Raw genomic sequence first — 461,373 nt, forward strand, 5'->3', positions numbered from 1 at the left:
AGAGAATTAACACCTGCCGCATCGTTGCTTAGGCTTTCCATATAGCCGCGATCATTATAGTGATAATAGGCTTCGGTACCATTTGGATAAGTGACCCTGTGGATGCGACCATAGCTATCGTAACCGTAGCTATGCTGGTAGCTAGCGCTTGTCCCATTGACTAGCAACTGTGTTTCTACAGAAGCTAACTTGCTATCCGAATCGTAACTGTATTTCTCAAAGAATACTTCACTACCATTCTCGCTATAGCTACGGTTCTCTAAATTACCTATCGCATTCGCGGCATCGTACTTCCATTGTGCCACCCCATCTTCATCCTCCCTTTCGAGCAATCGGCCTAGTTCGTCATACAAATAACTAATACTTTGATTTTTGTTATCTATCTGACGCTCCAGCTCCCCAAAAGCATTGTAACTGCTCGTTACTGTTCCCACATTGGGGTCAGTAAGACTGGTCCGGAAGCCTGCATGGTCAACAATAAAGTTAGATTCGAAATCTCGCCCATTACCGGTGACCTTTACTGTTTCTGCAAAACCACCACCATCATAGGTGTAATCAGTAACAACGGCTTCACCCGTCGCATCATCTATGGTTCTTACCAGATCTCCAAGAAGATCGTAATACTGATCCTTTACTTGGATACTGGTACCACTGTTAGCTACTACAGACTCTGTTACGCTAACTTTCACGAACTTACTACTGCCAGTATCTTCAACACTGTAATCGATTTCTACACTGCCACCGCCAGCTTTGTCGATATATTCGATTCGATTACGCTGGTCATAGTCGTAACTTGTTTTTGGTTTGTCGCTATCAGAGACTACTGTATGCGCAGCAAAGAAAGGAGCAGTCTCAAATTCAAGGCGCCCCTGAGTATCAAATCTATACTCAAGACGGGAAACATTACTGTTTCCAGAAAACGTCTGGATATCTTTCTGTACTAAGCGACCAAGCTGATCGTAATAATATTCTGTTGTCGGCGTGATTGCAGAACTGGTCTGCACCCAGTATGAGGCTTCTATCCCGCCGACCGTTGGGCAAATTCCATGACAAAAATTATATTGACTGGTAAACGCTACACCATCTGAATTGGTTGCCTTCACTTCACGTCCGAAAGGATCAAACTCAATTTCAGTCGACTGCTCATTACTATCCGTTATGTGAGTGACACTGCCGAAACGGCTATCATATTCCGCATAAACCTCATGGCCAAGTGTATTCCTCAAGGTGCTTGGGTAGCGTCGATCCGTCAACGCTCCGATTACCGAGGTGCCACGGGTTTGTGTAGTAACGCCATTAATGGCTCCATCTACCTGCCCAACGACACTTTCATCAACCACATTGCCATAAGCATCGTATTCATATGTGGAAACCACCTGATACTCAGTGTCTTCCGGATATTGGGTTACGGTATATACACGATTAGTATCGCCATAGGGCGTGGCAATTACACTGGACTCCTGATCAGGTGCTCCAGTGACCTCACCTCGGAAATGACGCTGCTCCTGTGCGCTGATAAAACCTATTAACCAGCTTCCATCTGTCCGATTATCTAACAGAGTTGTGCGCTCAACACTACGCTCAACGTTCCCGTACTCTGTCACGGGCTTTGCAACACCCCATACACTTTGGGTATCGTCGATTTGGACGGATTCGACAGCACGCTTGATATTGACTGAGCCACTATGAAGGTCACCATAGTTATCATCGGTTTCTAGCTGAAGCGTATTATCATTAAGTGTATATCCGAGTATTTGGCCCCCCTCTAATATCGCATTCAAACTTTGGGAAACATACGGTATATAGGTAGTGCCATATCCTGTGCTCAGGGCTAATAGATCGTAGCTAAATCGCTGTTGCGTTAGGAGCTCACCAAACTGATAGCTACCATGGTATTGAACCTGCCTGGCAACTTTACCAAAGTATGGAAAATCCTGGCGAAATTGGCGATAAGTTACAATATCAGCCTCTTCGTCATAAATTCGCTGAGCACTGTAGCCAAGGAACCCCCAGTTTAAATCGCTTGTTAGACCAACCCCCTGGTAAGCGTACTCAGTAACATGCCAATCACCGCTATAGCCATTGGATCGATGTACCTTTGTCACCACCGTTCGATAATCGCCATTGTCCGACTGTGTGGCACTGACCCCAGGAATGGTACCCACCTCTCCAAAAAGTGTAACCCCTTCATTAAAGCGGCCTACATCCTCTTCCCCTGGATTATCAGAAATTCTCTCAAGGGTAAACTTGGTTTGGGCACCATAGCCATTAGTAACCGTTTCGATACCTGTTTCAAAATCATCCGGAATAGCAGGATCAGTGTATTCCCAACCGAATTCCAGAGGATTTAGACACTGCCGGTTATTACCGCTCTCGTCATAAGCACACAACTGCACCTGCTTTAAACGACGATAATGATCTTGATCCGCATCAGCAGGCTCTTCTTCAGAGATCAGCTTATATTCTCTTTGCAAGTTTTCATCTAAGTAAACACGAATATGGTGCAGTAGTACCAACTGTTCTTGTTGGATTTCCTGTAGCGGCACTGGTGGAGCATCTGTACGAGTTCCGTACTGGAATTCAATTTTTGCATCCCCCTGATTACCATAAGTGATTTCTAGAGGGTAATTAATTCCCTCAAAAAGATCGCGATGGTATTTGTAGTCCATAGTATTACCGAAAGCATCGGTAACCTTATTAAGACTCCAGGCAAAATGAGTTGACTCCTCCCCCCTGAGGCGACTATCCACAGTAGCTCCATACTCATACACAGAGCCGTTCGGATGATTTACTTCAAACCAAACCTTTCCATCTTCATTTTTATGTAACTCAATTAGACGAGAGCTGTCCCTCAAGGTTCGATATAAAGCTCCCTCCTCCCAATAAGAACCCGACAAAAGGGTGAGGGGCTCGCCATCCAAGCAGAGAGAATCTAAGTTACTCAGCAGAACACTCGCACCATCTGGCCTATTCACTACACAGCGACGAATACTACTTAGTCCACCCAAACGCCAACCATACCCAAGAATATCCTCAGGTAATGCCTCATTCATCCGCTTCTGAAAGCGGGCGCTGGTATAACGCAGAGATAAATTAGGCTGCAACCCATTAACACCAGGCGCAGTCTGGAGGGGAATATTGATTACCGCATTACCGGTAACGTTCACATCGGCACTATATGGCAGTGTTCCAGGAGCAGTAGGAGCTTCGGTACTGACAGCAGGTAGTTCACCGGTATTGGCAAGATTGTGGACCTCTATCCAGGAGCTGGATACGGATGAACACTGGTTGAAATCATTACACGCTTCAAGCTTATACTGATAAGTCCCAGGCTGACTTCCACCTGTAAAATACTGGAAAACTGAAGTTGCTTGTGGGACCACCGTCAACCAGCAATTACCATCTTCCTCTACGATACAACCTTCCTCTTCCCCACCTAAAACCATGCGCTTTAGTCTGTAACTACTTGCGCCCACATCATCCCAAGTAATAGTTTGATCTAACGTGAAAATTTCTTCTGGCAAATCTGCAGAAAATTCGGGCTCTGGAGGTTCCGGTGTGGTCAATTGTTTTATAGTAGACCAATCCCCACAACCTGACTCATTGCAAGCTCGGACCCGGAAAGTATATAAGTCTGAATACTCAGGCTCCTCACTCGAAGTAGCTGGAACAAAAAAAGTAATATCGCCTAACGTAATGGGAACCAAAATATTTGAAGTCTCAACAACATCATCAGGCTCCACTAGCTCTCCCAGATCGATCGTTGTATATGTGACTCTACTAGGATCAATTCCACTTGAATCTTCTTCAAGAGAAATATCCCAATAATTAGAGCCATCATTGCTCCATTGTAATTCATAGTGAGAAACAGGGGCAGATGGATCCGGGTCTGCGACAGAGTCCCATCGCAATTCAAAACTAACACCCGGCAAAGAACTTCCATTAGGTAGTATCCAGTTGGATATCTGTCCGGGGTAATGTTTTACCTCTAAAATTTCAGAGTCAACCCAGCCACTATATTCATAATAATCGTCAACATTTACATAAGCACGGACCTTATACCGATACTTACCATTTGCCATTGTGGATGTAGATCTAGGTAGAGAACCTGTAAGAGTATTACCTTTCTCTTCAGGGCAACTACTTTCGTCCTCCCAGGTGCCATTCACTTCTTCGCACCATTGATAACCAGAAACTACTGATGACCCATTCGATTCTGTCCATTCTATAGAGAATTTTCCATCAGTATCTACATTTACCCCTTCGACTGTTTCTGGATCATAGTTGATGCTCGAGGGAGCATTTGGCTTCAGAGCTACTTTGATCGTATGTGACGCAAGCTTCAAGACCGATGGCTGATGACAAGTGATAATTTGATCATCAGGAGGAGATAAGTCCCCGTCATCCACATCGCAAAATTCCCCCCAATATTCATAGGAGTACTTCCCTGAAGATGTCACACTGATTGGTGCAATATGTTCTGATGATGGGTTACCAGTAAAAAGTGAAACGCTTCGTACAAACGTACCATCTTTAAACTCTTTCAAATACACTTTTGAAGCACTTAATGTCGAAACCGGTGTATAAGAAAGAGAATACTCACCATCCGCATCAGTATCGGGCCCTGTAAGATCGATCCCATGTGCGAATACCGTGAAAAAGATTGCCTGGAAAAAAGCGAACACCCTAAAAAATGGAAGCATTTTAACTAAGATTATCTGGCCTGAAGGTGGCACAAATTCCAACAAATAAAAATGCAAAATACAAGAAAAAATTAATATTTAACGCTTTACCAACCCAATCTAAAAAAAATCAAATAAAAAACAGCCAAACTCTTATTAACACGCCTCTATTACAGTCGCTTATTTCATAAATGACAATTTAGACAGTTACTTTTGGAGGGCAATCATCTAAGTACAATAGTTGAGACTCCCTCATGATCCCAGCTGCCGTCCGCCCTCAACCTTAGTTTGCTCTAGGTACCTCTGTGACTCAAATACTATTTGGATCTCTAATTTGGAAAGCCTCAACCAGCTACGATATTACCGAGAGAGTATAAAAACTTAACCTTAGCGACTATCTAACACTGTCTTCAGGTTTATGTAACTACTGCACATTCTTTTAATGAACAAGGAGCTAGAACTCATTACAAATCAAGATGTACAGCCAGGAGAATTATAGATAAGCAACAATCCATATGACTGGAGCGACAACCAGCCAAACACACAATACTGGTCTTACCTACAAAAAGTAGAAACTCTAACTATGTATATTTACGCTCATGCTATGCTCGACATACATAGCCCAATGCAGGGCGCCTATGAACTCTATTGTAGAAAATCTCAATGTATTCAAATTTCTCAGACCTTACTTATTCTTCGCTTTCGAATATTCCAGCATAAACCTGCTCGACTTTTAGCCTGCTAAAGAATGATCCCATTGCCGTATTATCCCAACAGTTTGCCTGGCGACTCATACTCGGCTTGCACTTGCTTTCGGACAAGAGATCCTGGTATTTCTGCGAACGATATTGCACACCCCTGTCAGAGTGAACTATTGGTCCAGGCTTTATTGGTCGTCGTTCTAGAGCCATTTTCAGTGCTCCACTTGTCAATTCATCTGTCATCCGGGAATCGAATGCCCAACCTACAACACGTCGAGAGCACAGATCCATAACTACCGTAAGGTACAGCAACCACTTCAGAACCCAGATATTCGTAATGTAACTGGTTCAGGGGCAATTTGGTCGATCCCCATCGAATCAACGCTTTAGTAGGTTGCTGGCGATACCTAAAACCTTTGCCGCTTCTCATGCTCCTGCTGCATAAGCTTAGCGACGTAGTTCGTGAGCATGGCTCACCTAACTCTTGAAGCTCACAAGCGGTTCTAGGCGCGCCATAACGGCCTTTAAACTCAGTAAACGTCTCTCAGATTTTCTCGATTGTTCGTATCTTTCTAATCGTGCGAGCAGATGGCAATCGCCCCCGCCTTCGACAATAACCCGATCTTGAGACTTCTAAACACCGACACATCAAGCTAACCGGGGATGACCCTACATACACTTGCATCAGTGCGTATTTACTCTTGCTGATTCGCAAAGTACGCAGCTACCCTTTTTAGAAACTCAACCTCCTGACGAGCTTCATGCAGTTCCTTCTTGAGTTTACGAACTTCAGCGCTTTCCTGTTTGGAATAGTCGACAGCGTCTAAGCTATTGAATTGCTTATCAGACAGTCGATTAAATTGACGACGCCAGTTGTAGATCTGCTGTGCGCTGACGCCTAGTTCTCGTGCCACAGAAGCCGTTGTTGCTCCAGGCTTTTCCGCTCTCTTAACTGCTTCTCTGCGGAACTCCTCTGTATACGCCTGAGTTCTTTTCTTACCCATGATACACTTCCGTGCTAGGTCTAAACCTAACTATATAGGGTGTCGACTAAACGTGGGTAAGTCTTGAAGTTAACGCCGCCGGCAGGGGCGGCTTACTTTGTGCACGTTTTGCGCGAAAATGGAAGCGCAGCGAACCGCGCAAAACGTGCACAAAGTAAGCTGTCCCGCGCAGGCCCGAGCAACCTGCCTGTGATTATTATGCGGTTTCACACAAACCCCCAATACACGCCCTATACTAACCCAAGGGCTGCAACAAGCTGGAACCAGGCGCTATACCTTTTATACAGAGCTATTCCACCAAATAGAAGCCCAAAGCTTGTTGGACCTAGTACATAGCCACCCCAAATAGCCCATCCCTCACAATCCGGTGTACCCTCTGGGCAAGTATATATACTCGCTAAAGACCACAAGGCGCCACCCAATAATATTGATGCAGAGACAACAAGAACAAACGCAACAAAATTTCTAATATTCATTTCCGCTTTGACCTGATAGCCACATAACGCTGCAATCAGGATTGGCCGCCAGCTGCATTGCCTGGTTATGCGTGGCGCACCTCCGGTGGGCTATTGGATCTCTGAAGCCAAAGGCTGTACTTTCCACTCTAGTTCTGATTGTGTTTTACCCAAGCCAATTTCCACATTGCCCAACCTAGCTTCGAGATTTTCAATTTTCTTTTTTAGCTCACTAATTTGTTTCTCATTACTCTTTAATTGCGCCTTAAGATCAGCAACATTATGAGAACTATCTTGTGAAGCTTGAACACTTACCACAACACCAATCGCAGCGAAAGCCAAAGCTGTTAGAATTGAAACATTTTTAGACTTCATCATTGAAGCTCCATTTCACCCTAAATTTATAGACGCATAACGCCCAATGCAGCGGTGCGAAGCACCCGCTGCCTTTACTTATTAACTGCCACCCTCAAGGGCAGCCCTATTTTTATCAGTTTGTATGATAGACCCACCGTATATATCTTCGACTTTTTCGTTTTCAAAATTACAATGATGCCAAATCCAAACTCCTTTGTATCCCATAGCTATATGGGTAACCTGCAGATATGTCTTGATTGTATCTTCTATCGCTTTCTTGTCATGGTGGTCTAATGCTTCAGCTTAGCGTAACACTTTATGAAGCGCATCTATCTCATTCGAGCACTCCACCTGCTCAATGACCCTGGTGTGATCTTCAAAATCTATCGTAACAGTATAAAGGTTCATAATTTCTGAGGGAAGTTAACGCTAAGCTAACGAGCAGTGACGTAGCCTCACAATCGCGAAACGCCGCTGCGTTATTGTTCCAGTGTGGCACGCAGCAGCACACGTGTTAAGCGCCTTGTTATACGGCAAGCTAGCTAATACCTCCGAATATGATGCTTAAACAAGCAAAGAAACTTGTAGTAAAACCTATATACCTAATAATGGTGCTAAACTTTTCGTCTTGTAGTTGCCACTTTTGTGTTCTTTGCCTCCCCATGAAAACCAGTAATATACCTATCCCAATGAGTGCTGGAGAAATTAGGATGGTTGCTTTTTTGGCAAATTGATAATGGGACAAACATACAGACTATAAACGCAAGAACAAACCAAACGCTCGCCACTACATTGTTTGTGGTTCTTTTAGACATACAATCTCCAAATCCTTTTACTGTATAACGTCGCGTTCAGCTCTGGACGCTGCGCTTCAACGCCTTGTTAGCTGTTGCCGCGTTTCCGCATATCTTTATTAGCTTTCACTCTACCAATGCTCCAACCCATATCATTATTAATATCATCAACCGCGTCTTGAGCATACATCCTAACCCATTCACTTTCGTCTTTTAGCGCCTTGAGTAAATAAGGCTTAACTATATTTTTTTCTAGCTTTGAATACGTTTTCGCAGTGTAACTGAATCCGCGAATTACACTGGCTCTAACATTCTCATTTAGGTGTTCAATCAACTTACCACAGATCTCTTGAGAAAATCGCCAACTTTCATGACAAAAGCCTAGCTTCAATGGAATTACTAATAACGAATCAACATCGTCATCACGTATGGCTTGCCAAATATCGGTATCTGTAAATTCATTCCTGTGTATGTCTTGATAAATTGATTTATTCATATTACAGCTAACGTTGCCAGCAAGGGCTGCCGAAGCAACACGTAAGCTATCCAGCCTAGCCCCGAATGGGTTGGGCGAGCTTGCCTAGTTTGGTTATGGCTGGCGCGCCCTGGACCGACTACTAGCACTCTGCCAGCCATAGTTTGGCTGGCCGCTGCCCAATATTTACAAGGGAAGAATACCGTACTTTACCCAACCAATTTCTATATTACTGGCACTCCCCGCGAAACTGCCTGAAGAACAATCAGTAAAATTGCTCAATACCGGATGCTACTTAGTGGCACTACGGCTTCAATTACTACGAAAAATAATACGGCCTACCGCCTCAATAATGGGCCGGAACGCGGCGGCGAAGCTGCGGAGTAGAGGTCCAGCCCAGTAGGGGCGCCATTGATTGATTTACTATGTGCTGCCACTGTGTTGCCTAAATTTGTGATTGCAAGACCAGCATGACTCACTTGGCCAATGCCATTGTTTTATGCTGTTGCCTCTGATTATCTGCGGCTTTTTACATTTAGGACAGTTGAAGCGAAAAACATATGTGATGACGAACAACCAGTATGCGATTGCTACCCACCAATGCCAGCCAAAAGGAGGGAAGCCTGTAGCCTCATTGGAGATGAGACCAGATGAGTCGACCACTCGATAGAGTAGGATCAATACCGAGCCAACTATTAATAGGAAAATCAGCTTCTTCTTATAGTGGTTCATGGCTCAATGACACATAATGCCCGCCGCACAGGCGAGCAACTTGTTGCGAGTCCAAAGTGCGAAGCGCGTATTTTTGCCAGCACTTGTTATAACTCCTGAGCCTCATGGATCTCGATGACCTGATAGGACGCTCCAAACTTGTTCCCCACAGGCAGTTCTTTTAGCGACACTTTAACAGAGTGGATGTCATTCTTCATAAGGGCGTGACGATCATAGATGACATTAAACTGTTTCCGAGTCACACACTCATCCACAGACGCAACTACTTCCATTTTGTATAAGTAGAATGTTGCCCAAGGATGGTAGCTCTCTTCATCGTCTTCATAACAAATCTCGGATGACGTGATTTCTGTATCTTTTAGAAGATCAAGATTTCCAATGACGACGAACTCCTCTGCTGAGGCAAAGCTAGTTAAGAGAAGGAAAAGTGCTACTGCCAATATCTTCATTAGAAGTTATAACGTTTTTGTAATGCATTTTGCTTAACCCTACTATTTATTATCTCATTGCACCTTGAGCCTAACCCTGGCCATTTCTTTGTTATTTCCCTAAAGGCCTCTTTCATCTCAGAGACCTCTTCATATGGAAATATTTCATTCATAGCTAAAGCTATTGAGCACTTTTCATATGACTCACCCTCAAGCCACTTTTTTTGAACAATAGATATTTCTTTGCCATTGTCAGCTACACACCAAATAAGGCGATCAAATACTTCCGCCAGCGCTTCTGCAGGAAGGTTCTCTACCCTAAATTCAAAGAGATATTCCATTACACCTTCAATGTTCATATTTACCATATGCTGGTCTTGCCTACAAAAAGTAGACACTCTAACTATGCGTATTTTCGTTCATACTCTGCTGGACTTACATAGCCCAATGCAGAGTGCCTACGAATCCTATTGTAGAAAATTCAAACACCTTAGATCTTGCTTGCTCTTCGCTTTCGAATGCTCTGGCATAGACTATCTCGACTTTTGGCCTACTAAAGAATGATTCCATTGCCGCATTATCACAACAGTTAGCCTAGCGACTCATACTCGGCTTGCACTTACTTTCAGACAAGAGATCCTGGTATTTCTGTGATCGATATTGCACACCCCTGTCAGAGTGAGCTATTAGTCCAGGCTTTATTTATCGTCGCTCTAGAGCCATTTTCAATACTCGATGTATCAAATCATCCGTCACCTGGGAGTCGAATGCCCAACTTCCAATACGTCTAGAGTACAAATCCATCACTCCTATGAGGCACAACCACTGCTCAATAACCCACATATACGTAATGTCACCGGTCCAGCGGCAATTTGGTCGATCCACATCGAGGCAACGCTTAAGTAGGTTGACGGCGACATTGATGCTCCCATCTACGGGCTGACTATATCGAAAGCCTTTGCCATTTCTCGCTTCAATATGCTCTTGTTGCATAAGCTTAACGACGTAGTTTCGTGAGCACGACTCGCCTAATCTTAATTAGGCAGGGTGTCTACTAAACGTACGTAAGTCATATTTCTCATGCCGAGCAACGCTTCGCTAGCCTCTCGTCAACGCGGAACTCTGTTTTTGTTCCTCGACAGATATGATGCTTTCGATCCATACTACGTAATGAGAAATACGAACGCTATTTCCTAGATCACCGTAAAGTGGGCCACGATATGTACGAAGGTCTTTTTCACTAGAGGCCCACGAAGCAAGGCCAGCAAGATACCATTTCTCATTATCCTTAATGAGAACGGGGCTTCCACTATCGCCACCACCCGATACACCCTCGAGTGGAATAGCAGATTTTGGAGAATCGAATTTGTAGGAAATCCAGCGTGTATCTACATTAGAAATGACATTATAAGCTCGGCGTAAAGTTGTTCGATGGGGACTTTGAGGCTCCACTCCATCATAGCCATTACCCGTCGCCCCCTTGCCGATTATTTGGACAGTCTTGCCTTTCTCATCACGACCAAGAAAAAGAGAGACCGGTTCAACATCGGCAATTGGCTCTTTAAGCTTAATAAGCGCAATATCATCGGACAATGCCAAAAACTCCCTCAAATTTGATCCATCACCCGAGGCTAATGCATCTTCAACAAGAGTTGAAGGTGGTTCCTTGTATCCTGGATGTACAATTACTGTCTCCACCTTACGCGATAGGCCGCCAATCATTATCTCCTCAATACAATGCTGCATACAAGCTACATGTGCAGCTGTAGCAACCCAATGAGGGTAAATTAATACACCGTGCCCTTCACCTGGAAAGTCAACAAGCGCTGGAAAGGTAGATGCAGGAATTTGATATTTATTATCTTCAATATCATGACGAATGACTATGGCATTGGCCGCAAAAGATACTGTAAGTATCAGCGAGAAAAAGTATAGTTTTATATTTTTCATATCCTTCATTCCAACATTTACTTCGAAACAACTGTCGATAGGCTGACGTCCTAAATACGAGTAGTGCAAAGCTAGCGGTTTATTCGAGTATTTTTGCAAGCAAAGTGATAAGCTTGTACTTCCTTATGAGATTTATCTTGTATCGTTGTTCTTCCCCAATTCTGATGTTGAAAGTCCTTTTCAGTGACGGATAAATTGAGTCCCACCTTCAGCGGCCACCGAAAGCCTTGTTTATCACATTTCGCTGTCTAGCCTGCTAATAAAAGACCGATAACAAGTATAAATATGATAAGCAACCACTAGGCATAACTCGAAAAGTCATGTGGGCCTCGAGCCCGAATAGCAAGTCGGAGATAGCTTATCTTATGGAACCTCAAGAGATCAATGTCGGTATCGATACCAGCAGTAAACAACTCGATATTTATCTGAGACCTACTGGCCAATTCTTTAGTGTTGCCAATGATAAAAATGACATTAAGGATGCCATTAAACAATTACAACCTCTTAAACCTCAAAGAGTATTAATAGAGTCTACAAGAAGACTCGAATTAGAGTTTGTTTGCGCCGCTGACAAAGCAGGATTACCTGTTGTTGTTTGCAACCCTTCACAGATAAGAAGCTTCGCTAAATCCGCAGGGCGCCTCGCCAAAACTGACAAGCTAGATGCAATGGATATTGCACATTTTGGTGAGGCCATGAAGCCAAGACTATCGGAGCTAAAGCCAGAAAAGCTTAGGGAGATCAGTGACTTACTGGCGGTAAGAAGTCAGTGTTTAGAGATGAGCACAATGCAAAAGAATCGACTTCAGAGGATGCCTAAATCAGTGCACAAACCTATACAGGCCATTCTAAACACCATCAAGAAAGAGTTACAAGGTATCGACAAGCAACTGGATAAACTAGTTAACAGTGTGTCTGAGTGGAGGCAAAGGCGGGACCTATTGTTGAGCGCTAAAGGGATTGGAAATGTATTGGCTTATACATTGATGAGTGAACTTCCCGAGCTAGGAAAATTGAGCCGTAAAGAAATCGCTGCACTTGTCGGTATCGCCCCGATGAACCGTGATAGCGGCAGCATCCAGGGAAAGAGATATATTCGGGGTGGAAGGCATCGTGTACGAACGGTTTTGTTTGTTTCCATCATGTCGACCATACAGCATCATCCCAAACTAAAGCCGATGTACAAGCGATTAGTCGACGCTGGCAAACCTAAAAAGGGCGCTCTGATTGCCTGCATGAGAAAGCAGATTACGATCCTGAATACGATGGTAAAAAATAACACCTACTGGGATGAAAGTATGGCTTAATATGTATTAGTTCAGACCAAATCTGACACATCCTCTTGAAAAAGAGGGGTTTACCGGTTTTGATGAAGGTGCCTAAACCTAAAAGCAAAACCAAGGATAAACCCCATGATCCATACTAATGATCGCATCATCAAACACAAGACCGGATTGCTAAATCTGGCAGAAGAACTCGGCAATATCTCCAAAGCTTGCAAGATGCTGGGTGTGTCGAGAGACACTTTCTATCGCTATAAGGAAGCCGTTTCAAGTGGCGGTGTGGACGCCCTTCTTGAGAAGAACCGGCGTGTGCCCAACCACAAGAACCGTGTTGACACAGTCATTGAAGAGGCAGTGTTAACTTATGCCCTCCAAGAGCCTGCCCATGGGCAGGTTCGAGTTTCCAATGAACTGCGTAAACGCGGTGTATTTGTGTCCCCTAGTGGCGTTCGGAGTATCTGGTTACGGCATGACCTGGCTAACTTCAAATTGCGATTAAAGGCACTTGAGGCCAAGGTCGCTGAGGAGGGACTGATCCTCACAGAGTCACAGGTTCAGGCTTTGGAGAGAAAACGGCATGATGATGAAGCCTGCGGTGAAATTGATACTCAACACCCAGGTTATCTGGGCTCGCAGGATACCTTCTATGTAGGAACCTTTAAGGGCGTCGGACGTGTTTACCAACAAACCTATGTCGATACCTATGCAAAGGTGGCTCATTGCAAGCTGTACACCACCAAAACGCCAATCACTGCGGCGGACCTCCTGAATGACCGTGTACTACCGTTTTATGCCTTACATGATCTACCAGTGCTGCGTATCCTAACTGATCGCGGTACGGAGTATTGTGGCAAATTGGAACAGCACGACTACCAGTTATATCTAAGTGTGAACGAAATAGAACACACTAAGACAAAAGCCAGACATCCACAAACTAATGGAATCTGTGAGCGCTTCCATAAGACCATTTTACAAGAGTTCTACCAACCCTCATTACGCCGCAAGATCTATGGATCAATAGAAGAGTTACAAACGGATCTGGACGAGTGGCTCACATATTACAATAATGAGAGAACTCATCAGGGTAAGAAGTGTTGCGGTCGAACACCGTTAGCAACTCTTGAAGATGGAAAAAGCATCTGGAAGGAAAAGCTCGTAAACTGAATTTGACCTGACAGAGCATCTCCTGAGAAACCGGTAACTGTCAGATCAAGTCTGAACTACTACACTTAATAACTTGACGAACAACCATAGTCACTTGTTATGTTTAAGAATCTTGCACATTACAATTGCCCGTTTTTGGCCGAGATTTTTGACGTTTTTCCTTCATTGTAGCCAGCTTAGAATCAATAGCTTCTTGCTGTTTCTCTGCTAGGCGTTTTTGTATTTCATCTAGCCTGTCGTTACGCGCCTTACTAGTTTTTACTGACTGAATGATTACAGCCACAAGTGGCACACCGAAAACTAACAATACAATCCAGAAGAGCATCCTTATCTCCTATTGGGTGAAAACATAACGTTGCCAGTAAGGACAGCCGAAGCGGAGCGTAGGAAGCCTCGAAGCCTCCCCCCTTAAAGTAGACGCCACCTTATATTCATCTTATGCGGCCATTCTTTCATATTCATCTGGGCTTTTGAACCCAAGTGAACCATGTCTTCTTTTAAAGTTATAGTACCTATCAAGATACCAAGCTAAGTTAGCTCTTAGTTCCTCAACGGATTCAAAATTAAATCCTTTGAAACTCTCAGTTTTCAGTGTTTGAAAAAATGATTCTACATACACATTATCATTCATAAATCCTGGACGGTTCATGCTCGGCTCAATACCCAGTTCTTTGAGTCGACTTTGGTATGCATAAGCACCGTACTCAGAACCTCGGTCACTGTGAAATATTAGATCTGATTCTATATTTCTGCGACGAACAGCTTTATTTAGCGCTGACAGTGTTAGCTCAACAGTTCGAGTATCCGACAACTCCCAACCCAACACTTTCCGGGAGTAAAGATCAATAATCACAGCTAAATATTGCCATTGTCCATTGATCTTCAGATAGGTTACATCACCAGCCCATTGAGAGTCTGGTTTACTCGGCATACCATGCTCTCTTTGTAGGTTTTCAACCTTAATATAAGGATTTCCAGGCAAAGGGCGTCGACGATAGATCCTTCCAGCTTTCCCCACGATTCCAGCCTCTCTCATAAGGCGTTCAACGCGTTTGTGATTTATTCGTTCACCATTAGCTTTCAGCTCTGCGCTAATTCTTGGACTTCCATAATTACCATCATGCTGTGTATAGATAGCTTCGATACACCCTAGAATTCGCCTATTCTCTATGTCACGAGTGCTCTCATCTCGATTGAGCCACTTATAAAACCCTTGGGGTGAAACATTCAAGTATCTACATAAGTACCTGACACCAAAGTCTGATCGATTAAGAGCTATGAACGAGAATCTTTCAGCTTTGGATCTTTCAGGTACATTTCCCACTTTTTTAGGAAATCACTCTCCTTTTGCAATTTCTCGACCTGCTTTTTTAGACGTCTTATCTCTTTATCATCGGTTTGAGACCGATTTTTCGTTGTTTTTGTCATACTTATTCTACGACTGGGCTTCTCGACCAGCTTGCCTTCTCTACTTTCCTGTCGCCATCTATACACCATTACTGGATGCAAACCAATAATGTTGGCGATAGTAGTCGTATCTACTTTCAGTTGATTAGTGAGAGCTACCACTCTAACTTTGAATTCTGTTGAATATTCAACAACTCGCTCTTCACTCAGTATTTTCGGCATTTTTTCCTACCCTATTCAAAAGGTAGGCGTCTACTCAACGCCCACAGCAGGGGCAGCTTACTTTGTGCGCGTTTTGCGCGAAAATGGGAGCGTAGCGACCCGCGCAAAATGTGCACAAAGTAAGCTGTCCCGCGGAGGGCCGGAGCTCTACTGCCTGTGTTTGTTATGGTGGCGAGAGTTCATTGTTTCTAGACTCTCTCCTCTCGACAAGTAGATACTTTGTTTTGGATAAACTGAAGATCGTTAAATCCTTCAGGAATCTTCCGCCTCTTCCGGCTGCCACCATCTGGTAAAGTCCTCAAAAGCAGAATCATCACATGCTGTTTGGCAGCGTCCCAGGATGTAAATATCTTCCCACCAATTGAGACTCCATTTTGGAAAATTTCATTGGTACATTGATCTAAGATCGACTTTAACTCCGGATCTGAATCCGGAGCAGTTGGATTACCATCCGGTGTTAGATAAAAAGGTTCGGAGCCTTCATGATTTTGCAAAGAGTGCTTGTCGCTGCTTGCACAAGAAGCCAAAAAGCACGTACAAAAAATTACTATGGAATTTTTGATCATTCTACTTCCATGAACCATAACGAGACTGTAGAAAAACAGTTTTAGAAAAAGCTGTCACTCCTCAGGCTCCTCTAATTTAAATTTCGAGCTAAATTTAGCTATACCACCAAATTTCTTTCATTGTATTAAATTTAGGCGTCTTGACGCCCTTAATTCATCCTCAATCAGTGAATACTGCCACATCTCATCAACTTTTCAATGTTATGTACCAAGCAGAACATCTGCCATTGTCCCTGAACCTTACTTTTTCCTCGTAGCGAGAAGCGATTTAATCGCTTGTTGGTACCAATGTTCCCAAACACAGGCTCAACAACAGACATTCGATGCCCATAAATGGTCTTGCCTTCGATACTATCAACCCGCTTTTTCATCCAGTCAGTGGCTGTCCGTCCGTTTGTCCAAGTTAGGGATACTTGCCTTCCATGTCCTTTTCGAGAGTCAGCAGAATCTGGGTTTCGCATGCACTGTTTTTTAAGGCTGCATTTCCTGCAGTCAGTGAGGCGCCCTTCGAACAATAGTTTTTTCTTACCTTCACTGACATGCTCTTCTTTTAACAAAAGCATGGATTTTCCTGCAGGACAAATACAGGTTTTCTTTTTCTTGTTGAATGTAAATTCACTAGCTGGGGTAGTCTTCTGGACATTAGCCCTACCTTTTTGATTGCGCTTGCCATACTTGGTTTTTTGCGTTGTAAAAGCTTTATCTCGTGAACGGAATTTATTATCAGGTATGTAGGCATTGATGCCGTTCTCTCGCAGGTAGTTGTAGTTAGCGTCGTTGGAGAATCCAGTATCAGCAGTAATGATGACCTGTTTGGCCAAGATGTCTTCATCTATTCCTATATTCTGATAATGGCAACTGATGCCATCAAGAATAGGTTTCAATGTATGATGCTCCTGGCCCTCTCCAAAGGCCTGGGCCTCAACAACTATCTGATGCTTCCTATCAACTGCGGCAACACCGTTATAGCCCTGAATGGTTCCCTTGCTGGTAGTCATCTTAGCTGATTCATTGTCCGTGATATTACTTTTCACTTCTTTAGGTTTTTTACCTTGCCCCATCCTGGGGGAGTGATTTTTTAAGAACTGATCAATTTTATCAAAGTGTTTCTGCAGCGTATCCGCCGCTTTAGCTACCGCTTGCTTTCGCTCTTTTTCTTTAGGTTTCCTGCCATCCAGCCTCTTGTGCTCTTTGAGGCAATCTTTGATCTTCTTGCGAATTTTTTCCTGCTTCTGTTCTAGCTCTCTAAAAGTCCCCGAATGTTCTTTGCTGGCATTGGATGGCATCTTGCATCCATCTATTGCGAAAAGTTCGTTGCCAAGCAGCCCCTGCTGATCGCAGACCAGTAACACTTGCTCAAACACCGACTCAATCGCATCAGGATAACTGCTTACGAAACTTGCAATACTAGTAAAATGCGGAACGGTATCGCATGACAGTGCTTTGAAGAGGATATTATTCTCACATTGCCATTGAATTTCACGGCTTGAGGTAATGCCTTTTGAGTAAGCAAACAATGTGATTTTCAGGAGGATAGCTGGATCATAAGCGGTTCGCCCGCCGCTATCATTTTGATATTTTTTATGGAAGACAGAGAGGTCGATATGGTCATCAATCAAATGATGAAGTGTAAACTCAAAGGTTTCAGGTTGTAGTTGTTCTTCGAAATTGATGACGACCATTGCATCTTGGTTGTAATCGTAACGTTTGAAATTGGGCATATGGATAATCTCGACATCAAGACCTCCATTTTAACAAAAAAGCTACTTTTTAAGAGTTTTTCTACAGCCTGAACGCCCACAGCAGGGGCGACCGAAGCGAAGCGTAGGGCGTCCCGCGCAGGCCCGATGGGCCGGAGCATTCTGCCTGTGTTTGTTAAGTGAGCGGGCTTGCATCCTATTGAGACCCCAACCACATGATAAACACAGCAAAAATAATCACTAAAGACTGCAGTACGGCACCCACCTTGACTGAAACACGCAGAGCAACGCCAGGAATCAATAAGCTTAGGGACCCTAGCAATGATACTGAGGCGATGATCCTACCAATACTATGCGGCTCTTGGTGGATTGGCTCCAGAGCAGTATTTAGGAACAGCCACATGGAAATCAGCGCAAGTATAAAGCCAAGGCCAATTTCGACGTTCGATATATGCTTTAAAGCCTTTGAACTTTGCATCACAAGCTCACATAACATTTATATAGTAATCATTCTGACCACTATTATATTGACTACTATCTCATAATCAATCTGCCGCCACCACTACAGTTTTCCATTAAAAATCAGTTAGTTACACTAAAATGGCACGATCAAACAAACTACAAAAACGATCACTATGACTACTATCTCAATTTCACCCGACTCACGTAACCCCATAATTTATACGTGTTTTTCACAGTTTTTCAGCCGAACCCAGAAATAACACTCACCATGATCATATTTCACTAAGCTGGCACTTACCAACTGGCGTAAATTATAATCTGACCAACATTCAAATGAGCTTAACCGTGAGCAAGCTCCTGAAAATTAATATTTAGAAAGAGGGGGCAACTTGAGGGTAGGCATGTCTGGATGGCTTAAGTAGATTTTAAAGGCTAAGAAACTACCTCTACACAGTAATCTGCTAGACCTCCAACCTATCTTACTGCCAAAACCCTATTTTTGAATATTAATACGCTCTATCACTTCCAATACCGAATCAAAACCCTTTGTATGAAACGCATTCATACCCACCTTATTCGCCACCTCTACGTTTCTAGGGATATCATCCATATAGACAACACTACTGGCTTCAACTTCTAGCTGCTCAAGCGCGTGCTTGAAAAATGCTTCATCGGGCTTTGCCATACCTATAAGGTGGGAAGCGAATATTGGGCCCAAATAGTTATGTGCATTAAATTCATGAGTGATGCGTGGCCAGTGAAGTTCATTGGTATTTGTCAATGCGGCCACTCTGTAATTTTTCTCTAGAGAACTGAGTAATTCAATTGCTCCTGGATAGAATCCCGTAGGCCAGTTTGTGAAATGATCGATTATCGTCTCTATCGATTCCTCTATTTCCAATTGAGACTTTAAAGCGTTTGCAAATTCTTCTGTGGTGATTTCTCCTCTCTCAAACTGCCTTACCGGACCGGAGATAATAACATCAGTCACAGGCGCTTTACCGGTTGGTAATGGACGGCCTTTTAGCTCTATTAGTACGCCGCCGAGATCAAACAGTAATACATCAACTTTCAAAACCCATAACCCTCATATTTTCAACGGTCAGAAACGCGCTGCTCACTCCTCACCATCAGATACACCTCGGTGAGACCAAGGCTAGTGCTATCAAATTAGCCAATATCATTCTTATCGTCCTACTTTCTTCCTCTCTATGATCTAAGATCCCAAGTACAATCAGAAGCTAGTAAGCAAACTATGACGACTTCCCTTCATGAGCTTGTGGAGATGGTGCTCGCAAGAAAGATTAGCGCAGTATCACTGATTGAAGAAGCTTGTGACAATGCAGTTGCTCATTCCGAACTCAATGCTTTTATCTGCCTCGATCGGCATGGCGCCCTTCAAAAAGCCAAATGCATTGACAGGGAATTGGCCTCCGTTAGCCACCGTAGACCCCTTGCCGGTATCCCCATCGTTGTTAAAGACAACATCAATGTAAAGGGTATGCATACCACTGCTGGGACCCTTGGCATGAACTTTCTGCCGAAGTCCTCTGCCCCAGTAGTTGAGCGACTCGAGGGATGTGGGGCCATAGTGGTTGGGAAGACCAATCTACATGAACTCGCCTTTGGCGTAACCTCCAATAACGCTGCATTTGGTGCCGTAAGGAATCCGTGGGACATCGCTTGCTTCCCCGGCGGTTCATCGGGGGGCACCGCTGTTGCTGTAGCCGCGGGGATTGTACCCGCTGGCCTCGGCACCGATACCGCCGGCTCCGTCAGATTACCGGCGGCGTTAACTGGTATTGTTGGCTTTCGCCCTTCAACTGGCAGCCTTAGCAGCCAGGGAGTCGTACCCTCTGTGCCAGCATTTGACACTATCGGCCCTATGGCTGTTAGTGTCGAAGATACCATCTATCTGTTTGAAGTGATGACAGGGGGCTCCGTACCCCAATGCAAGCCAATCAATCAGTTGCGCTTGGGGCTTGCCCACCCTCTATTTGACAACCTCTCACCTGGAGTAAACCAGTCTTTCAGGACTCTAATAAGCACCCTTATTGATGCCGGAGTAGACCTGGTAGAAGTAGACCTTTCGCCAATAGTCAGCGCCGCGCTCGAAATCGGATTTCCCATCGGGTTTCATCAGATGCGGACAGCCATGGGGCATTTTCTGGCGAATTATCAACCACAAACTCAACTAGAGGGTTTGGTAGCAATGATCAAAAGTGAGGATGTGAAAGAGGTCTATCAGGAATCAGTGCTCGGCCCTAAGGCACCGCCAGACTCAGCTTATCAAGCGGCCTTAAAGAAATTGCCTGCTGTGCACGAGAGCTATTCGAAGATCATCCAGCAGCATCAACTGGACGCGATCGTATTTCCAACTGCACCTATCGAAGCGCAACCCCTGGAAACATCCTCATATCAACTGGAGCTAAATAGACAGACACTCCCCACCCTGGACACACTGATATACAACAATGTCTCCGCACCAGTTACCGGTGCCCCAAGCATCAGCATCCCCATCGGTCCTGGTACCAATGGATTACCGGTGGGCCTGGAGATAGATGGGTTACCTGGAGCGGATTTGGCACTACTTGCCGTAGCTAGACAGATCGAACAGGTAATAACACTCCAAAAGTAAGAGGAACTATCCCCCCTCTTCCCCTCGGGGAATTGTCTTCCATATAGCGGTATTACTTGATGAGTAAATTGCTTTACCGTCAGTTGCTACGCTATATACACCGCCGGGAACAGGGTAAAGATTAACCAGGGAGCCGTTCTCTCGATAGTGTCGCAGTCCGTCACCTGCCGCCACCCACAGATCATTTTTGGGGCCAGTAACAATAAAACCATCAGGAATCCCTACTGGTACCGACAACACCCATTGCTTCTCTTCCAATTTTTCCGGGGATGGCAAAGCGCTTACATAAATGTCTTTTGTTTTTTTGGGGTTGTAAGGATTCTTTCCATCGATAGCTGCAGTATCACCAATATAGATTTGGTTGCCTATTGGGGAGATTGCCAACCCATGAGGCATCATGTACTCCGCTGACAAGCGAATTAACTTTTTTGTTGAAGGATCAAAAGCATAGACAGCTGGCGTTAACATTGGCTCAGGCTTGAAGCCTTGGTTGTAGCCATAATCTGGATCGGTGAAGTAGATCCAGCCAGAGGGTGACTGTACAACTTTATTGGGTGAATTAAATGGCTTACCTTTATAGGCATCTACTAGCACTTCTCGTTGCCCGCCTGAAAGGCTTCTGCGGCTGATAGCGCCCGGGGTTGCTCCTTTCCCCTGCTCTGCAACCAGTAAATGTTCACCGTCATTGCTAAGCCACATGCTGTTTGCCATATTGCTTCGGTGTTTCCAGGTTACAACTTCGCCAGTAATAAAGTCGTAGTAACGGATCGCTATCTGTGGATTCTCAATCTCTAAATCTGGAACACTGGTGAAGTAGAGACGTTTCTGGGAGGGTACATAAACAAGCCCTTCATGTGCATCCGTTTCCACCAAGATCGAATGGGTAGCCTGCATCGGGGAATTCCCCAGTAGATAATTGTTGTAAGTAATAGCCAAGAAAAGGACTGAGCTGAAAAGCAAAGAAAAGAAGGCACTGGGGGATTTAGTAGTCATATCGCCCCTAATTAGACTTTATCTGTACGGATAGTTCTGCGACTACTCTACTGTGAGCCGCTGAAGGTATCATCAGGGTCATTCTCTGACCCCACACTGGAAACGGCCTTATCCAGCATTCTATTGATCTCCCCACTCTCCTTTAAGCTCTCTAGAGCGGCATTTAGTCGTTCGAGCAGTTCCTTATTCCCTTTCTTAACACCGATACCAAAGGGCTTTGGCGGGAAGTCTCCACTAATATTCACCAGACGATATAAAGTCGGATAGGCTGATGCCTTACGCAAAAGTACCAGGTTAATAATGTCATTGGAGGCAGCATCAGCATTTCCGCTTTGAACAGCCTCTAAGGTCGCTGAGCTTGTGGGCGCTACAACCAATCTTGCCCCCTCCAATGACGGCAGGACAGCACGCATTCTTTTTAGGGAAAGTGAGCCTTTAGTAACAGCAATTATCTTACCCTCCAGATCGATAAAGCTCTCAATATCGCTATCTTTATGGACCAATAAACCCTCCCCAGTGACGTAATAAGGAATCGAAAAGTCCACTTTTTCTTCGCGCTCTGGAGTGATGGTAAACTGGGATACCACCATATCCACTCTTCCGTCTTCAAGTGCCTTTATACGATCCTCATCCAGCACACGGGTTAGCCTTATATAGCCAGGGCCGCCAAATAACTTCTCCCCAATTGCCCTGACCAGGTCAGGCTCAAAGCCTTCTATAGCGCCAGAAGAGGGTTCTCTATACGCCAACCCTGGAATATCATAAGTAACCCCAGCAACTAGCTCTCGATCCTCAAGATCAGCCCAAACATACCCCACATAAATAACCGATAAAACTAGCAAGCTGCCTATTAGACGGGACACTAGATACATAGCTAAGATCCAGTAATTTCAAATATATTGGCTCAGAGCCCCCTAAGTAATTCTGTAATATCCACTGAGACACCAAAGGCCGAAACCTTAGTCGACTAGCAGAAAGAGGCTATAGGTAAATATAGGCGTATATAAAACCAATACAGGTGATACTGCACTTTAAGCTACTACGGATATTGGCTTGCTGGCGTATCTATAGTTGATAAGCAGACTATTCGTGCCACCAATACAATAAGCGCAATGTTTTTTCATTTTCACGATTAATAACATTGCGCTTGTTGACACCCACTTACTGCTTAGCACCTAACCCTTTCTCTTTTTCAACACCATCAGTTTTGCAAAGGTACGCACGGAGACTGTCTCCACCAAGTAGAAAGGACTATCACCAAACAGTTGATTCCATTCACTCAACGTTCGCTCCCGCCCACGAGTTCCCATCAACATCTGCATGTCCATGGCAGCCAAATTAAGGTCTGCGCCCTTCTCAGGTAATACTGCGTCAACAATGGCGAGCGTAGCATTTTGCCCTTGCATGGCAGAGTAAATATTATTGAGGAGTCGCTTTGCCTTACTGTCATTCAGCAAGTGGAAAACGGCCGTACACAAGTAGATATCCTTATCACTATTAGCTACCGGCAGCCTATCGTTAATAATATCTGCTGGGAAGAAGTCCAATCGCTCTTCAACTGAATCACTCAATGAGTTTTTCCAGTACTCTCTTGCCGCCCCCTCAACATTATTCCTGTCGACCACCATCGCCGTCGTGTGTTTATATGAAGAGAGGACACTCGCACTTTTGCTGCCTTTTGCCCCACCCAAGTCAATAACCCTATCAAACCTGCTCCAATCAAAATCTTGTAAATACTGTAGCCCGGTAAGATTATCAACGGTATCCATAGCGTCCGAAAACAGCGTGCTAACAGATTGATGATCATTCATATAATCAAACATTTCCTGATCATAAACACCTTCAAAAGGCACACTCCCATCTTTAATATGATCTTCAAACCCATTAAACCAAGGCTTGCTGAATTCTGGGGAGTTATGCATAAGCACCATGCTTCTTACGCTGTTACTGGCATCACTGCGCAACACTTCAGAGTTTCGATTGTGCGAAAAGTGCCTTGCTTTTACCTCCTTAAAAATCCCCATTGCACACAACATCCTCATCAATCGATATAGATGCTCTTTATCTGCATTACAATCATTTGCTAGCTTTTCTATCGGGACGACTTCACCGTTGATATGATCAGCTATGTTTAATCGGACAGCCGTATACAAACATCTAGACTGCCAAAATAGCGATCCAATTTGCATTACTCGAAATGGCGGTGGCATCAGAGCATTAGGAATATTACAAATACTATTAATCATATTAGAAGCGCGCTGAAAGACCCAATTTACGGCTCTATTTCTTTGCATTGACTGGGGCATAAGAACTCCTCAGAAATAACATCTGATTAAAAACAGATATAAGAGACCGGCCTCAACTTGCTGAGGCCTTATCGCTATAAGCTTTGCAAACCTGACTTCAGAAGTCGGCCATTAAACTCTGCAAGCTGTTTTAAGAAATCGGGGTCCATAACGTGCCCCATTTGCTCTTCCAGGACGGGTTTGGCCAACATCGGCAACATAGCCAAACTGACAAATGAAATCCTGAGCAAATCATACTTCGGGTCTTCAGGTTCGGCTTCTTCACCCTTAATTTCAGCTAACCGCCGAGATCCCCTTTGACGCCCCCGCTCCAGGAGCTGACGGATCACATTTTTCCCCGGCCCTTGATTAAGTGCCATGACTTTCAGGATCAGAGCCGGAAACTTGGGATTCTCTTGCATGGTGGAGTAGTAAAGGGCAAAGAAATCTCCAAAATCCCAATCGCCATCAAGGCTGAGTTGCTCTACGGCCTCGATCAATGGCAGAAGAGTTTGGCGGATCATATCTTCATAGAGGCCATCCTTGCTACCGAAGTAATACCGAATCATCGATACCGCCACGCCAGCCTTAGCAGCAATCTGGCGAGTTGTGACCCGTTGGTACTCATCGTTCAAAAAGCACTCTCGCGCCGCATCGATAAGCCGATTGGCAACATCCGACTCCTGCATAGGCCTGCTCCTTCCTATCTAGCTTGCAAGAGAGGCTAACAGGGTACCCTACTGCCTTCCAGGCTATTTGTTGTTCAATTTGAGGGGTTTGTACGACGGGTTGAGGTGGCCCTATATCCTCAAACTGGATACGACCCCACTCATTCATATGAAATTGTCTCAAAGATATTCGTAGTTTAGAGAAAGTGGATTTGGATCTGGCACTATTTACCCAGCTAACAAAGCACCTGGGTGATCTCTAATATTCAGAACACAAGTATTGCTAATAACACCAAGATATACATTCGAAAATTGATAGTCATCCTCTACATTTTATCTAGTTCGTGAGTTCGCCCTTCCAGAAATGCCACGAATCAAATCTAGCATTCTGAATCAACTTAAAACCACCTATCGACCTCAAATCCAAACATCGGTATTCTCCCGCGCGGCGGCATATTCATCCTGATTTAACTTGTTGCCAGAGTTAATCAGGCACGCCTCCTACTCGACTATTTATGGATAAAAGTTTGGCAAAACTTTAAAAACATTTTCAAAGCAGGAACATGAAAATGAAACTATTTACCAGTACCGCACTGGGAATTTCAGCAACCCTAACTTTAACTTTTCAGTCTGCAATGGCATACAGCCAGGCTGTAGATATAACGATACCAAGTTACACCGGCAATGAGTTTGCTCAATTGGAAGAGCAACCCAAATCGAGCCAAGTCATTATTGATGGCAAACTATACCAGCTGACCGGAGATATGCTGGAGCCAGTTCAAGAGGATTCCGGTCAAGTTAGCATTATGTCCGCTGTTGAAATATCAGCGAATAAGTGGCCTGATGGAATCATATATTACGACTTTTACGATAGTGTCACTGAAGAAAATCAACAGCGTTTTATCGACGCCACCAAAGTCTGGGAAGAAATTGCGGACTTACAATTTTTAAGGCGCACCGATCAATCAGACTACGTTCACGTAAGAAACGGAACTGAAAACCGCTCCATGGTTGGAAAAACTGGCGGCGGGCAATTCTTCAGCATGAACAACTGGGATACCAAGTACATTATTGTCCATGAATTGGGCCATGTTATTGGTATGAGGCATGAACATCAGCGATCTGATCGTGATGAATATGTCGAAATCATTGAGGATAATATTAAACCCGAGTATGTCCACAATTTTGATATACGGCAAACCCACAACTACAGTAACTATGACTTCCTGTCTGTAATGCACTATCCATCACGTGCATTTTCGGTTAATGGCCAAGAGACAATTATCCCTAAATCGGGTTATGAGCACTTCAGCCGTATAATGGCCCAGCGTATCGACTTGGGCGGCGGTGACCAGGTTGCAGCAGCATCCCACTATGGCGTGGTCAATATTAATATTCCTGACCCTGCATTCAAGTCATATTTGACTTCCTATTTCGACACAAACAATGATGGTGAAATCGACAGCCTGGAAGCAGCAAACATTGAAGAAATTCGCACTCCAGGCAACGGGGAAATCCAGTCACTGCAAGGGATTCACGTATTCCGATACTTAAAGCACTTAACCGCTGTTAATGAAAACCTCACCGAGTTACCCGAATTACCTAAACGTCTAGAAACGTTAAATATTGCCGGCAACTACTTGGACACTGCGCAATTCGAGTGGGTAATGGACCGACATTTCTTAACCGCTATTGATGTTACGGACAACCTCCTCGATGTCTACTCCTGCGAGGCACTTGAGTTAATTGATTCTTATCTTAATGAAGGGAGCATTAGCTTCAGCCCCGCTAAAGGCGGCAATTCATTAGTTTGTGATGAGGAGGCAGAGCTAACTCTTATTCCATCAAAAACGCGAGAGAACTTAAGTAGCAAAGGCGAAAAAGTATTCCATATCGACGTGCCCGAAAATGCTCAAACCCTGACAGTTATTACTGACAATTCAGGCGATGAACTGGGCGGTGAAATGAATATGTACGTGGCCTATAATCGCCAACCGACCACAACCGATTTTGACTTCAGTTCTGAAAATGGCGGTAATATTGAAAGTATTGAGGTCACTTCGCCAGAAACCGGCCGCTGGTACATATTACTGTCTCCTATCGAACGCTCCTTCGAGGGTGTAAATTTAACGGCAACGGTAACTCTGGCTGATCAGTCCGACAATATTCTGGTTAATCAGAAACCTGTCAGCGGTCTTAATGCCAGTGCAGGAGAATCGTTGTTCTACACCATCACAGTACCGGAGAATGCCAGCGACCTTTCATTTGAGATAACCGGTGGTAGTGGCGATGCGGATCTCTATATTCGTTTTGCTAGCAGACCAACTGAATCGGTCTATGATTATCGGCCCTATTTAGGTGGCAATGAGGAGTCCGTTGCTATAGCAAACCCAACTCCCGGAATCTGGCATGTCATGCTCCACGGCTATACAGACTTCGATCAAGTATCCCTGACCGGCTCTTTTACTGAATCATCTACTGATGAATTTTTAATTCCCGGCGAGGTTATCTCTGACCTGAATGGCCATGCTGGAGATCAATTAGAGTTTAAGATTGAAGTTCCTGAAGGAGCGACCCAGCTTTCTGTAGCTACGGGTGCAGCTCTATTCAACTCCGTTGGTGATGCAGATCTCTACATCAAGCACGGTGAACCCGCCACTGAGTCAAATGCCGACTACGCTTCTGAAAACTGGGGCAACTATGAATCCATAGATTTGAATGCTCCTCAATCGGGCACTTGGTATATTACCATCTATGGTTATACCGACTTTGAAAATGTTTGGATTAGTGCTGATTATTGAAGTATAAATAACTAGCGATCGGGCAGTAGGGTTGTCAACCTTTATTGACACTACTGCCCACTCTATTTTTCTGACACCTATCGTTGAATACAAAATGATCGATCCGCAGCCGTATATTTCAGCAGCTACTCAAGAACTTAACAAACCTACATTTGAACTAACAAAGCAGCACTTGCAGGTTATGGAAATCGAACTTGAAAATGGCTATCCCAAAGTAGCGCGAGTGAATTTAAATCACTATGAAGACACTGTGGCTGTGTATTTCCACATTAAGAATGAACGTTTTTTTCTCGTAGTAAATGTTGCCAAATCAAGCATTCCAAACATCAAATGGATATGGGTAGAATCTGGGCATCGTGTCTATTTAACAGCAACAACCGAAACACTCAGCTATGAAGATCTATCAAGTATACTTCCTTATGATAACTTATCCGGCTGGTCAAAAGGTGACTTGCAAAGAAATAACAAATTAAAATATAACTTCACACGGATTTCCTATGAACCAAATATGAACGAAGCTTATGGACTAGAAGAGAAACTACTGGAATTATTAAAAGAACTAGAAAAGGAAGCTGATTCTATCCGGGAGCTCACAAAAAAAACAAAGGCATATATTTCAGCTTGCAAGCATCAATTTATAAGTGCCAACGCGGGTATACACTTGGATTTAGAAACATTGAGCAGGCTAAGTGCGCTTAATCTAGCACTAGATATTGACACCTATATTTGTGGGCAAGAGATTGAATAATAATATAGGTTAATAATTATCTTGCCCCTCCTTAAGAGATACAACTTTACCAAGACGGCAATTATTAAAGTAGCAACCGAATAGTAGCTTTAATACGTATAATTTACCCCCTTTAACACTACATTCCCAAATTTGGAGAGACTAGAACCTCTAGAGGTATTTTCATCTCGAACTTACCTTAGCCTGAATAGTAATAATAGTTTTAAAACTCGCGATATAGAGAGTGGCAAGCAGCGTTACCCCCCCGGAATACAGCAGCCAATTGCAGCCCCTTCAAACAAACAAAAATATAGGCACTAAAATGATCTTATTGGATTTTATTAAGTTTGTTTTAGTGTCAAAGCTGCGTTAAATTGATGAATATTTATCGGAATTAGAGTCTTACTAAGCAGTTTTTTAAGGATCGTTGATCCAAACAAATCCAAGACTCATTTCTTAGAGGAGAACAGTAGCGTGACGTAAAAGTAAGTAAAAGGCGCTGACCCAAGGTGCGCCAACACCAGGGGCCAGCTAACCAACTTGATAAACGCACTATCAAAGTGGCTATATGCATAGTACGCTAGAAACCCGCTCGTTTTCAATAAAGCTGAGCGCAATCAGAAGCTTGAAGCGATTACCCAAGCTCTGGGAGCGTAGTGCCCGCCTTTTCTTCTTTCATGCTTACCGTTCTCGCGCCCCACCCTGCCCTTCCTGCAATCATGACTTTCTAAGCCTTCCGGTTTCGGAGCCAAAAAAATAGCTTAAAATTCAGTAGGAAAAAATATGTTGATCTTGAAGCGTCGGACTGGTGAAAACCTAAGAATTGGAACAGACATCTCACTCAAAGTACTGGAGGTTAAGGGCAACCAAGTAAAGATCGGGATCCATGCCCCCAAATCCCTAGCAGTTCACCGCGAAGAAATTTATAGACGTATTCAAAGGGAGCAGAAACTCAGTAACAGAAAACGCTGAGGATCAACTTCCCCTTAAATGAGGGCCCAAAACGGGCCTCAACCACAATCTATCGGCCAAGGTTTTCCAACTCTTTCACAAAGAACAACTCACTAAGCCAACCCAAAAGAAATCCATAGGTTCCTTGAGTGTCCCCCCTAAGTTAGCGCCCATACATCCTGGCCCACTAAATCTAAAGCCACTAAAACTACCACCTTTGCTCGCTTGCCACGCAAATGCGAATCATTATCATATTCGGTAGTTTACTTGCTGGAAATCCTCTCATGTTTCGCAAAACCCTGCTAGCTACCGCACTCGCAGCCGCAGTACCCGCCTCCCTCGCCAATGAAACTCCTTCAGACCAGCCCACGGTAATGGAAGAAACCGTAGTAGTCGGCGTACGCCAGCGCCTCTATGAGCGCGGAGCCTTGCTGGATGCAATCCAGAAAACTGAGGTTGTTGATGAAAGCCTGATCAAATCCCTGCAGGCAGTTAACCTCACTGACGCTATTGAAAAGTCCCCCGGTGTTCGGGTTTCCAATGAGTGCTCCATGTGCGGGGTCAAACGAATAATGTTGAACGGTATGCGCGGTGAGCACTCCACCATCCTCACCGACGGCGTTCCCCTTCACACCATGATGGCTGGCTATTACGCAGTGGATGCACTGGCCACAACGGGTGTCTCTCGTATCGAAGTGGCCCGCGGTGCGGGAGCATCGCTGCTCGCACCCGAAGCGATCGGCGGAACCATCAATGTCATCTCCAAGGAAGTCGAGGAAACCGGCCTCAACATCAATGCCTCTATAGAGGACAACGACAGCTATTTTCTAGGCATGATGGGCGGCTATGTAAGCGATGATGAACGCACCCGTACATCGCTGGTCATTCAGGATGATAAGCACCACCAGATGGACAATGATGACAACGGTGTTAGCGAAGCACCGCTGCAAGAGAACACCAGTTACGTAGTCCGTCTCTCCCATGACCTGGGTGAGCGGGACAACGTGGTACTGCGCACAGCCTATACCGACTCCAGTATTTTTGGCGGTCCCCAGGGATACAGCATTGGTTCCGTCCTACAAGGCTACGATGGTGTGGAATCTGACCACTTGTTTGTCGACGACGATGTGCGGCAGCAATACATTGGCAAACCCTGGGAAACCACCGAATGGATCTCCACCACTCGCAGTGAAATTTCCTCAAGTTGGCTCCACGAATTCAGCGAATCCTATAACACGCTGTTTACTGTCGCCTGGTCTGAGCACAAGCAGGACTCCTTCTACGAAGGCTTCGATTACACCGCTACAGGCACACTCAACTACTTCGACCTGCGCAACAATTTGATCCTTAACGATCAGCACATACTCACATTTGGTGTCGATCTTCGCGATGAATCCATGTGCTCCGACTCTGTCGCAGGAGAGGAAAGCGATAATTACATCGAAGATAGTTTCGACTACCAAACTACCGGCCTCTACATACAGGACACCTGGACCGTTTCACCGGACCTCGAAGTGGCACTGGCCATACGCGTAGACAACGCCAAAGCCGACTTTGTCGCCGAGCAAAAACCCGGTACAGAAATAGATGAAACGGTGGTCGCCCCGCGTATAGACCTCCGCTATCTGCACGACGATCAGTGGACCTCCCGGGTAGCGCTGGGACGAGGATACCGAGCCCCCTTATCCTTTTTCGAAACAGATCACGGCATTCTTGATGCCGGTGATGGCTTTGCCATCGAGATCGAAAACCTTGAAAAATCTCTATCCGCAACTTATGCATTGAGCTTCGAGGGAGAACGCCTCAACAGCACCCTGTCACTGGCATTTACCGAGGTAGATAACCTCGCAGCACTAAGCGAAACCGAGGATGGAGTACCACTGCTTACCCAGATGCAGGAAAGCGCCTCCGTAGGTGCTGCCGATATCACTCTCGGCTACGCGCTCACTGAAAATTTGTCTATCGGTGGCACACTGGAGACCTATGATTACGACGATGTTTTCCGGGAATCTTTTGCCATTGCTCCAGTAGAGCAGCGTGTACTATTTAATCTGGATTACAAAGCCGACTACTGGATGCTATATGCCAGCGCTACTTGGGTAGGCTCCCGGGACCTGGATGAATTTGGCTACGAAGGTTTCAACCAGTTGGGCGACTCCAGTTTAAAAAGCACGAGCGCAGACGCCTATTGGACAGTAGATCTTAAATTAACCTTTGACGTCACTGAAAACCTGAGCCTTTATCTGGGCGGAAACAACCTGACAGATTACACCCAGGTTGAGGAAGGTGAGAGCCCTCTATTCTGGGATGCCAGTGGTGCCTACGACGTAGCCTATATCTACGGCCCGCTACGAGGGCGTGAATATTACCTGGGCTTCGACTGGAACCTATAATGCGAACCTGGCTCGCACTAATCACACTTCTGTTCGCGCCTGCTGGCGCGACAGAAGCTGCCATTTCCCTTTACGATTTTGAACTGCGCAGCCTCGCCGGCCCCGAGCGTATCAACCTGCAGCAATTCAAAGGGAAACCCAGCTTGATAGTACTGGTTGAACCGAACTGCCCCTGGTGCTTTCGCCAGGTTCGAACACTCAACCGGCTTGCTAGCGAGTGCTCCCAACAGTTTCAGCCCATCGCTCTGGGTATCAATGGCTCCCGAAAAGCCCTACTGGCTGAATATCGAAAGCTACGCCCGGAATTCCCCATGCTTCAAGCAAGCACACAGTTTCAACAAGTACTGGGCGAAACTCCCGGCACTCCATTTAGTTTCCTTATAGCCTCCAGCGGAGAGCCTCTCAGCTGGCTAAGGGGGTATATTCCAGATAAGAAACTACAACCGATTTTGGAGAGGAGCTTTGGTTTTAAATGTGAAAGTAGCTTTACGTTTCAACCTGGTTAAGCAAGAAAGATGAATTATAGACTTGAAAAACCCCGTGATTGGAGCGACCAGCCAAGCTTGATAGACACATCTATCGCCCCCTAATTATTGACATCAAAAACTAGTACTTATCACCTCCGAACTTCCCCCCAAAGAAACCACAACTAAATATTAGTACGATCATGCTTATTAACTGAAAACAAGAGGAGCACCTCTTCTACATCAAAACACGAGCCCCCACTAATAAGTTTTCCCAACAGATCCTTCTACGAAGCCTATACAATAACGCATAATTTTTCCTACTTAAGAAAACCAATACCAGATCAAGTAGCAGTTTTTGATGGTTACTTTAGTAGTCAAGCCCAGCGTCGGCACGAAGACGAAGCAAACACTCAAAGCCAAAGAAACCGTCTTGTTAAGATGTTAAAACAAATACAAAAAAGATATGAAATGAATAAAATGGCTCTTAATGCCGACACAAAAACAGCATGCTCTAGAAAGACTCACAAGGTTAGAAACAGGTTACTATTGAACCTGCCTGTACAGACTAGTGATTACCTCAACCCCGTATTACCTGAAATTAACTATTTACACTGACAGAGTGAATTGATCAGCCCCCTGAAAGGGTCAAGTGAAAATATCCAGGGGGTGAAGTGTCAAATAGGATTAATTGCCGGAAACATAAAAGTAACCAAATGTTGGGTACCCTCCTGAGTGGCACGTATCAGCCAAGTAAAAATTAACCTTCTTTTTTGCATGAAAAGCAGCCATCAACTGAGCTAAAGTCTCTTGCCCATTTACTGCATCACTACTCCAACGAACAGAATTCTTTGAACATTCTTCCGGCCCTACCACCTCATCAATTGTTACATAACAAGTTGAATCATTAAGGTGGCAGCCCATCCTTATAATCTCTTTTTCACCTGACATATCAGCGAGAGTTGAAGCTGAATAGCCCACTCCAAGGATAGAGACTAAGAAACCAATGAAAAAATCCTTCTTAAACATATCTGTACCAAAATTTAGCAATTTGTTATACACGGACATCGTGTTGAATAGCAACCAATGTAAGATGGCCACCAGCCATCAACTTATTAAGCACTATCGATTTTCACAAATATTCTTTGAAAAGTACACAACTACAACAGGGGAATTGAGGCTTATTTACTGCTTAAACTGAACAATTAAAAAGAGGACAAATAAAGCTAACATCAGCCTCTAGCCCAACTTTTACTATCTGTACAGTTAAGACCGCTACCAAATCCCTTTTTAGTCATATAATTTTATTTGCAACATGGAGGGGGTAATTTCATGTTTAAATTACCTACTTTTTTATCAAATCAATCACGACGGAAAACTGCACGCTCGTACTTAATTATAAGCCGCAACACTTCCCTAAATGTCATTTCTATACCGGTATCACTCTCCTGAATCCCCCCTAAGTACCGTGTGTTATTGCCCACTCCCTTCGACTCCCATCATTTAATGAAAGAGAGTAATTCATAAAACTTCAAGGAAGCTATAGAGATATGCTACGCCCCCCCCTTTCAAATACCAGAAAGCACAAGTTTTAAACGCTAACAACGTCATTTCTCTCATACACCAAGTAATAATTCTTGTCTAGGTGGCAACCATTTAAAATTTAATCGCCACCCAAATAGAATAACGTATATTATTCTATATGAAATACTAATCGATCGACAAAATTTGCACGAACTAACCATTGGATCAAACACCTATTGTATATTTAATCTAAAGTTCCATATCTTCACTGAAGGAGAACTTTGACTTCGAGTGTGAAAGTACTCCTGGAATTGCCCCATAAATTAGAGAGCTGAGTACTACGATTTTTGTTGAGATAGGAATCCTGCTTACCCTGAGGTACTTATAGATTAAAGACATAGCCAGCCAAGACTTTGAATATCAGCTCACTTAGCTATCCCCCCTAATTTAGAACTGTGGCAAGAAGATCTAAGGATAATTTTAGGCTCACTAAGTCAGCGAAAGTTTACAAGTTGATATCATTATCAAGCCCGCGCCTACTCCCTTTTGGCGGTCCCCACCTAACACAGGCGCCATCTTTTTCCAAAGTGCCCTTCAGTACATCACATCTAATTTGAGGCGTTGTTATTTGCTGTCTGCAATAGGCTAATGATTTATCTGGATGAGAATCTTCACAGTACTCAGCAAGTAACTCGCTCGCTTTCTCCGGCCTGCTTAGATAAACAACACTAACTAGCAATAACACAACCAGTATCGCAACTCTCATGGATTAAATCCTGGGTAATATAGAGCTACAATAAATAGCATTGTTCACAACACAACCCTTTTCTTAAAATTCCAAACTGTATTAGCAATGTAGGGCACCCAACAAAGCCACAACGATACATGTCAGAAATATTGACACAGAATAGAATAAGGAATCAAACCCTGTAAAACTGTATAAATTACACACAGCCAATATTCCTGCCATTTATAGTCCTGGCTTTCTAAATAATACGCCTTACAATCGTTATATCTTTTCCTGGGTGTGAATCAGATATTCTATCGATATAGAGACTCGATATAGTATTCACTACAATGCAATTAAAGTCTGGATAAGTATACTCATCACACTACCAGATAATTCACTGAAGGTTAACGTGATTAAAGACGAAGTGGAGGCTTCGCTTTCTGCCCAGAAAAACTGATTAATTAAATGAAAAGAATTAACAGGTTTCCAGACTATCAAGCCATAAAAGTGTTGGCTGACTTTTCTTCAACAAAACCAATAGATGGATCTTGGTTTTTTAGCGTGCTTAGTAACACGTCCCAATCGGAGTTTTTCTCATAGAACTGCTTACTTAAGTACGCAGAAATTACGGCCTGCACAACTGATACATGGGCAGGGTTGTTTTCTTCTTCACTTATAACGCCATACCCATTAATTCCACCCAGTAAATGCTTTGCCCCCACAAGGGTCAGCAAGTACTCTGCACCAGTTCCCAAAGTAAAAGCATCAGTAAACCAGTCTGGCCCACGGGTACTCAGTGGGGAATTATCCTGATCCGCTGCAACAACTAAGCATGGAGCAGTCATTTCCGTAAAACTTGGATTCATAAATGGGAAGAACTTGGCCGCAAAAGGGGATAGGTTCTCTCCGCCCGTTCCAGTTGCACAAAGTAAAACACCCGCTCTCACCCGCTTATCTGATAAATCGGGGCCAGGGATATTGTCTTCATTTAATACCCGAGCCCCTAGTAACATACCTACAGTTTGTGCTCCATAGGAATGCCCAATAGCAACTACCTTTTCTTTATCTAGACGGCCGCGCAACATGGAAACAGCTTTCTCGATACTGTCCAGCTCATCCAGAACTCTCTTCATGTCAGATACTCGATACTGCCAGATTTCAGGCACTCTAGGGTCATCATCTGGCACCTCAGAATCTAGGAAAACTGGTTGCAGAACTACAAAACCCAAAGAGGCGAGAAATTCAGTTATTGGAGCGTATCCATAAGGTGGTGATTTGTATCCATGGGCGAAGATAACGATTGGTAAGTTTTCACCATTCACCGGTGCGATTACACGAACCTTTAGCTCTTGCCCCCTGACCGAGTCAGGCAGTAATACAGCATGATGTATAACAAAAGGGCCTTGTTTTTTTACTGATGTGTGATCTGATATTGTCATAAATTGTTCTCCTTCAACTTTAATTTCCCACTTGATCGATGGGGTTAATAGAACTCAGTAAAGTGGCCACTGGTATTTGCAATCAGTACCGAATTACCATGGCATAGAACCATTAAAGCTAGTAAAAGTACCAGAATCCCCTTCTCGGCCCAGAAGGGCGACACGCACAATTTCCCTCGCACCCTCTGCTACAGTTTGCTCACCCTCGTAATTATTTAAGCCAGTGCAAGTAAACCCAGGGCATACGGCATTTACCTTTATGTTTGATTTTTCAAGATCAATTGAGAAAGCCATAGTTACAGCATTTAGCGCAGTTTTTGACATGGAGTAGGCACCAAACATTTTTCGTGCCGGATTGTTGGGATTTGAATGGCTCATCAACGAGCCAGCACCGCTAGAAACATTAACCACTTTGGCAGAAGGAGAGAGTTTTAGAAGAGGTAGCATTGCCTGTGTAACCGCTACAACCCCGAAAACATTAGTTTCAAATATCTCACGTAATTCAGCCAAAGTTACAGCGCTAACCTGAGTCTTTTTGCCGATTTCCGCCAGAGTTACTCCAGCCTCCCCTGCATGGCTAATCGCCGCGTTATTAATCAATATATCGAGACGGCCAAAGTCTTTTCTAATAGTGTTGGCTGCAGCTCGGATACTGCTCTCATCAGTAACATCTAGCTGAATAGGCCAAACGCTTTCGCCTATGGAATCAGCGGCTTTTTGCCCCAGCTTCAAATCACGAGCCCCAACTAAGACAGAAACGCCTCTAGCACTCAGGTCCCTCGCAACTTGTAATCCTATTCCCCTATTAGCACCAGTTATCAATGCAATTGGTCTACCGTGCATCGTCAGTCTCCACATAGATACAGCACATGGGCCATTGGCTCCAGCACATGGCTATGGCAAAATCGGAACAACGTTCCGATTAAATATACGGAACAATGTTCCACTTAGCAAGGGGTAGATATGCCAAAATCTGATGACACTAATTCGAGCCAACGCAAGCGAGCAGACGGCAAGCGCAACCATGACGCCCTACTCCAGGCAGCCAAGGAAGTATTCGCCACCTCCGGCGTAGATGCCCCAGTGCGGGAGATTGCGGGTAAGGCCGGTGTCGGTGTAGGCACCCTTTATCGGCACTACCCGAAGCGGGCAGACCTGATCGCGGCAGTTTTCCGCAGGGAGATCGATAGCTGCTCTGAGGAAGTGATAGAACAAGCTAAACACCTCCCCCCCTTTGAAGCCCTGGCCAGCTGTATGCAAATACTTGCGACCTTTTTTGCCACTAAGCGAGGACTATCCGAAGTATTGCACTCAGGCGATCCAGCCTTTGAAACCCTTCCAAGCTATTTTGACCAGCACTTAAGGCCTGCCCTCGCTATGGTGTTAGGTACAGCAATAGAATCAGGAGATGTTCGTTCAGATATAACTGCAGATGAACTACTTGGAGGAATTGCGAGATTGGGGATGTCCTCATCTGAAGACTCATCTGGGCAAGTAGGACGTATGGTTGCACTTTTAGCCGATGGACTGCGATTTAAAGAGTGAAAAACTCTTTTATCAAAACGGCTTTAAGGATTAATGGCAGTCAGAAAATGACTGAAGCATCCAAACCAAAATGGTGAGAGCATTTATTCGATGATGCAGATGAATAGTTTTTATCTGGGTGCTTTTTAGATCTGGTAATTAAAGATAAATACAAAATGTGCCTCCAGTGGACATTTCATATTCTGCCGCTCTCTCCATAGGGCTTGAAACTGCTAGGATTGTTAAATCAGATTGATTCTAATTCTAATTCTAATTCTAATAGTAGCAGTTGGCCTGGATAGTCTAGACCATACGTACAGTCCTGAATTGGGAGGGAGTCTACCTTTACTTTTATTCTTAATACTTGGAGGACTTCCGTATGTGGTACTTCCGCCAAAACCCAGATATTTTAGGAGAGAGATAAGATCTTGGGCAAGAAGCAAAAATATAGAAATTGTAGAACTCAAAAACTACTATCTCCTAAAAGGAAAGCTGTTCTGGAGGACATCAGATGTCCAAGATATTTTTATTCTAAAAGAACATAATGCTGAATATTGGATTGCCTGTGGCTCATGGTTTCTCTGGGCATTCAATAACAACTTAAAGATATACAAGCTAATTGATAATCGCTTAAAGCTGATAAGCTCCACCTGAGATCCAATATCTATAAAATAAGTACAAGGTTATATAAATCATCTCCAGCACCTGAATCTATTGGTGCCTATAGCATAAACTTATTGACCGATTTATCTGATACAACAAGCAAATAGATTAAAAAAATATTTACATTTAAATTTTTGCCCGCCACCTATTTGAAGACCAAAGCTTCTCAATTATTAGTTTGTCATTGTCACTCCCCTCTATTTCGGCCTAACCCCCTATCAACTATACCCAAATAAACTGGCATTCACTAAAAGAATAGATAGAGACTAGACTATCGAAAGTGCGTTAAATTTACTTTGCAATAGTTGATGCTGCTATGAGACAAACCTCCCAGCACCGGCGGGGTTTTCCATAACCACCCCAGAAAACCTTCCTACTCCAATACAATTTAGGAAAGCTAATGAAGCTAGTGTGTATTTTACGTTTTCATTAACCCGTGGTGCCCTCTGTATTGTATTTAGCACATAAACTTCAGGCTTTTATACCGCCCTTCATACTTTATTTTCTTTGACAGCCATCACATTGTCACAAAACACCAAAAATGACTTCATTTTTTGACCCACTACTCAAGCAACTATTGATTAATGGAAACGTAAATTTTATTAAAACATGTTAATTCATGTATGGCATGGAACCCATGTCCACGTGAAAGGTCTGTCTTATTAGCAATTTTTAACGGGTAATTATTTATTTACTAACTGAATTTTTTGATCCTGGTGACAAGGAAAGAATGACCGGCATTCTCAAACACCAACTTATTTCACAGTATTCACCAGGAAATTGAACTTAATATTCCAGTCGTTCTAAATAAATCGACGAGAATAATGTAAACCAGGAGTAACCTTATGCTTTTAAGAAAAAAAAGCGCGCTTGCGACAATGTTGCTGATACCTTTCAGCTTACAAGTACACGCTCACGGCTGGTCTGAATTTCCAAAAGCCAGGCAAAAAATTTGCTATGATCAAGGCAATATCTGGTCTGGAACACCATCCAATCCAGGCTGTGCCCTGGCAAAATCCATTTCCGGATCTTATCCTTTCCAACAACACAACGAATTCTCTATTAACATCCCTGACTACAATAATTCTGCCGCTGTAAAAAGTGCCATTCCTGATGGAACTCTTTGCTATGCAAATGATTCGCAGAAAAAAGGGATGGGAGCAGCAACTGATGCCTGGACCCGTGTAGAAGTCAATGCGGGAACATTCGAATACGTATTCCAGGCAACAGCGCCACACAATCCATCTTTTTGGGAGTTTTACCTTACGAAAGCGGATGCAGACCTGTCACAACCACTGGCATGGGATGACCTCGAGCTTATCCAGGAGGAAGGGGACGTACCTGTCGTCAATGGTCAATATCGCATGAATGTCACCATTCCAGAAGACAGGGTAGGTAATGCAATTTTATTTGTACGTTGGCAGCGAGTAGACCCAGTTGGTGAAGGCTTCTACAACTGTAGTGATATCACTATTGTAAATACTGATGTTGAACCGCCTAGCGAACCTGATCCCGGCACCACACAGCCCCACCTGATTCAAGGTAACACCTTTATTCCTGAAGGTATCAGTATAGATTCGGTTAATGTAGGTGATACCGTCAATTACAAGGTGTTCAATAAAAATGGTGAGGAACACTCATCATTTTCGCTGGCAATTACCGAGGACAATAAGAATGACTGGGATAGGCTTTTAGCTTCACAAGTCACTGGCTGGTACCAATCAAACCACAATGGAAATGTTTTTATTGGTCGCTGGCATGAAGAAATGAATCATTACATGTACTTCCAGGGTGATTTACATGGAAACTACTTCAACTCCAAAGACTCACGTGCCTCCGGTCAATTCACTATTACAAGCAACGGAAGTGAATTAATAGCTGCTATCACACCCAAGGTTTTAAAACCGCTTGATATAGCTAGAGTAGAACATGGGGATTTAGTGGTACTATCATCGGGAGAAAGCGCCGGAAATATCAATAATACGGAATGGTCACAGGTAAGTGGAAGCCCTGTTGAAACCGCAACCGGGCCCAGTGGTGCACTGGTTATCGACACGTCAAGCTTAACAAATGAACAGCATGAATTAAGTTTCAAGTTAACCGTAAGCGGTGACTCTGCTGTTGATGACGATATCTACTCATTTACTGTTGAACCATCAACTACCACAGATCCCACAGATCCCACAGATCCCACAGATCCCACAGATCCCACAGATCCCACAGATCCCACAGATCCCACAGATCCCACAGATCCCACAGATCCCACAGATCCCAGTATTCAAGCTTGGGATAGCAGCGAAATCTACACCGCAGGTGATATCGTTAGCCACAATGGTGAAACATGGACTGCCGGATGGTGGACAAGGGGAGAGGAGCCGGGTACAACCGGCCAATGGGGTGTTTGGCGTTAAGTTAAAGGTCACCAACCAAAACAAGTAGCTAGTAGAAAATTATCTGCTAGCGCTTATCTGAAAGGCCTCAATAATCCTGAGGCCTTTCATTATAAAAGCTCACCCCAAAAGAGTTACCTTTCAACTGGATCAATATTTGGAGATTGTGGACTGGAGTAGTCGACATTTAGATCCCAGAAAGCGCGGCGCCTTTACTGAGAATACTCCCCTATTCTCCAGCAGCTGGAAATTCCATCAAAATACTGATCAATCTCAATCGAAATTTTGAAAGCCACTATAAAGATAACGTAAGCGTTGAAGAGGCTGTGTGACATGCTTGAAGCGAGCGCGATAAGCGCTGGGTACACAGCATAAGGACTGTCGGCACAACCTTTCTCCAGCGCCCTGCTAGCTCCACTCCGTCACCACCATCATTACTTCCAGCTTTCACCTAAACCACAATTTTTAATCCAAATCTGAATTCTTGATACTTTCATTACACCTTAGAAAACTAACAGACTGGGAGAGCACCTGCTTCACCACCAGCGCCTCTAGCACCACTCTTCAATCTGTTGGCATGCTGGTTTTCTGATGCACCGAATCAGGAAAGGATTGGTTATATCTAGCGGTAGTGATCGACCTATATAGTTGGCTAGTTATTGATTGGGTGACGTCGAAAACGGGTGGCTAACTTATGACGCTTTTCAAATGACTATATGAAGATGTAAGAAGCCTACGAATATTCTCCTGCATACTGACAGGAGAAGTCAGTATTGCTCTAGGAATTATCAATCTTTAATTACAGCGTATGATCTGCAGTACAGTATGAGCGCCAAGGGTAATTATTACAATAACGCCTTTGCAGGTACCTTTTTCCACTCACTTAAAGCAGAGCTAATCCATGGTATCCGCTGTTGATGGCTAGGATCAAAAATTGCCAATTTCAAATAGTAATACCTGTTATCTCTTGCACTTCTAGCTGCCTATCAAACCCTCTACAGCTCAACTAAATAAAGGTCGAAAGCACTCCTCATCGAAGACAGAGTTACATGTATATTATACAGCAACCCCTGTTAGAGCCAAATAAACCTTACTTTCTGCCAAACCACTATTCTACTTATTTCTAGGTGAGATGGAAAATGGTAATGACTACCCATTCCTATTATTTCTTATACACAAATCAGAACTCTCGGTAGAATATTTTAAGTATCTCTGTGTATTTTTTAGAAAAGTCTTAACCTTCTTATTCAGGCAATATTCACATAGAAAATTTAGAATCACTTTTCTAGCGAAAACATTACTTTAAATGCTAGAAGGTTAACCTTTGTTGTTAATGGGGAAGTATGTATGAAAGTGAATTCTCAAAAATTAATTATATGCCTTGCAGTTACTGCTCTGCTCTCTGGATGCGGAGGTAGTTCTGGAAGTGACAAGTCAGCGAACAGTAATTCTGGAAGCGGACCGGTTAGTGGAGGTGGGAGTGGCTCTGGAAATGGGACAGGGAGTGGATCTGGAGATGGAGATGGAGATGGAGATGGAGATGGAGATGGAGATGGAGATACCACTACACCTCCAACGGACGACCCCGATGCTGGCAGCTCGCGCTTTACAGTTAGCTTTACACCTTTAAGCGGCAGTACTATTGGCAAAGATAAGGAAATCTATTTAGATTTTAGCGAAGCTATTCTGATCGACAACATTGTCATATCTGGGAGCATGGGAGAGGCCGGTGAACTTTCTCAACTCGATGAAGATACGCTTATATTGCATCCCAGGGGAGACTGGACCAATTCTTCGAACTACTCCCTAACAGTTAACGCCACAGATGATTCCGGCTATGATATCGAAGCGCTAACTGCCACCTACTATATTGATACGCTCTCCCCTTCCATTACTAGCTTCGAGCCAGATATCACTCGCCTGGAGAAAGATGACACGATCAATGTCCTCTTCTCTGAGACCATGGATATCGAGAGCCTTGCCCTATCTGGTACTCTCGTAGAAGATGACTATACAATCAACTGGTCAAAAACAAATATACTCAATGATACCTTAACGATTAGTCCTGTAGATGGCTGGAAATCAGCTCAAGATCGTAGCATTCAGATTGATATAGACGATCTTGTAGGGATCCCAATGGTCACTTATGAGAATAGCTTTACTGTTCCCTTTTACTTTGAGAATTTTGATCCCGCACAGGTCGTTATAGGGCAAGATAACTTCTCCAGCACAGATTTGGGAATAAATGCTAAAAATTTTGCCTTTCAGCCATCCGGTGATGTCAGCATCGATGATGAGGAGAAACTATTTATATCAGATACTTCGTCCAATCGCGTCTTAGTTTTTAATTCAATTCCTATTACAAATGGCTCACCTGCAAATGCAGTAATAGGCAAGGACGGACTGGACACTTTGGCTTTATCAAATCCGGAACAGGAATTATTCGGTCCCTCAGACATTAGTTTTGACGGAGAACACCTGCTAATTTCTCAATACCGGGAAAGGCATATTTCTATTTACGATGGTGTGGTATCCGGAGCAGGAGCAGCGCCTACACTGACTTTAAATATTGGAGATTATGACATCTCCCCCTGTAAAAGCCTGGCACTTTGGATAAACTGGGGAGCCACCGTTGCTGATAGCAAAATAATGGTTACTGATGCAGCCAATTCCAGGGTGTTAATATGGAGCCAAATTCCTGAAAATAGTTATGCCTCTCCGGATCTCCTTGTTGGTCAGTCAGGGTTAGAAAACTGTGATCCAAACGATGTAGACCAAAGTGGCATATCATATCAACTATCAGCAAGCACCCTATACACTCCAACAGATGTTTGGAGTGACGGAGAAAAGCTGGCCATTATTGACAGTGGAAATAACCGAATTCTTCTTTGGAATAATTTTCCTACCAGCAGTTTTGCCCCTGCTGATGTTGTTCTCGGACAACCCTCATTCAGCGAAAGAAATATTGAACTACCCGATGTGGACGGTATTGAATGGCCTGTAAATAGTAAGACCCTAAATCGCCCAGAAACTGGCATCTGGTCAAATGGCATTCAACTCTTTGTTGCCGACGCGAAGAACAATAGAGTTTTAGTCTGGAATAATTGGCCAACCAGCAATTTCGCCCCAGCAGACACAGTGCTTGGACAAGCTGACTTTGTAAGCTTCAAGCCAAATGATGCCAACCAAAACGGTATTAGCTATCCTGATGAACCTGAATCACCTACTGCTTCGACTTTAAAGGAACCAACGGGAATTTTTGGATATAAAGACCACTTATTTGTTACTGATTCTGGGAATCATCGAATCCTGATTTTTAAATCTAGATAAAAAGATCGCTTGACAAATGGCTGTATAATCCGCAAGGAACATGTGCAGCCATTTATTAATTTATAGCTTAAATGCTAACTCTGCTTATATGAGTATCTTAAACATATATACGATCTAGAAAAAAACAAAACACAAACAACCAACCCAAGCCCTTACCAACCCCCATTTTATACTAGCGAAACAATCGACTTTTATTTATTCAGCAGGCTCTATCCAACCATAGTTTTGAGCCAAGCGTGCCGCTTCAACTCTATTACTGACATTCAATTTTTGGCAGCTGCTATGGATATAATTTCGAATGGTACCTGGGGAGAGTGAAACTTCTCGTGCAATATCCTCAGTAGTTTTCCCAGTATATGCGAGCTGAAGAATCTTCTGCTCTTTAGTGGAGAGCGGATTGTCCCCACAATTGAGTGCTTGCTGCACTAATTCAGGAGCAACGACAGTTTTACCTGCTGAAACTTGGCGGATACAGCTTGCGAGCTGGCTCGGCGGAGCATCTTTAAGAAGGTAGCCGTTAACCCCTGCATTGAGTGCGCGACGAATATAGCCACTCCTTGAGAAAGTTGTCAGCATCACAACCTTGGGAGGATTTATAAGGCGCTGTAATTGCTCTGCGAGTTCAAGACCTTTCATCCCAGGCATTTCTATATCACTAACTACCAAATCCGGCCTGCAATTATCGCAAATCTCAAGGGCCTCTCGCCCATTGCTCGCAGTTGCGACGACCCGAATATCTTTCTCCAAGTCAAGTAATGCTCTCAATGCACCGAGCACCATCGCTTGATCTTCAACTAAAAGCACTTTAATCATCATTTTATACAACTACTTATTTAAGAGGAATTGTGGCGTAAATATGACAACCTCCTTGGAATTGTATTTTCAAACTGCCTCCAAGCTGGTTCCAGCGATCGCTCATACCACTGAGGCCATGTCCCATAGATACCTTTCCCACAGCCTTTCCATTATCACAAACATGTAGAGAAAGAAGTTGCTTATCAAGCCACAGCGAAACTTCACACATGCTCGCTTGGCTGTGTCGTAGAATATTCGTGGTGGCTTCGCGAATAGTCATTGCCAATGTATTGTCAACCTGAGGGGGTATTTCTGTGGCCTCGATATGATGTATACAGGTAATATTCACTGATTCCAGCGCAAACTTTGAACTCGCCAGCTCATTGGCCAGTGTACTGATTTTATAATTCGATACAGTTTCTCGAACCTCGGTAATCGCTGTTCTGGATATTTTTTTAATATCAAGAATATGCTGCAGTGCCGTTGCTGTATCAACTTCGAGAAGCCTTTCGGCAAGCTCCGCCTTTAAAGTGATACTCGTGAGACTCTGACCGAGGGAATCGTGCAAATCTTGCGCAATACGCTCACGCTCAGAAGTCTTTGCCATAGAGGAAATTTCCTTTTGGCTTTGTTTAATAACCAGGTTAGATAAGTACTTTCTCATTTGAAATAGAAAGTTCAGGCCGTTGATAGCTGTAAAAAATAGTCCCGTCAAAACAGCATATAGTGATTGTCCAGTTAAGTAGGCAGTACTCAAATAAGAAAAAGTAACAACAAACAGCAAAACAAGGGATGCGTAGAGTTTCCTGTACGCTGAGCAAGCTGCAGCTGCAAAGGCAAAGAAACCGATACCGGCAAGTGAATAGAAAGAAGTGATAACACCTAAGAGGTTTAACACCAGGATAATACCAGTAACTTTGGTTCCTTTACACCAAAATACGCGGAAGAACAAGGGAAAGAGAAGCAAGTGGCAAATCACTACCACCCCAAAAGCAACTTCACTAAAAGTATGAAAAATAAAGGGCAATTATATAAGGATCTGAAAATAAGGAACTAAGTTCAGAGCACCTCTCAGATTCTCGGGGAAACTATAGAACCTTTGTAAATAGTGATATGCCGACATTAGTTATTAGCTTCCAAAAATTGTACTTCATGCTCCATCCATTCTTTCACATATACAGGTGCCATGGCATGGCCCATACCTTCTACCCACAACGTTTTAGCACCAGGAATGCGAGCTGCATACTTTTTGGCTTGAGCAATACTTAACAGGGGATCTCTATCACCGTGGATAACCATAGTGGGGACCTCTAAGTCTTCCAATCGCTCTAACCGCGAGCCAGAAAGAGAGATTGCTGTAAACTGCTGAACTGGCAGATTATGATCAAATCCTTGCCTATGACGTAGTTCGTAGAGAGTAGTGTGTGCAATATGCTCAACATCAAAGCCTCCCTGCCCCTGAAGACTGTGATAAGTACTTACCATCAACTTAGCCATACCCTCATCGGAGCCACTGAGTCCATAGCGAAGAAATAGCCGAAGCATATTGTATCTGAAGGTTTTTCCCTGGGGTAACTCGGGGTCGTCGAGAAAACCTGAGGACATGATTGAAGTAAGGCTTTTCAAGCGATTGGGGTATTGCAGGGCCATTTCTTGCGCAATCATCCCTCCCATTGAGGCGCCCATAACATGAACTTGCTTAATCCCCAGGGAGTCCATAACCGCAAGGTTATCGCGCATCATGTCGGAAAGGTCGTAAGCAGTCTCCTTAGTCCAGTTGGTAACCCAACTCGAGGCACCGCAGCCACGATGATCGGTGAGTAGTACTTGATAGCCAGCAGCTAAGAGTGGCTCATAGACTTCAGATGGCCAATACAAAGAAGAAGAGCCCATACCGTTTATCAGTAACACTGTGCCACGAACAGGTATCCCCTCTGAGCTTTTAAGTTGATACCAAATTTTAAGGCTCCCTGAGCGAACATATCCGCTCTGACCTGAGATCAGTTCGGGTAGTGGTTTCTCAAGACTCAGATTTAGCTGTTTCTGGATATCTTTGGGTAGCGGGGGCGTTGTAAGGACCCAAATAGTACAGACTACCACCAGAAGGAATACTATCGCGCCAACGATTAAAGAAACTTTCTTGATCAATGTAAGCCTCCATAAACACCGTAACAGCGATGCAGAAATAATATTTATATGTAATATCAGGCAATAGCGGAAATTGGGTAAGTCATTTCTGTCATCAAATTTATATGACACTTGTCATCTTTTGTTGATGATTAAACAGTCTAGCCACAACTGCTGGACAGTAAATGTAGATATATTTGAGTTAAGCCTCCAGCACGGGCATCTAAGGGCGAAACCCTAAGTGTAAGGTTACCTGCAGCTCATCGCTTCTAGGATCGCTCAACAGAAGCTTAAAGGTAAACAAACTTGTCTAAAATCGCTTAAAGATGATAGCTTCTACCCATGATCTAACATCTACAAGATCAAATGGTGCCAATAATGTACGAAGCTGCTTTACTTGTATCCCTCACGATCATATTTTTATTTTTTGCTGCGAAAACTTTTTTATATAGAGCATCAGTAAAAAAACACCTAAAATTTGAACACGAGGGCACGTACAAACAACTTCTCATGTCTGAGTCCTTTGACATCAATGAGATCAAGAAACACAAACTTTTTGATAACTTTATTAGAGAAAAAGAATATTTGAGGCTGGAAGACTCCTTTTTAACTCGCACTTGTTGCCGCGATGTTTTTTATGGACGCTGCTTTCTAGCATTTGGATTATTATTGTTACTTGTATCTATTTCTATCTAGACTTGTGGATACTTGCTTAGGATTTAAAACAGTAGGACTTTGGACGCTCTTTTCTTTGACATCGTGGTCTGAGCACAATATCCCTCTACCCTTCCTGCGACAAAACAATCCGATACTTAGCCTTACCAGATTTCAAATGCTCAAATGCCGCTTCTATCTGGCTCATTGGGAAAATCTCTATCTCAGGTTTAATCTTATGATGCGCCACAAACTCAAGCATAGTTTCGATGGTACCAGGGCTGCCGACTGGAGATGCTGAAATTGAGCGCTGCCCAAATAACAAGGGGAATAGAGTAAATTGGATTGGGTTAGTTACAGCTCCAACAAAGTGTAAACGCCCTTTTGGTTTCAAAGCCTGGATATACAAATCCCAATCAAGACTGACATTCACAGTCGACAGAATAAAATCAAAGCTCATTGCCGCCGCTTGAATCTCTGCGGGATCACGGGAGTTCAGTGTTTTATGAGCACCCAGAGCTAAGGCTTCTTTACGTTTTTCCTCGCTGGATGTAAACGCGGTAACTTCACAGCCCCAGGCATGGAAAAACTTCAAGGCAAGATGGCCCAAGCCACCAATACCAATCACAGCCACTTTGTCAGTGGGTTTGATATCAAATTGGACCAATGGATTGAATACGGTAATACCCGCACATAAAAGGGGGCCGGCTGATGCATAATCCACACCATCAGGGATCACAACCAGGCTACTCATGTCCGCCCTGGCTTTATCGGCAAAGCCTCCATTGGTGAGTATGGTGAACTTTGCCTCTCTACATAAGTTGAGGTCACCAATTCGACAAGTATGGCATGTTTCACAGTAGCCTGAATTCCACCCCAACCCAACCACCGTGCCCTTTTTAAGATGAGCTACTTGCTCCCCCATCGCGGTGACACGGCCGATGACTTCGTGACCGGCAACCATAGGGTACTGTCCAATACCCCATTCATTTTCAATCATGCTCAAGTCACTATGACAGATGCCACAGTACATAATTTCCAGTTCAACCTCTGTTGCACCCAGCTCTCCTGCTGCAATTTGGTAGGTTTTAAATGGACCGCCGGCCTCTAAGACTGCATAGGCATTAATAGTTGATGCAGTAGACATGGCGGGCTCCTTGAAGAAAAGGAAATCACAAATGACCTTAAAAGTTTAGACGCCATTCTGCTGTAGACTTTATTGCATCCTTACAATTTTATTTTCTAGAAACTAGTGGCCCTACTATCTAGCACAGAAATTAAAAGTGTTAACCGGGAGAAAGAAAAAGATTGAAATTAAAGCTGTAAAACAGAAAAAAGGCCGGGGGTACTTCCCCCGGCCAGTGCCAAGTCCTGTGAGGTTGCTGAATAGCAGAGGACTGATGAGAAATTGGACCGCAGTTTTTCGCAGAAGATCAATTCAACACTCGATATCCGCGACCAACCAGGCAATTCTTGATGATGTAGGTTGCCTCAGAGCTCGCACTACCCGCCCCTGACAAGCCCCCAACAAGCGCGCCGGCACCGGCTCCGGCTACCGCAGCACGCCCGCTGTCACCGACTATTGCACCGAGCGCACCACCAACTACAGCACCACCCGCAGCACCGGCAGCTGTTCTGCGCCCTTGGTCACTGTACGTGGAGTAAGCGATTCCCTTGCACTCTGCAAGGTCCGCTTGATACTGATTCATGTTAACGCCCCAGGTATCGATAACGATTCCACCGGCACCGGGAACCTGCTCTGGCTGATTCGCACAACCATAAAGCAGCGACATCATAATTCCAGCAGTTGCAGAAATAGCAGTCTTCATCAAACACCCCATATCGCTTTCGCCACAGGATAGTGAGCTTGTCACGCTTTTCTTCTTTAGGTTTAGCTGCTGGTAGAACTTGACGCCAGTCCGGCGCCTAAAAATGAATGACCCGCTGGGCAACAAATCCAACAGGCGTAAATAGTGTTGTAGCTATTAGTGGGGGCGCCTTTTATCTATGGAACTGCAGGCTGGGTTCCTACAGGCGGAATTGAATATTGGTAAAACACTTCTAATTCTTGAGATTTCGCTTGTGGATCGAGGATATTTACTATGCCCTTAAAACTCTTTAATCGCCGACTCTCCGTATCGTAAGTGAGATTTAAGTCCTCTACGAAAAGGCGGATAAGAGGCTGGGCAACATCTACTCGTATACAAGTATTTTCACTTGCCGCTTGATTACAGGATACTGCCTTAGCGCGCAGCTTTATCGATCGACCATGCAGTGGTGAAGCAAAATTGAATTTAAGAGCTTTTCCTGAAGACAATAAGTCCCAGTGGTCACGCACATAAGTATCAAAGCCTGCATCAACTACATCAACACTTCGTGCCTCTCGCAAACTTACTTTCCAGGCTTCGTCCTCGTTGGCTCTGTAGCGCATCATCCACTGGCCGTTATCCCAAAGGACTTCACGGACTTCGCCATGCCTCCGATCTATTTGAGTTACACTAGGTAAGGCACTGCGACCAGCTGCGGGGCCATTTCGCTCTCGAAGGGTTTTCTCTGCTATCAAATCACCCTGGGGGGCATAGTAGAAAACAGTTATTTCGCCATTATCTTGCGAAGTATAATATTCGCAGTACTGCAACTGTTGATTATCCGGATCATAGGCCAAACCTTTTACGAGGAAAGGCCCTTCATAGTGACAGTTAGTTCCGGCAATAGCCGACATCGCAATAAATTCAAGCATTGCTCACCTCTTTTTGACAAATCTTTCTTGCCAAATAGGCAAACAACGGCAGGATGCAGGCCCAAATTACACTTAATGTTCCCAGGGATTGCCACAGGGGCCTGTGCAATTCCACAGTGCCATTTAGGAATGCACCGGTAAAGTAACTAAATGGTCCGAAAAAACCACCCAGGATTACCGCCAACCATAGATTTTTCTGTAAGAAAACCAAACTGTATCGTAAGGTCATGGCAAAGTTCAACCACAGGCAGATCAGCCATAAGGGAGGCCAGGAGGAGCCGCTGTCATTTCGCATCACCCCCAAATGAAACAAGATAGAGTCTATAGACACACCAAAGATAAACACCCCTGCTAACCAAAGCGGTTCCCTGGGCAAATTGGCGATATAGCGCAGATGTACAAAAAGGTTCAACAGAGTAAAGGGAACCACCAACCATACCTTGGCCACTATGACGCACAGTGGCCAGGCGATATCGAAGAGTAAGGCATTAGCGACAAAACGCCACATGCAGGAGAGCCTCTGGTTGATTCCGTAATATCCTTGGATTGCAAAGCCTTAAAAGGTTTAAACAACTCCCTGAAATCACGCATTGATCCTGAGCCATTCTGAAAGCCAAACACATCACAACAGTAACCGGAGAGACTTTAGAAATTACCCAGAAACCGAGGTTTGGCGAACACAAATTGGGCGGTACCAATCACTCGTTGCAAAAATCCCCCTTCGCAATAGCATAAATAGAATTCCCACATACGGATAAAGCGCTCATCAAAACCTAACTCGCGCACTTTGGAAATTCGCTCAAGAAATGCTTTGCGCCAGTCACTTAATGTGCGGGCGTAATGGGCGGTGATGTCTTCGAGCCCAACAATCTGCATATCTGTTGAGTTGGCAATATGGTCCGCGATAACCTGATTAGACGGCAGGCAGCCACCGGGGAAGATATATCGCTGAATAAAGTCGACCTCTTTACGATACTCGTGGTAGCGCTGGTCGCGAATGGTGATTGCCTGCATCACCATCAGGCCATCTTCTTTGAGTAATTCGCTACAACCAGCGAAGAAGGTCTTGTGAAATTCGTGCCCTACTGCCTCCACCATTTCAATCGATACAATTTTATCGTACTTACCTTTCAGGTCCCGATAGTCCTGTAATAGCAAGGTTATCTGACCCTCTAAACCCTCATGCTTTACCCATTGACGGGCGTAGTCATATTGCTCTTGGGAAATAGTAGTGGTTGTTACTTTACAGCCATAGTACTTGGCAGCGTGAATGGCCATACCACCCCACCCAGTACCAATCTCAAGGAGGTGATCAGAGGATTTTAACTTTAGCTTTCGGCAGATCAGTTCTAATTTATGATTTGAGGCTTCAAACAGGGTTGCGTTTTCAGACGGGTAGACCGCAGATGAATACAGCATGGTCCTGTCCAAAAATAACCGGAAAAATTCATTGCCCAGGTCATAGTGTGCAGAAATATTCTTGCGTGAGCCATTGCGGTTATTCGCATTCAACTGATGTAACCAGCGCAGGCCTAATCGGGGTAAATAGCTCCAACGACTATCGATACCTTCCACCAATTCCATGTTGTCCACCATCAGGCGAATCAGGTCCACGGTATTGGTTGAGGTCCAGGCGCCCTGCATAAAGGCTTCTCCAGAACCAATGGTTCCGTTTAATAGCACCTGTATATAGCTGGATGGATCATGTACGCAAATATGTGCCGAGATCTCTGCTTCTTCTGGCCTCTGGCCAAAGTGGTAACACTGCTCCCCCTCTTCAATTAGCAAGTGGCCACGATCAATACCCTTGAGTTTTTCCAACACCAGCTTGCGGGCCAGGCGAACGAGCCAGGACTGTGCCGATACTTCTGATTTTGACGACGAAGCCTGATCAACTTCCTGAACTGCTCTCATAGTTGTTTATCTCCTGCCTGAACCTCGGCGTCATCGCGAGGGTGCGAAAATACCGGGATACGCTTGACCCATAATTTCAGTGCCTGCCAATAAATGGCGGCTATAACTTTTACGGTCATCAAGGGGTACTGGATCAATATTGAATTAAGCGATCGGCCGCTAATTTCGCAACGCTGTAAACTCAGGGTTGCATCAAACATTGGGCGAGTGCCATCTTCTGTATCCTCGGCACTCGCATCAAAATTTTGCAGGTAAGCTGTCAGCTTTTCTCCAGGTTTTGTCCCCCTCCATCGATACCCTTGGGCCATGGGCATAAAAGGCGAGACATGAAATGTTTTTGCGAAGGTCGCTTTTTGCAACTTGGTATTATTACGGCAATCCAAAACATAGCTGTGACGCTCTTTCCAGGGTGTGTTGTGTACATCCAGGAGCAGCCAATCCACATTCTGGCCCTCAGCATCGAAACAATAGTAAACACTGAGTGGATTCATGTTGTAGCCAAAGTAGCGCCAATTGGCCAGCAAACGAATAGGTCCCGCAGGCTGCTCTCCCGCTTCCTCCTCCACCCGCTGTCGAACTGCCTCATCAAGACTGAGGGATTCATCGCCAAAAAAATCACTGCGACAAAATCTCGCAGGTGCTCGCCGCTGGGAGGACCAAAGAGGTGAGAGCTGACAAATGGCTTCCACCTCTGCCAAATCGACATACATCATAAAAACCTGGTAGCGAAACTGATGAGCTCTGGGCGCAAAGCGCCGGTGCTCCAACCACCCGGTATAAATCGCACTTTCCATGATACCGGCCTCCTTACCAGTCAACACCCAACCCCCGAGCCACTCGCAGCGCACTCGTTACGCCGTCTTCATGAAATCCATTTGCCCAATAAGCACCGCAGAACCAGGTGCGGTTAACGCCATTAATACTATCCCACTGCTGTTGCGCTCGTGTTCCAGCCACAGAGAACTGGGGATGGGAGTATTCAAAACGACCGAGCACAGACTTGGGATCGATACGCTCTTCGGCATTCAGAGTGACACAATACGTTTTCTCTGTATTCAAGCCCTGAAGTATATTCATGTTGTATGTCAAAACAGGCAGTGCATCCTGTTCACTGCGCAATTGGTAATTCCAACTCGACCAACTACGACGGTGACGGGGTAGCAAGGTGCTGTCTGTGTGCAGGACCACGGCATTTTTTGCATAGGGTATAGCCCCCAGGATTTTTTGTTCGCTGCCGCTAGGGTCTGTCAAACATTGAAGGGCCTGATCGGAGTGGCAAGCGAAAACAACGGCATCAAACTCTAAATTTTCCCCTGCAGCAGTGCGAACATTCACACCTTCCCGACAGCGCTGCACCGCCTCAATGGGCGTAGATAAGCGAATTTTATCTGTGAAAGATTGTATTAACGGATCAATATATTCACGCGACCCGCCCTTAATCACTCGCCACTGTGGGCGGCGCACCAGGTTGAGCAGGCCGTGATTGACAAAGAAGCGGACAAAGAAACTAACAGAAAACTCCAGCATTTGCGCCACACTGGCAGACCAGATCGCAGAGCCCATAGGTACCAAATAGCGATTGGCGAATTCCGCAGAGTAACCATTCGCAGGTAGATACTCACCCAGGGTCAATGTCTCGCTCAGCCTCCCCTCCTGCCAGTCGCGGAGGGCATTGCGGTTAAAGCGCACAATGTCCCAGAGCATACGCCAGTGCCCAGCGCTTACGATGTTCGAGCGCTGTGCAAACAGGCTGTTGAGATTGTTACCCGCATATTCAAACCCCTCCTGATCGCAGCGCACACTAAAGCCCATGGAGGTGGGTTGGGATTGAACTCCCAGCTCTTTAAGCAAGCGAATAAAATTCGGATAGGTCCAGTCGTTGTAAACAATAAAGCCGGTATCCACTGCTAACCGGCGCCCCCCATCATCAATATCAACCGTAGCGGTATGCCCTCCCAGGCGCGCCTGTGCTTCAAACAGGGTGACATCGTACTTTCGATTCAATAGATAAGCGGCAGTAAGACCGGCAATGCCGCTGCCAACAATAGCGATTCGCATCAATTCTTCCTTAGAGTGCGGATTCTTGTCATTTTGGGTACGCAAAAACGGAACCAGATTGAGCTGAAAAAACCCAGAAACCGCAGAGGCCAGCTGAGCCGTTTGGGGAAATCAACTGTATGCCCAACACCACAGAGCCCGCGTTCAATGCGCTCGGCAGCTTGCTCTGGAGTCATTAAAAAGGGCATATCAAAATCATTGCGCTGGGTAAGGCGGGTATCGACAAACCCCGGGCGAATTTGAACTACTCGAAGTGGAGTGAGGCTGGTATCGGCGCGCACCGACTCTAAAAAATAGGCCACCGCCGCTTTGGAGCTGCCATACGCTTCGGCGCGGGGAAAAGGCACCACTGACGAGAGACTACCGAGCGCGGCAAAAACCGGAGTCCGGCTTGCGGCTAACAGTGGCTGCGCGCATTTCAAGGTATTCACCAAGGCAAAGAAGTTGCCACCAAAAACCCGCCGGTACATGGTGATATCCAATTGAAGGTCGTCGTCATATTCACAGGTACCAGCGCAAGCAATCACCATATCCAGGTGATCTGTGAAGTCCGCTAATCGCCGAGCAACTCCCGGCATTACCGCATCATCACTAAGGTCACAGTCCAATACCCTGAGGCGACTGGGGGCTATGTTCTGTAACTCCGTCAGCGCATCCAGCCTGCGACCGCTGGCAATCACAAAATTATTCTGCTCCACCAGGCGCAATGTGAGCGCGCGTCCAATACCCGAACTAGCACCTGTGATCCAGATGGTTTTATCGCGAATCCCCTGGGACACTTAGTTGCGCTCCATTCGCGACTTGATAAAACCAATGCAGGAGCCCAATACCGGCACCTGCTCATAGACCATGGCACCCATATCGTAAAAGTCCTCGTGGTAGTGAATCTTATCGGTGTAACGCAACAGGCTACAGCCACGAAGTTGTAATGGGCGTCCACCTTTGAGTGATTGGTGTCGGTAGTGCATGGTCCACGAAAGGCAGGCGCTGCCCTCGCCCACCACCGGCAGATCATCAAATTGGAAGCGGCACTGGGTAAGCCCCCTGCTCATTCCCGCAAAGTAACTCTTTAAAGCAGGCAATCCCTCTATCCGATGCAACGGGTCACAAAAAATGACATCGTCGCTATATAGTGATCCAAGGCTGCCAGTTTCCTGCATCAGGAAGTCTTTGTAGTACTCCTCTAGCTCCTCAATCAACGCGCTCATCATCGGATTCCTTACTGTTCAAGCTGCAGATAAATACGCCACACCCCATTGGTTGGATCACCGCTTAATAAAAGGTAGGCCAGGGAGATCCAGTTATGCCCCCTCTGCGTAAGTAGTTATCAGACAACTTGGAAGTCTCCCCCTGAGAGTCTGTTGCAGAGTGTGGTACACGGATGTACCACAACAGGTCTCAACACTAATTTCCAGACATGCTTGATTGCGTGAGTATCGACAACGACAGAAAGACCGTTAACATGGCGCATAGCCCCCAAGCAAAAAGTGAAATACGCCCGGTGAAACTGCCACAAAGAGAGGACCAGGACTGGAGTGCCCTGCTGACGCGAGTCGGTGCGGAGCGTGATCGCCAGTCCTTTGAGCAGCTCTTTCACCACTTTGCCCCACTAATTAAGGGTTTCCATCACAGCCGCACCACCCAGGCAATTAGCGCTGAAGCCGCCGATGAGCTAGTTCAGGAGACCCTGTTTAAAGTCTGGCGCAAGGCCCCCAGCTTCGATGCCAGCAAGGCTTCTGCCAGCACCTGGATATTCACCATTATGCGCAACACTCGTATCGACATGTTGCGCCGCAACGGGCGTCATCAAAACGCCGAGATTATTGAAGCCATGGATGTTTGGGATGAAACCCCCGAACACCAACCGTTGATATTTCTACAGAGAAGACGCAACGAAAAGGAAGTTGCGGAAGGCCTGCGCAGTCTGCCGGCAGAACAGAGCCACGTCTTGGAAAAGGCGTATATGGAGGGAAAATCCCACAGTGAGATATCCAAGGAGCTGGAATTACCATTGGGCACGGTAAAGTCCCGCGTGCGACTGGCCCTAAAGAAGTTACAAGCGAGGTTGGCCAAGTAGGTTTAGTATGATTCGCCACCACCCCGATAAAAATTTACTCCTTGAATACGCTTCCGGCAGCCTGCCCAAAGGCGCCAGCCTGGTCGTTTCTGCCCATATACAAATGTGTGCCGAGTGTCGCGCTCAATATCAAACCATGAACACCCTGGGTGGCTCCATTCTGGAGTCCTGTGCACCACAGGCCGTAAACGATGAGGCTTTCCAACGCCTGATGGGACGTATTGATCAGGCAGCTGAACCGGAGCAACAAGTGGCTCCCGAGAGATCCAAATCCACAGAGCCCATGCTGGCGGATGCGCCGCCAGTCGTGCACAAGCTGCTGAAAAAAAATCCCCCAATCAAATGGAAAACTATCGCGCCCGCCTTAAAAATGTGTCGACTAAAAACCGGGCAGGATCAATATGAAGTGAGCTTTCATCGCCTGAGTTGTGGCGGCAAAGTTGCAGAGCACGATCACCGGGGCTACGAACTCACCCTGGTTCTGTACGGCAGCTTCTCTGATAGCGATGGTGTTTATAGTCCAGGGGACTTTTTGTTGCGAGAACCCGGCGACGTGCACCGCCCGACGGTCACAGAAGATCAAGAGTGCCTGTGCTTCTCTGCGGTACAGGCACCGGTGGCGATTACCGGTGTCAGCGGCTGGTTGCTAAACCGCCTTATCCCGTTTCGTCCGGGCTGACACCGATTAAAAGAGCTGCGGCGTCTAGGACGCCGCCAGAGAAGTCGGCTCTTGCTCCCCGTCCACAAATACTGCAGAAAGCTCATCCCAACGATCGCTGACCGCCGCGAATTTTTCCTCGCGCACATGGCCATAGCCTCGCACTTGAAGGGGGATTTCGAGCAGCTCTTGTGCCTCTGACAGGTTTTCGCCGGACAGATGCGCGGCCACGCTATCAACTGCTTTGGCCACCTGTTGGGCCCAGCGGCGTTCAGCACGGCGCTCCTGGGTGTAACCGAAGACATCCAATGCAGTACCGCGAAGAACTTTACCCTTAGCCAACAGCGGCATCAGCTTGCCCATCCAGGGGCCAAACTGCATTTTGCGCACGCGACCACTGCTATCGGGGCGCGCAAGAAGCGGCGGCGCCATATGGAATTTCAGGGTGTAGTCGCCACTGAATGTCTCACGTAGCTGTCGCTTGAAATCTTCACCGGTGTAGAGGCGCGCCACTTCGTACTCATCTTTATAGGCCATCGCTTTATAAAGGCTGCGCGCACCCATACGGGTAAGATCGCCCCGAGTAGCTGGCAGTGAGGATTCTGCTTTGCGCAGCGCCTCTATATGGCGAAGGAACTCTGCCGCATAGGCCGGGCTTTGATAGTCGCGAAGCTCTGCCGCCAATCGCTCCAGCAACTGCTCCACCGACTCCTCAGGCTCCACCAATTTCACCGGCTTGGCCGGGACTGCCAATTGCTCGATCGCTTTAGGGTTTTCCGCCAGTAAACGGCCCGCGCGGAAAGCGCGCAGGTTGTTCTCTACCGCCACACCATTGAGTTCAATGGCCCGTTCCAGGGCCGCTTCTCCGATTGGCAGCAGTCCTTTCTGGCAGGCAAAACCCATAATCATCAAGTTACTGGCTACGGTATCGCCAAACAGTGCCTGGGCATATTTATTCGCATCAAAGGCAAAATACTCCGCACACAGGGACTCAATACTCTGTTGGGTCGCATCGGCGGGGAATGCCAGCTCGTTGTCGCGAACAAAGGCAGCTACCGGTACTTCAGCAGTATTTACCAGGGCACGCATTTCGCCGGTGGCAAATTTGGTCCGCTGGCCAGCGGCGGTGACCATATCGCAGCCCAGTAACAACTGCGCCGCGCCATCGCGAATACGAGCGGTGGTAATCGCCTCGGGGTTTTCTCCCACTTTTACATGAGCCACCACGGCACCATTTTTTTGTGAGAGACCGGTAAAGTACAAAGTTGTACTGCCCTTCTCTTCCAGGTGCGCCGCCATGCCCAGCAGTGCCGCCACGGTAAGTACACCACTGCCACCAATGCCGGCCACCAAAATACTGAGTGGCTGGGCCGGAGTCGCGACCGGCGCAGAAGGTAATCCGGCAATAGCCACGTCTAAGGCATCCGCCAGGGACTGCACCGGGGGCTTTTTCAGTTCTCCCCCTTCTACAGTGACAAAGCTCGGGCAGAAACCATCGGCACAGCGCATATCCTTGTTGCAGCTGGACTGATTGATCTGACGCTTGCGCCCCAACGGGGTTTCCAGCGGCTCCACGGCAATACAGCTGGACTGAACACTGCAATCGCCACAGCCTTCGCAGACCCGGTGGTTAATCAGCAGTCGCTGGGATGGATCGACCATCTGTTTTTTCTTGCGGCGGCGGCGTTTCTCGGCCGCACAGACCTGCTCATAAATAATCGCCGTCACACCGGCAGTTTCCCGCAGGCGACGCTGCACGGCGTCCAGCTCAGAGCGGGGAAGAACTTCTACGGCAGTGGGCAGTTGGCTGCGGTGTTCACGCCAGTGGTCGGGGTTCTCTGTCAAAAGAACGACTGTGCCAACTCCCTCGGCCAGCAACTGTGCAGCCAGGGAGGGAGCATTAACTTCGCCATCGGCGGGTTGGCCACCGGTCATGGCCACCGCATCGTTCAGAAGAATTTTGTAGGTGATATTCACCTGGCTCGCCACGGCCTGGCGAATGGCCAATAGCCCGGAGTGGTTGTAGGTTCCATCGCCCATATTCTGGAAAATATGCTCGGCGCTGGAGAAACGGTGCAGTCCTACCCATTGGGCGCCCTCGCCTCCCATATGGGAATAGGTATCGGTGCGCAGGCCTTTACCCAAAGCCATAATATGACAGCCAATACCGGCACTCCCCAAACTGCCTTCTGGCAATTTGGTGGAAGTGTTATGAGGACAACCTGCACAGAAAATGGGTTCACGAGCCAACAAGCCCTGAGCCTTTGCAGCGACATTGCCCCCCAGTTTTTCTGCCAGGGGAATAAGCTGTGGCGCCAGTTCAGTATCCACCAGCCAGCGGGCAATGGCCTTGGCCACCTGATCCGGGCCAAAGCCCCACACTGCCGGCAACAGGTCCTTGCCATCCAGGTCTTTCTTACCGACTACCTTCGGACGATAACTATCTTCCCAACCGTAGAGCAGGTTTTTCAGCTGATCCTCCACCAGGGGACGCTTCTCCTCGACTACTAGCAAGCGCTCCATGCCCTTGGCGAACTCACTGATGCCCCTAGGCTCCAGCGGCCAGGACATCGCCACTTTATAGATGGAGATGCCGGCTGAGTTCAGATCTGCCTCTGATAAGTTGAGCAGTTTCAAAGCCTCAAGCAAATCACCGTGGGCCTTACCCACCGTTACAATGCCGAAGCGTTTTCGCTCCGCACTGTGGGTGGTTTTATCCAGGCGGTTGGCATAGGCGAATGCCTTGGCTGCAGGCAAACGCTCCTCCAGCATACGGCGCTCGTACTCGAGGCGCTCGGCAGGCCAATTCAGGTGGGGATCGTAGTTCAGGCCGTGTGGCGGGATTGGGAAGTCAGCTGGAATTGTAAACTGGGGCAACTCCGGCACAATCAAGGAAGCACCGGCCTCTACAGTTTCAGTAATTGCCTTAAAACCCACCCACAAGCCCGAAAAACGGGATAAAGCAATGCCCGCGAGGCCCAGGGTCAGGTACTCATCAATGGAGGACGGAAATATCAGCGGCATCATTACCGACTCAAAAATCTGGTCGGTATTGTGGGAAAACATGGAGGATTCTGCTGTGTGGTCATCCCCACACAGCGCCAAAACACCGCCCAATTTTGAGGTACCCTGAATATTGGCTTGGCGGAAAACATCTGCGGTGCGATCTACACCGTGGCCCTTGCCATACCAAATAGAAAAGACGCCGTCTTTCGTTGCCTGCTGGCGATAGTGATCCAGCAACTGGGTACCCCAAATATTGGTCGCCCCCAGGTCTTCATTAATGCCCGGCTCAAAATGGATTTCCCGCTCGGCCAACAGCTTCTTGTGCCGCCACAGGGCCTGGTCGTAACCGCCCAATGGGGAACCGCGATAACCGGAAACAAAGCCAGCTGTATTGAGGCCCGCCAGCTCATCCATGCGCTTTTGCATTAAGGGCAAACGAACCAGGGCGTCAATTCCGGTCAGGAATACACGGCCGGATTCACGGGTAAAAGCCGCTTTCAGCGAATACTCGCTATCAAAGCCCAATTCCTGATCGCCTTCGACCATTGCCATGGGTACCACCTATTTTATCTTTATTGCTTTATTGCTTTCATCACTCCAGTTCTCGACGCCAGTAACATGTCGCGAAAATATTCGCGGCATCTCCCGAGTTACAGCAGAACAGACCAGAGCTGTTTAATAGCGCTAAAATTAACACTGCCCGGCAGAGCAGGTCATACCAAAATTGGCCCAACTCAGGCATAATGCCGCCATAACTCGCTAAAGATGACCAGCTACTGGCAACAAATCACTCAAAATGAAGTATTTTGGGGGATACAACGGAAAGGACATGCCCTCTTATGGTGCTCGCCTATGGCCTTCACACCCTGTGTGACTAAATAAGCGCCAAAGGTTCAGCTTTTTGAGAGGTATAGCCTGGAACTGATCAGGGGATATCAGTTTCCGCCCGTTTACAGCTAACCAGTATCAACCGGTTGGGCAACGTACCCATTAGCGGGAAATTAATAAAAAACGAGAAGGTCTCACAAAAGATGCGCAGTATAGGAAGCTACTGCCATAACAAACCAAAAAAAACCATGTACGCAATGCACACAATTTACCGGAGAACGCTGGGAAGCAAAGGTTCACTGGCAGGTTGATGATTAGCAGCCGGCGATACCGGCGTACGTTCAGAGAGATGAGATACGGAATATAACCATGGCCTATTTACTGGATGCCATCGACAAAAAAATTCTGGAAATCCTTCAACAGGATGCCACCATTCCAAATATTGAGCTTGCAGAAAAAGTCTGCCTCTCACCCTCCCCCTGTTCACGGCGGGTTAAAAACCTAAACGAGCAAGGGTTTATAAAACGCGCAGTTACCCTGCTTGAACCGGAAAAGGTTGGGCTACCGGTAAGTGTATTTATCCAGGTTACTCTTAACCACCAAGTGAAAAAAGAGTTACAGGACTTCGAATCAGTTATCGGCCAATGGCCGGAAGTGATGGAGTGCTACCTGATGACCGGTGATTTCGACTACCTGCTGCGAGTTGTTGTACCCAATTTGCAGGCTTACCAGGAATTCCTGGATAAAAAACTCACTGAACTCCCAGGCATCGATCATATTAAAAGCAGCTTCTCTTTAAAGCAGGTACGTTACCGCACTGAGTTGCCCCTGGATCAGTTGTTGGAAAACCAAAGCTGAGCCTTTTTTGACGCCTGCATTCTTGCGGGCGTCTATTCACAATCTTGCCTTTAGCCGTCGCAAAATTGTGCGGGTTGCTTAAGCCAATTAATTGGAACTCTATTAGCAACCCGCCCCCATTAATTATCTAAAAGAATTACTTCTCAGATAAGCTTGATATATCAACTTCAAGACCAGCCAGATGCGTGGCAACTTGATCCGACACCAATGGGCTCACCTCCCCACCTAAGTGTTCTGCCAGGAAGTCTTCTGTTTTTATTAAAAGTGCCAACTTGTTAATGCGCTTGCTAAATCCATGCCCTTCATCTTTTGCCAAGATATACTCAACTTCCAACCCGTTTTCATACATTTTTTTGGCGATTTGATCAGACTCCACCTGGGTAACACGAGGATCATTAGCCCCTTGAACCAGCAGTAAAGGTGCCTTGATTCGATCGGTATAGTTCAACGGAGATCGAGTTTGCATTTCCTCCCGATCACTTTCAATCAAAGGATCTCCAACCGCTTTAAACCAATTGGAAATAAAGGGGCGATAATACTCCGGAAACGATTCAATCAAAGTAATCAAGCTAGAGGGACCAACAAACGATATTGCTGCAGTATATGTATCAGGCGTAAATGTTAGTCCTGACAAAGCCGCATAGCCTCCATATGAGCCCCCCATAATTGCTACTCTATCGCTGTCAGCAATTCCCTGCTCAATCAAGAACTCTACTCCATCGGTCAAGTCATGCTGCATCGCACCTGTTCCCCATTGGCGATTACCCAGAGCGATAAAAGTCTCACCAAAACCCGTGGAGGCACGGAAGTTTGGCTGCAATACCGCATAACCGCGATTCACTAAAAACTGTGCTAGACGCGTCATAAATCCATCGTTGAGCTTCCAGTAATCCCTCGACCAAGGACCGCCATGGGGCAGAACAACCAACGGCAATTGCTTGCTCTTCCCTTTAGGTAAAGTGAGGTATGCCTGAATAGTAATACCATCACGCGCGGTATAGGTTATTGAGCGCTTTTCTGACAAAAATTTAGGGTCCAACTGGGAATCTTTGTCAATTAAACGTACCAGTGACTGGTCTGATTGCTGATATCTATAAAACGCACCAGGATCGATATCGCTGGCAACTTCCAACAACCAAACTCCAGTTTCTTCATCCATGGAAACAACGTCTATTTCCACCCGACGACTAAAGTTACTGGTGATATTTTGCCAGTGCTTTTGGAAATTCTTATCAACAGGATAGTCTTCTCGATAACCATAATAATAGGAAACCAGCTGGAGCTCACCATCCTTATTGAACAGAGTTTTATACACGTCTGACCGTTGATTGGGATCTTGGTGAATGGCTGCTATTTTTCCTGAAGTTAAATCTAACTGTTTTACCCCAGAGGTATCAGCTGCACCAAAGCTTGATTCAAAATACAGACTGCCAATTTCTGAGTTATAGCTCGACAGAGATAGTATTTCTCCCGGCTCCGTCTTTAGTGCCCCCTCCCAGGAGTCGCCTTTACGAACAAATAACTCTTTTGACGTATCAGGATTGGGTCGCACACCAGCAACCGGAACCCCTTCATCATCAATTAAAATTTCGTTAAATCGATGAGTATTTTCCATCAAAAATGTTAGTTCACCCGTCTCAGTATTAAGCTGATAAAATTTCAAATCATTCGGGTCATCATGATTGGCCATTAGCGTCAGTGAATCCCGCTTTTCCGAAGCTTGCCCAAAAACCATGTAATTTGCAGAATCGTTTGGGGTTAATTTTTCGGTGCCAATCAAGTTTAAGCTTTTGCCTTCAACATTCAGGTCCAATCGATAAACCTGGTGTTGCTCATTCCCATCCACATCTTTTAAAACGAATAAACCAAGCCGATGCTTATCCCAGAAAAAAGCATCAACACCATCTGTAAACTCTGTTAGCGCAAATGCATCTTTGCTTGCCCCATCAGCCGACATCACATATATATTTGGCGCTCCATTATGCTGCTGAAGCCAGGCTAACCATTGTCCATCTGATGACAGATTAACGTCCTTGATAGCAGACTCATTAAAGAGGCTCTCGACAGAAATCAACTCCTGCTCGTTAACTTTTGTCGTCCCCTCTTCCTGGGAAGCATTCATACTGCAACCGCTAAATGCAATCGCAATACTCAAGCTGCAGATAGCCTTCTTTATTGAACTGTTACGAATGTGCAACTTCATATGCTTTAACTCCTTGTTAGCTGTCAGTGTCGACTGTTGGAAATACTGTAAAGCAGCTATAAATTATTGTAAAGCAATAATTTATAGCTGCTTTAGATAAAACTCTTATTGCACTATAATGTCGACTCTTTCCAATGGAGCAAACCTGGTGAGCCAGAAGATTCAGGTATTAAGCACTCGCCTGCGCTGGAGTGTATTAATAGTCAGTTTGGCCGCAGCCTGTTGGCTGCTTATCAACTTTTTTCTTTTCGACAAGAATCTTTTCAATAGCAGTAATCTCCTGTTCCAGGAACTGTGGGCAGAAGAAGGAGGCAGGTACAAACCTCTGCTTTTGCTTGGCCAACTACCATTTTTTTTACTTTTTGGGTTATTTACCTACTGGCTATGGCGGCTCTTTGGGCAGTATGCAAAAGGTGACTATTTTGGCAAAAAAAGCGACCGCTGTTATCTGTGGCTAATATGGCTTTACGGAGTATTTATACCATTGCGGGAGTTGGAATCAGTATGGGTTAGCTACCTATCCTATTTGCACGGTAATGAGCTTACATTAATCATTAGGTTTGATATAGGCAGAGTATTTACTCTATTTGTTTTGGTGAGCATTCTTTATGTCTTGCGCGCCGCAAAACAAATTGACCAAGAAAACAAAGAGTTTGTTTAGCATGGCAATTATTGTCAATTTGGACGTTATGCTGGCCAAACGTAAAGTCAGCTCAAAATCACTGGCTGTACAGATTGGAATCACCGAAGCCAACTTATCCCTATTGAAGCGCGGCAAAGTGAAAGGAGTAAGGTTTGATACTTTGGCGGCAATCTGTGAAGCACTTGAGTGCCAGCCTGGCGATATTCTTGAGTTTAAACCAGACGAGTAAGATTATTGCGAGAGCCCATTGGGCTCTCTAACACCAGGTTTAACTTTGTTCAGTAGTAAAGTAAGCCATTCACTTCAAGGTAGAATTCGCGTACTGAGCTAGAATACCTGCCCAGGTCTTCTCAATTTCCGGCAGTAAATCCTGAAACGCAGCTTTTTCTGTTGCAACACGCAAATCATCAACCGCATCTGATGTGCTCCAAACACTCGCACTCTTACGGTCTGTAGCTGTGGCTTCAGAAATACCAAACAGATACTCTGTGCGAACATCGAAGAATGCTGCCGAGACTGTGGTTGTCACCGTTACCTCTTTATTCTTTAAAAACCCCAGGGAGATAACATTGAGCGGAGCAAATTTCTGCTCACCAGCATGGAAAGACGTATCAAAGGTATACACCAGCAAAATATCAGCTTTTAGCCGCGCCGAAGCCTCCCTAAGTGACCGTACTGAGTCTAGATTAGTCGGCAGTAGAATTTTATTAAGCGGCGCTACATTGGATACTGCCGGTAGCTGCGATAAACGAAGAAAATCCCCCTCGGTCTCCACCTCGCGGGTAGTAACAACACTGTAGCGGCCTGTGCCAAAGCTATTGAGTCGGTAAGATTGGTACCCTGGTGCCTGGACTCGTGCAATCGAGATATTTGCAGGGAATGGCGTTGCTGGCTCTTTAGACATCAACTCATTGATATCGGCACCCGCCAGCTTACTCAGATGTACCGAGCCTCCTGGAGTAGTATATGAGGCACAGCCACCCAGAGCGAATAAGGCAGTCAGTAGTAGCACTTTCGTACACATATTCATCGGTTATCCCTTTCGAAATTAGGTGAGATATAACGTTATCATAAGGTAACAGGTGGCTATATACTTACCTGTTAATTCAGGCTAATCCCCAAAACTGCTCTTCCCGCTACTCGCCAAACCCTATGCGCACCGCCTATGCACAAAACTCCAATCGCCCGATTTAAAAGGCTATACACCCAGCACTTTACGAAAAAGCCTGTCAAACTCTGGAAGATCCAATTTTGGCCTTTCCTCTATAGAATTGGCACCAGACCTATCCAGATTTTCCTGTATCCAGCCATCCAGTTTGCCATCAACGGCTATCAAATCACCCTCTTCAAGCTCCTTCTTTTTCAAAATCAAACTGGAAAGAATATCCAGAAGCCACTCATTTCCTGAGGAGAGCAACAATTCGTTGTACATGCAACTAAAGTCCACAGGAGGAATTTTTGTAAGCTCTTTTATATACAGGGCATTAAGCAGTGAACGCAGAACATAAAGTAACTTCTTGACCTTAATCTCTTTAAAGCCTCGATCATCCTCGCGAATAAACCTGGAATAATTATTAAATCCCATGCTGACATAGTGATGAGCTAATGCTCGCGGCTGCCAACATTTTAAAGCCAAATCCTGCAATGACTTCAAAATATCTTCATTTCTAAAATAGACCTTTGGCGAAAATAGCCACTCAATTAAAGTGGGGTTACTTGCCCTCATTAAAGTTAAAGTCTTCTTGATATCCCAGCCGACCAAGTCCAGTTCATCGCCAAGTTTCTTATCAAATGGAACCTCAACAACATCTCTGGGAGTACCTATAGTGAGATATTGCTGAATATCACGTTTGTAGATAAACCTTACATCCCAGTCACTATCAGGGGATTCAAATCCCCATGCGCGGCTTCCTGACTCACAGGCATAGATAATTTCAATATCTCGCTCTACTTCCAGTGATTTCAGGCGGTCCTTTATCAGCGATTCCATATACATCTACCTGCTACGTCAAAACAAATCAACTATACCCGAAAAACTCGTTGATTACCCTTAGGAGACCTATCGGTTTACTCTCATAAGAGAGCCATTAGGGCAGCTGTCTCTCTCTCCTAACAACTGGACTAGAAAATGTTAAGCATAAAGCTCCTATAGGCTATGATAAGCGCTAAGAAGTGGCTCCCAGGAAGCTAGCCCCATGGACAGAAATCCAAAAGACTCTATCTCTGTAAACAACCACTCTATCTCTTATTTCCAGGAGGGACAGGGAGAACCCATTGTTTTTGTACATGGTGCACTGGCCGATGCTCGTATGTGGCAAGAACACTGCAAAATTCTATCAAGTGAATTTAGAGCGATTTCATTCACCCAAAGGCATTTCAGTAACCCGGGTAACCCTTCAGAAGGCCCCTTTGGAATTGATACCCATGCAGCAGACCTGGTAGGGCTGATTGAGGCACTAGATATAGGTCCTGTCCACCTAGTAGGATGGTCCTATGGTGCCGATGTGAGCTTAAATGCTGCTATAAAGGCACCTAAATTAATCAAAAGTCTGTACCTTTATGAGCCTGGATATCCGGGATACATTGAAAACAATGACATGGAAGAGTATCGCCAAGATGCTGAATCTATGTTTGCAGAAATTTTTAAAACAACAGCTGAAGGTGAGCTGGATACTGCCGTTAAGCTACTAATCGACGGCTCTGGGAATCAAGCAGGCTACTTCTCTCAGCAGCCTCTTAAATATCGTGTACAGCAGCTGGATAATGCCTACACCCTACCTCTGCAGCTTAATCAAACTGAACAACCCGCACTGAACCCAACTAGTCTTTCAGGCATATCTATTCCAGTTTCCGTGGCCTACGGCAGCAATACTCGCCAGCTATTTAGAACTGTATCGCTTGCGGCAGGTACATTGATTCCAGATGCTCATCCACAAGAGATAAGCTCAGCAAATCATATGCTGCCTCTGGAAGATCCTGCACACTTCTGCCAACTTGTGAGAGAAAGCATTGCTAATTGCTGTGACCAGCAACCTGTAACTTAATAATAAAGAGCAGGGAAAGAATACCTATAAGGCATGAAAACCGATTGTAGGCTTAGTCTCTCGAGTATTCTTTCCCGCTCAGCAGTTAAAAGCCTCTTATTGCTATTCACTACCAATTAAACGCAGGGGGTGGAAATATCCCCCCCCAAAGAGCTCTAGTCAGCTTTACAAATCCTTGCGTCTGAATACCAAACTCCCGCTTGGCAGCTGGAACCCTCCTCACAGTGTTCATCCGTTTGACAATAGCACTGACCATCGGGATTGCAGCCAGGAGTTAAATAGTTTTCCAAAGGATCAGCCCCACTTACCCGATTCCAAAAGGGGTTGGAAAATATATTGTTTGGGTCCAACTCTTCTTTAACATCCATAAACTGGGACCACTTGGGGAATCGCTCAGCCATGTCCTCAAAAATAGCGACTGAATTCTTACCCCAGTGAGGCCTGGCTCCATACTTCCGGAGGGACATTTGCTCAATTTCCAAATTGACAAAGTAGTTCTTTGGCACAGCTTCACCTCGTTGACGAAGGGTATATTCAATCCCTACAAACGCTGTATCGCGGCCTGCTGTCATCCCTAAATAGCTATCGGAAGCCTTGCCAAAACGGAAATAAATACCATTCAGCGGAAAACAGGTTTTTTCACTATTTGCAATAATCTGGCGGACATCCGCAATCCAGTTGGGCAATTCTTCAAATGGAATCGCGACTTCCTGAAGTGCAATTGGAAGGTTATCCCAGACACATTTGTCTGGCTCTTTACATACGAAATGTTGCATCAGGTCCGCATGTCCAGTGGGCTTAATAAACTTTTTCAGGCCTGAATCAACATCCCTGAAATAGGAACTGGAGCGAGCAGTATGGCGAAGAGAAGCTGCAAAACACTGCAATGCGGCACTATCGGCTTCATGAAGGCTATCAAATATCAGTCCAAATAAATATTCGGAAAAGTCCGATACATCTGCCTGGGCATTGTAAGCATTACCCTTAGTCGACAAAGGTACCTTGTTGTAAGTTGTTACAGTATAGCGCCCTAATCCCGGGAACCAGGCAACATTAGCTGAATGATTATCTCGAGCTAAATCAAGAACAACCTCCTCCAGCTCGTCATCGCTGTGATACCCCTTTACTTTTGCTTGTACCTTATAGCCAGGCTCAACCTCTATGGTCACTTCAACAACTACGCCCAAAACACCTAGGTTTACCCTGGCGGCATTGAGCATCTCACCATTGATTACTCGTAAGTCCCCATTGCCATCAACCAACTTCAATTCGGTGACATAATCAGAGATCATGCTGCTTTTTTGTGTAAAAGTTGAACCGTGAGTACCGCTTCCCAGCATACCGCCTATCGTGAATATGGCCAGCTCTGTCACCATGGGCACACTTAGCTCATGCTCTCGAAGATAGGCGGTCAAATCCCGGAATCTCATACCAGCCTGGACAGTAACCAACAGGTTATCTTTGTCCAGGCTAACGACCTGATCCATATTTTCCAGAGTAATTTGCACCTCTCCATTACCTGCACAGGCCGCATCAATCTGACTATTGAATCGGCGACTCCCTGTCATCACTTTACGGCCTTGATCCGCTGCATCACGTACTATCTGCTGAACTTCATCAATACTGGTCGGATCATGGATAACACCAGGGAAACAATCCTGAGTATCCTGGTAGTTTTTTAATACCTCAGGCACTTCAATTGGTGGCGGTAGCTGTTCTGCAACACTTGTAGCAGCCATGAAAACGCCTGCTACACAAAGAGCTTTTTTACACCACCTCAATAAATGTTTGGATTTGGTTATTATTTCTGCACACATACCTAAACTCCCTTTATTGCATTAACGTAGACTGGATAAATCAACCAAAACGGGGAAGCAGCTCCCCATCGATAATGTCCCGAACATTACTGCTGTGATCAGGCGCTTTACTGCGAAGAAAATCAGCATAATTTGACCGGTAGGCTGATAAAGGGCGACGACTAATGGATGGCACCCACAGTGCATGATTCGTTGTTGCAAATTCCAGTGATCTGTTAGCTAGGATACAAATTGGCCCACCGCTGAGACGTGCCGCATCAAAAATCCAAAACTCTTTACCATTGGAATCGGATGTCGTTGGATATTTGCGTACAACTGCTGCAATCACATAACCGTCGTTCTGGGCCGTGGAGCCCGGGCGGGCCATAAATTGCGGTGTACGCATTACGCAATCTTCTGGGAACTGAAAGGCATCCGCAATTTTCATATTGACGCAGTCCATATGAATCAAGGCAGAGGGACGACTTTCTTCAGGCATATTCCAATAGCCGTAGTGGCGCTCAGGATAATCGCGATATGCCCAGGAAACCCGCATAGATATATGGTCAGGCCTGTAACCCACAGCAGCCCAATAAAGGTGCTCAAAGGTTTCAGGGAACTGGAAGTGCCCACGGTAAGCCGGATCATTCATATCCCAGGAAAGCGCATCATCCCGAATAACCCGGTAATCTTCTTTTATCTCAATAGCTGAATTTGAGTTAACTCGAATCCGGGCACGTACCAAACCTCCAACATCCAGCGGTGCAGCAGGGTATCCGGACAACCACTTGGGTACCAAACCTCCCTTCTGCAGGATTTCAAAGCGGAATAACTGCTCAGATTTATCCATTGCCCCCATATATTGGCCATACAGGGTAATCTCACCCGCATTGTCATCGTAGTTGCAGACAATGTCCGACGTATCAAAGCCGAGCTCCAGGTAATCTGCGATAATAGTATCAGCACCCGGCACCATATCGGCCTTCCGAATAACCCAACACCGGGTCCGGTGTTCTTGAGGCAGAACTATTCGTGTTCCAATAATTCGGGTAGATTCAACTCTCGCTGCAGTTTCAAAGACAATGATATGATTTCGCGTTACGCCAAGAGAGTGTGAGCTTGCAGCAATATAGACGTTGTTACCCTGACGATCCCGAATGTTCCAACTTTCAAATGCACCCTCTCGATCCCAGCGAATTAATCGAATAAATCCTGAGCTACCAGAATCACCAATATTTCCACCATAGTTGATGGTGATACAGTTACCTGTTTCCAGATCAAAGAAAGGGTGACCGGTAGTCCGAACCTGGGGAAATAGCCACTTTTCTGGGGTTAGATTTTCAAGCAGCGGGGGTAAGCTCGATTTCCATTCATCCACTTCTCCAATAGGGGTTACCATCTCTAGAGTTGTAGCATCAAACTCATAGGGCATACCCCCTTCATAACTCATTGCAAAACGGTTATCTCCCATATAGTTGGGGGCCGTATTACAGTAGTTCATAAATCCCAGATTCGGGCTTGAGTATATTGTCCCACCTAACAAATTGAATTTATCAAAACCTGTTAAATCCTGCTCCTGCATTATCGCAGACGCGGTACGTATCATTTTTCGGGTATAGGGAACTTCACTGTTATTGCTCCGCCCAGTAAAGTCGAGCCGGGTCAAAGCTCCCTTTCCATTAGGTGTAAGATGGTTGGACGCCAAAGGAATACCCTCAGCCATAAGAAGATGGCCAATAACATCATCAGGTAAGATTCCCTGTATTACACTGAGTACTCCGGAGGAATCTGATAGATCACCAACCATTATTGACTCTGGGAAACTAGAGCCATCCAAAGCATTACTTGTTCCAGCCTTAGCTGATGCCACTCCCATAAGCGGTGATGCAGACATTACACCTGCAGCCTTCAATAGATCTCGACGCTTCATTTTTTATCCCTAAAAAATACGGCCGACAGCTTAACCTGACCATAAAATTAAATTTTTTAATTAAATAATTGGCGCAACTTACACCCAAAGTAAACCTTTAAGCGAAAACCATTTATTATTTTTTATCAAACCAAACCCCCAGAATTTTAACCTCATAAAATTCACACCATCAACCTATATACCACAATAAAAATAAACCAAACCAGAAAATAAAACCTATTAAAAAGAACAAAAAACAAATACCAGCCAGTCAAGCAAAAAAATATCGATAAGAATTTCGATATCGCCCGAATTAGCCACCACATTATTATCAACAACAGAATTTAAAATAAATATTAATGATCATTGAATCGCACAATATTTAATATATCTGTGAGGCATCTCATATATAAACCCCAACAGGTAGAAAGCTGCACCAATCCACACACCCTGAGAAGTACAGCCTGGAGGTAACGGATATACGAACAATTCTATTAGGCAATGAGTGAATGATTATTCATTGATGTTTAATAGTATTGGTATACAATCTTTCACGCACAACTACCCTAAAATTAATTTAAGGTGACATCAATGTTTAGTCATATTATGGTCGGGGCCAACCATATCGAGGAATCAAAGGTATTTTACGATTCCACTTTTGGAATATTGGGTTACAAACCCGGCACTATTGATGATCGTGGCCGCTGCTTCTATTTTAATGACAACGGTATTTTTGCCATCACCAAACCCATCAATGGGGAGCCCGCAAGCCATGGCAACGGCAGCACTATTGGCTTTACAGTAAACAGTTCTGAAGAGGTTGATGCCTGGCATGCTGCAGGTATTGCCAACGGTGGTACCAGCTGCGAAGAGCCCCCAGGCGTAAGGGATAGCGCCGTAGGCCCAATCTACCTCGCCTACTTACGAGACCCTGCTGGCAATAAGCTCTGCGCACTGTATAGAGCAAGCTAATTAGGGTTCGCAATCAGGCGCCTCCCCTTACAGGGAGGCGCTTTATAAGTGGACTAATAGAGCAATCAGTCCCAGCGGTTGAAAATAACGTGCATGCCGTGATGATCGTCACTCACGAATACGAAATAGCCGGCTCCAGTATGTGCAGTTGCGCACACCTTCGTCCCCTGGGAAGTCTCAGTACACTGCATTTTGTAGGCTTCAATTCCCGAAGTATCGTACTCACACTGACTGTATTGGCTGTCAAGAGTTTGCACTAAATCGCGGCTGCTCCTTGCCAATACATAGCGGTAATCACCAAAGTAGCGATAGTTATAGGCATCCAGGTAATATGCCTGGGAATCAATACCCCCTTCCAGAAGCTCGCTATAGCAGAGTTCAGGTCTGGCCATCCACAGAGTTTCCTGATCATTCGAAGAATGTATTCCTGGCCAGTTCTGTTGATCATGTTGAGAGAGTACTACGTTGGTTGAATCAACATAGTCTTTCACAATGACGTAATCACCTTCATCACTTTCTATTCTGCAAACCGGCGCACCGCCAATAAAATTATCACACTGAACCATATCCAGACTGACTTGAGTTGTCTCCCCGGCACAGTCTTCTGCAAAGCTTTCAGCCCAGTATTGCACAGCCTTAACTGCATACTCTCGAGAGTCTTCTATTTCATAATAGAAGTCTGAAAAGATGCGATAAACCTCGCGATCATTAGTATTACTTGCAGAAGCTGCTACAGAACACTGACTAAACTTAGGCAGTTCAAAAGTCTGTTCTGCTTGAGCGGGAACCGCACCGGCAATAGCAATCGCTGCTGTAAAAGTGGCAAGAGTTTTCATTAGATGTCCTCCGTGAACAATCATCCTAAAAGGGACGCGGATTCTAGCAGAGGAAAAATAACTATCAAAAGCAGTGTAACGATATGAAAGTTCAGGTACAGTCTTCCAAGATTGTGAATATCTGAATAATATTAATTATCGGCATGAGTGAGTTAACTCGATAAAACGTTCTAACTGAAATCCGGCCTCAGTCTTCCCTCCATCTTTACTTTCAAGCGGCCAACCACAATTCACCCGCACACAATCTCCGTAGAGATCAAGCGTGCTGAAATCTGCACCGCCCAACAAGGCTATATTTTCTTCGGAAGCCAACTGACAAAGACTCCAGCTATCCAACCCTGGGATCTGCAACCAAATTACCATTCCTCCATGGGGATCACTGATGCGCGATTCATCGGGCAAGTTTGAACTTAAGTAGTTGCGATAGGATGCGACCTGGAAGGCAAGCTTTTGCCTCAGCCCCTGCACATGACGGGAGTATTGATTGGTACCGATGAAATCGGCTACCGCTAATTGGACGGGCAAGTTCACACCGAAACTTTCGGTAAATCGATAGCGTTCATATTGTTTTCGATACCTTCCTGGTAAGCACCACCCCAGTCGATAGCCCGCGCTCAATGTCTTGGAGATAGAGCCACACCAAAGCACATACCCGCTCCGGTCCCAGTAGCGCACGGGCATGGGCAGACTTCTTTGAAATCCGAGCTCCAAATACACATCATCCTCGACAATTGGAATCCGATATTTACCAGCCAGTGCGGCCAGGTTCTCTTTCTGCTCCGAACTCAGGGACACGCCCGTAGGATTCATATGACTGCTACTAAAAAGACCCGCTTGGACCAATCCCTGCTGCATATAGCGCTCTAGCTGTGCGAGGTCTAAGCCGTTTTCAACAGTCGGTATCTCAACGACTTTTCGTCCCATCAACGCCAACAGATTAAGAAGACCGTTGTAACAAGGAGAACTGATCGCAACCGCATCACCGGGCTTAGTCGTAATGGCAATCGCTGTGCGGACGGCATCCATACAACCATTCGTCACTACTAATTCATTGGCAGAGAAATGCAAATCATAACTGGCAAAGTGTGCGCTAAGCGCACTGCGCAAAAGCGGCTCCCCTGAGGAAACCGGATAGCCATGCATACTGGCGCCAGCCTCTCGGGTTGCCCGCCGCATACTGCGCTCCAGGGAATCTAACGGCAATAGCTCTGGGGATAAAGACGCAACACCCAATGGTCCTGTTCCCAACCCCCGGAAATAGTAATCGTGACTTTCTGGATCTGTTGTTCGGCAGGTGAATGCGGGCATTAAGGGAGGCGGGTTACTGCTGGGAGGAACTGAGGCAAAGAATCCAGATTGCGGTCGAACCTTCGCCCAGCCGAGCTCCTCCAGCAAGTAGTAGGTGCTTTGGGCTGTTGTCAGGCTCACTTCGTTTTGTGCAGCGAACCGCCTGAGGGACGGTAGCTTATGACCGCTTGGTATTCTCCCTGACTGAATATCCTCTATACAGCGTTCGGCAAGCTCTTTATACCGCACCTATCCCCTCTCCGATTCCGTCTCCGCCCAAACTGTATACCTATTTTATACAAAAATTGCATCTGTATACCTTTTTTCATTTCTTGGATAGTTAGCCCCGAGACAAATTGGAGGGGCTGATGCGGTACTCGGATTTATTACTTGGTGTGCTACTAATGGCAATGTGGGGCTTCAACTTCATCGTTATTCAGATGGGAACGGAAGATCTGGACCCACTCCTTCTGGTGGCTTTACGCTTTTCTTTGGCAGCCTTTCCGGCAGTGCTTTTTGTTTCCAGACCGACAGCCAGCTGGAAGTACGTTCTGGCCTACAGCCTGACTTTTGGCTGTGGGGTTTGGGGGATGGCCACCTGGGCAATCTCTATCGGGCTCTCTGCGGGAATGGCCTCACTTCTTTTGCAAGTAAATGTTGCGATTAGCTTACTATTCGGCTGGGTATTCCTGAAAGAAAAGATTATCCCGCAGAAAGCTCTTGGGGCTCTACTTGCCCTGGGAGGGCTGTTACTAAGTTTGATGGTTGAAGATGGCACTGTGCCCCTAATCAGTATTGCACTTATCCTAATAGCGGCTACCAGCTGGAGCATCAGTGGGCTCATTGTAAAAGCCAGCGGCACACAGGAAGTATTTAGCTTTATTGTCTGGGGGCTATTTTTTGCACCGTTACCATTGTTCGCTGCTACCTATATTCAAAATGGTGCGGATATATTTTATGAAATTCATAACAACCTTAGTGGAAAGTTGATTTTCTCCATATTGTTTCAGGCCTACCCAACCACTCTGCTGGGATACTGGTTCTGGAACCGGTTAATCGTTAAGTACCCGCTGTCTACTGTTGCGCCTTTAGGTTTACTCTGCCCCGCTTTTGGACTCTTTTTCAGTTGGTTATTAACTGGCGAATCGATTGGTTCAGAAAAGTTAATGGCCGCTATTATGATTTTCTCTGGGCTGGCACTTGGTATTGTTCATTTTCGCCAGAGCTTTAAGATTCTAAGAAACTCACGGATTTTTGGCATGTTAAACATATCGCGATGAACAAGTATCCAAGTTGAGACTTGCCAGCTTTCAGGCGTAGGAATCTCAATAATGTCTTCAAATTTTGAAGCCAGGATTCTCGGCATGGCGCCAATACCGCAGCCTGAAAGCACTGCCTGGTTAAGAATTTGCTGACTGGAAGCAGTCAGCACAATCTTTTGATCGGGAATATGATTATAAATCCATTCATTCCAGCCAAAGTGTAACGGACGATCACCTAGAGCCAGAAACCTGTGCTCTTGGAGATTACTTTTATCGGGAAGCCCATACTCTTCAATATAGGATTTGTGTGCATAGAAAACGAATTCTGTAGTGAAAAATGGCAGCACGATATTATCGGGTGTCGTTGGTTTCTCGCCGACACGAATCGCAATATCAGCTTCACCGTACTCTAGGTTAAAATTGCGCAGGTCCCCGATTAAATTGACAAGCATCCCTGGGTGCTGGGCCTGGTACTGCCTAATGAGCGGCATCAACAGGTCTACCATTTCGCCGACAGAGGTGATGGTGAGGTTGCCTTGCAAATTCTGCTCTTTGCTTTGTAACCGCGAGGACAACTGAGAAAAATGGCTGTCCGTCACCGCTCCCAGTCGCATAACCTCCAGCCCCGCCTCCGTTGGAATATAGCCTTTGTCATTGCGCTGAAATAGTACAACCCCAAGGCTCTCCTCCAGTACATTAATATGGCGCATCACGGTGGACCTATGAATACCAATCTCCTGGGCCGTTGCACTCAGAGTGCCCAGCTTGGCCAGCTTATAAGCGGTCCTTAACTCAGTCCATTTATCCATTATTTACCTCAAGCCCCCAATGCTCAGCATGTGCAAATATGCACATCAGAGTCTCATAATCACACATTCACAGCATATTCGCTACGCCATAAAATGGATTCAAATGACCTGTACACCCTCTAATGGTTGAAAAATATGGTAATTAAAGCGGAAGTATTGATAGTAGGCGGTGGTTTCGCCGGTGTGTCTGTCGCGCAATCACTGGAAAGACATGGGCTCCATACCATTCTGGTAGACAAAAAAGATTATTTTGAAGTCACTTTTGCCACCTTGCGCAATGTAACCGATCCATCCAGTACCGGGAACCAAGCGCGCAAGTACTATAGAGACTTTTTCTATGGCCGCTTCATTCAGGGAGATGTAATGGAAATGTCTGCGAAATCAGCGCGTTTGGCAGATGGAACAGAGTTACATTTCAACAGTGCCATACTCGCCTCCGGCACCCGATATCCGAGTATGCCAATGGCCAAATCCCTTTGCGCAATGGATATTCAATCCAGAAACCAAGAACTGTTGAACGAGCATCAGCGACTGAAACAAGCAAGGAAAGTCATGGTGATAGGTGGAGGGGTCGTTGGAGTCGAATTGGCGGGAGAGATCGCACACGCTATGCCGAGAACTCAAGTAATTCTGGCACACAATAAAGAGGTCTTATTGGACAACTTCAAGCCTAAAGCACAGATCAAAGCCCAGAGACAATTAGAGAATTTAGGTGTAGAAATTCAGTTTAACAGCCGCTACCAAAATCAGAATGGCCGCTATATAAATCTCAACAATGGCCAAGCCAGCGATGCAGACCTGGTTTTTGAAGCAATTGGTGCGCTGCCCAACAATGATTACCTAAAACCGCACTTAGCGCATATCCTTAATGAGCAGGGATTTGTGAAAGTCGATAACAGACTTCAAGTTATTGACGAACCGAGCTTGTATGCACTCGGAGACATTGCCGATATTGGTGAGGCCAAACTGGGCTACCTCGCCTCTCAGCAAGGTGAATACCTGGCAAAGGCCATCGCTAGAAATAGAAAAGGAAAAAGTATCAAAGGCTATAAACGAAACCCACTAATGGCACTAGTTCCCATTGGCCAGAAGCAAGGATTAGTGCAGCTACCTTTTGCAGTAACAACCTGCAACCACCTTGTGCGGTTGAAGCAGAAAGACCTATTCATTAATAAGGTTTATCGTGAGTTTGGCACTCAGCCAAGTGCCCGGCTCTCTTAGTTCGGGCTAACTATTGTAAGTAGCTATTAATGCAGTTAACGATATGATTCTATTTTAGCCAACTGTATAAATACAAAAAATAAAATCATAAAGTGAGCATTATCAAGGACAAAAACTCACAAGTACTAACCAGGTTTATTACTTTTTTCCCTCACCAGCCAGTAGGAAACTCCCAGAGCGATAGTCACCAGGGCAATACCGACTATTTGCTCCGCGTTAACAAATTTTAAGTCGAGCACAATAACCTTCCGAGCTACAGCCATTAAGGCTGTAGCCAATACCAATTGCACCGGTATCACATTTGTACCCAGGTAGAGTCGGATATTGGTGAAAATTTCAATGGCAATAAGAACGGCAAGAAAGGCCCCAAAAGTCTCGAGGATATCTTCCATTTCCAGCAATAGGAATGGCGTCTCCATTAGCCTTTCATAAAGTACATAGACGACATCCGCAATGGTCCAGAATATGACCAACACCATAAGAATGGCGAGAAATTTAACGGCATATTTTATTGCTCGATGTAATTGGTTGATCAGGGGATCAGCATGATCCTCATGTATCTCGTCATATTTCATGGGCTTCGCCCTGCCGATTGATACCGCACATTGCTTGAGTTCGACTATAGGCGAAATCCCCGTATTCAGCCGAGAGAGCTTCCTTTAGTGAGCGAGTAGTAAGAGGAATCCCGGCAGCATATTCACCGCCGGGATATTGTGAGTCGTTAAGGTAGGCAGGCTGCGTTAGAGAAGAAATACTTTACTTCGTAGTCACTACAATCCTCTGTTGCACAAAAGAAGCGGTAATTAGTGCCGATATCGCCTATATGCATGCTTTCGCCGGTTAAGGAATAATCCAACTTCGTATCAACAACCCTTGCCTCAATACCAGCAACATCACTGACAGCACAGCTATTGCTTATATTTCCCGCCGACTTGTGTTCGTTAAAGCTCTCATAATCAATGCCACCTGAGGAGGGATCATCCAGGTCCAGCCACTCGGTTGCGTAGTACCCTGGATTTACCAAGCTGTTGGACAACTTGTGCACACCCAAAGCATTGATTTCATCACCGTGGCGCCCGTGGAAAGCAAAAATTTGCTGGGATGAAGTGGAAGAATAAGTTGTACAAGTCCCCTGCTGAGTGCCTCCGGAAATAGATGAGCCATTGCTCGACGTCAATTTAAGGTAGTAAACACTACCTGTTTCATGCTTTTCATCGTCGACACAAATTTTAACGTCATCCAAATACTCGCTGCTGGCGGAGTTGAAACTCAGTACACTCCCCATCGAGCCCCCATCTCCATCACCATATTCAATACAGTATTCATGATCACTGGCTGTGGCATGGCTTAGGGATTGCTTAAATTCATAGCAAGCTTTAAAACCATCAATTCGGCCACCGGAACGAATCTGGACAGATTTCAGATTCATAGTACCGCTGCCGAGTAGCTTACGTTTTACCAGGTCGATTGAATCAAACGCATCACCTCCGGTACCACCCACAACATCTTTTTTGATATAACCAAAATCCGAGTAGCTGTCTTGGTTGGCGATCCAGAACCCATCAAATGGTTCGTAGTAATTCACCCACACCGAGGTAGTTACACCTTCCGAATTCCTCTTGGCATAGAGAGCGGCATTTTCCAAAGCGTTATAAGGCATTCCATAGCGATAGCCATCGGCTTCACAGGCGGAATAACCTTCACTCCAGGCTCCCGATGCACTGCTGATGTGCCAGTTTCGCTCATCGTCTACACAGGCAAACACTCGCTCCGTACTACAGCTATAGTCGCGAATTTCACCGTCATTACTTAACCAGGCGCAACTATTGTTACCACTGGGAGAGTCATTCCGCCAAGACCACGTAAAATCTTCAATCTGGGGTGCCTTAGAAGCACCTATAGTGGTCGCATTGGCCTCCACCAGCGCCAACTCAAGCATGTTATACCCAGATACTGCTTTCTCCAGGATCTCACTGCCGGAATACTTGATGTCATCCTTGCTATATTCGGTTGTTGCATCCAAGGCGACACTTAAATTCCCATTGTTGTAGTGGCTGGTTGCGCTGGCATTACCGTCGATATCTGCTGTTAACTGGCTGGAATTTTGTGCAAGTGGCTCATTGGAAGTGAGGTTTCCAGATGCATCCATCTCATCCACACCGATCCAGACATTGCGTCTGAATTTCGATGTGTTTGACTCGTCATGGTAATCACACAGATTGTTATCACCAGTGTGCGGATACTCTCTGGGCACCTGAATAAATAGGATAACGTTGCGTCCCGCATCCAACACATCCTGTTTAGTCAGTGTTTGCGCCGGCAGGGAGGCGCAATCATCTTCTGTATAGCCCCAGTCGGTAGGCTTAAATACCAGATCCCCCAACCTGCTTTCAATTTTCTCACCAATCTTATTGCGGAAGTTCTGGTGGTAATCAGAATCGTAAGCCTCAAACTTTAGGAATATGACTTCATCGTTATTATCTTCAAGAAAATCCTTAATTTCATCCAGCCCATCCCCCAGCGTTGCAGCTGTACCAAACATATATATACACATAGTGGCCTCTTCCAGGCCCATATGACACAGGTGCGGTGTTGAACTGAAATTGGAAGCGGGGTAAGTATCATATTCGACCAGACGTATTCCCCGACTGAATAATTTCTCCGGCGCGTACCACTGGTTTACATCGGTATATACACCCTGATCCCACTGATAGGATGCATAGGCATTATGCGCTCCCGCCCACAAGGTCTTTGATAAGGGAGCCTTTGTATCAATCTGCCCCTGTAAATCCAGGCGCTTCACTTTATCATCGCTAGCATCAATTTCGCCGACAACAGACATCGAAAAACTCAAAAGCAAACTTGATACCAAACCAATTGTTTTATGCATTATTCTTTTCCTGATAAGTATCTTGATAGTTACCGCTAAAATAAAAATCCCAGTAAGTATTTCCCCTCAGTTGAATTGACCAATTGGAACAAGCGTACACGCCTGTCGCGAACCGCTAAATTACAACAGTACTGGCTGGTCAATTTTAGTCATTTACCCTACTTTACATTTTCATAATTTGCGCACTTTTCAGTACTGACAAACATCCATCTCCGAATTAAACATTCATAAAACTATCTGCTAGCGGGGGGGCGCAAAATAGTAGCTACAGAGCATGACCAATCAGTTACGAGCTTAAGGTAGTTATGTAAACATCTGCCCATTTGTAACAGGGCCAACATAAATGACAGACCAAATGTCCCTCCAGTATTTAGGGTTCAATCACAACCTTGGAAGTAATATCACGCACGTTAAATCTTCTGGTTTAGGAGCAGAGTTTGGGCATCTAATTCATCTTTTCAGATTATTGATAGTTTCAAAATATAATTGGGACAAACCTTAATAGAGTCGGCATCACACTCTTCAGCTAACATCGATAAAAAAATAGACGACAAGAAATCTTCTCCTTAAGGCGTAGAGTTGATTTAAAGCTAAGCCGGATTCAGGATATAAGAAGAGTACAACTTAGATATTTATACTTACCAAACAATGAATTGAGCACCCAAGGAGTGGTAGGCTTATTGAAATATTACATTCATAGAACAAATAGAAACTTATAATTTCCGCCCCAGGAAAGCAGCCTTATCAAGGAGAGAGAATGAAAAGCAAGGCACTTATCATACTGAGTAGTATTCTTATCGCCTCATGTGGATCTATGCGACCGCAAAATGCAAGCAATTATCAGCAAGACCTGATCACCCCAGAAGAAACAGATAACTTTGTACTCACCGAAAGCAGCACCTTCGATGAACCCATGCTGGGAATTGCCCTAAAGTACGATAATAAGCAGTATCCTACCGATATTATCAATGTCTATGTATACCCTATCGATAGCATCACATGGGAAAATACAGATGAAATCATCTCCACTGAAATGGGCGATATTATAGATGAAGTTGACTTTGCTATAGAGCAAGGGCATTACAAGTCAAGATCACCAGAGACTATTGAAAACTTCAGCTTTAAAATCGGTGAAAAGCTATATTCTGGAAAAAAGTCATCTTTCACACTTACCAACAGAAACGATGCTGAATACTTCTCAAATAGCTATGTATTTGTCGATAAGGATAAATATATAAAGTTCAGAACCAGCTTCGACAGCAGAGCGACCGTAGAATGGAATGGCGACTCAGCAGTGAAAGAAATACTGCCTGAAATAGTTGTTCCCGACGAGTCTGCGTACATGAAGAACCTGAGAGCTGAACACCAAAAAGAAATCACCAAGAATCTGATAAAATCACTATTCCAAGCTTCTCAAGAATCACAACCTAACACAGAGTAATTTCTCAACTAACTTAATAGCAATTGCGACAAATCCGACTCTGTAAGAGCTGATGGCTACTAGGTGCCGCTTAGCACCAGAGAATTGCAAGCGGCACGCTTTAACTGAAGTCTCCTGTACTTCAACGGCATGAAAGCACACTTCTTCCCCCATTGGCAGGAGATTAGCCCTAGACATCTCCAATTCAGATTTTTAAACAAATCTCACTAAAACCCACTCCAACTGGCGAATAAATTTCTCAGGTGGTTGAGATAATACTGGCACTTCGGCGTCTATGATTAAGGAGGCACTAAGGAAAGGAAATTCGAATCATGAGCAAAATCCTGCCTCCAATTCTTGCTCTTCTGCTCGCCGCATTTGTTTTAGGCGCGCAAGCCAACAACTATGTCAGTAAGGATAGTCAAGCCACTTCGCCTCTCGGATGTATCAGTGCCACATCAGTACAATCTACCCATTCACCGACAGATATTACTTCTGCCGCCAAAACATGTACCGAACAATCCAAATTTGATGAGGCAGCTGAGCTGTTAATGGTTGCCAGTGCCTTTGCTTATTTCGACACACAGAGGGTTAGCGACAAAACCGGGCACAATGTATTAAGAGTGATTTTCAATAAAAAATTTAATTCGATGCCAGAGGGAGATCGAAAAAAGCTATTCTCCAGCATTAACTCTCTTGATCAGGGCGGCGCAAGGAAGCTGGAAGTTTGTAACTATTTGACAGCCGCAAAGCCGCCATCCTATATACCAAGCTATATGATTTCCCATGGGTTAAGAAAATTTACAGGCGTTACTGAAGCCCCCCTGATCAAAGATTTTGACGCCGATAAAAGCTGGTTAAACTCAATGGTGTTTGTCAAATGCCGCAGTTAATCGGTATCTTGTTGCATAGAGAAGAAATACCTATATCAGGCTCACCTTTGGGCTGAATATAAGCATCTAAGGCAGTAAAGATTCCCACGACTTAAATACTAGCCATCTAGATGGCCTCAAGCATATTCGGCCACCGCAAGTCTGGTATTTCCCTGATGCTTAGCTAAATCGCCACTTCATGAGCTCCCTTTGCCACTATTTACCAAGCATAAAGTTTCAGGCATTATTTTCCCATAGTCGAAATTTTCTCTAATCAGATTAATAGGGAAGAACTGTGAAAGAAAACGGAATGCTCTTTTTATTTTGTGGAAAGATGGGCGCAGGAAAAAGTACAAAAGCTGCGGAGATAGCACAAACTACAGGAGCTATTCTTATTTCCGAAGATGAGTGGCTGTCTAATTTATATCCCCATGAGATCTGCTCACTCTCCACTTACATAGAGTATTCTGCAAGATTAAAACCAATGATCAAGTCACATACTCAGGATATCTTGAGGAGTGGCATCTCGGTAGTACTGGATTTTCCCGGCAATACAAGAAAACAAAGATCTTGGTTCAAAGAGATATTTCTGGATAACCTCTTTCCCCATCAATTAATCTATCTTAAAGCCGATGATAAATTATGTTTACAGCAAATTGCCCAAAGGCAAAAATCACATCCAGAACGAGCCGCCTTTGATACCCCTGAGACCTTCAAACAAGTTAATAAGTACTTTGAAGAACCTTGCCAGTCAGAGGGATTCAATATTGAGGTAGTCCATCAGGGAGGCATTTAAACGTACCCACTCCCTCTAATAATTGGGAGTAACCTCTACTGGACTCTCTTTCCGTTTGCGCTATCTCCTCCAGTGTTGGAGAAACTAAAGGAAGCCTAAGTCTCGATGCTGGCTCAGTATTTTGACTCCCTGTGAACCCGCTATTCGACTAGCCGGTTCCAAGCGGATTCAGAAAGGCCCGACTGAGACTGATGTACCTTTGCTTTGCTCTATATTTCGATTATTATAGAAATATAGAAATTTGGAGGTAACTCATGATGCTACCGAACCACACCCCCATCAATATTCTTAATCGCCTGGTGGACTCCCCTCCCAATGGTGACCCTACCAGGATTCTGGTGTTGTACGGATCCCTGAGACCCAACTCCTTTTCGCGTCTATTGGCCAACCAGGTTGTTGAAATATTGCAGCATTTTGGTGCTGAGGTTCGCTTGTTTGACCCTGTCGACCTCCCTCTTTACGACGGCACCAGCCAGGATCACCCCAAGGTGCAGCAACTGCGCGAGTGGTCTGCCTGGAGCCAGGGTCAAGTGTGGATTAGCCCGGAAATACACGGAAATGTCTCTGCCGTTTTCAAGAATCAGATCGACTGGCTACCACTGGACCAATCTGCGAGCCGGGCAACCCAGGGAAAAACCCTGGCGGTCATGCAGATTTCCGGTGGCTCACAGTCATTCAATACCGTCAACAATTTGAGGGTTCTCGGCCGCTGGATGCGCATGTTTACGATTCCCAACCAATCCTCTATTGCCAAGGCCTGGCAGGAATTCGATGAACAAGGACACCTCAAAGATTCCCCATTCCGGGACCGGGTGATTGACGTTCTGGAAGAGCTGGTAAAAACCACCATTTTGTTGCGTGGACAGGGCAACTATCTGACCGAGCGGTACAGCGAGAACAAATCAGAGTTGCAGTCAGCTTCGACAACATCTATTCAGACCTTGGTGGCTGAAAGCGGTGTCGCAGAACCCAGCTAAAAGTATTGGCATTTCGCTGCCGAAGGTCCACATTTAGCAAAGGTCCATATCTAGCTATGGACCACTAGCTGATAGGAACTCCGATAAGGATCTCGTCAATGAGCTTTTCCCTGGACCCGGACTTTTCAAGCGCCCTTGGCAAGTTTGGCGACTTGCTGGATACCTTGGCAGAAGCGCCTATTGGGGATGTGGATACTCGCCGTAAGAATGGAGCCGTGGTCACTCAAGCACTATTTCAGGGTCGCAGTTTTCCATCAGATGTGTCTTTTCGGGACTTTACCCTAAAGAGTTCAGACCAAGAGGAGATCCAGTTACGCTGGTACCAAAAGGAGAATAGCAAGCCAGGCTCCGCCATTCTCTACATTCATGGCGGTGGGCTCATCTGCCACGATATCTCACGGTACGACTTGGTCATCGCCAAATATGTAGCTGCCAGCGGCGTGCCATTTTTATCAGTAAATTACCGAAAGGCTCCGGAGTTCCCCTACCCTATACCGATTGATGATTGCTATCGGGCATTCATTTGGCTAGTACAGCACTCACAGGAACTCTCCATAGACCCCACGCGAATTGGCATCATGGGAGATAGTGCCGGAGGGGGTCTGGCTGCAGCCCTGACAATTGTCGCTCGCGACAAAAAAGGCCCGTCCCTGGCACGGCAGATATTGTTATACCCAATGCTGGACGACAGGACGGTTACTCCCGATCCTGAGTTATTGCCATTTATTATCTGGACCTATGAAGATAATCTCACCGGCTGGACCGCTTACCTGGGTAATCAAGTGGGCAGCACTGCGGTCAGTCCTCATGCAGCCCCTGCCCGCCTGCAAGATGCCAAGGGTCTACCGCCAGCATTTATCGATGTTGGCGAACTAGATATTTTTCGCGATGAGGACATGCAATTCGCCCAATTACTCACCGATGCCGGTGTTAGTACAGAGCTCCATGTTCGACCTGGCGTGATTCACTCTTGGGAGCTATTCGCCCCGGACATTCCCGTCTCACAGCGCGCTCTTGCAGATCGAGTGAGAGTCATCCAGGAAATCTAAGCGAGCACGGTACACCCGACTATGGAACAGCAAAAACAGAGACTATTTGATAGTCACTTCCACATCATAAATCCCAAGTTCCCCCTATTCCCAAATCACGGCTACTTGCCGCCAACATTCACCGTGGATGACTATCAACTCAAGTTACAAAACTACCAGCTAGTGGGGGGCGCAGTAGTTTCCGGCTCATTCCAAAAACAGGATCAAACCTACCTTATTGATGCCCTGGAAAAGCTGGGCAAAAACTATGTTGGGGTCACACAGCTATCCGCCGGCACTCCCGACAACACCATTTTGTCACTCCACAAGCATGGAGTCAGAGCCCTGCGCTTTAATTTGGTACGGGGTGGCTCGGAACAGATCGGTTTTATCGATACCCTTGCCCAGCGAGTTTTTGACTTGGCAGGCTGGCATGTCGAACTATACGTTGAAGCCTCTGCATTAACCCCTCTCTATAGTAAATTGATCGCGTTACCAGCCGCCTCTATCGATCACATGGGAATCACTAAGCAGGGTTTTCCCACCTTGCTCAAACTGGCAGAAAAAGGGGTAAAGGTAAAAGCGAGCGGCTTTGGCCGCCTGGATTTCGACCCCGCAGCGGCAATTGTCGACCTCTATCAGGCCAACCCACATTGCCTGATGTTTGGCTCCGATCTTCCCTCTACCAGGGCACCTCGCCCCTTCAAACCTGAAGATATTTTGTTAATTCGCGACACCCTCGATGAAGCACAAGCAGAAAATGTCCTGGTAAAAAATGCCTATCAATTTTATTTAAAAAAATAATGGAATGAGGGGGCAGTATCAGGAACTGAGTTCTTCTTCTGCTGTCACTCACTACGCTGTATTTTCTAAAAGCGCAGGATATGCCTAAATTCGTGCACTTCTCTATACCCACTCAATTCATGCTACAGCAGTGTAATCTCGGGTCATCGATCATCTTTATAAATCACTGGCAATTAAAACATGCGAATTGTAGGATGCGCCGAATATTTCAGGCCACAGGGAACCTGGAAGATACAGTGCAGGAGGTTGTAGTGAAAGGACTGGTAACGGTTATTTTTTCCCTATTTGTGCTATCTGGATGTACCGGTATTGGCACAAAACCCCTGGGAGAAAAAGAGGTAGCGTTAGGCGTGGATACTGAGCAATCCATTAAAGAGAAGCTCGGTAAGCCTTATGAAAAAGGCATGTTTGTAAAAAACAACCAACAAATTTTAACACTCGCTTATGCTTACCCCACTACTGGCAAAAAGGCGGTTAGCGAAAATATTAGCGGCACCCGTAACCAGGGTTTCTACTTTTATAACGATAAATTAGTTGGGCAGGATTTTGTCAGCTCTCTCGCTGAAGATTCCACCGATTTTGATGAGTCAAAAGTACCACTTATCAGCGAAGGCCAAACCAGTATTCTCGAAGCTCTGGATTTATTGGGCAAACCCTCCGGCGAATATCAGTACCCACTGATCAGCAATAAATCCGAGAAAGCCAAAGTGTATATGTATAGCCAAACCAATAAGGCTATTTTCCAACCGGTCTCTTATCAAAAAGTATTGATTCTCAGTTACAATACTGATGGCATCATCACGAACGTGAATTTTGCAGAGTTAGGCAATAGAAATTTAAGCGAGCAATAAATCATTTCTCAGACAGGGGAGTCTTATCCGCTGGCTTTCCTGAAACAAATAAAAGGCACACCACCAGTCCCACCATCGCCAGATAGGCATTAACCGTAAAAGCGCGATTGATCCCAGTAGAAATATCGGGAGCCATTGCCACAATTGTGGTATTCATACCCAAGCCTATTGCTCCCCCACCAATCTGGAACATATAGAGAATTGCTCCCGCCAAGCTCGCTCGCTCCGGCGCTACAACCGTAATTGCGGCAGTAGTAATAGCAGAATAAAACAGGCCAATACCCGCCCCGAGAACCACCAGTCCCGGTACCATTTGCAAAAAAGTTGTTTCCTTATGTAAATGAGAAAGCATAAACATACCGATACACATGGCAATGGTGCCCGCTGAGACAATCGTTTTTGCACCGAGCGTTTCGTAGAGCCCACCGGCAATAAAAGACACCAAACCAAATGAGACCATCATAGGAAGTAGCCCCATTCCCGAATACATCGCCGAGTGATTATGGACCTTACTCAAGTATTGGGGAACGTATACAAGGGCTGCAAAGAACACCACAGACAGCAACAAGGTAGCTATACCTGCGGCAAAGAAACCGTGATTCGTTGCTACATCTACGGGAATTAACGCATCTCTGCCCACATGGCGCTCAACCAGGATAAACGCCCCCATAAACAGCAAGGTGGCTAGTGCCAAGACAATAATCACCGGGCTCTTAAAGCCGATATCCACGACTAAATCCAGCGCCAGTAGAAGGCAAAACAGCGATGTGGTCAGGGTGATTACACCACCGTAATCAATGCGCTCGGTGACATTTTCCGGTGTGTCATCCGGGATAACCTTCCAGCAGACCCAAAATGCCAATGCAGCCACCGGCAAGTTGATAAAGAAAATCCAGCGCCAGCTCAATAAGTCTGTAAGAATGCCCCCCAATACCGGACCAATTGCATTCGCAGCGGCACACATGCCCATCACCAAGCCCCCGGCAAAGCCCGAGCGGTCCTCCGGTAACATCCCGTAGATCAGCCCCAGGATTGCCGGCCACATAAGGGCACTACCGATCCCCATCAATCCCCGCGCCGCCAACAACATTGGAATATTGGTAGCTATACCGCCGAGGAGGGAGAAAAATGCAAAGGCGGCCATGCCGATGAAAAAGATTTTGCGCCGGCCAAACATATCCGCCAAACGCCCGCCCGAGATCAGCAGTACCCCAAAAGCCAATGTATAGCCGTTGATAATCCATTGGGTGGTGGTGATATTGGAGTTGAAGTCTTTTTCGATGGCTGGAATTGCTACGGAAAACGCAGTGAGGTCATTTCCGATCAGAAAAATTGCCAAGCTTAGGGCAAACAGTCCCAGTACCTGAATTCTGGTCAGTTTAGTTTTCTCATCTACCATGTTTCGAGTCCAGCCACAGAGTTCGGTTTTACAAGTGTGGCTCAAACTCGGGAAACGGCAGGGACACTAACTACGCCCCTGTTGGCAAACAAAATGGTGAGAGCCTGCGACTAACGCTCACCTGAAGTGTCTTGAAAGAACTCCTCTACAGGCTGGTAATCCGGATTGGCACCACAAGAACCCCGCACGACCAACTCGGTAGGTAGTACATCTGGCATCGCCGATTTTCCAGAGAGGAGTTCCATCATTTTCTCCACCATCAATTCACCACCTCGGTGGATGTTCTGGCGAACGGTTGTCAGAGGAGGGGTAAAAAACGGGGCGATTGGGATATCGTCAAAACCCACTATGCCGACATCTTCCGGCACCTTATAGCCACGGGCCTGTAGCGCTTTTATCGCCCCCATAGCGATACTGTCACTGGCGGCGAAAATGCCATCAAAACTAAGCCCTTCCTGCGCAACCAGGTCGATAATGGATTGATAACCACTTTCACTGGAGAAGCCGGCGGTCAACTGCCTCGTCGTGCCAGACAGATCAGCTTCATTGAGCGCGGCACAGTAACCTTCAAAGCGCCCATTGACCTCCGGGTGAGCCGTGTCGCCGAGAAAGAGAATTCGCCGCCGCCCCAAGTTCATTAAGTGCTCTGTGGCCTGACGCCCACCCATTTGATTGTCACTACTGACGATGCAATATTCGGCCCCCTGCCTTGAGGTCCCTCCCCAGACAACAAGAGGGTCCCCCTGCTGCTGCAGATCACGAAGTGGGGTATCGTCCACCCCCTGGCCAATCACAATAACGCCATCAGCCCGCCTGGAGCTCATCAGATAAGAATGCCAATCCGAGCGGCTGGCGATACTGCTGGAAAACAGTAAATCGTATTTATGCACCGCAAGGCGATCAGCAATTGAACCAATCATATCGATCATAAATGGATCAGAAAATGTCTGGCCGCCACTGCGCCCCGTATTAATCACAACCGAAATTGTATGGCTGCGTTGCAGGCGTAAGTTTCGCGCGCTCTCATTGATTTTGTAATTCATGGAGCTCGCGATTTTTTGAATACGCTCGCGAGTCTTTTCGTTAATCAATGGATTATCGTTCAGCGCTCGCGAAACAGTAGATTCAGAAACTCCCGCCAACCGAGCAATATCGGACATGGAAACGGGAGAGGAGGACCCCTTGGGCATGGCGTACTTCACCTTGTTCGCGGGAAAAATGCCATCTTAGGCCCGTCGCCCAAGTTTGTAAAACCACCCCGCTACCCAGCCAGGGGGGCTGAGGCCTCAAGCGTCTCATCCCCCCGCTCTACGGAGCGACGGAAAAAGAACAGAGTAATCAGAATCACTGTGATGGGCACTAAGGATAAGTAGAAAGCCACCTGGCCATCAAAAGCCTCGAAAACCGACCCGGTAATCAGGGAGCCCGTTGTACCGCCCAGCGCAGAAAAAATCACCAGTAAACCTGTCATTGCAGAGTGCTGATGGGTGGGCAATGAACTGAGCATCACAGAGTTGATAGCTGGATACACTGGTGCCATAAACAAGCCAATCAGCGGTAAAACAAAAGCCGCAACTGGGGCACTAAGCCAGTTTACATCGGGATTCGCCACAATATTACTCGCCAGGGGCAAGCTAACGACCACCAGTACTCCCATCGCAACTAAGCACACATTCAGCATCGGGTACCAGTGTACTTTACGCATCATCACACCGGCACCAAGTCGCCCCAACGCCAGCCCTGCGGCAAAGATACTTGCAGCCTGAACACTCATTGCAGCGGGCAGCTTAAGAATTTCATTATTAAAGGTCGGCAACCAACTTCCTATCCCCTGCTCAATCAATACATAGAAAAATACGGAGATCACGTAGATGTATACCAGGGGTTTGGCCATCAACTTTATCATCGCGATAAAGTCCTGTTTCGGGCTAGCCTCTTCGATTCGCGCCCCGGATTCATCCAGCTCTGTGCACCAGAGCAATACAAATGCAATCACACAGACCACCGCCAACACCCAATAGACATTGAGCCAGGCAGTCGACCCTTGGTTCGATGAATCAATAAAAGCGCTAAACAGCCAGTAACCACTGAGAACCCCCACCATAAACACCCCCTCCAGGGTGTTTAGAAGGCTCGCATGTGCGCTGCGGCCCTGCGCTAGTAATCCCACGGTGGAGTATGCGGCAACCTTTACCAATGCGAACGCAACACCCACGGACAAGAACAGTAACTTCGCCGTCCAAAACCCGGGTAACAGGGGCATAGCTGTACAAGCCAGGGTGACGATTGCCAACCCCGCCAGCATCGCCCGCTTAAACCCCAGTCGGGGAAGCTGGGAGGCAATCAGGAAAGACACAATACCGATGGGGATATCCTTGAATCCCTCCAGCACACTCGCAGCAGACTTACTCACCCCATAGGTATTGATTACCTGCAGGATCACAGTACCCACGCTGTTCAACAAAATGGCAAAGACAAAGTAGATAGCGAATAGAGATAGGAGTATGCGCTGATTCTTCATAGTGGATTCTATCTGGCTCTGTGGTTTAGGCAGTCAGCCGTACCAACCTGTTATTGTACATTTTTTACCCAGACTTTGTGGAGAAAGGCGACTCCGCCCCAATGCCTGAAGATACCCAGTATGTATCAGTCAGGCAAAACATTGCAATCGTTTGCATAAAAACCAATGAAAATTTGGGAATGTCTTATGCCGATCAGTCACAAATCAACTGGCAGTTGACCCAGCAAAAGAAAATAACCTTTATTTTTCAGCAACTTACAGACTTTTCGGAAATGAAAATCAGGTCTATATTCTAGTAACAGCCAGGCTTAACCCTAGATTTGCAATCGATTGCAAAAAGACATCAACTACGGATAGACTGAATGCCCGTAGCCGGAGGCCCAGCAGACCCGGCCCTAGAACCCAATCTCCAATCCAGTGAAAGTGGTATGAAGCAAAAACAACAAATCAAACACAAGATCCACCCCTGGGACTTGGTGGAGGACACCTTCCAGCCCGAAGATTACAGCCTCAATGCCACCCTATTCTCCCTCGGTAATGGCTATATCGGCTTGCGCGGTACCTTTGAGGAGGGTTTCGATCCAGAACCCTTTACAGATGGTTGCTACCTAAATGGAGTCTACGCCAGCGAACCTATCACCTATGGTGAGTCTGCTTATGGCTACGCGCGCAACAACCAGAGGATGTTGACGGTTCCCGACGGCAAGACCATTTATATCAGCTTGGATGGAGAACGCTTTAGTCTCGCCCAAGGCGAGCTACTCAATTACGAGCGCCGGCTGGACATGGCCGCGGGGTTCAGCGAGAGAAAACTCACTTGGCGCTCCCCAAAAGGAAAAACCATTGAACTCAAAGTGCAGCGCCTGGTTTCCCTCAGTGAGAAAAACCTATTAGCTCTGCAACTGGAACTCACTCCCATCGATTTTGACGGAGAGGTACACCTGCAATCCTGCCTTGATGGTGACCTTGCCCAGGCAGAACGCAGTGAGGACCCACGCCTTGCCTCCCCTATTGACCGGGGAGATATCGAATGGCTGGAAAATACAGCTGAAGATGGTTACTTGGCCCTGCCTCTATCCGTTAAGAGCAGTGGCTTCTCTATACGATGCGCAGCCCTGCACCTTTGTGAGAGTGACAGCGATTACACGTCCAACAACCTCCGCAGTGAAGACTGCGTCTCGGTTGACTATCGCTTTGCTGCCCGCCGCAACACCCCTATTCGCCTAACCAAGTACGTCGCTTACTTTGCACAGCAAAATGCTGAGCCGATATCAGCTGGCGAATTGCATCATTACCTGGAGCGCTGTGCGGCTAAAAGTTTTGCGAACCATATCGAAACCCAGCGTGCCCAAATGGACAACTTCTGGCTTGAGTCCGATATTCAGGTCAGTGGAAATGATGCCCTGCAGCAGGGAATACGTTTCAACCAGTACCACTTGTTCCAATCCCTAGGTCGGGATGGCAATACCAATATTGCAGCCAAAGGACTTTCCGGTGACGGCTATGACGGTCACTATTTCTGGGATACAGAAATCTATGTACTACCGTTTTTCCTCTACACCCAACCCGAATTAGCGCGCGGTCTACTGGAATACCGCTACTCAATCCTCGATGCCGCACGAAAAAGGGCGAGGGAAATGTCGATTCAAAAGGGAGCACTGTTTCCCTGGCGCACCATCGGCGGTGAGGAGTGCTCAGCCTATTACCCGGCAGGCACTGCGCAATACCATATCAATGCGGATATTGCCTACGCCGTGCGACATTACTGCCGGGTTACCGGTGATGTCGATTTTCTGCGCAACAAGGGCGCAGAAGTCGTGATAGAGGGCGCGCGTATGTGGTTGGAGCTTGGCCACTTCAACGCACTTCGCGACAACCAGTTCTGCATTAATGAGGTTACCGGACCAGACGAGTACACTGCCCTGGTTGACAATAATTTCTACACAAACCTGATGGCCAAGGCCCATCTTGAATATGCTGTTGAAGTATTACAGTGGTTAAAATCATTCGATCCTGCAGCATGCGATGAGTTAACCCAGCGTATTCAACTCGACAAACAGGAAATTGATAACTGGGCCAAGGCCGCAGAAAGCATGTATCTGCCCTACGATGAAAAGCAGGGTATACATTCTCAAGACGATAGCTTTCTAAACAAACCCCGCTGGAATATTGCCGAAACGCCTGCCGATCAATTCCCGCTGTTACTTCACTATCATCCCCTGGTGATCTATCGACACCAAGTTTGTAAACAGGCCGATGTCGTTCTTGGCCTGTTACTGGAAAGTTCAGAATTTTCAATTGAGCAGAAGCGTCGGGATTTCGACTTCTACGAACCGCTCACCACACACGACTCCACTTTGTCCGCTTGTATTCACAGCATTATTGCCAGTGAAGTTGGGTATCCGGATAAAGCGCTGAACTACTTCCAGCAAGTTGCGCGAATGGATCTGGATAACCACCACAACAATACCCAGCACGGCATACACACTGCCTGCATGGGGGGTACCTGGATGTGTATGGTCCAGGGATTTTCAGGAATGCGCCTGCACGGCAATGAACTCAACTTCAATCCATATCTGCCCAATGGAATGGACGGCTATCGTTTCCGGTTGCAATTCCGTGGCCGCACGATCGCAGTCGATGTCGATTCTTACAGCGCCAGGTACACCTTGGTGAAAGGCGAAGCGCTCAGCCTTCATCACGGCAAGCAAATTCTATTCCTGGAGACACCAGGGCAAACAGAAACCATTCAAATAGCACCGATGGAGGAGGTATCCTGATGATCTATCGTGCAGCAATCTTTGATCTCGACGGCGTTATTGCAGACACCGCTCGTCTCCACCTAATCGCATGGAAACAGCTGGCTGAAGGGCTCAACCTTCCCTGGACAGCGGATACTGAAGAGCGCTTAAAGGGCCTGGAAAGAATGGCTTCCCTTGAGGTGATTCTCGGGGAAAAAAGCAGCAATTACACTGAAGAAGCAAAAATCGCACTGGCTGCTAGAAAAAACAGCCGCTACCAGGAATTAATTCGCAGCCTCTCTCCCGCAGACTTGTTACCGGGCGCCGGTGAACTGCTCGCATGGTTAAATTCTCAGCATATTCCGGTCGGCCTCGCCTCAGCGAGTAAAAACGCGCCGGCGGTACTGGAAGCCCTGGGAATATCCCGTTGCTTTTCTGTTATTGCAGACCCAGAAAAATCTGCACCTAAACCTGCACCAGGTATATTCCTAGCCGCCGCCAAAGGTCTCGGAATTGATCCAGAGTTTTGCATTGCTTTTGAAGATGCGCCCGCTGGAGTCAGTGCAATTAAGTCCGCAAATGGCATGACGGCTGTAGGCATAGGTAATCCAGATTCGTTAAAGGACGCAGACTATACGCTGGACAGTCTGGAACAATTTGTGCCAAATGATTTCTTTCTATCAGTACTAGCAGAATCGGGTATGCGCCAAAATAAAGGCTTGGCTGTTAACGAATGAAGTGAGATAAGCACAAGAGTAAAAGCCTATTTATAGAGCAAGCATTTAGCTCAGATAGAGTCTTTCTACCAAATTGCTATTCCATTATTAATAGCTAAAGGCTGCTACTCCTCTACAACTTACATATTGCTTTGGAGATGTAAAAAGTAGCAGCCATGCTTATTAGAGACATTCAACCTCTAATTTTCAAAGCAAGCGCCCTCAACAGCATCAGCCGTATTCCCAACCCAAGAGTTCACACATGGGAAGTTATTATCGCCAAGGTCCGCATTATTATTGTTAGTCGCTTCATTACTAACAATGGTATTGCCTTCTTGACCGTCATCGCAAACAAAAGTATCTCCCGGTAAATAAACACCAGTTGCAGTATTAGTAATTTCCACTCCATTGCCTTCTACAACAGTTTGCGAGATAACATTCCTATCACTACAAACAATCACTCCATACTGATCAAAACCAGATACCATATTCGACAAAAGATAAGAGCTGTCCGCACCCACTTGAAGAATCACCCCCCAAGCTCCACTAGCACTGGTAGATGTAGATACTTCATTTGCAATAAGTGTAGAATTACTGCCGTTTATAGCTACTCCAATTTCCGTAGTTTCAGAGATTACCGAGTTAGACAATGTATTATTGTCTGACACAAAAGCCACTGAAACGGCATTGCCCTCAAAGGCTATACCTGTCACCGTATGCGCCCCGTTTCCGATTGCCTCTACACCGAACCCACAACCTTGCACCTTGCCATTTGATAAAGCTCCCCCAGTGACAACAGCTCCAGTGCCATCTAGAAATACCCCATCAACATCAAAATCACACTCAATAGTAAATCCATTTAAATCAAGATAACCACCAGGTCCGACGACTGTCAGTGCAAGGTCAAACGCTGATGAACAAGACAAATCCTCAGTGAGAACTTCAGCTGTAGTAATGATATCACCGCAGGAGACATCAGCCTTTGCGCCGTAGGATGTAATCAATACACATCCTGCAAACAACATACGAATCAAACCTGAAGGCCGTTTGATGTATCTATCTTTCATAAAATCTCCTCAAACGAAATTATAAATGCCCACCTATAAAGTAGACCTAACCCATATTGGTCTAAATTTGAGAATCAACCATGAGAAATTATTCTCAACGAAAAAGTTATCAGCTTAAGGGGCCTTACTTCGCCTGATAAAACGGGGGCGGATATTCTTTAGTTACCAGGGAATCAGCAATACCAACAACTATTAAATACATTGCTATCACGACAATACTTGGCTCAATGAAACAGCACAACTTTCATCATAAGTGCCAGTTATATTTTGAAACCAGCATTTAGACAAGAAGGTTGTTTTCATGCCCTAGACATCAGCAGAAAACAACTCCAAGCTAAAATAACATTGCCACTCGATACTATTAGATAATCTAGTGGCAGATCGATAAAATCCTATTGTTCAATAAATCTTATCAGGGAGGGATCTATCTTGCAGATACAATCTGTTATTGGATCTCCAACATCAATCAATTTAAAGTCACAAAACTCGAACCCAGGCCCCACCGAACAACCCACAAGCACAGGGCCTGAAATTGGCTCTGCAGCCTGCCAAGCGCCAGCAGGAACAACACAGCAAAATGTATTATTCTCTGCAGAAATTTCAATCTTTTGCAAACAGCTATCCTCCTCAGTCCAAATATAGAGAAACAAGCCGTCCCCCTGATATAAGTTCCAAATCTCATCAGATTCGACCCGGTGAAATTTCGACACTTCACCTTTCTGTAGGGAGAAGTAAATATGCGTCAATGCGCTTCGCTTCTGCCCATCCTCTCTTGTTACTATTGAGTTCGACTTAAACACCTGAAGAAATTTCCCGCCTTCAGGATGATCAATTAAGTTATCAGGCTTCATGGACTGATCAGCACCTTGAAATTAGAATTAGAAATATATTTATACTAGATTATCTACATAATATGTCAGTGAAATTCAATTCCTATGGAACAATAAGTATAATATTTGAGCAGATACTAATTTAAACACAGGCTCACCCAGTTAAAATTAGGGTGAGCCTTTTAGACATCCTTACCTTAAGCAATCAGGATTGGCATTAGTAAAAGTATTTCCAAGCCAAACATTGGTATTACTACACGCATTTGCATTTAGTTCTTCCAAGTCAAAATCCGTGTTACTCTCAGATGTATTGTTGAGAATATAATTAAAAAACTGATTATCCGCTTCCATATAGATACCCACTGAACCATTCATCTCAGAGGTGTTCTGGCTATAGTTCCCGAAGCTGGAATCAGCAATATAAATTCCATATCGATTATTATCATATATATAATTTTGGGTTAAATTTGGGGCATCACCATCCAACTGAATCCCATCTAGTAAGTTACTTTCGATAATATTTGAGATCAAAGTATTTCTTAGCCCCGTAACTAATATACCAGTATTACCATTACCATTAGCACTTGAATTAGTAATTAGATTAAAGTCGCTCGATACCGCCAACCCTACAAAGTCATTATTGTTAGCAGAAATATTGGTTACATTATGAAATCCATCACCAGCCAATCTAACGCCCGTCTGGCAGAATGATATAGTACCTGCGCCCTCCAAATACCCCACAAGACCGACAACATCTATGCCTATTGCAGAATTATTGTCACAAGTAATGGTATGACCATTCATATCCAGGCCACCAGTTGGGCCAACAATGGTTATCGCGATATTATCTGTACATACCAAATCATCATCCAAAACTTCTCGGGTGTTAATGGTATCACCACAATCAACCGCCGATGCAAGCCCGGATATTAGCAAGCAAAAAGCACCTGCAAATATAGATAAAGTACACTTCATACCTTGTAATTGCCATATAGCCATCTTACTACCCTCTATAAAATCAGTTAATAATGACCTTCTCCTGAACAGAGTGTGATCCAGCTTGCTAAAAGGGCTATAAGAAATTTCTCTTAAAGAAATGGCAACTAAGTACGGAATCTAAACATCTGTGAATGGTAAATAGTGGCTATCTACGCCAATTAGATAAAACGCAAGAAAGCAGTGTTGGATATGAAGCCAGTGGGCCTTTACATGGGAAGTTTAAGGGGGCGATACTCATTACCCTCCTTTTCCCTTCCTTAAAAAAGGCTCTGCACAAATCTACCGCTAGCCTGATTACTGTTATTGCTCTTTATCTCAAGTAACTTTGACACCTTTAATAGTATAAATTAGCGGAATCTCATGTCCTTTAAAAGACAGGTAGTATTTCCCCTTCTCACGCTCCTCCATGCCATCAAAACAGTTGTAAGGGCTATACGGGTATTCTTTTAGTTGAGTGATTTGAATACCATATTTTAATAATGCACTCACAACATCGCTAATCGGATGTGACCAGGTGGCTAGGGTAGACTTGTCACCCCGATCATTCTCTGTATAGGTACCCTGCTCTTCAATATCTGGGTCGGCTCGATGAAAGTATGTGTAACCAGAGAAAATATCATAAAATGGATGAAATTCCGCGATGTAGAAAGTCCCCCCCGGCTTTAAGCATTGAGCAACAACTGATGCCCACCGCTCGATATCCGGCAACCAACAGAGTGCGCCGTAGGAAGTAAAGACGACATCAAATTCTTTATTGTTTGACTCTCCAAAACTGTAGATATCGTTGCAGATAAACTCTCCATGTAAACCTGAACGATCAGAAAGAACCTGTGCTTCAGCAATGGCTATAGAAGAAATATCAACTCCCGTCACCTTCGCACCCAATCGAGCCCAAGACAAGGTATCCAATCCAAAATGGCACTGTAAGTGGAGTAAACTTTTTCCAGACACACTACCTATATCTGAAAGCTCGACTTCATTTAAAGTAGATTTTCCGCCTAGAAATCCATCAATATTATAAAATTCAGACTTAACATGAATACGGGTGCGGCTATCCCAGGAGTGTCGGTTAATTTCAAAAAAATCCATGACTCACCTTCTAATTACTTATATTTATCGATTCTATTTAATTATCAAGGGTAAGAAATTTAAATTTACTTGTAAGTCCTATTCCGTTATGCCTTGAGTTCAAGAAAACTAAGATTGCCAATCATTCTAACTATATATTTACAGTAATGCTTCAGCTACAAAAGGCTCTATTGAACTAAATTGCAAGTACAAATCATGATTTACTATAAAGCAGGCCAAGAATCTTTGAGAAAAGCCCTAAATGGGGACAATAGAAGATAGAATCCTTAATCTACGATTGATTATCCTCATCATATCTTAGGCGCGCTTTACGAATCTCAGGATGATGTTCATCTGCCCAAGAGACTAACTTCCACACAGCTGCAGATAACCCCCTTCCCAGGTCAGTTAATTCATACTCCACTTTAACTGGAACCTGCGCAAAGACAGTACGGAGTACAAAACCATCGCGCTCTAAGTCACGCAGGGTTTGCGTCAACATTCGCTGTGAAATCCCTTCAATACGCGACTTCAGGGAGTTGAAGCGATCTGGACCATCAACAAGGGCAAACAATATCAGGATGGACCACTTGTCACCAATTTGAGCCACTACATTACGAACGGGACATTCATCATCATTCACAAACACGCGCCTCTCACTATTTTTATTCTGCGTCCCCACCCTTCCACTCCATAGGTTATCAAAAAGTAACTTAACCACTTAATAGTGCCTTATTGGCAACCAACTCTCAAGTGAGTAACCTAGTATAAATAAGTAACTTAACCAGAAATCACCTATAGACCCATATAGATATATACCCTGTTATGACCCAAGCTCTCTTAGACAAGGCCCTCACCCAATACGCCTCCAATAGACCCTCAACCGTTGACGATATATTTACACCGCAGTTTGTCTCTGTAGGGAAATTTAACATTCGCTTTCTACGCAAGGAAAAACCTCAGGCTCCCAGCCTCTTACTGCTGAATGGCCTACCCCAAAGTATTCGTATGTGGGAGTCATCTATTGAAGCATTTAGTGAAAAGTTTGATGTGTTAGCCTTTGATATCCCAGGATTTGGCTTATCAAAAGCAGAGGAAGGAGATATGTCTCCAAGCAGCCTGAGCGAAGCCCTTGTTCAAATAATGAACCATTTTGGCATCAATCAGGCCCACCTAGTAGGGCCGGATGTGGGCGTGCCTATTGCTTTAGCAGCCGTCATTAACCACCCTCAACGATTCTTGAGTCTCAATATCTTTGACGGCCCAGGCACCTTCCCTCCAAAACTCTCTCCTATTCTTATGACCGTTGTCAGATCCCGAATGGTTCGCTGGCTAGCAAAAGGCTTAACCAAGAAGTCAGTAATGAAAACCAATTTCCTGACTGCCGTCAAAGATGGTTATCACAACTACAAGCCCAGCAAACGAGCTATCCAAGAGTACTATGACATAGCCTTTGATAGTGACAGTCACAAGTGCGCCATCAGTTTCTTTGGAAGCTATTCGAAAGAGCTTCCATGGATTGAGAGAAAACTAAATGGTATTAAAGTTCCGACATTGATCACTTGGGGCAAGAGAGATCCATTTGTTTTAGTAGATAATGCGACTGCCTTATCCAAGCACATCCCCAATAGCAAGCTAGTTATATTTGACAACGCATCTCACTTCTCATCGGAAGATGCTGGGCAACAGTATGTTGACTTGATAATCAATTGGGTAGATGGCGGCTCCCTTGAGCATCGTGACGCTTGAGTTTTTCAAACCTTCAAGTATCAGATACCTAATCACTAATTGAATTGAAAGTAACGCTACCTAATCTCGCCACTATTAAATCAGGGGGCACTCTACAACCATCATTAGAGAGCCCTTTTATCAAATTGGTTTTTTTAACTCATTAACTTTGATTCTGATTCAGCATCATCCTTCCCCTTTTTGGCCTTAATCTGCGAAACACCAATCAGTGCGCGGCCTAAGTCTGAAGCATAAAATCCCGCAGCCAATATTACTAAGGCGCCAAATAATGTAATTCCATCAGGCAGATCTCCGAAAATTACAAAGCCAATAACAATAGCCCAAAATAGTAAAGCGTAACTAAAGGGCTGCAAAATCGAAGCTGGAGTAAGTGCCAGTGCCCTAATCAGCAAATAGTGGCCCATTGCACCTAAGAGTCCATTCAAAATCAACAATTGCCATCCTGATACTGTCGGCTTTACCCAATAAAATGGTGCTAAGCTTCCAAAAATAATAAGACCAATGGTCGCGGTATAGAAAACGGTTGTATCGGCACTATCAAAGTGTGAAACACGGCGTGAAAGCACTTGATATACGGCCCATAGGATAGCTCCTAAGATGGGAATCAAGGTTTGCCAACCCATCATTCCCATTCCAGGCCTAATGATAATAAGGGCACCTATAAATCCAGCCGTAACACTGACCCAGCTCCTTGTGTCTATCCTCTCCCCTAAAAACCATCCAGCCATTAATATTGCAAATAATGGAGCTGTCGCAGCTATAGCATGCACATCAGCCAACGACATCATACTAAAAGCAAAAATAAATACTGAAACCTCAAGAGCGAGAACAATAGCGCGCGCTAATTGAGTGCCAAATATTTTACTTTGTACTATGTCTAAGTTCCCTTTGAGTCTCGCCAAGCTTATAACTATGAAGAAAAATATCGCGAAACGAATCGCCATTATTTGAACGATAGAATAGTTCTGAACGAGTAGCTTACCTGTTGCATCCATACCAGCCAAACAGAGCATTGCCAAAATAGTCAGAATAATTCCACGACTGTCTTTAAACTTCACTTTAAACTCTCTAATAAAGACTACAGATTCTATAAACAGAGCCACCGATTATAAATTAGTTATGAAATGTAAGAGCAGTCTGAATGCCTTGGGCTACCTGAGAATAGAAGCCGGAATATAACTTATCCCGGCACTAGTACGCCCTTAATTTTCAGTTACTGTAGAGGAAAGCTTGAAGTGACTGAGCGCCTTTTCAGCAATTTCTTTACCATATTCCTGCACAAAGTGGCCCGCCTCCGCTAGTTTGAGAGGCTCTGGGCAGTTTTTGATGGTTCCCCTCAGCAACTCCATCACTTTCTCACCAAGTACAAAGTCCCTCATTCCAATCGCCATAAAGCTCTCACCACCCCAGCTCCTAGACCAGAATTTTCGAGCCCTTACCCCTAGCTCTGCTCCCTCCATATCTGGATCAACCGGTACAATTGACGGGAATCGACGAACGCCAGCCTTATAGCGGTTGTCTGGAAAAGGCGCATCATAGGCTACTATATCGAATAAATTGACCTCAGATTGAGCATCATTGGCAATGAGCCCTCCCACAGGGATTTCAGGTACATTGACAGAGAAGTTCCGCCAGTGGTAGAACCCCTCTGATGCACCATCCCCTGCTGCGATAGCTGTATTCATTACCAGTAATCGGGTAAATCTATCCGGCATATCCATTGGGAGTGTCAATCCCAGAAGTCCACCCCAATCCTGGCAAACCAGCGTAATATTCTTAAGATCCAAATGCTCAATCAAACGCATCAGGCTGTTACGATGGAAGTTAAAAGTGTACACATCTTCATTGACGGGCTTATCTGAGCGGCCAAACCCAAACAAATCTGGAGCAATTACCCGGTGTCCTGCCTCAACAAAAACTGGGATCATTTTTCGATATAAGTAACCCCAACTGGGCTCTCCATGGAGGCAAAGAAAGGTAGTATCCGCATCCTGCTCCCCCTCATCGATATATGCCATACGCATAGAATCATAGCCTTCCAGGCTATCAATATAGTTGGGAGTATACGGAAAACCCGGTAGTAGGGAAAAGCGCTCCTCAGGAGTTCTCAATCGTTCAATAGACATCGGCAACCCTCTTTTAGTTGAAAGTTAAGTAAGCGCCTTACCTCTGAAAGCTAGATCAATGGGAATCCAAAGATCATCCATTGTGGCGCTTTTATCCGTGCTTCATATCTGAAAAGGTAACTGTAAAAAATACCTATTATCCTACTAGATAATAAGGATAAATATGCTCCTAAAACATGGCATGATCTCTAATTTTTACATTTAGAAACCTTAATAGGCGCCAGATCACTTAAACTACCCCATAATGCCAATCTGGCAAGTCTGAAACCATTGGGCTAAGTACAACCGACCCTGTCAAAGCCGATTAATCAAACTTCTTACCATTAAAAACATGTTAGATGTATTGAAATACCCATCTGGATGTATGCTGTCTACCAGCAATACATCTCAATTATCAGTGAACAGGAGTTGGAGCCTAGGAGAAATTAGGCTCCAAAAATCACTGGGAGGCATATATCACTGTAAGAACAATATCTCTCATGACTATGAACCATGGACAAAACCTCAATACACTTTACCAAAGCCCGCCAAGATCCAGCCCCTTTTCACTGGAGAATCCATTTCTACCTCCCTGGCGAACAGGGTTTTGGGTGCTGACTCCATGATTTTATATCCCCTATTATCAACATAAGTAACTAAAGCAACATGGGCGATATATCCTTTTTCAGTCTTTCTATAGAACACCAGATCTCCCAACTGCGGCTTATAAGACACTGGTTTCAAAGATTGAATTGACTGGAAATAGGAATATAGATTTCTTGCTCGGCGATGGAAAAATGGATTCTCTGGATTATTACCATTTCGAGCATCATAAAAATTTGGATTTTCTACAAAACTATCTCTCAATAAGACCTGAAATGAATATCCAGCCATTCCGTAAGCGATATTAGGTACATCACTACAGACAATAAATCCAAGTTTCCCTCCTATATTATTATACATCCCCATCAGTGGATCATAAGGCGTAAACCAAAGAGAATATGCATTATCGACAACCAGATTAACATTTGGAAGGCCATGATGATTGGTAAAACTTCTTTCCCCCTTATAGGTAGAAAAATAGACGAGCAGTGGTATTGCCAAAACAACAACAAGAAAGCCAATAAATTTTTTCATATTACCAAAAATGTACCAACCCAAAATCACTAATACATATGAAACATTACTAAACTAATAATAGGTGGGGGAAAAGAGTACAGCTAACAAACCCTTACGCCACCTTAATGCCACTTTTTAGTCCGAACGTCAACATACAGCTAGCAATAGGAATTGGGGTAACTTCTCATAACTTAATAGAACTATCTCCCACTGCCAAATTAAATTTGTATATGAACGTTAAGGTTTCACACCTGCAATGACCTTAGGGCTCTCAACCTCGACTCTAATTTCGCTTCATGAATGCAGTTTAATCACATACTTTATTGGGGAGCCTCCGGAAGGATTTGGGTTAGACCACAAAGATCGAAGCTCCATTATTTGTATGGATTTGAAAATAGATTGTAGTTAAATTTTTCAGGCAATAAAAAAGCCGCACACTGGAGAAGTGTGCGGCAAAGCTTGGAAGCCTATGGGAGAGGCATGAGGTTAAAAATCGTACGCGAAGCTAAGCTTGATATTGCGCGGTAAGATGTAGCGGACATTAGACGCTAGCGGATCGCGGGGATCACCTTCGGTGATACCATCTTCATCAGTTAAGTTGTCCACAGCCAACTGGACAGTAATATCATTGATATAAGCCACCGCACCCAGGTCAACTTTTGTATAGGCTGGCAAAGTTACTTCATTATTGCTTCCATTAAAGCGATCACCTACCCGACTGATATCGGTATACACAGCCATATCAATGTCATTCAGTGTGAAATCATAATTCTGGCTCAGGCGCACCTGGTATTCAGGCTGACGCATAACCTGGTTGCCTTCATATTCACCACTCGTGATTTCTGGCCTTTGCAGGGTAGTATTTAACCCAAAGGTAAAATCTCCCCAGTGGACTTTACCGTCCAATTCGAGACCAAGCGCCTCAGTCTCCAAACGAGTACAGGTACTGCTGCCGATGATACAGTCAGGCATACCCTGGGTTTCGTTGTAGAACAGCGTCGCAAAGAGGGAGTAATCTTGCTCCTGTAATTTATAACCCAGTTCGTATTGGTCAATGTCGATTACAAGGTCAGACCCAGCAATGAAGCTATCACCGAACTCACGATAGTTGTCAAAGTCTGCGAACTTAAAGCCGGAGTTTATACGGAAGAAAGTGCCCATATTTTCGGCAAAGGCCCAGTCCACTGCGGCAGTATAAGCAGTGCCATCTTCGTCCGCTTTATAAGTGGTAAAATTGCCGTCTCGCTCACCATGATCCACGGAGTAATTGGTTTTACGGTTTGCGGAACGCACGCCCAGATCGAAGGTAAAGTCCCCTAAGTAGAACTCACCGGCGACATAAAGCGCGTTTTCACGGGCATCACCCACGGCATCCACATCATATTTCCAATCACAAGTGGAAATATCTGCGGATGTATTACAAGCGAGATCACCAGTTAGCTCAGAGCCATCAGCAGTTCCTGTGATCAGCTCCCCATCTTGACCCAGTACGTAGTATTTCTGGTTACCCAGGGACCACCATTCATCAACTTCCCAGCTTGAGGTGTAATAACCGGCTGTTACTTTAAAGTTATCCCACTCTTTTGCCAGGCTAATGTCATTTGTCGTAGCCTCGATATCTTTGCGTACTACCCAGGCACCAAACTGCTGTACCACAGTACCGCCACTAAGTTCGTTTCCAGAGGCGGTTACTACTGCTTGATCAGTAAGAGAATTCAGCGATACAGGCGCACCATTAGGAACAAAACCCAAAGTATCAGCGTTACCTGCTGTAAGTCCAAAGCGTTCGGTGAGACTCCAACCATCCCCCAGGTCTAGCTCCAGATAAGCACCGGCTACATTGCCATTCCAACCGCGCCCTTCGCCCATATCGAAAGTTTCCCAGGTAGTTTCTGAGCCGCCATTACCGTCAGCCTGAGTAATGGGTACAGAAACCTTGCGATTACTGGGGCCTACCTGGGTGTAATCTGTTTCCAGAAATGCAGCATTGGGCAAATACCAGGTACCAGTATCTTTTGTATCCCGGATGTAAAAACCCGCTTTGCCGTTATCCATCTCTTTGGTGATGTGCAGGGTAAATTGATGCCCTTCTTCCGCATCAAAACCCGCATCGCGAATACCCGGGGAGGAAGATACGTAGCCCCCGATCATATAATAAACATCATCTGCGAGCTTACCAGTCATTAGGGCATCTGTTCGCTGCAGATCATAGTCAGATAAAGTGTACTTAAAGCGCCCCTCTGTCTCTTCAGTACCTTCTTTTAAGATAAAGTTGGTAGTCAGACCTGGCTGGCCATTGGAGAAAACCGGATTGGGTCCACCGCGCAGAGCTTCCACTCGCTGAATAGTTTCATCGACACGAAATAGAGAAGAGTTTTCTAAAAATGAGAGTGTTGGCGCTGGATACAGAGGCAATCCGTTCATGGATACCGTGACAAAGGGTGCATCACTACCGCCAGGGAAACCGCGAACATCGATATTTGCCCCAGAAACACCGCCAGAGCTCTCAACCCACAGGCCTGGAACGGACTTCAACAGGTCTGCAGTACTTGAAGGAGAGGCTTTGCTAATCTCATCATCACTTAAAGTTGTGATAGAAAAGCTGGCATCCAGCTTACGCATGCCTGCACCGCCAGGGGTGCCTGTTGTGATGACTTCCTCCATCACCATATCGTTTTCAGGGCTAATTTCTTGGGCTGCGGCATAGCCGCAAAGACCAACGGAGAGCGCGGCCATGGATACGGCCTGCGCCAATGGTTTCTTGCTCATCAACTCTTCCCTCTCGTCGTCATTCTTATCTGTTCTGATACTTCGGTGCTATTTTTATAAAGCTTTATGCAATCGATTGCATAAAGAGTTGCTAAACGCTACTTGATGCACCGTGCTTTAACTATAATGCGCAAATGCAATCGATTGCAAATTGAATTGATGGCTAGATTTGAGTGACTAGTCATCCGTAAGGCCATCGCAGATCAAGATTTGAGGGGTAGGGGCAGATTTTCTGCCATTGATAGAAGATCATATTTGGAAACTACACCCGGATGTTCTTAGATTTAGTATGTAGGGCTGTCCAAGTGTGGCGCCAAATTATTGATTCTAGAAGCATTCGGCGACGAGTGCTTCCATGCAAGTGCCAAGCGGCCGGGAGAGTTATCGTGGAAAAAGGCAAGTGCCAACAGGCGGAGCATCATTCACATACACATAACAGCCACTGTGGCCACACAGCCATTCGCCACGGGGACCATATCTGCTACCTCCATGACGGCCACCTACACCATCCCCACAAAGACCACTACGACGAGCACGTCTTGGAAGTAAGCACCCAAAACCCGGAGGGTTGCCACCCTGTTACAGGGGGCTACGACAGCTCCCATGTCCACGGCAAAAACTGTGGCCATGAGCAGGTTCCCCACGGAGATCATGTTGACTACCTGGTTAACGGGCGACTTCACCATGTTCATGGTGATCACTGTGATGACCATGGACCGGTCGAATTGGCTAAACATCAGTAAGCCTGCTAGCCAAAACTTGGCGAGGCCAAGATTTATAGCAATCCAAAGTTACCTGAGCGCCGATCACATAAGCTGAGATTTTATTTCTACTGACGGCGCCCTTTCATGTTCAGATCTCGTTTTAGCTGCTCTCTATGCCTATGCCGTTAATCCAACTGCTTCGAATTTGAGACTCAGATCAACTCATTAACACTAAAGACTTTTGCATTAAAAACTCCTGAAATAAAAATATCTGGGCAACCTAAATGAAAGCCCCACCGAAGAGAAAGAAAAGTACATTGGCCAACCTGTTTTCTAGCGCTGAAGACGAAAAGGAGTTGCCAAGCAATTCCTTTTTGGCGAGATCTTTCAAAAAGGGGCCATCCTTTTGTTCAACGCAAGGGGAATTATTAAAGAAGATCTCTTTGGTGATCTGGAGGTAAAAGACCTGGAAGTGAAAGCCGGTAAATGCCTTATTTTCTCACCCCTAAATATGCACACATCCTATGCAAACACATCAAAAGATAAATCTCGATTTTCGTTTGCCGGGAGGTATATAGCTAATTACATAAAAGTTGTTCCTTATGGCAAAGACAACATTTCAACCATGGTGGGCTTGCTGGAATTCACATTGCCCAAAGTAGGTAATTTTCAGGTGTTTGGCAAAGATTCTTACGGCTACAATAAAATTCTGGATGATAATGAGTCTACTTCAGAATCGGTGTTACCCCTTCTACTATGGGGCAATTAGCAGTAAAAGCGTTATTTCGGTAAGTTTGGTAATATAGTTTAAAGAAATATAAGTAATGTAGCTTCCTCTCAATATCCTAAGAAACTAGTGGCAGCACTAGCTTGAGCAGCCCCCCACACGACACTTTATCTTTAGCACTAAACTGTATATATTTCGACGAATATAGAACTTATGACCAAATCATGATGGAAATCGAAGAAGTAGCCAAATCGCTTAAAGAGCTGGGACACCCAACCCGCTTGTTGATCTACAAAAAAGTAGTCAAAGCTGGCCTACCGGGTATTCCTGTAGGCAACATCCAGGAGCAGTTAGATATCCCCGGGTCAACCCTTTCCCACCATATTTCCAGTCTGATTTCGGCGGGATTGATCTTCCAGCGTCGTGAGAGCCGAACCCTGTTCTGCGTAGCCGAATATCAGCACTTAACTGAGGTTATTCAGTTTTTACAAGATGAATGCTGTCACGATGATTTCAATACACCGATAAAGTGTCCTGATATCAAGTGTGCGGTACCGGATCAGCACTGAACAATGTCGCTCCTGCTTTGGGCGACCTCTATCGATGAAGTCCGAACTTTCCTCTCTTCACCCCGATAGGTACATGTAGGCCCTAAATTCTGCATTAGGTACCGCTAGAATGACCATTCACAGCAATAGCCAGCTTTAGTTGGCTCCCTTCCCTTGATACCTTTCTTAGATACCTCGGAAATAACTCGAACACACACCTTTACTTAACACCTATATTTCCATTATTCTAGAAATATCATATAATTTGAGTTGTGTACCCCAGCATACAAAGGCCAGAGGAAACCATGAAAAAGAGCCATCCAAACGCCATTCAGGCAGCCAATGAAGCGGTAGAGTGGGGGCTTGCCCATGGCTTGGCTTTCAAATCTAGTCGTGGCTCAGCGAGCCATGTTCCTTTTAGCCTTACCCCAAGTACTATCGCTCTGGAACGGTTTGAGACGTTAAAGAAAGCAGTACCCCTATTGGGAAAGCTGATCCATCAAGTCTCAGAAGATCACCAATTTCTTCACGAAGCTATCAGTCCTGTTGCACATGGAGACCCGTTTTTCGGTGCCTTACTCGCCATGCATGGTCAAATAAAAAATGCGCCCCGCCTCCCCCTCCTGATTATGAGAAGTGACTTTATGGACGATGTGAGCCAAGGACCAAAGCTTATTGAGTTCAATGGAATCGCAGCAGGAATGGGGCCCTTTGGGCAGCGTATTTACGAGTTGCACCAATTCATCCGCTCGCAAAGTCCTGAGACCTATTCCAATTGGTCCAATACTTCGAACGGCCAACCTATAGAGAACCCAGCAATTGAGCGACTCTCCCAAGGCCTTGCCGATGCGACAAGAGCCATCAAAAGCGAGTTTGGAGATGGTGGCAACCCAACATTTCTAATGGTGATACAGGAGCATGAAGACAATGTCTTCGACCAACACCTTCTTGAATATGCCTTAGCTGAAAAAGGCATACGTACGGTACGAAAGACCTTTCGCGAACTAAAAGCGGGCCTGGTAACAGGCCCCAACAATAGGCTCCTGCTGCAAGGAATAGGCCCTGTAGATTGCGTGTATTTACGAGCCGGCTACAACTACTGTGATTATGTCGCCAAAGACCTGGATAGCGAGCGCTGCTGTGAAACACTGATGCAATCGCGAATTTTGCTTGAGAGCCATCGGATCGCAATTAATGCAACCGTAAGCCAACAACTGGCTACCAGCAAGCGTGTACAAATGATCCTTTCGTCCATGTCAGTAGAAACGCTAACCGGATTCAATGTATCCCAAGATGAAGCGGTTCTAATCAAGTCATTACTTGGCGACATGCAACCAATTTCATCAGAGACGATAGGATGGTTCAGTCAGCAGAACGCCTCTAAGTGGGTGCTCAAAAATCAGGGAGAAGGCGGCGGGCACTGTGTCTTTGGCCAGGATATCAAGCTGAAACTCAAACAGCTCTCAGTAGACGAATACCCTGCCTGGGCACTAATGCCACGCTTGAGCCCGCCCCCTAGAAGCAATCCCGCCCTGGTAGTCAAAGACTCTGAATTATATTTAGTAGGCGATTTAATCAGTGAAATAGGTATGTTTACGGTTCATTTCAATGGTCAACCAGCTACTTCAGAACAAGGTTTTGCCGGCTACTTAGTTCGAAGTAAATCCTCTCAGGAAATGGAGGGTGGCGTGCATAGCGGCAAGGGCGTTTTAGATTCACTGATATCCAATGTCGCCTGACAACATCACAAGCAATCCGTAAAAAGGATCTCTTGGCACCATAAATCACACTTCAAAGCTAATGAAAACACACTGACAAAATTCATTATTTCTATATTTCTAGTAATAACAAATTTAATTAAGGAGCTAAAACAATGCCCCCAGAGTTCATATCCATGCTAGAAGAAGCTCTCTCTATGTTTGCTTTTCTTGCAGTTGAGCTGACAGTATTATTTTTAGCTATCAGCTACCTCGTTGGTGTATTGCAGCAGTACATTACACCGGAAAAAATCCAAGCGACCCTAAGCTCACGCAATGGCCGAGGCTACGTAATAGCCGCATTACTTGGCTCCATTACACCTTTCTGTTCATGCTCTACTATTCCATTTTTGAAGGGACTACTTCGCGCCCGCGCTGGTTTCGGACCAATGATGGTGTTCCTATTCTCCAGCCCTCTACTTAATCCGATTGTTATTGGCTTGTTGATCTTTACATTTGGTCTCAACGTAGCGATTTTTTATTTCACTCTAGCGATGACTGTGTCAATTTCTGCGGGATTTGCACTGGAAAAATTTGGATTCGAGCGTTTTGTCCGCGATGGTGTCTACCGAGACACAAATAGTAAAAATCCCCCTTCACCCAGTGAGAACAAAGGGATAGCCAATAATTTGGCATTTAATAATGGAGTCTTGGCTACAACTGGCGCAACCAATACAGCAACAATATCTTCTCTATCATCAGCTGCAAAAACTGGAGAAACTACATCCTGCTGTATCAATACTCCGGCAAATAGCTGTGATTCTGAGGGAGGAGTAGAAACCCAGAAACTAAATCGCTGGGTCATTATTTGGAATTCCACCTGGATAGATTTTAAAAAAACACTCCCCTATTTACTGCTCGGTATTTCTCTGGGATCATTCATTTACGGATTTGTTCCTACTGATTTGATCGTAACCTACGCAGGAGAAAACAAGTGGTACGCGATTCCAATTGCAGCTGTAATCGGTATTCCACTCTATATACGTGCCTCTGCTGTTATCCCTCTGAGTGCTGGTTTGGTGCAAAAGGGCATGGCTCTCGGATCGGTAATGGCACTAATTATCGGCAGTGCTGGCGCCAGCCTGACAGAAGTTATCCTATTAAGGTCCATCTTTAAAACCCAGATGATCGCAGCATTTTTAGTGGTTGTTTTAGGTATGGCTATCACAGCGGGTTACCTGTACACCCTTCTGTTTTAATTCCAGGTATTTTGGAGGTAGAGACTTATGAACAAGATACACGACGCGATTATCATTGGCGCAGGGCCTATTGGAATTGCTGCCGCTGTACAGCTCTTGTCGAGAAAACTGAAGCCCTTGGTTTTAGAGAAAGGCATATCGGCCGGCAGCGCCATGCTGGATTGGGGCCATGTTCGGGTTTTTACACTCTGACCTTATATCATTGATAAAGCAGTTGCTAACCTCCTTGATATGAATGGCTGGGTATATCCAAATAGGGAATACTTACCTACAGGCCGTGAAATAGTGGACGAGTATTTAGGTCCATCAGCCAAAACTTTGGAGCCAATTAATAAAAGTACTCTTATTTTATTTAGCTCCATAAAATTAATTGGAGATGATTTCCTTAATCAATTTATGGTGATAGATTTAGAGATGAAAGCTGGGGAGTGTTTGATCTTTTCTTCATTGAACTTACATGCTTCCCATTCCAATACCAGCGATAATAGTAGAAGGTTCTCCTTTGTAGGAAGATGCACTGCCAACCACATAAAGGTAGCCCCCTACGGAAAAGATTTATATTCAACCTATGAGGGACTTGTCGAATATGATACCCCTAAAATCGACACTTTTCAGGTTTTCGGCAATGATACCTACGGTTACAACGAAATCCTTAAAGAATAAACGTTCATTTAAAGCTTTGTCAGGTTTTGGGTATATGCTTGTCGTACCACCGGAAAAGATACGGCGAGCTTTGCCAACATCCGCACCAATATTTTATTTAGCAAGGAATTTGAGCTTATAATCCGCCTAACAATTTCTGTCTTTCGAATCGTCGCCGCGCCTATTTTACGCCTTTCATCGGAATAACTATCTACTGTGCCGTTTATAATCGCATCAACTGCAGCTATCGCATCGGCAATACCCAGATTCATACCCTTGCCACCTACGGGAGAATGGCAGTGAGCGGCGTCTCCGACTAAAAGTACGCGCTGGGAGCGATAACTCTTCGCCTGCCGAATTGAAATTTGAAAACTACCGGAGCGATGGATATTCTTAATTTTTAGCGGCACATCTAGTGCTCCCAACGCATCTGGCTGGGTAGCAACTACTCTTAAACGCTGTTTACCCATAGGTAAAGTAATTGTAAATTGATTGCCGGGCCGCTGAATATCCACGCTAACTAAATCGGGATCACACTCTCCTTCTATATCTACATCAGCGACTCCCCAAGGTTCCGGCAAATCTGTACCAGAAAATGGAATACTCAGTTTCTCACGAATTGTTGAATGAACTCCGTCAGCAGCAATTAACCAGTCAAAGCATTCGACACTGCCGTCAGACAGGGTAACTACCACCCGGTGATCACTAGAATCCACTTCAGTAGCAGCCACGCCATATTCAACTGAAACGCCTTGCTCAAGTAAAGCATCTCGCAAAATTTCCTCGGTGCGATTTTGCGGCAGCCCAAAGCCCACATACTCTTTATACGCATCGCCCCGGTTATCCAAAAATAACAGCGGCCTACCCGCTTGAAGATATTGAACTTTGCAGAGTCGCATCGCCTCAGAGACCAAGTTATCTGAAACGCCCACCTTAAGAAGGCGCCTGATGGTGCAGGGAAAAATACCGACTGCCCGAGAGAGTTCACTGGGCTTGGTACGGCGTTCAACTATTCGGCATTTGATTCCATAGAAAGACAAAGCACAAGCTGCCGCCAACCCCGTTGGGCCCGCACCAACCACTAACACCCGGTCTATATGGCTCACTGGTAGTGTTGCACTCTGTCGTTGAACTCACTTCTATTGTAGAAGCCCGGGAAAAAGCAAGGCACGGCCATCATAGAAGTAAACACACCTGCTGTGATAAAATCGCAATTTCAGGGCACCCCTCATATGATCGACCTCAGTATTTTACCCGCCTTCTTGATCGCAGCGATTGTTCTAGCGGCCTCCCCTGGTCCTGACTTACTGTTAATATCTGCTTACTCTTCGGCTCGCGGATTTACTGCTGGAGTAATGATCTCGCTGGGCATTTTTACTGCTGGGATAGTGCAAACGGCGCTAGTTGCTCTCGGACTCGGACATATCATGCAGACGATGCCTCTGGTGGCAATGGTAGTAAAACTGGTGGGAGCCGTATATTTAGCTTGGCTTGGATTGTCACTCCTTCGCAATTGGCGTTCAAATAAAGTGGCACAAAATAACCAACCAGATACCGTGGCACTGTCGGCAGCACAGCTGATGGCCCGAGGCTTGCTCAACAACCTAATGAACCCCAAAGCCCTACTTTTCTTTAGCCTTTTCCTGCCTCAATTTACCGTGTCATCCCAGGCAATCACGCCCCAAATTCTTGTATTGGGCATACTCTTGAGCATTACAGCGTTGGCTTTTAACACCCTGGTATCCCTATCGTTTAGCAAGCTGGGAAAATCTCTTGCTACACAGGCCAATATTCAGCGGCACCTGGATGGTTTTCTTGGAGTTATTTTCCTCGGCTTGGCCTCTCGCCTGGCTTTTGACCGCTGATTTTTTATAGTTTTATGGACGACAGGAAGCTTTCTGTGAAAATATAGCAGCAGTCAAAGTACTTTCAGCAGTCCAGCGGAGAGCTCAATGCGAATAGCGGTCCTGTCTGACATCCATAGCAATGTTTATGCCCTCGATGCCATTGTTGCTGATCTAAAAAAGAGAGGCGCCGATCTAACGGTGAACCTGGGTGATATTTTATATGGCCCTATTGCGCCACGACTCACCTATGAACGCTTAATGGAGCAAGGTTACACGACAATTCGCGGTAATCAGGACCGGCAAATATATGAAGCCACATCTACCGAAATAGAAAGCAACCCAACCCTGCAATTTATTCTGAAAGACCTTGGTGTTAAACCACTATTATGGATGAAGCAGTTACCACCCAGCTTACAAATCACCGATGAAGTCTTTCTTTGCCATGGAACACCCAGTAGTGACCTCATATATCTGCTGGAAGATACCAGCAGCGGCCGCCCCCAGATACGTTCCAACCATGAAATCCTCAACCTCCTTGGAAAGATTTCCTCAAAAGTCATTCTATGTGGGCATACACATCAACCACGCTGTGTCTCTGTCGGTAGTGGCCAGCTGGTCGTAAATCCAGGCAGCGTTGGGCTACCGGCTTACACTGACAGTGAACCGCAACCCCATATAATGGAAACCTTCAGCCCCCATGCGAGTTACGCCCTGATAGAGAGAAGCAAAAATGGAGCCTGGAGCGCAGAATTTTTTAAGGTAAGTTATGATACAGATAAAGCTGTTCAAGCTGCTATTGCGCAAGGGAGAGATGACTGGGGTTTCTATCTGTCAACCGGACGAGCTAGCTAGGTAAGTCAGCTTACATAGGACATTGAATCAAAAGGAAAGTCGCCAAATGGAAGATTATCGCCCTTGGGATATGGAACTAAATACCTTCCTAATGTTGCTTCATCTAAGTCAATTGGCTTGGGTCGTGATTCCTGGTGCTGGTTTTGTTTTACCCATTATTATGTGGGCGACAACAAGGGACCGCTCTCAAGAAATTGACAAACACGGCAAGATGATATTCAACTGGATGTTAAGCCTACTTATCTATTCTATTATTTCCGCCATACTGATATTTTTTATTATCGGTATTTTTGGACTGATTGCACTAGCAATAATCAATGTAATATTTATTGTGATTGGAGCAATCCGGGCCAATGAAGGCCAATTTTGGCGCTACCCACTCAGTATTCGATTTTTTGGTTAAATAGTTAACCGTTTTTTTCAGATGGAAAATCGGGAGAGCACCTCCCGATTTCCCTTGGCTATAAGCCAGTAATCTCTACAATTACTTTCAGCAAATTAGCGCCGATTAGTAGTAACCAGAGATATCATCAGTGATAGGACCGAGAGCACGGTAAGCGTTAGAAATGTCTACGCCGTTTGAGCGCTCACCACAGGCCAAGCCACCACACTCGTACCAGTCAGGATCAGAGAACCAATCGTACTGGGTAACGTTTTCGCCGTATTTCCAAGGGTAAGCCATGATGGTAGAGAACTTGTTATCTACACCGTGACCCATACCGTAAGAGTAAACGCCACCAGAGGTATCACCCTGCTTGGTTGAGTGAAGCAGACCCATATTGTGGCCCAGCTCGTGAACGAAGGTGTTATAACCACAGTCAACGCCAGTTACGCTGTAAGCGCGCTCTTTTGCGCTGGAGTACATGGTGCCATTGCTTCCCTGTCCAACCCAGGCAATACCACAGGTGATGTAGGTGTTGCCGTCGATTACAGTTTCTTCAGCTTTACCCAGGAAAACCACCATATCCGCCTTTTCAGAGGAACGCCAGTTATTCACAGTGTCGTGGAAGGTAATCAGGTCCAGGGTTTCTTCGTTAACACGGAGATCGGAGCTGGTAGCTTCCCAGGTGTCTACCAGGTTCAACTGGATATCAATACCATTCCTTGAAAAGGAATTGTTCGCATAGCTGATATAGCTATCGATCTTGGCTGAGATATCACCGGTATACTCCGCAGCTGGTGCAGTGTACATAATAGCGATATCGACGGTATCGGCACTCGCAGCGCCAGAAACAGTCAGTGCTGCAATAGCAGCGGCCAGGCTTTTCTTCAGGTTCATTATAAGACTCCTTTTATTATAATAAGTAGTGCACACTCCTCCCCCAGCAATTAATTAAAATTGCTGCCCAAAGGAGTAACAATACGCTTTTAATACCCTGACTCGATTAAAAAACTATCCCTAGTCTTTTAACCGCCTGAGGAGACGAGCCCCCGGTATCTGCAGGATTTACTTGGGCCTTCCTTTGCCTGATTATTAATTCAAAGCATAATTACTTTGAATCAATTTCTTCTTATTTGAAGTCGTTTAGCGGTAAATCGTCATCCGACCAGGTCTTTTCACGAGGTGCTTCCGAGGACATATCCTTATCGTGTTTCTCTACGTGGTTTTTAATTAATGCACCATTAGGCGCTATCCACGCATAACTACCCTGACCTTCCATAGTGTATGACCCGGAAGGTAAGTTTAGCTGTGCATAAACAGAGTTTGCTCCGAGAGTAAAAGTTACGCCATGCAGGCGAGTCATCCCCGGGAGATTTAATTGTACGCTTTTGTTGCCACTGGCATGCTCTTCGATACTGCCAACCTGAGCATCGTAATCACCTTCAATACCTGGCAAGTCAATGTCGACGTAATCACCAACAGTGAGATTCCGGAGCATATCAATATCCAGCTCGAGATAGGTTTCACCATTGAGATCTACGGGTAGGCGACCATTTTCATGAAGAGCTTCCCTAGCCAGCTCTGACTCAACCCAAAGTGCTTTTTCTTCATCACTTTCGAGGAGTTCTTCTTCACCCACCTGAACCTCCTCAGGTTTAAGCGGCTCTGCTTTTTGAGTAGATTTACTGATAGCTGGCTTGGGCTTTTCCAGCTCAGCGACTGGTTTTTGACCTTCAGATTGGCTTTTGGACCAAACGAAATACCCTGCTGCCACTGCAATGGCGACGAGAGGAATTATTTTTCTCACAAGCTTTTCTCTCAAAATAATGCTACGTGCAACGGCAAAGCACGTCCTATCGACAGCTTAACCAGCCCTACCTCATGTTGGCATCTTTACGATTCTTAACATTCGATATTTAGTTGAGACGATCGATCCTAATTATCACGCAGCTTTTTTTTGGGAAATTTTTCACATAATTTTCATAAAAATTGAACAGAATCTAAATTATTTTTCAAAACTGTGGGGAACGTCGGAATTAAAGCAGACATATTTCACGAAAACCCTTTTTGCACCAAATTAGTTCAAGCCAAATACCTATGGCGAGATTCCCCCAAATACGGTCAGGAGCACCTGCAAAAACCAAAAAATAAGTTTCACAAGAAACAAATTTGGTAGATTTTTAAGCAGAATTAACAATTTCAGTGTACGAAAGGCAATAGAAGAAAAAAGCTGAATCTCAAAATTTCTCTTCGATTTTAGAATGGAATTTTCTGTTAGAAAAAAGTGAATATAAGGACAAACTGGAAAATCGTAACTAGGTAGGCAATTCAGACAATCTGGTTATTCTTGATTGGGTAGAGATAAAGCTGTACGCAGTAACTTCAGCGCACAGCAATTAATTGGCCAATGGTGACACCGTTACTCAACTCGATAGCGCAACAACACCAAATTATCCAGGACTATGTTTTTTGACCAGATAAATTTAGCACCACTGCCATAAAACTGTTTCCGAAAATTCATATACGCCGCTTTATTGTCCACACCTATCTGCTGCTCCGTGTACTCTGTCGCATAAGGCCAAGAAAGATAGCGATCGTCGACTTTCCAATTTTTCGGAATATCCCAGTGCAGAGAATAAACTTGTGCACCTGGTTTTGGGGGCCTCTCAGCACAGTCCGAGGAGGTTCGCTCTTCTCCCCGCTCTTTCAAGCACCCCAAATCATAAATAGGTGCTGTATAAAAAGTTTGTGCATGCCACTTTGAATTCGTCTTGGTACCATCTGAAAAGCTTGCAATAAAGCCACCGTCACCGGCATGGGTGCGGACACCTCTGTTACTCTCTGTGCCTTCCCCTAAGTTCTCCTCCCAGTCAACCGCTTTTACAGCGATATCGTAGGGTCTCTTCACCCTGAACTTAACCACACTGGAGTTAAACGGCGTAAATGGAACCGGATCAACAGCAACTAACTTGCCATTGATATATAGCTCAAAATAATTGTCGGCAAAGATATAACCGGTAACCACCTCACCTTCTTTGTCGATATCGACCACCGGTACCTTTGTAAGATCAATATCATCCAATGAGGATGGAGTAACCCCAGAGCACTGGTTATAGAGATCCGCAGCAAAGTACCGCTTGCTGTAGTTCACTTCAGCCGGAACGGTAAAGGCTTTGCCCTCTACCTGCTTCACCCCCATTGGCGACAACCGGGAGCGACCGGAAGCACAGGAAAACAGGTTCTCTGTTTCTACTTTGGCAGAACCCTCAGCCACCGCCCCATTGCTCGAGTAAGGGTTTTCCAGAGACCAGGCATTTGCCGTAATCGATATAAGGCCCAGGAAGGCCGCCTGATATCGTTTTCCCATCGTTCCAACCTCCTTTCAAGAGACAGCTTTAGTCAGAAGCTCACCAAGCTGTAGCCCTATTAATCTGACAAGCTGCAAGCTTAATGATTTACAAAGTAATCAAAATGCACTTTTCACCTTCTATATAGAAAGCTAACACAGTAAGAGAGTAATAGTTGCCGGGGTCAACAATTCTTAACCCTGTAGCCGAGGCAGCTTTAAGATTATTTACACGAAAGGGGTAAAACAGAGGGGGGTTAACGGCACCCGGCCTTAAGCAGATCGGGTGCCGTTAAAGAAGGGCATTAAGCGGGCTTGGTTCGCACCCACTTATGATCAAAGAAACCGCTGACAAAGCCAGCCAACACTATAGCCATCAACAGTAGCCATATCAGCTTTTCCGGCTTATCACTGGGAGTCGGCTCTGCAACCTGCTCCAGCTTCTGGCCACTGACCTGTTGCGCAGCATTGGCGCTGCTAACCTGAGGGTTATCCAATACCTGGGCATTGGCCAGGGCCGCAAGGCCGAACCCTAGTGCCTGCTGATTGACGAATTCCTTGAACTTGTCATTGTCGGTAGCCACATCAAACTGATTTGCCAGCTCGGTGTAGGTCTCTACCATTTTCTCCAGGGTTTCAGGCTTCGCATCCCAATATCCCTTGCGCACCGCTTCCAGCATTCGCTCCAACATCTGGGCCAGGGCCTCGGCATTGTGCTCTTCGAAGAATTCGCGCATGTCCATTTCATATTTGTCATCCACGTAGACTTCAAACATTTCCTGCCATTGGTCGTCGCGAATGGTTTCCGGGGTCATTACTTCCCAGCCCCACATATTGTTGACGCGATCCAGGATAGCGGTAGCGCCTGCGTAGCCGGAATCCTGCATCGCCTCAATCCAGCGGGGGTGGAAGTAACGGCTGCGCATTTCCTGGTTGACGAACTCCGCAAGGGTTTGCGCTTTTACGTTATCTTTGCGACGCAAATTGGAAACATACATTTCCGGCGTGGCGCCATCCAGATTGCGAACCGCCAGACCGATACCGCCAAAGTATTGGAAGGGATCGTCATTGGTCATCATGGCGTAGAGGTTGGTGGAGCGGGAAAAAATCACCCCATCAGTGCCAGACAGCACTTTGCCGTACAGCTCAACACTGCGCTGATCCTCGCTCCAGCGGGATTCATCTTTACCATAGGCAAAGCCCATACGGCGCATATAGAGGTCAGCGAGCTTGTCATCCCCCTCCCAACTGTCAGAGGCCAGACTGGCGGCGGCAAGGCCCGTTCCATAGTTGCCGCTTTCATTGGAGAAGATACGCACCGATGACAAATAGCGAGCATCCTCTTCACTGTTGCCGTCTTCCAGCAGCTGCTGTTGCAATGCCTGGCTGTGGCGGTAGACAAAGTTATTGTCTTCTTTCATCTGCGCCACTTTATCGATGGCTTCTGCCAACCACAGCATCACGTTAGGGAAGGCATCCCGATAAAGGCCTGTCGCAGAGATTACGACATCAATACGCGGGCGCTTTAATTCCGAATAGGGAATAACTTCTGTACCGGTAACATTGCCCTGCTGGTTCCACTTGGGTTTTAGGCCCAGGGCGTGCAGGATCTGGGCTTCCAGGGCTCCCTGGTGGCGCATGGTTTCAAGGGACCACAGGGAAAATGCCAACTTGTCCGGGAAGCGGCCATGCTTTGCATGGTAGTCAGCAATGGTCTGGTCCATCAGCTGTACACCAGCTTCATAGGCTTCCTTCGACGGCACCTTAGCCGGGTTAAAGCCAATCAGGTTACGGCCGGTGGGCACCGCCTGTGGGTTGCGAATCGGGTCACCCCCATGGCTTACAGGAATGTAGTTACCATCGAGTGCCGACATCAGGTTTTCCAGCTCGGCAATTTTGGCAAAGTTATCGGAGTATTCCCGGGCCTGGTCCAACTGGGCCTGCAAGGGCTCAGGAACCTGCTCCAGCTCACCGCCCTCTAGGAAGGTATCCAGCAACTGGAACCCCGCCTGCGCTTCCAAAGCCACAACATTGCGCTCGTCCCGGGTTTGCTCTTCCGGCAAACGCAACCCGTGCTCCACCTCATATTCATCCGCTGCGGTGATAAACCCTTCACCCAACATTTGCAGGATGGTGCTGGTGAGGTGTTCAGTTTTGGGCAGCTGACCAAAACGATGGATGCCCAGCGGCTGGCTCATCTCTGCCAATTGACCCAAATGATCCTGCAAGCGGCTCAGTTGGCCATCAAAATCCGCACTTAAGGCTTCAGCACTGATTTCCAGATCCTTGAGCATATTGAGCTCTTCGGCCAGACCGATAATACGCTCTTGGGTATTGGCCCGGGTCTGCCCCTCAGACAATACCAGGTAATTGCCAATTAACTCGGACAACTCAGCCACTTCCGCATATAGGCCCGCTTTCGCAAAGCCTGGGGTTAAGTGGCTGATCATGGTGGCACGGCCACGGCGCTTGGCCTGCATAGCCTCTCCCACATTATCGATAATGTAGGGGTAGAACACCGGGATATTTCCCAGGGCCAAACTAGGTGCATCGTAAACCGACAGGCCCCGCTCTTTGCCACTGAGCCACTCCTGGGAGCCATGGGTTCCCAGGTGAATATAGGCATCGGCACCAAAGGTTTCCCGCGCATAGAGGTAAACCGCCAGGTAGGCGTGATTCACCGGGGTTTTCATATCGTGGTATAGGGAAGAGTGATCCTTGGCATTGTCCGCGCGAACGCCTTGCGGCAACACAATCAAATTGCCGAGGGTCATCCGGGGAATAACAAATGCAGGCTCGCCGTTATGTTCGGCCAACATGGCATTGTCTTCTGGCTTGCCCCAACGCTCTACAATAGGATCCCGCACAGTTGCAGGCAGTTGGTCAAACCAGGCTTGATAGGTGGACAGCGGCATCCAATCAGCCAGCCCTTTATCGATCAAGGCTACGCTGTCTTCGCGACGATAATAAGGGCGCAACAACTGCCCGGCCCAATCGATAAGGGTTTTTGAATCCCTGATATGTACCTCATAGCCTCTTTCGCGCATTGCCTGGGCAATCGACTCAATTGAGCTGGGCACATCCAGGAAAGCCGCACCGATATTTTTTTCCCCGGGCGGGTAGTTCCAAATAAACGTTGCCACCTTTTTATTGGTGTTGCTTTGATAAACGAGGGAGGCGTGATTCCAGGCGCGCTCTATCAAGGCCTGCATCTGTACATCCATCACTACTTTATTGCCGTCTTTATTAGCAGCGATAATCACCGGATCGATGCTGCCAGTATCTTCAGGCATTACCAGGAAGAATGGAGTCAGGGATGGAGATACACCGCTATTATCAGCAAAATATTCTTCTTCACTACCCTCGGTGTAATTGAGCGCGTGAATAACCGGCACTCCCAACTTCTCAAATTCAGCGCGGCGCTTGCTGACATAGTGCAGGGAGCGGTAATTAATCATCAAGTCAACACGGGTATTGCCGCTTTCGGTTTGCAATAATTCTGGATAGGAAAGCGGCAAGTCTTCGCCTTCAAAGAAGAAGGCGAAAGCCTTGGCACCTTTAGCCTCAAGACCATTCAACAGGGTGTCGACAACCTGCTGCTGCTCGTAATCCACCACGGAGCGATGGATGGCCACGGCAATCACTGGTTGCTGCTCAGCGGGCTTTAACCAGTCAAAGAAAAATTCCTCTTTATCGGTGACAAGCTGCTCCAAGCGGGGATGATAAAAACCCACCTTGGGTACAATTATCGGTTCCGGTACTGAGCCACTGGAAAATTCAAATACCTCTGCCGACAAAAACTGCATCATATGACGGTAGTTTTTGCGGCCCGCATTATTAAAATAAGCGGCAATCGCCCGATGCTCGAATTCTGCCAACCCCTGGTTCATGGACTTATTATCTGCATCCCCCAGGGAAATCACCGGAACTTGCGGATGCTTGGCCAGCATTGGCTGGAACTTGCCAAACATAAAAGCAGAAAGCGCCGGGTTGATGCCATCCAGCATTATCAGTTCAGCGGAAGACCAGGCCAGGTCAATTTCCTCATCGCTCTTACCTTTGCTGTTAAAGATCTCCAGCTCAAAGGGTTGGTCTGCAGAGAGATCAGTCAGCAATGTACCTTTTGCCTTGGCCGTGTGGCTCGACATCATCAAGAGTACTTTGGGTTTATCGCTGGCCTGGGCAAAGGTTGCAAAAGCCAAGCTCATCAACAGGCACATAAAACGTGCCCACAGTTTATTACGCACCACTAATTCCCCCCCGAAGCTTTTTCACCGGCTGGAGTATCTTTACCTTCCCCTTCCGGTACATAAACCAGGCTGCCATCGGCCATCTGGTAAGCCACTCCCGCACGGGTGCCCTCCCCTGAGCCAATTTCCCCGGTGGATTTGTATTGTTTGATTTCCTTACCGTCCTTGACGATCACTTCCATATTGGGTTCGCCGGCATTTTTAATCACCGTGACCTTTTCATTGGAAAAAACGTTCAAGGGATTTTGCGCAATGGCAATCAGCAGCGCGGCGATAATGACCAGAAACACATCGATCAGGTTCACCGCACTCAGAATAGGATTCAGTTCTTCATCTTCGTCGAGGAAGCGCATCAGTCGGCCTCCTTCAGCTTGCGGATATTGATCAGCTCAGAGGCAAACCAGCGTTTTTTCACTGAGGCGGGCCAGAAGGTAATTGTGGAGATTACCAAGCCCCAGATCACAGCGGCGAAAGCAATAATCAGGTTTTCACTAATTCCCTGGATATTGCCATCGGCCAGCGCGCGAAGTGCCGGCCCCATAGGAATCATGGTGGCAATCAAACCCAACATGGGCGCGATTCGGGTAGCCATGCGAAGAAGTTCCAGTTTTCTCAACGCAAAAACTTCCAATTCGTCGTCACATGCCAAAGGGTTATTCACGTAAAAGTTGTGCACCTGGTAGCCCGGCAGGCGCTCAACCCGACCTTGCTTCAATGCCAACCGATAGGCTCCGGCATTTTTACGGCGAAGCATCCACAGTGAAATAAAGCGCCCGGCGGCATAAAGCGAGTAGATAAAAAGTACCAGGATCGCCAGTAATACTGGGGCCATAAACAGGTCGGCCACATCCGCCATTAAGGTCTCAATTGATTGAATATTCACTGCAAGCCTCCCAAGCCCCACTATTGATGCCGTTCACAAATTTGAGCGGAAAGTACCCAAAGAAACTTTTAAGGTCAAATTTAATCTAATTGATATTGATTCGCATTTACCTTTACATTTTGATAAGTATCCATATAATCTCGCTCCGAACTGGTCGACAAGACCAAGCGAAAGGGCAACCAGAGACCCTTAACGAGCAGACCGAATCAACGACATCAAGGAATTCACCATGAAACGTCGCCCACTAGCAGCAGCCATTTTGGGCTTAGCCTCCGCCTCAAACCTGTGCGCAGAGACCCCGACCTCTCCGTCCAGCAATGAACTCGAGCTGATCGTCGTCAGCGGGCGCGCAGAAAAACCCCTGAAAGACGTTGCGGGCAGCGTTTCCGTGGTGACCAATGAAGAAATTGAGCAGCTTCAGCTCAATGACATGAACCAGCTGTTCCAATACGAGCCCGGTGTTGAAGTAACCGGTGAGGCTGGCGGCGCGCAGAATATTCTGGTGCGCGGCATGGGCGGTGACCGTGTACTGATTATCAAAGACGGTATGCGGGTGAACGAGGGTTATGGCGCCAATGGCCAAAACGACATTATTGGTCGCGGCTTTATTGAAGTGGACACCCTAAAGCAGGTTGAAGTTGCCAAAGGCGCAGCCTCCTCCCTGTACGGTTCAGACGCCCTTGCCGGTATCGTAGTGTTCACCACCAAAGATGCTTCCGACTACCTGGAAGATGGCGAGCAGTTTGGCGGATCTATCAAGACCGGCTACAACGGCATCACCAGCCAGCACAATGTTTCCCCTACCCTTGCCCTGCGCACCGGCAATTTTGAGCAACTGCTGCACACCACCTTCCGCGATGGTGAAGAACAACAGAACTACGACGAAACCCAGGACCCCTTCGAGATTGAATCGAAGAGCATCCTGTACAAAGGTAAGTACAACCTGGGTGGCGAAGACTTTATCAGTTTCAGCATCGACCACTGGAACCAGGAAACTGTCGGTGACAGTGCCGATGGCCTGCTGTATTACTTCCGCGGACTGGCCGACTACGGCTACAACATCGTCGCTGAACAATCTGTTTCCGACAAAGAGACCACTGCATACCAGCTCCGCTACCACAGCGAGACTCCAACTGCGATTTACGATCAGGTAAATATCAGCTTGTACAACAACAAGTCTGAACAGGAAGACGAGCAGTACGGGCAACTGGACATCAACGCCCCCATGTTCGGTGTGATTGAAATCCGCGACATGTGGGAAACCGGCCTCTACCGCCAGGACACTATCGGCCTGCTGTCCAACGCCAGCAAAACCCTGAATGAGACCCACACCCTGGGTTACGGTCTGGACCTGGAGCAAACGGAGAGCGAGCGTACCGTTCACCAATACCGTGAAGTTGCGGGTAGCTCCACCCTGGACTCCACCACCGAGAAATTCCCAGAAAACGAAGTGGCGCGCGCCGGCCTGTTTATCAATGACGAAATGTCATTCGCCAATGGCCAGCTGACCGTTACCCCGGGCCTGCGCTACGACTGGTACGAAATGGACCCCAACGGTGCATTGAAGTCTGATGACACTCCATTTGCCACCATTGAAGAAAGCAATGTTTCCTTCAACCTGGGCACGCTGTACCGAATCAATCCGAAACTGTCCGCCTTTGCCCAATACGGACAGGGCTTTAAAGTGCCGGCCTACGATTTAGCCTATATCGAGCATTACCTGCAACCTACCTCCGAATACATCTACGAGGTTCTGCCCGCCGACGATTTGTCACCAGAAACCAGTGACACCTTCGAGCTCGGCCTGCGCGGGCACCTGGGCCCTGTAGCTTTCAGTACTGCAGCGTTTTATACCGAATACGATGATTTCCTGGAAACCACTTTAATTCACCAAGAATCTGTAAATGGTGATGACGGCAGTTTCTCCCATGTATTTGAACAGTACCAGTACCAGAACATCGAATCTGTCACCATCAAAGGTATAGAGGCGAGCGCCAGCTGGTACCTGTCTCCAACAATCGAGTTGTTTGCAAATGCCAGCTACCAGCGCGGCGAAAACGACACCACCGGTGAATACCTAACCAGCATCAGCCCACTTTCTGGCGTGGTCGGTGCAAGCTACAGCGGAGCCAAACTCTCCAGCCAGATACTGGTGCGCTGGGCAGACCGTATGGAAAAAGTGAACGACGGCGCTACTGAAACTGCCGGTTATGGCACTGTAGACTGGACCCTGGGTTATCAGGTAATGGACTCCATGTCTGTGAACTTGGCGGTTAACAACCTGATGGATAAATACTACGTTCCCTACCTGAATGTTGCAGGCTGGGATGAAGGTAGCGATCTTTCTGTCAATGCGGCGCCGGGACGTACTTTCTCTGCGTCAATCAGATACGATTTTTAATTAACGAGTTTTACACTCTCCTATCTCGCAAATAAGTCCCTTGATGGCCGTACTCCCATGCGGCCTTTTTTTATTTTGCGGCGTCAAAAAATACAATTAATCCGTGTAAATCTTCTCCATCATTTCTTTCACTTCCGCCTGGTATAGCCGCAACGCTTTTAACAGCTCAAGTCTGAACAGCGGCATATAAAGCAAGTACACTAGCTGATAAATTGGGTTCGCAGAGTGCATTTTGAAATAACACTGTCTCTCCCAGTGACTTGCCCCACCCTTCATTTCGGTAATGGTGTAACTGAAATGGCCGGTGATGTGTTTAGTAATTGGTAAAAATAATAGAACCAGCGCACCACCGTAAATCGTCTTCCCCTCCCAGGAAATTTTGTTGGGCCGCTCATAATTTATTAATTGATGCTTCATTACGTGGTAGCCAGTAATCCCCCAATATTTTTCGATCGCCACGCTACCTACAGTAGACTTATCGCCCCCCAGATTGTATTCCGCAAATAAAGTGTTCGGATATTTGCTTTCCCAATTTCGCAGGTCTACCACATAATCAAACAAGGCTTCGGGTGGAGCTTGTATAATGGCCGCATTTTTGTAGAAGTAGGACTTGTCTTTAAAATACAGCACCAGGCAAATCAACACATACAGAATAATTACCGCATATATGATGTCTAGTATCATCAACTGCCTCCACCACTAAAAAACTTAATACCGGCACTGATATAAATGAACTAGAAAGTCACAAGTCTAATTATAGAAGAATAAAAAAATGCCAGAGCTTTACGGCCTGAATTCAAAATAAATAAAGATAACAATCAATTTGAGAGGGGCGATTAAATCCTCGCAGAAGTGGATATAAATTTCATGGCCAAACGGTCTGCAAATACCGCCACCCGGCGCGGCTGGGCCCGGCTTGGAGGGAACAACATTTGAAGCGGTACCGGCGGTGGAGTGTACTCTTCTAGCAGGCGAACCAGCCTGCCCGCCTGGATATCCGACCCTACATCCAATTCCGATTTTAAAATAATGCCACTTCCCTTCAGGCACCACTGGCGAGCCAGTTCCCCGTCATTGGTCACCCGGTCGCCGCGTACCACCACAGTTTGCTCACTCCCCGATCCATCGCGGCTGTCGAGAAAGCGCCAGTGGCTATCCAGGTTTTCACCGAAACGCATTACCAGACAGTTGTGACCCTTCAGGTCCTCGGGCCTTTGTGGAGTGCCACGCTCTTGTAAATAGCTGGGAGAAGCGCAGAGGATGCGCTGCTTTTGGCTCAGAGTCCTGACCCGAAGTGAACTGTCGGTGATTGCGCCGAAACGCAAGGCAATATCAATACCCTGACCAACAATATCCACAAAACCATCCGACAACAGCAATTCAATAGACATAGCCGGGTGATCCAGTAAGAAGCGGTCAATTTCCGGGGCCACAATCGCACGCCCCAAGTCGCAGGGGGCACTTACGCGAATGCCACCTGACAGGGTCTGTGCCCCTGATCGAATACGGCTTTCAAGGTCATCTACTTCGCCCAGAATCTGTTTAGCACCCTCAATCAGGGTACGCCCTTCCTCTGTCAGGCTAATTGCCCGGGTTGTTCGATTCAGTAACACCACACCGAAGTGCGACTCCAGTGCCGCAAGGCGCTCGGAAACCCTGCTGGAAGATAGGCCCGAGTCCCGCGCTGCGGCAACCAGACTACCTTTATCAACAATTTGCAGGAACAACTTGAGATTATCTATCAGCATTGATCGGAAATATCGAATATTGATTTCTATTAATTGCAGTTTATCCGGTAAATCAAAGCAACCACAATACTCCTATCGCAGTCACTACTGCACAGTCACAAACTTACACTAGGGAGTTTCGGTATGGATAACAGTATTCGCATCGGACACATTGCGCTCTCTTTCCACGAGGCCAGCGCCCGGGAAGTCGCCAAGGTTCTTGAGGCTCACGGCCACCAAACCAGCTTCAAGTCCGCCCCCCATGAAGCGGCCTTCGAGCTGCTAAAGAACGGAGAAATCGACCTTTTAACTTCCGCCTGGCTGCCCTCCAGCCACGAGGTCTACCTGAATCCCCTGCTGGACCAGGTCGAAAAAGTGACCGTGCTGTATGAGCCCTACTGCATCTGGGGCGTGCCGGATTATGTGCCCGAAAATTCAATTGCCAGCGTTGATGACCTACTCAGCGAGCCCGCCCTCACCCGTATGGATCGCCTGATCCAGGGAATCAATCCCGGTGCCGGTATTAGCCGCTTTTCCGCTGAAATGATCCAGGCCTATGGCCTCGATAAGGCAGGTTACGAATTCCGACCGGGAGCAGAAGCGGACTGCTTCAACCGTTTTGAAGACGCCGTAGCGCAGGAGCGCTGGGTAGTGATCCCCTTGTGGCACCCGCAATTTCTCCACAACCGCTACACCATCCGCGCACTAAAAGAGCCCAAAGGGCTTCTCGGCACTCAAGATGAAGCAACGCTCGTCGTGCGCAAAGATGCCAAACAGAAAATTGGCAGCGCCGCCCTGGCTGCGCTGTCCCAGCTTTATATCAGCAACAAAAAGCTCAGCGCCTTGGAAGATGCGCTGCGCAAACAAGCCAAAAACTAAAACACCGTAAAATTTAAGGAAGTCGCAATGAAGTCCCCGAAAATACTATTTGCCGCACTGGCTCTTGCAGGTGTTGGCAGCTTAGCCACCAGCGTCACTCACGCAGCTAAAGCGGAGTCCCTGCAAACAGTCACTGAATTCAGCGAATCCCGCGCTGCCGGTGTCACTGTCACCCCCAATGGCCGGGTACTGGTCAGCATGCACCCACTGGATGCGCCAAAACTAAAAGTACTCGAGGTAATGGCCAACGGCTCCAAGCAACCCTTTCCCAATCGAGATTGGGCGGATGGGCCCGAACAGGGTGAAGTGGGCTTTGGATCAGTAATTGGCATTCACTCTGACAGCAAAGGCATCGTCTGGATCTTGGATATGGGCAGTGAAAATACACCTGTCCAACTTGTCGCCTGGGACAGCGTCAATAATAAACTGCACCAACAGATTGAAATCTCCAAGTCCGCATTAGTGGAAAATTCATTTCCGCAGGATTTTGCCCTGGATGAAAAGCGCCAAAAAATCTACATCGCCGATATGTCCTTCGGTAATTTTAACGGAGCGACCAAACCGGCAATTATTGTCGTCGACCTGAAAACCGGACGCTCTCAGCGCGTACTGGAAAGCGCTAATGAATTTATGCCGCCAAAGCAGGATCTCATCATCGGCGGAGTTTTGCTAGCGGCTAAAACTGAAGGTGATACGAATAAAAGCCTGCACTTTGGTCTCAATCCCATTGCCCTGGACGACAAGTCTGAATGGCTCTACTTTGGCAGCCTCAGCGGCGATAAAATCTTCCGCCTTCCTGCGGCGCAGTTGGCGGACACCGATATTTCCGAGAGTAAACTAACCGCACAAATTGAAGAATTTGGCCCCAAAAACCCCAGTGATGGCATTGCAATGGCACCGGAAGGTGGCGTGCTGGTTACCGACCTGCAGAATAACGCCATTGGACTGACCACCCAGGGCAATTACCAAATCCTGTTACAGGACAAACAGCTCTCTTGGCCTGACAGCCTCGCTATTAGCAATGGCTGGGTATATATCACCCAGGATCAGCTTCACCAGCATCCTGCTTTCAGTTCTGGTCTTGGTAATGCCAAGCCACCCTACAAGCTGATGCGCTTCCGCTACACTCCATAAACTCCCTCTCACCGCCAGGAGATAGTTGCCCTGGCGGTTTTTTATTAACGTCGAAATAAATTCACCAGTAAACTCAATACCAAACTAACGATAATCATCGATACAATTGGAAAGTAAAAACGGGTGCGCCCCGACTCCACACGAATATCTCCCGGCAAGCGCCCGAACCAGCTGAATAACCCTGGGGAAAAGTGCAATAGCACCCCAACCAACACTAAAATTATTCCTGCGATAATCAACCAGCGGGACATCTATTCACCTCCCTACAGAGTGATTTAACGCCCTGACAATTACCCTGGCGCACTGCCTGGACATTCCCCAGTGACTACTCTATCTATGCTCAATCCCGAGACAAATCGATAGAGGCCATGTGGTGAAATACCTCCTTAGTGTAGTTGTCACAATCTGCATCTTTTTTAGCACTGCTGCCAATAGCCAGGGTAATCCTTTGATTTCCCGGGGCACTATCCCGCTCGCCGAAGAGGTTACCCTTACTTCAATCGCCGGCCCACTTGAATACCCTTGGGGTATAACGAGCCTGCCTGATGGAAGTTTTCTTATCACCCAGCGCAGCGGACAACTCAGAATTGTAAAAGATGGAAAATTATTGGCGGACTCTATCAAGTTTCCAGCAGAAATCTTGTTTCTTGGCCAAGGGGGCCTACTGGATATCGCTGTGAGCCCCACCTTCCCTCAAGACCAGATGCTCTACTTCAGTTATGCCATTGGCAATATGGACAACAACCGACTTGCCATTGGTCGGGCTAAATGGAATAACGGCAAGTTGGAAAACTTTGAAGAGATATTCAAGTCCGCGCAGGGTAAAAATAACGGCGCACACTTCGGTTCCCGGCTCGCCTTCCTACCTGATAAAACATTGCTGGCTACCGTTGGCGATGGCGGTAATCCCCCACAAGAATTCCTCGATATTTTTGCCCGGGAACAGGCCCAAAACCTACAAACCCACTTCGGCTCTATTATTCGTATTAATGGGGACGGTTCAATTCCCGACGACAACCCATTCAAAAACCAAGCAGATGCCCTGCCGCAAATCTGGAGCTTTGGCCACCGCAACCCCCAAGGATTGGTGATCGATCAACAAAGTGGAGAGATCTGGTCCTCCGAACACGGCCCCGCTGGAGGCGATGAATTGAACCGCCTCAAAGCTGGCAGTAACTATGGCTGGCCAAGGGTCACTTTTGGTCGGGACTACCGGGATGGTTCCAATATAGCCTTCAAAATCGAGGATCCAGAATTTACCTCGCCCGCACTGGCCTGGCTCGATACCCACGCCCCTGGAGGACTGGCCTTCTACACCGGCAATGCCTTCCCCGAATGGAAAGGACGGCTTATTTCCGCCGGATTAGTTAGCGAAGATTTACGGGTCATTCAGATAAAAGATGATGCCGCTATTGGCGAGCTAAGGATACCTATTGGGGAGCGCGTACGCGACGCAGAAGTTGGCCAGGATGGCAGTCTTTACATATTGACCGATGGCCCCAAAGGCCGTTTACTGCGCATAGATCCAGCAAAACAATAACTCGAACTTCAAGATATTCGACTAGTTGGGGCGAGGTTCAAAAGTCGCCCTATAAGGCAAGCTATCTATGCGTTTTTTCCTCCCCCTTTCAGCCACTCTACTTATGGCCACCTCACTGTGTGTTCAGTCCACCACTCTGATTCACAATGTTTCCGGCTACCAAACTACTGATGATCAACTACTTACGTTCGATGCTTTAGCCTTTGATCAAGGCAAGGTACTGGCAACTGGAAGCTATCAACAGCTGGAAAAGCAATTTCCTACAGCCGATAGAATTGATGCGCAGGGTAAAACCCTACTTCCAGGCCTAATTGATGCCCACGGCCATATGCTGGGCCTGGGCCAACTCACCGGGGAATTGGACTTACGCGATCACTCCCTTGCAGAAGCACTCTCAGCCATCAAGAAGTACGCCCGGGATCTGGGGCCCGACGAATGGCTATCGGGCCGTGGCTGGAACCAGGTTACCTGGCCCAACAAAGCTTTCCCAACCCGTAAACAACTAGATAAATTGGAAATCAAGCAGCCAATTTGGTTGCGCCGGGTCGATGGCCACGCAGGTTGGGCCAATTCCAGGGCCCTGGAGTTAGCGGGGATCAACAAGGAAACCCAATCACCAGATGGCGGTGAGATTCTACGGGATGAAAACGGCAACCCGACAGGCATCCTGATCGATAACGCCATGAGCCTGATGTACAAGGCGATACCCGCACCTACTTTAGCCCAGGAGAAAAAGAGTCTACAAAATGCATTTACCACCGCTCTCTCCCTGGGGTTAACCAGTGTGCATGATGCGGGTATCAGCGAACAGACCCTGAACGCCTACCGAGACCTGGCAAATAAGAAAGCCATCCCGTTGCGTATTTACCCCATGCTTTCAGTAGATAGCCACAACTATGCCCAGTTACTTCAGGCGGGGCATATTGGAGAGCCTTCGGACCGGCTGTATATGCGCAGCATTAAACTTTCCGCCGATGGCGCCTTGGGAAGCCGAGGCGCTGCCCTGCTGGAGCCCTACCACGACCGTCCTCAGGAAAAGGGGCTGCTGCTCTACCCGGAAGACAAAATGTTGGCTTTGCTCAAGCTGGCTACCGACAATAACTTCCAGGTTAATGTACATGCAATCGGCGACAGGGCTAACCATATCGTATTGAACCATTTGGAAACCCTAAACAAGGCAGAGAGCCAGGCTGGCTATCGTCATCGCGTGGAGCACGCCCAGGTTATTGAGGTGGAAGATATTCCGCGCTTCGCCCGGCTCAACCTGATTGCCTCCATGCAGCCCACTCACGCTACCAGCGATAAGAATATGGCCGGCGACCGCCTGGGGAATGAGCGACTGATCGGCGCCTACGCTTGGCAGACGCTGCTGGAACAAGGCACTCCCATCGCCGCAGGCTCCGACTTCCCAGTAGAACCAGCAAACCCGCTTTTCGGTCTACACGCCGCAGTTACCCGCCGCGACCGCCAGGGAGCCCCCAGTAAAGGATGGCGCACAGAAGAAGCTATGACCCTGGAGCAAGCCCTGCGCGCCTTTACCCTGGATGCAGCCTATGCCAGCCATCAGGAGAAAGTCATCGGCAACCTTGAAGCCGGGAAGTTCGCCGATTTTATTTTGCTGGATAAAGATATTTTTACGATAGCTCCCCAGGAGATCTGGAAGGTACAAGTTCTGGAGACCTGGGTTGAAGGAGAACAGGTCTACCGTAAACCCCTTTAGCCAGTCACTAACCTTCACTTTTCCCGCACTTCAAACCGCGAATACCGGCGAAAATCGGTATTCGCAGAAACAACGACCGCCCCATAATTCACCAAGAGCCTTGTATTGCGGTATTGCTATACTACTTTTTGTGAATACAAGAAAACCTTATTGATAAAGCGCATATAGGTTAATGCCTGAAAGAGAAACAAATAGACCGCGCTATGAAATACATCCAAATACCCGTAAGCGATGCACCTTTATATCTTCTACTCGAAGCAGATCCCTCTAAGAAGAAAATAGACAGCTATTTACCTGAATCCTGGTGTTTCGCAGCAATTGATGCTGGCGCTGTGGAAGGTATATGCGTAGTAAAAGAAATTGATACCGCAATCGCTGAGATTTTCAATATCTCAGTTTCTCCTGAGATGCGGCAGCAAGGCATTGGATCAAAACTGTTAAAGTTCTCTCTATCAGAGCTCACCAACAGGGGGGTTCACAGAGTTGAATTGAGCACCGGCACATTTGGTTACCAACTAACTTTTTACCAACGCCATGGGTTCAGGGTTGAAACCGTCATTAAAGATTATTTCTTGCATAATTACGATCAGCCCATTGTTGAAGATGGGGTACAGCACAAAGATGCCTTAAGGCTACTATTAGAAATTACAAGACGTACAAAAATCAACAAAACTAAAACATAACAAATCTTTCGACTAAGATTTATCAGTCAAATTGGTACATTCTTACTTTCTAAAGAAGATCCCCACTCACATCTTCACCAAGGTCAAAGCCCCAATATTGAATTTTTCCAGGAAAGCTTAATTGTCGCAATTGTCCTGAAATTATTAAAATAATGTCAATCTAAACTATCACTCTAACTTGATAATTTTGAAAATAACTGAGATTATCTTTTAGTAATCTAGACTATTGAGAGATTACAGAAAACCCACCTCATATAACGATTATCGAGCATACGGAATATGCAAGCACTAAGAAAATTCTTAAATGGATTATTTTTTGGGTTAGGATTTAGCATAGTATGCCTTGGCACCGCTACTCCATTGAGTGCTTTCGCCGCAGAGAGAAAATCTTCTCTTTGGAAAATGGGTATTAATAAACGTATAGAAACCGCAACAGCAATCATTGCCACCGAATTTAAAGAGGGAGAAAATGGCTATTTGACGGAAATAGTCTCAGAAGTACTTAAATTGGACGATGGTGTCGATTTATATTTTAAAGTGGGTGATGTGTACAATGAAAAAATAGAAAATGAGGCCGGCATTCGAAGAAATAAAATTAGCGGGCAAATCATATTTATGGCTGGCAACCCTGCTAAGATGGTGATAGCTGGCTCCTATGCAGGTGATAAAATTGGTGGCATGTCGGGCCTCCCTATCAAGGTTCTCAAACAGAAAATAGAAGCGGAGCGCAATTAATCTGTAGAAATTTAGCTCTGTCTTATGGATCGATACTCACAGCATAAGCTCAGCAGAGATTCACAACCACATCTAATAATCACATAAGGGCAATATTAACGGGCCAGCATATCGATCGTGTATCCGCCCCTCCGGTGACGATCTAGATGGCTCTAGTTAAAACCACTTTACTCCCCTGTCAAGGTAATCCTTTCCAAGTTGAATACTAGCGTTAGGCTCCAAGTCGATGCATATGCGATCGGCGACGGAGCTAACCTTACCACCTCGATATAACCTACCCATGTTACTAGTAATAGTATCGCCCCACTATTGAAGGCGAAGTCCAACACAAAGACATGTTGCGACTCTTACTAGATCTAACAAGTAGACGGTAGTAAAGCTATCGGCGGTGTAATAACTACCCTAAATAATAAACGTGCGCCTTTCAATCATCACTCTGCACACCGAGCTCCAAGTCGTCGTAAAGCCATTCAGCTATAAGTGAAAATTTCCTTTCACCTAATCTAACTTTACCTGCCAAACATCGACATTAAACCATCCACCTTGAATACTGTATTTATAAACAGTAAACTTAAAGCAACCTAAAAAGAACCAAAGGAATGCTATGCCAGTAAAGCATGAATGGCGAAAAAAAGAAAAATCTCTCTATATCCCTAAAACTCTACCTGAAGTTATCGATATTCCTAAACTCAATTACATCACTATTCATGGAGAGGGCAGCCCTGCCGAGGAGGCATTCACAAACTGTATCGGCACTCTATATTCCTTGGCTTATGCGATCAAGATGCTTCCCAAAAAAACGGATGAGAAGCCGAGGGGGTACTTTGATTTTACAGTCTACCCATTAGAGGGAGTCTGGGACATCAATGAAAAAGCCAAAGAGAGTTATTCTGGGGAGATCAAAAAAGAAGATTTAATCTATAAGCTGATGATACGTCAGCCTGATTTTGTCGAGCTACCCTTTTTCAAGGAAATACTTAACTACATTAAGAACAAAAAACCAAATCCACTACTGAATCAAGTTAACTTTGAGACTATTTTAGAGGGGAAGTGTGTACAAATGCTCCACTTAGGGAGATTTGAGGATGAGCCTATCAGCTTTGAGAAAATGGAAGCCTTTGCTAAAGATCAGGGCTTAAATCGCCTATCCAAGGTACACAAGGAAATTTATCTTTCAGACACAAGAAAAATTGCACCGGAAAAATTGAAAACCGTATTAAGGTTTCGGGTTAGCTAAATAATGGCTTATTTTCACCCCCACAGCCAACTTTTATCGTCAGATCCCCCCAGTATCCCAAACCCTATTTTAGTACCAGCTATACACTAACTATTATCAAGAAACCCTCCAATTATGAAAGCCATTTATTAAGTTATACATCGGGAATATATTCAAGGTGATTATGTTTCCAGCTAAGTTAATTAGCGCCTGCGGCTAAACAAGTAAAAGAACTTCACAGAGGGTGAGATCAGAAACCAGCTGAAATACTCACAGACCAAGTTAAACCAATAAAAAAAGCCGCACCCAAGGATGCGGCTTTTTCGTCACGGGAACTATTGCTAATTAGTCCTTAACAGCTACAGTGCTTGCTTTCTTTTCAGGGATCGGGAAGCCACGATCGCGCATTAATGCTTCGATATTGGCATCGCGACCACGGAAAGAGCGGTAAGCGTCTGCCGGGTCCAACGCATTGCGAGGAGCGAACAAGTATTTCACCAGTCTCGCCGCCACTTCCTTATCGTAGAAGCCGCCTTTGGACTCGGCGAAAGCCTCAGAGGCATCGGAGGTCAGCACGTCGGCCCACATGTAGCCGTAGTAGCTGGCCGCATAGCCTTCACCGGAGAAGATATGACCAAAATGAGGAGAGCGGTGGCGCATCACCAGTTCATCCGGCATACCCAGCTTCTTCAAAGTTTCACGTTCAAACTTGTCTGGATCGATACCTTCAGGATCAGCAGTGTGGAATTTCATATCCACCAGTGCAGATGCCAGGTACTCAGTAGTGGCAAAACCTGAATTGAACTTAGCCGCCTTCTTGATCTTCTTCACCAGATCCGCGGGAATCGGCTCACCAGTTTTGTAGTGCACCAGGTAATTGTCGATAACCGCATCGGTAGACAACCAGCGCTCCAGCAGCTGAGACTGGAACTCGGTGTAGTCACGCACACCGCCATTTAAGGTCGGGTAAGTAACGTTGGATGCGAGGAAGTGCAGCGCATGGCCAAACTCGTGGAAGAAAGTCTCTGCATCGTCCCAGCTTACCAGCACAGGCTCACCGGGAGCGCCCTTGATAAAGTTGGAATTGTTGGAAGAGAGGACGTTCTTCTTACCATCGAAAGTGGAGTGATCGCGGTACATGGTTGCCCAGGCTCCAGAACGCTTACCTGCACGAGCAAATGGGTCCAGGTACCAGAGGCCGATATGATCGCCGCTCGTCTTATCGGTAACCTCCCAGACCTTAACATCTTCATGGAATACCGGTACTGAGCCTTCCTTCACTGGAGTAAACTCAAAATTGAACAACTCACCAGCCACATAGAACATGGCTTCACGCAGGTTATCCAGCTGCAAGTACTGTTTAACTTCATCGGAGTTCAGGTCGTACTTGGCCTTGCGAACTTTTTCTGCGTAGTAGCGGTAATCCCAGGGCTCAATAGTGATATTGGCTTTCTCGGCATCAGCCACAGCCTGCATGTCAGCCACTTCTTCCTTCACGCGACCAACTGCCGCCGGCCAAACCGCTTCCATCAACTCCATGGCGCGCTCAGGTGATTTGGCCATACGATCACGCAGACGCCACTGGGCGTAGTTGTCGAACCCTTGCAGGCCAACACGTTCGTCGCGCAGCTTCAGGATTTCAGCGATGATAGCGTTGTTATCGTGCTCATCACCATTGTCACCACGGCTGTAGTAATTGGTCCAAATCTGCTTACGCAGCTCGCGATTGTCAGAGTAAGTCAGGAAGGGGTCCATGGAGGAACGGGTATTGGTAATCGCGTATTTACCTTTTTCTCCCTTCTCTTCCGCCAGAGCCGCCGCAGCAGCGACAAAGGAATCCGGCAGGCCGCCCAGCTGATCTTTAGTCAGGAAGATGTCGTAGCCTTCCTCATCAGCCAGTACATTATTGGAGAACTTTGTATAGAGTTCCGCCAAGCGCTTATTGATTTCTGCATAGCGCTCTTTCTTTTCCCCTTCAAGGGTGGCGCCATTAGTTGCGAACTGGGTATATACCAACTCGACTACGCGCTTCTGCTCAGCGTCCAGATCCATCGATTCACGCTGATCATAGATAGACTTGATACGCTTAAAGAGGGCCTTGTTCTGGTAAATCTTGGACTCGTAGTCAGCCCACAGAGGTGCCAGTTCGCGCTGAACCTCTCGGAATTCCGGGGAGGACATATTACCGGCCCAGATTCCATAATAAGAAGATGCACGACCCAACTCTGCACCACTGCGCTCCATCGGAACGAAAGTGTTGGCGAAAGTAGGCTTGGCAGGATCGGCGGCTATGGCGTCCAGCTCTGCCAGATTCATCTCAATACCCTTCTCAATTGCGGGCTTGAGATCTTCAAGATTCATCTTGTCAAACGCAGGAACACCACCAAAAGGACCTGTCCACTCCGCCAATAGCATGTTGCTGGCGTGCTCAGGACTTACAGCCATGGACTTCTCGGCATTCACGGTATCTTTGACCACCTCAGCCTGTTGTGTCTTTTCACCACAACCGCCCACTACCGCAAGAGCTGCGGCCACGGATAGTGCGATCATTGTTTGACGCATCGGTATCTCCTCTAGGATAGAGCTTTGTAATAGTTTTAAGAGCGGGAGTTTAACCCCAGTTGGCCTATGCCCGCCAATACTACCGCCATTCTCAGCCAAGGCTGCGACAGAGTGAAAGAAATACACGACGACTTCCTTCGACTTTGACCATATGGTCTAGACGCTCCTGCTGCCCACACTTCGGCCGCTTAATGGTCCTTTTCTAAAGTAACCAAATCAGTAAATTCGACCCAAATACCCTACCCGGTCAAAGTCAGCGTATTTCCGTCACCGCCGGAATCTCACTTAAAACTCAACATAAATAAAGCCTTCAGCAGCCAGCTAATACAACTCCACACCTTTGTTTACTTTTGAAAATAAAAGTGCGCTGTCTTGCAGCTAAAACTGGGCCTTTAAATCAGAGGAGTTTTGGAGCAGCAATCAAAATTTCACTTACAACACTAAACGACCTATAAAGCCGCACCTAAACTCAACACAAACAAACACATTTAAATATATTTAGAAAAACCTATTCCCATTCATAATTAGATGGAAACTTTTCTTCTACTCAAAAAATCCTCTTCAACATAAAAGTCACGATTACTGGAAATATTTCCCCATAAGAAAATGCAATGAGTGACAACCCACAAAACCATCAGAATATTTACCATATATATCAATGAAATTCGGAAATAAAGCTGGAGGCGCCAAATAAAATCACCTTCTTTATGCAATTTTTTATAATTATTTCCATTAAAAAATACTATCAAAACTTCAAAACAATATTTATCTAATCAAGACAAGTCGGGCAATATTTAAACGAAAAGCAGGTGCCCTTTTTCAGGCACAAATAACAAGCCCGGAAATCCGGATTTTTATTTTATTAACCCACTCATTCAACTGATTAAAAGTTAGGGACAGACTCATGCAAAAGAAATCCATTTTATCACTTAGCACAGCTATAGCAGTCTTATCAATGGGTATTGCCACAGGCTCTCAAGCTCAGGCAGTTAGCTGTGGAGACGTAATAACCACACCGACCACTCTCGACAGCGATTTAGTGTGCACTATTGCTGATGAATTTTCTGTCGCAATAGCAATTGAAGGACCATCTGGCAGCCTTTCAATGGGAGACTACAGCTTAACCTGCTCTACCAATGAATTTGGCACTGGTATTATTTTGTTGGAGAGTGGCGCCAGGCTTAGCGGGGGCAGTGTAATCGGTTGCGGCGATGCAGTGACAGTTGGTGGAGATGGAAGTCATTTTGTTACCGGTGTCACGATTACTGATTTTGGCGATGATGCTGTATATATAGAAAGTAACGGTAACGTAGTTAGCAATATGCATATTGTCGGTGATGGTACAGATTCCGATGAGGGAATTGATATCCAAGGGGATAATAATCTCGTCAATAACAATATCATTGAATTTGCGGGTGATGAAGGTATCGAAGTTGCAGGAGATAGAAACACCGTAACCTCTAATGAGGTTTACTACTCCGATAACGATGGCATTGAGATTGATGGTACCTATGCAAACGTCACCAATAATATATCTGCCTTCAATGGTAGTAGCGGCATCGAAATTGATAGTGACAATGGCACTATCTCGCAAAATGTAGTTGCAAACAATACAGAAGGGGGGATTGACCTGGACCAAGGAGATAGTAACGTTATCGCCAACAACAATGTTGATGATAATGGAACTTATGGAATATTCATCTTAGACGATGAACCCACCAACAATACGATTTCTGGAAACTTCTCTGAGGGCCAAACCTACGACTTATTTGATGCGGTTGACCTTGACTGCACTGGTAGCAATACCTGGCAGAACAATACATTTACCACTTCTGACCCTTCCTGCTTAGATTAAATGCTTGAAGAAATTTTTAAGCAATTAATTTAAGAGCGAATAAATAGTTAACCCCCTTACCAACCCACTTTAAACTTTAAGGCGATTCTCTTTCCCAAAAAGAGGATCGCTATTTAATTAAAATATTGCACATCCGCAACCATTAACAAATAGTTTTACAGTCGACATTAGCAGACAACTCAAACCCGCCTCAACAAAAAGAGACTATATCCGACAGATCAAAAGATACAGACACCTGAGATTACCCCGCCAAATACTCTTAATGAAAAATATCTACACTTGTTAAATCTGTTAAAAGGAGTTAAACATGTTGTACCCCAACCATTACCTTAAAATTCTATCCGCAGCGCTACTTTCTTTAGGTTCCTCTCTATCACCAAGCATTAATGCTGTAGAATGCGGCGACATTATAACAGAGCCCGCAACATTAACAGAAGATCTAACCTGCTCAATCAACGACCCAAATAGCGCAGCCCTTACTATTCAAGGACCAAGTGGCAGCCTATATATGGCAGGGTTTTCACTTACTTGCTCCGGACTGGATCAGTCAAACGGTATAGTCCTTACAGGCTCATCCGGTGAGCTATCCACTGGCACAATTAACGGCTGTAACGACGCAGTTGTGCTGTCAGAAAGTGGGTTTCATACCGTATACGGCATCAACATATTACTTCCACTCGATGATGGCATTGTTGTAAGCAGTAACGGCAATACTGTTATTGGGAACTTCACATTAGGCGATGGAAGTGATTCAGATGATGGCATTGACATTAACGGTAATTACAACTTTATCTCTCAAAATATTATTGAGCTTTCAGGCGACGAGGGTATGGAAGTAGATGGTATTGCCAATACAATAATAGATAATACTATTACCGGCTCGGATAGTGATGGGGTCGAATTAGACGGAGACTTTTCTATTTTTATATCCAATACCATCCTAGGCAATGACAATACAGGCATTGAAATTGAAGGAAGCTCATGTACTGTATCAAACAATACAGTAACCGGTAACGGATCTTCAGGGATCACATTACAAAGTTCAGCATCCAACAATAACATCACTCAAAACAACAGCAATGACAATGGAGCTTATGGTATTTTTGTAACCAGCATGAACGCCACCGGTAATAGCATAGTTTTTAATACTGCAACAGGAAATGGGCTATTCGATCTTATCGACTTATTCGAAGATAGTGACTGTAGCGTTAACAGTAATCTGTGGTCAGGCAACACCTTTTCGACTTCCGACCCAAGCTGCCTTGAATAACTAAATAATGATGAAGCTCGGGGTTGTTATTTCTAATACCCATCCTGTTATTTAGGGTAACAACCCCAACTGGGAGACAAGTTTTTAAAGGAAGACTGCAACACCACAATCAATTGTGCGACCATCCAAATTAAGAAACACCAATGACAACCGCATCCATCTCGACCTCCACCAACCAGTCGGGATCAATAAAACCTTTGACCTCCACAACAGTGCATGCAGGCCGAATATCCGAGAAAAACTCTCCATGTGCTCTCGCAGCTTCTTCCCAGCACCTAATATCAACCAACATTATACGCGTTCTTATCACGTCAGACAGGTTTCCACCAGCCTCCTTCAGCGCAGTAACGGCAATATCCAGACAAAGCTTCGTCTGACCACGAACATCACCAATAAAGGCCGCTTTTCCATCCAATATAGGCGCCGTGCCAGAAACGGCGACTTGATTTCCTATTCTACAGGCCCGGGAAAAGCCTATAGGTTCCTCGAGATATGAGCCTGAACTCACCAACTTTCTCATTTCAATCTACCCTGAAACCTTACGTGTAAATATGGCAAGTTTATTCCCATCCAAATCCCTAAAATATGCACCGTAAAAAGAGCCTGAATTTCTATAACCCGGATTACCTTCTGACACTCCCCCAAGCTTAAGGGCTAGGGAGTAAATTTTATCAACGTTTTTCATACTCCCAACATCCAGGGCCAGCATAGTGCCATTACCAAAGCTTGCGGCCTGCCTATCGTACGGCACAGTAATTGCCAGCTTTGTCAGAGAGCCCTTAAACTGCAAAAAAATACTGAATCAGAACGATAGGCCTCCTCAGCAGATAAAATCTCGAAAACCTGCGAATAAAACTGGCTTGCCCTGTATAGATCGTTAGTACCAAGTGTGATGTGAGAGATCATACTTTATTTTTACTCAGTAAAAATCTGAGCCGCTGTCTCGAAGACCAAACGAAAGCAAACATCTAAATAGTATTTACATTTAATCAACTCAGGAAGCTAGAAGACTTTCTGCGCCGGAGGTGATGCAACTTTTAAAGCAGCGCAGTTCAACCTCTATTTTTCCCAGATCCAAGTGGGCACTCCTCATATTGGCATAACTGGTGATCTGGGCCGAACTCAAAACGCTCCTTGATGCTCAATAAATAGTCCAACAAAGCCGAGACTCGCTTTGGCTTGTTGACTCCGGTCCGATAGACCAAGTAGATAGGCATATAGATCGCATGCCATTCTGGAAAGATACGAATCAGCTCCTGTCTCTCCAACTCACAGATCATGCTATTGACAGGAATTTGAGCGATACCCACTCCCCCTGCGGCAGCTCTTTTAGCCATTTCCGGGTTATCGCAATGAAAATTACTGCGCACCTCGATTGATTCTGCTGAACTTTCGGATACCAAACTCCAAATGGCAGACTCCTGGGCCACGCCAGCAGTAATACAATTGTGCTGACGAAGGTCATTCGGTGATTCAGGTATCCCGTGCTCCCTTAAATAGTCTGGGCTTGCAACCAATACCTGGGTCGTATACCCAACCTCTTTTGCTACCAAGCGGTCATCTGCAATTTGCCCAACACGAATTGCCAGGTCTATCCCCTGAATAAAAAGGTCATCAAAAGCGTTGGAGAGCTCCAGGGATACCTGGGCTTTAGGCCACTGCTGCAAAAATGGGGGAAGGATATACTGGGCCAAATAACTTCCCATGGCTGGAGGTGCTGAAATACGCAAAAGGCCCTGAACCTGCTGCTCTATTTCCCGCACATCTTCACGTAAAGACTTGAACTCCTCTACCAATAGAGAAGCGCGACGCAGAGTAACTTTACCTGCATCAGTAATCTCAATTTTCCTGGTAGATCGCTCCAACAGCTTGGCCTGTAACTGCTCTTCCAACTTCGATATGGCCTTGCTCACCGTAGATTTGGGTAATCCCAGCTCTTCGGCGCAGTGAGTCAGACTCATCAGTCTACAAGTGGTCACAAAGATAGATAAAGTTCGGAAGTCTATAGTTTCCAAATCGCGAACAATCAATTTCCAAACGCCTTATTGTTTCAAATTACCCAAGAGAATAGTCTGTGCGCCATCGATAGACAACTGCATTTAGCGACAACATTTAAGGTGAGCAAGATGACTGCGACACAAGACTTGTTTTCAAGCATCCAATTAGGTGATGTAAAACTGACTAACCGTGCCGTGATGGCCCCCCTGACCCGCTCTAGAGCTGAAAACCATGTACCTACCCCTTTAATGGCTGAGTACTATGCACAGAGGGCAGGCGCCGGCCTGATTATTGCCGAGGCAACCATGGTAGCCGAGGGAACCTCGGCCTTTATCTCTGAACCAGGCATATACTCCCAGGAGCAGATTGAAGGCTGGAGACGAGTCACTGATGCCGTGCACGAGAGAGGCGGCAAAATATTTCTGCAACTTTGGCATGGCGGACGAGCCAGTCACCCAGACCTCAATAATGGTGCAACGCCTGTAGCCGCAAGCCCAGTCGCCATTGATGATACCGTCCATACACCGGATGGAAAAAAGCCATACACCACCCCACGATCTCTTGAGATAGAGGAAGTCCCAGGAATTATTGCAGCTTTTAAGCAGGGAGCTATCAATGCTAGAGATGCTGGTTTCGACGGGGTAGAAGTTCACGGTGCGAACGGCTATCTACTGGATAATTTTTTGCGGGATGGCTCAAACTTAAGAACAGATGAATACGGTGGGGCGCTGGAGAATCGTGCACGCCTACTCTTCGAAGTTCTGGAGGCCGTCATCGGGGTTTGGGGCTCAGGCAAGGTCGGATTGAGAACATCCCCCCTGAACGGATTTAATAGCATGCGAGACAGCGACCCTATCGGACATACCCGCTGGCTCGCCGATAAGCTTAATGAGTACAACCTGGCATACTGGCACCTGATGCGAGCGGATTTCCTGGGTGAGCAACTTGGAGATGTATTAACCCCAGCCAGGGAGCAATACAAGGGCAACTTAATTGGTAATATGGGTTATGGGCGAGATGAGGCCAATGAGGCCATTGGTCTGCAACAGGTGGATGCAGTGGCCTTTGGTGTTCCATTCCTGGCCAACCCGGATCTACTTGAACGGTTTAAGGCGGGGGCCAGCTTGAATGAAGCAGACCCGGGCACTTTCTACACAGGCGGTGCAAACGGTTATACCAATTATCCCACCATGTCCTGATCTCTTCGTATTTGCAGATAGGTCGCCTTAAGCGGGCGACCCACCCTCCTCACTCAGATTGGCTACCGCCACAGGTCGGATCTTTATATTACTTATCAATGAGACCAACACAAAACTGAGCAACATTAACAAGTACCACGAGCTGAGCTTCGCCAGAGATACCATTTGCCATTCATGGGATTGATTAGGATAAATCCATATATTTGCAAAAGTAGCAATGTTTTCAGCAAACCAAATAAACAGTGCTACCAGCAACCACCCCAAAAGAAGCGGCATAGAGCGATGCTTTTCAACGACCTTGAAGTAAATATTGGTTCGATAAAACATTAACACTGTTCCCGCTAGTAATGCCCAGCGGAAATCCCAGATATAGTGATGTGTAAAGAAGTTGGCATAGATAAGCACAACCAGAACAACTGTCAGCAATTTTGATGGATAGTGAGAATATTCAAATTCAAAAATTCGCCACACTCGAGCAATATAACTGCCCACTGCGCTATACATGAATCCTGTAAACAGTGGCACATTACCAATCCCAAAGAAATACTCTTCCGGGTAACTCCATGAGCCAATAGCGTCAGATGTCTTAAATATCTCCATGACGGTCGCAACGACATGAAATACGACAATAACTATTGACTCCCTGAATGTTTCCAGTTTTGTCGCTAGAAGAAAGACCTGAAAGGCTATAGCAGCCAAAAAGATAAAGTCATACCGGTGAATCGATTCCAGTGGATACCAATAGTTGGTAACAATCATAATTCCCAGCAAGAAGCCACCAAAAATACAGGCATAAGCCTGCCTCAAGCCAAACAACCAGAACTCACGAATATATCGTTTCAAATCCGCACTTGATAACACTGCAAACAACACCTAAGAGGAAAATTTCTGTGGCTTCAAGCCTACCGATTCCAATACCTTTCTATCTTTAGAAAAAACTATCTGACATTTATGTTTTTAAATCCAAACTCTTTACTCCCGGCCTTAAAGCCGAGATTCAAGATTTCAGTATAGTTCTCAGGGACTTCAAAAAACACGATTTCCAGCTCGGCCTCAGAACCGCGGGGAAGCTCCAGATTTACCATTCCCCTCACTTCCTGCCCACCCCTAAATGCCTCATACTCCTTGAAGACAGCGCCATCTTTCATAATCAGGCGCCAGGAGGAAAGCCTTACTTTCTGCCGACTTCTCCGATTAGTCACTGTCATACGGCACTGCACTGTACCGCCCTGTCTTACACAATTATTGTGATGAATCTCAACCCCTTGCAGGTAAACAACACCACCTTCAGAAGTCGTTTTTGGAAGACCTGCAACAAAATCCGGACTGTGATACTCCTTCCCCAGAATAAAAAATGAAAAACAAGAAATCGAATAAGCCAAAACCACAACCACACCAAATAGGTAGCGATTTTTTAAGTAGCTCCAAATACATAGAGATAGTGAAGTGCACACAATCACAATAGCCATAAAGGCTACAAAATACTCAGGGCGCCATATGCCGTATAGGTAAATCATGGGCTCAGGAAATAGATACTGGGTAAGTGCCCATAACACTGCTACTAATGCCGACAATACGCCCAATATTTTTGCAGCAAAAAACTTCCTGCGACTGACTGAGTAATGTCCCTTTACCATATCTGTCATTTTGCTTTATCCCTATACAACCAGCGTCAAGCTGGTTAGCCAGCACTGCTGACAAGTCACTTAAGCTTCAAGTCAGCGCAAAATGGTACATGATACAGATTTAAAGACCGAAATCGATTACACCTTATTTCTAAACCTATCTTGGCATAATCGATCAAAATTTAAGCGCCACACTCTTCAACAAGCTTGTAGCGCCCTTCTTGGAATTTGAACATGACTTAATTATATTGAAAATATAGTCATACTAGTTATAGTGAGGAGAAAAGTCAGGGAATTCACCAGAAAGGGAATGGCGGGAAGCCAAACCCTTTGTCAATAAAGAACTCGATCTACTGAGCCCCTACCGCACTCTGGTAGTCCATATATGCAGGTAATGCGACTGCAGCAAGAATACCCAAAATAGGAATTATCAACAAACAAACACCCCAAACAGACCACCTTTTCTGGACAGAATTAAAATGCTCAAGGCTTTCCCATTGCTTATTTTTCCAGGCGAGTTCGCGCCCCTTAATTCCCAGGTAAATAGCAACAATTAACCCTATATAAGGAATAAAAGCCAGCAAACCGATATAGCTTTTGTTAAATATAGCCCATATCCAATTTAAGAGAAAAGCACCCCAACTCCAACCTTTAACTCCCTCTGGAATAACGTCGCTTTTCTGTCCAGAATTATTAACAGCATCAGTACTCACATCCGAGGTTGGTGCCACATACGGATTGGTCATAACTTCCCCCAACTTTCACTTTATAAATAGAATAAATACAGCAAGGTAAAATCACCCAAATAAAGGAGGGAGACAGCCTCTCATCAGATTATTCAAGGCCCCTGCACAGGCCATGAATTCTAATTGGCGGGTATTAACAGCGCAATAGCTCATCCCGATAAATGCGAGTCAGCGCACGCACAACTAGCTAATATAGCAGCCTCCAAGAATAGCTTGTCAAACAGAAACTAATCATCGCTACTGCAAGAACTGCCACTCGAACTACTGCCAGAATTACTATCGTACCAACCATCATCCTCATCGCTACTGGAGGAACCGAACCATCGTGCCATCAAACCTATACCAAATACGACTAGCATTATCGCGTAAACATCGATTTCTACTGTAATTCCCCGGTAAATACCAAGGCCAACAAGACATAACCCCAACAAAAACTCGATAGTTCGCACCATTACCCCACCCTACAATTTTACTTTTACAAAAATTGACAGAATAAACTATCAAATATTATCAACAATGTCGTTTAAGGGATATCCATCCCCTAATCTAATAAATGAGGTGGCTTTAATTGATACTTAAATACTTTCAGTCGAAGTAAAACCTGGAGAATGTTCAGCTTGAATAACTTAACTGTAACAGGAGCAGCTCCTCACATACAGTCTGACAAATATAGAATACTGATTTAGAGGGAGTTTCAGTCGAGAGAAATGAAAACCTCTTATTCGAGCCAAAGGCTCAAGATAAGAGGTTTTACATTCAGAATTTCTTAATTAAAGAGAACAGCCAATTAAGCGATTCGACCAGCGCGCAACCATTCAGAAACACAAAACGCCAGTTCTAACACCTGATCGGCATTTAGTCGCGGATCGCATTGGGTGCGGTAGCAACTGGCGAGGTCTGCTTCAGAAATTTTCCAAGCTCCACCGGTGCACTCAGTGACATGTTGCCCGGTCATTTCCAGATGGATACCGCCGGGATGGCTTCCCTCGGCCCAGTGTACCGAGAAAAAGTCGCGTATTTCCCGCAGGATTTTTTCAAAATCGCGAGTTTTATAGCCGTTACCCGCTTTAACGGTATTGCCATGCATGGGATCAGTGCTCCATACCACCGAGCGCCCCTCCGCTTGAATGGCGCGCACCAATGCAGGCAATTTTTCTCCCAAAGTATCGGCGCCCATACGGGTAATCAGTGTAAGGCGACCTGCATCGTTCTCGGGGTTGAGCTTATCGATCAAACGCAGCAGCTCATCCGGTTGCATCTTTGGACCAACTTTCACCCCAATCGGGTTGCAAACACCGGAGAGAAACTCCACATGGGCGCCATCCAGTTGCCGAGTGCGTTCACCAATCCACAGCATATGTGCGGAGCAGTCATACCATTTGCCAGTAAGGCTATCGGTTCGTGTCAGTGCCTGCTCGTATTCAAGCAATAGCGCCTCATGAGAGGTGTAGAGTGAAGTCTCACGAATTGCGGGAGAGTTCTCTGATGTAACACCACATACCGCCATAAACTCTAAAGCCTCCTGAAGGCGTTCCGCCAGCTGGGCATATTTTTCCCGCTGAGGGTTATTTTTCAGGAAGCTGAGATTCCATTTGTGCACCTGATGCAGATCGGCCAACCCCCCCTGGGCGAAAGCTCGCAGTAGGTTCAGGGTGGCAGCCGATTGATTATAAGCAGTTACCATCCGCTGTGGATCAGGTATGCGCGCTTCAGCGGTAAAATCAATGCCGTTGATAATATCGCCACGGTAGCTGGGCAGCTCTACTCCGTTCACTGTCTCGGTATTTGCTGAACGGGGTTTGGCATATTGGCCGGCCATTCTCGCAACTTTCACCACCGGCAGGTTACCGGCAAAGGTGAGCACGACAGCCATCTGCAACAATACCTTGAAAGTATCGCGAATGCGGTTTGCATTAAAATCGGCAAAAGATTCAGCACAATCACCGCCCTGCAAAAGGAAGGCTTTCCCCTCGGCAACCTGAGCCAGCTGACGGCGCAGCTCGCGAGCCTCTGCCGCAAAAACCAGGGGCGGATGACCAGAGAGCTGTTTAGCCACCTGGGCAACATCTTCGGCAGACGTGTATTGGGGCTGTTGATGTGCGGTGAAGTTTCGCCAGCTCTGGGGGGTCCAAATTTGGGTGGGGGATTCGGGCACTGGAACTCCTAGCTCAACTTCCATCTTTCACTCTTACTTCTAAAGGATAAATCTTAAGGGTGAGCATATTGCTCACCCCCAAATGTGCCGAATTTACAGCACGCTGGCAACAGCCTTACAGAAGTATTCCATATTATTGGAACTCAGGCCGGCAATACTGATGCGACTCGAGCCCACCATATAAATGGAATAGTCCTTTTGCAGCTGTTGTACCTGTTCGGGATTGATACCCAGGAATGAGAACATCCCTTTCTGCTGGCGGATAAAGCCAAACTCGCCGGCAGCACCCGCTGCGGCGAGCCCTTCTACCAATCCAGCACGCAAACCGTTAATACGCTCGCGCATTTCGGTCAGCTCAGCTTCCCAGTTCGCTTTCAGTCCCGCATCAGTAAGAATAGATTCTACAATGGCAGCACCGTGGGAAGGTGGCATGGAATAGTTGCCACGAATAGCGCTCAGCATCTGGCTATGGCCTTTATCGGCGGCTTCGCCATTCGCATAAATCACCATAGCCAGGCCGACACGCTCGCGATAGAGGCCAAAATTTTTCGAGCAGGAAGCTGCAACCAGCATTTCTGGAACAGATTCAGCCATCAAGCGCAGGCCGTAGGCATCATCTTCCAGGCTCTCGCCAAAGCCCTGATAGGCCATATCGATAAACGGCGTGAAGCCCTGCTTTTGCGCCATCTCCGCCAACACTTTCCACTGCTCACGGGACAGATCCGCACCACAGGGGTTATGACAGCAGGCGTGGAAAAGAACAACGTCGCCCTCACCCACATCTTTCAGGGTCTCGACCATTTTGTCGAACTGCAAACTGCTGGTAGCGCGGTCGTAGTAGGGGTAGCTCTTGATTTGCAAGCCCGCATTACCCAGAAGCGGCACATGGTTAGCCCAAGTGGGGTCACTCACCCACACGGTTGCCCCAGCTTTGGCGCGATTAATCAATTCCGCCAGAACTCTTAAAGCACCACATCCACCGGGAGTTTGAGCTGAGCGAACGCGACCGCCCACCAACGCGGGGTGCCCGGCACCCAGTACCAGCTCCTGCATGGCGGTGTTGAAACCCGGAGTTCCGGCCGGGCCGATATAGGCCTTGGTTTCCTCACCCTGTAATAAGCGGGTTTCGGCTTCCTTGACGGCTTGCAAGACAGCGGTATGGCCTGCCTCATCTTTATAGACGCCCACACCGAGATCAATTTTGCTGGGGTTTTCATCCGCGCGGTAGCTGGCCAAAAGGCCCAAAATCGGATCTGGCGGAAGGCTGTTTAAATGCTCAAACATCTGAAAACTCCTCTTAGTTATCTCATTTATTCATCAACGAGGCCGCGCTCAGACCATTCCTTCGCGCGCACCATTAACTTATCAATAATGCTATCCAGTTGTTCCCGCTCCTCAGTGGATAGGGATGCCATCAAGTCATTCTCGTACTGATGGGCCAGCGGCACTATGCGAGCATAAATATCACGCCCCAGCTCTGACAGGTTCAGCACTTGCCGGCGCCGGTCACCGGGATCTTCACTGCGTGTAATGTAGTCATTCTTTAACAGGGAAGAGACGGCCCGACTGATTGCCACCTTGTCCATCGCCGTCTGCTCAACCAGCTCGGCGGCGGATAAATCGGGAAAACGACCCAGAATTGCCATAACCCGCCAAGCGGGAATGGTGAGGTGGAAGCGCGCACCATAAGCTTGCGCAATAGCATTACTCACTCGGTTGGAAAGTACCGAGAGGCGGTAGGGTAAGAACTTTTCGAGGCGCAGCTCGTCGTTCTCAACAACGGTGGGTCGCGTGTTTTGTTCGATTGTCATAGCTGCCCTCAAACCTGCCTGCTCGGGTGTCCCGGTTGTACCTGATACTCAATTTAACTAACATTGGTTTCAATTGTAACCACTATCGGCACAAATACTTTCTGGAAAAGTTACCGGGCCATACGAAAAAATGGCCGGACAGTATAGGTTTTTTTGCGCCATATTTGCGAACTAATTGGGTCTATGGCGCAAGAAATTTGCGTGTAAGTGGCGCTGAGATGCTCAATTTTTCGCCACACCTTCGAACCATCCGCACAGAAGCGAGGCCACGCCATGAAACAGTGGATCAGCTTTCCGCGAACGGAAGGAAATACAAGTCGCCAAGCCCATGCAGATTTCCCACCCAACAGCTTTGAAAGGGAAATGGGCAAAGAGGGTTTTTTTGGGCCCTGCACCCACTTCTACCATCGTCATCCCCCCACCGGCTGGAGCCAGTTCGAAGGTCCACTGCGTCCCCACGCTTTTGATGCCACGCAAATGAAACACAAAGGAACAAGCCCATGGGATCAAAAGCCGATCCTGCGAAACCAGGATAGCCAGGTCGCCCTCTGGACCTGCCGGGAGCCTATGGATCATCTGGTGCGCAACGCTGACGGCGATCAACTCCTGTTTATACACAATGGGAGCGGCGACTTGTTCTGTGATTTCGGCCATCTCTCTATTCGCGATGGCGACTATATCCTGCTGCCCCGCGGCACCTTATGGCGCCTGACGCCGACAGAGGATGAGCCGCTGGAACTATTGATGGTAGAGGCGATAGGTAGCCATTTTCAGCTCCCCGAAAAAGGCATCCTTGGCCCCAATGCAATTTTTGACCAGGCGATGCTGGATGTGCCTCGTATAGATAAAGCCTTTCTCGATCAACAGGGCGATGATGAGTGGCGGGTTGTAGTTAAAGCCCGGCAACAGCTGTCGACCATTACCTACCCCTTCAACCCACTGGACGCCTGTGGTTGGACTGGGGACAACCTGACCGTTCGTATCAACTGGCGCGATATACGCCCGCTGATGAGCCACCGCTACCATCTACCCCCTTCGGCTCATACCACCTTTGTCGCACAAGGTTTTGTTGTAGCGACTTTTGTACCTCGCCCGATTGAGAGTGACCCGGGCGCACTCAAAGTCCCCTTCTTTCACAACAATGATGACTTTGATGAACTCATCTTCTATCACCGCGGTGACTTCTTTAGCCGCGACAATATTCATCCGGGGATGCTTACCCTCCACCCCATGGGATTCACCCACGGCCCCCACCCCAAGGCATTTGCTACCGGGGCCCGGCATGCGCGCAAGGAAACCGATGAAGTTGCTGTAATGATCGACAGCCGCACCCCCTGGGATATTCTCCCGGATGCCCATGCCGTGGAGCTAACAGATTATGTAAACTCCTGGAAGCCAAAGTGAATACAGCGCATCCAGACAACACCAAAAAAGGCTGACATTCAAACAGCCAAACGCCAAAACAAAGAAAAGGAAAGAGAATGGACCTTTACGGATACTTTCGCTCATCCGCCAGCTACCGAGTGCGTATCGGGCTCAATTTGAAAGGCCTGGAATACGAGTATCACCCGGTAAACCTGCTCAAGGGAGATCAGCACGGAGACGACTACCGCACGTTGAATCCACACGGGCTACTGCCAACCCTGAATGATGGCGAAACCAGTCTCACCCAATCCCTCGCCATTTTGGAATGGCTGGATGAAACCCACCCAGAACCAGCGCTACTTCCAAAAGCGCCTGAGGCCCGCGCACATATCCGCGCGCTCGCGCAAAGTATTGCCAGCGATATTCAACCTATACAGAACCTCAGGGTTCTGCAGTACCTCCAGGCTGAACTCAAAGTCAGTGATGAGCAAAAAATTCAATGGATTCAGCACTGGATACACCTGGGCTTCTCCGCGCTGGAGAAGCAATTAAGACCCTCGCCTTTCGCCGCTGGAGACAATCCAGGGTTGTTCGAGTGTTGCTTACTCCCGCAAGTATACAGTGCGGAACGCTTTGGCCTGGATATGACCCAGTACCCCAAAATCCAGAAAATCACAGACGCTTGCAATGAACTGCCGGCCTTTATTAAGGCCCACCCTTCAGAACAGCCAGACTGTATTGTGTAGTACCCTTTTATGGATGCCCGGTCGCATCGGGCATCCTACATACACTCGAAAATTTCACTACTTGCCACATTTCATTGCCTGTGGTTAATATCTCTATCCAAACTTGAAAATAACTCGAATAATAATATTCCCCACTGCTGTAGCTAATCAGCCGAGGTCATCAATATGAACTCCCAAGACCAGATCTCCCCCAAAGAAAAAGAAGTCATTAAGCATGTCAAGAAGCTGAAGAGCTTTTACCAACACCTAATCACCTATTTATTAGTTATCTCGGGACTAGTAATTGCCAACTTAATACTCGCCCCCGGATACTTATGGTCACTCTGGGCGGCATTTGGCTGGGGTATAGGGCTCACCTCCCATGCAATTAGCACCTTCAATTTATTTAATTTCTTTGGTGAAGATTGGGAGAGAAAGCAGATAGATAAGAGAATGGGGCGTAAATAGCAATAAATCGTGCGCGATGGAGCATCGCCAAATACAAGCATATGCTTTAGATGTTAGAGTACTTTCCTTAAAGTACTCTTCTCCTAGCCTCTCACTGTCAACGCAAAAATTCCAAACACTTGCCTACTTACGAACAATTACCTGTAATCTAAATAAAAATCTACGCATACCAAGCCGTTTGAAAAAAACAGTTAATTAACAGGCTTAAATTATCGAGCTCTGGTAACAAAGTATTAACACACTTTTTATATAACAAATAATAAATATACTATTAAAACGATAACAGGAACCCCAATGTCCTTCCTCAAATTCTCTTCAGGCGCTCTATGTCTATCACTTTGGGTATCTATACCCAGCATCAGTAAAGCTGACACTTTTCACTGGCCCGATTACCAAGCAGAAGCGGCCACCAGTGAGTATCGTATTGATGAGCTTTATTACTTACAGCCCCATAACAGCTATGAGCGGCTAGAAAACGGTGAAACACTGACTGACTGGCTCGACAAAGGCTTTCGATCACTGGAAATCGATGTCGTAGATCACGGTGCCTGGCAAGGTAGCAGCCATGGGCCCTATGTTGCTCATGGACAAAACGACATCGGTAATCACATGTGCAATAGCAACGGAGACGATGATCGTCTGGAACACTGTCTGGACGATATCAAATCCTGGCTCTCCGTTAACACTATTGAAGCGCCAATAATGCTGTATATCGATATGAAAACCAATTTAGATTGGTTTAACGCCTGGTATGCAGATGAAATTTATTTGCTTGACCAGTATATCCAACAAGAGCTGGGCGACCTTCAGTACAGCTACCAGGATATGCTTACATATTTACAACAGATTTCTTCCTCAGAAAATTACCGTACCACGCTTACAAGTACGGGATGGCCTAGCGTTGGCAACTTATTAAATAACGGCAAAAAAGTAATCGTTATTTTTACCGGAGGACAATCAGGCAACGTCAATAATCGAATGGAATCCGCATTAGACTCTTACGAGATGAGCGCATTTTTATGTCCTGATATAGATACCGCAGATCCAGAAGAATTTACCGGCTCCATTGATTCAATAGACAGCAGTAGTTCGCAAAGAATATTTTGCGGCAATGTCCAGGCTGGCGATCATTACCAGATAACAGCCAACGCAGCCGCTGAAACCAAACAGCTGATGCACCTATGGGATAGTTCTGGCGATTTTAGCAATACCGACTACGGCTACATATTTACAGCAATCGCACATGGTGCCACTGCAATTGGGATAGATCCTGATACAGTCGCAACCACCCCCAATTATACTGGCACGGCAATTCCTTTTGTAGGAGTAAGGAGAAGTCTTCCCGGCTATTTGAGAATCCGTTCTGCCTCAAATGCTGACTTGTGCATGACCGTCTCCCAGGGCTATAGCAATGGTTCAAACCTAAATATGAACAACTGTGGCTCCAGCAGTGAACAGCAGTTTGTTTATACTGCTGAAGGCCAACTCCGCCCCAAGGGTAATAATAAATACTGTGTTGACTTCAACACTGGATCTGCTGATAACGGCGATAAAATGCACCTGTGGGATTGTGACGGCGGCAATTCGGAAAAATGGCAAATCCAGGAAAGTGGAATCATTCAGAATCGCGATAAGAACTGGACCTACTGTATAGACGCACCGGGTAGTTCAACCCAAGAGGGCGAGCGTCTTCAAATTTACAAATGCGATAAGAATGATATGAGCCAGCAGTTTGTTTTAGAAGCAGTCAATGATTGGGGGCAAAATAGCTTTTAAGGTTTGATTACGATTAAAAAAGGGCGCCTTATTAGGCGCCCTTTCTCAAAGAGATCACAATGCTATAGAACCTCAGCAATAATATGTATTATTGCAGAAGTAAACTCTGAAAGATTAATTTAACTCCCCTGCTTCACACTGTCTCCAGCCCTCGCTAAAGATACCATCATCTATGGCTACCCAGGTTTCGTAGGTGAAGGTCAACTCCGGGATTTCTTTAATATTAAATGAGAAATGGAAGCCTTCTATTTTTTCATCTGTGCGCATACAGGGAACAGAGGGTACCCATGTCTTGAAGTCCAGAGACTCTCCCTCGCTAATAACCTGTCCCTCTGCAACACCCTCGAACCATGGTGTAAGGCTAGCCAAATCGCCATTGATATGCTTCACCTGTACATTCTCAATAGTGTAATCGGCATCAACTGCAGTCAGAGACCATTGTAGGTATTCATCTTCGGTAGGGGATGTATCCCACCGTAAATCTGACGGAGTACCGTAGCTTGGAATATTTTCGTACGGCATGGGCAGCCAAAGGTTCTCTTCCCAGGAGTTGATATTACGCAGACGCACGCCCTTGGCTTCGCTCATGGGCTCAACTTCTACAACAAAATCGTATTCCGGCGCATCATCAATCAAATCTGTAGCGTAGTAGCGGAATACGTAGGTGCCCGCTTTCGAAAATACGGTACCAGTTGTATTTTCACAATCTTCACTATCTGGATAGCTGGTAAATTCACCACCTTCCGGCGCGCTGATCAGCTCTTCATAAGTGAATACTTCATCACCGTCGGCATCTACCACCACAGGGCGATGCAGCAGGGACATACAGGGCAGGATTTGGTAATAATCTTCACCAGTGGATAAGCTACCCCAGTTGCGCGCCCAAACTACAGAACGGATTTCTGGTGCCGTGTTGGAAACTTTGGCAAGACCATCGTCTTCAGAGTAGGTTTTGGCATATAGACCACGATCATCACTGACGATCAGGCGAGCGGTATAGGAACCCGGTACATCGGTAACTACCTGAGCACGGCGAAGCTCCCCACTCTCCGGTTCGGTAACCGGTTCAATCACTGCATCACTCCCATCGGGCCGGTCAACCAGCTCCCAGTGGAAGGTCATTTCATCATTATTAGGGTCGCTACTGGAGGCATCAAACACCAAAGCATCGCCAACGAGCACAGACTTGGACTGAGCTTCGACACTACGGGTAGAAGGATAACCATTTACCTTGCCAATCTTGGCTTCCATAGTGGCTTCTAGGTCTATCTGGTTGGTTCCGTCAGATACGGTCATGCTTACGCGATAGGTACCTACCACATCCAGCTCTTGGATTTTCTTACCCAGCGGTTTCCAAGAACCAATATCAACCAGTTCGGCAACACTACCTTCAGGTTTTTCAATTAGCTCCGCTTCAATAATTTGCAGAGCATCACCCTCAGGGTCATAGCCAACAAAATTAAATTCAGCGCGAAGCCCCAGCTCTTGCTCACCAATACTGTAGGACGGGTAGTAACCAGTCGCTTCGATTTCACCAATTGGAGCGTCATTGACTTCCGCTTCGGAATCGGCTTCAACTACGATAGTAACTTCACGCTCCTCACTCTTTCTTGCGCCATCAAAAACAAACAAAATTAAATTGTAAGTATCTGCCGCAATGGGAGTAAATTTAACGGTAGAGGTTGTCTCTCCCTCTAACTCGGGAACCGGAACACCATCAGTTTCCACTGGACTATAAGCCCACTTCCACCGGTATTGCAGAGAGTTACCTTCAGGGTCATAACTCTCGCTCGCATCCAGTACAACTTCTTCTCCAAGAGTAATCGTCTGGTCTTCTGTTACGGCAACAGGTGGAGCATCACCGGCGGAAACTGTTACCAGAACTTCCGCAGGTTCACTGGCAACTCCATTATAAGTAACAACTAATTCAAGCTTGTAGTCACCTTCGATATCCAAGTGCAATGTAGCTTGGCTAGAGTCACTGTTAGTCAGGTACGCAGCACTGTCGAGAGGCTTTTCAACCAGGGCCCATAAATATTCCAGATCTCCAGTCTCACCCGTTGGCGGAGTACTCAAGCTGCCATCAAGGCCCAGGGTCTGAGTACCCAGGATAACACTGTGCACCGGCTCAGTAATTGCCACTGGATTCGGGCTGGTTGCAGTCAACGTTATACGGGATGCTTCACTGGTTTCAGTACCGTCATCCACAATCAGGCTCACAACATAGTCGCCTGGAAGGTCAGCTGTAAATTCAGTGTAGGCATCCTCAGTACTGGCCAACTCTGCCAGGCTAAGCTCAGGCCACTCAATTAGCTCCCAACGATAAGTCAGGCTTGCATCTCGCGAGCTGCTACTGTCAGTACCGCTCAATTGAACAGTGACATCACCGCCAGCCAAGGAGAAAGTTGTGTCTACAGGGGACAACAAACTGATACTGGCGGTAGGTTTATTATTTGAGCCGTCGCCCGAACCACCGCCACCACAGGCGGACAGCACGAGAGACAAACATAGCATGCCGATAAGGGCTGCTGCTCTTTTCATCTGTGGAACTCCAAATGTTTAATATTGATAAGTGAGACTGAGTCTTGCCGTACGTCCCGGTGCAGGCACCAAGCCAAGACTCAAAGCATCGATGTAATATTGATCGGTTACGTTGTCGACGGTGAAATCCACCGAAAAACTATCGTTAAATTGGAAGCTGGTATAAAAATCTAACAGTTCGTAGCTCTGCCACAGCACCGGCTCAGTAAATCCAGCTTGATCGCCGTAATAAGGAACAGGGTTTCGCTCCCCCATAAAAGTACCGCGCAACCCGAATTCCAATTTTTCCTGGAATAAACGCAAGCCAATATGCGCACTGGCATGCCAGTTAGGTGGGACCATATTATTGAAATAACTGTTTTCTATACCCCAATCCGTGCAGTAAGTACGCACATAGCTGGCAACATCACAGACTTCAATGTGGCTGTATTTGGTAGCACTCAGCTCAACTAACCACCAGAGGGCATCGTATCCAAGGTTGAACTCAAAACCTTCAAGGTCGAGGCTATCGATATTTCGCATACGGAATAAATCGGAGATACCGCTACCTTGCTTTTCTTCATCGGCGTTGACCCCGGTGCGAGTCAAATAGTCGTCAACATGGTTTTCGAAGTAAGCAATTTTCGCTCGGAGTTGATGATGAGTTTCAAATAACTGGCCGTTAAGATAATTAATCCCAACCTCATTATTTTTTGCATGCTCAGGCTCAAGGGTAATATCCAGTGCGGGGCTTGATGAGAAACCAGTGGTACCTTCAAACAGACTCGGCATACGCAAAGCCTGCGCATGGCGGGCATAGAATTGCAAACCCTTGATCGGCTCCCATGTCAAAACCACAATAGGTGCAGTACCGGAGCGACTATTGCTGTAGTAAACGTCCTCACAGCCCCCTTCCCTATTATCTACACAAAAATCGGAATCAATGCTCAACGGGAGGGGATTATTGTCTTTTGAAGAGAAATGGGTATAACGAACTCCAGACTCCAGCGTCCACTCCGGCCACGGTTGCCACTCAATACCGGTGAACAAGCTGTACTCATCGCGCCCACCACTGCGGGAACCCGCATAAATACCTTCAGCGGTCTGGGTATCGCTATCCAAGTCTTCCCACTGTGCAGAAACACCATAATCCCAGCGCAATTCACCCATGGGGTAGAAGCGCATACTGTTGGTGATATCAAGGCCAAAGCGCTGATAATCGTCATTTCGCGCAATATTATCCTCCAGCTCGATAGAGAATATATTCGGTGTGTTCAGATCAGTGACCGCATCGGTGTGCCAAAAATTGACACGCAAGTCGGCCCAATCATATTCCACCGGCTGCCAACGATATCGTGCAGTGTAGGTTTGGTTGAGCACTTCACTATCGAGCCACTCGCGCGCCTGACCGAAATTTGAAAGAACTTGCGAGGGCATCATCTCACCAAAGATACTGTTATAGCGGATATAGCCCAGCTCAAGACTTTGGTCTTTTGGCAAATGGAGACTGCTTTTTAACAACCAGGAATCGCTAGAAAAACTAGTATTCGGAATCCGCTCCCCGGCGCGGTAAGGGATGCTTTCTCCCAGTTCACTCTCCAGCTCAACCTTAGTCTCGGTATACCAAGCCATTTCTTGAGGCTCACCAATAACCACTTCCGGCGCGGGGCCATCAGTACCCGCATAGTAATTTCCCTGTTCGCGCTGGGCGTGAGCCAATACCAGATCACCCCACTCAAAACGCTGGGCGCCCGCAAAGCTCGCCGCGTAACCCTCAAAATCCAACAGGCTGGGCCTATCCATTCCATGGTCCGGCGCAAAGCTGTCCGGCATTGTATAGTCAGCGGTGCAATCACTTGCAAAACGGCAATCGGAGCGATAAACAGGGCGCGGCAAGTGGTAACCAGCGTAAGTACCAGCCTCTGGAGCCTCGCTATTGTTTCCAATACCACTGACACGAACACGGAAACCCGACAATTCGCCGGGTTTTACGACATCTTCCGCTCTCAGGGTATTTACACTGACAACGCCACCGGTAGCGCCAGTGCCCTCGGCACCCATTACTGGGCCTTTATCAATACGCAAGGACCCAATCAGATCTGGGTCAATATAACTGCGACTGGAAACCCCTGCATAACCGCGATAAATCGTTGTTTCCTGGCGACTGCCATCGATTAAGACAGGAACCCTACCCTGCCCTTGCATACCGCGAATATTGACATCCAGACCACCGGAATTGCGGTTTTCACTGATAAGTACACCGGGGGTGCCCTGAAAAATATCGCCAACACTGGTACCGCGAAAGCGCTCAATATTTTCCTGGGTGAGAATATTTACTGAACCGGACTCGCGAAATACCTGGTCTTTTTCACCGCCATCACGAGTCTCAACCTGAATGCTGTCCAGCACCATCAGATCCTGCTCGCCAGCGGACTGGATCAGCCAGGCACCACTACCAACGGGAACCGCTTGCAGGTTGGTACCGCGCAACAAGCTCAACAGAGCTTCCTCTGCACGATAGCTGCCAAATAGTGCTGGAACAGAAATAGCTTCCACCAGGTTCTCGTCGAAAGAGAGCGTTACCCCGGCCTGGCGCGAGTAGAGGTTGAGCACATCTCCCAGATTGCCCGCAGGCAAACTGAATTCGATCAACGCTGTATTGCCCTGCTGGGCTTGCGCAAAACTCGATACGGGAACTACGGCCAACAACAGTGCCAACAAGGTGGGCAAAATATGTTTTGGGGCGCGGGACTGCATTTAAGCGGCTTCCTATTCTCAGGTGTATAACTAGGAAGCCGAACGAAAATCAAAAACCCGTAATCTAAATGAGAATTATTTTGTTTTTTTTACTTCGGAGGGAAAACTAGCAATCAAAAGCGTCATCAAAAATAAAAAATGACACCTTCGGATAACTTTTTTGTGGTCATCTGGCAATAAGAGCAGGAATTAAAGGTTGCCCGTTCCGAAAAAACCGTCGGCCCGGACGAACAGGGGAAGGCAGGGAGCGATGCGACTTACTATCAGCCCGGCAATTGAATCGTTGCCCACCACCGCGTGGTATAGCTCAGTTCAGCTCCCGCCGAACGCGCCAATATTTTTAGGATGGTATCGATATCGTGAAGCTGGAAAACCCCGGAAACCTGGTGATCTCTTAATGCCGGATCGCAGCGTAAAAAACCAACACGATAGCGAGATAACTCTTCAAGCAGCGCTCCTAATGGCATACTCCGAGCTGAAAGCACCCCGTCAATCCATCCGCTGTAATCAAACATCTTGCTGTCCAGAGCGAGCGAACCGGCTCCAGTAAGGCGATAAGCCTCACCCGCTTTAACTGCAAAGGGCTCTATATCCGCACTCGGCTGAACCTGCACCCCACCTTCCACAACCTGCAAAATCGTGTGGTCATCGCCATTGCGGACAAAAAAGCGCGAGTCACGGGAAATCAGCTGCCCCTGAGGCACCGATACCTGCATTGGCCTCGGGTCAGCGGCACTGGTCAAGTGCATTTCACCTTTAGTCAGCACAAGGGAACGGATTGCTTTGCCCGACTCCCACTCAATGGCACTACCGGTGTTTAGCCAGACTTGGCTCTTATCATCCAGAGTATATTGGGCCGGCTTAGAACCAGAGGAATAGTCAGCAGACATATACTTCAGCAAACCGGTGTCATATCCCACTAGGCCAACGGCAAAAGCCCCAAGAACACCACCGCCCATGGTTTTAAGAGCAGCCCTGCGATTTAAACGGCGAATTTCTGCATCGGTTTGATTTAGGGTGGAATGGGCCAAACGCGGCGCTCGGCGAGCCACCGTATCTAGAGGCGACTCCATCCGCTCAAAACGCTGCCACGCCAGTTCATGCAGAGGGTCCGCCGAACGCCATTGACTGCAAGCATCGCGCTCTGAGTCAAGCGCCTCGCCGGAACCCAGGCGAACGCGCCAGCTAACGGCTTGCAACAGTACTGCTTCAGGAATTTTTTCTCTATTTTTTTCTGGGGCGTTTGACATCAGCAAGCAAGTTCCAAGTCCATAGAAAATTATTCGTTATCGTACGCAGCGGCATAGCACTTGAGCATGGCTTTTGCGATGTATTTCTCTACTGAGGAAAGGCTCAGCCCCTGCTGCTCAGCCACCTGGCGGTATGTTAAGCCGTCTAGTCTCGCCATTAGAAATACCGTTTTCTCTATCGGGCGCAGACCACTGAGCAATTGATCAATTTGCTCCAAAAGCCCCAATAGCTCCCACTTATCTTCTGGGGAAGGACATTCCGGTTCCGGCAAATTTTCCAGCAGCGCTAAATAATTTTTCTCCAGCACTTGGCGACGGGCTTGGTCGATCAGCAGGTTCCCGGCCACTTTGGTTAACCAGGCCCTCGGACTTCGAATTCCCGCAGGCAGGCTCGGCCTGTCCAGCAGACGAATAAAAGTGTCCTGAGCTAAATCCTGGGCATTATCAACACCGGAAGTTCGGCGCGCTATCCAACGGACAAGCCACTCGTGGTGCTCTTGGTAAAGCTCATCAAATCCTGGGGTTGAAGGGGTTTCCGGGGCCAAAACTCAGACCTTGCGCTGTAATCTTTTGAGGGCGGGGACTGTAAATGATATCTATTCTCATTTAAAGTAGCTGAGCTGAGAATGTTATATCAATTTGGAATAACCCGGTGAATTTTTCAAAAAATATTGATCAACGGGATGGGTTAATTTGAATTTGGTCCGTCACCCATTACAAAGCCACCGGAATAACCGGGCGGTTATTGTTTAATTTGTTTTGGAAAAAACCCGTGAGCAATCCAGCAGAATGCCAATCCATTGAACCGACAGAGCCCACCTTTTCCGCTTGGCTGAAAGAAGGCACTAATACGACCCACGAGAGTCTTGATAAACGCATTATGTCCCTGTCACCATTTTCCAATCGCGAGCGGTATGCACTGTTTGTTCGCACGCAGTCGCGACTGCATCAAGCGGTGTCTGATTGGTTTCAAAGTGACGAATTAAATAATTTTTTGCCCGGCCTGAAAGAGAGAGACCGCTCTGAAGCAGTCCTCCAGGATTGTGCTGATTTCGAAATGTCCGAGAGCGACTTGAAAGCTGATCAGCAAGCCGCAACAGAAGTCACAATTACTGATTTCCACTCTGCACTGGGCTGGCTCTACGTGGTCGAAGGCTCCAACTTGGGAGCGGCATTCCTTCTCAAGTACGCACGCAAACATCTGGATTTATCAGAAGAGTTCGGCGCACGCCACTTGGCAGGACATGAAGACGGTCGCGGGTTACACTGGCGCCAATTCAAAACTGCGTTAGATGCTCTTGAACTCAACCAAGAGCAAAAAGAAGTAGCCCTCAATGGGGCCAAACAAGCCTTTGCTTTTGCACGACAAAATGTCGAACAATTATTAGCGCCCACTACACCCTAATTTATTTTTCACCTGAAGCCAGGAGTCGGTAATGAAAATCTGGACTGTAATTTTATTGTGCCTGCTAGGCAGCACATTGGGACCATTACCGGCTTTAGCGCAGGAAAATAATTCCAACTCAAGCGAACAAAGCAATACAGAAATAGTTCTCGAGGGAGATATGGAAACCTCCGTGGGGTTGCAAGAAAATCCAGACAATTCTACCTCGACTGCAACCTCCAACGTCGGAGATACCGCTTTCAGCGCACACGATTTATCTCCCATGGGAATGTATCACGCTGCAGATATCGTCGTTAAAAGCGTAATGATCGGCCTGCTGTTGGCCTCTGTTTTAACCTGGGCGATCTGGCTTTTTAAAACCGTGCAGCTGGTAATAACACGTCGCAAGGCCAAACAATTATTGGCAACCCTGATCCAAAGCAAGACGTTCGCCAATGCCGAATCGAAGCTTTCAGGCCAAACCGGCGGTGCCCTGCTATTGGTAGAAGCGAGTCGCCATGAACTCGAGTTATCCTCTGGTGGCCCAGTGTCAGATGACGGCTTAAAAGAACGTGTTCTGGCTCGCCTGGAAAGAGTCCAGGCTTCTCTCGCTACCGACATGAACCGTGGCACCGGAATTCTGGCAACCATCGGTTCCGTCGCCCCCTTTGTCGGTCTATTTGGAACTGTTTGGGGCATCATGAACAGTTTCATCGGTATCGCAAAAACCCAAACCACAAACCTGGCCGTAGTGGCTCCAGGTATTGCGGAAGCCCTGCTGGCAACTGCGATCGGCCTGGTTGCTGCGATTCCGGCGGTAGTGATCTACAACTACTTTTCCCGGGCTATCGGCAATTATCGCGCGGTATTGGCCGATAATGTCACCGCCTTAATGGTACTGATTAGTCGGGACCTGGATCGCCACCATCCAAATGCGCGCCCGCTCGCCGAACTGGTTAGCGCGAACAAAAAGCGCGCAGTACCGCAGGTTCAGGGCGTCAACTAATGGCATTCAATCTCAACAGCAGCAATAGCGAAGAACTGCCAGAACAGCACGATATCAATGTCACACCTTTTATCGATGTGATGCTGGTATTGCTAATTATTTTTATGGTTGCGGCTCCGTTGGCCACTGTAAGCGTGCCCGTCAATCTACCCTCGGCGACAGCTCCACAACAACCCCAGGCAGAAGATCCGAAATATCTCACCCTGCAAAAGGACCTCACCCTGACTCTCGGTGAGGACAAAGTTATTGTGCGGGAGAACTTGGCTGCTGAACTCCAGGCAAATGAAATTGGCACAGAACAGCAAATCCTGCTGCGTGCCGACAGCAAAGTGGAATATGGGGATTTGATGGACCTGATGAACCGCCTTGCCAGTGCCGGATACCAGAAAATCGCTCTGGTAGGTCTGGATAAACCGGCGACCGTAAACCAATGAGCCTCTTGGCCGGCCCGAAGGTAAAATCTGCGAAGCGTCCGCGATTTTTTCTATCGCTCAGCGCCTTTTGCTGCGCCCTAGCCCTTCACGGACTTATTGCCGCCTATTTTTTATGGCAGCCCAAATCCGAACTGGCGCTGCCGCCCGCTGCAGCACCACAGGTATTTGAAGTCAGTATGGTAGCCGCTCCAGTGGCACCACCCACGTCGCTACCGGTAGGTCCTCAACAACAGGAATCCTCTCCCGCAAACCAGCAGAGCAGCGAGCCACAAAAAACCTCTGCGCAGTCAGAGCCTGTTATTTTGCCAGAAGCCCCCTCGGAAATTGCCATTGAGAAGCCCGAAGAGGAGCCCCCCACGGAGGAAAAGGAAGAGACCCCTGAACCAGTGGAAGAGAAGGAAATCGCACAGCAACAAGACTCCAGTGGAGAGGCTACTGGAGAAACTGTTGTTGAAGAAACATCAGCCCCTCTCGCGGCAGATGTAGCAGAAGCAGAGCAAGCTGCGGCACCGGAAGTGGGCGCCTTGAACCAGAGGGAATCACAAGCCAGATTAACCTGGCAGAACCAATTACAGGCTCATCTTGAGCGGCGAAAACGCTACCCCCGTAGCGCCCAAATACGGCGTCAACAAGGCATTCCCTGGGTACAATTCACGATGGACAGAAAAGGCAAAGTACTAAAGGTTGAGCTGCACCGAGCCAGTGGCATATCGTCTCTCGACCGAGAAGTCGTGGCCTTGGTGCGCAGGGCAGAACCACTGCCTAGACCACCAGAAGAGGTACCCGGTGATCCTCTGACAATGGCCGTTCCGGTCGAATTTTTTATTCGTTAACCAAAATAAATTGCTTTCTCAGAACTGGGAGGCCTGGTTTCACATAAACCAGAAAGTCACCTCCCTGGACAGAGGAAATCATCCACATAATCCGTTACCCTGCACTAGCGACCTATCGGCCTGCTGACTCTATTGACTAGGTGCTGGGCAAACTGCTTATGAGCAAGCAGACCAAGCGGATAAATATTGTTACTTTTGATGCACGACTACTGCAATAAGCTAGAAGGTAGAGGTACCGAATGAAAGAATCCACTGAAGACAGCGTAATGTCCTACACCCCGCCGTTGGCAAAGGGCTGGATGCGCTGGCTGTGGGGCGCCGCTGCTTGCTTTTTTATCGCCCTTGGCATTATCGGAGCCATTCTTCCCGGCCTGCCGTCGGCTGTATTTATTGTCCTCGGTGCCTGGGCCGCATCACGCAGCTCCCAGCGCCTGCACCAATGGATCGAAGAACACCATCTATTTGGGCATCTATTGCGGACTTGGCGCAGTGGTTATGTAAGCCGCAGAACCAAGTTACTGGCCAGCCTGACAATGGCTATATCCCTGGCTTTTGCCATCCTTCATATCAGTAATATTTACCTTCTTTGCTTTACCATTGGCGGCATCAGCTGCGGCGCCTACTGGATTTGGTCCCGGCCGGAACCCAGGGAGTAGACAACACTACTTTCTACCCCTATTTGGCAGCAGACACCCGTAGATTTTAGCGCTATAGTCCCCCAACAAGGATTTGTCTGGGGGACAGGATGTACAACGTAGTACTTTTTTTTCACCTTCTAGGTGCAACAATTTGGACCGGTGGGCATCTGATACTTGCCTGCACAATACTACCCAAAGTTTTACGGGATAAGGATGTAGCTTTTCTTTCCCGGTTTGAAAGCAGCTACGAAAAGATTGGCATCCCCGCCCTGCTCATTCAAATACTCTCCGGGCTATATCTCTCATATACCCTACTGCCTGACTTATCGCAGTGGTTCAACTTCTCCAATCCAATTTCTCGCCTGGTATCCTTCAAACTGATTCTTTTGGCATGCACTTTCTTACTGGCAATTGACGCAAGGCTGCGAATCATTCCAAATCTTTCTGAAAAAAATCTCACTGCACTGGCATACCATATTATCCCAGTTACAGTACTGTCCGTTCTCTTTGCTTTTGTTGGAATTTCATTTCGAACGGGATGGTTGTTTTAGATTGCGCCCCAGCGCACATACTGCTGAATCAGAAGGAAAAGCCAAAAACGTCCCCACTGGCTTGCTTGATCGATATACTAAGCAAAAATGAGATATGACAGGAGTTCGGGGTTTGTCTATAGCTGAATACTATGAAGTGATTTTCGATACGCTGGAAAAAAACGAACCCATCCAAGACGGCCTTGAAAACCTTTCTTTTTGGGCTGATGGCCGAACCCCCAATTTGGCATGGCTAAAGCTGCCCACTATGCTAGGAACGGATGAACTTGACCTAGCCCAAACATGGTTCGATACAGAACTGGTAGCTGCTGGGGACTCGCTTCCTCCTTCAGTCCTATATTTCGAGCTGCGTGAATTCAGAGATAGTATCGGCCGGGAATTCCCGGATATCAGCTTAACTCTACTTCCTCAACTATTTAAAAGCAGAGAGGATTGGGTATATTCAAAATCTGATTTGGGCTCGAGATATTTGAGAAATATTGCAGCCTTGTGTAAAGGAGCTAACAAGCCGAAACACCTAAATAGAGACGGATACATTGGTTTCAGCTTATGCTATACATCCCTCTTAGCGCGAGAACTCTGCAAAAACGAACAGCTTCTCCAATACAGTGAAGAAGCACCTATTAAGATTGTTGTTGGATTTTCTTCTGGAGACCTTCTTGAGATTATGCGCATATCCAACGGCTTGATTTATTACGAACGTCGCTTTGCGCAACTAGAGAGCCTGTAAATAGTTCGCTATATTTCTGTAGACTTTGAAGACCCGTCCCATGGAGCACTGATGATATGAGCATCCTGGCTTCCCTCAGCCGTTAGATAGTTTGTATACCAAAAAACAAACTGGCACAAACAAGCCAACTATCACAATAATTTTATACTGTCCCAAAATAGCATCTATTACTCAAGGAAAAAACTAATGGAACTAGCAATTTATCAAGTAGATGCCTTTGCCTCCGAGGTATTTGAAGGTAATCCCGCTGCTGTATGCCCTCTTGATAACTGGCTTGCGGATGATACGCTGCAAAAGATAGCTGAGGAAAACAATCTCTCTGAAACCGCATTCTTTGTTAAAAATGAAGATTCCTTTTCTCTGAGATGGTTTACTCCTGAGGCAGAAGTAGATTTATGTGGCCACGCCACACTCGCAGCTGCCCACGTTCTATTTACTCATTTAAGATACTCAGGCCAAACCATCCAGTTTGATACAAAAAGCGGCCCACTGTTAGTCCAGAGATCGGGAGTTGTCTATAGCATGGACTTTCCGGCTAGCATTCCGGTATCCACAGAAGCACCTGATGCTCTTATTGATGGCCTCGGCATCACTCCGCAAGAAGTTCTGTGTGCATATGATTATATAGCTGTGTTGGGTAGCGAAACCGATCTAAAATCTGTAAATCCAAATTTTATAAAACTCTCCCAGCTGGATAAACGAGGAGTTGTCATTACCGCTCCTGGGGCAAGTAACGATATTGATTTCGTTAGCCGATGCTTCTATCCAAAATTAAGGGTAAACGAAGATCCTGTGACAGGGTCAGCGCACTGTCAACTGGCACCATATTGGAGCCAACAATTTAAAAAGGATGTACTTTTAGCTAAGCAACTCTCCAAGCGGACTGGACTAATTCACTGCGAACTGCATAGTAACAGAGTCTCTCTCAAGGGAGGCGCTGTAGATTATCTTCACGGTAGTATTAAGATTTAATAGCTTGGAGAGTTAAATTTATATAAGGAGCCTCTAAATAAATCCGTGATGCTTCTGGCTCACAGAGACATTACGGAATTGTTCAGAAGCTCCATAAGTCATCTTGCTACATATTCTCATTGAAAGCTCTTTGGCTTTGCTTAGTGGTAACCTTCCCCCCAAAAAAACAGAAGAGCCACTATCCGAACCTCCAGTTACAACCTGACTCAACTCCCTAGCTTTTTACTTATCTCAAAGTGAGAACTTAGAGCCTATAGATGTCTTCCCGACCCAGAATATGGATTCAGGGCAATAGTTAAAGATTGTGCGCCCCTTGTAGTACATCAGTGAATCACCTAACCTTCAAACACGCCCACCATTGACCGCAAGTTGCACAGATAGCCTATTGTTTGGACAAAGTCATATAGCTGTCAGACAGGTGTCGCAAGAATATCGTAACCAATAAGGACTGCCCCCTGAAAATGGAGCTCAATTTTCAGAGGACAGAAGTATGGAAGTGAAAGTTAACTCAAAGAAAATTATTAAACTGAGAACAACTAGGGCTTGGAGTCAACAACAACTAGCCGATGTTGCATCATTAAGCCTTAGAACCATTCAACGGATAGAAAAAAGTGGAAATGCCTCTCAAGATTCAATAAAAGCAATATCTTCAGCATTTTCACTGAAGCCCATAGATATAATCCTTCAGGAAAACCCAAAAATATCGATGGCCAAGCAGGGCAGAAAATATCTCACCGCAATATTGGCCCTGGGTACGACTTTACTCTTGTATACCTCCTTATCATCAGCTTCTCCAATAATGCTTAAGGTAGATGCCAGCACCAGAAACGAGAACCTGGCCTCCGTCCGCCTCCTCAATAACGAAGGAGATGAAAGCGAAATCCAAATCGAAAACACACTTAGGTTCGAGGTATCTGCCGAACAAGTTTCTGAAAACTAAATTCGATTGCAGACAAAAATATATGAATTTGGGGCTTCTAGTGGTTACAAGCAGATAGCAAGTCCCATTCTGGTGACAGGGTTCAACCAAGCTGCAGAGGTAGAGTTTAAAACTTCAAACGGAACTCCGTTTAAAATCCAAATTACCCCTGAAATTTAGCCAGCCCAACAAGGCTGGCACCCCTGCCAACGCCACCAAAAATATCTCTTGGGCCTACCTTTTTTGGGTGGGACTGAGAGGTATGCGGTGAGTGACATATATCCTAGCAAAAACTGCCTGCAGCTCCACCCTGTGAAAACAGCCTTCCTGAGGACACCCAATAGTCATTGCAAATAAGTGCACACTTACATTTAGGATAGAATTTTGAAAGCGCAAGAATGCAAGGCTCAGACATTAATCCAATTGCCAACATAAACAATTCTTTACATAGGAATACATCGCATATTGCAACAATATTTTAAGCCGTAAATCATTAGCGGATTAAAAAACAGGAAACGACGATCATCACGACCAAAAGGTGCTACAAGTCACACTTTTAGCATGCAATCCGTGCTAAATTCAGCGCATTCAAGTCGAGGTCAGCTTGATTGATTGCCAGACCGAAAACGCTGGTAAGCTCGCTGTAGGTAGTATTCCAATCATATATTGTTTTGTGCCAATAGGCTCGATACCCATCAGCAGACAATTAGAAGTATGCCCTCCACAAAAGAAAGTAAATATTTACTTACAGGTCGAGCCTGAAGCAAATAGCGGGAATATAGCGATATTAACAGCAATCGCAAAAATCGATCGTAGCTTAAGGTCAGAAGAGACTCTTCTTCACCTTGATGCAAGCACGAGAAAACGGGCATTGCAACTCTACGAGAGAGACGAAAACTGTAAAAGGACAAAGGAAGTCGTTCTTAAGGTATGTGCACAATAGGGAAAAGGCAGAGACAGGGATATTTTAGGTGACCAAAAGCACTGATAGTCTAATTTTCTTTTTTAGCAAAACACTCACAGCAAAGAAAAAAAATTGACATAAATGTAGGGACGTTTGTTTTGATAGGTTTTACTCAGTATCAAAATAATCCGTACCCGCCATTAAAAAGTGCCTTATCACTTTTAAAAATTTTGATTTTCTGATTTAACAAAAACCCAACGTATCGACAACCTTGTAACCACGGTTATCGGTGCAATCGACGCAACAGCTGACTTTTCTAAACAGAGAGACTTATTTCTATGAGCACTGACAAAAGCAATGACTCCACACCATTTTTAGCGGGCATGAGCGCTGTTGAGCAGCAATCATCTCTTTCGGGCTCAGGCTCCAAGTCAGTGCTGGGTGAAGGTATTAACTTTCGTGGCGAGCTGATCGGCACCGAAGATCTGCACGTGGAAGGTACTGTTGATGGTACCGTGATCATGGTTGGCCACAATCTTTCTGTTGGCACTGGCGGTGCAGTTACTGCCAATATCCACGCAAAAAATATTGTTGTAGAAGGTACCTTGGATGGCGACGCCCTTGCCGATGAGTTGATCGAAATCCGCAACACTGCACAAGTTAATGGCAATCTGATTGCACCGAGAATCAAGCTGGACGACGGCGGTAAATTCCGTGGTTCCATGGACATGGTTGATACCGATTCCGAAATGAAAGAGCGCCACAAGGAATTCTCTGATCGCCTGGTACACCCCGACCTGCCCGCAGCAGAAGAGAAGCCCGCAGCCCGTACTCGCGGCAGCTCTACCTACTCCTCCAGCAGCACTAGCACGAGCGATTCCTCTCGTCTGTCCGACACCAGCGACTACCTCTTCGGCACTAAAGAGACCGAAGAAGAAGCTGAGGAAAGCTAGGAAACCTTCTTAGTTAATCCTCAATATGGGCCCCGGCTAATGCCGGGGCTTTAGTTTTGGTGTGGGAAATATGTTGCAGCATCATTCATTTGGTATTGCTGCTTTGGTGGATGAAGTCATTCAACCAGGTAGTAAAGTTTTAGATTTGGGATGCCTTTCGTTTGGCACCACACAACCTTTATTGGAGCGCTCCTGCCAGACATTTATCGAAGATTTACGCAGTCTGCTACTGGATACTTCTGCCCTCGATAAAGAAGTCAGGGCCGTTAAGCTTTCTGAATATCTCACCAAAAAGCCCCAACGAATCAAGCTTGATGTGGTGCTCTGCTGGGATCTATTCAACTTTATGGAGCCTGAGCTTATTACCAAGCTCATTGAGGAAATCCGACCCCACTTAAAGCCACGTACCATTTTCCATACAATGCTGTACACCGGCACTATGCCCAAGGGGCCCGCGGATTTTAAGCGCCTTTCTGGCTTTACCTTCAATACAGAACCGCTCCACCTGGAAGAACCACTGCCCACCTATAGGTACTCATCCCTGAATTTAATGAAGACTATGGGCAACTTCTCCCTGCGCTCCTCCCTGCTACAAAGAGAGGGGATGCGTAAAGACCTTATCGAATTAATGTTTGAGTATGGCAATGTAAAATCGCCAACTTCAGTAATGGCCAGTGGATCATCAGCAGCGGTATCCGCTTTCCAGAAAAACCGCCTTACTAATATTTCGCTAACCGCTCTGGACACCGCCCTGACTCACATCAAGCGCTCACCGGTCAGCAAAGTTCTGGATATTGGGCAAAAGGCTGGGAGAAATATGGAGCACCTCCAAAGGGAGGTGGGCGAACTGTTTATTTCTGATTTTTACTCATCGCTCGCTTGGCAAACCAGCAGAAAAGTGCCATTTGAAGAAGCCGTTCAGGCCGCGTTGCGACAGGCAACTCTGCCAAAGGATCTCAATTGCATCCTCCTCTGGGACCTTCTCAACTTCTTTTCCACCGAGCAAATACAATCGATCACTAAGGCCCTGTATCAATATCTCAGTGATGGTGGCGTGATGCACTTTTTGCTATTCAAACAAAACAAGCTTCCCGTTAACTGTGGTGTATTTGAAATTCAAAAGTCGGGCCAGGTTGGAACCTATATTCACGCTTCGGGTAGTAAGCAGCCCCAGCTCCGCACGATCACCGATGTTGTGAAATCTCTACCAGAAATGAAAGTACTCAGCCAGGGAACCGGGCGAATACCCAACGGACCTTTTTATCACGAAATAACAATGCAAAAAGTTGTAAAGGATAAATAATGACCCAGTTTTTCTATCACTGGTTAACCAAGTTGTCTGCGGAACAGGTTACCGACACCTTTCTTATGGTCATGCTTGCCATTGGTGCTATAGCCATAATCCTCTACCCTTTAGGCAAGTTTCCCCGCTTTGTAAAGGAAACGCCATCACTACTGACTGCCCTCGGTATTTTAGGTACTTTTATCGGTATCATTATCGGTATCTATGGGTTTGACCTAAACGATATTGACACCTCAATTTCAGAACTGATGCAAGGTCTGGAAACCGCCTTTATGACCAGTATCTTGGGACTCTTCCTGTCCCTGATATTGCGAACTATTTTTCAAATATTCACTAAAGAACAAGCCCCTAAAGCGACAGCGGATGACATACTGCAGGCTATTAATGGTCAGCGCGAAGATCTGGCAAAATTCCAGCGACAGATTAGTGATGAAGTCCTACAGTCACTCACTGCGGTTGTAGAAAAGTTTAATAGCGGCCTGAATGCCCAGATGGGTGAGAACCTACAGCAGTTTACCCAGCAATTGGAGGCCGTATCCCCTGCCCTGCAGGCCCTAATAGATCAGCATCAGCAGCACGCAGAACTCGCAACTATTTACCGCGACCAAACTGCAACTCTTCTCAATGAAATTAATGGTGCTCAGGAAAACCTTCTGCTGTTACACCAGCGTATTACTGAGCTGCCAGAAATTTTCAACGTGATTCCGACCCTGGTAGAGCAGCAGCGCAATCACGCAGAGCAGATATCAATCATGCTGAATGAGCAACAAGCTTCTATTGAAGTTCTACAGCAATCGATCCCCGATATTGCGCCCAAGTTTGAAGCGCTCACCCGAGGAATTGACCAAGCTCAACAGCAACTGGGGGCCCAGGTTTCCAACCTGATCTCCCTGAGTAGGACCCAGGCGGAAGTATTCGACCAAAGAACCAGTAAGGTCGTAGCCCTGGCCGATGTGGTTACCAGTATGGACCCCAACCACTTCTCTAAAGCAATTCACGAGCAGGCTACCAGTCACCGGGAATCCATGGCCGAGCTAGCTCAGTTGATCGCCAAAACTCACAACCAGATGATTACCGAATTGTCACAAGTGATTACTCGCGATCTTAGTAATGCCGATGTCAGTATCAAGCGCCAATATGAACTCCTGGATGAACGTCTGCGCGATGAAGTAGAGAGTGTTATGGCAGCGATGGGCGATGCCCTTGGCACTTTAAGCGGTGAATTCTCCAGAGACTTCCGTCAGCTCATCCAGCAAATGAAGAGAATCGATGCGCAAGCTCAGAGAGTCACTGGAGAGGCGCATGTTTGAAAGCACGCAAGCCAGTAGTGAGTCCAGCGATAGTCAATGGATTAGCCTATCGGACATGATGGCTGGCCTGATGATGGTATTTCTCTGTATTGCCGTCTTTGTAATGCGCTCCCTTATCGACGAACGCGCCAAGATCCGCGAACTCGCAGAGTCTTACCGGGACACCCAGTTGGCCATCTATCAAACTCTGCAACAGGAATTTGCCCACGACTTAACTCGATGGGGAGCGTCTCTGGATAAACAAACCCTGGCCATCTCCTTTAATAACAGTGATGCCTTATTTAAAACCGGCGATTTTACTCTGAGCGACAATGCCCGCGAGATTATGTCCTCCTTTGTACCTCGCTACATCGAAGCACTCACGCCCTATATGGATTCCATTGCCGCAATCCAGATCGAGGGGCACACAAGTTCTGAATGGGGAGATCAATCCGCACCGGAAGCGGGTTATTTCCACAACCTACGACTTTCCCAACAGCGCTCCCGAGCCGTAATGCAATATGCCCATTCATTACTGCCTTCGCAGCAAGCCGTCCTGGTACGGGCCAAGGTAGCAGCTGTCGGTTACTCCTCAGCTCGCCCAGTCTTGGATGAAAATGGGGTAGAAGATCCAGATCGTTCCCGCCGGGTAGCATTCAGGGTAGTTAGAGACTCTGAAAGCCATATCCTGCAAATCCTTGAGGAAGCTCTGTGAACCTCACAAAATTTCAACCCATTCAAAACCGTCAGGCTATCACAGCATTCCCAAGCGCCACACGAGCACTATCAGTACCTTATGTCATTAACGATGGGGATTCATTCTCAGCCGGCAAACGTCCGTTAGCACAGCGCTTGTCTGAAATGCCTGATCGAAACAGCTTAGCCAAAGCCATCCGTACTGGAATGCAACTCGATTCAAGTGATCTGGACAGCGTACCTGTGGCTTGGCGCTACCGGGGTATACCGGTTTTTTTATTTGGCCTAGAACAAAACCCGGACTCTTTTGGTCAAGTCCATATTTACCCCAAGTGCCCAATAGTGAATAACTATAAGGGTCCGGTTTGGATAAGCAGTGACTATAGCGAAGCGCGAAAGGCATTTCCCCAGGATCAACTAAAGCCATGCCCTCACTGCTTACGTCATCTTTACAGCCACAATATTCCCGATGTTGTACACAAAGACCGTTTCGGCAATGTGACCAATATCGACTGGCTGACCTATACCCGATACTTTGCCAGCAATATTTTTAAAAGACACTCTCTCATCTGGAAAAATGGCGAACGCCCCCAAAAAGTTAGTTCTGTATTCACCCCTGAAAATCCGAAATATAAGTGCTCTATCTGCCAATGCGATATCAAAGCCGGTGGATGGGCACTCAACCAAGAGCTTGCAGAAAGTAGCGGTCTCCCCAAAGAGATTTGCTTACTCTGTGCAGAGAGAAGGGCCCGTGCCGTCATACTCGCACCACCCCAGGCCTCACTAAGAGCCGCTACATTGCGCTACGAATCCCTGGCAAAGCAACTGGGTAGTGATCCCCAGGCCTCATGGATGATCGCAGAACAGGTAGTCCCCGCATCCTGGCTACCATTAATACAGAGACTCAAATCCCTAATGGGGCCACCCAAAGTCTTCCAAGTAATCGCGCCCAGGGTATTGGCCGTACTATGCTGGCCAAACCTCGGCCGCGCCATCCTTGCCGATGGTACCAAAGAGGCAAAGATACCAGCCAGTTACTCAGTTTGGAGAAAAGCTCAGATTGAGCGGGAATTAGGACTTAGCAACTAGATATATTAAAGTGCTGCCTCCGGGCAGCTTATTTTTGTTACTTATCGGCCAAACTGGCAACTCTATTTCATCTTGTAGCTCTCTACATCACTAGAACAACCCAGATTAAAATCTATTCTCTTCTACCCCACCGAGAATTAGCACCTCCTCCATTTATGGATCCAACAAAACCATTCCAAGAACCTCAAGACTTTTGACCAAAAATGCGGTTACAAATAAGCCACAAAAAAAATTAAACTTTTTAGCTCGGAGTGCCGTAAGGGAATACAGTATTAGATAATGTGATCACACTGCCCCTTCATTCTTTACACATGTAGAAGATTTTCTACTATAGATTACTTTTTTTCACAAAAGCTATCCCTATAGAAAAGAACCAATAGAAAACCAGAAAAAACACAATTAGCCCAAAATATCTATCACAGAAGAACCGATTTTAAAGACCAAAAAATCTACCCTAGAAATCATACTCGATACGACCATCTCCAAGATTGCCAATATTAATAAAAACTACACTACAGGACATTAAAAGGGAACCTACCTCACAAAGGACACAAACCCCAGAGCAATAAACACCCCCGAAAGAAATAACTCACAAACTAAGACAAAATTTGGAAAGGTGTTGCATTTATTTCTTGAACCTAAATTTCATGAAGAGTAACTTGATTAGCAATACATGCATTACAAAAACCGAAACATGATAACTCCTGCTTTTGCAGTTGTGTCCAAGCCAAATAAAAAGGTACTACTCGACGATAAATACACCGAGCACATTCGACGCTAAACCAGTCGTTCTATAGCAAGATGGAGATATAAAATGCCAGTAAACAATATAACCCTGCAAGACGCAAAGGCTCGTGTTCGCGCCACATTGCAAGCCGGAGGGCTAGTGATTATCCAAGAGCCGCACAATGATGTACCTCACGGTTTCTCCTTTGCAGCTGAAGCTATAGCTGATAATAGCGATCAGCCTCACTCATTGTTCGTCGAAGCACCGCATGAAATAAAAGCTGCAGGAACTCTCTCCGCTTACCCCAATAGGATAAAAGACTATTTCGCGGGTGGCGTAACTGACACTGAAACATCAGCGCTATTAATCAATATAGCTTTTCGGAAAAGTTGGGATATAGCCTGTGTGGATTCATGGAGAGGAAATGGAGAGTGGAAATCTTCAGAAAAACGTCAAAAGGGAATAGCAAGAAGAATTATCCACCACTTTAATATAGGCGGACGCCCAGGAGGAATAATCCCTATAGGCTCTGCGCATGTCACAGGGTTAAGAATGGGAAGAAACATGATTGGAGGCCGACGTGTTGCTCGTACTATAAGCACTCTTTCAAACCAAATCCCCGATGATCAAGCCATTAACTATCAGGGTTACTGGGGATTGGGAAGGTATATTGCCGGACGGAACTTACAAATGTATAAATTCACAGCTACCGGAGATTATTCCCATATCAGTGCACCGAATGTTTCTCGAGACCTGCACATTCAGTTTGTCCCTCGCGACAGAATTTTTCGAGCTCGAAATCTTGCCATCTAGAAATCCCAAAAGCTCTTGCTTTTGTAATGCTTAACATTCATCTGATCCCAGATGATAAACTCAGCCATGATCCAAATTTTCATTTTCCGTCAGCAATCACCATCTACCCGAATTGCTGACGGGCTTCTCTCACAATGACGCCATTTCTAATAGATAATAAATATAACCTTCATAGGTCGCATACACTAAAGAATCAAACTCCAAAAGAAAGATTATTGAGAAAATACTGTTAGCATATATTCCAGTCAACACCCTAAAGTAAGGAAAGATTATTACTAAGGGATATCAAAGTTGACTTGAAATTGAACAAAGGATGCCCAGATCAATACGATTATCAGGTGGCTGTTATAGCCTATAATTCTTCGAGCAGAAAGACCTCACAAAACACCCTTCTCTAGCACTTACCTGAAAATCATTACGAACAATATTTAAAACAACCATTTGGCAACAATGTACCGAAACCCTTCATTGCATCGAAGCCTCAGAGTATACCAATCGACATAAAATGTCTGTATAAATACAGATCCAGCACTTGCTTTATAAAATCATTCGGGCTTATTAAAATGCATATAGGATATAATAAAACTCTACCAAGAATTCTCCTGGCAGTCACGCTTCTAATGTCACCCTTTATTGCACATGCCGACGATTCGTTACAAGAGTTTCTCGAACAAATACTTACTAATGCCCGAGATAGCAACAACCTTCCAGCAGTCGGTGTACTAGTTCAAATCGATGGCGAAATCGCTGCTATGGCGGTAGACGGAGTTCGCGCACAGGGCCATAATGAAATAGTAACTATCAATGATCGCTGGCACATAGGTTCTAACACCAAAGCGATTACAGCAACAATGGTAGCGCGCTTAGTCGAGCAGGGTATATTACAATTTGAGGATACACTAGCTAACTCATTTCCCTCTTTTGCAAAAGATATAGACCCCGCTTACCGTAATATTACGATCACACAATTGCTCAGTCACACTGCCGGCCTACCCCCTTTATCCAGCTGGTATGAGCTTCCTACATTAATGAAAGTAATCGAGCCGGAACACAGTATTCGAGCGCAACGCATGGCAGTAGCACGCCATTACCTCACTATACCTCCCAGCTCCGAGGCTGGCTCAGCTGAATATTCTAATCTCGGCTTTATCATTGCTGGGGCTATCGCCGAAGCTCGAACAGACAAGACCTGGGAAGTTCTCATCAAGGAGCAGATCTTTGCTCCACTTGGTATCAAGAATGCGGGTTTTGCAGCTCCCGGCTCTTCGACCACATTAGATCAACCACGTGGCCATAAAAAATCCTGGCTGGGCAAGTTCACCCCGCTAGATCCTGCCGACAAAAATAGTGATAACCCACAAGTAATGGGTCCCGCAGGAACTATCAATATATCACTCCAGGATTGGACTCTTTTTTTAGAAGATCAACTCAATGGCGTACATGGTCGCGGTAAATTGCTAAAGACTGAAACCTATCGCAAGTTACATTCACCGGTGACAGGCAATTACGCTCTCGGGTGGGGCGCAGTGTACGACTCTGAGTTATCACTTCTTGCGCATACTGGCAGTAATGGATATTGGTTTACTGATGTGCGCATCATGCCCAAGCATGACATAATTTTTCTAATTGCTATAAATGCAGGGCACAAGACTGCGGAAAAGTCGATGAAAGATATCCGCAAGCACCTTACAAAACGTTTGAAACCATTTGAGTGATCCATTGGAGTAAGCGGGCTTGATTGTTCAGGTCCGCAGCAGTTTCTCACTCTCTCCTCCTATAGACGTCCATATTTTGTGAAAAATAGCAGCCGCATTAAAGAAAGTCGCCCACCTTTAAATATATTAAAATAAACAATTCTGAAAATTAATTTTAAAAAACCACACCTCAGATCCTTAAACAGAATAAGCCAGCATAATTATCAACCCATACGGACACATAGTAAGATCCTATTAACAACTAGTGGGCCAGCTTAAATTTAGCAAACACCGAAATTCGATTCAAAAAGGATTTAACACCAAAATATAGAGATACCTCCTTGTAAACAATGGTGTGATTGGCCATTATTGAACTACCGCTGAGTAATAAGGCACAAGTAAGTAGCGGCCTGTGAATTGACTCTCTATATTCTGACTAGAATAGAAAACCATCGAAACCAGACAAAAATACTAACATTACTGACGAAAACAGCTATTAAAAAGCTCCACCCTAGGCAATCAATGTTGCGCCTGGTATAACCTACAAAAATAGATAATACTCATGAAAAAGCTGATTTTCTTTCTACTATTTTCTAGCTATGCAAATGGAACATCTATAGAGCCTGCAACACTGGAACAGCTTCTAGAAAGCACCGATCACGTTCTACATGTTCTGGTTCAAAAGGTAGATATGATCACCTCAAGCGGAGAAGTTACCTTTAATCCAGATGGGAGAACCAGTCCTTTATCAGGGAATAAGATTAGGCTCCATGTTAAATTGATGCCAAATGGTGTAATTAAAAGCAACCTTGATCATGTCCCCCCGGAATTTTACGTAGAACTTTGGGAAATGTGGCACTATCAACTCGGTAATATCCAAGGGTCATCATTAGGCGAAGAATTTATTTTTCTGCTGAGAGGTCCAGACTTAAACAAGGTATACCCCCGGTATTTTATGAGGAAAACAGATGAAAAACCTAACATTATTGAACTACTAAAGAAGCTATCTGACTAATTAATACTACCTCTAAATTCACCCTTAAGTTTTCAGTCAGTATGAAAGTCTCAGTATAATATTTAGACACTAGATTCTGTATACTCTATTCTAAATATCGCGAAGGGAGGCAACATATAGCTTCTCGGATACTCTTGAATACCCTGCCACTTTCTCCAGCAACACCAAAAAGGAGTACATGTTTTGAAATTAATCACAGGCACTGATTCCACCTGGTCCTTAAGAGTCTGGATATGCGCCCAAATCGCAGGCCTTGACATTGAGATCAAAGCCATAGACCTCTCCAGCCCTAACTACAAAAACGAAGTACTTAAATATTCCCAAGCTGGACTTGTACCTGTATTATTGCTTGAAGATACTTACATTCATGATTCACTGGCAATCGCTGAGTATTTTAATGAGCTCTCCAAAGGCATCTTGTACCCTTCATCAAATATTGAGCGAGCACAATCAAGAAGCCTATGTGCTGAACTTCACTCCGGTTTTATCGCCTTAAGAAGCAACTGCCCTTTCACTTTAGATAAAAGCAACTCCTCTCCAGATATGAACCCTGGAATTCAGGCTGAGTTAAAAAGGATTGAAGATATTTTCTCGAAAGCAAAACTGCCCTTCATGTTCGGCTCTGCTGGGGCTGTAGACGCATTTTACGCAATACTCGCTTATAGACTATATGTTTATAATATCTCATTAAGCGAGAAAGCTACCAAATACCAGCAAAGTCTTTTGGAATGGCCAATCTTGCAGCAAGCAATTGACCTGGCTGCAGAGTGGAGAAACTCATAATTAAAGCTGTCACCAAATGTCGCTTTGGAACTTTCTTATCAACTCATCGATTACAAGGTTGGCTGTAGCCAGCCTTGTATTTACAACAGCATCAACACGGCGAAAATTTGTAAGTTATTTACCTAATTTGCCATAATCACTAATAAGGCAATCAATCTTAAAGGGCCTCGGATAAGATACATGCTTATATCCAGCCTACACTTGAGTACTGAGCAAGCAAGAAGCGCCACATCTCAAACTACTTGGCTAGCCATTATCAGCCTCCTCTTAGGCGCAGCCTGTATTCAGTTAGTTATCATGCGCTTTTTTAATGGGCAAATGGCACCGGATGTCTTCGCAAGTTTATTACATCAGCTTGTACAGACTAAGGGCACACCTTCACTTGTCAAATCACTGGTCAGCTACCTTATCCCCTACTCAGCTTTTATGACCTATACACTCCACCTGGCACTATTGCTTGCTGGGACCCTCTTGATATTGCGTGTTTTTATTGTTTTGGGCGCGACACTCATGTTTTTCGGCTTTATCTTGCTGTGGGGGTTGACTTACATGGGAGAAAACAGCTGGTACTTCGAGTTATTGTCACCTGCGTTATTTGCCTTAATCTTGGCAGTTAGCATTTACAAGCTCCATAAAGACTCTCAATACAATTTTCGTTCTCGGCTTTTAGGCGCGGTGATAGCACCGAGAGTAAGCCTATTAACCTGGGGTTGTGCGATTGTTGTAGCATCTGCTCTCTTATTTGGGGTCTTTACTATGTCACGCAATGGTGGCGATTACGCATTCACTGTAAGCGTCCTATCCAGCATTACCATTGCCATTTTATCTATAGCTTCAAAGTATTTAGACAAGTATCGAAATACTCCCCCCAAACAGAATTCAACTCAAATAGTAGGGCGCTGGATTGATCTTTTTACCTTCACCATCGGGGTAATGTTAGTCTTTCAGGTTTTTGAGGATGGGCTATTAAATTGGTTTACTGTAGAAGGGTACCAAGGTCTCATTAACTCCTATGTCGAATACGGGAATACACCGTATTGGTATCGGGGAGCCTTGGCTTGGGTAGCGGATCACGCCGAGATCTTTATGCCAACCCAGAGACTATTCGAGACCTTTGCTGCAATCTGTATGGTAATTTTAGTATTTCGATTTCCAGTTGTACTACTGGCGACCGGTCTCTTTGCCATCCTCTCTTTTACAGAAATTGGAGTTACGAATGCTTGGCCTCCCGCTCCAGGCAAGCCTCCCGCCTGGGTATTTGAACTACTGCTTACAACATTGGTTAGCTTTACCTGCGGTCTCTATTACTTACTAGATGCTATTGCGCACAAATCCTGGAAGCATTGGATATTGGGTCCCAAAACATTTGACTCAATATCAGATTTCAATAAATGTTTTTTATTTATTTTCTTACTTATTATCGAAGTAATTATATTTTCCTCCACGCCCATACAAGAGGAGACCAAATTCATTGCACTACACTTCTCAGTACTGTCACTTATTCCTTTATTCTTCATTATGATAATTCTGGATAAATACCGAGCAATCACACCCAATAAAGATTTTTATACCAACCCAAACGGGAAAAATCATAACCAACTACCGTAAGCTCCCACCTGCTTTGGCTTTAAGCAATTAACCCTATAAAACGGACGTTTGTGCAACTTATATGGCCGGCAATATTGCAGTAACAACTAATAGGAGTAATTCCACGGTACAATGTGGGCATAAGCGAATATTGGTAGCCGAAGCCCCTTCGCCTACGAGCTTCCTCTGATAACATTATAGAAATTTTATTGGGTTAATTTGCGTCATGAAGACTCTTCATCTGGTAATTTTATTTAGCATCCTGTCTATTTTTTCTACTTATGTGGCAGCAGAGAGAATCAAGATCGACAACTCTCTCACTATCCACTACGAACAAGCGGGTAATGGCGATACGACAATCATCTTTATTCCCGGCTGGATGATGTCTACAAAGGTTTTCGAGCATCAACTTGCCCATTTCAAGGACTCCACCCAGTATCGCGCGCTAGCTTATGACCCCCGTGGCCAGGGCATGTCATCCAAGCCTGTTGAGGGCCATACTTATCAGCAACACGCTCGAGACTTAGCTGCACTGATTGACAAGCTGGGGCTTGATAGCGTGATTCTCGCGGGTTGGTCCTATGGAGTGACCGAGCAACTGGCCTATCTCAACCAGTTCGGCACTGACAAGATAAAAGCCATGATTATGATCGACACTGGCCCGGATATTTCTGGGGCCAGCCGGGACGAGTGGGTCTGGTATCTGAATGATGATTCAGACGGATACTCGCGCTCATTCACTGAGGGGATTATTGAGGATCGCGAAAATGTGATTGCAGAGTTCGTCAAATGGATGCTTGAAAATTCCACTGCAGAAAATATTGCCTGGGTGTCTAATATCGCCAATCAAACCTCTAGCAGCGTCGCCGCAATTACCAACGCTACTGGTTTTTACCTCGACTACAGCAAAGACCTTATCGGCCTTGAAGGGAAGATTCCCATGCTATATGTGGTACGAAATGAAGCTAAGGAAGTGGCTGACAAATGGATCAAAGCTAATACCCCTTCCGCCACTACCGCTTATATGGGAAAGCATATGATGTTTTGGGAGAGGCCCGATGAATTCAATGCAGTGGTCGATCAATTTCTGGAGAATATAGAAACTAAGTAGCATTCACTATTTTGTTAAACTTAGGGCAGACTGACTTCAGCCTGCCCTAAGCTTTAAGTCTGCAGGCCCTACTTCTTCGACTTACCCCCGCTCAACAAGGCGTATCTCCTAGTTAAGGCACTTGACATCTAAAGGGTCAATAAATAGATTTAAGTCATATAACAATAAATTGGCAACTTCTTTCGGCACAAACATCGGTGCACGTCGACACGAGTACCCTCTACTGAAAATACCTGACAAGCAGGCAAAAGCAGCTTTCTTCAACCAGTTTTAGCTGGTTAATTTAACCCGAACTTTAGTATTACACCCTAAAATAATACCTACATGGAGAGTGGAAAATGAGAGTTCTATTTTTAGCCTTGATAAGTGTTTGTTCGCTGATAGCAAATGCTTCAGATTTTATTCTCGCACAAAAGACGGAAATCAAATCAGATTTTCTTGGTGAAAACCGAACCATCTTGGTGAAACTTCCCGAACAATATAAGGATAATGACAGAGAATATCCTGTACTTTACGTATTACATGCTCAGTGGGACATGCTTTCTACCTTATCTACTGTCGATTTACTTGAAGGCCAAGTGCCCAATTTTATCGTGATTGGTGTAGAAGGAATGGGCAAGGAGTTGCGCCCGGATCAAGGTAAATCGACAGCATTTTCTCAGTTCCTAGCGAACGAAGTTGTGCACTATGTCAATACAAACTATCGAACCGCAGATTTTAGTATTTTGTCTGGGCACTCCAACTCTGGCCGCTTCGTACTGGACTACTGGCTAAACGACAGAGCACCATTTTCACAGTACTTTGCTTTTAGCCCATCATTAGAGGATAAATATATAACCGGGCGAGTTTCCAATTTAGCACCTAAACAACTCAAAGGGCTTCCCCCGCTGACCGTAACCATCGCTAACGAAGGGAAGCATATTCAAGTCCCATTTGACGAATTGAGCCAAACTCTCGCAAATGTACCGGGCGCAACCTTTTCCTTCCAGAAATTCCCAGAGCAATCCCACAGAACGACTAAACATCACTCTATGCAATTTGCCCTTCAACACACCTTTACAGGGTGGGAACCTACTTACGAACTTAAAGTAAGTGGGTTTGATGGACTGACAAATCACTACCGTAATTTATCAGATAAATTTGGCTTCAAAGTAGTTATTCCCACCAATACCCTGCAACGCTTGATGGCCCACCATGCCATTTCCGACTCTGAAAACGCAGCTAGCGAATTGGAACTCCATATCGCATACACCATTAAAGAAATTTCGAGCGGGATCAATGCCACAGTCGAGACAGCAGACTATCTGCTGAACAATGGCTATGAAGAGGCGGGGGAAGCCATATTGAAAGAGATGTGCAACCAGGCTGAAGAGCACGCTCGCTGCAAAGGCTGACAAAATCTACTCGAAGGCCAGACACACTCTTAATGTGAAGCGAGTCCACTAAAACTTTAAGTAAAGCTTGCAAAGTAAAAAAGGAAGCTGCCCGCCCTATCATGATTTAGGCGCGGGCTTCCATAAAGGCAGGCTCTCGTTAGCGGCGTGCGGCGAAAATGCCACCGGTCATTACCGCTAAAGAAGATAAAAGTCCAACACCTACCAAGCTATACAAGCTAATGGATTGCTTGGCCATCTCGGCAACTACCTCACTGAAGGGGAACTGCCAGGCAATGATCCCTAAAGCAGCTGTTACCGCGATATACTGAGAGTAACTGGAACGACGCTTTGAGCGTTTAGACTGCACAGGGAGCGCGGCCATTACGCGGTCACAAAAACCATCGTTATCCAAATGGGGCTCATTGAACTGGAGCTGTTCACTTAGCCAGGCGTCAAACTCCCGGTCGTTGCCCTCTAAAGCCATTTCACTCAAGGCGTTACCTTTCGTGTTGCGCTGTTCAAAGTTAACCATTTACCACCTCCTCACGCCAGGGCTGTAGCAAGCTACGCAGCTTGGCCCGAGCACGGTTGACATGGGATTTTACCGTACCAAGCGGCAATTTCATAATACTTGCCGCCTCCTCGTGAGAAAAGCCCCTGTGCATACACAGATGGATTGCTTGCCGTTGCGGGCCACTCAGGGTATCTATCGCGGCAGTGAGGTCCCTAGCCATCCCTAACTGCCGGGATTCTTCAATAGCCTCATCGGCCTGAGCCCTATCCACTGCCTCTTGATCCACATCGGGCATATTCTTACGCTTGTGGCTCATGACGAGATTATAGGCGATACGGTACAGCCAGGTGCTGAAGCGGGCATCCCCCCTGAACGCCGGCAACGCCTTATAGGCCTTAATAAAGGCCTCCTGCGCCATATCGTCTGCCAGACCCTGGTCACCATCACACAGCTGTCGGAGCGAGTATCGCAGCTGAGATTGATAGCGACGAACCAGCTGGGCGTATGCCCGCTGGTCCCCGTCTTTGACGGCCCGCCTGATTAATTCCTCGTCATTGAGGTCCATACTCGCCTTTCCTACACCTGCTTGTTATCAAGCTTCCAGTTCACATAGCGAGCCACACCGATAAACAGAGGGATCAAGCCGAGACTACCTACTCCAATACCCGCAAGAGCTGAGAGGGAGAGGAATACAGCAGCGCCTATTGCAATCAGGTTGATACCGCGATCATTGGAGCTATTTGGCTCTCTCTCATCCAAAAGATCTATTAGCTCCGGGGGCACATCCCGACCATCAGCAACCATCTGGTTGATATTACTCATTACCAGTTGTTTCTTGCGATAGCTACTGCGTGTCACTAGCCACACAATAAACACTGGCATGCCAAATACACAGAGCAGCGCTACTATTGGGATTACAGATGAGTCGTCACTTCCAGAGTGGTGTGAGTCATGGTGATCCCAGTGCCTACCCCGGTAGTCACGACTTTCCGATAACCTGATTCTGACATTGTCCGGTACGCTATTCAGGGTATCTTCGGTAACCTTTCCGTCTACATCCAGAATGCCCTTGCTTTTCAGCCGTTCGATAATTTCCTGGCTTAGGGGGCCGCCAAAGTCCTGCCCCAAGTCAACCCGAACTTCACTTTTCTCACCATTCTCGCCTTCGGATTTGATCGTGAGAACACCATCTTCACGCAATATACGGACGCGGGTTTCAGATTCGGAGGCCTCCACACCTGGCGGCGGCGGGGGCTCAGGGACAAATGAGTCCTCCTCCTGGGCCCAGCTGCCCATGCTTATGCTGGATGCCGCAATGGCCACCCAACAGCAGATGACTGCCTGGAATGATTGTTTGTTTCTCGCTCTCATTACTTACTCTCTAATCATTTTCGTTATCAGTGGTGTGAACCGTCATTGGGGGGGGTGACCTACATCACCATCATTCGAGCCTTGGAGTAGGGGTAAGCCATTCCTCCTCGGGGCTCTTTTTCCTCAGCAATACGCACTGGAGGTAGCCGGTTAACTTCCTCACTCTTATCAGTGCACTCACCAAGCTTTTTAAGTATTTGCTGATCAATTTTCTGGGTGAGCTCTCGGTGAATCCCATCCTGGGAAAGCGTCAGCTCGGAGGCATTAACCTGACCCACTTGCAGAGCCGCAACTACCAGAGATAGCGCGACGCAAAATTGTACCTTTTTAGTTGATCTCGCAGTAAACATTGTGATCTCCCGATTTTCCCTTGTACGCCACTATGACGATTCGGGTAGCCCAGTTGGATGCAGCTGTATAATTTTTTTTACGCCAACACTTGGAACCACCTTCTAATGGTCATCACTGGGCTGGAACGATCGGATAAACTCGGAACACAATACGGAATGAGAACTTCGATATGACAACCCCTAATGATGTCCTGGTTTTTTGGTTTGGCAGCACTGATATTCGTGGCAACTCTGTTGCTGCGGAGAAGCAGGGTTTATGGTTTGCCGCTACTCCGGAAGTGGACGCCGACATCAAGGCAAGATTTGGAGCTATTGCCGAGTCAGCGCAGCGTGGAGAGCTGGACCGTTGGCAGCAAGCTTTGGAAGGCGAACTCGCCTTGCTACTGGTTTGTGACCAATTATCCAGAAACATTTACCGGGGCAGCCGCCAGGCATTCGCTGCAGACTCCCGGGCTCTGGCAATTACGATGTCACTGATTCAGCGCGGAGAGGCCCCGAATCTTGGGCTCTACCAGCAGGTATTCCTGGGCATGCCGCTAGAGCACAGCGAAGATCTCGTGACCCAGCAACACTCGGTAGACTACTTTCGGCAGTTGCAGCAAACCTTCGCAGAAGACAAAATTGCCTCGCCCTATCTCGACACTCATTATCGATACGCCCTTGCCCATCAAGAGGTCATCGAGCGATTTGGGCGCTTCCCTCACCGCAATGCGGCTTTGGGTCGCACTTCCACTCAAGCAGAAAAAGAATGGCTGGCTCAAGGGGGCGGCTTTAAATAATGGATTTAATCAGTTGGTTATCTCTCGCGGGGATCTGTGCCCTCGGCGCTATGTCTCCGGGACCGAGTCTTCTTATCGTCTTACGCAGCGCCTCCTCAGGCCTACAGCAAGGCCTGGCCAGTGCTATTGCTCACGGAGCCGGGGTCGCTATATACGCAATTCTTACCGCATTTGGCCTGGCAGTGCTGATTACTAGCTCTCCTCTTCTATTTAACATTCTGCAGTGGGCCGGTGCAGCAATGCTGGTCTACCTGGGCTGGAAAGCCCTCAGTGCCCCCGCACCGGGTACCAGTACTGCAACCGTACAACCTCCACACCAGAGCCTGAAGCGCTCTATCGCTCAAGGTTTTGGTGTTGCCTTCTTCAACCCCAAGATCGCCGTATTTTTCACCGCCCTATTCAGCCAGTTTGTGTCAGAACAGCAAGCCCTGAGCACCAAGCTGGGCATGGCGGCGCTGGTTTCAGGAGTGGATGCAATTTGGTACTGCATCGTTGCCCTGGCGGTTCACGCCAGCCGTAAACGCCAGCTGGTCAGCAAGCATATTGGCCATCGCATCCAACAGGTTTTCGGGATCTTACTGATAGGACTGGCTGCCCGGCTGATCCTTAGCATCTAAAGCCACAGGCCTGCAGAAACCTTCACTACCTCAGTTTCACCACACCCCAATAAAAAACAGGCCCGCAAGCGGGCCTGTTAAATGATGTGAAGACAGCCAGTCGCCCCGGGGGGAATGCGTCTGGCTGTATGCACATTATGACAGTGTTCACGCTTAATGGCGGACCAATCATCGCACCTGCTGGTCTTTTGACCGCATAGAGCCCTTTCTTCACCCCATCGTTGACACTGAATATTTATACAGTTAGGGTAGCGGCATACAAACTAAGTGGACAGTCTAATAGACGATTGGGAGGCACACGATGGCCGTAGTAGCTGTTTGGAAATGCGATAGAGACGGAGCAATGTTCGACAACAAAAAAGACGCTGAAGAACACGATAAGATGCTGGAACTCGCAGCTAATATCACGTCGCTGATTGAGCGCCACATCGACAGCATTGATGAGCAAGTGGGCGAAGAGATCGGCCTGCTGTTGGCCAAACGCCGCGATGCCCTGGCTAAAGCCTGTAAAGGGAAGCCTGAAGTACTACTCGAAGAAGACGAAAACATGGTGCAGGAGAGCGAAGATGATCGCGTAACTCCGCTCGCCGCCAATCAGTAAACGCTTATAGATTCATCCCTGTACTCTGCCCGGTTCTACCGGGCTTTTTTGCGTGGGGCTCATACTGAGCCTCACCAATAAACTTCAAAGATTAATTACGGCATTAGCAATGTTAATGACCGCTAACACAACGATAACGACCCAGCTGATTAAAGTTCCCCAGAAGCGCCCAAAGTGCAGCCCGCCTTTGCCCTTGGTCAGTCCATAGGCATGAAATACCCGTGAGATAAAAAAGAGCGCCCCGAAGAGGTGTAACCACAGTGCAGGCAAACCGCCCAACTCTGCAGCCAGCAACAGAAGCAACGCTATCGGAGTGTACTCAATCGCATTAGCGTGAACTCGCACCCTAATCTCATTGAAACGATCATCTCCGGTTCCAATTCCCACTTTCTTTGTGCGACGAAACTCGACTACCCTGAATGCCAAGTAAATAATCAGAAGCGCACAGAGGCCGGTGTAGAGTGCTGTGATATTCGCCATGTTTTTTCCTTGTTCTTATCAATCTGGCCAGGGAATATATCCCCGAAAGCAAGTATTCCGCCACACAAATCCTGTACAAGCCAATGGACCTTTCAGATCAATAGGCGGAAAAAGAAAAGCGGGCTAGAAGCCCGCTCTTTGCATACTAGTGCTTGTAACCAAATTCATGGCCCTTTGCGGGCTTGAGGTGTCGATCTCTGAGGCGCGTTGAGCGATTCACCAGGGATTGATTCTCACCCTCAATCAGGATCTGCTCAGCGTAGCTGGTAACTTCCAGGGGATCACCGCTCCAGATCACAATATCCGCAACCGCGCCCTTCTCCAACGTACCGCCCTCAAGGTTAAAAATCTCAGCAACATTGCTACTGATTGCCTTTAGCGCTTCCTCATAAGGCATACCATGGGCTACAGCGTTGCCCGCCGATTGGCGCGAGAGGTAAACGTTGTGGCTAGCCACCATATCTGGGCCACTGATAGCTACCGTCACCCCAGCCTTGGCCAGAAGTGCAGCATTATCCAGGCGTGCGCCCAAACTTGAGAATGATGCTGGAATGTTGTTGATTGCATCGATCACAACAGGCACTTGTGCTTGCGCCAGTTTATCGGCAACCATCCAGCCCTCAGCTGCACCGATTATAATGAGCTTCACCTTAAAGGTTTCACCCAGTTCTAATACTGCGAGGATATCACTGGCCCGGTTGGCAGTTACCATCAAAGGCTCCTTACCATCGATCACCGGCTGCAGAGCTTGCAGATCTGCCAGATCGTAATCCAGCTCTCGCCATTCTCCACGGTGGATCGCTGCACGATTATCACGATACTCCTGAGCTTCACGCAGAGCACTCTCCACCTTGGCATAAGCGTTGGCACGGCTACCACCGGCCAGCTCGCCACCGGACTCTCCCAGATAAGCTTTTTGCGCAACATTCTTTGCTTCGACGCTATCAAATTCACCATTCAACTTGATGGCAAAACTGCGCCCTGCAAATATCCGTTGAGCATCGATAGCACCGCTGTCCCAAGTGCTGATTCCCGGTGAAACAACAGCACTGGTGACTCCACCCGCCCGGTTGAATGGGATCAGGGTGGACTTAGGGTTGTAAGCAGGTACCGGATTGAAGGCACTACCGATACTGTCACCGGTCACCTGGTGATCATTGGTGGCGCTGGCCGCACTGATCTCGACCAACCCCAGTTCAGAAATGGGCGCTATCACACCGGGCGTCACCACCTTGTTGCGCGCATCAATTACCTGATCTGCATTCACCTCCAGTGAGGGGGCTACCTGCTGGACCTTGCCATCCACAACCAGAATATCTGCGGACTCCAGGCTGCCCTGTCCCGCCAAGGTGTGTACCTTGCCACCCTTGATCAGGATGGTCTCTGCCTGGCCAGCGGCTGACATCAACCCCAGGGCCAGCGCACAATAAACAGCTACTTTTCTCACAGTCGCTCTCCCTCTGCATCGAGAATACCCAACTCGAAATCGGTGCGTGGCTGACGTTTCTTGTCCGCACGATCGAACATCAATTCCCCATCGATGAAAACTTGATCTACATGGGTGTAAACACTGAAGGGGCTGCCGGACCAAACAACGATATCCGCCATCTTGCCGCTCTCAAGGCTGCCAGTTTGATCGGCAATACCCAGAGCCTTGGCGGGGTTCAAGGTCATCCAAACCACTGCATCCTTTGGCTGAATATCGAAGCCCGCACGCTGTCCTGCAGTCATTGCCTTCGCGGTCTCCTCGTGCAAATGCTGTACGCCAACACCGGAGTCCGAGTGAATCATTGCGCAGGCTTTGGCTTGATCCACAATGGCGATATTGGCCTCGGTCATATCGTAGGCCTCATGCTTAAAGCCCCACCAATCAGCCCACATTGCCGCACAAACATTGTTTTCAGCCAGCAGGTCAGCAACCTTGTAAGCTTCCACTGCGTGGTGGAAAGTGGAAATTTTGAAATCAAACTCCTTGGCAACGTCCATCATTACCGCCATTTCCTCGCCGCGGTAGCAATGGTTATGAACGAGAATATCTCCATTGAGTACGCCCGCCAGAGTTTCCATCTGCAGGTCGCGCTTGGGCTCATCCCCTCCGTTCTCAACGTAATCCTCCCACTCCTGCTTGTAGGCACTCGCCTTAATCCAAGCATCGCGATAACCGGCGACGTTACCCATTCGAGTTGAGGGAGAGCTACCTTTACCACCGTAAACCCGCTTGGGGTTTTCACCACAGGCCATTTTCAAGCCGTAGGGAGCACCGGGGAATTTCATATCCTGAACACTGCGGCCGGGTACATTTTTCAGGGTGACACTGCGGCCGCCAAACAAGTTGGCCGAACCCGGCAGGATTTGCAGGGTTGTTACACCTCCGGCAAGAGCTAAGGGAAACTGGGGGTCTTGGGTCCAGACAGAGTGCTCCGACCAAACCTGGGCAGTGTTTGGCGAGGTCATCTCATTGCCATCCTGGGCAGATTCAATCCCCGGAGCTGGATAATCACCCAGATGAGAATGCACATCGATAATGCCAGGAGTGACCCACTTACCTTTGCCATCGACAATCAAGGCACCTTCAGGGGCCAGTAACCCCTTACCGATCTCCTTGATCTTGCCATTTTCAAACAACAGGTCCGCATTTTCTTGCTGCTCCCCTGTACCGGTTAGCAGGGTAGCTCCCTGAATCAACACAGGGCGGGACTGGGTTACAGAATAAGTGGAAGGGAAGGCGTCCACACGAGCGAAGTCGAGAGATCTCGGCTCACTGTCAACACGCTTCTCACCGCATGCGGACAGCAGTAGCGAGGCACTTAACAGAGCCGCGATACTGCGCCCGAGAAATCGGGGTTGCAGCTGCATAGTCATTCATCCAATCGTTTTGAATATGGCGGTGAATGCTACCAGTTTGTGCTGACAGCGCCACTATCCAAATTGTCACAAACGACTGTTTAGAGATATGCATCTCCCAATCCAAGGGGCCATAACAGAGCCTGAGAGTTCCCCCAGTACCACCAAAGCACACTTGATAACAATACGAACTAAAAATAACAGCCAGTCAGCAAAGAATGTCTACACGGTCAAAATACGCCGCCCCGGCTATATACTTTTGTACGTCTTCATGGTGGAATTTCTGGCGGAAAAACAGGCAGCCGCACTCAGGAGGAGAAATAGGTGATCAAGGAAAGCAATATGCCCATTTTTCCCCTCTCACCGTCTACTGCTACCACCTCTAATCAAGACTCGACCCAGGTCTATGAGGCCTTACGCAAAAGTGAAGAGCGCTATCGGGAACTGGTGGAGCATGCGAACTCAATCATAATGCGATGCGATCAATACGGCCGTATCACATCTTTTAATGAGTACGCTCAACAATTATTTGGATATACCGAAGCCGAGATAATTGGCAGGCATTTAATTGGCACGATTGTCCCCGCTAGTGAAACAAGCGGCCGAGACCTGCGGCAATTGATAGACCATATTTGCCAATCCCCAGAGGAACACCGTTACAATATTAATGAAAACATTACAAAGTGCGGGAAACGAGTATGGATCGCCTGGACCAATAAAATCATTTCAGATGAAAACGGAAACCCTGCGGGAATTCTCAGTATTGGTTCGGATATTACTAAACAACGGTTGCTGGAGGAAGAGCTTCGGCAAGCTCAAAAAATGCAAGCTATCGGTGAGCTTGCCGGCGGTATTGCCCACGACTTCAACAATATGATTCATGGAATCAATGGCTATGCTGAAGTTATTCGAAAAATTTCCACCGATGCCAGAATCAACGAGTATACCAACCATATACTGACTACTGCCCGCCATGCCGCAGAGCTGACCAAACAGCTACTCACTTTTGCCCGCAAGGGAAATTATCAACTTAAGAGCTGCAATACCCACGAAATCATTCGCGACGTTTGTGCAATGCTAACCCGCACTATTGATCGAAGAATCCAGATTGATCAGCAATTAGATGCAAATCGTCCACATATTGTGGGCGACCCTGCTCAACTCAAGAGCGCTTTGCTAAATATCGGAATTAATGCCAAGGATGCTATGCCCTCTGGTGGCTCCCTGAGCTTTGTCACAGCCAATATCGCCATAGAAAAATCGGCTTCTATCGCCGATTTTGAGATTCAGCCAGGCCAGTACCTATTAATAACTATTACCGATAATGGCACTGGTATGTCTGACGAAGTGCGACGCCGTATCTTTGAACCATTTTTCACTACCAAGGAAAGTGGACGTGGTGCTGGACTGGGCCTTGCCGCAGTACACGGCACCATTCATTTACATAAGGGCGCTATACAGTGTCAGAGCCGTGAGGGAATTGGCAGCAGCTTTAAGCTATACCTGCCAATTTCCAAGCCCCCAATCAAGAAGAGAACTTACCAGGCCAAGAAACTGGCTCGCGAGCGCAAATTGCGCATTATGGTTGTCGACGATGAGGCAATTGTCCGCACCTACTCTAAAGCCCTGTTCGAAATGAACGGCCATAGCGTCGTTACCTTTGCGACAGCAGAGCAAGCAATAACTTACTATCGAAAATATAGTGATGAAGTAGATTTGGTCCTGCTGGACATGATTATGCCCGGCATGGATGGGCAAGAATTGTTCGCTTTTCTAAAACGGATTAACCCCGAAGTGAAGGCTATTCTCTCCACCGGTTACAGCGTGGATAGTAAAGTTCAGGAAGTAATTTCTGATGGGGTACTGGATTGCATCCAGAAACCATTTACATTCGAGCATCTCAGTAAAAAGATTGAAGAGATGATTGCCAGCGGAAAAATAACTCTCCCCAGGTAACAAAAAAATTCTATCTAAATCGCCGCAACTAGCCTAGCTGACAGCTACGTCACAGAGTTCAGATACCAATTAGTTAGCTAATGGAATGACCCCTATGATAATCGGTTGTAAAAAAGTGAAGTGATAAAGTAATCAGGATAAGGCTACACAAAAGCAGCTCAAGTGGAATTTCCCATTATTTTACTGTTTGCAGACTCCCACAAACCAAAATCAATCGATATGTCATTACCTTCCTGCTCGGTGCAATCTCGATAGTTTTGAAGCCGATACTTTATTAGTGGTATGTCACAATTTTGCCGCTACGGTCCCCTTCCCCACCAATCTTGTCAGCTTGGTGTGCTCGTCTCCTATTTCAGTGGACACAGTCTCCACGAAGCGTACCATGCCCGCTAAAATTGCTGCGTTATAGTGCTCTCCACTTGCCTCAAGCTCTTCAACAGCTGCGTTCATATCCTTGAGAGCCATGGATGCTTCCAGATCCCACTCCTGCAGCTTGGCGAGACTCGCCCTCGCAGATGCCACTTGCTGCTCATCCACCCCGTCTTGAGTCGCCGCAAGACTCTCTGCTCGAACGGCCTTTATCTCAGCATCGTACTTACGAATAGTAGCCAGGGAACGGCGAACAATACTGTTCAACTTGATAACTGTATCCCGCTCGAATGCAGCCTTAATGTCGTTGCTAGCCAGTGCCACTGAAGCGGGTGTTTTTGCAGGGTGGATAACGCTTTCAACATCCGGTACCGACTCCTGTTTACTTACCCAGACCTTCTCGTTTTCGACTGGCTCTTTGAGTGTGTGCGTAGCTATAAACCCAAAAGCGATTATTCCGAACACTGCCACTGCAATATATCGTTTGCTATTCATACGGTGAGTTACCTTTGGTTTGGCCGCCCCTTGCGGAGCGGCACCTGATAGAGAGCGAGAATTTAGCTCATAGCGTAAAAATAGTTTACCTGCGAGTCCTTGATCTACTAATCAGGCTAAATGCTTCGACGTTGTTCATTAAATTCTGCGCGATCTGCTCGCCCATGACTTGGCCTGCAATATTGTCAAAGTCCCAGTGCACTCCGTTATAAATGCGGCTGAGGCCATTTTCCTGTTGAGCGGCGGTATAGGATTCAAAACGGACAGGTACCAAAGGCCTCGGTGTGTCCGGCGTGAAAGGGTCGAAGCCTTCCCCATTGTATTCTTCCGATACAAAAGTAAAGGGCTGATCTCCAAACATACTGCGCATAATCTCGAAGGTGGAAGCACCGAAGGTAGCATGACCCGATGGGTAGGAGGGGAACGGCGGTGTTGGCCTAATCGCAATGGTGGTATTGATGACTGACACCCCTACCGGCAACCATTGCTCATCCTGCAAGGTCGATGGGTTGTCGTCATCGATGCGAATACCGGTAACCGGTCTCCAGTAATTGTAATAGTATTTACTGTCCCACGCAGCGATACCAGAATCCGCCAGCCCCACATTGATCAAAGCAAAATACCGGGCCAGATCCAGCTCATTCTCGACTTTGTTATCCAGTGCTGCCTGCAGGGCGATAAGGTTATATAGTCTCGGGGGAATGCCCAATAACGGTACACCGTCATATCCCCAGTAATTCCCGATAAATCGTGTCTCTGCTGTGGATGTCGATGGGGTAATAGTATTGGCTGGGGACCCGCCGAGGGCCGCCACTTCCTCATAGGCTTCGGCATATTCCTCAGACGTAATTGTAGGCGGAATCGGACTGCGGAATTGATCACCTGAACTTAGTGAAAAAGGTGTCACACTGCCCCAATAGGCTCCGAGAGCCACGGAATCGTGGCCAACAGGATCCACGGGATCAGGCTGCCATTCTCCCGGTACCGTAGCACCCGTGTTGACCGATGTAGAGTGATAGGTGTCATCCCCATCCGCGACAGCGCCGCCCTCACCATAAGCGGGCTCCAAGTGGTCGGCCTTATCGTTGCTTCGCACAGCGAGCATGGCCGCAGCGGCGGCTTCGCCGATCACTTGGCCCTTGGCAATTCTTTCGGCACTATCTCTTGACTGGTCGAGGTCGGATTGCAGTAATTCCTGCAATCGCTCTGCCTGATCGGGGTAGAGTGCGCGCAAGGTTTCGTAAGCGGCGTAAGCGATAGCTGCATCTTTGGATGCATCTCTGGTGTCGAGCACACCGAGATCATTATAAGGTTGGTATTTACCGTCAAAGACGTTCAGAGCGTCAAACACAGCAGTTTGTACAATGGCGAATGCGCGACTGGACCGGGTAGGCCCCCCCTGGTAGAAATCCACTTCACCGGTATCAGGGTCGGGAGTATGATCGATAGCCGATGAGTCGAGCATCGTGTTAAACCAAAATACAACACGATCTCTAGGTCTATTAAGCTCACCAGACTTCCCCGATGTCCGCTCAAGCCGATCAAGTACACCTTTGGAAAGAGTTGATCGGCTGGTTTCTCCTAGATAAGCACTGGTTTGTCCCTTGGGCTGCTTACCCTTCGTCTTCTGAGCCTGTACAACATCCGTTGCCAGTAATAAGCCGGCTGCTAAAAAGCAGGCTGATGTTTTTAAAAAGATATGGTTCATTGTATTACGTCCTTAGATATTAAAGGGCGCGCTGAATCAGTACATCTATCAGTGGCCGTAAGTATGCTTTCGTAAATCGCATCAGGCTGTAGAAATCATGCCGAGTAATATTTCTCGCAAGTCTCTGCTTGCAAACTACAAACCTGCCCCCTATGTTGATCCCTACCGCTTCATATCGATTAATTTCATACATCCCTATAGACATGGTGCCGATAATGAAGAGAAGGCCAAACATCAAAATGGTTCTCTTATCAGGTAGTTATTTTTTAGATGCTGAGACAAGCTGAATACGGCTCGCTCTCCCATTTCCTGCTACTAAGGGAGACAAATTTCTCAGCAAATCGCGGACAATGGACCTGCATAAAAGTGCTAGATAAAGGTTTTTCAACCAGAGCGAATATAATTTTAAAATTAGCGATCAGACGCTGTTTCCCGCACCGACAATTTACCCATCGGCAGCCTCTTCATCACTACCACTAAAAGTCTTTAATCTAACCTCGAACAATACTCCAGCCTTAAGCAAGCACATAAAAACGGATTGATTGACTACCGATGCAAGTTTGGATTTTTGTAAATTCATCTCTTCACCTGTTATTCAACCTTGTCTAATTTCCCCATTTGAAACAGGTTAGTATTACCTGGCGAGGCAAACCTCGAATATAATAATTATTACAAATCTATAGACCACGGTTTATCAACACGGTTCCTGACAATTATTTTCATAAATTTACACACCCATTAAATTCAAACCAGTGAAATTTCCCACCACAAGAAAAACTTAAACAACCAATTCCCAACCAAAAACCCAATACTAAAAAATATTAATAAATACGTAACTACAATTAAGATCTAAACGCGAAAATCATAGTCAGCACAACAAAAACAAAGTCGTCATACGCAAGGCCCTGAGCATCCGAAACAATTAAATTGCCAGTAGATGACAATTCACAGACAGTGCTATGAGAAATATACTCTTGAGATCACACACATACAGAACCTATAGAAGCACCCTCCACTCTCACGCTATTAAGGCAGTAAAATAATAAAATACACTGCACATTCACTATGACCCAATGTAAACACCGCTTAAGGGATTAACAATTTTCTATGCAGACAGTTAGACTTTTAGATCAACACTTAGACTAGGCAAATAGTTTATTTTCCAGTTTCAGCAACTATTGCCCCTGAAATACTCTATCTACTCAACTAAATTTTACTTGGAATGACAGACGATATAATCCAGCATTTAAATAACCAAGCCTAAAAAAGCAATTGCTATTACTTATTTATAGCTCCATAGCTAGACGGTATTATTCGATCGCAAATACCGATATGGAGATAAAACATCAGGCGTGCAAGCTAACTGTTGAGCCATTTTTGACCCAATAAAGCGGACATAGTGCAGAAATGGAGATTGATCATTGTTCGTGGAGCCATCCACTAACAACGCTTGATTATCTCAACCCAGGAGCAGAGAGCTGATTAGGAGTGGAGAAATATGCCTGTTCATCTAACAGGAGAAAGCGAGATTGGTGTATCACAAGAAGTAATACACCAGATAGGTTAATAAATCTTTCCGACTTCAGAAAACCATGCTCTTAGATTTAACCCAGTTCAATCACCTACCTAAAGGTAGGTGATTGAATTTGCTAGTTACTGACAGGAGCTCTCTTCCCAAAACTGCGGAGCAGCAGATGGAGACCACCAATTTGGTCCATGGGTTGAGACATAAACTTGGCCGCCGAAGGTCACTCTATCTCCAACCTGGTAACCGTTATCACCCGCGTAAGGCTGCTGGAACTCAGGGCAGGAAACTGCAGAGCTATCGTCTCCACTATTGCTATCAGAGCTATCATCGGAACCGTTATCAGAGCTATCGTCTGAACCACTATCGGAGCCATCACAGGTAGTTTCATTCCAGAATTGCGGCGCGGCACTCGGCGACCACCAGTTTGGCTCATGTGTAGATTCATAAGCAACATTGTCATAGATAACTACGTCGCCAATCGAGTAACCTGGATCACCGCCATACTGCTGCACAAACGCTTCACAGCTGGAATTGCCGGAATTTCCAGAATCGCCATTGTCTCCACTATTATCCGAACTATCATCACCGGAATTATTGTCGTCATCGGTAGAGTCATCATCCTGGTCTTGAATAAGCTCATATCCAATTTCAACATTTTCTAAACTGCTACCTTCTAACAAGTAGATACTGTTGATGCCATATAGAGGCTCAAAGCTGCTGCTACCATCATAATCACCAGCGCGGATGCTGCTCTGTTCCTGGTTAATCAGCTCAGCCAGATCGTGAGACCAGTTTTCAGCGATACCCTGTTCATCTGAGGCAATTTCCAGAACAGTAGAGTATGAGGAGTTCTCACCGGAGCTATCAAATACACGAGTGTAAACTTTATCGCCCACATTCAGGTCTTGAGTTGGGTTAATAGTGCCCCCAACACTCCAGTCAGTATTGACAACATTATCACCATCAAACTCGACATCGATAACGTTATAGAAGGCATTAACCGTATCACCTACATCCCACACAGCAAGAATTACATGGTAGCCTTCACGCTCCGGCACCTGACACTCGTGTGTCGTATTTACCGCAGGCTGCTCATAGTTGCCATCAACCTCACAGAATGGATCCAGATCAAATTGGTCGCGGGTCAAAACCGCATTTGGATTCCAACCTTCTTTGGTAATGTAATATTTCCAGTCCCGGGTTACATGATTGGCCGTAAAGCGCCATTTAAAAGTTTGCCAACCGGAGCTAATATAATTCTTAACCCAGCGATCTGAGGATTGCTCATTTAATTCTGACCAAGAGCTATCTCCTGCACTGGCTATCTGCCCATCAGCAGGACCACTTTCAGGAAAACCTTCATTCCCTTCAATACTTTGCGGTTCCCATTGAACAGCACCGCAGTTAACATTCATCTCTCCTGTATCGAGAGCATATTTACACAAGGTTCCACGAGCGGATGCAACACCACCATCAGCGGCCTCGACATAGCCGTGGCTAAGTGCATTTGAACTCATACCGGCCAGTGCTATTGCCATCAGGGCGCTATTTAATACGGGTAGTTTAATTGCAGATGCTAGTTTGGTTTTTCGTAAAATCATATCTATGCCTGTTATTCAATTTCGTCCAACCTCCTTCCCCAGCTGAACCAGGTCCTTATCCTGATTACACATGTTCGATGTGTAATGTTGGCGACAGAATTATGGACCGCTACTTAACAGCACGGTTCCTGACAATTATTGATATAAATTTACAAAGTTCAGAAGATCACCAGCGCACCATTTTCCCTTAAAAATAATATTAAGGGGTATTATTTTTCAATAAAGAATAATCAATTAAAAAATAGGACGAAAAAACTACAGCGACTCCTAAAATAGAGAACAGGCAAACCTTTAACAGGATGAGAAATTTCACAGACGATTTTTAACTTAATTCAAGTCCCCACACTCATTAATTATCAATAGATGACACCCCTCTCTCATGAGCAACCCCCTATTACAATTCAAAATAGATAAGCCTGACTGCCTTAAAACCATAAACCTCTCGAGGTTACCTACCCTCAAAAGTTGCCAGTAGGGCGGGAATTGGCAGCTACCCCAACCTGCGAACACGTATTTCATCCTGAGAAAAACCTCTTTTCATATCGGAGGACTATCGCTGTCACCGCTTTTTTTAAACTGTCACTGCAAGTGTTTTCCTGGCAACAAATACAACTGCAGACCAGTAAATTATTCCCATGAGTAAATTACCACTGGGATAAAAGACCTATATTCGCTCACCTCTGTCTACACTGGAAAAGAACCCGGATGATTTTGAGTTTCCCTAACCAATCATTTTCTTGTAGTCACCATTCGTAGTAGGAAAGGTAGGATCAGGGATGATGTTGTACTTGATTATCCGCAGGCTCGGCCTGTGTCTGTTATTTTCTTCTCTTTTGCTTCCAGCCTGGTCTTTGGCTGAAACGGCAACAAACCCGGATAAACGGTGGGCTGCAATTGTTGGAGCCGGCCCGGGATTTTCCAATCGCCGCAATGAACTCACCCAATATCGCCTTGCCATATCCAAGGACCTGCCCTGGCAGTGGTCCCTTGCTGAGAAATGGACGCTCAAAACACGACTGGAGACCAGTTACTTTGAATGGCGATCCAGCCTGGACGATGGCGATCCAGACGTCTCCAAACGGGGAGAGGATTTAGTTCACGGTATGTCAGTGAGCCCGGTATGGAGGCTTGAGTACCTGCCCCAGTGGGACAAGCCTATCTTTCCCTACTTCGAGTTTTCCGTGGGGGCCAGTTACATTACTGAGTCCAATATTGTGAGTAAAAACACAAATCACACAACTCTGGGATGTCATTTCCAGTTTGAGGATCGAATTGGATTGGGCTCTGACTTTGGGAGTGAGCGCCGCTGGGGAGTCACAACTTACGCACTGCACTACTCAAATGCAGGAACCTGTTCTGAAAATTCCGGAGTGAATTTTTTTGAGCTGCGGCTGCACTATAACTTTTAAACAAGAGGATTGAGCAGGCGCCAGCTTGATGTCAGCGCCTGCAGTCGTTAGCGGGCCCTAGAGGATGATATGTGGCAGATAACGGCTCATATCCTGGGTAATCAGGTTTGAATCTTCCCGGATGGACATCCCCGCTGCCAGGTCATCAACGAGCCAGCTTCCCACCAGAGTATGGTTCTTTCCAAACTTGGGGAGAGGATGCAGAGCCTGATAGATAAATCCTTCTTGCCCATAGGGGCCATCGGACAGCAAAGTGGTATCCGCCCCTTTTACTACCGAAATATTCGCCCCTTCTCGTGAAAAGATTGGCTTCTTAACTAATTCCGGGAAATCCGCAGCCTTGTCCAGCTCATCCTCAAAAAAAGAGGGAAGCAGATTCGGGTGCTCTGGAAAAAGCTTCCACAACATTGGCAGAAGCGCCTTATTGGAAATAATCGCCTTCCAGGGCGGTTCCAACCAACGGACATTGCTTCCTGCCAACAGGGTCCCGAACTCCTCTCGGAGCATAAATTCCCACGGGTACAGCTTAAACATCCAGGTAATTACCTGATCATTTAAATCGGTAAACTGACCCGCTTCATCCCGGCCAATATCTTCGATAAAGACAAAATGATTATTGATCCCCGCTTCGGAGGCACAATCCTGTAAATATTGAACCGTGCCCCGGTCCTCTTCCGTATCTTTACAGCAGGCGAAATGCAACTCCCGCCCCGGGGTCAGGAATTGTAAATCATGGAAGCGGTTAACCAGTTTTTCCTGCAGACTATTGAACTGATCAGACTGCAGCGGCAGAGACCTGCGATCGACATTGTCCTGCAGCCACAACCACTGCCAGAAGCCGGTTTCATACAGAGAAGTGGGAGTATCAGCATTGTTCTCATAGAGCTTTGCCGGCCCCTGTCCGGAATAGGCAAAGTCCAGGCGAGAATAGAGACTGGGGTCGCCATTACGCCAGGATGTTCGCACAAAGTCCCAGTGCTGCTCGGGTATACAGAACCGCCTCAGCAACTCCTCATCCTCAAGCACACGGGCAACGACATCCAGGCACATCTGGTGAATTTCTTCAGTGGGATCTTCAATGTGCTTTTCTATCTGCTCCAAAGAGAATTGATAGTAGGCACTTTCATCCCAGTAGGGTTCGCCATACATGGTATGGAAGTGAAATCCAAACTCCTGCGCTCGCTCTTGCCAACGCGGGCGCTCACCAATCGGCAACCTCAGCACAAATCAACCTCCCCAGCCGCGCGAACCACCACTGCTGGAGCGACCCCCTCCCCAGTTGGATTTGGCCGATGCCACTGCTCCAAAGCCTCCACGGGAAACAGTTTTGGTAACTTTAGGCTTAGGCGCCGTAGCGCTTTTATCCACCTTATAAGATGAACGGCCATAGTCGCCAATAATGCCGCCGTCAGCTGTCATCAGCTTGTCGCGGTAACGGGAGCCTGAATAGCGGTAGACCGGGTTGTAGTAGCCATAGTTGTAGTGGCGATCCCTGTCATTGAGCATGGAGCCAACCATAAAGCCCGCCATCAGAGGCATCCAGACGCCGCTACTGGTCTCTTGGCAGCTACCGAACTCAGCCTCACACTGAGAGAGACGGGAATACTTGGGCCCGGTGCGCTCCGCTTCCTCAACCGCGCGCTGATAAGCTGCTTCACATTGAGCTTCGTCCAGCTGGGTATTGGCCACACAGTCATCTACTGAAGAGACAACTTTAACTTCCTCATCTGAGGAGCAACCGACCAGGGCAGCCGCTACACCTAAGGCAAGTGGGCGCAGTAAAAAATTGGAGCCACCGCCCTTTCGCATCCTTGCCAGGTTAATATTCTTGGTACGCTTCATTACCACCCCCAATTAGTAGCTCATGCAAGCCGCATTCAATACGCCAACAGCGATTGTAGTTGCAGCCAACATAACACCGGCACTCACCTCTCCATCTTCGATGCGCTCAACAATACGCGGCATAAACCCAAAGCGGATAATGGCAAAAGCAATTAACTGGGCGATCAATGCAACCAGGGCCCAGATGGCGAAATCGACAATAGAAATAGAGTTACTTGCAGCACCACCAACGGCAATTGCAAAACCCAAAACAGCACCACCAAAACCAATAGCGGCAGCCGTATTCTTATCTTCGCGGATCAACTTCCACTCATCGTGAGGGGTCACCAGTGCGTATAAAAATTTAAATGCGATCAAAAGTACCAGCGACAGGCCAAAGTAGGCCGCAAAATGCAAGATACCAGTCAGTAAATCATAAGGCTGGTCCATTAAATATCTCCTTATTATCCGTGTATTGTTATTTGTGAGGGGGTCAGAGTAATACCGGTGCTAATCACCAGGCTGCGGCTTAGGTAGCCTGCATCCTCTTCTTTCTCTTCAGCTGAGAGAAAAAGGGATTCGGTTTGCTGATCAGACAATTCGCGTTCGAAAAGCATGGTGAATTGATCCGTTACTGAATAATCACCATCTTCATCGTAAGTCTTCTCGGCCATATGCACAGGGTTGTGGTAGTCCCCTGCAGCGGTCCATACACGGCTATAAGAGCGATCTTGAAGGTGATAACTGGGTGCGCCAATATCACTCTTTAACAATTTATTCCAAGCCTGCTCCGAACCGACATCCAGAGTGTCATAAAAATGGAACAGCTTTACATCGACAACATGCTCATCCCGCTGACCGCCCTCAGCAATCACTTGCAGCCAGGCATCATCATCAGTGTAAAAGCGATAAATCCAGGTACCATCTAGTTCGACAACACCGGCCGCTTTAATGATCTGGGTCGGTGAACAGGATTCAATGGTCAGTTCATCGAGTATCAGGCGAATAGCCAAAGGGTCCAGCTCAAAACTCGCCCCCATTCGCAAGCCCATAATTTCTGGAGTCTTGACCTTTGGAGCGTCCTTTCCCTTTATTTTATTTATCAGTTTGGTAAACATGTACCAACACCTTCTTCATTACTTTTTATATCGAAACAGCTTTTTTCATCGAGCCGCTTTGCAGAGATATAATACAGCATGTCGCCCTCGGTGACCTGATCGGTAAGCCCCGGGTTCACATCAATTTTAACCACGCCCTTTCTACGTACCGCAATTAAGGTCGCGGAGAGATCCCGCTTAAAATGGTCAAATAATTCACCGACAGGAAGAGGCTTCTCACCCCGATATTCAACGCTGTATTGGGTCATGCCGTATGTGCTATCGAGCAACTGTCGGTGCAACCTTGCGGAACCGGGGTCAAGCGAGGATTTTGCCAACATCTCTACAGCGACAGAGGGAATACATTCAATATTGGGACAGTGGGCACGGAGCAATTCACCCACATTTTCATCTTGGAAATAAGCCGTTTTATGGCTGTTCGGGCTGAGCTTGTCGCAGAATAAGGCGGTTGTAAGGGTTACATCATCCAGAGGGTTGTCGATAATAATTCGAGCGGCATCGGCCAACCCTGCCCTCTGCATACCTTCCCCGTGGGAAAACGATTCCACCCGGACAAAATCAATCTTACCCGGCATCGGATTTTCGATATCGGCTTCAACACAGAGGACAATCTCTGCTGCGCTACCGTTAGTTTTGGAGAGTAGCAACTCAATCAAGCGGAGCGTTCTGGTACCGTTCCAGCCGATAATTACTGTGTGATCAATATGGTTTGTCATACGCAAGCCCTTCTTGCCGCGATGCACAAATTCTGAAACCGCAAAGCCAATTCTTGTGACCACCATGGCAAACAGGCTGAGGCCCACTGGGATCACCCAAGCGGCAACTACGACTTTACCCTCAGGGGTTACCGGGGAGAAATCGCCGTAACCTACTGTCGATGCGGTAACGACCAACCAGTAAAAGAAATTCTCGCCCGCGACAATATCAGCTTCACCGGCAATTTTGAGCAGCCAATAGGAGATGAAAACATAGCTGCCTACAGCTATGAGAATGGTGGTTACATTGGCCCGAATGAAAAGCGACGCCAGAAGGCGTCGCACTCGATAAAGCAGCACTGTGTTAAGCCTTTTCGCGGCCCGCTAACAGTTGAGCCAACTTATCGCTGCCACTTTTCTGGCCGCCGGGCTTGATGCCTGCCGCTTTCAGCTTGGCATCCAGGCTGGAACCGGTTTCCTCTGAAGCCAGCTCTTCCGCAGCTTCAAGCTCAGCGGCACGCTGCTCCTGCTTGTTTTTGATGCGATCCAGGCTGTCCAGCGCTGTTTTGATCTTGCTGTTCGCACCCATGTGGCGGGAAGAAACCGCTACCTGTGCTTTTTGAACAGACTCAGTCGCTTTGATCTGGTCAATCTGCTGCTCCATACGGCGCACATTGGTTTTTGCCTGGGTAATATTACCTTTCAGGGTGCTCTCTGAACTCAGGAATCCATCCAGGATACTGCGCTCAGTTTCCAGCTGGCTTTCCAGCTCGGTAACACGCTCTGCACACTCAAGAGCGAGTTCGTTATCGCCCTTTTCACTCGCGTTGATTGCGTGAGTGCTATAGGTTTCAACGTCGGCTTGCAGCGCTTGGACCTTACTCTCAGTAAGTTTGCGCTTCGCCATGATTTTGGTCAGGTTTTCATCGCAAGCTTTCAATTCTTCCTTCGCCTCGCGTAATTCTTGGTCAAGAATACGAATCGATTGGCTATCCGCTACTGCTTCTGTTCCTTCGTTAACTGCGCCTTTCAAAGCAGTCCAAATTCTCTTAAGGCTCATGCTACACCCTCCGTTTCAAAATGATCGGCAAATAAATCCAGGAAGTCACCCACATTGGAAAACAGGGTCTCAACCTCCTCGATAACAACTTCGTCCTTGCTGGACACCGACAGAGCACCGAAAGCGACGTAGTAGTTCTCACCACCAATATTCTTGATCGCAATGGCTGTCAGGGGCACCAGCTGATGTGTTTGCAGAACCATTTCATTGAGCGCTGCCACATCATCTACCTGGCTCACGGGAAACAGAATGCTCTCTACAACTATCTGCTTCTCGCCAACATAGACAAACGCATCGACGCCTTCATCGTTGGAAATACTGAGGCAATCCCCCTCAGATTCGACCACCCATCCGGAGTGGTTTTCCGCCAATTGGCGCAGGTTCTCATTGTTCCAGGTCATCTCAACTCCCTCGCTGTGGAATATTGGTCACAAATATAGCACCAAAAAATCTGCGGTCAATAACTTATTACAAACTAATGTTGCAAATAATACACACAAAGATAATATTTACCACATTGGTGATAGTGAATAGGACGGAGTAGAGCCCATGGACCACAAGCAAAGCCTGAGCAACCAGCAAGCACTAACCCCTTACAAGCAGGCAATTGCTCGCTATGTGCGCGCATCAATGGCACTAAAGGGCATGCGTTACGGGGATCTCGCCCAAGCACTGGCCGAGAGAGGAATTTCAATGACACCGGAAAACCTGCGCAGCAAAGTCAGCAAGTGCATGTTTTCAGCAGATCTGCTGGCAGCCATCATCGATGCCATGTCGGTGGAGGACAGCGCCATGCTTGAAATCCTCAAACAGGCCCGTGAGCTGCAAGATCGAGGACTCTATGCCGAGCAGGAGAAAAGCTAACACGCCATCTCCTTGGACACCAGTACACGCGATCACACTTTGACTCCGTCGTCAGTAATCAAGCTTACCCGCTGAAAAACCGGGGTATCCACGACTCACCTGCATAGCTTCTTTACAGGTGAGTTAGTAGTGATGCAATTTGACGACTGGCTCACCATTACCGCACTTTCCGACAACCTCAGGCTCTGAAAGCTTGGCCCCTGCAGGAATAATCTTATTCGTTGGCCACCAAACAAAGCAGGCATACCTGAAATTGACTGCCCAGTTACAGTAGAGGCGTCCGTCCTCTTCCTCATAGAACCGCGCCTGGCAGAAACTTAAAGTGGGACTTCGCACCCCTTGAACCTGCTGGGGATCAGCCAAAGAAACTTGCACTCCGGCAATTGCAACCACAGAGAGGGAGAGAATCAGCAACCAGGATTTCATAGATCTACTCTGGAATTTTGCTCAAATCTCCTTGAAGACTAGCAGCTGCGGCGTAACTTTCATCTCTGAGCCCTATGCAGCGGCACTAACCGTCAGGAATAGCAGCTTCAGATACAGGCACTTTTTCCTTCCTGCTGAAGGATCGTCAATAACTGCTCGATGCAGCCCTGCCGGTCTTTTAGCCAGTTAATATACGGCAGGGGAAAGACCGGAATGCCCGCCCGATACAATGCCTTGTAGACCTTTACACTAAAGTAAGACTCGTAGTCGCCGGGATACCCAATCAGGTCAATACCGATAAAACGCCCGCTCACAGCACAAACCACATCTACAATCTGCCCAGCCACAGGAAAGCCTACCCAATGGGGAATTTCGTGCTGGGTTAATAAATGGCTAACTTCACTCGCAAAACGACATACGATTTCATCACCCTGCAAATGACTGCCAACGGAGTGTGGAAACTCAACATATTGACGCAAGAGATGATCCGTAGGGAGAGCTTGGGGCTCAATCGACAACGCAACCAACTGCTTTTCTTTTGCCCTGGTAATTGCAACATTAAACACATCCGCCCGGTTTAAGTAGCTGGCTGCCCGCAACGATTGACTATCAATAGCCATGGAGATAAGCATTAAATCTCGCTCCTCTCCTTGAAAACCATAGGGCGTGGCAACGCGTACAGAAAAACTCTGTAACTTCTGAGAGGAGAAGACCTTAATCAACTCCCCTTCCAAATAATCGGCCTGATCCCGATAGGGAGACAAAACACCGACCGACGGCCGAATTGCAGCATCGGCATAGCGCTCGAAATGCGCTTTCAATTGCGCAATAACCCAGTCGCGCTCTACAGTGTTTCTCCCATTTTTTCTCCGGCGCCCTGGAAGTTGATAAAATTCTAGCGCCGACTCTGGTAATGGTTTGGGCCTGGCCCTCATAACTTTCAAGCGGCCGGAGTAAAAAGCATGGTTACTGAATGCGATCAGCTCTGGATGGCTGCGAAAGTGCTCATCCAGCATCACAACAGCTTGTTGAGTGGGAATCACGTCTGAAGCCAAATCCAAAAGTGATTGATCCCTATAGCTCAGTTTTGGCGGCACCCCGGCATCTTTTACCACTCCCTGCCAGATACTTTGCTGCCGCTTGCGGGAAAGAAATGAAACATGCCGCAGTTGTTTACTGTCACCGACAATCACTGCCCGCTCAGCTCGAAACAGAGCCGGCAGTGAACTCGCAATATCACACTGGGTTGCCTCATCAAAGACTACCAAATCGAACATGGCGGGCGATAACGGCAGCACTTCATTGAGTTCATCTGCCTCCACCAGCCATATGGGGAACGCCTGCATTACCACCCGCATATCAGTTTGGGCAAAGCGCTCCGCCTGTACTTTTGAAGTTCGAGATCGCAAGGCTTGATTGAATTGGCTCAGGGTACCTCGATTCTTTTCCAGCAGTCTGTGCAATGTATCGCGGCGATAAGTATTCAAATACTGACTTGCCAGGCTTTCAAAGTTGCGCCGACAATCATCAATCGCACCTTGTGATTGCCACAGACTTTTAACACTCAATCGATTTGCAAAGAAGCTCCAGGCATGTCGTGCTACCCACTGAGCAAACCGACCTACACCAACAGCGCGCGCCAATCCCAGCTCTTTGGAGAAGCGCTTCTCCAAGCCCCTCAAGGCTCGATAAGCCCTCTTCAGTTCCCTCTTCACCTGGGCAGGCTTTCTCTCTGGAAGTTCCACCCCCTCTTTCAGCAGCCTATCCAGATGAGCTTTTAAGCTGGGGATAAAACCCCGCTCCTCTCGATGTATATACCCCTGAGTCAGCCCGTACTCATCTCGCAACTTATCCCGCACCACATCCAGTGCTTGCTGGTTTTTCGATACCACCAAAACACTTTCACCATGCAGCACTCGATCGAGAACCATAGCGGCGATTGTAAAACTCTTTCCCGTGCCGGGCGGACCTGAAACAAGACTAAGACGAAAGCGAGCCGCATTTTCAAGTGCCCTCTCCTGAGCCCCACTCAACAGACCCGGCAGCATATCCGGCTCACACGCTTTCTGTGCAGTTTCCCAGTGGCGCTCTCCCAGTAATGCCTGTAACGGAGGAGATAATTTTTTTTCCCTGCCTAAAAGTTGTAATTCGTGCAGTACTCCACGAGAGCCCCTCGATCTATCCGCAAGAATTACCGCACCCGCCGAGACCAAGGACAACTGAGAACCCTTCGATGCACTTTCAACAGCTGCCTTACCACTCAAGTTAGGCCAGCGCCCCAATTCCTCTACATTTTCCAAAATAGTGTAATGGGTTAGCCAGCGGCCGACGTCAGCCAGCTGTGTCGAAGAAAGCGGCGAAGCAAGCACTGAGAAACTATCTGTTATTGAGGACTCAACATCAGGTTTAAGCAGTTGACGTAAAACAGGGAGATTAACGTGAATGTTTGCAGAGTTGATCTCTACAAAATAATCCTCATCAAAATGTAGCTTGGCGGGAAAATAAAGTAGTGGTGCACAGAGCTTGCGCTTTGCACTTAGTCCAGATTGGAGAGCGTAGTTACCACAAATAAACAGGCAACCATAAATCAGCCGCCGCTCCTTTCGGTAAGCATCCACTTGTTCCAGCAGTTTTGCTCCCGCCGTAGCGGAGACAGGTACACGTGGTAACTCATCAGCCCCCAAATAGTCCCGCTCATCTAAGAACAGACGCCGATTCGATTTGAGATTTAGAATATTGTTGAGGGAGAGGTCGTAACTGTCAGCTTGATAGCAGCGTCGAAAGTATTCGATTAACTTCTTGGGGTTGTGCTGCATTTCAAATAACTCCTGGAGGACAACAAAATTCTAACGGATGCCGGAACCTTGTTATACCCCCCAGAGATTACTTGTCCTCAGCCATCCGTCATTAGCGATTGATATTTGCGGCGCTCGCCCGCACTTAGCTGAAGGCCATACTTATCTACGATTGCCAAAAACCGCTCAAGGTAAACTTGCTTGACCGGTCCATAGGGCGGCATCCACTTGTCCGGCCCTTTGTGGCCTTTACTTTGGTTACGACCGTCATCAACCAGCCATAAATTCTCAATGTCCTCAGCAAACCGCTGCTTTCGCTTGCGCGTCCAATCGGCTCCCCCGTGATCGTGTGCCCACTTCAGCGGCACAATATGTTCCACATCAAGATCTGAAGCTTTTACAAAGAAGCCTCCTGTGTAGGGATCCAGCCACAAACCGGTGTCTACTTTGCAGTGATTGGTGCGGGTATAGGTTACCGGGGATAGTGAATAGCGAATTAACAACTCATGGCGGGTATCCTGACAATCCCGATCGGAATCAGACCACTTGGGCAGCCACTCCGCCCGATCATAGGACGCTGCAAAAGCGGAAAAACTGAAAGAGAAAACTACAGCAATGGAAAAAAGCTTAGAAACTGACCGAACGCTCATACATCAACTACCAATCAAACCAGAGCGCTAGGTTACAAGAAAGTGTGTACCAATTGTATGCGGCGGTTCAAATCAATAAGAAATGGTTCAAACGTTATACAAAACACCCCAAATGAAAAAATAGGGCTATAGCAAGGGTAATGAAGAGCAGGATATTTCGATCAATTTTTTTACACCTGATAAAAATGCCCTGCCTGATTAACGCTTGACAGGGCATAATTTATCAACGATAAGTTTTGCTACTTGTCCAGCCCTACTGCTTGAGGGATATAGATTGCGTGCAACTGTCCTCCGGCCATCATTTCCTGAATCAATTGTGTAGAGGGACCATTTTTTTGGTCACGCACATTAAAGGAATTCAGGTAACTATCCACTCGACCTTCAAAATCATAGTGAAACTGGGTTGAACTCAAGAACCAACCATCACCCAGAATATCGCCCACATAAATAACCCCGGATGCTTCAGCATCGGTAGAGAGCGCAGCCTCTATCCCGGTATCATCCAGCCCACTGCGAACCTTGGAGGATTGTGAGTAGTATTGACGGTAGGGCTTACTCTCCACATGCTCTTCCAACAGCATTTGGTATTCTTCGTCAGTAGGCTCAGCTTCCAATTCTCCACTTGCCAGCTGTTTCTCGATCTTCAGATCGAGCTCGTCTTCACTATCGCCGATAATTTCCGGGTTAAATTCGGCAACACGAATCATCTCTCCGGTTTCAGGGTCGAGAACGTAGATTGGTGAGTAATAATTAGATTTATCAAATTGCAACACCAAGCGAGTCTTATTATCGACACCAGCAACCGCTGCCATATTGTCGAAATTTTCATAGTTATCAGTTATATCGCCATCGGATTTGCTACTCACTACTCTCTTGATGATTCCACCATCTATTGGATTGGTGATATCCGCAAACTCAAGCTGGTATACACCGTACTTGGCTCCAAAATAAAAGCTATTGGGATCTAATGGGTCCCAATCACCATCTTCCGGGGAACGCCACTGGGAGACATCCATTCCAGTGGTATGAATGCGGAAGGCCTGCTGGCTCATATCGCGAATATCTTCTGGCTTCCCATCTCCGTCGGTATCCCGGCTGGAGAGTTGTACCAACTCAAACATCAATTCGTTATCGTCAAACAGCGCTCGATTGTTACTATCACTAAAATCAACCACCGGCGCGCCATCGCTATCCAGAACCCGAACCGCATACAGCTCACCATTGGTCAAGCCAGCCTTATCAACTTCACTGCCTTCATTGGTTTTTTCACCAACATAAACTGTGAGAAAACCTCCATTGCGATAAGCATCATCTTCATCACCCCGAGGCCGTTCATCATCGACAGACAGCAGTATGGTTTTATCCTGTGCTTTATAGTTGGGTACGATATTCTCAAAGCGAGATTTACCGAGTAGTGGCAATTCATAAGCATCACCAGCATTGTCTCCGGTTGTCAAAACAGCGATACCGCGACCGATATAAATTTCCGATTTGTCGTACTCGTAGACAGACTCGATCTCACTCTTGGCTTTCGCCTCACCACTGATGCTACCAAAAACATCAAATCGAAGGCCTTCATAACCACGCTTCTCAACCAAACCATCATAATAAGTTTTGAGGCTCTCGCCACCGTCACTCTCTTCGCCGGTCAAGAACATCCGCACCTGGGTGCCCTTGCCGCTTTCCGCATTATAGAAAGCAGTTTCAGCTGGCAGAGTTGCGGAGCAGAAGCGTTCGAATGCTCCCGTATTCACAAGGTCCCCATCCGCATCAAAATAGGGTTTCATTTGTGTTACGTAGATATATCCTGGAGATTCAGCAACCTCACCATCCGTGTCATACAGGGTACGCCGCCAGGCATAAACACCTTTAATCAGGTCCTCACCACCCTCAATTTCCCCGGTGGTTTTATTGATTACCCACTTTGAAATGAAGGTGCCTGTCGATCGGAGACTGCGATTTGAGTTCTCCAGCACCACCCCATCACCGCCAACAAAGTTGTAGTGTTCTTGGTTCATAAACAGGGTAAATGTATCGTCGTCATTATCCAGATACCCCAAACCATCGGGTTCTCCAGACAATACATAAAGACCATCCGTATCCGCAGCATCGAGACTCGGGTGCTCCTCGAATATAGGAAGCATATCCTGTTGGGAAACATTTTCACTGGAGTAATCAGTAGGGAGATAACCATTGCTGAGCAGATTAATTACCTTGACGTTTTCAGCCGTAGCGACAACATGTGGTACCTGCATTGTTGAAGGACCAATATGCGCAGCAGCCTCAGAACCAGCAACTGATTCAAATAGACTGACTTCCTCAGGCACTTCCGGATCTGGAGTTACCACTACCGGATCATCATTATCGTCACTGCAACCAGCCAAAATTGCCGGTATAGCGATAGCTAACGCTGCTCTTTTGAAAAATTTATGATTTTTCATTGCCACTCCAATGCGTTGATTCCCCACCCGAAGGCAGTTCCAGTTATAAAGGCGGCATAGAGTAGTTGTGCTAAATGACAGACTTAATAAGGTTTGATTACAGACGAAAAATAATTTAGTTCAATAAATTTAATTTTCTGCACAAAGCTCTTCATATGTTTCAATGAAAATCTCTCTCAGAAAACAACCTGGTAATTAATGGATGAAAAACGAAGACAAAAAAAATCCCGTACCAAGCGAATAGCAACTTGGCACGGGACTCTTAGATCAGCCCCCAATTAGGGCAAGCATGTTTTAAACGGATACAGGTTCGCTAATAGCCGCCTCTTTGCGTTTCTCTTTGGTTTCAGTTTCCCCGCCGATTACTTCGCTAGGTCTCACTTTGTGGAATACCGCATAGAACACAGGGATTGCAATCAGTGTCAACACCGTAGCAAATCCAAGCCCACCCATAATTGTCACCGCCATATCCGCAAAGAAAGCGTCGAATAGAAGCGGGGACATTCCTAAAATAGTAGTGACAGCGGCAAGGAATACCGGACGCAAACGGCTAACGCTGGCCCGCTGGATAGCTGTCAACCTCGGCAGGCCCGCATGGGTCTGGACCTCAATCTCATCCACCAATACCACGGCATTTTTAATCAACATACCAGACAAACTGAGGACACCGAGAAGAGACATAAATCCAAATGGTAATCCCGTCGCCAACAACCCGACAACAACACCGACGAGACACATAGGAACAACCAGCCAGATAATCACCGGCTCCCGAACAGTACCGAACAGCAGTATCGACACCAGGATCATAATCAGGAAGCCCAAGGGTAAACCTTTACCTAACGACTTCTGCGCATCGGTAGAACTTTCGTACTCACCACCGAATTCAATCTTGAAGCCAGGTGGCAACTTCATTTCTTCAACCCAGGGACGTATACGGCCAAAGGCTGACATTGCTGTAACACCTTCAGGCGCATCCGCACTGATGGTAATAGTCGGCACCCTGTTGCGTCTTTGAATCAATCCTTCATCAGCGGTTAACTCGAAATCAGTAATCAACTGTCCTGCCGGAATATATCCCTGCTCATTGGGGCTCCACACCAAGCGGTCTTCCAGTGAACCCACCTGATTGCGATCTCCCTCTGGCATACGGGCAACAATAGGGATAATACGGTCACCGCTTTCAAAGTCGCCAACGGTGTAACCCGCAGTGGCAAACTGAATCATACGGCTGACATCAGCATTGGTAACGCCGGCAACTCGCGCCCGCTCATCATCCAGATGTGCGTGCAGAGTAGGCTCTCTGCTGCGCCAGTTGTGACGAATATCTTCCAGTCCTTTTTCACGGAACTGCTGTTCTACACTGACTGCCAAGGTACGCAGTGTCTGGTAATCCGGACCTGAAATACGCACTTCAACATCCGATCCGCCACCGGGACCAAACACCAATCGCTTGAAAGTAATCAATGCTTCCGGCTGCGCTACACGCAACTTCGCCTTGGCGCTCTCAATCAACTGGGGGATTTGCTCCCGGTTTTCAGTGCGAACAATCAACTGGCCATAAGACGCATTGGGTGGCTCGGGAGCATAGGTCAGCATAAAGCGATCGGCTCCGCGACCAGCTACTGCCGTCACGGAGACAACTTCATCCTGTTCCTGGAAGAATGCAGTCGCTTCCTGAAGCGCCTTATCAGTACGATTAATATCACTGCCCTGAGGCATGAAATAGTTAACATAAAAAAGTGGAGCATTTGAATTGGGGAAGAACCCCTGCTTCACAAACCCGAAAGCAAAGTAGCTGACCAGAGTCACCACAATAAGTACTGCAATGGTCAGGCCCCTGCGCTTCAAAGCTCCTGATAGAGCACCGGAGTACATATTGTAGAAGCGGCCATCGTAAGGATCTTCCGAGTCGGCTTGCTTACCCGGCTTAAACAGGTGATAGCCCAAGTAAGGGGTAATAGTAATCGCCAGTATCCAGCTGAGTAACAGGGAGATACCAATTACCGCAAACAGGGAGAAAAGGAATTCGCCAGTAGCATCATCGGACAGACCGATACCGGAGAACGCCATAATACCGATAATGGTCGCGCCCAGCAGTGGCCAGAAAGTCTGGCAGACTACACGCCTGGCAGCACTCTTAGGCTCTTCTTTTCTCTGAACCCCCATCAGCATCCCTTCGGCAACCACAATGGCATTATCAACCAACATACCCATGGCGATAATCAGGGCACCGAGAGAGATCCGCTGCAAATTCAAGCCAAACAGGTTCATGATTAACACGGTGCCCAAAACGGTCAAACCGAGGACAGTGCCAACCACAACACCGGAACGCCAGCCCATAAATACACAAAGTACTAGAGTAACGATCACGACAGAAGAAACCAGGTTAAAGAGGAAACCGTCAACACTCTCCTCTACTACCTGGTGCTGCTCGTAGATAGGATGGATTTCTACACCCAGGGGCAATGCCTGTTTAATCTGCTCCAGCCTGGCCTCTACCGCCTTGCCAACGTTCACGATATTGGTATTTTCCGCACCGGCCACACCCAGCAGAATGGCCTGCTTGCCATCAAATCGGGCAATAAAGCTGGGGCTCTCATCGTAACCGAGAGAAATATCGGCGATATCACGGACGGCCAGCATCGCGGTAGAGCCGGGCACGCCGACGAGAATATTACGAATGGATTCCAGGTCACTCGCAGGATTATCGACCAGTATACGGGTACGTAAATCCTGGCCTCCAATCTCGCCGACTTTCTGGGTCGAACTTTCAGATTGCAGTACCTGCGCTAAGTCATCCAGGGAAAAACCAAACTGGGCCAGGCGGGACTCGTCAATATCCAGGTAAGCCACTTCGTCGATAATGCCTGAGCGGGAAACCTTGGCAACCCCCTCAACTCCCAGTAACTCCCGGCGAATTGCTTTGGTAATTTCACGCATTTCAGTCAGCGAAAACCCTTCTCCGGTAATCGCATAATAAATACCGTAAACCTCACCAAAGTCATCATTCACGATAGAGGGTAAAGCACCGCTGGGCAGATCACTTTGAGCATCGTTAACCTTGCGCCGCAATTCATCCCAAACCTGGGCAAGCTCCTGCGAGGCATACTGATCCTTGATTTCCACCCGAATTTCAGACATTCCCGGACTTGAGGTGGAAGAGACCTTGTCCAGCTGTCCCATTTGTTGGATGGCCACCTCAAGCTTTTCGGTGACCTCCTCTTCTACACGCTGGGCGCTGGCGCCTGGGTAGAAGGTGTAAACACGGGCTTCCTTGATCGTAAACGCAGGATCTTCCAGGCGGCCAATATCTGAAAGCCCCCAAAGACCACCGATTAAGCAAATCAACATCAATAGCCAGCTATAAACTGGCTTTTCTATAAATATGTCAGAAATCTTCACAACATTTTCCCTACTGTTAACAGGGCCAGAGCTAACACACTAATTAGTGCTGCGCGTAATTGCGTACTTTTGCACCGTCATAAAGATGCTGGCCGCCGGTAGCAACCAGTTTCATAGCGGGGCTAATGCCATCTTTAATCTGAACCGACTCACCATCAGTTCGCCCGAGGGTGACGGAAGCTTTGGAAACAGACTGGTCTGCATTAATTTGCCAAACATAGGGCTTACCTTCCGGGCCAGTCTGCACTGCTGAAAGGGGAACCCACAGGTCACCACTCGCTTTATTCAACTTCACACTAACGCGAGCGGTCATGCCGGGAAGGATCTGTACATTTTCGGGGCGGGGCATTCCAAACTCGACAACGTAAGTCTGGGTAACACTGTCTGCCTCAGCCTGGTGCTCACGGTAAGTAAGTGGGAACTCCTTGCCCGGCAAAAATTCAAATTCGGCGGTCATGGAGTTGACTTGCTCTTCATTAACCGTGGCCAACAGCTTTTCAGGCACGGAGATTTGAATTCGAACTTCAGAAATATTCTGCAAACGGACAATTGCCTGGCCGGCCTGGACGTTGGTGTAATTCTCTACCAGCTGGCGGGTCGCCAAAGCATCGAATGGAACCCTTAGCTGGGTATATGCCAGGTCCTGCTCAGCACGTTCCAGGGTAACTTTAGCCAAGTCAAAGTTACTTTTCGTTTCATCCAGCTGCTGCTGTGAAATAACTTTTGACCCTGCCAGAGAGCGCTGACGATTGAGGGTTTTTTCCAGCAACTCTACATTTAATCGGGCTTCTTTTACCCTGCGCAGGTAATCCCGCTGATCAAGTTCTGCAATCAGGGTTCCCTTTGGAATAATTTCACCCTCGCGAATTGTGAGCTTGTCCAGCTTCCCACCAACCTGGAAAGATAGATCGACACTCTGCACTGCCTTAACACGACCGGCAAACTGTCGATCTTTGACCTGGTCATTACTGGCAACGGTAGCTACTTTCACGGGCCAGACGTGCTCTGCTTGCGCTTGCTCCGTCTTCGATTCGGAGCATCCTGCCAGAACTGCAACTGCTGCGATCAAAACAGCCAATGAGAAACGCGATCTTGGCGATATATTCATATTCATCATCCACAAACTGTATTAACTGGGGCTGACCTTTAGTTCAGGTCGGCAGAGAGCGCCAGCAGACGTCCCTGTAAACGTTCAATAATCGGGTCTTCAGACTCAACCACACCGAGTACGCGACCCAGGAACATGCCCTGGGCCGCCAGGATTAGCAGTTCCGCCATTTCCGGGTCACGATACGCATCGCAGATATCGCGACGCTGCTGCTCCTCTTTGTCTTTTACCGGTCCCAGCAACATGGGGTCTTCGGCCACGGCGGCGATCAGTGAGCGAGGCAGCCCCTTGTCGTCCTCCATCAATTCAAAAATGCTCTTCAAGCGCGACACCAACAAGCTGTCCCCGGAGGACACAAAAGTGGCAACACTGTCATCTTCACGAGCTATTGCCGCCTCCAGCATCGCCTTCAGGAGTGACTGCTTAGTTCGAAAATGATGAATCAAACCGCCCTTGCTGAGCCCGCACTGTGCAGCCACCGCATCCAGGGTCAACTTGCGCGCCCCGCGATCCCGGACTACTTCTTCTGCTGCTCGGACAATGGCAGCTTTGTCGACTCTCGACACATGACCTCCTGGGCATCACCAATCAAAACCAACCGGTTGGTCGGTATCTTAGCGGCAACAATTCAAAGGTCAAGCTATGCTACGCTCCCTCACCAGAAAACATGGTTAAAAAGTGTTACGAGAGCGTTAAGTTCACGCTGGAGAGATGATTTATGACGGATCGGTACTGCCCCTGTGGATCGGGCAAGCCCCTTGATACCTGCTGCGGACTCTATTTGTCGGGAAAGGCTTACCCCAATAATGCAGAAGCGGTTATGCGCAGTCGCTATACGGCCTTTGCAACCGGAAATTTTCGGTACCTGAAAAAAACCTGGCATCCCGACACCTGCCCAGAACTGCAAGCTGAGGATATTGAAACCCAGTGGACACAATTGGAAGTTATTAAGAGCAAGGCGGGACTAAAAAAGTCGATTGTGGAATTTAAGGCTTGGTATACAGAAAATGACCAAGAACACCTGATTCACGAAATTTCACTATTTAAGTTATTTAAGAAGCGCTGGGTATATTTGGAAGCTCTACCCAACTGGCCTGATGGGAAATAGGCTAGCAGAAAACACGGCTAGTAAAGAGGCGATATCAAAGAAAAAATAGCAGCAAAAGCCTGAGGGCGGGAGTCGCACTCCCGCACCTCTTTACGTAGTTTCTGCTTGCTAGCGAAACGCCCCGAAGATTTTGCCCTTACGTGGGCACCGCCCTTTCTCATTAGCGGATTACGCGCAACGTAACTACGAATTTTTTCTTTCTTTTTCATAAAACTTCACCTTTTACTTTTAGTAGATCCACTCTTCCAAGTATCTTCTCACTCAAAACTTGTATTGATACCTCCATATTTACCCCTTGATACAAATTACCTGGCGTAGCGTGTGCACCACTCCCACAAGATCCGACTGGTTCTCCATCACCTGGTCAATATCCTTATAAGCAGCAGGAATCTCATCCAGAACACCCTTATCTTTACGGCATTGCACACCTCGAGTCTGATCTTCCAAGTCCTTTCTGGTAAAACGCTGGCGAGCCGCTGTACGACTCATTTTTCGACCAGCTCCGTGTGCACAGGAACAAAAAGATTCCTTATTGCCAAGCCCACGCACGATAAATGACTTAGCCCCCATAGAGCCGGGAATAATTCCCAACTGATCTCTCTGAGCACTAATAGCCCCTTTGCGAGTCACGAATACATCTCTATCAAAATGGCGCTCGCGAACAACATAATTGTGGTGGCAGTTAATTGCCTCTGTGGTCAAAGTAAACTTTGGCAAGCTTACCTTCAAGCATCCAAGCACAAGCTTCATCATTTCCTGCCTGTTCCAGCGCGCATATTCCTGCGCCCAATTAACCGCCTCAATATAATCGTCAAAATTCTGGCAGCCTTCTGAGAAATAGGCCAGATCCTTATCCGGAAGATTGTGCATATGCCCAGCCATATCCCGTCGGGCCAACTGGATAAAATGCTGACCAATAGCATTGCCAATCCCTCGACTCCCTGAATGCAACATCACCCAGACAGCACCACTCTCATCAATACAAACTTCGATAAAGTGATTGCCACCCCCTAATGTACCCATTTGGGTCACTCAGGTTTTTTGTGGCTGATGCAGTTTCTTCAGTAGCCCTGGATGCTTTGAAAACAATCTATCCACACCGGGAGCTAAAAGTTTGCAGGCAGATTCCCTGGCGCTGATCAGTTTATGTCGTCCCTGACCAACCGGCACTTTCACCTCAATGGCGTCCCGCAGTGCTTTCAGATTGTCTGGCAGCTGATGGGCATGTAGGGAAGTTCGCACCGCATTCATTCCACAACCAATATCCACCCCAACGGCAGCAGGAATTATCGCACTTACCGTTGGAATCACCGATCCTACCGTTGCCCCCTTTCCCAAATGCACATCCGGCATAGCAGCAACATGGGAGTGCACAATAGGAAGCTGGGCAATATTCTTTAACTGTTGCATTGCCTGGGGCTCAATATCATCGGTATAGATTTTTACCGGTACCGTGCCAGGCGGTGCATTTCGATTTAACACTGTTTTTACAGGCATATTTTATCCCTGGATTAATCCACTTAACTGAAACGGCAATCCAAGCTAAAACAAAAAAGCCCCGGCATTTGCCAGGGCTTTTGGAAGGTCTGGCTTGGAAAGCAATATCACTTTCCAAGCTCAAGCGCGTGAAAAGCAATTAAACAAATAAACTCTTGATATCTACATTTCGCATTTCACGGCTCCTTAGTGGTGCGATCCACTTCAAAAATACTGCCAATTAGAATGCTAACCTTGAAACTAGATCAGCAATGGAATTTAGGTGCAGTTTATTCTCATTTGGTACCATGTCAAGCCTGTTTTTTGCCTATCGATAAAAATTCTACCCTGAATTCACTAACCAACTTTTACTTTTCAACATAGCTTGAGGGCTCGCTATGCCATAAAATCGTGTTACCGAAATTACAGTCCAGTCGCCACACCCCCAAAATGACCACTCAAGAACCAACCATTCTCTTTGAAGACGACTACTTAATTGCCGCTTATAAACCAGAGGGGTGGCTTGTTCACAGATCAGAAATAGACCGCAATGAAAAGTGTGTACTTTTGCAATATTTGAGGGACCTATGTGGTAGCTTTCTTTATCCAGTACATCGACTGGATAAGCCTACCTCCGGTGTTATTATTTTTGCGAAAAGCAGCGAGATTGCTGCGCAGGTACAGCAGCAGCTGGAAAGTGATTTATCATCAAAAAAATATATTGCTGTATGTAGAGGGTATAGCCCGGAAGAAGGTGTCATTGACTATGCCCTCCCCCCTGTTGCCGACTTCAAACACCAGAGGAAGCGACCAAAAACGGACCTGCCGCGTCAGCAGGCTGTTACATTGTACCGACGCTTGGAGACTATTGAGCTACCTTATGAGGTTGACCGCTACCCAACCAGCCGGTATTCCCTAGTAGAAATCCAATTGAAAACAGGGCGGCGCCACCAAATAAGAAGGCATTTCAAGCATATCCACCACCCTCTAATTGGCTGCCCGAAATATGGAAAGTCAACCCATAATCGTTTCTTTGCCAACAGGCTCGAGTGCTCTCGACTGCTTTTGCATGCATCTGAGCTCAAGCTTGAACATCCGGTGAGCGGTTCTCAGCTGAAAATACAATGCGAAATACAGGGAAATTTCTTGCAATTAATTCAGCGATTTAAATGGAAACTTTAATTTATAAAGCCTCTGAGTTACTCAGAAACCCTCAAGCCTTACATAGTGCATGGGGCGACCTGCCCAGGATAGGAGCACAATGGCGCTGAATTAATAATTTCCGATGTACAGCAGGCTGAGCTTCCGCCATTTAATTGGCCGCACCCAGGGCCGCCACAGGCCCCACACGAGCTGGAACAGCAAGCTCCCGACCCATTGTATATTCCAGCTTTCTCATTTTCGCATACAGCCCCCTTAAGGCCATATATCTTTCTCCCTTGCTTCACTGAAATATTGTCAAAGTAGGCATAGACTTTTTTGGAGGGTGACCACAAAGCTGAACTACCGCCATGAAAAGTACTGAACTGAAATTTATCAATAGCTACCCTATCACTACCAGTCAGCCGTAACCCTTGTTCCTCTACAATTTTGTTGCCATTTATAAATAGCTCGATATATCCGTCAGCATTATTTGCACTGCTATTTAATTGCACAAACAACTCAATCCGATACCAAGTATCCCGCTCAAATCTAAAGCTGTCATTCCCTTGATACCCATCTCCACACCGAGCGACTCTATCCTGATGATAGGTATAGAGCCCGACCCTACCCTCCGCACCAAACTTAACCCGCACACTCCAACTCTTCGGATCAATAGGTACGCATCCTGAAGCCTGCCCCCCACCAGCAAGGCCGTGTAGCTTACCTCCCTTAACAAACTCGAAGTTCCGATGAAACTTCACATCGTAAGCGAGAGTTGCCGATGAAACAGATTTGGCTAATTGGGTTGATGTACTAATTCTCTCAGAACCCTTTTCATAAGGAATATACTGAGCTTCCAGAGCATACCCATCACCGGGCATTGGAATTAAATTTAAATGCTGATCATCAAACGTAGCCAGTGGCTGCAAATCAAAAGTTCTTCGCAACAAGGTAATATCGGTATATTTCATATAGGGAATCCCAACCCGATATCTACCAGAATTTGAAATTGCACTGAATCTACCTTGATTTGATGAAAACCCGTATACATAGATCTTCTTTCTTACAAACTTTTTCATTTCCTCATAATTCAAATAAAACTTGAATCCATGGGGAACGCCCTGGGTATCACATATATTGGCAATTCCCTTTGACGACTTCTGATCAGCTCTGGAAACTTTTAATGGAAACCCGCTTCTACTGTCTCCACCTAGATAAAGGCCAACAGAAACTGACTTGAATACTCCTTTCTGACACGCCCACCCAGAAACAACCAAGCCTCCCCCCAAATATTCAACCCGATCAACCCTACCGATCATCTGGGCGAAATCCTGATTACCTGTACTAAATGAAAAAAGAGTCACGAGTAAAAACACAGAAAACATCTTGAATAATACCCGACAGCATTGACATCACTATTAAATATAGAAGCTACTTGTTCGGATGAGTGAGGGCACACACAGCCCGAGAAAATCATAAGAAAGCGCGAAATTAAATGCTAAAGGCTTCCGCCGTCTTGGCGGAACAATATTGGATTTAAGGGCGTTTAACGCCCTTTAGAAACTTGATGCAAAAACATTCACTGAGATGAAAGGCGGTAGTCACGCCAATAAGGGGCGCAGAAACTAAAGTTAGTGTTCAGAATTACCGTGAGAAGCCTCTTCCTGAGATTTACTGCGAATCCCAAATAGCCCCTTGCGCTCAGTTTTACCTTCCGGCTCCGGCTGTAGAAAACTGCGCAATTTATCTTTTTCCCACATGGCATCCTGATAGCCGAGATCGATAAGTTCTTCGATATATGGCCTTTCAAATAATAGATAACTGGCTGCGGAAACACCGCCACCGGGATTGGTCGCACCCGTTGAGCGGAACAACCAGCGTAGCGCCGAGGGGAGGTGACCAAGTTTTCTGCCACTAAGACGCCCTAAACTCTGCGAGGGCTCAATAACAACCGACTCTACCGAACGCAACAATTTCAAATCCGTGTGATCTGTTGGATCCACATAGTCAAGTAACATATTTACTCGATCCAGATGCTCCAAGTCTGCCTCCAAGCTATCGATAAATGCGGCATTGAATAACTGAGCAGCTATTTGCGCCATCGAAGGGGACTCCATCTGCGCAGGACTGTTGCGACTCCCCCAATGGGCTGGAGAACGGTTGTCCGACACACCCACCACAAAGACACGCTTGGCACCGAGATGCAGAGCCGGGCTAATCGGGGCCATCAGACGAATGGCACCATCGCAAAAATAAACTCCATCCAATTTGACCGCCGGGAAAATGGCAGGAATTGCTGCTGACGCCAATAGGTGGTCCGAGGTTAATTGAGTAGGCACTCCAAAGCGACGAAACCTCTGCCATCCTTTAACATTCTCCGCTCCCTGAAAAAAGCTGACGGACTGCCCTTCACTATAAGAAAGCGCATTAACACTTGTGGCATGCAAATGCCCAGCCGAAATATTTTTTTGAATATTGTCAAAGTTTATCTCGCGCTCAACCAAGCTGCGTAACGGACTGTTATCCAGGAGTGCCAAAGGTTTTTGTCTACCCACACCTTGGTTCAAGAGCGAACGACTGATAGAAAACAGGTTTCCAAGTAAACTACGCCAACTGGTGCGATAAACTTGCTCAACACTAAGCTGCAACCAAACTGAGCACATTCTGTCGACAGCTTCTTTAAAGGTGCCTGTATGAGAGGCGAGAAGCATCGCGTTCATCGCTCCTGCAGAGGTGCCACAGATTATTTGAAAGGGCCGAGGATTATCTTCTGGCACCAGTTCCGCAAGCGCCCTTAAAACACCTGCTTGATAAGCAGCACGCGCACCGCCCCCAGAGAGAACCAGAGCGTTACGCTGGCCAGGTTTGTTACTTTCACTGTTACTTGTCGACAAAGTTTTCTTCCAATACAACAAGCCCGCAAACAACAGAGTCCGCTTAAAGGCTATTGAGAAAAAAGCCCATATACAACTCAGATTCAGAGTTGTCGGGGATATTTGGTAAGATAAATAGAATCTTTTAAGTGTACTTATTATTCTAAATCGATAGATCTATTAGAGAGCCATATCTACAACGTAACGACCTATTCCATGCCCTCTATTTAAGCGCGCAAGAAACTCTGGAGCCTGATCAAGGCTAATATTCTCCGCAATACTGTCGAGCTTATCGCCGATATACCACTCACTGGCCAACCGCTTCCATACTTCTGCCTTCTTTTCTATTGGCAAAACAGCGCTATCCACACCCAACAAACTAATACCGCGCAAGATAAATGGAAACACATTGGCGTGAAATTGAGCACCTGAAGCCATACCACAAGCAGCCACTCCGCCGCCGTAGCGCAGGGATTTAATGACATTAAAAAGCGTTTCCCCGCCCACAGTATCTACAGCCCAAGCCCACAATGGCTTGGCCATCGCTTTATTGGCAAAAGGGGCCAGCGTATCCCGGTCGAGAACCTTCCATGCGCCCAATCTCGCCAAATAATCAGCAGACTCCAACTTTCCCGTCACTGCTGCGACACGAAAGCCTAGCTTCGCCAGCAAGGCGACGGCAACAGAGCCGACGCCCCCGGTTGAACCTGTTACCAGAATCTCTCCATCCTCAGGAGATGCGCCGGACTCCAGGAGCTTTTCAACACAAAGTGCGGCGGTAAAACCCGCCGTACCCAGTGCCATAGACTCCCAAGCTGTTAGGCCCTCGGGGACTGGCAAGGCCCATTGCGGAGGAACGGCAATACGCTCTGCAAGTCCACCAGAAGTATTCATGCCCAAATCGTAGCCATTGACCAATAATTCGGCACCAGGTTGAAACATCTTGCTCCGATCGAACAGCACTTTGCCCACCGCATCAATACCCGGGGTATGGGGGTAGGTATTAGTAATCCCACGATTGCCAAACGCAGATAAAGAATCTTTGAAATTCAAGGATGAATAACTTACGGCCAACAGCAAGGGGTTATCGGGAAGCTCAGAAACCTGACGCTCAACAACAGACTGGTCAAACTTTCCCGAAGCTACTTCGGCAACCTGAATTGCCCGAAATTTTTCATCCCTATCTATTTCCATGGGGTGTATCCCGCAACACTATCAACCTGTAGCGTTACAACTATTGAGCCTGATGACGCAGAGCCGCCAGCCGTGAAAAGAGACGAGTGACCGCCGATTCCACACCGGCTTCTGCCGCCAACCCTATTTTCTTAGCTATATTTTTCCGTTCTTTGAATTCCACCTGATATAAGTCGCAGTCCTTAGCACAACTGGTCAAGTATTCATCTGATGTTTTCAGTTCATCGACCAGTCCCAAGGATAGAGCTTTTTGCCCGAACCAAACCTCGCCCGTGGCAACTTTGTCGACGTCAAGTTTTTGACGGTACTCCCCGACAAAGTGCTGAAACAGAATATGGATCTCATCTAAATCCTCTTGGAACTTCTGTTTACCTTCCTCAGTATTTTCACCAAACATGGTTACAGTGCGCTTGTACTGACCCGCAGTAAACAGTTCGTAATCGATATCATTGCGCTTCAGCAGGCGGTTAAAGTTCGGCATCTGAGCTAAAACACCAATAGAGCCCAACATCGCAAAGGGTGCTGCCAGAATACGGTCTGCAACACAGGCCATCATATAGCCCCCACTGGCAGCTACTTTATCGACAGCAATAGTCAAATGGATACCTGCACTGCGAATCCTGGTTAACTGACTGGCGGCCAAACCATAGTTCGCCACCATGCCCCCAGGGCTTTCAAGACAAAGAAGAACTTCATCTCCGGACTCTGCCACTTGAAGAATGGCCGTCACCTCTTCACGCAAATGGGAAAGCGCACTCGCCTTGATATCCCCATTAAATTGCATAACAAAGACACGCTTGCGCTCGGAGACCAACTCCCCTTTTATACTCTTGGACTCATGCTCTCCTTCCTCTTTAGCAACGTCGGAAGAAGTAGCAGCACTTTTTTCAGGTTGCTTTTTGCTCTCAGCTTTATGTTTTTTAGCCAGGGCTTTTTCCTGAGTCTTCTTTTCTTTCGCCATTTGCTTTTTACGACGGGCGAATTCGTGCTTATCCATCACAGCTTCAAGCAGTGTTTCTTTAAACTGCTCATAGCGATCATTCAAATGTGTAACTGTGATATGCCCCTGAACACGCTCTTTCAGCTGCTCTCGATTTGCAAAAATAAAACCTATCAACACCATTAAGGCCACGACAACCGTAACAATTTTGGCTAGAAAAAGGCCGTATTCAATTAAAAATTCCACTTAGACTCCATTTTCCGTCTTAACTAATTTTTATTTAGCTTCAGTATTTTACTGCCAACCTTCCAGGGCGGAAGTTGCTCGCTGATTAAGAGGGCGAGCCAACAAACCGCTGTGGCTAATACGCACCTCGTAAACCGCACCGTCCTCCATAGGCAGAAATGTGGCACTGCCATATACCGCATCAACAAAGGGCAACTTGCGATCAACACCGCGTACAAACTGCCAAACATCCACGCCATAGTTCGCCCCCTCTATTTCATGGACAGAACGCTCGCGAGCTCGCTCATCCTGTAGCGTGAGATAGCGACCACTCAACCTGTCCAGACGATAAGCGGGCTTAATTCCCCAGCGGGCTAATGGACCCTGCCACTTGAGCATTCGGGCATCCAACTGCCACTGATCCCCAAGCAGTTCAAACTTTTGCGCTATACCATCCGCATCAGAAAACTTGACTTCAAATTGCTGCTCGGCAATTTTTCGAAACGAAACAATGCCAACACTGTGCTCTTCAGCCAGGTTTCTATAGCTGTAAACATCTGCAGCAATCAGAACAATCCAAAGAGCAGTTGCAAAAAGAAAAAGACCGGCGGAACCACGTATAAACCCCAGGAACCAATTTCCCGATAGCAGGACTCGCGCCCCCCAAAACACAAACAACAACGCCAGGATGGCAATAGTAAAGGTAATCGCTATATACATTATGATTTCTACTCCCTGATACTGCGCAACATCTTTAAACCAACCTTACGGGCGGTTCTTCGCCGCAGCCTTTTCGACAAAAGTGTGGATCAAGCGGCCGGACAGGGTTTGTATGGGCGGTATAGCTGGCAATGAGCTGTAGTGGAACCAGTCTGCCTCTTCTATCTCATTGGGGTCCAAGCACAATCCCCCACCTTGCCACTCCGCCAAATACCCGATCATCAACTGCCCGGGAAAAGGCCAGGACTGGCTCCCCACATACTCCAGGGCACCCACTTTGAGCCCCACTTCCTCATAGACTTCACGCACCAGCGCTTGCTCTGCACTCTCACCGGGCTCTATAAACCCAGCGAGGGCCGTATAAGTTGCATTTCGACGCGAGGCGTGACGAGCCAAGAGACACTCATCTCCCCGGGTAACAAGCATAATTACACAGGGGGAGATTCTGGGGTAGACAGTAAGATCACAAGCCGGGCAGGTGCGAGCGCGATCATTAGAGTGATAGATGGTGGGAGTGCCACAACGACCGCAAAATCGATGCTGGCTATCCCAATGGGAAATCTGTAGCGCCCGCCCAGCCAATGCAAACATCGGCTCCTCAACCAAAGTCAGCAGGCTGCGCAGGTTTCGCCATTCATAGCCGGCAATTTCAACCTGGCGAGACAAAACGTGGACACCACACGCCCGCCCACTTAACTCTCCCAAGTAGTGGCTGGATTGAACAGCCTCCGCTACCAACACCTGGGCGTCGTGGAGGAAAAAATCTCCTCGGCAGAGAATCAGCCCATCAGCAATCAGGATATGCTGGGAAAATTCCGGGACTGCCCACACATTACCCGCTGGGACAAACTTATCTACCAAGGAGACCTCCTTAATTATGCGGCCTCAACGGGATAACCCAGAGCAGTCAAGCTTTCGATAGCGAGACTGAGGGATTGAATATCTGCTTGCCTATGCAGCTTTACCTCTCCCAGATAATACTCAAGGCTGATAATCGCATCGGCAAAAATATGCAAAGATTGCTCTACTTCAGGACCGGCATCATGGCGGTCGATAACAGTCTCAACAAAGTTCAGCAAGCCTTCAACTACGGCCGCCGCTCTACTTAAGTTGAGAACGATCAAGCCTCCGCGCACTGAGTTCAAAGTAGTGGAAACATTGCGAATATGGCCATGATCAAAGTCGGACTCTGCATAGGCCGCCAGCGCTCTCTTAATCAACGCCAAACCGGCTTCTGCCTCTTTCAGTACAGCCACTTCCGCTTCTGCCAACTGGCTGTGCTCAAAGGCAATATCCGCATGACCGTATTCATCCAGATCAATAGAAGTACTCTGCTTGAGCGCTGTTACCGTGCTATCGACCATCAACACCTGGCCTGTCAGTTTCTGCAGTGCGCTGTCCGCTATGGAACCACCCGCGCCGGAGGCACTCTGGTATTCCGCAACTGCGCTGCGCAGGCTCTCTCCAACCCGCTTGAAGTTGAGCATCTGCAAGGTACCGGCCACTCTCTGTAGAGAAGAAGCGAGGCCATCTTCTGCATCCAAGGTAGTAGTACCAATTAACTCAGCGTCATCCAACATCCGGCGCACACTGGACAACTCCTCCTCTAAGGCGTTAGCAACTGCGGTAATTGCCGTGGCGCCGGGGCCTCCAAGGGTGGCTCGCTCCCGCTCTAATTCCTCTTCACTGTAATCAAGTGGCTCTGCGGAGAAGGCCTCCAGCAACTTGCCACCAAAGCCCTCGGGCTTGGAAAGAGTCAGCCAATAGAGGCACTCTTTCAGCAAAATCGGTGGCGCAGGCTGATCTAAAGCTGTATCACACTCTTTTTGTAATGCTCGCAGCCAGCGATCAAACATACTGAAAACCATCACCCGGGATCGACTGATGCGCATTTCCTGGGAGGCCATGCCTGCAAGTGCCGCCCCTGCTACCACCCATAAACGCCCATTTGGGCGCCCCATGGTGATGCTTGCGATTCTCTCAAGGGCGCGAGACATCATCGTGTACGCTGGGCCCCGAGGTTTACCTCGCAACAGAGCCAACAAACCAACCTGGTACATATGGCGGAATCGGCGAACAAAACTATTCAAGTCTTCCGACATTACCGCAGAAGCCCCTGCACCAGGCACAGCCCCCTCCAAGTTACAACGGAAAAAATGACTTTCCGGCACAGGGGGCTGAGACCGGGCCGCACGCAAATTATTGATATAGGGAATCAGCAATTCTGGACGGGCAATGGCACGACTTTGGACAAAATCCAAGTAGCGTCCCATTACGTAAAAACCTGTGCCCAGCGCTTCCATCAGTTCTTCTGAGGCGCTCTGTCTCTCCTCTAACACCTCTGTAAGCGCTTTGATTTTCTCTTGGGCGAGGAGCTCAGCTGCCTGGAGCTGCACCATCTGCAATACTCCACTAACCTGCCTGAGTGCAGCCAAACTCTGTTCGAGAGCCTGCTTTTGGGAAGTATCCGCGGCAAATTTATCCAAGTGTGAGGCGGCATTATCGATGGTAGCTACCAGCTCATCCTTCACTACATTGACAGAAGTGATATTGATCTTGCGCAATTCAGTCTTTGGCTGCACCGCTGCATTCTTCCTATAATCGAACAAAAAACAACCAGATCAGGATGATTCTGGCCTCATTAAGGGCAATTTACCCCAATAAATAAAAGAGTCCACCTTTCGCCAAACAATTTCTACCGAATGATCGACAAATAACCTAGCGGCGGGGCTGAAGCCCCTAAATTACTTGAATTTTCCAGAAAACCCAGTAGCGTTTGCTACTTTCAAGTTTAAAGCTGTACGTTTTTTTGTGTTAAAGAACAAAAACCAATCAATCTGTGCACAATAAACCCGGGGAAGCACGCAGCGATAATTGAGCTCAGGTATCTATTTCGCATACACCGCCGATTCCCAAAGATTCCATTTTGACCCACACCAATATGGGTTAACCAAGGAAGTAAATGATGAACACTTACAACAACACCATTGCAGCATCCGGCGGCGGATTTGGTCGCGCCTTTGCCGAAAATTTTCTCGGCGAAGCGCCTGATTGGTACAAATTGACCATAGCCGCCTTTTTGCTTCTCAACCCATTAATACTGTATGTATCGGGGCCTTTTGTAACAGGCTGGGTCCTTATTGGTGAATTCATTTTTACCCTGGCAATGGCCCTGAAGTGTTACCCACTTCAACCCGGCGGACTGCTCGCAATTGAAGCCGTATTGATGGGTATGACAAGCACCGATGCCGTCTACCACGAGGTAGTTGAGAATATCGAAGTTATTCTGCTGCTTATGTTTATGGTGGCCGGCATTTACTTCATGAAGAGCCTGCTTCTATTTGTATTCACTAAAATTTTGATTAATGTGAATTCAAAATCTCTGCTGTCACTACTTTTCTGCGCTGTATCTGCAGTACTGTCAGCATTCTTAGATGCCTTGACCGTAACTGCTGTTCTGATTGCGGTTGCCGTAGGCTTTTACTCAGTCTATCACCGGGTCGCTTCCCAGCAGCCACACCACCACAATGACCACGACCACTCCAACGATGAGCATGTCGTGGAGTATCACCGCGAAGACTTGGACCAGTTTCGAGCTTACCTTCGCAGCCTGATCATGCATGGCGCCGTAGGCACTGCTCTCGGTGGTGTTTGCACCTTGGTTGGAGAACCGCAAAACCTGCTGATCGCTGAGAAAGCTGGATGGGAATTTGTACAGTTTTTCCTGCAGATGGCCCCAGTGACCATTCCAACATTCTTTGCCGGCCTAGCTACTTGTTTCTTTTTGGAGAAAATTAAAATGTTTGGCTATGGAGCCCAGCTCCCTAGCGCCGTACGTGAGGTACTGGTTAATTTTTCCAAAGAGGAAGAAAAGAAGCGCACCTCGGCACAGGTTGCCGAGCTGTGGATTCAGGGCATTGTCGCTGTGGTTCTGGTTTTTGCCCTGGCATTTCATGTTGCCGAAGTCGGTATCATTGGCCTGATGATTATCGTACTTCTGACCTCGTTTAACGGCGTTGTTCAAGAAGCTAGAATCGGCCACGCGTTTGAAGAGGCACTGCCATTTACTGCACTGCTCGTGGTTTTCTTTGCAATTGTTGCAGTGATTCACCAGCAGCACCTATTCGAGCCTGTAACTAACTTCGTTCTCGCACAAAAGCCCGAACAGCAGCCAGGATTGCTATTCATGGCAAACGGTATTTTATCGATGATTAGCGACAATGTTTTTGTGGCAACGGTTTACATTAACGAAGTTAAAGCTGCCCTCACCGCAGGTGACATTACCCGAGAACATTTTGACAAGCTGGCCATTGCCATCAATACCGGAACCAACCTACCCAGCGTTGCCACTCCCAATGGACAAGCTGCATTTTTGTTCCTGCTGACATCGGCCCTGGCACCTCTCATACGCCTATCTTATGGCCGCATGGTGATCATGGCTCTGCCCTATACCATCGTACTGAGTATTGTTGCTTTGATTTGCGTGGTCTACGCGATCTAAAGAGAACTTGTATAAGAGACTATCTGGATGGGTGGGGATTGATAATTCCCACCCGCTCAGAAAAAGAAAAGCGCAATAAACATCAAGGTTAAAGAGAACACCTCTTCATTGATGTGCTACCAGAAGTGTTTGCCCGCTGATTTCTCCAGCAAACCTAGCATCGATTGATGCGCTTCAGCTTCCTGTGGCGTAGCACGCGCTACTAGCAGGGGCGCGCGATCTGCCGATAGGCGACGAATAGCTTCACCCGCCGCATCATTTTCCGCCTTCTTACCTTCCTCCCCTTCCGAGGAATCACCCTGTGCCAACACCAAATCGGTTTGGCCACCGGTCATCATCAGGTAGACGTCGGCAAGAATCTCCGCATCCAGCAATGCGCCGTGCAAATCCCGCTGGGAGTTATCGACAAAGTAGCGCTTACAAAGGGCGTCCAGATTGTTTTTCTGCCCGGGGTGCTTTTCCCGGGCCATTGTCAGGGTATCCAAAACCCCACAATGCGCATTGATATTGCGCCAGCGCGGATTACCCAGCAGCCTCAGCTCAGCATCAATAAAACCGACATCGAAGGGCGCGTTGTGAATAACCAGCTCTGCACCTTCACAGAAGGTCATAAATTCATCGGCGATCTGAGCGAATACGGGTTTATCCGCCAGGAATTCATTAGTGATTCCATGGACCTCAATAGCCCCATCTTCCACTTGTCGCTGCGGGTTGATGTACTGGTGATAGTGACGGCCAGTCAACTTCCGATTAACCAGCTCTACGCAACCAATTTCAATAATACGATGGCCGCTTTTGGGATCGAGACCTGTTGTCTCTGTATCGAGAACCACTTGACGCATATGCAATATTCCCCTCAGGACTCCAGCTCATCGACGCCACGATTTGCCAACTGATCGGCCCGCTCATTGCCCGGGTGGCCGGCATGACCTTTAACCCAGTGCCACTCTACATCATGCTCGGAGACGCTCTCATCCAACTGCCGCCATAGGTCTGCATTTTTGACAGGCTTCTTACTCGCTGTCTTCCAACCGTTCTTTTTCCAGTTGTTAATCCAGCCGGTAATTCCCTGGCGCAGGTACTGTGAGTCAGTATGCAAATCAACTTTGCACGGCTGTTTAAGAGCCTCCAAAGCTTTGATTGCAGCTAACAATTCCATACGATTATTGGTGGTATGCGCCTCCCCACCAAACATTTCTTTCTCCCGCTCACCGTACACCAACAGAGCACCCCAACCGCCGGGACCAGGATTACCGCGACAAGCGCCATCTGTATAGATAGTAATTTGTTTCAAAACTTACGCCAAAATTAGATATGGGGCCGATTTTCAGCGAAATCAGCGCTTTTGATGCTTCCCGCGTGCTGCAACGCGAGGGCTCGACGGGGTGGCAACCAAAGCGGGCTTTCTCTCGGCCCGCCAATTGATTTTAATAGTGCGAACACGTGCCACTTCTTTGCGGGCGACTATGATGTAAAAGCCCCCCCATGGCAAGTGCAAGCGGGAGCCAAGGCGCTCCATCCAAGCCGTCTTGGATAGCAATTCCTTTTGCTGTAATGGCAAGCGGAAGAAGCCGCGATCTACCCTCTCAGCCTGCAAGTCCAACAGATTCATCCAGTCGGCAATTCGAGCAGCCCGCAGTTGATTTCCGCGCTGGTAAGCCCCTCTGGAAAATAACAGACGGGACAAGCCAAGCAAGGAAAACGGGTTAAACCCGATTAGCAGCATATGACCACCGGGTATCAAAACCCTGGCCGCCTCTCTCAATACTTGGTGGGGATGACTGGAGAAGTCCAAAAGGTGATGCAGCAGTACTACATCGATTGAATCGGCAGGGAGGGGCAGTTGCTCGAACTCCACTACCGCAGCCCCGCCCTGCTCAGAGGTCGCCCCCAATCGAAAACGATGATTGATACGACTGAAGGCGCCAAAATCAACGGATTGGGTCACGCTGGCCTGTAGAAAGTGATAACCGAAAAAGCCCTCCACTAAGGGTTGGGCCAATGCCAGCTGTTGCGAGAGAATCTCCTCTCCCAGCGAACTGGAAAACCAATGGGATAGCGCTGGGCAGACCTTGCCAAGAGGGGATTGCTCCTCATCATTACCAGGCCTGCTCTTTCCGGTCATCATATCTCCATTGATCAATTTAACAGCTATTCAATTCTACACTCGGGCGATGTTTCCAGGGCCTTACTCTAAGTAAACCAGTCCTCAGGTAACAATTCACACCGTCTCACGCCTTCCATGATATTGTTCTGCTATTCAGCGAAAAGACGATTCGATTATGCTATCCATCACGCCAATCCCCGCCTTTAATGACAACTATATCTGGCACCTGCAAAAAGATGGTCAGCACTGGGTAGTCGACCCTGGTGATGCTGTGCCAGTAGAAAAGGCCCTAGAGGGGACCATACTCAGCGGCATTCTCATTACTCATCACCACTATGACCATACCGGTGGCATCGAAACGCTTTGCCACCAGTACCAGTGCCCTGTCTATGGCCCCGAGCACATACCCGGTGTCACTCACCCCATTGCCGGTGGAGATTCCTTACAGGTCCTTGGCATGCCCTTCCAGGTACACGCTGTTCCGGGGCACACTCTAGACCACTTAGCTTTGGTTTTGAATGAAACCACAGCAGCAGGCGGTGAACAATTACACCTTTTTTGTGGTGACACTCTTTTTTCCGCTGGCTGCGGCAGGTTGTTCGAAGGCACTCCAGAGCAGATGTACCATTCTCTGCAAAAGCTCAGTAAATTACCCGCCGCAACTTTTGTCTATCCTGCACACGAGTACACACTCGCCAACCTGAAGTTTGCCCAAACGGTAGAGCCTAACAATCAAGCCATTGAGGCAAGGGCTGCTCAGTGCAAAGCCTTGAGAGTAGAAAACAAGCCAACTTTGCCTTCAACTATCGCCCTTGAGCTAGACACCAACCCATTTCTTCGCTGTCAGTATCCGGAAGTTAGGCAGACAGCTATCAATTCGAGAGCGGAGTTAAATGACGGAAGCGATAACGTAGATATTTTTGCGAGCTTGCGCGGCTGGAAGGACAACTTCTAAACGCCCAACTTCACCTAAACTCCTCTCAGGCTGGGTGATAAACTAGCAATTCGCATACTTTTTAACCGTCAATATTGACCGAAACTAATTTGCCTAATTAGAATCAAAAGTAATTGACCAAATGCCTGGCGCTTTACCAATAATTGTTCTGAAATGCGTCAGGATGAATTACAAGAAAGACTCGCGGATATCACACATGGTTCACAAGAATTTTGCCGTAGCATTACTAGCCGCTACGGTAGGGGCCTGCTCGCAATTACCGGAACAGGCCTCTGCGCCTGAAACTGAAAATATCCCTGCAGAGGAAACCTCTGTCGCGAGTGACCGAGCTGTTAAAAAACACGACCCCTCTGAAGCGGTCCCTCCCCCCGTAGACATCTGGGCAAGACTTCGTCAGGGGTTCGCCCTGGATCACCACACCAGCGACCCCAAGGTTAAGGAATATATTGCTTACTTCGCCCGCAATGAGGGCTATATGGCTCGGGTAACCGAGCGCTCTCGCCGCTATATTTTCCATGTTGCAGAACAGCTGGAACAGGCAAATCTCCCACTTGAATTAGCGCTGCTCCCCATTGTCGAGAGTGCATACGACCCCTTCGCCTACTCCCACGCACGGGCTTCCGGTATGTGGCAGTTTATCCCGGCCACCGGGCGCTCTTTCGGGCTCGAACAAAACTGGTGGTATGACGGACGCCGCGATGTCCATGAATCCACCCAGGCTGCGGCAAAGTACTTCAACTACCTACACGATCGCTTTGATGGGGACTGGGAGCTGGCACTCGCTGCTTACAACGCCGGTGAGGGAACGGTTCGCAGAGCCGTAGAGCGCAATCGTCGCAACGGGCTTGGCACCAGTTATTGGGATCTCAAACTACCGCGGGAAACCAAGCGCTATGTACCCCAGTTGCTGGCTCTGGCGGAGGTTATATCCCGCCCGGACCATTACAAAATCCCACTGCATGATGTCTCCAATGAGCCCTACTACGCCCGTGTCGATGTAGGCAGTCAGATCGATCTGGCCCAAGCTGCAGAACTTGCAGAAATTGAGATTGAAGAGCTGTACCTACTGAACCCAGGCTATAACCGCTGGGCAACCGACCCCAACGGAAACCACCAACTACTGATCCCAATAGAGACCCAGGAAAAGTTTGAGAGCGCCCTGGCACAACTTCCCAAGGAAGAGAGGGTAAGCTGGCAGCGCTACACCATTGCCCGAGGCGACACCCTCTCCACTATCGCTCGCCGCTACCAGACCACCGTCGGAGCGATACGCGAGACAAACAAACTGCGCAGCAATAATATTCGCGCCGGTAAAACACTCTTAATCCCCAGCGCATCGGGCCCCGCGGGACAGTACGCCTACGCGCTCGATCAGCGAGTTAAACGCAAGCAGTCTTCCGGCAAGGGCCAGAAAGTTAATTACACTGTACGCCCTGGCGACAGCCTTTGGGGGATTTCACGCAAGCTGGATGTGACCGTAAAGCAACTGGCCAGCTGGAACAGCATGGCACCGGGAGACACCCTGCGCCCTGGACGCACCCTGGTGGCTTACAACGGCTCCCCCGCAGTATCAGAGAACAACCGCACTACCCGCAAGGTTTCTTACCGGGTACGCAGCGGCGACTCTCTATATCGGATAGCCAATAAATTCAGTATCGAAATCGATGATATTCTCCGCTGGAATAAGATAAACAAGTCCAAGTATTTACAACCCGGACAGCGCTTAACCTTATTTGTGGATAGTGCCAGCAACACTTAAAGCGCACACTACCCTACAGGGAGTTAGCCATAAAAAAACCCGGCAATTGCCGGGTTTTTTTATGGCTCAATAACAACCGTTACTCGGCAGATGAGGCCAGATCGATTTTTGCCTGATCGGACAAGTAGCGCTGGATAGCTGCTAACTCGGCCCCACCATTTACAGAGGCCAATTGCTGCATCAGTGCCTGACGCTGCTCTTTGCTCTGCTTGGACAGTTCGCCCGGGCGCACGCTGCGCAGATCGAGAACTACCAGATCACCATTATTTGTAGCGAAGCTGGTCACTTCATCTTTGCCAGCAGATGGTGCAGGCAATGCAAATGCCTTGGCATTAATCTCACCGCGCTGAGCAAAACCACCGCGACGAGTTTTATCACTGGTCTCCAGGGTTAAACCTTGCGCTTCTGCCAGTTCTGCAAAACTAGTACCAGTAGCGAGCTTCTCTTTAAGCTCTTCCGCTTGCTTAGCCAATTGCTCACTGGCCTTATCACGCTTCAAACGGTCAACAATTTGCTGGCGAACCTCTTCCAGAGGGTAGGTACCCGCGGGCTTGGAGTCGGTGACCCGCAAAACGACAGAATGCTCATTGTTCAGGTTGATCACATCTGAAGTATTGCCATCTTCCTTCACTTCCACAGAGAAAGCAGCCTCGATAACCTGCCCGTTAGAAAGGACGCCAGATGCGCTCTCGCGCGAAAACAGATTGGCAGTCTTCAGGGGAACACCCAACTCTTCAGCGGGCTCAGCCAGGTTGTCCGCGTTGTATGCCAGATCGGCAAGACGGGACAAGGCGTCAACAAACTCGCGCTCGGCAACGGATGCACGCAGTCGCTTTTCGATCGCCACTTTTTGCTCTTCGAAGCTCGGCGGTTCACTCTGCTCTACTTCCAACAACTTGATAAAGTGAGTTCCACTATCGGTGGTCACTGGAGCAGAAACCTGACCCACTTCCAGCGCGGCCAAGGCCTGCTCGAATGCCTCTGGGAATACATCACCTGTGGTGTAACCCAACTCACCGCCTTCCTCCGCAGAGCCTACGTCTTGGGAGTAAGTCTTTGCCAACTCGGCGAAATCTTCGCCGGCATCCAGTTTGCTCTGAATCTCAGCAATTTTTTCTGCGTCAGCTTCTTCAAGCAAAATATGTGCAGCACGACGGCGAAGTTCCGATGCGAAACCTTTCAGCTCTTGCTCGTACTGAGCGCGAACATCGCTTTCAGAAATATCAATGTTACCGGCAAATACTTCAGGAGTTAGCTCAATATACTCAACCGCCACCTGCTCTGGACGCTGGTATTGCCCTTGATTCTCCTGGTAGTACTGTTCTACTTCAGCATCCGAAACCTGAATCTCTGCTAGCAGGCCTTCAACTGGCATCACCACGTAATCAAAATCACGCTCTTCCATAGAGGCGGCAACAATCTGTTCTGCATCCGCCTGGGTAGTAAAAGCACTTTCAACCACACTATTTGCGTACTGCTCCAGCGCCATATCATTTTCCATAATCTGGCGGAAGCCTGCAGGGCTATACCCCATACGACGCAAAGCATCGCGGTACATTTGCGGATCAAAACTGCCGTTCACCTGAAAAGCCGGAATTCCCACGATCGCTCTGTCGACCGCCGCAGAGCTCATCACCATACCGCTGTCCTGAGCAGCTTGGCGCATCACAGCACTGGAAACCAACTGGCGTAAAACTGGCTCACGCAACTGCTCATCGCTGATTAAATCAGCGGGCACATCTTCGCCGTACTGACTAATGATCATATTGCGGCGATTTTGAATTGCGCGTTGCAAATCCAAGTTTGTAATTTTTTCGCCATTAACCTCGGCTACCGCATCGGCAGCACCTCCACTGGCACCGGTGAAGAAATCAATTCCCCCAATGACCATAATAAAACCGAAAAAGGCTGCGACAATAATCGCGGCTGTCCCTTTCAGGTTGTCACGCATGGACTGAAGCATGCTCAGCTCCGAAAATTAATTGTTTTTAACTACTATCAGATACAAAAAAGGCGCATCCCAACTGACACGCCTCTTTGACATTCAGACTCTTTTACAAAGTCTCAAAGCCTGCTGAAAACTTAGTTTACAGCGTCTTTCAGGGCTTTACCGGCCTTGAAGTTAGGAATTTTTGCCGCAGCGATTTCAATGGGATCGCCAGTGCGAGGATTGCGACCAGTACGAGCTGCACGCTCTTTCACAGCAAAGGTACCAAAGCCAACGAGGGCAACTTGATCACCTTTTTTCAGGGCATCAGTGATGCTATCAACCATTGCGTCCAAAGCACGGCCAGCTGCTGCTTTTGGAATATCTGCAGATGCGGCAATTGCTTCAATCAGTTCGGACTTATTCACGCTTAATCCCTCTGTTCTTTTTAAATATGCTTCGGGTGGTCTACAAAAGACACCCATACTTTAAATTTTTTAGCCTTCGGCAATTTACGCGCCGGGCAATAAGCCCCGTTTTATACCAACTGCCCAGAAGCGGGTCAAGGAACCATGCGGGTTTCCGGGCAGATGCACACTTTTCAAGCAGCGTAGATAGCCTGATTGGCGAAGTTTTGGCCTTGCAAGTTGTAAAGGGGCGACAAAAGTCACCCCATTACAAGAGTCAGTGAGTTTGGATTCCTCGCTGCGAGCGCTCCTCTGCCTTTTTCTGTAAGGCGGAATACTCTTCATCAGACAGGGATTCAGGCTTGTGTTCGAGCGCCAGCTCAAGTACCTGATCGATCCACTTAACGGGCCTAACTACCAAGTCCTGAAGAATATTATCGGGAATATCCTTCAGATCTCGCTCATTATCAGCAGGAATCAGTACAGTTTTTATACCGCCCCGATGCGCTGCCAATAACTTTTCTTTAAGACCACCAATTCTTAAAACTTCTCCACGCAGAGTAATTTCTCCAGTCATCGCCACATCTGAGCGAACGGGAATATCCGTTAACACAGACACCAAAGCGGTGCACATGGCAATACCCGCCGAAGGGCCATCTTTGGGGGTGGCACCTTCAGGCACGTGGATATGAATATCCCGGGTCTCGTGGAAGTCCGGACCTATTCCCAGCGCCTGGGAGCGAGAACGCACAACCGTCAAGGCCGCCTGAATGGACTCCTGCATAACATCGCCAAGGGAGCCGGTTTTGATCATGCGCCCTTTACCCGGCACAGCTGAAGCTTCAATGTTAAGAAGCTCACCACCCACCTCGGTCCAGGCGAGACCGGTAACAATTCCGATTTTGTCCTCTTCCTCCGCACGGCCAAAATCAAACTTGCGAACACCGAGAAGCTCTTCAAGTTGCTCTGGCTGTATTACAGCCTTCTTCTCTGAAGGATTGCGAACGTGCTCCGTTACTACCTTGCGGCAGATCTTGGCAATCTCCCGGTCCAGGCCACGCACACCCGCTTCACGGGTGTAGTAGCGGACAATATCTCGGATGCTGTCATCGGAGAGATCCAGCTCATCATCTTTAAGGCCGTTGGCCTTGCGCTGCTTCGGCACAAGATAGCGCTGAGCAATATTCAGTTTTTCGTCCTCGGTATAACCGGGGATTCGAATAACTTCCATACGATCCAGCAACGGGCCTGGAATATTCATTGAGTTAGAGGTGCAGACAAACATCACATCGGAAAGGTCGTAATCCACTTCCAAGTAGTGATCATTGAAGGTTTTATTCTGCTCCGGATCCAAAACCTCAAGAAGCGCTGAGGCGGGATCGCCCCGCTGATCCATCCCCATTTTGTCGACTTCGTCGAGCAGGAATAGGGGATTCTTCACTCCAACTTTCGAAATTTTCTGAATCAGCTTGCCCGGCAGTGAGCCAATATAAGTGCGTCGATGCCCACGAATCTCGGCTTCATCGCGAACGCCGCCCAGGGCCATACGCACATACTGACGATTTGTTGCTCGAGCAATAGATTGACCGAGGGAGGTTTTACCCACCCCTGGAGGCCCAACCAAGCACAAGATCGGCCCTTTCACTTTCTTCACTCGCTTTTGTACCGCGAGGTATTCCAGAATCCGCTCTTTAACCTCTTCCAAGCCGTAGTGTTCTTTCTCGAGAATTTCCTCGGCTTTAACCAAATCGTGTCTCACCCGGCTGGCTTTTTTCCAGGGCAGGCTCAACATCCAGTCGATATAACTGCGTAAAACCGAAGCTTCCGCAGACATAGGCGACATCATTTTCAATTTAGCCAGCTCAGCGCGGGTTTTCTTCTCTGCCTCCGCACTCATGCCGGATTCGGCAATTTTGTTTTCCAGCTCTTCAATTTCATTGGGCTCTTCGGTGATCTCGCCCAATTCTTTTTGAATCGCCTTCATCTGCTCATTGAGATAGTACTCGCGCTGGCTTTTCTCCATCTGCTTTTTCACACGCCCACGAATGCGTTTTTCCACCTGAATCAGGTCGATTTCAGCATCCATAAGGCCCAGCAAATGCTCCAAACGCTCTTTAACACTGAGAGTCTCCAGAAGCTCTTGCTTCTGAGCCAACTCAAGGGACATATGCGCAGAAATGGTATCTGCCAAGCGGCCAGGTTCATCAATTCCCGACAGAGAGGTAATAACCTCATTGGGGACTTTCTTACTTACAGAAACGTACTGTTCAAACTGAGACATCACAGAGCGCACAAGGGCATCTGCTTCGCCTTCCGGCAACTCCTGCGTCTCCATCGGCGAAACGGTCGCCTCGAAATGGTTCTCCCTCTCCATCACTTCGTGGATATTTACGCGCTCTCCCCCTTCTACTAGCACCTTCACAGTGCCATCGGGGAGTTTGAGTAACTGCAAGACACTGGCAATAGTGCCCACGCGATAGATATCGTCTGCACCTGGGTCATCCTCAGATGCCTTTCGCTGCGCCACAAGCAATACCTGCTTATCCCTGCGCATGGCCTCTTCCAGGGCCTCTATGGACTTTTCCCTGCCGACAAAAAGCGGGATCACCATATGGGGGTAAACAACAACATCGCGCAATGGCAACAACGGATATTCAAGTGTGGTGTCGGATGACTGATCCATAGAACTCCTCTCGGCCCTATCACTGGGTATTTGGCGCGGCATCATGCTGCTGTTGGAATTGACAGCTTAACCTGGGCCACCGCCCTTCAGATGCTAGTAATGGGGGGGAAGGGCCCGAAATACAAGTCTAATCTCGCGACCAATTTGTGCCGAGCTAAGAGTGCTATTCGAGCCAGGAATACCCAGACAGGTAGTTAGATACCCGGGTAATCAGAAAAAACTATAAAAAAAGCCCCAATATTGGGGCTTTTTGAGGTGGCATTTGAGCTACTCTTCCGGCGCCGCCTTCTGCGGCTGGGACTCACTCTCATAAACCAGTAACGGGGCTGATTCGCCTTTAATGACCGCCTCGTCAATCACAACTTTCACCACATTATCTGTGGATGGGATGTCATACATGGTCTCCAACAATACGGACTCCATGATAGAGCGCAGGCCACGGGCGCCTGTTTTCCGCTCCATTGCCTTAGTGGCAACTGCATCCAACGCATCGGGGCGGAAATCCAGTTCTACATCTTCCATCTCAAACAGTTTTGCGTACTGTTTAGTCAAGGCATTGCGTGGCTCGGTGAGAATCTGTACCAGAGCCTCACGGTCCAACTCTTCCAAAGTTGCGGTCACCGGTAGGCGTCCAACAAACTCCGGGATCAGCCCGTAACGAACCAGGTCTTCAGGCTCCAGGTCGCGCAGGATCTCACCAAAATTACTGGTGCCATCCTTTGATTTAACCTCGGCACTGAAACCAATTCCACCCTTCTCCGAGCGATCGCGGATAACCTTATCCAGCCCCGCAAAAGCGCCGCCACAAATAAACAGGATATTGGAGGTGTCGACCTGCAAGAATTCCTGCTGCGGATGCTTGCGTCCACCCTGCGGCGGCACAGACGCCACAGTGCCTTCAATCAACTTCAGTAGCGCTTGCTGCACACCTTCACCGGACACATCACGGGTAATTGAAGGGTTGTCTGACTTGCGCGAAATTTTGTCGATCTCATCAATATAGACGATACCCTGCTGGGCTTTTTCTACATCGTAATCACACTTCTGCAAAAGCTTCTGGATGATATTCTCAACATCCTCACCCACGTAACCAGCTTCGGTCAGGGTGGTTGCATCGGCAATAGTGAAAGGAACATTGAGCAGGCGGGCCAGAGTCTCGGCAAGAAGGGTTTTACCACTACCGGTTGGGCCTACCAGCAAAATATTAGACTTGCTGAGTTCTACTTCATCCTTACTTTTAACACCAGACTTGGTGCGCAGTCGCTTGTAGTGATTGTATACGGCGACAGCCAGCACACGCTTGGCTCTCTCCTGCCCAATCACATACTGATCGAGGATTTCAGTAATCTCACGGGGTGTCGGCAGGCGCCCTTCAGGCCCCTCCGCAGTCTCTTGTACTTCTTCACGAATAATGTCGGTACACAGCTCGACACATTCATCGCAGATAAAGACTGACGGCCCAGCGATTAACTTCCGCACTTCCTGTTGGCTCTTGCCACAGAAAGAGCAGTACAGCAATTTTCCGCTGTCTTCTCCGCTGCTTTTGTCGGTCATCAAAATACTCCGTCGTCACTGGCCGGCCAGGGCCCTAAATTCAGCTTACCCAGCAAGATGCTGCCTTTTGGCGTGATTTTCAAGTCCCAACGAAAGCCAGCCTGTCAAAAAAACTAACTTTCGCTGAAATCCGCCTCCGGCAAACTTTTAATGTAGAAAAATCTACTTATCGAATGCCTGTCGGCGAGACAATACATCATCGACCAAGCCATATTCCTTGGCTTCATCGGCGCTCATAAAGTTGTCGCGCTCTGTATCCCTCTCAATATCACTGACTGGACGTCCAGAGTGATGCGCCATGAGCTCATTCAAACGATGACGAATCTTGAGGATTTCCTGGGCGTGAATGTGGATATCGCTCGCCTGCCCTTGGGCCCCACCGCTGGGCTGGTGAATCATCACACGGGAGTTTGGTGTTACGAAGCGTTTGCCTTCAGCACCGGCAGTCAACAAGAAGGCGCCCATACTACAGGCCTGCCCAATGCACATAGTGCTGACGTCAGGCTTAATGAACTGCATGGTGTCATAGATAGACATGCCGGCAGTTACCGAACCGCCCGGTGAATTAATGTAGAGGTGAATATCCTTATCCGGATTTTCTGCCTCGAGGAAAAGCAGCTGCGCAACAACCAGGTTGGCCATGTGGTCTTCTACAGGCCCGACCAGGAAGATCACACGCTCTTTTAACAGGCGAGAATAAATATCAAATGAGCGCTCCCCTCTGGCGGTTTGTTCTACCACCATGGGAACTAAACCTGATGCTGAGGGCTCTATCGAAGCTTTTGGAAAATCAATTCGTGCCATAGGTACCATTGCTTCCTTTTGTGGCGTATTCGGCAGGCCAGCGAATAGGCATCGTATGCCCATGCTGAAAAATTTGGTTTTCAGAGCTTAACCGGTCAGGCGAGAGAAAGCCAGCCGGTAAAAAGGAAGGAGATGTAGGGGCGTCACGCTTGAGCGGACGCCACCTTACACCTGAATGAAGTGAGAGATTAGCTTTGTTTTTGCGGCTTAATCACTTCGTCGTAGCTGCTGTCAACTTCAGATACTTTAGCTGAAGCCAGTACGTGATCAACAACCTGGTCTTCCAGTACAACAGACTCAACACCAGACAGCAGCTCACGGTTGCTGTAGTAGTAGTCAACCACTTCTTGCGGCTGCTGGTAGGTAGAAGCCAGCTCTTCAACTTTCGCCTTTACGCGATCGGCATCAACAGAAAGTTCATTCTGCTTAACAATCTCACCGACTACCAGACCGAGAACTACACGGCGCTTTGCCTGCTCTTCGAACATAGTGTCAGGCAACATACGCTCGGCATCTTCAGCCTTGATCTGACCACCAAACTGCTGAACCATTTGACCACGCAAGGTAGTTACTTCACTGGCAACCAGCGCGGACGGCAGCTCAACTGGATGCTTTTCGAACAGCTGATCCATGATCTGGGTCTTAACTTTGTTCAGAGCGGCATTTTTCAGCTCACGCTGCATGTTGTTGCGAACTTCCTCACGGAACTTCTCTTCGCCACCTTCCTGAACACCGTAAGCTTTGAAGAACTCTTCGTTCAACTCGGGAAGTTCAGGCTTCTCGGAAGAAGTCACCTTGATATTAAAGGTTACAGCAGCACCGCGAAGCTCTTCTGCCTGGTAATCTTCCGGGAAGGTCAGATCAATGTCTTTCTCTTCACCGGGCTTCATGCCCAGAATGCCTTCTTCGAAGCCAGGGATCATCTGGCCGGAACCCAGTACCAACTGGTGACCTTCGGCCTTGCCACCTTCAAACTCTTCGCCGTCTTTACGACCAACAAAGTTGATAACAACACGATCGCCCTTTTGAGCTTTGCGCTTGGTATCTTTCCAGGAAGACTGTTGCTTACGCAGAACATCGATCATGTTCTTCACGTCAGCATCAGTAACTTCTGCAACAGGACGCTCTACAGCGATCTCAGCCAGATCAGCGAGTTCAACTTCCGGGTAAACCTCGAAAGTAGCAACGTACTCCAGGTTTTCGCCAGCAGCAGTCTGCTTAGCTTCGATGCTAGGCTGGCCGGCAGGTTTAACCTCTTCCTTCTGTACCGCTTCGTAGAAAGAACGGCTCATTACCTCACCCAGAACTTCCTGACGAACGCCGGCGCCAAAGCGCTGACGAACAACCTTCATCGGCACCTTGCCTTTGCGGAAGCCATTGATGCGAACAGTCTTAGCAGCCTGCTGGAGACGCTTATCCACTTCTTTGTCGACAATTTCTGCCGGCAAGTTGACCGTTAAGCGACGCTCCAGACCGGAAGTAGTTTCGATGGAAACCTGCATGTTTATCCTCGTGAGACTATCTCTGTAATCGCGCCGCAGCGCCAACGAATACCGGGTCACCGAGACTTAGTCAGTAACCTCGTAGGCCCAGCACCAAAACAATACTTTTGTGCTGCTGCCAAATACACAAGAAGCCCGCACCTACCCCTCCAGGGCAAGTCACACGGACTTCAAGGCTTTTAATTTGGTGGGGACGGGGAGACTCGAACTCCCACACCTTTCGGCACCAGAACCTAAATCTGGCGTGTCTACCAATTTCACCACGTCCCCAAATCGAACCTGCCGCTAACTCTTTGATATTTAAGCGCTTTCGCTACTTTTTTAGAGCCCATCGCGACAAGGGGTGCAGATTGTGCCACAGCATTTTGGGGGCTTCAACACTTTACTGAACACTTTTCTCATAAAATAAAAAAAGGCGCCTCAAAGGCGCCTTTTTTCGGGGTCTAATTTCCTTAGACTCGCTCTACAACAGTGGTAATACCCTGCCCCAGACCGATACACATGGTAGACACGCCCAGGTTGCCGCCCTCATTCTGCATAACGCTCAGCAGGGTGCCAGTAATGCGCACGCCAGAGCAGCCGAAGGGGTGGCCCAGGGCAATAGCGCCACCGTACAGGTTGACCTTCTCATCCATCTGCTCGAGCAGATCCAGGTCTTTCAGCACCGGCAGCGCCTGCGCCGCAAATGCCTCATTCAGCTCAAACTTGTCGATATCGCCAACAGTTAGACCCGCTCTCTTGAGCGCCTTCTTGGTAGAGGGCACCGGGCCATAACCCATAATGGACGGATCAACACCAGCCAGCGCCATTTCTTTCACGCGGGCAATAGGAGTCATACCCAAAGCCTGAGCGCGCTCAGCGGACATCACCAGCATCACAGAGGCACCGTCGGTGATCTGAGAGGAGGTGCCGGCTGTTACCTGACCGTGCTTCGGATCGAATGCCGGCTTCAGCTGAGCCAGACCTTCCACGGTGGTGTCCGGACGGATGGTTTGATCCGTCTCAACCAGGAAAGGTACGCCGTCATCGTCATGACCTTCAATAGCGATAATTTCGCGATTGAACTTGCCAGCCTTGGTAGCTTCAGCAGCGCGATGGTGAGAGCGTGCACCGAACTCATCCATCTGCTGACGTTGGATACCGTGCATCATCGCCAGGTATTCAGCAGTCATACCCATGGAGCCGGCAGCTTTAGCCATATAGCGACCCAGCATTGGGTTGGGGCTAACATGCTCCATCATGTTCAGGTGACCCATGTGCTCAACACCACCCACAACGTACACATCGCCAACGCCAGCCTGGATGTTGGCAGCTGCAGTATGCAGGGAGGACATAGAAGAGCCGCACAGGCGGTTGACGGTTTGCGCCGGGATAGTGTGTGGCAGACCAGCGCGCAGCAGGATAAAGCGAGCTACGTTAAAGCCCTGCTCATCGCGCTGCATAACACAGCCCCAGATCAGGTCATCGATCTCAGCGGGATCGAGCTTATCATTGCGCTGCATGAACTTTTTCAGCAGCTCAGCGGACATATCATCGGCGCGAACATGGCGATATACACCATTCTTCGAGCGACCCATGGCCGTACGCGCGTAGTCGACGATTACGGCATCTCTAGGATTTAAACTCATCGCTATTCTCCTTACTTGTCGCCGTAGTAGGTTTTGCCACTTGCGGCCATTTCACGCATGCGATCGGTCGGCTTGTACAACTCACCCAGATCGGCGTACTTATCGGCAATCTTCACGAATTCATCCAGACCAATGCTGTCCAGCCACGCGAAGATTCCACCGCGGAACGGAGGGAAGCCAATGCCGTAGATCAGCGCCATATCAGCTTCAGCTGGGGAATCCACGATACCCTCTTCCAGGCAGCGAGCCAGCTCGGTTGCCATAGGCACCATCATGCGCTCGATAATTTCGTCTTTTTCAAACTCGCGACGTTCAGCAACGTGCGGCTTAAGCAGCTCGTAGGACTCTTCGGTAGCCACTTTCTTCGGGCGACCTTTTTTGTCCTGCTCGTAGTTGTAGAAGCCTTTGTTGTTCTTCTGGCCGTAACGACCCGCTTCATACATAACGTCGGAAGCAGCGGTAAAGGTTTTACCCATGCGGTCGGGGAAGCCTTCAGCCATTACGCTCTCTGCGTGAACACCGGTATCGATACCGACAACGTCCATCAGGTAAGCGGGGCCCATCGGCCAACCCCAACGCTCCATCACCTTGTCAACGGCCTGGAAGTCAGCGCCATCGCGCACCAGCATGGAGAAACCGGCAAAGTAAGGGAAGAGAACGCGGTTAACCAGGAATCCAGGGCAGTCGCGTACAACAATAGCCTTCTTGCCCATCTTATTTGCGTAGGCAACAACGCGAGCTACAGCTGTGTCGGAAGTTTTCTCTCCGCGAATCACCTCAACCAGCGGCATTTTGTGCACTGGGTTGAAGAAGTGCATACCGAGGAAGTTCTCCGGGCGGGAGAGCGGCTCAGCCAGCTGGTTAATAGAAATAGTGGAGGTGTTAGAAGCGATTACAGTGTCTTCGCTTACTTTGGTTTCCACTTCTTTCAATACTGCATGCTTCACCTTGGGGTTTTCAACCACCGCTTCTACAACAACATCGATATCGTTGAAGCCGTCGTAGCTCAAGGTAGGCTCGATACGGTTGAGCACTTCACCCATTTTAACGGGGGTCAGGCGCTTGCGATCAACCAACTTGGACAGCAGCTTGTTCGCCTCATTCAGACCAAGATCGATACCCTTCTGGTCGATATCCTTCATCTTGATCGGAGTGCCTTTGTAGGCAGACTGGTAAGCGATACCGCCACCCATAATGCCAGCACCCAATACTGCCGCACGCTCAATCGGCTTATCGGCCTTCTTCTCCCAACCTTTGGCAACTTTACCAATTGCCTGGTCAGCCAGGAACAGCCCTACCAGAGACTTCGCAGTGCCGGTCTGCGCGCAGAAAATGAACTTCTCCTGCTCGATTTTCAGCGCTTCATCACGGCTCAGCTTGTAGCCCTGCTCGATTGACTCAACCGCAGCTACGGGAGAGGGGTAGTTTTTACCCGCCTGCTGACCCACAAATGCCTTGGTGGTAAAGAAGGCCATTAGCGCTTCAGTATCATTCAAGGGGATTGGAGATTTCTTCAGCTCGCGAATGGCTTTGTAGTCCAGCTCGCCATTAATAGCGCGCTCAAGCAGCTTGACCGCTGCATCTTTGAGCTTGGCAGTGGGGATAACCGCATCGACAGCGTGAGCTTCCAGAGCGGCGGCAGGCTTCTGCTCCTTACCCGCTGCAATCCACTCAGCAGCAACATCAACACCCACTACACGCGGCAGGCGAACAGTGCCACCCCAGCCCGGAATCAGACCCAGCTTAACTTCCGGAAGGCCAACTTTGGCCTCTTCGCCCATCAGGCGGAAGTCACAGCCAAGACACACCTCAAAACCACCGCCAAGCGCGTAGCCATTAATTGCTACCGCAGTCGGTACCGGAAGGTCTTCCAGGCGGTTGATATTTTCGTTGTTCTGATTCATCAGATCAGCAACGCCCTCTGCACCTGCAGAGAAGGCACCACCAAACTCAGTGATATCAGCACCAACAATGAAGACGCCTTTACCGCTGGTCAGCAGTACACCTTTTACACCATCCGCTGCTTCGATAGCATCCAGCGCTTGGGAGAATTCAGAAACCGTCTGACGGTTAAATTTATTGACGGATTCGCCTTGCAGGTCGAATTTGAGCTCGGCGATGCCGTTGTCCAGCATCTGTACCGTGAGCGCTTTGCCACTAAATAACATTGATTGACCTCTTTTATTCTGGGCCGCGATCCTGGGCCCGGGGTCGGAATTTTTGTGCAACCAAGGGCCGCCCCGCACAGCGCGGTGACACTTAGGCCCAATTTGGTCAGCCGTAGTATAGCCAGATTCAAACGATTGTTTGAATACTATTTCTTACAAATGGAGTGGCACCAGGAGTGCCAAAGTACAGAAATTCGCCAGTTTGCGAACAGAGAGAAATTAAAGCTGGGCTAGTCTATCTCGGATCGTGCTGCCTTATCAGCCACTTGGCACGAACTCCCTCTTTTCTAAACCATCTTTCAGGAATTGGGCTCTTGAAGGTCGGGATGCCCATAAGCCGGCATCATTGCGCTGACAACTACACAGTCACAGCGACCTGTATTTCGAAAGCGGTGCGGACGCTGAGCATCAAAATAATACCCATCACCGGCACTCAGCAGGGCAAAGTCGGAGCCAACCGTAACCTCCAGGTCACCACTGACAACCACCCCACCAATCTCCCCCTCAGCAGATTCGAGAGAAAAGCCGGTGTCATCCCCAGCCGGAAATACTTTCCACAATAGCGACATGCCGCAGTTTGCTTTTGCCCCTCCAAACAAACGGCAGGACACAGAGCCGTGACCGATCTCAGGCACTTCATTTCCGCGAAAAAAAATTTGCTTTGCGCCCGATATTTCCAAGGAAAAAAAATCGGTTAGCGGCATAGGAATGGCGCCCAATATTTTTTTTAAGGAGCTTACGGAAGGGCTAACCTTTCCCAATTCAATAAAAGAAATTGTTGCGTTGGTTACCCCAGCCCGTCTCGCCAACTCCCTCTGTGAGATACCGTAAATGTGGCGCACCATTTTCAAGCGGGCGCCAACATCCTCTTCAGGATCATCCATGCTCCCCATTAGCTCCTTTTGTGCAATCTCCCTTCAGGTAAAAATCACCGAAATTGAGGCATTATGTAAAAGCCAATCACACCATATCTTCAAAGGGATTTCCATTTGGCAGCTTCACCGGCGGCATTCCGGGCAAACAAATTTCTTCTTCTGAGATAGTGATCTCACTTTCATTGATCATGCCCTCACCAAATCGATAAATAACATCAAGCTCACCACGAGAAGCCTTGGTGTTGTACTTTTCACTCTGCTCTACAACCTTCTCGTTCAACGCTTGAGACGTCACAATGGCCGATTTGCCATGACGCTTTTCCATCATTGATTTTGTGATCTGCGGGGACAAAATTGTTGCCGTCGCATTATTTCCGCCAAAACCTTTCGAGTTTAAGAACGCTAAATCAAGCGCACCCCTGCCCCTATCGGTATGTTCAAGGGAAATATCCAAATGCTTACAGTGAACATCATCGGCGATGTGATCAACGGTAGTCACTCCCGGGAGAATGCCGCGATCAAATACACCTAACGCTGTAACTAACTGATCTCCACTGGCTGAAGCGACGGTATGCCCCAAAAAGGCCTTGACCGCACAAATCGGCCACTCGGCAATGCCAAATGCGCCGGCCAAACGATCAAAAATAGCGGACTCAGTAACCCGATTTTGCGGCGTACTGGAGCCATGGGCCTGCACAAAGCTGCGACGCCGCAAACTATCCTCACCCACAATTGCCCGCGCCTCCGCCATTGCTCTGGCCATCGTCAGGTAATTCCCGGGACCCGGCGCAGAAATCGATTTTTTTGTACCGTCGGCATTGGTAAACACACCGGCAACCGAACCATATACGGAAGCACCCAACTCAAGCGCCAGAGCATCATCCATTAAGATGACCCACTGGGTACCCTCACCCAAGGTAAAACCACAGTTCTCACCGAACGGGCGACTAGTGCGTCGATAATCAATTTCACCAGGGAAAAGCTTGCGTAAATTCTCGGTAGTGGCAAGAGCACCCATCGTTGAATAGCCATCGACAACTTCAGGCACAAGGGGCGCCTCAGCCGCACCAATTACAGCGACCCGCGCTCTACCCGAGCGAATATCTTCAACGCCAGCGCGAAGGTTGTACAGGAAGGTTGCGCAAGCACCGGCAACAGCGCCAGTAGAACCGACATTTCCGAGCACATAAGCGTTAACAAAATCCGCTGGCATACTATTTAGGCCAAGCGCTAACTGTTTAGAGCTTACGCGACCACCTCGCAGGCGGGACTGCAATAGACCACCGTTGCCAAATGGGTCCAGTTGACTCATTGCCGAGGCGGCATAGAGTGAAATATTTCCCGGCCCAGCCGCAGATACAACGGTATCCCAATCAACCCCCAAAGACTGCACAGCATCTGATGCGCCCAAGAGGGCCAACTGCAGTCCCCTCGGGTGAAATCGAGAGTTATATTTAGTGCCCGGTTCAAATCCGGTTGGGAGCTGGCCGGCAGCAGCCACACTTATCTCGCGGTGGCTATCCAACAAAACTGACAGCTCAGCTGTGGTGACCCGAACCCTGCCGCCCTGGATATGCTCCAAGTGCCAATGAGCGGGCACAGGCTGCGGAAGCTGCCGGGTGGAAATTTCGAATGTCAGGCCCTGGGGGTTTGCGAGCTGGGCAGACTGATGGAAATGGCACTTGCGGTAGTCGTAATAGCGACCCTCTAGTTCGCGCACCAAAGTACCATCCAACACCTGCTGCTCAAGGGCAGGGTCCAAAATGCCTTCAGCGTTGTCTCCGGTACGCAAGCCCATCAGGGCGGCCAGGTCGGAAAGAGTGCTATCCCTCTCTTCCTTACCCAGTTTATCTAGCACGAGGCGAGAGTACCCTCTATGGAAAGAACTACGTCCAGCAGGGTTGAATCCACCGAATGCGGTGATTACGGGAAGGCGCTGCATCCTGACCTCCAGCCAAGCACTTAACACTATAAAAATAAGAGATGCGAGTGTAGGGGGTGGCGATTCTGTCCAGTTATGGGCATACTGGCCAGCAAAATTGAGTGTTTTGGCCAATAGCGCAAGTGCGCATAGATGTGTAATGCGAACAGTAACTTTTCTACTTATCGACCAGATGCTGGCAACCGGTACCGTTCTCCCACTTGAGATGCTCCGCGGTGCGGAGAGTCGCGCCAGGGTTGAGGGCATCAAGGGCAGCCTAAAACTGGTGACCGCCAGTTTGGATGGGGCACCAGTAAATACCCGCTGCGGGTTTACCCTTCAACCGGACGTCGCTCTTAGCGATGCACCAGATAGCGACCTAATCTACATCCCGACCATGTGGCGCAACCCCCGCCCCGCCCTTAAGCGAGGCGGAAAAATATTGGAATGGCTGCGCCAACAGGAAAAACAAGGAGCTGCAATTAGTGCTGTGGGTACCGGAGTTTGCTTTTTGGCCGAAGCGGGCCTCCTTAACGGAAAACCTGCAACCACCCACTGGCATTATTTTGATCAATTTAGCTCAGACTATCCAGAGGTAAAGTTAAAACGTCAGTATTTTATTACCCAGGCAGACAAACTTTTCTGTGCGGCCAGCGTCAATGCCCTCGCCGACGTAACGGTTCATATGATCCGTCAACTGTATGGACCGGCCATCGCCAGTCATGTGGAGCGCAATTTCTCTCACGAAATTCGCCGCCCATTTGAAGAGATAGCCTACTCAGAAGGATCTGTTCACCTACACCCAGACGAAGATATCGTTCAAGCCCAGGCCTGGCTCAAAGAACATTGTAATACCGAGGTACGCCTTAGCGAAGTGGCACAACTTTTCGATATGAGTGTGCGATCGTTCAATCGCCGATTCAAACTTGCTACAGGACAGACACCGCTGCAGTATTTGCAAAATGTCAGGGTTGACATGGCGCGCGAACTTTTACAATCAAGCAATTTATCGGTCAATGAAATTGCTGAAAAAGTTGGTTACCAGGATATGGGGCATTTCACAGCGCTATTTAAAAAATTCCTGGCAACAACTCCAAGTGAATACCGCACCACGGTGCGAGCCAAGCTATTCAGGGTCAATACTTAATTTTCTTAGAAAAATAACATCGCTGTGAACAAACTGGAGCTCGGCACCGAGTGACCGAGCCAACCATTCAAATGTCTTCACGCTAAAGAAGCAAATATGTGTAGGGTCTCTGATGTAGTGCCAATTGGCGAAGCGCTCTGCAGAAATAACCAGTTTCGTCATCAGGGCCATAACCCCCCCCGTGCGAAGCCTTTGCCAAAGGTTTTCAAGCTCCTCTCCCGGCCTCACAAGATGTTCGATCACTTCTGTAGCGACAATAAAATCGTAGCTCCTATGCAGCGCCTTTCTGGCCGGCATGTAAAAGTGATCATACAGGTCCACCCGGTGCCCACTCTCCGCCATAATTCTGGCCAATAAAGGCGCCGGGCCACAACCAAAGTCCAGGCCATGACAGGCTCCATTCAACTCTTTCAGTAACGGCTGCGCGCAACGACTGAGAAACTGATGATAACCGTCATCCTCCATCGAATTCTCATGGAGGTCGTAATAAGCTCTCTCTTTTTCAGGTGTCAGATGGTATTGCGGCGGCACAAAAACGAGCGCGCAGTTATCACACTGATGATAACTGCGGAATTTATCCTGATGGTAAAGCTGTACCGCGCTTTGGCGGCACAGCGGGCAATGAAGTGACAACTTACGCTACTGCGGCAGTGGACTTAGTCTCATTCTCTCTGTGCTGCAGCACATTACCTTCTGTAATCGAAATTTTTCGTGGTTTCATCGCTTCGGGTATTTCGCGTACCAATTCTATATGCAACAACCCATTAGCCAGTTTTGCATCGGTCACTTTCACGTGATCGGCAAGCTGAAAGCGTCGCTCAAAATTTCTTGCGGCGATACCCCTGTGTAAATAATTTCCCTGGCTATTACTTTCTGGCTTAGTACCGCTAATCACTAAACGATTTTGCTCCACATGAATATCGAGTTCAGACTGCTCAAAGCCAGCGACAGCCATGGAAATTCTGTAGCTATCCTCACCAGTCAGCTCTATATCGTAAGGGGGGTAGGAAGGCTGCTTTTGCTCGCTTGTGGTCATTGCATCGAGCAGACTGGCCATACGGTCAAAACCAATTGCAGAGCGATAAAGTGGAGAGAAATCAAAATTACGCATTATCATATCCTCAATTCAGAGCAATATTTAAAACCACGTCCGTCAAATGACCGGACTCTATTCAGAGGCACTTTTCATTGAAGCTACCACCTGTACTACAGAGATATGGGCAGAGGTTTCTTATTCAAGGGTGACAGATAAATTTTATGCCAAAAAATTACAAAAAACCTAAAGAGCCCACTTGTCGAATCTTTATTGGCATCCAGCTGGATAAAACAACACAAGAATTTTTGAATTACTTAGCAAGCCTCATCACGAACAAACTAAGCGTCCCATCTTTAGCCAGCGCCCACTGGATAGCCTGTAAGAATCGTCATATCACTCTTTGTTTTTTAGGCCAGGTTCCAATAAAAACAATACCGCCGCTAAAAACCGGCCTGACCTCAATCGCTCGAAACACAACTGAGACGAAAACTCGCCTATTTAAACTTGATACCTTCCCAGGCAATGATGCTCATCTAATCGCCGCAGAAATCACAGTCACCAAACAATTGGCGACCTTGCATATGTCCGTCAAACGCCTCGCAGAGAGCCTATCGATACCGACAGAAAATCGGTGCTATCGCCCACATATCACCCTGTGCAGAAACAGGAAACAATTTCACGGATTTTCTCCAGTCGACCTAGAACACCCAATAACAATTAACAATATTACTCTCTACCAAAGTCAACCAAGCCCGGCTGGAAGCCTTTACACCCCCCTACTAACAACTATTCTACAGTCGCGGTAAAACTCCCCCCCATTGGTAAAATCTATTTTCTGGAACCCCAAAAGCAAAAAAGCGAGCCTAAGGCTCGCTTTTTTATTTACTTGTTCACTGAACAATTAATTCAACTCTGACAGCACATACTCCGGATACATAACCAATCTTGGTCGAGACAGACGACGCGCATCAAAAATAAAGACATAGCGAGCCCCATCATCCTCAGCCGGAATTGTACGGCGGAATTTCCAAGTGTTAATTTTATAAGTTTGGCGACCTGACTCAACGGTAGTCACCAAGCGATATTGATTTTCCCCCAAAAACTCAAAGGGCACTCTTTCCCCCCCAATTGGCCGCAACTCAAGATCCCGGAACGTTTTTCTATCGTTACCTTCTTCGTCAGCCAGGAGATCACTCAGGCGTGCTGTTTCCCGCTTTACATAATCCAACAAGTCGGCATCGATCTCTCGTTTAGCAACAGCTTCCACTTTTTTAGCGGGCTCCTCGCGCTTTGGCGGCTCGACCTGAGCTTTAATTTGCGGGGGTTTTGGTTTCTCATTAGTAGCAGCAGCTCGCGCCATAGCTGCCCTTCTCTCGGACGCCTCAGCCTTTGCCAGCATATCCTCAACCATCTTGCTAATTTTATCCTGCTGGGCAGAAATCTTAGCTTTGGCATCAGCAATTGCCTGTTTCTCTTCAGCCAGTTTTTGTTGAAGCTGCTGATGATTTTCTTTAATAAACTCGAGACGACGTGAACGGCTATCGACACCTCTCTCCGCCATAGCGAAGGCATGCTTAGCCTTCTTCAGGCGACGCTCAGTATCTGAATTGGGGGTTGACTCATGAGCCCGGGTCGCTTGATTGAGCTCCTGGCGACTCGCTTCGTATTCCAAGCGCAGGTCATCGAGAGATTTCTGGGCCTGCTCGAGCTTATATTCATAGGAGAGCAGCTCATTTTCGACATCCTCGAGCCCAACACTCCTATTTTCAAGAGACTGCTCCAATCGCGCAAGACGGTTCTTCTCCGCCGTGAGGGGCGTCTGTGCTTGTGCCACTGCCCCACCCATAACTACTAAGCCCGCCAAAAGGAGCGAGCAACACCGCTTTACCGCCATCGTCGTGAACCCATTTCTCGAATTGATGTGTTTCGTGTTTTGGAAGCGCAGCGACTCTGAATCTACGACAGAGTGAAGCTACTGCGCAATATGGTCAATTTTACGCAGGGAGCAAGCTATGAGCAATGACCTTGCGTTCACCTGAGCCAACTAGCTGATCAATAAACCTTCAAATCCACAATATTGAGTCACCACAGTGACACCACTCCAAAATTTATATGAAATTTTTCTGCGATAGCGCTTGATTTTTTTTTTGGCGGAAGCATTATGGATACCAGGGAGAAGATCGCTGGACTCAGCGGAAACCCGACCCGGACGTAAAACACCCTAAGCTGCTTTGTCAGCAAACAATCGTTGCGATTCCGGCAGCTCGGCGCTTCAACTGCAGCCTCGAACCCTCCCACTAGGGCGCCCTACCTTCTTTACAGCAAACCGCAACAGCGGCCTGCATGGTTTCTTTTAACCGGAGGTATGTGCCCATGAAATCAGCGCCTAACGATAACATTGTGTTCCGCGACATCGACAAGTCAGCCGCCCTGGCGACTACCGTATCCAAGAAGTTAAACAAGCTGGAACGTTATTGTGGCGACATCATACATAGTCGCGTAGTCCTCGAAGCTCCCCATCAACACAAAACTAAAGGCAGACACTTCAAGGCATCACTAGAGCTTGCGATTAGTGGCAATCCCGTGACTATTAGTAGTGAGAACGAATCCATACACCGAGCGGTAAACGACACATTCGCCTCCGCCGAGCGCTGCTTGAAAGAGCGTAGTGAACGCAAGAAAACACGGCGGCACCAAGCCCTACAAGAGGTTGTAGAAGAACCCAGCTAAAAACTGGGAGTCACAAAAAAGGCGGCAAAATGCCGCCTTTTTCATTATTCACAACTGCAACTTATATCTACAGCGTAACAACAGCACCTAACCTGCAACTGGAGTTCTCATAGTTACAAACTCCTCAGCAGCGGTGGGGTGAATTCCAATCGTTGAATCAAAGGTGCTTTTGGTAGCTCCTGCCTTAAGTGCTACGGCCATCCCCTGAATAATCTCCCCTGCGTCATCGCCAACCATATGCACGCCAATCACCTTGTCGTTGGACGCATCTACAACCAGCTTCATCAATGTCCGCTCTGTATTCCCACTCACAGTGTGACGCATTGGTCTGAATTCCGACTTATAAATAGTGACGTCGAGTCCAGAGTCCCGCGCCTCTTCTTCGGACAACCCCACAGTTCCGATATTCGGTTGACAGAATACCGCTGTAGGAATGTTGTTATAGTCAATTTCAGCCGTCTCTCCAGTGCGCCAATGCTTAACCAAGGCCATAGCCTCCGCCAAGGCAACAGGAGTAAGCTGAGGCTCACCCGTTACATCTCCCAGTGCATAGATTGACTGCACACTAGTTCTAAAATTATCGTCCACAGAGATTGTGCCATCCTTGTGCAAGACAACACCCTGCTCCTCTAGCCCCAACCCTTCAACATTTGCTACGCGCCCAGTAGCGTAAAGCACCATATCTACATTAATACTGGAACCATCATCGGCATGAGCGAGCAAGCTGCCATCCTGAAGCTTCTCAATAGAAACAACGTTGTGGTTAAACTTTAGATCGATATTTTTCTTCTGCATCTCATCGCGAACAAAAGTGCGAATATCTCGATCGAATCCTCGCAAGAATAAATCTCTTCGATAAGAGAGGTGCACGTTCGCGCCGAGACCAGCAAAGATGCCTGCAAATTCGACGGCAATATAACCCCCACCAACAACCAAAACTCGCTTGGGAAAGTTTTCCATTGAGAAAACTTCATTGGAAGTCAGCGCAAATTCCCGTCCCGGAATATTCGGAATAAATGGCCATCCGCCTGTCGCCACCAAAATACGCTCTGCAGTAATTTCTTTGCCGTTAACAACAACACTGTGAGGACCTTTGATGCTGGCTCTGCCATTTAGGGTTTCCACCCCAGAGTTATCCAGCAAATTGCGATAAATCCCATTGAGTCGAGCAACTTCTTTTGCGTTGTTATCCCGCAGCGTTGGCCAGTCAAACTCAACTCCCGCGCTATTCCAGCCATAGGCTCGAGCATCAGAAAAGCCTGCGGAATAGCCACTCGCATAAACAAATAATTTTTTGGGAACACAACCTACATTTACACAGGTCCCCCCCATATAGCGGTCTTCAGCCACAGCGACCTTCATTCCTTGTGCAGCAGCCATCCTACTTGCACGCACGCCACCAGAGCCGGCACCAATAACAAACAGATCAAAATCATACTCAGCCAAAATAAACTCCCACTCAGCTATGCTTCGAATAATTTTTAAACAGCCCGACAATAAGTTTTCTGTGAACAACCATCTCAAGCTGACAATTCTTACTTAATAACCGTTGACACTTGACTTCGCTTTGGATATTCATGTGACTGCTGTCACAGATATCAGCCCGCCAGAGGAAATTGCACAACAAAAAAACCTGAGGCGGATAAAATAACAGTCATTAATAAGAGCAAAACCTATGGGCAATAATATGAAATACCCAAATGCAGTGATGCAGCGCGCCCTATTGCTTACCTCTCTACTGCTCATCAGCAATTTAAGCAGCGCAAAGTCTCATCCATCCTATCTGTCAGAAAAATACTGTGGCGATGTGGTTGAACAATTTGTCGGCTCGGGCATGCGTAGCCTCGACAAGTATATCAACCATAACTTCAACCCCGAATACACCGGGGGAATTCGCAATACAATACAGTTTCTCGAACAGAGGTTGGACTGGCTGAGCGAGTGTGATGATTACTTGACAGACACCACAAAAAGCTCAGTATTTCACAGCAAAGACGATACACAAAAGATCTTCACCGCCATCAGAGAGTTAGCCAAGGAACTCCAACACGTCCGGTCTGGTGTTGAATATCGGGATGAATCGGGAAATAACAACCCCGCCCCCTTCATACAGCGCCGCTATGAAGCCCTGGCCCGGCTGGTTGATCGACATCACACCCGCATGTTGATGAAAAAACAGTTTCAATAAGTTGCTGACTAAGGGGGCAGATTTTCGCCCCCTTACATAAAATAGGCAGCCCAAGAGATTTGCTTACGATCCCAGTAGCTACTCGGTACCCGCCTTCCGAACCCTTGCTTCCTTTCGCGAGCTAAGCCCAACCATAGAAAACAACTCGGGCATCCTCTCTTTAAGGCCACCCCCAATACGGGCCATAACTGATCTCAGGCGAGGGCGCTGCTTTTCAGTAAAAGGGATTGGCCGACAGCTTTGCATTGTCGCCAGGCCGATACGCGCAACAAATAGACTGGCTCCGACCCCCTGCCCCAAACGCACAGATACTGTGCTCAGCATGCTATCGCCAACAAGTTCCGGCCACATTTCACTGATCGCATACTCACTCGCGCCAGTGTAGGCGACCAAAGACAAAACCCTCTTGAACAAGCGCCATCGCACCACAAGAGACGGCTGCACACCATAAATCTGCGCCACATCATCAATCATTCGCAGTGACTGCCTCAGGGCAACCAGAATATCGATACTGGCAAAAGGGCTCAGCCCAACCAGTGCACCAGTGCTCGTTGAGTGGCGCACGACTCTCCTTAGAGCCTCTTGGTCAAGGGCATTTAAGAAGGTAACCTCTAAATGCTCTAACAACTCACTGCTATCGTAATAGTCAGCTGCCTCATCTAGAACTCGATTGAGCAGTACACCTTGGGGCTTACCGGCAAAATGCTCCTGCAAATTGCGCCTGAATACTTGCGCCTCTTGGTGACTGCGGCAGTCTCGGGCCTCGGCAGCCATTGCCTGAGTTTTTTCAAGCTTGTTCAGTGGGCGCCCCGCTCGGAAAAACTCCCACACGGAACTACCAATGATTGCACTGAAGCCCGCCATCAAAACAGCCACAAAAAGTCCCAATCCCCAGTGTTTATCGACCGCCCATTGATAAAGTCCATAAAACTCCCATCCGACCACGACCACCACTACTGCAAGCGCAGAGAGCACTGCTGGCTTTAGCCACTTAAACCGGAAAGTGGGTAGGCGCAACTCGGAGAAAGCAATCCGATCAGGAAGAGACTCTCCAGTGGTTATTGACCTAGGAATCTCCACTGACTCATCCGCAAGCGGTTCCACCCGCGTCGCATCTCTGTGCGAGACCTCCTGTCCAGGCTCATCTAGCGACTCGATACGTGTTTCGCGACGGTACTCAGTATTTTTATCACTGTTAATCAAACCTTATCTCCCAACAGAAGGTTCAAAAGAGCATCCACCCGTATATGTGGAATATGTCCTTCCTGCATTCCCACTGGAGGCCGCAGCTGTGGTGGTGCAGCTCCCGCATAGTGGCTCCACCCCTGCTCTTCATAGGGCGCCTGGGCAAAAATTTCCGCATTCTCAAAACCCAAATACTGCCCTTCGAGGTCATAACCCATCAGCATTCTCCGTCCATTCTTCTGCCCCTCTCTAGAGCAGCGAACCGCGGCAATCGCCTCACTAAATACCGGCAAACCCCGGTGACGGGCATCGGAGAAAGTCTGTTGTAACTGCTGGCCTAGAAGCTGCCTCAAAGCATCGTGGTCGGCAGCAAGTACCTGATCGACTTTAGTCGCAGCAAAAAGGAGTCGATTAACCTTTGGGCGCCATAGCTTGCTTAAAAACCCCGATTCGCCATAGCGGAATGTATCGGCAATATGAGCAAATGCCAGACGCATATCTTCCAGGGACTGTTCACCAGCAAATAGAGTGCCAATCATATCTACCAGTACCAGTTGTCGATCGATATGTCGAAAATGGCTATCTACAAAGGGTTTTACCTGCGCCCGCACATAGCGTTCGTAACGCGCCTGCAAAACCTTAAAAACACTACTCTCAGACAAAGCAGCTAACTGCCCAGCATCTAAACCACGCAAATCCAGGAGTGGGACTACCCCGTACGCCTCCTCGTCTAGCAGCGCTCTACCAGGCTGTAAATAACTGAGATTCAACTTGGTTCGGCAACTCAGAAGATAAGCTCGGTATTCCCCCCATAATTCGTCCAAATTTACTTCACTGGCATTCGCCTGGGGGGACAGTGCTGCCAGCTGAGCTATCAACCGGGGGGCCAGCATTGATCGCGCATCTGTAGAAAATAGGTGTGCTTGATGACGACACCACTCTGCGTAATCCATACGCAATAGCGGCAAGTCCATCAACCATTCCCCGGGGTAGTCACGCAACTCCACTACCAACGTCTTTCTACCATTACCCCGAAAACGGCGCCGGCTGCGTAAATGGATGTGTAACTCCATAGCCGAAGCATCTCTAGTACTCTGTGGCCAACTAGGTGGCTCAGCCATCAGTGCCGACAGGCAGGTCTGATAGTCAAATGGCGCCAAACCAGAGTCCAGCGCTGGCTTCAACTCTGCCCCCAACAGATCGCCATTGAGCGCAGGGGCAAAACCAGGTAATTGAGACTTCTCCGGATTGCAGAGTTGGTATATCAGACTGGTGAGAAACGTGGACTTGCCAGCACCACTGAGCCCAGTGATACCGATACAGATGCGTCGGTCCAACAAGCGCTCGGCGGCCCAGTGGGATTTATCCTGGGCCTCTCGGCTCCAGCGCCGTAGTTTTCCTTTTAAATGTGGGCGAGATTGACTCTCGCGAGACATAGAATCTTCGCGGTCCAGCGACACACACTCTGTCACTTTGGGCTCCATATAAAGCTGACTTCCAGAAATGGGGATAGAGAGGATGATGGAGGCTCAAGAATACCCCCAAAAAGAAATAGGCGCACAGCCCTCTGGCCGAACGCCTTAGATGCAAGGGGGCTCAGGAGCCGCCACTTAGTCGACCAGCGCTACGTCTCCCGACCCCATCACTGAGAAGGAGTCAGTTCCCGGCCGTTTCAAGACAATATCACCCGATCCCATTATTGAACCGCTGGCATTATCGGCGCGCAGACTGCGGCCAATAAAATCACCTGAACCCATGAGGCGAACGTTCACATCGGCAACTCGCCCGCCAACCAACATATCGCCGGAACCTTGTATCTCCGCAAGTAAACTCTCACCGGTAATAGTACTTATCTTCATGTCGCCAGAGCCTGTCACCGCTACTTCCCCTTTGACAGTCAATGCCTTGTTGAGGAACAAATCACCGGAACCAGTAACATACGCTTTCAAGGATTCTGCGGCGACCTTGTCGATATTGATCATTCCTGAGCCCGTCACCCCCAAAGTTAGGCCCTCACTCTCAACACTTGAAGATCTAGCCTCACCAGAGCCAGTCACCTTAAGAGCCTCAATTTTAGGCATCGTCACGGTGAAGTTAACTTCATCTCCCTGCCCTCGGGATATGGTGACAAATCCAAAAAGATTCTGGGTGTTTTCCTCAACGGATAACTCCAACCTTTCCCCTTTTACCTCAACTTTGACGTAGGGCATTGTGCTGACAGGGCCGACAGCGACAACTTCAAAACTGTCTCCCTGAATCAACTTCAAGTGAGAACTCCCCTTGAGAGACACCTGAGTGAACCCTTCCATATCGAAACGCTTAGTTTCCATTTCTTCTGCCTGGGCATTAGTGCAAAACGCAGCGACTGTGGCGAGGACTACTACCAGCGGGGCAAAGAGTGTCTTCTTCAAAATCATCATTAGAGGAATCTCATCGTTATTACCAGTTCATACCTATGTGACTCAGTAAGCGGGGGACTTGGATGCAGTGTCCCACAAATATTTTGGGGACACCATATGACCGATAAGTCTAAAAAATCAATCTTAACGACCTAGCCGCACTCCGCCTCGCTAAAGCCCAGCTCCTTTAAGGATTGTCGGATCTTTTCCGCCTCATGTGCCAACTGCTCTGAAGAAGCAGGCTTTTGCTTAGAGAAGTCAAAGTCTGACAATTCATCTACGGGTATCAGGTGGATATGGGTATGTGGCACTTCAATCCCAGCGATCATCACGCCCACTCGCTTCGGTGAGTAAGTTGCTTTCAGCCCTTTCGCCACCTTTTGCGCAACCAGCATTAGATGACTCGCCAGCTCCTCCGGAACATCATCCCAATGATTAATTTCCTCAACAGGGATGACCAAACAATGACCAGCCTTAATGGGTGAAATGGTCAAAATAGCTACGACCTTTTCATCTCTCCAAATAAAATTGCCAGGTAAATCGCCATTAATTATCTGAGTAAAAATACTTGCCATAAATTATCTCAAAAGGTTGAAATTTATTATTTGGTGCAAGCGTGCAGTCTAACACCAAGAAGAAAAAATAAAGTGTAAAGGCTTAGAAAATACTTGCGCAAACATAGATTTTCTTCTTTGGCGAAATAAACCCCCAATATGTGACAACCTGTCGAACAGAATGACAATTTTCTTAAACCAAGTTGGCATACTGAAAGAATATGTCTTAGGCTCGACACCAATTAATGCAGTACCGCCATTGAGCCAATGCACATTGTGCTTCTCGTTACCAAAATACTTTTTCGGCTCTGCGGATAAACTTTAAATCAGTGCCAACTGCTCACCGGGGGGAGAGATATGGAAAGCCTGTTGGATCAGGTCGGTGGTACTAAATTTGTCAACCGTACAGTCAGTGAATTTTACGGTGCTCTCAGCTACCACCTTTCAGCCTACGAAACTTGTGATTTCCGCAAACAATTAAGTCGTCAAGCTCAGTTTTTGAGCCATGCGTTGTCATCTACACCGGAACCAGACCGGAGTAGTCGCGCCCGTTTTTTAGCCAGGGGGTTAAACCCAGAGCTATTCGATTCAATGCTGGAGTATTTCGAGGGTCGCCTATTGGAGTTGGGCTATCGCCCTGACTTCAGCACACAACTGGTTGCGATCGTAACCAATCTCTATGGCGGTTGTGAGCAGGACCTGTCAATCGCTTGCTAATCTTTATCAGCGGCGCGCACGCACAAGTTGCGGCGCGCCCGCCCTGTCAATACAATTGCGCTTCACAGCCTTTACCCCCCGTTTTATTGCGCAGCGGTAAGCGCTCATTCACATACTCTTTTATATCAGAGATTATTCATGAAGATTGCCAACCACACAGTTGTGGAGATCCACTACACCCTGAAAGATGCTGACGGAACAGTCATTGACTCCTCAGCCAATGGAGAGCCGCTCAAATATCTGCAAGGGGTTGGTAATATCATTCCTGGGCTTGAGCGCGAGATGCTGGAAAAGGCACCTGGTGATAAATTTACTGCGGTAATCGCACCAGAAGACGGTTACGGCGAGCAAAACCCGGAGCTGATCCAAACCATGCCGCGCAGTGCCTTTGGTGGTGTTGAAGAGTTATCTGTAGGCATGGCATTCCGTGCAGAGAGCACCGAAGGCCACCCGATTGAAGTGGAAATTATCGACATCGACGGCGACGAAGTCACTATCAATGGCAACCACCCCCTCGCCGGCGTTGAGCTGCACTTCGAAATTGAAGTTGTTTCTGTACGCGAAGCGACTGCCGAAGAAGTTGATCACGGCCACGTGCACTGATCCCATGATATGAAGCGCCGCCAGCCGCGCGGCGTTCCCCCCTTCCCCAATGTCATTGCCAAACAACATCATCCTGTTTGATAGCATCTGCAACCTGTGCAATAGCTGGAGTCAACTAATACTCAAGCGCGACAGAGAGCAGCGCTTTACCCTGTGCCGAGTGCAGTCCAATGCAGGCCAGCACTTCCTTAAACAGCTGAACCTGCCGCTGGACACTTACCAGACCATGATTTTGCTGGAACGACATGGTGGCACTTACCAATCCTTTTACAAAAGTGAAGCGGCACTGAGAATTGCCAGCCGCCTACCACAACCCTGGCGTTTATTGGCCATTTTGCGCTACATTCCCCGCCCGGCAAGGGATTGGCTCTACGACTTGGTTGCTCGAAACCGCTATCGCTGGTTTGGTCAACGGGAAAGTTGCCTATTGCCGTGTGACGCTGACAAACAGCGGTTTTTGGAAGATGTACCTGAAGAGACCCCAGATGAGCTTGTCTGACCAGTATTTACAGCGATTTGGCGGCATTGCTCGCCTGTATGGCGATAAGGCCCTCGAAATTTTATCCTCTGCTCACATATTGGTGATCGGTATTGGTGGCGTAGGGAGCTGGACCGCAGAGGCCTTGGCGCGAAGCGGCATTGGCCAGTTGACGCTAATAGACTTGGATGACGTCTGCATCACCAATACCAATCGTCAGAGCCACGCACTCGCCGATACTGTAGGCCATATCAAGGTCGAGGTGATGGCAGAGCGCCTACGGCAGATTAACCCGGAGATTACAGTTCATACGGAAGAGGACTTTATCGCTAATGACAATTTCTCAGAGCTGATCAATCCTGATATACACCCTATCGATGTGGTGATTGATGCAATAGACTCCGCACGGGTAAAAGCCGCCCTGATCGCTTACTGTAAAGCCCGAAAAATACGCTTGATAACGGTTGGTTCCGCAGGAGGTAAGCGCTCCCCCGATCGCATTGAGTGCGCCGATCTCGGCCGTACAATTAATGATCCGATGCTGGCAAAAGTCCGCCAACATCTATACCGCTTTCACAACTTCCAGAAGAGCCGCAAGCGCCAGTTTGGCATCGATGCGATCTTTTCCACTGAAGCAATGGTATACCCGCAGCCAGATGGGCAAGTATGCCAACAGAAGAGCGCTATGCAGGACGGTGTTAAATTAGACTGCAGTGGCGGCTTTGGTGCGGCAACTATGATTACCGGCACCTTTGGGTTTTTGGCCGCCAACCGGGCCATCGAGCGACTTCTCCAGGCAAAAAACTAAGCCGGGGTTAATTGAGCCCTCAGCTGATCGCGGTAGCGCCTGCTCACCGGGATCAGCTGGCCACCAACCAAGTGAATACGCGCATCACCGCTCTCCAGGGGTTCAATCTCCGCAATAGAGTCCAAGCGCACAATATAGGAGCGGTGGATGCGAGCAAATGATCCTGGATCCAAACGCTCCAGTAACTTGGTCATAGTCTCCCGCAGGGGGTAAATTCTATCGCCCAAGTGCAGATTGACATAGTTGCCAGCAGCTTCTACCCATTCGATATCCTGCACATTAACCAGAAATTCTTTTCCCAGCTTTTTCACCAGAAGACGCTCTGGCCTTTCTACTGGCTCAGCAGCATCTCCCTCATCTGGCTCTTCTAGTAAGCGCGCCTCACCCTGTAAACGTACCAATAAGAAGCGGTACAAATAAACAGAGCTTAAAAGAGCGGCATAGGTTTGAATATCTTTGAGATATTCATAGAAAAATTCTACAGGCCAGTTACCAAAGTTATAGGAACCGTCATTAAGGTGGTAAATGACCGTCCTCATAAACACCATGCCGGAAACGTGGACCAAGGACCAAGGCAAAGTGAAAAATAAATGTATGGCCAAGTTCTGCCGAACTATCCCCTTGCGCAGGGGAAAATAATGATCAAGAAGCAATATCAACGGAAATAAGATTGCGATCATTAGGATACTGGTTCCCTCCCACACCAGAAATTCCCATGGCTGAAAAATAGAACCCCAGCGGCGGTGATCAAAGTATGCCAAAGCGAACTGAACAAGCCACTGGCCGACAAAAAACAACACCCAGAACCCCACCTCAAACTGTCGCCGGTGCGTCAAATACTGCTGAACCGTCATTGCTCCTGAACCAGTATAAAAATTCATCGGCAGTCTACCCCCGATTCACCCCCAAAAACCACCACTGGCCCCTAATACCCTACAAATCGGCACTTTGGGATAGCTAATGGCAAATACTAACGGGAGCATAGCAAGCGACTAAAACAGCCTCGAACGACGAAACCTATGCATTCAATAACACAGAGACGCCACGATATTGACGCCCTTCGTGTACTAGCCTTTGGCCTACTTATTCTCTACCACCTGGGAATGGCCTATGTCGCGGAATGGGGGTGGCATGTAAAAAGCAGCTACCAAAGCGAGCCACTACAACTGGTAATGCTAGCGGTTAACCAGTGGCGGATGCCGTTGTTGTTCCTGATTTCAGGTGCAGCCAGCTATTTTCTCTTCCACAAGCTGGGCACTGGGGGTTACTTACTGAGAAGAATGAAGCAGCTATTGATTCCGCTGGCATTTGGAATGCTGGTGGTGGTTCCACCCCAGGCCTACTATGAAGCGCTAAGCAACGGCATTATTGAGCCTGGATACTTATCTTTCCTGCTGAAGTACTTCTCGTTCAGCCCCTGGCCAGAAAATGCCTTTGCTGGAAGTGAGTTTGGCCTGACCTGGAACCACCTGTGGTATCTACCCTATCTGGCATGCTACACCCTGGCCCTTATTCCTCTAGCCCTGTGGTTTAAACACCAACGGTGGCTGGGCCGATTCATGGAGAATATTAAATCTTGGCAACTGCTAATTCTGCCGCTTGTACCCATGATGGTATACGGCCTGGTCCTATTTCCGCGCTTTGGTGGGATAAACTATGCCGTCGTCGACGACTGGTACACCCATGCCAGATTTTTTACTTATTTCTTCTGCGGCTACTTGCTGGTCAGCAGTAACGCCCCCTGGGAAATACTGGCAAGATTGCGCAGTCACTTGGTTATTGCAGCGCCCCTCACTTTCGCCCTATATCTATTATTTGATCGAGTACTACCTGATAGCAGTATGCCCGCCCAAAAAATACTGCTTTTTATTGTTATCTATACAAATCGATGGGTATGGATCCTGGCTGTTTTAGCCTGCGCTTATCAATTTCTCAATAAGCAATTCCGCTGGTTACCCTATGCCACTGAAGCGGTTTATCCCTGGTATATCCTCCATCAAACCATTACCGTAATCGCTGTGTATCAATTAGGGCAACTCGCCCTGGGGCCCATCCTGGAGCCCTTACTAGTATTATTAATCACTATTTTTGGCTGCTGGGCTTCATATGAATTTATCATCCGAAGAAATCCAGTTTTGCGGCCGCTGTTTGGTTTAAAGCCTATTTCCAATATCGGGCCTATTGAGGTGGAGGCCCCCATACCCCGCTCCAGTTAAGTTAATGGGAGGTCTGCTCCACCAGATTCAAAGCACGTTGCAGCAATGCGTAAAAACCATTGCTGCGCGATTCACTTAAGTGCTTACCGAGTCCCAGCTCAGCAAATAACAGAGAAAGATCTCTCTCTCGAATCTCAGTAGCCGTGCGGCCATCAATTTGTGAAAGTAATAACGCACCCAGGCCTTTTACAACCCGGCTGTCGCTTTCCAATCCAAAATAGTGCCTACCACCCTCTGTCCGGTGCGCTAACCAAGCTGCAGACTCACAACCCCGCACCAGGTTTTCTTCGGTACGTATCTCGGGCTTTCGGGCAATAGTTTTACTCCACAGCATTAATTCTCTATAACGTCCCTGCCAGTTGCGCTGGGAAACCAAACTCTCTAGCAATAACGAGGAAAAATCATCCCTGGCCCATTCATCACTCTGAATACTATCCCCCTGTTCAATTGACTTCTGGATCTCACAGTACTCTTTCAGGGCCTGCAAAAAAGCCTGAATATCACTATCGGTATTGTAGGCTGCGACTGATGCTCGGACCGTCACCAAATCACCGCTCTCTTTACCTAACAATTGTGCACAGTGATGGCCTACTCTCACTGCAATATCGCGCTCGTCCAGCCAGTGCATTAAATCGGCAGCGCTACCATGAATAGGCACAAAAGAGACAATACCCAGATTGTGGCGCACTTGGCTGATAACCCTAAAATTGGGGGACGCTATCAGTTCGCGATGTATCCATCGCACCAATTTCTGCTCATGCGCCGCTATTGCGACCCTATCTTGCTGCTCAAGAAATTCCAGTGCCGCTCCAAGACCCGCTATTGCCGCCAGCGGAGAAGTGCCTGCCTCAAATTTGTGCGGCAAGCCTGCATAATGACTCGTTTCAAGTTCAACGTCGGAGATCATTTCTCCACCACCCAGCCATGGTGGCATAGATTCCAAAAGTGTTTCCCTACCGTATAAGAAACCAATTCCTGACGGGCCGTAAAACTTATGTGCGGAGGAAACAAAAAAATCACAGCCAATTTTCTGCACATCAATCACTTCATGGGCTGCCAACTGGGCGCCATCAACAATCCACATCAAGTGCTTTCTGCGCAGCAATTGCCTCACTGCAGCCAGGTCCGGACGCAATCCGAGTGCGTTGGAACCGCCGGTCAGGGATACAATTCTTGTGCGCTCATTCAGCACTTCTCCCAGGCGATCAAATTCCGGGACACCCGCTACATGGGGTACATAGCGTAAACTCAAATTGAATCGCTTGGCCGCCATCTGCCAAGGGATAATATTTGCATGGTGCTCCGCTGTTGAGATGACAATTTCATCCCCAGCCTGCAACTCACTGCACAGGCTGTGCGCCAACAAATTCAGTGCCTCAGTAGCACCGCGACAAAATACAATTTCCCTTGTGCTGGCAGCATTAACAAATTGTGCCGCTTGGCGACGCACTCGCTCCACCATCTCTGTAGCCTTACGGGCTAGACGGTGACTAGAGCGGTGCGTATTGGCATTGCTGTGCACATAGTAATCGCGTACAGCATTAATCACTTTCTCTGGTTTCTGCGTCGTTGCAGCATTATCCAGGTATACCAACTCCTTATTCTCCTCTTGAGCAAAGAGGGGAAATGACTGCCTGAATGATTCAGCGGAAAAACTCATAGGGAAAATAACTTCTCAGTATTTCGACAGGTAGCATTGGCGATTTCCCGCACGGAAACTCCCCGTAAATCAGCCAGTGCTTGTGCAATTTTAGAAAGGTTTTCAGGGCTATTACGCATACCCTGCTGACCTGAAAGAGGCATATCCGGGGCGTCCGACTCAAGCAGTAAACTCTCCAGCGGCGCACGTGACACAGCCCGTCGGGTTTTCGCTGCCCGTGGGTAAGTAATTGTTCCACCGATACCCAGATAGAAGCCGCGCTTCCAGTACTCTTGCGCCGTTTGCTCACTTCCACTGAAAGCGTGGATCACACCTCCCCGCGGGAGCTTGAATTGCTTTAACAGCCTCAGGAGTTCATTGTGGGCCCGGTGAACATGCAGAATAATCGGCAGTTCATGGTTACTAGCAATCTCCAAATGAAGCTTGAGAATATCTTCCTGCTTATTCAAGTCAGTGCCGATAGAGGCATCCAAGCCACACTCTCCAACAGCGACACATGAGTATTTCTCAAGGCTCTCACTAAGCCGTACTCCCAACTCCATCAGGTTTTCCCGCCAACGGGAATCTTGCGGGATTTTCTTCACCCACCAAGGGTGAACACCAGCAGCCATCATCCAACCGGGCTGTTCCGATACCAGAGCGCCCAACGACTGCCACTGAGCCTCGCAAACGCCGGGGATAATGACCCTATCTATTCCGGCATTGAGACATCTTTGCCACACCTGGTCCCGGTCCAGAGAAAAAACCTCAAAATCAAAGTGGCAATGACTGTCTATAAATTTCACTTGTGATACCCATTATTCGCGCGCATATTAGCATGAAGTCGCCTTTTCCTCTGGTACACCTGTGATTGAATCTCTTTTGCCGATCGCCCTTTTTGCTTTCTCAGCCAGTATTACACCGGGCCCTAATAACCTGATGATTATGTCCTCAGGACTCAATCACGGCATCTACAGTTCAACACCTCACCTACTGGGAATTTGGCTGGGATTTCCCGCCATGGTGGTTGCCATTGGCTTGGGACTGGGAACCGTCTTCAATCACTTCCCTTTTCTGCATGAAGTTATTCGCTGGGCAGGCATTGCCTATTTACTCTACCTGGCATGGATAATTGGTTCGACCCGGGAAATGGGTTCTGGAAATTCAAGCCAACCCCTGAGCTTTACTCAGGCGATGGCTTTTCAGTGGATCAATCCTAAAGGCTGGATTATGGCCACTGGAGCACTGGCTGCTTTCACCAGTCCCGGCACAGAAATATGGTCGGGAGTTGTTAAGGTTGCACTGGCATTTATCACCATTGGCGGGCCTTGCGTTGCCATTTGGCTATTCTTTGGCGTTGGGCTAAAACGGTTCCTGACTGAACCACGCTACTTGCGAAGCTTTAACATTGCTATGGGATTGTTGCTTGCTGCAAGCGTTATCCCCTTGGCCCTCGAGGGGCTTACCCCCTTTGGCGCAGCCACCTGAAAGGTCTCTTCTACAGCTTAAGCTCGGGAGCCTTCAACTCCCGAGGCGCTCAAAGCTGGGAAAAACTAGCGAGACGCAGCCTGAAAACGGCTTACTGCACGAAGCTCGGCTGAGTCCTGTAACCAAACAATATCTTCAGCATCTACTTGCTGCCCTGTTATCCCTGACAACTGATCACTGAGTACTTCTAGTCGGGTATTCTCATCGACGCCCTCCACCGGAAGTCGGATCCAGACCTGCCCCTCTTCGTCTGTAACCTCCGCAGGTGCCCCCTGGTCAGTACTGCTTAAATGGCGATCAAAAACCGAGCTATGCCCTGGCGGCAAATAAATGGTGCCATTGGTAATATCGACAGCGAAAGCCACTATGCCCGGCAGCAAGCCAAATAGCAGGCCTGCGCCGTCCAAGATTACGACCGCAGGATCAACTCGCCCACCCGCCTGCCCTTTGCGCTCCGGGTACAGGAAATAGCCACAGGCGCTCAGATTCATCACTGTTACAAGCGCAGCGGATGCCACGATACTTCGTTTAATCACTCTATTCATGGTGTCACCTCTCACGAAAGCCCCCTATGCGGAGCTATTACTTGTTCTTTCTATTCCCACTAATGCCATGGGACCTATTCTCTATCTGTACAAATTCACGTCAGATAGCCCTGAGACAAAAAGATCATCAAATTTACGCCGATCGAAACGTTCGTACAACATCAAGCAGGCTCGATTGCCTAAACTTTAACCAGCACTTGCTGCGGGATGTTAAGGAGATTTACTAATTTCTGACAGTGTGGAGTGACGCACTTGTGATCTGACCGGGCAGTAAGCAGTCGCCTGGGGTCCGACACCGGAAATTTCAGGGAGCAGTAGTCGTAGCAGGTGCCGCCAGGGATTGGCTAAAGCACGGTATCCTTATCGATACCGTGCTTTTCTATTTCACTAAATAAAGGAGATTTCGTCCTATCGCACCCAAAATTGGCGAGATCCCCTACCTTTCTTCCTGGAAAATTCCCCCTACCGCTGTATCCTGCGCCCAAGAACAAGAGTGGAGCTCTCTACATGTATATCAGCAGCGCCTTTGACAGCGGCAATATCGAAGTTATCAATACCGATAGCAATCCAATTGAGCTAGCAATCCGTCAGGACAACAATTCTGACTTCTACCAATGGTTTCACTTTCGTCTGGAAGGCGATATTGGCACCAGCTATCCCTTGCGCATCGTTAATGCCGGCAAATCCGCCTACCCGGAAGGCTGGGAAAACTACCGCATCTGTGCCTCATACGATCGTCAAAATTGGTTCAGAATTGGCGCCAACTACGACGGCAATACTCTGGACTTCACTGTAACCCTGGATGAACCCAGCATCTATCTCGCCTATTTCGCCCCCTACTCCTGGGAACGCCACCTGGATCTGCTCGCTTGGGCGCAGAGCCACGACCTGGTCAAACTGCAAACTCTCGGTAAAACCCTTGATGAGCGCGATATGACCATGCTCACGGTTGGCAATGCCGACACCGCGAAACATCGTGTTTGGATGATTGCCCGCCAACACCCAGGAGAGACCATGGCGGAATGGTTTGTTGAGGGCTTCCTGGAAACCTTGCTCGACCATGCCAATCCTACTGCGCAAAGCTTGCTGGCAGATACCGTATTTTATGTAGTACCCAATATGAACCCCGACGGCAGCGTTCGCGGGCATCTGCGCACTAACGCTGCGGGCGCCAACCTGAACCGTGAGTGGCTCAACCCCACAATGGAGCGAAGCCCGGAAGTCTTTTTGGTCAGGGAGAAAATGTTGGAGCTAGGAGGGGATATCTTCCTGGATATTCATGGTGATGAAGCCCTGCCCTATAACTTTGTTGCGGCTTGTGAAGGTATTCCCGGCTATGACGAGCGCCACGCCAAGCTGGAAGAGACATTTAAGCAAGCTTATGAGGCCGTCAGCCCCGACTTCCAAACGGAGCATGGATATGAGCTGGATAAACCCGGCGAAGCAAATCTGACAATTGGTACCGCCTGGGCTGGACATCAATTCCGCACCCTGGCTCTAACATTGGAGATGCCGTTTAAAGACAATGATGACCTGCCCGACTTGATCGAAGGATGGTCCCCGGCGCGAAGCCAACAACTCGCTCGCGATATTCTTTTCCCAATTCGCGAAGTGCTAAAAACACTCAAATAATCTCTATCCGGTGAACTAAATCACCGTTACCGGTAAGAGAAATTAATTTGAGCTGGGCTGTTTCAAACGGCAGCCCAGTTTTAGAGAGACTTTTCTTATTGCAATTATTTATTTATAAAAACCGAGTAGGCGTTTATTTTTGAGCCAAAAGTCACAGGACAGCCTCTATATTTCAAAAATTGCAGAGATCATCAAAACAACATCTCTAACTTTTCTTATTACGCTGTGATTTCTTCAATAATACAGCTACAGCAACCAACAAAAGAAAAGTAAATACCACCAACCCCCACATCACCGACTGAAAAGCCTGGGCAAAAGCCTCATTAAACATGTTAGCGATGCGACTGTGCAGAGCAGCAGACATCCCCATTGCGCCACGCTCTATCCTTTCAGGATTAATCAGCAATGCATCGATATATTTTTCCAGTGCACTGGTAATCTGCACCCCACTTTCCTGCAATTGATTTAGCAAACTCTGTTTTTCCATTATTCGAAATACAGTACCCACTACAGCCAAACCAAGTGCTGCGCCTATGTTTTGTATGCCCCACAACATACCGGTTGCTATACCTGCACTATTAGGCGGCAAAGCGCCAATAGCGATTGGGGCTGTCGCACTAAATACAAACCCCCAAGCCACACCGAAAGGTATAAAAGCCAGCAAAAGCATCGAAAAATTGGTATCCACTGAGAATTGTGTCATTACGATTGCCGCAATCAAAATACATATGACACCAATTAAGATTGGAGCCGCAGGTGCGGAATTAGCTGCCATTCTGCCCGCCACAGGAGATACCAAAGCCATTACCAAGGTAATAGGGAGCAAAATCAAGCCGGACATTACCGTTGTATCCTGACGCACAATATGCAAATAAAATGGCAATAAAAAGAAAGCAGAAATGAGAAATATCAACAAGCTGAAATTAGTTAAAACACAAGCGGAAAATAGCGAATTCTTAAAATAGGCAAAATGGATCAACGGTTGCTCCAGTTTTCGCTCAACACGAAAAAGGGCAATAAAACTTAATATAGAAATAACCAGTAACAACAGTATCGGCCAGCTCAACCAACCCACTTGCGCCCCTTCAACTACTAACACCACTAGCGAACCCACACTAAGCGCAAGGAGCATCATTCCACGCCAATCAATATAACTTTTTTCTTTATCTAAATTTTGCGGGCTCCGCATCACAAAAAGACCAAGCACCATACTAACCAACACAAAGGGGATATTAATAAAAAAGATCGACCTCCAAGATAAATACTCACATAGGACCCCACCCAATACCGGACCAAGAGCAAAGCCGACAGCCAATACCGACATCCACCATCCCATTGCAAATCCGGCTTCTTTTTCTACAAAAGTGTGGGACAGCAAAGCAATATTATTCGGCACGATTATGGCAATGGAGACACCTTGAAAGGCCCGCCAGACAATTAACCAAAGTGGATCCTCAGCCAATCCCGCGAAAAGGGAGCTAACTGCAAGTAATACCCATCCAATATTGAGCATCTTCAGGGAGCCCACAATATCCCCCAATCTCCCCATACTGGCCATCAGGATACATAGCATCAACATAAATATATTCATAACCCACTGGGCTTGAATAAAGGATGCACCTAAACTTTGCTGGATTGTCGGCAGTGCAATACTGACAATGGTGTAGTCCAACCCCAATATAAAGGTGGCTGGAAAGGAGCCAAGCAAAACAACCCACTTATTCATTAGTCGCATAATTCCCCTTATGCAGCTTGTTAATTAAAGCAAGGAAAGATCCTGAATAATTTATCGGCATTTATTGCTGAGAGAGCTACACAATCCATCCATTAACAATAGAATTAAGATGTCGCCGGAAAACAACAAGAAACCAACCCTCATCACATAGACAAAAAAGTCCAATTCGTAGTAAAAAGCAAAAATAATAAAACGGTACCTTAAGGCACCGCACACCAATAAAAATTAAAAAATATTCACTAGCGTCTACTGCAAAGGTAGCGCATCTACTCAGTCCGGAGAAAAATAATGAAACACACTATCAGACAGATGATCCTATCGATTCTATTTGTACTTTCCTTCGCCTCTCCCCCCCTTTGGGCCGATAGCATTTCTGATTTCCAAAACAGCTGGACAGGCACAGCCTTGGATCTACAGCGTCAAATAGACAACCACACTCCCATGAGTGAAAACAATATTTTGGGGACACACAATTCTTACAACTCAGAAGTGTATCGCGCCTGTAACTTCTCAGTGGGATGCCGCTACCTGGACCCTCAACAGGAGCATTCCATAAAAGATCAATTGCGCATGGGAGCTCGCTTTATAGAGCTGGATGTCCATTGGACAACGAAAATGGAGAGCCTTTTTTCCTACCCCAAAAGATTACTTCTGTGCCATGGGCTCTGCAGTATCAATGACAAGTATGCGACTGAAGGATTTAACGAAATAAAGGATTGGCTAAATGACAGCGCCAATCAGGACGAAGTCATCATTTTATATATCGAGGACCACTCTGACGGGCGCCATCAAGATCTCTACAACCAAATAACCGATCGATTCGGGGATAAGATTTTCTACAGCGGCGGCTGCCAGAGTATTCCCAGCAACCTGACAAAAAATGATGTGCTTGCTGCCGGGAAACAAGTCGTCGTATGGAAAGATAGCGGCTGCTCTGGAAATGGTGATATGAAGAACATGGCCTTCACCGGATTAGGGGAAATCGGTCGAGTGTGGGAAGACAGCACCACTATTGGCACCATAGGAGAAATTTTTAGCGGTGGTATTGAACGAATCACAGCCGACGATGTGCGCAATGGCTTTGCTGTAGGTCACAACATAATCAACCTCGATAATATGAATACGACCGATGGCCGCATCGCTGCAGCTATTTGGTCATGGGATCAGAATGAGCCAAATAACTTGAACAATGAGGATTGCGCTATGCAGTGGGGCAACGGGCGCTGGAATGATGCCAACTGCAGCAACCAATATAGCTTCGCATGTAAGAACACGGCTGACGGTAGCTGGCTGGTCAGCGCCTCCACAGGCCCATTCTCTTATGGTGCCGGGGTGTGCCAGGCACTGGGCAATGACTATGTGTTTTCCGCCCCCACCAATAGCCAGGACAACCAAGCCCTTAAAAGCGCCAAGGAAACCACTGGCTATGACAAGGTGTGGATTAACTATCAGGACCAGATAACTGAGGGCCACTGGCAGCACAATTAACCTCAAAAATCTCGACTTGGGGATTTAGGCTGGATAGGAGGCTAAGCCCGAGCCTCCTATCCAAGGCGAGTTTTATTGAACCCTCTCAAACACAAACCCTGTCACCATATTCAACTAAATTATCAAAACGGGAATATAGCTCTGGGCCTAGTCACACTCTACTCTCAACTGATCGCTGATATGTCGTTAGTTAAGACAAGATCAGGCATAATCTGCCTCCTAACAAGACTGTCAGGACAAAATTATGCGAATTCCTACTACCTGGCGCCGCCTTGGCTTGGCTATAGCCATCGGCGGTGTTATCAGCGGTTGTAGCAAGGGCAACGAAGAAGTCAGCTCACAAGCGCACTCCCATAAAGAACATATCGAGCACGGCACTGAAAAGCTCAATTTGGAAGCCGCTGAGAAGGCTCAAATTGATATTGTCGCTGCCGACCTGCACAAGCATGTCGCCGTATTGGCCTCCGATGAATTCGAAGGCCGCGCTCCCGCCAGTAAAGGTGAGGAGCTGACGGTAAACTATCTGGCAAAGCAATTTAAGGCGCTCGGACTTACCCCTGGTGCTGTAGATTCCGACGGTAACCCCAGCTGGTTCCAGGAAGTCCCCATTGTAGAGATGGATATTCAATCCACCCCCCTTACTATTCAGGGCGAAGGTGTAGGCCAGGTTCTAAAACCGATTGACGACATGGTCGCGTTTACCCAGCGCCAAACCAGCGCATCCAGCCTTAATGAGAGCGAATTGGTTTTTGTCGGTTACGGCATCGTAGCTCCAGAAAACAACTGGAATGACTACGCAGGTCTGGATATGGAAGGCAAAACCGCAGTCATTCTGGTGAATGACCCCGGCTATGCCACCCAAGATGAGGCTCTATTCAATGGCAATGCCATGACCTACTACGGTCGCTGGAGCTACAAGTTTGAAGAAGCTGCCCGTCAGGGCGCCGCAGGGGCCATTATTATCCATGAGAATGGTGCTGCCGGTTACCCCTGGGAGGTAGTGAGCGGCTCCTGGTCTGGCGCCCAGGTAAGCCTTGAAGCAGAAAACAAGAATATCGATCGCGTGGCGATTGAGGCCTGGATCACCAACCAGGCAGCGAAGGATCTGTTCCAGGCAGCAGGTCTCGACTTGACCGAAGAAATGGCAGCGGCAAAGGCACCGGGATTCAAGCCTAAGTCACTGGAACTCAAAGCCAGCATCGAACTCAGCAACAGCCTTGAGAAGTCCAACTCTCGCAATGTTATTGCTAAGTTACCCGGCAAAAAGTACGCAGATGAAACCATTGTTTACACTGCCCACTGGGACCACTTAGGGGTCAACCGAAACGCTTCTGGCGAAGACCATATCTTCAATGGCGCAGTGGACAATGCCACCGGCACCGCTGGACTACTTGCTCTTGCAGCCCAAGCAGTAAAAGAGGATCAAGCTGATCGCTCCCTGGTATTCGTTGCAGTAACTGCTGAAGAGTCCGGTTTACTCGGCTCCAAATACTATGCCGCTAATCCAGTTGAACCTCTGGAAAAGACGGTTGCCGGCTTTAACTTCGACGCTATGAATGTCTTGGGCCCCACCAAAGACATCACCGTCGTAGGCTTCGGCAGCAGCGAGCTGGAAAATCTCTTAGAAGCAGCCGCCAAAAAGCAGGGCCGCTATCTGGCTGCTGAAGAGCACCCGGAACGCGGTTACTTCTATCGTTCAGATCATTTCAGCCTGGCAAAAGAAGGCGTGCCAATGCTGTATTTTGATTCCGGTAGCGAAAACCATGAGCACGGCCGGGAGTGGGCACAATCCAAGGACAAGGAATATCTCAGCCAGCACTACCACAAGCCGGGAGATGAATACGACCCCAACTGGAACCTGAAAGGCGCCGCTATGAACTTGCAGCTGGGCCTGCAATTGGGCCTGAAGTTGGCAAACAGCCGCGACTGGCCCAACTGGTATGAAGGCAATGAGTTCCGAGCTATTCGCGACGCCAGTGCCGAAAGCCGCAAATAACTAAGCAGGATAAACATCCCGCTTTTCCTTGGTGGCACCTCCTCGGTGCCACCAAACTTCCCACCCCAAACATCAACCCTGCATTAGCTGCAGGTGCCTCTCCCTGAATCGAAACCAATAAAAAAGCCCCACTGTCTCCAGCAGGGCCTTTTATGCGAATGAGCTCTTTAGCTAAATAGCGACTTAAGCAGCGCTAGTAGCCTCAAGCTTTTTCAACTCTTCATCGCGAAGTTCGCGGCGTAAGATTTTACCCACATTAGTTTTGGGTAAGTCCTCACGGAACTCCACATGCTTCGGCACTTTGTAAGCCGTCATATGCTCACGGCAGTAGGCGACAACTTCATCTTCAGTCAAAGATGGATCAGCCTTCACCAGGAAGAGCTTCACCTGCTCACCACTTTTCTCATCCGGGATACCGATAGCGGCAGCTTCAGTGACCTTCGGATGCGCGCTGATCACGTCTTCAATTTCATTGGGATATACATTGAAACCGGACACAATAATCATGTCCTTCTTGCGATCTACGATTTTGATGTAACCATCATCCTGAATAACAGCCATATCGCCGGTATTCAACCAACCCTCACTGTCGATGGTATCCGCTGTCGCTTCCGGACGCTGCCAGTAGCCTTTCATCACCTGAGGTCCGCGCACGCACAGCTCGCCAGGAGAGTTGTTTGGCAGGTCATTGCCATTCTCATCGACAACCTTGACCTCAGTACCGGGAACAGGAACACCCACTGTGCCCAGCTGAACACCATCAGTAGGGTTAAATGAAACAACCGGGGAGGTTTCAGTCATACCGTAACCTTCCATGATCATACAGCCGGTCATTTCCTCCCAGCGCTTAGCCGTATCGCGAGTTAACGCCATGCCACCAGAAGCTGTTGAGTGCAATTTGCTGAAGTCCAGTTCAGCAAAATCCTTGTTGCGCATCAGGCCATTGAACAGGGTATTGAGCCCAACAAATCCGGTGAAACGCAGGCCTTTCAGCATCTTCACAAAACCCGGAATATCCCTCGGGTTGGGCACTAACAACGAGTGGTTGCCCGTGGAGAATAGGCACATGCAGTGGATGGTAAATGCGTAGATATGGTAAAGAGGCAAAGGTGCAATATAGAACTCCTCACCTTCTTTCATACCACTGGCAAATGCGATACGAACCTGCTCCATATTCGCAACCAGATTGCCATTTGTTAGCATTGCCCCTTTGGCAACCCCGGTAGTACCGCCGGTATACTGCAGAACCGCAATATCTTCTTTGGTGCGCTCAACATCCTTATGAGGACGCTCAGCGCCTTTTGCCATGGCATCGCGGAAGCTAACTTCATTGGCAAACGAAAATTCGGGCACCATTTTCTTAACGTACTTCGCCACACTGTTGATCAAGGTACGTTTCAGCGGGCTGTGCAGATCCGCAATTTTGGTAACAATAACTTGTTTTACATCAGTTTCAGCAACCACGGCAGCAGCGGTATCGGCAATATTCGCCAGTACGATCAGTGCCTTGGCCCCTGAATCATTCAGCTGATGCTTAAGCTCGCGCTGCGTGTACAGCGGATTGGTATTTACTACAACCAGACCTGCGCGCAGTGCACCAAAAACAACTACTGGGTACTGCAGCACGTTGGGCAGCTGGACAGCGATGCGATCACCGGGCTTCAAGTCGGTATGATTTTGTAAATAAGAGGCGAATTTTCCACTTAGCGTGTCAATATCATTGATTGAAAGTGTACGCCCCAGGCATGTGAAAGCCGGCCGGTCACCGAATTTGGCGCAAGCGCCTTTAAAGACATCAAGTATGCTGCGATCAATGTCCAACTCTCTTCTCCCATTCCTGATTGTTGTCGTCGCTTGCCCACACCTTCCGTCTCCATAGGCGAAAGCTGCCATATCTCTTGGCGAGCGAGAATTTATTTATTGTTTGTAGTATCTTTGAGACGGTGAAAAAGAAGGGTTTAAAACCTCTCTTTACCGATCTCCCTCTTCACTATTCGCAGGAAATAAACCTGCCAATGCTGCGGCCAACTCGCGATTTCCAGAATATTGAACATCCCCCAAAAGGAAGGCGTGACGCCCACTTAATTGACCGTCCAATATAGCACTGAGAGTGCTGTTTTCCATTTCCAATGTTAGTTCTGGATTATCAGTCTGACCAAATTCGGAAATCACTTTGTAATTTTTAGATACTTCGGTGACATAAACATAGAAGTCACAGGCATCTGGCAGCCGGAACTGTACCCGAGCCAGCGGGTACGAACAAGCTAAGTGACACAGGCGCTCTTGAACCGAATCCGGCAATTGCATCGGAAATTCTCCGTTTAAGCCGCTTTATTACTCACAAAAAAACCGCCGGCATTTGCCGGCGGTTTTAATTTCAGAGCGGGATCAGAATGCAAAATGCTCGGCATCCAATTCCATCAAGTTGCCTGCTCCACTCAACATGGACGTTGCGTGGCTGGAAGTACGAGGAAGGATACGCTCGAAGAAGAAACGCGCGGTAGTAATTTTCGCCTTGTAGAAATCTTCTTCTCCAGTGCCCGCTGCCAGTTTTTCATTGGCAACTTTAGCCGCCTGTGCCCACAGGAAGGCCAGCACGGTGTAACCGGAGAACATCAGGTAATCTACAGAAGCAGCACCTACTTCATCTGGGTTTTCCATAGCTTTGCCGCCAACGTGCAAGGTCAGGTCGCCCCACTGTTTGTTCAGCTCTTGCAACTTAGCAACGAAAGGCGCCAGTGCTTCGTTATCAATTTCCGCCTGGCAGAATTTGTGAACCTGCTTGGTGAAACCGCGCAGCAATTCACCCTGGGTCATCAGAACCTTACGGCCCAACAAGTCCAGAGCCTGAATACCAGTGGTGCCTTCATAGATAGTGGAGATACGCGAATCACGTACGTTCTGCTCCACACCCCACTCGGCAATATAGCCGTGACCACCGAAACACTGCATACCCAGGTTGGCAGATTCGAAACCAGCTTCCGTTAAAAATGCTTTTGCAATCGGCGTCAGGAACGCCAGCATATCGTCAGCGGCTTTCTTCGCATCAGCATCGCCTTTATGAGTGATATCAACCAGCTGTGCACACTTAACAACCAGCATACGACCACCTTCAGAGAAGGCTTTCTGGGTCATCAGCATGCGGCGCACGTCAGGGTGAACAATAATCGGGTCAGCCGGGCCTTCCGGGTTTTTCACGCCCGACAGAGAACGCATTTGCAGGCGATCTTTTGCGTAAGCCAGGGACTTCTGGAAACCGATCTCGGAGTGAGCCAGGCCTTGCAGAGCAGTGCCCAGGCGCGCAGTGTTCATAAAGGTGAACATGTAGCTCAGGCCTTTATTCTGCTCGCCGATCAGGAAGCCTTTAGCACCGTCAAAGTTCAGCACTGCAGTGGCGTTGCCGTGAATACCCATTTTGTGCTCGAGGGAACCACATACCACACCGTTGCGCTCACCGGCAGAGCCATCAGCGTTCGGCAGGAACTTGGGTACGATAAACAGGGAGATACCCTTGGTGCCAGCAGGTGCGTCTGGCAGGCGGGCGAGTACGATATGAACAATGTTGTCAGTCATATCGTGCTCACCGGCGGAGATAAAGATCTTAGTGCCGGTAATCGCGTAGGAGCCATCTTCATTCGGCTCGGCCTTGGTGCGCAGAATACCCAGATCGGTACCGCAGTGAGGCTCGGTCAGACACATAGTGCCGGTCCAGCTACCTTCAACCAGCTTGGTCAGGTAAACCTGCTTCTGCTCTTCAGTACCGTGCTCTTCCAGGGTGTTCATGGCACCGTGGGACAAGCCGGGGTACATGCCCCAGGACCAGTTGGCGGTGCCAACCATCTCGCTCATGATAGTACCGAGCGAGGGCGGCAGGCCCTGGCCACCGTACTCAGGATCGTGAGGCAGCGCAGCCCAGCCACCCTCTACAAACTGCTGGTAGGCTTCTTTAAAGCCTTCCGGGGTAGTAACTTCACCGTCTTTCCAGGTGCAACCTTGCTGGTCGCCAATTTGGTTCAGTGGTGCAATAACGTTTTCACAAAACTTTGCACCCTCTTCCAGGATGGCATCCACGACATCAGGAGTAGCCTCCTCATATCCAAGTGACTCATAATGCTTTTCTGAGTCCAGCATCTCGCGCATTACGAAACGCAAATCACGCAGTGGCATTTTGATATCGGTCATCCTGATAACCTCAATTCGCTTATGTTTGGGACCGGAGGTAAAACCATCCAGTCATATTTATGACTAATTTCTAAGATTGGTTCATCATAGTAGTAAGCGAGCAGCCCCCTCTATGGCCAAACCCGTCCAAAGCGGTGACAAATCGAGGCGAGAGGATGAAAAAAGGTGACTGGCCCAGTCAAATATCCAGGCCAGCTGCGGCGCGACCACCCCGGCGATACTCGCCTGGCGTAATTCCCGTCCACTTTTTGAAGGCGCGGAAGAAAGCACTGGATTCATCGAACCCAAGCATCTCTGCGATCTGCCCATTGGAAAGATCCGGGCAGCTCAGGTAGTGGAAAGCCGCTTCCATCCGACATTCGTCTTTCAGCTTCTGGTAGGAGGTGCCCTCCTGTTGCAGGCGACGACGCAACGTGGTGACCGACATATTGAGCCTCTCCGCCACCGCCTCTGCGGCAGGCATGGACTCACTCACGTCCCGGTTCAAAATGGTTTTCACTTTGGTCTTGATACTATTGGCACTGCCGTCGCTAATTACCAGGTGGTAAGGAGCGGTGCGAATAAAGTCCTCGACCATCTGCGGGCTTTGCACCACAGGGTATTCCAGGTAGCGGGTATCGTATTCGAGCGCATTAAACGGCTGCTCAAATAACAACTCATTGGCCTCACTCTGTGCGAGACTGCGAAACTCTTCCGGGCAAGCAAATGAAAAGTGCAGCCTGGCCAGCGGAATCTCCCGCCCTGCCAGCCAGCAATAAAACCTGTGCCAAACCGCTAGAGTTGTACGCACCACACTGGGGCTTGTGTTATTCAGCAGCTGCTCAAATTCGCCTTTGCCCAGCGAACTGATCCCGCAAATTTCAACCCGCTCGCGCCCATGGCCACCTTCTCCGAGTACCGGCTTCACCTTAAAACCTCGGCAGATTTCCATAAATTCGGCACAGAGCGTAATCGCCTGGCGGAGGGTTGCACAGTTCACAACCGCCAGACACAACAAGCGAAAAGACCCGGAACGGACCCTTCCACCACTCAGCATGCCAAACCACTCATTTTGCGCCAGCCACATCACGCGCTGGTATAAGCGGCCGTACTTCACTGCTGAAAATGCGGATACGCCCTGCAATTCAGACTCATCGATATCGACAGAAGCCAAAAGCTCCTTGCGATCACACCCGTGTTTGGTCGCCTCTTCGAGCAGTCGCTCGAGGTACGCGATAGGGATGCGAATATCCTCTTCCGTTGACGCCATCTATTATTTACGCCTGCGCAACCAATTCAATAAAGCCCCGCACCCAAACGCCAGAGCAATGATGACAAGCAGTATCACCAACAGAAGAATGAAATAGGTGACAACATCCTTAACGGGCAGGTCCCAACTGTAGACTGCCGCCACTACAAAGGCGACACAGGCGAGGACACTGGTAATAAAGGAGCGGCGACTTCTTTTAGCCATGACGATCTGGATACATTGATTTTCAAAACAGGTGAGACTGCCACATTTTGTGACGCTACCATTGTATTGTCGGCACCCAGTACCGACGCGGCGTCGAATCGTGAGGGATTGGCCGGTTCCTGTCAACGCCGCAGGAGGCACCAATGAGCAGAAGAATGCTGGAACCAGAGGATCGAGCCACGCTGTTAAGGCTTTTGCACTGGCTTATGTGCCTGACCGCCATTATATCGTTAATACTGTTGGGAATCGCCTTTTTTGCCCCTAGCTAATCAGCCCACCCTTGGCCAAATGGGCGGGATCTAACAATTCCTCAAGCGTTTCTCTATCCAGGTCCGTCATTTCAACAGCAACATCCAGCACTGGCCTACAGCTGGCATAGGCGGCCTTGGCAATCTCCGCCGCTTTAAGGTAGCCAATCACTGGGTTAAGGGAGGTCACTAAAATGGGGTTGCGGCCCAGGGTTCCCTCAATATGCGCCCGATTCACCGCGAAACTGGCAACGGCTCGATCAGCCAGTAGGGTCGATGCATTCGCGAGCAGGTTAATACTTTCCAGCAGCGTACTGCCCACTAAAGGCAACATAACATTCAATTGAAAATTGCCGCTCTGTCCCGCCACGGTCACTGTGGTGTCATTACCCATCACCCGGGCACAAACCATAGTAACTGATTCGGCAATAACCGGGTTCACTTTGCCCGGCATAATGCTGCTCCCTGGCTGCAAGGCCTCCAGGGCGATTTCGGAGAGGCCAGCAAGGGGACCGCTGTTCATCCAACGCAAATCATTGGCAATTTTCATCAGGGAAGCTGCCAACACCTTGAGCTGCCCGGACAACTCCACCGACGTATCCTGACTGGAAATTGCGGTAAAAAAGTTCTCTGCCGGGCGAAACTGATGAGATGTGTGGGCGCTGATTTTTTGCGCGAACAGCTCGGCAAAATCCGGGTGAGCATTGAGCCCGGTGCCAATCGCCGTACCGCCTTGAGCCAGCTGGGCAAGCCGAGGCATTACCGCGCGAATCCTCTCCCGGCACGCCTCTATTTGTGCAGCCCAACCTCCAACCTCCTGCGCCATTGTCATAGGCACTGCATCCATCAGATGGGTGCGGCCGGTTTTTACAATACTTTCAAGTTCCGTGGACTTGTCGCACAAGCCAGTGTGCAAATGGCGCAACGCAGGCAGCAGGGTGTCGCGCACTGCAAGCAGGGCGGACACATGAATTGCGGTGGGAACCACGTCATTACTGCTCTGACTCATATTCACGTGATCATTGGGGCTGATGGTTTGATCACTGTGCTTTTCTGCGAGGTGGGCGAGCACCTCATTAACATTCATATTTGAGCTGGTACCAGAACCTGTCTGGTAAATATCGACGGGGAAATGAGTGGCATACTCCTCATCACCGAGACTGTCGCAAGCATTGATAATGGCCTCAGCCTGGGCTTTATCCAGCAACCCCAAGTCCCGATTGGCCTCCGCAGCAGATTTCTTTATCAGCACAATGGCGCGGATAAACTCTGCCGGCAAGCCGTGACCACTGACAGGAAAATTCTCCACTGCGCGCTGGGTTTGCGCACCATACATCGCCTCAGTCGGCACCTGAACTTCGCCCAGGCTGTCCTTTTCAGTGCGGAATTCGCCACCCATTTCACTCTCCCCAGATGCGTTTAATGCATCGACAGAAGGTTATTTAGCCGCTGCAGCCCTACTCGACCACGACGGTAATTTTCTTGGACATCACAGGCTCTTTATGTGGCACATGCATATAGTTGCCCAGAACCAGTTGTAGCGTATGCTTGCCGGGTGGCAAGGTAACTTGAGTCTCGGTTTGCCCGCCACCAAAGTGAATGATGTTCTTACTCGCCGGCAAAGGCTTGCTCATATCCGGCATATCATCCACATCAATCAGCAGATGATGGTGGCCGGTATTCTCTTGATTGGTACCCGCCGGTGCCACACCCATACCAGACAAACCAAACTTCACCGTAAATGTCTGGGGCACCTTCTCTCCATCCTTCGGCGAGATAATATAGACCTTGGCATCTGCTGGGGCCTTACTGCTCATATCCATTTTGCTTTCGTGCTCAGACGCATGTAACAGCGGCGACAACATCAGTGCGCTGGCAAACAGCAGAGAACTGGATTTAATCATGTGTATTCCTTCCTGATAGGGCGCCCAGATCGCGCCAATTCTTATAATCTGGCTTTACAGCTTCTCGGCCGCGGCACCTTGGTACCGTTCGGCAAAGACACTTTAACAGACCAAAGTTTCAGTTCCAGAGACTATCAGGGAATATAGTTGCGGAAAGAAAAAGAGAGATAGGATTTGTGACAGGGCTGCTTATTTAAATCTGCTTTGCGGCAATTAGGCAAGAGAGGGCCCGGACCAACCGGGCCAGAAAAATCAGATACTCACCCGACCCTCTTGGGTCCATTCGCAGCGAACCTGCATATCGCCGCTGCCAGGCTCGTGATAGAGGCCAGCGGACTCCCAGCTGAAAGAGTGAACGCCGGAAAGCTCAGTTTCCAAATGCACAGTTGCTGAAACCCAATACATACTCTTCAGCAACTCTTCAAACTTCTGTATCCACAAATCCCACTCGTATTCTACCGCCCGATAGGAAGCGCCAAAGTGGATTACATCGGTTTGGTACTGGGATTGCTTCACCTTAATGGTGGGAATAGCAAACATATCCCGGCACAGGAATGGCCATTCGTCAGCACTGGGCAGAGCGAGCACAGCATTGCGGTTCACCCTGCGCCGATCGCTGCCGCCAGCGAGGCTATTGCTGTCTTTGATACATCCGTAAACGATGGATTCCTGATCGCCCTGAAGCATTAATTCCATTCCTTACCACAGTGCCACTGGACATCAGGTACCCAGGGCAAAACAGATCTAAGGCATCAACTTTAACGGCGAAGCGACCAGAAAGCCACAAAACAAAACACGAACCTGCAAAGTGCTCAAAAGTTCGGCTATTCAGTTACTAATGGTGCCCGCCTAAAATACCAGGACTAAATCTCAAAGCCCCTTTCGCGCAGCATATCCAGAAGCGCCTCTTCATCCATAACCGTGATACCCAGTTCCTGTGCTTTGGTCAATTTTGAGCCGGCGCCTGGCCCGGCAACCAGAGTGCCGGTCTTGGCGGAAACACTTCCTGCGACTTTCGCACCCAGCCTCTGTAAGTAGTCTTTTGCTTCACTGCGGGACAGGGTTTCCAGTTTGCCGGTGAGCACCCAGGTTTCCCCTGCCAGGGGCTGATCCTGCTCGTCACTCTCTTCCGCTTGCCAATGCACACCCGCCTGCTGCAGTGCCTCCACCTCTTCTTGGGCATGAGGTTGCTGAAAAAACTCAGCAACAAAATGAGCGACCACTGGGCCCACATCTTCAACTTCCTGCAAAGCCTCGACATCTGCCGACATTAGCGGATCCAATTCGCCAAAGTGCCGCGCCAAATTGCGCGCTGTAGCCTCACCCACTTCCCGGATACCCAGGGCATAGAGGAATTTAGGCAGCGTGGTCTCTTTACTGCGCTCCAGCGCATCAAGGAGGTTCTGGGCAGACTTTTGCCCCATTCGCTCAAGTCCCGCCACCTGCTCCAAAGTGAGGTGGTAGAGCCCGGACACCGAGTGTAACAAGTCCTCATCTACCAGCTGCTCTACCAGCTTGTCTCCCAGACCATCAATATCCATCGCTTTGCGCGAAGCGAAATGCTTGATGGCCTGCTTGCGCTGGGCACTACAAATCAGGCCGCCGCTACAGCGGACCACCGCCTCACCGGGCGTGGATTCCACCGGCGAGCCGCATACTGGGCAATGTGTGGGGAATTCAATAGCGTGGCCACCCGGCTTGCGCTTGCTCTCCACTACAGAAACCACCTGCGGGATAACATCTCCGGCACGGCGAATAATGACGGTATCACCCACCTGTACGCCGAGGCGCTCGATCTCATCTCGATTGTGCAGAGTTGCATTGGAAACGGTAACCCCGCCGACAAACACCGGTTGTAGGCGAGCAACCGGGGTGACCGCACCGGTGCGCCCTACCTGGAACTCAACATCCAATAATTCAGTCATTTCCTCCTGAGCGGGAAACTTATAGGCCATGGCCCAACGGGGTGCGCGGGCAACAAAGCCGAGACGGCGCTGCAGGGGAATACTGTTGACCTTAAAAACAATACCGTCGATATCATAAGCGAGGTCCTCGCGCTTCTCGCCGATTTCCCGGTAGTAATCGATGCAGCCCTGAATATCCTTAGCGACGCGCATCTCCCGATTTGTACGGAAGCCCCAATGCCCCAGCAACTGCAAAGTCTCAACGTGCTTTTCCGGCAGCTCGCCGTCCTCTACAAGGCCGGTGCCATAAACACACAATTCCAGCGGTCTCCGCGCTGTTATGCGGGAGTCCAATTGACGCAAACTACCGGCAGCGGCATTTCGAGGATTTACGAAAAGCTTCTCACCCGCCGCAGCCGCTTTGCGATTCAATTCGGCAAAGCCCGCTTTCGGCATATAGATTTCACCGCGCACCTCCAATACACCCGGATACTTTTCAATACCATCTGCTTGACGCAAACGCAGAGGTACAGATCCCACGGTGCGTACATTCTGGGTGATATCCTCACCCGTCGTGCCATCCCCTCGCGTTGCCGCTCGCTCAAGTACGCCGTCGCGATACAAAAGGCTAATAGCGATACCGTCTAACTTGGGTTCACAGGCGTATTCCACCGGCCCTTTACTGTTGAGGCGCTCACACACCCGGCGGTCAAATTCCAGCAACTCTTCATCATTAAAGGCGTTATCCAAAGACAACATCGCCACTTCATGGCGAACCTCCTGAAAAGAGGAGAGCGGCTCTGCGCCGACCCTCTGGGTGGGAGAATCCGGTGTCAGTAGCTGAGGGAATTCACTTTCCAGGTCCTGCAACTCGCGCAGGCGCCGGTCGTACTCAATATCCGGCAACTCGGGATCATCAAGCACATAGTATTGGTGATTCGCACGCTGGAGGATTTCGTGTAATTCCTGGACACGTTCGCGCACTTGAGGGGAAATAGTTTGATGAGTCATCGGCAATTCGAGTGAATAAAAATAATAGTTAGAAAATTATTTCGATTTTACATGCAAATACGGCCCGAGCTTACGGCTAATTTCCAAAATGAAAATCAGCCGGCATCCCGGGCCGCATTAAAAATGGCAACAATTATTTAGAGATTGCGAGCTAGCTTTGCGCCATCGCTAAAGTCCTGCGACGCTGGTACTCCACAACCCGCTGACGATAATGCTCCGCCGTTTGCGCGGTAAATACACTGCGATTCTCATCCTTCAATTCGCCACCGAGCAGCTCAGCAATTTTGTATGAGGTGGAAAGCAGTTGATCGAAAGCTCTAATCGCCTCGCCTTCCACAGGTAGTGTCAGGAACAGGCTAACACCCGGCGTGGCAAATTCTTCCATCTGGGCCAGGTCGAAAACGCCGGGCACAACAATATTGGCGAGACTAAAGATAATGGCCCCATCAGCACCGCCGTGCTCATGGTAGTGAAAAATATTCATTTCACCAAAGCGCATGCCACAGGCAACCATTACCCGAAGTAAGTCATTACCCTCGAAGTAATCCCCTTCTGGCGCCATTACATTAATCACCAGCACCTCACGGGTGGGAGCGCCTTCACCAACACTGCCAGAGCTTGGAGACTGAGAAGATCGCTCGGGTTGAGAATCCTCATGCACAGCTTCATGCTCAGGACTGTGAGCGCTATCCATCGCATTTAGGCTTTCAGCCTCATCTAATGCAGGCTCATAGCGTTGCTCTTCACCGACCGACTCCATCAGGGTGGGGACTTGCTCTTCCAAATCGAGGATACCCTGCTCTTCCGGGCTCCTCTGGGGATTGCTGCCAGCGAGCGGTTTGCGCGAGGAAATAAAGCTCTCCTGTACCTGGCGATTCACATGTAGCGCATCCTCTAGCGGACGGCGCTGAACAACGCGAGCCTGCCCGGGCAATTCGCTGTTTGCGGGCTTGGGCTCTCGCGTCTCCAGGGGTTTGCGGACCGGGGGCTCTTCTTCAGCCTTCTCTGAGACCGGATCAGCTTCATTTTTTACTTCAGATTGCATGGCCCGCGACAGATTGCGGGAGACCTTAACTGCCGCGCGCTGTCGCAAGATCGCCCGGCGTATGCCATCGACCACAACGACCAGCAGAACGACAACCAGGATTGTAACCAGCCAGTTATCCATTTTTTAGCGCCTCTCCCTTTACGCCCTTATGCAGAAGCCAGCTCGGCTGCTTCTTCCACATTCACCGACACCAGTCGGGATACACCCGGCTCGTGCATGGTAACCCCCAGCAACTGATCCGCCATTTCCATTGCGATCTTGTTGTGGGTAATATAGATGAACTGAACGTGTTCTGACATTTCTTTAACCATTCGTGCGTAACGACCAACGTTAGCATCGTCAAGGGGAGCATCCACCTCATCCAACATACAGAAAGGTGCTGGATTCAGACGGAAAATCGAGAATACCAAAGCGATCGCCGTCAGCGCTTTTTCTCCACCCGAGAGCAGATGGATTGTGCTGTTGCGCTTGCCCGGCGGGCGGGCCATGATCGCGATACCAGTATCGAGCAGATCTTCACCGGTAAGTTCCAGATAGGCATTACCACCACCGAAAACTTTCGGGAAGAGTTCCTGCAGGCCCGCATTTACCTGATCAAAAGTTTCCTTGAAGCGGGTTCTCGTTTCCTTGTCGATTTTCTTAATTGCATTTTCCAGGGTCTCCAGCGCTTCCATCAGATCCCCATGCTGGCGATCCAGATAGTTCTTGCGCTCAGACTCCTGCTTGTATTCATCGATAGCGGCGAGGTTAATCGGCCCGAGGCGCGAGATACGCGCGGCTACCAATTCCAAATCTTCCTGTACCTGTTTAATCGTCAGATCGCCAGGTAACTGTTCGAGCAGCTGATCGATGTCGTGCTCGCTCTCGCGCAGCTGCTCTACCAATCCGTTTCGCTGCACTTCCAGAGTCTGCGCAGCGAGACGCTCCTGCTCAAGCTGGGCGCGCACTCCCTGAAGAGCCGCCTCCACTTTGTGGCGCTCCTGTTCCTGCTCACGCAGGCCGGTCTCAACCTCTTCCAGCTTTTTGCGCGCATCGGCGAGTTCCGTTTCCACCTCAATACGCTCGCCGAGCTTTTCTTCCAACTCAGCCTGAAAATCCTGGGAGGGGTCCTGGGTCTCCTCCATTTGCTCCTGCAATTGCTGACGACGACTGCGCAACCTTTCCAACTGCTCGCTCATCACCTGCAAGGTGCGTTCGAGAGACACCATCTGGGTGCGCACTGACTGCTCGCGCATAGCCAGTTCATGGGCGCGATCCTTGTCCTCCCGCGCGCGCTGGCGCACGGCATCCAAAGCTTCGCGCAATTCCTCCCGGCGTGCCATTAGCGTTTCGCGACGATCGGTATCATCGCTCATCGCCTCGACAGCTTCCTGCAGCATTAGACGAGCTTCCGACAGGGACTCCCCTTCCAGCTCCTGCTGCTCACGCACCTCATCGATTTCCTGCTCAATTCGGATACGGCGCTCATTCATCTGCTCCGCACGCGCCCGTCGGGCGGACAACTGGCTGCGCAGCTCTGCCTCGCGACGCCCGAGCTGGTCGGACTCATTGCGAGCTTGTTCGATGGAGCGCTCGAGATCGACCGTTTGCGTGCGCAGGGACTCACGTCGCTCGGCAATACTCTCTATCTGCTCCTCACACAGGGCCAGCTCCTGCCCCAGGGTTTCAAGATCCTGCTTGCGCGCCAGGACCCCGGCCTCTGCATCACTGGCGCGATTCACTCGCAACCAGTTAGGACCGAGCCAGAGCCCATCGCGAGTCACAATAGACTCATGAGCTTGCAAACTCGCTCGCCTGGACAGTGCCTCAGTCAAATCCTCTGCAGTATAAATTCCCGCCAAGATGCCGGAGAGAGAGGCTGGCCCCTGAACCATATCCTGCAGCGAAGGAAGTGCTCCTTTCGCACTGCTATTTACAGCACTGTTATCGATTAGAACCGCTTGACCGCTTTCCAGTGCCGCCAATCCTTCAGCCACGGATTCGAGCTGCTCAACACATACCGCCTGCAATTGGGGGCCGAGGATAGTTTCAACTGCGGTTTCCCAGCCGGGCTGGGCTTTAATCTGGTCGGCGAGCCGGGGCTTGTCAGCCAGGGCTTGCTGCTGCAGCCAACTCTCAACTGCCTTGCCTTGCCCTAAAGCAGCTTGCTGCAAGGCTTCCAGAGACGCCTGACGGCCTCGCCCGGTTTGCAGCTGTAAACGTAACTGATCGAGTTCGGTGGCCAACTCCCGCTCCTGCACGCGGAGACTGTCCAGAGACTCGCGACGCTCTGCCGCTTCCTCGCGGCGCTCTTCAGCCTGCATTTCCAGCTCGGCCATCTGCTCGTTCAGCTGCAGTGTCTCTTCATCGTCGTCAGAGACCTGGAGGCCGGACTGCTCCGCCAATAGCTTATTGATCCGCTCCAGCAGCCGCTGGCCAGAAGTTTCCAAGTGCTGGATGCGGGATTGTTGCACTTCAGCTTTCTGACGGGAGCCAGAGGCACCCTGGTTAAACTGGTCCCACTCGTTCTGCCAATTGCGCATCTGCTCTTCAGATTCGAGCAGCGCCGCAGCAGATTCCTCTTCTGCTGCCAAGACCATCTCCAGGTCCGGCAGAATAATCTCAAGTTCCTCCTCAAACTGGGCCGCTTTTTCGCGATCCACTTCGAGGTTGGTCTCCGCCTCGCGATATTCTTGTTCGGTTTGCGCCAAATCGGAATGCAGGCGAGTAGAGCGCTCACGAGCGTGGGCAATGCTCTGCTCCAAGCGGGCGATATCTCCACCGACGGCGTAGAAGCGCCCCTGGACTTCATTAAAGCTGTCAGATAGCTCGTGGTACCCCACGCGCTTTTGCTCAATGCCTGTGTCACAGGTGACCTGGCGGGTAACCAGCTCTTCAACGGTGAGTTCAAGCTCACCTATTTGTTGCTGCTTGGCCTTGGATTGGTCATCCAGTTCGCGGTATTTGAGTGCCTGTAAGTTAGCCTTGTGGCTGCGCTCTTCCTCTTTAAATCGGCTGTATTTTTCCGCTGCTGCGGACTGTCGCTCCAGTCGGGACAACTGGCGATCCAGCTCATCGCGGATATCCGTGAGGCGCTCAAGGTTTTCCGAAGTCCGTCTCATCCGGTTTTCGGTATCCCGGCGGCGCTCCTTGTATTTGGAGATACCGGCGGCCTCTTCGATATAGACGCGCAGCTCTTCGGGCTTGGCTTCGATCAACTTGGAGATCATGCCCTGCTCAATAATGGCGTAGCTGCGCGGGCCCAGACCGGTACCTAAGAAGAGATCGGTTACATCGCGGCGGCGGCACTTCTCGCCATTCAAGTAATAGGTGTTCTGTGCTTCCCGGGTTACCTTGCGCTTGACGGAAATCTCCGAGAAAGAGGCATAGGCACCAGAAAGCTTGCCCTCAGAGTTATCAAATACCAACTCAATCGAGGCCTGCCCCACGGGCTTGCGGCCACTGGAGCCGTTGAAGATAACGTCCGTCATCGAATCGCCGCGCAGGTTCTTTGCGGAGGATTCCCCCATTACCCAGCGCACCGCATCGATGGTGTTGGATTTACCACAGCCATTGGGACCCACCACCGAGTTGAGGTTTGTCGGAAAATAGACAGTGGTAGGGTCAACAAAAGATTTGAAGCCCGCTAGCTTGATGCACTTCAGACGCATGTATTTATAAACTCGATATTTTTCTCTGCCGGGCGGGACACCAAACCTTCAATCTTACTTGGTGTCGCCAGAGCATTCAGCGCTATTCTTCACAGTAATGTTCAGTCGGGATTATCAATCCGACCAAGCAGCGGTCAAGTCAAACATGACGATCGCTACCAAATGCCAACTTGCCCCAATAGAACTCATCAATATCGGGGCAATGTGAGCTTGAGGCCAATTAGACGCAAGAATGCCATCCGGCCGCAAATAAAAATGAGGCCACAGCTTACACTGTGACCTCATTTTCGACAGTCACAGCCAGTTACAGCTGACTATCGATGGCTATTGACTGAGTTTCACTCCAGCGGGATTTAGGTAATTCACTAATCACTCCTTGCCAATCCCCTGGAGCTGGACGCGCATCCCCCTTAATGGCCAGTCGCGCCACCAACTGTACAGAGTCGACAGTGGCGATGGAGCTTCCAGGCATCATTGCTCGGGACTCATCCAGCACAACCTCTGCCGGTAACTGCCCAGCCGTGAGGCGCACAATAGCCAGAGGCATCGGGCTCGCAGCACTGCGTGCATAGATAAATACCGGGGTAGATTCTGGAGCTTCAACTCCCTCCCCCAAACTGACCTGAACTCGAATCTGCGGGCCTTTCTCTTTCGTTTCTACCTTTGCCTGCACCGCTACAGCCTCACCGCTGTCTGCCAAAGCGCTCTCGGCCCTGGCAACGCCAGCCTGAAGCGCCTCTGCTGCTGCAGATCCTGGGGGAAGCTGGCTAAGTGCTAGCTGCCAATGCTGGCGAGCCTTGCGGTAGTCCCCATCTTCAAAAGCGGCAATACCCGCCAGGCCCAGCACAGTGCCATTGGATGGCTGCACCTGTAACACCTGCTCAATCAAGGAGCGGATTTCATCGGTAATCTTGGAACCGCCTTCAAAAAACAGCGCTTGCGCCAGCTCAGCTTTAACATTGGCCGCCTGGGGCTCGCGAGCCACAACATAGCGATAGGAATCTACCGCCCCAGCCAAATCGCCACTCACCAGTAGCCGCTGCGCCAATATATAGCGACTGCTAAGATCATCTGGATGAGTTTTAGCCCGCTCCTGCAACTGACGGGTGATTTTTGCCTCTTCCTCCGAAGAGGTGTGCCCACCTTGGCTCGCCACCATATCGCGATACAAAGCTACTTCGGACGGTCGGTCGGAAAACCCGTAGGCAGCTGCTGCAATTGCAGGCACCAAAACCGCCAGCCCGATTAGCAATCGGCCGCCACCCTGCCTGGCTTCACCAGATTGACTTTCCTGCTGAGCCGCCAGCAGTTCCCGCGCGAGATCTGCCTCCAGCTGGGCAAACTGCTTTTCATCCATCGCACCGCTCTGCACCGCAGCGCGAAGTTCTTTACTGCGCTCCCGGTAGAGCGCTGCCATAGCCTCTCGCTTGCTACTACCGCTGCGACGTCTGCCTGCAGCTCTCAAAGCAGGAATCAGAAATACAAAAGCTACCAACAGTAGCAGTAGGGCTACACCAAACCAGATATCAATCATTTACCTTCCTTCCCGCTATCACCTTCATCTACAGCTCCTTCTCCCAACAACTGCTTTAATCGACGCCGCTCATCATCAGTGAGTTCCCCACTGCCGTCATCTTGGCGAGCCCCGGTACCACTTTTTGAGCGCATCACGATCACAATCAAGGCCAGAAGCCCGAAAACGGCAAAGACTCCCGGAGCCAACCACAGGATCAAAGTATTTTTCTGAACAGGTGGGCGGTAGAGCACAAAATCCCCATAGCGGGCCACCATGTAGTCAACGATTTCCTGGTCCGTAAATCCCTCCTCCAGCAAACGGCGAATTTCACGGCGCAAGTCCGAGGAAATAGACGCATCGGAGTCTGCCAGGTTCTGGTTTTGACATTTGGGGCAGCGCATCTCTTCAATAAGCACGCGATACCTTGCATCCAGCTCGGGAGAGGACAATTTTTGTGTCTCAACTACCGCATGTGCAGCGATGGACAGGCAAAAAATACCGAATACCAGTACAAGTTGGGCCAGCCAGGTCTTCTGTGTCACAGCTTTTCTCACGCTCTAACTAACGGGAATTGGGGCGATTATAACAGTGTCACCCCCCGGCGGACACGCCCACGAATTCACACAAAAGCGCGTTAACTCATTGAAAGACAAAAAAAAATTCAAAAAAGGCGTTGACGCCACGAAGAATATCATTAAGATACGCAGCTCCTGACACGGGGTGGTTAGCTCAGTTGGGAGAGCGACGGCCTTACAAGCCGTAGGTCACAGGTTCGACCCCTGTACCACCCACCACTTCTCTTACTCTTGCCCGGCAAGAGCAACCAAGAGAAGCAGGAATGCGGACCGGTAGTTCAGTTGGTTAGAATGCCGGCCTGTCACGCCGGAGGTCGCGGGTTCGAGTCCCGTCCGGTCCGCCATATACAAAAAAGCCCTGCTCGCAAGAGCGGGGCTTTTTTGTTTGTGCCTCATATCTTTTCATTTTTCTCATATTTTATTTTCAGTTGCTTACGCTGGAAATTTGAAAGAGCCACAAAAAAATAACCAAATCTCAGCGTAAAAAAATAGTGCGAGCCCCGTGCTGGCAAAATTTTTCTGCAACAATTTTCTCTAGCCTGAATTTTTATTTTCTGAATTTCTACGCAGCTGATTTTGATCGATAAAAACAGCTTAAAGAACCCTCAAAAAATCCTCTAATTAATTAATTTTTAAACAATTTTTGGATGTTTTTTATTCTTAAAAAAATTTTTAAAAATCTCCCAACAAAATTGTTGACCGCAAAAAAAATATCATTAAGATACGCAGCTCCTGACACGGGGTGGTTAGCTCAGTTGGGAGAGCGACGGCCTTACAAGCCGTAGGTCACAGGTTCGACCCCTGTACCACCCACCACTTCTCTTACTCTTGCCCGGCAAGAGCAACCAAAGAGAAGCAGGAATGCGGACCGGTAGTTCAGTTGGTTAGAATGCCGGCCTGTCACGCCGGAGGTCGCGGGTTCGAGTCCCGTCCGGTCCGCCATATACAAAAAAGCCCTGCTCGCAAGAGCGGGGCTTTTTTGTATATGAAAAATTCAAAACCACTTTTCAATACACAACCACCTCCCCACTCCCCACCACAAACTGTGCAGACCGACTAACAAAACTAATAGAAAACCGGGGCAATGAAAGTAGCACCCTGTTTTATTACCAAATATTGCCAATAGACGAGCAGCAATTTCTTCAAATACACACCCACTTCTCACACTTAAAGCCAGACGCAAACTTTTTTAGAAAAACTTCCCTAAGTTGTTGACCTAAGTAAAAAAATCATTATGATACGCAGCTCCTGACACGGGGTGGTTAGCTCAGTTGGGAGAGCGACGGCCTTACAAGCCGTAGGTCACAGGTTCGACCCCTGTACCACCCACCACTTCTCTTACTCTTGCCCGGCAAGAGCAACCAAGAGAAGCAGGAATGCGGACCGGTAGTTCAGTTGGTTAGAATGCCGGCCTGTCACGCCGGAGGTCGCGGGTTCGAGTCCCGTCCGGTCCGCCATATACAAAAAAGCCCTGCTCGCAAGAGCGGGGCTTTTTTGTATGCGCTAATTAGAAAAGAGTTTGGTTTTTTAAACTTCAGCTGAAGCCGCCTGGCTCTCCTCCCATTCCCCATCCACTGCTTCTTCGCCGCCATGCAATAGATGCATCAATCGCTCCAGCTCCGGCATTTCGTTAAAGCACTCCGCCTCACCAGAAATTTCATCCCAGGATGCTTTGGATTCAGTGCAAAGATGGGCCACGACCTTCCCATCGATATCCCCCTCCAGCAATCCAGCAGGCACCCAGAAGTGCGTTGTATTACTCATTAAGTGAGGAACTGTACTTCCGCATCCACCGCAAAAGTCAGATCGATAGCCCGTAGGAGTCCGGAATGAAGAGATTCTGTCTAAGCCCCGCACCCAGCGAAACTGATCCCGGCTAATAAACATGGCAGTATCCGAGGCGGAACCACTCAATTTGCGGCAGAGCGAGCAATGGCATTGGTAAAGGTTTGGAATTGGCTCTTCCAGCTGGAACTCAACCCCACCGCATAGGCACTTACCATTCATCCCTTTCTCCTTCCGCAAAACTGTTATTCGAAGTCGTCCATGAAATCGCAATAGGTTAGCAACAATATCTCAGTCCTACCCAAGACTCCTATAGACACACAGTGAAGTAAATGCCATTTGGCGCCTCATTCAACGAATATCATTAAATATCCAAGGATCTGGGGTTTAGCTTCGCCGTGAGGATATGATCCTCCCAACATCCATTGATCTTCAGGTATTTTGCCGCCCTACCCTCGACAACGAAGCCCAACGCCTCCAGTAGGGCTGCCGACCTATCGTTACCAGGCATGTAGTTGGCCATCACTCTATTCAAATTTAAGGTGTCAAAAGCATAATCAACGACATGACGACACAAGCTCCCCATTAAGCCCCGCCCCTCGTGGGACTGGTCAACTGCATATCCCATATTACAGGCCTGAAATGGGCCTCGGATGATATTCGTCAAGGAGCAAACGCCCAGTAACTGATCACACCCGGACTCTAATGCAGCAAACTTTAAAATTCCTCCAGAGCTGATGCGTCGAATCCAGGACCCGGAACTGTGAAAACCAGGCTCACGTATGGGCTCCCAGCGCTTCAGGTGCTCTTCATTAGATAGATAAAATGCAGATATGGCGGGCGCATCTGTCACTCCGAGCAAACGTATTTCCACCAGTCGATTACCTCACCATTCACATTCTGATTAAGCTCAATCAACCCATTCATACCGGCACTACTATTCAATTGACGGTAAAGAGTCCCGCTGACCGGGAAGCTCACGAAGAAATTCCCAACCCCGGGTCCTGCCGCTCTCATAACCTTCCTCGAGCAACTCTGCTTCCTGGGTAAAACGCTTAACCGGGAAATTGTCTGGAGGCGCAATAACCGAAACCTGGCACGCCTCTGGAGGCACCTCGATAAACTCCAGAGCCCGATTATATTTCTCCCCCCTCTCCAGCACGGCCTCAAATAGCCGGGCATGATCACGGAAAAACTGTTTGATAAACTTTGGAGCAGGCCCCTTAATTTTCCGATACCCCAGAGGGCGCGAAAGAATAACAGTTATATTTCTGGCCCCCTGCTGATAGGCCTGAATAATCGGTATCGAATCAGCCAGACCGCCATCGGTCATAGGTTCCCCATCCACTTCAGGAAACCCCCGGTAGGCAACCGGAATTGCGCAAGAAGCCGGGAAAACCTCGTGCATATTTTCCGGAGTTACTTTCAGGTATCTAGCCTCACCGGTGTTGATACTGGTAGTCACGGCATAAAGCGGTATTCCATTCTCAACATAACTATCGACACTGAGCGGAATATCCTGATATGACGCATGCCACAACCAGCCAATATCACAAAAATGACCGCCCCGGAGATAGCGGCGCCAGTCAATGAAGTCTGCCCGCCGGGCATGGTCCATTAGTATTTGCCGACTTCGCCCATGGTTTCCGGCCAGATAACCAATCAGGTTGGTGGAGCCTGCGGATACACCGATCGCAAAATCAAATGGCCGATAGCCCGCCTCCAAAAATGCATCCAATACGCCTGCAGCGAAAATCCCCCGCATAGCACCCCCTTCAACCACAAGGGCTGACTGGGAATTCTCGTTAATCAAAATACAGTCTTCCATAGCGAGCAACCGTTAAAACCAAACTATCTCTACCTTTGCCAAGCAGATTCCAATAGCACTATGATTGAGGCATTCAGGTAATCCGTTGAGTTAAACCAAGTATGCCAACAATCGCGTTCAAAGCGCCGTGGAGCCGCCAGCTCCAAATCATCAGTGCCATATGCACATTACTCCTACTGGGGCTGCCGCTCTTCCTGGCATCGAGAGCACCAGCTGCTCCATCTACCCTCTATAGCATTGCCATAGCACTTCCGCCTGCAATACTGGCTCTCAGCGCCTTCTTTGCCATCCGTGGTTACGCCATCAAAAATGGCAACCTCTTGATATTGCGCCCCGGCTGGAAAACCACCATCTCCTTGGAGGGGCTATCTGAAGCATTCCCCGACTCAACCGCCATGCAAGGATCAGTCCGCATCTTTGGCAATTCCGGCTTATTTGGCTATATAGGCCTGTTCCAAAACCAAAAGTTGGGGCGCTATCGTGCATTTGCCACCGATCAGCAAAAATCTGTCGTACTGCGCCTGACCACACAAACTATCGTGATCACCCCCGATAAACCGGAGCGGGCAGCGGACATTCTCCGCCAACACTGCCAACTTCAACCCAATCCAAATTAATTGCTCCGACAACAACGCCACACGAATAGGCACGAGAAGTCGACAGGAAGTTCAAACCGATGAAAAAGTTCGCTTTTATAATTGCCGCCGCATTTACGCTGCTATCAGCAAGTGCTCACTCCGCTTGTGTGATTTTATTGCATGGATTGGCCAAATCAGATAGCTCAATGGAGAAACTGGCAAAGGCCATAGATGCCGAAGGTTTCCAAACGGTCAATATTGATTACCCTTCGACCAAGCACTCCATTGAAACCTTGGCCAGCATGGCCATAGCGCCTGCTGTCGAGGAGTGCGGTAACGCGCAAGAAATCAATTTTGTCACTCACTCCATGGGCGGCATTCTGGTAAGGCAATATCTACATTCAGCTGAAATCAAAAACCTGAATCGCGTTGTCATGTTGGGCCCACCCAATAAAGGCAGCGAAGTAGTTGATAAACTGGGAACATTCCCCGGCTTCAAATTTATGTTTGGCGATGCTGGGCTACAGCTGGGTACTGGTGAGATGAGCGTCCCCAACAAGCTCGGTAGTGCAGATTTTGATGTAGGTATTATTGCCGGTACTCGCAGCATCAACCTGATTCTATCCCGCCTTATCCCAGAAGCCGATGATGGTAAAGTCTCCGTATCCAGCACAAAACTGGATGGCATGAATGATCATCTGCAAATGCCAGTGACCCATGTGTTTATGATGAAAGATAAAAAAGTTATCTCGCAAGTTATCCATTACCTCAAGCATGGATTCTTTCATAGAGCCGGCAATCAGGCATCCAATTAAAATTAATCGATCTTATAAATAATCTATACCTTTTAACTCCAATCACAATACAAAATTAGTGACAATAATTTGGAATTCACCTTTATGCAGTGGCAATGGTGCAGCTTTAAAGAGCTTACGCTCAGTCAACTTTACGAAGTTTTGCGAGTAAGGCAGGAAGTTTTTACGGTAGAACAAGACTGCCCCTATCAGGATGCCGATGGCAAAGACCAACACTCCTGGCACCTGATCTGCTGGGAGGGAGACGAAAATAACCCGCAGGTTATGGCCTACCTGAGAGTTGTTTTCCCAGGCCTTAAATACCGGGAACCCTCGATAGGAAGAGTGTTAACCGCAGAAGCCAGTCGCGGAACAGGCCTGGGCAAGGAGCTGATTCGCCGAGCCGTAATGCACACATGCGAAGAATACCCCAACACTGGTATTCGCATTTCAGCTCAACAACATTTGGATAGATTTTACGGGGAGTTTGGTTTTGAGCAGGTGTCTGAGCCGTACCAGGAAGACGGCATCCCGCATATCGAGATGTTACGCCCTGCCAAGTAATTGAAAGGGATCTTATAGGTCCGATGGAAGTTTTGGGGCCCTGCAGAGGCACTGCGGGACCCCAAAAAATCTAGTTGCTACCCAGTGGATTGGCACCGGCAGATACAGTCTCACTATCCGACTGACGCGCCCTGCTATAAAGGCAAGAGGCCGCGATTCCAGCAGCAATTAGCAACCACACAACATTAACGATCAGTGATGCTCTCACAAAGGAATCCTCACCAAACTGAGCAACGTGCACTACAACTGCCCCGACGCAGGCGATAATTGTGGCAATACGCAGAGACATAGACCACTTGGCCACTGTCCCCATGAAGGCAGCCGCAACGCTTAACGCCAAGGTCACCAGCCAGAACACCTGCGCAGCATCTAGCTTAAACGCCAGATAAGTCACCGCACTCAGAGCAATCGCAAATGGTACACCCCATACCTGAGCCATCCAGACTCGCTCCAAACGTACGGCGGGATTGCCGCGCTGACGCTTGCGAACAAACCAGATATTGATGCCGGATACCACCAGCAAACACATCCCCACCCCCAGCAGGAAGTAAGCAATTTTCACAGGGAAACCGGAAAAGTGGCCAAAGTGTAAACGGTACGTAGAAAGGTAAACCTGCTTAGCCGCGTCTCCCTCAGACCAACCCTCTTTTTCAATCAGGCTGCCATCGGGATTAAAGTGGTAACGCTCACCCCAGACCAAACGCTCTGGAACCCGGGTCCACACCTCAACAACCTGGCCGTCACGTCCAGGAAATGCCACTTCTAAACGAGTGCGCTCTTCTTCCGGTGCGATACGATCCATTGTTTCCAGAATTGCAGCATAATCCGGAAAATCAACTTCAGGGGCGTTTTCCTCCATCACCGGATGATCCGCGTAAAGCATGTGCTCTACCTTTTCCGTATCACCCTCAAAGAATACGCCGGCAATTGCAAAAGCGGCTACCTGGGACAACCCGATAAAAGCCCCAGTAATGGCTATGGCAAGATGAAAGGGAGAGGCCCAAACCCCCAGGCGATTGTGCAAATCCACTTGCTGAAGACGCTTAGAGCCAGAAAGGCGGAAAGAGAAAGCGTCTTTAATAATTCTGGGATGGGCCAACAAACCGGAGACGATCAGAGCGGACATCACCATCCCGATCAAACCAACCAGGATGACCCCATAACCAACGGGAAGGTTGAGCGCGTAGTGCAGGTAAGCCAGGAAGTGGGTCCACTCATGCTCCACCTTGCCCAACAGGGAACCATCTTCAGCGACATATCGCTCCATATCGCCGACTTCAACCATCAATCTGGGCTTATCCTGATTGGGGATGGTGAAGGTAATTGAATCGAGATCCTCCTTTTCCTGCTTGGCTAACGCAATTGCATTTTCTGTAGCCGTCTGATACACAGAGGCTTCAACATTGAGGTTCTCCAACTCGGAGGCCTGCTCCCAGCGTTCGAACTCATTGTAAAAAACCGCCAGTGTTCCGCTGACACAAACAATATATAAAAGAGTGGATACCGCCAGGCCGAGAACTGAGTGTCCATCGGTCATATCACGGACAAAGCCAGGGGTCGGTTTAAAGGAAAATTTCACGTTAAATTCCTACTCAAGTCCGTTGATCTATGCTGCCGAAGCGGGAAGCGCAAAGGTCAGCAACAAGCCGCTGACCACCGAGAAAGCCAACATGGCAGCCGAAGGACGCAGAAGCTTTTTATCGGCACAGCACCAAACCATCGCCAGGGTCCAGATTATCACCGACAGGAAGGCTCCACCGACCAAGCGGACAGTTTCAGAAAACCCGGTAAAACCAAAGAAAAGCAAACCGGCGATCAAACCACTGGCCGCGGGCAAAAGAAAGGCAGCCATAAAACGCAAGAAGCCCCGCAACCACAATGGAAGCAGGGCTTGAGATTCGGGTGTTCCCGAGCGCTGTTTTTCAGCGGGCCTAGGGCCACTGGGCCAGTCTCCCTTAAGAGCCAATAAAGCAAAGGCTCCGAGCATCACTATTAAAGTGGCAATACTGATTCCATATTCCAACCCAACTATCGAGCTCCACCCAAAAGCCGACAACACCATGGCTCCCCAGCCACCCCAACGGCGCACAGGCTCTGCCCCTCTGCGGGACCAGGCGGAATAAAGGAGCAGAATCCCGGCCAAAGCAAAGGCGCTGGAGACTCCTGCAATCATATAAAAAGACATTGGCATAACCATAACAGCGAGAGGCTCGCCTCTCGTCTGATTGCTTAAACGTAAAAAAGGGAGCCCGCCCACAGACTCCCCCTGCGGACAGGCTCCCAGTCTACACTAACTTAAAAAATGTAGCGTGCTTCTGCAGTGACGTAACGACGCTCACCGTAGAAACAGTCACCGCGACTCAGGCAAGCTGTAGTATGTACTTCATCAGACAAATTTTTTCCTGTCAGCTGGAAGTACCAGCTATCCAAGGTATACCCGATCGATGCGTCGTATAGGGTGTAAGAGGGGTTGTACGATGGGAAGGTTCCCGTGGGATCTTCAACACCGGTGTAGCTCTCGCCAACATGACGAGCGCCCATGCCAATACTCAGCCCCGGAAGCAATGCGCTCAGGTCATAGTCGCCCCAAATAGTCACTAACTCCTCTGGGACTGCCTCAATCGCAACATTACTCTCGGTGATCTCTGTGTTGGTGGTACTGTAGCCAGCTACCAAACTAAGGTTGCCTAATTTACCAGTTACCTCTAGCTCAACACCATCAATTGAAACCTCACCGGTTTGAGTGTCAAAAGTGATATCAACCGGGTCTGTAGTAAGGCGGTTTTTCTGCACAATATCGTAAGCTGCAGCGGTAACCAGCAAGTTGGTTCCCTCTGGCTGGTACTTCACACCAACCTCTACCTGCTCGCCCTCAATTGGCTTGAAGGAGTCACCGTGGCGATCTGAACCGCTTACAGGCTCAAAGGATTCGGAGTAGCTGATGTAAGGAGAAATACCCATATCAAATGCATACATCACACCCAAGCGCATGGTGGTAGCATCATCATCCACAGTAACCGGGGAACCCTCAGTTTGCGACTCGGTGGAGTCCCTACGAACACCAGTAGTTACTATCAGGTTTCCAATTGTCATATGGTCTTGGAAGTAAAAACCCAGCTGCTCGGTATCTGTCTCCGGCCCATTCGCAATCACTATGTCTTCTGGAATATACCCATACTCCGGCTCGAAGATATTGATCACACCACCATAAGCGTAGCCATAATCATTATCCGTAGTAGCATCCTGGCTATCCAAGCCGAATGAAACTTGGTGATCGACAATGCCTGTAGTTAACTCACCAGACATACGTAAATCAAAAATCAACATGTCTGTACTGGCTTCACTGGAAAACGCAACACGTTGCATCTCAGTAATATTAGGGTTGAGGCGAGAGTAGTCGAAGCTGCCATACATGGTGTTGTAGTCTACTTCACCTTTGGCATAGCGGATGCTGGCATTTACACCCCAGCTATCACTAAAGCGGTGATCAGCCCAAATGCTGTAAGCGGTCTGCTCTGTATTATATTTATCCCAGCCTGGCTCACTGAGGAAAGTGTCAGTTGGGATATCACCGTTGGCGTTATCAATACGGGTACCACCCCAGGGCAAGAATGCTGTAGAGGTACCACTCTCATCATCCTGGTAAGTAGTCTGGAAGGTAATCTCGGTGTTCTCACTCGGACGCCATGAGATAGATGGCATCAGCAAAGTGCTGTCATTATTGACATAGTCTACTTGGGTATCTGCAGATCGCTTATAACCTACAACTCGGTAAAGCCATACACCATCACTATCCATGGAACCAGTGACGTCCGTAGCAAATACCTGATGGTCATAGCTACCAGCTTGAACCACCACTTCACCACCAAACTCTCTCTGCGGGCGCTTGGATACTAAGTTAACGATACCACCGGTAGAACCCTGTCCATAAAGTGCAGAGGAAGGACCTTTGAGAACTTCTATGCGGTCATAGGCATAGAGATTAGCGCGGGCACTTGTGTAGCTACCGAAGATAGACTGAAGCCCATCAATAAAAATCGCAGGATCAACACCGCGCACTAGAGACCAATCACCACGGACATCAACGCCGTAGGTTCCGCCATTCACCCCTGGCGTATATTGCAGAACATCTTGAACCGTTTTCGAGCCGATATCGTTGAAAAAGTCATTGTCCAGTACAGTCACAGAAAAAGGGGTTTCGTGTACGGAAACATCCAGCTTGCCCACAGAGGTCTGACGGGAAAGGTTCAGATGTCCCGTAACATTAACCTCTTCAATACGCTCATCTGTGTTATCCGCAGCGAACGCCACAGAAGAACCGCCCGCAGCAATAGCCAGCGCCAATAAAGAGCGGCTGATTCCAGAAATTACAGGAGAAGCTTTTTGCATACTTTTAATTCGAGCGGTACTCATGGAGATCCCTCAACGCCAACTGAATTTGGATGGATCACAGTCTAACTGTGACCCAGGTAACTGGGCGCGAATCCTAATAGGAATCGTTATCATCTACAACATTATTGGAACATTTTTTTATTAAAAAGAGCGATGACATGATTAGGGACAAGAAATACGGCATTAAAGGACAGTATTGCAGCCTACAAGCTGCACTTTCGTGCCATCAGAATGACTTGATGAAATGAGTAAAAGCAGATTCTAAGGCAGGAAAAAGACTAAGTGGCTGCTCAACAGCAACCACTTAGATTGGGACTATATATATCGGGATTTGATTTAGAGAGTTCTAGACAAAGATCCCTTACCTTTTAAGGGTAGGTATAACTAGCCTGCACTCCCAAAGGCATCCCCAGTGTCCAGTAAGCCACCAGGAACAGTGACCAGCAAATCAGGAACACAATCGAGTACGGCAACATGATGGATACAAGTGTCCCAATACCCGTTCCCTTCACATAGCGCTGGCAGTACACAACCACCAAGGGGAAGTAAGGCATCAACGGGGTAATAATATTAGTGGAGGAATCACCTACCCGGTAAGCCGCCTGGGTGAGATCAGGGGAGAAACCGATCTGCATCAACATAGGCACAAAGATGGGGGACAGCAGCGCCCACTTGGCAGAGGCAGATCCCACAAATAAGTTGATAAAGGCTACCAGCACAATAATGCCCATCAGGGTAATCGGGCCCGGCAGCTCCATCGCCGCGAGCAAGCTCCCTCCCTCTACCGAAAGCAGCGTACCCAAACCGGAGCGGGCAAATTCAGAGATAAACAACGCACAGAAAAAAGCCATCACGATGTAATAAGCCATGGAGCCCATGGTTTTGGACATCGCATCAATAACATCCTTACTCTGGCGGAAGGTGCCGGCCGCATAGCCAAATACCACACCGGGAATCACAAACAGCAAGAAGATCAGCGGTACAATCGACTTCATAATTGGCGCAGTGAAGGAGGCTAATTGCCCTTCTGCATCGCGCAAAGCCGAGGTTTCCGGCAGCATCCAGGCCACAAGCCCGACGATACCCGCCACCATCACAGTTACCGCCAGGTACATGGCTTTTTTCTCGCGGGCGCCCAGTTCCTGCATTACTGGCATATCCGCTTCATCGCCATCCACCTCTACATTCTTGAGGCGGGGCTCGATGACTTTATCCGTCAACCACCACCCCAACAGGGTCACAAGCAGGCAGGATGCCGAAGTAAAGAACCAGTTGTTAAGGGGGTTTACCTGCATTTCCGGGTTGGCGATTTGTGCCGCTGTCTGGGTAAAGCCTTGCAGTAAGGGATCAATCGCTGAAGGAACAAAGTTGGCAGAGAAGCCGCCTGAAACTCCGGCAAATGCGGCAGCGATACCCGCCAAAGGGTGGCGCCCTGCCGCATAGAAGATCACCCCTCCGAGAGGAATTACCAATACATAACCTGCATCTACGGCTGTATGACTGACGATGGCCACCAAAATCAACATAGGTGTCAGAAGCATCTGCGGCGTTACCGCCAGCAGCTTTTTCAATACCGCATTGATAAAGCCACTCTGCTCAGCCACACCGACCCCCAGCATGGCTACCAGCACTACCCCCAGGGGCGCAAAACTGGTAAAGGTAGTTACCATACCAGACAGGAAGCGAGCCATTTCACTACTGGAAAGCAGGTTGGTTACCTGTATCGCCTCGCCGGTAGCGGGGTGTAAGGCTTCGAAATTAACACCAGAGAGAAGCCAGGAGAGTACCCAGATTCCCACCATCAAGATCAAAAACAGAACAGCCGGATCGGGTAATTTATTACCGACAACCTCAATAAAATTGAGCGCTCGATTAATCCAGCCATTTTTATTATCGGCACTATTGCCGGCATCAGGATTTGCCTGAACGTTTTCCATGTTTGCACCCTGTACATTTATTATTTTTTATTTAAAAGGAGGCCGCTACTCCATGGCCTCCTGCTTTTTCAGGAAAAGCTTTAACCTATCTTGCGGATACCAACCGCGTGACGCAACTTCTCGATAAAGGGCGCAGAGTAAGCGCGAGCCTTAATAGCCCCCTTCTCCAGCTCCGTTTCAATTTGGTCCGGGTTAGCCAGCAGCTCATTGTAGCGCTCGCGAGCTTCACCGATCTGGCCGTTCACCAGCTCAAACAACTGCTTCTTGGCCTCACCCCAGGCAATGCCCTCCTCAAAAGCTTTGCGCATTTCTGCTGTCTGTTCTTCGCTGGCAAATGCCTGCCAAACCTGGAATACAGTGGAAGTATCCGGATCTTTTGGCTCACCCGGCTCCAGCAGGTTGGTTTTGATCTTATTAATGTGCTTTTTCAGCTTCTTCTCAGGAAGGAACAGTGGAATAGTGTTGCCGTAACTCTTACTCATTTTGCGACCATCCAGGCCTTGCAACACAGCTACGTGGTCGTCAACTACCGCTTCTGGTAAAGCGAAGTGCTCACCGTAGTGGTGGTTGAAGCGCTGGGCAATATCCCGAGCCATTTCGATATGCTGTACCTGGTCTTTACCCACCGGCACCTTATTGGCGTTGAACATCAGAATGTCGGCGGCCATCAGGATCGGGTAGCTATACAGCCCCATGGTGACCCCAAAATCGGAATCTTCGCCATCGGCGCGGTTGGCATCTACCGCTGCTTTATAAGCGTGGGCACGGTTCATCAGGCCCTTGCCGGTCATACAGGTGAGCAGCCAGGTTAATTCAGGAATCTCATGGACGTCGGACTGACGGTAGAACACCACATTGTCGGTATTCAGGCCCAAGGCCAGCCAGGTTGCAGCGATCTCCAGGGTGGACTGATGGACCTGTGCCGGGTCCTGGCACTTAATCAGTGCGTGGTAATCGGCCAGAAAGTAGAACGATTGGTTGTTTTCATCCTGACTCGCGGCGATCGCCGGGCGGATTGCACCCACATAGTTCCCCAGGTGTGGAGTACCGGTTGTTGTAATACCGGTTAATACGCGCTGTTTCGTCATAATTCCTTCGTAGTCTGTACTGTCATCAGGCAATAGAGACCGAATCATACCCCTTTAGTGCCCGGGGGTGTATCAACCAAAGGTACCGACTCCCCATAGCCGTACCAACACGCAGCCAACGTTAAGCCTCAACCGCCACTTTGGCGGAACCCTGGAATTGGCGCTGATATTCGCTGGGTGAAATCCCAAACGCCCGACGGAAATGGTGTCGCAAGGTCGCGCTACTCTCAAAGCCAGCCAGTTGGGCTGCTCTGTCTACAGACTCCTTACCGGACTCCAGCGCCTTCTGCGCCGCCCGCAAGCGCTGCTGAATCAGCCACTCCTTGGGAGCAATTCCCATCGACTGGCGAAACTTTCGGTCAAAACTACGGCGGGATAAATGAGCGCGCTGCGCCATATCATCAATTTTGATAGCGCCATCCAAATTGCCAATCGCCCAATCTAGCGCGGCGGAGAAGTGGTCTGGCCGTTTGGCAACGGGCATCTCCACATATTGGGCCTGGCCACCCTGCCTATGGGGTGCCATCACCAACCGACGAGCCACCGAATTGGCTAATTCATAACCGTGATTGCGCCGCAAAAACTCAATGCCCAGATCGATGGCCGCACTACTACCCGCAGCGCAAGCCAGTGCATCCTCCCACACATAGAGAACGTCCCCCACATACTCCACCGCAGGAAAGCGCTCACGAAAACGATCCGCAAACAACCAGTGGGTAGTCGCCTGCCGACCATCAAATAGTCCCAGTTCCGCAGGCAGAAAAGCACCGGAGCAAAAAGTAAGAATTTGGCGGCCGGCAGCGGCAAACTCAGCCACCCCCCTATGTACACGCTCCAAATAAGCATCTTGTGGTTGTGCATTGGTCGACCAACAGGGAATCACCAGCAGATCATAATCCATCAAACTCTCTACCCGCCGACAAGCCAGAGCCAGACCGCCGGTCGCCAGAGGGTTTTCCTCAGCGAAAGTCACAATTTCACCGGTGTAGAGCTCGCTAAGTTCAGGCCGGGGTAGGCAAAAGAGTTCGGTAGCGCAACCGAGTTCGAAGAGTGAGACCTGCCGGTGGGCGAGAACAGCCACTTTCTGGCTCTTATTAGGCTTTTGTGCCAACGTCGACATAGGTACCCCTAACCCTCAGCAGTTAATTAAATTAGGTTAACGAATAAATCCAATCCAGCATACCCAGTTGAGCAGTTATTGAAAGCAATGCCGGGAATAAAACCCTCAACCTTTGAAGCATTATTTAATCGGTAAATCATCATCATCCTCAAATAAGTAAAGCCGAACCCCACTAGCCAAAGCCGACCCACAAGTTTGCACGCAGAATTGGCGCAAAATTAATGCTATCTGGCTCAGAGGTAGATCGCCCGGAAGCAACCCAAAAGGGACACTATCGCCACTTGGAAACCTGACGAACCACCGAGAAATCACCGGGAGTAATTTATGAGTTCAGCCGTAAGTAGAGTGCCCGCTGCCAGCAGCCAAGATGCGCTAAACCACTTCCAAAACCTCCTATCTTTTGAAACAGACTGCTGGGATGTACACCACGCAGTCAGCCAAAATCGCAAGGATTTCGTACTTCTAGATGTGCGAGGTGAAGAGGCTTATAAAAATGGACATATACAAACAGCCGAATCCTTACCATACAGCCGTATCAATAAAGACAGGCTGAGCGAATACCCTTCAGATACTTTATTTGTCGTCTATTGTGCAGGCCCACACTGTAATGCGACAGAAAAAGCAGCTATCAGGCTGGCCACACTTAACAGGCCGGTCAAGAAAATGATCGGCGGCATCACCGGATGGCTAGATGAAGGATTTACCCTCACCCAAGAAACAGCAAAATCGATTTAATTCCTATTGTTAGCCTCTTACAGGATGACATAGCTTGGCATAAGGATGTGCCAAGCTATCAAACGCCGATTCAAAGAAACACTGATTAAATGGTACTGACATGTTTGTTCGCCACGCCCATCCCACCGACTGTTTTTATCTCTACAATATGATGCGCTGCTTAGCCAGGCATAATAATTCAACTGACTCTTTCCATATTACCCAACTTGAATTGCAAAATAGGTTGTTTCAGAGGAAAGAGCATCAAGTGCTGGTTGTGGAACAAGACCACAACCTTGAGGGGTATATCAGCTTTAATATTATTCCAGAAAATGAAAGCTCAGCAGCCTGGGCTATTATCAGTGAGCTATATATCGGGGGTTGTGATACAAACCGAAAAGAAGAGATTACCCAAGCCCTATTGAGTGCAATTGCGAAAGAAGCTCGGAAATATCACTGTACGGATATAAGATGGAAGGTATCTTCAAAGGGGCATAAATAAAAACTGGCTTTTTAGCAAGGATTGCAAGTTCAACTTGTAATATAAAACAGATGGAGAATTCTAAAACTCACCAGGCAAAAAACAATTAGCCCTTCCGCCACCTAACTAGCTTTGATATTCAAAAGAGCCCTTTGGCAGCAAAGAGACACTCGAACCAGAGTGCGTATATCGCCTGCAAGCCAAAGGCTAAAACTATATGCTTGGAGTCTAGCTTCTTAATCGCCTGCCCCCCAGAATTGTCCCCCTTACGACATATTCAAGCCTCCAATTTCTGCTTCTTTTTGATCCTCATATAGACTTCTTCACGAAGGATAGGCAGTGACCTGGGTGCGCTTATGCCTATCTTAACTTGATTACCTTTTACCTCCAGCACTGTGACTGAGACATTTGCTCCAATTCTTAGATATTCACCTGTCCGTCGCTTTAAAATCAACATACTCATTTCCTTCAATAATCAAAATTTGGGCACTTCCGGGATGGGGAACTTGTGATTCAACGTTTGGAGGAAATATGGGGTGGTGCGCGAGGACAGTAGACACAGAAGAGGAAAAGGCGGGCGCTAGACTTCCAGAGCTTGGGAATTGGTCCCAAACTGCTGAATGTACTCCACTTTATTGAATACGAGCGGGTTTCTAGCGTATTATCCATATAGCCATTTTGATAGTCAGATTATCAACTTGGTTAGCTGACCCCGGGTGTTGGTAGCACCTTGGGTTAGCGCCTTTTACTTACTCTTATGTCACGCTACCGTTCTCCTATAAGGGAATGGGTCTTTTAGAAAGTTCTCGATTCTCTCTGGGCTTTCAAGCCTGTAAAGCCTCTTTAACCGGCTCACTCAATTACGATCAAAACACTAAAAATATCTACCGATTCTACGCAGCTTTGACATTAAAACAAACTTAATAAATTCCAATAAGATTATTTTCGTGCCTATATTTTTTAATGTTTCGGATCTGGGAAACTATTACCAAAAACCAACAGCAGCCGTTTAAACTGGACTTTACCTGTGCCTTTTCGAAAACAATAAAGAATAAAGTTCTCAACCACATAGCTACCTGGAAGAGGAAGCAGAAGAAAGTAAGCGTTACCGAAAAGTTAAATAGCTCATCATTTCAATGCACATTGCGAAACAGTGAAGAGTAAGACTGAAATCATCAAGCAGTAAGTCATCGCCCACATTAGCGCTCCTGCCTGGTTATTTTTAGGTTGAAACTAATCGTAACGGCAATGCCTGTGATGACTGATTATAATTCGATTCAATAGCGTATTCGTGCGTCGGCTTCAGGTGAGAAGCCCAAAGACTTCTTCCATTTACCGAGTCTTATAGCCAAAAACATACCTACTATCCAAGAGCGGCTCATCATATCACCTCAACACTGGCGATATCTCAACCAGAATTTTGTAAGCCACCTTAAAGGTGAGGAGGCGTCAGCAGGTTTAGCACAACAATCTTTTAGCAACTTCAATAATCGTCAGGAACTCGGTATTGAAGTGAGAATACATATCTAACTACAGAGAAATAAATTTAAGCAAAATAATCTTAAAGACACGTGAAAACATTAAGTGTAGTAGTTCAGACTTGATCTGACAGTTACCGGTTTTTCAGAAGGTACTCTGTCAGGTCAAATTCAGTTTACGAGTTTCTCCTTCCAGATACTTTTACCCTCTTCAAGGGTTACCATCGGTGTGCGACCACAACACTTTTTACCCTGATGAGTTCGATCATTATTGTAATATACGAGCCATTCGTCCAGATCCTTTTGTAGCTCTTCTATTGATCCATAGATCTTTCGTCGTAACGATGGCTGGTAGAACTCTTGTAATATAGTTTTATGGAAGCGCTCACAGATACCATTTGTTTGTGGGTGCCTGGCTTTTGTCTTGGTATGTTCTATCTCGTTGATATTCAAGTACAACTGATAATCATGCTGCTCCAGCTTGCCGCAATATTCAGTACCGCGGTCAGTCAAAATACGCAACACCGGCAGATCATGCATGGCGTAAAACGGTAATACACGATCATTCAGAAGATCTGCTGCTGTGATTGGCGTCTTAGTGGTGTACAACTTGCAATGGGCTACCTTTGCATAGGTGTCGACATAGGTTTGTTGGTAAACACGCCCAACCCCCTTAAATGTTCCTACATAGAAGGTGTCCTGAGAACCTAGATAGCCGGGGTGTTGAGTATCAATTTCCCCGCAGGCTTCATCATCATGTCGCTTTCTTTCCAAGGCCTGAACCTGCGACTCCGTGAGGATTAGCCCCTCCTTAGCCACCTTGGCTTCAAGTGCTTTTAATCGTAACTTGAAGTTAGCCAGGTCGTTCCGTAACCAGATACTCCGAACACCACTAGGGGACACGAATACGCCACGTTTACGTAGCTCATTGGAGACTCGAACCTGTCCATGGGCAGGCTCTTGGAGGGCATAAGTCAACACGGCCTCTTCAATTGCTGTGTCAACACGGTTCTTGTGGTTAGGCACCCGTCGACTCTTTTCAAGAAGGGCGTCCACACCGCCACTTGAAGCAGCTTCCTTGTACCGATAGAAAGTGTCTCTCGATACACCAAGCATCTTGCAAGCTTTTGAGATGTTGCCAAGCTCTTCTGCAAGATTGAGCAATCCGGTCTTGTGTTTGATGATACGATCATTAGTATGGATCATGGGGTTTATCCTTGGTTTTGTTTTTAGGTTTAGGCACCTTCATCAAAACCGGTAAACCCCTCTTTTTCAAGAGGATGTGTCAGATTTGGTCTGAACTAATACACATTAAGGCCGCACCTCCTTTAACATAGAAACCGGAACTCACACTCCAAAAACATCTAAACTACGCCCTTTAACTTTCCGACCAAAACTGTGCCGACCAATTAAAACTGACATCCAAATTTATAATTAGATTCTTAAAAAGTAGTATTCAAGAGGGATTTACCTGCTTCCCATAATGGTATCTACATCAATGGGAAACAGGCATATATTTATTTTGCACTTCAATATCATCCACTTTTATTCTGATTAGCTAACCTCACTCATTACGACACCTTTCAACCCTTTACCTCTTATTCTTGCCAAGAACTCTTCAGAAACAATTATGCCGTCGAGGCAATCAGGAATCCGGAAAATATTCACATCATCCGGAACAAGGTTAGAATGAATGTATAGTTCGGTAATGATGTCCTCACCTCTAATCCCTGGAGTCACCAGGGATCTGCTTTTATCTACACAATCTACTAAGCTTAAGATATTCAATAAGCGATACCCTTTTATCTCTCCACCTGTAGCCTGTGAAAAAAGAGGAAGATCTAAAACTTGCACATCAGAAAAGATTATATCTTTAATCAAATTAAAAAACTTATCTGACAAAGTAGGCCAATCAATCACACCTCCCATAAAATCAGCAAGCTGAAGATTCGTATCCTCAATACAAATCTTCACCCTGGAAAGCTCATCTTGATTACAACGTTTAGCCTGAATAATAGATAGTCGGTCAAAACCCCCTAAATAATAATTATCAACATATGAATAACCTTTTAAGCCCGCATCAGGCATTAGCTCAAAAAATTTTCTCATGGAATAAAAACCTACCTAGTGTTATGTGGCCTTACAATACCATAAGTAATACCTTATTGAATTGCTTGCACCGCTTGATGTACGCCCTAAAGAGTAACCTACTACCCCTAACCAGCACTGGTTAGCATTCTATTTACACCCCTGCTGTAAATACTAGAGTTTGGACCAGAGTGATTCCCTAACATAAATTGCTTGTAAAGACTTGCTCTTTAATTTACACCAGGCACCAAAGTGAGCGGGTTTTACTGATGGCTGTTTCATTTTGGTCAGAGATACTGTGGTGGTTTTGCAATGGTATACGCCCTTGCTTAGTCAACCCTAAATAGCATTGACCTATCTAACATCGAAACAGTGTCACTTGTAACTGCTAAACTCCTACATTTGAGTAGGGAGCATGTACACCATAACGATAAAATAGGTTATAAGCTTGTATTTTTTGAATATGACTGCGCACCAGTGCATTGATTATCCTCTGTAGAGAATTTGTAGTCGACGCCGAGACTCCCCCTCCTGCTCAAGCCACCTGAACCAAAGCACGCTACTGGATTGCTAGCTACATATGCATAGGCATTCGGCCCATCATCCAACCCAATCGAATCACTCTGGATAAACCACCCAAAATTCGGATCATAATTCCATTAGTAGCTACAATAATACTCAACCTCACCACCCTTTATCTGTGCACACTCGCTGGCTAAACGCAATATAGTATTAGGCGCCTTTAAATACGCTGCTTTCGTTATAGGCCTTAAAGCGATTGGTGCTGGCTTCATAACTATAAACAATACTGCTCTCATAATATTCGTGCTGGTCGCATCCTGCTGGGTGCGATTGCCCACCGAATCGTAGTAATAGCTGTTTTCTCCCTGGGCAAAGCCCTCATTCATAAGCCAGTTTAGCTTGTCGAAGATAAATTCCCGATCCTTTAGGTACTCACAATTTCCAGCCGGTAATCCAAACCTAAGCTGTAACTCTGACTGATGCCATTGCCATAATCCATAGAGCTAAAAGCATCGAAGAACAGATGAGGTATAGTTGGACCCACGAACATGAGTCCAACTGATATAGAAGTATTCTTATAGATCAAGAAAGGTATCGTCTAACTAGTAGACATAAATAGCTCCCGCAGCATCCGCATCATTCAAATCTGGATCAGCCATAAGTCCAGTATCCGAACCCTGCTCCTCTGGAGCACCCACAACTAGGGTATCCCCGTCACCACTTAAAGCGATTGAAGTTCCAAAGTAGTCACGCTCATCGGTGTTATTGGCTTTCAAGTAAGTACTCTCAATCCACTGCCCATCAACCATCGAATACATATAGGCCGCGCCCGCCCTAGATGCCGAGTTGTCAGTGCTATCAGCATAGAAACCTACACCAGCACTACTCTCCTGAGCACCTACCGCAAGCAATGAGCCGTCATTGTTCAGGCTAATAGACGTACCAAAAGCATCATCTTCATCGGTGTTACTCGCTTTAAGGTAGGCACTTTGGTACCAAGAATCCTCCTCATATGAAAATAGATAGACAGCACCATTATTGAAGCCATCGCGATCATCGGGGTCCTCTGAAGCACCAGCCTGAAGTGGGGCGCCCACAGCAAGCAGGCTGCCGTCGCCACTAAAACTAACATCCCAACCAAAGCGATCGCCCACACTTGCACTATCTGCAGTAAGCAACTGTTGTTGAGCCCAGCCTCCATTATTGGAGAAAATATAAGTTGCTCCCCTGCCACCACTCCCGCCAATGGCACCAACCGCGAGAATGGAACCATCATCACTCAAGCTAACGGATGAACCGAAGTCCATATTTGAATTACTATCACTTGCCTTCAAATAAGCTTCTTGACTCCACTCAACCCCAGAATACTGGAAGATATACACTGCACCAGAATCTAGAGCTTCGTCATTATCAGGGCCGCTATTAACACCGGTAGCACTACTATCTTCATATGGGGCTGCTACTGCCAGGGTTGTTCCATTACCACTTAAACTCAACGCCCGACCAAAGAAATCATAATAGCCATGATTATCTGCTCTTAATTTAGCGCTGTGAGTCCACTCCAAATCCTCACGGGTGAATATATGAACTGCGCCAGCTGAAAAGTTATCATCCTCACCATTTTCTTTATAGGCACCAACAGCCAAAGTATTCCCATCGCCACTAAGGCTCACTGCAGATCCAAATGCAGCTCCACTTTCAACCTCTAAAGCTTTTAAAACGGCTCGGTAAACCCAACCATCTTCACCATAATCAAAAATATATACAGCACCTGACCCGCTAGCTGCATTATTAAATTCATTTAACTCATTACTATCTTCGCCAGTCGCACCAACAGCTATGGTAGAGCCGTCATCACTAATCGCTACGGACCAACCAAACTGGTCACCAGCTTCGGCATTACCAGCCTTAAAATAACCAATACTATCGACAACTTCCTCATCAATCGATATTTCAGTTGAATCCAGGCAAGTTGTATCATCACAGCTTTGCAATATATAGCGAGCATTCAATCGCTCAAATAGAGGCACTTTAATTTCTACGACTTCAGAACCTGCAGAAATTTTATCACTAACCACTTCATAGCCAGATTGCCCATCTTTGTTCTCAAGAAGTTGATAATAGGTAGCCCCTTCAACATCCGACCATTCAAAAGTAAACACTTTTGCTGAATTGAAATATAGGTAGGGAGTCGCCGCTTCTGAGATCGAGGGACCTCCGCCACTATCATCTCCTCCACCAGATGAGCCGCCCCCACAAGCGCTCAAGATCACACCACATGCAACAACTACCGAACTGCTTTTAAACTTCACAACATCCCTCCCCAAGGAATATGGATTGAATCGCGCGCAACCCTACCAAGCTTCAATGAAAAGAAAAACCAGAAATAGGATAAAGTGAGAGACGGAGGAGGTTAACAAGTAAAGTAACAGTTACAATGGTTAGTGTCGCGATAACTTGGGAGGCTACCTTTCAAGAAAAATAGTTTCCTACAGCCCCAAAAAAACACATAAAGACAAAAACACAGCAAAAAGAGACACATTATTGAAGGCGAGTAATAAACCAGAGCAAATTAAAATAGAAACGCTAAATAAATTAGATCATTCATAATCGAAATGTAAATGCGTAAAAGTAAAACGATTGAGATGTGATTTTTGGCCTTTGACAACTTTTTCACACTCTTAAAGTGGTGAACCAGCTCTTTTATCAAGTAAAGTGGCTGTGACATTTATCAATAAGCAGTCCTCCCGTTCATTAAATATCAGGTCGGGTATACCCCAACCTACATAATACCACTGCATTGACCAAAATATCCGGCCCCAAGCCATCAGTTAGCAAGCCCTTACAAATACAGGCAACCTCATTAGGGTTAATAATATCCATGGAAATGATCCAATAACCATATTCAGCACATGGAAATTCAATATAGAAATCAAATACTGAAACACTATTTTTACAAAATAAATCGACTATGGAGAGCGTAGAGCTGAGTGCCCCCACAGCATTGCGAATTCCTGCCATCTTAGCCTTGGCAAACCACCCATGACTCCTACTCATAAAGCCACTTGAAGCTACCAGTAGTAACCTGAGCTACCCGCTAGTTAATTTCTGCAGAAAATCCACTGCTTCACAATCCCACACAGGAAGCAGTGGATAAAAAATAGTCAGCGCCATAAGCTAAAGATCAACGAATCCCCAGGCTTGGAAGAATACAAATCGCCACTTCACCAAAACCTCAAATGATAATAATTTTTATTTGCGTTTAGCGCCTAACTGAGGTAGCCTAGCGACCCATCATTACTTCTTCTTAAAAATTAATATTGGGGATAGACCTGTCTATATTGCTCAAGCTTAGAAACACAGGGACTGTCATTACTGCTGTCATGAACTCAAATTTATTTTCATTCACCGCTCCAATTCTTTTTGGGCTTGGCAGCCAGCCGCAGAGTTTGGAGGTAAAGAAGCAATGGATAGGCAGCTATCGCCTAATTCACATTGATGATAAGAATCAAATGCGACACCATGGTCGAACAAACAACCTATGGGTTACCCACTATTTCACAGGCAATACCTTTGATAATTTTAGGGTTATTATTCTAGATAAAATACTTATCTCTATGACCGAGACTCTTTATTTTTTCTCTGCAACAGTTGGTATTGTTACCGCTAGCTCTCTAGGATCAAATGGCTTAAAGAGTGCTGTATATGAAAAAAATCACAGAGAAGAAGCTACGACATCATGAACCAGGACCCCTTTAATGATATTTATAACCCTATATCCACGTTTTTAGGTGGGTTTCAAAATATCGAGTCCAATCACTTTTCTGGTTACCTAGTAGAAAGCACCTTTAGCGTGAAAAACTATTGTGACTCATTTTTTGAGCAGCTCAATGTTCCTTTTTCAGATGCATTAAACAACGCTGTCCCGTCCCGACGGGCCGAATTTCTTGCCGGGCGGGCCTGTGCTCACTTTGCTCTCAGCAAGCTGGGTACGCCGGTAAAAGAAATCCCTGTAGGAAAAAACCGCTGCCCAGTTTGGCCGAAGGGTGTACAAGCTTCTATTACCCATGCTAGCAACCGAGCAATCTGTGCAGCCAGCACTACTTCTCAAGGGGTTGGAATTGATTATGAAACAATTATCACAGATAAAACAGCCGAAGAAATCAGACACAATATAGTCAGTAATTCAGAAGTAAGACTACTATCAGAGAGCGGTTTTCCTTTGGAACAGTGGCTAACAATTGCTTTCTCAGTGAAAGAAAGCTTTTTCAAGGCGCTATACCCAAAAGTCGGAAAGTACTTTGACTTTCTGGAGGTTGAAATTACTTCAGTATCGCCCCAGCAACAAAAGTTAGAACTAATAATTTTGCAGGACCTCTCCCCCAGAGTTCTTAGTGGCAGCACCTATACGGCCACCTATCAACCCTATCAAGGCGGCATATTAAGTATCGTTGAATATTAATCACTACCGACTATACCGACAGCACTTCCGTTAAGAAGAGAAGGACCATTTTATGTCTGACGTTCCAGCTATTCTGAGCGCACGGACTCATATGAAACTCCCGGGTAATGACGAGCTGATCCAAAAAATGCCCTGCCCGTCTGATACCGCTTTAGCGATCGAACGAACTCGCCATCAGGTTGCCAGAATACTAAGCGGTGAAGATGACCGTCTGCTGGTTGTGGTCGGTCCGTGCTCAATTCACGACCCTGAAGCTGCGCTAGACTATGCGCAAAAACTGTCCGAAATTCAAAACCAGTTTGAAAGCAGTCTTTGTCTCGTCATGCGTACATATCTTGAGAAACCGCGTACTACTGTAGGCTGGAAAGGTTTTATTTATGATCCTCATTTGGATGGCAGCGCCGATATGCATACCGGGCTCAGCAAAGCCAGGGAGTTATTGCTCAACGTCAATGCACTGGGGTTAGGGGCTGCCACTGAATTCCTGTGCCCGCTGAATGCACTCTACATAGCAGATTTGATTTCTTGGGGAGCTATCGGCGCTCGTACCACGGAATCACAAACACACCGGGAATTAGCCTCTGCACTTCCCTGTCCTATCGGTTTTAAAAATAGTACTGACGGAAATGTCAAAGTTGCAATGGATGCGATTCAGGCAGCTCAATCTCAGCAGGTATTCTGTACCACAATCCGCAATGGAAAACTTGAAGCTGTTCAGTCTACAGGCAACCCCAACTGCCACTTAATTCTTCGTGGAGGAAGAAGGCCCAATTACCATGCTGAGGACATAGAACAGGCGATATCTCAGCTTGATTATGCATCGCTCCCCACCGGCATTATGGTGGATTGCAGCCACGGCAACAGCCAGAAAATACATAGTAATCAAATGATTGTTGCGGAGTCTCTCTGCGATCAAATCAGTACAGGGCAAAGAAATATCTCAGCTGTAATGATTGAGAGCTTCCTCGAAGAAGGAAGCCAAAAGATTTGCCCCTGGGACAAGATGACCTACGGACAATCGGTTACTGATGCTTGTATCGGCTGGAAGGATACTTATCAGGCGTTAGAGATGCTTTCTGACGCCGTTGTCAGACGTCGCCATCTATTCACCACCTCCCACAATATGGGAATGGAATTAAATCAAAGTGCTATGTAATAGTACTTCAGACATATTTAAGCTGCCATTACTTCACTGGCATGGCAGCATTCCAAAATACCGAAGATTGCGTACATCTCCACTAGATTCATAAACCATTAGCCGTAACAATTTGAATTCTCTACTTCCTGCCTGCCACTCTTCAGGTGAAATTACACTAAACTACCTTAGCCATAAGATAGACATCAGCATACTCACCATTTCGAAATGCATAATTTTTTGCAGTGCCTTCGACCTCAAATCCATACTTCTTATATAGACCTATAGCCTGTTCATTATCAGTATAAACCTCTAACTCTATACGGCGAACGGCAAGCCAGTTAATAGATAGGTTGAGCATCGCCTCCAAGAGCTTTGAGCCAACCCCACTCTTTTGATGCTCTTCACTTACTGCCATACCTATATTTGAGACATGCTTTCGCCTTGGATTCGAGAACACCTCCATTCCAATTTGGCCGACGATCATCCCATCCAGGACAGCTACGATGCTATAAAAGTTATCGGGGATATTCCCAAGAAATTTTTCCCATTTATCTATTGAAGGGTATGGGACTTGGAGTGTTCCCGCATAGCAGGAAGACTGAGCATATATATCTTTAATTTCAGGAATATCTTCTTTTCTACTATGTCTAATTTCTATACTCATGGACCCACTCTCGTATCACTTAATATAAATTCCACCAGCTTATTAAATTTATAAATTAATAATTATCGAGAGTATACTCTCAATATTATGAATTTCGGTAGAGATAACTTTCCTATTATGACTCATCTCCACAACCACGCCTCAATCTAAATAAATACAGCGTCTATCAAAATCCGGATGCATATTTGCTCGTATATTCATTATCACGCCTATAGAACATACAATTTTACTCGTCCACCCTTTTCTATCTGTAAAACGGTGGAAGGTCCATCGCAGTGCAGCTGGCAGTTAAGCTCGTGCCGAGAATGCTTTGTGATATACAACCTCTCCACTCGGAAAGTCGTCATCAAACGACAGTGCCTGGAAATACTCTACGGGTACATCGGGCAAAACCAGCCCTTTGACAACTTTGAAACCAAAACGCCCGTAATAAGTAGGCTCCCCCAGTACAACGCAACCTGCCGCACCTTGTTCTTTGAGGTCAGCCAGGACGCTCCGAACAAGCTTTGAGCCAACCCCTCTTCCTTGATACTCAGGTAGTACTGAAATCGGCCCGAGCCCGAACCAGTTGGCTGAGCCATCAGAAATAACAACTGGAGAAATGGCAATGTGACCTACAATTTCTTCATCCACTTCAGCCACCTTAGATATAAATAATGCATCAGCTTGGCGAAGGGCCTTCACGATAAATTGCTCAGAGTGATCTGTATACGGAGCATCCCGAAAAGCCAAGGTAGTGACTCTGTGGATTGGCTCAATATCTCTTTTACTCTCTTTGCGTATCTGAATATCCAAATTTTGTTCTCTCTAAACTTCTTAAAATATTTTCCCGGCTTTGTTGTATTGAAATTTTTTCTTTAAATTGACACTCTTTCTATCTCCCACAAGTAGATTACTTTTTGAGTAAATTCCTACGATTCTTGATTCATCTGATTTGATACCTTAACGCATTACGCAACAGGCATTGAATGTGACGCAACTTGTCCATGTACCTTCTTTTTGGCCGACGATGTAAGCTGATAAGCTGCCAGGCCATACCATATCAAAGTAACGGCCACCCAAATCCTTTGTGTAACTCCTTTGTATCCAACAGGCATATATCCGTAACTAAAGAACCAAAAGAAAACAACGTGAATCAAGGTTACAAGTACGCATAAATCCTGGAATTTCTTTGAGATATAATAATTGCGCATCTCTAAAGCAAATATAACAGGAACAACCATTAAGATACTTGTTAGTCCATATACATCATGTAATGGGCTATTCATAATGAAGAGCCCCGCAAAAATCTATGTTACACCAAATGCAAACATCGTTAAAAAAGTAAATTTAGCCTTTGCGAGTGACAAACAAACCAGTGAAAATATACACATAGAAAGACCAATCAATATATCTGTAAGCCTATGTGAATATGAAAAGAAAGGTGATTCCAGTGCTAGCTCACTAATATGCTGAGTCACAATACTATAGCCTGGCAAAAACAACCCCAAGAAAATATTATACAGTGCAAACACAGGTATCAGCATTGCCTGCCTAATGAATATCAAATCCCGATTACCCAAAACTCACTCCATCTTGTAGAAAAATTAACATCCACATCTCAGACAAGCCAGCGCTACCTGACTGCCCAATGCAGGCTCATGTGATCGAAAAACACGGCATCAGCTTATCAAGTAACACCCTACATTGTGACGTAAAGTTGCCGAGAATACGCATGACAGCGATTTATAGCCAATAAGGCATTTTCCAGGATACTCTCTTCAACACTATTGCCAAATAAGAGCGCGTACCTAGAGTTCTCCGAATCTTGTATTTTGAACTCGTACTCAATATCGAAGTGCTCAGCTAAAATATCCTCGATATAATCGAGATGATCCCAACTGAAAAACTCTAAACACATGCCAAAATCTGGATCACAGGAAATTCTAAGTTCTTTCAATAATGTCGATCTATCAACCATAGTCACTTAATGCCAATCACTCATGGAGAGGCTCGAAGCGCTGCCCCCAGAAAGCATGATAGCCTTAGTACTTACCAGATGCATTCTTCTTAACAGGCACTTCTGATCTGTAGCACTTCATATGTATATTTATCTAATTCATCTTCATTTGAATAAATATCAGGGTAAACTACCCTGTGCTCTTTTATCAATTTGAAAATCTTACACGTGGCTTTCTTGCTTTCACTATCTACAGACGGTAAGCACCCATCACTAATCATGACAAATGTGTCAACTGACATTCGCAGCATCTCTGAGTCACTGCATAACTCCCTTTGTCTGTTCCTACCTACTGAGTTAAGATATTTATCTTTAAGGGTATACAAAGAAGCTATTTGTCACTTTGTACAAAGGTACCCCTAAAGACATCTTACAGCCGCACAATATACCAACATTTTCCTCGTTTTGACGACATACGTAAATCTGCATAAATCAATCCGTTTACACAGATTTTACAATTGATGTAACTATTCCCTTGAAGTATTAGCAACAGGCGGGGACGGTACAGCCACTATTTAAAATAGTGTAAGCAGGGATATACTAGGATACTCTTTTCGATCCATCGCTATACTAGAAAGCTTCTTGAATTTTACTACTTGCGCTATACCACTCTCGACAATCCAGAGTAGGAAAAAAGCGCCTGGCTAGGCTGCGAAATCAGTATCCAGCAGCCTTATAGGGACCAAAGTTCTTACGATAAACAAGTAACGTTCGCTTGTAGGCGCAAACCCATTCACCATGTTGATTTTGAGCGCGGGAATATATGCTAAGCAACCCCTGTTCAGGCCTTGATTTTGACTCCCTTTTGGAAAGTATCTCAGATTCGAAGTATAAAGTATCTCCCACATAAACTGGCTGCAACTCACAGTCACTCATCTCCAAGTTGGCTACAACCTTTCCAAACGTCCTAGTTGTATGCGCCATTGCGCTTAAAACAAATGTCTCCAATACTCGTTGCCTATCACCATAAACTCGACGCGCATATACCTTATCAGTGATAAACGGGCTGAGATCGAATGAGCGAAGTGCATAGTCGACACAGCTAGCTTCAGTGAAGGTTCGACCTGGACGATGCTCGAATATTTGCCCCACTTCAAAATCTTCAAAGTCTATTCCGACCGTTTCTATATAAACGTTATCTTCTACTTCCCGCAAAAAATTAAATGACTCTTTCATTGAGGTCACCTAAATATGGAAAATGGAAACTTAGTAGCCGTTCGCAGAGAAAGGCAGGTGATTGCGCTTGAAAATCAACATATCACACTGCATTTCGCAAATAGTCTTCTTGTCTTGATTCTTTCCATATATAACAATTTCTACTAGCCCCGCGTCGTCATACTCACTACCTGCCTGGACTTCGAGAACCTTACTCTCAGAATACAAGGTATCACCGCCATAAGCTGGTGCCACCATGGAAATTTTTCTCCAACCAACAATTTTTTTCCGTCGATTGTAGGTCTTCCAGATCAATCCCATTAGCTGTTGAACCGCTAAAGTAGTATCGATTAACGGCTTACCGAATTCAGTTTGGGCGGTGTAACACTCATCAAAATGCAGCATGGCTTGATTTAAGGTCTTGACGCACTCTTCCTTATTATCGTGCTGGCTAATGGTAACGCCGGGCCTATGGTGAAAAACCTGGCCTACCTTAAAGTCTTCAAAATCGAGACCGTAACGCTCTCGGTAGCGATTTTTACCGGCCTTTATATATGCGGGAAAATGATAGCGGGGCATAGAAACCTCTTGCCTTACCGAAAGGCTCCGGTGAGTTTGGCTCTGCTACAGTACGGTCACAATCCCTTCGAGGCCGCCACAGTTTTCAGTGCCCGCTCAACCACGGGCATATCCACCATCTGTCCATCAACTACAAGAACTCCACCATGATTCTCTTTATAAGCTTTCAGTACTCGCTGAGCATGAGAGAGCGCCTCACTAGATGGTGCCAATCCTTGGTGAATCGGTTTAATTTGCTTTGGATGGATGGCTATTTTTCCAGAAAACCCCAGGGCAGAGACCCTCTGTGTTTCCTCAATTAGGCTTCTTTCATCATCCAGTTCCAAATAGGGGCCATCTACAGCATCAATGCCGGCAAATGCAGCAGCCTGAACCAGCCGCCCCCTGCCATATAAAAGAGCATCCCAGCTCATATCCGACCCCACTGTTGCACTGTAATCAGCCGCACCAAAGGCCAAACAAACCACCTCCTCTACCTGGGCAATACTCAACGCATTCTCCAAACCTTTTGGGGATTCAATCAGGGCTATTATTCGAATCGTTTTATGGGAGGGGGCCATAACCTGGCAAAAACCAATCACTTCTTCTGCTGATTGAACCTTGGGAAGAATCACAACATCTGGCAGTTGCGGCAGATCTAGCAGCATCAACATATCCTTGATACCGCAATCGCTATCGAGCTGGTTGATTCTCAACGCGCGCTGAGTGGGAATAATATCCTCTCCTGTAAAGAAATTGACCACCTGCTCTCTTGCAGTATCTTTATCTTCCAGGGAAACGGCATTTTCCAAATCCACACAGGCAATATCTGCTCCGCTGGTCATTGCTTTTTCATAGCGATCCGGCCGGGTCGCAGGGACAAACAGGACGCTGCGAAAATACTTGCTTCTCTTAGTCGCACTACCCATCTGGCGGCACCCTCTCAACAATTTGACACATAGCCGGATATCCGTTTCCGGTGCCCTTCTCCGCACCCGGATTCTGAACAATCCAGTAGCTCACCAAAAGACTAGCAACTCTGTATTAAATCGCGACACTCACCTTCAGTAAGCCCTGCCTGTCAGAGGGTCACCAAAATACGGGTGACCGACTATTCCCAATATCTACCAGCCAATCCCATCTAATTTACGACTCTTGCTCTATTCTGAGAAATACGGCGTATCTATATTTAGTGGAATATTCCGACATGTTACCTCTCGCAGGCTTGCGGATTGTCGCAGTAGAACAATATGGTGCCGGCCCTTTTGGTACCTTGTATCTGGCAAATCTTGGAGCGGAAATCATTAAGGTCGAAGATATCTCTCGTGGAGGAGATGTAGGCCGTACGGTTGGCCCCTACTTCCTGGAAGGTGAACCCGGGGACAATAGCAGCCTTTTTTTCCAGACTTTCAACCACAACAAACGCAGTTTATCCCTCAATCTTTCCTCTCCCCAAGGCCAGCAAATCTTGCACAAGCTAATTCTTGGTGCAGATGCCCTGACCGACAACCTGCGCGGAGATGTTCCAGACAAGTTGGGTATTACGTACAAACAACTGGGAAAGCTGAACCCAAAAATTGTTTGCGCCCACTTGACTGCCTACGGCCGCAGCGGCGATAGGGCCAAGTGGCCGGGATATGATTACCCCGTGCAGGCAGAGGCAGGCTATTTCAAGCTAACTGGTGAACCTGACAGTCCACCCACCCGATGCGGCCTGTCCCTGGTGGATTTATCCACCGGGGTGGCTCTCGCGCTGGCCGTTGTTTCCGGTGTACTTAATGCCAGGGAAACTGGCAAGGGGCGAGATATCGATGTCAGCCTTTTTGATAACGCTTTATATAATTTAAGTTATGTGGCCATGTGGCAGTTAAATGCGGGGCACAATCAAAAGCGGGTGCCGCGATCAGCACACTTTTCCCTAAGCCCTTGTCAACTTTATAAGACAAAGGACGACTGGATTTACCTGATGTGCAATAAGGAAAAGTTCTGGAAATCCCTGTGTCAATGTATTGAACATCCGGAATTAGCTGACGCACCCAAGTTTGTAAATTTCAGGGAGCGCAGGAAAAACCAATCGGAGTTAACCGAAATACTGGATGAGATACTGTCAAAAAAAGATACTGCAGAGTGGCTGAAAATTTTAGCTGGTCAGGTGCCGGCAGCCCCGGTATATGATGTTGAGCAGGCGCTAACAAATCCCTTTGTTTCCGATACTGACCGCATCCAAACAATGCCCAGTGATCACGGCAAGGATATTAAAATATTGGCGCCGTCAATTCGCTGTGATGGAGAGATGGTTAATTTCAAGCGGGCACCTACCCTGGGAGAAGACACCAAGGATATCCTGGCTGAGCTTGGCTATTCCGGGGCTGAGATAGCCAAGCTCGCCAAGTACGGCATCATTTGAAAGAACTATTGATCATCGAGAAGCTGAAAGCTCTCCGCCAATAGTTGCGCCTGCAATTGCGACCACTGATCCTGGGGGATTGAAACTGGCACGGTGACGTCACTGGCATATTCCGCCTGCCCACAACTCCCCTGGTGACGTCCCACCAAAAAGCGCAGGCGGGCTTCCTGGGAAAAATCACAGCAAACCGAAACATGCAGCAGGGGAATAAAAGGCTGTAAAGGAATATCTTGCAGCGCTGCACCTACCGCACCGCGATAGGCGCGCATCAAGCCACCCACCCCAAGCTTGGTACCACCAAAATAGCGGGTCACGATTGCACCCACATTACCGACACCCTGCTTCAGCAACAATTCCAACATTGGCCGCCCAGCGCTACCGCCGGGCTCGCCGTCGTCATCTGCTTGCATAACTTCCGGATTGGAAGGATTGCCGATTACCAGCGCGGTACAGTGGTGGCTTGCATCGGGATATTGAGCGCGGACAGTATCCAGCTGTTGCTGAAAAGCCGCTTTATCCTCTACTGGCCCCAGCCAACAAATAAAACGGCTCTTCTTTTCTTCTGTCTCACTGACAACGGGAGATGAGGGAATCTGATAACTCACCGACAATATCGTCCCAGCGCTGGTTTTTTAATTTTTCGTACAAAGGCTGGAGCTTGGTTTGCCAGACTTTATTGTCGACAACGCCTACGTGCTTGCAGCGAATAGTCCCCTCGGAATCCACTAGGAAAGTTTCCGGCGCACCGAAAACACCGAGGTCCAGCGCCAAACGGCCATCTCTATCGGCGAGGCTATACAAGTAAGGATTGTGGAATTTCTCCAACCACTTGATTGCTGCGTCATCCTCATCTTTGAGGTTAACGCCAACGATCGGCACACCCTGCTCAGCCAGAGCATTCAAATAGGGGTGCTCTACCCGGCAAGCTACACACCAAGTGGCCCACACATTCATCAAATGCGGGCCATTCGGAAGATCTTTCTTCTCTACAATTTGGCTGTTATCCGCCACTTTTTGCAAAGAGAATTCCGGCACCGGTTTATTCAGCAAGGCCGATGGCATTTCCTGTGGATTCAGGTAGAGGCCCCGCCAAAATAACAGGGCCAACACGACAAATATTACCAGGGGCAAAAAGAGTTTGAGTCTAGACATTATCCTTTCCAACTATTACGCCGTAGCAACATTGCCTGTAACTTCTACATCTACAGGTTTAGCGGCTTTCGCTTTGCGATAGCGCTTATCCGCTACAGCAATAGCTCCACCAATCGCCATCAGAAGCGAGCCCAGCCAAATCCATACCACAAAGGCTTTGTACTGAAGTCGCACAGCCCAATCACCGCTTGGGTTAGACCTGTCCATCGGCTCACCGAGGGCCACATAAATATCGCGGAAGAATCCAGTATCAATCGCCGCCTCTGTCATGGTGTTGCCACCAGACAGGTAATTGCGTTTCTGGGGATGCAGCTCTGCAACCGGCTTCCCGTCCTTACTGACATGCAATACACCTTCAAAGGCTCGGTAATTAGGCCCCTGAACCATACGAACACCGTCAAATTTGAAGTCGTAACCGGAAACCTGGAAACTGTCCCCAGCACCCATACGCACATCTTCCTCAATGCTGTAAACGGTAGTCAGTACTACTCCCAACACAGAAACCGCCAGGCCGATATGTGCGATATGCATACCGTAGTAACTGGCTCTCTGGCGCTTAAGGCCGGCAAAAAACGAGCTGGAGTTACGAGTCTTGGCCACGATATCTGCGATGCTGGAAGCAAAGACCCAGATACCAATAAAGATTCCCAGCGCCGCTCCCCAGTGGAAATCTCCCAGAGCCAGGGTCCACAGCAACGCAACTACCAAGGAAGCGACAAATGGCAAACGCCATGCGCTCAGCAGCTTGTCCCAGCGGCTGTCTTTCCAGTTAGCTCGTACCCCCATCCCTACCAGCAGACACAGAACCACCATCAGGGGAACAAAAAACAGGTTATAGAATGGCGGGCCTACACTTACCTTGCCCCAGTTCATTGCATCGGCCAGAAGCGGGTAAAGAGTACCGGTCAAAACCATGCCCATAATCAGCATCAACAGGATGTTATTGCCAAGCAGGAAGGTTTCCAAAGAGCGGAAAGAGAAAACACTGCGAGCGCTGACTGTCGGTGCGCGCAGGGCAAATAACAGCAGCGAAGTGCCGACAATTACAGCCAGGAAGCCCAGAATAAAGCTGCCTCGCAGTGGGTCAGTAGCAAATGCATGCACCGAGGTAATCACCCCTGAGCGCACCAGGAAGGTGCCGAGCAGGCTGAGACTGAAAGCGAAAATCGCCAGCAGGATAGTCCAGCTCTTAAACAGCCCACGCTTCTCAGTTACCGCCAAGGAGTGCATCAAGGCAGTCCCTACCAACCAAGGCATCAGGGATGCATTCTCAACCGGGTCCCAGAACCACCAGCCACCCCAGCCCAGCTCGTAATAAGCCCACCAGCTACCCAGGGCAATACCCAAAGTCAGGAAGCCCCAAGCCACAGCCGTCCAGGGTCTTGCCCAACGGGCCCACACCGCGTCCAACTGGCCACCGAGCAGTGCCGCAATGGCAAAAGCAAAGGCTACCGAGAAACCCACATACCCCATATAAAGTAAGGGCGGATGGAAAATCATACCCGGGTCCTGCAACAGCGGGTTCAGGTCAGAACCTTCCATCGGCGGGAATGGCAGGGTGCGATCAAATGGGTTGGAGGTAAACAGAATAAACAGGAAAAACCCGATCAGTACGAAACCGAGTACGGATAAAACCCGCGCGGAAAGCTCTGGGGGCAGCTGCTTACCAAACAGCGCTACTGCCGCAGCCCAACCAGCCTGAATCAAAAGCCACAACAGAATGGAGCCCTCATGCCCACCCCATACAGCGGTAACTTTGTAATAAACCGGCAGGATACTGTTGGAGTTCTGTGCTACGTAATTAACCGTGAAATCACTTTGCACAAAAGAAGTGGTCAGGCAGGCAAAAGCGATCAGAACGAACGCAAAAATACCCAGAGCCAGCGGACGCCCCGCATCCATCCACACAGGGCGCGATGAATAGCTACCGGCCATCGGCACTGTTGCGAGAGCAACCGAAAGCAGCAAGCCGACAATTAACGCAAAATGGCCCAGCTCAGGGATCATATTTTCGCTCCATCGGAACAACCTTCATGGGAAACCATGGTGTCGGCTACTTCAGGTGGCGTATAAGTTTCATCGTGCTTGGCCAGAACCTGGTCCGCACGCAGAACACCACTCGGCATCAACTGGCCGGTAATCACTGCTGCTTCGCCTTCGGCAAATAGGTCCGGCAGGATTTTGTCGAAGACAACGGAGAGTTGGGCCTCACCATCAGTAATCACAAACTGTACATCCAGGCTGTCATTGGACCGCTGAACACTACCAGGAACAACACACCCTCCCGCACGGATTCGCTTCTCCATTGGAACTTCACCCGCTGCAAAGGCCTTGGGGGCATAGAAATAATCGATGTTGCCGCGCATCGCATAGGCTACAAAACCTATGGCTGCACTGGACAAAACCACCAGGACAAGTACGAGTATCAGGCGTTGCTTGCGTACAGGGTGCATTTTCTTAGTCCTACTCCATAACTATTTAATTCTATTGCGCCGATAGGTTCTCCATCGCCCTATCCGCTGGAACCCGGCAGATTGAAATTAAGCCGGCTCCTCTGCTATTTCTTTCTTTGTGGTTACTGTGCGCTCACTCACTGCCTGGCGACGGCGTTGGGCAATTTTCTGCTGTCGCACCAGCTCTGCCTTCAGGCCGCGGCGTGCGATGTAAGGGTAGAGAGCCATCCCCGCGAGACTCAGGAAAGTCACCGCGTAGGACACCCACACAAATACACCGTGGCCGTCCATCGTTAGGAAATCAGCCAGGTTGGCAAATTGAAACTCCATTTTATCGACCTCCCGCCAGTTCTTCCTGTACCCACTTGGTGCGCATCTCGCGCTTGAGCAGCAGAGTGCGGGTGTGAGTCAGCAGGGTCCAGGCATACATACAGTAGAAACCGATAATCATGGTCAGCAGCGGGTAGAACATACTCGGATCAATACTGCTGGATTCGGTCAGGCGAATGGTCGCGGGCTGGTGCAAGGTAAACCACCAGTCTACGGACTTGTAAATAATCGGGATATTCACGGTGCCCACCAGTGCCAGCAGCGCAGAAGCTTTGTCGGCGACCTGCTCCCGGTTCACTGCGTGGGTAAGTGCCATAACGCCGACATAGAGAAACAGGAGTATCAGCATTGAAGTAATGCGGGCGTCCCATACCCAGTAAGCACCCCATGTAGGTTTACCCCACACAGCACCGGTAAATAGCGAGACAAAGGTCAATACCGCACCGATCGGCGCGGCAGCGCGCATCACGGCAAAGGAGAGCTTCATCTTCCAGATCAAGCCGATAGCACCGCTGATCGCCATAATGTAGTAACCGGCCAGAGCCAGGAAGGCGGCGGGTACATGGATAAAGATAATGCGGTAACTATTGCCCTGCTTGGCATCTTCTGGGGCAAAACCCAGGCCCCAAACACTGCCTACAGCGAGCAATACAACACTAGCCAGCGCCAGCCATGGCAGCCAGGCTTCAGTTTTTTGATAGAACCAGCGGGGCGAACCCAGGCGGTGAAACCATTGCCAAGCCAAGAAAGACCTCCAAATCAATTATCCAGGCTAATACGTATTGCACCCGCAGCAGCGAGTGGCGCCAGTGCCGCAGCAGCCGCTAGGAGTGCTGCCAATATCGCCAGTTGGGCGCTGTAGGCATAGCCATCAATTGCCGCCTGTACTGCGCCGGTGCCGAAGATTAGCACGGGCACATACAGCGGCATAACAATTAGTGCCAAGAGCAAACCGGGGCGGCGCAAGGCAACAGTGAGTGCTGCACCAATGGCTCCGATCAAACTCAAACTCGCAGTTCCCAGCAATAGGGAAACCAGCAAACAAACATAACCATCCACGGGCAGATTCAGCATTAAGGCGAGCAGCGGCGACAGCAATGCCAGCGGCAAGCCTGTGGCAATCCAGTGCACCAGGGATTTTGCAAGAACCGCAAAATAAAGCGGTTGTGGTAACAGGGTGAGCTGCTCCAGGGTGCCATCTTCGAAATCACCTTTAAAAAGGCTTTCCTGGGATAGCATGGTGGACAGTAGGGCCATTACCCAGATCATGCCCGGAGCCATCTTTGCCAGAAGTTCGGGCTCAGGTCCTACCCCTAACGGCAAAAGTGCTAAAACCGTCACAAAAAACAATAAGGGGTTGGCAATATCTGCTCGTTTTCTCAGCGCTAAGAGCATTTCAATCCGGAACAGCGCCATAAAACCGGGGCCACTGCGCACTTCGCTCACCGGCGTTTGGACATCAACTGTCGACATGCTCTCCCCCAAAATCCTCAAAAGGCTCAGAGACTGAATAGTCAGACAAATTAACCTCACTGAGTCCGGCTAATGACAGAGGTTGGTGCGAGGTCAGCAGAATTGAACCACCGCTATAAAGATGGACCGCCATTTGCTCTTCCAATGCAGCAACACCCACAACGTCGAGGGCGGTCAGTGGCTCATCGAGTATCCACAATCGAGGGGAATCAGGTAGAAATAATCGCGCTAGGGCAACACGGCGATTCTGGCCGGCGGAAAGGGAGTGGCACAAGCTGTCCTCAAAGCCGGTCAGGTCGACTTTATCGAGCGCATTGAGCGCATCCTCATGGTCAGCACCATACCAGGTGAGGTTTTCCAGCGGAGTCAGGCCACTGCGCACTCCGCCCCTGTGCCCGATATATAGTAAGGATTCACGCATCGCCGAGAGCGATTGCGGGTAGGCGGTATCACACCAAAGGATCTCCCCAGTGAAATCACTGCTACTGCCAATCAAAGTGCGCAGCAAGGTCGTTTTACCCGCGCCATTACTACCTTTGATTTGAATTGCAGCGCCGGCTTGAAGAGAAAACTGAAGGCCCTCAAACAAGCGCCGACCATCCCTTTCGCAGGCGAGATCTCTCACTTGCAGCACAACTTGGGACTTAGGGGTCACAGACATTCCAGGATAAAACCGCTCTGACAAATCTGAACGGCATTATACCGGCACCAGCGCTAATTGCATTGTCTCAGCGAGCAACATTTTAGCAACCCTTGATCTTTCGCAAGAATGCCCACTGATTCACACTGAAAAGCGCTATTTAAATTGGCACTGAATTGTAGTTTTGGTATTTTCACACCGTCGTGAGATTCAGTACCTGTTTCTCGCTGTACCCTCAAGGAAGTGGGTAATCTCAGAAGTCGACATAAAGCTGGACCCCCAAAAGGGCCAATTCTTCTGCTCGTAAGGATGCGTGTCTATGAACAATCTCGCCACCCATATCGATCCCTGGCTCGACGCTACTACTTTAATTGGCCAAGAAAGCCAGATTCACCAACAGCCATTTCCTTTCTTCGTTGCCAAGAACTTGCTGGCCGAGAACCTGATGGCATCCTTTATCAAAGACTTCCCAAAGCTTAAAGGGGCCGGTTACCTTCCCTACGATAGAAGCAGTTGTGGCACCACAATAAATGAACTGATTGAACAGTTTAGGGCTCAGGAATTTGCCGATGCTATTGGCAACAACCTGGGTATTGAGAATCTTTCTCAATACCCAACCTATGTTTCCATTAGCCGTACACTCAAGAAACGCCACGGCCGCATCCATACCGACGGACAGTCAAAAATTGCTACCGCCCTGCTCTACCTGAACCCGGAGTGGTCCTTGGACGGCACAGGCTGCCTGCGCTTCTTAAAAAGCGGCGATAACTTTGAAGATACCGCAGCCCCAGAGGTAAAACCTTCGTACGGTACCCTGGCCGCATTTAAGCGAGCCGATAACTCGTTCCACGGACACTTGCCTTTCGAAGGTAAAAGATTGGTTATCCAGGTAGCCTGGTTAGTCAGCGATGCTGACAAAAACAGAAAGGCCAAGCGCGGCAAATTAGCTTCAAAACTCAAGCGTCTGCTGGGCTGGTTTGGAGGCAACTCTGCAGCCACACAAAATATGTAGCTACAGCCAATTCAATACCTACGATAGAGCCCGCATCCCTTACGGGCTCTGTACATACACACCTTCTTCCCTATCTCCATAGCACCCATTGCAAAAATAATAAGCCTAACAACTTTAATTAGTGGAAAATACAATACGGGGAAACAGAGCCCAGCGATTTAAAAGCACAGAGAAGAGCCAGGGAAAAATAGAGGTGACTTGGGCAGGAAAGGCAAATTTTCAATAAAATCTATTAACTACGCAGAGTACAGTTTAAGCAACCCTATTTTTAGATTACTTTTATTTATTATCTGCACCCTGCATAGCTGGCTGTAGCCGTTAAAGTTTCAGCATATTTCGTTAGTCGAAATCATAGTCCATTAATTCACGCCTTAAACGCTTTTCCTCCAATTTGTCTTCTACCATTCGACGTGCGTCGCGTGGTGGCTGAGAGGTAGCTTCCTTCAGCACTTCAGTTGCAATTTGTGGAATACCCACATTATCAAAATCTAGGCGTCTTTCGTTAACGTGGCCGCTCATACGAAACTCCATAATCTTGATTAGAGAAAGCAGAAATATCCTTATCGCACCAAGGGTGCAATTGCAGGTTATCCAGCTCAATCAATCGTGGTCAAGCAATAATTTATCAAGTGGAAATGCGGCTTTCACATCAAAACTTTCCAGCTGATCGCCGAACAAAGCTATCCGCAAAAACCGCCATTTCGAAGTCAAAGTAGCGAAGAAAAAAGACAGATTTATGAAGGTTTTTCGAAAATTTTAAGAAAAGGGAACGACGGGAATAGCAGTAACCGGGTGGCGCCAATGTTACCCTCAGTGACACAACAAATTGGTACGATTTGATGGAAGGTGAGTTAATGGTGAAAAGCATGACATGACACAGGGCTTTCCACAGGCTAGAATAGCGCCCCTCTTCAGCAGTGCTGACACCCGCCCCCGTCGGTTAACAGGATAAACCACGGACCTCCTAAGTCCGGACTGGTGGTTCGAGTCCACCCGGGGGCGCCATACATATCAAGGCAAATTAACAAACGACTGCCTTTGCCGAATGCATAAACAGCGCCAGGAATAACCCAGCCAACAGCACCCCACCCCAGAAGAGCCTGGTAGAACGGCTAATTGTTCTCCCACGCCTGGCTTCATTTCTTACAATCTTGCCCATATCACAAATCCATTTGCCTACTTTTCATCCATTCACCACAAATACTAACCGAAACCATTTCGCTGGTGAATCTCCATCTCAGGATAGACAAAGCCCGGCACAAGCCGGGCCCAGAACAATAGCAATGCAAGTATTGACGAACAGCGCCTACTGGTTAGTCCCGTTTGTGCCACTGCCACCATTACTATTGTTCATCTGAGTGCCATCCTGCATTTTTTTCTGCATCTTCATCATCTGCTTTTCAGCTTTGTCCTTCTTGTGGTGCATCCCCACCTTGTGCCACTCATCTTTGAACTTAGCCCAGAAAGATTCTTTTGGCGCTTTGGTGCAGGCGGTAATCACCATCGGCGTCACTTTTTCTGTGCCTTCAATATCCAGCATATCCCCCTCTTCCGTGCCTTTCTTGGCGTAGGCGGCAGCCCAATAAACTGCTTTAGGTTTAAACTCATCGTCGATAGCCAGGAAATCCGCACAGGTCCAGTCTTTCGCCGGCTTCTTGGGATGGTTATCCGCGAAGGCAGCAGAAGCAGCAAGACTGGCAATTACCAAAGGAAGAATGAACTGCTTACTTTTCACAATTAGATCTCCAAAATATCCAGGGTTATCACCCCGTGAATCAATTGCAGGTAATGTGCAATCCGCTCGCTACCCACGGGCCGGGGAGGACTGGCCGGCAAGTCACTAAAATGACTGCGACAAACAGCGAGGCAAGGAATAGCCCCGGATTCACCAGCCTTACGACAGCGGAAACGCAAGCCAAGACACTGAATCAACGAATGCTTGGCCCATTGAAAGGATAGACGCATTTTTCATTTTTTGGGAAAAATCAAAAACACTTTCTTACCCTCTTGTATACAAACTTTATTGTTCTGACACATTCCATGTGAAGAAGCAGGCTTTTCCCATATACACCTTTAGCTATTAGCGCTCGGAATAGAGTTTGCTGCCTCCCATTTTTGACTGTGCCTACCCAGCCTTAGCAAAGAGAAACCTAACCAAATAAACCAGACTATTTGGGAAATTCCGAATATTTCTGTAAAGATATCGTCCGGATAGATAGTCGCAATTCCCGCCACTCCCACTAACACTCCGATAAAGTTTAATGGCCGGGAAAAAAGTCCAATTTGTAATGCAGCAATGCTAATTAGCAGAACCCAAAGTCCACCCACCAACTCATTGCCACCACCAAGACTCTCAACCATCAAGTATATTATTCCCCAGGTATCGAAAGCCTTCTGAACACTGACCTCCATAAGCCCCAAAGCATAGGCGAGCCCTATATTTGCGATCATGCCGCTCGCTATGACAAGGCCCACCCAGACTGCTCCAAACAAGGATGCCAATGCAGCAATCTCTCTCCTCTTGCTTTTTAGCTTTTCATATAAGCTAACTACCACACAGCCTAGTAATATCGCAAAGACCAAGTACATTAGGGTATAGGCAATATTAAAAATCAGTTGATTTTCTGCCAAGAACGTCATTTTTTCTATGGAGCTCCCATCCGATGGAAAAGACCAAAAAGCACCAAAGAATACAAAAGCACTAATATAAATTAACCCCATGCCAAACGCTGAGATACCCGCAACTCTATCCATAGCTCTCCCCTATCATCCTTGAACTCAATTCAATGCCCGTAAATATCGCTTCAATTATGTAACCCAAGGAAGCCAAATTCGTAACGCCCCACCCTATCTAAGCGGCAAGTAATCGCAGAAATGAATATTCAGCAACAGAAGAAAATCACAGTGCTTTAACTGAAGTGTACATTAATGCCATTTCTGACTAGCGTTCATACCAGGACCTGTAGGTTAGGTGGATAGCTAAATACCACTATTGTTAACTAACCCGAAGGAGATAATAGGATGGGGAGCAAGGAGTGAAGGATCTAAATAATCCGGAGATCAGTAATTTCCATTAGGAGCCGATTTACTTAAAAATCAGCTCAATGTCAGCTCTAACGGTAGAGTGTCGTATTCAGTCGCCAAGCCGATACTTACGGGCCACAACCTCAAACTGACGAATATAAATGGCTTGGGCTGGCTTATAGGGCGGCAGCCACTGATCGGGCCCTTTATCTCCCTTACTGCGATTGTGGCCATCATCAACCAGCCACAAATTTGCAGGGTCTTCTGCAAAAGCTCTGCGCTGCTCCTGGCTCCAGCTAGCACCACCGTACTTATGAGCCCAAGATAGCGGTACTATATGCTCCACATCCAGATCCGAGGCTTTTTCAAAAAACTGTCCCGTATAGGGGTCCATCCACAGGCCTGTAACCACTGTACAGCTCTTCTCATTGCTGAAGGCAACAGGAGCCAAAGAGAGACGGATCAATAGCTCCTGGCGAGTATTCTGGCAATCACCATCGACATCAGACCACCGTGGCAACCACTCACTGCGATCATAAGATTGAGGGGTTACTTCATAACACCCGCTGAGGGTCAGCATGGACACTATTAATAAAGACTTGAGTCGCATAAAGCTAAACTGCGGCTAATTACTGCTGGGGGAGCATTTTGATTGTAGTTTAAGGGCGCGTCAACAAGCACTTTTCTTAACACAAAATTTATTCGAGGATATAAATAATAATCGAACCTGACAGAGATACGGGTTATTTAGCATGTGCAAACCTGTAGTAGTAAAAATATACAAATAGCGACAATTTATCGATACTGTATATACTTAAATCAATAAAATTCGTTAGCAGAACAATTCAATACATCTCAGCAACAATAGGGAAATGCATGAAAACAATAACAACTTTAATCGCAGGATTTTTCCTTGGGGTAGGTTCCACTACCACCTTCCTTAGCTTTCGAGATTCCGGTACATCTGAAGTCTGGACTTTAACAAAATCGCTATAGACTAACGAAGGCATGATAACCCCAAGTGGTACACATCTTATAGTACATAAATACATGCCTGAAGGCTATGTATCCCTAGAGATTAACGTGAATGTAGAAGGAGTGATTCTAAAAAACTTTCACAAAAAAACTATAAATAAAAATCACTTCAGATCTCCTGTGTGGGCTGAAGAAGCGGTAAACAATTGAATCAGCATCAGCCAGAGGGAAACTGTGGCGTACCATATAATATCTTTATATCAAAGCCTAAAAATACTCCAACAAAGACTTATATAATTCAGTTTCAATAGAAGACCCTACGTGAGAAGCGAAGTAGAATGAGTGATATTGAAAAAATCATAGAATTTGTTATCGAAATTGAGAAGCTTAAAGCTGTCCTGAGGCAAACAAAGCCAGTCGGTATAAATCGTTACGAGAACTCAGCAGAGCATAGCTGGCATGTCTCCTTAATCGCACTTATGCTCAAAGACTACACCAATGAACGTATTGATATTAGCCGCGTTGTTAAGATGCTATTGATACATGACCTGGGTGAAATTGGAGCAGGTGATCAAATTGTGTATCAACCACTCACCGACGAGCAACAATCAAGTGAGACCCAAAGTCTAGCGCAAACACTATCGATACTACCGGACAAGCTCTCAGCTGAATTTATAGCTTTATGGGAGGAATTTGAGGAAGGCGTTTCACCTGATGCTAAGTTTGCAAAAGCGATTGATAGAGTACCTCCACTACTACATAACATTTATGGTAACGGCCATAGCTGGCAGAAACACAATATTTCCAAGGAACAGGTTTTCACTGTCAACTCAGAAAAAATAGCAAGTGGCAGTCATAAATTGTGGTCTACTATAGAGAAAAAGCTCCATAAAGCAATTGAGAGTGGAGCTTTAAAGTGATCAGAAGGCATCCATAAACTTGTATACAGTAATGCTACGAGTAGAATACACTACTCTAACAGTGAGATAATTATAAAATTTTACATCTAGCTGGTACAAAGGTGCATATTAAATTAAAAATAGCAAGCACCTGAAATTATACCTTTAAGAAGAGTTTAACTTTTTACTACTTCTACTGTACTTACATCCCCTCAATTTCACCACCCTCTTAAACACAGATCAAGCATAGCTGGTAGGATATATATTCTCATTCAAAAGTTGACTTCCACATGAAAAATAATACCTACCCAGTAAGCGGTTGTTAACAAAGACACCTCGAGCTGCGCCTCGAACTACCAAACAAAATAGGCCTACCTAAAGCTAGACTCTTTAAGCCTACAAAGATTGATCAATATCTTTGGATATCTCACAAAGGATACCGTTAATCGAATCTACAAAAAGATGCAATGTGTCGTCTGGTAGACTTAAAGCAGCCAAGCCAAATAAAAGGTCAATAGGTATGAGTTCGAAAAGCAGTTAATAAGCTATTCCTTCTACATTTAGAATAGATAATTTAGAGAGTGTAAAATTCACCTAGCCTCAATAACAGTACTCTGCAGGGCAACCTTCAAAACCTTACGCCTCTTGTAATCCCCGCTCATTAACAGTACAAGAAATATCCTATTTCGCACATAGACATACTACAGATTAGCCATTTTCAAGATAACACGGAGTTAACGATCTAGATGAAAGAATCGCTGAGTTCGCTCAAAATTATCGCTGTTTTTTTAATTCTCATAGCGAGCCTCTACCCTATCGGATACTGGCTAATTTTTCACATGGAAAGCGCAGTACCCTTAATGCTTTCTGTTGGGCTTGCCACGGTCACAACATGCTTGATATTCAAGAAGAGCCTGGGCTCCTTAGGATGGTCTTGGGGAAGCTGGAGATATCAGTGGTTAAGCTACTTGGTACCCTTGGGTTATGTAGCAGCTGCCTACCTCATTATGTGGATCTTAGGTTTCGGGGAGTGGTATAACTCAGAGTACGTTACGGCACTAAGAGAAGGGTATAAAATAGATGGCTGGAGTGATACCAGTGTAATCATCTTTAGATTCTTAATTACTGCAAGTATCAGCTTTTTATTGATACTGCCTGGAGTTTTAGGAGAGGAGATTGGATGGCGTGGATTGCTTGTACCTGAGCTCTCAAAGCTTATGTCCTTCTCAGGGATCGCACTAACCTCTGGGTTTATATGGGCCGCCTGGCATTGGCCCATGATGGTAGCAGGTGTCTACGGGAATGAAACAGCCCCTCTCAGCTATCAGTTGTTTTTCTTTACGCTAGGCTTAATGTCAATGTCAGTCATCATGACTTACGTAAGATTAAAAACTAACAGTGTTTGGCCTGCCGTTATTTTCCACATGAGCCACAATGCATTTATTCAAAAATTCTTTAATCCATTGACCCTACAAAGCACAGATTCAGGTTGGTATCTCAATGAATTTGGTATGGTTTTACCTGTATTTATTTTCTGTATCAGCATTTATTTCTGTAGAAAGGGCCAACAAGAGTTCGGCTCCGCTCAATCTGCAAGCGAACTGCTGTCTCCACAAAAATCTTGACGTAGCGCCATGAATGTGTGACAGAGGCTTGGATTAAGCACAATCATGAGTTTTGGGCAATTTTACCACAGGCATATAGAAATACATTATGGATAATGAAGTAGATATTTTTGCTCCAGTTACTGATCTAGGAAAAAGAGATGCCCTTGAATGCTGGAGATGGCTAGTTGGCAAAAAGGCCTCCATGTGCCTTCTGACCTCCATGGGGGATTTATTCTTCAAAAGGAAGGAAGGCCTACTGAACAGGGAACGTGTCTATTTCCTAGATACTGGCACAGGAGAAATGGAACTTGCCGCTAAATCCTGGAGTACATTCCGAGAGATGATAGCAGCAATGAAAGATATTCCGGGCCACTGGTTTAAATACAGATTATTACTTGAGTTAGTGGACCAACCATTAACTCAAGGTTGTTGCTATTCACCAATCCGACCACCGATAATGGGCGGGGAGTACATTACAGAAAATTATCAATCTATATCTTGGGAAGTTCATTTGGATCTGCTTGGGCAGATATATGAACAGCTTAATGGCCTTCCCCCAGGAACACCAATAGCTGGTGTAAGCTTAAAAATTGAAGAAGATTGAGAAGTTACTATTCAAAAGGGTTATCCCTAAATCCAGCATTTAAATCTATAATTTCACGTCAGGACTTGTCCTTATGATAAGCATTGAGTTTTTAATTACCTCTTTTATCGTTGTGTTGATACCGGGAACGGGAGTTCTATATACAGTTGCAGCGGGGCTATTCAAGGGTAAAAGGGCAAGTATTTCTGCAGCGTTAGGTTGTACGCTAGGCATCATCCCCTCCATCTTTGCTTGCATCATGGGGCTGTCCGTAATCATTCATACCAGTGCATTAGCATTCCAGTTTGTAAAATATGCAGGAGTCGCGTACTTATTGTACTTAGCTTGGTCAATGCTTAAATCTAGTAGCTCCCTGACTCTGGAGGAAAGTCAAAAGAAACAGAGCTTAACCTCAATTGCTTTCAAGGGATTTATGATTAATATCTTGAATCCAAAGCTAACCATCTTCTTCCTGGCATTCTTACCCCAGTTTATTCCCTCTCAAATACAGAACCCCGTAGATAGTATGCTGATTCTTGGACTTGCCTTCATGGCTATAACCTTTCTGATTTTCATTGTTTATGGCTTACTAGCAACAGTCATTCGAAATTATGTTATTCACTCAGAAAAAATTAGCATTATCATCCAACGAGTCTTTGCTGGCAGCTTCGCAGCTTTAGGACTCAAACTCGCCTTTACGAGCAGGGAGTGAGCCCCTCATTAGCAAAAACAGTAAAGCGATTACTAGTGTTAGGTGTAATGTTACTTCAGGCATACCCTATTCAAGCTTCCCCCTAAGAATCTCAATCGTAAAAGCATAAGCACAAACAAGCATGAAAATTTTTTTGACCCTTTCGGTACTCGGATTTTTCTTGACCCAATCACCTGTAGTAGCCGCTTCAAAGGCAGACCTTATGACCAACAGCGCTATTGGTCAAATGCCCTCCCGGTCCTTTCCCTCTAGCGGCTCCGAATATTGGATAGAGCGAGAACAAGCAGTAAGTTTCGCAAAAACCGATGACTGGGAAAAAGCTATTCCCTTGCTCGAAAAACTAACCGCCCAATATAAAGATGATGGAGACACTTGGTTTTTACTCGGGCATGGATACATCAAGACGAACCAATGTAACAAAGCAATTCCCTCACTCAAACGAACCCTAGAACTAGGGACAATCATGTCGGGGATAAGATCAGCTTCATCCCCCTCTAACGATATAATGATTAAAATTGCACAATGTCATTCCAAAATGGAAGAGAAAGACCAAGCACTGGGCTGGATTCAAAAAGCACTCGACTCCAGATGGGATGACCGGAAAAGCCTCATTGGCAGCAGCGATTTTCAACACATATCTCAAGACGACATGTATAAGGAGCTTTCAGGGGAAAGCCAGCTGGAAAATTTATCGAGAGATGAACGCTGGATGACAGATTTAAACTTCCTAGCTGATGAAATATTACGCCTACATGTTAACCCCTACCATCACTCATCAAAGGAAGATCTAGCATTAAACATAAACGAAATTAAAACAGAAATCCCCCACTTAACCGACCAACAAATCGTATTTAGAATGATGGCGCTACTTGCCAGCTTAGGGAATGGACACAACTTTATTGTCCCAACCCACTCTAGGAGTGGCTCATTCAGCAAGTTACCAATCCAGTTCTATTGGTTTAATGATGGGATATTCATTGTAGGTGCCGATACTGAATATAAGCATCTTGTAGGGAAAAAACTCCTTTCTGTAGCCAACCAGCCGATAGATGCAGTAATGAAAAAGATTGCCACTGTAAATGCCCGCGATAACGAAATGCAACAATACTGGCTGGGGCCTTACTATCTGGCCTTACCGGAGGTTCTCGAGGGTTTAGGCATAGTAGAAAGTGCATCCAAGATCCCACTAACTTTGGAAGAAAAGTCAGGAGTCAAAGAGCAAGTAGTTCTATCAGGAAAACCTTTCAACTTTACAGGGTTTCCAACCTTACCCGCACCCAACAATAGTGACAACTTACTTTACCTAAAGAACAAGAAAGAAAACTATTGGCTTGAATACAGTTCTGACAATGATCTCCTATATTTACAATTTAATAGGGTCGCACAAGATAAGTCGAACCCGCTGGGCGTATTCAGCAAAGAGATTACAGCATTCACCAAGGGTAGAAAAGTCAAAAATCTTGTTCTAGATTTGCGTCACAACAGTGGCGGCAATGGTTCAATTATCCCTCCCTTAACAAGATCATTAATTCATTTTTCAGAAAATAGCGAAGAGAATAATCTATTTGTGATTATTGGACGGAATACCTTCTCCGCGGCACATTTGTTACTTGCAGACCTCAATCGCTTGACTGACATCATCATTGTAGGCGAACCAAGTGGGAGTAGACCCAACCATTTAGGTGAAGCGGGATGGTTTAAACTTCCTTACAGCGGTGTCTGGGGAATTATTTCATCTCAATATCATCAGGCCTCAAAGGCCGAAGATCATCGTATCTGGATTGCACCACATGTTCCCGTAACACTCTCATCTGAAGAGTATTTCGCAGGAGAAGACCCCGCAATAAATAATATAAATAGAATAATCAGCCGCACACAGAGGAGATAGCAGCAGATTACTCAACAGAATCAGCTAGCATAGCTGAAATCAAGCATTTTAAGGTAAATCATAAAGGGCGGCGAACCAATATGACTTTAACTTGGGTTGTTATTGGTTCATTTCTCCAGCTATCATTTTCCGGCTTTCTTTTTATGATGGCTATATTTGCTGTAGGCGGCATTAATAATAGAAGAAACTTATCAAAGATCTCATCATTCATACTTGCGGCCTCCCTGTATTTCTTACCCTCAGTAAGCGTACTTGCTACCGGCATTGTTATATACCAATACAACCTCGGAGGGGGCGCCTCCTCTTATTGGTTGCACGTTATGCCTGTTTTCGTGGCTGCTTTATATATGATTTATATAAACGCACTATGGAAAAAATAGCGCAATATGAAAGAAATCAATAGGAATTTCATCTGTGAGTAAATGCCTACTTTTTGATAACGATGGCACCTTAGTTGATAGCGAGCATCTCTCCAGTATTGACTTAGCTATGATGTTCGAAAATCACAGAATAAAACTAGATGCTGATGAACTGGTCATAAGATTTCGGGGTTGGAAACTGGCAAGCATTCTATCCCTATTAGAAGAAGAGAATAATATCAAACTGAAAAGCAATTTTGTTGCAGCTTATCGCGATATAGTCACAAAACTCTTTATCAGAGAGTTAAAACCTATTGAAGGTGTAGCAGACGCTCTTGATGGTGAGAAAGCGGTAGTATCTAGCGGCCCCCTGCAAAAAATCAAGCATGCATTAGATATATGTGGACTATCTAAGTATTTCGGAAATAATTTATTCAGTTCATATGAAGTAGGCATATGGAAGCCTGATCCAGGCATATACCTACATGCCGCAAAAAGTATGGGCTACCATCCTGAGAACTGCTCCGTTATAGATGATGGGCCAGTGGGAGTTCAGGCTGGCATAGAAGCAGGCATGAAAACTTACTTCTTTAATCGTCTTAACGAGGAATCTAATACCGTTGGCGTAGTGTCCTTTCTAGCGATGAGAGAGTTACCAAAACTAATAGGTAACTAATCCCCCAAGAACACTATACCTTTAGTTTATTAACATCATTCATTCAAGCTCATGCGACAACCGGTCATCATGGGCGGCAGAGAAAAGATGGTTCCCGCCAAGCAATATCTATTTGGCTCTTTGCCCGTGGGAGGTACAGTTTAGTCATTAACAATAGTGCAAAATATAGACAGAAAACCCATCATTCCATGTCTAATAGCATGTCGGTTTCACTCGATACCTCTAGCACTAACCCTTGTAGCCATCCTCACAAAACCTACATCTGACTACAGTAAGAATGTTCTCAAAATTATTTAAAAAGAGTAAACCACGGGTCTATCTGGATAAAATGATTGTCGTCTCACAGAATAAATTTAGCAAGATTAGTGCTTGGAGGGGCTTATCAACCCCATACCCTTTCGAACTTAATAATATTAAAAGACCCACTAGAACTGGCCTTGAAGTAACAATTAGGCACGGCTTGTGAAGGGTACTGCACTAAATCGTATACTAAACAATAACCTTAACTTTCTGGTGATTGTAATGCTCAATATCAAAGAAGCCGCCGCTTTTATTCTAGTCGCGTCCCTGATGGGGTGCTCCTCAGATACTCCAGAGGATCCCAAGCCCACCACACCGGTCGGTTCAGACAAGGATGCCCACGGGTGTATAAACTCAGCCGGCTACCTTTGGTGTAGTAAAACTAAAGAATGCGAACGACCATGGGAACTTGCAGAAAAGGCTGGCTTTGCTAACACTCCCAGCAATTTTGATGAGTATTGCGGTAATAAATAGGGTCTCTGCCTAGCAGCCTCCTCCGTCTATAGGAGAAAGCAGTGGCAACTAAGGTCTTTGATACTCAAGACTAAAGAACAAAAGCTTCAGAAATAAAAAAGCCCGGCATAAGCCGGGCTTTTAGAAGATGGCGGTGAGGGAGGGATTCGAACCCTCGATGCCTTTCGACATACACACTTTCCAGGCGTGCTCCTTCGACCACTCGGACACCTCACCAAATTGTCACCCTCTGCGAGGGCATTCCGCCTTAAAGCGGCCTCTCTTACCAGCAAAACCCTTAAGTAAATCAATAGGATAGCTGTTATATCGTCGAGAGAGTGCGCACTTTACCCAAATGTCGAAGAAAATTCCAGTGGAATCTGGGGTGAATGTGTACTTACCTTTTCTTGGTGCTCATGCTCAGCTACTAGCGGCTTCCCTGAGAGCCCACATAAGCCATTGAATGGCTCCCCAACTGCCTCCTCTTACACCGCCGCCAAACTGGCCAACTATGCTTGGAAAAAGCTTTGCGCCCGCCCCTGTTAGGGTTTGTTTATTGCGTTATAGCTGATAACTCGGCGTAGTGAGTTGATACTAGCAGCGTAACTCTCACTGCCTCCAAATACTTTGTAGGCAGTTCTGAGACTATTGCCATTATTTAAATGGCCGATAGCGCAAACTTCCAACAAACCACTCTAAATGAAAGAAAAAATAGGAAGTAGAGAAGATTGCTGAATAAGAAGTTTTTACTTAGTAGGTACAAATTTTATTTAGATAATTTGCCTCAATAAGAGCCAAAATATAAATATGTATGACTTTAACCCAAAAAAGTAGACAGTGGAGCTGCAGGCAAAAGCAAGAAGAAGAGCTAACTCACAGTTAATATTCCCTCAAAACTAACTTAGCCCACAATTTAGACAGCAGGGATAATAGCAACAAAAATGAGGATCTATATAAAATACTACAGCAGAATGAGTAAAGAGGCCTTTTTGCCCCCCCCCTTAAATCGAACAGCTCATCAATTATAAACGCAGTAATATTTGGCAAACCCCTCTAAGATGAGATCCCCCCCTTAGCAAAGCCCAAAAATCTCTGGGCTGACGAGTAGAATCGCCAAAAAAAACATAGAGAAACCAATCGAAAGGCAGAAACAAAAAAGCCCGGCATAAGCAGGGCTTTTAGAAGATGGCGGTGAGGGAGGGATTCGAACCCTCGATGCCTTGCGACATACACACTTTCCAGGCGTGCTCCTTCGACCACTCGGACACCTCACCAAATTGTCACCCTTCGCGAGGGCATTCCGCCTTGTAGCGGTTTCTCTCTTCATAGAAATCTTCAAGGAAATCAGGAAGATAGCTGCTGTGTCGTCGAGAGAGCGCGCACTTTACCCAAATGTTCCTTGTTGTGCAAGCACTAATGCGAAAAAAGTCTCTCTGGCTGTTAAAACAGGGCATCATGAGGGAGCTCAGACTATCCGCTACAAGTCACCACGGCTATTTGCCCCTTCAAATGAGCCCCTCAGCTATCGCAGGTTTGGTGGCTAGACTCTGTGAGTCGATTGATCCAGGCTCTATATTAGTCCGACCAGCATTAGTTTTCCGGCCTGCTCTGCCCCTTCAGTTCTCCAATATAAGGGCTGTACAACTTATGTAACCCCTTGACTCAAAGGTGAATATAAGCCCGGCTTTATCTGAGGCCAATACCCAACCCCTTAAAGCAACTACAGGAAAACTTGCCTTTTGCTGACACCTCCCTTTTCCCTTCACCTGGTACAAGTCGCCCGGATTCCTGAGCTCAGATTGATCTAGGTTAATAATGTCGGAAAGCACCCTGTCATAATCCTTGGCCTGCTGTAGAGTCAGTGGTCGCTATCTATATAAACCTTGATACGCAAAGCCCTAAGGTACCCTCCCTGCCTAAACTGCAAATCTGCCATGAAAATTGGGAGGTTCTGAGGCTGGAGGTGCGGTAATATCACTGGCAACAACAACGAGAAAAACATCACTTGCATGCACAGTTTTTTCGCATTCTGTTCCTCGGAAGAGTAAACTGCGCTGCTGGAGTCACGGCGTGGCTATACGGTGGATGGGGAAATCGGAGCCACCCTATCGCCAACGCGCAAGGTGTTCACTTTCTGCTCAAACGGACAAAGAACAACACAAATGCAGGACCAGCTTGAGGAGAGCACGGGGCGGAATGTTAACCCTCGCTACTCCACCTATTTTCGCACCCTGATTTTATTTGCCGCTGCCGGTACCCTGGCAAACGCGGTGAATTGGGATGCGCCATGGCAATCAGACAAGCTGGTTATTACCGGATCTGCTCTTTTTATCATTGCTTATACCGCTCTCGCCCAATTTATCCTCTACAAAACTGGCGATAAAAAAGCACTGAAAACCCGCCGCTGCCTCTCTTTCCTGGATACAGTACTGATCGGCATCACCATATCCCTGGCAGACTTCAGCATGCTGCCCTCGCTGCTGCTGGTTACCATGGTCCAGCTGAATGCCCTCACTGGGGGCGGCGGTGGTCGCGCTTGGTTTGAGCACAATACCGGCTTATTGGTTGGGGTCGTTATCGGGTACCTGATGCACGAGCCATCTCTGCTAGTGAGCGCTGACCTCACTATCAGCACCGTGAGCCTGATCTGTATTCTGGCCTATTTATGCGCCTATGCATTCTTTACCCACCGCCAGATTGGCCAGCTTAAGGAAGCCAATCACTCCCTGATGGTTGAGCAACGCGTTAGCAAGGTTCGCTCCTACAAACTTTCCAAATACCTGCCACAAAAGCTGTGGCGCTCTGTCACTACCGGGGATGAAGAAGCTCTGGTGACCCAGCGAAAGCTCCTCACCGTTTTCTTTTCTGACATCAAAGACTTCAGCCAGCTCACCGAGGAATTAGAGGCAGAGACCTTTACCCAGCTGCTCAATAATTACCTCTCCGAAATGGCACGTATAGCTGGACAATACGGCGGCACTATCGATAAGTTTATCGGCGATGCGGTAATGGTTGTTTTTGGGGACGATGAGAGTAAGGGACCCAAGTCAGACGCTCTGCGCTGCGTAGCTATGGCCCTGGCGATGCGTAAACGCGTACGTGAAATGAAGCAGGAATGGTACAACAAAGGTATCTCGCGCCCCTTGCAGGTTCGTATGGGTATTAATACCGGCTACTGTACTGTCGGCATTTTTGGTACCGCTAACTACCAGTCTTACACGGTGATGGGTACCCACGTTAACCTCGCTTCGCGATTGGAAGGCGCCGCCCAGCCGGGAGAAATCTTGATTAGCCACGAGACCTGGGCCATGATCAAACACACGGTAATGTGCCGGGACAAAGGGCATATCACCGTAAAAGGTATTAGTACCCCGGTGAAGGTTTACCAGGTTACTGATCTGCGTAAGAACCTGGGTGGGCAGCAGAGTTACCTGGAGGAGCATGCCCCCGGATTCTCAATGCATTTAGACCTGGATAAAATCCGAAATTACGATAAAGAAAAGGTTTTACAGTCCCTGCAAAAAGCAGCATCCAACCTGAAGAGCAAAGTTATTATCTAATTTTATAAAAGGTGCGTAAGCGTAAAACGCTACATAGTTGTATGCATACGCACCGCCAGGTTCCCCATAATCCAGACTGTACCTAACACAATAATCAAAAGAATTAAGCTAGAGAAAAGGATTAACGCCAGGTTATCCCTCCGGTCCCGTTGGGTCGTTACGTTCAAGAAATATTTTAATTGCACCACCAGCTGCGCAACCCCTAGTAACGCAACCAGAATCAAGACACTTTTATTCTCCCTTCCGATCGTCAGCACTGCGGCAAAAGCCGCTAGAGTGAGCACAATAGACAGGATATAACCTGTGATATACAGCCGCAGGTGTTGTGCAAAAGTCGGTTCTTTAGCCATAGACCCAGCCACCGAAATAAACCACGGAAAAAATTCCGATCCAAATCAAATCGAGGAAATGCCAGAATAATGCCAGGCGCAGAAAGCGCAGCTTTACGACATCCCCCAATCCCATAGTGAAAACCTGAACGATCAAAACGATCATCCACAGACAGCCGAAAGTGACATGGAGACCGTGCAAGGGCACTAAACCAAAAAAGGCTGACAGGTAGCCACTGCGCTGAGGCACCCCTCCCTTCTCGGCCATCCCGGCAAAGTCGTAAAGTTCCAGCGCCAGGAAACCCATGCCCAACAACAGGGTAATCACCACCCAAAATAGAAAGGCAGCGCGACTGCGTTCATGCTTAACAATAACTGTCGCAATACCCGCAGTGAGGCTGCTGGTTAGAAGAAGCATCGTTTGGGCGAACAAGCTGCCGAAATCAAAAAGCTCCTTCGGGCCTGGCCCTCCGGCGGTAGCGCCCACCATGGTGATATAAATCGCAAATACCACCCCAAAGAAAATCAGGTCGCTCATCATGAAGACCCAGAAGCCAAAGATCACCATATCGGGATCTCTGTGGATGGCTTCGTGGGGATTGATGCTGCCCGGGCTTTTCGGTGAAGAGACGGGATTCATTTAGATCTCCAGCTTCGCAAGGCCGACATTTCGCGGGGAATCTTCCAGGTCCCGGCTCACTGCCTTGCTCTTCTCGACCAAGGCCAACCAAGCTTCCGTATCCTTCTCTAACTGACTGGCAGGAATAATATATTCCGTTTCTTTGCGGAAGGTGGCCGCGATAACTGCAACCAAAATGGTTAATGCGGAGATCAGTGCAAGCCACCAGATGTACCAAACCAGGGCAAACATCAAAATTCCACTGACAACGCACAAAATAAATCCGAGAGGATTATTTTTAGGGAGCTCTATGTCTCGATAGACTTTAGGCCGCTTATAGGCTTCACCATGCTCCTTAGCCTCAGTAAATGCATCCCGATCAGTAACCTTGGGTATTTCAACAAAGTTATAAGCCGGTACTGGAGCGGGAGAGTTCCACTCCAGGGAGCGTCCATCCCAAGGATCACCCACAGGAACCTGGGTTTTCTTTCGGTCCCTGATACTTACGATAAATTGAATAACCAGCGAAATTAAGGCCGCCAGAACAATCATTGCGCCGATAAAAGCAACGATCATATACGGCTTGAATGTAAGATCGGCATAACTGAATGATCGTCTTGGCATCCCCAATAAGCCGGCGCCATAGAGCGGGAAGAATGTCACCATAAATCCTGCAAACCAGAGATAGGCTGAGCGTTTGCCCCACTTATCATTAAGGCGGAAACCAAATGCTTTGGGGAACCAGTAGTTGTACCCCGCCAAAATTCCAAACAGCACGCCGGGAATCAAAACATTGTGGAAATGTGCCACCAGGAACAGTGTATTGTGCACTTGGAAATCGACAGTGGGGTTAGCCAGGATAACGCCGGACAGACCACCAATCACGAACAGGATTAAAAAGCCGATGGCATAAACCATTGGAGTGGTAAAACGTATTCGACCGCGATACATGGTCGCCATCCAGTCGTATACTTTCACCCCGGTCGGCACCGCGATCAGCATAGTCGCTATACCAAAGGCAATATTGATCGTCGGACTCTGCCCCATGGTGAAAAAGTGATGTAACCACACAGTAAAGGACAGGATCGCAATACACATGGTGGCAATCACCAGGGATTTATAACCGTACAGAGTTTTGGCCGAATAGGTGGAAAAGACCTCGGAAAAAATACCATAGGCTGGCAACACCAATAGATAGACCTCAGGGTGACCAAAGAGCCAAAACAAATTGGCATAGTTCATCATATTTCCACCGAGGTCATTGGTGAAGAAGTGGAAATCCAGGTAGCGATCCAAGCCCAACATCAGTGCGGCAACGCTGAGAGGCGGCATTGCGAAAATCATTAGAATGGAGGCGCAGAGTACGGTCCAACAAAACAGTGGCATACGGAATAAGTGCATTCCTGGACCACGGCATTTATACACGGTGACGGTGAAATTAATTCCCGTTAATGTGGTCCCCGCCCCAGAAAATACGATCGCCCATATCCAGTAGTCAGGCCCAACCCCGGGACTAAAATCCGCCCCCGTATAAGGTGGATAAGCCGACCAACCCCCAGTAGAAAACTGCCCCACCACCAGAGAGACCATCAACAAAATACCGGAGGAAACTGTCACCGCCAGGCTGATTTGATTAAGTACCGGGAAGGCCACATCACGGGCACCAATTTGCAGCGGCATAGCGAAATTAATAAGGCCCACCAAAAACGGAACTGCCACAAAAAACACCATTATGGTGCCGTGTGTACTGAACAACTGGGCAAAGTGATCTGCATAGAGGAAGCCTTCCGGTGCGGCGGCTTGCTGAGCACGCATTACCATCCCCTCCAGCAACCCTCGAACCAACATCACGATCGCAAAAGCGATATACATAATGCCGATTCTTTTGTGATCAGTGCTGGTCAACCAATCCCGCCAGAGTGTTCCCCAGACTTTAAACCAGGTCAATAAAAACAGGATTCCCACTGTTGCCAGTATTACTATCGAGCCCGCCACACTGGCAACGGCCTCACTGACTGAGGGCCGCTCAAGAAACCCGCTAAATACCAGAGAATCCCAATTGAGCTTACCCAGCCAACCGTAATCCAAATTGTTCATGGCTGCGCTCCCTCGGCATCATCCTCGCCCCGGCCGAATTTTCGGGTGCCGGGCTGCTCTTCTATGCTCAGCGGTTTACCGGAGTGATAACGCATTACTATTTCGTGAAAAAGGTCTGTGCCCGGCAAGTTAAAATACAGTGTATTTTCTGGCATCTTGCTATTTCCCAAGACTTTGTATGCTTGTTTTTTGGTATTTCGCTGTGCCAGGCGGTTATAATTTTCTGGACTCAGGACAATCCCACCCGTCCGTACTTGCTTTACCCAGGCTTCAAAGTCCTCATCAGTCACAACCTTGACTGCAAAATTCTGGTCGACAAAACCATTGCCGGTATATTGGGTATTCTCCCCTCTGGTGTCGCCGGTTTTTGTACCGATAAAATTGAGCTTTGTCGTCATACCCGGCATTACATAAATCTGCCCAGCCAGTGCAGAAATAAAGAACGACTGCATTACCGTATCGCTGGTCAATATCATTGAGACTGGAGTGTGTACTGGTACGACCAATTCACCGACTGTTGCAATATCCAGCTCCGGATAGATAAATAACCACTTCCAGTCGAGCCCCACCACCTGCACTTTTACCGGGGGGACAACGCCCTGTATTTCCTTGTAGGGGTCGAGCCGTGCCGTTGCACGCCAGAGCATCACTGACAACACAATTATGACCAGGAATGGCACACCCCACATAATTACTTCGAGCGGACCATAGGTTTCCCATTTTGGCGCATAGAATCCGTGACCTTTTTTTCTTCGGTATTTAAAGAGGATTACTGGCACCAGGATAAATACCGGGAGAACAGCGACCATGGTGAGTGCCATAGCCCAAAAGAAGTGTACTTTCTGCTCCTCTGCCACTGGTCCCAACGGCATCAGAAAGGTTTCAGAAGCACTGGCTGAATAGGGGATTAATAAAATTGAGAGAAAAACTGGCAGAATAAATAATAATCGTGGAGCGTGCACATCAACACACCTCCAGTACCTTAGATACGCACGCCAAAAAACCACAGGGGCTTTTAGATTCCAATCCATGGTAAAGCCTACCGCCAAAAGTAGTTAGCCGGCATCTATTCCAGCTAACGCTTTGAATTCCCTTTCGAACCATTGAACGGGCACTCTTTGATAGTCCCATCAACGGTTTGTCTCACCAGAATAGCTGAATACAACAGTTCTATTGCCCTGGAGGAAGGTTCGATAAAAATCACGATAAATTAGCGGCTATAAAACGCCATTGCCAGACATAGTGCGAATCATCACCTCTACAAACTCACGCAAATCTCTCTCATTGGGATGGCGTAGCTCCTCCCCTGAATACTTGTATAAAAAAGTATCCGACTGAACCGACCAATAAACTTCGTCACTAGGCGCTGAATATAAACGTGTCTCCACAACAGCAACCTGGGAGTTGCGGATATTCGGGTTGATCCGTTTTAGTGCCAACAATTGGGTAACCAATAAAGTGTCAAATCCCCTCTCCCGGAGTAAGGGTGCAATCTCCCCCATTGAGGGAACGCCAGTTATTGCCCCGAGAGCACTCCAGGAATGCGCATCAATACCCGTATCCTGCAGTTGCATGACCCACTCCCTTTCTACCTGCCCACCGACTATCGGCCTCGGTACCAGGGTATATGCGAGTACCAGGGTTTTTCCTAAGCTTTGAATACCAATATATGGGGACTGCCATACCCGCGTAACCACGGTACTGGCTGAAGTCCATCCGAGCAGAAGAGAAATCACTGAAAGGCTGCATAACAACCGAATAACTCGTGCTTGAAATAGCTTCTCTCGTTTGACTCGCATATACCTGAACACCTCTTTTAAACACTTTACTTTTTTAAAATGTCATTCGGGTCGTAAATTGTGTCCGCACCAAAGACCCCCTATCTCCATCTTTGTCTTTGCGAGCGCCGTAGAGCACCTCGATTCCAGTCAACCAACGGGGAAAGGGTAACCAGACAATATTGATACTGCGGTATTGGGTTGCTTTGTAGGCCTCACCGGGTTGGAAGTCCAGATTATCCTGCCTTACCCTGCCGTAGGTCGCTACGGTATACAGGCAAGGAGTCCACCAGTGCTGGTACCCCAGATACCAGGCTGTAGTGTTTAGTGCCTCTACGGAGTTATCAAAAAAATCATAAGCTGCATCTGGTGGCGCGTCATTAAGTAGACCGCTATATCCCGCACCGAGGGACAAAGAGTAATAAAGAACATCCTTGGAAAGTACGCCGGGCATATTGAAAGTGCCGCTTAAATTTAATCCCCAGCCGGTAGTCGATACGGCTGAATCCGGATCGCCACTCGCGCGCAAATCCCTTAATACCAAACCCGCTTGTACCTGGGACCTAGGCAAGTCCGACTCCAGCGCAAATACCGCATCGGGCCAGCGGGCAACCTCGGTTGCATCCTCGAATATTTGTGAATCCGGCGCTTCAATAGCCACCTTAAAGTAATACTGTGGCCCGTACCTCTTAATCCATCGGACCATTGAATGGCGCAAGCCAAATGCCGAATTAGGCCCCTGGAAATCCAGGGTATTGGGGACCGCTTCCAAGTTCGCAAATGTTGACCACTGCTGCCCCACAAGAATACTGCCCCCCCATAGCGCATTGCTCACTTCTCCATAAGCTTTGCGCATACGGGGATTGGGAGTGGTAACACTGGAGTCCTGCAGGAAGTCCATCGAAATCAGGGTTTTAAATTCACGTCCCTCCCAGTGCTGCAGGGTCTCAAATACCAACCTGGAGGTTTGCACGGTAAATTCTGTCTGCCCGTCTGCTCCCTCTGCAGCCGTTTTGTCGAAAGTCACAATATCGGCAGGTACAAATTGTGCGGGGCTGATGATCGCGTCGGTATCATAATTGACATCCAAGTCCGCAAAGCCACTGATCTTCGCCTTCATCGTATTTCCCAACAGGGGAATGGAGCCAGGCCACTCCGTTGTCGCATTGGCAATCACATCTTCGATGTCACTGGGGTCAGGCACCGCCTGATCAGACTGGGCCCGTGGCGGAGGCAGCGAACCAGGTGGAACTTCCTGGCGTATTTCCTCAATCTGTCGCTGTAAATCATTCATATCCTCCTTGCTCACCGGTGCTTCGACAGGCTGTACAGGAGTTACTTCCAGAGACGGTCGAGATGGTGATGCCCGTTGCATTTGCTCAATTTGCCGACGCAGGGCTTCGAGGTCTGCCTGTTGTTTCTGAATCTGAGCCTGCTGCTCTTCCAGCTGCTGTTGCTGGGCCTCAATCACCCGTATCAGATCATCAGCTTTAACATAAACTTCTGCAGTGGAGGATTGGGAAAAAAGAAGTGGGGCAAAACCGATTACTACGGCAGGAATTACTGGGGACTGGGTATTAATCTCCATCTGTCAGCCTCAACTCCACCTCCTGTGGGGCGGCCAACACAACTACACTGTCGGTTTCCCCGGCCTATCTGGAAAGCGTAGCTTAAGAGTCCGCAGCGCCAACCCAGGCCGGCACCAAGCAAAGATTGAAATTGAAGGACTGTACCACCGGGGACTCCGGTGGCACTTAAGAAAGGAAATTATTGACGGGCAAAACGCGGAGGCATACGTTTCTCAATGCGAGTCGATCTCAGCGGATTAATATCCAAGCCACCACGACGGGTATAGCGAGCACATACAGTTAACTCGGTAAATTCCGCCAACTGTTGCAAGTCGCAAAAGATACGCTCGACACAGTGCTCGTGAAAATCCTGGTGTTCGCGGAAGGAAACAATATAAGCCAACAGTGCCTCTCGCTTCAGTGCCGGCCCTTTATAGTCCACAACCACTGTCGCCCAATCCGGTTGTCCCGTTACCGGACAATTACTGCGCAGCAAGTGGCTATAAAGAACCTCACTCACATCTTCCTCACCGCCTTCGAGGGCGAGAAGTGCATGGTCCGGCTCGTAATTATTCACTTCTATATCGAGATGATCCAGACAATAGCCCTCTGGCTTCTCAACTGCCAGCGCTGCATCTTCCACATCCATCAGGGTAACGCCGACATTTGCCCCCGCCGCTGCAGAGAGGTCCCGCACCAGGGCATCCTGTACCAATCTCCAGGATTCAAACTTGCTCTGGTTGAAAGAGTTTAAATACAGCTTGAAGGATTTTGACTCCACCATGCAGGGGCTTTCTGCAGGAAAACTAAAACGAGCCACCGCCACCTGTGGTTTACCCCTGGGGTTCAACCAGGAAAGCTCAAAACCCCACCATTCGTCCTCTCCAAAGAAAGGCATTGCGCCGGCAGAGAGCCCCAACTGGGCTCGGGATACTGAGCGCTGAATTGGATGGAGCAACTCGGGGTTGTAAGTGGATTCGTAGGTGGTCTCCTGCCCCAGGGGGAGGTTTTGCCAGTCTTCTCTTGTCATAAATTTCTCAATGTCTCAGTCGCTTACCGTGGCTCATCAGATAAATGGCCCAGGATGCCAAAAGCGCAATAAATACCAGGACGCCAAAAAATGCCCCGACAACATTAATATCGGAAACACCCAAAATGCCGTAACGGAAGGAGTTCACCATATAAAGAATGGGGTTCAATTTCGACAACCCCTGCCAAAAAGGCGACAGCAGGTCGATAGAGTAAAACACACCTCCCAGGTATGTGAGGGGAGTTAATACAAAGGTCGGAATAATAGAGATAGCATCAAAACTATTGGCAAAAATAGCATTGATAAACCCTGCCAGGGAAAACAGCACCGCCGTCAAAAATACAATCGCTACCGTGACAAAGATGTGCTCTACCGTCAGTGAGGTAAAAAACATCGCTACGAGAGTCACTATCAACCCCACCATTAATCCCCGTGACACGCCACCGAGTACATAGCCCGCCATAATCACCCAATTCGGCGTTGGCGAAACCAGAAGCTCCTCCACACTGCGCTGAAATTTAGCGCTGTAAAAAGACGAAACTACGTTAGCGTAGGAGTTGGTAATCACCGACATCATGATCAAACCCGGCACAACAAACTCGATATACGGATAGCCCCCCATATCACCAATTCGCCGACCAATCAGGGAGCCAAAGATCACAAAGTACAGTGACATAGTGATTACCGGCGGTACCAGGGTCTGTGGCCATATACGCATAAAGCGCCGGACTTCCCGACGGTAAATAGTGCTGAATGATATCCAGATTAATCTGCCCTTCACTCTTCTAGCCCCGACATTTTTTCTTCCGACAACATGGACAGGAACAATTCCTCCAAGCGATTGGCGCGATTGCGCATACTGGTGACTGTGATGCCCTGCCGCTGCAATGACGCAAATACCTCGGTCAGAGATTGTCCCTTTTCAATAGTGACTTCCAGTGAGTGGTTGTCTCGCAAGCGCCCTTCATAACCGGACAAGTCCGGGCACTCAGTGAGAAATTCTGCGCAATCCAGGATAAAGGTTTCCCGGTTCAGGGTTTTCAGCAGTGACTTTATCGAAGTGTTCTCGACAATAGTGCCCTTGTCGATAATCGCTATATTGCGGCAGAGGCTCTCGGCTTCCTCCAGGTAGTGGGTGGTGAGAATAATTGTGGTGCCCTGCTGGTTTATTTTTTCCAGGAAACTCCACATGGAACGCCGCAGCTCTATATCCACACCGGCTGTGGGTTCATCCAGAATCAGTAATTTCGGCTCGTGAATCAGCGCGCGGGCAATCATCAATCTGCGTTTCATACCACCGGAGAGCATTCGCGCCTGGGTAGCGCGCTTATCCCACAGACCCAACTGTTTCAGGTATTTCTCAGTGCGTTCTTCAGCCAGTTTGCGCGGCATACCATAAAAACCGCCCTGGGTAACGACAATGTCGAACACTTTCTCAAACTGGCTGAAGTTAAATTCTTGTGGCACAACACCTAACAGGCGCTTGGCCGCAGCAAAATCGACGTCGATATCCTCACCAAAAATCGACACTGAACCACCGCTTTTGCGCACCAGGGAACAGATGATACCGATGGTGGTGGACTTCCCCGCCCCATTGGGGCCCAGCAGCGCAAAGAAGTCTCCCGGCTGCACGTCAAAACTGATGCCTTTCAGGGCCTGGAAACCATTGTCGTAGGTTTTCTGTAAGTTATGGATCGATAGCGCAGCGCTCATCTTGCACTCCTATAGTGGGGAGCGTTATTCAACGCGCTTGCCCGAATAATTTCAACCTGAGGGGAGCTAGGGTTTTTCATACACGTCACTTGGTGGGATGAACCGGAACTTGCAGGAGCCCCGGGCAAAAGTAACCGTGCAGAAGATAAGAATTACTATATCGGAAAAACAAAAAGCCGCTCGATTGAGCGGCTTTTTATTTTTGGAGCGGGAAACCGGGTTCGAACCGGCGACCTCAACCTTGGCAAGGTTGCGCTCTACCAACTGAGCTATTCCCGCAATTGACCCGGTAGCATTGCTACCGGGTCGTATTGGCATCCCCAAGGGGAGTCGAACCCCTGTTACCGCCGTGAAAGGGCGGTGTCCTAGGCCTCTAGACGATGGGGACAGAAACTTGCACTTCGACCTTTCGATCCGGTGCTGCCATGCTGTCCATGGCAATGCCACTGATTTCTCGGTGGCGTGCTCTCCGAGTTGACTAGAGATCATCTCGCAAAGCAGAAAATTGGAGCGGGAAACCGGGTTCGAACCGGCGACCTCAACCTTGGCAAGGTTGCGCTCTACCAACTGAGCTATTCCCGCAATTGACCCGGTAGCATTGCTACCGGGTCGTATTGGCATCCCCAAGGGGAGTCGAACCCCTGTTACCGCCGTGAAAGGGCGGTGTCCTAGGCCTCTAGACGATGGGGACAGAAACTTGCACTTCGACCTTTCGATCCGGTGCTGCCATGCTGTCCATGGCAATGCCACTGATTTCTCGGTGACGTGCTCTCCGAGTTGACTAGAGATCATCTCGCAAAGCAGAAAATTGGAGCGGGAAACCGGGTTCGAACCGGCGACCTCAACCTTGGCAAGGTTGCGCTCTACCAACTGAGCTATTCCCGCAATTGACCCGGTAGCATTGCTACCGGGTCGTATTGGCATCCCCAAGGGGAGTCGAACCCCTGTTACCGCCGTGAAAGGGCGGTGTCCTAGGCCTCTAGACGATGGGGACAGAAACTTGCACTTCGATCTTTCGATCCGGCGCTGCCATGCTGTCCATGGCAATGCCACTGATTTCTCGGTGGCGTGCTTTCCGAGTTGACTAGAGATCATCTCGCAAAGCGGAAATTTGGAGCGGGAAACCGGGTTCGAACCGGCGACCTCAACCTTGGCAAGGTTGCGCTCTACCAACTGAGCTATTCCCGCGTGGCATCCCCAAGGGGAGTCGAACCCCTGTTACCGCCGTGAAAGGGCGGTGTCCTAGGCCTCTAGACGATGGGGACCCAGAAACCTTCTGTCGTTTCGCTCCACCTTTGAGTGTAGCCCTGCGTCAGAAGTGGGGCGCATTCTATGGACCACCGCTAAACCTGTCAACACTCTTTTTGATTTTTTTTCTTTTGTTGTCAGACACTTACAAAACCCAGCCATTTCTGGAGTGCATTCTAGTACCGCTCTGTGCCAGTTCCCTCGAGCACCAGCGCATGCAGGTGCAACTCTTCCAGAAATTGGCGGATACGCTTCGCATTGGTACCCAAGTCACTGACCCCGACTCGAGAGCTGGAACGCACATCGACTTTGGAGCCACCACCCACGTCAGCGCTGACCCGTACAACGATATCGTCCGTAAAACCGAGAATCGGTGTTTTCGCTACAGCCTCCAGGTGGCCCCGCTGAGGCTCATAGGAAACCACTTTCCAACCCAGGTCTTCGGCCACTTCAGCAGCGATCTCAGTGGTACGAGCTATCGGGAAGTCCACGTGCAACGGCATTATATCGGCATATATATCCGCCTCCCGCTGCAATTCGGCCACCTTCTCTCCACCGTATTCGGCACTGTTGTCGCCTTTCTGGCGCAACTTCAATACCTCTTGATACTGGGGGGGATTGCGGGTATCGGTACTGATGTCGTGAATTCTTGGCACATCGAAGTTGCCCTTGCCTACGGTTACCAGAGGTATTGCCACCGGCAGCAGTCCGAGCAACGCCGCCCACAGAGCATTGCTGCGCACCAACGGCTTGCTCTTGCTCACTCCCCAGACAAAAACAAACAGGCTCAGTAGCGCAATTGCCAAGGCTGCACCGCCAGAAAACACAAATATTTTGAAAACCACAGAGAAGTGCAGCAGCCCGTAACGCAAGGCGGCAGCCGCAAGGACGATCAGCAGTAACAGAATCCACTGCACCCGCAATAGCCAATTACTCCAGTGTGATTCCGTCACTCAGTGTCATCCTCCGTTTCATCACTGCCCTGGTCCAGCTTCACCGATAGAGAGTTCACACAGTAGCGAAGTCCCGTATCGGTGGGACCATCGTCGAACACATGACCGAGATGGGCATCGCACTTACTGCAGCGAATCTCTACACGCTGCATACCGTAGCTGCTGTCAGGCAGCTCCTTCACCGCACCTTCATAATGCTCTGCATCAAAGCTGGGCCAACCACACCCGCTCTCAAATTTTGACTGCGAGCCGAATAAAACCTCGCCGCAGCAACGACAACGATAGACGCCATCGTCAAAAACATCCCAATATTCGCCGCTAAACGGCGCCTCTGTCCCACCTTCCCGGCAGACCTCAAACTCCTCATCTGTAAGCTTATCCCGCCAGTAGTTCTCATCCATCTGTTTTGACATACTCTAGTGTTTCCGTAATCAATTGGGGTTTCCGGTCAGGCGTCACTTTGTGGCAATGCCTATGTGTATCGGTTCCCGGTTTCCCGCAGGAGTGGTACCTACCGCTGGTGGACATTACCCGGTTTTCGCGCACTGAACTCGCGGCCCTGGGCCGCTCCTGCTCTGCAATAGAGCTTCCAGGTCACCATGAAGGACATCAATAAATCAGAAAAACTGCACGGCGTCTGCTACGAAATTCGCGGCCCCGTGATGGAGCAGGCCCAGCGCATGGAAGAGGAAGGCCACCGCATCCTCAAGCTGAATATTGGCAACCCTGCCCCCTTCGGTTTTAACGCCCCCGACGAGATTATCCAAGACGTCATTCACAATCTCTCTGAGGCACAGGGCTACGTCGAGTCCAAAGGGCTCTTCGCTGCGCGTAAGGCCATTATGCAAGAGTGCCAGACCCTGGGTATCCCGGGCGTCGAAATTAACGATATTTACCTGGGCAATGGCGTTTCCGAACTGATCTCCATGAGCACCCAGGCCCTTCTCAACAATGGCGACGAAATGCTGTTGCCAATGCCCAACTACCCCCTGTGGATGGCCGCCACCAACCTCACCGGTGCCAAGCCAGTTCTCTATCGCTGCGACGAGGAGTCCGGATGGCTGCCAGATATTGAGGATATCAAAGCAAAAATCACTTCAAAAACCCGCGGCATAGTGGTTATCAATCCCAATAATCCCACTGGCGCCGTTTATCCCCGGGAACTACTGGAGGATATTGTCGAGGTTGCCCGCAGTCACAACCTGGTGATCTTCGCCGATGAGATTTATAGCAAGATTCTCTACGACGATGCGGAATTTACCCCGATGGCCAAGCTGGCCCCGGACGTGCTCTGCCTGAGTTTTAACGGCCTGTCCAAGTCCTACCGGCTGGCCGGCTTCCGCTCTGGCTGGATGATTATCAGCGGCACCAAACACCGGGCCAAGGGCTTTATCCAGGGGATGGAAATACTCGCTTCCATGCGCCTGTGCGGCAATGTACCCGCCATGTTCGCAGTACAAACCGCTCTCGGTGGCTACCAGAGTATTAACGATTTGGTCCTGCCCGGCGGGCGCCTGCGCCAACAGCGAGATATGGCCCACCGCATGCTCAATGACATTCCCGGTGTGAGCTGTGTCAAACCTAGCGGTGCTATCTACTTGTTTCCCAAGCTGCATCTGGATCATCATAAGATCGAAAATGACGAGCAGCTGGTGCTGGATTTCCTGCGCCAGGAAAAAATACTACTGGCCCAAGGCAGTGCCTTCCACTGGGATGCACCGGACCACCTGCGCATTGTCTTCCTGCCCCGTGCCGACGACTTATCGCATGCGATGGAACGCCTGGGCGACTTTTTGGAGCGATATTCCTGCTGATGCTGGACGATTTACATATTCATGATTTTTACCGGGATGCCGGCAGGGTTCTGCTGGCAATGTTTAATCAATTCCCGGTACCGGCAACCGTTTACGTGGAAGATATTTCCGGCCCTGACTCACCGGATGAGTACGGGCTGCACTCCCCCCGCCATTTAGCCTGCCTGGGGTCCATGACCTGGCTAAAGCAGAGTGGCTATATCAGCTTTTCCCAGCTGGTGCGCCAGGAGGCGATGGAGGATGCGGTATTAACCCACAAGGGTTTCCTGCTAATGATTAATGCCGGAGCTGAGTCCGGGCAGAGCAACGCCCAGTTGCTCAACAGCGCTGTGCGCGAGGGATCATCAGGCCAGTTGCAGGCGCTGATGGAGCGCTTGATGCGAGAGTTTGCCGCGCTGTAAGAGGCTCCTTAATGCGCGGCATTGGCAATCGTCATTACTGGGATTGGCGACGATATTTAACGTGCAACATTTTTAGGGCAGCATCCGGGTCCCGATCAGGGAAATCCGGGTTCTGCTCCAAGCGAGCTACAACTTCATAACCGCTGTCAGATCCGAGGATTAACTCTCTAAACTGGGCTTCGCTGTGCCGGGGCGAGTTGATCACCATCAGCAGATCCGCCTCAGCGGCGAGACAAGCGGGCAGCTGCCTCAGCAACTTTTCATAATTCTGGCTGACATCGAAGCGACCTTTTTGTCGTGTCGGCGGATCGACAATGCCCAGGTCAAAGGGGCCGCGACGGTCGAAGCGCTTGAATTGACGCAGTGCATCGAATTGCAGGAACTGAACCCCTTTGAGCGACAGCCCATTAACCTCGTGATTTTCCCGTCCGCGATTTAAAACACCGCGATTGACATCCACATTGACAATATCGATATCACCTGCCGCTCGCGCGACCGCAGAAAAGGCACAGGTGAAAGCGAAAAGGTTGAGCATTTTTGCCGACGCCTGCCCGGCTCTTGCACGCACCTGCTCTTCAAGCCAGGCCCTGCCCGGCTCAATATCCAGGAAGAAACCAACATTTTGGCGATCAAACGTGAGGGGGAATTTAAGGTCTCCACGCTGCGCGACAGGGTCTGTTACCGGCTCTCCGAAGTGCCACTGTAAAGGTGCCCCAGGGAGATAGCGTCGCTGCGCAGCGACCCCCTGATAACCTCGCGCCTCGGCCATTTGCCAGAGCTTTTCACACAGCTCTACTTCATCTTCATATTCTTCAAAAAAAGTCACCAGCAAAGCGGGGAAAAAGCTGTCGACGCAGACTTGCTCCAAGCCCTCATAGCTGCGACCCCGGCCGTGAAAAAAACGACGGCTGTCGCCAACATTTTGTCCTAGTTTATTTTCTACCTGCTCCAGCAGTAACTGCCAATCTGCACTCATCGCTTATTGAATATCCCCGTTACTCAGTGGATAAAGAATGGTATCCCGGTAACCGGTAACCACTCGAATAAAACCACTCCACCGTTTATCAAGCTTGGGGTTACCGCTATCGATTAATAGCGGGCGCCCATGCAATTCCGTAATTTTTGTTTTAGTTGCAACCACGATTAAATTATCGCGCCCAACGCGCCGCAGTACATTGGCTGACAATTGTTGGTTACCCCGGCCAATTAAATGACCCTGGCCACCAATGGCGGTGAGAATGATTTTTACCGGCCCGCGGTGATCGGCAATGGCCTGTTCAATTTGCGGCGCACTGACATCCAACTGCAACAACTGGCCATCCAGTAATAAATCCACCCCCAACAGTGTCCCCTCACAGCCCAACTCGCTGAGGATTGCCAATGTAGTAGAGCCTGGGCCAACGACATACAGGGTTTGCGGGTCCAGGTCTTCGGTAATCTCTGCGGCGATATCCGCAACTGCCAGCTCTTCCACTTCGCGGCCGGCATTTTTTACCGCCTGTAAAAACTGGCCTTCCTGGGGCACCAGCAATTCGCCGTAGTAACGCGTGGTTACCCGCCCACTGCGGAATGACTGCTCATCAATATCCCGCACTTCACGCTCAGCGAGGTCCACCAGCTGCCCCGCCATCAGACGGCGCAAAACCTCGCCACCCGCTTTAGGGGAAATCGCAAAACAGGCGGAGTGCATTTTCACTCCGGCGGGAATACCCAGTACCGGGAAATTATCCCCCAGGGCATTGACGATATTTCTCGCAGTGCCGTCACCGCCAATAAAAACAATGAGGTCTGCACCATTGTTGCGGATAGTGGCTGCTGCACGCTCTGTATCTTCTGGGGAGGATGGCGAGCACTCGGCCACGCCCACTTCACAGACAGAAAAACCGAGTTTACGCGCTGTACTGGCCCCCATATCGCCGGCAAAGCACAGGATTTCCAGCTCATCCTTATAGGGTTTTAACTCCTCAAGGGCCAGCGCCGCACGCTGATTTGCCTGGGGCTCGATACCTGCGTCCAGCGCGCGTTGCACCGTTTCGGCACCATCGCTCCCCTTGAGACCTGCCGGGCCGCCAATGCCAGCCCAGGGGTTAATGATTAAACCAAGCTTTTTTACTTGTTTACTTAACTGCACGCCAACCCCAACACTTCCAGTTGCCGCTTCTCTTCGTCACCCAAATTCTGGGCTGAAGTTTTGCAGTGACTGAACTCCAGGCGCTCGGGGTACTCTTTACGCAGCAAATCAAAAGCCTTCTCCATCGGCACATCACCTACTGCCGCCGCGCGCAGGCGGCGATCGTCCGCGCGGGGGTTGTACATCTGCAACAGTAATTCTTCTGCTGAGTCTCCCGTGATCTCTTTAGATGTAACAGCCGGCTGACATTCCGCAGACATAGGTGCAATACCCAATTCCCGGCACAAGGCCTCGCGAATCATACGGGTGCCAGCCAGCTTCCCATCCAGGCTGTAACCGGCAATATGCGGTGTACCCAGGTCAACATGCTGCAATAATTCAATATCGATATCCGGTTCGTTCTCCCATACGTCCAGTACAGAAGTAAAACGCTTGCCCCGCTGGATTTCCGCCAGCAGTGCCCGGTTATCTACCACCCCACCCCGGCCGGCGCTAATCAAGATGCTGCCATCGCGGAGCTGGCGCAACTGCTCTGCTCCAATCATATGGAAACTGGGGTAGGTGCCGCCCTTAACCAGCGGTGCGTGAAGGCAAACAATATCCTGGCTCAGCACCTTTGCCAGCTCACTCGCATCCGGGTTTTTCGGTAGCCAGGGATCGTAAACTGCGCAGGAAACCCCGAGGGCATGCAAGCGCTGTTGCAATAATCCGCCCACATTGCCGCAGCCCACTATGCCGAAGCTGCGCCCATGCCAGTCAATTTCCAGTGCGGCCAGGGTGCAGAAAACATACTCCACCACGGAGTTGGCATTGCAGCCAGGCGCGGCGCTCCAAAAGATCTCATTGCGTTCCAACCACTGGGTATCCAGGTGATCAGTGCCTATGGTGCAGCTGCCAACAAAGCGCACCCGGGTCCCCTCCAGCAGGCTTTGATCAACCTGGGTGACCGAGCGCACCAACAAAATATCCGCATCAATTAATTGTTCTCGGCTCAAGGTGCGGCCGTGGTAGCGCTCCAGCGTTCCCAGATCACCGAAATACTCCTCCAACGCAGGAATATTCTCATCGGCGACAATTTTTAATCCCGCACTCTGTGCAGCGCTATCCGTCATGTAAGTTCTCCATCAACACCCGCTAAGGTGCGTTCAATCTTCTTGCTCAGGCCGCCGATACCAAATTCCTCCGCCAGGGCACGGGCCAGATAGACATCTACCGGCTGTGGGCGCAAATCTGCCAGCTTTATCCCCAGCGGAACCCGCTCCTCAAGACTGGTCAGGCGCTTGGCGAGGTGCAGCTGCTCTTCGTATTCCTCTATCCGGGCCACCAATCCCTTGGCTCCGCGAATGGGCATTGTGGCAAGGGCATCGAGCTGCTCCAGCAACATTTCTATAGTGTCGAATGTCTCTAACAGGCGTGCCGCTGTCTTTGGGCCAACGCCGGGTATCCCGGGAATATCATCGCTGGTGTCTCCCACCAGGGCCAGATAGTCGGGAACCTGCTCCGGGCGCACACCGAACTTTTCCCGTACGCCTTCGCCATCCAGGTGCCGGTCGTTGGCAAAATCCCACAGGGATACAGCGCCCCGAGCCAGCAGCTGCCCCAGATCCTTGTCCCGGCTCACGACCACTGGGTTATGCCGGTGCAGCTTCCGGGTTAACGTGGCCAGTATGTCATCGGCCTCGTAGCGCTCACTGGAAAAGCTGGCAATACCCAGTACCTCAGCCATTTCCCGGCACGCCGCTAGCTGGAAAGCCAGGGCTTCATCTGGCAGTGCGCGACTGCACTTATAGTCCGGGTAAATCTCATTGCGAAAACAGCTTCCCAATGATTCGTCGAAGGCGCAGGCAATATAGCCCGGTTGTCGCGCCAACATATCCAACAGGAAGTTAGTAAAGCCGTAAACGGCTTCAGTGGAGTAGCCACTGCGACTCTCCCAGTTGGGCGGCAGCGCAAAGTAGTAGCGAAAAATATATACCGATGCGTCTATGAGATAACTATTCAAGAGAGATCCGCCAATTGGTAGCTGCCCCGGTCAAAAGGATTGGGACAACCGAATTCCTTCATCAGGGCTTCGGCGAATGCACAGGCCCGAGGGTTGGGCCGGCTATCACAATAGTCCAGAACTTGCTGCCAGATGGCCTTTTTAAACGGGTCGCTGGCGCCCAATCCATTCTCCAGATTGTCGGCGCTCACGCGGAACTTGAGTCCGCAAGCCCGTGCAAAGATCCATTCAAGGGCCTGTGGCTTGACCTCTACCTGCTCGAACTCAGCCTGCTGGTCGGCACTGCGACCATCCGGCGCATACCAGTAACCGTAATCTGGCAACTGCCGCCGGGCCTCTCCGGCGACACACCAGTGCGCGACTTCATGCAAAGCGCTGGCGGCATAGTCCAGGGTGAACTCTACCTGGTGGTAGGGTTGACCTTCCCCCCTGGGCCGGTAATAGGGCTCGCAAAAGCCCCCGCGAAGTCGGGTATTGAGCCCATTTGGGTCTGAAAAACAGTGATCGAAGACTCTGACGATACGATCAGCAATTGGCAGTTTCGTAGGAACAGAAGCCATTTCTGCGGTTGCAACAGGCAAGGCGTTCTCCGGGATACCTCAAAGGCGGGGACTATATCAACGCCTGCGCCCCGATCAAAGCGCAGGCGCTTGCGGGGCGCAAAAGGCGCTGGTTGTATTTCGGCAAATCAACATATACCTTTAGGAACAGGGATGCCGCAGAGGGCGTGTCCTTCTAGCGTCTCCCCGAGGAGGGAATTAAAGCAATCAAACACCCTCCTGCCCCAGTCTTCCTTCAGAGGTAGGGCATTTCGCTGTCGCACCTTCATCTGACGTGGAGATGGTATACAACCGGCCCTGCAAGGAGGTGTTCCATGACAGACCACAGTATCAACAATGTGGTTGACCTCTTCACCGGCGAGCCCATCGAAACTTCTGCGGACAGGCGCTTTATTCGCCTATCGCCGGAGCTAGACGGCTTGGAAATGCTCTACTCCAACAACTCCAGCGGCACAGATCTATATAGCCTGAAAGTTTTATGCTGGGGTCTCAAAGCAAATGGCGAGGTCGTAGGCCTCGTTCCCTGGTTAAACACCATAGTGGCCTGTCCCGACATCAAGGACCCTCTCGACGGACGCTTTGAGGGCTACTATGACCCCGGCATTGAGGAAATCTTTCATCAGCCCCCCATTCACAAGATCGTCGAGCTGGAGACTGCGGCGGAATACTTTGAATACGAGAGCAATAAAGCTGAGGAAGTACTCCAGGAGATCCCCGACACCATCGGCACCCACGCTGTGTTTATGGATGAACAGCGCGAGAACCTGACACTGATTGAGGTCGTCAGCTGGAGGTTGCACGCCGACGGGGAGATTCACGGCATGCTAATAGACCACGATATCGTTGAAACCACTCCGGTTTTACCGGGGGATCACTGCCTGTACCCCGCGCAGGAGAGCGAGGGATTCCGGTACTTTTTCCAACACCATATCGCTAACAAAATTAAATCCGAGGACCCCGAAGCCCTGGCCGCTATCGCTGCCCTGGTGACAGCTCCCTAGGGACTGTTGGGTCTTAATATTCAGGAGTGTGCCAGCCCCCGCCAATGGCATGGGGGCTGGAGCAACCGCGACCCGCTATTCCGCTTTTTTAATCCAGTAGACAAATTCGTCATTTTCCTCTGCGTGCTGCACCAGCTCATATCCAAGAAATTGGCAGAACTTGGGCACATCCCGCTGAGTAGAGGGGTCGGTAGCAACCATTTTCAACACTTCACCATCGGCGACATTGCGCACCGCTGAATGCAGCATCATGACGGGTTCCGGGCACAGGAGGCCACGGGCATCTAAGGTGTGATCTGACTTCATAAGTATTATTGTGCGCAATTTTACCGCCGTCGTCATCTCCAGAGGCATGAGGGCCACGCGGTAATTCCCCTGCGCCCGCACTAAAATCCTCATAGGGCTTACGCAATTCGGGCTGACAATGATCTATGTGTTGATAGAACGGGAAATTGCGGCAGAAATGCAGGGCAGCTATGAAGAGGCCGCCCGCAAAATCCTCACTTGCGCCTACCGCACCGTAGGCTTTATCGAGGGGCAGACCTATATCGAGAAGGGCAATCCCTTGCGGCGCTTCACACTCTCCAAATGGCAATCTGAACTCCATTGGCAACACTGGTATACTAGCCAGGAGCGCCGTGCACAGATGAATCTACTCAACCCACTGATGGTGCGGGAAGAGCGCATTACTGTCCTGGAGATCGCAGCATAAACTGGGCAGCCAATTCTACTGCGGATTGCCAATGCTGAAGTTGGTTAAAACCGCTGGCGCGACGGGGTTTAAAGTCGTGATCGCCATCTTCCAGCCACTCGACCTCAATGGTGTTCGCCAATCCGTAGCCTTCTACCTCAGCCCGACTGCCTAATGGGTCCCGATCTCCCTGTATCACCAAGGTCTGGCAGCGAATATCCACCAAGTGCTCGGTACGCAGCTTTTCCGGCTTGCCCTGGGGGTGAAAGGGATACCCCAGGCATACGGCACCGGCAATCGTCTTCTGCCCCCAGTATTCATCCGCCAATAGACTCGCCACGCGCCCGCCCATGGACTTACCACCGATAAACAGGGGCAATTCGGAGCCTAGCTGGACGATTTGCTCGCGAAAAGACTCTTGCAGCTGGGGCATGGTATTGGGTGGCCGCTTACTTCCCCCGGTGCGCCGCTGCGCCATATAGGGAAACTCAAAACGGACAACTTCCACACCCTGCTCACACAGCCCCTGCGCCAGGAACTGCATAAACTCACTATCCATCGGCGCCCCGGCGCCATGAGCAAACAGAAAGCGCGCACGGGGCTCACTCGGGCTATCGATTAACCATTCAGACATCGGGGGGCAGGTCCTCGGCCAGGACCAGGTTTACGGTTTCTTCACCGGGCTCAAACCAGATCACCACTTGGCCGGATTGCAGCTGGCGACGCAGGCTGGCAACTTTGTCCACCAGTTCCACTTCACGCTCACCGTATTCGGTGCCCTCGCGAGTGGCGTACTCTTCCAGCAAACTTTGCAGGGTATCGGCTTCTAGTTGTTCGAAGGGAATAATCATACAGCGACTAATTCAGGTAGGCTGGGAGCAGCCATAGCCACCCCCAGAATATTGTAAAACGATCAGGACTTGGGTTTGCGGAAGCGCAGGGTCATACGATCGCTCTCGCCGATAGCGAGATACTTTTCACGGTCCTCTTCACCCAAGCGCATTACCGGTGGTAAGGTCCATACGCCTTTGGGGTGGTCAGCAGTGTCTTTGGGGTTCGCATTTACCTCGCTGGCCTCTTCGAACTCAAAGCCCGCTTTTTTAGCCAGGTCGATAACATATTCCTGGGTGACATAACCACTTTTCACCATATCTTCCATGCTGGTACCTGGCTTGGCACGGTGCTCAACGATCCCCAGAACACCACCGGGCTTCAGCGCGGCAAAAAAGCTGGCAAAAGCTTCATCGGCATAATCGCGATACATCCAGTTGTGTACGTTGCGGAAAGTTACTACGGCATCGGCACTGCCTGCCGGAGCAATCTCGCGACCGGTTTGCGGGGCAAACTCAGTCACAATCACTTTCTTGTAGGCCTTATCATTGGCAGCCAGCTTCGCTTTGAAGTTCTTCAGGGAGCGCTTGAAGTAGTCGGACTCACTATTCTCGGGGAAGTGCGCCGCATATAAGGTCCCTTCCTTGCTCAGGTAGGGCCCCAGAATTTCGGTGTACCAACCGCCACCCGGAGTAATTTCCACTACCGTCATATCCGGCTCGATCCCCATAAACTTCAGGGTCTCCGCTGGATTGCGGTACTGATCACGGGCGACATAATCCTTGTTGCGATGATCCCCCTTAATGGCAGCAGAGAAATCTGCAGCCTGGGCTGTGCCCGCCAAAGCCAAGGCACCGGCCAGGGCCACCAGGGATTTCTTAAAATTGCTCGTCATAGTTTTTCCTGTGTTGTTATCGTTGGTCCAACTTCGTTTGCACACTGTCGATCTTATCCTGCATAGATTGCTCGCGATCAATACGAGTTCCCAATTTCAGACTGGAACTGATTCGGTCGGCGCCCATTTGATGTACCCGCTCGTGGCACTCTTTAACTGCCGCCATCACCTTATCCCAGTCCCCCTCGATATTGGTACCGTATGCGTGCAGGCGATAGGAAAGCCCCGCCTCTTCCAGCACCCGCTCACACTCAGCAACGTATTTACTGACGGAAACACCAACGCCGATAGGGATCACACATAAGTCCGCAATCACGTTCATCAACAGTCCCTCGTTAAAGTACTTGGATAATGGTTTCAAAATAACGCTTTTGAGATTGGCCGATAGAGTTATTCGACGAGATCCTATTACAATGTCAGCTCAACGTCTCTCGTGAAGCAAAGGAACCCTATATGCAACAGCATCTCGTTATCTCCATGATCTCTGATGACAAGCCCGGTGTCGTGGAAAAGCTTTCAGCAGTTATCGCAGATAACGGCGGCAACTGGGAAGACAGCCATATGGCCCACTTCGCTGGGAAGTTTGCCGGAATCCTGCGGGTGGCGGTGCCCGCAGATAAAAGTGAGACACTAAAAGAAGCGTTGTCAGCCCTGGCAAACGCAGGCTACAACCTGGTTATTGAAGATGCCATTGCAGTATCCGCCAAACCCCAGCAAACGCTGACGCTGAAACTGGTTGGCAACGACCGTCCCGGCATAGTCCGCGAGATCTCGCGCGCCCTTACCGCCCACCATATCAATATGGAGCACCTGGAAACCACTTACGGCAGTACTCCCTGGAGCGGTGAGCCCCTGTTTAATGCCGAGTGCACTATCAGTGTGGCCGAAGACATAGATCTCGACGGCCTGCGTGACGATCTGGACCAGATTGCCAATGAACTCGGGGTCGAGATCGATTGCGAGGAGATCGCCACCCCCATCTAATTGTGGAATAATCCGCAGCCGTACAGGGCCGGGCACTGCTGTCCGGTCTAGCTAGAAGTCTCTCCAGCGCAAACGCCACCTCATGTTCAAGATTGTTCTATACCAACCTGAAATAGCACCAAATACCGGCAATATTATTCGACTTTGTGCCAATACCGGGGCAGAGCTGCACCTTATCGAGCCCTTGGGTTTCGATATGGATGACAAACGCCTGCGTCGCGCCGGCCTCGACTACAGCGAGTACAGTCGCGTGGTGCGCCACAAGGACTGGCAGACCTTTATCGATAGCGAACAACCCGCCAGGGTGCTGGCGCTCTCCACCAAGGGAAGCAAAAGCCATACCGCGATCGAATTCCAGGCGGATGACGCCATTGTGTTTGGCCCGGAGACCCGGGGACTGCCCGCAGAGTTCCTGCAAGCAGTAGGGGCCGAAAACACTTTGCGTATCCCCATGCGTGCCGAGAGCCGCAGTATCAACCTGTCCAATGCCGCCGCCATTGTTATCTACGAGGCTTGGCGACAATTGGATTTTAGTGGCGCCGTGTCCCAGCAGTAAGAAGTTCACCTGTTATGCAAAGTTCCCAAGCCCCAATCGGACTCTTTTACGGTTCCAGCACTTGCTATACCGAAATGGCTGCGGAGAAGATCCGCCAGTGTATCGGTCCTCAATGGATTGATATCCACAATATCGCAGAGGCGGATATTGGCCTCGCCGAAGACTACGACTTCCTTTTGTTCGGCATTCCCACCTGGGACTACGGCGAACTGCAAGAGGACTGGGAAAATATCTGGGACGACTTGGCCGCGCTGGACCTGCACGAGAAAAAGGTCGCGCTGTTTGGTCTGGGTGATCAGGAAGGCTACCCCCAGTGGTTCCAAGACGCCTTGGGCTATTTGCATTCACAGCTCCTCGCCTGCGGTGCCCGTGCAGTGGGCTATTGGTCCGCAGAAGGTTACGAGTTTGAAGAGTCCAAGGGGCTAACCGCCGATGGCAGCCAGTTTGTCGGACTGGCCCTGGATGAGGAGAACGAATTCGATCTGAGCGAGGAGCGTATCCAGCGCTGGTGCGACCAGGTAATGCGCGAGTTTGGCTTGCAGGATGAGGGCTGACGGAAGTCTTATTGTGAGCGAACCGGACAAGAAGTACGCAGAAATTGAATGGCGTGAAGACGGCCAGCCGCTGTCTCGCACCTATGACGATATCTATTTTTCCAGCGCCTCCGGCCTGGAGGAAACCCGCTACGTTTTCCTGCAGCAAAATGCCCTGGCTGAACGCTGGCAACGGCTCGCAGAGAACGGCACCTTTACCATTGCCGAGACAGGCTTCGGCACCGGCCTGAACTTTCTCGCCGCCGCAGAGCTTTGGCAGAAAACGGCCCCGGAAAGTGCTCGCTTGCACTTTATTTCGGTCGAGAAGTTCCCACTGCGTCCCAACGACCTGCGCCGGGCACTGGATCTCTGGCCACAACTGGCCCCGTTCGCCCAGCCCTTGATTGATAGCTACCCCCCCCTGCTGGCCGCCGGCATTCACCGGCTGCACTTTGGCCCAGTCAGCCTGACCCTGATTATCGGGGAGGCAAGTGAGGCCCTGAACAGCTTGCGCCTGCAAAGGGACAGCGATCACCAGGTAGACGCTTGGTTCCTGGACGGTTTTGCCCCAGCCAAGAACCCGGATATGTGGACACCAGAGCTGTTTAACAACATGGCCGCTCTGAGCAGTCCCAGCGCCACTTTCGCCACCTTTACCTGTGCCGGGCTGGTTAAGCGCGGACTCCGCGATGCCGGTTTTTCCCTGCGCAAGGTTCCCGGCTTCGGACGCAAAAGAGAGATGCTGTGTGGCACTCTGGAGAGCCCACAAGTGAGCGAAACCAGAGAAACTCCGTGGCACCTGCCTCACCAGGAAAGCAAGCCTCCTAAAACCGTCGCTATTGTCGGCGCGGGAATAGCCAGTGCCACTACTGCCCGGGCACTGGCAGAGCGCGGCATTGATGTTCAGGTATTTGAACAGGGTGAGGAACCCGGCTCTGGTGGCTCTGGGAATGACCAGGGAATTCTATACGCCAAGTTATCTCCCAAGCCCGGCCCCAACGGAGACTTCAATCTTCACGCTTTAATGTTTGCCCAGCGCTACTATCGCAGCCGCTGCTCTAAAGTGAGCCACTTCAGCGGTCTACTGCAATTGGCGCAAACTGAGCGGGAACAGCAATTACAGAGTCAGGTTGCCGCCACACTGGCAGAGAGCGATGGGCAGCTATTGGCTGAACCTGTCGATGCCCGAGCGGCCAGCTCCCTGGCAGGCGTCGACCTACCCGTGGGTGGACTGCACTTTCCTCACGCCGGGTGGATTGAACCGCGCAAAGTCTGCGCCACTTTATTGCAGCACCCAAATATCAACCTGCACAACAACAGCTTGGTAAAAGAATTAGAGCGAGAATCGAGCGGTTGGTCAGTAAAAACAGACCGCAGTGACTTTCAATTTGATGCGGTAGTTCTGTGCGGTGCCAATGACATTCGCCAGTTTGCCCCTGCGGCGGTACTCCCCTTGAGGCCAATTCGCGGGCAGGTATCCAGAGCAGCCGCCACTGAAAACTCTTCGCAGTTGCAAATGGCTCTTTGCGGTGAGGGTTATATCACTCCAGCGTATCAGGGCCGCCAGAGCTTTGGTGCCACCTTTAAGCTCAAGGAGACCGCCACCGAGCTGCGGGATAGCGAGCACAGCGAGAACCTGCAAACCCTGGCGGAGCTACTGCCGCAAATAGCAGATGAGTTCTCACAACAGTCTCTCTCTGGCCGAGCGGCTTTGCGCGCAGCGACACCCGACTACCTACCCTTAGCCGGCCCCCTACCCATCTGGGACTCTATCAGCGATACCTATGTCGCACTGCGCAAGAACCGCAAGCAGTACGTCCCCGAGCGGGCTGACTACCAGCAAGGTCTCTATGTAATGGGTGGCTTGGGTTCCCGTGGCTTTACCTACGCACCACTAACAGCCGAGGTACTGACTGCCTGGATGCTCAACGAGCCTCTACCGGTCAGTGCAACCCTGGCCAAAGCACTGCACCCAGCTCGCTTTGCCATTCGCGATCTGGGTAGAAACCGGGATATCAAGTAGAAGGGGCTCCAGTCTCCTTCTTCTCTGAAGACAGCAAGTTGGCACTGCCGGAACCACAGGCGACGATCGTCTTCATCGCCGCCTCAACACTCACGCCGGGCAGTATTTCTACGCACTCTGCCGGCACGTGAAACACAAACCCGGAGGTGGGTACCGGCGCTGTGGGCACATAGACGGTCATATCTCCATTGGGGTGTTGAGAAGTGACAATTGCGGTGACAGTGAGCGGATTATCAATGCCATGAATGCGGACCTTGGCTACCGGCCCCGCCAACACACCTTCACCACCGCCACCAATAAACTGGATCACCACATCTTTGATGGTGCTGTAACCCGGCGCCAGGCGTCCCAACCAGTGATCCACATGGCGGTGCAACCAGCTGCCAACACTGGTTTTCACCAACAAACCAATCGCGAAACAACCACCAAGGATCAGGGCTATCACCACGAGCCTGGCAAGGGTATTCTTAAATTCTGTATGCGCCTCAAGCCACACCACAGCGGGAGCTACAAGATCACTAACTTGACCGAACAGCCACTGAAACAGCAGGACAAAGATAGCTATAGGCAGCACCACTGCGAGTCCACCCAGCAGCGTCAAAGTGATAAAAGTTTTAATTCTGGTCATAGGCTATTGATGAACCGACTTCTCGTGAACAGCTGGATACTGTTATTGCTTTACGCCCCGTGGCCGCAAAGTGCAGCTGTAGAGACACAACTCCAAACAATCCCTTTTTCCATCCTGGAAGAGCGCCAGCGTGGAGGGGACCATTTCACCCAGGGGCTTTTCTACGATGGTCAACGCTGGTGGGAGAGCAGTGGTCGCTACCGCCGCTCCTGGCTCGCCGAGTATACCGACCCTGGGGCCAATCCAGTAAGACGCAAATGGCTGGCTAGGAATCGTTTCGCCGAAGGGCTCACAGTTCTCAACGATAAACTTTACCTGCTGACCTACAAGGCGGGAGAGGTCCATGTCTACCACACAGACAAGCTCCAACACTTGAAGGTCATGCACTACCGAGGCGAAGGCTGGGGCCTCACCAGTAATGGCCAGCAGCTGATTATGAGTAATGGCAGTGGCGAACTGGTTTTCCGCGACCCCGATACTTTTGAGGTAGTGCGACACCTCAAAGTTCAAGGCGGAGGTAAAAATTGGTCCAGACTTAATGAATTGGAATTTGCCCAGGGCCTGATTTGGGCAAATATATGGCAAGAAAAACAGATTATTGCCATAGATCCGAAGAGTGGCCAGGTGCGCGGCATTATCGATCTCAGCGCTCTAAATCCGGCCGGCAGAAATCATCCTGACACCGTGGCCAATGGGATCGCCTGGGACAAAGCCAAAAATGGGCTCTGGGTAACTGGAAAGTACTGGAAACAGCTCTATTTAATTCGCCCTGCAGGACTGGGCTTTGAGCGTACCAGTAGAGTTTCTAACGCTGATCCGTAACGGTCAGCACCCCCCCATCCCGGAGATAGTCCATCGCAGACAACTGCAACTGCAAGCGATAGCCGTGCCCCCGGCTCTGTAGGCTGACGCCTTCCAAACTCGCCTCCCCGTCATACAGCGTGGTGAATTTCCCTTCTTCATTTTCCCACTGAATATTTTCAACTTTTTGCATGCCGGGTAACTCAAGAGTGACCACTGTGAACTCTTCCGGCAAAGGCTGTAGCTCAACCTGGGCAACACCCGATGCGGTCGCAAGGGAAAATGCCAGTTGGTTTTCCGGTGCTGTTTGCCACCCCAGGTGAGTGTCAGCAACAACAGATTGAACCAGATTATGTGGGGAGGTGGAGGCGCACCCCAGAAGTCCGGCAGGAACCGTCAACGACAACACAGTTGACAAAATCAATGTGCGCATAGCCCTATCCTTAGCTTGCCGCTGTGATGGCGTAGGATTATAACCCGCGAAATATGTCACAGGCGTAAAGCCGTCAATTTCATTCAATTTCAGCGGCATACTCATCAATAAACATACCGCGCGCGATCGAGCCACAAGGTATACTCCCCGCCCATGAATTCCCCACAACATATTCTCGAACACGTTTTTGGCTATACCGATTTCCGCGATCCTCAAAAAGCAGTTATCGACACACTGGTAGCCGGCAATGATGCCCTGGTATTAATGCCCACCGGCGGTGGTAAATCCCTGTGCTACCAGATTCCCGCCCTGGCGCGCCCCGGGTGTGGAGTTGTAATCTCCCCCCTGATTGCCCTGATGCAGGACCAGGTAGAAGCTCTTCAGGAAGCCGGCATCCGCGCCGCTTACTTGAATTCATCAGTGGCCTACGACGAAATTCAGGCAATCGAAAGCCAGCTATTACACGGTGAGCTGGATCTCCTCTATCTAGCCCCGGAGCGGTTGCTACAGCCACGAACCCTGTCATTACTGCAACGGGTAGAACTGTCGCTGTTTGCCATTGATGAAGCCCACTGTGTTTCCCAATGGGGGCATGACTTTCGCGCCGACTATCTGCAACTCAACTGCCTGCACGAGCAATTCCCCCGGGTACCCCGTATTGCCCTGACAGCGACAGCAGACAAGCGCACCCGTGCAGAAATTGCTCGCCGCTTGGGCTTGGAAGAGGCCCGCCACTTTGTCAGCAGCTTCGACCGCCCCAATATCCAGTACCGCATTGAGCCCAAGGACAACCAGCGCCGCCAACTGCTGCAATTCTTACAAAACGGACACCAGGGCAACGCCGGGGTTATTTACTGCCTGTCCCGAGCCAAAGTGGAGAACACTGCGGAGTGGTTGAGCCAGCAGGGCTTCACTGCCTTGCCCTATCACGCCGGGCTATCCGCCGAGACCCGCGCCGAGCACCAGCGCCGCTTCCTGCGTGAAGAGGGCGTCATTGTTGTCGCCACCATTGCATTTGGTATGGGGATTGATAAGCCGGATGTGCGTTTCGTTGTTCACCTGGACCTGCCCAAAAGCATAGAAGCCTACTATCAGGAAACGGGCCGTGCCGGCCGCGATGGTGGGGCCTCAGTTGCTTTACTCCTCTACGGTCTCGAGGATGTGGTAAAGATCGGCCAGATGGTGGAATCCTCAGAGGGCAGCGAAGAGCACAAGCGCCAGGAACGCAGCCGCCTGAATGCCATGCTTGGGCTGTGTGAAATCACCAGCTGCCGCCGCCAGGCCCTGCTGGACTATTTTGCGGAACCACTGGACGAACCTTGCAGCAACTGTGACACCTGTCTGGAGCCGCCTGCCACCTGGGATGCCAGTGAGGCAGCGGTAAAACTACTCTCCTGTGTCTATCGCACCGGACAGCGCTTTGGCGCCAGCCACGTGATCGATGTACTGCGCGGCTCCGAGAACGAGAAAGTCCGCAAATTCGAGCATGACCAGCTCTCCACTCATGGCATCGGCAAAGACCTGAGCGCAGCCGAATGGCGGGCAGTCGTGCGGCAGCTGATTGTTCGCGGCTACCTGGAGGTCGAGGGGGAATTCCAGGGGCTGAGGCTCACTGAAATTTGTCGCCCGCTGCTGCGCCGGGAGGAGGCTCTCAACCTGCGTAAGCTTCCCCCGAAAGCAGCGCGCTCGCAGAGCCGTGACAGTCGCGGCCTGGATGATCTCAGCCCAGAAAACCAAGTGCTTTGGGAAGCCCTGCGCAACTGTCGCAAACAGTTGGCAGAAGAGCGCGGCGTGCCGCCTTATGTCGTCTTCCACGATGCGACCCTGCGCGGCATGGTACAAGCCCACCCACAAACACGCAGCGAGCTATTAGCGGTCTCCGGCGTTGGAGACAGTAAGCTCGAACGCTTCGGAGATGCATTTTTGGCGGTTCTCAGGGATTTTCCCAAACACGAATAACTCCGAACAGTCGGGAGCTTTTCCCCAAAACACAGAGCTGTGTTACAAAGGGGCAAAGCAGTAGAACAATAATTGATAAACCCGACTGAGAGAGAACTATGAAAGTAATCGGCCACCTGATTAATGGCAACATGGTTATTGACACCGGTGCCGCAGGTAACTCCGAACTCCAAGAGGTCACCAACCCCTCCACCAACGAAGTGATCGCCCAGGTTTCGCTAGCCTCTAAAGCGACGGTTGAAGAGGCCATTAGTGCAGCTGAAGCAGCCTTTCCCGCTTGGCGAAACCTTCCGACGGCCAAGCGAGTACGAATTATGTACCGCCTGCGAGACCTGCTGCAGGAGAACGCCGCAAAGATCTGTGAGCTGATTACCCTGGAACACGGCAAAGTCCTCGACGATGCGATGGGGGAATTACAGCGAGGCATCGAGAATATCGAGTACGTTTGCTCTACTCCGGAAATGCTAAAGGGCGAGCACAGTAAAAATGTCGGGCCGGCAATAGACTCCTGGAGCGAATTCCAACCGCTGGGTGTTTGTGCCGGCATAACCCCCTTTAATTTCCCCGCTATGGTTCCTCTGTGGATGTGGCCCATGGCAATTGCCTGCGGTAATACCTTTGTACTAAAACCCTCCGAACGCACCCCCTCCTCTGCCCTGTTTATCGCGGAGCTGGGTATAGAGGCCGGCATCCCCACAGGGGTATTAAATGTGGTCAACGGCGGTAAAGAGGCCGTCGATACGCTCTTGACCGATAAGCGCGTCCAAGCGGTGAGCTTTGTGGGATCGACACCGATCGCAGAGTATGTCTACACCACAGGCACCGCCCATGGAAAAAGAGTGCAAGCGTTTGGTGGCGCCAAGAACCACGCGATAATCATGCCAGATGCCGACCTGGACAACGCTGCCGCTGCCCTGATGGGTGCAGCCTATGGTTCCTGCGGCGAGCGCTGTATGGCTATCTCTGTCGCTGTAGCGGTGGGTAATGAAACCGCCGATGCCCTTGTTGAGAAACTCAAAGTGCAAATTGCTGATCTGAAAATCGGCGATGGAATGGACAGCCATAACGATATGGGGCCACTGGTCACCCGGCAACACTTACAAAAAGTTGAAAACTATATTGCCGCTGGTATCGAAGAAGGTGCGGAACTGGCTGTAGATGGACGCAACCAGACCGTTTCCGGTTTTGAAAATGGTAATTACCTGGGCGCTTGCCTATTCGATCGTGTCACCCCGGAAATGTCGATTCACAGCGGCGAGATTTTTGGCCCGGTACTCTGTGTGATGCGTGTCGAAACCATGCAGGAAGCCATGGATATTATCGATGCCCATGAATATGGCAATGGTACCTGCCTGTTCACCCGTGACGGCGAGGCAGCACGCTATTTTAGCGACAATATTAAAGTTGGAATGGTCGGTATTAATGTACCCCTGCCGGTACCGGTAGCCCACCACAGTTTCGGCGGTTGGAAGCGTTCATTGTTTGGTGACCTTCACGCATATGGACCCGATTCAGTGCGTTTCTACACCAAACGCAAAACCATCACCCAGCGCTGGCCTGCCAGTGGGGTGAGGGAAGGTATTCAGTTCAGTTTCCCCTCAAATCAGTAAGCACTGGGGTGGCAGCCCCCCAGGTTTCCCCTTCAAAAAAAGTGCCCGATTTTGTCGGGCACTTTTTTCTTACTATAAAGAGTTCCCCTCCTGATCTACCGCATCCAGCTGATGGCCATCCGGACCTCCATCTCTCGGCGGAATCAATACATCGATTTCTGGAGTCCCCGGTAACGCACTGGGATCAGTCAAAGCCCGGAGGAACTCAGCCAAAATTTCGATTTCGTCATCGGACTCGCCACGATTTGCTGGGCTATCACCAACCAAGTCCATGGTAAGCTGATAACCATTGGGTGCGACAATATCAACACAACCACTGCCCAAATACTCGAACTGCTCCAGCTCACACAAATCTGCAACAGTATCGGTCAAGGGTGTGCCAGTATCATCAACACCAAAATAACTTTGGATGGAATCCAAAGTATTGAAGTAATGAGAGATATTTCGCTCTAAACTGCCAAACTGTCCCGCGTGCCCCCATGGACCGGAAATGGAAACATTGAGAAGCGACGGCACCCTATATCTTTCCAAATCGCTACCATCTTCATTGGTACCGACTCCAATTTGTGGATAGCGAAATCCCCTGGACGTTTCCAAAGTAAAAAATGGCCCATCATGGCATTGTGCACAAGCAGTGTTGGTGTAAAACAGGATTCCACCACGTTTCTGCATCTCAGTCATGGCATCATCATTGCCATCAAGGAAGTCAAAGAAAGGGTTATCAATAAATAGCTGGGAAGCCTGGTAGGCAGCCAAGGCTTCAGACACCCGCAGGAAAGTTTTTTCGCTATCCCCAAAAGCGTCTTCGAAAAGTGAATCCCACTCATCACTCAAACCAGACGCAATGTTCTCGCGATAATCGCTATCACTGGCAAAGCTTCCCCGCTCACCCATTTCCCCTGCTGTAACTACAGGAAAGTGGGCCTGGGCCATCAACAGTGTCAGGGAATTACTGGCTATCTCTTCAGAAAAACTATTTACGTCATCAGAGACATCTCCATCATCAGTTCTGACCTGATTGGCTAAATAAGTAGCTTTGTCCTCAATGTTGTTAATACCTGTTCTGAAACTGACTCTCCTATCCCAAAAAAGGCTATCCGACCAAATAGCAGAATTACAGGTGGGGGGCGAGTTACGCGGTAATAGCGGCATCAGATTACCATCGCTTCTACCGGGCCCCAATAAATCAGGATTTACCGTATTTACACCAATCGGTAACGACAAACCATCACTGCCACAACCCAGTGTGGGGTGGTGACAAGATGAGCACGAAGAATCGTTATTTAAACTCAGGGATTTACTGTGAAATAAGCGCATTCCCAACTCAATAAGTGCGGGATCTTCCTCTCTGCGCAGCCGCGCCACATAAGCTCTTAATGCGCCTACTCGATCTCCCAGGCTGATAACCTCTGCGGCAGCCCTAAGACACTCATTCAGGTTTTCTGTAGCTATATCCCATACATCGCTAACTCGCTCACCCGCCGTACATTCATCGAGACGTGCAATTGTTGTATTTACTTCTGCAAAGGTTGTATTGACGGAGGTGCCGTTATACCAGTCATCGTCTCGATCGCTATCCAGTGTCCTTGCAACATCCTCATTTGACGGCTCACTATAGCTACCGTCACTGACTTTCACCGCGGCGCTGTAGCTATATTTTGTACCGCTGGACAAACCACTATCTTCGAACCGCTCAGCCTGCGTCTCCGCTACCTCTTCACCATCGCGATATATTAAATAGGAAACATCACCACTCTCATTTGGCTCCCAGGAGATACGGATAGTGGAAGCCGAAGTCGTGACGGCTATTAAGTTAGAGGGAGACTCCAAATCTGTAGACACCTGCCCCCCACTGGAACCCGAGCTATCATCACCTCCAGAGCTGCCACTGCTCCCTCCACCACTACACCCCCAAAGCAGCAGCACTGTAAAAACAGCCAAGATACGCGTATTTACAGACAACAATAATTTTAAATACTTTTTAAAAAACAAATTCATCTTTAGTTTTATTTATTGGTTAAATAAACGAACTCCAAATTTCTCAACAATCAAGGAGCCACTTGCGCGGGATTATCAATTCACAAAAAACAGAGTCAACAACAATATTAAACCTCCACAAAATAATGAGAACCAATCGAGCATTATTTTTTAAAAAAACCCTCCAAAAATAAAAAAGAAGAAACACACTTCGAAAGTGACCAAAATTAGACTTTCATCCACAGAACCAAAAATTCAAGCAACACAAGTAGTTACACCAAGAACAATCAAACCATTAAGAAAACACTTACCACACAGATAACACCTCCAGACTTCAAGTTATTTACTTTATATTTGGAAGATGGGATCATCTGCGTACCAACAAACGAGAAAAACAATGAAAATAACAGACCTCACTGTCGCACTAATTGCTGCACTTTTCTCTGCCAACCCAGCACATGCACAGGAGGATGCATCCTTTAAGAAATGTAAAAAGTGGCAACAAAAAATTGAGCACTTCCGCGAAGAGAGAAAAGATGGCGGATCAGGAGAGCAGATGGAAAAATGGAAAGACAAGATAAGAAAACTGAGAGAGAAATTTAAAGAATATAACTGTGATCAATATAAGCGTCACTTGTAACCAAGTGATTGATAACTGCAGCACCCAAGAAAGGTTAAGCGCCTTCCCCTGAACATCAAATGTGCGTTAAATAAAAAAAGGACGCCGAAGCGCCCTTTTTTGGCTGCATGACTGATTACCAGTGGAAATCAAACTTGTAGCCTACACCAATATTGAATGACCAGGGGTCAAAGAGGTAATCACCACCGAATCTGTGGCGATAAAACTCATTGTCATCATTGGTATCGAACCAGAATACGTCTGCCTCAATATCGGTATCTACATCATAGTAAATAGCCGCGAGGTTAATCAGCCAGCTACTATCATGACCGAAATTAAAGTCGACACCAATCTGCCAAGTGTATCCCCAGTTGTCACCCAGGTTTACACGACCATCCCAAGGCCGGAACACTTCAACATCATCAACATCATCCCACCAGCCCCAATTCCTCAGGCGCTCATCGGTAAAGTCGGTATAGTTGATACCTACTCCCATATAAGGCTGAACCATGCAGCTGGGATCTAACGGATAATAATTCAGATAGGCGGCCGTGATCTGAGGCTTCCACCTAGCGAAATCGCGGCGGCGATGGAACTCGTCAAAGTCCGGATTAAAGCGACGTAGCCAGGGCCTATTGTCTCCTCCAGTATGGCGGTCACCCTCGGTGTAACTCAAGGATACACTCATATGGTCAGTAGCCCGCCACTCTACATTGATAAACCAGCCCCACTCATCACTAGGATCAACATTGGAACGGAATGAACCCCAGTCAAAAAACTCATCATCCGGCCAATCAAAGAATCTATCACCAAAGGTGACATTATCCGAGTTGGGCGAGATATAGGCCCCACCAATTCGAACCTTAAACTCCTGGGTCTTTGGTGGGGGAGGGGCATAGCCAGCCGGTCCTGCCGAAGCGACACTAGAGATTGCTAAGGCGAGGGGCGTCATAACGGGGATCAGAATACGCGTCATCTTCATTTGTGGTAACTCCATTGATATTCAGCAGATCAAACAGCAATCAGCCCAATCAATGGTCAGTCTAGTCGCACGAAGTAACAGGTGTAGAAAAAACAAACAAATGTTGGCGTGTAAAAAAGTATTTATTGTTTTCTGGCACTTAAACCGTTTTTTGGCGTTTAATTTTCCCGAACAAAGTATGATTTTTAAAATGGATAGGCGCCTCTTGGAATTCTAGCGGCCACCAGAGCAAGAGAGATATGAAGAGATCTAAATTAACAAACAAAAAATAGACGCCATTACACTACTGATTCTTACAACCAGTAAAAGCTTATGAGGGCTTTCATGACGCAAAAAGAAACTGAAAATTTTTGAATGGCTGTTTACATGAAAAACGCGACAGGTCCCAGAACTGGAACCTGTCTGAGTTGTTTTAAATAAAGCGCTGAATTACGACTTTTTTCCACCACCCTGGCATTCAGGACTCTGTGGGGCCTGTCCCTCCCACTCTTCCGGGCTGTAAGTGTGCAGAGCAAGAGCATGTATTGGGCCAGCCATTTCTTCAGATAAAGCCGCATAGACTTTTTGATGGCGCTGCACTTTTCTTGCCGAATTGAACGCCTCACTCACCAAAACGACCCGAAAGTGCATTTCAGAGCCAGCAGGCACATTGTGCATATGACTTTCGCATTGCACTTCAATATGCTGAGGGGAAAATTCCGCAGTCAGTTTATGTTTAATTGTCTCAGCAAGACTCATCTATCAACTCCTTTATTTGCGATACAGCAAGGCTACTTTCCAGAACCTAGCTGACAACCTTAGCCTGTTGCTTTCTCGCCTCAACAATCGCTTCATAGGCAACAGTAATACTTTTCATCTGATCATCAGCATGACGCATAAACTCTTCAGGCAACCCCTTGGAAGCAATTTTATCGGGATGATACTCTGCTGCTTTTCGGCGATAAGCTAATTTAAGCTCTTTATCGCTAGTCTCCGGAGTACAACCCAACACTGCGTAATGCTGCTCCAGATTTGCAGCCGTACTCCTACCCCCGTGCACAAACTCATTTTGCATTGCCGCAAATAAAGATTCATGCAACCCAAGATCAACAGTGATGCGTTTTAAAATATCTTCTTCTGCGCTATGTAATTCACCATCGGCATAAGCAACAGCAAATAATAGGCGATACACCATTTCCCGCATTGCTTGATCGCGAACCAGCTGGCGATACTGTTTTGCGTAATCGTAAATGCTGTACTTATCACTCTTGGCATTTTCAAAAATACGGATTGCATGCTTGCGCTCCTCAGTGCCCAGACGGAGGTTATTTCTAATAAAGCCCTCTATAAACTCCACTTCAGCTTTGGAAACCAGGCCATCTGCCTTAGCCATTTTTGCCAGCATCGAAAATAGAGTCACGATGAAGATTGTCTGGGCTCCATCCCTGCTCAGGGCCGAAGCAGCCTTCCCGAGGCGTTGCTGCAAACTGGAACCAAATGAACTGCCGATCCAGGCTCCCAATGCCGCACCAATTGGGCCGCCAAACATAAAACCAAAGCCTGCACCTAACCCCGCCCCTAACCAGGACATACACTCTCCTAGACGCTAAAAGTCGCGCCCGCTATATAAGAATCAAACAAGTAAAACGCGCCTATCATACCACGTACTACGGCGCCTTAATCCCCAAATATGAATCTCTGGTCACAACCCAATAGAACTGAACCCGCCAGGTCTATCTTTTGACGCGGCAATCAATCTCGAAACTATCACTAGTCCTCAGGCCCAATTATGTTTGAGAGTGAAAATCGAACTTAAAGGCAAGCCGAATGAAAATGCGGCCAGACACAGCTCTCTTTCGCCCCCTATTGGCTTTGTGTGCCATAGCACTCCTCACGTTAACCGGTTGCGATCAACATCGAGGTGCATCCCAGCAAGAGGAGGCCAGCAGCACTCCAGGGCACCAGGAATGGGAAACTATCGTAGAGGTCCTTCTGCACCCCCGCTGCCTCAATTGCCACCAGTTGGAGATGCCACTTATAAATGAAGGGTCTCCCCATGTTCCTAGAGTGGAGCGCGGTCCAGATAATATGGGGGCAGGTACCATGCGTTGCAATAACTGCCATTCAAATAAAAACAATCCTGTTACCGGTGCGCCTGGAGCTCCAGGGTGGGTTATGGCACCCATTGAGTTGAACTGGTCACAAAAATCCTCAGCTCAAATCTGCAAACTGCTAACTACTCCCCAGGACAACGGCGGGCGAGCACCAACCAGTCAACTGGAGTTTGTCAGTACCAGCCCACTGGTATTGTGGGGCTGGCACCCCGGTGACAGCCGCCAGCCGGTAAATATCCCCCACGATAAGTTCATTGAAGCAATGAAAGGTTGGATTGCAGCAGGTACACCCTGCCCACCAGAGAGGGCATCAAACTAATTATGTATTTGCTAAATCTAAAATTATGCGGTTTACAGTGAGATGAAAATTCTTGAAAAAATATAATCTTAGTAATAAAAACATCGAAATAAATAACAGTCCGGTATCTAGGGAGCCTCTGAATAACTCCGTAATGCCTCTGCGGGTCTTGAAGGCTGCAGATGTTAGGCGCAGCTCGCCGCGAATGGCCGTAGCCCTTTGCAAGAGCTGCAACGCAGCAGCTGTGGCCTTCAAGGCCCCGCCCTTCGGGGCTTGCAGAGCGATTCACACTCCGCGTTGCGACTTCTTGAAAGGTCTAGACATTCCTGCGAAGCCGCGCCTTGACTGTGAACCGCTCTGCATGCCAGAGGTATCGCGGAGTTATTCAGAGGCTCCCTAGTTGAAGATATTCTCGGAACCCTTTTATGGCCCACGATTTAACGCTAGACCATCTAAGAAACACCTACTCGCAAGGTATTACGACACCACGTGAACTCATTGGCAGTCTATTAAAGCAGGCACAGCAGCAAGCCAATTATAACGCCTGGATCACCCTATTAACGCGAGAAGAGCTAGAGCCCTATCTAGATTCATTGGACCGAATAAGGCCCAGCGATCTGCCTTTATACGGAGTGCCCTTTGCTATCAAGGATAATATTGATCTTGCTGGAGTACCTACAACAGCAGCCTGCCCAGACTTTAGCTATATCCCTAGCGAAAGCGCATTTGTTGTGAAGCTATTGATTGAAGCAGGAGCCGTGCCGCTCGGCAAAACCAATCTCGATCAATTCGCCACCGGCCTAGTAGGTGTTCGCTCCCCTTACGGAGAAGGTAAAAACTCTTTTAACCAGGAGTATATTTCTGGCGGGAGCAGTGCGGGATCAGCTATTGCCACAGCACTTGGGCAAGTCAGTTTTGCTTTGGGAACAGATACTGCTGGCTCTGGTCGGGTACCTGCGGCACTCAATAATTTAATAGGCCACAAACCCACTCGGGGACTGCTGAGCACTACAGGGGTTGTCCCCGCCTGTAAAAGTCTCGACTGCGTGTCAATATTCGCTCTAAATTGTCAAGATGCCGCCAAACTACTTGATATTACGACGAAGTTTGATTCAGCCGATATCTATAGCCGTACCACCCCATCTTCAAATAGGCTGCGGTACTTCCAGGAAAGCTTCCCTAACAATAAGATCAATTTTTCTTTTGGTATACCTGAGCAACTTGATTTTCAAGGGAATAAAGAAACCCAGGCACTCTTTAATCAATCTATCAAAAAATTAAAAGTGCTGGGCGGACAGGCTGTAACTGTAGACTTTAATCCTTTTATAGAAGCGGCAAAGCTACTATACGAAGGTCCCTGGGTAGCCGAGCGCTGGATTGCAACTCAAGGTGTAAAACCGAAATCCATGCTTGAGGTAATCCGGAAGGTTATTAACTCCGCGGAAACAAAAACTGCAGCTGATGCTTTCTTGGGACAATACCGCTTACAAGCACTAAAGAGAATTTGTGATAAAACACTGGAGAATGTCGATTTTATCATTATTCCCACTATACCGACTGCTTACACCCGCCAGCAAATAGCCGAGCAACCCATTCAAAGAAATTCTATTCTCGGAACCTACACAAATTTTATGAACTTATTAGACTATTCTGCGACCGCAGTGCCCGTTGGCTTTCTTAGCTCCGGAATTAGCTGGGGAGTCACTTTATTTAGCCAGAAACATTGCGATATGTCCCTGCTAAGTTTTTCTAATAGTTTACACCAGGCCTGTAATCTCCCATTGGCTGCTACAGGAGAACGCCCAGGAGAGACGTCCAACCAAGACAGCGGCTCTCGCCATTAGCTACACCGGACAAGCTGGTAAAAATTGTAGTCTGTGGTGCACATCTCAAAGAGTAACCTCTCAACTGGCAACTCACTGAGCGGGGAGAACAGTTATATCAGAAAACAACAACCAGTCACCAATACCGACTCTATGTCCTCCCCGAGGAGGAGCGCCCCACTCTAGTTCGAGATGAATCAGGAGATGGGCAAGCCATCCAGGTGGAAATATGGCAGTTACTAAGCGAATATTTCGGCAGTTTAGTTGCTGCAAAACCCTCTATGGAAGCTGGCTTAACTGGCTCCAATCCAAACACTAAGCCCACTCGGCAAATTTACTTAGCCAGGAGGCATTCGTTTTCCTTCCTACTACAAAGAGCTCTTCACTAGATTTTATATCGCCATCCTCCACCCTAACGATCACCCCACCCATTTCAGTTATCAGAGGCTCAGGCAGAAAAGCGAGCAGCCTACTATTTTTTACTAGCTGGCAAAGAACCCCATAATCATTTACAACGACCTGCACCTTACGAGGATAATTAATTTCTGGCCACCCATCGCTACCTATCCCCCGCTCTTCACCACAGAAGGGTGATATCCTCGGTGCGGCAAATGGATATTGCAAGATATCTGACAGTGAAGCCTTCACCTCAGCCCCCTGCTCCACTATCAAAGGGTGGTCAGGCCCTGCAGCAATACACATTGATACTGAGCCAAGTGGCCGAGCATCCATTGTGGATGACAACTGCCCCAAAACCGCCCCGGTTATCAGGGCCAGGTCTACCTCCCCTCTGGATAACATCTTCAATGCTAAAGCTTCATAGGCCGATGTAAATGACAACCGCGCTCCTGATTCCTCACTAATAATTTTGCGGTGAATAAATGTACCCCAGGCTAGTTGCAGCATGGTCGGAGCAGCAATTCGGCACTCCTGATTTCCCTCTAGCTCACCAACTTCAGAGCGAATTCTTCTGGCAATCGCCACCATCTCAACCGCCCGACTTTGCAGTCTGCGGCCTGCATCATTGATTTTCAGTTGCTTGCCAACTCGGTCAAACAGGCGAGTACCCAGCTCTCCTTCCAGCCGCTTTAGGGTTTTACTCAGTCCGCCTGGACTCGTATCCAGCCTGTCTGCGGAGCGTTGCAGGTTCTCCGTCGCTGCAATAACTAGAAATTTCTCAAGTGCTTCTATTTCCATAGTGGAATCAAATGTCTCCATTATTGAATCGATTATTCACTAATGTACGCTTAGAATCCCCTGCATCCAAGGTCATAGCTACACAAAACCGATGAAAAATGTTCTTCTCTTTTTGGCTCTGATAATCAGCTCAAACGTATGCTTCGCACATCCTTCACTAGAACAAAATGACACTTCGATCGGAATTCATGGCATGGCCCTGTTTACCGTCGGCGAGCAAGTTATTGCCACACACTTGCCACTACATAGCGGAAAACACAGTCATCAAGTTATTTTGGAATTGGAGACTGATGACCAGGAGGAGGTGCAAAACCTCCTCAAGCGAAACGAGTTAGTTACATTGCTTCCAGAGGAATTTTCTTTACGCGAACTACGCGAGGGAAAACTTAATGCCTTTAACGCCAAATTGTTTACAGGGCATTTTGAACGAGGAGGAAAACTTGCTCTGCAAGCTGTTGCTTTCCGGGTAACCTCTCGACTAATGGACAGCCCCCTTACCCGAACAGAAAATGGGCACTACCAATTAATACTCCTTAAAAATTACACTTTGCTTGTGCATGAAATTGCATCCACCCCCAGCTTCGACCAAATACTGCTGGTCAGCACCGACCATAATTTTTCCAGCGACATTTATAGCAGCAGTTTAAAACCGCTTTCGAAAGATAGCTGGCCAAAAAGCCTAACTAAAGCCGGCATCCACTATAAGGAAGAGCTGTATTTTGAAAGTCAGGATTTCCAGTAAATGACCAAACCGATACTGATTATCCAACATGAGGAGACTGAGGGCCCGGGGTATATTTATGACTGGGCTACAGAGAAGCGAATACCGCTTTCTATCATTAACCCCCAGAAGTCACCACTTCCTCAAAGCGGCTTTAGCGGAGTTATTATCCTTGGTGGGATGATGAACGTTTGTGAGCGCGTAAGGCTCCCCTGGCTTGCCAATGAGATTGCATGGGTAAAAAACTGCATTGAACTTCCGATCCCAATATTGGGCATCTGCCTTGGGGCACAGATTCTTGCACATGCATTGGAAGCAGAGATTCGCCAGCTTCCTCAAGAGGAAATAGGCTGGCTACCTATAAGGTCTACAACAGCACTGAATTTTAATTTAGAGAATGTGTTCCAGGCACATAGTTATTTTTTTGAAATTCCGGAGGGGGCAAGCTGCTTGGCTGAATCTGATTTGTGCCCTCATCAGGCCTTTTTATTCAGCGAAAGAATAATGGGGTTGCAGTTTCACCTAGAGTGGTCCAGTGAAGATATTGCCCAACTCTTTCCTGAATACTTTAAGACCTACGGTTCCTCAGAGAAATTCCATCAGCAAGGGCGAGACTTTTTATATAAGATCCTAGACACTCACTTCTGTAAACAAGGCAACCTTAGATTAGATAAGAAGCTTAAGTATGAACAAGTGGTGCAAAGCTGTACACCCACCTAATAGTTATCAACCTTACTTTGTAAGGGGTAGCCAGGGGCGCAAACTCACTCAAGAGTAGCCGCCCCATATTAAACTGACAATTAGTTACTACTCATCGGAGCATTCAATTCCACTCTCAAAGCAAAGGCCACCACGTTGGGAGCAAATTTCAAGTAATCTCCCCTTCGCTTCAATACGACTAAAACCTTTAGAGTGAATACCGCCAGCTTTTACATCTGACATATAGCAGGCCCACTTAGGGCGCTCCTCCACCGGAACTGGATGTGCCAATTCAGACTGAGCGTCAATACTCGCCTGCAACTCCAAAATCAAGTCCTGAAGCCGATGGACATTTTTTCGCAACTTAACCACTTCTTTTTCTAAGTCACGAACATTTTCAGCTCCAGCACCGTGCTTGTGATCAGAGTGTACTTCTTTACGGAGCTTAACTACCTCTTTCTTTAACAGGCGGACTTCTTCCGCAGTTTGATGATTATCATGTGCAAATGCACTGGTGGAGAAAAGAGCTAAGGCAATTAAGAATGGCAAACTACGCATTGGGGTTACTTCCTAATGAATTTTTATTCCAGTAAAAATTTTGGGAGGAATATAGCGCAACTAACCTTAACTCAAAATGAATTCTATCGATGGAGATGCTCTGTTGACCGGATTAACATACCTACTCCAGCTATGACTGCCTCTTCACATTATTTAAATCAGAAGGATCTGTTTTAACCAGCAAAAGCGGACAAAATACATTTGTTTTAGGTCAACAAAAAAGGGCGAACACTGTTCGCCCTCTCTTCCAAAGCCATGGATTTTGGTTACCCGCCAGTAAGGCTCCGCACCATACTGATCATCACACCCGCAGCCACCGCAGAACCGATAACACCAGCTACGTTGGGGCCCATTGCGTGCATCAACAGGAAGTTGTGAGGATTGGATTCGAGCCCCACTTTGTTGGACACCCGCGCGGCCATAGGTACGGCAGAAACACCGGCAGAACCAATCAATGGATTAATCTTGTGCTTGCTGAATACATTGATCAACTTAGCCATCAACACGCCAGCCGCAGTGCCGATCGCAAACGCCACAATACCCAAAGCCAAAATACCCAGGGTTTTAGGGTCTAGGAATTTGTCTGCCGCCAATTTCGAACCAACGGAAAGTCCCAGGAAAATAGTGGTGATATTGATCAGCGCGTTCTGAGCAGTGTCCGACAACCGGGAAACGACCCCGCACTCACGCATCAGGTTACCAAAGCAGAACATACCCAATAGCGGTGCAGCAGCCGGCAGGAACAGGGCCACCAAAATCAGCAGCAACATCGGGAAGGCAATTTTTTCCCGCTTGCTCACATGGCGCAATTGCACCATTTCAATTTTGCGTTCCTGCTCAGTGGTCAGGGCTCGCATAATCGGCGGCTGAATCATAGGCACTAGCGCCATATACGAATAAGCCGCTACAGCAATAGCCCCCAACAGGTCCGGGGCCAATAGGCTGGAAACATAGATAGCTGTAGGGCCATCTGCTCCACCGATAATACCGATCGCAGCGGCATCGGCGATTGAGAAGTCCATGATTCCCGCTACCGAGAGACCCACAGCACCGAGCACCGTGGCAAAGATCCCAAACTGGGCCGCTGCACCGAGGAACAAGGTGCGCGGATTGGCTAGTAACGGACCAAAGTCGGTCATAGCCCCTACGCCCATAAAAATCACCAACGGTGCAATGCCGGAAGCAATAGCTACGGAATAGAAGTTATACAACATACCGTTATTGAAACCGGCATCCCGGGCAAACTCAGCTGCTTGTACCTGCACGGCTGCCGGCGCACTGGCCAGAGCTTCCTTTAGCGCGGGTAAAGCTGAAGTACTATCAAGGCCCAGGATCTGGGCCATTTGCGCCAAAACAGCTCCATCTCCCTGGGTAAGGGCTGTCTCTGCGGCTGAGAGTGCCAAATCAGCGCCGGGAATATTGGCCAGGATTCCGCCGAAACCGATAGGCACCAAAAGCAGGGGCTCAAAGTTTTTGCGAATGGCCAAAAACAGCAGGCCCAGGCCCACCAAAATCATAATGAACTGGCCCGATGCCATCTGCGCGACACCGGAGGAATGCCAAAGAGTAATCAGATTATCCACGTGTGACTCCTACCTTTGGCTATGCAATAGACAGCAGGGCATCACCCACCGCCACTGAATCGCCTTCTTTTACTGCCACACTGGCGACGTTACCGGCACGAGGGGCACTCACCACAGTTTCCATCTTCATCGCTTCCAGTACTAACACCGCCTGACCTTCGCTCACCTGGTCCCCAGGCTTCACCATTACTTTGAAGATATTTCCAGCGAGAGGCGCATTAACCGGCTCACCGCCGGTGGCGGGCACGGAAGGTGCACCAGCTGCTGGTGCAGAAGCACTACCAGACACCGGAGCAATATTGGTTAAGTCGCCACCATCGGCCACAGTGACGGTGTAGCTCTGTCCCTCTACAGTCACGGTGTAAACTTCTTCACCTTTGTCGTTCTTGACTGCAGCACCTTCATTACCGGTAGGTACTGGCTCGAAAGCTTCTGGATTACCACGGTTTTTCAGGAACTTCAGGCCAATCTGCGGGAAGAGTGCATAGGTAAGCACATCGTCGATCTCCCCCTCACCATCGGTCAAGACTACATCCTGTTCACCGGTTTTCTCTTGAAGCTCCAGAGTCAATTTGTCCAACTCCGGTGCCAATAGATCCGCCGGACGGCAAGTAACCGGATTAGCGCCATCAAGCACCCGGACTTGCAGCTCCTGGTTAACTTCAGCAGGCGTCGCACCGTACTCACCTTTCAAGACTCCGGCAGTCTCTTTAGAGATCGACTTGTAACGCTCTCCAGTCAGGACATTGAGCACCGCCTGGGTACCCACAATCTGGGAGGTGGGGGTAACCAGCGGGATAAAGCCCAGGTCTTCACGCACCCGCGGGATTTCCTCTAGCACATCATCCAAGCGATCCCCGGCGCCCTGTTCGCGCAGCTGGCTCTCCATATTGGTGAGCATGCCACCCGGCACCTGGGCCACCAGGATGCGGGAGTCCACGCCTTTCAAGGAGCCCTCAAACTTCGCGTATTTCTTGCGGACGTTACGGAAGTAAGCCGCAATTTCTTCCAGCAGGTTAATATCCAGCCCGGTGTCCCGCTCAGTGCCTTCCAAAATGGCCACCAACGCTTCGGTTGGGCTGTGACCATAGGTCATGGACATAGAGCTGATCGCGGTGTCCACGTTGTCGATACCCGCCTCGATACACTTGAGAGCGGTAGCCGTAGATAAACCGGTAGTAGCGTGACACTGCATATGGATGGGGATGTCCACGGCGGCCTTCAAACGTTTCACCAGCTCGTAGCCCTCATAGGGGCGCAGCAGACCGGCCATGTCCTTGATCGCGATGGAATCCGCTCCCATATCCTCGATCTGGCGCCCCAGATCCACCCACAAGTCCATGGTGTGTACTGGGCTCACGGTATAGGAGATGGTGCCCTGAGCGTGCTTCTCTTGTTTCTTCACCGCAGCCAGTGCGGTTTTCAGGTTGCGCATATCGTTCATCGCGTCGAACACGCGGAACACGTCTACCCCATTGACTGCAGCGCGCTCTACAAACTTCTCAACCACGTCATCCGCATAGTGGCGGTAGCCGAGAATATTCTGTCCCCTGAACAGCATCTGTTGGGGCGTGTTCGGCATAGCTTTCTTCAGTTCGCGAATACGCTCCCAGGGATCTTCGCCGAGATAGCGAATGCAGGAGTCGAAAGTGGCACCCCCCCAGGACTCCAGAGACCAGAAGCCAACTTTATCGAGCTTCTCAGCAATCGGCAGCATATCGTCCAGTCGCAGTCGGGTAGCGAACAGTGACTGGTGGGCATCGCGCAGGACTACATCGGTAATCCCCAATGGCTTTTTAACCTCAGTCATGGGTTATCTCTCTCGGCAGAAATTATTGGAAATTGTTTGGAAGCGATTGGTGGTTAGCGTCTTTTGCGATGCTGTTCGATCGCCGCTTTAATCACCGCATGTAAATGGGCCTTATCATTCCCAGCGGTTGGGGAAGGCGCGTGGGATACGGGCTCCGCTTCGGGGAAATAGCGGGAGATGACTCTCGACATAATACCGGTACCGATCACCAGCAATAGCAGAAAAGTAAAAACAATTCCCATACCAAACAGGGTGATATCTAGCCCCTGTTGCAAAAGTGTTTCTTGCACTGTTTATTCCCCCTGGCGCCAGGCAATAAAACCATCCATCCTGGACGGTTTCATCTGTGCCCGTAACACTATGAATTTACGTATCTATTTATTCAGGACAGCTGAAACACCCCAATTGATATTTTGTGCGTATGTAAAATCTTCGCTCACAATTAAACAAATTTATGTCGTACAACCAATAAACTTGCCCGGGAAAATCTCACTTAGCCCAGCCGTCCCAAATTTCTGCACATCGGAATCTTATTCCCTAGACTGGTAATTTCAACCGCCGCTGCACCTGATCCTCCCCCAAAAAGAGCGGGCACACAGGAAAAAATTCGTTAGTTCCAAAATGCTGATATTTTTCTATTATCAATACAAGTTGCTTTTAAAATCAAACACTTATTGGTTTCAGGGGCAACGGAGGGGTCTAAATTACCACGCCCAATTTTGGTGCGAAACATCAATAGGCTGAGTTTATTTCTCCTACTTTTATATACTGAAGAATGATCGTTTTTGCGCCATTACAATAACTTGCTGATAGAATATGCGCCTTTAGATTTATGATTTACCTCTCAACTGACTTATGACCGACAAGACACCTACCCCAGAACCTACGATTTACCAGGCACCAATGGAGGGGGTAATCGACCATCACGTGCGTGCCCTGCTCTCCGCCATTGGAGGGGTCGATATCTGTGTTACAGAGTTTGTTCGTGTCACTAATACTCGCTTGCCTCGCAGAGTATTCACCCGCTTGTGCCCAGAGGTCGACAAAGGTGCCAAGACCCCAAGCGGGATTCCAGTTCGGTTACAGCTGTTAGGCGGCAACCCCAAAGCAATGGCAATTAATGCAGTAAAAGCAGTTGAGTTCGGTGCTACAGCAATTGATCTTAACTTCGGCTGCCCTGCAAAATCAGTAAATAATAGCGACGGTGGCGCCTGCCTATTGCAAAGCCCTCACAGAGTGGAAGCTATTGTAGGAGCGGTTCGCCGCGCTGTCCCGGAAAACATCCCGGTCACCGCAAAAATCCGACTGGGCTTTAATGATCGCTCTAGCTATATGGATAACGCCCAGGCCGCAGCAGCTGGCGGCGCAAATGAACTGGCAGTACACGCTCGCTCCAAAGTCGATGGCTATAAACCCCCAGCCTACTGGGAATACATCGGTGGAATTCGCCAAAAACTCGAAATCCCAGTCATTGCCAACGGGGATATCTGGACACTTGAGGAATTTCAACGCTGCCGTGAAGTAACCGGATGCGAAGCATTTATGTTTGGTCGCAGCCTGCTAGCCAGGCCAGATTTGGGCAAGCAGATAAAAGCCTACTGCTCAGGTGAGAGCTATATAGCAATGGGCTGGCAAGAGATTATTGAAATTCTTTGGGGTTACTATCAAACCACCCGAGAAGTTTACCCTTCCAAGTATCTGGGCAATCGTATTAAGCAATGGCTCGCTTACTTGAAATTGGCTTTTCCTGAAGCCCAATTGTTCTTTGATAAAATAAAACGTCTCAGGGAGGCAGAAGAGCTTGGTAGAGCTTTTTCCGAAGAGCGGAAAATTCAAATAGCATCAATTGAGACAGCCTAATTTTCCGCACCTCTGCCAGTATCGGAATTGATACTGGCAGAGGCAGTTACCCGCTCAGATCCACTCTCACAGATCCATTTTTGGCTGCCGACTCAAGTAAGCCGGATTGTAAAATTTTTCCGCTAACTGATGCGCAGTGCTACTTTCGTAGTGAACTCTGGTTTCAGTGGTAGCTTTGATGCTATCAACCAAAACCATCTCCTGCACAAATAGCTCTTCATCCTTTATCCCCGATACAAAATGCGCAACCTTAGCCAACTTTCCAGATTTCAAGTAAAGCTCCGCTTGGATTGGGAAGAAACTCTCACTATCAAGCCACAATTTTATCTTTTGATAGCTGGCTCCTTTGGTTTTTGCCTCCAGCTGAAGTTTGTGGGTCAATTTATCCTTTAGAATTTCACTTGCCTCGAATTGCCCCCGATAGTCCTGGCTCCAGGTCAAAGTGGCGATATCACCAATTGAAGCCTCCCCCAGCAATCTTTGCATCGGTGTTATGCGGATAGGGCGGCGGCTGCGGGGCATCAATAACCAGTAGTTATCCTGCAGCATCAGCATTTTTTGCCCCTCTTCACCAACACCTTTAAATACCACCAATGATTTTCTCTCAGGGCGAGTATAAACATGGTAGCGATCTTCGCTTTCTAACTCTCCCTGTTTAAAAACCTGGATGTTGGTGACAACTTTTGAAGATGACTCTCCAAGACGATAGGAATCGGCTTTGGCCAACATGCTTTCTACCTGTACAGCGGAAAAAAGACTTTCCTTCTCCTCAGTCCCAGCTAAAACAAGGGGAGAGAACATCAGCAACAAACCAATCGCCAAGCTAACTCTGCCTAATCTTAATTTATACATGGACCAATGCCTCAGTAATCGGTTTATTGACACCTTTCCGCGCCGCAAGGAAGGATGAAAAAACACATATCGCAGCTATTGCAACCGAAATCATCCAAGCCAAGTTAATAGAGAAATAAACAGTCAAAGGATACCCCGTTGTTTTTCCCGGAGGTGGCGGCATAGTAATGTCAAACATCATCAACCCAGCGCTTATCAGACCAGCCAAAATAACACCTGCTAAAGAACCCACTACAGCAAGTACTAAAGCCTCCAATATAAACCCAGTTATCAATTCCACTTTGGATGCACCCAGTGCGGACAAGGTACCTATTTCCCGTGTTCTCTCTGTTACCGACATTGCCAGCGTATTGAAAAGCGAGACAAAGATAACCAGTGCCATAATGATGCCCATCAACCCAAAAATTCGATCATAAAGACTCTTCACTCCCTGATAGAAAAAGGCACGATCCTCCCAAGTTGTAATTTCCAACTCTGGAACTAACTCACGCAGTCTTTCCTGCAAGCTCGATGTCTTATCAAGGCTGTAGCCATAGATTGCCATGGTTGAGACCCTGTCACTATCTAAAAGGAACTGCGCAGCCTGAACAGAAATATATACTTGACGCTTATCCATATCTGGAACACCAGTCCCGAAAACTCCCCTAACCTTAAAATCTATTGCATTGAGAGCCCCATGAACTGTAGAGGACATTAAAGTAATATAATCCCCAGGCCTTACATTAAGATTTCTTGCGAGATCTTTACCCAGCATAATCTCAGGATCACTGATATCTTCACGGTTTGATAAAATACTGCCCTCAGTGACATTTAGAAAAGGCCCCTTCACCCGAAATTCACTTGGCAATATCCCCTGACCTAAAAAAATAGAAGACTTATCACCATTGGAAATTAACCCTTGCAGATAAACTCTAGGCTGCACGGCCTTCACATTTTCCTCAACCAACAAGTCCCTACGTAATTTATTGGCATTATCTAAACCAAGCTGAAGAGGAAAGTCCTCATCAGAAGAGAAATATCCCGGCTGTGTTAGCACCAAATGCCCCTCACTGCGCGCCGCGCTCTCTTTAAGGGATTGATATGTAAATAGGCCAAAACCTCCGGAGGTCATCAAGGCCGTTACCACAATGGAGATAATGGCAACAGCAAGAAAGCTTCTGCGGCGATTGCGCAATAAATTTAAAACCGCGACTTTTAAGCGACGCATAAAGCACTCTCCTGCAGAATTACACCATCTTTCAACTCAACAACTCTATCGCAATGACGAGTCATTCGATCATCATGACTGGCAACAATAAAAGCTGTTTTTTGCTCCACTCCCAAATTTTTCATTAACTCAATAATTTGTTGTGCGGTAACACTATCCAAGCTGGCCGTAGGTTCATCAGCAATTACCAGTTTGGGCTGATGCACCAGTGCTCGAGCGATTGCTACTCTCTGCTGTTGTCCACCTGAAAGTCGATCTGGCCTGTAGTTGGAAAACTGGGACAGCCCGACATGATCCAACATGCCCATTACACGCCGCCTTACTTCACCTTCTTTCATTCCATTCAAAAGAAGTGGAAAGGCTACATTCTCAAAGGCTGTCATTACCGGAACCAAATTAAACTTTTGGAATACAAAACCCAGCTGGGTACGACGGATCTTCATTGACTGCCGATGGCTTTTTCTCAGCACCTCGCCGGCAAAGCAGACTTCTCCGCTGTAATCATGATCCAGTAGCCCGCAAATATTTAACAAGGTACTTTTACCAGACCCTGATGGTCCACACAGAGCTACCATAGTGCCTGCTCGAATATCCAGATTCACATCTTTTAGGGCCCTAAGTTGAACCTCACCGGAAGTGTAAGTCTTTTCAATATGAGTGAGCTGTAACATAGATTTACTACCTGTTCGCACTATTAGTCAGAGTTTTTAACATCACCACATGGATTTGATATGCCATGACTCTCAGCCTTTGCTCCCCATAAATTCACTAACTCCTTGTCACCCTCAAGCTCTGCAGCCTGCAATGCGCCACAGTAAATCCAGCGAGTAGCGTCTGGCGGCATATATCCTATGCGTGGATCACCCATCAACTCATGATAAAGTTCAAACCCACGGTCAAAAGAATTAAAGAACTTTGGCACCTTAGTAAAAGTTGTTGCAGCAATTCCTTTGAGCAACAAGTCTTGAGGCATCCCCTGAGAGGAACGACCAGGGTTATCCATTTCTTCAATTATGGTGAGCGCCTTATCCATACGGGCAATTCCATTCTCTGCATAACTGACCTTTCTCCAGGGCAACCAGCTTTCTTTTGCCATTAGAGTCTCACTAGCCCCCAGGTAAAAAAGTACAATAGGATCAGAAGGGTTATCTTTCTGTAATGTCTTAAAAGCCTCATAGGACTCCTCTATCGCCGTCCCACCCTGTGCTGCCGCTTTTTGGTACAAATCTTCCATTTTTGCGTCCTGGGCAGCAAAGGATGAAACGCTCACCCCAAGATTTAAAGCCATTATTACAAGTAACCTTTTCATTACACTTCTCCTTGCTTCTGAATTTTTAATAGATTACCTAGCATCCAAATATCATTCAGGACAGTGCGATGAACTGTCTCTGGAGAGGATAAGAGGCAAAAACTTATGCTGAATGGCTCTAGAGGATGGATAGGTGGAAAATTACTGCACGCGAAGAGATGCTATCGTTAAAGCGTCTAAACTCAGGAGAGTGTACCAATTAGTAAAGACTGCATAATCGCCAAAATATTGAAGACCTGGTATCTAAATTGATACTAATAAGAGTGCGCGATGCACATAGAGTGGATACAGACCAAAAGAGCAGTTCCTTTGATCTGTATAAAATATCAAATGAAATTTACAAAGACTAATCCACCATTGCAATATGGGTGATCATTTCACCGACAGACTGCCCCAAATTATTTGTAGCTATAGTACGAACAATAAAAACATCGTTTTCAACATCTAAGAGTTCTACTTTTATATCTACATCTTGTCCTGCCAGCGCTAAGTTGTCCGCACACAAATCCGCAGAGGTAACAATAAATCGAGCACTATCTTCACCTGTCAACCGCCTCAAAAATATACAACATGACTTAATAAGGCTCTGCGAGGCAATAGCAACGGGCAACGCTTTCACCCGATCAAAATGCCCCATGCACATTTCTGGAGTAACTCTACCGATACTTGCCGTCAGAGACATTAGATCAATATTATGTACATTAATATCAATACTTTTGGAGTAAGGATTAATATTGCTAATAACAGGAGTGAAAGCATGGATGCTATCACTATATATCTTATGGAAAGATCTCTCCCGCATTACATGATATTTCACGTTAAGCCGTGCCGCCACTTCACCGGCAGGGTCTAACAATTCAGCCTCAGCAACCAACTCTCTCTTATTGGTAAATACGGCTTTGGTTCGGGCCAGAAGATGATCAGGGCGCATATCAGAAACAAAGCTATCATAAGTTTTCAAATCAGCTTTGCGCGCCAGGTAATAATGCTTGGATCTCACTGGATTGGCCAAAGCGCCAAAACAAGAGCCCAAAATTGCCAAGTGTCGACCAATCTCCGCGACATCCATTAAACTACTTTCATATGTACTTTGACATTGCACAGGCACTTTAGCAACAAGCCAGCCGTCAGCGTCAAAATGTAAAGCCTCTAGTGCAAAGTAGGGAGATTTTACCTCAATTAGATCCTCAACTCCTTCTACAGAAGAAGAATCCAACTTATAACTATCCAACATAATTATTCCATTAATTATCGGAGAAAATTTACACACAGGTACTCACAGCAGAATACCTGCCATTACAAGAGGGAAAATAGATTAGGCACTTTCGGAAAGAAGGCAGCATATATACCTTCCCAGCCATTTAAGAAAGTGGTCTAAAACAGAAAAACCATAAAGAAAAATCTTAGCCTATTTAACAAGTCAAAAGAGCAGAAAATAGACCTCCAGATAGAATCTCAAGCACCAGGCATGAACAAACTCAAATCCACCAAAATAGTTAATCTACAATTAAAAAAACACTCCAACCCTCAAGTCGCGGGCAATTATGCCAATCAAACTCCTAAAGTAAATTACCGACAATTACAAAAACAACCCCCTCAGCTCACACAAGATTAATAGTCAAACTATATAGCAATAGCATACAAATATATAAAAAAGCGTCCAAATTCAACCCCAAAAAGCAACCATCCTAAAGTCTTAGCAATTAAAATCACATTAAGTTTCAAGCACGGCTTTAATAGCAATTCAATAAAGCCAATATCATCTTTAACGCTATACTCTCTTATCGTAACCCCGCCTTATCACCCTTCCTTTGATCAGCGGCAGTTTGTGCATTTAGATTAAAGATCTATCGATACCAAACCAACCTGAGTGTCCGGCCTTCAAAAATAAGGGGGGGTAAAGTTACTAAATCTTAGGTAGCAGATATGAATCTCTGACATACATATCAATTTAATTAGAGGGATCACCCCCTAAGTTAAGATAATTATAAATTGTTGATCGCTACATTGTTTTAAACAACGAAGCAGCCCTGCGACTCACTGTATATTGACGCCCGTCATCCATCACCACAGATACACCGCCAGTTATTCCACGGCATACTTTTTGAATGCGCTTCACACAGACAATTGTAGAACGGTGGATCTGCCAAAATAAATCTGGTTCCAACTGGGCTAACAGCTCCTTTAGTGGGGTTCTGATAATATGCTCACCCTGACCGGAGTAAACCGTCGTATATTTGTCCTCTGCCACAAATGCCGAAACCTCATCGCAGGCAATCAGATGAATATCTTCTCCCTTGCTTGCCTTAATCCAACGAAGGTACTCAGGTCTGCTTAAGGAAAGCTGCCTCAGTAACGCCTCAATATCAGGTCCTGACTTTAGGTTACCCTCTTCCCGGTCTCTCAGGCGCTGCCGAATACGATCACAAGCTTTTTCCAATCGCTTGTCATCAATAGGTTTTAGCAGATAGTCGGCTGCCTCATGCTCAAAAGCACTTACAGCATACTCATCATAGGCCGTGATAAAAACAACAATAGGATTTGTTTGTAATTTGCCAAGAGCCTCAGCAACAGCCAAACCATCCATTCCAGGCATACGAATATCGAGAAAAACCACATCAGGCTCCTCTCGCTGGCACAGAGCTAACGCTTCGTTACCATCACAAGCTTTACCAATAACCTCAAGCTCAGGAAAAATATCGGCTAGCATTTGGTCGAGATGGTGACGCAATAAAGGCTCATCATCTGCAATTATGGCACGCATGGAAACTCCAAACGGGCAGTTACTCCGCCCTGATTATTACTTTGAATCAGTAGCTTACCACGCTCTTGGTAAAGGGTAGAAAGTCGCTCCCTAATATTGCTTAGCGCAATCCCATTGTGTTTGCTGGGGCTAAGTTTATTAGCTCCAGCAGCGAGCCCCACACCGTTATCTTCTACCTCAATAACCCACTGGTTTTCTTTCTGTTTCACCCGCAACCTGACCAGCCCACCTTTGGCTGCAGGCTCAATGCCATGAAAAATTGCATTTTCGACTAAGGGTTGCACAAGTAACGGGGGAACAAATGTCTCTAAACTCACATCCTCTGATAAATCAACTTCATACTCTAACCTTTCCCCCAGGCGTATCTTTTGAATCTCTAAATAGCATTTCAAACTGCTAAGCTCAACCTTTAAAGATACCTGGTCGGAACGGGATTTTTTCAAGCTAATTCGCAAGAGATCACTAAAGTTATCCAGTAGGTCTTCTGCCTTTTGAGGGTCGTGACGAATTAGCATTTTTAGATTGGCCAGAGTATTGAATAGAAAATGAGGCTCTATCTGGCTTTGCAGCACTTTTAGCTGGCTTTGAGCAAGAGTCTTTTGTTGTTCAAGCTTTAACAATTCAGCTTCCTGACGTTCCCTCTCAAGCTGGTGAGATTGCTCCCGGTTAAGATGGACTTGATAGAGAAAAATGGAAAGAAGAATGGCAATAATTAAAAAATCAAGTGCCCGAAATTCCCCAAAACCCGATACCCACCACCAAGCATGTAGAGTTCCCAGGACAATTGCCGCTAAACTCACTACCGCATACTTTACTTTTGAGGGCCAGGTGGGCTTGAAAAACTCGACTACCTGCCTCGTGGATGTCGCTATAAATCCGTACGCCAGAGAAATTACGCCGTGAACTGCATAGCTCCCCCCCCAGATAGCCTGGGTAATTACCGCCACCACCACACAAATTATCAATGTACGTAAGCACTCTCTTAACAGATTCACCCTTAACTCCACTCAAAAAACAATAGTCGTACTCAAGGTAAATACAGCCTGGTTTTGGAGCTGCGCAAAAGCAGACTCATCAGGACCAGCAAAATATCTTACGGATGTTCCAAGTACCCAATCGTCCGCAATCTCCCTCTCACCCCCGATAGTTAAAATAAGGCCACCATCTTCAGGCGTGTATATTAAATCTACTTTTGGATGGTACTCATTATTGGTAAGCGTCCAATGTAAAAGTAAATTGTGCCTCAGGGTATTATCACTTAAAAAGGCCATCGCTGAGGATTGGCGAAGGCCATCCCACTGCACTCCCTGATTTTGGTACCACAGGCTGTTATCAAACACCTGCTCCCATTCGCTTTTCCCCCAGGCCCGACTATCAAACCAGTACTCTAAAATAACCGAATGCCCAATGCTGTTTGCCCATGTCATCCCTATAAGAGCTTGCCAGCCATCATCCATCTGCTCCTGTTTTGGCATAGCCATCAAAGCTGGGGCTCGCCAGCGCCAGTATTCTTGCTGGTAGCGCCATTCTGTATGGATCTCCCATTGCTCTCCATAAGTATTAACCCAGCTTCCCCCTAAGTTCATACCTCGCTGATCATCCATGTAACCCAGTAACTGCCACTCTGCACTAGTTCCAAGCTGATACCAGCGCATGGCAAATCCCTTTGGGTGGTCACCCCCAGAGGCCTGGCTGATACCGGCATCCACCAGCATTACACTTAGCTCTCCATTCTCAGTGAAACGACTGGCAGACACCACCCCAACTCCTTCGCTCACTTGAAGTGATACCGGATTCCGCTCTATGGGTAGAAACCAATCCAGCGGACGATGACCATAACCAACACCAAAGTCCAGGCGGCGTTTGCCCAGCAACCAATCCCAGTCCTGCCAGCTCCCCTGCCAGAAAAGCTCCTCAACTACCAACTCTAAGTCTTCACTGCCACCGCGCTCTGCCTGGTGGAATGCAGAGATCTGCACTTCCCAAGCTTCATACTGTAGTGCCCCCTGTAGTAAAGCTTGCCGAGACACACTTGATTGCGCCTCAAAAAGTGAGCTATCAGAAGCGCGATCATAAGCGGCTGTCATCGCCAGCTCCCACTGTGATTCAAGGGCTTCCGCCTGGCTAGTAGCACTACCAATCAGTAGAGGTAGCGCCCAAAGAGAATATAGTTTCATAGTTGCCTCCATTCGTGGGAAGCACACTACCAACCTTCCAGGCCCATACCATCGGATAAGACCAACGGTACTGGAATCAGATAAATGGCTTTTGACCGAGATTAATGGAGGGGGTTATCCATTAAATAACCCTCTGAAAAGCTGATCACTCTTTGCGCAACCATCCGAGAATACGGTTATTCTCTACATACCATTGCCCTGGGGGCATGAAAATAAGTGGGTAACGCTCTCGGGAGGGAGAAAATGGACCCGCGTTCTGCTGAATAATCTCCAGGGTAGCATTCTCTATATCTACCATAGAAACGATAGCTACATGGCCATAAGGGTTAAAAAGGGAGGGGCTATAAACAACGATATCGCCAATATTCGGAGGGGTATTACCTTGGTTGTGAAACTGCCGTAATCCTCTTTTGGTATTCACACTCCCGTGCTGGACTGTCAGGTCAAAAAAATCTCTAGCATGTCCAAATGTATCCGGCATTCGATGCCCAAATCGCTCGTAATAATAGCGCTTAACAAACTCAACACACTGGTACCTTAGGCCAAGATTATAACCGTCTTCCGAGGTGTTGCGCTCTTCAACATTATTAACTCCTCCATTGTAATAAACTTCTACCCCATGAAGTGAGTCTATAATCTCTCCGACAGAATAAGCTGTATTAAGGTTTAGGCGAGTAGCCAGTTGATATATCACGGCGATCAAAAGTCCTATACCGGCCACAACAACAATTAACCTACCCTTCCTTCCACCTTCTTTGATTGTTTCAACGAAAGACAACATCCATATTTCCCTCTAATCAACCCCAACTATAAACACCCCAATTTCAGACTCCCACCTGTGCAAAAAAGCTAATGGGGTTAAGTGCACTCTACGTTCAAATATAGGTCTCATTCCTTTATCCTACTCATTACACCTAGTTAACTTTTTGAACCCTGTCATCAATTGCTCAAACGGGGTTCACACTACTTACAGACGCTAATAGCAATTGATCCAACACCGTCACAACCTGCCAAAAAAGCGATAGCTATTTTGCCTTAGGTGACCCAGAATCCAAATATAGACATTTAACTAATAATCAGCAGGAACCGGGCCACTGAGCAGCTGTCCATCAATTACAAATCGCCTTGCTCAATTAGATTAAGAAATACGTCGAGTTTGTCATGCCTGATACCCTAAAATTCCTTACAGCATTCAGCTTATCGGTTCTCCTTACAGCTTGTGGAGGAGGGTCCAGCAGTAGTAATTCCAACGATGAGACTACTGAAACCGAAACAAGTACCGACAGCGGAGACAACAGTGGTTCTGATGATTCCGATAACGGGGACGACGACAGTGATGAAGAAACGGGGGGCTACACTTTTAACCCCAGTAATCCCCTGGCATCACTTATCGTAGGGACACAAGAGTATGCCAGTGGCACTCTCACCCTTGAGGATACCGATAGCAATAGCCCCACCTTTCAAGCCAGTAGTGTGGCTGGAAGCTATGGAGATTTCACTCTCTATGAAAGTGGAAACTGGGAATATCAATTAAACACTAATTCCCAGAATCTGAATGATGGTGACTCCGTAGAGGACACAATCTCTTTTCAGCTCACCGATGGTAGTGCCCTCTCTGTAGTGTTCTCTATTCAAACCATCGAAGCCACTGAAAGCAGCATTGTCTTTATCTTTATGAACTTCTCAGATGCCGCCGTAGGAGATGATCTCAGCATTACCCAAATTGCAAATATGGCTTTCAATGACACAGATTCTCTTGATAATGCCTACCATGAAAACTCCCTGGGACAACTAAAGTTCAGCCGCCATCTAAGCAATGACACCTCACTAGATCAATACTGCTACGGTGAAGACAATGATGAGAGCACTTCTATAGACTGCTTTACCTACAACATTGCCGACAGTCAGAATGGTGGTGTATTGAGCATCGAAGATGCAGAATCTCGCTCGGGCAGTGAATATAACGATAGCGGCTATACATGGAGAGATAGGGCAACCAGTTGGATCGAAAGCAATTACGTAGACTCCAACAACCAACCTGTAGAACTCAACGATTGGCGTCATCGGGTCTACATTTTCCCGGAAGCTGCGGCCAGTACTGGGCTGGTTGGCACGGGAGTCGCCTCTGTCGGAGGCCGCTGGAGCATGATAATTGCAGATAGTGATCAACTGATTATGGGCCATGAAATTGGGCACAATATTGGCCTGAGCCACGCCGGCAATGACGATAATAATGATGGGGATACCAACGATAGCGGTGAGAGTGAATATGGTAGTGACGGCTCCCTAATGGGCAATGCTTGGCAATCACGACTCTTTGGGAGCGGTCATCGTGACTATATGGGCTGGTATGACTCATTCCCCGGATACACTGAAACTATTGAGGCGGTCGCAGGCAGCACCACTAGTATTGAGTTTCAAGCCATAGAACTTACTGCTGGTGAGCTTAGTGGCGATCTACCTCAACTCTTAAAGGCCGAAAGTATTGGTAGCAGGAATGGAGAAAACTACTATTACATCGAATACCACGTCGAGCACGACACCCTCAACCCCCGTCCACACCACGAAAATGCGGTAACCGTTCACTATCTTAGCGGCACCAGTAATAACAATGTTACCGCCAACCAGGTAGCCACACTGTCAACTACCGGGGACAGCTTTACTGACTCATCTGCTGGGATCACTATTGAATTCCTAACCACTGACAACAGCAACAACTCTGCAACTGTTTCTGTAACTTACGATGAATAATTTAATGGGGAGTAAGACCGCAATGAAAAATCTACCCTTAGCCCTACTTCTCGCCCTTTCCCCTTCAGCGATTGCCGAAGAGACTGTAACTGGCGTGTTAGAGGAAGAGATCTCCGAGAACTTTCAAACAGGAGAAGTGGATCACCGCTTCTCCGTAAAAGACGAAACTACCGGTGACTACTACTTTATCGACGCCAAAGAGGCAAAGCAGAAAGGTATGCAATCTGGTGAGCGAGTACGTATTCATGGAGAGCGAGAAAACAGGCGGCGTTTTCGTATACGTGAATCTCAACGTCTGGAGTTAAGACGAGAGGAGTAACGCCCTTTCTAACTATAGTTTTAACTCCTACCTCACAAATTCCGCATAGATCAAGTCGGGTGTACAGAACATTATCAGTGCACCCGCTTTACATAACACCAATTAACCTACCATTTGGCCATCTCAGACCTAGATACATTTTACTTACCACATTATTAAAGTTAATTATTTAAGTCCTATAATATCGGCACATCTTTACCATTTAGGTAAGTTACAAACAGATCTATTCAAATTACGCCGATAGAAAACCCGAGCAGGCAAGTCACTCTAAAATTCACAACGCCACTCCCGCCGTCATTTCCAGCTGAGCATATAAGCGCTGCAATATATGCAGTAAAACCTAGTTTTTGGCGCCAAAGACATCCATTGTGAAAGTTGACATTTTACAAAATTCTAAACATGAACAACTCACCCCTTGTAGATTTCATCTTACCGCACCGAGATTGCAGCAGATAGCTCATCCAAATACCTTTTAGTCAAAAATAATACTAAAGGCACTACAGTCTCTTTAATTTTTAATACCAATTACCGCTCTTAAACAATTAATTCAGAAACAAAACCGACCAGAGCCTCAGGATGAGAAACAGTAAAATTAAAAAGCTCTTTATGGGTAGCATCCCACCTATTCTGTTAATTATTGGCTCCAATAGCCTTGCCAACGATAGCCGCACAGTACTAGTAGAAGCAGCGCAACCCTGGGAGCAAGCTATTAGAACAAAGTTATTTTGCTCTGTATCATCCCCTGCCCTACATCAAATATCTAGTCACTCAGATGCTGAACTTATAGAAATAAAGCCTATTGGCTCCATTATCAAAGCTGGTGAACTAGTAGCAGCCCAGGATGACTTTTATCTCTCCCAGCAAATGAAGATCATTCGCACCGATATTGAATTAACACAAAGCCAGCTTAACTATGCAGAAGAAGAACTAGGTAGACTGGAGAAACTTCGCTCCGCCGACATGGTTTCTCAGTCTCATTTAAATAACCTTAAGCTCAATGTGGACACCTATCAATTAACCAAGCAAAGACTCGAACAACAACTAAATACAGCTGAATATCGTTCTAAACGACTACTGCACTACGCAAAAACCGATAGTCAAGTTTTAAGCATAGAAGCTAATCCTGGAGAAAACCTCAACCCAGGACAAAGAATTATGCAGTTACTCCCACTAACTGAAAACCAAATTGAATGTAGTCTCCCTGAAGAACACATAAATAAAGAAAGTCTGCTAAGCAATAGCACCTTCAAAATTAAGGAGCAAGATATTGAACTCAGAAATATCAGCCATATAGTAAACCCAGAAACACAGAACTTTAATCTCTACTTTAAAGTAAACAGACAAAAATTCAAATCCTTACTGGTTGGGCAGCGATTTGAAATAACTATGTTTACCCCTTTCTCGGGTCATAGCGAGCAAGAATACATTACTAGAATTCCTAGTGACGCCGTAATTCTTGAGAATGGGCGACAATATAAGGTTTGGACTCTAGACAACGACCAAAGAGCAGTTAGTACCAGGGTGCAAATAATAGATACTCTCGATAATTACTTTGTTGTACGTTCAAGTATTGCTCCTGGCGATCTTTTGATTGTACTGGGTTACGAAGGATTACAGCTCAATGAAGCCGTTACTCCTACAAAGAGGGAAAACACATGAAGTCCCTGGAGAAATACAGCTCAATTATCATCTGTTGTACCTTTACTCTAATAATAGCCGGGATTATAACCGGGATAAATTTACCAAACGCCCTACTCCCATCCATTAATCGCCCACAAATTGCACTCGCAACCTCCTGGCCAGGAAAGACCGCAGAAGAAATAGAACAAATACTAATTGCTCCGCTAGAACAGGAACTCTCCAGCCTAAGCCACCTAAAAGAATTGCAAACCAATGTTAATAGTAGCTGGGCTTGGACCGTAATTGACTTCCATTCGGAGGCAAATATGGAGAAAATGTATATTGAGGTCCTCTCCAAAATCAACCAAGTACCCAATTGGCCAACACAAGTTCGCACACCGGATGTATTCAATTTTGCAAATGGTGCAGGGGCTACGCTTGGATCCTTTTTCCTATATTCTGAGAAGCCAGCTAGCGAACTTAAATTAATCGACGCGTTTATAAATCATGTAAAGCCAGCCTTTAGCAAAGTTCCTGGTGTACAGTCCATTGAAGAGGCCGGCACACCCACTGCCCAAAGGGTCGATATTGAGTTCGATCCAGAAAAGATGACTCGGTACTCTTTAACCATTAGTGAGATAACCGAAAATCTAAACAATTTAACGGATCGCTCGGGAGGAAATCTAAAAATTGGATCAAAAGATTATGCCCTTCATTTTAAGGGGCAGATCCCACTAGAGGAACTTTCAACGCTACCTATCGCAACACGAGAAAGCCAAATCATTCAACTCTCGGATATTGCTTCGGTAAAAGAGCGTGTAGCTTCAGATTGGTTATATTTTGCCCTCGAAGGCAATAGATCTCTATACTTCTACCTACGCCCTACCGAAAATGTCAATGTTCTAGAAACTATCGCCCAGCTCAAATCAACAATAGAAGAATTAAATGACGGAGAGTTAAATCGATTGGGGATGAAGCTCGCCATAAGCCGGGATGACTCCACGGGTATTCGGAATTCCCTCAGCCTGGTATACGGAAGCCTCTTGCTGGGATCACTACTCGCCTGCCTGGTCATTTATTGGTTTTTACGTAACCCCAGAACTCTAACCCTAATATTTCTAAGCATTCCCATTTGTATCTCTCTGGTGGTTCTGGGAATGTATCTTGGAAATAGAAGCATGAACGTTGTTTCACTTGCAGGGATTGCACTTTCTATCGGGTTAATGGTCGATGCAGCAATTATTGTCGTAGAAAACATTCAAAGACTGCGCAAGCAGGGTATAAATATTCAGGAAAGTATCACGCGGGGAACCAAAGAAGTTTCGGGCTCATTAGTTTCATCTACAATCTCCAGTGTTATCGTGTTCCTGCCCATTATTGCTATGCAGTCAGCAACAGGGCAGCTTTTTCAAGACCTGGCCTTCACAATTTCAAGCGCATTATTAGCATCACTATTGTTTGCTCTACTAATACTACCCTCATTGGCCAGACACTTACTTGTAAAAGCAGCAATTTCTGAGGAGGGATCCAGTAGTATTAAAATCAATAAGGTGCTTGAATGGTGGGTGAAGCTTTCTATCCGTTCTGCAAGCAATCCTAAGCTAGCCTCCACTGTGATTTTGTTAGGATTACCCGTCGCACTCATCGCTACCTTCTTTTCCAGCCCTGACATTGATGTCCTCCCAGACCCTAAACAAAATATGGTCTCTGTTTATATCAACTTTGAAAGTCCTTTATCCACAGAGACCATAAGAAATGAAATTGGGGAACGGGTCGTAAATAGAATCACAGCCAATAGAGAAGAAATAGAGAACCAAGTTTCAACCTATGGAATAATTTGCAACCCAAATAATTGCAATCTCTATCTATACACAAAAGGGGACTGGGATTTTGAAGAACTAAAGAGTTGGCTAAACGAAAAAGCTCTCTTTGGATTAATTGGGACTCGAATACATTTCAGACAAGGTGGTTTACTAAGGTTTGCCCTACCCAATAACCGTATTAGCCAGTTAGATATCAAAGGGGCAGAGCTATCTCGACTACAGATGGCGGGGAGTGAGCTGATGAGTCATTTACGCTTAGAGTTTCCAGAGGCGCAAATTCAAGAGGGAAGCGCACTTCAAAATAGAGCGGTTCGTATTGAATTTCAACCCAAGCTAGTACAATTAGCTCGTTTAGGTATTACGATATCGGAATTAAATCATCATCTGATGGCTTTAACCGATGGAATATATATTGGGCACTTCTATACGGGAACCAACACTCTTCCTTTTTACTTTAAAGCAAGAGAACCGCAAAACCTTGAGAAGCTCCTAAATACAGAGATACTGATTAACAGTCACGGCTTTATTCCTCTACGTGAATTGACTGACGCCAAAATCACTCAGGCGCCAGCCAGTATACTTCGTGTCGGCCAGGAAGTGAGTGCATCAATAAACTTAACTCCTCCCGAAGGGGTTGCTATGAAGTCATTTGTCGAGGATGTTGATCAATCTGTGACAGATTTTTTATCAGAAAGTTCCTACAATGATCTTCATACACAGTTTAGAGGTAGCGCCAATGAACTCAACTTGTTCCTCAGTGAGTTCCTAAAAATTTTTGCAGCAGCTATCGCAGTATTGGCCTTATTAATGTATTTCGCCCAAAGGTCCGCAAAGTTAGCAGCAGCAGTACTCTGTGCTGTACCCTTATCATTTGCAGGCGGAATGATTAGCTTACAAATTTTAAATCTATTTACCCCCCAAAGCCTGGATGTAATAACCATGATCGGCTTTGTAATCTTAATGGGATTGGTAGTTAATAACGCGATATTACTCGTCAACCAATTCCATAAGTCATTACAAAACGGAGCCACTCAATTAGAGGCGATATATATGGCTGCCAGCTTGCGTGTCCGCCCTATTATGCTTACAACAATTACCTGCATCTTTGGCAATATCCCTTTAGTGCTCAACCCCGGAAGTAGCGCAGCCATCTATCGCGGTCTAGCTACAGTTATTACCGGCGGAATGGTGTTTAGCGCCTTATTTGTCTTGGCATTTATGTCTGCTTTGCTATCACAGAAACTGTTTAGTCCTCATACATCTCAAACTACTCATAAGGATGACCTGAAACTGCCAGAAGCCACTACTGCGTGATATCCCTCTTTTGACCTCGATTTATTCACGCCCAAACTGGAAGCCTTATTTTGGTGCCAGAATGGGCGTTAATACCCACTCCGAAAAGTACTTTGTGACGCAGTGCACCACTTATTCAAGTGACTTTATTTGCTATAGTTTTATAGGATGCAGTTAACCAACATGGAGAGTAAAGGTTTAATTACCACTTATGAATTGGTAAGGAATCAAGGATGAAGTCTCTAATATATTTACTTTTGAGTATCCCATTTGCGCTGCCACTTATCAGCGATGCCGCTTGGACAGAGAAGGCGCAAATTTACTACTTAAAAGTACACTCGAATGGTGTAGATGTCAGACTTAGAGGATTTGTCAATCCAGAGACCGAGGTGAGCTGCGTGAGCAAAAACACCTTTTTTCTTATCAATGACGACTCTGCCATATACAACACCAAAGTATCTTTTCTGCTTTCCGCTTATATGTCCCAGAAAACTGTAAAGTTCAGTTACTACGGATGTGAAGATGACAGGATTCGCTTAGGCTCAATCCGGTTTCATGATGAATAGCCAAATCTCATATGATTGACTGGCCCTTTATAATTTGGGCCAGTCAATTCTTATCAATATCAATCTAGAAAATATCCGGATCATCTATCAAACTTGCATTTTCCAACCCATAGTACTCGATCACCCAAGCATAACTCTGGTATATCTCATAACGAGTCGGAAAGGCCCGCCCCACTTCATCCCAGCGTTTCCGCGCATTGGAATAGCTGGAACCTTTGATAACTCCTGACAACTCGAACTCATCACCATTATGGGGATTCATGACCGTTGTGGTATAGGGAACTTCAACCTCGCTATTTTCCACCATCATCCGCGCCATCATCAGTCCATAGGCGGGTACATTAGATGGCATGGCATCTTTAACAGTTTCCTGGTTGCTTTTGGTCGATGTTTCCCCAACGGTCGTTGAAACACTAAAAGTCTCAGAAAAACTGAATGTAATGGAGCCACTATTTTCAACAGTACCGGGAACACCGACCTTGTAACCCTCGGTCAAGCTAACTCCAGCAGTAACCGAAATACCCATAGTATTAGTCCAGGTATCTGTTTCACTCTTCCCGTCGGTATACCAGACTTCTGTACTGTCGTTTTGGGCAATACTGCCAGAGTTCTCAAGTAATCTCTCACCAAAGAATGTCCTGGTATTGTTGGGGGTTTCCACAATCTGATCCCAGTGAATCTCTACGCCAGATTCCACCAATTCCAAACGATCCGCAACGCAAGGGTAAATACTCCAAACTTTACTATCACTCGCAGTACCAGCAAATCCAACTACTGACCGGGTTCCAATACTTAGATGGTATTCCTCCCACTTATACCAGCCATTATTACCTCCAAAAGTAATATCACGGGTTGAGTTATCAGCCATGTCTTTCAAGTAGACTCGAATCCTGGAAATATTGCCATCGCGCTTTTTATAGAAGCGCCAACCCTGAATATATTCGGTAGCACCAAGCAACTTTCGATACCCGGAGATAGTGGTTTTGCCAACCTCCTCATCTCCTGCATATAAGTATTCGAGTTTTAACCCTTTGATTCTCTCATCACCGCTAAAACTGGTTATAGCGGTGATCTTGTCTCCAGGGATTCGGGTGGTAACATAGCTATCGCACATATCGAAATCGCTACCATTCCCACTCTTACCATACTGAAATATTGTATCGTACCTTAGGGTCCCACCATTATCTGATGTATTGAAGTACTGATCCAAAATATTTTCTGTTGCACTAATCTGCACAGAAGCCAATAAACCTAACATCGCTGTGACGAAATACTTCATAGTCAACACCTTCTTTATAAGATTATTCTTTTAAACGGATACAACTATCTGAGTACAACCTTTTGTCAACTTCGTCCGTGTCCAGCCCTCCTGTATTGCCTTTATTGTTTAAGTTTTCCATCCTGTGGGGTGAAAAATAGAAGTAATCTGACTTCGCGCTACCAGAACGAGCCCACCACCAACGCAGTAGCGACAAGCAGTAGCACAGATAGAACTCGATAGTTCTGCCATAATGGCTGTGCTTTTAGGGATACGGTCTCAGTATCAAAATCGCTTTTAGACCAAGTGAAAGACTTGGCTTCTTCGCTAATCTCAGTTGGATAAAGCAGGCTGGCAATCACCAATACCAGTGAACAGAAGACAAATAAAATTGGAGCAATATAGAGGAAATGTAAGTTTGTCCAGTCGAAGACTTCATTGACAAAAAAGAGGCCAACACCGCCCAAGGTGCCTAACAGCAAAGTAGCTATGGCTCCCTTGGAGTTAGCACCACGCCAAAAGAATCCGATCAGGAAAAGTGCCAGTACAGGGGGAACTGCATAGGAAAGCACCTTCTGCAGATACTGGAATAAGGAACCAAAACTTTCAATTTGTGGTGCCCAAAGTACGGCAAGTATCATAAAGATAAAGGTGACCAGCTGACCTACACGCATTAACTGGTGCTGGTTTAGGCCCGGAAAAAACTTCCGCACAAAGTCCATGGTCACCAGCGTGGAAGCTGAATTAAGCGTGGAATCAATTTGCGACATTAGTGCAGCAACAAAACCTGCCAACACTAGCCCCAGGATACCAACAGGCAACAGCTCAAATAACAGAGTGGGATAAACCATATCTGCGCGCTCTAGCTCGGGGAAAATAACAATCGCCATAGTGCCAGGCAGAACCATGATAAACAGCACGGGAAGTTTGAGCAGACCGGCAAATAAGGCTCCCCAGCGGCCGTGATTAACATCTTTTGCACTGAGTACCCTTTGCACCATAAATTGGTTAGTACACCAGAAATAAAAGCCCAGCAAAGTGACTCCCGTAATTAGCCCCAACCAGGGTACGCTCGAATCACCAATGGGCCGTATCAGACTCAATTGTTCCGCCGAGACCTGGGATACAACATTTTCCCAACCTCCTGCGCGATCCAGGGCAAAAATACTGATCAGGACTGAACCAAATATCAGCAGCAGCGCCTGAATGGTGTCGGTATAAATAACGGCCGCCAAACCTCCACAGATGGTGTAGATACCCGCGATCACCGCCAAAATTGAAATCGTGGTCCAAATTGGTAATTCAGGAAATATCAATTTCATTACCAGGGCCCCTGCATAGAGGCTACCTGCAGTATCAACCACAATATTCAGGAAAATAGTCAATCCCGAAAAATAAGTGCGTGCGGTGCTGTTAAAGCGACGCTCAAGCATTTCCGGCATCGTGTAAATGCGCGAGCGAAGAATTGTCGGCAGATAGAAAACGGCAAAGAAAACCAGGATAACCGCCGCCATCCACTCATAGTTGAAGACCGCTATGCCAGTGCTGTAAGCATCTCCGGCCAAGCCGATCAAAGTGGTACTCGATATATTGGAAGCGAACAGGGATAAGCCAATCAAGGGCCATACCATTTTCCTCCCAGCCAGGAAGTAGTCCTCTGCAGTATCGTGGCGGCGACTTAGGAAGAGCCCAAGGGCGATGGTGAAAACGAAATAGACGACCAGAATGGTCGCATCGACTGGGTGGAGACCAAAATCGACCGGCATAACTTCCTCGTTCACTGCTAGCAGCGTATTTTTAGAATGATTTGCTTGAACTTGGCCAAAAATTAAATCACAGTGATTTAATTAAGTAAAGCCAAGCTTCAATAAACAAAAAAAGCTTTATTAATCAATAGCTTACATAAACACTGATCTTAGTGCCAACGAAGTCAATAGACTAAGCAAAGGCTTTAAAGTTACACTTTTAACAATAGAACCGGACAATCAGTGGCCGGATCAGATCACGTTTCATCTCAGGGGGCACGGATGGGTAAAGGTAGCAATTCCAGTGGTTTACGCCGTTATAACGAGCGAGTGGTGCTTACGACCCTGCGGAAGACTGGCGCAGCCTCCAAGTCCGACCTAGCGCGCCAAACTGACCTCACAGCTCAGGCGGTTACCCGGATTGTCGATGATTTGGAAAGCGCAGGGCTGGTAATGCGAGAGGGGCGGCGACTGGGCGGCAAAGGCCAACCCTCGATTATGTACGTTATTAACCCTACTGGTGCTTACTCTGTCGGTATCAAGGTGGGACGGCGCAATATCGAGCTGCTACTAATGGATTTTGGTGGCACAGTACTAAAGAAGATTTGCCACGAGTTTGAATTCCCGGAGCCCGAATTTTTATTGGCAAAAATTGAATCGGGCCTCCAGGCACTTACTGATACCCTACCCGCTAAAGACAGAGGGAAACTAGTGGGCGTTGGTATCGCTATGCCCTGGTTTATCGGCGCCTGGACTGAAGAGCTCAATATGAGCGAGGAACTAGCGGCCCAGTGGAAAGAAATTAATTTTGCTGAAGAAGTTGCTCAGCGAACACATCTGCCGGTCTTCTTCGAGAACGACTGTTCCGCTGCTGCTGTTGCCGAATTGCAGTTTGGCAATGGCCAGGACATATCCAATTTTCTCTACGTTTATATCGGGACCTTTATCGGTGGAGGCCTGGTATTAAATGGCAGCCTGGAAACCGGCGTCCATGGCAATGCGGGCAATCTGGTTTCCCTGCCAGTGCCCCCCTCAAAACTTAGCAGTACCCCTGAAAATCAAGGGGCATTTGAGCTACTCCTCAATCGCGCTTCACTATTTGGGCTGCGCAGACATTTACGAGAGTGCGGCATCGAAATTACCAGCACTTCCGAACTTGAAACGGTAATGGACCAGGCCCGCCCTCAGATCCAGGAGTGGCTGGACGACTGTGCAGATGCGCTGGTTTATGCATTTCTATCGGCAAACAGCGTACTGGACCTGGAGGCTATTATTGTCGATGCGCATTTACCCCGCTTTTTATTAGACGAACTGGTCGAAATGATTTCTCGCAGGATAAAGCAGGTGGCGCCTTCAGGCGTATTTGCGCCCAAAATTGTCAGTGGAAAAATTGGAGTCGATGCCATCGCCACAGGCGGTGCGATTCTGCCTTTTTACTCAATTTTTGCACCGGATAAAACAGTTCTATTAAAGGGCGGCATACCAGGAAGAATATCTACCTGATTGCGCCTTAATTGGAACCCCAGAAAAGCATAAAAATAACTCTGGGCTCCTTAAGAATAATCAAAGCAATAACTCACCGGAAAATTTCCAATCAGCACTAATGAGGTAAATATCATGGCATTTAATCTCGATAATAAATGGGTATGGGATTTTTGGTTCGCGCAGGACGGCGACCAGTACCATGTATTTTACCTTCAAGCCGATAAATCACTGGGCGATCCTGAGCTGCGCCACTGGAATGTATCTGTCGGTCATGCCGTTTCTACGGACCTCATTCATTGGACAACGCTCCAGGATGCATTAAAACCCTCACCTCGAACTGCAACCGCCAGTGAGGAAGCTGCAGACTCTTACACTACCTGGACCGGCTGTGTACACAGAGAAGGCGATACCTGGTATATGTTTTATACCGGTACTAAATATTCAGAGAAAGGTCTGGTTCAGCGGGTCTGCCTGGCAACTTCCAAAGACTTATTACACTGGGAAAAACACCCCAACAACCCCCTGGTGGAATTAGATCCCAATTTCTACGATGGCCTGAACCTTGAATATTGGCACGATGCATCCTGGCGTGACCCATGGATCGTTAAAGACCCCTCGCAGAATCTCTACCATATGTATCTCACTGCGCGCTGTAACCAGGGCAGCCCTGATGGGCGTGGCGCAGTTGGCTATGCCAGTTCAACGGACTTAATTCACTGGAAAGTGGGGCAACCGGTATTGGCTCCCGGTTGGTATGGCGAAATGGAAGTACCGCAAATTGAATATATCCATGGCCGCTACTACTTATTCTGCTCAGTATCGACAAAGTTCCACAGCACTGCCCATCGACAATCCATGCAGGGCACACCACTGACTGGCACAAAATATTTTATCGCCGATGATCTGAATGGCCCATACGAAGTGGTTGGAGATGGCTTTATCGGCGCAGACCAGCAGGGATCACTCTATTCCGGCCGGGTTATCCAGGGGCCGGACCAACAATGGTATCTGCTGGCTTTTAATAGGGACGATGCCGAGGGCAACTTTATCGGCGGTATCTGCGACCCCAAGCGCATCGAGTTTATGGACGATGGACAACTGGAATTGGCCAAAGACTAGCAGGCAGGAGTCGCAACCAAATCCTTAGGTAGATGCTCACCAGAAGCATCTACTGCCCCGTATCCCCTTCTCCCGCAGCCAGTGCTACTTAGAAAGACAAGTAGCGCTGTCACCAAAAGCAAAGATGGATACCGCGAAAATCACTACTTCCCCTTGGTTTACTTATCTATTCGCTGATTCCACTACGTAAATTCCGCAAATTTTCGTATTGCCTTTATTAAATCACAGTGATTTAATAAATGTGTTCGCGGGGAGAGGTCCCACCCATGCGGTAACAGGAAGAGAGTCTCGAGCCCGCAGAGAACGGGCCGTGAAAAATCTAATAACCATAAGAGATGATTGAGGAGAGCGCCGTGATTGCAGAGGGCTTCCAAGCAGGTTCAGAGACACAGAAACACTTTAAACCACACTCCATAGCCCTGGCAGTTGCCATGGCCTCCAGCGTTGCGGTAACGGCAACAGCTGAGGAAATGCCGGAAATTGAAGAGGTGATGGTTACCGCAACCGCCCGACCGGTTACCAAGATGGAATCCAGCGTATCCGTTAGTGCACTGGACACTGAGGAAATGGCGAAGTACGCCCCGCGTTCTACCGCAGAGCTGTTCCGCAGCTTACCCGGTATTCGGGCGGAATCCTCCGGTGGCGGCGGCAATGCAAATATCACCGTTAGAGGTATTCCCCTGGCAACTGGCGGCTCCAAATATATGCAAATCCAGGAAGACGGATTGCCTGTATTAGAATACGGCGATATTAATTTCGGTAACACTGACAACTTTGTTCGCACCGACTCCTCTCTCGCACGTATAGAAAGCGTACGCGGCGGCTCTGCCTCCACCTTTGCCAGTAATTCACCTGGCGGTGTGATCAATATGATCAGCAATACCGGCGAAGAAGAAGGTGGTAATGTAGGACTTTCGTTTGGTGCGGACTACGATGAATCCCGCCTGGACTTTGGCTATGGCCACCACTTGAATGACACTTTGCGATTCTATGTCGGCGGATTTTTAAGAGAGGGAGAAGGCATCCGCGAGACCGGCTTTGATGGGGATTCCGGCGGCCAACTCAGGGCCAACCTCACCAAAGAGTTTGATAACGGTTATGTCCGCCTCTATTACAAACATCTCGATGACCGGGTAACAACTTATCTTCCTGGCCCTGTAACCTATAAGGGCGATGGTGAATTCGGCACGGTTGCCAACTTCGATGCCAGCAGCCAAACCCTGCATTCCGATAATTATCGATACATTTCCACTTTTGATGCCTACGGCAATCCGGTAACCCGCGACTTATCCGACGGTATCGAATCTCTGGTGGAAGCCTATGGCTTTGAAACCAAATTCGAATTTAATGATGGCTGGACTGTTACCGACAAATTCAGAATTTCTGATGTTAGCGGCAGCTTTATTTCCCCCTTTACCGATACTTTCGGCGATTACGGACCACAATCCACACAGGATATGGCTGATACCATTTGTGCAAATGCCGTAGGCAGTAGCGGAGAGGCCATAGACTGTAGCGCCGGCACAACGGTGACTTATGCCAATGGTGAAGAGGCCGAAGGCCTCGCCTATGTCGACCTGCTCTTTGATACAGAAATACACGATTTGGGTCTGATAGTTAACGACTTTAAAGTCGACAAATTAATTGGCGATAATATTGTTGTTTCCGGTGGGTTCTATTACTCCAACCAAAATATCAAAACCAGCTGGAATAGTTGGAATGCCCTAGTTCAAACTGTTGACGGCAGCAATTCTGAAAACCTCACCATAACTGCCAATGCCAACGGAGATGTACTGGTAGATGATGGGGTCTGGTCTGCAAGCTTTCTTTCCTGGGCCTGGGACCTGGAATATGAAACTTATGCACCCTATATGAATGTGGCGATCGACATCGGCGACTTTACCTTCGATGTCAGTGCCCGCCACGATATGGTCAATGCCAAAGGCTCCCTGGTTTCCAGCTGCTGCGGTGGTGATACAGACTACGATCTGAATGGCGATGGTATTATCAGCGATGTGGAAAGTGCTAGCGCTTCCGATGCCTTTGGATTCACCGGCGGCGTCATCACAATGGCCAATGGATCCACCCAGCTCGTTGACTACGATGCAGACAACACCTCTTTCTCTCTCGGTGGAAATTATATTCTCAACGACAGCATGGCTATTTTTGCCCGCTACAGCGAGGGTGGTCGAGCAATTGCCGATCGGCTTCTACAAATTAGCGGCGCCCTCAACAGTGACGGAAGCCTAACCGACACCACCGATGGCTTCGACTCTGTGGACCAGCTGGAAATTGGATACAAACTCTCAACCGGCGATCTGGATTTCTTTGCAACTTACTTCAATACGGTCACTGAAGAGACCAATGCAGAAATCACTAGCGGCTTAACGTTTGTACGCGAGTATGAAGCCCAAGGAATCGAGCTGGAAGCAGCCTACAGTTATGGAGACTTTTCCGTAAATGGAAACCTCACCTGGACCGACGCCGAAATTTCAAAAGATGCCAACGACAGTTCTGTCGTAGGTAATACGCCGCGCCGCCAAGCAGATTTCATTTACACGATTACACCGCAATATAACTTTGGCGATGACTTTACATTTGGTGCAAGCCTCCAAGGGTCTACAGAATATTTTTTTTCTGACTCCAACCAGTTGAAACAGGAAGGTTATGTCCTGGTCAATCTGTTTGGTTCTTATTACCTGACAGAAGACCTTACCGTTTCCTTTAATGTAAACAACCTAACCGATGAATTTGTTGTTACCGAAGTTGAAGAGTCTTACGCAGAAGTTGGAGACATAGTACGCGGACGGGCTATCAGTGGCCGCTCCACCAGCGTCAGTTTCAATTACGCTTTTTGATCGTTGTTCTTCCCTACTCTAGTAAGTGGTTTGCAGTTCTGCCCATAGCTTTGCAAACCCCGAGCGTCTGGCCCCCACCGGCGCTCGGTTTTTTTCTTTAAGAAACAATATAACCAGCTATAAACTATCAGTAGTGTAATTTCGGAAACCATCAACTGATAATACGAATAACTTATGTAACCCGGGGAGCGGATTAGGATGGAAATGCAAGGCAATGCGGTAGATACCTTGCTCGGCGGAATTGAAGCCGGTGGTACCAAATTTAACTGTGTGGTAGCCGCTGGGATTAATGACATCCGTGAGCGAGCCAGCTTCCCAACCACCGATCCAGAACATACGCTATCCAAGGTCGCTCAGTTTTTTCACGAAAGCAGTCAGCGCCACGGCACTGTTTCTGCGCTGGGCATAGCCAGCTTTGGTCCGGTAAACCTGGACCCAGAATCCGCCTACTATGGCTATATCACCCAAACACCTAAAGCTGGCTGGTCCAATACCAATATGGCTGGCTACTTCAGCCAAGCCCTGTCGGTACCAGTTGCTTTCGATACAGATGTTAATGGCGCCGCCCTTGGAGAGCACCTCTGCGGCGCCGCTACAGATGTAAAGAACTTTGTCTACGTCACCATCGGTACCGGTATAGGCGCCGGCATTATGATCGACGGCCAGCTAATCAATGGATCTATGCACCCGGAAATTGGGCATATGTTGATGCCTAGAGACAGCCAAAAGGATTCTTTTAAAGGCAACTGCCCATTTCATAACAACTGCCTTGAAGGACTGGCCTCAGGTCCTGCGATAGAGGAGCGTTGGGGACTGCGTGGCCAACACCTGGAACAACACCACCCGGCCTGGGACCTGGAGGCGGAGTACCTGGCCACTATGTGCGTCAACCTTACCAGCTGCTACTCACCACAGCGGATCATACTGGGGGGTGGAGTGATGATACAGGCGCACCTATTCAATCGCATAAGACAAAAATTCCTAGCCTTAGCCGGTGGTTACTTTCCCCAAGTCTCAGAAAGTAATATTGAACGGTATATCGTTGCACCAAAACTAGTGGGAAGATCCGGTGAAGTCGGCTCTCTGCGGATGGCCCAGCACCTATACAACACTAAAAACGTCATTGCCTAAACCAGGGAGGGGACATCCCCTTCCCGCCCATCCTCTTCTCAGTGGGCGTGGTTCCCACGTGTAATATCCCTATTTCTGTGATTACCACCACTTCTTGATCAAAAACTTGCTATGCAGAGTGATTCCTGCGGCAGTAATCCCCTCCCCAGCTAGCGATTCCCTTTATCTATCTGTTAGGCTTCCATATAGATACCTCTAGTAAGCAGGGCGATAACAAGTAAGTTTCAGCGCCCCTCAGGGATAGCAATGAAAATAATTAGATTATTAGTGATAGGTATTCTTAGTGCCTGTTGCCAGCTGGCAGCAGCCGGCAGTGCCGAACCCACAACTTTCACCCGCCCAGGGATACTGTCATACAACTTTTACTCTGATTTACTAGAGCGTGAGTACGTTATTGACATAATGCTGCCTCTCTCGTACACCCCGGAAAACACCGAACGCTATCCAGTCATTTATATGACCGATGGCTTTCTGCATTTCCCTATGACAGCCCCTAACCTTCTTCAGGAACAGGTTCCCGATGAGTTTGGCAATGTCAAAATGCCCCCTGTAATTCTGGTAGGTATCTCCCACGCTTTTGACAGCCCGAATTTCGCCCAGCGAGTAATGGATTTCACCCCCGTGCCTGGTGTGATCAAAGGTGCTGAACTAGGTGGCGGCGCAGATCACTTTCTTGAGTTTATCGAAGAGGAACTCAAACCCTTTATCAATAATAATTTTAAAGGTAACGAAGAAGACGAAACCCTAGTGGGCCATTCCCTGGGTGGGCTTCTGGCTCTCCATGCACTTTTTAACCATACCAATAGCTTTGACCGATATGTCATTGGAAGCCCCAGTATTTGGTGGGCCGATAAGCAAATTTTAGATAGTGAATTGGCCTATGCAGAACGCAATGCCGATTTAGGAAAAAGTGTGTATTTATTTATTGGTGGTGAAGAGACTTGCAGTGAAATCGACTCAGTTTGCGCAGTAAAAGACTTCTCTCAACTAGTAAAAAGACTTAAGTCCCGTAACTACAATAGCCTTACTCTAAGAAAACGTGTATTTGATAACGAGAATCACGGTAGTGTTGTTAATCCAGGCTATGATCGAGGGATAGAGAAAGCCTTTAAAGCAAAGCTTATTCCCAGAAAATACTCCTTTTAAACAATGAATTCAAATTCACTTAACTGAGGGTTTTCAGAGACATCTAGTTATAATCAAGTACCAGTCTCTCAAACATGCAAGTCGACTTATCTTAAGAAGCACTTCTAGCCGCTCGCCACTTAATATGATTCCAATAGGTGGTCTGAAGCTTTTAAGAGGCACCTTAAGTAAAAGGGCTTGCAGTCAAGAATACTATGTAAAAACGTAGATATTTTTTTAGGCTGATACAGTACACACACCGTTACTTGTGACTTACAGTATCTCTGGAAGCATGAGCAACACATCAGGCTCATCAACTAATCTCACTTAAAGATAAGCTATTACATCGTCAATGATTAAAAATAGGAATAACCCTAAATTCTCGTCAAAACAATAAAACGCATGGGGTTCTCAACCCACAATATACTCTAAAAACCTTCCTCAGTTAGCTTTGAGGGCCACGCCCTAAAGCAAACCCTCAAAACTTAAACCTTACCGAAATACTAAGGCCCTTTTCTCTGCCCAGCTATCAGACAAGGGATATACACCTATAGAGAGTACACATTCAACCAACCTGAATGATTCATAAATGCAAAATAGGTAATCAACAGATAATGCAAAGCCGCAAGGACCATAACAATTTTTATATTCATGGTTACAGTGACCCCTGTGGTTCGAGCTGCCATAAAGCCTCCCCAAAACATGTGCAAAGGTATGAAAACAACACTCGCCGCTATATATGCCAGGTCAAATGGAATAGCAGAAAACAGATACAACAAGGAAGCCTGTTCTGCGGCAACTGTAAAAAAAAGATATCCCGCAAGCAGCTGGGCTTTACGGTATAGCCCGCCTTGTTCCTGCTTGGTAAAGTCCAAACAATATCGCCAGGGGAATAATAATAAAGAACATATTAAAAACAACCCAATAATTCAGTTGTTTTACAAGCGTGACTAGCTGATAAAAATAGATAAGGGAAGAGCGGGAACGTATCCCCGCTCCAAAGCTAAGCTTTTCTCAGGCGGCGTAAATGCTCGTCATGGGTCTTACGCATATTAATTACATAAGTGCGACTTAATCGATCGTGCAGGAATTTGCTCCCTAAAAAGAAATTGATAATCCATGTTACAAGCCCAAATGCACTAGTGATTGCAAAACTCACAGTCCTCCAAAGCCCTCGCAAGTATCCTATCCGCTCGAATTTTTGACTGGTTACCCGATAGCCCATTATATACTTGCCTGGTGTTGCCTGAAGTTTTGAACACTCAAACATCCAAGCAAATACCAAGTAGGCCCCCAAACAAAAAGGGATTACTTTTGCGGCTGCTATAGCTTCCGGCAAATCAAAGAGCTTCATCATCGCAGCTGTAGCCGGAGAACCTACAACCATATAAGTCATGACCAAGTCTAAAAAAAGTGCAACACTTCTAGGCAGGAAATCCCCAAAATAATACTTTTCATAGCGCTCTTCAAATTCAGCCTCACTTTGTGCCTCTACCTTGCCCCCGCCACGAAGCCCTTGCAAAGGATCAATACGGGACTCATGGGTTTCCAAGCTATTAAATATGCTATTGCACAACTTCTCGTCAAGCGCTTGGTAGAGGTAAGACGCATTCCCTCGCCAATCGAACAGCTGGTCACAGTACTGCAGGATGTTCGGCGTTACTTGCGGGCGAAACCTTGCGGACTTCCCCCCCTCTACAGCATTTTGATTAAATTGGGCAAAGCGTTCAAATACAGAAAGACCTAAGTTCCAATTATACTCCTCATCCAGCATATAGGGACTATTGGTAAGAAAGTCCCAACTCCTCTCCAGGCTCATTTCCAAGTGATTATTGAGCATCTCATCAACTTGCTTAAGCACCCGCCGAAATTCTTCAATACGCAAATCTCTATCCGGATCTTGCGCTTCCCGAGATTCACTTGTCTGCGTATCAGGGGATACACCTTCGCTCTGTTCCAAAGGGTCTGAAACGCCCTCTTGCTTCGCTGGGTGTTCTTCAGCTGCAAGCGGAGTTGACACTTCATCAGTGGAAGGCCGCACTTCTACTTCCTGCGCCCCTTCTAATACAGCTATCCTTTCACTGTTAACCTTCTCATGGCTTGTATTTCCTGCCTGCCCTAGTGAAGGAGTTTCCAAGGAGGCTTCCGCATGCCCGGCAGTCTCCTCTTGCAATTGCTCAGCCAGTTTCAATGCTTGCTTATAAGCTGTATGAAGTGCCTGGAATTCTTCCGGCTTTTCATCTGGGCGGGTTTGCTTTAGTTTTTTTGCATAAGCGCGCTTAATCGCCCGAGCATCAGTGATGGGGTTAATTTCAAGAATGGCCCAGGGATTCATCAAATCCAATCCTCACCATCCAAGCGATCCAGAATTTCACTAACCTCAGTTCGAGCCTTAATAATTTCTGTAGGGTTTTGCCTTTCTAGGACGCTATCAAAGGATGACAGTAATTTGGCAATATACTCACGCTGCTCGCCAAGACTGGATTCATACAAGCGCTCACCACGAGCAATGATTGCCTGGTTTTTTTCATCTTCACGGGGGTGAAATTTCAGTTTTGCCAGTTTTTGCAGGGCTTCAGCCTTTTGTACATCGGTGAGAGCTCCCGGCGTAAACTCGATTAACTTGTTGAAGGTTTTACCCGTGGAGACCACGGTCACATCCACTTCCAAAAGCCCATTCATATCGTAGGTGTAGCGAATATCTGCCGCTTCTTCCCCTTTAGGCTTTTTCGGCACAGGAACCGTCATCTCACCCAGGTACACATTTTTAGATACCAGGCGATTCTCTCCTTGGTATACGTCTACACAAAGTTGGGTTTGATCATCCCGAGCAGTCCACACTCGCCTTACAACACTGACTGGCACAACCGTGTTGCGCTCGATAATAGGCATAAAGTAGGCACCGAGCTGCGGATTATCTTCATTAATAACACCAGTTCCCAGGGTATAAGGACATACATCAGTCAGGACAATATCATCCAGTGCTGAGTTCTTTTCTTTTAAGCCAGCCTGAATAGCCGCCCCCATCGCAACGACAGTGTCCGGGTCCAAATGACAAGATGGCAGACGGCCAAACATTCGACCAACCATTGAACGAAACTGGGCCATGCGCGTAGAACCGCCAACCAATACCACTTCATCAATTTTCTGTGGGGGCAAATCTGCATCGCGCATTGCCCGCTCAATTGGCCGTTTCGCTCTTAACAACAGGGGGGTGCTGAGTTTTTCAAACCACTCTGGGGTCACCTGGAACTGCAGGGAGCGCCCATCAAGTTGTAATTCAAGTTTTTGCTCAGGCTGCTGGCTAACTCGACGTTTGGCGCTTTCCATTTGCATATATAAGTTTTGCAAATCGCGAGGGCTTAAGGCTTCTTTCTTAATATCAAACTCAGCCAGGACATCATCGATCATTGCCTCAACAAAATCCTCTCCACCGAGGAAGTTATCTCCGGCACTGGCATGGACTTCCATAATGCCATCGAAAAACTCCAGGATGGAAACATCAAAGGTGCCACCCCCAAGATCTAAAATAAGGAAGTTTCCTTCGCGCTTATCGTGTAAACCGTAAGCAATGGCAGCCGAAGTTGGCTCGTTAATAAGGCGCTCTACTATTAATCCCGCAAGCTCTCCTGCCAACTTGGTGGCATGGCGCTGATTATCATTAAAATAAGCCGGGACACTGATTACCGCCTCGGTTACCTCTTCACCAAGAAAAGTTTCTGCATCTTCTTTGAGCGCACGTAAAATTAATGAGGAGAGTTCTGTTGCACTAAATTTCTGTTTCCCCAGGGAAACTTTGTGGTCAGTGCCCATTAAACGCTTAAACGCAGCCACAGTGGTACTACTGTGATTAATAAGACGTTCTTTAGCCGTTTTGCCGACTAGCAATGTGCCAGAATCATCAAGCCCCACAACTGACGGGGTCAAAATTTCACCCAAACGGTTGGGGATTAGTTTTACCCCCTCATCGGTCAGTACCCCGCAAGCACTATTAGTGGTTCCCAAGTCGATACCAATAATGGCCATATTTCCCCTACCTACCCTTGGATTCGAATTGCAAAAACGATCGAATCTATAGAATTTTTAAGACAACAGTTTTAGCTATATTTATGGCGCAATATTCTAAGCGGCCTTGACCACAAATTGCCAGACAAGACATCGCTATAAAACAATATCAGGGGATAAGCACTCACAAAGTGAAGCGTGATTAAGCGGTTAGTTGTGGCCCAAAGGGCTGGGCCACGAAAAGATAAATATAATAATTAGGGGGCGCGACGTTCTATATTCCAGCTTTCATTTTCTTCACGGCGATAAATAAAACGATCGTGCAATCTATTTTCACCCCCCTGCCAAAACTCAACAGCGTTGGGCACTACACAGTAACCGCCCCAAAATTCTGGCAATGGAATTGTTTTACCGGCAAAGCGAGCCTTCTCTTTATCAAACTGCTGCTCCAGTTCCTCCCTGGACGAAAGCGGCCGGCTCTGGTGCGAAGCCCACGCGGCCAACTGGCTATCCAGGGGGCGCGACTGGAAATAGGCCTCTGCCTGCTCGCGGGAAACAGGTTCCACCTTCCCATTAACAATCACCTGCCGCTCGAGACGGCACCAGGGAAACAACAGCGACACCTGAGGGTTAACGGCCATATCTCGGGCCTTGTCACTCTGTAAATTGGTATAGAAAACGAAACCCTTCTCATCGAAGCCTTTCAGCAAAACAATCCGCTGCGAGGGGTGCCCGTCCGCGTTAGTGGTGGCAAGACACATGGCGCTGGCATCAACTAATTCTGCTTCAACAGCTTCTGCAAGCCACTTGCGAAACTGCTCCACGGGGGTCGGCTTCAATTCAGAGCGCCTTAAACCACCCATTTGGTATTCCCGACGCCATTGATCGATTTCCATGGTGATACTTCCTCGGTTGTTCTAGCTCAAAGTTTATTCAGCGAAGTGCCGGAAGGCTATTGTGCGGCAGCCACCTCGTCAAATTCCGCAAAATCTACTGACAGGTAAAGTAACCCAAGCGTACAAAGTTTCCTGCCGCAGTGCCGGGTGAATCTCAATTTTCCTGCGATATTGCCTGTGAAGGTGCAGACTCTGCGGGTGCTTGCACGGCTTTTGGTGGGCCGCTAGGCTCACTGCATTTTTACACGAATAAGGAAAATGGTGCTTATGTCCTCTGCGCCCACATGCGCCCAGGTGCTGATGCGCCTGCTGCGCGAATACCAGGTAGAAAAAGTTTTCGGGATTCCCGGCGTACATACCATTGAACTGTATCGCGGCCTGCCCGGTAGCGACTTGATGCATATCACGCCAAGGCATGAGCAGGGCGCCGCCTTTATGGCAGACGGTTATGCCCGCGCCAGCGGCAAGCCCGGTGTCTGCTTCCTGATCACTGGGCCGGGGCTGACCAACGCAGCCACGGCGATGGCGCAAGCTTACTCAGACTCAATTCCCATGCTGGTTATTTCCGCCGTCAATCGCCGGGAAGACCTTGGCATGGGCCGTGGGCGCCTGCATGAGCTACCCCGCCAAAGCGATGCCAGTCGAGGCTTCTGTATCTGGCAGCACACCCTGACCCAGGCAGAACAATTACCGGAAGTGATGGCACGGGCATTCCAGCTATTGCAGTCCAGCCGCCCCGGCCCTATCCATATCGAAATCCCTATCGATTTATTCCCGGCGCCTATGTCCGGCAATCTGGACGATTACCGCGCGGCTCCCAGTGCCATGGTACCGGCAGCCAACGCGACAGCTATCACGACTGCTACCCAGTGGCTGCAAGCTGCCGAACGCCCGGTGATTCTCCTGGGCGGTGGCGCGCAATCTGCTGGAGAAGCGGCAACACAGGTATCAGAAAAAATTGCAGCTCCAGTCTTCCTGTCTCTGGCCGCCAAAGGCGTTGTCGATGAAAGGCATCCTCTGTGTGGCGGAGCCAATCTCAGTTTTGATTGCGTGCGTGAGCGAGTAGAAGCTGCCGATGTGGTCTTGGCCGTTGGCACAGAGCTTTCGGAAACCGATCGCAATCTGGTGAAAGAGGATTACGCTTTCTCCGGCAAACTGATCCGCATCGACATTGATCCGGCTCAGCTGGTATGCAATGCCCAGCCGGACCTGGCCATCTGTGCCGATGCAACAGAAAGCCTTCAGCAATTAAGCGAAGCCCTGATTCAGTGCGAAGAGAGCTCAAAACAGCGCGCAGAAGAGCAAGTTTCACAATTAATCAGTAACTGCCGCAAAGAGTGGTGGGAAGGTTCTGAGGAGCGCTTCCCTTGGGTTGAAGCTCTGCGCGAAGCCCTGCCTGATGAGGGAATTCTGGTTACCGACTCCACACAACTGGCCTATAACACTAACCACGCCTTGCCGCTGTACCACCCTCGCAGTCATATTACCTGCACCACCGGTTACGGCACGCTGGGCTTTGCCCTGCCCGCCTCGATCGGGGCTAAGTTGTCCAGCGAGCGGGATGTAGTTGCCTTGATTGGCGATGGCGGCCTGATGTTTACTCTCGGTGAACTGGCCGTTGCAGTAGAACAGCAGCTGCCCCTGCCAATACTGGTTTGGAATAACAGCGGGTATGGAGAGATTCGCGACTTTATGGATGCCGCAGAAGTACCTCAAGAAGGTGTTAATCTTCGCACTCCGGATTTTGTTGCACTGGCAAAATCTTTTGGCGCTGAAGGTTGCCGCATCGACAAACCACAGCAATTAGCTACGGCAGTCGCAGAAGCCCTGCAACGCAAAACACCAACAATTATCGAAATCACCGCCCCTTGAACTGGCGCGAAGCAAACGGAAGCGTGACATGACAGATTTCAGCAAGCTGCATACCGACAAACTGTTTATCAATGGTGAGTGGCGCGAGCCCCTCGGCACCAGTTCCCATCCTGTGATCAACCCCGCCACTGAAGAAATGATTTGCCAGGTGGTGGAAGGCTCTGCTGAGGATGTGGATATTGCCGTTGCCGCTGCCCGCAGCGCCTTTCGCAAGTGGCGCCATACCAGCGCAGATCAGCGCTCAGCCCTGCTAAATGCCATTGCTGACGGTATGGAAGAGCGCAAGGAAGACTTAATCCAGGCGATCTCACAAACCCTGGGTTGCCCCGCCCATATCACCCGTTGGTTGCATGTGGATGGCCCTATCTACGCCATGCGTTACTACGCCGGTCGCACTTCAATCATGGAAGAGACCGAAAAGGCGGCCCACTCGGTATTAATCCGGGAGCCGATTGGCGTTTGTGGCTTTATTACCCCTTGGAATTACCCTCTGCACCAATTTGTCGGCAAAGTGGCCCCGGCTCTCGCAGCGGGCTGCACCATGATTACCAAGCCTTCGGAAACCACTCCGCTACAGGATTTCGTCATGGCGGAGATTATCCAAGCAGCCGGTGTTCCTGCGGGCGTATTTAACCTGATCCCCGGTGCAGGCTCAGTCGTCGGCGCAGAGCTGTCATCGCACCCGGGAATCGATATGGTGTCCTTTACCGGCTCCACCCGTGCAGGTGTTGAAGTTGCCAAGGCTGCGGCGCCCACAGTTAAAAGGGTTACACAGGAGCTGGGTGGTAAATCGCCTCTGATTATCACCCCGGACGCGGATCTTAAAGCAGCGGTTCGCTGGGGCTGCGAAGATGTATTTATCAACAGTGGCCAAACCTGCACCGCACTCACCCGTATGCTGGTTCCCGCTGAGCACTATGAAGAGGCGGTGGAAGTTGCCAAGCAGGTGGCTGAAGAAGTGGCCATGGGCACCGATGCCAATGCCTTTATGGGCCCCCTATCCTCCGCTCGCCAACTGGAAATCGTGCGCGGCTACATCAAGAAAGGGATCGAGGAAGGTGCCCGCCTTGTGACTGGCGGCCTCGATCTACCCACCGAGCTGGATAAAGGCTTCTATGTGAAACCCACGGTATTTGCCGACGTTCACAACGATATGGCCATTGCCCGGGAAGAAATCTTTGGCCCGGTGACCTGCCTGATCCCCTACAAGGATATGGATGAAGCCGTCGCCATTGCCAATGACACCGAATACGGTCTGTCCAGTGGCGTATGGGCTAAAGACGCCGAAAGCGCCATGCCTATCGTTCGTCGCATTGAAGCGGGCCTGTGCTTTGTCAACGGCGGTGAGTTTAACTACGACGCCCCCTTCGGCGGTTACAAGCGCTCCGGCAACGGACGCGAGTTTGGTGAGGCCGGTCTCGGTGAGTTTATCGAACTAAAATCCGTGCAGCTTCCCGCATAAACTTCTGCACCGCCCTCTAATGGGGGCGGTACTGTTGACTGCTAATCCCCTCCCCGTTATCTTTGCTCGCACATCACGAGAGTGGCTGACGCCAACGCCAACCTGCCGACCGGGGCAAGGTGGTTCTCTCTCTGCGGCACACAAGGCCTGCGGGGAGGATGGGGCTCTACCAGAGCAAACCAACCGGATTAGCGAACATCATTTCGCCGCTTCCACGTCAGTCCTCCATAGTTTTACCATTGGAGGGACCATGTCCGAATCACCGTTTTCCAGTAAAGACATTATCGAAATTCAAATTGCCAGCCAAAGAAGCCACACGGCAGTACGCGCGGTGAGAAGAGGTGATCGTCAGTTGTTGTGGCAACTACTGTTCGACACTGCCGAAGAGGCATTAAAATTTGCCACCAGTTGCCGCGCCAGTGAGCACCCTATTTCGGCCCATGAGGCCTGCGAACTGGCGGGATAAAGTAGAACCAACAGGCGCCGCGAGCTCGCGCCCGTTACCCTGTGCCAAGAGCACCCGACAGGAGCTAAAAACAATACCATGTCAAAGCCAGAACAATTCTTTGAGCACCTGCGCAGCGAACTCAAACAGATCGATGCAGACGGCCTGTACAAACGCGAGCGGATTATTACCTCCCAGCAGGCCGCTGAGATCCAGGTGAACAACGACACCCAGGTACTGAATTTTTGTGCGAACAACTACCTGGGCCTGGCTAACCACCCGGACCTGATTGAAGCGGCCAAAGAGGGGCTCGAACAGTACGGCTTCGGCATGGCATCGGTGCGCTTTATCTGCGGCACCCAGGACATTCACAAAGCGCTGGAATCGCGCCTGTCTGAGTTCCTGCAAACCGAAGACACCATTCTTTACACGTCCTGCTTCGACGCCAATGGCGGCCTGTTTGAAACTCTGCTGGACCCGGAAGATGCCATCATCTCCGACTCACTCAACCACGCCTCCATCATCGACGGCGTGCGCCTGTGTAAAGCCAAGCGCTACCGTTACGCCAACAACGATATGGCGGAACTGGAGAAGCAGCTACAAGCCGCAGACGCCGCTGGCGCCAAGACCAAGCTGATCGCCACCGACGGCGTTTTTTCTATGGACGGAGTTATCGCCAACCTCAAAGCCGTTTGCGATTTGGCCGACCAGTACAATGCCCTGGTAATGGTGGACGATTCCCACGCAGTGGGCTTCCTCGGAGACCACGGCCGCGGCACCCATGAATACTGTGATGTGATTGACCGCGTCGATATTATTACCGGCACCCTGGGCAAGGCCCTGGGCGGCGCTTCCGGCGGCTTTACTTCTGGCCGCAAGGAAATTATCGATATGCTGCGCCAGCGTTCGCGCCCCTATCTGTTCTCCAACTCTGTAGCTCCGGCGATCGTCACCGCCTCCCTGAAGGTGTTGGATATGCTGACTGAAGGCGGCGAGCTACGTGAACAACTGCGCGACAACTCCGCTTACTTCCGCAAGCGCATGTCTGAAGCCGGCTTTACCCTTGCTGGTGCTGACCACCCGATCATCCCGGTGATGATTGGCGATGCTGCCCTGGCGCAGAAAATGGCTGACAAGATGCTGGAGCGCGGCATCTACGTAGTGGGCTTCTTCTATCCGGTAGTGCCCAAGGGCCAGGCCCGCATCCGCACCCAGATGTCCGCCGCCCACACCCGCGAGCAGCTCGACCAGTGTATCGATGCCTTCATTGAAGTTGGCCGCGAACTGAATATTATCTAAACCAAACAGCGGTGTTGATACGGTAATTCTCACAAGGAATTCACCGGAGCGGCACCGCGCCCTGCCATTTGTAGTTTTAAAAACAATGAAAGCACTATCCAAGTTGAAATCTGAAGTGGGAATCTGGCTTACCGATGTGGAAATCCCCACACCGGGCCACAACGACCTGCTGATCAAGATTCACAAAACCGCGATTTGCGGTACCGACATGCATATCTACAACTGGGATGAATGGTCTCAAAAGACTATTCCTGTCCCTATGGTGGTAGGCCACGAATATGTGGGTGAAGTCGTCGGTATGGGGCAGGAAGTTGCAGGTTTCCAGGTGGGCGACCGTGTTTCCGGTGAAGGCCATATTACCTGCGGCCACTGTCGCAACTGTCGCGCGGGCCGCCGCCACTTGTGCCGCAACACTTACGGTGTCGGTGTAGACCGCCCCGGAGCTTTTGCAGAGTATCTGGTAATCCCCGCGCTCAATGCCTTCAAGATCCCGGATAACATTTCTGACGATCTCGCCTCTATTTTCGATCCCCTCGGTAATGCGGTACACACGGCCCTGTCTTTCGACCTGGTGGGCGAAGATGTACTGATTACCGGCGCCGGCCCTATCGGTATTATGGCCGCAGCAGTCGCCAAACATGTTGGCGCACGCCATGTAGTTATCACCGATATCAATGAATACCGCCTGGACCTGGCACGCAAAATGGGCGCTACCCGTGCCGTAAACGTTGCCAAGGAAAATCTCAGCGATGTGATGAACGAGCTGGGAATGAGCGAAGGCTTTGATGTTGGCCTGGAGATGTCCGGCGTACCCGTCGCCTTCCGCGATATGATCGCCGCAATGAACCACGGGGGCAAAATTGCTATGCTCGGTATCCCCGCAGGTGAAATGGCGATCGACTGGGGGCAGGTTATTTTTAAAGGCCTGATGATCAAAGGCATTTACGGCCGTGAGATGTTTGAGACCTGGTACAAAATGGCCAGCCTGATTCAATCCGGCCTGGATTTAACCCCAATTATTACTCACCAGTTTTCAATCGATGACTTCCAACAAGGCTTCGATACCATGGGATCTGGTGAATCCGGTAAGGTTATCCTGAACTGGAAATAAGTCCCAGTGGCTGCGGAATCATCCGCAGCCATTCTCTCTGCCCTCAATTTACTACTCCCCCTACCCCAAAATATCTTTGCGTTACCTGCCAGCTTCTACACATTTGCAGTTGCTACAGCTTAAATAGTTAGCGACTGAAATAGATCTTCTAAAACTTCGATTATTTTTCCAAAATCCTGGATCATTAAGTTCCAGCCGACCTAACACACGATTCATTCAGCATCCCTGAAGCCTTTTTTTAACTGTACATCTTAACATTTATAGCGCATAAACCTGGTACGATTGGACCGGATCGCTACCGCACTCTACTGCTGCAGTAGGTCTTCAGGTTTTTACTCCAATTGATTCCAAGATAACAATCGGGATAATAAAGATCGGTTTACCGCGGCACAAATATTAAAAGTAAGAACATGAAACTTTATTTAACTTTGGCATTACTTCTTTTTACACCATTTGTCATAGCAGACGAAAACCTCTTCTATGTGGGAACTTGGCAATCAAATGAAAAAAAGACTTTAGCCAGCATGAACAACGTGGAGGACATACCCGAGAAAACCCAAATGCTCTTCCGCTCCAATTTCTTTGGGCGTCTCGTGAATGTAGTTCGAGTAGATTCGTTTGCAACTTATATCATAGGGGAAAAGCCGGAGGTATTGACATTTTCACCACATACGATCGAAGTCTTGAGTGCCGATACGATTCGTATCACATATTACGACGAACTCTCCACTTCTAATGAGACACGGATTTTAAAATACGAAAATAACTGCTACTCATTGCCAGTAACAAAATGGGAGTTTAGAGAATATTTTTGTCGTGTTGAATAAGACTCGCAACAAGCAGAGGTATACTCGTGTACTTCGAGTAATCGATCTCAGCTTCACTCCGCCCCATACTTTGGGAAGTTACACTTAGGGAGACTCTGAATAGCTCTATAATACCCTTGCGGATCTTGAAGGCTGCAGAGGTTAAGCACAGCTCACCGAAAATGACTTGGTTGAAACGCAGCAACTGTGGCATTCCCCCCCTTTAGGGCCTGTAGGCTTGTTCAGAGGCTCCATAAGTAATCACCCAGTATGATCAAATACAGGAAGCTTCGAACGATATTCCCATTTAAGAAATTCTGCTTATCGATTTATAGATTATTATTTGAGCAAACATGGTAAATTACTCCGCATCTAATTTTTTACAGATAGCCTTTATCACCCTATCGATTCTAGGTATTGCATTACTTTGGGCGCAAAACCGTTTTACAGCAATGCGATACTTGTTAGGCGCCACTGCATTATTGATGACATTTAATTTTGTAGAAGAAACGAAAGTGGTTAATCTTGGCTATTTAATCACGCCATCGTTCTCATTATTGATGGGCCCATTATTTTTTGCCGTAGTTGCACAATTAATATCCGCCAGTTATCAACAACAGCGTAAACACTGGGCGCACTTAGTACCAGCAGCAATCAGTTTATTATTTAATCACTGGCCCCAGTGGGTTTTAGCGGCAGGTACTTTAAGTCAGATTGTTTACTTCTCATTAAGTATAAAAGCGCTTATTCGATATCAACATATCTTGCCCCAGAACCGCTCCGATGCTAACAAATTGAGAGCTGATTGGGTTAAGCGTATCCTATGGGTTCTGGTTGGCGTTGCACTGGTGGATGCAGTGCGGCATAACTTGCAACCTTACTTACCCATTCCTCTTTTGCTCAGATGGTATCTTGTTATGCAACTGAGCTATTTTTTGATTGTTGCTTTGCTTGTAATTCGCGCAGTTAGGGAACCGCAGCTATTTGCGGGTTTAACAGATGGTGAACAAGCGCTGGGCTCATCAGTAATAGAGGGTTGCGATAGGGGAAAGTGCAAAGCTGACGAAGCGACTCAGGCGGATGCGCTTTTCGAGGAGCTTAACAAACAGGTTCATAGTCAACAGCTCTATCGCCTACCAAGGCTATCCCTCCGGGACTTGGCACAGCATACAGGGCTTGGAGAGAAAGATATTTCCTGGGCCATCAATCAGGGCTATGGCGGTAACTTTAATGACTATGTTAATGCTCAGCGTTTGGCAGATGTAGTTTCGCAACTTGATTCAGCAAAAGAGAGTAATTCGGACAAAAAAGTTCGTCTCCTCGATATTGCACTTGAAGCGGGCTTTAACTCTAAATCCAGCTTCAACAGCCTGTTTAAGCGCCACCTTGGGATGACTCCTAGTCAGTATTTAGCAGCAAAACCTCAATAATGGTTGCTTTGGACGTGCAAAATCTGGATTTCGGACGCTAGAAGCTGATAATTTTGGCATTTTGGCCTCTTTGATACACAAGAGGTCATTATGAAGTTTTCTTCCTATTTTGCTCGTTCATGGAAAGCAGCGGTAGCTATTTTAGTGTTTATTAGCGTTGCTGCGCTCGGATCTTGGGGATGTGCATGGTACATCCCTCCCTCTTCCTACGGGTTAGCTGAAAAGAATGCTCGTATTGTAGTTACCGATATCACAGTCATCGACACCCAGCATAATACAGCCGTAAGTAACCAAAACCTCGTCATTCAAGGTGGAAGAATTGCCCAAATAACTAGAGATGTAATACCTGAGATTGAAGGCGAGCTGAGGATTAATGGCCTGGGTAAATATGTGATGCCAGGCTTAATCGATATGCACAGCCATGTATGGGGTCGATCCGATCTATTAGCTATGTTAGCGCACGGAGTCACTCGCACAAGAGTTATGGCTGGCAATTCCCCTCAGCGTATTCTTAAAAAATGGATCGATACTGGGGATATAGCCGGTCCTCATATGGTGTTATCCGGTGCACCTGTAAATCAACATTCCCACTATGCTAGTGGCCGACACCACAAGTTTATTGGTAGTAAAGAAGAGGCTCGCCAGCTGGTTCGCCAGCAATATCAACAGGGGTACCAGCAAGTTAAAGTTTATGACGGTTTATCCCGTGAGGTTTTCTTCGCTGTAGCTGATGAGGCGAAGAAGCTCGGCATGCCTTTAGCTGGCCACCCGCCTTTTGGTATTACTCTCAATGAATACTTATCGGCTAAACCGCAGTCATTAGAGCATGTGGAAATGATCTTTCAGGCACATTTGAACTACGACTATCAGCAGGAGAGCTTCGATGAAATTGTGCAGCAACTACTAGATAGCAACGTACCAGTTAGCCCTACATTAATCGTATATGACAACGTAGCACAGATCGCGCAGCATGGGCCAGACTACTGGCACAGCATAGCTGATGATCTCGAGCTCAATCACCCCGCGATAAAAGCAATGGGTGAGCTGAATGTTAATAAGATACATAGTGCTAAAGCGCAACAGGATTGGCAGGGTAAATCCAACATTTTCGGGGATATGGCCAAGCAGCTAAACCAAGCCGGTGTTGAGATACTGATAGCGTCAGACGGAGGAACCTTCTATACGCCCAACGGCTTGGGCACTATTCAAGAAATGCAACGATTAGTGGAGGTGGGGATCCCTGTTAAAGATATATTGCGAGCAGCAACCCATCAGCCAGCAAAAGCACTGGGCATTAGCAATAAGGTGGGCTCAGTTTCCACAGACTTTAATGCCGAACTATTATTGCTCGAAGACGATCCACGAGAAAACTTGAACACCCTAACCAATCCCCTAGGTGTAATTTTGGATCAGAGCTACTACGATAGACATAGCCTTAGTGAAATGAAAGAGCTAGCTAAAAGCACAGGATCGAAAAGAAAATTCTATTTTTGGTGGATTGTGGATAATTATATTTACTAGCGACCATGCCAGTTAAATAAACTACTAATGTATCCCACGAAAGAAAAGCCCAGCCGAAATAGAAGGATATTACTTGTAAATGGGTAGAGTCACCCCACAAATTTAAGGTGTCCAAACCTACTAACATCCGCACTCAGAACCATCTAATTCAAGTAGCAAGCCATACAAACCTCAAACCCAAAGTTTAAAAGTAGATTTTTTAACCTGAGGTTCACTACCAATGATTCAATGAGTTCGAAGTGCGAATTTACAAAATATAGGCACAAAAATGATCTTATTGGATTTTATTAAGTTTGTTTTAATATCAAAGCTACGTAAAATCGATGGATATGTATCGGCATATAAAGATTACTTGAATGAGTCTCTATGAGGTTCAAGTAAGCTACAAGAGAGACTTAAGATCTCTGAAAAAGACTCACCTACTTAAAGGAGAACGCTAGAGCAATATAAGAATAAGTAAAAGGCGCTGACCCAAGGTGCTACCAACACCAGGGGCCAGCTAACCACATTGATACGCAAACTATCAAAATGGCTATATGCATCATACGCTAGATACCCGCTCGTCTTCAATAAAGTGGAGTAGATTCAGTAGCTTGAAGAGTGTCCTCAAGCTCTGGGAGCGTTGCGCCCGCCTTTTCTTCTTCTATGCCTATCGTTCTCGCGCCCCACCTCTTTCAAATCCCACACATTACTTCTTGAGTCTTCCCACCACGGAAGACCATCTTCTATTTTGCAATTCAGCAGGAACGAAATATGTTAATTTTAAACCGCCGAGTTGGTGAAAACCTCAGAATTGGAACAAAGATCTCAATCACAGTATTGGAAGTTAAGGGAAACCAGATAAGCATCGGCATAGACGCCCCAAAGTCAATATCCGTGCACCGTGAGGAGGTCTATCTGCGTATTAAAAAGAACAAGCGGTAATAGATAATAGCTACTGATCACAAGTTTGATTTTGTACTACTTAGTGAGGCTTTAGCTCGTAAACCCTACAACGGGAAGAGCTGAAGCAGCTGCTTTGTATGAAGTATTTCAAATCCTATGCTTGATTGAACTAACAGGCTTTCACAGCCAGGAAGATCTATCGAAGTCTACATCGTGCGTACAGCAAAATCATTAACACTCAAAAATAGATTTTACCTAAGTTCAATAATGTACTCACATCGCCACTATAGAAGCTAGCCGCTCAACCAGCTCTCAATGATCAGTGTCAAGCAACAATACTGCACACAGCCCAGCCCTTTAGCTGCTCCACGTCCTTAACTCGGTTAAGGAGAGCCAGAACCTCTCCTTAACCGCCTTAATACTTTGATCTTTTAAGCAAATAACCCCACCTAAATTACTACTTCAATCAAAAATAGTGCCAATTTTCCCCACTAGACTTCTACTACTCAATCGTCAGCTATTCAGAGCAACTGTTCCTAGGATTCCACTCTGTTTATAGCCCACTTTCTGTATGTTTTTAGCCGGTCTAACCTATCTTACACGAGGTCCAAATAAAGTTAGCAAGCGCTAGCTCTCCAGGTTTTCGATCATCATGACCGTTATTTTCTTACTAGCGATTAATAACGCTGAAATAGTATATGATTCAACAAGTTAAGAGCTTTCTGATATTGCTTGATAGTAGTCATGATGATCGTTTTTCCATTTTGTACGATTAGCCCAAATTCGTATAACCTTCTGATTTCAAATGAAAATTGATCTCTTTCTAACTAGATTGATTCCGAGATAGTAATCAGGATAATAGTGATCAGAATGATTACTATATAAATGTTAGTCATATAGAGAGTCGTACCACATGGGGTTCTCAAGTAAATTAGAAGATGAACTTAATCGTTTTCACTGTGAAGTCCAGCATTTTCGAGAATCAGTTGATAGCAAAACCGGTCAAAGGCTGGAGGGGATGTTTAATAGGATTCATGATCATTTAAGCAGACTCGATGAACTGACTTCCTCAATGAGCGAAGATGACAAGTTTTCCGCAAGTAAAATTGTTGACTTAGAAGGCGACCTAGAAGCAAGGAAGGCAAGAATAATTTCCTTAGAAGAGCAGTTGGCTCAATGTAAAAGCGAGCTTTTACAGGAGCAAAGGAGACTTAGGATAACTCTTCAAGAGAAGTCGGAGTTGAAGGAAGAGTTGAGTGTCTTTCACTCAAAAAGTCCAAAAAAGAGAAAGCCCAAGAGAAACGTTAAGAAAAAAACTCATCTAAGCCTGCAAAGAATAAGGCTATGGCGGAAGCCTTAAAGGCTGCCGGGGTAACAACTGACTAACAATTCGCTGCTGAGGGACAGTCTACTATATGCTCCTTTTGTGTGGCTCGCTGCACTCGTATTCTCACACAAAACGGTGCATATAGTAGACTGCCCCAGAGTTCGGCATTAAGCACAATGCAAACTAGAATCGAGAGCGAATCATAAATTGTTTTTCTTCCCCTATAGATTAGACCTGCCATACAAGCAAAGGTTAAAGCTAGCCGGTTCTCCATTTTTTACCTTGTTGTTTGGAGTTGCGTGCGTATTCATATTCATTATGCAAGCTTATAGCGATCGGCAATATGAAAAACGGACTTTGAACTACTGTCAGTATGAGCTAACCCAAGAAGTAATTCCGGTACTAAAAAAGCTATCACCAGAAGGTCTAGTTGTTGGTTGTACAGATTTTATGTTCGAATGGGACATAAATTCAGACAACAAGAGCTTTGATTACTTTGCTTATAAGGCCCAAATCACTCCTTCAGAGCAGAAGTTACTCACAGATGAGTTGAAGCGTTTTAATGCTATCGTTTTAAATGATCCGCTAACCGTAGAGTGGTGGCATGACCCGCTTAATTCAGAAGTGAGCCAGTACATTACATCATCCTTTTTACATGCAGATTGGGAGCACTTGTTCTTCAACTTGGTGTTCTTTTTCGCCTTTTCGCTAGTAATAGAACAACTACTAGGGAGTGCAATCTATCTTCTTTTCTTTACGCTCTGTTGTATTGCGACTGGTATTTCCTACGAATCAAACCTGTTTGGAGTTTATAGCCATCTTCCGACACTAGGGCTTTCCGGTGTCGTTATGGGATTAATGACATTAACAGCATGCATCTATCCGTTTAAAAGAATGGCTGTATTTGTTTGGTTTCTTATAGTTCTCACGACGGTAAGAGTTCCTGTTATTTTACTAGTGAGCTTTTACGTTCTATCAGACATCTATGGCATTGCGTATCTTATAGGAGAAAATAACGTTAATTATGTTGCTCACTTGGCAGGCTCCGCAATGGGCATAGCTTTTGCGCTTCTTGTCTGCCTCTATAATCATGTGTTTCGCAGCAAAGAAAGTGCTGCTAAATCCGAATGCGAAGGAGGTGCTTAACAAGTTGCTCAAGTACACTCCGCCGCAAAGGGCGCGGCCTCCGCGGGACAGTCTACACTACGTTTCGGCTGCCCCTTAGCAAAGCGTTATAGCTCAGTTGGAGCAAGCAATGCTTGATTTAGATGAAAGTTACTTCAAACTAGAAAACCTCCCTAATGAGGTGGATATTCATACGCTAAAGGAAGAAGAGCATCGAAAAGCTTTTTTGGAAACATTCTCTTTATTTTTGTTTGCAAACGAGCCTCTTTTCGAGAAAGCTGAAAAGGTTGAGGTTGAATCTAAAGAGCCTATTAATTGGGAATTCAATCGCACCTCATGGAGGCTAAGTCTAACCCGGCTTGCTGAAATGTCTTACGATTCATGGAACGATGAGGTAATCATAGATGTCGACGGAAAAACCAAAATCCTTTTTGTTATGGACAACCCGTATTACGCAAAGCTATAACAAACTACTCAAAGTTCAGCCGCTGCGCGGCTTGGACCTTCGTTCCGGCGCGCTGCGCCTCTACTTCGGCCCTTTAGTAGGGCGTTAGGGAGCTTATGAAACTATTGCTCGCGTTCATATCAGCAGCGGCATCTCCTGCCTTACTAATGGTCATATGGTATCTGTACGAGCAATTTCAGATATTTGAGGTGGATGATCCATATATCTGGGTTCGCACAGGAAATTTTGCTGTGATTTGCTTCTTTGTGTCTGGTGCATTTGTGTTGTTACTCGGGCTACCTGCCTATTTTCTTTTGCGTAAGTTTCGGTTGGTTCGCTGGTGGTCGACTTTGGTTGTTGGTTTTTCTTTGGCTGCAATCCCAATGGCAATTTTCACATGGCCTCTGAAGTATCCTGAGCTTAAAACAAGCGCTTCCGTAAACGGTGTGCAAACAATGGTAGATGGTGTGCCCACAGTAGCTGGCTGGCTTCAGTTTACGCAGGGAGTGCTTTTTCTTGGGGTGTGCGGCCTCGTGGGCGCATTAGCATTCTGGCTGACCGCCCCTAACAAGTTTAGGCAAGGGACGCAGTAAACTGCGCCCCAGCTAAAAGCGTTATGTGTAAACCATGATTGACCGAGAATCTAGAAATAAACTTGCTGAGCTTATTCGTCACTTGGTTGCTGGCATAATTACAAATGACGAGTTTGAAGATGCTTTACCTCAGTCAAAAGATGATGCTGTATGGGAGGTTTTTCATCACGGGGTTTGGTGTCTGTACAGCGATATGAAAGAGTATAAACTTAGAGGCAAAGAGGCACTTTCCAATGAAGAGCGGTCTGTTGTAGCGCGTTGGATTCTTTTCCTAAAGTCAGATATTGAGTATAAGTGGCCCTCTGCTCGTTTCAGAGACAGATTTCTTAACTCAATCAGTTTCGGAGCTTTCGGGCAAAGCACTCTCGAAAAGTGGCAAGAACATAGTGAGTTGGCATATTGGCCTTTCACTGATATCGCTCAGTACAACAAGGCAAAACTGGGTAAAGGGTATCTCGGTGCCAAAAATACATAACAAATCAATCAACTTCGCGCCTACGGCGACGGACAGCTTGCTCTACGCTTCGCTTCGTTCCAGCTGCCGGTTATTGAGGCGTTAAGTGGCAGTGGAAGTTATGAGTGACTATCAGATAAATGTAATAAGGCAGGTATGGGTTCTGTTGATATTCTACCCATTCATATCTGCTTTCTATTACGCTAATTCGAAGTCATTCTTACAGTCAGCACATGGAATAATCGCGCTTATTGGCTTTGCTTATGCAGTGGTGGCCTGTGAATTTACTGATTTTGGCCCGCCAGACTATTGGTACTGGCCAATATACTTTTGTTTCATGCTTTCTTTTGCTTCTATTGTGTACTCTCTAAAAGCATTCAAAGGTAAAAAGTATATTCATGTAATTCATGGGGTCACAATTATCGCTAACCTACTTACTACATTTGTTGCATTAATGGCTGTTGCCCATGACTGGATCTAAAGCACTTAACAAGTGCCGGCACAATCGCGCACTTCGTGCGCTGGACTCGCAACAAGTTGCTCGCCTGTGCGGCAGCCGTTATACGCAATCACTATGAAGATACTTAAATTTCTGGCAATATGCCTACTTTGTTTTTCCATCTTTAATGGAGCTGGAGCTCGGGCAGAGGAAAAACCTGAATGCAATGATGAGTATAAAGTTGCAATAAGTAAGGCTAGTAGGTTACAGCAAAGCAATGAGTGGGAAGAATCCAGATCTCAATTGATTATTGCTGAGAGCAGCAATTATTGCTTTAGTGTTATCGATAAGTATTCGGTCTTCTTTCTGTGGTCCAACTACTATTTAGCGTCCGATACAAATGCATCGGTTGATAAGGTAATTGAGTACAGCTTGAAAAACCTTGGTTTAGCCGTAGATAATGGAAACATTGATCCTGCATTTGCTTGCGCAACGATCATATTTAAGCTTAAAAAGCCTGAAATCTTAGATGCTAATGCTAAGTACAAAGAAATGTGCATCAAGCGTCTTTCAAAAGGCGTATAACAAGGCGGCGTTGTCGCCGCTGAAAAGCGCGGCTGGGACGGCTACGCTGTCGCTTCACCGCCCCAAATCTTGTCGTTAACTTTACGAGAAAGCTATGAGCTACGACTTAAATTTCTGGAATGAACCAGCAGGCTTTAAAGCAGAGCCTCTGGAGGTTTATCGCAGTCTCTCAGGTGGCGTACCTGTTAACGGCCTTAGTCAGATTGATATTGATAGCTTTTATAAAAGGATTATTCAAGAGTTTCCTGGCACTGAAGAAAGAAATGGATTTCTTGATTGGGAAGGTGAAAGCAACTCTTTTCAAGTATCTTCAAGTGCACAGCATGTAAGAATTGATTGTTATGGTGAGCCTGGAGAATGGATGAACGTATTCATAGATATTGGCAAAGAGTTTGGGTGCCTATTATATGATCCACAAACCAATGAGCGGTTTACGGGATAAAAAGTTAACAAGCGCGTCACTTAGGACGCTCGCAAGCTCGCGCCTATTACGTGGGCGTTATGTGGTTACTGGAGTTTGAGAAATGATAATTAACAATTATGTACTGATTAAAAGAGATAATGCCAATATTGGCTGTTTCAAAAAGAGTATTGAAATGCCATGCGTGCCTCCAATCGGAACCAGGGTCTTGTTTAACAAAGCTATAGGCAGTTTATCCTTCATAGTGGAAACGATCACTTATTCAGAGGACTCTGCGGAGTTTAGTTTGCATTTTGAGTTAGACGTTAGTGAAGAAGAAGTTCGCACAGAGCTGCCTTTAAATGACAGTCATTTCCCTAAGCGCCTTATAAAACTGGGTTTTGAGCTTGAGTGGCTTGAAGAGGGCTACGAAGATCTAATAACCACATAACAAATTGTTCAAGCAGACAGCTAACGTTTGGCAATTTTGGTTTGGTTGGGTTTAGTGATTACGGTGGCTTTGTTTGAGTGTAGTGGTAGTTAGCTGCTGCTTGACAATGCGTTAAATGACAACACATAAAGTAACATGAAGTTAGTTATCCCTGTAGTTTTGATATTTTTGGGCGTTGCTATGTGCCTTTGGGGTGGCATGGAATTACTACAAGTTGAAGAATTTACTGGTAACAAATATACATCTGAAGGCAGAGATTCACACTCTGGGTTAATTGCAGTGTTAATCGGCCTTGCCACATTGGGCTATGGCTTGTTCGAGCTTCACTTAAAACGTGGCACTAAAAAGTAGATGAGAGCTAAATTGATAGTTCAGCCATTTAACAAGTCGGTGTTGTCGCCGCGAAAGACGCGGCTGGGACAGTCTACGCTTCGCTTCGGCTGCCCCAAACCTCAGCGTTATGTGTAAGGAGAGCTGAGAGTGCGAATTATTTTTCTGGTGGCTTTATTCTTTCCTTGCTGGAGCTTGGCAGCAGAAACGATCAACTGCAATTTTGATAAATTTCATCAAGTAAATCATGAAGTACCCGAAATGACAGGGTATGCTGCCATCGACCAAAGCCTTGAAATTGTTACAGGTAAAACCTCAGATAAAACTTTAAAACTAGATGGCAAGAAACGAGGCGCAAATAGTATCAACTGGGTACTGCTTGAGCGCAAAGGGTGGGAAACGTACTCAACCACTTATGCTGGTGATTTCGGCGAGCTACTCACCATAGAACATAAGCTGGGCGAAAATTCACAAGGCTTAAATGGCTGGTACAAAGCATCGCTTGTTAGTTCACGAATAGTTACCACACATACATCTCTTGGTAAGTGCTTAATAAAGTGAAACACATAACAAGCAAAGTCAGCATCGCCCTGCGGGCTGGACGCGCTAACGCGCGCCGCTGCTTTGGGCGTTATACCAACCAAATGAGGCCTTCCTAGATCGATGTTGAAATTAAGTGATAGCCTTGAAAGTTTAATTGATAATGAAGTGCCTCCTATAGTAATCGCTCTATTGGCTAGCCATGAGATGATTGAAAAGGATGATCTGAGTATCTACGACGTGATGTCTGATGATGTGCAGTCAGAGATAAGGTCTTTAGCTAAGACTTACGAAGAGACAGGGGAAGTCATTCTTGTTGGTGGAGGTGGGCCTTTCGATCATACTGAGCTGGCTAAAAATATCGTATCTTTCTTTCAAAGTAAGAATGTACAGTTTTAGCGCATGGTATAACAAGGCAATGGTGCGTCGCAGCTACACTACGGCCGCACATCGCGGCGTTATGTGTAGGCGCAGACGGATGAAAGGGAAAATTAATGTACGGTAAGGGTTACATTTATGGTCTTGGAATCGCTATCATCTTATGGCTTGTTATCTGGCAGATAGATAAGCGCTATTACAAAAGGAAACATGAGTTGCTGAGAAAGCAGCTATAGAAAAAGAAAGCGCGATCGGGCGAATCTGTCGAAGAAGATTCGTCCAGGACTGAGGATTCAGACAAATGAGTATGGCTACACATAACAAGTGGCGGCAATACGCAGCCTTTGGCTGCCGGACTCAGCACTGTGTGCTTCGCCGTTGCGCCAGGCGTTAAGTGCAGGAAGAATATGAAGAAAATTTCAGGCTCGACATTTTATTTTAAAAAGCTATTCCCCTCCGTGTGGTTTGGGTTTCTGGTTTTTTTTATCATTACAGCGGCATTGTTAGGTGCAATGGCTAAGTCTTTCATGTTCGTTGTTGTCCCTGCTTTTATGATGGTGTTTGGTTTCTTGTTCTTTAAGAAGTCGCTTTGGGATTTGGCTGATGAGGTCTACGACGAAGGAGATTCGTTAATGTTCCGAAAAGGGGATAAAGAACAAAGGGTGTACTTAAAATACATCATCAATATTAGTCATACTCAAATGCAGGCACCAGAAAAGGCTGTACTTCACTTGCGGAAAGAAGGAGCAATTGGCAAAGAGCTGGCATTTAATCCTCCCATGCGCTTTAATATGTTCACTAAAAATCCGATGGTGAATGATATTATTAAGCGGGTAGATCGTGCTAAAAGCACTTAACAATCCGCAGCAATCGCTCCCGTTGGTCGCTGGGACAGCCAAAACGCTGCGCTTATTTGTCTGCCCCTGTGCGGGGCGTTATGGCTATAAGGCTGCATCGTATGAGTAGGCGAATTTCTATTTTTCTAATAGCTTTGTTTTTCTTGTCCATTAACACTGCGGCCACTGTTTATAAGTCGCCCAAAACCTATGGGGTTTTCAGTGAGAACACGGAGTTCATGTCGAGGATCATCCCTGCGTGGCCTGTAGACGATAAATATAAGCCCTATGCTAAAGCTGAGATATATCAACTTAATGGTAATACTTATGAACTTAAAAGGACTTTTCACCTGCTAAATGAGGTTTCCCCACAATCAGCTTACTTAAGCAATGAGGGGGTGCTAGTTACTATGCTAGACTGGGCAAACCCTTTTGCGGGTCATGATCTCGTTATCTATTCTGTTACTGGTAAAGTTTCATTTGAGTTCTCTGGGCTCAATTTCTTCAGTGAGTCAGAGCTAAAGAAAATTCAAGATGTGGGCTCCGATGTTTTAAATGGCCCGCGCCCCTGGATATGCTGGCAAGATGAACCATTTCAATTTGAAAATGAAGTTTTTGAATTTACTGATTCCACGGGCCGTTATATATCGATTGATGTAAACACCGGAAAACACACTACTGAATCATCGGGCATAAAATGTAGCGAGTAAAAGCCATAACATGTAAAGGCACCCGACATCAAAACCGCCGCTTCGCTTTGGTTTTGTCGCAGGTGCTTTAAGCGTTATGTAACTCAGGAGAGTTCATTTGAAATTTATAATGATATACGGCCCTTCAGGAATCGGGAAAGAGAGTGTTGGGCGTGAGCTTGCTAAAAGGAATGGCTGGCATGTTTTTCCACAACATTTAGCTTTTGATGTTGCATGCGCTGTTATAGGCTTCGGTAACGATGGTTTTGAGGTATATCAACGTAAAATTTGTTTAGATGCTTTTAAAGCCTTTTATGAAAAAAATGTTAAAGGTGTTGTTTTTACTTTTTGCTATGCTCACCCTTTCAGTAATTACTTTGTTGAAGGCCTCTTAGACTTTCTCAATCAGTTTGGAATAGATTCAAAATTTGTGCGACTATCTTGTGAATACGAAGAACATGTGCTGAGAATTACCAATCCAGGTCGCCAAAACACAAATAAAATCCAATCAAAAGAGTCTCTGGACGATTATTTAGAAAGGTTCAATTTCTCAATTGATATACCAAATGTGGAAACATTCCACATAGATAATACAGCAATGGGCATTGAAGTATCGGCAATAGAAATTGAGAGAAATATCGTTACATAACAAGAAAATTACATCGGACTAAAAACGCTTGGCTTTGGTTCGTTTCACTCACAAGGTACAGCGAAGTATTTTTAGCTGTTTATTTAAGCGTTATTGTGGCGGTCGGTTTTATTGATTTTTCGTAGTGAGTAGAGATTTAGTGCTACTAAAAAGCACCCGGTATTGAGAATTTTACTGATTGCTATTCGAGCAGTTTCGCTTCTAGAGTGTTCGCTCAGGTGCTGTAAAGAGGTGCAGCCCGGTGCAATTTCGCGGATTGCCAGTAAGATAGGAATTTGTTGGGGAAAGTGCGGTATTCTTTCCTCATAAATATTGGGCAGTGGCCAACCAAACGGTGGCTGGCAAAGTACTGGTAGTCGGTTCCGGGCGCGCCAGCCATAACCAGGCTAGGCAAGCTCGCCCAACCCCTTCGGAGCTGGATTGGACAGCCTACGCTTTACTTCGGCTGCCCTTGCTAGCGGCGTTAATGCGATAATTGGTTTCGTTGAAATATAAAGAGAAGACTATGAAACAATTTAGTATCCAAATTATTCTGCTTTTTTTTATCCTCATTATGAGTAACAGAAACTATGGTCAAGATGAGTTATCGGTCCTCGAAGGGCCCCACCTTGGCCAACAACCACCAGGCTTGATACCTAAACTATTCGCACCCGGTATTATTTCAACTGAAAATCTTGAAATTGAAGGTGTCTTTGCTCCTGGCATGAATGAGTTCTATTTTACTCGGCAGGTTAAAGGCAACGAAGTTAAAACCCACGCCTTTCAATATGAAGATGGTGTGTGGAAAAAGTTTATGGATGAGCCCCGCTCGGGTGAAGTTTTCATATCGACTGACGGCAATACGATGTATCTGGGTAACAAATATAGAGAGAGAACAGCATCAGGATGGTCGGAAGTCAAAAGCTTAGGACCAATTTTCGAAGAGTTTCCTATTATGCGCCTTACCGCTTCAGAGGATGATACTTATATTTTTGATGAACGAGACGAAATCGGGACCATCCGATACTCCCGATTGATTGATGGGAAACGTGAGGAGCCGAAGGTGCTTAGCAATGAATTTAATACAGGAAAACAAACAGGTCATCCCTACATTTCACCAGATAAAAGTTACATAATCTGGGATAGCATAAGGGAAGATGGGTACGGAAATGCAGATTTATACATAAGTTTTCAGCAAGAAGATGACTCGTGGGGCCCTGCTATTAATATGGGCGAGGATATAAATACTGAGCATGAGGATAGATATGGCAGTGTTACGTCGGATGGAAAGTATTTCTTCTTTCACAGAATTGAGTGGCAGGAAGGGAAAATAGAAAGGGCCAACATTTACTGGGTCGATGCACAGATTATCGAAGATATCTCGCCCAAGCATTAACAATGCGCAAGCATAGGGACGACCAACGCTATGCATATTTTGTGCGGTCGCTACGCTCCCATTATTGCACAAAATATGCATAGCATTGCCCGCCCCTGTTGCGGGCGTTCAGACTGTAGAAAAACTAAATTATACTTGTGAGAGATTAAGGTTGATCAAATATCGATAAAAAAATCGTGATCCTACATGAAATCTGGCTGAGTTTTCACTGACAAAGACTCAATTTTTTACGTACAACCATAATATGAAAAGTGGGGTGAGTTTTTCTACACCCTCGTTATACATAATGAGAAGGTTATGGGTTTTAAAATATCTGGAGCACTAAATTTTCTTTGCGCCTTTTATTTTCTTGCTATCTGGGCAATTCTATTACTTGTTGCCCAACCAAAGGCACTAAGCACATACGAAGCGGCAAAGGGTAGCTTGATCTATGTACTTACAGAGGAAGGTTCAGAGTTTTTTTATTTGAGTATTGCATCAATGCTTGTTTGTTTTGTATGTGGCGTATTTCTCTTCCTAAGAAAATACCCTGAACAAACAATGTATGTTATAGGCTCTCATGCTCTAATAGGTTTTTATTTTTATGACTGGTCGTCAGCATTATCTATTGGCCTGCCATTGTTATTCTTTAATAAGGTGCGAGTAAATGCATAACAAGGCCATCAATCAACGTCACTTTGTGGCTGGACAGCCTAAAGCGCGCTTCACGCATGGCTGCCGGTTATGGCGGTATTAAGTGAATATGAGATATCTGATAGTTCTGCTCCTAATTTTTCCGCTACAAGCTAGTGCCGTCGAAGCGTTTATCTCGTATTGCAAGTACGAAGACTCTATTCTGGGTATTATGTATCCCCAAAAAACGGGCTCAAGCACCTACTACTTATTTGAGTTGAAAGATGGCGAGTATGTTGATCTTGGTAGCGGTGACGCTGGAGGCGACTATTTTCAAAGTGGTATTGCGGCAAACAGGGAAGAAGGCGAGGCACTTTTAGCCAGATCGAAACACCTCGTAAGCTATTTCAAGGGCAAGGCATTTAAACTAGTTTCGCTGCCCGATGACCATACAAAAATAAAACTGGAAGCCACCAATGTTTGTGCCATACCGTAAAAATCACTTAACAAATTGTGCAAGCGGGACAAAGTGCTGCGCACTTCGCCCCTTCGCCCTTCGCCCCTTCGCCCCTTCGCCCCTTCGCAAGGCGTTATAATTTTAGTGAGGTTATATGGAAATAGATAAGGCAGCTGATAGCCCCTCTGAAAGCGACAGTTGGGTTGAAAGTATCTGGATATTTCTTGGCTCTAGAAAATATAGGGATATCAGTATCTGACAATGAAGGCGTGATTTGTGAAAGATTTATATCTCATTTTAATCACTTGATGAGCTCAGGAATGATATTAAACTCAGGCGGTAGAAAATCTACCAGATAGTTTTGGGGTAGGTATCGGGCTTAATCAGCATTTAACATATTGGGATTGTTCCGAACAAAAATAATCTCGCTCTAGATTTACTGGACCGCCTATCCATGGGCGATTCGCACGGGCAAGAGCTATTAAAAGAATCAATACGACAAATTCAGATCGCAGAGCCTTCATTTAAATCAAAAGATATTGAGCGTTGGAAAAAAGAAAGGAAGATTTCCGAAGGCAAAGAGAAGCTGTTTACCCAGTTTTCCATAGACGCGGAGTTAACTGCGCCATAACAACACAAAGCAGCCGATGTCTTACCTTATGCATTTTTTTGCACAGTTGCTGCACCCCCTTTTTTGTGCGAAAAGCACTCAAACCAAGCTGCCTTGATTCCGGTATTAGAAAACAATTGGAATAAAATAGAATATGAAAATTGCTATATCAGGTTCACACTGCACAGGAAAGACAACTATTTTAGACGATCTCGGTGGTTCGCTTGATAACTTTGAAATTATAGAGGAGCCATACATTCTGCTTGAAGAGAAGGGACATGTATTCAGCGACTCACCAAGTGAAGATGATTTTATATCTCAGCTAGACTACTCCATTGAATTGATAACAAGTAGTCAGAACAATAGATTGTTTGAACGTTGCCCATTAGATTTCGTCGCTTATATAAATACTATAAATAATAACTCGGTATCACTAGAAGAATACCGCGAACAAATTCTAGAAGCGATGGAGCTAATCGACATTGTCATTTTTGTCCCGGTGGAAAACCCTGATAGAATTAGATGTCCTGAATCGGAAAATCCAGAACTGAGAAAAGAAGTCGATATTCAACTTCAAGATCTAATATATGAACTTGAAGATTCTAGTGGCTTTCGAGTTATTGAGATTAGGGGAAATCCCAAAGAAAGAATCGAGCAAATTACGTCATTTTTAGACTCAATCTGAATTTTTCTAACAGGTCGTTCCTGCTGACCCAAATCCGCCGCCGCTTCGCGCCCCTGGATTCGGTCAGCTGAACTTAGCGTTAGATTGAAGACAAAGAGGTCCAGTATGGAAAATCAAGTCAAGCTAGGTAAATATGCTGTTCGTTTTGGAATTATCTATTTGTTATTGTTGGTAGTCATGGCAATAGTGTTGAGCATTCTTGAAATTGACTCAAATTCAGGCGCAACAATGGGGGCACTCATGGGTTCGGCTATGGCGACAGCAATAAAATTTGTTCAGGATAATAAGCGTCCACCAACTAAATCAGAGAAGAATAGACTTGCCTTAATATCGCTACTAGCATCTTGGATAGTATCATTGTTACTGATGAGCATATTACTTTTGGCGGGTAGCCAGGGTGCTGAAATACTAGAATCTATAAAATCAGCAAATCTAATGATCATCATCGCTATAGTTGTAGTACTGTCACTTATTTACTTTCTCGCCCTATCATTTTCCTATGGTTACTTAGTAAAAAAACAGTATGAAGCAATGCTTAAGCAAGGAAAAATCTAATAAGTCAATCAATGTCACCTTATCGCTGGATCGTAATAGCATGGCTTCGCCATATTGAGGCATTATGACGCATACGCACTATGAGAGATAAATTCGGTGGTACAACCCTGGCTATAGCAGGCTTCTTGCTATGCATACTAACTGTCATAGATTCAATTGATGGTAGCTATACTTATGTAAGTAAAATGAATGGTATCATCGAAATCACACTCACCCATGGTGCTCTAAATTTCTTTTTTAGTCTTTTTGTTCAGGTTTTCATTAGTTTGGCTGTGGCTGCACTTGGCTTAGGTATCTACTTTAAACCCAAGTTTTAGCCTCATAATAGAGCCATCAACCACCGTTCGCATGTGAGCTGGACGGTCACTGCATTGCTTTAGCTGTGCTTTATCGCTACGCTAGCAGAACTAAACTAACTCCGTTCCCGACGGTTATAGGTGCTCATGAGGCTACTCATCATCTTATTACTATCCTTACCTGCAATATGTATCGCAGACACTAAGGTTATGTTTTCTTGTGAGCCCATTGAAGGTGAGACGAGTTTCCGGGTAAAAGGTTACTTTTATGAAACAGCCCAAGGCGACAATATCGGTATGGCTCATAGCTATGCCATATTTGGAGAGTTCGAAGCTATAGAAGGTTGTCGCGCCCCTTGGTATGAGAAGTTCCCACTTAGTGGATCAACAAGTGTTAAATTCATGCTCCACTGGCGAGAATACATGCCAGATTGCATGCAGAGATTCATGATCCCTCAGGTTTCCACTACCGGCCACATGTGGGTTTCTAGAAAAGGGGAGATGAATACAAAAAGCAGAACTATTCGGGCCAATTGTCATGTCAGTAAAATTACGGAGTAAGGACCAAAAAATTTACGCAATCGGGACAAAATGATGCGCACCTCGCCCCCTCGCAAGGCGTTGGGTGAATACACGAGGGAAGAATGAAACTATACCCAAAAACGGAAAACCGCTTCAGCTATCCGGCGACAAAATTTATGGTCGATCAGGTACTGCTGTCGGAAGAATTAAAGGGGAAAAGATGTTTGCCCCTAATGGACGTTATGTCGAAACTATTGTAAATGATCGCCTCATTTTTCGTTCGACTCATAGTGCATCTATATACAGCCATTTCGTATCAGTAAATCGTGCTGGCCCAGCTGCTTGGGATGATGAGTCAACCATACCAGATTAAACATTAATTTATGAGGCAAGTACAACTACCTATTTCTTACTAGTTATTTTCATAGCTTTAGTTGCTTCAATTATCAAAGGCTGGCAGAAAGGCTAAACACATAACAAACAGCAACCGGAACAGAACAGCCGCTCAAAAAATATGCGGGCTAGGCGAGCTATGCTTCAATTCGAACTCTCTTTTACAGATCTTTAGGCGTAGATAGTTACGCTAACACCATTTACATACCTATTTAACAATATGATAATAAAATGAAGAAATTGCTCTTTTTTACAATTGCTTCTTTTTCACAACTATTTTACTAAGCTATGATGCGACCTCAATCGCGAGGTCCGATCCTAAAAAAGTAAACTTTGACACATACAATCTAAAAATTTTCGTTGGGGACGCTTGCTTTCCTATAACCCGATATAAATATATAGTTAGGTTCGAGAAAGCCGCATATCCCAATATTTCGATATAAAATAAATAAGGCCAACCCCTATCTTTAGAAGCAAGATCCATATATAGAAAATACAAGGCATCTAACTATGAAGTTCACCAATGCACGAAATATCCAAATCATAGCTTTTCTGCTGTTGGCGCTAGTAGTTACACAGGCACTCTTTACCATGCTGTATGTTGCAGAGATTAACCCCTCACGGCAACTTTTCTGGGGGCTGGAGGGCTTGCTATTTACCATTCTTTCAGCTTTTGCTGGAGCGGCCATGGTGCAGACTAAAAACCACTATGTAGGGTGGTCCGCTATTGCATTCAGCTCTGTATTCAATGTGGTGCAAGTTAGCATTGGCGCCACTATGTTTATGCCATTTCGGGAGGTCGCTAGCCAATTAGAGGCGCTTGGAGCTGCAGCGGGGGCCGTTGTGGCTTTTTCATTTATGATCTATTACGCGGCGAAATTTTTGCTGGGCTTTGCTGCTCTTATTTTTGGAGTTGCCAAAATGAATGGGAACTCCAAAGTGCTGGGAGGTTTGACTGCCTCAGTTGGCGTTATTGCAATGTTTGCTAATGCTATTTCGATTACGTTTGGACGTGATTCGTATTTACCCTCATCTGTTGCTGGAGCATCGGGTGTTCTTGCAACCTTACTCTTGGCGATTTGTCTTTTGACTATTGCCCGAGAGGACTAATATACGAAATTCAATCTAACAATCAAGTCAAGCGTGACTTCACAACAGATTGCTCGGCCGCCCATTTAAGACGTTATAGAAAGAGACCTTTATAGTGGATGAACTAATATATAGTAGAGAAGAGATCCTGTCGGTTCTTAGAGATATCAATGAATTCGTGGTCTCACTGGATCAAATGAATAAAGTACACCACGATTTTGGTGAAGAGGCATGGAAGGACGAAATTATTGATTACTTTCAGAGTGCAAGAGTAAGTGATAGGCTAGCGCAAGTACGCTCGATGCTTTCAAAACCGTTTCCGAGTGAGATTGGACCCGATGACATGGATGAGCTGGAGAGAGAAAAGCAGAGGGTACAGTATTGGACTTTTAAGGAGTACCTGGTAAAGAAAAATAGCAAAGGGTAGCGTAGATTCGACTACACTCCCCCGGCAAAGAACAACTCACCCTACTTTTCAGAAGCCGCTTATCTAAAGTATTAAATTTCGGCAAGGTATTTGGCTATTAATATATATAAGAAAATCATTCCCAGCCGATCATAGGCTTTCCTAAGGAGCCATCTACAAAAAAGAAGGACATGCTCGTAATGATATTCTCAAGTAGCATCGTTACACTTTACAAGACTAGTCAACGCCACCTACTATGAGGGTTGGATCTCCATTCTTGGGCTTCGAAGGCTTAAATTAAAAATTTGCCTCTTCACGGAGCTCAAAATTATTGTGTTAAACGACATGAATAAAATCCGAAGAAAAACCCTAACCAAAATTACTTTAATTATTTTCCTAACAGGCATAGCCTTCTATATGTCAATTGTATTTAGGTAGAATAAACCTGTAAGTTACATTAGGAAAAATCAATTTCGAGCTTTCCCAACAGATAACTTATTAGTAGATGAACTAAAATTATTTGGGCGAGATGAATTGCCAGTCTTTATTTATATTTCCTCTGCTACAGGTGATCCTGTGGTACTGGAAGCTTCTGTTAAATATGATGACTCCGAGTATTATAGATTGATCAGATACAGATCAGGAGTTTATTCAAATGGGAAGAAATATGCCTTCGTTGAGGAGGGTAAAGGTGGTTGGTTTTCTTTGGACGGAACAATGGTTTCAAATCCTGGCTGGTACACGGGTAGGATAAAACCAGTGAGCTATGAAGTAAGAATGGGCAATTTATATTTCGTAAGGTAAATGCTTACCAAACAAAGGCACTCGACATCAAAAGTACCACTTCGAACCTCTCCACTATTCAATTGTTACACACCCATCTGTAACTTTGCCTTACCACCCTTTCTTTCTGTAAAGTAATGGTTATTTATCATACGAGGGTTATCAGTGCGAAAGGAATTCTCTAAGGCTTGGCGAAGTCCGAGTTATTGCGGCATAGAGCTTTTTCACGCCTACTTCCATAAGTTTTCCTTTGCCAAGCATTGGCATGATGAACTCGCTATTGGAATCTTCCTTTCTGGCGTAGAAAAGCTCGATTATCGCGGTGAAACAGTGACTATTCCTCAGGGAACCCTTGCTGCGCTTAATCCAGGGGAGATTCATACCGGTTTTTCCGGAAGTGACTCCGGTTGGTACTATCGTATGTTTTACTTTGACACGGCGCTCATTGAGGAAACCCTCAGAGAGCACACTCAATTCAACCAAACACCAGTACCATTTTTGAAAGGGCCACTATTAGATGATCCCGAGCTTTTTCAGCTCCTTTACAAGCTACATAGCAGTCTTGAAATGAACGCCTTATCCCTTTCAACAGACTCTCTACTCACACTGGCGATTAGCCAGCTCTTTGCCCGTCACGGCGACCAAAAGATCTACCCGAAGCCATCCTCTAACAAACAGGGAGTCTTGAAGGCCCGTGCTTATTTACAGGAAAACTGGCAAAGAAATGTGACACTGGATGAGTTGTGCCAATTAACTGGCATGAGTCGATATCAGCTAATTCGTAGTTTTAATGCCCAGTTTGGCGTTCCTCCACATCAATTCCTAATCCTCCTAAAAACCCAAAGGGCCCGCGCATTATTTCGTGCGGGAGCCCAGGTGGCCGAGGTGGCTATCGACTGTGGATTTTTTGATCAGAGCCACTTGAGTCGAAATTTCAGGCGTGCATTCGGTATCACACCTGCTCGCTACTTGAAGTCTGCTCAGCGCAATTTTGTACAAGATCCTTCCTTCTACTCTCTCTAAGCTCACCTATCTCTGGGAAAACAAAGCGCACCGTTAAACAGTGTGAGCTACTTCTCATAGCGATATCTCTTCTATGACATGAGTAATATATATGAGCTTAGAGTTTCTATTAGCCTGGTTGGCAGTAATGTTCCCATTAATTTTTAGCCCAGGACCTGCCAATATCACCTTTGCTGCAGCCGGAGCCAGCTTGGGTATTCGTCGCTCCTTACCTTTACTGGCAGGCATAGACATTGTATTTCTAATGAAGGCCTTATTGGTTGGCTTCGGATTTATGAGCTGGCTAATTCACTACCCTATGGTAATGACCATCTTACAGTGGACTGGTGCCATCTACTTAATTTACCTTGCTTACGTTTTTATAAAGCCTAATAAAGAGCCTGGAAAAACTGCCACCAAATCGGTAAGTATTTGGCAGGGAATGCTAATTCAAAGTATGAATATTAAAGCTTGGATGATAGTAATTACTATGTTCTCTGTGTTCGCACCAAAGCAAGAGGAGAGCAATGAAAGCAGTGTTATCACCTTGATTATTATGATCACCATACTCAACTTTGTGACACATTTCTCATGGATTGCTTTTGGTCGGACCTTATCGAAAGCACTTATCAGCGATAAAAATAGAAATCTGCAAAACAAGCTTTTTGCACTCAGTCTGCTTCTTGTCGCTGTGTGGTTAATTGCTGATAACCCAACTGCTATTAGCCTAAATGCTGTATGACTTGGAACCTTAGCTCAAAGGTTTAATTTATGGATCAAGCGGCCACTGGTAGTCCCCTGTACCAACAAGGAGAAAAGGACCACGCCAAATACCATAGATTGAATTGTCCACCAATAGGGCAATTCAACTGGAAGAGAAAGCACCAGAGCGACCGCAATAACCCCTCGCAGCCCGCCCCAACTCATTAACAGACGCCAGGATTTCGGTATCGGGGGGCCAACAAAGCGAGTCAGAGGTGCCACTAAGAATACAGATAATGCTCTAGCTCCTAAAGCAGCCGCTGTAGCAATAAGCATTGCCAGCCATTGGTGGGTAAACATCTCAAAGGTTATCACCAATCCCATAATCACAAAAATAATGCCGGTAAAAAACAACCCCATCCACTCCCAGGTTGGACCCGCATGAATCAAATAGGTATTATTTTGCTTGCTTAAGCACGCTCGAGCAACAATTGCACATATCATTACCGAAATGATACCTGATACATGAAAGATACTTTCCGCCAAATAGAAACTACCAAATGCAGCGATTACTAAAGTCATTAAAGCCGCACTGGGAGATCGTAGAAACAATATGACAAGAGTGGTTATCAAGCCAAAAATAAGCCCAATCGCAACGCCACCGAAAAATACCATGCAAAAATATAGTGTCACTGAAGTCGCGTCCAACGAAGGGGCTGCAGCCCCCATCGATGAGCTTTCAACGATACCATAGGTAGCTAGCCCTAATACTAACGAATAGAGAACTACAGCTGCAGCATCATTGAAGAGGCTCTCTCCATCCACCAAGGTTAAGAGATCTTCTCCTGTTTTTTCCTGACGCAACTTATTAACTACAGAAACCGGGTCAGTAGCCGCTAAAATAGCCCCGGTCAGCATGGCCGCCACCCAAGGAAAACCCTCAGGATGACCAATGCCGTAATAAGTAATTGCTGCAATAAGAACTGCACAAATTACCAAACCGAGTGTAGAGAATAACAGTACAGGTCCAATCCAGCGCTTTAAGACTTTGGGTTCCAACTGCCAGGCGGACTCAAAAATTAATACCGGTAAAATAACAAAGAATACCAGCTCTCTGATACTGGTTGCACGCAAACCTGTATCATAGTCAATTATGGGAAGTAACAAAGCCGCCAGCACTCCTGCGACAAGGCAGCCAAGTGTATTATCAATACGTAAGATCCTTGCAATGCCCAATCCAATAACTGCAGCGGCAGCGAGATATAACCCCTGCCCTACAACAGTGACTATATCATTCACCTATCCACTCCCATTACCAGTGCATTCTAACTTCGAATACAGACACATTCTCACTGAACACGCCCATCTACAAGTAGAGACTTTACAAGTTTTATATAAGACTCCACATACAAGTGCGCACTCTCATGGCTAGTTAAGGGCTCACAGTATCCAAATACAAAAATAGCGTTTCTACTGGTGGTATACGTAATTACCATTAGCGGGTGTGCGGCATGGGTTTGTACGACCATACCTGACTCAATTTCAAAGTATCGAAGCTCTCCGGCTAGCCGCTGCATATTGCCGGCATTAGAAACACAAATACCAGATGGAAATACAGTGCCTTCTGCTATCAACATTTTTGCAAAATTTTTCACATCAGAAAATTCGTAATGAGTATCAAAGCTTATTGCAAATGGAGCCTCTTTATTCAAAATCAAACGCAGCTGTTTATCTAAGCCTTTAGCTAAAGACTTTAGACTTTTAGAAAGCATCTCTTCTGTAACACATAAATTAGCTGTTGCTGAAAAGGATCCGACTTCATCCAAGCTTATTGATGGCTTGCATAGGCCACGAATATCTATCGTTACAACTATTTCAGTCTCCCCTGGGAAAGTAGGCATACTCTGCGCAGCGAAAACGGCTAGAGCTCTAAATAGTGAACTTAGTGAAACTCCCCAATTTTTAGCAGTTTGTGATAGAACTTCTGCTACTTCAGGAGGCATCAATTTAAGAATTGAGTTTCCTTTTCTGTCTTCAATAGGTGCCGCTTGCTCTACTTCCCATCTTCTACAGCTATTGGATTTCTGTATGCTAAATAGATCGACATCCTTAAACCCTGCCAAGTGAAGATATTCACCCGCACTTTTTCTTAACGGCTTAGGTTCTTGGCTAATATAGCTTCCCTCCCCCTCCAGAAAGCTGTCTAAATCACGAAAAAGTGCCATTATTGACCGGCCATCCAATGCAGCATGGTTACTAACAATGATGACCCACTTAACTTCACCATTCACATTAACATGCAAGGTAACCCCATAGGCGCAGCTTTC

General features: G+C 47.5%; 419 protein-coding genes, 18 tRNA genes, 3 pseudogenes and 1 riboswitch (2 of these 441 running past the window's edge). Of the genes and pseudogenes, 192 read left to right on the forward strand and 248 right to left on the reverse strand.

The genetic code is table 11. The features are described from left to right. The 9 genes from ACJJI3_RS07465 to ACJJI3_RS07510 all read right to left on the reverse strand — a co-directional run. On the reverse strand, positions 1–4,409 hold the 5' portion of the coding sequence (locus ACJJI3_RS07465; RefSeq protein WP_444942015.1) for an RHS repeat-associated core domain-containing protein. The gene continues 1,837 nt to the left of window position 1, outside the view; 4,409 of the gene's 6,246 nt are visible here — the first part of the coding sequence; it begins with the start codon at positions 4,407–4,409; its stop codon lies beyond the left edge, outside the window. A 962-nt stretch (positions 4,410–5,371) separates the two neighbouring features. Continuing rightward, complete coding sequence (locus ACJJI3_RS07470) at positions 5,372–5,722, reverse strand: DDE-type integrase/transposase/recombinase (RefSeq protein WP_444942550.1); 351 nt, start codon at positions 5,720–5,722, stop codon at positions 5,372–5,374. A 356-nt stretch (positions 5,723–6,078) separates the two neighbouring features. Further along, complete coding sequence (locus ACJJI3_RS07475) at positions 6,079–6,387, reverse strand: transposase (protein WP_444942016.1); 309 nt, start codon at positions 6,385–6,387, stop codon at positions 6,079–6,081. Between the two features lie 566 nt (positions 6,388–6,953). After that, on the reverse strand, positions 6,954–7,220 hold the full coding sequence (locus ACJJI3_RS07480; RefSeq protein WP_444942017.1) for a hypothetical protein: 267 nt from the start codon (positions 7,218–7,220) through the stop codon (positions 6,954–6,956). An 861-nt stretch (positions 7,221–8,081) separates the two neighbouring features. Next, positions 8,082–8,489 (reverse strand): hypothetical protein, encoded by a 408-nt coding sequence (locus ACJJI3_RS07485; RefSeq protein WP_444942018.1) that lies wholly within the window; start codon positions 8,487–8,489, stop codon positions 8,082–8,084. A gap of 797 nt (positions 8,490–9,286) precedes the next feature. Next, the gene (locus tag ACJJI3_RS07490; protein ID WP_444942019.1) at positions 9,287–9,649 is read right to left on the reverse strand and encodes a YtfJ family protein; all 363 of its coding nucleotides are present in this window, start codon (positions 9,647–9,649) and stop codon (positions 9,287–9,289) included. Beyond that, a complete protein-coding gene (locus tag ACJJI3_RS07495; RefSeq protein WP_444942020.1) occupies positions 9,649–9,996 on the reverse strand; it encodes a hypothetical protein in 348 nt (115 codons plus the stop codon). Before ACJJI3_RS07495 ends, ACJJI3_RS07490 begins: the two co-directional genes overlap by 1 nt. A gap of 334 nt (positions 9,997–10,330) precedes the next feature. Then, a complete protein-coding gene (locus tag ACJJI3_RS07505; RefSeq protein WP_444942021.1) occupies positions 10,331–10,621 on the reverse strand; it encodes a DDE-type integrase/transposase/recombinase in 291 nt (96 codons plus the stop codon). Between the two features lie 105 nt (positions 10,622–10,726). Continuing rightward, positions 10,727–11,578 (reverse strand): trypsin-like serine protease, encoded by an 852-nt coding sequence (locus ACJJI3_RS07510; protein ID WP_444942022.1) that lies wholly within the window; start codon positions 11,576–11,578, stop codon positions 10,727–10,729. A gap of 365 nt (positions 11,579–11,943) precedes the next feature. Here ACJJI3_RS07510 and ACJJI3_RS07515 point away from each other — a divergent pair, with 365 nt between their 5' ends. Together ACJJI3_RS07515 and ACJJI3_RS07520 are read left to right on the forward strand one after the other, a co-directional pair. Continuing rightward, positions 11,944–12,885 carry an IS110 family RNA-guided transposase gene (locus ACJJI3_RS07515; RefSeq protein ID WP_444942023.1) on the forward strand — a complete coding sequence of 314 codons (942 nt, stop codon included), beginning with the start codon at positions 11,944–11,946 and terminating at the stop codon, positions 12,883–12,885. 105 nt (positions 12,886–12,990) lie between these two features. Beyond that, on the forward strand, positions 12,991–14,025 hold the full coding sequence (locus ACJJI3_RS07520) for an IS481 family transposase (protein ID WP_444905427.1): 1,035 nt from the start codon (positions 12,991–12,993) through the stop codon (positions 14,023–14,025). Positions 14,026–14,128: 103 nt separating this feature from the next. On the opposite strand, the gene ACJJI3_RS07525 is transcribed toward ACJJI3_RS07520, so the two are convergent. The 6 genes from ACJJI3_RS07525 to ACJJI3_RS07550 form a co-directional block, all read right to left on the reverse strand. Beyond that, complete coding sequence (locus ACJJI3_RS07525; protein ID WP_444942024.1) at positions 14,129–14,350, reverse strand: hypothetical protein; 222 nt, start codon at positions 14,348–14,350, stop codon at positions 14,129–14,131. A 111-nt stretch (positions 14,351–14,461) separates the two neighbouring features. Next, a complete protein-coding gene (locus ACJJI3_RS07530) occupies positions 14,462–15,349 on the reverse strand; it encodes an IS3 family transposase (RefSeq protein WP_413662311.1) in 888 nt (295 codons plus the stop codon). Next, positions 15,301–15,654 (reverse strand): transposase, encoded by a 354-nt coding sequence (locus ACJJI3_RS07535; RefSeq protein ID WP_444942025.1) that lies wholly within the window; start codon positions 15,652–15,654, stop codon positions 15,301–15,303. The genes ACJJI3_RS07530 and ACJJI3_RS07535 overlap by 49 nt, the downstream gene beginning before the upstream one ends. 188 nt (positions 15,655–15,842) lie before the next feature. After that, on the reverse strand, positions 15,843–16,220 hold the full coding sequence (locus ACJJI3_RS07540) for a hypothetical protein (RefSeq protein WP_444933901.1): 378 nt from the start codon (positions 16,218–16,220) through the stop codon (positions 15,843–15,845). 164 nt (positions 16,221–16,384) lie between these two features. Continuing rightward, positions 16,385–17,941 (reverse strand): transposase, encoded by a 1,557-nt coding sequence (locus ACJJI3_RS07545; protein ID WP_444941518.1) that lies wholly within the window; start codon positions 17,939–17,941, stop codon positions 16,385–16,387. Between the two features lie 934 nt (positions 17,942–18,875). Then, a complete protein-coding gene (locus ACJJI3_RS07550) occupies positions 18,876–19,457 on the reverse strand; it encodes an HAD family hydrolase (protein ID WP_444942026.1) in 582 nt (193 codons plus the stop codon). A gap of 180 nt (positions 19,458–19,637) precedes the next feature. On the opposite strand from ACJJI3_RS07550, the gene ACJJI3_RS07555 reads away from it, so the two are divergent. Continuing rightward, a complete protein-coding gene (locus tag ACJJI3_RS07555; RefSeq protein WP_444942027.1) occupies positions 19,638–21,020 on the forward strand; it encodes an amidase family protein in 1,383 nt (460 codons plus the stop codon). A 6-nt stretch (positions 21,021–21,026) separates the two neighbouring features. On the opposite strand, the gene ACJJI3_RS07560 is transcribed toward ACJJI3_RS07555, so the two are convergent. From ACJJI3_RS07560 to ACJJI3_RS07575, 4 genes are all read right to left on the reverse strand, one after another. Beyond that, positions 21,027–22,013 (reverse strand): SMP-30/gluconolactonase/LRE family protein, encoded by a 987-nt coding sequence (locus ACJJI3_RS07560; RefSeq protein WP_444942028.1) that lies wholly within the window; start codon positions 22,011–22,013, stop codon positions 21,027–21,029. 47 nt (positions 22,014–22,060) lie between these two features. Continuing rightward, positions 22,061–22,885 carry a transporter substrate-binding domain-containing protein gene (locus ACJJI3_RS07565; RefSeq protein ID WP_282933242.1) on the reverse strand — a complete coding sequence of 275 codons (825 nt, stop codon included), beginning with the start codon at positions 22,883–22,885 and terminating at the stop codon, positions 22,061–22,063. A gap of 303 nt (positions 22,886–23,188) precedes the next feature. Further along, entirely contained in the window at positions 23,189–24,319 is a 1,131-nt protein-coding gene (locus tag ACJJI3_RS07570; protein ID WP_444942029.1) for a methyltransferase, read from the reverse strand. Between the two features lie 74 nt (positions 24,320–24,393). Beyond that, positions 24,394–24,987, reverse strand: coding sequence for a TetR/AcrR family transcriptional regulator (locus ACJJI3_RS07575; RefSeq protein WP_282933244.1), 594 nt, complete (start codon positions 24,985–24,987; stop codon positions 24,394–24,396). Positions 24,988–25,535: 548 nt separating this feature from the next. On the opposite strand from ACJJI3_RS07575, the gene ACJJI3_RS07580 reads away from it, so the two are divergent. The 5 genes from ACJJI3_RS07580 to ACJJI3_RS07600 all read left to right on the forward strand — a co-directional run bounded on the left by ACJJI3_RS07580 (position 25,536) and on the right by ACJJI3_RS07600 (position 32,344). Beyond that, positions 25,536–27,767 (forward strand): pre-peptidase C-terminal domain-containing protein, encoded by a 2,232-nt coding sequence (locus ACJJI3_RS07580; protein WP_444942030.1) that lies wholly within the window; start codon positions 25,536–25,538, stop codon positions 27,765–27,767. Between the two features lie 31 nt (positions 27,768–27,798). After that, on the forward strand, positions 27,799–28,515 hold the full coding sequence (locus ACJJI3_RS07585; RefSeq protein ID WP_444942031.1) for a DUF4279 domain-containing protein: 717 nt from the start codon (positions 27,799–27,801) through the stop codon (positions 28,513–28,515). A 762-nt stretch (positions 28,516–29,277) separates the two neighbouring features. Continuing rightward, positions 29,278–29,466: a carbon storage regulator CsrA gene (csrA, locus tag ACJJI3_RS07590; protein WP_108732829.1), complete on the forward strand. Its 189-nt coding sequence runs from the start codon at positions 29,278–29,280 to the stop codon at positions 29,464–29,466. Positions 29,467–29,729: 263 nt separating this feature from the next. After that, positions 29,730–31,838 (forward strand): TonB-dependent receptor plug domain-containing protein, encoded by a 2,109-nt coding sequence (locus tag ACJJI3_RS07595; protein ID WP_444942032.1) that lies wholly within the window; start codon positions 29,730–29,732, stop codon positions 31,836–31,838. Further along, the gene (locus ACJJI3_RS07600) at positions 31,838–32,344 is read left to right on the forward strand and encodes a TlpA family protein disulfide reductase (protein WP_444942033.1); all 507 of its coding nucleotides are present in this window, start codon (positions 31,838–31,840) and stop codon (positions 32,342–32,344) included. Before ACJJI3_RS07595 ends, ACJJI3_RS07600 begins: the two co-directional genes overlap by 1 nt. A 645-nt stretch (positions 32,345–32,989) precedes the next feature. On the opposite strand, the gene ACJJI3_RS07605 is transcribed toward ACJJI3_RS07600, so the two are convergent. The 3 genes from ACJJI3_RS07605 to ACJJI3_RS07615 form a co-directional block, all read right to left on the reverse strand. Beyond that, positions 32,990–33,331 carry a hypothetical protein gene (locus ACJJI3_RS07605; protein WP_444896850.1) on the reverse strand — a complete coding sequence of 114 codons (342 nt, stop codon included), beginning with the start codon at positions 33,329–33,331 and terminating at the stop codon, positions 32,990–32,992. A gap of 1,719 nt (positions 33,332–35,050) precedes the next feature. After that, complete coding sequence (locus ACJJI3_RS07610) at positions 35,051–35,995, reverse strand: alpha/beta hydrolase family protein (protein WP_444942034.1); 945 nt, start codon at positions 35,993–35,995, stop codon at positions 35,051–35,053. Between the two features lie 93 nt (positions 35,996–36,088). Beyond that, on the reverse strand, positions 36,089–36,838 hold the full coding sequence (locus tag ACJJI3_RS07615) for an SDR family NAD(P)-dependent oxidoreductase (RefSeq protein ID WP_444942035.1): 750 nt from the start codon (positions 36,836–36,838) through the stop codon (positions 36,089–36,091). A 120-nt stretch (positions 36,839–36,958) separates the two neighbouring features. Between ACJJI3_RS07615 and ACJJI3_RS07620 the strand changes: the two genes are divergently transcribed. The 4 genes from ACJJI3_RS07620 (at position 36,959) to ACJJI3_RS07635 (ending at position 43,902) form a co-directional block, all read left to right on the forward strand. Further along, positions 36,959–37,540 carry a TetR/AcrR family transcriptional regulator gene (locus tag ACJJI3_RS07620; protein ID WP_444942036.1) on the forward strand — a complete coding sequence of 194 codons (582 nt, stop codon included), beginning with the start codon at positions 36,959–36,961 and terminating at the stop codon, positions 37,538–37,540. Between the two features lie 1,487 nt (positions 37,541–39,027). Continuing rightward, positions 39,028–40,593, forward strand: coding sequence for a lytic polysaccharide monooxygenase (locus ACJJI3_RS07625; RefSeq protein WP_444942037.1), 1,566 nt, complete (start codon positions 39,028–39,030; stop codon positions 40,591–40,593). 1,405 nt (positions 40,594–41,998) lie between these two features. After that, complete coding sequence (locus ACJJI3_RS07630; RefSeq protein ID WP_444942038.1) at positions 41,999–42,202, forward strand: hypothetical protein; 204 nt, start codon at positions 41,999–42,001, stop codon at positions 42,200–42,202. A gap of 86 nt (positions 42,203–42,288) precedes the next feature. Next, complete coding sequence (locus ACJJI3_RS07635; RefSeq protein ID WP_444942039.1) at positions 42,289–43,902, forward strand: NHL repeat-containing protein; 1,614 nt, start codon at positions 42,289–42,291, stop codon at positions 43,900–43,902. Between the two features lie 195 nt (positions 43,903–44,097). On the opposite strand, the gene ACJJI3_RS07640 is transcribed toward ACJJI3_RS07635, so the two are convergent. The 12 genes from ACJJI3_RS07640 to ACJJI3_RS07695 form a co-directional block, all read right to left on the reverse strand. Next, positions 44,098–44,718, reverse strand: a complete 621-nt coding sequence (locus ACJJI3_RS07640; RefSeq protein WP_444942040.1) for a response regulator — start codon at positions 44,716–44,718, stop codon at positions 44,098–44,100. Between the two features lie 13 nt (positions 44,719–44,731). Next, a complete protein-coding gene (locus tag ACJJI3_RS07645) occupies positions 44,732–45,724 on the reverse strand; it encodes a sensor histidine kinase (RefSeq protein ID WP_444942041.1) in 993 nt (330 codons plus the stop codon). A gap of 95 nt (positions 45,725–45,819) precedes the next feature. Beyond that, the gene (locus ACJJI3_RS07650) at positions 45,820–46,845 is read right to left on the reverse strand and encodes an alpha/beta fold hydrolase (protein ID WP_444942042.1); all 1,026 of its coding nucleotides are present in this window, start codon (positions 46,843–46,845) and stop codon (positions 45,820–45,822) included. 760 nt (positions 46,846–47,605) lie between these two features. Continuing rightward, positions 47,606–48,625: an NADPH-dependent aldehyde reductase Ahr gene (gene ahr, locus ACJJI3_RS07655; RefSeq protein WP_444905634.1), complete on the reverse strand. Its 1,020-nt coding sequence runs from the start codon at positions 48,623–48,625 to the stop codon at positions 47,606–47,608. 286 nt (positions 48,626–48,911) lie between these two features. Beyond that, entirely contained in the window at positions 48,912–49,307 is a 396-nt protein-coding gene (locus tag ACJJI3_RS07660; RefSeq protein ID WP_444896834.1) for a YMGG-like glycine zipper-containing protein, read from the reverse strand. A gap of 176 nt (positions 49,308–49,483) precedes the next feature. Continuing rightward, a complete protein-coding gene (locus ACJJI3_RS07665; protein ID WP_444942043.1) occupies positions 49,484–50,218 on the reverse strand; it encodes a hypothetical protein in 735 nt (244 codons plus the stop codon). Further along, positions 50,211–50,726 (reverse strand): DUF2878 domain-containing protein, encoded by a 516-nt coding sequence (locus ACJJI3_RS07670; protein WP_444912753.1) that lies wholly within the window; start codon positions 50,724–50,726, stop codon positions 50,211–50,213. The genes ACJJI3_RS07665 and ACJJI3_RS07670 overlap by 8 nt, the downstream gene beginning before the upstream one ends. Positions 50,727–50,863: 137 nt before the next feature. Continuing rightward, positions 50,864–52,132, reverse strand: a complete 1,269-nt coding sequence (locus tag ACJJI3_RS07675; RefSeq protein ID WP_444942044.1) for a class I SAM-dependent methyltransferase — start codon at positions 52,130–52,132, stop codon at positions 50,864–50,866. Further along, a complete protein-coding gene (locus tag ACJJI3_RS07680; protein ID WP_444942045.1) occupies positions 52,129–52,926 on the reverse strand; it encodes a DUF1365 domain-containing protein in 798 nt (265 codons plus the stop codon). The genes ACJJI3_RS07675 and ACJJI3_RS07680 overlap by 4 nt, the downstream gene beginning before the upstream one ends. Before the next feature lie 13 nt (positions 52,927–52,939). Then, positions 52,940–54,190 carry an NAD(P)/FAD-dependent oxidoreductase gene (locus ACJJI3_RS07685; protein WP_444942046.1) on the reverse strand — a complete coding sequence of 417 codons (1,251 nt, stop codon included), beginning with the start codon at positions 54,188–54,190 and terminating at the stop codon, positions 52,940–52,942. Beyond that, positions 54,190–54,969, reverse strand: coding sequence for an SDR family NAD(P)-dependent oxidoreductase (locus ACJJI3_RS07690; protein WP_444942047.1), 780 nt, complete (start codon positions 54,967–54,969; stop codon positions 54,190–54,192). The genes ACJJI3_RS07685 and ACJJI3_RS07690 overlap by 1 nt, the downstream gene beginning before the upstream one ends. Next, a complete protein-coding gene (locus ACJJI3_RS07695; RefSeq protein WP_413665319.1) occupies positions 54,970–55,398 on the reverse strand; it encodes a nuclear transport factor 2 family protein in 429 nt (142 codons plus the stop codon). Between the two features lie 254 nt (positions 55,399–55,652). Between ACJJI3_RS07695 and ACJJI3_RS07700 the strand changes: the two genes are divergently transcribed. Then, on the forward strand, positions 55,653–56,267 hold the full coding sequence (locus ACJJI3_RS07700) for a sigma-70 family RNA polymerase sigma factor (RefSeq protein ID WP_444942048.1): 615 nt from the start codon (positions 55,653–55,655) through the stop codon (positions 56,265–56,267). Between the two features lie 7 nt (positions 56,268–56,274). After that, entirely contained in the window at positions 56,275–56,946 is a 672-nt protein-coding gene (locus ACJJI3_RS07705; RefSeq protein WP_444942049.1) for a ChrR family anti-sigma-E factor, read from the forward strand. Between the two features lie 24 nt (positions 56,947–56,970). Here the strand turns inward: ACJJI3_RS07705 and ACJJI3_RS07710 are convergent, their stop codons facing one another. Then, positions 56,971–60,483 carry an indolepyruvate ferredoxin oxidoreductase family protein gene (locus tag ACJJI3_RS07710; RefSeq protein WP_444942050.1) on the reverse strand — a complete coding sequence of 1,171 codons (3,513 nt, stop codon included), beginning with the start codon at positions 60,481–60,483 and terminating at the stop codon, positions 56,971–56,973. A gap of 645 nt (positions 60,484–61,128) precedes the next feature. On the opposite strand from ACJJI3_RS07710, the gene ACJJI3_RS07715 reads away from it, so the two are divergent. Further along, entirely contained in the window at positions 61,129–61,617 is a 489-nt protein-coding gene (locus ACJJI3_RS07715; RefSeq protein WP_413665315.1) for an Lrp/AsnC family transcriptional regulator, read from the forward strand. Positions 61,618–61,753: 136 nt separating this feature from the next. On the opposite strand, the gene ACJJI3_RS07720 is transcribed toward ACJJI3_RS07715, so the two are convergent. Further along, on the reverse strand, positions 61,754–63,820 hold the full coding sequence (locus ACJJI3_RS07720; RefSeq protein WP_444942051.1) for a S9 family peptidase: 2,067 nt from the start codon (positions 63,818–63,820) through the stop codon (positions 61,754–61,756). A gap of 208 nt (positions 63,821–64,028) precedes the next feature. On the opposite strand from ACJJI3_RS07720, the gene ACJJI3_RS07725 reads away from it, so the two are divergent. Together ACJJI3_RS07725 and ACJJI3_RS07730 are read left to right on the forward strand one after the other, a co-directional pair. Beyond that, a complete protein-coding gene (locus tag ACJJI3_RS07725) occupies positions 64,029–64,481 on the forward strand; it encodes a hypothetical protein (RefSeq protein ID WP_444942052.1) in 453 nt (150 codons plus the stop codon). A gap of 1 nt (position 64,482) precedes the next feature. Further along, positions 64,483–64,692, forward strand: coding sequence for a helix-turn-helix domain-containing protein (locus tag ACJJI3_RS07730; RefSeq protein ID WP_444942053.1), 210 nt, complete (start codon positions 64,483–64,485; stop codon positions 64,690–64,692). 69 nt (positions 64,693–64,761) lie between these two features. On the opposite strand, the gene ACJJI3_RS07735 is transcribed toward ACJJI3_RS07730, so the two are convergent. Both ACJJI3_RS07735 and ACJJI3_RS07740 read right to left on the reverse strand, forming a co-directional pair. Next, positions 64,762–65,493, reverse strand: a complete 732-nt coding sequence (locus tag ACJJI3_RS07735) for a hypothetical protein (RefSeq protein ID WP_444942054.1) — start codon at positions 65,491–65,493, stop codon at positions 64,762–64,764. Positions 65,494–65,661: 168 nt separating this feature from the next. After that, on the reverse strand, positions 65,662–66,453 hold the full coding sequence (locus tag ACJJI3_RS07740) for a nucleotidyltransferase domain-containing protein (protein WP_444942055.1): 792 nt from the start codon (positions 66,451–66,453) through the stop codon (positions 65,662–65,664). Positions 66,454–66,658: 205 nt separating this feature from the next. Between ACJJI3_RS07740 and ACJJI3_RS07745 the strand changes: the two genes are divergently transcribed. Further along, entirely contained in the window at positions 66,659–67,507 is an 849-nt protein-coding gene (locus ACJJI3_RS07745) for an alpha/beta fold hydrolase (protein WP_444942056.1), read from the forward strand. 155 nt (positions 67,508–67,662) lie between these two features. Here ACJJI3_RS07745 and ACJJI3_RS07750 read toward each other — a convergent pair whose 3' ends face one another. Beyond that, the gene (locus ACJJI3_RS07750; protein ID WP_444942057.1) at positions 67,663–69,246 is read right to left on the reverse strand and encodes a D-arabinono-1,4-lactone oxidase; all 1,584 of its coding nucleotides are present in this window, start codon (positions 69,244–69,246) and stop codon (positions 67,663–67,665) included. A gap of 118 nt (positions 69,247–69,364) precedes the next feature. Continuing rightward, complete coding sequence (locus ACJJI3_RS07755; RefSeq protein ID WP_444942058.1) at positions 69,365–71,233, reverse strand: carotenoid oxygenase family protein; 1,869 nt, start codon at positions 71,231–71,233, stop codon at positions 69,365–69,367. A 570-nt stretch (positions 71,234–71,803) separates the two neighbouring features. On the opposite strand from ACJJI3_RS07755, the gene ACJJI3_RS07760 reads away from it, so the two are divergent. Beyond that, entirely contained in the window at positions 71,804–72,184 is a 381-nt protein-coding gene (locus tag ACJJI3_RS07760) for a VOC family protein (RefSeq protein WP_444942059.1), read from the forward strand. Positions 72,185–72,249: 65 nt separating this feature from the next. Here the strand turns inward: ACJJI3_RS07760 and ACJJI3_RS07765 are convergent, their stop codons facing one another. Further along, entirely contained in the window at positions 72,250–73,020 is a 771-nt protein-coding gene (locus ACJJI3_RS07765; RefSeq protein ID WP_444942060.1) for a hypothetical protein, read from the reverse strand. Positions 73,021–73,155: 135 nt separating this feature from the next. Next, the gene (locus ACJJI3_RS07770) at positions 73,156–74,556 is read right to left on the reverse strand and encodes an aminotransferase-like domain-containing protein (protein ID WP_444942061.1); all 1,401 of its coding nucleotides are present in this window, start codon (positions 74,554–74,556) and stop codon (positions 73,156–73,158) included. Positions 74,557–74,675: 119 nt separating this feature from the next. Between ACJJI3_RS07770 and ACJJI3_RS07775 the strand changes: the two genes are divergently transcribed. Then, positions 74,676–75,587 (forward strand): EamA family transporter, encoded by a 912-nt coding sequence (locus tag ACJJI3_RS07775; protein ID WP_444942062.1) that lies wholly within the window; start codon positions 74,676–74,678, stop codon positions 75,585–75,587. Here ACJJI3_RS07775 and ACJJI3_RS07780 read toward each other — a convergent pair. Continuing rightward, positions 75,518–76,378: a LysR family transcriptional regulator gene (locus ACJJI3_RS07780; RefSeq protein ID WP_444942063.1), complete on the reverse strand. Its 861-nt coding sequence runs from the start codon at positions 76,376–76,378 to the stop codon at positions 75,518–75,520. The two genes, ACJJI3_RS07775 and ACJJI3_RS07780, sit on opposite strands and share 70 nt — an antisense overlap. Positions 76,379–76,513: 135 nt before the next feature. On the opposite strand from ACJJI3_RS07780, the gene ACJJI3_RS07785 reads away from it, so the two are divergent. Then, on the forward strand, positions 76,514–77,599 hold the full coding sequence (locus tag ACJJI3_RS07785) for an NAD(P)/FAD-dependent oxidoreductase (RefSeq protein WP_444942064.1): 1,086 nt from the start codon (positions 76,514–76,516) through the stop codon (positions 77,597–77,599). Positions 77,600–77,724: 125 nt separating this feature from the next. Here the strand turns inward: ACJJI3_RS07785 and ACJJI3_RS07790 are convergent, their stop codons facing one another. Continuing rightward, positions 77,725–78,174 carry a phosphate-starvation-inducible PsiE family protein gene (locus ACJJI3_RS07790; protein WP_444942065.1) on the reverse strand — a complete coding sequence of 150 codons (450 nt, stop codon included), beginning with the start codon at positions 78,172–78,174 and terminating at the stop codon, positions 77,725–77,727. 146 nt (positions 78,175–78,320) lie between these two features. Beyond that, positions 78,321–80,489, reverse strand: coding sequence for a jacalin-like lectin (locus ACJJI3_RS07795; protein ID WP_413665303.1), 2,169 nt, complete (start codon positions 80,487–80,489; stop codon positions 78,321–78,323). A 757-nt stretch (positions 80,490–81,246) separates the two neighbouring features. On the opposite strand from ACJJI3_RS07795, the gene ACJJI3_RS07800 reads away from it, so the two are divergent. The 7 genes from ACJJI3_RS07800 (at position 81,247) to ACJJI3_RS07830 (ending at position 87,237) form a co-directional block, all read left to right on the forward strand. Continuing rightward, positions 81,247–81,930: a hypothetical protein gene (locus tag ACJJI3_RS07800; RefSeq protein WP_444932829.1), complete on the forward strand. Its 684-nt coding sequence runs from the start codon at positions 81,247–81,249 to the stop codon at positions 81,928–81,930. 311 nt (positions 81,931–82,241) lie between these two features. Then, the gene (locus tag ACJJI3_RS07805; protein ID WP_444942066.1) at positions 82,242–82,802 is read left to right on the forward strand and encodes a hypothetical protein; all 561 of its coding nucleotides are present in this window, start codon (positions 82,242–82,244) and stop codon (positions 82,800–82,802) included. A 274-nt stretch (positions 82,803–83,076) separates the two neighbouring features. Next, a complete protein-coding gene (locus tag ACJJI3_RS07810) occupies positions 83,077–83,577 on the forward strand; it encodes a P-loop nucleotide/nucleoside kinase family protein (RefSeq protein WP_444942067.1) in 501 nt (166 codons plus the stop codon). Positions 83,578–83,831: 254 nt separating this feature from the next. After that, the gene (gene arsH / locus ACJJI3_RS07815; protein ID WP_444942068.1) at positions 83,832–84,554 is read left to right on the forward strand and encodes an arsenical resistance protein ArsH; all 723 of its coding nucleotides are present in this window, start codon (positions 83,832–83,834) and stop codon (positions 84,552–84,554) included. Positions 84,555–84,652: 98 nt separating this feature from the next. Further along, positions 84,653–85,603, forward strand: coding sequence for an alpha/beta hydrolase (locus tag ACJJI3_RS07820; protein ID WP_444942069.1), 951 nt, complete (start codon positions 84,653–84,655; stop codon positions 85,601–85,603). A gap of 21 nt (positions 85,604–85,624) precedes the next feature. After that, positions 85,625–86,386, forward strand: a complete 762-nt coding sequence (locus tag ACJJI3_RS07825) for an amidohydrolase family protein (protein WP_444942070.1) — start codon at positions 85,625–85,627, stop codon at positions 86,384–86,386. Between the two features lie 194 nt (positions 86,387–86,580). Next, positions 86,581–87,237: a hypothetical protein gene (locus ACJJI3_RS07830; RefSeq protein WP_413665296.1), complete on the forward strand. Its 657-nt coding sequence runs from the start codon at positions 86,581–86,583 to the stop codon at positions 87,235–87,237. A 1-nt stretch (position 87,238) separates the two neighbouring features. On the opposite strand, the gene ACJJI3_RS07835 is transcribed toward ACJJI3_RS07830, so the two are convergent. The 3 genes from ACJJI3_RS07835 to ACJJI3_RS07845 all read right to left on the reverse strand — a co-directional run bounded on the left by ACJJI3_RS07835 (position 87,239) and on the right by ACJJI3_RS07845 (position 91,157). Beyond that, on the reverse strand, positions 87,239–88,636 hold the full coding sequence (locus ACJJI3_RS07835) for an MFS transporter (protein WP_444942071.1): 1,398 nt from the start codon (positions 88,634–88,636) through the stop codon (positions 87,239–87,241). Positions 88,637–88,746: 110 nt separating this feature from the next. Continuing rightward, entirely contained in the window at positions 88,747–89,826 is a 1,080-nt protein-coding gene (locus tag ACJJI3_RS07840) for a LacI family DNA-binding transcriptional regulator (protein ID WP_444905658.1), read from the reverse strand. Between the two features lie 71 nt (positions 89,827–89,897). Beyond that, positions 89,898–91,157, reverse strand: a complete 1,260-nt coding sequence (locus ACJJI3_RS07845) for an MFS transporter (RefSeq protein WP_444942072.1) — start codon at positions 91,155–91,157, stop codon at positions 89,898–89,900. Between the two features lie 101 nt (positions 91,158–91,258). Between ACJJI3_RS07845 and ACJJI3_RS07850 the strand changes: the two genes are divergently transcribed. From ACJJI3_RS07850 to pgmB, 3 genes are all read left to right on the forward strand, one after another. Then, positions 91,259–91,453, forward strand: a complete 195-nt coding sequence (locus ACJJI3_RS07850; protein ID WP_444942073.1) for a hypothetical protein — start codon at positions 91,259–91,261, stop codon at positions 91,451–91,453. Between the two features lie 66 nt (positions 91,454–91,519). Continuing rightward, positions 91,520–93,937, forward strand: coding sequence for a glycoside hydrolase family 65 protein (locus ACJJI3_RS07855; protein WP_444942074.1), 2,418 nt, complete (start codon positions 91,520–91,522; stop codon positions 93,935–93,937). Beyond that, positions 93,937–94,635, forward strand: a complete 699-nt coding sequence (pgmB, locus tag ACJJI3_RS07860; RefSeq protein WP_444942075.1) for a beta-phosphoglucomutase — start codon at positions 93,937–93,939, stop codon at positions 94,633–94,635. Before ACJJI3_RS07855 ends, pgmB begins: the two co-directional genes overlap by 1 nt. 179 nt (positions 94,636–94,814) lie before the next feature. On the opposite strand, the gene ACJJI3_RS07865 is transcribed toward pgmB, so the two are convergent. From ACJJI3_RS07865 to ACJJI3_RS07885, 5 genes are all read right to left on the reverse strand, one after another. Next, positions 94,815–95,681, reverse strand: a complete 867-nt coding sequence (locus ACJJI3_RS07865) for a NosD domain-containing protein (protein WP_444942076.1) — start codon at positions 95,679–95,681, stop codon at positions 94,815–94,817. 392 nt (positions 95,682–96,073) lie between these two features. Further along, positions 96,074–96,532 carry a cupin domain-containing protein gene (locus ACJJI3_RS07870; protein WP_444912725.1) on the reverse strand — a complete coding sequence of 153 codons (459 nt, stop codon included), beginning with the start codon at positions 96,530–96,532 and terminating at the stop codon, positions 96,074–96,076. 171 nt (positions 96,533–96,703) lie between these two features. Beyond that, complete coding sequence (locus tag ACJJI3_RS07875; protein ID WP_444942077.1) at positions 96,704–97,510, reverse strand: right-handed parallel beta-helix repeat-containing protein; 807 nt, start codon at positions 97,508–97,510, stop codon at positions 96,704–96,706. A gap of 315 nt (positions 97,511–97,825) precedes the next feature. Then, positions 97,826–98,599: a class I SAM-dependent methyltransferase gene (locus tag ACJJI3_RS07880; RefSeq protein ID WP_444942078.1), complete on the reverse strand. Its 774-nt coding sequence runs from the start codon at positions 98,597–98,599 to the stop codon at positions 97,826–97,828. A 271-nt stretch (positions 98,600–98,870) separates the two neighbouring features. After that, positions 98,871–99,221 carry a winged helix-turn-helix transcriptional regulator gene (locus tag ACJJI3_RS07885; RefSeq protein WP_282933302.1) on the reverse strand — a complete coding sequence of 117 codons (351 nt, stop codon included), beginning with the start codon at positions 99,219–99,221 and terminating at the stop codon, positions 98,871–98,873. A gap of 182 nt (positions 99,222–99,403) precedes the next feature. Here ACJJI3_RS07885 and ACJJI3_RS07890 point away from each other — a divergent pair, with 182 nt between their 5' ends. Then, positions 99,404–100,327: an alpha/beta fold hydrolase gene (locus tag ACJJI3_RS07890; protein ID WP_444942079.1), complete on the forward strand. Its 924-nt coding sequence runs from the start codon at positions 99,404–99,406 to the stop codon at positions 100,325–100,327. 134 nt (positions 100,328–100,461) lie between these two features. On the opposite strand, the gene ACJJI3_RS07895 is transcribed toward ACJJI3_RS07890, so the two are convergent. From ACJJI3_RS07895 to ACJJI3_RS07910, 4 genes are all read right to left on the reverse strand, one after another. After that, positions 100,462–101,385, reverse strand: a complete 924-nt coding sequence (locus ACJJI3_RS07895; protein WP_444942080.1) for a DMT family transporter — start codon at positions 101,383–101,385, stop codon at positions 100,462–100,464. 144 nt (positions 101,386–101,529) lie between these two features. Next, a complete protein-coding gene (locus tag ACJJI3_RS07900; RefSeq protein WP_444942081.1) occupies positions 101,530–102,453 on the reverse strand; it encodes a haloalkane dehalogenase in 924 nt (307 codons plus the stop codon). A gap of 504 nt (positions 102,454–102,957) precedes the next feature. Further along, complete coding sequence (locus tag ACJJI3_RS07905; protein WP_444942082.1) at positions 102,958–103,569, reverse strand: CHAP domain-containing protein; 612 nt, start codon at positions 103,567–103,569, stop codon at positions 102,958–102,960. A gap of 468 nt (positions 103,570–104,037) precedes the next feature. Beyond that, entirely contained in the window at positions 104,038–106,320 is a 2,283-nt protein-coding gene (locus ACJJI3_RS07910; RefSeq protein ID WP_444927455.1) for a TonB-dependent receptor, read from the reverse strand. Between the two features lie 386 nt (positions 106,321–106,706). Here ACJJI3_RS07910 and ACJJI3_RS07915 point away from each other — a divergent pair, with 386 nt between their 5' ends. From ACJJI3_RS07915 to ACJJI3_RS07945, 7 genes are all read left to right on the forward strand, one after another. Further along, positions 106,707–107,063: a hypothetical protein gene (locus ACJJI3_RS07915; RefSeq protein ID WP_282933309.1), complete on the forward strand. Its 357-nt coding sequence runs from the start codon at positions 106,707–106,709 to the stop codon at positions 107,061–107,063. Between the two features lie 367 nt (positions 107,064–107,430). Next, positions 107,431–107,793, forward strand: coding sequence for a hypothetical protein (locus ACJJI3_RS07920; RefSeq protein ID WP_444942083.1), 363 nt, complete (start codon positions 107,431–107,433; stop codon positions 107,791–107,793). Between the two features lie 182 nt (positions 107,794–107,975). Beyond that, entirely contained in the window at positions 107,976–108,320 is a 345-nt protein-coding gene (locus ACJJI3_RS07925) for an ArsR/SmtB family transcription factor (RefSeq protein WP_413665278.1), read from the forward strand. Positions 108,321–108,604: 284 nt separating this feature from the next. Beyond that, complete coding sequence (locus ACJJI3_RS07930) at positions 108,605–110,038, forward strand: hypothetical protein (RefSeq protein WP_444942084.1); 1,434 nt, start codon at positions 108,605–108,607, stop codon at positions 110,036–110,038. A 134-nt stretch (positions 110,039–110,172) separates the two neighbouring features. After that, positions 110,173–111,255, forward strand: coding sequence for a permease (locus ACJJI3_RS07935; protein ID WP_444942085.1), 1,083 nt, complete (start codon positions 110,173–110,175; stop codon positions 111,253–111,255). Positions 111,256–111,282: 27 nt separating this feature from the next. Next, positions 111,283–111,447, forward strand: coding sequence for an NAD(P)-binding domain-containing protein (locus tag ACJJI3_RS07940; protein ID WP_413665275.1), 165 nt, complete (start codon positions 111,283–111,285; stop codon positions 111,445–111,447). Positions 111,448–111,486: 39 nt separating this feature from the next. Continuing rightward, positions 111,487–111,918 carry a phytanoyl-CoA dioxygenase family protein gene (locus ACJJI3_RS07945; protein ID WP_444942086.1) on the forward strand — a complete coding sequence of 144 codons (432 nt, stop codon included), beginning with the start codon at positions 111,487–111,489 and terminating at the stop codon, positions 111,916–111,918. Between the two features lie 8 nt (positions 111,919–111,926). Here the strand turns inward: ACJJI3_RS07945 and ACJJI3_RS07950 are convergent, their stop codons facing one another. Further along, positions 111,927–113,003, reverse strand: coding sequence for an FAD-dependent oxidoreductase (locus ACJJI3_RS07950; protein WP_413665273.1), 1,077 nt, complete (start codon positions 113,001–113,003; stop codon positions 111,927–111,929). 126 nt (positions 113,004–113,129) lie between these two features. Between ACJJI3_RS07950 and ACJJI3_RS07955 the strand changes: the two genes are divergently transcribed. From ACJJI3_RS07955 to ACJJI3_RS07965, 3 genes are all read left to right on the forward strand, one after another. After that, a complete protein-coding gene (locus tag ACJJI3_RS07955) occupies positions 113,130–113,762 on the forward strand; it encodes a LysE family translocator (RefSeq protein ID WP_444942087.1) in 633 nt (210 codons plus the stop codon). An 87-nt stretch (positions 113,763–113,849) separates the two neighbouring features. Continuing rightward, the gene (locus ACJJI3_RS07960) at positions 113,850–114,596 is read left to right on the forward strand and encodes a metallophosphoesterase family protein (RefSeq protein WP_444942088.1); all 747 of its coding nucleotides are present in this window, start codon (positions 113,850–113,852) and stop codon (positions 114,594–114,596) included. A 46-nt stretch (positions 114,597–114,642) separates the two neighbouring features. Then, the gene (locus ACJJI3_RS07965; RefSeq protein WP_413665269.1) at positions 114,643–114,999 is read left to right on the forward strand and encodes a DUF4870 domain-containing protein; all 357 of its coding nucleotides are present in this window, start codon (positions 114,643–114,645) and stop codon (positions 114,997–114,999) included. Between the two features lie 105 nt (positions 115,000–115,104). Here the strand turns inward: ACJJI3_RS07965 and ACJJI3_RS07970 are convergent, their stop codons facing one another. The 6 genes from ACJJI3_RS07970 to ACJJI3_RS07995 all read right to left on the reverse strand — a co-directional run bounded on the left by ACJJI3_RS07970 (position 115,105) and on the right by ACJJI3_RS07995 (position 123,457). Beyond that, positions 115,105–115,875 carry a zinc-dependent metalloprotease family protein gene (locus tag ACJJI3_RS07970; RefSeq protein WP_444942089.1) on the reverse strand — a complete coding sequence of 257 codons (771 nt, stop codon included), beginning with the start codon at positions 115,873–115,875 and terminating at the stop codon, positions 115,105–115,107. Between the two features lie 232 nt (positions 115,876–116,107). Next, the gene (locus tag ACJJI3_RS07975; protein ID WP_444942090.1) at positions 116,108–116,785 is read right to left on the reverse strand and encodes a protease inhibitor BamI-like protein; all 678 of its coding nucleotides are present in this window, start codon (positions 116,783–116,785) and stop codon (positions 116,108–116,110) included. A 612-nt stretch (positions 116,786–117,397) separates the two neighbouring features. Beyond that, positions 117,398–118,345, reverse strand: a complete 948-nt coding sequence (locus ACJJI3_RS07980) for a hypothetical protein (RefSeq protein ID WP_444942091.1) — start codon at positions 118,343–118,345, stop codon at positions 117,398–117,400. A 284-nt stretch (positions 118,346–118,629) separates the two neighbouring features. After that, complete coding sequence (cobN, locus tag ACJJI3_RS07985) at positions 118,630–122,571, reverse strand: cobaltochelatase subunit CobN (RefSeq protein WP_444942092.1); 3,942 nt, start codon at positions 122,569–122,571, stop codon at positions 118,630–118,632. 2 nt (positions 122,572–122,573) lie between these two features. Beyond that, entirely contained in the window at positions 122,574–122,927 is a 354-nt protein-coding gene (locus tag ACJJI3_RS07990) for a DUF2149 domain-containing protein (protein WP_444912704.1), read from the reverse strand. Beyond that, entirely contained in the window at positions 122,927–123,457 is a 531-nt protein-coding gene (locus ACJJI3_RS07995; protein WP_413665263.1) for a MotA/TolQ/ExbB proton channel family protein, read from the reverse strand. Before ACJJI3_RS07995 ends, ACJJI3_RS07990 begins: the two co-directional genes overlap by 1 nt. A 229-nt stretch (positions 123,458–123,686) precedes the next feature. Here ACJJI3_RS07995 and ACJJI3_RS08000 point away from each other — a divergent pair, with 229 nt between their 5' ends. After that, the gene (locus ACJJI3_RS08000; protein ID WP_444905686.1) at positions 123,687–125,858 is read left to right on the forward strand and encodes a TonB-dependent hemoglobin/transferrin/lactoferrin family receptor; all 2,172 of its coding nucleotides are present in this window, start codon (positions 123,687–123,689) and stop codon (positions 125,856–125,858) included. A 96-nt stretch (positions 125,859–125,954) separates the two neighbouring features. Here ACJJI3_RS08000 and ACJJI3_RS08005 read toward each other — a convergent pair whose 3' ends face one another. Both ACJJI3_RS08005 and ACJJI3_RS08010 read right to left on the reverse strand, forming a co-directional pair. After that, a complete protein-coding gene (locus ACJJI3_RS08005; RefSeq protein ID WP_444896778.1) occupies positions 125,955–126,542 on the reverse strand; it encodes an SRPBCC family protein in 588 nt (195 codons plus the stop codon). A 152-nt stretch (positions 126,543–126,694) separates the two neighbouring features. Next, positions 126,695–127,606 carry a LysR family transcriptional regulator gene (locus tag ACJJI3_RS08010; RefSeq protein WP_444942093.1) on the reverse strand — a complete coding sequence of 304 codons (912 nt, stop codon included), beginning with the start codon at positions 127,604–127,606 and terminating at the stop codon, positions 126,695–126,697. 123 nt (positions 127,607–127,729) lie between these two features. Between ACJJI3_RS08010 and ACJJI3_RS08015 the strand changes: the two genes are divergently transcribed. Together ACJJI3_RS08015 and ACJJI3_RS08020 are read left to right on the forward strand one after the other, a co-directional pair. Continuing rightward, positions 127,730–128,464 carry a glycine betaine ABC transporter substrate-binding protein gene (locus ACJJI3_RS08015; RefSeq protein ID WP_444942094.1) on the forward strand — a complete coding sequence of 245 codons (735 nt, stop codon included), beginning with the start codon at positions 127,730–127,732 and terminating at the stop codon, positions 128,462–128,464. 27 nt (positions 128,465–128,491) lie between these two features. Continuing rightward, a complete protein-coding gene (locus ACJJI3_RS08020) occupies positions 128,492–129,598 on the forward strand; it encodes an L-dopachrome tautomerase-related protein (RefSeq protein ID WP_444942095.1) in 1,107 nt (368 codons plus the stop codon). Between the two features lie 44 nt (positions 129,599–129,642). On the opposite strand, the gene ACJJI3_RS08025 is transcribed toward ACJJI3_RS08020, so the two are convergent. Further along, positions 129,643–129,849 carry a DUF2905 domain-containing protein gene (locus ACJJI3_RS08025; RefSeq protein ID WP_282933328.1) on the reverse strand — a complete coding sequence of 69 codons (207 nt, stop codon included), beginning with the start codon at positions 129,847–129,849 and terminating at the stop codon, positions 129,643–129,645. Between the two features lie 122 nt (positions 129,850–129,971). On the opposite strand from ACJJI3_RS08025, the gene ACJJI3_RS08030 reads away from it, so the two are divergent. From ACJJI3_RS08030 to ACJJI3_RS08050, 5 genes are all read left to right on the forward strand, one after another. Next, on the forward strand, positions 129,972–131,138 hold the full coding sequence (locus ACJJI3_RS08030; protein WP_444942096.1) for a PQQ-dependent sugar dehydrogenase: 1,167 nt from the start codon (positions 129,972–129,974) through the stop codon (positions 131,136–131,138). Between the two features lie 67 nt (positions 131,139–131,205). After that, entirely contained in the window at positions 131,206–132,858 is a 1,653-nt protein-coding gene (locus ACJJI3_RS08035) for an amidohydrolase (protein WP_444942097.1), read from the forward strand. 203 nt (positions 132,859–133,061) lie between these two features. Continuing rightward, on the forward strand, positions 133,062–133,541 hold the full coding sequence (locus ACJJI3_RS08040) for a GNAT family N-acetyltransferase (RefSeq protein ID WP_444942098.1): 480 nt from the start codon (positions 133,062–133,064) through the stop codon (positions 133,539–133,541). Between the two features lie 279 nt (positions 133,542–133,820). Beyond that, positions 133,821–134,276 (forward strand): hypothetical protein, encoded by a 456-nt coding sequence (locus ACJJI3_RS08045; protein WP_444942099.1) that lies wholly within the window; start codon positions 133,821–133,823, stop codon positions 134,274–134,276. Positions 134,277–134,880: 604 nt separating this feature from the next. After that, the gene (locus ACJJI3_RS08050; RefSeq protein ID WP_444942100.1) at positions 134,881–135,513 is read left to right on the forward strand and encodes a GyrI-like domain-containing protein; all 633 of its coding nucleotides are present in this window, start codon (positions 134,881–134,883) and stop codon (positions 135,511–135,513) included. 324 nt (positions 135,514–135,837) lie between these two features. Here the strand turns inward: ACJJI3_RS08050 and ACJJI3_RS08055 are convergent, their stop codons facing one another. Continuing rightward, a complete protein-coding gene (locus ACJJI3_RS08055; RefSeq protein ID WP_444942101.1) occupies positions 135,838–138,054 on the reverse strand; it encodes a M3 family metallopeptidase in 2,217 nt (738 codons plus the stop codon). A gap of 904 nt (positions 138,055–138,958) precedes the next feature. Here ACJJI3_RS08055 and ACJJI3_RS08060 point away from each other — a divergent pair. Both ACJJI3_RS08060 and ACJJI3_RS08065 read left to right on the forward strand, forming a co-directional pair. Continuing rightward, entirely contained in the window at positions 138,959–139,909 is a 951-nt protein-coding gene (locus ACJJI3_RS08060; protein ID WP_444942102.1) for a right-handed parallel beta-helix repeat-containing protein, read from the forward strand. 307 nt (positions 139,910–140,216) lie between these two features. After that, a complete protein-coding gene (locus tag ACJJI3_RS08065; RefSeq protein ID WP_444942103.1) occupies positions 140,217–141,179 on the forward strand; it encodes a right-handed parallel beta-helix repeat-containing protein in 963 nt (320 codons plus the stop codon). Positions 141,180–141,309: 130 nt separating this feature from the next. Here the strand turns inward: ACJJI3_RS08065 and ACJJI3_RS08070 are convergent, their stop codons facing one another. The 3 genes from ACJJI3_RS08070 to ACJJI3_RS08080 all read right to left on the reverse strand — a co-directional run bounded on the left by ACJJI3_RS08070 (position 141,310) and on the right by ACJJI3_RS08080 (position 143,209). Further along, complete coding sequence (locus ACJJI3_RS08070) at positions 141,310–141,687, reverse strand: RidA family protein (RefSeq protein ID WP_444942104.1); 378 nt, start codon at positions 141,685–141,687, stop codon at positions 141,310–141,312. Between the two features lie 18 nt (positions 141,688–141,705). After that, positions 141,706–141,864 (reverse strand): VOC family protein, encoded by a 159-nt coding sequence (locus ACJJI3_RS08075; RefSeq protein WP_444942105.1) that lies wholly within the window; start codon positions 141,862–141,864, stop codon positions 141,706–141,708. 367 nt (positions 141,865–142,231) lie between these two features. Then, positions 142,232–143,209, reverse strand: coding sequence for a LysR family transcriptional regulator (locus tag ACJJI3_RS08080; RefSeq protein WP_444942106.1), 978 nt, complete (start codon positions 143,207–143,209; stop codon positions 142,232–142,234). Positions 143,210–143,305: 96 nt separating this feature from the next. Here ACJJI3_RS08080 and ACJJI3_RS08085 point away from each other — a divergent pair, with 96 nt between their 5' ends. After that, the gene (locus ACJJI3_RS08085) at positions 143,306–144,376 is read left to right on the forward strand and encodes an alkene reductase (protein ID WP_444942107.1); all 1,071 of its coding nucleotides are present in this window, start codon (positions 143,306–143,308) and stop codon (positions 144,374–144,376) included. A 27-nt stretch (positions 144,377–144,403) separates the two neighbouring features. Here ACJJI3_RS08085 and ACJJI3_RS08090 read toward each other — a convergent pair whose 3' ends face one another. The 7 genes from ACJJI3_RS08090 to ACJJI3_RS08120 all read right to left on the reverse strand — a co-directional run bounded on the left by ACJJI3_RS08090 (position 144,404) and on the right by ACJJI3_RS08120 (position 150,713). After that, positions 144,404–145,219, reverse strand: coding sequence for a DUF817 domain-containing protein (locus tag ACJJI3_RS08090; RefSeq protein ID WP_444942108.1), 816 nt, complete (start codon positions 145,217–145,219; stop codon positions 144,404–144,406). A gap of 95 nt (positions 145,220–145,314) precedes the next feature. After that, positions 145,315–146,022, reverse strand: a complete 708-nt coding sequence (locus ACJJI3_RS08095; RefSeq protein WP_444942109.1) for a hypothetical protein — start codon at positions 146,020–146,022, stop codon at positions 145,315–145,317. Between the two features lie 329 nt (positions 146,023–146,351). Then, positions 146,352–146,759 (reverse strand): hypothetical protein, encoded by a 408-nt coding sequence (locus ACJJI3_RS08100; RefSeq protein WP_444942110.1) that lies wholly within the window; start codon positions 146,757–146,759, stop codon positions 146,352–146,354. A gap of 215 nt (positions 146,760–146,974) precedes the next feature. Continuing rightward, positions 146,975–147,199, reverse strand: a complete 225-nt coding sequence (locus tag ACJJI3_RS08105) for a hypothetical protein (protein ID WP_444912692.1) — start codon at positions 147,197–147,199, stop codon at positions 146,975–146,977. A gap of 335 nt (positions 147,200–147,534) precedes the next feature. Further along, the gene (locus ACJJI3_RS08110; RefSeq protein ID WP_444896762.1) at positions 147,535–148,926 is read right to left on the reverse strand and encodes a class II 3-deoxy-7-phosphoheptulonate synthase; all 1,392 of its coding nucleotides are present in this window, start codon (positions 148,924–148,926) and stop codon (positions 147,535–147,537) included. 69 nt (positions 148,927–148,995) lie between these two features. After that, entirely contained in the window at positions 148,996–150,186 is a 1,191-nt protein-coding gene (locus tag ACJJI3_RS08115) for an amino acid aminotransferase (protein ID WP_444942111.1), read from the reverse strand. Between the two features lie 26 nt (positions 150,187–150,212). Further along, a complete protein-coding gene (locus tag ACJJI3_RS08120; RefSeq protein ID WP_282933355.1) occupies positions 150,213–150,713 on the reverse strand; it encodes a MarR family winged helix-turn-helix transcriptional regulator in 501 nt (166 codons plus the stop codon). Positions 150,714–150,986: 273 nt separating this feature from the next. On the opposite strand from ACJJI3_RS08120, the gene ACJJI3_RS08125 reads away from it, so the two are divergent. From ACJJI3_RS08125 to ACJJI3_RS08140, 4 genes are all read left to right on the forward strand, one after another. Continuing rightward, complete coding sequence (locus ACJJI3_RS08125) at positions 150,987–152,117, forward strand: homogentisate 1,2-dioxygenase (RefSeq protein WP_282933356.1); 1,131 nt, start codon at positions 150,987–150,989, stop codon at positions 152,115–152,117. Positions 152,118–152,194: 77 nt separating this feature from the next. After that, positions 152,195–152,824 carry a maleylacetoacetate isomerase gene (gene maiA, locus ACJJI3_RS08130; protein WP_444927426.1) on the forward strand — a complete coding sequence of 210 codons (630 nt, stop codon included), beginning with the start codon at positions 152,195–152,197 and terminating at the stop codon, positions 152,822–152,824. 165 nt (positions 152,825–152,989) lie between these two features. Further along, the gene (locus ACJJI3_RS08135) at positions 152,990–153,271 is read left to right on the forward strand and encodes a 2TM domain-containing protein (RefSeq protein ID WP_444942112.1); all 282 of its coding nucleotides are present in this window, start codon (positions 152,990–152,992) and stop codon (positions 153,269–153,271) included. 294 nt (positions 153,272–153,565) lie between these two features. Next, positions 153,566–155,047, forward strand: a complete 1,482-nt coding sequence (locus ACJJI3_RS08140; RefSeq protein ID WP_444942113.1) for a ricin-type beta-trefoil lectin domain protein — start codon at positions 153,566–153,568, stop codon at positions 155,045–155,047. A 114-nt stretch (positions 155,048–155,161) separates the two neighbouring features. Here the strand turns inward: ACJJI3_RS08140 and ACJJI3_RS08145 are convergent, their stop codons facing one another. From ACJJI3_RS08145 to ACJJI3_RS08160, 4 genes are all read right to left on the reverse strand, one after another. Continuing rightward, the gene (locus ACJJI3_RS08145; RefSeq protein ID WP_444942114.1) at positions 155,162–157,588 is read right to left on the reverse strand and encodes a PKD domain-containing protein; all 2,427 of its coding nucleotides are present in this window, start codon (positions 157,586–157,588) and stop codon (positions 155,162–155,164) included. A gap of 18 nt (positions 157,589–157,606) precedes the next feature. Then, positions 157,607–160,324, reverse strand: coding sequence for a TonB-dependent receptor (locus tag ACJJI3_RS08150; RefSeq protein ID WP_444942115.1), 2,718 nt, complete (start codon positions 160,322–160,324; stop codon positions 157,607–157,609). A 263-nt stretch (positions 160,325–160,587) separates the two neighbouring features. Further along, the gene (locus ACJJI3_RS08155; protein WP_444894285.1) at positions 160,588–161,574 is read right to left on the reverse strand and encodes a FecR domain-containing protein; all 987 of its coding nucleotides are present in this window, start codon (positions 161,572–161,574) and stop codon (positions 160,588–160,590) included. Positions 161,575–161,603: 29 nt separating this feature from the next. Beyond that, complete coding sequence (locus ACJJI3_RS08160; RefSeq protein WP_282933363.1) at positions 161,604–162,119, reverse strand: sigma-70 family RNA polymerase sigma factor; 516 nt, start codon at positions 162,117–162,119, stop codon at positions 161,604–161,606. A gap of 227 nt (positions 162,120–162,346) precedes the next feature. Here ACJJI3_RS08160 and ACJJI3_RS08165 point away from each other — a divergent pair, with 227 nt between their 5' ends. From ACJJI3_RS08165 to ACJJI3_RS08260, 20 genes are all read left to right on the forward strand, one after another. Continuing rightward, positions 162,347–162,979, forward strand: coding sequence for a biliverdin-producing heme oxygenase (locus tag ACJJI3_RS08165; protein WP_444942116.1), 633 nt, complete (start codon positions 162,347–162,349; stop codon positions 162,977–162,979). A gap of 31 nt (positions 162,980–163,010) precedes the next feature. Next, positions 163,011–163,964, forward strand: a complete 954-nt coding sequence (exbB, locus tag ACJJI3_RS08170; protein ID WP_444942117.1) for a tonB-system energizer ExbB — start codon at positions 163,011–163,013, stop codon at positions 163,962–163,964. Beyond that, positions 163,964–164,398, forward strand: a complete 435-nt coding sequence (gene exbD, locus ACJJI3_RS08175) for a TonB system transport protein ExbD (RefSeq protein WP_108732725.1) — start codon at positions 163,964–163,966, stop codon at positions 164,396–164,398. The genes exbB and exbD overlap by 1 nt, the downstream gene beginning before the upstream one ends. Further along, on the forward strand, positions 164,395–165,231 hold the full coding sequence (locus ACJJI3_RS08180; protein WP_444942118.1) for an energy transducer TonB: 837 nt from the start codon (positions 164,395–164,397) through the stop codon (positions 165,229–165,231). Before exbD ends, ACJJI3_RS08180 begins: the two co-directional genes overlap by 4 nt. Positions 165,232–165,470: 239 nt before the next feature. Then, positions 165,471–165,887, forward strand: coding sequence for a YbaN family protein (locus tag ACJJI3_RS08185; RefSeq protein WP_108732723.1), 417 nt, complete (start codon positions 165,471–165,473; stop codon positions 165,885–165,887). Between the two features lie 645 nt (positions 165,888–166,532). Next, positions 166,533–167,150, forward strand: coding sequence for a hypothetical protein (locus ACJJI3_RS08190; protein ID WP_444942119.1), 618 nt, complete (start codon positions 166,533–166,535; stop codon positions 167,148–167,150). A 186-nt stretch (positions 167,151–167,336) separates the two neighbouring features. Further along, complete coding sequence (locus ACJJI3_RS08195; RefSeq protein ID WP_444942120.1) at positions 167,337–168,122, forward strand: PhzF family protein; 786 nt, start codon at positions 167,337–167,339, stop codon at positions 168,120–168,122. A gap of 490 nt (positions 168,123–168,612) precedes the next feature. Further along, positions 168,613–169,062 carry a helix-turn-helix transcriptional regulator gene (locus ACJJI3_RS08200; RefSeq protein WP_444942121.1) on the forward strand — a complete coding sequence of 150 codons (450 nt, stop codon included), beginning with the start codon at positions 168,613–168,615 and terminating at the stop codon, positions 169,060–169,062. 1,221 nt (positions 169,063–170,283) lie between these two features. Further along, positions 170,284–170,898, forward strand: coding sequence for a bactofilin family protein (locus ACJJI3_RS08205; protein ID WP_444912678.1), 615 nt, complete (start codon positions 170,284–170,286; stop codon positions 170,896–170,898). A gap of 70 nt (positions 170,899–170,968) precedes the next feature. Further along, positions 170,969–172,201: a class I SAM-dependent methyltransferase gene (locus tag ACJJI3_RS08210; protein WP_444927415.1), complete on the forward strand. Its 1,233-nt coding sequence runs from the start codon at positions 170,969–170,971 to the stop codon at positions 172,199–172,201. After that, positions 172,201–173,511, forward strand: coding sequence for a MotA/TolQ/ExbB proton channel family protein (locus tag ACJJI3_RS08215; RefSeq protein ID WP_413665221.1), 1,311 nt, complete (start codon positions 172,201–172,203; stop codon positions 173,509–173,511). Before ACJJI3_RS08210 ends, ACJJI3_RS08215 begins: the two co-directional genes overlap by 1 nt. Next, positions 173,504–174,205 (forward strand): OmpA/MotB family protein, encoded by a 702-nt coding sequence (locus ACJJI3_RS08220; RefSeq protein WP_444942122.1) that lies wholly within the window; start codon positions 173,504–173,506, stop codon positions 174,203–174,205. Before ACJJI3_RS08215 ends, ACJJI3_RS08220 begins: the two co-directional genes overlap by 8 nt. Beyond that, complete coding sequence (locus tag ACJJI3_RS08225; protein ID WP_444942123.1) at positions 174,202–175,275, forward strand: hypothetical protein; 1,074 nt, start codon at positions 174,202–174,204, stop codon at positions 175,273–175,275. The genes ACJJI3_RS08220 and ACJJI3_RS08225 overlap by 4 nt, the downstream gene beginning before the upstream one ends. 814 nt (positions 175,276–176,089) lie before the next feature. Then, on the forward strand, positions 176,090–176,815 hold the full coding sequence (locus ACJJI3_RS08230; RefSeq protein ID WP_444942124.1) for a hypothetical protein: 726 nt from the start codon (positions 176,090–176,092) through the stop codon (positions 176,813–176,815). A 620-nt stretch (positions 176,816–177,435) separates the two neighbouring features. Further along, positions 177,436–178,530, forward strand: a complete 1,095-nt coding sequence (locus ACJJI3_RS08235; protein WP_444942125.1) for a serine hydrolase domain-containing protein — start codon at positions 177,436–177,438, stop codon at positions 178,528–178,530. A 541-nt stretch (positions 178,531–179,071) separates the two neighbouring features. Beyond that, on the forward strand, positions 179,072–179,524 hold the full coding sequence (locus ACJJI3_RS08240; RefSeq protein ID WP_444942126.1) for a hypothetical protein: 453 nt from the start codon (positions 179,072–179,074) through the stop codon (positions 179,522–179,524). 183 nt (positions 179,525–179,707) lie between these two features. Further along, complete coding sequence (locus ACJJI3_RS08245; protein ID WP_444942127.1) at positions 179,708–180,307, forward strand: glutathione S-transferase N-terminal domain-containing protein; 600 nt, start codon at positions 179,708–179,710, stop codon at positions 180,305–180,307. 180 nt (positions 180,308–180,487) lie between these two features. Next, complete coding sequence (locus ACJJI3_RS08250) at positions 180,488–181,915, forward strand: hypothetical protein (RefSeq protein ID WP_444942128.1); 1,428 nt, start codon at positions 180,488–180,490, stop codon at positions 181,913–181,915. 205 nt (positions 181,916–182,120) lie between these two features. Continuing rightward, the gene (locus tag ACJJI3_RS08255) at positions 182,121–183,005 is read left to right on the forward strand and encodes an alpha/beta fold hydrolase (protein ID WP_444942129.1); all 885 of its coding nucleotides are present in this window, start codon (positions 182,121–182,123) and stop codon (positions 183,003–183,005) included. A gap of 338 nt (positions 183,006–183,343) precedes the next feature. Beyond that, positions 183,344–184,399 carry an alpha/beta hydrolase gene (locus tag ACJJI3_RS08260; protein ID WP_444942130.1) on the forward strand — a complete coding sequence of 352 codons (1,056 nt, stop codon included), beginning with the start codon at positions 183,344–183,346 and terminating at the stop codon, positions 184,397–184,399. 139 nt (positions 184,400–184,538) lie between these two features. Here ACJJI3_RS08260 and ACJJI3_RS08265 read toward each other — a convergent pair whose 3' ends face one another. Genes ACJJI3_RS08265 through ACJJI3_RS08280 form a run of 4 tightly spaced genes read right to left on the reverse strand, consistent with a single transcriptional unit; the run spans position 184,539 to position 186,616 of the window. Then, entirely contained in the window at positions 184,539–184,913 is a 375-nt protein-coding gene (locus tag ACJJI3_RS08265) for a hypothetical protein (RefSeq protein WP_444942131.1), read from the reverse strand. Further along, positions 184,906–185,460, reverse strand: coding sequence for an RNA polymerase sigma factor (locus ACJJI3_RS08270; RefSeq protein ID WP_444942132.1), 555 nt, complete (start codon positions 185,458–185,460; stop codon positions 184,906–184,908). The genes ACJJI3_RS08265 and ACJJI3_RS08270 overlap by 8 nt, the downstream gene beginning before the upstream one ends. 11 nt (positions 185,461–185,471) lie before the next feature. Further along, on the reverse strand, positions 185,472–186,266 hold the full coding sequence (locus ACJJI3_RS08275) for a DUF6249 domain-containing protein (RefSeq protein ID WP_444942133.1): 795 nt from the start codon (positions 186,264–186,266) through the stop codon (positions 185,472–185,474). 59 nt (positions 186,267–186,325) lie between these two features. Further along, a complete protein-coding gene (locus ACJJI3_RS08280; protein WP_413665209.1) occupies positions 186,326–186,616 on the reverse strand; it encodes a hypothetical protein in 291 nt (96 codons plus the stop codon). 170 nt (positions 186,617–186,786) lie between these two features. Here ACJJI3_RS08280 and ACJJI3_RS08285 point away from each other — a divergent pair, with 170 nt between their 5' ends. The 3 genes from ACJJI3_RS08285 (at position 186,787) to ACJJI3_RS08295 (ending at position 188,613) form a co-directional block, all read left to right on the forward strand. Continuing rightward, positions 186,787–187,395 carry a DUF924 family protein gene (locus ACJJI3_RS08285; RefSeq protein WP_444942134.1) on the forward strand — a complete coding sequence of 203 codons (609 nt, stop codon included), beginning with the start codon at positions 186,787–186,789 and terminating at the stop codon, positions 187,393–187,395. After that, positions 187,395–188,012 (forward strand): LysE family translocator, encoded by a 618-nt coding sequence (locus ACJJI3_RS08290; protein WP_444942135.1) that lies wholly within the window; start codon positions 187,395–187,397, stop codon positions 188,010–188,012. Before ACJJI3_RS08285 ends, ACJJI3_RS08290 begins: the two co-directional genes overlap by 1 nt. 301 nt (positions 188,013–188,313) lie before the next feature. Further along, on the forward strand, positions 188,314–188,613 hold the full coding sequence (locus ACJJI3_RS08295; RefSeq protein ID WP_108732704.1) for a YebG family protein: 300 nt from the start codon (positions 188,314–188,316) through the stop codon (positions 188,611–188,613). Between the two features lie 84 nt (positions 188,614–188,697). Here ACJJI3_RS08295 and ACJJI3_RS08300 read toward each other — a convergent pair whose 3' ends face one another. From ACJJI3_RS08300 to ACJJI3_RS08310, 3 genes are all read right to left on the reverse strand, one after another. Beyond that, positions 188,698–189,093, reverse strand: a complete 396-nt coding sequence (locus ACJJI3_RS08300) for an MAPEG family protein (protein WP_413665207.1) — start codon at positions 189,091–189,093, stop codon at positions 188,698–188,700. A gap of 145 nt (positions 189,094–189,238) precedes the next feature. Continuing rightward, a complete protein-coding gene (locus ACJJI3_RS08305; RefSeq protein WP_444912667.1) occupies positions 189,239–190,540 on the reverse strand; it encodes an amidohydrolase family protein in 1,302 nt (433 codons plus the stop codon). Beyond that, positions 190,537–191,949 (reverse strand): amidohydrolase, encoded by a 1,413-nt coding sequence (locus ACJJI3_RS08310; protein WP_444905736.1) that lies wholly within the window; start codon positions 191,947–191,949, stop codon positions 190,537–190,539. Before ACJJI3_RS08310 ends, ACJJI3_RS08305 begins: the two co-directional genes overlap by 4 nt. A 312-nt stretch (positions 191,950–192,261) precedes the next feature. On the opposite strand from ACJJI3_RS08310, the gene ACJJI3_RS08315 reads away from it, so the two are divergent. Continuing rightward, complete coding sequence (locus ACJJI3_RS08315) at positions 192,262–193,893, forward strand: hybrid sensor histidine kinase/response regulator (RefSeq protein ID WP_444942136.1); 1,632 nt, start codon at positions 192,262–192,264, stop codon at positions 193,891–193,893. Positions 193,894–194,178: 285 nt separating this feature from the next. Here the strand turns inward: ACJJI3_RS08315 and ACJJI3_RS08320 are convergent, their stop codons facing one another. From ACJJI3_RS08320 to ACJJI3_RS08330, 3 genes are all read right to left on the reverse strand, one after another. Next, on the reverse strand, positions 194,179–194,757 hold the full coding sequence (locus ACJJI3_RS08320; RefSeq protein WP_444942137.1) for a hypothetical protein: 579 nt from the start codon (positions 194,755–194,757) through the stop codon (positions 194,179–194,181). A gap of 85 nt (positions 194,758–194,842) precedes the next feature. Further along, positions 194,843–196,465, reverse strand: coding sequence for a vanadium-dependent haloperoxidase (locus tag ACJJI3_RS08325; protein ID WP_444942138.1), 1,623 nt, complete (start codon positions 196,463–196,465; stop codon positions 194,843–194,845). A 1,653-nt stretch (positions 196,466–198,118) separates the two neighbouring features. Then, on the reverse strand, positions 198,119–199,594 hold the full coding sequence (locus tag ACJJI3_RS08330; protein WP_444942139.1) for a lytic polysaccharide monooxygenase: 1,476 nt from the start codon (positions 199,592–199,594) through the stop codon (positions 198,119–198,121). A gap of 776 nt (positions 199,595–200,370) precedes the next feature. Between ACJJI3_RS08330 and ACJJI3_RS08335 the strand changes: the two genes are divergently transcribed. Beyond that, positions 200,371–201,003 carry an acyloxyacyl hydrolase gene (locus tag ACJJI3_RS08335; protein ID WP_413665200.1) on the forward strand — a complete coding sequence of 211 codons (633 nt, stop codon included), beginning with the start codon at positions 200,371–200,373 and terminating at the stop codon, positions 201,001–201,003. A 57-nt stretch (positions 201,004–201,060) separates the two neighbouring features. Here ACJJI3_RS08335 and ACJJI3_RS08340 read toward each other — a convergent pair whose 3' ends face one another. From ACJJI3_RS08340 to ACJJI3_RS08370, 7 genes are read right to left on the reverse strand one after another with little or no spacing between them, the layout of a single operon-like run. Further along, positions 201,061–202,227 (reverse strand): glutathionylspermidine synthase family protein, encoded by a 1,167-nt coding sequence (locus ACJJI3_RS08340; RefSeq protein ID WP_444932771.1) that lies wholly within the window; start codon positions 202,225–202,227, stop codon positions 201,061–201,063. Between the two features lie 3 nt (positions 202,228–202,230). Next, positions 202,231–202,845 carry a DUF1190 domain-containing protein gene (locus tag ACJJI3_RS08345; RefSeq protein ID WP_282933397.1) on the reverse strand — a complete coding sequence of 205 codons (615 nt, stop codon included), beginning with the start codon at positions 202,843–202,845 and terminating at the stop codon, positions 202,231–202,233. Positions 202,846–202,857: 12 nt separating this feature from the next. Further along, on the reverse strand, positions 202,858–203,274 hold the full coding sequence (locus ACJJI3_RS08350) for a DUF350 domain-containing protein (RefSeq protein ID WP_282933398.1): 417 nt from the start codon (positions 203,272–203,274) through the stop codon (positions 202,858–202,860). 14 nt (positions 203,275–203,288) lie between these two features. Beyond that, positions 203,289–203,942: a YjfK family protein gene (locus tag ACJJI3_RS08355; RefSeq protein ID WP_413665198.1), complete on the reverse strand. Its 654-nt coding sequence runs from the start codon at positions 203,940–203,942 to the stop codon at positions 203,289–203,291. Then, positions 203,927–204,997, reverse strand: coding sequence for a potassium channel family protein (locus tag ACJJI3_RS08360; protein ID WP_413665197.1), 1,071 nt, complete (start codon positions 204,995–204,997; stop codon positions 203,927–203,929). The genes ACJJI3_RS08355 and ACJJI3_RS08360 overlap by 16 nt, the downstream gene beginning before the upstream one ends. A gap of 4 nt (positions 204,998–205,001) precedes the next feature. Further along, a complete protein-coding gene (locus tag ACJJI3_RS08365) occupies positions 205,002–205,697 on the reverse strand; it encodes a PspA/IM30 family protein (RefSeq protein WP_282933401.1) in 696 nt (231 codons plus the stop codon). Further along, the gene (locus ACJJI3_RS08370) at positions 205,694–206,098 is read right to left on the reverse strand and encodes a DUF2170 family protein (RefSeq protein WP_108732689.1); all 405 of its coding nucleotides are present in this window, start codon (positions 206,096–206,098) and stop codon (positions 205,694–205,696) included. The genes ACJJI3_RS08365 and ACJJI3_RS08370 overlap by 4 nt, the downstream gene beginning before the upstream one ends. A gap of 148 nt (positions 206,099–206,246) precedes the next feature. On the opposite strand from ACJJI3_RS08370, the gene ACJJI3_RS08375 reads away from it, so the two are divergent. Continuing rightward, entirely contained in the window at positions 206,247–206,561 is a 315-nt protein-coding gene (locus tag ACJJI3_RS08375) for a DUF6471 domain-containing protein (protein ID WP_108732688.1), read from the forward strand. Positions 206,562–206,684: 123 nt separating this feature from the next. Here ACJJI3_RS08375 and ACJJI3_RS08380 read toward each other — a convergent pair whose 3' ends face one another. From ACJJI3_RS08380 to ACJJI3_RS08410, 7 genes are all read right to left on the reverse strand, one after another. Next, on the reverse strand, positions 206,685–206,987 hold the full coding sequence (locus tag ACJJI3_RS08380) for a hypothetical protein (protein ID WP_282933402.1): 303 nt from the start codon (positions 206,985–206,987) through the stop codon (positions 206,685–206,687). 107 nt (positions 206,988–207,094) lie between these two features. Beyond that, positions 207,095–209,803 (reverse strand): DEAD/DEAH box helicase, encoded by a 2,709-nt coding sequence (locus ACJJI3_RS08385; RefSeq protein WP_444942140.1) that lies wholly within the window; start codon positions 209,801–209,803, stop codon positions 207,095–207,097. 77 nt (positions 209,804–209,880) lie between these two features. After that, positions 209,881–210,432, reverse strand: a complete 552-nt coding sequence (locus ACJJI3_RS08390) for a GmrSD restriction endonuclease domain-containing protein (RefSeq protein WP_444942141.1) — start codon at positions 210,430–210,432, stop codon at positions 209,881–209,883. 239 nt (positions 210,433–210,671) lie between these two features. Further along, positions 210,672–212,873, reverse strand: coding sequence for a hypothetical protein (locus ACJJI3_RS08395; RefSeq protein WP_444942142.1), 2,202 nt, complete (start codon positions 212,871–212,873; stop codon positions 210,672–210,674). 294 nt (positions 212,874–213,167) lie between these two features. Beyond that, positions 213,168–216,275 (reverse strand): efflux RND transporter permease subunit, encoded by a 3,108-nt coding sequence (locus ACJJI3_RS08400; RefSeq protein WP_444942143.1) that lies wholly within the window; start codon positions 216,273–216,275, stop codon positions 213,168–213,170. A gap of 43 nt (positions 216,276–216,318) precedes the next feature. After that, complete coding sequence (locus tag ACJJI3_RS08405) at positions 216,319–217,383, reverse strand: efflux RND transporter periplasmic adaptor subunit (protein WP_282933408.1); 1,065 nt, start codon at positions 217,381–217,383, stop codon at positions 216,319–216,321. A 38-nt stretch (positions 217,384–217,421) separates the two neighbouring features. After that, the gene (locus ACJJI3_RS08410) at positions 217,422–217,949 is read right to left on the reverse strand and encodes a TetR/AcrR family transcriptional regulator (protein ID WP_282933409.1); all 528 of its coding nucleotides are present in this window, start codon (positions 217,947–217,949) and stop codon (positions 217,422–217,424) included. A 152-nt stretch (positions 217,950–218,101) separates the two neighbouring features. On the opposite strand from ACJJI3_RS08410, the gene ACJJI3_RS08415 reads away from it, so the two are divergent. Beyond that, positions 218,102–218,491: a YchJ family protein gene (locus tag ACJJI3_RS08415; RefSeq protein ID WP_282933410.1), complete on the forward strand. Its 390-nt coding sequence runs from the start codon at positions 218,102–218,104 to the stop codon at positions 218,489–218,491. Between the two features lie 17 nt (positions 218,492–218,508). On the opposite strand, the gene ACJJI3_RS08420 is transcribed toward ACJJI3_RS08415, so the two are convergent. Beyond that, positions 218,509–218,700 (reverse strand): hypothetical protein, encoded by a 192-nt coding sequence (locus tag ACJJI3_RS08420; protein WP_444942144.1) that lies wholly within the window; start codon positions 218,698–218,700, stop codon positions 218,509–218,511. Positions 218,701–218,779: 79 nt separating this feature from the next. Continuing rightward, positions 218,780–219,988, reverse strand: a pseudogene (locus ACJJI3_RS08425) (RtcB family protein). A 390-nt stretch (positions 219,989–220,378) separates the two neighbouring features. On the opposite strand from ACJJI3_RS08425, the gene ACJJI3_RS08430 reads away from it, so the two are divergent. Continuing rightward, positions 220,379–221,149 (forward strand): pseudouridine synthase, encoded by a 771-nt coding sequence (locus tag ACJJI3_RS08430; RefSeq protein WP_444942145.1) that lies wholly within the window; start codon positions 220,379–220,381, stop codon positions 221,147–221,149. Positions 221,150–221,187: 38 nt separating this feature from the next. On the opposite strand, the gene ACJJI3_RS08435 is transcribed toward ACJJI3_RS08430, so the two are convergent. The 7 genes from ACJJI3_RS08435 to ACJJI3_RS08465 form a co-directional block, all read right to left on the reverse strand. Further along, positions 221,188–222,081, reverse strand: a complete 894-nt coding sequence (locus ACJJI3_RS08435; RefSeq protein WP_444942146.1) for a polysaccharide lyase — start codon at positions 222,079–222,081, stop codon at positions 221,188–221,190. 660 nt (positions 222,082–222,741) lie between these two features. After that, complete coding sequence (locus ACJJI3_RS08440; RefSeq protein ID WP_444894314.1) at positions 222,742–224,004, reverse strand: patatin-like phospholipase family protein; 1,263 nt, start codon at positions 224,002–224,004, stop codon at positions 222,742–222,744. Positions 224,005–224,163: 159 nt separating this feature from the next. Further along, complete coding sequence (locus ACJJI3_RS08445) at positions 224,164–225,177, reverse strand: YhdH/YhfP family quinone oxidoreductase (protein ID WP_444942147.1); 1,014 nt, start codon at positions 225,175–225,177, stop codon at positions 224,164–224,166. 40 nt (positions 225,178–225,217) lie between these two features. Next, the gene (gene sohB, locus ACJJI3_RS08450) at positions 225,218–226,363 is read right to left on the reverse strand and encodes a protease SohB (RefSeq protein WP_282933417.1); all 1,146 of its coding nucleotides are present in this window, start codon (positions 226,361–226,363) and stop codon (positions 225,218–225,220) included. Between the two features lie 48 nt (positions 226,364–226,411). Further along, positions 226,412–227,062, reverse strand: coding sequence for a cation/multidrug efflux pump (locus ACJJI3_RS08455; protein ID WP_444942148.1), 651 nt, complete (start codon positions 227,060–227,062; stop codon positions 226,412–226,414). 45 nt (positions 227,063–227,107) lie between these two features. Next, positions 227,108–227,923, reverse strand: a complete 816-nt coding sequence (gene nudC, locus ACJJI3_RS08460; protein ID WP_444916693.1) for an NAD(+) diphosphatase — start codon at positions 227,921–227,923, stop codon at positions 227,108–227,110. Between the two features lie 14 nt (positions 227,924–227,937). Next, positions 227,938–229,644 carry a FimL-related protein gene (locus tag ACJJI3_RS08465; protein WP_444942149.1) on the reverse strand — a complete coding sequence of 569 codons (1,707 nt, stop codon included), beginning with the start codon at positions 229,642–229,644 and terminating at the stop codon, positions 227,938–227,940. 383 nt (positions 229,645–230,027) lie between these two features. On the opposite strand from ACJJI3_RS08465, the gene nhaB reads away from it, so the two are divergent. Then, entirely contained in the window at positions 230,028–231,563 is a 1,536-nt protein-coding gene (gene nhaB, locus ACJJI3_RS08470; protein ID WP_444908425.1) for a sodium/proton antiporter NhaB, read from the forward strand. A gap of 116 nt (positions 231,564–231,679) precedes the next feature. Here the strand turns inward: nhaB and dnaQ are convergent, their stop codons facing one another. Genes dnaQ through ACJJI3_RS08485 form a run of 3 tightly spaced genes read right to left on the reverse strand, consistent with a single transcriptional unit; the run spans position 231,680 to position 233,688 of the window. Then, complete coding sequence (dnaQ, locus tag ACJJI3_RS08475; RefSeq protein WP_444905761.1) at positions 231,680–232,405, reverse strand: DNA polymerase III subunit epsilon; 726 nt, start codon at positions 232,403–232,405, stop codon at positions 231,680–231,682. Between the two features lie 14 nt (positions 232,406–232,419). Next, positions 232,420–232,857 carry a ribonuclease HI gene (gene rnhA / locus ACJJI3_RS08480; protein ID WP_444942150.1) on the reverse strand — a complete coding sequence of 146 codons (438 nt, stop codon included), beginning with the start codon at positions 232,855–232,857 and terminating at the stop codon, positions 232,420–232,422. Between the two features lie 42 nt (positions 232,858–232,899). Next, positions 232,900–233,688 (reverse strand): class I SAM-dependent methyltransferase, encoded by a 789-nt coding sequence (locus ACJJI3_RS08485; protein WP_444942151.1) that lies wholly within the window; start codon positions 233,686–233,688, stop codon positions 232,900–232,902. A gap of 157 nt (positions 233,689–233,845) precedes the next feature. Between ACJJI3_RS08485 and gloB the strand changes: the two genes are divergently transcribed. Together gloB and ACJJI3_RS08495 are read left to right on the forward strand one after the other, a co-directional pair. Beyond that, the gene (gloB, locus tag ACJJI3_RS08490) at positions 233,846–234,625 is read left to right on the forward strand and encodes a hydroxyacylglutathione hydrolase (protein WP_444942152.1); all 780 of its coding nucleotides are present in this window, start codon (positions 233,846–233,848) and stop codon (positions 234,623–234,625) included. A gap of 196 nt (positions 234,626–234,821) precedes the next feature. Beyond that, positions 234,822–236,384, forward strand: a complete 1,563-nt coding sequence (locus tag ACJJI3_RS08495; protein WP_444942153.1) for a LysM peptidoglycan-binding domain-containing protein — start codon at positions 234,822–234,824, stop codon at positions 236,382–236,384. Between the two features lie 79 nt (positions 236,385–236,463). Here the strand turns inward: ACJJI3_RS08495 and ACJJI3_RS08500 are convergent, their stop codons facing one another. The 11 genes from ACJJI3_RS08500 to ACJJI3_RS08550 form a co-directional block, all read right to left on the reverse strand. Further along, positions 236,464–238,347 carry a SurA N-terminal domain-containing protein gene (locus tag ACJJI3_RS08500; protein ID WP_444912656.1) on the reverse strand — a complete coding sequence of 628 codons (1,884 nt, stop codon included), beginning with the start codon at positions 238,345–238,347 and terminating at the stop codon, positions 236,464–236,466. A gap of 119 nt (positions 238,348–238,466) precedes the next feature. After that, positions 238,467–238,796 (reverse strand): non-specific DNA-binding protein Hbs, encoded by a 330-nt coding sequence (hbs, locus tag ACJJI3_RS08505; RefSeq protein ID WP_255422880.1) that lies wholly within the window; start codon positions 238,794–238,796, stop codon positions 238,467–238,469. 199 nt (positions 238,797–238,995) lie between these two features. After that, a complete protein-coding gene (gene lon / locus ACJJI3_RS08510; protein ID WP_413665176.1) occupies positions 238,996–241,401 on the reverse strand; it encodes an endopeptidase La in 2,406 nt (801 codons plus the stop codon). 267 nt (positions 241,402–241,668) lie between these two features. Beyond that, positions 241,669–242,955, reverse strand: a complete 1,287-nt coding sequence (gene clpX, locus ACJJI3_RS08515; protein ID WP_282933429.1) for an ATP-dependent Clp protease ATP-binding subunit ClpX — start codon at positions 242,953–242,955, stop codon at positions 241,669–241,671. A 162-nt stretch (positions 242,956–243,117) separates the two neighbouring features. Then, the gene (gene clpP / locus ACJJI3_RS08520) at positions 243,118–243,759 is read right to left on the reverse strand and encodes an ATP-dependent Clp endopeptidase proteolytic subunit ClpP (RefSeq protein ID WP_282933430.1); all 642 of its coding nucleotides are present in this window, start codon (positions 243,757–243,759) and stop codon (positions 243,118–243,120) included. Positions 243,760–243,947: 188 nt separating this feature from the next. After that, positions 243,948–245,261, reverse strand: coding sequence for a trigger factor (gene tig, locus ACJJI3_RS08525; RefSeq protein ID WP_444942154.1), 1,314 nt, complete (start codon positions 245,259–245,261; stop codon positions 243,948–243,950). 185 nt (positions 245,262–245,446) lie between these two features. After that, positions 245,447–245,531, reverse strand: a tRNA-Leu gene (locus tag ACJJI3_RS08530). A 182-nt stretch (positions 245,532–245,713) separates the two neighbouring features. Beyond that, complete coding sequence (gene fadA, locus ACJJI3_RS08535; protein ID WP_413665174.1) at positions 245,714–246,889, reverse strand: acetyl-CoA C-acyltransferase FadA; 1,176 nt, start codon at positions 246,887–246,889, stop codon at positions 245,714–245,716. A gap of 11 nt (positions 246,890–246,900) precedes the next feature. After that, positions 246,901–249,057, reverse strand: a complete 2,157-nt coding sequence (gene fadB / locus ACJJI3_RS08540) for a fatty acid oxidation complex subunit alpha FadB (RefSeq protein ID WP_444942155.1) — start codon at positions 249,055–249,057, stop codon at positions 246,901–246,903. Positions 249,058–249,356: 299 nt separating this feature from the next. Beyond that, the gene (locus ACJJI3_RS08545; RefSeq protein ID WP_444942156.1) at positions 249,357–249,941 is read right to left on the reverse strand and encodes a type II toxin-antitoxin system RelB family anti-toxin; all 585 of its coding nucleotides are present in this window, start codon (positions 249,939–249,941) and stop codon (positions 249,357–249,359) included. Between the two features lie 76 nt (positions 249,942–250,017). Then, a complete protein-coding gene (locus ACJJI3_RS08550; RefSeq protein ID WP_444942157.1) occupies positions 250,018–251,874 on the reverse strand; it encodes a beta-ketoacyl synthase in 1,857 nt (618 codons plus the stop codon). A gap of 139 nt (positions 251,875–252,013) precedes the next feature. On the opposite strand from ACJJI3_RS08550, the gene ACJJI3_RS08555 reads away from it, so the two are divergent. Next, positions 252,014–253,000 (forward strand): GlxA family transcriptional regulator, encoded by a 987-nt coding sequence (locus ACJJI3_RS08555; RefSeq protein WP_413665170.1) that lies wholly within the window; start codon positions 252,014–252,016, stop codon positions 252,998–253,000. On the opposite strand, the gene ACJJI3_RS08560 is transcribed toward ACJJI3_RS08555, so the two are convergent. Beyond that, positions 252,980–253,633 carry a class I SAM-dependent methyltransferase gene (locus ACJJI3_RS08560; RefSeq protein WP_444942158.1) on the reverse strand — a complete coding sequence of 218 codons (654 nt, stop codon included), beginning with the start codon at positions 253,631–253,633 and terminating at the stop codon, positions 252,980–252,982. The two genes, ACJJI3_RS08555 and ACJJI3_RS08560, sit on opposite strands and share 21 nt — an antisense overlap. A gap of 1 nt (position 253,634) precedes the next feature. Then, positions 253,635–254,111: an Hsp20 family protein gene (locus ACJJI3_RS08565; protein WP_444942159.1), complete on the reverse strand. Its 477-nt coding sequence runs from the start codon at positions 254,109–254,111 to the stop codon at positions 253,635–253,637. A gap of 146 nt (positions 254,112–254,257) precedes the next feature. Between ACJJI3_RS08565 and thpR the strand changes: the two genes are divergently transcribed. Next, a complete protein-coding gene (thpR, locus tag ACJJI3_RS08570; protein WP_444942160.1) occupies positions 254,258–254,842 on the forward strand; it encodes an RNA 2',3'-cyclic phosphodiesterase in 585 nt (194 codons plus the stop codon). A gap of 95 nt (positions 254,843–254,937) precedes the next feature. Here thpR and ACJJI3_RS08575 read toward each other — a convergent pair whose 3' ends face one another. Then, positions 254,938–255,870: a hypothetical protein gene (locus tag ACJJI3_RS08575; RefSeq protein WP_413665166.1), complete on the reverse strand. Its 933-nt coding sequence runs from the start codon at positions 255,868–255,870 to the stop codon at positions 254,938–254,940. A 539-nt stretch (positions 255,871–256,409) separates the two neighbouring features. On the opposite strand from ACJJI3_RS08575, the gene ACJJI3_RS08580 reads away from it, so the two are divergent. Continuing rightward, positions 256,410–256,766: an HPF/RaiA family ribosome-associated protein gene (locus tag ACJJI3_RS08580; RefSeq protein WP_413665165.1), complete on the forward strand. Its 357-nt coding sequence runs from the start codon at positions 256,410–256,412 to the stop codon at positions 256,764–256,766. An 87-nt stretch (positions 256,767–256,853) separates the two neighbouring features. Here the strand turns inward: ACJJI3_RS08580 and gorA are convergent, their stop codons facing one another. Next, on the reverse strand, positions 256,854–258,212 hold the full coding sequence (gene gorA, locus ACJJI3_RS08585; RefSeq protein WP_413665164.1) for a glutathione-disulfide reductase: 1,359 nt from the start codon (positions 258,210–258,212) through the stop codon (positions 256,854–256,856). 241 nt (positions 258,213–258,453) lie between these two features. Between gorA and ACJJI3_RS08590 the strand changes: the two genes are divergently transcribed. After that, positions 258,454–258,954, forward strand: coding sequence for a hypothetical protein (locus tag ACJJI3_RS08590; protein ID WP_444927372.1), 501 nt, complete (start codon positions 258,454–258,456; stop codon positions 258,952–258,954). A 78-nt stretch (positions 258,955–259,032) separates the two neighbouring features. Here ACJJI3_RS08590 and ACJJI3_RS08595 read toward each other — a convergent pair whose 3' ends face one another. From ACJJI3_RS08595 to ACJJI3_RS08610, 4 genes are all read right to left on the reverse strand, one after another. Further along, positions 259,033–260,157 (reverse strand): TIGR01620 family protein, encoded by a 1,125-nt coding sequence (locus ACJJI3_RS08595; protein WP_444942161.1) that lies wholly within the window; start codon positions 260,155–260,157, stop codon positions 259,033–259,035. Continuing rightward, positions 260,154–261,611, reverse strand: coding sequence for a YcjX family protein (locus ACJJI3_RS08600; RefSeq protein ID WP_444942162.1), 1,458 nt, complete (start codon positions 261,609–261,611; stop codon positions 260,154–260,156). The genes ACJJI3_RS08595 and ACJJI3_RS08600 overlap by 4 nt, the downstream gene beginning before the upstream one ends. A 138-nt stretch (positions 261,612–261,749) precedes the next feature. Further along, positions 261,750–262,559 (reverse strand): GIN domain-containing protein, encoded by an 810-nt coding sequence (locus ACJJI3_RS08605; RefSeq protein WP_444905779.1) that lies wholly within the window; start codon positions 262,557–262,559, stop codon positions 261,750–261,752. A gap of 131 nt (positions 262,560–262,690) precedes the next feature. Then, entirely contained in the window at positions 262,691–263,113 is a 423-nt protein-coding gene (locus tag ACJJI3_RS08610) for an HIT family protein (protein WP_413665159.1), read from the reverse strand. A 336-nt stretch (positions 263,114–263,449) separates the two neighbouring features. Between ACJJI3_RS08610 and ACJJI3_RS08615 the strand changes: the two genes are divergently transcribed. The 4 genes from ACJJI3_RS08615 (at position 263,450) to tcdA (ending at position 265,698) form a co-directional block, all read left to right on the forward strand. Then, on the forward strand, positions 263,450–263,809 hold the full coding sequence (locus ACJJI3_RS08615; RefSeq protein WP_444942163.1) for a hypothetical protein: 360 nt from the start codon (positions 263,450–263,452) through the stop codon (positions 263,807–263,809). Between the two features lie 138 nt (positions 263,810–263,947). Next, positions 263,948–264,412: an FKBP-type peptidyl-prolyl cis-trans isomerase gene (locus tag ACJJI3_RS08620; RefSeq protein WP_413665157.1), complete on the forward strand. Its 465-nt coding sequence runs from the start codon at positions 263,948–263,950 to the stop codon at positions 264,410–264,412. A gap of 49 nt (positions 264,413–264,461) precedes the next feature. Then, positions 264,462–264,911 carry a thiol-disulfide oxidoreductase DCC family protein gene (locus ACJJI3_RS08625; protein WP_444894339.1) on the forward strand — a complete coding sequence of 150 codons (450 nt, stop codon included), beginning with the start codon at positions 264,462–264,464 and terminating at the stop codon, positions 264,909–264,911. Beyond that, on the forward strand, positions 264,898–265,698 hold the full coding sequence (gene tcdA, locus ACJJI3_RS08630; RefSeq protein ID WP_282933452.1) for a tRNA cyclic N6-threonylcarbamoyladenosine(37) synthase TcdA: 801 nt from the start codon (positions 264,898–264,900) through the stop codon (positions 265,696–265,698). Before ACJJI3_RS08625 ends, tcdA begins: the two co-directional genes overlap by 14 nt. On the opposite strand, the gene ACJJI3_RS08635 is transcribed toward tcdA, so the two are convergent. Continuing rightward, complete coding sequence (locus ACJJI3_RS08635) at positions 265,695–266,579, reverse strand: LytR/AlgR family response regulator transcription factor (RefSeq protein WP_444912644.1); 885 nt, start codon at positions 266,577–266,579, stop codon at positions 265,695–265,697. The two genes, tcdA and ACJJI3_RS08635, sit on opposite strands and share 4 nt — an antisense overlap. 138 nt (positions 266,580–266,717) lie before the next feature. Between ACJJI3_RS08635 and ACJJI3_RS08640 the strand changes: the two genes are divergently transcribed. After that, entirely contained in the window at positions 266,718–267,914 is a 1,197-nt protein-coding gene (locus ACJJI3_RS08640; RefSeq protein WP_444942164.1) for an acyltransferase family protein, read from the forward strand. Between the two features lies 1 nt (position 267,915). On the opposite strand, the gene ACJJI3_RS08645 is transcribed toward ACJJI3_RS08640, so the two are convergent. After that, a complete protein-coding gene (locus ACJJI3_RS08645) occupies positions 267,916–269,574 on the reverse strand; it encodes an aminotransferase class V-fold PLP-dependent enzyme (protein WP_444942165.1) in 1,659 nt (552 codons plus the stop codon). Then, a complete protein-coding gene (locus ACJJI3_RS08650) occupies positions 269,571–270,359 on the reverse strand; it encodes a TatD family hydrolase (RefSeq protein WP_444942166.1) in 789 nt (262 codons plus the stop codon). Before ACJJI3_RS08650 ends, ACJJI3_RS08645 begins: the two co-directional genes overlap by 4 nt. Positions 270,360–270,420: 61 nt before the next feature. Between ACJJI3_RS08650 and ACJJI3_RS08655 the strand changes: the two genes are divergently transcribed. Then, positions 270,421–271,041, forward strand: coding sequence for a LysE family translocator (locus tag ACJJI3_RS08655; protein ID WP_444905785.1), 621 nt, complete (start codon positions 270,421–270,423; stop codon positions 271,039–271,041). Positions 271,042–271,106: 65 nt separating this feature from the next. Here ACJJI3_RS08655 and ACJJI3_RS08660 read toward each other — a convergent pair whose 3' ends face one another. Beyond that, complete coding sequence (locus tag ACJJI3_RS08660) at positions 271,107–271,586, reverse strand: hypothetical protein (RefSeq protein WP_444905786.1); 480 nt, start codon at positions 271,584–271,586, stop codon at positions 271,107–271,109. A 507-nt stretch (positions 271,587–272,093) separates the two neighbouring features. Here ACJJI3_RS08660 and ACJJI3_RS08665 point away from each other — a divergent pair. After that, the gene (locus ACJJI3_RS08665; RefSeq protein ID WP_444905787.1) at positions 272,094–273,218 is read left to right on the forward strand and encodes a M14 family metallopeptidase; all 1,125 of its coding nucleotides are present in this window, start codon (positions 272,094–272,096) and stop codon (positions 273,216–273,218) included. Positions 273,219–273,423: 205 nt separating this feature from the next. Here the strand turns inward: ACJJI3_RS08665 and ACJJI3_RS08670 are convergent, their stop codons facing one another. Continuing rightward, positions 273,424–274,953, reverse strand: coding sequence for an MFS transporter (locus tag ACJJI3_RS08670; protein ID WP_444942167.1), 1,530 nt, complete (start codon positions 274,951–274,953; stop codon positions 273,424–273,426). 288 nt (positions 274,954–275,241) lie between these two features. Between ACJJI3_RS08670 and ACJJI3_RS08675 the strand changes: the two genes are divergently transcribed. Next, positions 275,242–276,441, forward strand: a complete 1,200-nt coding sequence (locus ACJJI3_RS08675; protein WP_444942168.1) for a phosphatidylinositol-specific phospholipase C domain-containing protein — start codon at positions 275,242–275,244, stop codon at positions 276,439–276,441. A gap of 244 nt (positions 276,442–276,685) precedes the next feature. Then, positions 276,686–278,437 (forward strand): M28 family metallopeptidase, encoded by a 1,752-nt coding sequence (locus ACJJI3_RS08680; protein ID WP_444942169.1) that lies wholly within the window; start codon positions 276,686–276,688, stop codon positions 278,435–278,437. Between the two features lie 183 nt (positions 278,438–278,620). Here the strand turns inward: ACJJI3_RS08680 and ACJJI3_RS08685 are convergent, their stop codons facing one another. From ACJJI3_RS08685 to ACJJI3_RS08745, 13 genes are all read right to left on the reverse strand, one after another. Next, on the reverse strand, positions 278,621–280,258 hold the full coding sequence (locus ACJJI3_RS08685) for an AMP-binding protein (RefSeq protein ID WP_444942170.1): 1,638 nt from the start codon (positions 280,256–280,258) through the stop codon (positions 278,621–278,623). 150 nt (positions 280,259–280,408) lie between these two features. Next, positions 280,409–280,744: an SCP2 sterol-binding domain-containing protein gene (locus ACJJI3_RS08690; RefSeq protein WP_282933465.1), complete on the reverse strand. Its 336-nt coding sequence runs from the start codon at positions 280,742–280,744 to the stop codon at positions 280,409–280,411. Between the two features lie 81 nt (positions 280,745–280,825). Beyond that, on the reverse strand, positions 280,826–282,619 hold the full coding sequence (locus tag ACJJI3_RS08695) for an acyl-CoA dehydrogenase C-terminal domain-containing protein (protein WP_444942171.1): 1,794 nt from the start codon (positions 282,617–282,619) through the stop codon (positions 280,826–280,828). 178 nt (positions 282,620–282,797) lie between these two features. After that, a complete protein-coding gene (locus ACJJI3_RS08700) occupies positions 282,798–283,868 on the reverse strand; it encodes an AraC family transcriptional regulator (RefSeq protein ID WP_282933467.1) in 1,071 nt (356 codons plus the stop codon). A gap of 3 nt (positions 283,869–283,871) precedes the next feature. Beyond that, a complete protein-coding gene (locus ACJJI3_RS08705; protein WP_282933468.1) occupies positions 283,872–284,072 on the reverse strand; it encodes a hypothetical protein in 201 nt (66 codons plus the stop codon). Positions 284,073–284,333: 261 nt separating this feature from the next. Next, positions 284,334–285,719 (reverse strand): class II fumarate hydratase, encoded by a 1,386-nt coding sequence (locus ACJJI3_RS08710; RefSeq protein ID WP_444942172.1) that lies wholly within the window; start codon positions 285,717–285,719, stop codon positions 284,334–284,336. 58 nt (positions 285,720–285,777) lie between these two features. Next, the gene (locus ACJJI3_RS08715) at positions 285,778–286,224 is read right to left on the reverse strand and encodes a DUF4399 domain-containing protein (RefSeq protein ID WP_282933470.1); all 447 of its coding nucleotides are present in this window, start codon (positions 286,222–286,224) and stop codon (positions 285,778–285,780) included. 252 nt (positions 286,225–286,476) lie between these two features. Next, positions 286,477–286,911, reverse strand: a complete 435-nt coding sequence (locus ACJJI3_RS08720; protein ID WP_282933471.1) for a hypothetical protein — start codon at positions 286,909–286,911, stop codon at positions 286,477–286,479. A gap of 176 nt (positions 286,912–287,087) precedes the next feature. Continuing rightward, on the reverse strand, positions 287,088–289,139 hold the full coding sequence (ligA, locus tag ACJJI3_RS08725; protein ID WP_444942173.1) for an NAD-dependent DNA ligase LigA: 2,052 nt from the start codon (positions 289,137–289,139) through the stop codon (positions 287,088–287,090). Between the two features lie 151 nt (positions 289,140–289,290). Then, positions 289,291–290,307: a cell division protein ZipA gene (gene zipA / locus ACJJI3_RS08730; protein ID WP_444942174.1), complete on the reverse strand. Its 1,017-nt coding sequence runs from the start codon at positions 290,305–290,307 to the stop codon at positions 289,291–289,293. Positions 290,308–290,333: 26 nt separating this feature from the next. Further along, positions 290,334–293,837, reverse strand: coding sequence for a chromosome segregation protein SMC (gene smc, locus ACJJI3_RS08735; protein WP_444942175.1), 3,504 nt, complete (start codon positions 293,835–293,837; stop codon positions 290,334–290,336). 304 nt (positions 293,838–294,141) lie between these two features. Then, positions 294,142–295,371: a c-type cytochrome biogenesis protein CcmI gene (ccmI, locus tag ACJJI3_RS08740; RefSeq protein WP_282933475.1), complete on the reverse strand. Its 1,230-nt coding sequence runs from the start codon at positions 295,369–295,371 to the stop codon at positions 294,142–294,144. Further along, positions 295,368–295,895, reverse strand: a complete 528-nt coding sequence (locus ACJJI3_RS08745) for a cytochrome c-type biogenesis protein (protein WP_282933476.1) — start codon at positions 295,893–295,895, stop codon at positions 295,368–295,370. The genes ccmI and ACJJI3_RS08745 overlap by 4 nt, the downstream gene beginning before the upstream one ends. A gap of 176 nt (positions 295,896–296,071) precedes the next feature. Between ACJJI3_RS08745 and ACJJI3_RS08750 the strand changes: the two genes are divergently transcribed. From ACJJI3_RS08750 to ACJJI3_RS08775, 6 genes are all read left to right on the forward strand, one after another. Then, a tRNA-Val gene (locus ACJJI3_RS08750) sits at positions 296,072–296,147 on the forward strand. Between the two features lie 48 nt (positions 296,148–296,195). Further along, positions 296,196–296,272: transfer RNA gene (locus ACJJI3_RS08755), tRNA-Asp, on the forward strand. Positions 296,273–296,668: 396 nt separating this feature from the next. Beyond that, positions 296,669–296,744: transfer RNA gene (locus ACJJI3_RS08760), tRNA-Val, on the forward strand. Between the two features lie 49 nt (positions 296,745–296,793). Then, positions 296,794–296,870, forward strand: a tRNA-Asp gene (locus ACJJI3_RS08765). A gap of 314 nt (positions 296,871–297,184) precedes the next feature. Further along, positions 297,185–297,260 (forward strand) — tRNA-Val (locus tag ACJJI3_RS08770). Positions 297,261–297,308: 48 nt separating this feature from the next. Then, a tRNA-Asp gene (locus tag ACJJI3_RS08775) sits at positions 297,309–297,385 on the forward strand. Positions 297,386–297,455: 70 nt separating this feature from the next. On the opposite strand, the gene ACJJI3_RS08780 is transcribed toward ACJJI3_RS08775, so the two are convergent. The 3 genes from ACJJI3_RS08780 to ACJJI3_RS08790 form a co-directional block, all read right to left on the reverse strand. Then, positions 297,456–297,935 carry a GFA family protein gene (locus ACJJI3_RS08780; RefSeq protein ID WP_282933477.1) on the reverse strand — a complete coding sequence of 160 codons (480 nt, stop codon included), beginning with the start codon at positions 297,933–297,935 and terminating at the stop codon, positions 297,456–297,458. 142 nt (positions 297,936–298,077) lie between these two features. Then, positions 298,078–298,587 (reverse strand): GNAT family N-acetyltransferase, encoded by a 510-nt coding sequence (locus ACJJI3_RS08785; RefSeq protein ID WP_444894356.1) that lies wholly within the window; start codon positions 298,585–298,587, stop codon positions 298,078–298,080. 63 nt (positions 298,588–298,650) lie between these two features. Further along, the gene (locus tag ACJJI3_RS08790) at positions 298,651–299,541 is read right to left on the reverse strand and encodes a patatin-like phospholipase family protein (RefSeq protein ID WP_444942176.1); all 891 of its coding nucleotides are present in this window, start codon (positions 299,539–299,541) and stop codon (positions 298,651–298,653) included. A gap of 101 nt (positions 299,542–299,642) precedes the next feature. On the opposite strand from ACJJI3_RS08790, the gene ACJJI3_RS08795 reads away from it, so the two are divergent. From ACJJI3_RS08795 to ACJJI3_RS08805, 3 genes are all read left to right on the forward strand, one after another. Continuing rightward, entirely contained in the window at positions 299,643–300,158 is a 516-nt protein-coding gene (locus ACJJI3_RS08795; RefSeq protein WP_444942177.1) for a PH domain-containing protein, read from the forward strand. A 59-nt stretch (positions 300,159–300,217) separates the two neighbouring features. After that, on the forward strand, positions 300,218–300,934 hold the full coding sequence (locus ACJJI3_RS08800) for an esterase/lipase family protein (RefSeq protein WP_444942178.1): 717 nt from the start codon (positions 300,218–300,220) through the stop codon (positions 300,932–300,934). An 84-nt stretch (positions 300,935–301,018) separates the two neighbouring features. After that, complete coding sequence (locus ACJJI3_RS08805) at positions 301,019–301,477, forward strand: GNAT family N-acetyltransferase (protein ID WP_413665131.1); 459 nt, start codon at positions 301,019–301,021, stop codon at positions 301,475–301,477. A 70-nt stretch (positions 301,478–301,547) separates the two neighbouring features. Here ACJJI3_RS08805 and ACJJI3_RS08810 read toward each other — a convergent pair whose 3' ends face one another. From ACJJI3_RS08810 to ACJJI3_RS08835, 6 genes are all read right to left on the reverse strand, one after another. Continuing rightward, entirely contained in the window at positions 301,548–303,056 is a 1,509-nt protein-coding gene (locus ACJJI3_RS08810; protein ID WP_444942179.1) for a PepSY-associated TM helix domain-containing protein, read from the reverse strand. 27 nt (positions 303,057–303,083) lie between these two features. After that, complete coding sequence (locus tag ACJJI3_RS08815; RefSeq protein ID WP_444942180.1) at positions 303,084–303,662, reverse strand: hypothetical protein; 579 nt, start codon at positions 303,660–303,662, stop codon at positions 303,084–303,086. Positions 303,663–303,772: 110 nt separating this feature from the next. Continuing rightward, a complete protein-coding gene (locus ACJJI3_RS08820; protein WP_444942181.1) occupies positions 303,773–305,890 on the reverse strand; it encodes a TonB-dependent siderophore receptor in 2,118 nt (705 codons plus the stop codon). Positions 305,891–306,237: 347 nt separating this feature from the next. Next, the gene (locus ACJJI3_RS08825) at positions 306,238–307,806 is read right to left on the reverse strand and encodes an AbgT family transporter (RefSeq protein ID WP_444896666.1); all 1,569 of its coding nucleotides are present in this window, start codon (positions 307,804–307,806) and stop codon (positions 306,238–306,240) included. 80 nt (positions 307,807–307,886) lie between these two features. Then, on the reverse strand, positions 307,887–308,894 hold the full coding sequence (locus tag ACJJI3_RS08830; protein ID WP_282933487.1) for a tryptophan--tRNA ligase: 1,008 nt from the start codon (positions 308,892–308,894) through the stop codon (positions 307,887–307,889). Between the two features lie 121 nt (positions 308,895–309,015). After that, the gene (locus ACJJI3_RS08835) at positions 309,016–310,014 is read right to left on the reverse strand and encodes a helix-turn-helix domain-containing protein (RefSeq protein WP_444942182.1); all 999 of its coding nucleotides are present in this window, start codon (positions 310,012–310,014) and stop codon (positions 309,016–309,018) included. A gap of 324 nt (positions 310,015–310,338) precedes the next feature. Here ACJJI3_RS08835 and ACJJI3_RS08840 point away from each other — a divergent pair, with 324 nt between their 5' ends. Together ACJJI3_RS08840 and ACJJI3_RS08845 are read left to right on the forward strand one after the other, a co-directional pair. Then, the gene (locus ACJJI3_RS08840; RefSeq protein ID WP_444942183.1) at positions 310,339–310,749 is read left to right on the forward strand and encodes a rhodanese-like domain-containing protein; all 411 of its coding nucleotides are present in this window, start codon (positions 310,339–310,341) and stop codon (positions 310,747–310,749) included. A gap of 100 nt (positions 310,750–310,849) precedes the next feature. Then, the gene (locus ACJJI3_RS08845; RefSeq protein ID WP_444942184.1) at positions 310,850–311,230 is read left to right on the forward strand and encodes a hypothetical protein; all 381 of its coding nucleotides are present in this window, start codon (positions 310,850–310,852) and stop codon (positions 311,228–311,230) included. 256 nt (positions 311,231–311,486) lie between these two features. Here the strand turns inward: ACJJI3_RS08845 and csrA (ACJJI3_RS08850) are convergent, their stop codons facing one another. The 6 genes and pseudogenes from csrA (ACJJI3_RS08850) to ACJJI3_RS08875 all read right to left on the reverse strand — a co-directional run bounded on the left by csrA (ACJJI3_RS08850) (position 311,487) and on the right by ACJJI3_RS08875 (position 318,354). Further along, a complete protein-coding gene (gene csrA, locus ACJJI3_RS08850; protein WP_444942185.1) occupies positions 311,487–311,666 on the reverse strand; it encodes a carbon storage regulator CsrA in 180 nt (59 codons plus the stop codon). 1,192 nt (positions 311,667–312,858) lie between these two features. Beyond that, positions 312,859–313,893, reverse strand: coding sequence for an IS481 family transposase (locus ACJJI3_RS08855; RefSeq protein ID WP_444913809.1), 1,035 nt, complete (start codon positions 313,891–313,893; stop codon positions 312,859–312,861). Between the two features lie 348 nt (positions 313,894–314,241). Beyond that, positions 314,242–314,796, reverse strand: coding sequence for a hypothetical protein (locus tag ACJJI3_RS08860; protein ID WP_444942186.1), 555 nt, complete (start codon positions 314,794–314,796; stop codon positions 314,242–314,244). A 419-nt stretch (positions 314,797–315,215) separates the two neighbouring features. Beyond that, positions 315,216–315,416: pseudogene (locus ACJJI3_RS08865) on the reverse strand (hypothetical protein); the annotation flags it as partial. Positions 315,417–315,899: 483 nt separating this feature from the next. Next, entirely contained in the window at positions 315,900–317,609 is a 1,710-nt protein-coding gene (locus ACJJI3_RS08870; protein WP_444916651.1) for a histidine kinase, read from the reverse strand. A gap of 442 nt (positions 317,610–318,051) precedes the next feature. Beyond that, entirely contained in the window at positions 318,052–318,354 is a 303-nt protein-coding gene (locus ACJJI3_RS08875) for a hypothetical protein (RefSeq protein WP_444916650.1), read from the reverse strand. A 284-nt stretch (positions 318,355–318,638) separates the two neighbouring features. On the opposite strand from ACJJI3_RS08875, the gene ACJJI3_RS08880 reads away from it, so the two are divergent. From ACJJI3_RS08880 to ACJJI3_RS08890, 3 genes are read left to right on the forward strand one after another with little or no spacing between them, the layout of a single operon-like run. Then, entirely contained in the window at positions 318,639–319,040 is a 402-nt protein-coding gene (locus tag ACJJI3_RS08880) for a hypothetical protein (protein ID WP_444942187.1), read from the forward strand. After that, the gene (locus ACJJI3_RS08885; RefSeq protein WP_444942188.1) at positions 319,037–319,759 is read left to right on the forward strand and encodes a 4'-phosphopantetheinyl transferase family protein; all 723 of its coding nucleotides are present in this window, start codon (positions 319,037–319,039) and stop codon (positions 319,757–319,759) included. Before ACJJI3_RS08880 ends, ACJJI3_RS08885 begins: the two co-directional genes overlap by 4 nt. Positions 319,760–319,811: 52 nt before the next feature. Beyond that, on the forward strand, positions 319,812–320,915 hold the full coding sequence (locus ACJJI3_RS08890; RefSeq protein ID WP_444942189.1) for a 3-deoxy-7-phosphoheptulonate synthase: 1,104 nt from the start codon (positions 319,812–319,814) through the stop codon (positions 320,913–320,915). 157 nt (positions 320,916–321,072) lie between these two features. Here ACJJI3_RS08890 and ACJJI3_RS08895 read toward each other — a convergent pair whose 3' ends face one another. The 5 genes from ACJJI3_RS08895 to ACJJI3_RS08915 all read right to left on the reverse strand — a co-directional run bounded on the left by ACJJI3_RS08895 (position 321,073) and on the right by ACJJI3_RS08915 (position 326,202). Continuing rightward, the gene (locus tag ACJJI3_RS08895) at positions 321,073–321,561 is read right to left on the reverse strand and encodes a GNAT family N-acetyltransferase (protein ID WP_413665117.1); all 489 of its coding nucleotides are present in this window, start codon (positions 321,559–321,561) and stop codon (positions 321,073–321,075) included. A gap of 288 nt (positions 321,562–321,849) precedes the next feature. Then, positions 321,850–322,356, reverse strand: a complete 507-nt coding sequence (locus ACJJI3_RS08900) for a GNAT family N-acetyltransferase (RefSeq protein ID WP_444916645.1) — start codon at positions 322,354–322,356, stop codon at positions 321,850–321,852. A gap of 1,861 nt (positions 322,357–324,217) precedes the next feature. Then, positions 324,218–324,736, reverse strand: coding sequence for a MaoC family dehydratase (locus ACJJI3_RS08905; protein WP_413665113.1), 519 nt, complete (start codon positions 324,734–324,736; stop codon positions 324,218–324,220). 30 nt (positions 324,737–324,766) lie between these two features. Beyond that, positions 324,767–325,294 carry a MaoC family dehydratase gene (locus ACJJI3_RS08910; protein WP_444942190.1) on the reverse strand — a complete coding sequence of 176 codons (528 nt, stop codon included), beginning with the start codon at positions 325,292–325,294 and terminating at the stop codon, positions 324,767–324,769. 56 nt (positions 325,295–325,350) lie between these two features. After that, complete coding sequence (locus tag ACJJI3_RS08915) at positions 325,351–326,202, reverse strand: HpcH/HpaI aldolase/citrate lyase family protein (RefSeq protein WP_444942191.1); 852 nt, start codon at positions 326,200–326,202, stop codon at positions 325,351–325,353. Positions 326,203–326,480: 278 nt separating this feature from the next. Between ACJJI3_RS08915 and ACJJI3_RS08920 the strand changes: the two genes are divergently transcribed. Beyond that, the gene (locus ACJJI3_RS08920) at positions 326,481–327,680 is read left to right on the forward strand and encodes a CaiB/BaiF CoA transferase family protein (RefSeq protein WP_444942192.1); all 1,200 of its coding nucleotides are present in this window, start codon (positions 326,481–326,483) and stop codon (positions 327,678–327,680) included. A 5-nt stretch (positions 327,681–327,685) separates the two neighbouring features. Here ACJJI3_RS08920 and ACJJI3_RS08925 read toward each other — a convergent pair whose 3' ends face one another. From ACJJI3_RS08925 to ccmA, 8 genes are all read right to left on the reverse strand, one after another. Beyond that, on the reverse strand, positions 327,686–328,285 hold the full coding sequence (locus tag ACJJI3_RS08925) for an IMPACT family protein (RefSeq protein ID WP_444942193.1): 600 nt from the start codon (positions 328,283–328,285) through the stop codon (positions 327,686–327,688). Continuing rightward, on the reverse strand, positions 328,248–328,832 hold the full coding sequence (locus ACJJI3_RS08930) for a DsbE family thiol:disulfide interchange protein (RefSeq protein ID WP_413665108.1): 585 nt from the start codon (positions 328,830–328,832) through the stop codon (positions 328,248–328,250). The genes ACJJI3_RS08925 and ACJJI3_RS08930 overlap by 38 nt, the downstream gene beginning before the upstream one ends. 15 nt (positions 328,833–328,847) lie before the next feature. Next, entirely contained in the window at positions 328,848–330,839 is a 1,992-nt protein-coding gene (locus ACJJI3_RS08935; RefSeq protein WP_444942194.1) for a heme lyase CcmF/NrfE family subunit, read from the reverse strand. Beyond that, positions 330,836–331,285, reverse strand: coding sequence for a cytochrome c maturation protein CcmE (locus ACJJI3_RS08940; protein WP_444942195.1), 450 nt, complete (start codon positions 331,283–331,285; stop codon positions 330,836–330,838). The genes ACJJI3_RS08935 and ACJJI3_RS08940 overlap by 4 nt, the downstream gene beginning before the upstream one ends. Positions 331,286–331,372: 87 nt before the next feature. Continuing rightward, on the reverse strand, positions 331,373–331,615 hold the full coding sequence (ccmD, locus tag ACJJI3_RS08945; RefSeq protein WP_444896642.1) for a heme exporter protein CcmD: 243 nt from the start codon (positions 331,613–331,615) through the stop codon (positions 331,373–331,375). Position 331,616: 1 nt separating this feature from the next. Continuing rightward, positions 331,617–332,360, reverse strand: a complete 744-nt coding sequence (locus ACJJI3_RS08950; protein ID WP_282933518.1) for a heme ABC transporter permease — start codon at positions 332,358–332,360, stop codon at positions 331,617–331,619. Positions 332,361–332,374: 14 nt separating this feature from the next. Further along, complete coding sequence (gene ccmB / locus ACJJI3_RS08955) at positions 332,375–333,088, reverse strand: heme exporter protein CcmB (protein ID WP_282933519.1); 714 nt, start codon at positions 333,086–333,088, stop codon at positions 332,375–332,377. Beyond that, positions 333,075–333,743 (reverse strand): cytochrome c biogenesis heme-transporting ATPase CcmA, encoded by a 669-nt coding sequence (gene ccmA / locus ACJJI3_RS08960; protein ID WP_444942196.1) that lies wholly within the window; start codon positions 333,741–333,743, stop codon positions 333,075–333,077. The genes ccmB and ccmA overlap by 14 nt, the downstream gene beginning before the upstream one ends. Before the next feature lie 304 nt (positions 333,744–334,047). On the opposite strand from ccmA, the gene ACJJI3_RS08965 reads away from it, so the two are divergent. Continuing rightward, on the forward strand, positions 334,048–334,740 hold the full coding sequence (locus ACJJI3_RS08965; RefSeq protein ID WP_444942197.1) for a 2OG-Fe(II) oxygenase: 693 nt from the start codon (positions 334,048–334,050) through the stop codon (positions 334,738–334,740). Between the two features lie 339 nt (positions 334,741–335,079). Here the strand turns inward: ACJJI3_RS08965 and ACJJI3_RS08970 are convergent, their stop codons facing one another. Continuing rightward, the gene (locus ACJJI3_RS08970) at positions 335,080–335,259 is read right to left on the reverse strand and encodes a PA3496 family putative envelope integrity protein (protein ID WP_108735213.1); all 180 of its coding nucleotides are present in this window, start codon (positions 335,257–335,259) and stop codon (positions 335,080–335,082) included. Positions 335,260–335,669: 410 nt separating this feature from the next. Between ACJJI3_RS08970 and ACJJI3_RS08975 the strand changes: the two genes are divergently transcribed. Then, positions 335,670–335,745 (forward strand) — tRNA-Arg (locus ACJJI3_RS08975). 301 nt (positions 335,746–336,046) lie between these two features. On the opposite strand, the gene hdeA is transcribed toward ACJJI3_RS08975, so the two are convergent. From hdeA to ACJJI3_RS08995, 4 genes are all read right to left on the reverse strand, one after another. Continuing rightward, positions 336,047–336,475, reverse strand: coding sequence for an acid-activated periplasmic chaperone HdeA (hdeA, locus tag ACJJI3_RS08980; protein ID WP_282933522.1), 429 nt, complete (start codon positions 336,473–336,475; stop codon positions 336,047–336,049). 2 nt (positions 336,476–336,477) lie between these two features. Next, a complete protein-coding gene (locus ACJJI3_RS08985; RefSeq protein WP_444935481.1) occupies positions 336,478–336,705 on the reverse strand; it encodes a hypothetical protein in 228 nt (75 codons plus the stop codon). A 108-nt stretch (positions 336,706–336,813) separates the two neighbouring features. After that, positions 336,814–337,494, reverse strand: a complete 681-nt coding sequence (locus ACJJI3_RS08990; protein WP_444942198.1) for a hypothetical protein — start codon at positions 337,492–337,494, stop codon at positions 336,814–336,816. A 379-nt stretch (positions 337,495–337,873) separates the two neighbouring features. Next, the gene (locus ACJJI3_RS08995) at positions 337,874–338,374 is read right to left on the reverse strand and encodes an HNH endonuclease family protein (RefSeq protein ID WP_444942199.1); all 501 of its coding nucleotides are present in this window, start codon (positions 338,372–338,374) and stop codon (positions 337,874–337,876) included. A gap of 703 nt (positions 338,375–339,077) precedes the next feature. Between ACJJI3_RS08995 and ACJJI3_RS09000 the strand changes: the two genes are divergently transcribed. From ACJJI3_RS09000 to ACJJI3_RS09020, 5 genes are all read left to right on the forward strand, one after another. Continuing rightward, complete coding sequence (locus tag ACJJI3_RS09000) at positions 339,078–339,659, forward strand: HD domain-containing protein (RefSeq protein ID WP_444942200.1); 582 nt, start codon at positions 339,078–339,080, stop codon at positions 339,657–339,659. Positions 339,660–340,384: 725 nt separating this feature from the next. Then, positions 340,385–341,263 carry a CPBP family intramembrane glutamic endopeptidase gene (locus tag ACJJI3_RS09005; protein ID WP_444942201.1) on the forward strand — a complete coding sequence of 293 codons (879 nt, stop codon included), beginning with the start codon at positions 340,385–340,387 and terminating at the stop codon, positions 341,261–341,263. A gap of 88 nt (positions 341,264–341,351) precedes the next feature. Next, the gene (locus ACJJI3_RS09010) at positions 341,352–341,849 is read left to right on the forward strand and encodes a T6SS immunity protein Tdi1 domain-containing protein (protein ID WP_444942202.1); all 498 of its coding nucleotides are present in this window, start codon (positions 341,352–341,354) and stop codon (positions 341,847–341,849) included. 73 nt (positions 341,850–341,922) lie between these two features. Further along, a complete protein-coding gene (locus tag ACJJI3_RS09015) occupies positions 341,923–342,540 on the forward strand; it encodes a LysE family translocator (protein ID WP_444942203.1) in 618 nt (205 codons plus the stop codon). Between the two features lie 121 nt (positions 342,541–342,661). Beyond that, positions 342,662–344,428 carry a hypothetical protein gene (locus ACJJI3_RS09020; protein ID WP_444942204.1) on the forward strand — a complete coding sequence of 589 codons (1,767 nt, stop codon included), beginning with the start codon at positions 342,662–342,664 and terminating at the stop codon, positions 344,426–344,428. A 58-nt stretch (positions 344,429–344,486) separates the two neighbouring features. Here the strand turns inward: ACJJI3_RS09020 and ACJJI3_RS09025 are convergent, their stop codons facing one another. Next, positions 344,487–344,639 (reverse strand): hypothetical protein, encoded by a 153-nt coding sequence (locus ACJJI3_RS09025; protein ID WP_444942205.1) that lies wholly within the window; start codon positions 344,637–344,639, stop codon positions 344,487–344,489. A gap of 203 nt (positions 344,640–344,842) precedes the next feature. On the opposite strand from ACJJI3_RS09025, the gene ACJJI3_RS09030 reads away from it, so the two are divergent. Then, complete coding sequence (locus tag ACJJI3_RS09030; RefSeq protein WP_444942206.1) at positions 344,843–345,463, forward strand: HAD-IA family hydrolase; 621 nt, start codon at positions 344,843–344,845, stop codon at positions 345,461–345,463. Between the two features lie 522 nt (positions 345,464–345,985). Next, complete coding sequence (locus tag ACJJI3_RS09035; RefSeq protein ID WP_444942207.1) at positions 345,986–346,237, forward strand: hypothetical protein; 252 nt, start codon at positions 345,986–345,988, stop codon at positions 346,235–346,237. 128 nt (positions 346,238–346,365) lie between these two features. Here the strand turns inward: ACJJI3_RS09035 and ACJJI3_RS09040 are convergent. Next, positions 346,366–346,453, reverse strand: a tRNA-Ser gene (locus ACJJI3_RS09040). Between the two features lie 949 nt (positions 346,454–347,402). Continuing rightward, a tRNA-Ser gene (locus ACJJI3_RS09045) sits at positions 347,403–347,490 on the reverse strand. 888 nt (positions 347,491–348,378) lie between these two features. Between ACJJI3_RS09045 and ACJJI3_RS09050 the strand changes: the two genes are divergently transcribed. Next, on the forward strand, positions 348,379–349,776 hold the full coding sequence (locus ACJJI3_RS09050; RefSeq protein ID WP_282933535.1) for an adenylate/guanylate cyclase domain-containing protein: 1,398 nt from the start codon (positions 348,379–348,381) through the stop codon (positions 349,774–349,776). A 29-nt stretch (positions 349,777–349,805) separates the two neighbouring features. On the opposite strand, the gene cyoD is transcribed toward ACJJI3_RS09050, so the two are convergent. The 19 genes from cyoD to msrB all read right to left on the reverse strand — a co-directional run bounded on the left by cyoD (position 349,806) and on the right by msrB (position 361,524). Further along, positions 349,806–350,126 (reverse strand): cytochrome o ubiquinol oxidase subunit IV, encoded by a 321-nt coding sequence (gene cyoD, locus ACJJI3_RS09055; RefSeq protein WP_444912603.1) that lies wholly within the window; start codon positions 350,124–350,126, stop codon positions 349,806–349,808. Beyond that, complete coding sequence (locus ACJJI3_RS09060) at positions 350,119–350,745, reverse strand: cytochrome c oxidase subunit 3 (RefSeq protein ID WP_444894403.1); 627 nt, start codon at positions 350,743–350,745, stop codon at positions 350,119–350,121. Before ACJJI3_RS09060 ends, cyoD begins: the two co-directional genes overlap by 8 nt. Next, a complete protein-coding gene (locus ACJJI3_RS09065) occupies positions 350,746–352,821 on the reverse strand; it encodes a cbb3-type cytochrome c oxidase subunit I (RefSeq protein ID WP_444942208.1) in 2,076 nt (691 codons plus the stop codon). It abuts the gene before it with no gap. Then, positions 352,818–353,783, reverse strand: a complete 966-nt coding sequence (locus tag ACJJI3_RS09070) for a cytochrome c oxidase subunit II (protein ID WP_282933539.1) — start codon at positions 353,781–353,783, stop codon at positions 352,818–352,820. Before ACJJI3_RS09070 ends, ACJJI3_RS09065 begins: the two co-directional genes overlap by 4 nt. 255 nt (positions 353,784–354,038) lie before the next feature. After that, positions 354,039–354,620 carry a hypothetical protein gene (locus tag ACJJI3_RS09075; RefSeq protein WP_444894406.1) on the reverse strand — a complete coding sequence of 194 codons (582 nt, stop codon included), beginning with the start codon at positions 354,618–354,620 and terminating at the stop codon, positions 354,039–354,041. Positions 354,621–354,654: 34 nt separating this feature from the next. Next, entirely contained in the window at positions 354,655–356,187 is a 1,533-nt protein-coding gene (locus ACJJI3_RS09080) for a DcaP family trimeric outer membrane transporter (protein WP_444942209.1), read from the reverse strand. Between the two features lie 179 nt (positions 356,188–356,366). Further along, positions 356,367–357,197: an NADPH-dependent 7-cyano-7-deazaguanine reductase QueF gene (gene queF / locus ACJJI3_RS09085; protein ID WP_444942210.1), complete on the reverse strand. Its 831-nt coding sequence runs from the start codon at positions 357,195–357,197 to the stop codon at positions 356,367–356,369. 7 nt (positions 357,198–357,204) lie between these two features. After that, a complete protein-coding gene (locus ACJJI3_RS09090; RefSeq protein ID WP_413665084.1) occupies positions 357,205–357,978 on the reverse strand; it encodes an ABC transporter permease in 774 nt (257 codons plus the stop codon). Continuing rightward, positions 357,975–358,910, reverse strand: a complete 936-nt coding sequence (locus ACJJI3_RS09095; RefSeq protein ID WP_413665083.1) for an ABC transporter ATP-binding protein — start codon at positions 358,908–358,910, stop codon at positions 357,975–357,977. Before ACJJI3_RS09095 ends, ACJJI3_RS09090 begins: the two co-directional genes overlap by 4 nt. Before the next feature lie 203 nt (positions 358,911–359,113). After that, positions 359,114–359,189: transfer RNA gene (locus ACJJI3_RS09100), tRNA-Gly, on the reverse strand. A 33-nt stretch (positions 359,190–359,222) separates the two neighbouring features. After that, positions 359,223–359,298: transfer RNA gene (locus tag ACJJI3_RS09105), tRNA-Glu, on the reverse strand. A gap of 118 nt (positions 359,299–359,416) precedes the next feature. Further along, positions 359,417–359,492: transfer RNA gene (locus tag ACJJI3_RS09110), tRNA-Gly, on the reverse strand. Between the two features lie 33 nt (positions 359,493–359,525). Beyond that, a tRNA-Glu gene (locus ACJJI3_RS09115) sits at positions 359,526–359,601 on the reverse strand. 118 nt (positions 359,602–359,719) lie between these two features. Beyond that, a tRNA-Gly gene (locus ACJJI3_RS09120) sits at positions 359,720–359,795 on the reverse strand. Between the two features lie 33 nt (positions 359,796–359,828). Continuing rightward, positions 359,829–359,904: transfer RNA gene (locus tag ACJJI3_RS09125), tRNA-Glu, on the reverse strand. A 118-nt stretch (positions 359,905–360,022) separates the two neighbouring features. Beyond that, a tRNA-Gly gene (locus tag ACJJI3_RS09130) sits at positions 360,023–360,098 on the reverse strand. Between the two features lies 1 nt (position 360,099). Then, a tRNA-Glu gene (locus tag ACJJI3_RS09135) sits at positions 360,100–360,175 on the reverse strand. A gap of 159 nt (positions 360,176–360,334) precedes the next feature. After that, positions 360,335–361,111 (reverse strand): DUF1499 domain-containing protein, encoded by a 777-nt coding sequence (locus tag ACJJI3_RS09140; protein ID WP_282933544.1) that lies wholly within the window; start codon positions 361,109–361,111, stop codon positions 360,335–360,337. Further along, complete coding sequence (gene msrB / locus ACJJI3_RS09145) at positions 361,108–361,524, reverse strand: peptide-methionine (R)-S-oxide reductase MsrB (protein ID WP_413665066.1); 417 nt, start codon at positions 361,522–361,524, stop codon at positions 361,108–361,110. The genes ACJJI3_RS09140 and msrB overlap by 4 nt, the downstream gene beginning before the upstream one ends. Positions 361,525–361,710: 186 nt before the next feature. On the opposite strand from msrB, the gene ACJJI3_RS09150 reads away from it, so the two are divergent. Both ACJJI3_RS09150 and ACJJI3_RS09155 read left to right on the forward strand, forming a co-directional pair. Further along, positions 361,711–362,925 carry a pyridoxal phosphate-dependent aminotransferase gene (locus ACJJI3_RS09150; protein ID WP_444942211.1) on the forward strand — a complete coding sequence of 405 codons (1,215 nt, stop codon included), beginning with the start codon at positions 361,711–361,713 and terminating at the stop codon, positions 362,923–362,925. Next, a complete protein-coding gene (locus ACJJI3_RS09155; protein WP_444896621.1) occupies positions 362,925–363,326 on the forward strand; it encodes a hypothetical protein in 402 nt (133 codons plus the stop codon). Before ACJJI3_RS09150 ends, ACJJI3_RS09155 begins: the two co-directional genes overlap by 1 nt. Before the next feature lie 34 nt (positions 363,327–363,360). Here the strand turns inward: ACJJI3_RS09155 and ACJJI3_RS09160 are convergent, their stop codons facing one another. Genes ACJJI3_RS09160 through ACJJI3_RS09180 form a run of 5 tightly spaced genes read right to left on the reverse strand, consistent with a single transcriptional unit; the run spans position 363,361 to position 368,040 of the window. Continuing rightward, positions 363,361–364,302, reverse strand: coding sequence for a class I SAM-dependent methyltransferase (locus ACJJI3_RS09160; protein ID WP_444942212.1), 942 nt, complete (start codon positions 364,300–364,302; stop codon positions 363,361–363,363). 3 nt (positions 364,303–364,305) lie between these two features. Continuing rightward, positions 364,306–365,457 carry an ATP-NAD kinase family protein gene (locus ACJJI3_RS09165; protein ID WP_444942213.1) on the reverse strand — a complete coding sequence of 384 codons (1,152 nt, stop codon included), beginning with the start codon at positions 365,455–365,457 and terminating at the stop codon, positions 364,306–364,308. Continuing rightward, positions 365,448–366,569 (reverse strand): 4-phosphoerythronate dehydrogenase, encoded by a 1,122-nt coding sequence (locus ACJJI3_RS09170; protein ID WP_444942214.1) that lies wholly within the window; start codon positions 366,567–366,569, stop codon positions 365,448–365,450. Before ACJJI3_RS09170 ends, ACJJI3_RS09165 begins: the two co-directional genes overlap by 10 nt. Then, the gene (locus ACJJI3_RS09175) at positions 366,566–367,459 is read right to left on the reverse strand and encodes a 5'-3' exonuclease (RefSeq protein WP_444942215.1); all 894 of its coding nucleotides are present in this window, start codon (positions 367,457–367,459) and stop codon (positions 366,566–366,568) included. Before ACJJI3_RS09175 ends, ACJJI3_RS09170 begins: the two co-directional genes overlap by 4 nt. Further along, entirely contained in the window at positions 367,456–368,040 is a 585-nt protein-coding gene (locus tag ACJJI3_RS09180; RefSeq protein WP_444942216.1) for an elongation factor P hydroxylase, read from the reverse strand. Before ACJJI3_RS09180 ends, ACJJI3_RS09175 begins: the two co-directional genes overlap by 4 nt. A 293-nt stretch (positions 368,041–368,333) precedes the next feature. On the opposite strand from ACJJI3_RS09180, the gene ACJJI3_RS09185 reads away from it, so the two are divergent. Continuing rightward, positions 368,334–369,020: a hypothetical protein gene (locus tag ACJJI3_RS09185; RefSeq protein ID WP_108732560.1), complete on the forward strand. Its 687-nt coding sequence runs from the start codon at positions 368,334–368,336 to the stop codon at positions 369,018–369,020. 75 nt (positions 369,021–369,095) lie between these two features. Here the strand turns inward: ACJJI3_RS09185 and tusA are convergent, their stop codons facing one another. Further along, positions 369,096–369,374 carry a sulfurtransferase TusA gene (tusA, locus tag ACJJI3_RS09190; protein ID WP_444942551.1) on the reverse strand — a complete coding sequence of 93 codons (279 nt, stop codon included), beginning with the start codon at positions 369,372–369,374 and terminating at the stop codon, positions 369,096–369,098. A gap of 70 nt (positions 369,375–369,444) precedes the next feature. Here tusA and ACJJI3_RS09195 point away from each other — a divergent pair, with 70 nt between their 5' ends. Further along, a complete protein-coding gene (locus ACJJI3_RS09195; RefSeq protein ID WP_413665059.1) occupies positions 369,445–369,732 on the forward strand; it encodes an antibiotic biosynthesis monooxygenase family protein in 288 nt (95 codons plus the stop codon). Here the strand turns inward: ACJJI3_RS09195 and ACJJI3_RS09200 are convergent. The 4 genes from ACJJI3_RS09200 to ACJJI3_RS09215 form a co-directional block, all read right to left on the reverse strand. Next, complete coding sequence (locus ACJJI3_RS09200; RefSeq protein WP_444942217.1) at positions 369,707–370,345, reverse strand: alpha/beta family hydrolase; 639 nt, start codon at positions 370,343–370,345, stop codon at positions 369,707–369,709. The two genes, ACJJI3_RS09195 and ACJJI3_RS09200, sit on opposite strands and share 26 nt — an antisense overlap. Beyond that, a complete protein-coding gene (locus ACJJI3_RS09205) occupies positions 370,338–370,562 on the reverse strand; it encodes a YheU family protein (RefSeq protein ID WP_444916617.1) in 225 nt (74 codons plus the stop codon). The genes ACJJI3_RS09200 and ACJJI3_RS09205 overlap by 8 nt, the downstream gene beginning before the upstream one ends. Before the next feature lie 62 nt (positions 370,563–370,624). Beyond that, positions 370,625–371,437: a class I SAM-dependent methyltransferase gene (locus tag ACJJI3_RS09210; protein ID WP_444942218.1), complete on the reverse strand. Its 813-nt coding sequence runs from the start codon at positions 371,435–371,437 to the stop codon at positions 370,625–370,627. 16 nt (positions 371,438–371,453) lie between these two features. After that, the gene (locus ACJJI3_RS09215; protein WP_444942219.1) at positions 371,454–371,798 is read right to left on the reverse strand and encodes an MTH1187 family thiamine-binding protein; all 345 of its coding nucleotides are present in this window, start codon (positions 371,796–371,798) and stop codon (positions 371,454–371,456) included. 92 nt (positions 371,799–371,890) lie between these two features. On the opposite strand from ACJJI3_RS09215, the gene ACJJI3_RS09220 reads away from it, so the two are divergent. The 4 genes from ACJJI3_RS09220 (at position 371,891) to mnmC (ending at position 375,533) form a co-directional block, all read left to right on the forward strand. Beyond that, positions 371,891–372,421, forward strand: coding sequence for a glycine cleavage system transcriptional repressor (locus ACJJI3_RS09220; protein ID WP_282933559.1), 531 nt, complete (start codon positions 371,891–371,893; stop codon positions 372,419–372,421). An 82-nt stretch (positions 372,422–372,503) separates the two neighbouring features. Continuing rightward, the gene (gene trmL / locus ACJJI3_RS09225) at positions 372,504–372,977 is read left to right on the forward strand and encodes a tRNA (uridine(34)/cytosine(34)/5-carboxymethylaminomethyluridine(34)-2'-O)-methyltransferase TrmL (protein WP_108732553.1); all 474 of its coding nucleotides are present in this window, start codon (positions 372,504–372,506) and stop codon (positions 372,975–372,977) included. A 14-nt stretch (positions 372,978–372,991) separates the two neighbouring features. Next, entirely contained in the window at positions 372,992–373,531 is a 540-nt protein-coding gene (gene fldB / locus ACJJI3_RS09230) for a flavodoxin FldB (RefSeq protein WP_444905852.1), read from the forward strand. Positions 373,532–373,544: 13 nt separating this feature from the next. Then, positions 373,545–375,533: a bifunctional tRNA (5-methylaminomethyl-2-thiouridine)(34)-methyltransferase MnmC2/FAD-dependent 5-carboxymethylaminomethyl-2-thiouridine(34) oxidoreductase MnmC1 gene (gene mnmC / locus ACJJI3_RS09235; protein WP_444942220.1), complete on the forward strand. Its 1,989-nt coding sequence runs from the start codon at positions 373,545–373,547 to the stop codon at positions 375,531–375,533. Here the strand turns inward: mnmC and ACJJI3_RS09240 are convergent. Beyond that, the gene (locus tag ACJJI3_RS09240; RefSeq protein ID WP_444942221.1) at positions 375,526–376,161 is read right to left on the reverse strand and encodes a DUF502 domain-containing protein; all 636 of its coding nucleotides are present in this window, start codon (positions 376,159–376,161) and stop codon (positions 375,526–375,528) included. The genes mnmC and ACJJI3_RS09240 overlap by 8 nt on opposite strands. Positions 376,162–376,170: 9 nt before the next feature. On the opposite strand from ACJJI3_RS09240, the gene ACJJI3_RS09245 reads away from it, so the two are divergent. Next, positions 376,171–376,983, forward strand: a complete 813-nt coding sequence (locus ACJJI3_RS09245) for a glutaminyl-peptide cyclotransferase (RefSeq protein WP_444942222.1) — start codon at positions 376,171–376,173, stop codon at positions 376,981–376,983. On the opposite strand, the gene ACJJI3_RS09250 is transcribed toward ACJJI3_RS09245, so the two are convergent. Then, on the reverse strand, positions 376,967–377,395 hold the full coding sequence (locus tag ACJJI3_RS09250) for a hypothetical protein (RefSeq protein ID WP_157953964.1): 429 nt from the start codon (positions 377,393–377,395) through the stop codon (positions 376,967–376,969). The two genes, ACJJI3_RS09245 and ACJJI3_RS09250, sit on opposite strands and share 17 nt — an antisense overlap. A 153-nt stretch (positions 377,396–377,548) precedes the next feature. Here ACJJI3_RS09250 and recQ point away from each other — a divergent pair, with 153 nt between their 5' ends. Together recQ and ACJJI3_RS09260 are read left to right on the forward strand one after the other, a co-directional pair. After that, positions 377,549–379,354: a DNA helicase RecQ gene (gene recQ / locus ACJJI3_RS09255; protein WP_444942223.1), complete on the forward strand. Its 1,806-nt coding sequence runs from the start codon at positions 377,549–377,551 to the stop codon at positions 379,352–379,354. Positions 379,355–379,452: 98 nt separating this feature from the next. After that, positions 379,453–380,964, forward strand: coding sequence for a CoA-acylating methylmalonate-semialdehyde dehydrogenase (locus tag ACJJI3_RS09260; protein ID WP_444942224.1), 1,512 nt, complete (start codon positions 379,453–379,455; stop codon positions 380,962–380,964). Positions 380,965–381,036: 72 nt separating this feature from the next. On the opposite strand, the gene ACJJI3_RS09265 is transcribed toward ACJJI3_RS09260, so the two are convergent. Next, positions 381,037–382,890, reverse strand: a complete 1,854-nt coding sequence (locus tag ACJJI3_RS09265) for a cytochrome-c peroxidase (RefSeq protein ID WP_444942225.1) — start codon at positions 382,888–382,890, stop codon at positions 381,037–381,039. Between the two features lie 448 nt (positions 382,891–383,338). Between ACJJI3_RS09265 and ACJJI3_RS09270 the strand changes: the two genes are divergently transcribed. Continuing rightward, positions 383,339–383,581 carry a hypothetical protein gene (locus ACJJI3_RS09270; RefSeq protein ID WP_444942226.1) on the forward strand — a complete coding sequence of 81 codons (243 nt, stop codon included), beginning with the start codon at positions 383,339–383,341 and terminating at the stop codon, positions 383,579–383,581. A 115-nt stretch (positions 383,582–383,696) separates the two neighbouring features. On the opposite strand, the gene ACJJI3_RS09275 is transcribed toward ACJJI3_RS09270, so the two are convergent. From ACJJI3_RS09275 to djlA, 3 genes are all read right to left on the reverse strand, one after another. After that, entirely contained in the window at positions 383,697–384,542 is an 846-nt protein-coding gene (locus ACJJI3_RS09275; RefSeq protein ID WP_444942227.1) for an OmpW/AlkL family protein, read from the reverse strand. A gap of 429 nt (positions 384,543–384,971) precedes the next feature. Beyond that, complete coding sequence (locus tag ACJJI3_RS09280; protein ID WP_444942228.1) at positions 384,972–385,280, reverse strand: BolA family protein; 309 nt, start codon at positions 385,278–385,280, stop codon at positions 384,972–384,974. Between the two features lie 46 nt (positions 385,281–385,326). After that, on the reverse strand, positions 385,327–386,112 hold the full coding sequence (gene djlA / locus ACJJI3_RS09285; protein WP_444942229.1) for a co-chaperone DjlA: 786 nt from the start codon (positions 386,110–386,112) through the stop codon (positions 385,327–385,329). Positions 386,113–386,348: 236 nt separating this feature from the next. On the opposite strand from djlA, the gene ACJJI3_RS09290 reads away from it, so the two are divergent. The 3 genes and pseudogenes from ACJJI3_RS09290 to ACJJI3_RS09300 form a co-directional block, all read left to right on the forward strand. Continuing rightward, a complete protein-coding gene (locus tag ACJJI3_RS09290; RefSeq protein ID WP_444942230.1) occupies positions 386,349–386,954 on the forward strand; it encodes a hypothetical protein in 606 nt (201 codons plus the stop codon). Between the two features lie 404 nt (positions 386,955–387,358). Next, entirely contained in the window at positions 387,359–388,777 is a 1,419-nt protein-coding gene (atzF, locus tag ACJJI3_RS09295) for an allophanate hydrolase (protein ID WP_444942231.1), read from the forward strand. A gap of 116 nt (positions 388,778–388,893) precedes the next feature. Then, a pseudogene (locus tag ACJJI3_RS09300) lies at positions 388,894–389,145 on the forward strand (allophanate hydrolase-related protein); the annotation flags it as partial. Here the strand turns inward: ACJJI3_RS09300 and ACJJI3_RS09305 are convergent. Further along, the gene (locus ACJJI3_RS09305) at positions 389,072–389,953 is read right to left on the reverse strand and encodes a LysR family transcriptional regulator (protein ID WP_444942232.1); all 882 of its coding nucleotides are present in this window, start codon (positions 389,951–389,953) and stop codon (positions 389,072–389,074) included. The pseudogene ACJJI3_RS09300 and the gene ACJJI3_RS09305 sit on opposite strands and share 74 nt — an antisense overlap. 91 nt (positions 389,954–390,044) lie before the next feature. Here ACJJI3_RS09305 and ACJJI3_RS09310 point away from each other — a divergent pair, with 91 nt between their 5' ends. Both ACJJI3_RS09310 and ACJJI3_RS09315 read left to right on the forward strand, forming a co-directional pair. Next, positions 390,045–390,695 (forward strand): hypothetical protein, encoded by a 651-nt coding sequence (locus tag ACJJI3_RS09310; protein ID WP_444942233.1) that lies wholly within the window; start codon positions 390,045–390,047, stop codon positions 390,693–390,695. After that, complete coding sequence (locus ACJJI3_RS09315) at positions 390,696–391,394, forward strand: type 1 glutamine amidotransferase (RefSeq protein WP_444942234.1); 699 nt, start codon at positions 390,696–390,698, stop codon at positions 391,392–391,394. An 87-nt stretch (positions 391,395–391,481) separates the two neighbouring features. On the opposite strand, the gene ACJJI3_RS09320 is transcribed toward ACJJI3_RS09315, so the two are convergent. The 4 genes from ACJJI3_RS09320 to ACJJI3_RS09335 all read right to left on the reverse strand — a co-directional run bounded on the left by ACJJI3_RS09320 (position 391,482) and on the right by ACJJI3_RS09335 (position 395,614). Further along, complete coding sequence (locus tag ACJJI3_RS09320; protein ID WP_444942235.1) at positions 391,482–391,931, reverse strand: hypothetical protein; 450 nt, start codon at positions 391,929–391,931, stop codon at positions 391,482–391,484. 266 nt (positions 391,932–392,197) lie between these two features. Beyond that, complete coding sequence (locus ACJJI3_RS09325) at positions 392,198–393,514, reverse strand: sodium ion-translocating decarboxylase subunit beta (RefSeq protein ID WP_282933579.1); 1,317 nt, start codon at positions 393,512–393,514, stop codon at positions 392,198–392,200. A gap of 19 nt (positions 393,515–393,533) precedes the next feature. After that, positions 393,534–395,324 carry a sodium-extruding oxaloacetate decarboxylase subunit alpha gene (gene oadA, locus ACJJI3_RS09330; protein ID WP_444916020.1) on the reverse strand — a complete coding sequence of 597 codons (1,791 nt, stop codon included), beginning with the start codon at positions 395,322–395,324 and terminating at the stop codon, positions 393,534–393,536. Positions 395,325–395,377: 53 nt separating this feature from the next. Then, positions 395,378–395,614 carry an OadG family protein gene (locus tag ACJJI3_RS09335; RefSeq protein WP_282933580.1) on the reverse strand — a complete coding sequence of 79 codons (237 nt, stop codon included), beginning with the start codon at positions 395,612–395,614 and terminating at the stop codon, positions 395,378–395,380. Positions 395,615–396,179: 565 nt separating this feature from the next. Here ACJJI3_RS09335 and ACJJI3_RS09340 point away from each other — a divergent pair. Next, complete coding sequence (locus tag ACJJI3_RS09340; protein ID WP_444942236.1) at positions 396,180–397,184, forward strand: tRNA dihydrouridine synthase; 1,005 nt, start codon at positions 396,180–396,182, stop codon at positions 397,182–397,184. Positions 397,185–397,250: 66 nt separating this feature from the next. On the opposite strand, the gene ACJJI3_RS09345 is transcribed toward ACJJI3_RS09340, so the two are convergent. The 9 genes from ACJJI3_RS09345 to ACJJI3_RS09385 all read right to left on the reverse strand — a co-directional run bounded on the left by ACJJI3_RS09345 (position 397,251) and on the right by ACJJI3_RS09385 (position 406,274). Then, positions 397,251–398,036: an outer membrane lipoprotein-sorting protein gene (locus ACJJI3_RS09345; RefSeq protein WP_444942237.1), complete on the reverse strand. Its 786-nt coding sequence runs from the start codon at positions 398,034–398,036 to the stop codon at positions 397,251–397,253. Continuing rightward, positions 398,029–399,243, reverse strand: coding sequence for an ABC transporter permease (locus ACJJI3_RS09350; protein WP_444942238.1), 1,215 nt, complete (start codon positions 399,241–399,243; stop codon positions 398,029–398,031). The genes ACJJI3_RS09345 and ACJJI3_RS09350 overlap by 8 nt, the downstream gene beginning before the upstream one ends. Then, entirely contained in the window at positions 399,231–399,914 is a 684-nt protein-coding gene (locus ACJJI3_RS09355; protein WP_444896590.1) for an ABC transporter ATP-binding protein, read from the reverse strand. Before ACJJI3_RS09355 ends, ACJJI3_RS09350 begins: the two co-directional genes overlap by 13 nt. Positions 399,915–399,937: 23 nt before the next feature. Continuing rightward, entirely contained in the window at positions 399,938–400,552 is a 615-nt protein-coding gene (locus tag ACJJI3_RS09360) for a hypothetical protein (RefSeq protein ID WP_444942239.1), read from the reverse strand. Between the two features lie 346 nt (positions 400,553–400,898). Next, entirely contained in the window at positions 400,899–401,786 is an 888-nt protein-coding gene (locus ACJJI3_RS09365) for a hypothetical protein (protein WP_444942240.1), read from the reverse strand. 768 nt (positions 401,787–402,554) lie between these two features. Further along, a complete protein-coding gene (locus ACJJI3_RS09370) occupies positions 402,555–403,316 on the reverse strand; it encodes a LytR/AlgR family response regulator transcription factor (RefSeq protein WP_444896587.1) in 762 nt (253 codons plus the stop codon). Next, on the reverse strand, positions 403,304–404,311 hold the full coding sequence (locus tag ACJJI3_RS09375; RefSeq protein ID WP_444942241.1) for a sensor histidine kinase: 1,008 nt from the start codon (positions 404,309–404,311) through the stop codon (positions 403,304–403,306). The genes ACJJI3_RS09370 and ACJJI3_RS09375 overlap by 13 nt, the downstream gene beginning before the upstream one ends. A 12-nt stretch (positions 404,312–404,323) precedes the next feature. After that, positions 404,324–405,493 carry a hypothetical protein gene (locus ACJJI3_RS09380; protein WP_444942242.1) on the reverse strand — a complete coding sequence of 390 codons (1,170 nt, stop codon included), beginning with the start codon at positions 405,491–405,493 and terminating at the stop codon, positions 404,324–404,326. Positions 405,494–405,638: 145 nt separating this feature from the next. Next, positions 405,639–406,274, reverse strand: coding sequence for a CHAP domain-containing protein (locus ACJJI3_RS09385; RefSeq protein WP_444942243.1), 636 nt, complete (start codon positions 406,272–406,274; stop codon positions 405,639–405,641). Positions 406,275–406,654: 380 nt separating this feature from the next. Here ACJJI3_RS09385 and ACJJI3_RS09390 point away from each other — a divergent pair, with 380 nt between their 5' ends. The 5 genes from ACJJI3_RS09390 (at position 406,655) to ACJJI3_RS09410 (ending at position 413,865) form a co-directional block, all read left to right on the forward strand. Next, complete coding sequence (locus ACJJI3_RS09390; protein WP_444942244.1) at positions 406,655–408,244, forward strand: VCBS domain-containing protein; 1,590 nt, start codon at positions 406,655–406,657, stop codon at positions 408,242–408,244. Between the two features lie 22 nt (positions 408,245–408,266). Next, positions 408,267–408,563, forward strand: a complete 297-nt coding sequence (locus tag ACJJI3_RS09395) for a hypothetical protein (protein ID WP_444942245.1) — start codon at positions 408,267–408,269, stop codon at positions 408,561–408,563. 576 nt (positions 408,564–409,139) lie between these two features. Further along, a complete protein-coding gene (locus tag ACJJI3_RS09400) occupies positions 409,140–410,222 on the forward strand; it encodes an efflux RND transporter periplasmic adaptor subunit (RefSeq protein ID WP_444942246.1) in 1,083 nt (360 codons plus the stop codon). Beyond that, a complete protein-coding gene (locus tag ACJJI3_RS09405; protein WP_444942247.1) occupies positions 410,219–413,320 on the forward strand; it encodes an efflux RND transporter permease subunit in 3,102 nt (1,033 codons plus the stop codon). The genes ACJJI3_RS09400 and ACJJI3_RS09405 overlap by 4 nt, the downstream gene beginning before the upstream one ends. A 212-nt stretch (positions 413,321–413,532) precedes the next feature. After that, positions 413,533–413,865: a hypothetical protein gene (locus ACJJI3_RS09410; RefSeq protein WP_444942248.1), complete on the forward strand. Its 333-nt coding sequence runs from the start codon at positions 413,533–413,535 to the stop codon at positions 413,863–413,865. 64 nt (positions 413,866–413,929) lie between these two features. Here ACJJI3_RS09410 and ACJJI3_RS09415 read toward each other — a convergent pair whose 3' ends face one another. Continuing rightward, positions 413,930–415,144, reverse strand: a complete 1,215-nt coding sequence (locus ACJJI3_RS09415; RefSeq protein ID WP_444896578.1) for a hypothetical protein — start codon at positions 415,142–415,144, stop codon at positions 413,930–413,932. Between the two features lie 158 nt (positions 415,145–415,302). Then, positions 415,303–416,904 carry a sodium:solute symporter gene (locus ACJJI3_RS09420; RefSeq protein WP_444942249.1) on the reverse strand — a complete coding sequence of 534 codons (1,602 nt, stop codon included), beginning with the start codon at positions 416,902–416,904 and terminating at the stop codon, positions 415,303–415,305. A 246-nt stretch (positions 416,905–417,150) separates the two neighbouring features. Between ACJJI3_RS09420 and ACJJI3_RS09425 the strand changes: the two genes are divergently transcribed. The 5 genes from ACJJI3_RS09425 to ACJJI3_RS09445 all read left to right on the forward strand — a co-directional run bounded on the left by ACJJI3_RS09425 (position 417,151) and on the right by ACJJI3_RS09445 (position 424,607). After that, entirely contained in the window at positions 417,151–418,371 is a 1,221-nt protein-coding gene (locus tag ACJJI3_RS09425; RefSeq protein WP_444912554.1) for an ROK family transcriptional regulator, read from the forward strand. Positions 418,372–418,485: 114 nt separating this feature from the next. Then, positions 418,486–419,472 carry a glycoside hydrolase family protein gene (locus tag ACJJI3_RS09430; protein ID WP_413665021.1) on the forward strand — a complete coding sequence of 329 codons (987 nt, stop codon included), beginning with the start codon at positions 418,486–418,488 and terminating at the stop codon, positions 419,470–419,472. Between the two features lie 353 nt (positions 419,473–419,825). After that, positions 419,826–422,330 carry a TonB-dependent receptor gene (locus ACJJI3_RS09435; protein ID WP_444942250.1) on the forward strand — a complete coding sequence of 835 codons (2,505 nt, stop codon included), beginning with the start codon at positions 419,826–419,828 and terminating at the stop codon, positions 422,328–422,330. A gap of 198 nt (positions 422,331–422,528) precedes the next feature. After that, on the forward strand, positions 422,529–423,461 hold the full coding sequence (locus tag ACJJI3_RS09440) for an ROK family protein (RefSeq protein WP_444905883.1): 933 nt from the start codon (positions 422,529–422,531) through the stop codon (positions 423,459–423,461). 246 nt (positions 423,462–423,707) lie between these two features. Further along, positions 423,708–424,607: an alpha/beta hydrolase gene (locus ACJJI3_RS09445; RefSeq protein WP_444942251.1), complete on the forward strand. Its 900-nt coding sequence runs from the start codon at positions 423,708–423,710 to the stop codon at positions 424,605–424,607. A 527-nt stretch (positions 424,608–425,134) separates the two neighbouring features. Here ACJJI3_RS09445 and ACJJI3_RS09450 read toward each other — a convergent pair. The 4 genes from ACJJI3_RS09450 to pdxH all read right to left on the reverse strand — a co-directional run bounded on the left by ACJJI3_RS09450 (position 425,135) and on the right by pdxH (position 429,487). Next, positions 425,135–425,461 (reverse strand): hypothetical protein, encoded by a 327-nt coding sequence (locus ACJJI3_RS09450; RefSeq protein ID WP_444942252.1) that lies wholly within the window; start codon positions 425,459–425,461, stop codon positions 425,135–425,137. Positions 425,462–425,589: 128 nt separating this feature from the next. Beyond that, entirely contained in the window at positions 425,590–426,921 is a 1,332-nt protein-coding gene (locus ACJJI3_RS09455) for an RDD family protein (RefSeq protein ID WP_444942253.1), read from the reverse strand. Continuing rightward, positions 426,921–428,612 carry an Hsp70 family protein gene (locus ACJJI3_RS09460; protein WP_444942254.1) on the reverse strand — a complete coding sequence of 564 codons (1,692 nt, stop codon included), beginning with the start codon at positions 428,610–428,612 and terminating at the stop codon, positions 426,921–426,923. Before ACJJI3_RS09460 ends, ACJJI3_RS09455 begins: the two co-directional genes overlap by 1 nt. A gap of 236 nt (positions 428,613–428,848) precedes the next feature. Next, the gene (pdxH, locus tag ACJJI3_RS09465) at positions 428,849–429,487 is read right to left on the reverse strand and encodes a pyridoxamine 5'-phosphate oxidase (protein ID WP_444942255.1); all 639 of its coding nucleotides are present in this window, start codon (positions 429,485–429,487) and stop codon (positions 428,849–428,851) included. A gap of 267 nt (positions 429,488–429,754) precedes the next feature. Between pdxH and ACJJI3_RS09470 the strand changes: the two genes are divergently transcribed. The 38 genes from ACJJI3_RS09470 (at position 429,755) to ACJJI3_RS09655 (ending at position 459,086) form a co-directional block, all read left to right on the forward strand. After that, on the forward strand, positions 429,755–431,359 hold the full coding sequence (locus ACJJI3_RS09470) for a 5-guanidino-2-oxopentanoate decarboxylase (protein ID WP_444942256.1): 1,605 nt from the start codon (positions 429,755–429,757) through the stop codon (positions 431,357–431,359). A gap of 28 nt (positions 431,360–431,387) precedes the next feature. Next, positions 431,388–432,821, forward strand: coding sequence for an aldehyde dehydrogenase family protein (locus ACJJI3_RS09475; RefSeq protein WP_444896567.1), 1,434 nt, complete (start codon positions 431,388–431,390; stop codon positions 432,819–432,821). Between the two features lie 65 nt (positions 432,822–432,886). Beyond that, positions 432,887–433,013: riboswitch (SAM-I-IV-variant riboswitch) on the forward strand. Between the two features lie 58 nt (positions 433,014–433,071). Then, positions 433,072–433,287, forward strand: a complete 216-nt coding sequence (locus tag ACJJI3_RS09480; protein WP_108732493.1) for a hypothetical protein — start codon at positions 433,072–433,074, stop codon at positions 433,285–433,287. A 78-nt stretch (positions 433,288–433,365) separates the two neighbouring features. After that, positions 433,366–434,565: a glycine C-acetyltransferase gene (locus tag ACJJI3_RS09485; RefSeq protein ID WP_444942257.1), complete on the forward strand. Its 1,200-nt coding sequence runs from the start codon at positions 433,366–433,368 to the stop codon at positions 434,563–434,565. Positions 434,566–434,650: 85 nt separating this feature from the next. Next, positions 434,651–435,676: an L-threonine 3-dehydrogenase, zinc-binding type gene (gene tdh, locus ACJJI3_RS09490; RefSeq protein WP_444896565.1), complete on the forward strand. Its 1,026-nt coding sequence runs from the start codon at positions 434,651–434,653 to the stop codon at positions 435,674–435,676. Positions 435,677–436,086: 410 nt separating this feature from the next. Next, on the forward strand, positions 436,087–436,503 hold the full coding sequence (locus ACJJI3_RS09495; RefSeq protein WP_444942258.1) for a hypothetical protein: 417 nt from the start codon (positions 436,087–436,089) through the stop codon (positions 436,501–436,503). Positions 436,504–436,835: 332 nt separating this feature from the next. Continuing rightward, on the forward strand, positions 436,836–437,912 hold the full coding sequence (locus tag ACJJI3_RS09500) for a helix-turn-helix domain-containing protein (RefSeq protein WP_444942259.1): 1,077 nt from the start codon (positions 436,836–436,838) through the stop codon (positions 437,910–437,912). A 90-nt stretch (positions 437,913–438,002) separates the two neighbouring features. Next, positions 438,003–439,433: an amidohydrolase family protein gene (locus ACJJI3_RS09505; RefSeq protein ID WP_444942260.1), complete on the forward strand. Its 1,431-nt coding sequence runs from the start codon at positions 438,003–438,005 to the stop codon at positions 439,431–439,433. A 753-nt stretch (positions 439,434–440,186) separates the two neighbouring features. Further along, entirely contained in the window at positions 440,187–440,357 is a 171-nt protein-coding gene (csrA, locus tag ACJJI3_RS09510; RefSeq protein WP_444942261.1) for a carbon storage regulator CsrA, read from the forward strand. 874 nt (positions 440,358–441,231) lie between these two features. After that, positions 441,232–441,678 carry a hypothetical protein gene (locus ACJJI3_RS09515; protein ID WP_444942262.1) on the forward strand — a complete coding sequence of 149 codons (447 nt, stop codon included), beginning with the start codon at positions 441,232–441,234 and terminating at the stop codon, positions 441,676–441,678. Positions 441,679–441,963: 285 nt separating this feature from the next. After that, entirely contained in the window at positions 441,964–442,791 is an 828-nt protein-coding gene (locus ACJJI3_RS09520; protein ID WP_444942263.1) for a rhomboid family intramembrane serine protease, read from the forward strand. 109 nt (positions 442,792–442,900) lie between these two features. Further along, a complete protein-coding gene (locus ACJJI3_RS09525; RefSeq protein WP_444942264.1) occupies positions 442,901–443,236 on the forward strand; it encodes a hypothetical protein in 336 nt (111 codons plus the stop codon). A gap of 95 nt (positions 443,237–443,331) precedes the next feature. Further along, entirely contained in the window at positions 443,332–443,808 is a 477-nt protein-coding gene (locus ACJJI3_RS09530) for a hypothetical protein (protein WP_444942265.1), read from the forward strand. Positions 443,809–443,842: 34 nt separating this feature from the next. Next, positions 443,843–444,283: a hypothetical protein gene (locus ACJJI3_RS09535; RefSeq protein WP_444942266.1), complete on the forward strand. Its 441-nt coding sequence runs from the start codon at positions 443,843–443,845 to the stop codon at positions 444,281–444,283. A gap of 85 nt (positions 444,284–444,368) precedes the next feature. Beyond that, entirely contained in the window at positions 444,369–444,743 is a 375-nt protein-coding gene (locus ACJJI3_RS09540) for a hypothetical protein (protein ID WP_444905581.1), read from the forward strand. A gap of 93 nt (positions 444,744–444,836) precedes the next feature. Beyond that, entirely contained in the window at positions 444,837–445,286 is a 450-nt protein-coding gene (locus tag ACJJI3_RS09545; RefSeq protein ID WP_444942267.1) for a hypothetical protein, read from the forward strand. A gap of 94 nt (positions 445,287–445,380) precedes the next feature. Further along, positions 445,381–445,728: a hypothetical protein gene (locus tag ACJJI3_RS09550; protein WP_444942268.1), complete on the forward strand. Its 348-nt coding sequence runs from the start codon at positions 445,381–445,383 to the stop codon at positions 445,726–445,728. Between the two features lie 82 nt (positions 445,729–445,810). After that, positions 445,811–446,137, forward strand: coding sequence for a hypothetical protein (locus tag ACJJI3_RS09555; protein WP_444942269.1), 327 nt, complete (start codon positions 445,811–445,813; stop codon positions 446,135–446,137). A gap of 135 nt (positions 446,138–446,272) precedes the next feature. Beyond that, positions 446,273–446,488, forward strand: a complete 216-nt coding sequence (locus ACJJI3_RS09560) for a hypothetical protein (protein ID WP_444942270.1) — start codon at positions 446,273–446,275, stop codon at positions 446,486–446,488. Positions 446,489–446,617: 129 nt separating this feature from the next. Continuing rightward, entirely contained in the window at positions 446,618–447,028 is a 411-nt protein-coding gene (locus tag ACJJI3_RS09565) for a hypothetical protein (protein WP_444942271.1), read from the forward strand. A gap of 102 nt (positions 447,029–447,130) precedes the next feature. Beyond that, on the forward strand, positions 447,131–447,406 hold the full coding sequence (locus tag ACJJI3_RS09570) for a hypothetical protein (RefSeq protein ID WP_444942272.1): 276 nt from the start codon (positions 447,131–447,133) through the stop codon (positions 447,404–447,406). 386 nt (positions 447,407–447,792) lie between these two features. Further along, positions 447,793–448,242 (forward strand): hypothetical protein, encoded by a 450-nt coding sequence (locus ACJJI3_RS09575; protein WP_444942273.1) that lies wholly within the window; start codon positions 447,793–447,795, stop codon positions 448,240–448,242. 101 nt (positions 448,243–448,343) lie between these two features. Continuing rightward, entirely contained in the window at positions 448,344–448,931 is a 588-nt protein-coding gene (locus ACJJI3_RS09580; RefSeq protein WP_444942274.1) for a hypothetical protein, read from the forward strand. A 97-nt stretch (positions 448,932–449,028) separates the two neighbouring features. Further along, positions 449,029–449,559: a DEAD/DEAH box helicase family protein gene (locus ACJJI3_RS09585; RefSeq protein WP_444942275.1), complete on the forward strand. Its 531-nt coding sequence runs from the start codon at positions 449,029–449,031 to the stop codon at positions 449,557–449,559. A 505-nt stretch (positions 449,560–450,064) separates the two neighbouring features. Continuing rightward, positions 450,065–450,934: a hypothetical protein gene (locus ACJJI3_RS09590; protein WP_444942276.1), complete on the forward strand. Its 870-nt coding sequence runs from the start codon at positions 450,065–450,067 to the stop codon at positions 450,932–450,934. Positions 450,935–451,231: 297 nt separating this feature from the next. Continuing rightward, complete coding sequence (locus tag ACJJI3_RS09595; RefSeq protein ID WP_444942277.1) at positions 451,232–451,588, forward strand: hypothetical protein; 357 nt, start codon at positions 451,232–451,234, stop codon at positions 451,586–451,588. A gap of 82 nt (positions 451,589–451,670) precedes the next feature. Continuing rightward, a complete protein-coding gene (locus tag ACJJI3_RS09600) occupies positions 451,671–452,042 on the forward strand; it encodes a hypothetical protein (protein WP_444942278.1) in 372 nt (123 codons plus the stop codon). 415 nt (positions 452,043–452,457) lie between these two features. Then, a complete protein-coding gene (locus ACJJI3_RS09605; protein WP_444942279.1) occupies positions 452,458–452,634 on the forward strand; it encodes a hypothetical protein in 177 nt (58 codons plus the stop codon). Positions 452,635–452,767: 133 nt separating this feature from the next. Continuing rightward, positions 452,768–453,298, forward strand: a complete 531-nt coding sequence (locus ACJJI3_RS09610; protein WP_444942280.1) for an AAA family ATPase — start codon at positions 452,768–452,770, stop codon at positions 453,296–453,298. Between the two features lie 105 nt (positions 453,299–453,403). After that, positions 453,404–453,853: an ABZJ_00895 family protein gene (locus ACJJI3_RS09615; protein ID WP_444942281.1), complete on the forward strand. Its 450-nt coding sequence runs from the start codon at positions 453,404–453,406 to the stop codon at positions 453,851–453,853. Between the two features lie 80 nt (positions 453,854–453,933). Next, positions 453,934–454,170 carry a hypothetical protein gene (locus tag ACJJI3_RS09620; RefSeq protein ID WP_444942282.1) on the forward strand — a complete coding sequence of 79 codons (237 nt, stop codon included), beginning with the start codon at positions 453,934–453,936 and terminating at the stop codon, positions 454,168–454,170. Between the two features lie 189 nt (positions 454,171–454,359). Next, positions 454,360–454,710 (forward strand): hypothetical protein, encoded by a 351-nt coding sequence (locus ACJJI3_RS09625; RefSeq protein ID WP_444942283.1) that lies wholly within the window; start codon positions 454,360–454,362, stop codon positions 454,708–454,710. An 83-nt stretch (positions 454,711–454,793) separates the two neighbouring features. Further along, positions 454,794–454,931 carry a hypothetical protein gene (locus tag ACJJI3_RS09630; protein WP_444942284.1) on the forward strand — a complete coding sequence of 46 codons (138 nt, stop codon included), beginning with the start codon at positions 454,794–454,796 and terminating at the stop codon, positions 454,929–454,931. Positions 454,932–455,574: 643 nt separating this feature from the next. Continuing rightward, the gene (locus ACJJI3_RS09635) at positions 455,575–456,174 is read left to right on the forward strand and encodes a thiamine biosynthesis protein ThiC (protein ID WP_444942285.1); all 600 of its coding nucleotides are present in this window, start codon (positions 455,575–455,577) and stop codon (positions 456,172–456,174) included. A 94-nt stretch (positions 456,175–456,268) separates the two neighbouring features. Next, complete coding sequence (locus tag ACJJI3_RS09640; protein WP_444942286.1) at positions 456,269–456,580, forward strand: hypothetical protein; 312 nt, start codon at positions 456,269–456,271, stop codon at positions 456,578–456,580. Between the two features lie 513 nt (positions 456,581–457,093). Next, positions 457,094–457,363, forward strand: coding sequence for a hypothetical protein (locus tag ACJJI3_RS09645; protein WP_444942287.1), 270 nt, complete (start codon positions 457,094–457,096; stop codon positions 457,361–457,363). A 144-nt stretch (positions 457,364–457,507) separates the two neighbouring features. Further along, complete coding sequence (locus tag ACJJI3_RS09650; RefSeq protein ID WP_444942288.1) at positions 457,508–458,365, forward strand: AraC family ligand binding domain-containing protein; 858 nt, start codon at positions 457,508–457,510, stop codon at positions 458,363–458,365. Between the two features lie 91 nt (positions 458,366–458,456). After that, positions 458,457–459,086 (forward strand): LysE family translocator, encoded by a 630-nt coding sequence (locus tag ACJJI3_RS09655; protein WP_444916557.1) that lies wholly within the window; start codon positions 458,457–458,459, stop codon positions 459,084–459,086. Positions 459,087–459,100: 14 nt separating this feature from the next. Here ACJJI3_RS09655 and ACJJI3_RS09660 read toward each other — a convergent pair whose 3' ends face one another. Next, positions 459,101–460,345, reverse strand: a complete 1,245-nt coding sequence (locus ACJJI3_RS09660; protein ID WP_413664988.1) for a cation:proton antiporter — start codon at positions 460,343–460,345, stop codon at positions 459,101–459,103. A gap of 50 nt (positions 460,346–460,395) precedes the next feature. Further along, positions 460,396–461,373 carry the 3' portion of a condensation domain-containing protein gene (locus ACJJI3_RS09665; protein WP_444916556.1) on the reverse strand. It continues 321 nt past the right edge of the window, so 978 of the gene's 1,299 nt are visible here — the last part of the coding sequence; the start codon falls outside the window, past its right edge — the gene reads right to left on this strand; its stop codon occupies positions 460,396–460,398.

Source organism: Microbulbifer maximicatervae (SeqCode), from assembly GCF_052466985.1.

Coding starts and splice junctions, on each gene's coding strand:
- ACJJI3_RS09340 (WP_444942236.1), top strand. CDS start 396,180: ATGACCGACAAGACACCTACCCCAGAACCTACGATTTACCAGGCACCA.
- ACJJI3_RS08825 (WP_444896666.1), bottom strand. CDS start 307,806: ATGGAAAACGTTCAGGCAAATCCTGATGCCGGCAATAGTGCCGATAAT.
- ACJJI3_RS09275 (WP_444942227.1), bottom strand. CDS start 384,542: ATGAAGATGACGCGTATTCTGATCCCCGTTATGACGCCCCTCGCCTTA.
- ACJJI3_RS07490 (WP_444942019.1), bottom strand. CDS start 9,649: ATGAAGATATTGGCAGTAGCACTTTTCCTTCTCTTAACTAGCTTTGCC.
- ACJJI3_RS09430 (WP_413665021.1), top strand. CDS start 418,486: ATGGCATTTAATCTCGATAATAAATGGGTATGGGATTTTTGGTTCGCG.
- ACJJI3_RS08120 (WP_282933355.1), bottom strand. CDS start 150,713: ATGACAATCGAACAAAACACGCGACCCACCGTTGTTGAGAACGACGAG.
- ACJJI3_RS09480 (WP_108732493.1), top strand. CDS start 433,072: ATGTCCGAATCACCGTTTTCCAGTAAAGACATTATCGAAATTCAAATT.
- ACJJI3_RS08835 (WP_444942182.1), bottom strand. CDS start 310,014: ATGTCGACGTTGGCACAAAAGCCTAATAAGAGCCAGAAAGTGGCTGTT.
- ligA (WP_444942173.1), bottom strand. CDS start 289,139: ATGACTCATCAAACTATTTCCCCTCAAGTGCGCGAACGTGTCCAGGAA.
- ACJJI3_RS07745 (WP_444942056.1), top strand. CDS start 66,659: ATGGACAGAAATCCAAAAGACTCTATCTCTGTAAACAACCACTCTATC.
- ACJJI3_RS09400 (WP_444942246.1), top strand. CDS start 409,140: ATGAGAAACAGTAAAATTAAAAAGCTCTTTATGGGTAGCATCCCACCT.
- ACJJI3_RS08380 (WP_282933402.1), bottom strand. CDS start 206,987: ATGAAATCCTGGTTGCTGATTCTCTCCCTCTCTGTGGTTGCAATTGCC.
- ACJJI3_RS09575 (WP_444942273.1), top strand. CDS start 447,793: ATGAAGAAAATTTCAGGCTCGACATTTTATTTTAAAAAGCTATTCCCC.
- ACJJI3_RS09035 (WP_444942207.1), top strand. CDS start 345,986: ATGCTCAATATCAAAGAAGCCGCCGCTTTTATTCTAGTCGCGTCCCTG.
- ACJJI3_RS08010 (WP_444942093.1), bottom strand. CDS start 127,606: ATGCTGATAGATAATCTCAAGTTGTTCCTGCAAATTGTTGATAAAGGT.
- ACJJI3_RS08500 (WP_444912656.1), bottom strand. CDS start 238,347: ATGCTTCAGTCCATGCGTGACAACCTGAAAGGGACAGCCGCGATTATT.
- ACJJI3_RS08790 (WP_444942176.1), bottom strand. CDS start 299,541: ATGGAAGACTGTATTTTGATTAACGAGAATTCCCAGTCAGCCCTTGTG.
- ACJJI3_RS09000 (WP_444942200.1), top strand. CDS start 339,078: ATGAGTGATATTGAAAAAATCATAGAATTTGTTATCGAAATTGAGAAG.
- gloB (WP_444942152.1), top strand. CDS start 233,846: ATGCTATCCATCACGCCAATCCCCGCCTTTAATGACAACTATATCTGG.
- ACJJI3_RS08840 (WP_444942183.1), top strand. CDS start 310,339: ATGAGTTCAGCCGTAAGTAGAGTGCCCGCTGCCAGCAGCCAAGATGCG.
- ACJJI3_RS09205 (WP_444916617.1), bottom strand. CDS start 370,562: ATGATTATTCCCTTCGAACAACTAGAAGCCGATACCCTGCAAAGTTTG.
- fadB (WP_444942155.1), bottom strand. CDS start 249,057: ATGTTATTTAGTGGCAAAGCGCTCACGGTACAGATGCTGGACAACGGC.
- ACJJI3_RS09080 (WP_444942209.1), bottom strand. CDS start 356,187: ATGGAGATTAATACCCAGTCCCCAGTAATTCCTGCCGTAGTAATCGGT.
- ACJJI3_RS09485 (WP_444942257.1), top strand. CDS start 433,366: ATGTCAAAGCCAGAACAATTCTTTGAGCACCTGCGCAGCGAACTCAAA.
- ACJJI3_RS07935 (WP_444942085.1), top strand. CDS start 110,173: ATGCCCCCAGAGTTCATATCCATGCTAGAAGAAGCTCTCTCTATGTTT.
- ACJJI3_RS09610 (WP_444942280.1), top strand. CDS start 452,768: ATGAAAATTGCTATATCAGGTTCACACTGCACAGGAAAGACAACTATT.
- ACJJI3_RS08390 (WP_444942141.1), bottom strand. CDS start 210,432: ATGAGCGTTCGGTCAGTTTCTAAGCTTTTTTCCATTGCTGTAGTTTTC.
- ACJJI3_RS08355 (WP_413665198.1), bottom strand. CDS start 203,942: ATGTTTACCAAACTGATAAATAAAATAAAGGGAAAGGACGCTCCAAAG.
- ACJJI3_RS08710 (WP_444942172.1), bottom strand. CDS start 285,719: ATGGGTGGCGAATTCCGCACTGAAAAGGACAGCCTGGGCGAAGTTCAG.
- ACJJI3_RS08260 (WP_444942130.1), top strand. CDS start 183,344: ATGAGAGTTCTATTTTTAGCCTTGATAAGTGTTTGTTCGCTGATAGCA.
- ACJJI3_RS07670 (WP_444912753.1), bottom strand. CDS start 50,726: ATGTGGCGTTTTGTCGCTAATGCCTTACTCTTCGATATCGCCTGGCCA.
- ACJJI3_RS09560 (WP_444942270.1), top strand. CDS start 446,273: ATGAAGTTAGTTATCCCTGTAGTTTTGATATTTTTGGGCGTTGCTATG.
- ACJJI3_RS08700 (WP_282933467.1), bottom strand. CDS start 283,868: ATGGCGTCAACGGAAGAGGATATTCGCATCCCTATCGCGTACCTCGAG.
- ACJJI3_RS07540 (WP_444933901.1), bottom strand. CDS start 16,220: ATGATCAAAAATTCCATAGTAATTTTTTGTACGTGCTTTTTGGCTTCT.
- ACJJI3_RS07620 (WP_444942036.1), top strand. CDS start 36,959: ATGCCAAAATCTGATGACACTAATTCGAGCCAACGCAAGCGAGCAGAC.
- ACJJI3_RS08045 (WP_444942099.1), top strand. CDS start 133,821: ATGCAAGCACTAAGAAAATTCTTAAATGGATTATTTTTTGGGTTAGGA.
- ACJJI3_RS08325 (WP_444942138.1), bottom strand. CDS start 196,465: ATGAACCATATCTTTTTAAAAACATCAGCCTGCTTTTTAGCAGCCGGC.
- ACJJI3_RS09535 (WP_444942266.1), top strand. CDS start 443,843: ATGATTGACCGAGAATCTAGAAATAAACTTGCTGAGCTTATTCGTCAC.
- ACJJI3_RS09580 (WP_444942274.1), top strand. CDS start 448,344: ATGAGTAGGCGAATTTCTATTTTTCTAATAGCTTTGTTTTTCTTGTCC.
- ACJJI3_RS07845 (WP_444942072.1), bottom strand. CDS start 91,157: ATGAAGAATCAGCGCATACTCCTATCTCTATTCGCTATCTACTTTGTC.
- ACJJI3_RS07785 (WP_444942064.1), top strand. CDS start 76,514: ATGGTAATTAAAGCGGAAGTATTGATAGTAGGCGGTGGTTTCGCCGGT.
- ACJJI3_RS07840 (WP_444905658.1), bottom strand. CDS start 89,826: ATGCCCAAGGGGTCCTCCTCTCCCGTTTCCATGTCCGATATTGCTCGG.
- ACJJI3_RS08915 (WP_444942191.1), bottom strand. CDS start 326,202: ATGGGTAGTGCGACTAAGAGAAGCAAGTATTTTCGCAGCGTCCTGTTT.
- ACJJI3_RS09320 (WP_444942235.1), bottom strand. CDS start 391,931: ATGCGTAGTTTGCCATTCTTAATTGCCTTAGCTCTTTTCTCCACCAGT.
- ACJJI3_RS09625 (WP_444942283.1), top strand. CDS start 454,360: ATGTTTTCTTGTGAGCCCATTGAAGGTGAGACGAGTTTCCGGGTAAAA.
- ACJJI3_RS08965 (WP_444942197.1), top strand. CDS start 334,048: ATGAACAATCTCGCCACCCATATCGATCCCTGGCTCGACGCTACTACT.
- ACJJI3_RS08610 (WP_413665159.1), bottom strand. CDS start 263,113: ATGGCAAGTATTTTTACTCAGATAATTAATGGCGATTTACCTGGCAAT.
- ACJJI3_RS07960 (WP_444942088.1), top strand. CDS start 113,850: ATGCGAATAGCGGTCCTGTCTGACATCCATAGCAATGTTTATGCCCTC.
- queF (WP_444942210.1), bottom strand. CDS start 357,197: ATGACAAGAGAAGACTGGCAAAACCTCCCCCTGGGGCAGGAGACCACC.
- ACJJI3_RS08715 (WP_282933470.1), bottom strand. CDS start 286,224: ATGATTAAATCCAGTTCTCTGCTGTTTGCCAGCGCACTGATGTTGTCG.
- ACJJI3_RS07510 (WP_444942022.1), bottom strand. CDS start 11,578: ATGAAAAATATAAAACTATACTTTTTCTCGCTGATACTTACAGTATCT.
- smc (WP_444942175.1), bottom strand. CDS start 293,837: ATGCGTCTGAAGTGCATCAAGCTAGCGGGCTTCAAATCTTTTGTTGAC.
- ACJJI3_RS07535 (WP_444942025.1), bottom strand. CDS start 15,654: ATGCCGAAAATACTGAGTGAAGAGCGAGTTGTTGAATATTCAACAGAA.
- ACJJI3_RS07480 (WP_444942017.1), bottom strand. CDS start 7,220: ATGATGAAGTCTAAAAATGTTTCAATTCTAACAGCTTTGGCTTTCGCT.
- ACJJI3_RS09250 (WP_157953964.1), bottom strand. CDS start 377,395: ATGCGCACATTGATTTTGTCAACTGTGTTGTCGTTGACGGTTCCTGCC.
- ACJJI3_RS08830 (WP_282933487.1), bottom strand. CDS start 308,894: ATGACGAAACAGCGCGTATTAACCGGTATTACAACAACCGGTACTCCA.
- ACJJI3_RS09635 (WP_444942285.1), top strand. CDS start 455,575: ATGAAGTTCACCAATGCACGAAATATCCAAATCATAGCTTTTCTGCTG.
- ACJJI3_RS07495 (WP_444942020.1), bottom strand. CDS start 9,996: ATGGTAAATATGAACATTGAAGGTGTAATGGAATATCTCTTTGAATTT.
- ACJJI3_RS09500 (WP_444942259.1), top strand. CDS start 436,836: ATGGTAAATTACTCCGCATCTAATTTTTTACAGATAGCCTTTATCACC.
- ACJJI3_RS07660 (WP_444896834.1), bottom strand. CDS start 49,307: ATGAAGACTGCTATTTCTGCAACTGCTGGAATTATGATGTCGCTGCTT.
- ACJJI3_RS08075 (WP_444942105.1), bottom strand. CDS start 141,864: ATGAAAAACGTTGATAAAATTTACTCCCTAGCCCTTAAGCTTGGGGGA.
- ACJJI3_RS08995 (WP_444942199.1), bottom strand. CDS start 338,374: ATGCGACTCAAGTCTTTATTAATAGTGTCCATGCTGACCCTCAGCGGG.
- ACJJI3_RS09530 (WP_444942265.1), top strand. CDS start 443,332: ATGAAACTATTGCTCGCGTTCATATCAGCAGCGGCATCTCCTGCCTTA.
- ACJJI3_RS07795 (WP_413665303.1), bottom strand. CDS start 80,489: ATGCATAAAACAATTGGTTTGGTATCAAGTTTGCTTTTGAGTTTTTCG.
- tdh (WP_444896565.1), top strand. CDS start 434,651: ATGAAAGCACTATCCAAGTTGAAATCTGAAGTGGGAATCTGGCTTACC.
- ACJJI3_RS07755 (WP_444942058.1), bottom strand. CDS start 71,233: ATGAAGCGTCGAGATCTATTGAAGGCTGCAGGTGTAATGTCTGCATCA.
- ACJJI3_RS09185 (WP_108732560.1), top strand. CDS start 368,334: ATGACAGACCACAGTATCAACAATGTGGTTGACCTCTTCACCGGCGAG.
- ACJJI3_RS07730 (WP_444942053.1), top strand. CDS start 64,483: ATGGCAATTATTGTCAATTTGGACGTTATGCTGGCCAAACGTAAAGTC.
- ACJJI3_RS08485 (WP_444942151.1), bottom strand. CDS start 233,688: ATGACCGGAAAGAGCAGGCCTGGTAATGATGAGGAGCAATCCCCTCTT.
- ACJJI3_RS09150 (WP_444942211.1), top strand. CDS start 361,711: ATGAAGGACATCAATAAATCAGAAAAACTGCACGGCGTCTGCTACGAA.
- ACJJI3_RS07640 (WP_444942040.1), bottom strand. CDS start 44,718: ATGATGATTAAAGTGCTTTTAGTTGAAGATCAAGCGATGGTGCTCGGT.
- clpP (WP_282933430.1), bottom strand. CDS start 243,759: ATGGCACGAATTGATTTTCCAAAAGCTTCGATAGAGCCCTCAGCATCA.
- ACJJI3_RS07475 (WP_444942016.1), bottom strand. CDS start 6,387: ATGGGTAAGAAAAGAACTCAGGCGTATACAGAGGAGTTCCGCAGAGAA.
- ACJJI3_RS08310 (WP_444905736.1), bottom strand. CDS start 191,949: ATGCAGCTGCAACCCCGATTTCTCGGGCGCAGTATCGCGGCTCTGTTA.
- ACJJI3_RS07560 (WP_444942028.1), bottom strand. CDS start 22,013: ATGACTACTAAATCCCCCAGTGCCTTCTTTTCTTTGCTTTTCAGCTCA.
- ACJJI3_RS09050 (WP_282933535.1), top strand. CDS start 348,379: ATGCAGGACCAGCTTGAGGAGAGCACGGGGCGGAATGTTAACCCTCGC.
- maiA (WP_444927426.1), top strand. CDS start 152,195: ATGGACCTTTACGGATACTTTCGCTCATCCGCCAGCTACCGAGTGCGT.
- ACJJI3_RS09495 (WP_444942258.1), top strand. CDS start 436,087: ATGAAACTTTATTTAACTTTGGCATTACTTCTTTTTACACCATTTGTC.
- ACJJI3_RS07615 (WP_444942035.1), bottom strand. CDS start 36,838: ATGCACGGTAGACCAATTGCATTGATAACTGGTGCTAATAGGGGAATA.
- tusA (WP_444942551.1), bottom strand. CDS start 369,374: ATGCCTCTGGAGATGACGACGGCGGTAAAATTGCGCACAATAATACTT.
- ACJJI3_RS08665 (WP_444905787.1), top strand. CDS start 272,094: ATGTATATCAGCAGCGCCTTTGACAGCGGCAATATCGAAGTTATCAAT.
- ACJJI3_RS09605 (WP_444942279.1), top strand. CDS start 452,458: ATGGGCGATTCGCACGGGCAAGAGCTATTAAAAGAATCAATACGACAA.
- lon (WP_413665176.1), bottom strand. CDS start 241,401: ATGGATCAGTCATCCGACACCACACTTGAATATCCGTTGTTGCCATTG.
- ACJJI3_RS07880 (WP_444942078.1), bottom strand. CDS start 98,599: ATGGATTTTTTTGAAATTAACCGACACTCCTGGGATAGCCGCACCCGT.
- ACJJI3_RS08640 (WP_444942164.1), top strand. CDS start 266,718: ATGCATTCAATAACACAGAGACGCCACGATATTGACGCCCTTCGTGTA.
- ACJJI3_RS08445 (WP_444942147.1), bottom strand. CDS start 225,177: ATGGAAATAGATAGGGATGAAAAATTTCGGGCAATTCAGGTTGCCGAA.
- ACJJI3_RS08185 (WP_108732723.1), top strand. CDS start 165,471: ATGAAAGAATCCACTGAAGACAGCGTAATGTCCTACACCCCGCCGTTG.
- ACJJI3_RS07515 (WP_444942023.1), top strand. CDS start 11,944: ATGGAACCTCAAGAGATCAATGTCGGTATCGATACCAGCAGTAAACAA.
- ACJJI3_RS08040 (WP_444942098.1), top strand. CDS start 133,062: ATGAAATACATCCAAATACCCGTAAGCGATGCACCTTTATATCTTCTA.
- ACJJI3_RS07595 (WP_444942032.1), top strand. CDS start 29,730: ATGTTTCGCAAAACCCTGCTAGCTACCGCACTCGCAGCCGCAGTACCC.
- ACJJI3_RS07580 (WP_444942030.1), top strand. CDS start 25,536: ATGAAACTATTTACCAGTACCGCACTGGGAATTTCAGCAACCCTAACT.
- ACJJI3_RS07565 (WP_282933242.1), bottom strand. CDS start 22,885: ATGTATCTAGTGTCCCGTCTAATAGGCAGCTTGCTAGTTTTATCGGTT.
- djlA (WP_444942229.1), bottom strand. CDS start 386,112: ATGTCCTGGTTAGGGGCGGGGTTAGGTGCAGGCTTTGGTTTTATGTTT.
- ACJJI3_RS09505 (WP_444942260.1), top strand. CDS start 438,003: ATGAAGTTTTCTTCCTATTTTGCTCGTTCATGGAAAGCAGCGGTAGCT.
- ACJJI3_RS08985 (WP_444935481.1), bottom strand. CDS start 336,705: ATGCGTCTATCCTTTCAATGGGCCAAGCATTCGTTGATTCAGTGTCTT.
- ACJJI3_RS09220 (WP_282933559.1), top strand. CDS start 371,891: ATGCAACAGCATCTCGTTATCTCCATGATCTCTGATGACAAGCCCGGT.
- ACJJI3_RS07905 (WP_444942082.1), bottom strand. CDS start 103,569: ATGAAAAAATTTATTGGCTTTCTTGTTGTTGTTTTGGCAATACCACTG.
- ACJJI3_RS08335 (WP_413665200.1), top strand. CDS start 200,371: ATGATGTTGTACTTGATTATCCGCAGGCTCGGCCTGTGTCTGTTATTT.
- ACJJI3_RS08805 (WP_413665131.1), top strand. CDS start 301,019: ATGCAGTGGCAATGGTGCAGCTTTAAAGAGCTTACGCTCAGTCAACTT.
- ACJJI3_RS09200 (WP_444942217.1), bottom strand. CDS start 370,345: ATGTCTGAATGGTTAATCGATAGCCCGAGTGAGCCCCGTGCGCGCTTT.
- ACJJI3_RS07930 (WP_444942084.1), top strand. CDS start 108,605: ATGAAAAAGAGCCATCCAAACGCCATTCAGGCAGCCAATGAAGCGGTA.
- ACJJI3_RS09350 (WP_444942238.1), bottom strand. CDS start 399,243: ATGCGTCGCTTAAAAGTCGCGGTTTTAAATTTATTGCGCAATCGCCGC.
- ACJJI3_RS09460 (WP_444942254.1), bottom strand. CDS start 428,612: ATGGCCATTATTGGTATCGACTTGGGAACCACTAATAGTGCTTGCGGG.
- ACJJI3_RS08920 (WP_444942192.1), top strand. CDS start 326,481: ATGTTACCTCTCGCAGGCTTGCGGATTGTCGCAGTAGAACAATATGGT.
- ACJJI3_RS07910 (WP_444927455.1), bottom strand. CDS start 106,320: ATGAGCAAGAAACCATTGGCGCAGGCCGTATCCATGGCCGCGCTCTCC.
- ACJJI3_RS07875 (WP_444942077.1), bottom strand. CDS start 97,510: ATGGCTATATGGCAATTACAAGGTATGAAGTGTACTTTATCTATATTT.
- ACJJI3_RS08415 (WP_282933410.1), top strand. CDS start 218,102: ATGACGGATCGGTACTGCCCCTGTGGATCGGGCAAGCCCCTTGATACC.
- ACJJI3_RS07665 (WP_444942043.1), bottom strand. CDS start 50,218: ATGCTTGAATTTATTGCGATGTCGGCTATTGCCGGAACTAACTGTCAC.
- ACJJI3_RS08110 (WP_444896762.1), bottom strand. CDS start 148,926: ATGGAAGTTGAGCTAGGAGTTCCAGTGCCCGAATCCCCCACCCAAATT.
- ACJJI3_RS07710 (WP_444942050.1), bottom strand. CDS start 60,483: ATGGCAATGGTCGAAGGCGATCAGGAATTGGGCTTTGATAGCGAGTAT.
- thpR (WP_444942160.1), top strand. CDS start 254,258: ATGCCAAAAAATTACAAAAAACCTAAAGAGCCCACTTGTCGAATCTTT.
- ACJJI3_RS08720 (WP_282933471.1), bottom strand. CDS start 286,911: ATGCTTCAGGGCGATCAGGAATCCATCGTTTACGGATGTATCAAAGAC.
- ACJJI3_RS08565 (WP_444942159.1), bottom strand. CDS start 254,111: ATGCGTAATTTTGATTTCTCTCCACTTTATCGCTCTGCAATTGGTTTT.
- nhaB (WP_444908425.1), top strand. CDS start 230,028: ATGAACACTTACAACAACACCATTGCAGCATCCGGCGGCGGATTTGGT.
- ACJJI3_RS07685 (WP_444942046.1), bottom strand. CDS start 54,190: ATGCGAATCGCTATTGTTGGCAGCGGCATTGCCGGTCTTACTGCCGCT.
- ACJJI3_RS08385 (WP_444942140.1), bottom strand. CDS start 209,803: ATGCAGCACAACCCCAAGAAGTTAATCGAATACTTTCGACGCTGCTAT.
- ACJJI3_RS07820 (WP_444942069.1), top strand. CDS start 84,653: ATGAGCTTTTCCCTGGACCCGGACTTTTCAAGCGCCCTTGGCAAGTTT.
- ACJJI3_RS07635 (WP_444942039.1), top strand. CDS start 42,289: ATGGGAGAGGCCGGTGAACTTTCTCAACTCGATGAAGATACGCTTATA.
- pdxH (WP_444942255.1), bottom strand. CDS start 429,487: ATGGAAATCGATCAATGGCGTCGGGAATACCAAATGGGTGGTTTAAGG.
- ACJJI3_RS08095 (WP_444942109.1), bottom strand. CDS start 146,022: ATGACAGATATGGTAAAGGGACATTACTCAGTCAGTCGCAGGAAGTTT.
- ACJJI3_RS08255 (WP_444942129.1), top strand. CDS start 182,121: ATGAAGACTCTTCATCTGGTAATTTTATTTAGCATCCTGTCTATTTTT.
- ACJJI3_RS08020 (WP_444942095.1), top strand. CDS start 128,492: ATGAAGTCCCCGAAAATACTATTTGCCGCACTGGCTCTTGCAGGTGTT.
- trmL (WP_108732553.1), top strand. CDS start 372,504: ATGTTCAAGATTGTTCTATACCAACCTGAAATAGCACCAAATACCGGC.
- ACJJI3_RS09555 (WP_444942269.1), top strand. CDS start 445,811: ATGATAATTAACAATTATGTACTGATTAAAAGAGATAATGCCAATATT.
- ACJJI3_RS08455 (WP_444942148.1), bottom strand. CDS start 227,062: ATGTATATAGCGATTACCTTTACTATTGCCATCCTGGCGTTGTTGTTT.
- ACJJI3_RS07695 (WP_413665319.1), bottom strand. CDS start 55,398: ATGAGCGCGTTGATTGAGGAGCTAGAGGAGTACTACAAAGACTTCCTG.
- ACJJI3_RS08285 (WP_444942134.1), top strand. CDS start 186,787: ATGACAACCCCTAATGATGTCCTGGTTTTTTGGTTTGGCAGCACTGAT.
- ACJJI3_RS09245 (WP_444942222.1), top strand. CDS start 376,171: ATGAACCGACTTCTCGTGAACAGCTGGATACTGTTATTGCTTTACGCC.
- ACJJI3_RS09155 (WP_444896621.1), top strand. CDS start 362,925: ATGCTGGACGATTTACATATTCATGATTTTTACCGGGATGCCGGCAGG.
- ACJJI3_RS08000 (WP_444905686.1), top strand. CDS start 123,687: ATGAAACGTCGCCCACTAGCAGCAGCCATTTTGGGCTTAGCCTCCGCC.
- ACJJI3_RS09095 (WP_413665083.1), bottom strand. CDS start 358,910: ATGAGCGCTGCGCTATCGATCCATAACTTACAGAAAACCTACGACAAT.
- ACJJI3_RS07830 (WP_413665296.1), top strand. CDS start 86,581: ATGCGCCGAATATTTCAGGCCACAGGGAACCTGGAAGATACAGTGCAG.
- ACJJI3_RS08210 (WP_444927415.1), top strand. CDS start 170,969: ATGTTGCAGCATCATTCATTTGGTATTGCTGCTTTGGTGGATGAAGTC.
- ACJJI3_RS07925 (WP_413665278.1), top strand. CDS start 107,976: ATGATGGAAATCGAAGAAGTAGCCAAATCGCTTAAAGAGCTGGGACAC.
- ACJJI3_RS07775 (WP_444942062.1), top strand. CDS start 74,676: ATGCGGTACTCGGATTTATTACTTGGTGTGCTACTAATGGCAATGTGG.
- csrA (WP_444942261.1), top strand. CDS start 440,187: ATGTTAATTTTAAACCGCCGAGTTGGTGAAAACCTCAGAATTGGAACA.
- ACJJI3_RS07965 (WP_413665269.1), top strand. CDS start 114,643: ATGGAAGATTATCGCCCTTGGGATATGGAACTAAATACCTTCCTAATG.
- ACJJI3_RS09655 (WP_444916557.1), top strand. CDS start 458,457: ATGAGCTTAGAGTTTCTATTAGCCTGGTTGGCAGTAATGTTCCCATTA.
- ACJJI3_RS08495 (WP_444942153.1), top strand. CDS start 234,822: ATGGTTCACAAGAATTTTGCCGTAGCATTACTAGCCGCTACGGTAGGG.
- ACJJI3_RS08435 (WP_444942146.1), bottom strand. CDS start 222,081: ATGAAATATACCGATATTACCTTGTTGCGAAGAACTTTTGATTTGCAG.
- ACJJI3_RS08200 (WP_444942121.1), top strand. CDS start 168,613: ATGGAAGTGAAAGTTAACTCAAAGAAAATTATTAAACTGAGAACAACT.
- ACJJI3_RS07850 (WP_444942073.1), top strand. CDS start 91,259: ATGCCTGAAGATACCCAGTATGTATCAGTCAGGCAAAACATTGCAATC.
- ACJJI3_RS08005 (WP_444896778.1), bottom strand. CDS start 126,542: ATGATACTAGACATCATATATGCGGTAATTATTCTGTATGTGTTGATT.
- msrB (WP_413665066.1), bottom strand. CDS start 361,524: ATGTCAAAACAGATGGATGAGAACTACTGGCGGGATAAGCTTACAGAT.
- ACJJI3_RS09410 (WP_444942248.1), top strand. CDS start 413,533: ATGAAGTCTCTAATATATTTACTTTTGAGTATCCCATTTGCGCTGCCA.
- ACJJI3_RS08145 (WP_444942114.1), bottom strand. CDS start 157,588: ATGAAAAGAGCAGCAGCCCTTATCGGCATGCTATGTTTGTCTCTCGTG.
- ACJJI3_RS08635 (WP_444912644.1), bottom strand. CDS start 266,579: ATGAATTTTTATACTGGTTCAGGAGCAATGACGGTTCAGCAGTATTTG.
- ACJJI3_RS07545 (WP_444941518.1), bottom strand. CDS start 17,941: ATGCCCAATTTCAAACGTTACGATTACAACCAAGATGCAATGGTCGTC.
- ACJJI3_RS07980 (WP_444942091.1), bottom strand. CDS start 118,345: ATGGGAAAACGATATCAGGCGGCCTTCCTGGGCCTTATATCGATTACG.
- ACJJI3_RS08815 (WP_444942180.1), bottom strand. CDS start 303,662: ATGTCTTTTTATATGATTGCAGGAGTCTCCAGCGCCTTTGCTTTGGCC.
- ACJJI3_RS07610 (WP_444942034.1), bottom strand. CDS start 35,995: ATGACAATATCAGATCACACATCAGTAAAAAAACAAGGCCCTTTTGTT.
- ACJJI3_RS07835 (WP_444942071.1), bottom strand. CDS start 88,636: ATGGTAGATGAGAAAACTAAACTGACCAGAATTCAGGTACTGGGACTG.
- ACJJI3_RS09010 (WP_444942202.1), top strand. CDS start 341,352: ATGGATAATGAAGTAGATATTTTTGCTCCAGTTACTGATCTAGGAAAA.
- ACJJI3_RS09315 (WP_444942234.1), top strand. CDS start 390,696: ATGACCAAACCGATACTGATTATCCAACATGAGGAGACTGAGGGCCCG.
- ACJJI3_RS07990 (WP_444912704.1), bottom strand. CDS start 122,927: ATGCGCTTCCTCGACGAAGATGAAGAACTGAATCCTATTCTGAGTGCG.
- ACJJI3_RS08645 (WP_444942165.1), bottom strand. CDS start 269,574: ATGAGTTTTTCCGCTGAATCATTCAGGCAGTCATTTCCCCTCTTTGCT.
- ACJJI3_RS09310 (WP_444942233.1), top strand. CDS start 390,045: ATGAAAAATGTTCTTCTCTTTTTGGCTCTGATAATCAGCTCAAACGTA.
- ACJJI3_RS08660 (WP_444905786.1), bottom strand. CDS start 271,586: ATGAATAGAGTGATTAAACGAAGTATCGTGGCATCCGCTGCGCTTGTA.
- ACJJI3_RS08545 (WP_444942156.1), bottom strand. CDS start 249,941: ATGGATGATCCTGAAGAGGATGTTGGCGCCCGCTTGAAAATGGTGCGC.
- ACJJI3_RS08055 (WP_444942101.1), bottom strand. CDS start 138,054: ATGCGTCAAACAATGATCGCACTATCCGTGGCCGCAGCTCTTGCGGTA.
- ACJJI3_RS09545 (WP_444942267.1), top strand. CDS start 444,837: ATGAAGATACTTAAATTTCTGGCAATATGCCTACTTTGTTTTTCCATC.
- ACJJI3_RS08395 (WP_444942142.1), bottom strand. CDS start 212,873: ATGAAAAATCATAAATTTTTCAAAAGAGCAGCGTTAGCTATCGCTATA.
- ACJJI3_RS08085 (WP_444942107.1), top strand. CDS start 143,306: ATGACTGCGACACAAGACTTGTTTTCAAGCATCCAATTAGGTGATGTA.
- ACJJI3_RS07970 (WP_444942089.1), bottom strand. CDS start 115,875: ATGAACCTGAAGAAAAGCCTGGCCGCTGCTATTGCAGCACTGACTGTT.
- ACJJI3_RS09475 (WP_444896567.1), top strand. CDS start 431,388: ATGACAGATTTCAGCAAGCTGCATACCGACAAACTGTTTATCAATGGT.
- ACJJI3_RS09240 (WP_444942221.1), bottom strand. CDS start 376,161: ATGACCAGAATTAAAACTTTTATCACTTTGACGCTGCTGGGTGGACTC.
- ACJJI3_RS08345 (WP_282933397.1), bottom strand. CDS start 202,845: ATGAAGCGTACCAAGAATATTAACCTGGCAAGGATGCGAAAGGGCGGT.
- ACJJI3_RS08705 (WP_282933468.1), bottom strand. CDS start 284,072: ATGGCTAAAAGAAGTCGCCGCTCCTTTATTACCAGTGTCCTCGCCTGT.
- ACJJI3_RS09020 (WP_444942204.1), top strand. CDS start 342,662: ATGAAAATTTTTTTGACCCTTTCGGTACTCGGATTTTTCTTGACCCAA.
- arsH (WP_444942068.1), top strand. CDS start 83,832: ATGATGCTACCGAACCACACCCCCATCAATATTCTTAATCGCCTGGTG.
- ACJJI3_RS09425 (WP_444912554.1), top strand. CDS start 417,151: ATGGGTAAAGGTAGCAATTCCAGTGGTTTACGCCGTTATAACGAGCGA.
- pgmB (WP_444942075.1), top strand. CDS start 93,937: ATGATCTATCGTGCAGCAATCTTTGATCTCGACGGCGTTATTGCAGAC.
- ACJJI3_RS08205 (WP_444912678.1), top strand. CDS start 170,284: ATGAGCACTGACAAAAGCAATGACTCCACACCATTTTTAGCGGGCATG.
- ACJJI3_RS08555 (WP_413665170.1), top strand. CDS start 252,014: ATGCGAACAGTAACTTTTCTACTTATCGACCAGATGCTGGCAACCGGT.
- ACJJI3_RS08025 (WP_282933328.1), bottom strand. CDS start 129,849: ATGTCCCGCTGGTTGATTATCGCAGGAATAATTTTAGTGTTGGTTGGG.
- ACJJI3_RS08695 (WP_444942171.1), bottom strand. CDS start 282,619: ATGACCGATATCAAAATGCCACTGCGTGATTTGCGTTTCGTAATGCGC.
- ACJJI3_RS09025 (WP_444942205.1), bottom strand. CDS start 344,639: ATGAATGATGAGATCTTTGATAAGTTTCTTCTATTATTAATGCCGCCT.
- ACJJI3_RS08890 (WP_444942189.1), top strand. CDS start 319,812: ATGTCTGACGTTCCAGCTATTCTGAGCGCACGGACTCATATGAAACTC.
- ACJJI3_RS07900 (WP_444942081.1), bottom strand. CDS start 102,453: ATGTCTATTGAACGATTGAGAACTCCTGAGGAGCGCTTTTCCCTACTA.
- ACJJI3_RS07870 (WP_444912725.1), bottom strand. CDS start 96,532: ATGAAGCCTGATAACTTAATTGATCATCCTGAAGGCGGGAAATTTCTT.
- ACJJI3_RS09445 (WP_444942251.1), top strand. CDS start 423,708: ATGAAAATAATTAGATTATTAGTGATAGGTATTCTTAGTGCCTGTTGC.
- ACJJI3_RS08105 (WP_444912692.1), bottom strand. CDS start 147,199: ATGGTGCGAACTATCGAGTTTTTGTTGGGGTTATGTCTTGTTGGCCTT.
- ACJJI3_RS09305 (WP_444942232.1), bottom strand. CDS start 389,953: ATGGAAATAGAAGCACTTGAGAAATTTCTAGTTATTGCAGCGACGGAG.
- ACJJI3_RS09525 (WP_444942264.1), top strand. CDS start 442,901: ATGCTTGATTTAGATGAAAGTTACTTCAAACTAGAAAACCTCCCTAAT.
- ACJJI3_RS07675 (WP_444942044.1), bottom strand. CDS start 52,132: ATGAGAGCAGTTCAGGAAGTTGATCAGGCTTCGTCGTCAAAATCAGAA.
- ACJJI3_RS08820 (WP_444942181.1), bottom strand. CDS start 305,890: ATGAGTACCGCTCGAATTAAAAGTATGCAAAAAGCTTCTCCTGTAATT.
- ACJJI3_RS08140 (WP_444942113.1), top strand. CDS start 153,566: ATGTCCTTCCTCAAATTCTCTTCAGGCGCTCTATGTCTATCACTTTGG.
- ACJJI3_RS09355 (WP_444896590.1), bottom strand. CDS start 399,914: ATGTTACAGCTCACTCATATTGAAAAGACTTACACTTCCGGTGAGGTT.
- ACJJI3_RS09470 (WP_444942256.1), top strand. CDS start 429,755: ATGTCCTCTGCGCCCACATGCGCCCAGGTGCTGATGCGCCTGCTGCGC.
- ACJJI3_RS07865 (WP_444942076.1), bottom strand. CDS start 95,681: ATGAAAGATAGATACATCAAACGGCCTTCAGGTTTGATTCGTATGTTG.
- ACJJI3_RS07955 (WP_444942087.1), top strand. CDS start 113,130: ATGATCGACCTCAGTATTTTACCCGCCTTCTTGATCGCAGCGATTGTT.
- zipA (WP_444942174.1), bottom strand. CDS start 290,307: ATGGATAACTGGCTGGTTACAATCCTGGTTGTCGTTCTGCTGGTCGTT.
- ahr (WP_444905634.1), bottom strand. CDS start 48,625: ATGTCTACTGCATCAACTATTAATGCCTATGCAGTCTTAGAGGCCGGC.
- ACJJI3_RS09260 (WP_444942224.1), top strand. CDS start 379,453: ATGAAAGTAATCGGCCACCTGATTAATGGCAACATGGTTATTGACACC.
- ACJJI3_RS08150 (WP_444942115.1), bottom strand. CDS start 160,324: ATGCAGTCCCGCGCCCCAAAACATATTTTGCCCACCTTGTTGGCACTG.
- ACJJI3_RS08180 (WP_444942118.1), top strand. CDS start 164,395: ATGAGCCTCTTGGCCGGCCCGAAGGTAAAATCTGCGAAGCGTCCGCGA.
- ACJJI3_RS09590 (WP_444942276.1), top strand. CDS start 450,065: ATGAAACAATTTAGTATCCAAATTATTCTGCTTTTTTTTATCCTCATT.
- ACJJI3_RS08800 (WP_444942178.1), top strand. CDS start 300,218: ATGAAAAAGTTCGCTTTTATAATTGCCGCCGCATTTACGCTGCTATCA.
- recQ (WP_444942223.1), top strand. CDS start 377,549: ATGAATTCCCCACAACATATTCTCGAACACGTTTTTGGCTATACCGAT.
- ACJJI3_RS07720 (WP_444942051.1), bottom strand. CDS start 63,820: ATGAAGTTGCACATTCGTAACAGTTCAATAAAGAAGGCTATCTGCAGC.
- ACJJI3_RS09615 (WP_444942281.1), top strand. CDS start 453,404: ATGGAAAATCAAGTCAAGCTAGGTAAATATGCTGTTCGTTTTGGAATT.
- ACJJI3_RS08350 (WP_282933398.1), bottom strand. CDS start 203,274: ATGGACCAGCCTTATGATTTACTGACTGGTATCTTGCATTTTGCGGCC.
- ACJJI3_RS07780 (WP_444942063.1), bottom strand. CDS start 76,378: ATGGATAAATGGACTGAGTTAAGGACCGCTTATAAGCTGGCCAAGCTG.
- ACJJI3_RS07735 (WP_444942054.1), bottom strand. CDS start 65,493: ATGAATATGTGTACGAAAGTGCTACTACTGACTGCCTTATTCGCTCTG.
- ACJJI3_RS09515 (WP_444942262.1), top strand. CDS start 441,232: ATGGGGTTCTCAAGTAAATTAGAAGATGAACTTAATCGTTTTCACTGT.
- ACJJI3_RS07825 (WP_444942070.1), top strand. CDS start 85,625: ATGGAACAGCAAAAACAGAGACTATTTGATAGTCACTTCCACATCATA.
- ACJJI3_RS08295 (WP_108732704.1), top strand. CDS start 188,314: ATGGCCGTAGTAGCTGTTTGGAAATGCGATAGAGACGGAGCAATGTTC.
- ACJJI3_RS07800 (WP_444932829.1), top strand. CDS start 81,247: ATGAAAAGCAAGGCACTTATCATACTGAGTAGTATTCTTATCGCCTCA.
- ACJJI3_RS08135 (WP_444942112.1), top strand. CDS start 152,990: ATGAACTCCCAAGACCAGATCTCCCCCAAAGAAAAAGAAGTCATTAAG.
- ACJJI3_RS08290 (WP_444942135.1), top strand. CDS start 187,395: ATGGATTTAATCAGTTGGTTATCTCTCGCGGGGATCTGTGCCCTCGGC.
- ACJJI3_RS07605 (WP_444896850.1), bottom strand. CDS start 33,331: ATGTTTAAGAAGGATTTTTTCATTGGTTTCTTAGTCTCTATCCTTGGA.
- hbs (WP_255422880.1), bottom strand. CDS start 238,796: ATGGGTGTCTTTTGTAGACCACCCGAAGCATATTTAAAAAGAACAGAG.
- tig (WP_444942154.1), bottom strand. CDS start 245,261: ATGCAGGTTTCCATCGAAACTACTTCCGGTCTGGAGCGTCGCTTAACG.
- ccmI (WP_282933475.1), bottom strand. CDS start 295,371: ATGATTGATATCTGGTTTGGTGTAGCCCTACTGCTACTGTTGGTAGCT.
- ACJJI3_RS08155 (WP_444894285.1), bottom strand. CDS start 161,574: ATGTCAAACGCCCCAGAAAAAAATAGAGAAAAAATTCCTGAAGCAGTA.
- ACJJI3_RS08300 (WP_413665207.1), bottom strand. CDS start 189,093: ATGGCGAATATCACAGCACTCTACACCGGCCTCTGTGCGCTTCTGATT.
- ACJJI3_RS08215 (WP_413665221.1), top strand. CDS start 172,201: ATGACCCAGTTTTTCTATCACTGGTTAACCAAGTTGTCTGCGGAACAG.
- ACJJI3_RS09550 (WP_444942268.1), top strand. CDS start 445,381: ATGAGCTACGACTTAAATTTCTGGAATGAACCAGCAGGCTTTAAAGCA.
- ACJJI3_RS08060 (WP_444942102.1), top strand. CDS start 138,959: ATGCAAAAGAAATCCATTTTATCACTTAGCACAGCTATAGCAGTCTTA.
- ACJJI3_RS08675 (WP_444942168.1), top strand. CDS start 275,242: ATGAAACACACTATCAGACAGATGATCCTATCGATTCTATTTGTACTT.
- ACJJI3_RS08930 (WP_413665108.1), bottom strand. CDS start 328,832: ATGTCTAGACTCAAACTCTTTTTGCCCCTGGTAATATTTGTCGTGTTG.
- ACJJI3_RS08605 (WP_444905779.1), bottom strand. CDS start 262,559: ATGATGATTTTGAAGAAGACACTCTTTGCCCCGCTGGTAGTAGTCCTC.
- ACJJI3_RS07680 (WP_444942045.1), bottom strand. CDS start 52,926: ATGGAAAGTGCGATTTATACCGGGTGGTTGGAGCACCGGCGCTTTGCG.
- ACJJI3_RS08375 (WP_108732688.1), top strand. CDS start 206,247: ATGGACCACAAGCAAAGCCTGAGCAACCAGCAAGCACTAACCCCTTAC.
- ACJJI3_RS07575 (WP_282933244.1), bottom strand. CDS start 24,987: ATGCAGGAGTCGGATGTTGCCAATCGGCTTATCGATGCGGCGCGAGAG.
- ACJJI3_RS08015 (WP_444942094.1), top strand. CDS start 127,730: ATGGATAACAGTATTCGCATCGGACACATTGCGCTCTCTTTCCACGAG.
- ACJJI3_RS07525 (WP_444942024.1), bottom strand. CDS start 14,350: ATGCTCTTCTGGATTGTATTGTTAGTTTTCGGTGTGCCACTTGTGGCT.
- ACJJI3_RS09520 (WP_444942263.1), top strand. CDS start 441,964: ATGCAAGCTTATAGCGATCGGCAATATGAAAAACGGACTTTGAACTAC.
- oadA (WP_444916020.1), bottom strand. CDS start 395,324: ATGACTGAGGTTAAAAAGCCATTGGGGATTACCGATGTAGTCCTGCGC.
- ACJJI3_RS08845 (WP_444942184.1), top strand. CDS start 310,850: ATGTTTGTTCGCCACGCCCATCCCACCGACTGTTTTTATCTCTACAAT.
- ACJJI3_RS09385 (WP_444942243.1), bottom strand. CDS start 406,274: ATGTTGTCTTTCGTTGAAACAATCAAAGAAGGTGGAAGGAAGGGTAGG.
- exbD (WP_108732725.1), top strand. CDS start 163,964: ATGGCATTCAATCTCAACAGCAGCAATAGCGAAGAACTGCCAGAACAG.
- ACJJI3_RS08220 (WP_444942122.1), top strand. CDS start 173,504: ATGTTTGAAAGCACGCAAGCCAGTAGTGAGTCCAGCGATAGTCAATGG.
- ACJJI3_RS09405 (WP_444942247.1), top strand. CDS start 410,219: ATGAAGTCCCTGGAGAAATACAGCTCAATTATCATCTGTTGTACCTTT.
- ACJJI3_RS09360 (WP_444942239.1), bottom strand. CDS start 400,552: ATGAAAAGGTTACTTGTAATAATGGCTTTAAATCTTGGGGTGAGCGTT.
- ACJJI3_RS08115 (WP_444942111.1), bottom strand. CDS start 150,186: ATGTTTGAGCATTTAAACAGCCTTCCGCCAGATCCGATTTTGGGCCTT.
- ACJJI3_RS07715 (WP_413665315.1), top strand. CDS start 61,129: ATGGCCTATTTACTGGATGCCATCGACAAAAAAATTCTGGAAATCCTT.
- ACJJI3_RS08620 (WP_413665157.1), top strand. CDS start 263,948: ATGAAGATTGCCAACCACACAGTTGTGGAGATCCACTACACCCTGAAA.
- ACJJI3_RS09345 (WP_444942237.1), bottom strand. CDS start 398,036: ATGTATAAATTAAGATTAGGCAGAGTTAGCTTGGCGATTGGTTTGTTG.
- csrA (WP_108732829.1), top strand. CDS start 29,278: ATGTTGATCTTGAAGCGTCGGACTGGTGAAAACCTAAGAATTGGAACA.
- ACJJI3_RS09630 (WP_444942284.1), top strand. CDS start 454,794: ATGAAACTATACCCAAAAACGGAAAACCGCTTCAGCTATCCGGCGACA.
- ACJJI3_RS07940 (WP_413665275.1), top strand. CDS start 111,283: ATGAACAAGATACACGACGCGATTATCATTGGCGCAGGGCCTATTGGA.
- ACJJI3_RS08280 (WP_413665209.1), bottom strand. CDS start 186,616: ATGTTTACTGCGAGATCAACTAAAAAGGTACAATTTTGCGTCGCGCTA.
- ccmB (WP_282933519.1), bottom strand. CDS start 333,088: ATGTCGACAGTTGATGTCCAAACGCCGGTGAGCGAAGTGCGCAGTGGC.
- ACJJI3_RS09195 (WP_413665059.1), top strand. CDS start 369,445: ATGATCTATGTGTTGATAGAACGGGAAATTGCGGCAGAAATGCAGGGC.
- fldB (WP_444905852.1), top strand. CDS start 372,992: ATGCAAAGTTCCCAAGCCCCAATCGGACTCTTTTACGGTTCCAGCACT.
- ACJJI3_RS08230 (WP_444942124.1), top strand. CDS start 176,090: ATGCCAGTAAACAATATAACCCTGCAAGACGCAAAGGCTCGTGTTCGC.
- ACJJI3_RS08855 (WP_444913809.1), bottom strand. CDS start 313,893: ATGATCCATACTAATGATCGTATCATCAAACACAAGACCGGATTGCTC.
- ACJJI3_RS09380 (WP_444942242.1), bottom strand. CDS start 405,493: ATGAAACTATATTCTCTTTGGGCGCTACCTCTACTGATTGGTAGTGCT.
- ACJJI3_RS09415 (WP_444896578.1), bottom strand. CDS start 415,144: ATGAAGTATTTCGTCACAGCGATGTTAGGTTTATTGGCTTCTGTGCAG.
- dnaQ (WP_444905761.1), bottom strand. CDS start 232,405: ATGCGTCAAGTGGTTCTCGATACAGAGACAACAGGTCTCGATCCCAAA.
- ACJJI3_RS07600 (WP_444942033.1), top strand. CDS start 31,838: ATGCGAACCTGGCTCGCACTAATCACACTTCTGTTCGCGCCTGCTGGC.
- ACJJI3_RS08365 (WP_282933401.1), bottom strand. CDS start 205,697: ATGAGCCTTAAGAGAATTTGGACTGCTTTGAAAGGCGCAGTTAACGAA.
- ACJJI3_RS08065 (WP_444942103.1), top strand. CDS start 140,217: ATGTTGTACCCCAACCATTACCTTAAAATTCTATCCGCAGCGCTACTT.
- ACJJI3_RS08550 (WP_444942157.1), bottom strand. CDS start 251,874: ATGCAGCGCCTTCCCGTAATCACCGCATTCGGTGGATTCAACCCTGCT.
- ACJJI3_RS08370 (WP_108732689.1), bottom strand. CDS start 206,098: ATGACCTGGAACAATGAGAACCTGCGCCAATTGGCGGAAAACCACTCC.
- ACJJI3_RS08580 (WP_413665165.1), top strand. CDS start 256,410: ATGAAATCAGCGCCTAACGATAACATTGTGTTCCGCGACATCGACAAG.
- ACJJI3_RS09060 (WP_444894403.1), bottom strand. CDS start 350,745: ATGAATCCCGTCTCTTCACCGAAAAGCCCGGGCAGCATCAATCCCCAC.
- ACJJI3_RS07705 (WP_444942049.1), top strand. CDS start 56,275: ATGATTCGCCACCACCCCGATAAAAATTTACTCCTTGAATACGCTTCC.
- ACJJI3_RS09290 (WP_444942230.1), top strand. CDS start 386,349: ATGAAAATGCGGCCAGACACAGCTCTCTTTCGCCCCCTATTGGCTTTG.
- ACJJI3_RS07570 (WP_444942029.1), bottom strand. CDS start 24,319: ATGCCCCAGTCAATGCAAAGAAATAGAGCCGTAAATTGGGTCTTTCAG.
- ACJJI3_RS08940 (WP_444942195.1), bottom strand. CDS start 331,285: ATGCACCCTGTACGCAAGCAACGCCTGATACTCGTACTTGTCCTGGTG.
- ACJJI3_RS07790 (WP_444942065.1), bottom strand. CDS start 78,174: ATGAAATATGACGAGATACATGAGGATCATGCTGATCCCCTGATCAAC.
- tcdA (WP_282933452.1), top strand. CDS start 264,898: ATGAGCTTGTCTGACCAGTATTTACAGCGATTTGGCGGCATTGCTCGC.
- ACJJI3_RS08910 (WP_444942190.1), bottom strand. CDS start 325,294: ATGCCCCGCTATCATTTTCCCGCATATATAAAGGCCGGTAAAAATCGC.
- ACJJI3_RS07505 (WP_444942021.1), bottom strand. CDS start 10,621: ATGCAACAAGAGCATATTGAAGCGAGAAATGGCAAAGGCTTTCGATAT.
- atzF (WP_444942231.1), top strand. CDS start 387,359: ATGGCCCACGATTTAACGCTAGACCATCTAAGAAACACCTACTCGCAA.
- ACJJI3_RS08780 (WP_282933477.1), bottom strand. CDS start 297,935: ATGAATGGTAAGTGCCTATGCGGTGGGGTTGAGTTCCAGCTGGAAGAG.
- ACJJI3_RS07945 (WP_444942086.1), top strand. CDS start 111,487: ATGAATGGCTGGGTATATCCAAATAGGGAATACTTACCTACAGGCCGT.
- clpX (WP_282933429.1), bottom strand. CDS start 242,955: ATGACCGACAAAAGCAGCGGAGAAGACAGCGGAAAATTGCTGTACTGC.
- ACJJI3_RS07765 (WP_444942060.1), bottom strand. CDS start 73,020: ATGAAAACTCTTGCCACTTTTACAGCAGCGATTGCTATTGCCGGTGCG.
- ccmD (WP_444896642.1), bottom strand. CDS start 331,615: ATGGAGTTTCAATTTGCCAACCTGGCTGATTTCCTAACGATGGACGGC.
- ACJJI3_RS08405 (WP_282933408.1), bottom strand. CDS start 217,383: ATGAATATATCGCCAAGATCGCGTTTCTCATTGGCTGTTTTGATCGCA.
- ACJJI3_RS09065 (WP_444942208.1), bottom strand. CDS start 352,821: ATGAACAATTTGGATTACGGTTGGCTGGGTAAGCTCAATTGGGATTCT.
- ACJJI3_RS09015 (WP_444942203.1), top strand. CDS start 341,923: ATGATAAGCATTGAGTTTTTAATTACCTCTTTTATCGTTGTGTTGATA.
- ACJJI3_RS08270 (WP_444942132.1), bottom strand. CDS start 185,460: ATGGACCTCAATGACGAGGAATTAATCAGGCGGGCCGTCAAAGACGGG.
- ACJJI3_RS09365 (WP_444942240.1), bottom strand. CDS start 401,786: ATGTTGGATAGTTATAAGTTGGATTCTTCTTCTGTAGAAGGAGTTGAG.
- ACJJI3_RS08795 (WP_444942177.1), top strand. CDS start 299,643: ATGCCAACAATCGCGTTCAAAGCGCCGTGGAGCCGCCAGCTCCAAATC.
- csrA (WP_444942185.1), bottom strand. CDS start 311,666: ATGTTGATTTTAAAGCGACGGACAGGTGAATATCTAAGAATTGGAGCA.
- ACJJI3_RS09620 (WP_444942282.1), top strand. CDS start 453,934: ATGAGAGATAAATTCGGTGGTACAACCCTGGCTATAGCAGGCTTCTTG.
- ACJJI3_RS08680 (WP_444942169.1), top strand. CDS start 276,686: ATGCGAATTCCTACTACCTGGCGCCGCCTTGGCTTGGCTATAGCCATC.
- ACJJI3_RS08670 (WP_444942167.1), bottom strand. CDS start 274,953: ATGCGACTAATGAATAAGTGGGTTGTTTTGCTTGGCTCCTTTCCAGCC.
- ACJJI3_RS07750 (WP_444942057.1), bottom strand. CDS start 69,246: ATGGCTGCTACAAGTGTTGCAGAACAGCTACCGCCACCAATTGAAGTG.
- ACJJI3_RS09170 (WP_444942214.1), bottom strand. CDS start 366,569: ATGACGGATAGCGCTGCACAGAGTGCGGGATTAAAAATTGTCGCCGAT.
- ACJJI3_RS08125 (WP_282933356.1), top strand. CDS start 150,987: ATGAAACAGTGGATCAGCTTTCCGCGAACGGAAGGAAATACAAGTCGC.
- ACJJI3_RS08275 (WP_444942133.1), bottom strand. CDS start 186,266: ATGAGAGCGAGAAACAAACAATCATTCCAGGCAGTCATCTGCTGTTGG.
- ACJJI3_RS09455 (WP_444942253.1), bottom strand. CDS start 426,921: ATGAATCCCTGGGCCATTCTTGAAATTAACCCCATCACTGATGCTCGG.
- ACJJI3_RS07855 (WP_444942074.1), top strand. CDS start 91,520: ATGCCCGTAGCCGGAGGCCCAGCAGACCCGGCCCTAGAACCCAATCTC.
- ACJJI3_RS08320 (WP_444942137.1), bottom strand. CDS start 194,757: ATGAATAGCAAACGATATATTGCAGTGGCAGTGTTCGGAATAATCGCT.
- ACJJI3_RS09390 (WP_444942244.1), top strand. CDS start 406,655: ATGCCTGATACCCTAAAATTCCTTACAGCATTCAGCTTATCGGTTCTC.
- ACJJI3_RS08690 (WP_282933465.1), bottom strand. CDS start 280,744: ATGCAATTGCCGGATTCGGTTCAAGAGCGCCTGTGTCACTTAGCTTGT.
- ACJJI3_RS09270 (WP_444942226.1), top strand. CDS start 383,339: ATGAAAATAACAGACCTCACTGTCGCACTAATTGCTGCACTTTTCTCT.
- ACJJI3_RS08195 (WP_444942120.1), top strand. CDS start 167,337: ATGGAACTAGCAATTTATCAAGTAGATGCCTTTGCCTCCGAGGTATTT.
- ACJJI3_RS08265 (WP_444942131.1), bottom strand. CDS start 184,913: ATGGTTAACTTTGAACAGCGCAACACGAAAGGTAACGCCTTGAGTGAA.
- ACJJI3_RS09370 (WP_444896587.1), bottom strand. CDS start 403,316: ATGCGTGCCATAATTGCAGATGATGAGCCTTTATTGCGTCACCATCTC.
- ACJJI3_RS08590 (WP_444927372.1), top strand. CDS start 258,454: ATGAAATACCCAAATGCAGTGATGCAGCGCGCCCTATTGCTTACCTCT.
- ACJJI3_RS09395 (WP_444942245.1), top strand. CDS start 408,267: ATGAAAAATCTACCCTTAGCCCTACTTCTCGCCCTTTCCCCTTCAGCG.
- ACJJI3_RS09280 (WP_444942228.1), bottom strand. CDS start 385,280: ATGAGTCTTGCTGAGACAATTAAACATAAACTGACTGCGGAATTTTCC.
- ACJJI3_RS07625 (WP_444942037.1), top strand. CDS start 39,028: ATGCTTTTAAGAAAAAAAAGCGCGCTTGCGACAATGTTGCTGATACCT.
- ACJJI3_RS07740 (WP_444942055.1), bottom strand. CDS start 66,453: ATGGAATCGCTGATAAAGGACCGCCTGAAATCACTGGAAGTAGAGCGA.
- ACJJI3_RS09440 (WP_444905883.1), top strand. CDS start 422,529: ATGGAAATGCAAGGCAATGCGGTAGATACCTTGCTCGGCGGAATTGAA.
- ACJJI3_RS08860 (WP_444942186.1), bottom strand. CDS start 314,796: ATGAGAAAATTTTTTGAGCTAATGCCTGATGCGGGCTTAAAAGGTTAT.
- ACJJI3_RS08330 (WP_444942139.1), bottom strand. CDS start 199,594: ATGATTTTACGAAAAACCAAACTAGCATCTGCAATTAAACTACCCGTA.
- ACJJI3_RS09595 (WP_444942277.1), top strand. CDS start 451,232: ATGGGTTTTAAAATATCTGGAGCACTAAATTTTCTTTGCGCCTTTTAT.
- exbB (WP_444942117.1), top strand. CDS start 163,011: ATGAAAATCTGGACTGTAATTTTATTGTGCCTGCTAGGCAGCACATTG.
- ACJJI3_RS08990 (WP_444942198.1), bottom strand. CDS start 337,494: ATGGATAGAGTTGCGGGTATCTCAGCGTTTGGCATGGGGTTAATTTAT.
- ACJJI3_RS07805 (WP_444942066.1), top strand. CDS start 82,242: ATGAGCAAAATCCTGCCTCCAATTCTTGCTCTTCTGCTCGCCGCATTT.
- ACJJI3_RS08970 (WP_108735213.1), bottom strand. CDS start 335,259: ATGAGCGGCCACGTTAACGAAAGACGCCTAGATTTTGATAATGTGGGT.
- ACJJI3_RS08420 (WP_444942144.1), bottom strand. CDS start 218,700: ATGAAAAAGAAAGAAAAAATTCGTAGTTACGTTGCGCGTAATCCGCTA.
- ACJJI3_RS08615 (WP_444942163.1), top strand. CDS start 263,450: ATGGAAAGCCTGTTGGATCAGGTCGGTGGTACTAAATTTGTCAACCGT.
- ACJJI3_RS09160 (WP_444942212.1), bottom strand. CDS start 364,302: ATGAGTGCAGATTGGCAGTTACTGCTGGAGCAGGTAGAAAATAAACTA.
- ACJJI3_RS08050 (WP_444942100.1), top strand. CDS start 134,881: ATGCCAGTAAAGCATGAATGGCGAAAAAAAGAAAAATCTCTCTATATC.
- ACJJI3_RS08625 (WP_444894339.1), top strand. CDS start 264,462: ATGTCATTGCCAAACAACATCATCCTGTTTGATAGCATCTGCAACCTG.
- ACJJI3_RS08240 (WP_444942126.1), top strand. CDS start 179,072: ATGAAAAAGCTGATTTTCTTTCTACTATTTTCTAGCTATGCAAATGGA.
- ACJJI3_RS07760 (WP_444942059.1), top strand. CDS start 71,804: ATGTTTAGTCATATTATGGTCGGGGCCAACCATATCGAGGAATCAAAG.
- ACJJI3_RS08250 (WP_444942128.1), top strand. CDS start 180,488: ATGCTTATATCCAGCCTACACTTGAGTACTGAGCAAGCAAGAAGCGCC.
- ACJJI3_RS07520 (WP_444905427.1), top strand. CDS start 12,991: ATGATCCATACTAATGATCGCATCATCAAACACAAGACCGGATTGCTA.
- ACJJI3_RS07890 (WP_444942079.1), top strand. CDS start 99,404: ATGACCCAAGCTCTCTTAGACAAGGCCCTCACCCAATACGCCTCCAAT.
- ACJJI3_RS07485 (WP_444942018.1), bottom strand. CDS start 8,489: ATGAATAAATCAATTTATCAAGACATACACAGGAATGAATTTACAGAT.
- ACJJI3_RS09005 (WP_444942201.1), top strand. CDS start 340,385: ATGAAAGAATCGCTGAGTTCGCTCAAAATTATCGCTGTTTTTTTAATT.
- cyoD (WP_444912603.1), bottom strand. CDS start 350,126: ATGGCTAAAGAACCGACTTTTGCACAACACCTGCGGCTGTATATCACA.
- ACJJI3_RS08895 (WP_413665117.1), bottom strand. CDS start 321,561: ATGAGTATAGAAATTAGACATAGTAGAAAAGAAGATATTCCTGAAATT.
- ACJJI3_RS08885 (WP_444942188.1), top strand. CDS start 319,037: ATGAACCAGGACCCCTTTAATGATATTTATAACCCTATATCCACGTTT.
- ACJJI3_RS09210 (WP_444942218.1), bottom strand. CDS start 371,437: ATGACGAGCAATTTTAAGAAATCCCTGGTGGCCCTGGCCGGTGCCTTG.
- ACJJI3_RS08235 (WP_444942125.1), top strand. CDS start 177,436: ATGTCACCCTTTATTGCACATGCCGACGATTCGTTACAAGAGTTTCTC.
- ACJJI3_RS08935 (WP_444942194.1), bottom strand. CDS start 330,839: ATGATCCCTGAGCTGGGCCATTTTGCGTTAATTGTCGGCTTGCTGCTT.
- ACJJI3_RS09075 (WP_444894406.1), bottom strand. CDS start 354,620: ATGCGAGTCAAACGAGAGAAGCTATTTCAAGCACGAGTTATTCGGTTG.
- ACJJI3_RS07555 (WP_444942027.1), top strand. CDS start 19,638: ATGACGACTTCCCTTCATGAGCTTGTGGAGATGGTGCTCGCAAGAAAG.
- ACJJI3_RS08905 (WP_413665113.1), bottom strand. CDS start 324,736: ATGAAAGAGTCATTTAATTTTTTGCGGGAAGTAGAAGATAACGTTTAT.
- fadA (WP_413665174.1), bottom strand. CDS start 246,889: ATGAGTTTAAATCCTAGAGATGCCGTAATCGTCGACTACGCGCGTACG.
- ACJJI3_RS08035 (WP_444942097.1), top strand. CDS start 131,206: ATGCGTTTTTTCCTCCCCCTTTCAGCCACTCTACTTATGGCCACCTCA.
- ACJJI3_RS07700 (WP_444942048.1), top strand. CDS start 55,653: ATGGCGCATAGCCCCCAAGCAAAAAGTGAAATACGCCCGGTGAAACTG.
- ACJJI3_RS09570 (WP_444942272.1), top strand. CDS start 447,131: ATGTTGAAATTAAGTGATAGCCTTGAAAGTTTAATTGATAATGAAGTG.
- ACJJI3_RS08875 (WP_444916650.1), bottom strand. CDS start 318,354: ATGAGTAGGAGTCATGGGTGGTTTGCCAAGGCTAAGATGGCAGGAATT.